Here is a 461,373-nt window from a genome sequence, read left to right as displayed (position 1 = left end):
TACGCCGACCTGGCCGCACTCGGCGCCGCCGTGAACGCGGGCGCCGAGCCGCCCCCGTACGTCCTGGCCTTCCGCCAGGGCACGACGGACGGCGACGCGGTGGCCGGAGCGATCCACGCCGCCGTGACGGAGTCGCTGGCACTGGTCCAGGCGTGGCTGGCCGACGACCGGTTCTCCGCCTCCCGGCTCGTGCTCGTCACCCACGGCGCCGTCGCCACCCAGGCCGACGCCGGCATCCACGACCTGGCGCACGCCCCCGTGTGGGGCCTGGTGCGCTCGGCGCAGTCGGAGAACCCTGACCGGCTGGTCCTCGCCGACCTCGACGGGGACCAGGGCTCGTACGAGACGCTGGCCGCCGCGCTCGCCTCCGGGGAGCCGCAGTGCGCGGTGCGCCGTGGCGCCGTCCACGCGCCCCGGCTGGCCCGCGTCCCCGCCGCCGGACCCCTGGTGCCGCCCGCCGGACCCCTCGTGCCGCCCGCGGGCGACCCGGCCTGGCGCCTGGACATCGAGGACAAGGGCACGCTGGAGAACCTGACCCTGGTGCCGTGCCCGGAGGCCGCCGCGCCGCTGGAGGCCGGGCAGGTGCGGGTCGCGGTCCGGGCCGCCGGGCTGAACTTCCGCGACGTCCTCAACGCGCTGGGCATGTACCCCGGCGATGCCGGGCTGATGGGCAGCGAGGGCGCCGGTGTCGTCCTGGAGGTCGGCCCCGGGGTCACCGACCTGGCGCCCGGCGACCGCGTCATGGGCATGCTGCCCGGCGGGTTCGGGCCGCTGGTGGTCGCCGACCGCCGCATGATCGTCCCCATGCCCGACGGCTGGACGTACGCCGAGGCGGCGTCGGTGCCGATCGTCTTCATGACGGCGTACTACGCGCTGCGCGACCTGGCAGGGCTCCAGGGCGGCGAGGCGCTGCTGGTGCACGCCGCCGCCGGCGGTGTCGGCATGGCCGCCGTCCAACTGGCCCGCCACTGGGGCGTGGACGTGTACGCCACGGCCAGCCCCGGCAAGTGGGACACCCTGCGCGGGCTCGGCCTGCCCGACGACCGGATCGCCTCCTCCCGCGACCTGGCCTTCGAGGAGACGTTCCGCGCGGCCAGCGGCGGGCGCGGCGTCGATGTCGTCCTGGACTCCCTCGCCCGCGAGTTCGTGGACGCCTCCCTGCGGCTGCTGCCGCGCGGCGGCCGGTTCGTCGAGATGGGCAAGACCGACGTCCGGGCGCCGGAGGAGGTCGCCGCCCAGTACCCCGGCGTCTCCTACCAGGCGTTCGACCTCACCGAGGCGGGCCTGGACCGGATCCAGGAGATGCTGCGCGAACTGCTGGAGCTGTTCGCGCGCGGCGCGCTGACCCCGCCGCCGATCACCGCGTGGGACCTGCGGCAGGCCCCGACGCCTTCCGCCACCTGAGCCAGGCCCGGCACGTCGGCAAGGTCGTCCTCACCGTGCCCGCCGAGTGGAACCCCGACGGCACGGTCCTCATCACCGGCGGCACCGGCACCCTCGGCGGGCTGGTCGCCCGGCACGCGGTGACCGTGCGCGGCGCCCGGCATCTGCTGCTGACCAGCCGGCGCGGCCCGGACGCCCCCGGCGCGGCCGAGCTGCGCGACGAACTGACCGCGCTGGGCGCCGAGGTGACCATCGCGGCCTGTGACGCGGCCGACCGGGAGGCGCTGGCCGCCGCCCTGGCCGCGATCCCGGCCGACCACCCGCTCACCGCCGTCGTGCACACCGCCGGTGTGCTGGACGACGGCGTCGTCGGCGCCCTGACGCCGGAGCGCCTGGCCCGCGTACTGCGCCCCAAGGTGGACGCGGCCGTCAACCTGCACGAGCTCACCCAGGGCCTCGACCTGGCGTCGTTCGTGCTGTTCTCCTCCGCCGCCGGCACCTTCGGCGGCGCCGGGCAAGCCAACTACGCGGCGGCCAACTCCTTCCTGGACGCCCTGGCCCGGCACCGGCACGCCCGCGGCCTGCCCGCCACCTCGCTCGCCTGGGGCCTGTGGGCCGAGGCCAGCGGCATGACCGGCGAGCTGGACAGCACCGACACGGCCCGGATGAGCCGCTCGGGCGTGCTCGGACTGTCCTCCGCGGAGGGCCTGGACCTGTTCGATCTCGCCCACCGGATGGGCGACCCGTTGCTGGTGCCCATGCGGCTGGACCTGGCGCCGCTGCGCGGGGCGGACGCGTCGATGGTGCCCGCGCTGCTGCGCGGCCTGGTGCGCGTTCCCGCCCGCCGCACCGCCGGGGCGGGGCCCGCCGCCGACGCGTCGTCGCTGCTGGACCGGCTGCTGCGGCTGCCCGCGGCCGAACGCGACCAGACCCTGCTGGAGCTGGTCCGCACCCAGGTGGCCGTCGTGCTCGGACACGCCTCGCCCGACGCGGTCGAGGCGGGCCGGGCCTTCAAGGACCTCGGCTTCGACTCGCTGACCGCGGTGGAGTTCCGCAACCGGCTCGGCGCCGCCGCCGGGCTGCGGCTGCCCGCCACCCTGGTCTTCGACTACCCGACGCCCACGGCGCTGGCCGGATACCTGCGCGACGAACTCCTCGGCTCCCAGGCGGCGGAACTCCCGGCGGAGGCGGCGGGCGCCACCCAGGGCGCCGACGAGGACCCGATCGCGATCGTCGCCATGAGCTGCCGGTTCCCCGGCGGCGCGGACACCCCCGAGGCCCTGTGGCGGCTGCTCGCCGAGGGCCGCGACGGCATCGCGCACCTGCCCGCCGAACGCGGCTGGGACGTCGAGGCGCTGTACGACCCGGACCCGGACCGGCCCGGCACCTCGTACGCCCGCGAAGGCGGCTTCGTCTACGACGCCCACCACTTCGACCCGGCGTTCTTCGGCATCAACCCGCGCGAGGCGCTGGCCATGGACCCGCAGCAGCGGCTGCTGCTGGAGACGTCCTGGGAGGCGTTCGAGCGGGCCGGGATCGACCCGGCGGGACTGCGCGGCAAGCCGGTCGGCGTGTTCGTCGGACAGATGCACAACGACTACGTGTCGCGGCTGCACACCGTCCCCGACGGCGTCGAGGGGTACCTGGGCACCGGCGGCTCCAGCAGCATCGCCTCCGGCCGGGTGTCGTACACCTTCGGCTTCGAGGGCCCGGCGGTCACCGTCGACACCGCCTGCTCGTCGTCGCTGGTCGCGCTCCACCTGGCCGCCCAGGCCCTGCGCAACGGCGAGTGCTCGCTCGCCCTGGCCGGCGGTGTCACGATCATCACCACCCCGGACGTGTTCACGGAGTTCAGCCGCCAGCGGGGGCTGGCCGCCAACGGCCGCTGCAAGCCGTTCGCCGAGGCGGCAGACGGCACCGCGTGGGGCGAGGGCGTTGGCATGCTCCTGGTGGAGCGGCTCTCGGACGCCCGCAGGAACGGACACCAGGTGCTCGCTCTCGTACGCGGCACAGCCGTCAACCAGGACGGCGCCAGCAATGGCCTGACCGCGCCCAACGGCCCGGCCCAGCAGCGCGTCATCCGCCAGGCGCTGGCCAACGCGGGCCTCACGTCCATCGATGTGGACGCGGTGGAGGGCCACGGCACGGGCACGACGCTCGGCGACCCGATCGAGGCGCAGGCGCTGCTGGCCACGTACGGCAGGGAACGCCCGGAGGACCGGCCGCTGTGGCTGGGTTCCATCAAGTCCAACTTCGGCCACACCCAGGCCGCGGCCGGTGTCGCGGGCGTCATCAAGATGGTGCTGGCCATGCGGCACGGGCTGCTGCCGCGGTCCCTGCACGTGGACGCGCCGTCGTCGCATGTCGACTGGTCGGCGGGCGCCGTGGAACTGCTGGCCGAGGCCCGGCCCTGGCCGGAGACCGGCCGGGCCCGCCGCGCCGGCGTCTCCTCGTTCGGCATGAGCGGCACCAACGCGCACGCCATCATCGAACAGGCCCCGGGCGAACAGGCCCCGGGCGAACAGGCCCCGATCGAACAGGGCTCGACCGAACGGGCCCCGGCCGAACAGGCCCCGGGCGAACAGGGCTCGACCGAACGGGCGCCGGGCGTCGCGGCGGAGGCACCGGGGGAGTCCGCCGACTCTTCCGGCGCGTCCGGCCCGCTGCCGTGGGTGCTGTCCGCCCGGACCCCGGAGGCCCTGCGCGCCCAGGGCGCCCGGCTCCGCGCCCACCTCGACGCCGCCGAACCGGCGCCGTCGCCGGCGGACGTCGGCTGGTCGCTGGCGGCCACGCGCGCGCTGTTCGAGCACCGCGCGGTGCTCGTCGCCCGGGACCGGGACGGCTTCGTCGCCGGTCTCGACGCCCTGGCCGAGGGCCGCGAGACGGCCGCGCTGACCCAGGGCTCGGTCACCGAGGGCAGGACCGCTTTCCTGTTCACCGGCCAGGGCAGCCAGCGGCTCGGCATGGGCCGTGAGCTGTACGAGACGTATCCCGTCTTCGCCGAGGCGCTCGACGCGGTCTGCGCGGAGCTGGACCGGCACCTCGAACGGCCCCTGAGGGAGGTGCTGTTCGGCGGCGACGCGGCGCTGCTGGACCGGACCGGCTTCACCCAGCCCGCGCTGTTCGCGGTCGAGGTGGCGCTGTTCCGCCTGGTGGAAGCCTGGGGCCTGCGCCCTGACTTCCTGTCCGGGCACTCCGTCGGCGAGCTGGCCGCCGCGCATGTCGCCGGGGTGCTGTCCCTGGACGACGCGTGCGCGCTGGTGGCGGCGCGCGGCCGCCTCATGCAGGAACTCCCGGCCGGTGGCGCGATGATCGCCGTCCAGGCGTCGGAGGACGAGGTCCGTCCGCTGCTCGGTAAGAGGGTGGACATCGCCGCGCTCAACGGCCCGTCGTCCGTCGTCATCGCGGGCGACGAGGACGCGGCCCTGGAGATCGCCGCGCGCTTCGAGGCCGACGGCCGCAAGACCAAGCGGCTGACCGTCGGCCACGCGTTCCACTCCCCGCACATGGACGGCATGCTCGACGCCTTCCGCGAGGTGGCGCGCGGGCTGACGTACGCCGCGCCGAAGTTCCCGATCGTGTCCGGTCTGACCGGCGCCGTCGTCTCCGCCGAGGAGATCACCACAGCCGACTTCTGGGTCCGGCACGTCCGCGAGACGGTCCGCTTCCTCGATGGCGTACGGGCGCTGGAAGCGCAGGGCGTCACCACGTACGTCGAGTTGGGTCCGGACGGTGTGCTGTCCGCCATGGCGCAGGAGTGCGTGACCGGAGAGGGCGCGGCCTTCCTGCCCGTGCTGCGCGGCGGCCGCCCCGAGCCCGAGACCCTGCTGTCCGCGCTGGCCGGGGCGCATGTGCGGGGCGCGTCCCCGGACTGGGCCGCGTACTACGAAGGACGCCGGGCGCGCCGGGTCGACCTGCCCACGTACCCGTTCCAGCGCCAGGAGTTCTGGCTGGACGCCGGTCCGGTCGGCGGCGACGCGGCCGCGATCGGCCTGCACGCGGCCGGGCACCCGCTGCTCGGCGCCGCACTGGAACTGCCCGGCACCGACGGGCTCGTCTTCTCCGGCCGACTGTCCCTCCAGACCCACCTCTGGCTGGCCGACCACGCGGTCATGGGCACCGTGCTGCTGCCCGGCACCGCGTTCGTGGAGCTGGCGCTGCGCGCCGGTGAGCAGGCCGGCTGCGACCGGCTGGACGAACTGACGCTGGAGGCACCGCTGATCCTGCCCGAGCGGGGCGGCGTCCAGCTGCGGCTCGCCCTCGCCGGGCCCGACGCCACCGGGCGCCGGGCGCTGACCCTGCACTCCCGCGCCGAGCAGGCCCCGGCCGACGAGCCGTGGCTGCGGCACGCGACCGGCGCGCTGGTCGAGGGCGCGGCAGCGGCCCCGTTCGACCTGAGCGCCTGGCCGCCCGCCGACGCCGAGCCGATCGGTGTCGACGGCCTCTACGAGGGGCTGGCCGCGGCGGGCTTCGACTACGGGCCCGTCTTCCAGGGGCTGACCGCCGCCTGGCGGCGCGGCGACGAGGCGTACGCGGACGTCCGGCTGCCCGACGGCGCCGCGGCCGACGCCAAGGCATTCGGCCTGCACCCGGCCCTCCTGGACGCCGCGCTGCACGCCCTCGGACTGGCCGCAGCCGAGGAGAGCGCGGACGGCGGGGGACGGCTGCCGTTCTCGTGGAGCGGCGTGTCGCTCCACGCGGTGGGCGCCGCCGCCGTGCGCGTACGGCTCTCGCCCACCGGCAACGGCAGCGTGCGGCTCGACCTCGCGGACGCCTCCGGCGCGCCCGTCGCCTCCGTCGAGAGCCTGGCGCTGCGCACGGTGGCCCCGGAACAACTGGGCGCGGCCCGGGGCGGTGGCGTCGACGACGCGCTGTTCCGGGTGGAGTGGGCGCCGGTGCCGACGCCGAACACGGTCCCGTCCGGCCGCTGGGCGGTCGTGGCGTCGCCACGCGGCTCCGCCGCCCGGCAGGCGGCTTCGCCCGCCGGCCCCCTGGGGTCTGGGGCGGAGCCCCAGCTGCGGGAAGGGGCGGGGCTGGGGAACAAGCCTTCTGCCTACGCCGACCTGGCGGCGCTGGCCGAGGCGCTGGCGTCCGGCGCGCCGGCACCGGAATACGTGCTCGTGGCCCCGTCCGCCGTGGGCGGCGCGGCGGTGCCGGACGCGGCCCATCGGGCCACCGCCGACACGCTCGCCCTGCTCCAGCGCTGGCTGGCCGACGACCGGTTCGGCGACGCCCGACTGGTCGTCCTCACCTCCGGCGCGGTGAGCACCGGTCCCGGCGACCCCGTGACGTCCCTGCCGGACGCTGCCGCGCTGGGCCTGGTGCGCTCCGCGCAGGCGGAGCACCCGGACCGCGTCGTCACGGTGGACATCGACCACCGGAGCGAACCGCTGGACGCGGTGGCCGCCGCCCTGGCGGCCGGGGAGCCGTGGGCGGCCGTCCGCGACGGCGTGGTCCTCGTGCCCCGGCTGGCCCGGGCCGCGGTGGACGGCGGCACGGCCGCGCCCGCCCCCACGGCCGTGCCCGCTTCCACGGCCAGCGGTGCGGCGGCATCCGCCTCCATGGCAGACGGCACGCCCACGCCCGCTTCCACGCCCAACGGCACGCCCACGCCCGTCTTCACCGCCGACGGCACCGTGCTGGTCACCGGCGCGAGCGGCGCGCTGGGCGGTCTGGTGGCCCGGCGCCTCGTGGCCGAGCACGGGGTGCGGCACCTGCTGCTGGTGAGCCGCCGCGGCGGCGACGCGCCCGGCGCCGGGGAACTGGCCGCCGAACTGACCGCGGCGGGCGCCGACGTGTCGTGGGCGGCGTGCGATGTCGCCGACCGGGACGCGCTGGCCGCCGTCCTGGCCGCCATTCCGGCCGACCGCCCGCTGACCGGCGTGGTCCACACGGCCGGCGTGCTGGACGACGGCGTCATCGACGCACTGACCCCGGAGCGCATCGACCGCGTCCTGCGGCCGAAGGTGGACGCCGCCTGGCACCTCCACGAGCTGACGCGCCACCTGGACCTGTCGGCGTTCGTGCTCTTCTCCTCCGCCGCCGGCGTCTTCGGCGGCCCGGGCCAGGGCAACTACGCCGCCGCCAACGCGTTCCTGGACGCGCTGGCGCAGCACCGTACGGAACACGGCCTGACCGCCACCTCCCTCGCCTGGGGCCTGTGGGCCGAGGGCGGCATGGGCGGTGAGCTGGACGAGGCGGAGATCGGCCGGATCCGGCGCGGCGGCGTCGTCCCCATCACCGCCGAGCGGGGCGTCGAGCTGTTCGACGCCGCCGTCCGCGCCGGTGAGCCGCTGCTCGTTCCGCTGCCGCTGGACCTGGCCGCCCTGCGCGCCCAGGCCGGCAGCGGCATGCTCCCGGCGCTCTTCCGCGGCCTGGTGCGGGTCCCGGTGCGCCGGGCCGCCGAGTCCGCCGCGGCGGCCGCCGCCGGCGCGGGCGCGCTGGCGGACCGGCTGGCCGGACTCGCCGCCACCGAGCGGGACGACGTGCTGCGGGAGCTGGTCTGCGCGCAGGTCGCGGCCGTACTCGGCTACCCCGGGCCCGAAGCGGTCGACCCGGCCCGCTCGTTCAGCGAGGTCGGCTTCGACTCGCTGACGGCGGTCGAGCTGCGCAACCGGCTCGGCGCGGCCACCGGCGTCCGGCTCCCGGCCACGCTCGTCTTCGACTACCCGACACCGGCCGTGCTGGTGCGGTTCCTGGCGGACGAGCTCGCCCCGGACGCCGCGGCCGCCGTGACCGGACTGCTCGCCGAACTCGACCGGCTGGAGGCCCAGCTGACGGCCGCCGATCCGGACGACGAGGACCGGGGCAGGATCGCCGCGCGCCTACAGGCCCTGCTCGCCCAATGCCATGACAACCATGCCAACCAAGGACCGGAAGACGCCGCGGATGTCGCCGACGAGATCGCATCGGCCACGGACGACGACCTCTTCGACTTCATCGGCAAGGAATTCGGGATCTCCTGACGTGCCGGACAAGACCGTGGGGAACGCACCAATGAATGAGGAAAAGCTCCGCTACTTTCTCAAGCGGGTCACCGCCGACCTGCACGAGACCCGGCGCCGCCTGCACGAGGTGGAGTCGGAGGACCGGGAGCCGATCGCGATCATCGGCATGAGCTGCCGCTACCCCGGCGGGGTCGGCTCGCCCGAGGACCTGTGGCGGCTCGTGTCCGAGGGCGGCGACGCGATCTCCGCGTTCCCCACGGACCGCGGCTGGGACATCGAACGGCTCTTCAGTGACGACCCGGACGGCCAGGGCACCAGCTACGTCCGCCAGGGCGGATTCCTGCACGACGCCAACGAGTTCGACCCGGCGTTCTTCGGGATCAACCCGCGCGAGGCGCTGGCCATGGACCCGCAGCAGCGGCTGCTGCTGGAGACCACCTGGGAGGTGTTCGAGCGCGCCGGTATCGACGCCACCACGGTGCGCGGCAGCCGCACCGGCGTCTTCGCGGGCGTGATGTACCACGACTACGCCTCGCGGCTGCGGGCCGTACCGCCGGGCGTCGAGGGCTATCTCGGCACCGGCGGCTCCAGCAGCATCGCCTCCGGCCGCGTCGCGTACACCTTCGGGCTGGAGGGCCCGGCCGTCACCGTCGACACGGCCTGCTCGTCGTCGCTGGTCACCCTGCACCTGGCCATGCAGGCGCTGCGCAACGGCGAGTGCTCGCTGGCGCTCGCCGGCGGCGTCACGGTGATGTCGACGCCGGGTACGTTCACCGAGTTCAGCCGCCAGCGCGGGCTGTCCTTCGACGGCCGCTGCAAGTCGTTCGCGGCCGCCGCCGACGGCACCGGCTGGTCCGAGGGCGCGGGCATGCTGCTCGTGGAGCGGCTCTCCGACGCCCGCCGCAACGGCCATCCGGTCCTGGCCGTCGTCCGCGGCGGCGCCATCAACCAGGACGGCGCGAGCAACGGCCTCACCGCCCCCAACGGGCCGTCCCAGCAGCGCGTCATCCGCCAGGCCCTGGCCGGCGCCCGGCTCACCGCCGCCGACGTCGACGTCGTCGAGGCGCACGGTACGGGCACGACGCTGGGCGACCCGATCGAGGCGCAGGCGCTGCTGGCCACGTACGGCAAGGAGAGGACCGCCGAACGGCCGCTGCTGCTGGGCTCGGTGAAGTCCAACATCGGCCACACCCAGGCCGCGGCCGGGGTCGCCGCCGTCATCAAGATGGTGAAAGCCATCGAGCACGGCACCGTCCCCAAGACGCTGCACGTCGACGAGCCCACCCCGCACGTCGACTGGGCGGCGGGCGCGGTCGAGCTGCTGACCGAGGCCCGGCCGTGGCCCGAGACCGGCAACCGGCCGCGCCGCGCCGCCGTCTCCTCGTTCGGCATCAGCGGCACCAACGCCCACCTGATCATCGAGCAGGCCCCGGAGCCGGAGGACGCCGAGCCGGAGGGCATCGATTCGGAGGACATCGACACGGATGACCGCGGCCCCGGCACCGTGGACAGGACGCTGCCGGTGCAGCCCTGGGTGCTGTCGGGCAAGGGCGAGGACGCCCTGCGCGCCCAGGCCGAGCGGCTCCGCGCGCACGTGGCCGCCCACCCCGAGCTGGACCCGACATCGCTCGGCTACTCGCTCGCCACCACCCGCACCGCGCTGGAGAACCGCGCCGCGGTAATCGCCGGTGACCGCGCGGAGTTCCTCGACCGCCTGGCGGCCATGGCCGAGGGCCGGACGGCCGCCGGGCTGGTCCAGGACGCCGAGACGCGCGGCAAGGTGGCGTTCCTGTTCACCGGTCAGGGCAGCCAGCGGCTCGGCATGGGCCGTGAGCTGTGCGAGACGTATCCCGTCTTCGCCGAGGCGCTGGACGCCGTGTGCGCGGAGCTGGACCCGCGCCTCGAACGGCCGCTGAGGGAGGTGCTGTTCGGCGGCGACGCGGCGCTGCTGGACCGGACCGGGTTCACCCAGCCCGCGCTGTTCGCGGTCGAGGTGGCGCTGTTCCGCCTGGTGGAGGCATGGGGCCTGCGCCCTGACTTCCTGTCCGGGCACTCGATCGGTGAGCTGGCCGCCGCGCATGTGGCGGGCGTGCTGTCGTTGGCGGACGCCTGCCTGCTGGTGGCGGCGCGCGGCCGTCTGATGCAGGAACTCCCGGCCGGTGGCGCGATGATCGCCGTCCAGGCGTCGGAGGACGAGGTCCGTCCGCTGCTCGGTAAGAGGGTGGACATCGCCGCGCTCAACGGCCCGTCGTCCGTCGTCATCGCCGGTGACGAGGACGCGGCGTTGGAGGTCGCCGAGCACTTCGCGTCCGAGGGCCGGAAGACCAAGCGGCTCGCCGTCAGCCACGCGTTCCACTCGCCCCGTATGGACGGCATGCTGGAGCCGTTCCGCAAGGTCGCCGAGAGCCTGACGTACCACGCGCCGAAGATCCCGGTGGTCTCCGGCCTGACCGGCGCCGTCGTGCCCGCCGAGGAGATCACCACCGCCGACTTCTGGGTGCGGCACGTCCGCGAGGCGGTCCGCTTCCTCGATGGCGTACGGACGCTGGAAGCGCAGGGCGTGACGACGTACGTGGAGTTGGGGCCGGACGGAGTGCTGTCCGCGATGGCGCAGGAGTGCGTGACCGGTGAGGGCGGGGCCTTCGTCCCCGTCCTGCGCAAGGACCGGCCCGAGGCCGAGGCGCTGACCACCGGCCTCGCCCGGCTGCACGTCCGGGGCGTCGCCCTGGACTGGGCGGCGTACTACGCGGGCACCGGCGCCCAGCGCGTCGAATTGCCCACCTACGCCTTCCAGCGCGAGCACTACTGGCTGGACGCGGGCACCGACTTCGGCGGCGTCACGGCTGCCGGACTCGGCTCCGCCGACCACCCGCTGCTCGGCGCCGCCGTGGCCCTCGCCGACGCCGAAGGGTTCCTGTTCACCGGCCGGCTCGCCCTGGAGACCCACCCCTGGCTGGCGGACCACGCCGTCATGGGCTCCGTCCTGCTGCCCGGCACGGCGTTCGTGGAACTGGCGGTCCGCGCCGGCGAACGGGCAGGCTGCGACCTGCTGGAGGAACTCACCCTCGAAGCGCCGCTGATCCTGCCCGAGCGGGGCGGGGTCCTGGTGCAGATCGCCGTCGGCGCCCAGGACGCCACCGGCCGCCGCTCGCTGGCGTTCCACTCGCGCCCTGACGGCGCGGTCGAGGTGGGGGCACCTCCTGGGGGCACCCCAGCGGCCGCGCTGGGGGAGGCAGCGCTGGGGGAGAGCCGTGGCTGCGGCATGCCACCGGTGTGCTCGCGGAGGGCGCCACCCCGGCCTCGTTCGACCTGAGCGCCTGGCCGCCCGCCGACGCGGAGCGGATCGGCACCGACGGCCTGTACGAGGGGCTGGCAGCGGCGGGCTTCGCCTACGGGCCCGCCTTCCAGGGCCTGCGGGCCGCCTGGCGGCGCGGTGGCGACATCTACGCGGAAGTCGCGCTCCCCGAAGGCACCGAACCCGGGGCCGGGCTGTTCAGCCTCCACCCGGCGCTGCTGGACGCCGTGCTGCACGGCATCGGCCTGGGCGACCTGGTCGAGCCCGCCGAAGGCGGCCGGCTGCCGTTCTCCTGGAACGGCGTGGCCGTCCACTCGGTGGGCGCCGACGCGCTGCGCGTCCGGCTCTCCGCCGCCGGCAACGGCGGCGTGCGGCTCGAACTCGCGGACGTGACGGGCGCCCCCGTGGCGTCGGTGGCGGGTCTGGCGCTGCGCTCGGTGGCGCCGGAGCAATTGGGCGCGGCCCGGGGCGGCGGCGTCGGCGACGCGCTGTTCCGGGTGGAGTGGACGACGGTCCCGACGCCGGAACCCGTCTCCTCGGCGGGTCGCTGGGCGGTCGTGGGTCCCGACATGTTCGGGCTGACATCGGCGTTCGGGGGCGAAGCCCCTGGGAACTCGGGGTCTGGGGCGGAGCCCCGGTTGCGGGAAGGGGCGGGGCTGGGGAACAAGCCTTCCGCCTACGCCGACCTGACGGCGCTCGCCGCGGCGCTGGAATCCGGCACGCCCGCACCGGAGTTCGTGATCGTGTCCCCGCCCGCCGGAGACGGCGCGGAGGCACCGGAGGCCGCCCGCCGGGCCACCGCGGACACCCTCGCCCTGCTCCAGCAGTGGCTGGGCGACGAGCGGTTCGGCGACGACACCCGCCTGGCCGTCCTGACCTCGGACGCGCTCGCGCACGCGGCCGTGCGGGGCCTGGTGCGCTCCGCCCAGTCAGAAAACCCCGGTCGCATCGTGCTCGTGGACACCGACGCCCACGCGTCGTCGCTCGCGGCCCTGCCCGCCGCGCTGGCCTGCGCGGAGCAGGAGGTCACCGTACGGGAAGGCGTGCTCCGTACGCCGCGCCTGGCGCGCGCGGCCGCCGCCCCTGACCACCACGCCCCCACACTGGACCCCGAGGGCACGGTCCTGGTCACGGGCGCGACGGGCACGCTCGGCCGCCTGGTGGCCCGGCATCTGGTCGTCGAGCGCGGGGTACGGCATCTGTTGCTGCTCAGCCGTCGCGGCGCCGACGCGCCCGGTGCGGCCGAGCTGCGCGACGACCTGACCGCGCTGGGCGCCGAGGTCACCCTGGCCGCCTGCGACGTCGCCGACCGCGACGCCCTGGCCGCCACCCTGGCCGCCATCCCCGCCGCGCACCCGCTGACCGCCGTCGTCCACACCGCCGGTGTCCTCGACGACGGCGTCATCGACTCGCTGACCCCGGAGCGCATCGACCGCGTCCTGCGGCCGAAGGTGGACGCGGCGTGGCATCTGCACGAGCTGACCGAGGGCATGGACCTGTCCGCGTTCGTGCTGTTCTCGTCGGCCGCAGGCGTCTTCGGCGGCGCCGGGCAGGGCAACTACGCGGCGGCCAACGCCTTCCTGGACGCCCTCGCCCAGCATCGCAAGTCCCAAGGACTGGCGGCGAGTTCGCTGGCGTGGGGCCTCTGGGCGGAGTCCGGCGGTATGGCGGGCGACCTCGACGAGGCGGAACTGGCGCGGCTGCGGCGCGGCGGGGTCTCCGCCATCACCGCCGAGCAGGGGATGGAGCTGTTCGACGCGGCGGCCCGTACCGGTGAGGCGCTGCTGGTGCCCATGCCACTGGACATGGCCGCGTTGCGCGCCCAGGCCGGCGGCGGCATGCTCCCTCCGCTGTTCCGTGGCCTCGTCCGCGTCCCGCCGCGCCGCGCCGCCCAGAGCGGCGGCGCGGAGACCGGCTCGCTGGCGCGGGCCCTGGCCGGAGTCTCGGCCGGCGAGGCCGACCGTATCGTCCTGGACCTCGTCCGCACCCAGGTCGCGGCCGTCCTGGGCTACGCGGGCCCCGAAGCGGTCGAGGCACAGCGCGCGTTCAGCGACGTCGGCTTCGACTCGCTGACGGCGGTGGAGTTGCGTAACCGGCTCGGCACGGCCACCGGCGTCCGGCTCCCCGCGACGCTGGTCTTCGACTACCCGACGCCCGCCGCCCTCGCCCGCCATCTGCGGGAGGAGGTCCACGGCTCCGCGGCCGACACCGCCGCACCCGTGACCCCGGCTCCGGCGGGGAGCGCGGGCAGCGAGGAGCCGATCGCCATCGTCGCGATGAGCTGCCGCTACCCCGGCGGCGTCCGCACCCCCGAGGACCTGTGGACGCTGGTCACCGAGGGCCGGGACGCGATCACCGACATGCCGACCGACCGCGGCTGGGACATCGACGGGCTCTACGACGACGATCCGGACCGGCAGGGCACCAGCTACGCCCGCAACGGCGGCTTCCTCCACGACGCCCACCACTTCGACCCCGTCTTCTTCGGGATCTCGCCGCGTGAGGCGCTGGCCATGGACCCGCAGCAGCGGCTGCTGCTGGAGACCACCTGGGAGGCGTTCGAGCGCGCGGGCATCGACCCCGCCGCCGTACGCGGCAGCCGCACCGGCGTCTACACCGGCGTCATGTACAACGACTACGGCACGCTCCTGCACCGCAACCCGGACGGCCTCGAGGGCTACATGGGCACGGCCAGCTCCGGCAGCGTCGCCTCCGGCCGGGTCTCGTACACCTTCGGGCTGGAGGGCCCGGCGGTCACCGTCGACACGGCCTGCTCGTCGTCGCTGGTGACGCTGCACATGGCCGTCCAGGCGCTGCGGAACGGTGAGTGCTCGCTGGCGCTGGCCGGCGGTGTGACGGTCATGGCGACGCCGGGTACGTTCGTGGCGTTCAGCAAGCAGCGCGGCCTGGCGACGGACGGCCGCTGCAAGCCGTTCGCCGCTGCCGCCGACGGGACGGCCTGGGGCGAGGGCGTCGGCATGCTGCTGGTGGAGCGGCTGTCGGACGCCCGGCGCAATGGCCACCCGGTGCTCGCGGTGGTCCGCGGCTCCGCGATCAACCAGGACGGCGCCAGCAACGGCCTGACGGCCCCGAACGGCCCGTCGCAGCAGCGCGTCATCCGGCAGGCCCTGGCCGGCGCCCGGCTGACCGCCGCCGACGTGGACGTGGTCGAGGCGCACGGTACGGGGACGACGCTGGGCGACCCGATCGAGGCGCAGGCGCTCCTGGCCACCTACGGCCAGGAGCACACGGACGACAACCCGCTGTGGCTGGGCTCGGTGAAGTCCAACTTCGGGCACACCCAGGCCGCCGCCGGTGTCGCCGGGATCATCAAGATGGTCAAGGCCATCGAGCACGGGGTGCTGCCGCAGACCCTGCACGTCGACGAGCCGTCGCCGCACGTGGACTGGGCGGCGGGCGCGGTCGCGCTGCTGACGGAGGCGCGGAAGTGGCCGGAGACGGGGCGCCCGCGCCGCGCCGCCGTGTCCTCCTTCGGCATCAGCGGCACCAACGCGCACACGATCCTCGAACAACCCCCCGCCGCACGGCCCGAGCCCACCGGCGAGCTGTCGGCGGGCGTCCTGCCGTGGGTGCTGTCCGGCCGTACGGAGACGGCCCTGCGGGCGCAGGCGCGCAAGCTGCTCGCACACATCGAAGCGCATCAGGACCTGCGCCCGGCCGACGTCGGCTGGTCGCTGGCCGCGACCCGCGGCACTCTGGACGAGCGCGCGGTCGTCGTGGGCGCGGAGCCGGAGGACTTCCGCCGCGGCCTGGCGGCCCTGGCCCAGGGCGAACCCTTCCCCCACGTGGTCGGGGGGACCGGCACGGCGGGCAGGACCGCGTTCGTGTTCCCGGGGCAGGGGTCGCAGTGGGTGGGGATGGCGGTGGGGCTGCTGGATGCCTCGCCGGTGTTCGCCGCCCGTATCGAGGAGTGCGCCGCCGCACTGGCGGAGTTCTGCGACTGGTCGTTGGTGGATGTGCTGCGCGGCGAGGCGGGCGCTCCCTCGCTGGAGCGCGTCGACGTCGTCCAGCCGGTCCTGTTCGCGGTGATGGTGTCGCTTGCTGAGTTGTGGCGTTCGCTGGGCGTTGAACCCGCCGCCGTGGTGGGCCACTCCCAGGGCGAGATCGCGGCGGCGTGTGTGGCGGGGGTGCTGTCGCTTGAGGATGCGGCGCGTGTGGTGGCGTTGCGGAGTCAGGTGATCGGCCGGGTGCTGGCGGGCAAGGGCGGGATGGTGTCGGTCGCGCTGCCGGTGGCCGAGGTGCGGGAGCGGATCGAGCGGTGGGGCGAGGAGCGGATCTCGGTGGCGGCCGTCAACGGCCCGGCGTCGGTGGTCGTCTCCGGCGAGCCGCAGGCCCTCGACGAGCTGCTGGCCTCGTGCGAGGCGGACGAGGTCCGGGCGCGCCGCGTTCCCGTGGACTACGCCTCGCACTCCGCCCAGGTGGAGCTGCTCCGTGAGGAACTGCTGACCTGCCTGGCCCCGGTGTGTCCGAAGGCGGCGGACGTGCCGTTCCTGTCGACCGTCACGGGGGAGTGGGTCAAGGGCCCGGAGCTGGACGCGGAGTACTGGTTCACCAACCTTCGCCGCACGGTCGAACTGGAAGCGGCTGTTCGGCGGTTGCTGGATGAGGGTTTCGGGGTCTTCGTCGAGTCCAGCGCGCACCCGGTGCTGACGATGGGCGTGCAGGAGACCGCGGAGTCCGCGGGCCGCGACGCCGTCGCGCTCGGCTCGCTCCGCCGTGACGAGGGCGGCCTGGAGCGCTTCTGGCTGTCGCTGGGCGAGGCCTGGGCGGGCGGTGTCGCCGTGGACTGGCACGCCGTGTACGGAGACGACGCGCGCCGCGTCGACCTGCCCACGTACGCCTTCCAGCACGAGCGGTACTGGATCGAGGTCCCGCGCTCCGTCGGCGATGTCGCCTCCGCGGGCCTCGGCGCCGCGGGGCACCCGCTGCTCGGCGCCGCCGTCGAACTCCCCGACTCCGACGGCTTCCTGCTCACCGGACGGCTCTCGCTCCAGACCCACCCCTGGCTCGCCGACCACGCCGTCTCCGGCACCGTCCTGCTGCCCGGTACGGCCTTCGTGGAGCTGGCCGTCCGGGCGGGCGACCAGGTCGGCTGCGACGCGCTCGAAGAGCTGACCCTGGAGGCGCCGCTGCTCCTGCCCGAGCGCGGCGGGGTCCAGCTGCGGCTGACGGTGGGCGAGGCCGACGACACCGGCCGCCGGACACTGGAGGTGTACTCCCGCCCGGAGGCGCCCGAGGGCGACGGCGGCGGCTCGGACCAGCGCTGGAGCCGTAACGCCGGCGGCGTCCTCGCGGTCTCCGAGGCGACGGACCGCAGGCCCGAGGCGCTGACCGCCTGGCCGCCCGCCGACGCCCGACCCGTCGACGTCGCGGGGCTGTACGAAGGCTTCGCGGCGAGCGGGTTCGGCTACGGCCGGGCGTTCCAGGGGCTGCGCGCGGCCTGGCGGCGCGGCGACGAGGTCTTCGCGGAGCTGGCGCTCGACGGCCGGGAGCGGGCGGACGCCGCCCTGTTCGGGCTGCACCCGGCCCTGCTGGACGCGGCCCTGCACGGTGTGGCGCTGGGGGCACCTCCCAGCGGCCGCGCTGGGGGAGACTTCCTCGGCTCGGCGCCGGGCGGAGACGGTGCCGGTACGACGCCGGGGGAGGAGGGCCCGGGGCCGGACGCGGACGGCATCCGGCTCCCGTTCTCCTGGAGCGGCGTCACGCTGCACGCGGCCGGTGCGGCCGCGCTGCGGGTGCGGATCGCCCCGGCCGGTCCCGACGCCGTCGCCCTGACAGTGGCGGACGAGACCGGTGGCCCCGTCGCGTCGGTGGACCACCTCGCCCTGCGGCGGATCGCGCCCGAACAGCTGCGGGCGGCCCAGGTCGCGTACCACGACTCGCTGTTCAGGCTGGAATGGACGCCGGTGCCCGTCCCTGTCCCCGTAAGCCCGGACACCACCGGCCGCTGGGCCGTGGTCGGCGCGGACAGCCAGGGACTCGGCCGGGCGCTGGACGCGGCCGGGGCCGACTGGGAGGCGTACGACGACCTGGAGACGCTCGCCGGTGTGCTCGCCTCGGGCAGGCCGCGGCCGGACCTGGTGCTGCTGCCCTGCGCCCAGGACGGCACCGGCGATGTGGCCGAGGACGCCCGCTCGGCCGCGCACGCGGCGCTGGATTCCGTCCAGACCTGGCTCGCAGAGGACGGGTTCTCCGGGGCGCGGCTGGCGTTCGTCACCCGGGGGGCCGTCGCGACCGACGCCGCAGCCGACGTACCGGACCTGGCACACACCCCCGTATGGGGTCTGGTGCGCACGGCCCAGACGGAGAACCCGGACCGTTTCCTCCTGCTGGACCTGGACGACGAGGAGCCCTCGTACGGCGTCCTGGCGGCGGCGGTGGCGACGCGAGAGCCGCAACTCGCGGTCCGGCGGGGCAACGTGTCCGCACCGCGCCTGGTACGCGTGGAGAAGCAGAACCAGGACCAGAAGTCCCCCTTCGAGCCGACCGGTACGGTCCTGGTCACCGGCGCCACGGGCGTACTCGGTGGGCTGCTGGCCCGGCACCTGGTCGCCCGGCATGGCGTACGGCATCTGCTGCTCACCAGCAGGCGCGGCCAACAGGCGGATGGTGTGACCGAGTTGGTCGCCGATCTCACGGCCGAGGGCGCCGAGGTGACCGTCGCGGCCTGCGACGCCGCCGACCGGGAGGCACTGGCCCGGCTGCTGGCGCAGATCCCCGAAGCCCATCCCCTCACCGCGGTGGTCCACACCGCGGGCGTGCTGGACGACGGACTCCTCCCGGTCCTGACGACGGACCGGATCGACACCGTCCTCCGCCCGAAGGTGGCCGCGGCGCAGAACCTGCACGACCTCACGCGGGACATGGACCTGTCCGCGTTCGTCCTGTTCTCCTCGGCGGCCGGTGTCTTCGGCGCGCCGGGACAGGGCAACTACGCGGCGGCCAACACCTTCCTGGACGCCCTCGCCCGGCGCCGCCGCGCCCAGGGCCTGCCCGCCCTGTCGCTGGCCTGGGGCCTGTGGGAGCAGCGCAGCGCCATGACCGGCGACATGGCGGACGCGGACGTGCTGCGGATGGCGCGCTCCGGGATGGCGCCGCTGTCCTCGCGGGACGGCCTGGACCTGTTCGACGCGGCGTGCGGCGCGGGCGGCTTCCACGGCGCCGACGGGGCCGAGGGGGACGGCGCCAACGGGGACGCCCTCCTGATCCCGCTCCACCTGGACACCGCCCCGCTGCGCGAGCAGGCCGCGGCGGGCGCGCTGCCCGCCGTCTTCCGCGGTCTCGTAGGCCCGGTACGGGGACCGAGGCGGCGCGCGTCGCAATCCGGCGACGTCGCGAGCAACGGCCCAACACTGGCAAGCCGACTGTCCGGCCTGGACCCGGCCGAACAGGAGCAGTTGCTGCTGGACCTGGTGCGCGGCCAGGCGGCGGCGATCCTCGGCTATCCGTCGGCGGACGCCGTGGGCACCACCCGCGGCTTCCTGGAGCTGGGCTTCGACTCGCTCACGGCGGTGGAGCTCCGCAACCGCCTGAACGCGGCCACCGGCCTGCGGCTGCCCCCGACGCTGCTTTTCGACCACCCGACGCCGACGCTGGTCGCGAGGCACCTGCGGGAACACGTGGCGACCACGGCCGGAGAGCCCGACGCGGCCACGGCACGGAACACGCATCCCGACACCGAACCGGCGACGGCCGTGTTCGCGGCGATGATGCGGGAGGCGGCCGAGCAGGGCAGGCAGGCGGAGTTCACCAAGCTCCTCATGGACGTCTCCGGGTTCCGCGAGAGTTTCGCCAGTACCGCGGAACTCCGCCGCCCCCCGGCCCTGGTCCGCCTCTCACGAGGCGAGACGCGTCCGTCGCTGATCTGCCTGCCCTCCATCCTGTCGATCTCGGGCCCGCACCAGTACGCGCGGTTCGCCGCCGGGTTCCGCGGCCACCGGGACGTCTGGGCGCTGGCCGCTCCCGGCTTCCAGCCCGGGGAGCAGCTGCCCGCGCACGCCGAGGCGGCGATCGAGGCCCAGACCGAGGCGGTCGTGCGCCACGCGGACGGCGCCCCGTTCGTCCTCCTGGGCCACTCCTCCGGCGGCATGCTCGCCCACGAGGTCGCCGCCCGCCTGGAGTCCGACGGCGTCTTCCCCCAGGCCGTCGTCCTGCTCGACATCTACTCCCACGACACGGAGGCGGCCGTCGCGATCCAGCCCGGCCTGACAACGGGCATGGACGAGCGGGCCGAGGGCTACGTACCGATGGACGACCAGCGCTTGCTGGCCATGGGCGCGTACTTCCGCCTCTTCGGCGAGTGGCGCCCGCGGGAAATCAAGAGCCCGACCCTACTGGTACGGGCCGGTGAACGCCTCTTCGACTGGACCCGCGGCGACGCGGACGGCGACTGGCGCGCGTACTGGGACCTGCCCCACACGGCCGTGGACGTGCCGGGCAACCACTTCACGATGATGGAGGCCCACGCGGCGACCACCGCCCGCGCGGTGACCGACTGGCTGGCGCCCTGACCCTGGTCCGACACCGCGAACGCCGGGCTGCACACCCCAGTCGGGGTCGCAGCCCGGCGTCGGCCAGGAGTCGGCGAGCCTGGTCAGCTATGCGCAGGTCACCGCGGCCGCGGGCCCCTGGCGGGCCGGGCGCGGCGGGCGCCCGGGCCCACCGTCACGACCTCGAAGTTCCGCTTCGTGCAGTCCAGACGGTGGAAGAGGTTGTCGGGGCCGGTGACGCACAGCTTCCCCACCCCGGCGGTCTTCAACGCCGCCACCACCTTCGGCCAGTCGATCGGCAGATCGAACGTGTCCAGCATCATCGTGCGCAGGTCGTCGGCCGACGTGATGACCGTGCCGTCCTGGTCGGTGACGACGGGCAGCTTCGGGTCGGTGAAGGCGTAGCGAGGCAGGATCTCCTCCGCGGCCCGCCGCCGCAGCTCCGTGAACGCGGGCGCGTGCACCGCCGGCACCATCGTGTACATCGAGTAGCCGCCGACCTGGCTGATCCGGTGCTTCAGGCCGTCCAGCTCCTTCTCGCGCAGCGAGACCATGACGAAGCCGTCGTCCAGATAACCGGAGAAGTCGTACCACTCGCCCCGCGCGTCGAACTCGGAGAGGATCTCGTCCAGTTTCCCGCGCGGGGTGCGGACGACGGTGTGGGTGACCGCGTCCTGGTACTGCTCGGTGAAGTACGTGTGCTCGCAGCGGGCCAGCTCCGCGGTCAGCCGCACCACGTCGGGGAAGGGCAGCGAGCCGACGTACGCGGCCGCCGCCTTCTGGCCGAAGCTGGGCCCCACGCACAGGTCGGGGACCAGACCCAGCTCCTGCTCGGCCCGGTCCGCCGAGGCCATCGAGTTGACCAGGAAGGCGACCTGGGTGGCCTCGGAGTAGTCGTCCTCGGACGCGCGCAGCGCGTCGAAGACCGAGTACCCGAGCGCCTCGTCGGCCTCGGCGAGCCGCTTGCGGGCGAACGGGTCCAGCATCAGGAACTTGCCCACCTCGGCGAAGGTGGACGGCCCCATGCCCGGGAAGACGATGGCCGTCTTCGGCTGCGCGGAATCCGTCGGTGCCGTCATGGTCTACGTGCCTTTGCCCTTGCCGTCGAGTTGGTGACCGCGGTCGATTCGAGTGGCCGCGGTCGATTCGGGTGGACGCGGCGTCAGTCCTGCGCCCTGCGGTTGAAGCCCCGGATCCCGATGAACCCGTAGAGCAGCGTCGCCGCGGAGATCGCGGAGATGCAGATCCACAGCGGGATCGAGTCGGGCGCCTCCGGCGGCAGCAGCAGACCGCGCATCGCCTCACTGACATACGTCAGCGGGTTGAACGCGCACATGATCTGGAACCAGCGCAGGTCCTCCAGGCTCTTCCAGGGGAACTGGGTGGCGCCGGTGAACATGATCGGGGTCAGCGTCATGGCGAAGACGATGCTGATGTGGCGCGCCGGGGCCAGGGTGCCCAGCGTCAGGCCCACCGCGCCGCCGACGATCCCGCCGAGCGCCACGATGCCCAGCGTCGCGGGCATCTTGCTCAGCGGCCAGGAGACGTTGTCCAGCAGCAGCAGGCCGATCGGGATCATGATCAGCGAGCCGATGACGCCGCGGATCGCGCCGAAGACCGCCTTCTCCACCGCGACCAGCGCGGTGGGGATCGGGGCCAGCAGCCGGTCCTCGATCTCCTTGGTCCAGGAGAAGTCGATGGCCAGTGGAAGCGCGGTGTTCTGCAGGGCGACCAGGAAGCTGTTGAGCGCCACCACACCGGGCAGCAGCACCTGCTCGAAGCCGGGCGCGGTGTAGCCGAGTTGGCCGAGCACCTTGCCGAAGACGAAGAGGATGAAGAACGGCTCCACGAGGACCTGGCCCAGGAAGGGCGCGATCTCACGGCCGGTCACGAAGACGTCCCGCCACAGGATGAAGCAGAACGTCCGCCACCGGTTGGCGCGGCGGCGGTGGCGGCCGCCACCGCCCGGTGGACGCGGCTTGGGGGTGGCGCTCTCCATCGGCGCGGGGGCGGAGGCGAACGCGGGCGTGGGGCCCGACACGGGGCCCGCCGGGACAGGGCTCAACGCGGCTCCCCGGCCCGGCGCGGCTCCCGTGTCCGCCGGGCCGCCGCCGAACAGCGGCCCGGTCACCACCGGGGTCTGCCCCCCGGACGGCTGGACGATCCCGACCACCGGCGACGGGCGGTCCCCGGTTCCGGCTCCGGGCCCGGGCCCGGGACCAGAGCCCGGCGGCTCGCCCCCGACCACAGGTATGACGGCCGTATCGTCCCCGGTCGGCTTGTTGGCGGGTGCGGAGGTGGTCATCGCAGTTCCTTCCCCGTCAGCTCGACGAAGACGTCTTCCAGGGACGCCTCGTTCACGCTCAGGTCCCTGAGTTCGCAACCGGCGCCGGTCAGGGCCTTGATGGCGGCGGGCAGCAGCGTCGACGACAGGGCCTCGCTGTAGATCTTCATCCGTACGGTGTTGTCCTGGGCCGCGGCCTGACCGCCGCCCTCAAGGATGCTGGCCACCAGCTCCGCGTCGTCCTGCTGGAGCACCTCGACGCGCTCCACGAAGCTCAGCGCGCGCAAGCCGGCCAGTGCCCCGTCGATGCCCGCGTGCGGCGGCACCACCGACACCGTCAGCGCGGTGGCGCTGAGCGTGTCCATCAGCGCCTGCGGGGTGTCCAGCGCCAGCAGCTTGCCGTGGTCCACGATGCCGACGCGGTCGCACAGGCGGGCCGCCTCCTCCATGTTGTGGGTGGTGATGACCACCGTGACGCCCCGCTCCTTCAGCTCCGCGACCCGTTCGTGTACGAAGATCTGCGACTGGGGGTCCAGTCCGGTGGCGGGCTCGTCCAGGAACAGCACCCGCGGCCGGTGCATGAGCGCGCGGGCGATCATCACCCGCTGCGCCTGGCCGCCGGAGACCTGGTCGGCACGGGCGTTGCCGTGGTCGGCCAGCCCCACCCACTCCAGGCTCTCGTCCGCCAGCCGGTTGCGCTCCGCCCGCGACAGGCCGTGGTAGCCGGCATGGAAGGTGAGGTTCTGGCGGATCGTCAGCGAGCGGTCCAGGTTGTTGCGCTGGGGTACGACGGCGAACGACTGGCGGGCCACGGCCGGCTTGTTCACCACGTCCACGCCCTGTACGAAGGCGCGTCCGCCGGTCGGGGCGACCCGGGTGGTGAGAATGCCGAGGGTGGTGGTCTTTCCCGCCCCGTTGGGGCCGAGGAAGCCGAAGACCTCCCCGTGGTTGACCGTGAAACTCAGGTTGTCGACGGCCGGAACCGGGCGGCCGGGGTACTGCTTGACCAGGCCGTCGACGATGACGGCGAAATCCATGGGGCGTGTTGTGTTCATCAATGCCTGTTAAATCAGACGGAACACGAATATGGATCGTGCGCCGATCATAGGGACACGGATCATAGGGACACGGAAAACATGCTCGCCATGTCTAGCACGGACCATCAACACGCAGGCCGGATCCGCCTGCACATTAGGGGGAGACGGGCCGGGTTAGGGGTGATGAGGGGGCGTGTAAACCGGCCGTCGCGAATAGCGGTCACTAGGGGTTGTGGCCGCCGGAGAACGGCTCATAGCCTCACCGCGTGAGCGCTTCGAATAATGCGCCCGTTTCCGGTTTTCCGGAAGAGGCGGCGGGGCCCGCTGTCGTCCGGCCCCGCGCGCACCGCCCGTTCCGCCCGCGGCCGCCGCAGGGGTGTGGTCCTTGAGTCAGGTCAAGCAGGCCAAGCCCGATGATGTCGGCCTTATCCGGATTCTGCAACCGGAGACCCCGAGCAGCTTCCGGCTGATCTGTTTCCCGGAATCGGCGCACTCCACCGCGTACTACCTCTCGCTGTCGGAGCTGCTGCTGCCCACCGTCGAGGTGCTCGCGATCCAGTACCCGCCCGAGGCCCGCGGCGCGGAAGGCGACGACCTCGCCACGGACCCGGAGCTGGCCGACCGCATCTTCGACGCCCTGGGGGAGTGGACCGACCGGCCCGTGGCCCTCTTCGGCCACGGCGCCGGGGCCGCCCTCGCCTACCGGGTCGCGATGCGCCTGGAGCGGGAGACCGCGACAACGCTGCTCACCCTGTTCGTCTCCGGCCGCACCGCCCAGTGGGACAGGCCGCTGGGCCCGCCGGCCCTCGACTGCCGCATCGTCGCCCTCACCGGCGAGCGCGACCCCAGGACCCCGCTGCGCGGCGTACGCGCCTGGCGGCGGTGTACGAGCGGACGATTCGACCTCGAGGTGTTCCCCGGCTCCCTCGGCTGCTACCTCGACTCGAACCGGAGGGAGGTCGTCAATCTCGTGCACGACCAGTTGCTCTCCCAGTCCACCGTCGACGCCGAGTGGGAAACCGGCGCCGAAGACCAGGGAGCCTGGGGGCCGGCAAGGGTCCCGGCTACCCGTACTCCAATTGAGGATAGGAAAGAGCACGACCCATGACCGCGAAGATCTTTGCAGTCGACTCCGTGCAGACCCTCGACGACTTCGAACGGGACGCCCTGCGCGTCGCCGATGTGATCCGCGAGCTGGGGGTGAACCCCGGCGACCGGGTCATCCTCAAGGCCGGGAACTCCGCCGCGTACGTCAGCGTGCTGTTCGCGCTGATGCACGTGGGCGCCTCCATCGTGCTGGTCGACCAGCAGGAGCACGCGGACGAGACCCGGCGCATCGCCCAACGGACCCACACCGCGCTCTCGTTCGTCGACGACGACGCCCCGATCGACGACGACGCCCGCGCCGTCAACCTCTACGAGCTGATCGCCCCCGCCGCCGGCCGCCCGGCCACCGGGCAGCGGCTGTGCTTCGACGCCTGGGGCGCCCGCCCCGACGGCCTGATCATGTGGACGTCCGGCTCCACCGGCACCCCCAAGGGGGCCGTGAAGTCGGGCCGGAAGTTCCTCAAGAACCTGGAGCGCAACGCCGCCCAGGTGGGGCACCGGCCGGACGACGTCCTGATGCCGCTGCTGCCCTTCGCCCACCAGTACGGGCTGTCCATGGTGCTGATCGCCTGGCTCACCCGGTGCTCGCTGGTCATAGCCCCGTACAAACGGCTGGACCGGGCCGTGCAGATGGCCGGCCGCACCGGCACCACGGTCATCGACGCGACCCCCGCCAGCTACCGCAGCATCCTCAACCTGGTCACCCGCAAGCCCTCCCTGCGGGCCCACCTGGCGCCGGTGCGGATGTTCTGCTCCGGGGCGGCCCCGCTGGACGGAACCCTGAACGACGCCTACGTGGCCGAGTTCGGCCTGCCGCTGCTCGACTCCTACGGCAGTACCGAACTGGGCAACATCGCCTTCGCCACGCTGGACAACCCGGTCTCCTGCGGCCGGGCCATGGACGGCATCAAGCTGCGCGTCGTCGACGAGGACGGAGTGCCGGTCGCCGCGGGAGAGGCCGGCGAGATCGAGGTGGACACCCCCGACGCCCTGGAGGGTCACCTCGCCGACGACGGCGGCATCGACTCGGTGCCCTCGGGCTGGCAGCGCACCGGCGACCTCGGCTATCTCGACGCGTCCGACAACCTCTACGTCCTGGGCCGCAAGTTCGCCGTGCACCGCATGGGCTACACGCTCTACCCCGAGCTCATCGAGCGCAAGGCGGCCGTGGCGCACATCTCGACCCGTATCGTTCCGCTGCCGGACGAACGCCGCGGTGCCCAGCTGGTCTTCTTCGTCGAGGACGACCAGCTGCGGGACGCGGCCCACTGGCGGGACCTGCTGGCCGCGGCGCTGCCCGCCTACGAGCAGCCCAACCGGGTCGTCGTCCTGGACAGCTTCCCGCTCAACCGCAACGGCAAGCCGGACAAGCGCCAGTTGGAGAAGCTGGCCCGGCAGTAGCGATGCGGGGCTGGTGACGGCGTCACCAGCCCCCTCGGCCCGCCGGCCGGCTCAGGTGTACGGCAGCTCCACCGGCGCGATCTCGTGGAACACGTCGCCCGGCCCCGGATTGTCCGGGTGCGTGGCGCCGCCCAGGTGGTTCAGCACCCCCCACACCGCGTTCAACGCCGTCGTCACCGCGCCCTCGGCGAAGCCCGCCGTCCAGGACACGTCGTCGCCGCACAGGAAGAACCCACGCTGCCCCGGCGCCATCCCGTCCTGCATGAACTGGGTGAACAGCCGCCGCTGGTACCGGTACTGGCCGGGCAGGTTCGACTTGAACGCCCCCATGAACCTCGGCTCGGTCTCCCAGGTGACGGTCAGCGGCCCGTCGATGAGATGCGACCGTATGTCGACGTCCGGGTAGATCGCGGCCAGCCGGGTCAGCAGCACCTCCAGCCGCTCCCGGGCCGACAGCGTCGCGAACTTCAGCGAGTCGTCGTTCCAGGTGTACGACAGGCACATCACCCCGGGCCGGTCCGGGCCGTCGTCGAAGAGGTACACCCCGCGCGGCATCCGGTCGGTCAGCGTCATGCTCATCGCGTCGGCGCCCGTGGCCGGGTCGGCGTCGCGCCAGAACGGCCGGTCCACCAGGACGAACAGCTTGGACGCGCCCATGTAGTGGGTGCGCTCCACCGCGGTCCAGTGGCCGGTGGGCAGCAGCGCGGGGTCGCAGTCGATCCGGTTCAGCAGCGTCCACACGTGCGGGCTGAAGACCACCGCCGGGTACGTGGCGCTGCCGCCGCCCGCGTCCGCGACCCGGAAGCCCGCGCCGCACCGGCGCAGCCCGGTGACCGCGGGTCGGGCCGCACCGCCGTGCAGGGACGCCAGGGACGTGCCCCGCGGCCAGTGCGCGAGCACCTCCGGGCGGTGCTCCCACAGGCCGCGCGGCAGTTGCTGCGAACCGCCCACGATGGCCAGGTGGTGGTCGTCCGCCTCGGTGAAGACCACCCGCAGGATCTCCAGCATCGAGTTGGGGAAGTCGGTGTCCCAGCCGCCGGTGCCGAACCCGACCTGGCCGAAGATCTCCCGGTGCCGGAACGACTGGAAGGTGGGGGAGGTGGCGAGGAAGCCGTAGAAGGACTGGTCGTCGAAGTCCCGGACCAGCCGGTTCCACACGGCCTTGAGGGTCTCCACGTCCCGCCGCCGGATCGCGTCCCGGACCGTCGACAGCTCGGCCCGCTCGTGGAGCGCCTTCTCCCAGGCGTCCGCCACCTCCTGGTAGACGTCCGGCAGCTGCTCCGGCGTACGGGCCCGGTGCCGGACGCCCTCCAGGTCGATCAGCGTGCTCGGGGTGCTCGGCGCCAGCGGATTGGGGAACGGGCGCGTCCCGAGACCCAGCAGACCGATGTAATGGAACAGCGCCCGGGCGGAAACGGGAAAGCGCATGGCGCCCATCTCGGCCACGTATTCCGGATTCCCGGGAAAAGGGACCGAGCGCATGCGCCCGCCCAGCTGCTCCGCCTCGTACACGACGGGCCGCAGGCCCAGCCGCATCAGCTCATAGGCGGCGGTCAGCCCGGCCATTCCCCCGCCGACGACCGCCACTTCGGTGCCGGCCACGCCCGGTGGCAGCCTGCCCAGGCCCGCCGGATGGCGCAGCCAACGGTCGTACGAGAAAGGAAAGTCCGGCACGAGCATCGTCGTCGGAGCCGTGGTGGCTGACGTCATAAGGGAAACGCTAGGGAGGCCGCTCCCGGCCCCTCAACCCCTATCCACCCTTGCGAATCCGCACCCGAAGGCGCGGCCGCCCGGACACCGTGGCCATCGGGTCAGGCGGTGTGGGCGACGTAGCGGTCCAGGCTCGCGGGCAGATCCTGCCGCTGACTTATATTGATCTTGCGGTACACCCGGGTGAGATGCTGCTCCACCGTGCTGACCGTGATGTAGAGCTTCGCCGCTATCTCCCGGTTGGTGTGCCCGGCGGCCGCCAGCGAGGCCACGCGGCGCTCGGCGTCGGTGAGCGTGGCGAACGCCGCCGTGTCCGCCCCGCCGCCGGCCGCGGACGCCGACTCGGACGGCGCGGTACGGCCCGGGGTCGGCCGCAGTCGCCGCGCCAGCTCCTGCGCACCGCAGCCGTCGGCCATCCGCCAGGCCCACCGGGTCATCAGCCGGCTCTTGGGCAGGTCCCCCATCTCCTTGTGGACCTCCCCCAGATCGGCCAGCGCCCGCGCCATCCCGTACCAGCTGCCGCTGTCCTGGAGCAGCCTGACGGCCTCCTGGAGCAGGGCGGGCCGTTCCGCGAGCGGCCGGGTGGCGGCCACGAGCCGCAGCGCCGCCCCCCGGGCCCGGGTCTGCGAGGGGCTGAGCAACTCCAGCTGGCTGTCCGCCAGCCGCGCCGCCTGCTCCTGGTCGCCCAGCGCCAGCCACGCCTCGGCCGCACCGAGCCGCCACGGCACCACGGCCGGGGAGTCCAGGCCCCACAGGGGCATCTGGTCGCCGCAGGCGCGGAAGTCCGTGAGGGCGGCGTGGTGCCGGCCGGTGGCCAACTGGTGCCTGCCGCGGGCGTGCAGATAGTGCAGTCCGTACCGGGTCTGGAACAGCTGCTCCGGCACCGGCCGGGACAGCAGCTCCGCGGCCTCGTCGTGCCGGCCCATGGCGGTGTGCGCGCTGACCAGCACCGACAGCGGCACGCCGATCCCGAGGCCCCAGCCGCGCGCCGGCAGCTCCTCCAGCGCCTGCTCCGCGTAGCCCACCGCCTCGGTCAACCGGCCGACGCGCAGCGAGATCCCGGCCCGTACGGCGTAGAAGCAGGCCAGCCAGGCGGGCGTGCCGCGGCGCGCGGACTCGGTGAGGATCCGGTCGCACCAGATGGTGGCGGTGGTCAGCCGGTCGGCGTAGATGAGGGTCAGCAGCGCGGCCCGCAGGGTGAACACGGTCGTGTTGCCCAGCCGGGTGTGCTCCAGGACGCGCTCCGCGGCCCGTACGGCGTGCTCGTCGGCGCCCATGGTGAGCACGGTGTGCAGGGCGCGCATCGCGGTGAGCCGGGGCGAGTCGGCGGCCGGGTCGGCCAGCTGGCGGCGGGCGTCGTGCGGGAACCAGCGCTCCTGGAACCTCTTGAGCTCCGGGGCGCCGGGATAGGTGGAGGCCAGGGTGAGCCCTATGACCCGCAGCTCGTCGTCGACCTCCGAGCCGGGGTCCTCGGCAGCGGCCCTGCTGACCTGTTCGATGGCCGCGGCCGCGTCCTCCATCCGCCCGGTCCACATCAACCCGAGGGCGACGCCGAGGGCCTGCAGGGGAGGCAGCAGGCCGTCGCGGGCGGGCTTGGCCAGCGACTGCAACTGCCGGGCCTGGGCCAGCGGCTTGACCCGCCACATGGCCTGGGCCAGCGCGGCGCGCAGGGCGAGCCGCTCCCGCTCGTCGGTGCTGGCCCGCTCGGCCAGTTGCAGGCAGCTGACCGCGAACTCCATCCGGTCGTCGGCCAGGGCCTGGCGGGCCGCCTCGCGCAGCACCCGGCTGACCCACTCTCCCCCCAGGCCCTGGGGGCCTGGGGGACACCCACCTCCGGCACGGCGGCCTCGTGGCTCAGGAGCTGAAGGGCCACGTCGGTGGCGTCGGCGCCCTCCTCGTGGAGCAGGACGGCGGCGCGGCGGCGGAGCGGGCCGAGCTCCGGCGCGGGCAGGTCCTCCAGCAGGACGGCCCGGACCTCGTCGTGCCGGAACCGGCCGCCGTGCAGGAGCCCGGCCTCGGTGAGCGCGGTGACCGCCCGCTGGACGGTCCGCTCCTCCAGGTCGACCAGGTCGCTCAGCAGGGACGGCGAGGTGGCGTCGCCGAGCAGCGCGATCCCGTGGGCGGCGCGCCGTCCGGCGGCGCCGCCGCGGTGGACGCACGCCAGGACGGCCTGCCGGAACAGCTCGCCGGGGACCGGTGCGCCGAGGTCGGCCTCCGCGTCCCGGCGGCCGGCCCGCCGGCCGAGGTGGTCGTCCACAAGGCCGTGCAGCAGCAGGGGGTTGCCGCCGGTCATGGCGTGGCAGGCGGCGGCGTGCCGGTGGGCGGTTTCGGAGCCCAGTTCCTCGGCGAGCAGCCGGGCCACCCCGTCGACGGTGAGCGGGCCGAGCCGTACCCGGCAGATCTTCGGCTGGTACAGCAGCTCGTCGAGGGCGGTGGCGTCCAGGCAGGGACGGCTGCCGCAGGTGACCAGCACGGTCACGTCGGGGCCCAGTCGGCGGACGGCGTAGGCGAGGCAGCGCAGGGACTGGGGGTCGGCGTACTGGACGTCGTCGACGGTGATCAGCAGGGGGGCGTCGGCGGCGAGCCGGGCGAGGGCGCGGTGGACGTCCTGGAGGACGGCGAGGGGGACCAGGCCCTGTCCGGCCGGGCCGGTGTCCTGCCCGGCCGCACCGGCGTCGAGCTGTGCGCCGCCCAGGATCTGCTCCACGACGGCATACGGGAACTCCTGCTCGGCGGCCGATGCGACGGCGCTCAGCAGCCGGATACCCCGCTGCGCGGCGGTATGTGACACCGCGTTGAGAAGCTCGGTCTTTCCCGAGGCGACGGCGCCGTTGATGACCCCGATGCGCATTCCACCGTCGAACGGTTCATCGAATAGTCGGGTAAGTCGCGCTATCTCGGCGTCACGCTCCACCAATGCGAACATAAGCACTACCCCCGATGGAACCAGCCCGAAACCCTTGCCCCGCAGGCGGCTTATGACTGTAGCAATGTCATGCGGCATGAAAGTAAACAGCGAGGCGAGGGCTTGGGGCGGCCGAGAGCCGTCCGGGACGCTGGCAGCTTCGTGACAGGACGCACCGCATGCCGCCGAGGTGCAGGACCATGGGGCGGGCGGCCCACGGCGGTGTGATGGCGTGGCGCCATGATCCTGGTCTCCCCCGTGGACACGGGGGCGGGGGAGGCCAGACCCGCTCTCAACCGCCCTGCCGGGCTCAGCCCTTGAGCGTCCGCCGCAGGAAGCCCAGCACGGTCTCGGCATACGTCTCGGGCTCGGTCTTCACGCCCGCCAGATGTCCGGCGCCGGCAAGGACGTGCACCTCGGCCAGCGGGTAGCGCTCCGCGAGCGCGCGCACCCCGGCCGCCGGGATGATCCGGTCGTCGTCACCGGCCAGGAAGAGCATCGGCGTGTCCTCGTACGCGCCCGAGACCGGCGGCGGCCAGCTGACCTGGAGCATCGCCGTGGCGAGCGCGGAGAACACCCTGCCCAGCACCCTGCCGGACACACCGGTGCGCAACGGGCCCGGCACCGGCAGCCCGCCCGCCGCCACGAAGTTGCGGAACAGCGGCTGGAGGTCGAGCGCGGGCCCGCTGTCAAACACCACCGCGTCGACCGGGCAGTCCGCCGCCTTCCGCAGCATGTACAGCGAGGGGAACGTGGAGATGGAGAAGCCGTAAACGGCGATCCTCGCCGAGGCGTACTCCTCCAGCGAGCGCATATGGCGGACCACGGCGATGACATCGTCGGTGTGCCGCTCGCTCATGCCCCAGCAGGCGCGGTCGCCGCTGCTCCTGCCGTGGTTGCGGTGGTCGAACAGGGCGACGGTGTAACCGGCTTCGTTCAGCAGCCGCGCCTGTGTCAGGCTGGCGGACTTGCTGAGCCCCAGGCCGTGCCCCATCACCACCACCCGCTCGGGGTCGCCGGGGCAGAGCCAGACATGGAGGCCGCGGCGCCCGCCGCCGTCCAGCGGCACCCGCACATCGGTACTGTCCAGGCCCAGGTCGGCGGGCGTGCGATGGTACGGCTTGCGGGGCGGGTGATAGGCGAAGTACGAGAGGAAAGCGCCGTACACCGGCGCCACCGGCAGGGCAGCCGCCGAGGCCGCGGCCGACCAGAAACGCGGTTTGCGCGCCGTCTCCGCCCGTGCCGTCCGTTCTGTCGCCATGTCCCTGGACCCCCATGAAGGTTGAGCGCGCGGACGCGCGTGATCGTAGCCCGACGGCTACCCATTGGTAGCCCCACCCGAGTCGAACGTGTCCGAAGTCACCGTCTGGCAGCAACCTGCCGACCCCGTACGGGCTTGAACGACAGCGCCCCCGCCCCTTTACGCTCACCTGAGGAGAGCGAGGGGCCGGGGCCGCCGAGGCGAGCCGCCGGGGGGGGGAACACAGGGGTGGGTTCGGTCGTGCCGTTGAACAGCGTCGCCAGCGCGGTGTCCGTAGCGTGGGGGCCGGCGTCACCGCTGCCCGCGGGCCCCGATGAGCTGCCCGGCCGGGGCGAAGTCGCCGTATGGCTGCTGGAGATACCGCGGTCCGCCGCCGCGGCGGCCGCGGCCGGTCATCTGCTGGACGCCGACGAGGCGCGGCGCGCGGCCCGGTTCCGCGGCGACCTCCACCAGCAGCGCTACCTCACCTCGCACGTGGGCCTGCGCGTCCTACTCGGCGCGTACCTGGGGATCGGACCGGCGGAGGTGGAGTTCACCCGCGAGCGGTGCGGGATGCCCGACTGCGACAAGCCGCACGGGCGCCCCGCCGTCGTGGGGCGCGAGGGGCTGCACTTCTCCCTGTCGCACGCCGAGGACGCCGCCCTGGTGGCGGTGGCCGCCGCGCCCGTGGGTGCGGACATCGAGGCGAGCCAGACCCGGCGCGGCGGCGTCGACCTCACCGGTCAGCTCCATCCGGACGAGCGGGCCGCCATCGCCGCGCTGCCCGCGTCGCTGCGCGACGAGGCGTTCCTGAGCTGCTGGGTGCGGAAGGAGGCGTACCTCAAGGGCATCGGCACCGGGCTGCCGGGCGGGGTGGGCACGCACCACGTCGGCCTCGCCGAGGGCCTGGCGCCCAGCGGCAGCCGGGTCCCGGAGGGCTGGGCGCTGATCGACCTCGAAGCCCCGGACGGCTACCACGCCGCCGTCGCGCTCCGTACCGAGGACGGGTCGGGCGCCGGCCGGCCGGTGGTCACCCTGGACCACCTGAGCCTGTGACCCATACGACAGCGGGCGCCCCTGGAAAACCAGGAGCGCCCGCTGCGGAAAATGTGCGCCGCCAGGGACTCGAACCCCGGACCCGCTGATTAAGAGTCAGCTGCTCTAACCAACTGAGCTAGCGGCGCCCGCCGACCTTCGCCGCCTCGAGCGGCTGTCGACGAGGTAAATACTACCTGGTCCCCGCGGGTGCTCGTGACCGCCCCGCGCGTGCTCGCGACCACCTAGATCGCCAGCGAGAGCAGGACCGGCGCGGCCTCCCGGTTCAGGGTGTGGGCCGCCTGGCGCAGCCGGTGGGCGTGCGCCAGGGGCAGGGAGAGGGCCAGGCTGCCGACCGCCTGGCCCGCGGTGATCGGCACGGCGGCGCAGACCGTGCCCACCGCGTACTCCTGGAGGTCGAGGACCGGCACGCTGGCGGGGTGGCTGTCGAGCTTGTTGAACAGCACCCGCTCGCTGGTGGTCGTGTGCGAGGTGAGCCGCACGATCTTGTGCCGTGACAGGTGGTCGCGGCGGCCGTTGTGGTCGAGCTGGGTGAGCATGCACTTGCCCGCCGCCATCGCGTGCGCGGCGGACTTGAAGTCCACCCACTCGTTGACCTTGGGGGTGCGCGGCCCGTCCGCGTACTGCGTGATCCGGATCTCGCCGTCGATGTAGCGGCTGAGGTAGATCGCGGCCCCGATGGAGTCGCGCAGCGCGGTGAGGGTCTGCTGGAGCTTGTGCTCGATCGCGGCCTGTCGTTCCGGGCCGCCGGCGCCGAGGCGGACCAGAGCCTCGCCCACCATGTACGCGCCGTCGGCGACCTGCGTCACGTAGCCCTCGCGGCACAGCATCCGGAGCAGAGGGGCGAGGTGCCCGACGGGCAGCCCGGTCTCCCGGGCGATCTGGACATCGGTCACACCGCCGCCGTGTCTGGAGACGGTCTCCATCACACGCAGGGCGTGCTGCACCGAGTGGAGCGGCGCGGTCGGCTCAGGTTTGAGCGCCACGGTTTCCCCCTAGGAGGTTGCTACCGCTTGCGTCGTCGCCGTTGCTCTGGATCGCAGCGGCGTGCGGGCCGATGTGGTTCCGAACGGCCCGGCTGACTACCACGGTAGCGGCCAACCGGGTCGTCCCGCGTGGGTGTTGAAGATATTGGGAGCTCCTTCCGCGCCCGCAACCAGGGGCGCGCTCCGCTGGCATATGCCACCGTCATGCGACGGTGGGCGATCCGGTTACAGCACGGCGCTCAGGAACTCCCGCGTACGCTCGTGTTCCGGATCGCTGAAGATCTTTTCCGGCGGGCCGGACTCGATGACGCGGCCGCCGTCGAACATCAGAACCTCGTCCGAGATGTCCCGCGCGAAGTTCATCTCGTGGGTGACGCACAGCATCGTGATGTCAGTCGTGTGGGCGATGTCGCGCAGCACGTCCAGCACGCCGGCCACCAGCTCCGGGTCCAGCGCCGAGGTCACCTCGTCCAGCAGCAGCACCTGCGGCCGCATCGCCAGCGCGCGGGCGATGGCCACCCGCTGCTGCTGCCCGCCCGACAGCCGGGTCGGGTAGTCGTTGCACTTGCGGCCCAGACCGACCAGCTCCAGCAGGTCCAGCGCCCGCGCCTCCGCCTCGTCCTTGCTGAGGCCGAGGACGTGCATGGGGGCCTCGGTGACGTTGCGCAGCACCCGCATGTTGGGGAAGAGGTTGAACTGCTGGAAGACCATGCCGATCTTCTTCCGCACCTCGCGGGAGTGCTTCTCGCCCGCCGGGACGAGCTTGCCGCCCTTCTCCTCGTGGGTGAGGTACTGGCCGTCCACGCTGATCGTGCCCCGGTCCGGCTTGATCAGCGTCATCAGCAGCCGCAGGATCGTGGTCTTCCCGGACCCGGAGGGCCCGATGAGCGTCACGTGCTTCCCCGGCGACACCGAGAAGCACAGGTCGTCCAGGACCGTGGTGTCGCCGAAGCGCTTGGTCACCTGGTCGAAGTGGATGAGCACGTTGCCGTCGGCGTTGTCGGCGTTGTCGGCGTTGTCGGTCGTGGTGGCGTTTTCAGTGGCCAAGGCGACGCTCCAGAGCTCGCATGAGGAGGGATGCCGGATAGGCGATGAGGATGAAGGCGATGCCGACCATCGTGTACGGCTCGATGTACTGGAAGGACGCGGCGCTCTCGGCGCGCGCCTTCTGCAGCATCTCGGTCACGCCGATCAGCGCGATCAGGGGCGAGTCCTTCAGCATCGAGATGACGTAGTTGCCCAGCGCCGGTACGACGCGGCGGATCGCCTGCGGCAGGATCACCGCGCACCACGTACGGCGGCGGGAGAGGCTCAGCGCGATCGCGGCCTCCCACTGCCCTTGGGCACCCCGTCGATCCCGGCCCGGTAGACCTCGGCGGTGTACGTGGAGTAGTGCAGGCCGAGCGCGAGGACGCCGGTGGTCAGCGCGGAGAACGTGATGTCCCAGTTCGGCAGCACGTAGTAGAAGAAGAACAGCTGCACCAGCAGCGGGGTGTTGCGGACGAACTCCACCACCGCGGCCACCGGCCAGCGCACCCAGCGGACGGGCGAGCGGAAGGCCAGCGCCCACACCAGGCCCAGCGCGAACGACAGCACCGACCCCAGGGCGGTCACCTCGAGCGTGACCAGCAGACCCTTCCCCAGATCGGGAAGGAAGTCCCGGGCGACGTCCCAGTCCCACGTCATGCCGCACCTCCGGGGAGGCCCGCGTTGGCGGCCTGGGCGGACTCCTGCGCGGGCGAGAGCTTGCGCGTCACTCCCATGCGCTCCTTCTTCTCCGGAGCCTGGCCGATACCCGCCTTCGCCCGCCGCTCCAGCAGCCGCATCAGCCGGGTCAGGACGAAGGCCAGCACGAAGTACAGGCCGAGGACGATCAGGTAGATCTCCAGGCTGTCGCCCGTCGCGAGCCGGGAGAGCTGTGCCGCGAAGGTGATGTCCGGGACGCTCACCGCCGAGACCAGAGCCGTGCCTTTCAGCAGCTCGATCAGCAGGTTGTTGAACGGCGGGATCATCTCGGGGATCGCCTGCGGCAGGATGACCCGGCGCATCCGCTGCGCGGGCGTGAAGCTGAGCGCGATGGCCGCCTCCCGCTGCCCCGGGGCCACGGCGGCGATGGCGCCGCGCACGACCTCGGAACCGTACGCGCCGTACGTCAGCCCGAGGGCCAGCACCGCGGCCCACATCGGCACCAGTTGCCACTCGAATGCCAGCGGCATCACGAAGAACAGCCAGAACATCAGCACCAGTGCCGAGGTGCCCCGGAAGACCTCCACATAGAAACCGGCGAGAAAGCGGACGATCCATCGCCGGGACGTCCGGGCGATACCGATCCCGAAGGCGACGACGGTGGCGAATGCGGCACTGTAAAGAGTGAGCTGAACGGTGATCCAGATACCCGGGAGAAGCCAGTGCTCCCACAGTCCGGCGGTCATGGCTGACACAGCTCCTCGGCGGTGAGATCCGTCATCTCGTTCTCGGTGAAGCCGAAAGGCCGCACGATACGGAGCAGTTCCCCGCTCTTCTTCATCTTCCGCAGCTCGCCGTTGAACGCGTCCCGCAGATTGGTGTCCTCGGGACGGAACGCGAACGCGCCGGCGCCGATATCCGGCTTTCCGTCCACCATCGGCTGGAACGGCTCGGTGGCCTCCGCCTTCCGGCTCCCGGTCTGCTTGACCACGTTGTGCACGGTCACCGTCGTACCGGCGAAGACGTCGACCCGCCCCTGCTCCACCGCCAGCAGCCCGGCCAGCTGGTCGGGCAGCACCGCGATCTCGCTCTCCTTCACCCCGGCGTTGACCGCGTAGCCGATCTCGGCGTAGGCCGTGCCGCTGGCCATCTTGGCCCCGGTCCTGACGATGTCCTCGTAGGTGTGGAGGTTCTTCGGATTTCCCTTGGCGACGATGAACGCGTCCCGCATCCGGTAGTCGGGATCGGCGAAGACCACCTGTTGGCAGCGCTCGGGATTGACGTACATCCCCGCCGACACCACGTCGAACTGCTGCGAGCGCAGTCCGGGAATCAGCGAGGCGAACTCGGTCGGTACGGGCTGCACATGCGGCACACCCAGCCGCTTGAAGACCACCTTGGCGATCTCCGGTGCCTCGCCGGTGAACTTTCCGTCCTTGTCGATGTAACCGAAGGGAATCTCACCCGCGATTCCCAGCCGTACCGTGCCCTGCGACCTCAGCCGCTCCAGCAGATTCCCCCCGTCCTTGGCGTCGGCGCTGGACACCCGGCTGCAACCGGCCGCGCCCACTGCACCCAGCGCCGCGCCGCCCGCGAGCAGCGAGCGGCGGCGGATCATTCTCAATCCGGTGTCTTTCCCTCGTGTCCCTCGTGGTGGAGCCATGGGCGCGCGGCTACCCGACTTCAGTGAAGGTATGCAGATCGCTTTCGGCCGCTGGGCCGTCCAGGGTGGGGTAGACGGATAAGGCGGAACATTCCGGAAGACGACCATTCGGACGACGATTCGTCGGACGATGATTCGGAGGAGAGCCGAGTGACGATGAGCGACCACGCCACCGCCGCCCGACAGCGCCGTATTCAGGTCTCGCTCGACAAACGCGGGGTGAGCTGCACCGCGGTCCTGCTGGACGACCGGGCGCCGATCACCTGCGACGCGGTGTGGAACGCGCTGCCGCTGGGCGGCGACGTCTACCACGCGAAGTACGCGCGCAACGAGATCTACGCCCTGCTGCCGCCGTTCGCCCCGCAGGAGCCGCCGCTGGAGAACCCGACGATCACCCCGATCCCCGGCGACCTGTGCTACTTCACCTTCTCCGACACGCAGCTGGGCACGGCCAGTTACGGGTACGAGTCCGACGCCAAGCACCGGGGCCGGCACCAGGTGGTCGACCTCGCGCTGTTCTACGAGCGCAACAACCTGCTGATCAACGGGGACGCCGGCTGGGTGCCGGGCATCGTCTGGGGCGCGGTCGTCGAGGGCCTGGACCGGATGGCGGCGGCCTGCCAGGACCTGTGGCGGGCGGGGGCCCTGGGCGAGACGCTGAGCTTCCGGAGGGCGTAGCGCGCCGGGGTGCGGCCCCGGCCGTCAGAGCGCGGGCGGGGGCACCGTCTCGGCCACCCCCGCCCCGTACAGCGCGTGCGCCACCCGCAGCACCAGTGCGTCCGCGTGCCGGGCGGCCACCAGTTGCACCCCGACCGGCAGCCCGTCGCCGTCCACCCCGCACGGGACGGTCGCGGCGGGCTGCTGGGTCAGGTTGAACGGATAGGTGAACGGCGTCCACCCCGTCCACCGGGTGTGGCCGGAGCCCGCGGGCACCTCGGCGCCCGCCTCGAAGGCGGTGACCGGCAGCGTCGGCGTGACCAGCAGGTCGTACGCGGAGTGGAACCGGCCCATCGCCCGGCCCAGCGCCATCCGCTCATCGACCGCGGCCAGATAGTCCAGCGCGCTGAACGCCGCGCCCTGCGCGCAGACCTCCCGCAGCCCGGGGTCCAGCAGCTCCCGGTCGGCCGCCGCCAGCGGCTGCGTCAGCCGCGCCGCGCCGCTGAACCACAGCACGTGGAACGCCTCCACCGGGTCCGGCACGCCGGGGTCGATCTCCTCCACGTCCGCGCCCAGCTCCGCCAGCAGCTCGACCGCGCGCCGTACCGCGGCCGCCACGTCGGGACGCACCCGCGCCGTGCCGCCGAGCGCCGGGCTGTAGGCCACCCGCAGCCCCGACGCGCCCGCCGTGCCGTCCGTGCGCGCCGTGTCGTCCGCGAGCGCCGTGCGGAAGGCGCTCTCCGGCGGGGGCAGCTGCGACCAGTCCCGCCAGTCCGGCCCGCTGATCACATCCATCAGCAGCGCCGCGTCCGCCGCGTCCCGGGTCATGGGCCCCACGTGCGCGAGGGTGCCGAACGGGCTGGCCGGATACAGCGGCACCCGCCCGTAGGTGGGTTTGAAACCGAAGATCCCGCAAAAGGACGCGGGGATACGGACCGAGCCGCCGCCGTCCGTTCCCAGGCTCAGCGGCCCGGCGCCCAGCGCGACCGCCGCGGCGCTGCCGCCCGAGGAGCCGCCCGCGGTGCGCGTGGGATCGTACGGGTTGCCGGTCACCCCGCTCAGCGGGCTGTCGGTGACCCCTTTCCAGCCGAATTCCGGGGTCGTGGTCTTCCCCACGAACACCGCGCCGTGCTCGCGCAGCCGCGCCACCGACGGCGCGTCCTCGTCCCACGCGGCGGAGTCGGCACGGACGGTCCGCGAGCCGCGCAGCGTCGGGGCGCCGCGCAGGAGCAGCAGGTCCTTGACGGTGACGGGGACGCCGTCGAGCAGCCCGGCGGGCGCCCCCGCCGCCACCGCTCGGCCGACGCCGCGGCCTGCCGCAGCGCGCCGTCCGCGTCCACCCGGGTGAAGGCGTTGACCTTCGGCTGGATCCGCTCGATACGGGCGAGCACGGCGCGGGTCGCCTCGACGGGGGACAGCTCACGGGAGGCGTACCGGGCCACGAGCTGGGTGGCCGTCAGGTCGGCGGGATCGGTCCTGTCGCCGGTCGCGTCACTGCCGGTCCCCTGGCCTGTCCTGTCGGTCGTCGCGTCGCTCACGGGCCCTCCGTAGGTGTGCGGGGTTTGGGCGGGCGGCGGGGGTGCCCCGGCGCCGCGGCGGGCGCCCCCTCGGTCGGCGCGGCCGGTCAGTCGTCCACCGGTACGTACCCCAGCCGCTTGTCGACCACGTTGAACAGCGGTTCGCCCGCCGCCCAGCGGTCGTAGTTGTCCTGGAACTGCTCGGCCAGGTCGTCCCGCCAGCCGACCGTGTCACCGCTCATGTGCGGCGAGATCAGCAGCCCGGGCACGTCCCACAGCGGGTCGGCCGCCGTCAGCGGCTCGGATGCGAAGACGTCCAGCGCGGCGCCCGCGATCCGCCGTTCCACCAGCGCCGTCACCAGATCGGCCTGGACGACCAGCGGCCCGCGGCCGACGTTGACGAACCGGGCGGTGGGCTTCATCCGCCCGAACGCCTCCCGGTCGAACATCCCGCGCGTCCGCTCGGTCAGCGGCGCCGCGCACACCACCCAGTCGGCGTCCGGAAGCAGTCCGGGCAGCTCCTGTGCGCCGTGCACGCCCGCGCGCGCCGTACGCCCCACCAGCCGCACGGTGACGCCGAGCGCGCCGAGCGTGCCGCCGATGGCCCGTCCGATGGGGCCCGCCCCGACGACCAGCGCGCGCGTCCCGGCCAGCCGAGTGGTCTCGCGGTGCCGCCAGCGGCGCTGCCGCTGGAGCTCCCAACTGCCGGGGAAGTCCTTCGCCATGGCCAGCACCAGCCCCGCCACGTACTCCGCGATCGGCTGCTCGAAGACGCCGCGCGCGTTGGTGACGACCGTGTCGGAGGCGGCCAGCTCCGGGCACATCAGCCGGTCCACGCCGGCGCTCGCGGTGTGCACCCACGCCGGCCGCGGTCCGTCGCCGGGCCACGCGGCGCGTACCGCGTCGGAGGCGAAGTCCCAGACCAGCAGGGCGTCGGCGGCGGGCAGCAGCTCGGGCAGCGAACTCTCGTCGCAGACGAGTACGCGGGACCGGCCGGCGAGCCGGTCGAGGCGGACGGGCGGGTCGTCACCGAAGACGACAACGGTGCTTTCGGACATGGCGGGGAAACCGTTTCGACATGGAGGTCCGCTGTGCTTGTGGGTGTCGCCGAAGGCTGTCGGGCACCGCCGGAGACGACTGCCAGAGATGTGTGGATTGACCACGCTAGGGACCATTAACTACCGTCGTCAACAACGGCATCTGTCCCGGCGTCCCGTATTGGGGCTCGACATGGACGTCTCTTTCCTGGGTGGCCCGCAGTCGCAGCGCGGCGTGGGCGTCGTCGCACCCTTCGACTTCGCACTGGACCGCGAGCTGTGGCGCTGGGTCCCGGACCACGTGTCGCTGCATCTGACCCGTACGCCGTATGTGCCGGTCGAGGTGGGTCTGGACCTGGCCCGGCTGGTCAGCGAGCACGAGACGCTGGACAACGCGGTTCGTGCGCTGAGCGAGGTGGCTCCGGAGGTCGTGGCGTACGCGTGCACCTCGGGCAGCTTCGTCGGCGGCGTGGCGGGGGAGCGGGCGATGTGCGCGGCGATGCGGCAGGCGGGCGAGGTGCCGTCGCTGACCACCTCCGGTGCCCTGCTGGACGCGCTGTGCGAGATCGGCGCGCGGCGGATCGCCGTGGTCACGCCGTACACGAGGTCGGTGACCGACGTGCTGGAGGAGTACCTCGGCGAGGCCGGTGTCACGGTGACGGGACGGGCGTATCTGGGGCTGACCCGGCACATCTGGAAGGTGCCGTACCGCGACGTGGTCGACATGGCCCGGCAGGCGGTGGTGGGCGCGGCGGACGCGCTCTTCATCAGCTGCACCAACCTGCCCACGTACGACGTGATCCCGCAGCTGGAGGCGGAGCTGCGGATGCCGGTGCTGTCCGCCAACCAGGTGACGGTGTGGGCGGCGCTGCGCGTGATCGGCGCGCATGCGATAGGCCCGTACCAGGCGCTGCTGGATCCGGCGGCGCGGTCGGGCCCGGCGGGCATGGGGCCGGGACCGAGGCCGGACCCCGCGGGCCTGGGGCCGCGGCCGGCAAGCGTGGGGCCGGAGGCGGCCCTCGCCGGTCCGCCGTCCGGTGCGGAGCCGGAGCCCGGGGAGGCGCGCGAGGGGGAGGACCTCGGCGGCGGCCTTCCGCCACCTGTGTGACGACGTATCAAGCGAGGGTGCGCGGCGCGGCGGGACGGCCGCGGGAGAGCGAGGTCACGGATGACGACAGAGCGAGGTCACGGATGACGACTGAGCGAGGTCGGGGATGACGGCGGATTCCGGGGCCGGGCCGACCCGGTACGCCGCGGAGGCCGGGCGCGACGCGGTCGGTTTCCTGTATCCGGGGTACTCGGCCGAGGATGACTACCCCCGGCTGGAGGCCCTGCTGGGCGGCGCCGTCCGGCTGCCGCTGGTCCACACCGACATGGGTGAGGACGCGCACCGGGTGGACGCGCTGCTGGAGATGGGGTCGGCGGACCGGCTCGCCGCGGGGGTGGCGGACCTGGTCCGCCAGGGCGCGCGGGCCGTGGTCTGGGCCTGTACCAGCGCGAGCTTCGTCTTCGGTTGGGACGGCGCGCACGAGCAGGTGCGGGAACTGGCGGTGACGGCCGGGCTGCCCGCGTCGAGCACGTCGTTCGCGTTCGTCCACGCGGCGCGGGCGCTCGGCGTCACCCGGCTGGCCGTCGCCGCGACCTATCCGCAGGACGTCGCCGGGCACTTCACCGCCTTCCTCAAGGCCGCGGGCGCGGAGGTCGTCGCCGAGCGCGGCAGCGGCGTCGTCACGGCGGCGGAGGTCGGTACGTGGGGGCGCGAGGACGTGCTGGGGCTGGCGCGCGCGGGGGACCATCCGGACGCGCAGGCCGTCCTGCTGCCGGACACCGCCCTGCACACGGCGGCCTGGCTGCCCGACCTCGAGGCGGCGCTGGGCAAACCGGTCCTCACCGCCAACCAGGTCACGGTGTGGGAGGGGCTGCGGCTCCTGGACCGCCCGCTCACCCGGCCGGGCCTCGGCACGCTCTTCGTGTGAGCGTGCCCACCCGCTTCATGTGAGCGGGCCTACCCGGCGGAATGGTCGCCTCCGCCGCGGTCCGATCATTAGGTTGGCCGTATGACGAGCACCAACCGTCCGGGCGATCCGGTCACCCGCGTCGTCGCACTGGCCACGTACCCCATCAAGGGCTGTGCGGGCACCTCGCTGACCGAGGCCCGGCTGACCGAGGCCGGTCTCGCCCATGACCGCGCCTTCCTGGTGGTGGACGACAGCGGCGTCTTCCGCAGCCAGCGGACCGACCCGCGGCTCGCCGTCATCCGCCCGGAGGTGAACGAGGCCGGTGACCAGCTCACCCTGCGGGCGCCGGGCGCGGAGGAACTGCGGGTCGCCGTCGACGCGACGTCGGCCCCCCGGGACGTGGAGATGTTCCGTACGCCGTACCGGGGCATCGACCAGGGCCCGGCCGTGGCGGCGTGGCTGTCGGACGTGCTCGGCTCGCCGAGCAGGCTGGTCCGGGTGCCACCGGATCACCAGCGGGTGGTCGACGGTCTGCACCCCGGCACCGCCGCCTACGCCGACAGCGGCGCCGTGCACGTCCTCTCCCGCGCCACCCTGGACGAGCTGAACCGCCGGCTCGCGGCGGCGGGCGGCAGCGCGCTGCCCATGGACCGCTTCCGGCCCAACATCGTGGTGGACGGGTGGGACGAGCCGCACGAGGAGGACCGGGTCCGCCGGGTCGGCATCGGCGACACCGAACTGGGCTACCTCAAGCTCGCCATCCGCTGTGCCGTCACCCTGGTCGACCAGAGCCGCGGCGAGCGGGCGGGCCCGGAGCCGCTGCGCTCCCTGGCCCGCTACCGCCGGGCGGCGCAGGGCGGCGTCTCGTTCGGCGTGAAGTTCTCCGTGCTGCGGACCGGCAAGCTGACGGTGGGCGACGAGCTGGCGGTCACGTCCTGGGGCGAGTCGGAGCTGTAGGCCGTCGGGGGCCGGGGCGGGGCTCGGTGCGGGGTCCGGGGCGGATCCGCGGCGGGGCTCGGTGCGGGGTCCGGGGCGGGGCCGGTCGGGTCCGGGAATAACCGGAGACGCGCTCCGGTTGAGGCCGTGCGGTACGCCGAGAGGCGTGCGCCCCGTACACGCCATGACCAGGGAGGCGGGCCACCGTGGCCGACCAGCAGCACGACATCATCCGGGCCGAGCCCCTCGGCAGCGCACCCGTACCCCTGTCGGTGCTCGACCTGGCGACCGTCGGCGCCGGACGGACCGCCGCGGAGGCCCTGCGGACCACCACCGCCCTGGCCAAGCTGGCCGAGAGCCGGGGCTTCCACCGCTTCTGGGTGGCCGAGCACCACTCGATGCCCGGGGTCGCCAGCTCCTCCCCGGCCGTCATCCTCGGCCACCTCGCCGCTCACACCGACCGCATCCGGCTGGGGTCGGGCGGAGTGATGCTGCCCAACCACGCGCCGCTGGCGATCGCCGAGCAGTTCGGCACCCTGGAGGCGCTCGCGCCCCGGCGGGTGGATCTCGGACTCGGGCGCGCACCCGGTACGGACGGGGCGACCGCCGCCGCCCTGCGCCGCGCGGACCGCCTCGATGAAGGCGCCGACGACTTCCCGCAGCAGCTCTCCGAGCTGATCCGCTTCCTCGACGACGACTTCCCCGACGGGCACCGCTACGCGCGGATCCACGCGGTCCCCGGCCCGGTGCAGGGCACCGTGCCCGGCGGGGTGCAGTCCGCCGACCGGCCGTCGGTGTGGCTGCTGGGGTCCAGCGGGTTCAGCGCGCGCCTCGCCGGGACCCTGGGCCTGCCGTTCTCCTTCGCCCACCACTTCTCCGCGGCCAACACCGTCCCCGCGCTGGACCTGTACCGCGAGCACTTCCGGCCCTCCGCGGTGCTGACGCGCCCGTACGCCTCCATCGGAGTCTCCGCGTTCGCCGCCGAGACCGAGCGGGAGGCCCACCGGCAGGTGCTCACGGGGGCGCTGTCGATGCTCCGGCTGCGGACGGGCCGCCCCGGTCTGATCCCGACCCCGGAGGAGGCCGAGGCCCACGACTTCAACGCCGTCGAGCGCGACTTCGTGGACAGCTGGCTGTCCAACGTGGAGTTCGGCACCCCGGACGCGGTCCGGGACGGGCTGAACGCCCTGATCAAGCGGACCGGCGTGGACGAGATCAAGATCACGACGACCGGGCACAGCCCGGCCGCCCGGCTGCGCTCCTATGAGCTGATCGCGGACGCCTACGGCCTCCCGGCGCGCTACGAGCCGCCGACAGCCGTCGCGTAACCGCTGATCATCGCGGAGATCCGGTCCGCGGGCACCGGCCGGGAGTAGAACCACCCCTGGCCGGTGTCGCAGCCGATCCGCGCCAGCCGTTCGGCCTGCTCGGCGCTCTCCACGCACTCGGCGGTGACCGTCAGCCCCAGCCGGTGCGCGAGCTCCACCAGCGCTTCGACGATCGTCTCGTCGGCGGGGTTGGGCTGCTCCTCCGCCCGGAAGCCGCGCACGAACGAGCCGTCGAGCTTGAGCGTGGAGACGGGCAGCCGGCTCAGATAGGCGAGGTTGGAGTAGCCGGTGCCGAAGTCGTCGATGGCGATGGCGACGCCCATGTCGTGGAGTTTCTGGAGCGCCTCCAGGGGCCGCCCGGCCGACCCCATCACCGCCGACTCCGTCAGCTCCAGCTGGAGCAGCCGGGGCGGCAGCCCGGTACGGGCCAGGATCGCGCCGACATCCGCGACCAGGTCGGAGTCCCACACCTGCCGAACCGCCACATTGACGCTGACCACCAGCGGGGTCGCCGGGTGCGCCAGCTGCCAGCGGCGGGCCTGCCGGCAGGCGGTCTCCAGCACCCAGCGGCCCAGCGGAACGATCGCGCCGTTCTCTTCCGCCAGTGAGATGAACCGATTCGGCGACAGTCGTCCGAATCGCGGGTGCTGCCAGCGCACCAGCGCCTCCACGCCCCGCACGCCGCCGTCGACCAGCCCCACCAGCGGCTGGTAGTCGAGGACGAACTCCTCGCGCTCGACGGCGGGGCGCAGGGTGCTGGACAGGGCCTGCCGGGTCATGCGGTGCGCGTTGCGCTCGGGGTCGAACAGCGTCCAGCGGGCCTTGCCGTCCGCCTTGGCCCAGTACAGCGTGGTGTCCGCGGCCTGCATCAGCCAGGTGGCGTGGGTCTCGGCGGCCGGGCGCTCCACCAGCCCGATGCTCGCGGACACCGACAGCCGCTGGCCGCCCACGTCGAACGGCCGCTGGATGGCCGTCAGCACATTGCGGGCCAGGTCGCACAGCTGCTCGGTGCCCTGGGAGTTCTCGACCAGCAGCGCGAACTCGTCCCCGCCCAGCCGGGCCACCAGATGCCCCCGGGCGCGGCGCACTCGGTGAGCCGCTGGGCGACCGCGTCGAGCAGCCGGTCGCCCACCCGGTGGCCGAGGGTGTCGTTGACGGCCTTGAACCCGTCGAGGTCCAGATAGCACAGGCCGATGCGGCCGGTGCCCTCGTCGGTGCAGGCGGCCTCCTCCAGGGCGGCGGCGAGCCGCTCGAAGAAGAGGCTCCGGTTGGGCAGCCGGGTGACCGGGTCGTGCATCTGCAGATGGCGCAGCCGGGCCTGCAACTCGTGCCGGTCGCTGATGTCGACCAGCGACAGCAGCACACTGCGGCTGTCGGCGACCGGCGCGGGCAACGGCTCGACGGTCACCTCCGCCCACAGCGCACGGCCGTCGGCGGGCTTCAACCGGCGGGTGCAGCGCAGGCGGGCGCGGTCGCCGTGCAGCACCTCCCGGTACTCGGCCCACAGATGGGGATCGTCGCGCAGGTCGGCGAGGTCGGCGGCGCTGCGGGCCGTGAGCCGGTCGGGTTCGGTGCCCAGCAGCTCGCCGAGGGCCGGGTTGGCGTCGAGCACCAGCCCGTCCTGGTCGACGACCGCCATGGCGAGGCGGGCGGCGTTGAAGGCCGCGCGATAGTCACCAGCCGGCGCCCCGCGGCCGTCGACACTGGGTGCAGCATGACGTTGAGTGATCGTCGGCGGCGTGGTGCGGGGCGCGGGGCCCTGGTCATCAGGGGATCCGCTCACCATTCGCTCCCGCGTGGTGCTCGTCTCGTACAGGTCCTTTGCATGGCTCACACCGGGCGTCGGGCGGACGGCGAAGGGCCACCCGAATAGGGAATACCCGCTGGAAGTGTGGCGATCATAGAGGCTGTTACTCCGGCCGTTCCAGCAACGGGACCGGGACCCTTGGCTTCATGATCATGTGTCTGGCCGTTTCTGCTCAAGTCTGCACGGACCCACTGTGTCAATGACCGAGTGTGACCGTCAGTTAGGTACCCGGAAGCCGCCGCTTTCACTCGACCGGGTCAACGGAACAGGGCGCCCGGCCGCATTCCGACTCACCGTGAATGAGATGCCCCCGATGCCTTCCGGGAGGTCGATGTGGAGCGTCCGCAGATACCCGAGCGCGTGGCCCGGCCGCCTTGGCCGCGCCGCGCCGGGTCCGTGCTGACCTCCCTCACCGCGCTGATCGCGACAACCGTCATCAGCGGCCCCGCCGCGGCGGCGGACCCGGGTGGCCCCTGCGTCCTGGCCCGCGGGGACGTCCATCACTCCGAGGGGCTGGACACCTGGAACACCGGCTATCCGCGCCCCACCCGGACCCTCGACGCGGTGATGATCTTCCTGTCGTTCCCGGACGCGGAGCCCTACACCACCCCCGACGAGCTGGTCGCCGACCACTTCCCGGACACCTCCGACTTCTTCCGGCGCGCCTCCTACGGGCAGTTCGACCTGCGCGTCCACCCCATGCGGCGGTGGACGGCCATGCCCGAGGAATCCACCTCGTACGCCATACAGCGTGACTGGGACCCCGCCCATCGCACCGCCTATCTGCGGGACGCCGTCGCCGCCGCCGACCCCGCCGTCGACTTCGCCCGCTATGACATCGTCTACCTCGTCGCCGACCCCGACGCCCCCGGCATCGACGCCGACGCGACCAAGGTCGTCAACTTCGACCAGCCGCTGCACGCCGACGGCACCCCGCTGCGCCGCCTCGTCACGGTCTTTGAGAACCACCCCCCTGACCTGCATGTCCTCGCCCATGAGACGGGTCATGTCTTCGACCTGCCCGACCTGTATCGCCGACCCACCGACGGCGGCGACGACTGGGACACCCGGGTCGGCGACTGGGACCTGATGGGCAGCCAGTTCGGCTTGGCCCCCGACCCCTTCGGCTGGCACAAATGGAAGCTCGGCTGGCTTCGCGGGCGTCAGGTCACCTGCCTGCGCAACCCCAGGCGCACCGTGCACAGCCTCGCACCCATAGGGGCCCCCGCACCCCGGGGCGCGCCCGGCGCCGACCTCCGCACCCGCCTGGTCGTGATCCGTACCGGCCCGGCCGAGGTGCTGGCCATAGAGGCGCGAGGCGCCTTCGGTAACGATGCGGGGATATGCGCCGAAGGCGTGCTGGTCTACCGCGTGCGCAGTGACATAGCCTCCGGCGACGGCCCGATAGAGGTGCTCGACGCCCACCCCGGCAGCGAGGCATGCCACGGCGAGTCGGTCTATCCCAAGCTCGCGGACGCTCCCCTCGGCGTCGGGGAGGCCCTCGACATAGACCCCGGCGGTCTGCGGGTCCAGGTGCGCGAACGCACCGCCGACGGGGTATGGACCGTGCGGATCACCAGCGGCAAGCAGTCGTAGCGAGCCGCCGCCGGGTGCCCCCGTACCCGTACCCGGATTACGTCGTCCGTGCCGTCCGCGCCGCGCGCGCGGCGCGCCCCGGTTACGTGTTTCGTCCTCTCCGGCATCGCCCGAGCTGCGTACTCCGTTCCGCAGTCGATGCGATGAGATGCGCATTCAATCCATGCGGTGAACATCTCCCGGCGATCAATGACGCCATCAGGTGGGCGTGCGGCGCGCCGGATCTCGAATGGCTGTTCCGTCCATGGCGTCGCCATCGCCGGTGACCAGCGGATACATCGCTGGAAACGGTTGAGGTGAACCGTTCGGAAAAGACGCGAAGGTGAACTCCCCGCCCTCGTGATGTTTGCGGTGGTGTCAAAATCGCGGCTATTTTGCAGTGCTGCTCAACTCCCCCGTCTCAAGGATAGATTTCTTATGAAGCAGGGAACCTTGAAGTCCCTCGGTGCCGTCGCCCTCGGCGCCTTCGGAGTCGTCGCCGGCGCCGGCCCCGCCTCCGCCCTCGGCGCGGGTCTCGACGGCGAGGGGGTGGTCGGGCCCCTCGCCGGAGTGCTGCGGCCGGAACTCGCCAACACCGGCGCCCAGAAGAGCGTCCCCAGCCTCCCCAGCACCGGATCGCTGCCGCAGGCGGGGCTCCCCCTCCAGCAGGGCCAGCTCCCGCAGGCCGGACAGGGGGACCCGCTCAGCAACGTCCCCTCGGCCACCCAGCTCTTGGACCGCGGCGTCCCGTCGGTGTCCGACCTCTCGTCCCTCGCCATGGACCGTGCCATGCCCGGCTTCTCGGTCGCCGACGTCCAGGCGCCCGGCCTGATGAACTGACCCTGGTGCACTGACCCGGTGCGCCACGCCGCCGTGCCCGTCGGGCGGCAGGGCTGAGGCGGAGGGCGGACGTCGCCGGCCTCCGCTCGGCACCCTCACCTCGGGTACGGGGCGGTATCCAGTGGTGATCAAGTCGCACGCGAGACGCCGTCGTGACACTGGGGCTCCGGACGTCAGGCGCCACGGAGTTGAGTCGATGCCCCTAACCGCGAACCTGGCCGACACCCTGCTGGCGCGCGCCACGCGGAGTGCCGGTGACACGGCGGTGATCCACCAGCCCGCGGTCGGCCCCACCCAACGGGTCCTCCACCACGAACTCGACCACCGGGCGCGTGCCGTGGCGACCTGGCTCCGGACCCACGACGCCCCCGGCAGACGGGTGCTCATCGCCATGGACAGCGGGCCGCACGCCGCCGCGGCCCTGCTCGCCTGCCTCTACGTGGGGGCCGTCGCGGTCCCCGTACCGGCGCCGACCCCCTCCCGTACGGCCGTCGAGCGCACCGCCGCCATCGCCAAGGACGCCGCCGTACACCTGGTGCTGACCGAGGCCGCGCACGCCAGCGAGATCTCCCGGCAGCTCACGCTGGCGGGCCGCCTGCGGCTGACCTGCCTCGCGGTCGACTGCCTGCCGCCCACGGCGGACACCCGTCGCGCCCGCCGGGCGTCCGCACACCGCGACCCCCGCGTCACCTGGCAGCCTGCCCGCACCACCCCCGACACCCTCGCCCTGCTGGCGTACGACTCCGGGCCCGCCACCGCCCCGCGCGGCGCGCGCATCACCCACGGCAGCCTCCTCGCCATCATGTGCGCGCTGCGGCGGATGCTGGGCACCGGCCGGACCTCCCGGATCGGCGGCTGGCTGCCCCGGCACCACACCCTCGGCCTCATCGGACAACTGCTGCACCCGCTGTGGCTGGGCGCCACCGCCGTCCTCCTGCCGCCCCGTCCCGACCCCGTCGAGTGGCTGCGGGCCATCAGCCTGCACGCCGTCACCGAGACCGTCGCCCCCGACTCCCACTTCGCCCGATGCGCGGCCCGCGCCCTCGGCGAACCGGGCGCGACCCTCCCCGACCTGTCCCGGCTGCGCACCGCGGTGAACGCCGGCGAGCCGGTCTCCGCCGCCACCATGGCGGCCTTCGCGCGGCGCTGTACGGCGGCCGGCCTGGCCCCCGGCGTGTTCGTCCCCGGCTACGCCCCCGCCGAGGCCGCGCCGTGGCTCGCCACCGCGGGACGCGGCCCGGTCCCCGGCGCGGAGCTGCGCGTGGTCGACCCGCACACCCGCGCCACGCTTCCCGACGGTGAGCAGGGCGAGATCTGGGCCCGCGGCCCGGCCGTCGCCTCCGGTCACTGGGGCAACCCCCCGGACGCCGCCGACGTCTTCGGCGCCCGCACCGCGGAGGGCGCGGGCGGCTATCTGCGTACCGGGGACCTGGGGTTCGTACGGAACGGAGAGGTGCGCTTCACCGGGCGGCTCCACGAGACGCTCCTGACCAGCGGGGTGACGCTGCACACCCAGGACGCCGAGCGCGAGCTGCTCGGCTGCCGACGCCCCTTGGGCACCGCCCGGGTGTTCTGCACCGGACCCGGCACCGGGCATCTGGTCGTGGTGCAGGAGGTCCGTACGGCGGGTGGCTCGCGGGCCGGGCTGCCCCGGCTCGCCGAGGAGGTACGGGCCCGGATCGCGGCGGAGTTCGGGGCCGCGGTGGACGGCGTGCTGCTCGTACGCCCGGGAACGCTGCGCCGCGCCGGAAGCGCCAAGATCGCCGGTTCCGTGCTGCGCGAGCAGTTCCTGCGGGGCGAGGTGCGCGCACTGCACGCCGAGTTCGCCCCGGGCATGCGGGCGGGCTATCCCGTCGGCCCGGCAGCGGCCCCCGTCGGCCTGTTGCGTATGGGGTAGCGGAGACAGAACGCGTTTCACGGGGCGTGGCTGGGAAGAATTGGCGGCAGGATTTCGCCAATTCGGGAACCGGCGTCACGGATGCGCGTGAGGCGTACGTGCCCGCCTCTGTCGAACGGACATTCTTCAACCAGGTGGGCGCGGCTTATCGCGCCCTCTTCACGAGTGGCGGAATCACGGGAGGTGCAGTGGAGACGTCAAAAAGATTTGGGAATAATCGTATGGAGGTGGGCGGTTGGGGGTACTGGGTTCTTTCGGGGGCTGACTCCCGGACTGCCCCTCGCCGCGAGCGCAGGCCGAAGGACCGGTCCGGAAAGACGGTGCGCGGCGAACCAGAGTGACGTTCGGGGGGCGACGTGGTCAGGGTTCTCATCGCTGAGGATATGCGGATGCTGCGGCAGGCGCTCGTCGCGCTGCTGGAGCTGGAACCCGACATCGAAGTGGTGGCCGAGCTGTCCAACGGCTCCGACATCCTGCCGCGTGCCACGGAACTCCGGCCCGACGTCGCCGTACTCGACATCGATCTGCCCGGCATGGACGGTCTGACCGCCGCCGCCGCGCTGCACACCGCCGTCCCCGAGTGCCGCACCATGATGCTGACCAGCCTGGGCAGGCCGGGGAACCTGCGCCGGGCGCTGGCCGCACGCGTCTCCGGCTTCCTGCTCAAGGACAGCAGCCCCGACGCGCTCAGCCAGGCGATCAGGGCCGTCGCCAGGGGCGAGCGGGTGATGGACCAGCAGCTCGTGCTGGCGGCGCTGGACAACGAGCCGGAGCCGCTGACGCCACGGGAGCGCGAGGTGCTGCTGCTCGCCTCCGAGGGCGAGGGCGCGGCGCAGATCGCGGCCCGGCTCTACCTGTCGGCAGGCACCGTGCGGAACTATCTGACCTCCGTCGTGACCAAGCTGAACGCCCGCAACCGGGTGGACGCGATCCGCATCGCCCGCGAGGCCGGCTGGCTCTGAGCCGTAGCAGCCGTAACAGCTGTAGCGGCCGTAGTCAGGCGCCAGGCCAGGTGTTCAGAGTGGCGGCCAGGCGTCCTGAGGCGTGCGGTCAGGCCGTGACCGCCGGTCCGTACGGTCAGGCCGTGACCGCCGGTCCGTACTCGTCCTCGGCGCCCCGGTCCTGCCCGCCGCCGGGCCCCGGCACCCCGGCGGGATCCAGCTCGGCCGTCAGCTCGAACCAGCCGTCGGGGCGCACCCCCGCGCTCAGCCGCCCGCCCAGGTGCTCCATCCGGGCCGTGAGGTTGCCCAGCCCGCTCCCGCCGTCGGCGCCGTCGGCACCGTCGCAGCGCAGGATCGTGGACGGCTTGCCCACACCGTCGTTGGCCAGGGTCAGCCGCACCGTACGGTCCCCGCGCAGCGCCTCGATCGTGCAGTGCTGGGCCTTGCTGTGCCGCAGTACGTTGGTCAGCCCCTCGCGCAGCACGCTCGCCAGCACCGTGTCCACCAGGTTCGGCAGCTCCCCGCACTCCAGTCGGGTGGTGGTGTGGATGCCGACCGCCGCGAGCATGGACTGGGCCGTGCCCGCCTCCGCGGTCAGGGACATCCGGCGGTAGCCGCGCGCCACGGTCCGCACGTCCGCGAGGGCCTGCCGGGACGCCTCCAGGATCTCGTGCAGCTCCTGCCGCGCGCGGGAGTTCTGCTCGGGCACCAGGCGGTGTACCAGCTCGCACTTGAGCGTGATCGTGGAGAGGCTGTAGCCCAGCAGGTCGTGGACGTCGCGGGCGAACCGGAGCCGCTCCTGCGCGATGGCCAGCCGGGCCAGCTCGGCGCGCGACCGGTAGACCTCGGAGACCAGACCGGTCAGCCGGGACAGCCCGAAGACCACCAGGCCGGTCAGCGCGGTGGACACGGTGGTGTACGCCACCTCGCCCCACCCGAAGCCCACCTGGAACAGCAGCACATCGGTGGTCGCCATGATCCCGCCGAAGGCGATCCAGGACAGCGGGGACCGCAGCACCAGCAGCGCCGATCCGGCCAGGAACCCCGGTGTGCCCAGCCAGGCGTGCTTGAAGACGGCGAAGGGGAGGAACGTCAGCAGTGCCTGGAGCCCCAGGGTCCAGTGCCGGGCGCCGCTCAGCCGAGGCGCCAGCCCGGGGAAGGAATGGGCGAGTTGGAGGGCCAGCAGAACGGCGAGGGCGGGCAGCAGGGTCAGCATCAGCAAGGCCGCGTCGAGGGCCTTCGCGGAGGGGTGCGCGTCGACGACGTAGGTGACCGCGACGGTGAAGTAGCCGAGGAGGACGACCGCGGTGATGATCACGGCCATGCGCGGCGCGAGGTCGTCCTGGTGTGTCTCCGCGGCGTGCCCGGCGTCATCGGGCACGGGATTGCCCTGCACGCATCCTCCGGATGGTTGTGCCGTATGAGGTGGCTTGCCCGAGAGTATCCGATCTCCACAGCCGCGGAGGTGGGAACGGAAGGAGGCTTGAGGATCACATGAACAACGGAATGGGGTTGAGGCTTTCGTACGCCGTGGGAGCGGCGACGCGGCCCAGCCTCACGGGTACGTCGAAGAGGCGTCCGGGCGCGAACCGCGCCCAGTGCGGCCGCAGTCCGGGGACGCACACCTTGACGACCGGCAGCCCGACGTCAGGGCGCGTCTGGTCCAGGACGAGCAGCTCCAGGCCGTGCGCGCGCACGATCCCCCGTACGGCGCCGAGGCCGCCGGAGGCCGCGCCGTACGCCGTGCCACCGGACCCCCGCCCGCTCGGCGGCGCCCCGGCCGGATCCGGCGCCAGATAGGGCTGCCCGGCCACGGTGGCCGTGCGGAACCAGCGCAGCGCGTCGGGGTCCGCGGTGTCGTATCCGGAACCGTCGGCGCACGCGTGGACCACCGGCGGCAGCATCTGGTTGAGCTCGGCCAGCGCCCGGCGCAGCGCGGTCCGCCGGTCGAAGTGCGCGCCGAACCCGAGGGTGATGTCCTCCGCCGCCTTGTCCGTACGGCGGGAGAGCGCGGCGACCACCGGGACGCCCAGGTCGGCGGTCAGGTCCAGGGCCCACACCTCGCGGTGCAACTCGGCGTGCACCTGCCGCAGCCGTCCGATCCAGGTGTCGCCGGGGGCGGTGAAGGCGTCGAGGTCGAGCCCCGGCTGGCGGGTGCGGTTGTACCACCACAGCGCGACCGCGTCCCGCTCCACCAGCTCCAGGAAGCCCCGCACGACGGCGTCGGCCGGATCGCCGCCCGCCGCCGCGCCGTTGGACGTGGCCAGGCAGTAGCGCCGACCGGGCGGCTGCGGGACGTCGTAGTACAGCAGCGCGGTGGGCATCAGCCGGTGCCGTCCGGCGGTCACCGACCACACGGGCGTCCAGTCGATCTCCGCGTCCGGATCGAACGGATCGCACACCTGGTGCTGCGGCGCGTGGGCCGCGTTCCAGCGGTCGCGGTCGGCGAACTGCCGCTCGGCGTACAGCTGCACCAGGTCCGGATGGACCGCGCTGCCCGGCTCCAGGTCGCGCAGGCGCGCCCGCCGCCGCGGCTCGTCGCCCGCGAAGCGGCCGCTGTGGTGCTCCAGCGCCTCGGCCAGGGCACTGGCTCTGGCCTGCACGGACGTGGCCCCCTTGCCGTGGGCTGCGGCGCGCAGCCCGGCCCGTACGCCGTCGAGACCGGGCCGCGCGGCCGGGCTGACGGGCCCCGGCGTTTCCAGCGGTCCCGGCGGCTTCGGTGTTCCCGGCGTTCCTGGCGTTCCTGGCGGCTCCGGCGCGGGGCGGTGGCGCGCGTGGAAGCAGTTGAGGAAGGTGGGACCGCGCGGATCGCGGCTGATCTCGGACACCAGCCCGGTGAGCGGATCGATCAGATGGGCGTACGTGTCCAGCAGACGGCGGGCGGACGGCTCGGAGGAGGGCGCCGCATCGGCCGGTGGCCCGGGGGAGGGCGCCGGGCCTGCGGACGGTGCTGACGGCAGCGTGAAGGGCGCCCGTACCCGGTCCGCGACCAGCCCCGGATCTCCGCACGCGGGACACTGCGGACGGCGCCGCACCGGATGCCGTTCCCCGGCGCCGGTGAGGCAGTCCAGCGTCCACAGCGCGGACTGGCCGGGGTGCCGGTGCCCGGCCAGCCACCCCGCTGCTTGAACGGCGGTCAACTGGAGCGCCGTGGCCCGGCTCGCGTTCAGCGCGGCGGGCGGGCGCGGCACCGGGGCGCATCGCCCCGACCGCCCGAGCAGGTGGGCCTCGGCCCGCCGCCCCCGCCACAGGCGCTCGGCCAGACAGGACCAGCAGGGCCCGTCCGCGTCGCCGAGGAAGGGCCCGATCCAGATCGTGGTGCCGACCGGCTTGACGGGCAGCCAACTGCGCCCTGCCGTACGGTGTTCCGTGTCGACCTCGGCCAGGGCGGGGTCGAGGTAGTCGTCGCAGACCACCATGGTCAGGGCGGCCTCGTCCGGTTTCGGCACCGGGCGCAGCCCCGCCGCCCGCAGCGCCCGTTGCGCGTCGGCCGGGTCGGTGGAGCCGAGGACGACGGTGGCGGCAGGCTGATCCGCGGTTTCGGCCGTGGTTCCGGTGGTTGCCGTGGTTCCGGTGGTTCTGGTGGTTGCCGTGGTTCTGGTTGTTCTGGTTGTTCCGGTGGTTCCGGTGGTTCCGGTGGTTCCGGTGGACGCGGCGGCCGGGGCGCCCCACGCCAGCGACCAGAAGGCGTCCCGTGGGCCGGGCGCCCGGTCGCTCTCGTACACCAGGCCCGCCGCGCGTAATCGGTCGACGATCCGCGCGCCCTCCTCGGCCGGGACCGCGTGCGCCGCGTCGGCCAGCACCCGGGCCAGGTCCCGGGTGCCGTCGATCAGGGGCGCGAGCGCGGCCGCGTAGCCGCCGTGCAGGGCCGTGACGCTGCGCTCCGAGACCAGGTAGACGGCCTCGCCCGGGACCGGCTCGACCGTCAGGTGCGGTGCGAAGCGCAGCATCCCCATCAGCGGTCGCCGACGGTGCAGATGCAGATGCCGGGCGGCGGGGTGGGCCAGGGGTCCGCGGTAAGGTCCTCGATCACGAGATCGGCTTCGGCGAGACGGACCGGCTCGAGCGGCTGGTTCTGCTCACCTGCCGAACGGCTGGGCGGTGGGGTCGCGATGGCGCTGTTCATGGGGGACATCTCCTCGAGTGCGCACTGGTCGTGGCAAAGGAGCCCGGGTGATGCCCGTGGTGAGGAACGCACCGCGGACCAGTGACTCCTTCATCACCAGGGTGTGAGCTTGTCATGGCGACCGCCACCCAGGATTCATGCCGAGATCGGGAATCCGGCACTGGCCCGGCACACCGCCCGCGCGCGAGGCTCGTATATGCCTCGATGGCGGAGCGCGGCCAGGGGGCATCCGACTGATGTATGACGGGTGACGGAGGTACGGATCCATGGACATCAAGCTGTTGGGCCCGCTCAGCGTCGAGGCGTGCGGTCAATCGATCGTGCCCAGCGCGGGGAAGCCGCGGCAGATCCTTGCACTGCTGTCCGTCTACGCCAACCAGATGCTGCCGGTTCCCACTCTGATGGAGGAGATCTGGGGCGCGGATATGCCACGCAGCGCGCTCACCACACTCCAGACGTACATCCTCCAGCTCCGCCGCCGGCTGGCCGCCGCGTACGGGCCGCAGGCCCCGCAGGCGTCCAAGGCGGTCCTGGCCACCCGCTACGGGGGATATCTCCTGGAGGCCGAACCGGGCGCGGTGGACGTCCATGAATACGACCGTCTGGTGGCCGCGGGCAACGACGCGCTGGACGCGGGGGACGACGGGGAGGCGTCCCTGCTGTTCAGTGAGGCCCTGGCGGTCTGGCGCGGCCCCGCCCTGGTGGACGTGCGGGTCGGCCCCATCCTGGAGATCGAGGTGGCCCGGCTCGAGGAGAGCAGGCTCGGCGTCCTGGAGCGCCGGATCGAGGCCGACCTGCGCCTGGGCCGCCATGCGGCGCTGCTGACCGAGCTGACCGAGCTGACGGCCCGTCACCCGCTGCACGAGGGGCTGCACGCCCAGTGCATGGCGGCGCTCTACCGCGCGGGACGCCCGTGGCAGGCGCTGGAGGTCTACCAGGGACTGCGCTCGCGTCTGGTGGAGGATCTCGGCCTCGAACCCTCGCCGCGGCTGCGGAAGCTCCAACAGGCCGTCCTCGCCTCCGATCCCGCCCTCGACCTGGACCTGGGCGGCGGGTGGCGGCGGCCGGTGCTGGATCTGTTCGCCGCCTGACGGGCCACCCTGATACGTCCCGGCACACCCTCCCCCGCCGGGTCGGTCACGGCTCCGCTCCCCGTTCCCCGCGCGGGAGAGCGGAGCCGTGGTGGTTCGACCGCACCCGACGACCAGGCCCCGCTGACGGAAGGCGGCACCGCCATGCCCGGCCCCCTGCGGCACTCCACCGGACTGTTCACCGTCGTCACCACCTTCACCCTCCATCACCCCGACCGGGACGAGGAGTTCGAGCGCCACTTCGGCCACCACGCGTCCTGGCTCCGCGCCCAACCGGGCTTCGACTCGCACCAGGCGGTGCGGCTCGCCGACTGCCCCGCCACGTACGTCGACCTCAGCCGCTGGCGCAATCCGGAGAGCTTCCAGCGCGCCCGCAGCAGCCCGAGGTTCCAGGCCCACGCGCGGGAGTTCCGGTCGCTGGCCGAGGTGGAGGTCGATCCGTCGCGCAACGTGCTGCGCTCGGGCGACAACGACATCTCCGAGGGGGCTCCCGCGCTCGTCGTGGAATGGCTGGTCGCCGAGGGCATGAACCTCGGCGAATTCGACCGCGCCTACGCCGCGTTCATGACGGACCTGTGCGACCGCGAGGGATTCCTCCACGCCGACCTGACCAGGTCGCTGATCAAGCCCGGTGCCTACCTCTTCGTCACCTGGTGGGTCACCGCCGACGCCTGGCGGGCCGCCCGCCGGTCCGCCCCCGCCACCGGCGCGGCGGAGTCCGCCGTGCACCTCACCGCGGTCCAGGCGGCCGGTCGTGCCCGCTGATCCGTACCCGCTGGTTCGTGCCGCTGATCCGCGCGGCTGATCCAAACCGCTGTTCCGCACCGCTGGTTCGCGCGGCTGGTCCAAACCGCTGATCCGTACCGCTGATCCGCACGGAAGGGGGACTCGTGCGCGTTCTGTTCACCACCCGGTCCGCCGGCGGCCGTCTCGCCCCGCTGCTGCCGCTGGCGCGTTCCTTCGTCGCGGCGGGGCACGGGGTACGGGTCGCGGTGCCGCCGGGGTGTGCCGAGGCCGTCGCCCGCGCCGGACTGCTCGCCGTACTCGTCGGCCCGCAGCTCGCGGCCGTCTCGCCGCGCGGGGCGGCGCCGATGGCGCTGCCGGGCTTGCCAGGAGTCTGGCCCGACAACTGGCCGCTGCACCCCGCTTCGCTGACCGGCGCCCAGCACGCCGTGCTCCGGGCGACAGCCGCCGCACGGCTGCGCGCGGCCGAGGCGATGGCCCCGGACCTGGTCGCCTTCGCGCGCTGCTGGGAGCCCGATCTCGTCGTCCACGACGCGAGCTCGTACGCGGGCATCGTCGCCGCCGCCGTGCTGGGCGCGCCCGCCGTCAGCCAGCTCTCCGGGAGCGCCGCGATCATCCGGCTGGACCGCCACCGCCTCGACGGACCCCCGCTGCCGGGCTTCGCCCGCCTGCTGGAGCGGTACGGCGCCGACCCGGCCACCGAGCCGGACCTGTGGCTCGACCCGTGCCCGCCGAGTATGGCGCTGCCGTCCGCGGAACGCCGACTGCGCGTACGGTTCGTCCCGCCGCCCCTGGATCCGGCGACGGCGGCGCGGCTGCGGCACATGGCGGGCCGGTACGACAGGCATCCCGGCACCAGGCCCGGACCGCTCCGCGGCACCGCTTCCGGCGCCTCGCGCGACGGCTCCCCGGCCGGGACGCGGGGCGACGCGCGGCCTCGTGACCCAGGCGGCCCACCGGGGAGCGCGGCGTACGGCCGCGCGTCGGACGGGGTGGTCCGCCGGGCGTTCGCCGGGCCGCGCGTCTGCGTGGCCTGGGACGATCCGGCGGGCCTACCGGAACCGGTGCGGTCGGTGGTGCGGCAGGTCGAGGCGCGCGGGATACGGATCATCCGGACGGGGAGCGCCGCGGGGCCGCTGCACGTGCTGCTGCCCGGTTGCCGTGCCGTACTGCACCAGGGCAGCGGGGGCGCCGCGCTCACGGCGGCGCTGACCGGCGTTCCGCAGTTGATCGTGCCGCCCCGTCCCGAGCAGCGGCTCAACGCCGCACAGCTGGCGCGCGTGGGGGTCGCACGGGTGTGGATACCACCGGGCGGCGGCCCCCGGCGCCCACCCGGCCCGCCGGGGCCGGCGCCCGCCGCCCGGCCCGCCACCGCGGAGACACACCTGATCGACAATCTGTTCGCCTTGGTGGAGCAGCCGCGCTACGCCGCGGCCGCGGAGCGGCTCCGCGGCGAGATGCTGGCCATGCCGGGGCCGGACGACGCGGTGGCCCGGCTGGCCTCGGCCGTCGGGTGACATCGGCACCGGCGGGCGGGCACGAAGAAGGCCCCCACCGAAGTGAGGGCCTTCTTCCGTCTGTGCGCCGCCAGGGACTCGAACCCCGGACCCGCTGATTAAGAGTCAGCTGCTCTAACCAACTGAGCTAGCGGCGCTCGCTGACGTAAGAGACCTTAGCACCCCGATCCGGCTGAACGAAAATCGATAATTCCGTCCCCCTGATCAGCGCGGGGAGACGGCGGGTGTGCTGGTCAGCGACGTGCGGCCGGGGGTGCCGGCGTCGCCGCGAGCGGCCCGTACGCAGGCCCACAGCAGCACGTCGGGCCCGGGGAGCCACGGGTCGCGGACCTCGGGGGCGACCAGCCAGCGGCCCGGGGGCGGGCCGTCCGGATCGGTCTGCTCCACCGGCCGCAGGGGCGGAACGGTCACCGCGTCCCCCGTCCCGTGGCACAGCAGCGGCGGTGCGTCCGCGCCCCACTCCTCCCAGCGGAGCAGGGCGGGCAGCCGCTGCGCGGTGCCGGGTCGGGCGAACATCAGCACCCGGCCGCGCTGCGTCGCCACCGGGCCGGTCCCCGGGCCGTCGGCCCATAACCGGTTCACCATCCGGCGGCCGAAGAGCGCGGGCGCGCTGATCAGGTCGAAGGTGACACCGCACGGCAGCACGATCGAGGTGCCGGGTCGCTCGGCCCACAGGGCGCGCACGCTGCGCGGGAAGGGGCTCGCCGAGGCCAGCCATTCGGCTCCGGCGGCGGTGACGTGCGCGGCGGTGTGCTGCTGTGATTCCCGAGGCCATGTGGTCATGCCGACCAGATCTAGTGGCGGGTTGCGTTCCGGTTACGTCGAACCGACAAAACCGGGACAGGACCGTGCGGGGAGGAGTATCTTGCGCCGAACAAATATGCCAACGGCTCATGATCTGCGATCATGAGCCGCCTTTCGCGCCGGCGCCGAGCCCTCGTCGCTCCCGCGAACCTCGTCACTCCCGATGGCCGCTGTCGCCCATCAGCTCGCGACCGAACTCCACCATCTTCTTGGCGTAGTCCTCCGTCCACTCCGCCTGCTCCGCGATCAGCGCCGTGGGCAGCCGGTCGAAGCGGCGCGGATCGGCCAGCTGCGCCGCCGCCATGGCCTGGTACTCCATCGCCCGGTCCGTCGCCGCGCGGAACGCCAGCACCAGCTCCGTGGAGCGGGAGAGCAGCTCGCGCGGGTCCTCGATCGACTCCAGGTCGAAGAAGTGCTCGGGATCGGCCGCGGCTTCCGTCGGCTCGAAGAGCAGCGGCGCGGGTTTCAGCCGCCGCTGGGTGTCGGCGCTGGTGCGTTGGCGGGGAGCCGACTGCGGCTCGGACATGTACGTACCTCCCGGATCGTCTGCCGCATTCCATTGTCCCGCCGAGCGCAAGTGGCCCCGGCACGTACCCGCCCGGTGTATCCCGTACCCGGGCATGCGCGGCCCCGTCTCATGGCCGCCAAGCGACGCGGTGTTCCGGTCCGTTGCCGGTCAGGGGCGCCAGGGAACGCGGTGTTCGGTGAGGTGGGCGAGGACCGCGTGGTGGGCCTCCCAGCCGTCGGGGAACTTCACCGTGACCCCCAGCTGCACCGGCTCCGTCGACGGATGCTCGTCCAGCAGCTCCGCCACCCCGGCGCGGCACACGACCACGCACGCGTGCCGGTGCCGTGACGCGAGCACGCACAACCGCCCCGTCTCCAGATGGAACGCCGTCGCGTCCGGCCGCCCGGACAGCGGGTGCAGCACCACCGTCACGTCGAATTCCCGGCCCTGGAGCCGGTTCGCGGTGTCGACGGCGACCCCGGAGACGCCCAGCGCGGCCAGCGCCGCCCGTACCGCCGCCGCCTGGTCCCGGTGCGCGGTGCCCACCGCGATCCGGTCCGCCGTCACCGGCACCGGGTCGGGCGACCGCTCGCTGGTCGCCACCCCACCCCGGTCCAGCATCCGCCGCACCACCTGCGCCACGGCCCGTACCGCCTCCGGGTCCGTACGCGGCGTACGGCGCGCGGGCAGCTCCAGCAGCCCCCAGCCGGACTCCGCGGCCTCGTCCAGCACCCGGTCCGGGCCCGAGCCGTCCGAGGCCACGCCGAACGAGAGCCGCCGGTCGCCGTGGCCCGTGCCGCTGCGGAACCGCGCGTACGGATAGAAGGCGTCCGACACCAGGGGCGCCGCGGACGCGGGAAGCCGCCACGACACGGGCAGCCGGTGCTGCGGCAGCCCCGGGTTGTGCGCGAGCAGGGTGGCGACGGCGCTCGCCGACGGGTCGTACGACAGCCCCGCCCACTGCTCGGTGCCCACCACGCTGAACGGGTCCAGCTGCCCGGGGTCGCCGACGAACAGCGCCCGCTCGAACAGCCCCGCGACGGCGAGCAGCGCATCCGACCGCATCTGGTACGCCTCGTCGACGATCGCGTGCCGCCACGGCTCGACGTTCCTGACGTGCGCCCACTTCGCGGCCGTCGAGACCACGACGTCCAGGCCCGCCAGGTCGGACACCTTGGCGGACTTCACCACGCGCTGGTGCCCGTCCAGCACCGGGTCGTACGGATGGGCGTCGCTGCTGTGCAGCCGCCCGATCGGCAGCTCGGGGTCCTCCCTGGCCAGCCGGTCCACCAGGTCGTCCACCTGGGCGTTGGTCTGCGCGACGACCATCAGCGGCCGCCCGGCGGCGGCCAGCTCGCGGGCCGCGCGCACCACCAGGGTCGACTTGCCCGCGCCGGGCGGGGAGTCGACGACCACGCCGCGGTGCGCGCCGTGCAGCGTCTCGTGCAGGATCGCCTCGGTCGCGCGGGCCGCCGCCGCGGCGGGATCGAAGGCGGTGGCCCCCGCCGAGCGACCCGCGTCCTTCGTCGTGGGGCCGGTCACAACGCCCCCTGGCAGTCGTGTCCCGAGCCGCGTCCCGACCGCGACGGGACCACTCGTGCCGCCGCGACGCACTCCGCGGGCGACGTCCGGTCCACCGGCCCGAGCGCGCGCCCTGGGGCCGTGGCGCCGACAGGTGTCCACGCTGCTGCGACGCGGGCGTCCCGCCGCCTGCCGGACGTGGTGTGGGCCACCGGCCGGGGCCCGCGCCCTGGGGCCTCGGCGTGGACCCGCCGCCCGGCGCGCGGGGCGTCGGGCCGGGACGGCGCGGGCCGGGGCCGGGGCGGCTCCGCGGCCCGGATCGGGTCGTCGGCGGCACGGCGGTCGGGCGCGGCCGACCGCGCAGACCGGCTCTCGGCGGCCGGGGGCGTGCCCCTCACAGATGGTCCTCCTCGGTCACGGGGTCGGGCCGGGTGGCGGCGTCGTCCTCGCCGGGGGCGGCCGGAGGGCCGCCGTGGGTCCACGGCGTACGCTCCGGATCGGGCAGCTCCGGCCCGCCGCGCGGCGCGTGCTCGAACAGCGTCCAGCACACCTGGTCACCCTCCGCGGGCACCGAACCCGGGGCCGGGGTTCTGCCCCGCCCCATCCCGCCGGTCAGCCGCACCACCACACCGCCGCCCGACGCGTACCCGGCGAACTCCCCGGGCTGCGTCTTCCCGTCCGGCAGCTCGCGGAACAGCTTCGCCTCCTCGGCCAGCTGCGGACGGTCCTCGGTGACGACCGTGACGAGCGGCCGCGGCCTGGGCGACTTCCCCTCCGACCAGGCCATCTCCACCGCGGCGACCCGCCCGGCGAAAGCCTCCCCGGCCAGCCGCCGCCCCGCCATGACCAGGGGGTCGTCCAGCGCCTCGTCCGCGTCCAGCTGGGCCTGGGCGGTCTCCCGCGCCATGAGCTTCCGCGCCGCCGTCACCGCGTCGTCCCACTTGGGCTGCGGCGGCTCGCCCGCCCGCACCCGGTCCCGGTGGCCGGTGTACGACCAGCGGTCGCGCTTCCAGCGCTCGCCGACCCGCGCCCCCTCGGGGAGGGCCCGCAGCAGATCCACCGCCCGCCACACGGCCTGCCACGTCGGCCGCAGCTGGCCCGCGACCAGCTCCCGCAGCTCCTCCTCGGCTCCGCGCAGCCGGGCCGCCGCGCCGGGCACCCCGTCGGCCAGGGCGCTGCGCGCCGTGTCGTACCGCGTCATCGCCGGGGCCAGCCGGGCGTTGTCGAACTCCGGGTCGGTGGCCGGTCCCGCGGGCGGGCAGGTCAGGAGCCCGTCCGCGTCCCGCTCCAGCTCGGCCCGGAGCGCCGCCTCCGCCCCCGACAGGCCCTCCGGGGGGTCGATCCAGCCGAGCAGGGCCCCCAGATGCTGGTCCTCCAGCGCGCTCTGGCCGGTCGCCCAGTGCCGTCCGAGCAGATCGGTCACCGCGAGCAGCAGCGACGACCCGGGGACCCGGGACCGCTCGCCGTAATGCGTCAGCCACCGGCCGAGCAGCGGTACCCGCGGGGGCGCGGGGAAGGGCGTCCGCGGATCCTGCTCCGCCGTCCGCCGGAACCGCATCGAGCGGCCCAGCAGCCGTACGAACTCCACGCCCGGCCCGCTGGGCACCAGCAGCTGCGGGGCGTCCGCGCACAGCTCGACCTCCACCGGGACCTTCTTCCCGGTCTCCGGATCGGTCTCCTTGCGCTCCTCGGTCTCGACGTCGTCCGCGTACCCCTCCAGGTACGGCAGCATCTCCTCGGCCAGCTCCGCGAGGAACGCGAACCGCAGGTCCCGGTCGCGCGGCTGCGCCACGACCAGCAGCCGGGGCGCGTCCCGCTCGGTGCCCACCAGCGCCCCGAGCGGCGCGCCCGCCTCACCGGCGGTCGTCAGCGGTACGAAGACCATGGGGCGGTCGGACAGACGGCGGTGCCGCACGGTGGCGGCGGGCCGCGCCCGGCCGTCCCTGACGGCCTCCATCCGGGCCAGCGTGGTGATCAGCGACACGCCGCCTCCCCGTGACGCGCAGTCTCCTGCTCGCGTCCCGCCGCTTCTCCGCTGCCTGCCGCCTCCCCGCGACACGCCGCTTTTCCGCTGCCTGCCGCCTCCCCGCGACACGCCGTTTCTCCGTGGCCCGCCGCCTCCGCGTGGCCCGCCGCCGGGCGGGCGGCCGGCGCGCCGGCCAGCGCCTCGGCTCGGAGCACCGCCGCCCGCCGCAGCGCCTCGACGGCGGGGTCGCCGGGATCGGCAGACGGGCCGATCTCGTACCGCGCCGCCGCGAGGACGTCCGCCACCGTCGCCAGACCGCCCAGTTCCCCGCGCGCCCCGCGCCCCAGGGCCTCGACCGAACCCACCGCGCGGGCCCGCTGACGGCAGTGGAACGCCAGCTCGCACGCGGCCAGGCACTCCGGTGCGTACGCCGCGTCGACCGCGTCCACCGCCGCGGCCAGTTCCGCCGCGGGCCGGGTGGGCGTCCTGCCGTCGTCCGCCAGGCGCAGATCGAAGGTGGTGCCTCCGGGCAGCGCGGCGGCGATCTCCTCGACCCGGGTGAGCCGGGTCAGCTGGCGCCGGGTGACGGACCGCTGCTTGCGCACGTCGACCAGTTCCGCCGTCGGCAGGTTGGAGAAGTCCTTGGGGCAGACCAGCAGCGCGTGGGCGTGGACCCGGTCCGGGCCGCCGATCCGCTCGGCCACCCGCTCCAGCGCCAGGACGTACACCGCGGCCTGGCGCGCGGCCGCGCCGACCTTGGCGGGGTCCGCCGCCCCGTCGATCAACGGGAAGGACTTGATCTCCACGACGGTCCAGGTGCCGTCGGGCCGCACCACCACCGCGTCCGGCTCCAGGAACGCGGGCGACCCCGCCACGTCCAGACTCACCATCGGGTGGTCCAGCAGGGCCCATCGCCCGGCGGCCGTGGCCTCGCGCAGGGCCAGCGCCGTACGCGCCGTACGCCCCTGCGGACCCACCGCCGTCAGATCGGGGGACAGCACCGTGCCCGGCTCGGGGGCGGGCAGCCCGGAGGCCGCGCCGCCCAGCCGCTCGTACAGCAGCCGCAGCAGCTCCGCGCCGCCGTCCGCCGTGACGCGCGCCTCGAAGACGTTGCCGCGCTGGTGCGCGAACTGCGACTGCCCGAACGTCGCGGGGGAGCCCAGGGCCCGGGCCAGCGCGCGCTTGTCGATCCCGGCGCCGTCCAGCAGGGTCCGGCGGCGGCAGCCGGGGTTGGCCGCCAGCGCGGCGAGGGCCCGCGCGTCCAGCGGCTGCGGTACGGCGGGCCCGCGCAGCTCAGCGAGCTGTTGCCGCAGCGCTGCCGTCGGCAGCGGCCGCGGGCTCCGCGGCGCCGGTGTCCGCTTCCCCGCCGCGGCCTCCGCCGTGCTGTCGAGGGATACGTTCGCGTTCACGCGCCGAAGTCTGGCATCCGCCACTGACATCCGCGGCGCTCTCGGCCTTTTCGGCGCCGACGGCGACCCGGGCGGTGGCGACCCGCGCGACGGCCGTGCCGCCCGCTTCAGCAGCGGCGGCGACCGGTGCGGCCGTGGCCTCGGCGGTGTCCGCGGCGCCTCGGCGGCCGCGGATCCGGTCGATCATCCGCATCATGGGCCGGGCCAGCAGCGCGGCGACCCCCATGGTGGCTATCCCGGCCGCCCCGTCCATGAAGTAGTGGTTCGCCGTCCCCATGACGATCAGAAGGATGCTCAGCGGGTACACCACCGCCGCGAACTTGGCCCACAGGGAGCGCCCGTGGGCCCACAGGGCCACACCGCACCACAGCGCCCAGCCCACATGGAGGCTCGGCATGGCCGCGAACTGGTTGGTGAAACCGCCGAGCCCGCGCGGCGCGCTCGCCTCGCCGCCCCACCAGCCGTACTCGCTGTAATGCGCCATCCCGTCGACGAACCCGTAGGCGTCGTCCAGCAGCCGCGGCGGGCAGGTCGGCATCAGGGAGAAGCCGACCAGGCCTATCAGGGTCGCGACCAGCAGCCAGGTGCGGAAGAACCGGTAACTCGCCTGCCGCCGCTTCCACAGCCACACCAGGACCGCCGGGGTGGCCACGTAGTGCAGCGACGCGTACGCGAAGTCCGCCGGGACCCCCACCCAGGCGTGGTCGATGAATATCCGGTTCAGAGGAGTCTCGAAGTCGATATGGAGATCTCTCTCCAGCCGGAGTATCCCCAGGCCGTTGTCGACGGCCGTCGACACGTCGCCACGGGCCAGCAGCCGACCGGCCGAGTACACGGCGTACACCACGGCGATCAGCGGCAGCTCGGTCCACCAACGTGGCCGAGTGCCCGGCGATGCTCCGGTGCGGGGCACGGTGAGGGGCATCCGGACGCTCTCCAAAAAGTCAGGCGGGCCACGATTGGCGCGCATCAAACCGTACGGCGTAAGCGAAACGCCTCGCGCACCGGCCCCTGAAGCGTCCGGCAGAGCGGACCGAAACCGGGAGATAGGCCCACAGACCGGCGCGGTCACGCACTGGCGGGCTCCCCTGTGGCGCAGTCGCGTGTGAGCGGGAAGACGCGGCCGCCGGACCTTGGGTTGCCTTCCGAGGCACCCTGGGGCACCCCGGGGCGAGGCTTCGATCACGTGAGCGATGATGGGAGGGCGGCAGAGCGGCTCTGCCGTGATATCTCGCGAAACCCGGCGAAAGGCCCCTTTCATGGCACCGCGCATCCTGCTCGCCCGGCACGGACAGACGCAGTGGTCGCTGGCAGGCAAGCACACCGGCCGTACGGACATCCCGCTGCTGGACGAGGGTCGGCGCGGGGCCAAGCTGCTGGGGGAGCGGTTGCACCGCGCGCCCTGGTCGGGCCTGCCGGACGTCGAGGTCCGTACGAGCCCGCTGGTCCGCGCGAAGGAGACCTGCGAGCTGGCGGGCTTCGGCGACCGGGCGCAGGAGTGGGACGCGCTGATGGAGTGGGACTACGGCGCGTACGAGGGCATGACCGGGGCCGAGATCACCGCGATCCGGCCCGGCTGGTTCATCTGGCGGGACGGGGTCCCGGTGGGCTCCCCCGAGGCGCAGACGCCGGGGGAGACGCTGGCGCAGCTCGCGGCGCGGGCCGACACGGTCGTGGAGTGGGCGCGTTCGGCCGACCGCGATGTGCTGGTCTTCGCGCACGGCCACATCCTGCGGACGCTCGCCGCCCGCTGGCTCGGCCTCGACGCGTCCTTCGCGGCCAGGCTGCGGCTCGACCCGACCTCCCTGTCCATCCTGGGCTGGGCCTACGGAGAGCCCGCGATCGAGCGCTGGAACGACACCGGCCACCTGGCCTGAACCGGCGGCCACCTGGCCTGAGTGGCCACCTGACCTGAGCCGGCCCGGCTCGACCGCCGACGCTTCGGACCGCCGACGCCTCGGACCGGGCTCTCCCAGCGCTACCTCCCCCGGACTCCGTCCGGGAGGTGCCCCCAGGAGACGCCCCCAGCGCTCCGATGGCGGGCGAGGAAGGCCGCGACGGCCGCGTTCCCCGAGTGCGGCCGCAGGGCGCGGGCCGCCTCGTCGAGCATGACCCTGATCCTGCCGGACCGCACCCGGTCCAGCAGCTCCAGCGTGCGGCTCGCCGCCGCGGCGGCCTCCTCCGCGGCTCCGCCCCCGGCCAGGTCGACCGCCAGCTCGGCCGTGTACAGCGCGGTGTTGCGGGCGAAGTGCGGATCCTGGAGCGCCACCGCGCGCCGCGCGTGCCCGGCCGCCCGCTGCCAGTCGCCCAGCATCGACCAGCACTGGGCCTCCAGGCCGGTCAGTTCGGCCGCGCCGAAGAAGGTCATCCACTCCGGATCGGCGTCCGACGGGCCGCGGTCGAACAGCCGGTGCGCCCGCAGCATCGCGTGCTCGCACGCCGTACGGTCCCCGAGCCCGGCCCAGCCGCCCGCCTCGCGCAGCGCCAGCAGTGACAGCAGCCGCGGTGAGTCGAGGTGCCGCGCGGCCTGCTGCCCGGCCTGCGCGGCGCGTACGGCCTCGCGGGGGCACCCGGCGTCGCGCGCGAGGAACGCGATGTTGCAGAAGGCGTGCGCCTCCAGCGCCCGGTCGTCGGCGATGCGGGCGGCGGCCAGCGCCTCCGCGTAGTGGGAGCGGGCGTCGGCGAAGCGCCCGGAGTCGTGTGCCAGCCAGCCGACGGAGATGGCCAGTTCACCGGTGCCCGCGTGCAGCCGGTCGGTGACCGCCTGGCGGCGGGCGCCCGCGTCCAGGAGGGCGTACGCCGTGCGCAGCGGCTGGGCGGCGCGCGCGTACAGGCCGTCGGCGCCGAACCGGTCGTCGAAGACCCGGATGCGGCGCACCGCATCCTCCACGGCGACCGCCTCGGACTCCCCGACGCGGCGGGGCTCGGGGGCCGGTCCGGCGCTCCGGGACGGGGCGGCCATGGCGGCCGGGCCGCCGGTGATGAACGCGCGACGCAGCACGTCGCTCTCCTTGCACAGGTCAGAGGGGTACGGGTCGGGTGAGTGAGGGGCGGAGGGGGGCGGGTCGAGGTGTTCCGCGCCCACCGGCTCCGGATCGCGCGGGTGCGGCGCGGCCGGATACGGACCGTGGGGGTACGGATGGGGGTGCAGAGCTGCCGGATACGGGTCGCGGGCGGACGGAACGGGGGAGCGCGGACCGGGGGAGCGCGGACCGGACCCGCGCGGCGCGGAGTCCGGCTCCCTCGGAGGCGGTACGCCCGTCCCCTGGTCGCCGGCGGTACCCGCACCCGCGCGCGCGGCGTGCCCGCGGACGGCCTCACGCGGCACGAACCCCAGATCCGTCAGCGCCAGGCCGGGGAACATGTGCAGGAACACCCGCTCGTAGGCGTAGTTGGGGCAGCGGATGGCCCCGGACTCGACCCGGCCGATGTAGCGGGCGTCACACGAGACCTGTTCGCCGATCTCCCGCGCGGCCCGCCGCACGGCCGCGGCGAACTCGGCCGCCGAGAGCGGCCCGCGCAGCCGCCGGAACGCGGCGTTGGGGCGCGGTTCCGCGGTGTCCCCCCGAGGGCCTGCCGCCCCGGACGGCGGAGCCCCGGCCGACGCCCCCGGGGGCGGGGCCACCTCGGGCGCGGGTGTCGCGGACGGTGCCCCGGGCTCCGGCGACGGCGGCGGTATCGACCCCGGCGGCAGTGCTCCCGGACGCACGGCCGACGGTGACGGACACGAAGTCGACGAAGACGACGAAGACGCGGGAAACGGCGTCATGGCCGACCCTCTCCCTACGGTGATGCCGTTTCGGCGGACACGAACCGTACCGCCCATATCCCCTTCAGTAACGGCAGTTTGGCTACAAACGGGATATCTCACCCGCGATCTGCCATGAACTGCCACCCTTTGTGGCGGCATTCCGCCGTAGCCGTTGACGGGCACGGGCGTTGAACCTTGAGGAAGGACCCAGCACGGCGGAGGAGGCGTTTCCCTTGGTGAAGGCCGGATTGCCCAGCAGTGGTTCGTGGGCGGCGGACCCGCGTCATCCGGGCAGGGACCGGAGTGCGCTCCCGGACGGCGGCCCCGGACAGCGGTGCGACCTGGTCACCGTGCCCGCCCGCCAGGGACTGGAGGCAGTGGACATCCTGCGGCTGGGGGTCGGCGTCGGCCCGGTGCTGCACGACGGTTCGTGCGACACGCTCGGCTTCCTGGTGCCGCCCGGCACGGCGGACCGCTGGGACCTGCCCGGCAGCGCCTGTACGCAGACGTACGGACGCGGGATCGCGGCCGGCGGCGGGACGGGGGCGGGCGGCGTGGCCGAACCGCCGGTGACCGGCACCGGCTGGCTCGTCCCGCCCGACGACGCCATCGTCGCCGCGACCGACCCCGAGGTGCTCCGCGAGGCCCTGGGGGAAGCGGCCCGCACGATCGAGGCCGTCGACCGCTGCCAGTGAGCCGACCGCTGCCAGTGGGCGCCCGATGATCGCCGTCCGCCGCCGCGCGCGATACTGGACGCGTGGCGAAGGGCAGGCGGAAGAGCGGACGCGGGGGCACGGCGGAGCGCGAAGGCGCCCCGGCGCGCGCACGCACCGCCGAGCGTGGCCGCACCGCCGAGCCGGTCACGGCGCCGGTGGACGGCGGACGCGCCGAGCTGCTGCCCGACCGCGACCGCCCGCACGGCTGGACACTGCTGCTCGACGGCGCCCCACAGTCGCATGTGGACCTCGACGATCCCTCGTATCTCGACTTCGAGTACCAGCGCAGGCTCGGGCACATCGCGGATCTCGCGGCCCCGCCCGGCCGTCCGGTCCACGCCGTCCACCTGGGCGGCGGGGCCTTCACCCTCGCCCGGTACATCGCGGCCACCCGGCCCCGCTCCACCCAGCAGATCGTCGAAGTCGACGCCAGGCTCGTCGAGTTCGTACGGGCCCACCTGCCCCTGGACCGCACCTGGCGCATCCGGGTGCGGGGCGCTGACGCGCGGGCCGGGCTCGCCAAGGTGCCGGACGGCTGGGCCGACCTGGTCATCGCCGACGTGTTCAGCGGAGCCCGCACGCCCGCGCATCTGACCAGCGCCGAGTTCGCCGACGAGGTACGGCGCGCACTGCGCCCCGGCGGGATGTACGCCGCCAACATCGCCGACGGGCCGCCGCTCGCCCACCTCCGGGCCCAGATCGCGACCGTCCGCACGGCCTTCCCCGAACTCTGCCTGACCGCCGACCCGGCCGTCCTGCGCGGCCGCCGCTTCGGCAACGCCGTCCTGCTCGCCTCGGACCGGGAGCTCCCGGTCGCCGAGCTGACCCGGCGCGCCGCCTCCGACCCGCATCCCGCCCGGGTCGAACACGGCCGCGCCCTGGTCGACTTCACCGGTGGCGCGGCCCCGGTCACCGACGCGACGGCCGCGCCGTCCCCGGCCCCGCCGCCCGACGCGTTCGACTAGCCGCGCGGCCCCCTCACGGCTCGACGATCTGCACCGTCGGCGGGTGCCCGTTCCAGGTGACGAAGACGGAGGCCGTCGCGTCACCCGCGGTGAAGTCCACCCGGATCCACGCGCTCTGCGTCCACACCCGCATCTGCCAGCCGCTGTCGGGCGTCGCGGAGACCAGCTCCGCCGAGGACGGGCCGAGGTCGAGCGCCACCCGGCCGCCGGTGACGGAGTAGCTCCTGAGCCCGCCGCCGGCGCCCTTCGGCCGCGCGGCGGACGGCGTCGACGGCGCGGACGGCGACGGCCGCGGGGAGGGGGTGGACGACGGCTCGGACGGCGACTCGGACGACGGCGGTCTGGGGCGGTGCGTGGCCGAGATCCGCTCGTCCGGCGAGCCCGCGGCATCCGCCGAGACGGGCAGGGCGCGCGGGGCGTCGTACGCCGTCCCGGTCAGCACCGTCCGTACGCCGTACCAGGACAACGCCACCGCGACGCCCGTCGCCAGCGTCCATGCGATGGCGTGCACCAGTCCTCGACCTCGCCGCATCTCCCCCATACTGCCGCACGCCCGCAGCACCCCGATGGCGTACGGTGCCGCCCATGGCGAGAGTGCTTGTCGTCGAGGACGACCAGTTCGTGCGGTCCGCCCTCATCCGGCAGTTGACGGAGGCGTCGCACACCGTACGCAGCGTCGGTACGGCCCTGGAGGCGCTGCGCGAAGTGGCCCACCACGGCTTCGACGTGGTCGTGCTGGACCTCGGGCTGCCCGATCTCGACGGGGCGGAGGCGCTGAAGATGCTGCGCGGCATCACCGACGTGCCCGTCATCGTCGCGACCGCGCGCGACGACGAGGCCGAGATCGTGCGGCTGCTCAACGACGGCGCGGACGACTATCTCGTCAAGCCGTTCTCCATCGCGCATCTGTCGGCGCGGATGGCCGCCGTGCTGCGCCGGGCCCGCTCCGGGGCCGCCGACTCCCCGCCGTCCCGCGTGCTGCGCGTCGGCGGCCTGGCCATCGACCCGCTGCGCCGCCAGGCCGAACTCGACGGGGCGCCACTGGACCTGACCCGCCGTGAGTTCGATCTGCTGGCCTTCCTCGCCGAGCGCCCCGGTGTCGTCGTACCGCGCAAGGAGCTCCTCGCGGAGGTGTGGCGGCAGTCCTACGGCGACGACCAGACCATCGACGTCCATCTGTCCTGGCTGCGCCGCAAACTGGGCGAGACCGCCGCCCGACCCCGCTATCTGCACACCCTGCGGGGGGTGGGGGTCAAGCTGGAGCCCCCCGCCGAGCCGGTGCCCGAACCGGAGCCGGGGCCGTGAGATGGGCGCTGGTCAAGGTCTGCCTGGCGGTCACCACGATGGTGGTGGTGGCCTTCGCGGTGCCGCTCGGGCTGGTGGTCAAGGAGCTGGCGCGCGACCGGGCGTTCGCCGACGCCGAGCGGCAGGCCGCCGCCATCGGCCCCGCGCTCGCCATCACCACCGACCGCGCCGAGCTGCGGCGGGCCGTCGCCAGCACCCAGGCGGGCGGGGACGGCCGGATGGCGGTGCATCTGCCCGACACCCGATCGGCCACGCCGGATGGTTCCACCGCCCCGGACGGTCGGCCGAGCGCGCCTGACCACTCCACCGCCCCGGACGGCACGGGCTCCGCCAGAGCGCGGAGCATCGGCGAAGGCCGCGCCGATCCCCGGGACATCGCCGCCACCCGCCGCCTCGGCCGCGCCGCGATGACCTCCGTACCCGGCGGGTACGCGCTGCTCCAGCCCACCGCCCTGAGCACCGGCAAGGTCGCCGTGGTCGAGGTGTACGTCCCCGAGAGAGCGGTCAGCAACGGCGTGACCACCTCCTGGCTGATCCTCGGCGGGGTCGGCCTCGGGCTCATCGTCGGCTCCGTAGCGACCGCCGACCGGCTCGGCACCCGGCTGGTGCGCCCCGCCGAGCAGCTCGCCGCGGCCGCCCACGACCTCGGCGAGGGCAAGCTCGGCGTCCGCGTCCCCGAGGAAGGCCCCGCCGAACTGCGCTCCGCCGCCGCCGCGTTCAACTCCATGGCCGACCAGGTCGTCCAGCTCCTGGCCGGCGAACGCGAACTCGCCGCCGACCTCTCCCACCGCCTGCGCACCCCGCTGACCGTGCTGCGCCTCAACGCCGCCTCGCTCGGCGAAGGACCGGCCGCCGACCAGACCCGCGCCGCCGTCGCCCAACTGGAACGCGAGGTCGACCAGATCATCCGCGCCGCCCGCCAACACAAGGCGCCGGCCCAGCTGTCGGCCGGGTGCGACGTCGCCGAGGTGGTCCGCGAGCGGATGGACTTCTGGTCCGCGCTCGCCGAGGACGAGGGCCGCACCGTCCGGCCCGCCGGTGTCGAGCAGACCGTACGCGTACCCGTCGCCCGCGCCGAACTCGCCGCCGCCCTCGACGCGATGCTCGGCAACGTCTTCCGGCACACCCCCGAGGGCACCGCCTTCGCCGTCGACGTGCACAACGGCGAGGACAGCGTGCTCGTGCTGGTCTCCGACGCGGGCCCCGGCATCGCCGACCCGGACGCCGCCCTGCGCCGCGGCCACGGCGACGGCCGCGACGGCTCGACCGGCCTCGGCCTGGACATCGTGCGCCGGGTCGCGGAGTCCACCGGCGGCGACGTACGCATCGGACGGTCGGTACTGGGGGGTACGGAAGTGCGCGTCCGGCTCTCCCTCACCGGCGGCACCCCGCCGCGCGGCGTACGGCGGCGGGCCCGCCCCCGGCGCGCCGCCCGCTCCGGAGCCGGGAATCCTTAGAGCGCTCCCATGGGCTCCTTAAGCGAGCCATAAGAACGGAAGCCCCCGTACCGATAGCGGTAATTGCCCGATTCCGGGCCGCTAGCGTGCTGCCACACCCCCCACCCACCCCCCTCTTTCAAGAAGGCAGGTAACCGATGGGCAGCAGCCACCGGCGCACGGCGAGCCGCAGAGCCAAGGTGATCGGCGCGCTCGTCGCCGCGGCCGTGATCGGCGGCGCCGCGGTCGCGCTCACCGGGACGGCGCAGGCCGCCTCGGCCGGCGCGGCCTACAGCAAGACCAGTGACTGGTCCGGCGGTTACACGGGCCAGTACGTCATCACCAACGACACCGGCAGGGAACTGTCCGGCTGGACTCTGCGGTTCGAACTGCCCGCCGGCACCAAGGTGACCTCCCTGTGGAACGGCAGGCACACGGTCGACGGGCGGACCGTCACCGTCAAGCCGGAGAGCTGGAACGCGGCCATCGCCCCCGGTGCCTCCGTGACCGTCGGCTTCGTCGCGGCAGCAGGCTCGGGCGGGAAGGCCGCCGACCCGGTCGGGTGCCGGATCAACGACGCCAAGTGCTCCGTCGACCAGGACCCGGCCCCGCGCCCGACCGCCTCCACGCCGCAGCCCTCGTCGCCCGCGCCGCGGCCGACCTCCTCCAGCCCCGCGCCGGACGGCAAGGGCGGCACGGGCTTCGCCCCGTACATCGACACCTCCCTCCACCCCGCCTTCGACATGGTGGGCACCGCCGAGAAGACCGGCGTGAAGACCTACAACCTCGCCTTCGTCACCTCCGGCGGCGGCTGCGTCCCCAAGTGGGGAGGCGTCACCGACCTCGGCGACGACGCCGTGGCCCGGCAGATCGGCGCGCTGCGCGCGGCGGGCGGCGACGTACGGGTCTCCTTCGGCGGCGCCGCGGGCTCCGAACTGGGCCTGGCCTGCTCCTCCGTAGAAGAGCTGGCCGCCGCGTACGGCAAGGTCGTGGACGCCTACAAGCTGACCAAGGCCGACTTCGACATCGAGGGCGCGGCACTGCCGGACAAGGCCGCCAACACCCGCCGCGCCCAGGCCATCGCCCGGCTCCAGAAGAAGCACCCCGGCCTGGACGTGTCCTTCACCCTCCCGGTGATGCCCACCGGCCTCACCCAGGACGGCGTCGACCTGGTCGAGAACGCGAAGAAGAACGGCGTCGCGATATCGGCCGTCAACATCATGGCGATGGACTACGGCGCCTCCTTCGACGGCGACATGGGCCAGTACGCCATCGACGCGGCCACCGCCACCCAGGCCCAGATCAGGGGCGTCCTCGGGCTGAGCGACGATGCCGCGTGGCGGGCCGTGGCCGTCACCCCGATGATCGGCGTCAACGACGTCGCCACCGAGGTCTTCAAGGTCGACGACGCGACGCAGTTGGCGGGCTTCGCGCGGAGCAAGGGCCTGGGCTGGCTGTCGATGTGGTCCGCGACCCGGGACAAGGCGTGCCCGGGAGGCCCACAGAACTCCGCCTCGCCGACGTGCAGTTCGATCGAGCAGGAGGAGCTGGCGTTCACCAAGGCGTTCGCCGCCGCCAAGCGCTGACGCGCTCCCCGTTCCCGGCTGTCACCCCCCCCACACTCCCCCACACCCCCCATAACCACCCCCCACGGCAACCCCCCACACCGGCGGGGCGCGCGGACCACCCCCCCACCGGGTCCGCCGCGCCCCGCCTCCCTCATGCCTGCTGGGCCACCGGCAGTTCTCCCGTGCGGGCCACCCGCCCGTACCAGGTGGCACTGGACTTCGGGACGCGGGCCTGCGTCGCGTAGTCCACGTACACCGCGCCGAACCGCTTGCTGTACCCGTACGCCCACTCGAAGTTGTCCATCAGCGACCACAGGAAATAGCCGCGCAGATCGGCGCCGTCCGCGATCGCCCGGTGCGCCGCCGCCAGATGGGCCTGGAGATAGGCGATCCGCTCCGGGTCGTGGACCGCGCCGTCGCCGTCCGGCTTGTCGTCGAAGGCCGCGCCGTTCTCCGTGATGTGCAGCGCGACGCCGGGCGCCTCCTCGGTGTAGCGCATCAGCAGCTCGTACAGGCCCGTCGGATCGATCGTCCAGCCCATCTCGGTCCGCTCGCCCGGGGTCTGGTGGAACGCGACCCCCTCCGCGCCCGGCCAGGGGGAGTGCGCGCTGACCCCGTGGCCGTCCCTGCGCTCCGCCGTCCGCGGCGTGGCGGCCGAGACGAGCGACGGCGTGTAGTAGTTGACGCCCAGCGTGTCGAGCGGTTGTTTGATGGCGGCGAGGTCGCCGTCCCGGACGAAGGACCAGTCGGTGAGGCCCGCGGTGTCCCGCAGCAGGTCCGCCGGATACGCGCCGCGCAGCAGCGGCCCGGTGAAGACCCGGTTCGCCAGCGCGTCGATCCGCCGCCGCGCGTCGAGGTCCTCCGGCGCGTCCGTACGGGCCCTGACCACGGCCGGGTTGAGGCTGATGCCGACCTGGGCGCGGGCAGGCAGGACCGAGCGCAGCGCCTGGGCGCCCAGCCCGTGCGCCAGGTTGAGGTGGTGCGCCGCGCGCAGGGCGGCCGTCGGATCCGTACGGCCCGGGGCGTGCACCCCGGATCCGTACCCCAGGAAGGCGCTGCACCACGGCTCGTTCAGAGTGGTCCACAAGGTGACGCGGTCGCCCAGCGCCTCGCCGACGATGCGGGCGTAGTCGGCGAACCGCTCGGCCGTCTCCCGCTCCGGCCAGCCGCCCGCCCCCGCGGCGGAGCCGCTCATGGGTCCCGTGAGTTCCTGGGGCAGGTCCCAGTGGTAGAGGGTCACCACCGGCTCGATGGAGCGCTCCAGCAGCTCGTCCACCAAGGCGCGATAGAAGTCGAGTCCGAGCTGGTTCGCGGGGCCGCGCCCGGTGGGCTGGACCCGGGGCCAGGCGACCGAGAAGCGGTATGCGCCCAGCCCCAGGTCCGCCATCAGCCGCACGTCGTCGCGGAACCGGTGGTAGTGGTCGATGGCGATGTCGCCGGTGTCACCGCCGAGGACCTTGCCCGGCGTCTGGCAGAAGGTGTCCCAGATCGACGGCGTCCGGCCGTCCTCCCGCACCGCGCCCTCGACCTGGTACGCGGAGGTGGCGGCGCCCCACAGGAAGCCGGGCGGGAAGGAAAGAGTCATGGAAGCGCTCCCAAAGGAAGGTGAGGGGTGGAACGAGAGGGAGGAAGCAGGGGTCAGCCCTTGACCGCGCCCTGCATGATCCCCCCGACGATCTGCTTGCCGAAGAGGACGAAGGCCAGGAGCAGCGGCAGTGTGCCCAGCAGCGCGCCCGCCATGATCACCGACTGGTCGGGGATGTAGCCGCGGCCCAGCCCGGTCAGCGCCACCTGCACGGTCGGGTTGCCGGTCTGGGTGAGCGCGATGATGGGCCAGAAGAAGTCGTTCCAGGCCTGGACGAAGGTGAGCATGCCCAGCACGGCCATCGCGGGCCGGGCGGCGGGGAAGACCACGTGCCACAGGATCCGCAGGCTGCTCGCGCCGTCCATCCGCGCGGCCTCGATCAGCTCGGTGGGCAGCGCCTGGGACAGGTACTGCCGCATGAAGAACACCCCGAACGCGCCGACCAGCGTCGGCAGGATGACGGCGTGCAGCTGGTCGGTCCACTCCAGCTTCGCGACGGTCATGTACAGCGGTACGACGCTGAGCTGCGGCGGCACCATCATCGTGCCGATGGTGAGCATCAGCAGCACGTTGCGGCCCCGGAACCGCAGCTTGGCGAAGGCGAACCCGGCGATCGTGGAGAACAGCACGGTGCCGACCGTGATCGTCCCGGCCACGATGGTCGTGTTCAGCAGCGCGGCGCCCATGTTGGCGTCCGTCCACGCCGTCTCCAGGTTCGTGAACAGGTTGCTGCCGAACCAGAACGGGGGCGGGGTCCGGGCCAGCCGCCCGTTGTCCCGCGAGGCGGCGACGGCCGTCCACACCAGCGGGAACAGCGACACCGCGGTGAACACGATCAGCACGGCATAGGTCACCTTGCCACCGTGCAGCTGCCCACCGGCTTTTCGAGCGGACATGCTTCCCCCTCACTGGCTCTTACGGAGACGACGGACGACAGCTGCGTTGACCGCGGCGATCAGCAGCAGGATCAGGAACATCGCCCAGGCGATGGCGGAGGCCCGGCCCAGGTGCAGGTTCACCCAGCCCTGCTCGTACAGGTACAGACCGAGCGTCTGGTACTGGTGATCGGCCCCGCCGGACGCGCCCGTACTGCCGTTGAACAGCAGAGGCTCGCCGAACAGCTGGGTCGCGCCGATCGTCGAGACGACGATCGTGAACAGGATCGTCGGCCGCAGCGACGGGATCGTGACGTGGATGAACTGCTGCCAGCGCGAGGCCCCGTCCAGGGCAGCCGACTCGTACAGGTCGTTCGGCACCGCCTGCATCGCGGCCAGGTAGATCAGCGCGTTGTAGCCGGTCCAGCGCCAGATCACGATGGTGGACACCGCGATCCGCGAGGTCCAGGTGCCGTTCTGCCAGTCGATCGCGTCGATGCCGACCGTGCCGAGCAGCCAGTTGACCATCCCGTAGTCGCGGCCGAAGAGCAGCACGAACACCAGCGTGGCGGCGGCGACCGAGGTGGCGTACGGGGTGAGGATCGCGACCCGGAAGAACATCGAGCCGCGCAGCCGGTAGTTGAGCAGGTGCGCGATGCCCAGGGCCATCAGCAGCTGCGGGACGGTGGAGATCACCCCGATGGTGAACGTGTTCCGCAGCGCGTTCCAGAAGAAGTCGTCCTCCCACAGCCGGGAGTAGTTGCGCAGGCCCACCCACTCCATGTGGGTGGGGTCGGTGAGTTCCACCCGGTGCAGCGACGCCCAGCCGGTGTAGAGCAGCGGGAAGAGCCCGAAGGCGGCGAAGAGGACGAAGAAGGGGGCGACGAAGGCGTACGGGGACCAGCGCACGTCCCGCCGGTAGCGCCGGCTGCGCCGCGCCCTGCGGCGGTCCTCCGCCGCCGTCGGGCCGCCGCCCTTCCCCGCCGCGGGGAGGGAGGGCGGCGGCGGGGCCGCGGGGGCGGCGGCCGTGTCCGGCTGGGAGGCCATCGGCGTCACTGGTCCAGCGCGTTGTCGGTGGACTTGACCGCGGCCTTCCAGCCGGCCTCGGGCGACTTGCCCTGCTGCTCGACCTGGAGGATGCCGACGTCCTGGATGTTCTGCTTGATCAGCAGGTCCTTCGGGCCCAGGATCTGCGTGGGCACCCCGCGCGCGGCGGCGGCGAAGATCTTCCCCGTGGGCGCGTCACCGAAGTACGGGTGCCGCGCGTCGGAGACCTGCGGCAGCGTGTAGGCGGCCTGCGCGCTGGGGAAACTGGCCTGCTTCTCGAAGAGTTTGGCCTGCTGCTCGGGGGCGGTCAGCCAGGCGGCCAGCTCGGCGGCCTCGTCCTTGTGCCTGGCGGCGGTGGGCACGGTGAGGAAGGAGCCGCCCCAGTTGCCGGGCCTCGGCGCGGCGGCCACGTCCCACTGGTCCGCGGCCTTCGGGCCGGCCTTCTCCTTGATGTAGCCGAGCATCCACGGCGGGCAGGAGACGGTGGCGAACGTGCCGTTGGCGAGCGCCTGGTCCCAGGACTTCTGGAACTGCTGGAGCCTGGCGGTGAGCTTGCCGGTCGCCGCGTCCATGGCGTGGTCCCAGGCCTCCTTGACGGCCGGGCTGTCCTTGTAGATCAGCTTCCCCCGCGCGTCGTAGTAGGTCTCGGCGCTGCTGGAGATCACGGCGTTGTAGACGCCCGAGGCCGCGTCGATGAAGGAGGTGCCGTCGGGCGCCTTGTCCTGGTACTTCCGGCCGGTCTCCAGGTACGTGCCCCAGTCGCCCGCCCACAGCCGGCCGACCTGCTCGCGGTCGGTGGGCAGCCCGGCCTTGGCGAACAGGTCCTTGCGGTAGCAGATCGCCATCGGGCCGATGTCCGTGCCCAGGCCGACCGTCTTCCCGTCCTTGGTCGTGCCCTGCTGCCACTTCCAAGGAATGAAGTCGCCCCTGCGTACCCCCTTGGCCTTCGACAGGTCCACGAGCTTGTCCGCCTGGGTGGCGGTGACCTCGGCGATGTTGGCGACCTCGACGGCCTGGATGTCGGCGAGCCCGCTGCCGGTGCCGAGGTGGGTCAGCAGCTGCGGGTAGTAGTTCTCGTTCCGCTCGATGGAGGTTTCCTTGATGTAGATGTCGGGGTGCTCCTTCATGTACTCGTCGTACAGACCGGCCTGCTTGTAGCCGAAGACGCCGAAGACCCCCACGGTGATGGTGGTTCTGCCCGCGGCGTCGGTGCCGCCCGAGGCGCTGGAGCTGTCGCCGCCGCCGTCGTCGGCGCAGCCGGTGAGCAGGGCGGCGACGGCCGCCAGGACCACTGCCCGGTGTCGGAACCTGCCGGAACTCCTCCGCATTGCGTTCTCCTTGCGTCCTATGTGCCGGTTCAAGCAAAAATAAGCACATGTGGCGGGTGTGGGAGCGCTCTCACTGGTGATGAACTGAAGGTTCATCACTTGCCCCAGGGGTGTCAAGGGAACCCACGCGACAACTTGCCGGAACCGCACTGCGGTTGAATTGGCACGCACCTGTACGGCTGGAGGCGGATGATGGCAGGAACACGGCGCCGCGGCGCGGGGCGCGGCAGACCCACCTTGGAGGAGGTGGCCGCCCGCGCGGGGGTGGGCCGCGGCACCGTCTCCCGGGTGATCAACGGATCGCCCAAGGTCAGCGACCGCACCCGCGCCGCCGTCGAACAGGCCGTCGCCGACCTCGGCTATGTGCCCAACCGGGCGGCCCGCGCGCTCGCCGCCGACCGCGCCGACGCCGTCGCGCTGGTCATCCCCGAACCCGAGACCCGGCTCTTCGCCGAGCCGTACTTCTCCGAGATCATCCGGGGCGTGGGCGCCGCGCTCGCCGACACCGACCTGCAACTCCTGCTCACGCTCGTCCGCACCCCCAGGGAGCGGCAGCGGCTGGCCGACTACCTCTCGGCGCACCGCGTGGACGGCGTGCTGCTGGTGTCCGTGCACGCCGACGACCCGTTGCCCGACCTGCTGGAACGCATCGGAATGCCCGCGGTGCTGAGCGGCCGCCGCACCGAGCGGGAGACCGTGGCGTACGTGGACGCGGACAACCTCGGCGGGGCGCGGGCCGCCGTGGACCACCTGCTGGCCCGCGGCCGCCGCGCCGTCGCGACCATCACCGGGCCGCCCGACATGCACGTCGCCCAGTCCCGGCTGGCCGGATACGCGGACGCGCTCCGGGCGGCGGGCCGGGAACCCGACCCGCGGCTCACCGAGGTCGCCGACTTCACGGAGGAGGGCGGCCGCCGGGCCATGCGCGCGCTGCTGGCCAGGCGGCCCGACCTGGACGCGGTCTTCGCCGCCTCCGACGTGATGGCCGCCGGGGCCCGTCACGTACTGCGGGAGACGGGCCGCCGGGTCCCCGACGACGTCGCGCTCGTCGGCTTCGACGACTCCGCCGTGGCCCGGCACATGGACCCGCCGCTGACCAGCGTCCGGCAGCCGGTCGAGGAGATGGGGCGGTCGATGGTGAAGGCGCTGCTGGAGCAGATCGAGGCGCGGCGGGCGGCCCGCCGCGCGGGCCGGTGGCGGTCCGAGTGCCCGCAACTGGTCCTGCCGACGGAGCTGGTGCGCCGGGAGTCGTCGTAAGCCCCGGTGAACCTCGGCCCCTGTGAGCCCCGGCCCTTGCGGGCCTCAGCCCCAGCGAGCCCATGCGGGCTCCAGCCCAGCGAGACCCCACGGGCCCAGCCTTGCGAGGCCCCGCGGGCCTCAGCCCCGTGCGGACGGGCTCGACGGCAGTTCCTGCTCCGTCCAGATGATCTTGCCGCCGCGGGTGTACCGCGTACCCCAGCGCCGGGTCAGCTGGGCGATCAGGAACAGCCCGCGGCCGCCCTCGTCCGTCGTCCGCGCGTGCCGCAGCCGCGGCGAGGTGCTGCTCGCGTCGGCGACCTCGCAGACCAGGACCTCGTGCCGGATCAGCCGGAGGCGGATCGGGCCGACGGCGTGCCGGATGGCGTTGGTGACCAGCTCGCTGACGACCAGTTCGGTCGTCATGCGCAGCTCGTCCAGCCCCCACTCGGCCAGTTGGCGGTCGGTCATGGCGCGGGCGCTGCTGACGACCGCGGGGTCGGCCGGCAGGTCCCAGGAGGCCACCTGGTGGGCGTCCAGCCCGCGCGTACGGGCCACCAGCAGCGCCACGTCGTCGTCCGGCGGCCCGCTCAGCATGGAGTCGACCACCGCCGTGCACAGCTCCTCCAGCGGCAGCTCCGGCTGGGCGAGCGCCCGGCCGAGTCGGCGCAGCCGCAGGTCCACGTTGTCGTCGGCGGGGCCGATCAGGCCGTTCGTGAAGAGGGCGATCACGCTGCCGTCGGACAGTTCCAGCTCGGCGCACTCGAACGGCAGCGACCCCAGCCCCAGCGGCGGCCCCGCGGGCAGGCTGGGGAAGCTGACGGCCCCGCCGGGGTCGACGATCGCGGGCGCCGGATGCCCGGCCCGGGCCATCGCGCAGCGCCGGGTCACCGGGTCGTAGACCGCGTACAGGCAGGTGGCGCCCAGCACGGCGGTCGCGACGGCGTCGTCGTGCTCCTCCTCGGTGAGCCGGATGACCAGATCGTCCAGGTGGGCGAGGAGTTCGTCGGGCGACAGGTCCATGTCGGCGAGGGTGTGCACGGCCGTCCGCAGCCGGCCCATGGTGGCCGCCGCGGTGATGCCGTGCCCCACGACGTCCCCGACGACCAGCGCGACCCGGCCCCCGGACAGCGGGATGACGTCGAACCAGTCGCCGCCCACCCCGCCCTGGGCGCCCGTCGGCAGATAGCGGGTGGCGACGTCCAGCGCGGCACCGCCGGTCAGCCGGTGCGGCAGCAGAGTGCGCTGGAGGGCGAGCGCCGCGTTGTGCTCGCGGGTGTAGCGGCGGGCGTTGTCCAGGCACACCGCCGCCCGCGCGACCAGTTCCTCGGCGAGCAGCTGATCGTCGTCCTCGAAGGGGTCCGGGTGCCGCGAGCGCACGAACGTCACCACGCCCAGCACCGTGCCGCGCGCCCGCAGCGGCACCCACATCCCCGAGTGCATCCCGTACTCGCGCACGCTCTCCGAGCGCGCCGGGTCCTCGGCCAGCCAGGTGGGGCTGGGCCGTGCCGGATCGACGACCTCCCGGATGGACCGGCCCTCGGCGACACACCGCTCGTACGGGGCCGCCTCGGGCGCGCCGACCGGGTCGCCGACGGCCACCACCGACTCCGGGCACCCCTCGTGGATCGAGAGCTGCGCGGCCCGGCGCAGCGCCCCGTGCACCCCGGAGGGCCCCACCGCCGGTTCGTCCCCGCGCAGCACCGCCTCCAGCAGGTCGACGGTGACGAAGTCCGCGACGCGCGGTACGGCGACCGCGGCGACCTCCTCGGCGGTGCGCGCCACGTCCAGGGTGCTGCCGATCCGCACCCCGGCCTCGTTGAGGAGCGCGAGCCGGCGCTGCGCCTTCCAGCGGTCGGTCACGTCCATCACGAGGTAGTACACGCCCATCGGGTGCCCGTCGGCGTCCTCCAGCCGGAAGAAGGACGTGGAGTAGGCGTGCTCGCGGTGCGGGTCCGCCGCTGTCCAGCCCTGGTACTCGTGGTCGATCACCGGCACGCCCGTGGCGAGGACGCGGCGGATCAACGCCTCCAGCGCCGCGGTGTCGAGTCCGGGCAGCGCCGAGGTCATCCGCCGCCCCAGCCGCTGCTTGCGCGGCACTCCGCCGAAGCGCTCCAGGGTGTCGTTGAGCCAGACGTACCGCAGTTCGGGGCTCAGTACGGCCATGCCCAGCGGGGAGCGGGTCAGAAAGCCCTCCAGTACGGAGCCGCTGACCGCCCATGAGGGGGTGCTGGCCAGGTCGATGGCCGACACCAGCCACTGCTCGCGGCCGTCCGCCGCCATGACCGCGCAGACCCGCAGTCCCAGTTCGACGCGGCTCCCGTCCAGGTGCCGGGCGGCCACCAGCCCGGCCCAGACCGCGCCGGCGCGGCACTCCTCGGCGATGGCGGCGGCCTTGGCGGCGTCGTCGGGGGAGGCCAGCAGCATCGCGGCGGGCCGGTCCAGCACCTCCGCGGCCCGGTAGCCGAGCAGCCTCTCGGCGGCGTACGTCCAGCCGATGACCGCGCCCTCGCCGTCGATCACCACCCATACGGCGGGTGCCAGATCGAACGGCGCGTTCATCGGCGTGGCTTTCGCGGGCCCGCCCATCACGGACTCCTATCGTCCGCCCCCGTAGCTCTCATGCTAGGACGGGCCGGATCAGCGCGCGAAGCCCGACACGTAAGGGGCCGCGTCCGGGCGCGTCCCTGTACCGCCCGGCCACCGCGGGTCGGCCGCGGTGGCCCGGAGCCGGGTCGGGGAACGGCGGGTCAGCCCTCGGTGGGCACCGTCACATCGACGGTGGCGGCCACGTACAGCGCGCCGTCCTCCTCGCTGACCTCGTAGCCGATGTCGACCGAGCGGACGACCAGAGGGCCGTGGCCGTGCAGATGCACCGTCTGGCCGACCTGGGGGATCGGCACCGGTGTCTGGGCGCCGAACCGGGCGATCGTGCCGGTGCCCTTGCCGTCGAGGTGGTAGGTGAATTCGATGTCGTACCGGGCGGGGCCGGTCGCCTTGCCCAGATCGAGCCGGTCCAGCTCGCCCCGGGTGGCCTGCTTCTCGGCCTCGGCGATGTCGGAGATCACGTGCGGCAGCTCATTGCTCATACGGTTCATCCTGCCAAAGCGGGCCGGGGCCCCGGCCGTACGGGACTCCGCCGCCGTCAGGCCGGCGACTCCCGGATTCCGGGCCCGCGTTCACGGTGGGGCGGGGCCTTGCACACGGAGCAGTACCAGCCCGGCGGATAGGGATAGGTGGTGTCCCACCACATCGGACGGCGGCAGGTGCCGCAGGTGGGCGGCTTCCGCTGCGGTGTGGACGGGGCAGGCGGACGGACGCTCATCGCCGGATCGTCTCGTAGCCCCCGCTCCGATGCCGCGCTTCTTCGGCGCCGCTCACTCCTTCGGGCGATGCCGACTGGACGCATGGGCGGGCCGGCGGGGCATACGCCAAGGGCCGACCTGATCTCTCAGGTCGGCCCTTGGTCCTTCAGGGTGAGTAACGGGACTCGAACCCGCGACATCCTGGACCACAACCAGGTGCTCTACCAGCTGAGCTATACCCACCATGACCGGTGCTTTTGTGCTCTTCCGCACCGGCCGAGAAAAAGTGTACAGGGTCTGAAGGGGTGCTCGCTCCCGGCTTTCCCGGTGCCGGGAGCGAGCCGCGTCACTCAGCGCGCGGCGGCCACGACATGCTTCGCCGCGATGGCCTTCGCCGTGTCCGAGTCCGGGCCGGGGTGCGGCACGAAGATCGCCTCCCGGTAGTACCGCAACTCGGCGATGGACTCGCGGATGTCGGCGAGGGCGCGGTGGTTGCCGTTCTTCTTCGGACTGTTGAAGTACGCCCGCGGGTACCAGCGGCGGGCGAGCTCCTTGACCGAGGAGACGTCGACGATCCGGTAGTGGAGATAGCTCTCCACATCCGGCATGTCACGCAGCAGGAAGCCGCGGTCCGTGCCCACGGAGTTCCCGCACAGCGGAGCCTTCCCGGGCTCCGGGACGTGCTCGCGGACGTAGGCCAGGACCCGCTGCTGGGCGTCCTCCAGCGTGGTCCCGCCGTCCAGCTCCGCGAGCAGCCCGGAGGCGGTGTGCATCTCGCGCACCACCTCGGGCATGGTGGCCAGCGCCCCGGCCGGCGGGCGGATCACGATGTCCACGCCGTCGCCCAGGATGTTCAGCTCCGAGTCGGTGACCAGCGCGGCCACCTCGATGAGCGCGTCGTCGGACAGCGAGAGCCCGGTCATCTCGCAGTCGATCCACACCATGCGATCGTTCATACGTCTCACCCTACGGGGCGTTCCCGCTGGCCGGGCAGGGTCGGACGGCCCTGGACCCGGTTCGCGGCCTGCTCCGGCACGCGTGCGGCGTACGCGTCCGACTCCGGCTTGCCGGGCTCCGGCGCACCCGCGCCGCCGTGCCCGGGGCCGCCGTACCCGACGTGAGCCGTGTGGCTCCCGTGGCCGAGGTGCCCGCCGTGCCCGTCGTGGCGCACGTGGCCGCCGTGCGCCGACGGGCCGCCGTGGCCCGCCGCCGCAAGCCCCGCGGCCGGTCCCGGCGGCGCCGGGTGCTGCGGGTGGCCGGGGTGCGGCAGCGCCGTGGCGGCACGCCGCAGTGCCGTCGCGGCGTCCGCGGTGCGCTGCTCGCCCACCTCGGGCCGCTCCGGCCGGTCGCCGCGCTCCGTGGTGCCCTGCGGCCTGCGCGCCCGGTACGCCGCCCGGTAGGCCGCGGGGGAGGACCCCAGCTGCCGCCGGAAGTGGCCGCGCAGCGCGACCGGCGACCGGAAGCCGCAGCGCCCGGCGACCTCGTCGACCGAGTAGTCGGAGGTCTCCAGGAGCCGCTGGGCCTGGAGTACCCGCTGGGTGATCAGCCACTGGAGTGGAGCGCTCCCAGTGAGCGAACGGAACCGCCGGTCGAAGGTGCGGCGGCTCATGTAGGCGCGAGCGGCCAGGGCCTCGACGTCGAACTGCTCGTGCAGGTGTTCGAGTGCCCAGGCGACGACCTCGGCGAGCGGATCGGCGCCGATCTCCTCTGGTAAAGATCTGTCGAGGTAGCGCTCCTGACCGCCGCTGCGCCGCGGCGGTACGACGAGACGGCGGGCCAGGGCCCCGCGGCGTCGGCGCCGTGGTCGGTCCGTACGACGTGCAGGCACAGGTCGATCCCGGCGGCGGTCCCCGCCGAGGTCAGTACGTCCCCGTCGTCCACGAACAGTTCGCGCGGATCCACGTGCACCGACGGGTAGCGCTTGGCCAGCGTCGGCGCGTACATCCAGTGTGTGGTGGCCGGGCGGCCGTCGAGCAGGCCCGCCGCGGCCAGTACGAAGGCCCCGGTGCACAGTCCGACGATGCGCGCGCCCTCTTCGTGGGCGCGGCGCAGCGCGTCCAGCGCGGCGGCCGGTGGCGGCTGGGTGATCGAGCGCCACGCCGGTACGACGACGGTGCCGGCCCGGGAGAGCGCCTCCAGGCCGTATGGAGCGGTCAGTTCCAGTCCGCCGGTCGTTCGCAATGGCACATCTTCGCCCGCGCACACGAGCAATCGGTATCGCGGTACGCCCGCGTCCTGCCGGTCGATACCGAAGACGGAGAGCGGGATGGAGCTCTCGAATATAGGGCCGCCGCTGAAGAGCAGCACCGCGACGATTTCCCGTCGTCGGCGCCCGGAGAGCTTACGCGAGGTCTCCGGTACGGTTGTGGAGTCCTGGCTCATGGAACTAAGCCCCCCTCGGTGGTCGCGTCCTCTCGGTCCTGCACGTTTCCCCTCGGTCCTGAACGGTTCCCCCGCCGGTCATCGCCAAGATCGAATCTACTGTGTCGCGTGTGGTGGCCGTGACCAGTTCACCACCCGCTCCCAAGTCGACATGACAACTTGGCGCGAAGCATTCGATCACGAAGCGTTGCACTCGTAGCTCCCGCTGGGAAGTGCGCCTATGGAGCGCACCCTCTCCCCGTAGGGGGCGCACCCGGCCGATACCCCTTTCCTCGCTGGTGGGAGCGCGGGTGGGGGTGGTGTTTGCCAAGGAAAGGGGCCCTGCCCAAACTTGGCTGAAAAGTAGTGGGAGCAGAGAGTCGGATCAGGGGCGGACCGGCGTACGCCCGCCCGCATCGCGGGCGCCCGTCCGTGCTCCTGTGCGCCCGCCACAGCGCCGCGCACGCCGCCGCCCGTCGCGTCGACGCCGTACGCCCGCGAACGTACCGTCGAGGCGGGCGCGGCACCTGTCGGACACGGAGCGAACGCGTACGGACACGGACTGCTCCTCTCGGGTGGCGGACGAGGGTGAAGGGCGATCGCGGGGGAGGGCCGTGCTCGTCGCGGCAAGGACCGTGGCAGCGCCGCCCCTCCACTGTCCTGCCGACCGCCTGATCCCCGGTCGGCGGCCGCTCGGCGTACGCCAGTGGGCGGCTGGAAGGCATTGCGCTCCGGGCCGCCCTCCGGCATGCTCCGGGGAACGCCTCGGGCGCCCCTACCGCTGGGGCGGACCCTGGGCGGGCGAGGAGTGGGGCCTTACCCTTGGGGGTATGGGCTTGGAAAGATGAATCCCGGACGGATTCTGTTCGTTCGACGCTCCCCGGGCTCCGTCCGGGAGGTGTTCCCACCCCGAGCCGCCAGAACCAGCAGTCCGCCCACAACGTCAACCAGAGCCCATACGCCGATCCCTCCGCAAGAGGATTTCCTTCGCCGAGACACCGATGGCCGGTCACGAATTCCCCGAACCCGCGGACCGCAAGAGGGTCGCTGATCACCAAGCGCACCCCGAAGCGGCGGAAGAGTCACGCCACGCCTGCGATCCGGCGTTCCAGCACGGTGTCGTGGTGGGATTCGACGGCTCCACGTCGAGCGAGCGGGCGCTCGCCTACGCGATCGGAATGGCCCGGCGCTCCGGCTCCGGCCTGATCATCGTTCATGTGGCCAACCGGCTGCCGACGACCGTGTGGGCGGGCTGCGAGCCGCCGGTCTTCGTGGACGTCCCCGACCACCGCACCGAGGTGCTGGGCCTCGAACTGGCCTGTGCGGACCATCTCTCCGAGGTCCCCTGGATCCTGGTCGAACGGGGCGGGGACATCTGCCACGAACTGGAGGAGGTCGGCCGGGAGTACGCGGCCGACGCGATCGTGGTCGGCTCCACGCACGGGCTGGTGGGCCGGCTCTTCGGCTCCGTCGCGGGCCGGCTGGCGCGCCGCGCGCAGCGCCCGGTCATCGTCATCCCCTGACGCGCATCGTCATCTCCCGACGCGCACGCGCCCGTTGGGGGTTGCTCGATCGACGCTCGCGATCGTCGACGCTCGCGGTCGTCTGAGCAACCCCCAACGGGGCCGGCGGACTACTCCACCGTGACGGACTTGGCCAGGTTGCGCGGCTTGTCGATGTCGCGGCCCAGCGTCAGAGCCGTGTGGTACGCGAGGAGTTGCAGCGGAATGCCCATCAGGATCGGGTCCAGCTCGACCTCGTTCTTCGGTACCACGATCGTGTGGTCCGCCTTCTCCTGCTCCTGGTGGGCGACGGCGAGGATCGGGCCGCTGCGGGCCTTGATCTCCTCCAGCGCCGCGCGGTTCTTCTCCAGCAGGTCGTCGTCGGGGACGATCGCGACCGTCGGCAGCGCGGGCTCGATCAGCGCGAGCGGGCCGTGCTTGAGCTCCGAGGCCGGGTACGCCTCGGCGTGGATGTAGGAGATCTCCTTCAGCTTCAAGGAGGCCTCAAGGGCGACCGGGTAGCCGCGCACCCGGCCGATGAACATCATGCTCTTCGCGTTCGCGTATTCCTTCGCGAGCTTCTCGATCTCCGGCTCCAGCGCCATGATCTCGGAGATCTGCTCCGGCAGCTTGCGCAGGCCCGCGATGAGCCGCTTGCCGTCCGCCACCGACAGGTCCCGGATGCGGCCGAGGTGCAGGGCCAGCAGGGCGAAGGCGACCACCGTGTTGGTGAAGCACTTGGTGGACACGACGCAGACCTCGGGGCCCGCGTGGACGTACACGCCGCCGTCGGTCTCGCGGGCGATCGCGGAGCCGACCACGTTGACCACGCCCAGGACGCGGGCGCCCTTGCGCTTGAGCTCCTGCACCGCGGCGAGGACGTCGTACGTCTCACCGGACTGGGAGACCGCCACGTACAGCGTGTCGGGGTCCACGACCGGGTTGCGGTAGCGGAACTCGGAGGCGGGCTCGGCGTCGGCGGGGATGCGGGCCAGCTCCTCGATCAGGCCGGCGCCGATGAGCCCCGCGTGGTAGGACGTGCCGCAGCCGAGGATCTTGACCCGGCGGATGGTGCGTGCCTCGCGGGCGTCCAGGTTGAGCCCGCCCAGGTGGACGGTGGAGAACCGGTCGTCGATCCGGCCGCGCAGCACCCGGTCGACGGCGTCCGCCTGCTCGCTGATCTCTTTGTGCATGTACGTGTCGTGGCCGCCCATGTCGTACGACTCGGCCTCCCACTCCACGGTGGTCGGCGTGGCCGAGGTGCGGGACCCCTCGGTGGTGTACGTACGGAAGTCGTCGGCCTTGAGCGTGGCCATCTCGCCGTCGTCCAGGGTGACCACCTGGCGGGTGTGGCTGACCAGCGCGGCGACGTCGGAGGCGACGAACATCTCCTTCTCGCCGATGCCGAGCACCACGGGGGAGCCGTTGCGGGCGACGACGATCCGGTCCGCGAAGTCGGCGTGCAGCACGGCGATGCCGTACGTGCCCTCGATCAGCCGCAGCGCCTGGCGGACCTTCTCCTCCAGCGTCTCCGCCTGGGAGCGCGCGATGAGGTGGGTGAGGACCTCGGTGTCGGTCTCGGAGAGGAACTCCACGCCGTCGGCGGTGAGCTTCGCCCGCAGCTCGGAGGCGTTGTCGATGATGCCGTTGTGGACGACGGCGACCTTGCCCTCGGGGTCCATGTGCGGGTGCGCGTTCTCGTCGCTCGGCGCGCCGTGGGTGGCCCAGCGGGTGTGCGCGATGCCGGTGGTGCCGGCGAAGCGCTTGGGGACGCGGGCCTCCAGGTCGCGGACCCGGCCCTTGGCCTTGACCATCTTCAGCGCCGCCGGGGTCTTGCCCGACGGCTTGCCGGTGATCACGATGCCGGCCGAGTCGTAGCCCCGGTACTCCAGCCGCTGGAGGCCCTCCAGCAGCAGCGGTGCCACATCGCGCTTGCCGATGTATCCGACGATTCCGCACATGGTTCTTCATCCCCTCCTGGTCGTTGCGTGGGTGCTCGGTTGTGGGCGAGACGGTCCCGGCCCTGGGCGAGCCGGCCTCAGCCGTAGACGATCCGGCGCAGCTGCCGGAGCGAGAGCTCGGGCGGTGCCACGGCGCGGTGCGGCAGCTCCGCCGCGATCCGCTCGAAGATGTCCGTGTTCGTCCAGCCACCGGACTGCAGCTCGCGGTGGCGCCGCCGGACGTACTCCTCGACCGTCTCGTCGAAGTACGCCAGCACGTCCAGCACCACCCGGGCGGCCTCGCCGCGGTTCAGCGACGTGCTGCGCACCAGGTGGTCGACGAGGTCGTCGTGAGACGAGGGCGTACGGCGTTCGAGCACTCGTTGATATTGATGGGAAGCGGAGAGTTTCGCAAGAAATCTGCCCGATATCGGGCACCGTCTGGGGTGGAAGCGGCGCGAACCCGGCCTAGAAGCGGCGCAGGACGGACTGCTTGGCCGCCGTGAACTCCTCCTCCGTGAGCACCCCGCTCTGCCGCAGCTCCCCCAGCTCTCGCAGTCGGCGCAGCAGCGCGTCGTGATCCGCGTCACCTTCCCCGGAGGCTTTCGTGGTCGACGGCGGCACCTGCGGCGCGACGGGTCCGCCGATCTCGTCCGCCGGTGCCGCCGGGTGCGGCATCCGGGCGACGACGGCCGCCGCGACCAGCGCCATCAGCGGGTCCTTGCGGAAGCCGTACAGCTCGATCGCGTGCGGGTCGTGCTTCGGCACCGTCGTCGTCAGCGTCGTCGCCGTCGACTTCGCCAGCCGGAACCGGAGGTAGCCGTTCTCCAGTCCCTCGGCGGGCCGCCACTCCACCGCGTCGAGGTCCGCGACCGAGAAGGTGCGGGGGCCCGCCGACTTCTTCGACTCCTCGGTCTTCCAGTTCCACTCCAGCCGGATCCGGTCACCGTCGAAGGACGCGATGCCGTCGCCCGCCGCCGCCGACAACGGCACGGCGGGGCCGGGCAGCAGGAAGCGGTCACAGGGGCCGGTGGGCACCTCGTCCAGCAGCAGCGCGTTGCGCACCTCGTCGACGAAGTACTCGGCGACCCCGGAGCGGTCCGGGTCGACGCTCAGCTGGTACGGGTCGGCCCCGTCCGGCAGCCTGCCGCCCGTGGCCAGGCGCAGCGGATCGGCGCCCTCGCGCAGCCGCAGCCGCAGGCGGCCGGACTTCCGGCCGGGCTCGTACGCGATCCCCGCCAGCGCCTCCAGCGGGACGGTCAGCTCGCCCAGAGACTGCCGCGCCGCGTGGACGCCCTTGTCGCGGCCGGGCACGATGCGCACCGCGTCGCCGTCGAAGGTCCAGGTCCCGTCGCTTTGGATGATCTCCGCCATGCAGTGCATTCTGACAGGCATATGGAGTGAATTCTGACGCGCATTCGGATGCGAAGTGAGCGCGGAGTGGTCTACACCTTGACCCCTTGTGGGCCGCGCGGTACCCAAGGGGATGGTCGGCCGCCCCGTCCGTGCTCTTCCGTGTCCTGCCCGCTGTTCCCATCCGGATATCTCCCCCGGACTTCCCCGCACGCAGTTCGTTGAAGGGACCGCCCGTGAGACGACGCAGCGCCCGGAAACACCCCTCTCGCCCGCTCCTACGCCGCTCCCGCCTGATCCGGCTGCTCGGTGCCCTGCTGCTCGCAGCCGCCGCCACCGGAGCCGGTGGGGGCACGGCCGAGGCCGCCGCTCCGGCCGTCCCCGCCGACGACACGGATCCCCGGGCGCGGGTGGTGCCCGTGCCCGCCACCGTGACGCCCGGCGGAACCCCGTACACCCTCACCAGGCGCACGGCGATCCGCGTGCCCGGCACCGCGCAGGCGCGCGGTGTGGGCGACTACCTGGCAGGGGTGCTGCGGCCCTCCACCGGCTATCCGCTGCCCGTCACCGCCGCGGCGGGCGAGGACGGCATCCGGCTGCGGCTGGCCACCACCGGCCGTGAGGTCGAAGACCTGGGTGCGGAGGGCTACCGCCTGGAGGCGGACGCCGACGCGGTGACCATCACCGCCCGTCAGCCCGCCGGGCTCTTCCACGGAGTGCAGACGCTGCGCCAGCTGCTGCCCGCCGCCGTGGAGCGCCGCACCGCCCAGTCCGGCCCCTGGCGGGTCCCCGGCGGCACCATCACCGACGTACCGAGGTTCGCCTACCGCGGGGCGATGCTCGACGTGTCGCGGCACTTCTTCACCGTGCCGCAGGTCAAGCGCTACATCGACCAGCTCGCCCTGTACAAGATCAACAAACTGCATCTGCACCTCTCCGACGACCAGGGCTGGCGGATCGCCATCGACTCCTGGCCGCGGCTGGCCACGTACGGCGGCAGCACCCAGGTCGGCGGCGGCCGCGGCGGCTTCTACAGCAAGGACGACTACCGCGAGATCGTGCGGTACGCCCAGAGCCGCTATCTGACCGTGGTGCCCGAGATCGACATGCCGGGGCACACCAACGCCGCCCTCGCCTCGTACGCGCGGCTGAACTGCGACGGCGTCGCGCCGCCGCTCTACACCGGCACGAACGTCGGGTTCAGCTCGCTGTGCGTGCCCAAGGACGTGACGTACGACTTCGTGGACGACGTCGTCCGGGAGCTGGCCGCGCTGACCCCGGGCCCGTACCTGCACATCGGCGGCGACGAGGCCCACTCCACCAGCCCCCAGGACTACGCGGCCTTCATGGACCGCGTACAGCCGGTCGTCGCCAAGTACGGCAAGACGGTGATCGGCTGGCACCAGCTGACCGGTGCGCGGCCCGCCGAGGGCGCCGTCGCGCAGTACTGGGGGCTCAAGGGGGACGAGCGGGAGGTCGTGGCCGCGGCCAAGGCCGGGACGAAGATGATCCTCTCGCCCGGCAACCGGGCCTATCTCGACATGAAGTACACCAAGGACACGCCGCTGGGGCTCGACTGGGCCGGATACGTGGAGGTGCGCCAGTCCTACGACTGGAACCCGGGCGCGTATCTCAAGGGCGCCCCGGCCTCGGCGGTCCTCGGCGTCGAGGCGCCGCTGTGGTCGGAGACCGTCTCGACCAGTGACCACATCGAGTACCTGGCGTTCCCGCGGGTCGCGGGCATCGCGGAACTCGGCTGGTCACCGGCCGCGACGCACGACTGGGACGCGTACCGCGTGCGCCTGGCCGCGCAGGGGCCGCGGTGGGATGCCCTGGGCATCGACTTCTACCGCTCGCCGCAGGTGCTGTGGGAGTAGCCGCGGCTCCGCCTACAGGCCCAGCTCGCGGGCGATCAGTATCCGCTGCACCTCGCTCGTGCCCTCGCCGATCTCCAGGATCTTGGAGTCCCGCCACATCCGGGCCACCGGGTACTCGTTCATGAAGCCGTAGCCGCCGTGGATCTGGGTGGCCTCGCGGGCGTTGTCCACCGCGATCGTCGACGAGTACAGCTTGGCCAGGGCCGCCTCCTTCTTGAAGGACTCCCCGACGACCAGGCGGGACGCGGCGTCGCGCCAGGCGAGGCGCGAGGTGTGGGCCTTCATCTCCATGTCGGCGAGCTTGAACTGGATGGCCTGGTTGGCGCCGATCGGCCGCCCGAAGGCCTGGCGCTCCTTGGCGTACCGCACCGACTCGTCGACGCAGCCCTGGGCGAGCCCGGTCGCGAGGGCCGCGATGGCGATGCGGCCCTCGTCGAGGATGCGCAGGAACTGGGCGTATCCGCGGCCCTCCTCGCCGAGCAGGTTCGCGGCCGGTACGCGGACGTCCGAGAAGGCCAGCTCGCGGGTGTCCGAGGCGTTCCAGCCGACCTTCGAGTAGGGCGCCGCGACCGTGAAGCCCGGGGTGCCGGACGGCACGATGATCGACGAGATCAGCGGGGCCCCGTCCTCCTTGCGACCGGTGACCGCGGTGACGGTGACCAGGCCGGTGATGTCGGTGCCGGAGTTGGTGATGAAGCACTTCGAGCCGTTGATGACCCATTCGTCGCCGTCCCGCACGGCGGTCGTCTTCGTGCCGCCGGCGTCCGAACCGCACTCCGGCTCGGTGAGGCCGAAGGCGCCGAGCATCTCACCGGAGCAGAGCTTGGGCAGCCACTCCCGCTTCTGGGCCTCGGTGCCGAAGTGGAAGATCGGCATGGCGCCGAGGGAGACCCCGGCCTCGAGGGTGATGGCGACCGAGGAGTCGACGCGGGCCAGCTCCTCCAGGGCGATGCCGAGGGCGAGATAGTCGCCGCCCATGCCGCCGTACTCCTCGGGGAACGGCAGCCCGAAGAGCCCCATGCGGCCCATCTCGCGGACGATCTCATACGGGAATGCGTGCCGCTCGTAGAAGTCGCCGATCTTCGGCGCCACGACGTCGTGGGCGAACTCCTCGACGGTACGGCGTAGTTCCTCGTGCTCGGCGGACAGCCGGTGGTCGAGCGACATGACTCAGGTCTCCTTCTGGGAGAGTGCACGGACGGTGCGGGATGGGCTGGGTCGGCCCAGATGTCCGGCCATCCACACGCTGGTGGCGGTGAGACGGCCGAGATCGACCCCGGTCTCGATGCCGAGGCCGTCGAGCATCCACACCAGGTCCTCGGTCGCGAGGTTCCCGGTGGCGCTCTTCGCGTACGGGCAGCCGCCGAGGCCGCCCGCGGAGGCGTCGACGGTGGTGATGCCGTGCTCCAGCGCCGCGAGGGTGTTGGCGAGAGCCTGGCCGTAGGTGTCGTGGAAGTGCACGGCGAGCCGGTCGGCGGGCACGCCCGCCTCGCCCAGCCGGGCGAGCAGCTCCCGCACATGGCCGGGGGTGGCCACGCCGATGGTGTCGCCGAGGCTCAACTCGTCGCAGCCGAGGTCCATCAGGCGCTTGGCCACCGCCACCACCTGCCGGACGGGCACCGGCCCCTCCCACGGGTCGCCGAAGCACATCGACAGATAGCCGCGCACCCACATCGCCGACTCGCGGGCGCGGGCCACGACCGGCTCGAACATGGCGAGGGACTCGTCGACGGAGCGGTTGAGGTTGCGCCGGGCGAAGGTCTCCGTCGCACTGCCGAACACGGCGATGCGGCGGACACCCAGCGCCATCGCCCGCTCCAGGCCGCGCTGGTTGGGCACCAGGACCGGCAGCTCGGCGGGCACGTCCTTGAGCAGCGGCACCAACTGCTCGGCATCGGCCAGCTGGGGCACCCACTCGGGGCGGACGAGGCTCGTCGCTTCGACGGTGGACAGCCCGGCGTCGGCGAGCCTGCGGATGAACTCGGCCTTCACCTCGACGGGGACGACCGCCTTCTCGTTCTGCAGGCCGTCGCGCGGCCCCACCTCGTGGATCCGGACCCGGGCCGGCAGTCCGGCCACCGGCACGGCCATGGGCAGTCCGTCGGGCAGGGACATCACTCACCCTCCTCACTGTCGTGCGGGGTGACGACGGCGAGCACCTGGTCCATGGCGACCGTGCTGCCCGCGGCGACGTCCAGCTCGGTGACCGTGCCGTCGTGCGGGGCGGAGATCAGGTGCTCCATCTTCATCGCCTCGACCACCAGCAGGCCCTGGCCCGCGGTGACCTCGTCGCCCACGGCCGCCTTGACGACGGTGACCGTGCCGGGCATGGGCGCGGTGAGCGTCCCGGCGTGGGCCGCTGCCGCGCCGCCGTGCAGGGCGGCCTCGACCGGGTCGTGGTCCAGCAGATGCCAGGTGTCGCCGTCCCGCCCCAGCCAGGTGCCCTCCGGGCCGGGCGCGGTGACGAAGTGGTGGACGACGCCGCCCCACTCGGCGGTCACCCGGCCGGAGCCGGAGTCCAGGAGCCGGGCGCGCACGGTGGAGCGCTCCCCGCTCTCGCCGACCGGGTCGGGACGCTCGATACGGATCTCCGCGTCGTGCGCCCTGCCGCGCACGCGGACCGTGACCGGCTCGTGGCCGGGAACGCGCAGGTGGTGCACGGTCCAGGCGGGCTCGCGGCCGAGCCGCCAGCCGGAGGGCACCGAGAACGGGTCGACCCAGCCGGCCGCGCCTTCCAGTGCGGTGGGCGCGCCGGGTTCCAGCGCGTGCTGCCGCAGCAGGGCCGCCGCCGCCAGCACCTCGTCCGGGACGCCGAGCGGCACCAGGGCGGTCGCGTCGCGGTCCACCAGGCCGGTGTCCAGCTCGCCGGAGACGACGGCGGGGTGCGCGAGCAGGCGGCGCAGGAAGCCGACATTGGTGTCGAGACCGAGGACGGTGGTCCGGGCGAGAGCGGCGCTCAGTCGGCGCAGCGCCGTGGCGCGGTCGGGGCCGTGGGCGATCACCTTGGCGAGCATCGGGTCGTACAGCGTGCCGACCTCGGTGCCCTGGCAGAGCCCGGAGTCCACCCGCACCCCTTCGCCGTGCGGCTCGGCGAGGGCGCGCACCGTACCGGCGGAGGGTAGGAAGTCCACCCGGTCGCCCGACACCCTGGCGGTCTCCGCGCAGATGCGGGCCTCCACGGCGTGCCCGGTGAAGGAGATGTCGTCCTGGGCGAACGGCAGCGGCTCCCCGGCGGCGATCCGGGCCTGCCACTCCACCAGGTCCAGCTCGTCCCGGCCGGCGATGGACACGGCCAGCTCCGTCACGGGGTGCTCGACCTGGAGCCGGGTGTTCATCTCCATGAAGTAGTAGGCCGAGGGATCGTCGCCCGGGACGATGAACTCCACCGTGCCCGCGCCCGTGTAACCGCAGGAGCGCGCCGCCTGAACCGCGGCCTCGCCCATCGCGGCGCGGGTGGCGGCGTCCAGCAGCGGGCTCGGCGCCTCCTCGATGATCTTCTGGTGGCGTCGCTGGAGCGAGCACTCGCGCTCGCCCAGGTGCAGCACGTTGCCGTGGGCGTCGGCCAGTACCTGGATCTCGATGTGGCGGGGCCGGTCGATCCAGCGCTCGACCAGCAGGGTGTCGTCGCCGAAGGAACCGCGGGCCTCACGCCGGGCGGCCGCGATCTCCTCGGCCAGCAGCGCCTCGGTCCGCACCAGCCGCATGCCCTTCCCGCCGCCGCCGGCCGAGGGCTTGAAGAGCACCGGCATGCCGATCTCGCGGGCGGCCTCCGCCAACTGCGCGTCGGTCAGGCCGCTCCCCGACGACCCGGGCACCACCGGCACCCCGGCCGCCTTCACCGTCTCCTTGGCGCGGATCTTGTCACCCATCAGCTCGATCGCCGCGGCGGGCGGGCCGAGGAAGGCCAGCCCGGCGTCGGCGCAGGCGCGGGCGAAGGCGGCGTTCTCGGCGAGGAAGCCGTACCCGGGGTGCACGGCCCGCGCGCCGGAGACCCGGGCCGCCTCCAGCAGCCGCTCGATGGACAGATAGCTCTCCGCGGCCGGTGCCGGGCCGATGCGGACGGCGGTGTCCGCCTCGCGCACATGCCGGGCGTCCGCGTCGGCGTCACTGAAGACGGCCACCGAACGGACGCCGAGCCGCCGCAGTGTGCGGATCACCCGGACCGCGATCTCGCCGCGGTTGGCCACCAGCACGCCGCCGGCACCCACCGGGGCTACGGCGCCCGTCGCGTCCACCGTGTCCGCCGAAGCTGCCATGAACATCGTCTGCATCCCCCTCGTCACATCCGGAAGACGCCGAAGCCGGGCGCCGCGGGGTCCGTCTCGGGCAGTGGCGCGTTGGCGCAGGCGGTGAGCGCCAGGCCCAGCACCGTCCGGGTCTCCAGCGGGTCGATCACGCCGTCGTCCCACAGCCGCGCCGTGGCGTAGTACGCGTTCCCCTGGGTCTCGTACTGCTCGCGGATCGGCGCCCGGAACGCCTCCTCGTCCTCCGCGCTCCAGCTCTCCCCGCGGCCCTCCAACTGGTCGCGCTTGACCGTGGCGAGCACCGAGGCGGCCTGCTCCCCGCCCATCACGGAGATCTTCGCGTTCGGCCACATCCACATGAAGCGCGGCGAATACGCGCGGCCGCACATGGAGTAGTTGCCCGCGCCGTACGAACCGCCGACCACGACGGTCAGCTTCGGCACCCGGGTGCAGGCCACCGCGGTCACCATCTTGGCGCCGTGCTTGGCGATCCCGCCCGCCTCGTAGGAACGGCCCACCATGAAGCCGGAGATGTTCTGCAAGAAGACCAGCGGAATGCCGCGCTGGTCGCACAGCTCGATGAAGTGCGCGCCCTTCTGGGCGGATTCGGAGAACAGGATGCCGTTGTTGGCGACGATCCCGACCGGGTGGCCGTGGATCCTTGCGAAGCCTGTGACGAGCGTCGTCCCGAACTCGGCCTTGAACTCGGCGAAGCGCGAGCCGTCGACCACCCGTGCGATGACCTCCCGCACGTCGTAGGGCGTGCGGGAGTCCACCGGCACCGCCCCGTACAACCCCGCGGGGTCGACGGCGGGCTCTTCGGCGGCCGTCACCGGCCAGGGCAGCCGGCCCCGCTGCGCGAGCGAGGGCGGCAGCGTGGAGACGATGGAGCGGACGATCCGCAGCGCGTGCGCGTCGTCCTCGGCGAGGTGGTCGGTGACGCCGGAGACCTTGGAGTGCACCTCGCCGCCGCCCAGCTCCTCCGCCGTGACGACCTCACCCGTGGCGGCCTTCACCAGCGGCGGGCCGCCCAGGAAGATCGTGCCCTGCTCGCGCACGATGACGGCTTCGTCGCTCATCGCCGGGACGTACGCGCCGCCCGCCGTACACGACCCGAGCACCGCCGCGATCTGCGGGATGCCGGCCCCCGACATCCGCGCCTGGTTGTAGAAGATCCGCCCGAAGTGCTCCCGGTCGGGGAAGACCTGGTCCTGCATGGGCAGGAAGGCGCCACCGGAGTCGACCAGATACACGCACGGCAGGCGGTTCTCCAGGGCCACCTCCTGAGCGCGCAGATGCTTCTTGACCGTCATCGGGTAGTACGTGCCGCCCTTGACGGTGGCGTCGTTGGCGACGACCACCACCTCGCGCCCCGAGACCCGCCCGATCCCGGCGATCACCCCCGCCGCCGGGGCCTGGCCCTCGTACATCCCGTCCGCCGCCAGCGGCGCCAGCTCCAGGAACGGCGATCCGGGGTCGAGCAGGGTGTCCACCCGGTCCCGAGGCAGCAGCTTGCCGCGTGCGGTGTGCCGCGCGCGTGCCTTCTCGCCGCCGCCCAGCCGCGCCACGGCGAGCTTCTCGCGCAGCCGCGCCGACAGCTCGCGGTGCGCGGCCTCGTTGGCGCGCCAGACGTCGGATCCCGGGTCGGCGCCACTCCTCAGCACCGGTGCCTGCTCCATGCCCGCGAGCCCCCTTGCCCGATCCGGCCGATGTGTTAATGAGCGTTAACGTGTTGCCATCAGGTTAACGGCCGCTAACGCCGCTGTCTAGAATCAATTCCATGAGTACGCACGCGCCCGCCACGACCCGCCGCGACCAGATCCTCAGGGAGGCCGCCCGGCTCTTCGCCGAGCGCGGGTTCCACGGCGTCGGCGTGGACGAGATAGGGGCCGCCGTCGGGATCAGCGGGCCCGGCCTCTACCGCCACTTCGCAGGCAAGGACGCCATGCTCGCCGAGCTGCTCGTCGGCATCAGCGGCCGACTGCTGGCGGGCGGCAAGCGCCGGGTCGCCGACGCCGCCGCGGCCGGGCACGACGCGGCCGCCGTCCTGGACTCGCTCATCGAGGGCCACATCGACTTCGCGCTCGACGACCGCCCGCTGATCACCCTGCACGACCGCGAGCTGGACCGGCTGCGCGACAGCGACCGCAAGATGGTGCGCCAGCTCCAGCGGCAGTATGTGGAGCTGTGGGTCGAGGTGGTCCGCGAGGTCTACCCGGGGCTCGCCGAGAGCGTGGCGAGGGCCGCCGTGCACGCCGTCTTCGGCCTGCTCAACTCCACCCCGCACCTCGGCCGCGGCGCGCTCCCGGCCCGCAACCTCACCGCCGAGCTGCTGCACCGGCTCGCCCTCGGCGCGTTCGGGGCCGCCTCGGGTGCGGACGGGGCGGGGCCGGGGCGCTGACTCTCTGGACAGCTCACTGACCCCCGGGTAACTTTCAAGAGTCAACTGAGCAAGCGCTTAGGCGCGGAGTTGTCCGGGTCGCGCCCACGAGGAGCCACTATGCGTCGAACGGTGTTCAACGAGGACCACGAGGCGTTCCGCGAGACCATCCGCGACTTCATCGCCGCCGAGGTCGTGCCGTACTACGACGAGTGGCGCGAGGCCGGGCAGGCGCCCCGCGAGTTCTACAACAAGCTCGGCGAGCTGGGCGTCTTCGGCATCGAGGTGCCGGAGGAGTACGGCGGCGCGGGGGAGACCAGCTTCAAGTTCAACGCCGTCATCACCGAGGAGACCGCCCGCGCCGGCGTGAGCTTCGGCGGCAGCGGTGTCCACACGGCGCTGTGCCTGCCGTACCTCCTCAAGTACGCCTCCGAGGAGCAGAAGCGGCGCTGGCTGCCGCCGTTCGTCACCGGCGAGATGATGACCGCCATCGCCATGACCGAGCCGGGCACCGGCTCCGACCTGGCCGGCATGAAGACCACCGCCAAGCTCTCCGAGGACGGCACGCACTACGTCCTCAACGGCGCCAAGACCTTCATCACCGGCGGTGTGCTCGCCGACCGGGTCCTGGTCTGCGCCCGCACCGCCCCGCCCACCCCGAGGACCGCCGCGGCGGCATATCCATCCTGGTCGTCGACACCGCCTCCGAGGGCTACGCGGTCGGCCGCAAGCTGGAGAAGCTGGGTCTCAAGACCTCCGACACCGCCGAGCTGTCCTTCACCGACGTCAAGGTGCCGGTGGAGGACCTGCTGGGTGAGGAGGGCAGGGCGTTCGAGTACCTCACCCACAACCTGCCGCAGGAGCGCCTCGGCATCGCGGTCAGCGCGTACGCCCAGGCCGCCGCGGCCGTGGAGTTCGCCAAGGGCTATGTGCAGGACCGCACGGTCTTCGGCAAGAGCGTGGCGTCCTTCCAGAACACCAAGTTCGTGCTCGCCGACTGCAAGTCCGAGGTGGACGCCATGCAGGCGCTGGTGGACCGGGCGCTGGACGCCCACGACGCCGGTGAGCTGACCGCCGCCGACGCCGCCTCCGCCAAGCTCTTCACCACCGAGCGGGCCGCCGTCGTCATCGACAAGTGCCTCCAGCTGCACGGCGGTTACGGCTACATGATGGAGTACCCGATCGCCCGCCTGTACGCGGACACCCGCGTCAGCCGTATCTACGGCGGCACCAGCGAGGTCATGCGGTCCATCATCGCCAAGTCGATGGGACTGTGAACCGTGCTCACCGCTCCCCGGGAGCGCGTCCTTCGCGGACTGCCGTGAACCATGAATGAAGCACTTCAGGACCTGGTCGACCTGCTCGACCTGGAGCAGATCGACCGGGACATCTTCCGCGGCGCGAGCCGCCCGTCCGTGGTGGAGCGGGCCTTCGGCGGCCAGGTGGCCTCGCAGGCCCTGGCCGCCGCCGGGCGCACGGTCCCGGACGGCCGCGCGGTGCACTCACTGCACTCGTACTTCCTGCGGCCGGGCGACCCCCGCGCGCCGATCGTCTACACCGTCGACCGGATCCGCGACGGCTTCTCCATCAGCAACCGCAGGGTCGTCGCCGTCCAGCACGGTAAGCCGATGTTCCATCTCTCCGCCTCCTTCCAGGTGTCCGAGGAGGGGTTGGAACACCAGGAGCCGATGCCGGCGGCCCCCGATCCGCTGACCCTGCCGACCGCGCGGGAACAAGTGTCGCGTTACGCCCACCTGTTCACCGATCCGCGGGTCGTCCGGCGCATGGTCCAGGTCCGTTCCGCCGTGGATCTGCGGTACGTGGATCCGCCGCCGTACGGCAGCATCGGACAGCCCCGCGACGCGAAGTCGCAGGTTTGGTTCCGGGTGAACGGCAAACTGGACGGCGATATCGACCGGCCGCTGATGCACGCCTGCCTGGCCACCTACGTCTCCGACATGACCCTGCTGGACTCGGTGCTGCTCGCCCACGGGCGCGGCGGCTGGGCCGTCGGCGACGTGGTCGGCGCCAGCCTGGACCACGCCATGTGGTTCCACCGGCCCTTCCGCGCCGACGAGTGGCTGCTCTACGACCAGCGGAGCCCGACCGCGGCGGGCGGCCGCGGCCTCGCCAGGGGGCGGATCTTCACCCAGGAGGGGCAGCTCGCGGTGTCGGTGGTCCAGGAGGGCATGATCCGGGTGCCGCGGCCCAGGGCCGCGGCACAAGCGGAGGCCGGCGGCACGGCTCAGAACTGAGCCGTGAGCCCCGCCGCGTCCAGCAGATAGGCCGTCATCGGGTCGTAGAACCGCGGGTTGGTCACGTGGTCGTCCAGCGGCACCACCGCCGCCAGCGTGCCCTCCGCCTCGCCCAGGAACAGCGCCGGGTCGTTGCAGTCCGCGTACCCGACGGCCTTGATGCCGCGCTGTCCGGCGCAGCCCGCCCAGCCGTGGTCGGCCACCACCAGGTCCGGCAGCGGTCGGCCGTCCCGGGCGAGCCCGTCCAGGATGGCCGCCATCGGGGCGGGGGAGTGGGTGTGCCACAGCGTCGCACCGCGCTCCAGCACCGCCACGTCGGCGAACTGGAAGACATACCCCTCGTCCGCCTCGAGACCGCCGGGGATCTCGACGATCTCGCAGCCCGCGGCCCGCAGCGCGGCGGCCGTGGCGCGGTGGACGTCCAGCAGCCCACCCGGGTGCCCGGTGGCGAACAGCACCCGCGCACCCGCCTCTGCGGCCTTGCGCAGCTCCGCGGCCATCCGGTCCAGGGCGCCGACCGTCAGCTCCGGGTCGATGGTGTCCTGCCCCGCCCGGTGCTCCGGATCGTCGATCACGCCGCAGCGCTCCGCCATGACCGCCAGCACGTCCTGCTCGTCGGTCCAGCGGTCGCCCAGCTCCAGCCCCAGCCAGTAGTGCCGGTCGCCGTTGGCCAGCTTGCGGTAGTGGGAGAGGTTGTTGTCGCGGGGGGTGGCGACGTTCCCCGCGATCCGCGTGCGGATGAGGTGGTCGATCAGTTCGGGGCGGCTGGGCGCGGAGCTCGGTATCGGCATGCGGCCCATTGTCTCCCGTGCGCCGAGGAAATGGACGTGGTGTCCAAATAGCCGTCCTTGGTCTTTGGAAACGTACATGTGCGGATTCCGTCGCCGTCCCTACGCTCGATAGCCGTATCCCCTGACCCCGCACCGCCAAGAGGCAGCAGTCGCCATGAGCACAGACGTCCGTGAGCCCGTAGGCCCTGTCGACTCGTCCCGTATCCCGCGCTACGCCGGGCCCGCGACCTTCGCCCGGCTGCCGCGCATCGACCAGGTCGGCGGCACCGCCGACGTCGCCGTCGTCGGCGTGCCCTTCGACACCGGGGTCTCCTACCGCCCCGGCGCGCGCTTCGGCGGCAACGCCATCCGTGAGGCCTCGCGGCTGCTGCGCCCGTACAACCCGGCCCAGGACGCCTCGCCGTTCGCGCTCGCGCAGGTCGCCGACGCCGGTGACATCTCCGCGAACCCGTTCGACATCAACGAGGCCGTCGAGACGATCGAGGCGGCCACCGACGACCTGCTGGGCACCGGCGCCCGCCTGATGACCCTCGGCGGCGACCACACCATCGCGCTGCCGATCCTCCGCTCGGTCGCCCGCAAGCACGGTCCGGTCGCACTGCTGCACTTCGACGCGCACCTGGACACGTGGGACACCTACTTCGGCGCGGAGTACACCCATGGCACGCCGTTCCGGCGCGCGGTGGAGGAGGGCATCCTCGACACCTCCGCTCTTTCGCATGTCGGAACCCGTGGTCCGCTGTACGGAAAGAAGGATCTGGACGACGACGCGAAGATGGGCTTCGGCATCGTCACCTCCGCCGACGTCATGCGGCGCGGTGTGGACGAGGTGGCCGACCAGCTCCGCCAGCGCATAGGCGACCGCCCGCTGTACATCTCCATCGACATCGACGTCCTCGACCCGGCCCACGCGCCGGGCACCGGGACCCCGGAGGCCGGCGGTCTCACCTCCCGCGAGCTGCTGGAGATCCTGCGCGGGCTGGCGGGCTGCAACCTGGTCTCCGCCGACCTGGTCGAGGTCGCACCGGCCTACGACCACGCCGAGATGACCTCCGTCGCGGCCTCGCACACGGCGTACGAGCTGACCACGATCATGGCCCGCCAGATCGCCGCCGCCCGCGCCTGACCTTCTCCGCGTCACAGCCCTTGGACACATCGTCCAAGGGCTGTACCGTTTCTCCAGTGAGCAGCAGCGAAGCGGACCTGATCATCGCCGCACTGCGCCCGGTCGCCGAAGGGCTGGCAGCGACCCTGGGGCGGTCCTGCGAGGTCGTCGTGCACGACTTCCGGCGGCCGGAAGGCTCGGTGGCCGTCATCGCGGGCGATCTCACCGGCCGTACCGTCGGCGGTGCCATGAGCCAGATCGGCATGGACCTGCTGCGGCAGGGCGACGCCGCGCCCGACCGGCTCAACTACGTCACCCGCACCCCCTCGGGGCGGATGCTCAAGTCCTCCACCGTGGTGCTGCGCACGTCCGACGGCACCGCCTTCGGGGCCTTCTGCGTCAATCTCGACATCACGGCTCTGCGGCAGGTCCACGAGTTGGTCGGCGACCTCGTCGGCGTCGGCGACCTCGCGGCCGTGGCGGCGGGCGCCGCCGTGCCGACGACGACCTTCAGCAACGACGTGGACGACGTGGTCGACGCGGCGGTGGACGGCCTCCAGCTCGCCCAGGGCAAGCAGTGGGCGGATCTCGACCGGGCCGAGCGCATCGCCCTGTTCGCCCGGCTGGAGGCCACCGGGGTGTTCGCGATGCGCCGGGCCGTGCCCCGCGTGGCCGCCCGGCTCGGCATCTCCCGGGCGTCCGCGTACGCGTATCTGTCGGACGTCCGCAAGCAGGCGCAGGCCGAACCGGCCGGGCGGACCTCACGAAAGAGTCACACGTCACTAGGGGAGGGCGGGTCGGTATGACCACGCAGGCGCATCAGCAGGTGACATTCGACGACATCCGCGCGGCGGCGGCCAGGATCGACGGTGTCGCCCACCGGACGCCGGTGATGACGTCACGGATCCTGAACGAACGGGTCGGCGCCGAGGTCTTCCTCAAATGCGAGAACCTCCAGCGCGTCGGCGCGTTCAAGTTCCGCGGCGCCTACAACACCATCGCCCAACTCTCCGCCGACGAGCTGCGCCGTGGCGTGGCCGCGTACTCCTCCGGCAACCACGCCCAGGCCGTCGCGCTGGCCGCGCGCCTGCTGGGCGCGCCCGCGGTCATCCTCATGCCCGAGGACGCGCCCGCGTCCAAGCGCGCCGCGACCCTCGGCTACGGCGCGGAGGTGGTGACCTACGACCGCTACACCGGCGACCGGGCAGCCATCGGCGAGAAGCTGGCCGCCGACCGCGGGCTGACCCTCGTGCCGCCCTTCGAGCATCCGCACGTCATCGCCGGACAGGGCACCGTCGGCCTGGAGCTGATGGAGCAGGTCGCCGACCTGGGCGCGCTGGTCACCCCGGTCGGCGGCGGCGGGCTGATGGCCGGCTGCGCGACCGCCGCACGAGCCCTGGACCCCGCGATCCGTACGGTGGGGGTGGAGCCGGAGGCGGGCGACGACTACAAGCGCTCGCTGGAGGCCGGGCACCGGATCCGGATCCCGGTCCCCCGCACGATCGCCGACGGGCAGGCGCTGGAGACCCCTGGGGAGCTGTCGTTCGCCATCAACCGGCGGGTGCTGGACGAGGTGGTGCTCGTCAGCGACGAGGAGATCCGCTCGGCGATGGCCCTCGCGTTCAGCTGTCTGAAGATCGTGGTCGAACCCAGCGGGGCGACCGGGCTCGCGGCGCTGCTCGCGGGCCGGATCGCGGAGCTGCCGCCCCGCGTGGGCGTGGTGATCTCCGGCGGCAACATCGACCTGCCGCGCTTCACTCAGCTGCTGGGGTAGCCGCCTATTCCGGGGTCGGCGAGGTCATGCGTCTTACGCGCGGCGCTCTTGCGCGCCCACGCGGGGCTCGTACGCCCTACGGCAGCGTCAGCACGCGGGGGCCGTCCTCCGTGATCGCCACCGTGTGCTCGCTGTGCGCGGCGCGCCCGCCGTTCGCGGTACGCAGCGTCCAGCCGTCGCCGTCCGTCACGTAGGCGTCCGAGCCGCCTGCCAGGAACATCGGCTCGATCGCGATCACCAGCCCGTGCCGCAGCGGAAAGCCGCGGCCGGGCCGCCCCTCGTTGGGGACGGGCGGGTCCTCGTGCATGCGGCGCCCGATGCCGTGCCCTCCGAAGTCGGCCGGGATGCCGTATCCGGCCGTCCGCCCCACGCTGCCGATCGCGTGGCCCACGTCCCCGAGCCGGGCGCCGACCACGGCCGCCGCGATGCCCGCCTCCAGGGCGCGCCGGGTGGCCTCGATCAGCCGCTCGTCGGCCGGGCGCGGGGTGCCGACCGTGAAGCTGACCGCCGCGTCCCCCGTCCAGCCGTCCACCACGGCCCCGCAGTCGACGCTGAGCAGGTCGCCGTCGCGCAGCCGGTAGCCGTCCGGGATGCCGTGCACGATCGCGTCGTTGACGGAGGTGCAGATGACGGCGGGGAACGGGGTCGGCGCGAACTGCGGCCGGTAGCCGAGGAACGGCGAGTCGGCCCGTGCCTCGTGCAGCACGGTGCGTGCCGCCTCGTCCAGCTCGCGCAGTGAGACGCCGACGGCGGCCGCGTCGCGCGCCGCCTCCAGCGCGTTGGCCACCACCCGGCCCGCCTCCCGCATCGCGTCCAGTGCCGCGTCCGATTTGATCTCCACCATGGGCGCACCCCTCCGATTCCCCGGGCCTCCGCCTGGATCCAATTCTTATACCGGTATTAGTATCACGGTCATGGTGCGCACCCCTCTCACCCCGCTGGAACGCGAACGCGGCCGCTACCTCGGCGTCCTGCTGCGGCAGGCCCGTGGCGAACGGACCATGGCCGAGATCGCCGCCGTCGCCGGGATCTCCGCCGAGACCCTCCGCAAGATCGAGACGGGCCGCGCCCCCGCCCCCGCCTTCGGCACCGTCGCGGCCCTGGCCGCGACGCTGGGCCTCTCGCTGGACGACCTGGCGGCCCGGTGTGCGGCGATCACGGCCGTCCCCGAGGAGGCGGGCAGCGCCGCGGCCTGAGCCGCTTCGTCCCTGCCTCCCTGTCTCCCCGCCTCAGACCTTCGACCGAGGCCGCCTCGGCTGCCTGCGACCTTCGACGGTCCCGCTCCGCCCCGATCTCCGACCATCGAACGAGTTTTGTTGCGGATGGATGAAATCCGCACACCCGTGCGTTGCAGCGTTCCGGTGGGAGTCGCCGAGGGGGCGGACAGCCGAAGAGCGGGAGGTCACGGGGTGCCAAGGGCGTCGATCGCGGAAGACGGGCCAGGCTGGGTGCGGCGGCTGGTCCGGTATTGCTGGCGGTACCGGCGCAACGTGCTGCTCTCCCTCGGCGCCTCACTGGCCGGCATGGCCGTCATGGCGCTGGTCCCGCTCGTGCCGAAGCTGATCATCGACGATGTGATCGTCGACCAGGAGCGGTCGCTCGCCCCATGGGCCACGCTGCTGATCGTCGCCGCCGTCGCCGTCTACGTCCTCACCTACGTGCGCCGGTACTACGGTGGCCGGCTCGCCCTCGACGTCCAGCACGACCTGCGCACCGAGATGTACGAGGCGATCACCCGGCTGGACGGCCGGCGCCAGGACGAGCTGAGCACCGGGCAGGTGGTCGGCCGGGGCACCAGCGACCTCCAGCTCATCCAGGGCCTGCTCTTCATGGTGCCGATGATGATCGGCAACGTCCTGCTGTTCGTCATCTCCCTGGTCGTCATGGCAGTGCTGTCACCACTGCTCACGGTCGTGGTGCTGGCCGTCGCCCCCGCCCTGTGGGTCCTCGCCTCCCGCAGCCGCATCCGGCTGTTTCCCGCTACCTGGTACGCGCAGGGGCAGGCGGCCGCCGTCGCCGGCGTCGTGGACGGAGCGGTCACCGGCGTCCGCGTGGTCAAGGGCTTCGGGCAGGAGGGCCAGGAGACCGGCAAGCTGCGAGCCGTGGGCCGTACGCTGTTCGCCGCCCGGCTGCGGACCGTGCGGCTCAACTCCCGCTACACCCCGGCCCTCCAGGCCGTCCCCGCGCTCGGCCAGGTCGCCATGCTGGCGCTCGGCGGCTGGATGGCGACGCGGGGCCAGGTCACACTCGGCACCTTCGTCGCCTTCTCGACCTATCTCGCGCAGCTCGTCGGCCCCGTGCGGATGCTCACCATGATGCTGACCGTGGGGCAGCAGGCGCGCGCCGGCGCCGAACGCGTCTTCGAACTCATCGACGCCGAACCGGCACTCAGCGAGCGCTCGGATGCCCGTGACCTGCCGGCCGACGCGCCCGCGACCGTGGAGTTCGACCACGTCACGTTCGGCTACGAGGCCGAGCGCCCGGTGCTCGACGACGTCTCGCTGCGGATCGACCCCGGCGAGACGCTCGCCGTCGTCGGCGCCTCGGGCAGCGGCAAGTCCACGCTGTCCCTGCTGCTGCCGCGCTTCTACGACGCCACCGGCGGAGCCGTGCGGATCGGCGGCCACGACGTACGCGAGCTGACGCTGCGGTCGCTGCGCGCCGCGATCGGCCTCGTACCGGAGAGCAGCTTCCTGTTCTCCGACACCGTCCGCTCCAACATCGCCTACGGGCTGCCCGAGGCCACCGACGCCCAGGTGCGCGCGGCGGCTCGCGCCGCCCAGGCCGACAGGTTCATCAGCGAGCTGCCCGACGGATACGACACCCGGGTCGGTGAGCAGGGTCTGACCCTCTCCGGCGGCCAGCGCCAGCGGATCGCCCTGGCCCGCGCCATCCTGACCGACCCCCGGCTGCTCGTCCTGGACGACGCCACCTCCGCCGTGGACGTCCGCGTCGAACACGAGATCCACGAGGCGCTGCGCGGCGTCATGGCCGGCCGCACCACCCTGCTCATAGCCCATCGCCTCTCCACCCTCGCTCTCGCCGACCGGATCGCCGTCCTCGACGGCGGACGGGTGGCCGACATCGGCACCCACGAGGAGCTGCGCGACCGCTGCGCGCTCTACCGCAGGCTGCTCACCGACCCCGACGAGCTCGGCGGCGTGGCACGCGACCCGGCCGGGCTCGCGGTCGGCGGCGGCGTGCGCGAGCTGGACCTCGATCTCGACTTCGAGCTCGACGTCGAGGAGGAGGCCGAGTTCGACTGCGAGCCCGTCAGCGCCCACCGCAGGCTCGTGGACGGGGTGACGCCCGAGCTGTGGCGGCGCGGCGACGGGCTGGACCGGGCCGGGGCCGACGGCGCCACAGGAGCCGGCGGCGCGGCGGCCGGGGAGCCCGGCAAGGCGGGCTCGACGGCCCCTGCCGCGCCCGCGGGCGGCGGCATGGCGGGCGCACTCGCGGGGATGCCCGCGACCCCCGAACTGCTCACGAAGGTCGCGGCCCTGCCGCCTGCCACAGACACCCCCGACATCGACGAGGACGCCGCCGAGCGGCCGGAGAAGGCGTACGGACTGCGCCGGTTGCTGCGCGGCTTCGGCACCCCGCTCGCCTTCGCCCTGCTGCTCGTCGGCATCGACGCCCTCGCCGGACTCCTGCTGCCCGTGCTGATCAGGCACGGCATCGACGAAGGCGTGCAGCGCGCCGCGCTCGGCGCCGTCTGGGCCGCCGCGGGACTCGCGCTGCTGGTCGTCGTGGGCCAGTGGGCCGCGCAGGTCGGGGAGATCCGGCTGACCGGACGGACCGGGGAGCGTGTGCTGTACTCCCTCCGGGTCAAGATCTTCGCGCAGCTCCAGCGCCTCGGCCTCGACTACTACGAGCGCGAGCTGACCGGCAAGGTCATGACCCGCATGACCACCGACGTGGACGCGCTGTCCACCTTCCTCCAGACCGGTCTGGTCACCGCAGTGGTCAGCCTGCTCAGCTTCTTCGGCATACTCGTCGCCCTGCTGGTCATCGACGTCCAGTTGGCGCTGGTGGTGTTCGCGACCCTGCCCCCGCTCATCGTGGGCACCGTCTTCTTCCGGCGGCAGAGCGTCAAGGCGTACGAACTCGCGCGGGAACGCGTCAGTCTCGTCAACGCCGACCTCCAGGAGAGCGTCGCCGGGCTGCGGATCGTGCAGGCGTTCCGCCGCGAGGACATCGGCCGCGAGCGGTTCGCCGAGCGCAGCGACGGCTACCGCCAGGCCCGTGTGCACGGCCAATGGCTGATATCCGTGTACTTCCCGTTCGTTCAGCTGCTGTCCTCCGTGGCAGCCGCCCTGGTGCTGATCGTGGGCGCCGGGCGGGTGAGCGACGGCACCCTCACGGCGGGCGCCCTGGTGGCGTACCTGCTCTACATAGACCTGTTCTTCGCCCCTGTGCAGCAGCTCTCCCAGGTCTTCGACGGTTACCAGCAGGCCAGCGTCTCCCTGCGCCGCATCCAGGAACTGCTGAGCGAACAGACCACCACGCCCGCCGCCGAGAAGCCGCTGCGCGTGGGCGAGCTGCGCGGTGAGGTCGCCTTCGAGGACGTGCACTTCCGCTACGGCGGCGCCGAGGGCACGGCGGAGGCCGCCGCGCTCTCCGGGCTCTCCTTGCGCATACCGGCCGGGCAGACCGTCGCCTTCGTCGGCGAGACCGGCGCGGGCAAGTCGACGCTGGTCAAGCTGGTCGCCCGGTTCTACGACCCGACCTCCGGAGCGGTCCGCGTGGACGGCGACGACCTGCGCGACCTCGACCTCACCGGCTACCGGCACCGGCTCGGCGTCGTCCCCCAGGAGTCGTATCTGTTCTCCGGGACCGTTCGGGACGCCATCGCCTACGGGAGGCCGGACGCGACCGACGCCGAGGTCGAGGCGGCCGCGCGGGCGGTCGGCGCGCACGCCATGGTGGCCTCCCTGGACGGCGGCTATCTGCACGAGGTCGCCGAGCGCGGCCGCAACCTGTCCGCCGGCCAGCGCCAGTTGATCGCGCTGGCCCGGGCCGAACTGGTCGACCCCGACATCCTGCTGCTGGACGAGGCGACCGCCGCCCTGGACCTGGCCACCGAGGCCCTGGTCAACCAGGCCACGGACCGGTTGGCGGGCCGCCGCACCACCCTGGTCGTCGCCCACCGGCTGACCACCGCGGCCCGCGCCGACCGGGTGGTCGTGCTGGACCGCGGACGGGTTGTCGAGGACGGCACCCACGCCGAGCTGCTGGCGCGGGACGGCCGGTACGCGGAGCTGTGGCGCACGTTCACGGGCGAGACGGAACCGGCCGCGGCATGACCGCGCCCCTGCCCCCGGCGCTCGCCGGGGGCACCCGCACGCGGTAGTGCCCTCGCCGGGGCACCCGCTCGCAGTAGTGAGAGTCCATCAAGCCCACAAGGCTTTCGTCACTCAACGTGACGCTCAGGCTTCCATTCCACTCGCCCGAGCGATGGCCTCCACCTCGCGCCGGTCCCGCTCCCGGCGCTCCGCCTCGGCCGCCACCCGCTGCCGGTGGCGCTCCAGGAACTCGGGGTCCTCCGCCTGTTCCTGAGGCACCAGCATCTTCATCCCCTTGGCGTGCGGGGCGTCTCCCAGGTCGACCACGACCCGCTCGTCCTGTGCGGTCAGCAAGCCGAACAGCACCAGCAACTCGGCCTGCAGAGCCGGGGTGAACAGCGCCTTCTCCTCCGGCCCCATGCCCAGCTCATAGGTCCCGCCGCGCACCGCCGGCGAGGTGCTCACCTCGCGCAGCAGCCGCAGCAGCAGGTCCAGCGACTCAGGGTCGATCCGCTCCCGCAGCTCCGTCAGATACTGCGTCAGCCGCTCGGTACGTTCACTTCGCCCATGCTCCTCGTATCCGTCCATAGCAGCAGCATGCGCCATCACGGTCCGCTACGAAAGAGGTTGTGCCACAACTCTCCGTATTCGCCAGTGTGCTGATCGGGGCTGGCGGGGCCAGGCGTACGCCGGTAGGTTCACGGCGACCTTTGCAACCCAGGGGAGGGCGAATGCACAAGGCGCTCAGATGCCTGCTGACGTCCGCGGTGCTCATAGGCACCGTCGGAGTCACCGGCGGCACCACCCATGCGGCGGAGCATGACGGTGCCCTATCCGCCACCGCGGCGACCAACGCGGAGTCGGACATCAAGGACCGTATCCTCGCGATACCGGGGATGAGTTTCGTGGAGGAGAAGCCCTATCAGGGCTACCGCTTCCTCGTACTCAACTACACCCAGCCGATTGACCACCGGAACCCGTCCAAGGGCACCTTCCAGCAGCGCATCACGCTGCTGCACAAGTCCACCGACCGGCCGACGGTGTTCTTCACCTCCGGCTACAACGTCAACACCAGCCCGCGGCGCAGCGAGCCGACGCAGATCATCGACGGCAACCAGCTCTCGATGGAGTACCGCTTCTTCACCCCGTCCCGGCCGCAGCCCGCCGACTGGTCCAAGCTCGACATCTGGCAGGCGGCCACCGACCAGCACCGCCTCTACCAGGCCCTCAAGCCGATCTACGGCAAGAACTGGCTGGCCACCGGCGGCAGCAAGGGCGGCATGACGGCCACCTACTTCCGCCGCTTCTACCCGGACGACATGGACGGCACCGTCGCCTACGTCGCGCCCAATGACGTGGTGAACAAGGAGGACTCGGCCTACGACCGGTTCTTCAAGACCGTCGGCTCCAAGGAGTGCCGCGCCCAGCTCGACGCCGTCCAGCGCGAGGCCCTGGTCCGCCGCGACGAGATCGTCGCCCGCTACCAGAAGTGGGCCGACGGCGAGAAGCAGACCTTCGAGGTCGTGGGCAGCGCCGACAAGGCGTACGAGAACGTCGTCCTGGACCTGGCCTGGGCGTTCTGGCAGTACCACGGGTTGAAGGAGTGCGGGGACATTCCCGCGCCGACCGCCTCCACCGACGAGCTGTACCGCTTCATCGACGAGATCTCCGGCTTCTCGGCCTACACCGACCAGGGCCTGGAGACCTACACGCCGTACTACTACCAGGCGGGCACGCAGTTGGGTTCGCCCACCTTCAAGACGCCGCACCTGGACGGCCTGCTGCGCTACCCCGGGATCTACCAGCCGCGCAACTACGTGCCGCGCGACATCCCGATGAAGTTCAAGCCGGCCGCGATGCGGGACGTCGACCGCTGGGTGCGGAACAACGCCGAGCGGATGCTGTTCGTCAACGGGCAGAACGACCCGTGGGGCGCTGAACCGTTCCGCCTGGGCAAGAAGGCCGAGGACTCGTACGTCTTCGTCGCGCCCGGTGGCAACCACGGCGCCAACGTCGCCGGTCTCAAGGCCGGCGAGAAGGAGAAGGCCACGGCCGCCATCCTGAAGTGGGCCGGCGTCGCGCCCGCCGCCGTCCTGGAGGGCGACAAGCCCGCCAAGCCGCTCGCCAAGCACGACGCGAAGCTGGACCGGCGGGACCTGGAGCGGGAGCCGCTGCTGCGCCCGTAGCCGAGGTTGTTCCGCCATCGCCGGACGGGCGTCGTACAGCCCGTCCGGCGATCGGCCTTCCAGCGCGGGCCGGTCAGTACGCCCGCGGACCCGTCAGCAGGTCCGCGGACCCGTCAGTACGTCAGGCCGTGGCCGACCGGGTACAGCACCCGGGCCGGGTCGTCCGCGCGCTGGACGGACACCGGCAGCCTGCCGCGCGGCCGGACCCGCCCCGCGACGACCCGGGCGGCGGCGCGCAGCTCCACGTCCGTCCACCCGTACGCAGCCAGTGAGGCCGTGACCCCGCTGTCCGCCAGCCGGGCGATGTCGTACGGATTGCGCAGGGCGAGGTGGACCACCGGGACACCGGTCGCGGCGAGTTCCGCCACCAGCGTCCGCTGGCTGGAGGCCGCGCTCACGTTGTACGTCAGCACGATCACCGCGTCCCGGCCGCGGGCCGCCGCCACCGCCGCGTCGATCCGGTCCCGCGCCGGGTCGGGCCGCGCGCCGGTCCCCGTGGACAGCGCGTCGGCGGTGAACCCCAGCCCGGTCAGGGCGCGGGCCAGCACGGCGGTCGGCGGGCCGCCGGTGCCCGAGGGCGCGGCCGGGTCGACACCCGCGACGAGCAGCCGCCGACGGTCGCGGCAGGACAGCGGCAGCAGCCCGTTCGGGTTGCTGATCAGCGTCGTCGTGTGGTCCGCGATCCGATCGGCGGCGGCCAGATGCGCGCGCGTGCCGACGATGCGGTCCACCGCCTCGTCACTGGTGTACGGCGCGCTGAACAGGCCCCGACGCGCCTTCAGCTCCAGGATGCGCAGGATCGATTCGTCCAGCCGGGCCTCGCTGATCTCGCCGCGCTCCACCGCCGTACGCAGCCCGTGCCAGGCGACGGGCAGATCCGGCGGGTTGAGCAGCTGGTCCGCGCCCGCCTTGACCGCGAGCACCGGCACCCGGTCGTCCCCGTACTTCTCCCGGACCCCGGCCATGCCGAGGGAGTCGGTGACGATGACGCCGTCGAAGCCCAGTTCGCCGCGGAGCACGCCGGTGAGGACGGGCCGGGACAGGGTCGCCGGGTCGTCGACCGGGTCGAGGGCCGGGAACAGCAGGTGCGCCGTCATGATCGCGTCGATGCCGGCGGCGATGGCGGCCTTGAACGGCGGGGCGTCCAGCCGCTCCCACTCGGCCCGCGAGTGGGTGATCAGCGGCAGCCCGACATGGCTGTCCACGGCGGTGTCGCCATGGCCGGGAAAGTGCTTGGCGGTGGCCGCGACCCCGCCGCGCTGATAGCCCCTCACCTGCGCGGCGACCAGGTCGGCGACCGACCGAGGATCGGCGCCGAAGGAGCGCACGCCGATGACGGGGTTGGCCGGATTGACGTTGACGTCGGCGACCGGCGCGTAGTTCTGCCGGATGCCCATCGCGGCGAGTTCCCGGCCCGCCGTACGGGCCGCCGCGCGGGCATCCGCGGCGCTGCCGCCCGCGCCCAGCGCCATCGCGCCGGGAAAGAGGGTGGCGGGTGCGCCGACGCGGGCGACGATGCCGTGCTCCTGGTCGGTGGAGATCAGCAGCGGGACAGGGGTGGGCCGGGTGAGCCCGGCGCGCTGGATGCCGTTGGAGAGGGCGGCGATCTGGTGCGGCTCGCGGGTGTTGTGCGCCCAGGCGAAGTAGATGATGCCGCCGACGTGGTAGGTGGCGATGAGCTCGGTGGCGTTCGCCACGCCCATCTCCTTGCGGTTGGACTCGGCGTCGGCGGGGTCGGGGTCGGTGGCCGAGTGCCCGTACACCCGCATCACGAAGAGCTGCCCGATCTTCTCTTCGAGCGTCATCCGGGCGATGAGGGCGCGTAACCGGTCGCGGCCGGGATGCGGGGCGCGCCCGGCGGCGTGGGCGGCCGACTGCCCGCCGGCGGCGAGGGCTGCGGCGGCGCCGGCCGCCGTCGCGGTGAGCAGGGCACGCCGGGAGGGCGTGTGGGAGGTGGCGTGGTGCACTTGCGCTCCTTCCGTGAAGGGGGGTGGCAAGCGCTCTATGACACGGATACGGGTGGACCAGGGGCGGGTCAATGGGTGAAACGAGGGTGCTTCGGCATCCGTTCGCGGGGCACGGTGAGGACCGCCACGGCCCCGTACGGTGCGAAGCACTCGGGTGGGGGAGTGGCGTGCGGGCCCGGGCGCAGTTCGAGAGTGTCACCCGATCGGCGCAGGGTCGCGGACGTCCAATGGGCGCAGCCGGTGGTCAGCGACCAGCCGACCAGGACGACACGGGAGAAGTCGGTGCCGCTCGCGCCCGCCGTGATGTCGGGCGCGCGGCGGCCGAACCGCTCCGCGAAGCCGGTGAGCTGACCGCGGGTCCGGATCACCTCCCGTACCTCCGGCGCCGCGCCCGCGGCGGAGTGGAAGTAGGCGAGCCCGGTGTCGATCCGTCCGCTCGGTGAAGCGGTCGCCGCCGGGACGGTCCCGCCGGGGCCGACGGCGGTGGACGGGGAGGCCCCGGCGCTGGAGCCCTGGCCGACGCAGGCGGTCGGCAGGGCGGTCAGCGCGACGGCCAGCAGCGCGGTGGGAACCGCTCGGCCGCGACGGCCGAACGCGGCCATCAGCCGGTGATGACGGGCGAGGACGAGCTGATGACCGGCGAGAGCGAGAGGACGCATGCGCCCATGGTCCCGGCACGGGCCCGTGGTCCCCGGCATATAGGCCCTACTCGGTGGCGCGCCGCGCCCCGTTGCGCCGCCCGGGCAGCCGCATGGTCAGCAGCTTGGCCCGTGGCGCGAGCCGCTTGACCATCGCGAAGACGGATTCGGTACGGGAGCGATCCGCGTCCAGCACCGTGAAGAGATTGACCCCGAGGTAGAAGGTGATCGCGGCGTTCGCCAGGTCGCGGGGCGGGGTGAGCCGGGCCAGCGGGGTGCCGCCGATCACCCGCTCCAGCGTGGACTCGATGAACTCCAGCCAGGGTTCGACCCGCTTCGAGACCTCCTCGCGCAGCTCCGGCTTGGCCACGGCGGCGGCGACGAGTTCGGAGAAGAGCGTGATGTGGCCGTCGTCGAGGTCGTCGCGGTAGATGCGGGTGGCGGCCTCGGCCAGCTCCTCGAGGGTGCGCACCTCGGCGACGGTGGCGCTGTGCTGGGCCATGCGCTCGGCGGAGGAGCGGTCGAGGGCCGCGAGCAGCAGCTGGTCGACGCCGCCGAAGTGGTAGAAGACCAGCGCCGAGTTGACTCCGGCCTCCTTGGCGATCGTACGGGCGCTGGTGCCTCCGTACCCGTGCGCTTTGAGCACGGTCGTCGCGGCCTCGATCAGCCGGTCCTTGGTGTCCTTCGCGTTCTTGGTGTCCGCCGTCACTTTGAGTGTCCTCTCGCCGTCCCTCATCATACGGTTTAATCGAGTGATTAAGTCAGTCGGTTAAACCGGCTGATGAAGGAGGGTGGGCCATGGACGAGAAGGGCGGGGCAGCCATGGAGGACGGGGCGATGGAACACGGGGCGGTGGAAGACGGGGCGATGGAGAGCGGGCCAGAGGTTGAACGGCCCCGGATCTCGGGAGCGCGCTGGCGGCTGATCGGCGTCCTGACCGCGCTGTTCGCCGCGATGCTGCTCTACAAGGTGCTGCACGCGGGCCATCTGGAGCAGACCGCGCTCTTCTACGTCGGGGTGCCCGCGGTCATCGCGCTGACCGTCGCGCTCGCCTGCCGCCCCCAGACCGTCACCGGCACCGCGATGGCCTCCGTCACCATCGGTCTGGCCCTCGCGGGGCCGCTGCTCAACGAGGGCGTCATCTGCCTGGTGACGGCCGCGCCGCTGTTCTACGCGATGGCCGCCGCGATCGGGCTCAGCGCGGACGCCGCACGCCGCGAGCGCCGAGGCGGCCGAGCCCACGCCTTCGTCACGGTGCCGCTGGTCGGCCTCCTCGCCCTGGAGGGCGCCGGGGCGTACGAACTCCCGCGCGACAACGCCGTGTCCGTCACCCGTACGGTCGCGGTGAGCCCGGAGGCGTACGAGCGGGCGCTCGCGGCGCCACCGAGGTTCGACGCGCCCGAACCGCTCTTCCTGCGCATCCCGTTCCCCCGCCCCCAGCGGGCCACCGGCCATGGGCTCGACGTCGGCGACACGCGGGAGATCACGTTCAACCCGCGCAAGGCGCTGGGCATCGGCGCGCACCCGACGCCGCGCTCGATGCGGCTGGTCGTCGCCGAACGCGCGCCCGGCCGGGTCGTCTTCGACGTCGAACGCGACACGACGCTGGCCCGCTGGCTGGAGCTGCGCTCCGCGGAGGTCCGCTGGCGGCAGACGCTCGACGGCCGTACCGAGGTGACGTGGAGGCTGCGGTACCGCCGCACGTTCGACCCCGGCTGGTACTTCGGGCCGATCCAGTCCTACGCGATGAAGCAGGCGGCGTGCTACCTGTCGGACACGTTCGCGCAGTCGGCCAAGGCGGAGCCGGCCGGACGGACGACCGGGGCCGGGCAGGCCGCCGGGGGCGCGCGATGAGCCGGGCGGCCCGGACGCACCCGGCCGCGGAAGGACGCGGGGGCCCCGGTCGGGTGGGTGCGCGCTTGTGCTCCGGACCCGGTCGGGTGGGTGGGCGCTTGTGCTCCGGGGGCGCGCGATGACCGCCGATCCCGCGCTCGTCCGCGCCGTCGGGCTGTTCGTGCCCCTGCTCGCCACCGCCGCTGCCGCCGCCCTGCGGCCGCCCGCGCGGCGCACGCTCGCCGCCGCGATCCTCGCCACCGCCTGGCAGATCGTCTGGCTGCCCGCGCTCAACCTCCTCGCCGTGCACACCGGCTGGTGGTCCTTCCACGCCGAGGGCGGCACCGCCGCCGGGCTCCCCGTCGACCTGATGCTCGGCTGGGCGCTGCTGTGGGGCGCCCTGCCCGTCCTCGCCGGCGCCGACCGGCTGCCGCTGCCGCTCGTCGTGGCCGCCCTCACCTGGTTCGACCTCGCCGCGATGCCGCTCGCCGCGCCCGTCGTCCGGCTCGGCGGCGCCTGGCTGCTGGGCGAGGCGGTCGGCGTCGCCGTGGCGCTGGTGCCCGGCCTGCTGCTGGCCCGCTGGACCGTACGCGGCAGACACCTGGCCGTACGCGCCGGCATGCAGGTGCTCCTCAGCGGGGCCCTGATGCTCGCCGGGCCGCTGGCCCTCGCCGCGCCCCGACTGCCCGGTGGCACCACCGGACTGCTGACGGCCGCTCAACTGCTCGCGGTGCCCCTGCTGCTCGGTGTCGTCGCCGTACGCGAGTTCGTCCAGCGCGGCGGCGGCACGCCGGTGCCGTACGACCCGCCGGTCCGGCTGGTCACCAGCGGCCCGTACGCCTACGTACGCAATCCCATGCAACTGTCGATCACGCTCAGCTATGCGCTGCTCGGGGCCCTCGCGCTGGACTGGCGGCTGCTCGCGGCGGCTGCCAGCGCCTTCGCGTACGGTGCCGGGCTCGCCGACTGGCACGAGGGCGCCGGGCTGCGCGAGACGTACGGCGCGGCGTGGACGGAGTACCGCCGCGGGGTACGCGCCTGGGTGCCGCGCGCGCGGCCCTGGCCGGGCGCGGCCACCGCCCGGCTCTACGTCGCGCAGAGCTGCGGCCCGTGCACCGGCTTCGGCCGGTGGATCGCGCGCCGCGAGCCGACCGGGCTGGTCCTGGTGCCCGCCGAGACCCACCCCGAGCGGCTGCGCCGGATGCGGTACGAGACGGATGACGGGGCCGTGCGCGCCGACGGCGTCGCGGCGGTCGGCCGGATGCTCGGCCATCTCCACCTGGGCTGGGCGGTGCTGGGGTGGCTGCTGGTCGTACCGGGCGTCCGCTGGTTCGTGCAACTGTGCGCGGACGCGTTCGGCGCGGGGCCACGGGACATCCCGCACCGGGCCTCGCAGCCTGAGCCTGTGGCGCCCCGCTCCGGCGGCAAAAGCACCGTCAGCCGCCCTGCCGGCGGCGCAGCGACCAGTGGTCTTGCAGCAGTGAGCGGCGCAGCGGCCAATGTTCCCGCAACAGTGAGCGGGGCAGCGGCCAGTGGTCTTGCAGTAGTCAGCGGCGCAGCGGCCAGTGGTCCCGCAGCACCCGCACCGCCTCGGTGATCGCCGGGCGCCGCGCCGCGCCCGGCCGCCACAGGGCGTACAGTCGCCGTACCGGCGCCGGCTCCAGCGGGATCGTGCACACTCCCTCCGGCACGGCCGACCGGCCGAGCCGTGGCACCAGGGCGATCCCCAGACCGGCCGCGACCAGCGCGATCTGCGTCTGGTACTCGGCGACCTGGTACGCCAGATCCGGCTCGTGCCCGGAGGCGCGCAGCGTACGGACCAGCCAGTCGTGGCACACCGAGCCCGGCGGCTGGCAGATCCACCGTTGGTCGGCCAGGTCGGCGCGGCGCAGTACGTCGCGTCCGGCCAGCGGATGACCGGCCGGGACCAGGACGTCCGACGGGTCGTCGCCGATGACGGCGCGCTCCACGCCGTCCGGCGCGGGCAGCGGGGAGATGTCCCAGTCGTGCGTGATCGCCATGTCGATCACCCCGCGCGCCACCAGGTCGGGGGTCACATGCGGGTCGAGCTCGACCAGCCGGGCGTCCAGAGTCGGGTGGGCGCACGTGAGTTCGGCCAGTACGGACGGCATCAGCCCGCGCGCGGCCGACGCGAACGCGCCGATCACCAGCCGGCCCGTCGGCAGTCCGCGCCGCTCCTCCAGCGCGGTCTCGGCCTGTTCGACGAGGACGAGCAACTGCTGTGCGGTCGCTGCCAGCTGCTGCGCCGCGTCGGTCAGCACCACGCCCCTGCCCTGCCGCTCCAGCAGCGTGGTCCTGGTCTCCCGCTCCAGCTTGGCGATCTGCTGTGAGACGGCCGACGGGGTGTAGCCGAGCGCGATGGCGGCCGCGCTGATCGAACCGTGCGTGGCGACCGCGTGCAGCGCGCGCAGCCGTGAGAGCTCCAGCATCCGGCCTCCCCTTCCACTCCCTGACCTTGTAGCGATGCTGCATCCAATCATGAAGTAATCAGCGCTGGTCCTTCATGGTCATGGCCGGGATGCTCGACGCATGCGACCCGCTCACCTCCTGCTCGCTGTCCTCATCGCCGCCGTCTGGGGCGTCAACTTCGTCGTCATCGAGGTCGGTCTCGACCACTTCCCGCCGCTGCTCTTCTGCGCGCTGCGCTTCCTGGCGGCGGCGCTGCCCGCCGTCTTCTTCGTCGGACGGCCGCAGGTCCCCTGGCGCTGGATCATCGGGGTGGGGCTGGCGCTCGGCGTCGCCAAGTTCGGGCTGCTGTTCGTCGCCATGCACCAGGGCCTGCACGCCGGGCTCTCCTCGCTCGTGCTGCAGATCCAGGCCGTCTTCACCGCCCTGTTCGCCGCCGTCGTCCTCGGCGAACGCCCCGGCCCCGTCCGGCTGGTCGGCATGGCCGTCGCCCTCACCGGAATCGCCGTGGCGGCCGTCGACGAGGGCGCGTCGGGCCCGGTGCTCGGCTTCGTCCTCGCCATCGCCGCCGCGGCCGGCTGGGGCGTGTCCAACATCCTCATGCGCCGCGCCGCCCCACCCGACGCGCTGCGCTTCATGGTGTGGGTGAGCGTGGTGCCCGTCCTGCCGCTGCTCGGCCTCTCCCTGGTCTTCGAGGGCCCGGCCGCCGACCGCGCGGCGCTCGCCTCGCTCGACTGGGGCGGCGTCGGCACCATCCTCTACGTCGCGTGGGGCGCGACCGTACTGGGCTTCGGCGCCTGGAGCTTCCTGCTGCGCACCTATGACGCCTCCGCCGTCGCGCCGTTCTCCCTGCTCGTCCCGGTCTTCGGCATGTCCTCGGCGGCCCTGCTGCTGGGCGAGGAGGTCAGCCCGCTGCGCTGGGTGGCCGCCGCGCTGCTGGTCGGCGGCGTGGCGCTCACCTCGCTGCCCGGAATCCGCCTTCCCGGCCTCCGACTCCCGGCGGACAGGCCGTCCGGGGGCCGGCAGTCACGAGTCAGGTCGTCAGGAGTCGGGTCGCCCGGGGTCAGGCGGCGTCCGCGAGCAGCCGCATCAGATGGTCCCGCGCCGGCCCCAACAGCCCCGGCAGCGGCGCCACCTGCGGATACCAGTGCCTCTCGTACTCCCAGCACAGCCACCCCTCCCACCCGGACCGGCTGAGCAACTCCACGCACTCGCCGAGCGGCAGCACCCCGTCGCCCAGTGGCAGTGGAGTGGTGTCCTCCGCCGACGCGATGTCCTTGACCTGCACACAGCCCAGGTGCGGGGCGAGCGCGGCGAAGGTGTCGGCCGGTTCCTCACCGCCGAGCCACGGGTGCATCAGATCCCAGATCGCCCCGACCCCGTCGGCCTGGACGTCCGCCAGGACGCGAGCCGTGTCGGCGCCGGTGGGGTGCGAGTCGTGGGTCTCCAGGAGCAGCCGCACGCCCAGGCCCGCGGCGTACGGCGCGGCCGCCGCCAGCCGCCGTGCCGCCGCCGCGTCCGCCTCGGCCGGCGCCTGCCCGGAGCCGCCGGGGAAGACCCGTACGAAGGGTGCGCCGAGGTCCGCGGCGAGGCGGGACAGCTCCCGCAGGCCCGCCACGACCGGTTCGTCCGGGCCCGCCTCGGCCACGCGCACATACCCCGCGACGGTCGCGATCTCCACCCGGACCGCCCGGAACGCCTCCACCACGGCCGCCCGCCCGGCCGCGTCGAGACCCGGGTGCACCGGCTCTTCGGGGTGCGTACGCAGCTCCACCCCGTGGTAGCCGTGCTCGGCCGCGAGCGCAGCGACCTGGGGGACGGGCAGCCCGGAGACCCCGAGCGTGGAAAAGGCAAGCTTCATCGGGCGCCTCGCAAGGGATCGGTGGGCAGGCCGGAGGGGGAATCCGGTACGTATCGGATGTGACGGGACGTTAGGCAGCCCGGGCCGGGCGGTCAACGACCGCCTCGGGGAGTCAGCCGCCATAGCGAGGTCACCTCCGCCGCGCGTGCCCGGTGCAGGGGATCGGCCGGGTCCGCCGCGCGCGGATGCCGGGGGCGGACGTCGATACGGTCCACCACGGTCAGCCCCGCCCGGTCGAACGCCGTGAGCAGCTCGGCGCGGGACCGCAGCCCCATGTGCTCGGCGAGGTCGGAGAGGACCAGCCAGCCCTCACCGCCGGGCGTCAGATGCGCGGCCAGCCCGTCGAGGAAGCCGTTCAGCATCCGGCCGCCGGGGTCGTAGACCGCGTACTCCACCGGAGAACTGGGACGGGCGGGCACCCACGGCGGATTGCACACGACGAGCGGCGCCCGCCCGGACGGGAACAGGTCGGCCTCGACGACCGCCACCCGGCCGTCCGGCACCAGGCGGGCCAGATTCTCCCGGGCGCAGCCCAGCGCGCGCGGATCCTGGTCCGTCGCGACCACCCGGCCGATGCCGCGCCGCGCCAGCACGGCCGCCAGCACACCGGTCCCGGTGCCGATGTCGAACGCCAGGGCCCGGTCGGCCGGGAGCGGCGCGCGCGCCACCAGGTCCACGTACTCGCCGCGCACCGGGGAGAAGACGCCGTAGTGCGGATGGATCCGGTCGCCGCCGAGTGCGGGCACCGGGACACCCTTCCTGCGCCATTCGTACGCGCCGATGAGCCCGGTCAGCTCCCGCAGGGAGAGCACCGACGGTTCCTCCGACGGGCCGTACGCCTGGGCGCAGACCTCGCGCACGTCCGGTGCCCGGCGCAGCGGAACCGTGTGCCCGGCGTCCAGCGGTACGAGGAGCAGCCCCAGCCTGCGGGCGCGCTCTGCCTGCGCCTTGCGGTGCAGATGGAACGCCTGGGCACGGACGGCGGCACCGGTGTCACCGGCGGCATCGACGGCCGTGCCGGCATCGACGGCCGTTCCGGTGCCGACGGCCGTTCCGGTGTCGAGGGCGGCGCGGGCGTCGAGGGCGGTGCCGACATCGAGGGCCGTGCCGACGCCGACGGCATCCGCGGGTGCCCTCCGCGCCGTCGCCCGACCGCGTGCCCCGCGCCGTCTGCGCGGCCCCCGGTCGGCGCGTCTGGCCATGGCGGCCAATAACTGGCGGGCGCCGTGGAAGTCACCGCGCCACAGCAGCGCGGTGCCCTCGGAGACCAGGCGGTAGGCGGCGTCGGCGGTGAGCCGGTCGTCGGCCACCACCACCCGCCGCGGGGGTGGCGCGCCGCTCTCGGAACGCCAACGGGCGCTGCGCGCCTCGTCGTCCTCGCTCCACTGAACGACCTGATGCGTAATCAGCGCGGCACCCTCCGCTCGTATCGGAACTGTCGATCTTTCCCTGCCCCACCCGGTCGCGCGAGCGATTTTCCGGCCGCGAGACGGCATACCGCGCACCCGGCATCGGCCGGACGCCCCCGTGCCGCAGCAGCCACGGAGGGCCGACGGCCAGGTCACACGGCGCCGGGCCGGGGCCGAGCCGTGGAGTCGCGCACCATCAGGTCGGCGCGTATCGTCGCGACCCCGCCCGGCGGCTGCGGTTCGCGGCCCACCGCCAGCCGCCCCGCCCGCGCGCCCGTCTGGTCGAGCGGCAGCCGCACCGTGGTGAGCGCCGGGACCGCGTCCGCGCTGAACGGCAGATCGTCGAAGCCCGCCACCGACACGTCCTGCGGTATCCGCAGCCCCTGGTCGCGCAGCGCCGCGCACACCCCCAGCGCGACGGTGTCGTTCGCGGCGACGACCGCCGTCAGATCCGGCTCCCGGCGCAGCAGTTCCAGGGCGGCGTCGTAGCCGGAAGAGCGGTCGTAGGAGCTGTGCACCGTCAGCCGCTCGTTCGCCGGTCCCTCGTGGCCCTCCGCCCCCCGGGCGGCCAGTGCGGCGCGGTGCCCCGCCAGCCGATCGGTCGTGGTGGTCCGCCCGGCCGGCCCCGCCACGTACCCGATCCGCCGGTGGCCGAGCGCCAGCACATGCTCCGTCAGCCGCCGGGCGCCGCCCGCGTGGTCGAAGGCGAGCGTCACCGCGTCGGCTATCGGCGGGCGCCCGCACAGCACCACCCGGGTGCCGGACGCCGCCAGCCGGGAGACCTTGGCGGCCACCGCGGCGGTGTGCTCGGCGTCCTCCACCGTGCCGCCGGTGAGGATGACGGCGGCGGCGCGCTGACGCTGGAGGAGGGTGAGGTAGGTCAGTTCGCGCTCGGGCGCGCCACCGGTGTTGCAGATGACGGCGAGCTTCTCACCGGCCCGGCCGTCCCCGATGCCCAACTCCGCCTGGGCCGCGCCGGCCAGGATTCCGAAGAAGGGGTCCGCGATGTCGTTGACCAGGACCCCGACGAGATCGGACGTGGCGGCCGCGAGCGCGCTCGCGGGGCCGTTGACCACGTACTCCAGCTCGTCGACGGCGCGCAGCACCCGGGCGCGGGTCGCCTCCGCGACCGGATAGTTACCGCTCAGCACGCGCGACACGGTCGCCGCCGAGACCCGAGCCCGTGCCGCCACATCGGCCAGGGTCACTGCCATGTGTTCCTCCAGAAGTGAGCACGGTGAAGGACGCGCGCGGCCGCCCCGGCACGCCGGATACCTCCGGGTTGCCGGCTCCGCGGGCTGACGGCGTCCATGCTCTCACTGGATCGGGCGGCGACGGGGAGCCTGTGGATAACTCGTCGGGCAGGGCGCCCGGCGGTCTCGACCGCTGCGCACCCTTGTCCCACCGAGAGCGGAGCCATTAGCGTCATCACCCGCAGAAAGCGCTTTCTGTCCGCCTTGCCACGGAGCCACCGCCTCCGCCTTGCCACGGAGCCACCGCCGAGGAAAGGACCCCAGTGACACGCACCGCACTGCGCATCGCCATGAACGGCGTGACCGGCCGCATGGGATACCACCAGCACCTCGTCGGATCCCTGCTCGCCATCCGCGAAAGCGGCGGCGTCGACATCGGCGACGGCCGCGTGCTGTGGCCGGAGCCGCTGCTCGTCGGCCGCCGCGCGCATGCCCTGCGGGCCATCGCCGAGCGGCACGGGCTCGACCCGGTGGCGGACGTCTCCACCGACCTCGACGCGGTCCTCGCCGACCCGGCCGTCGACCTCTACTTCGACGCCCAGGTCACCTCCGTCCGCGAGGAGTCCGTGGCCAAGGCCATCGCGGCGGGCAAGCACGTCTACACCGAGAAGCCGACCGCCTCCGGACTGGCCGGGGCCCTGGAACTGGCCCGGCTCGCCGACGCCGCCGGGATCCGGCACGGAGTCGTCCAGGACAAGCTGTTCCTGCCGGGGCTGCGCAAACTGAAACGGCTCGTGGACGGCGGGTTCTTCGGACGGATCCTCTCGGTGCGCGGCGAGTTCGGCTACTGGGTCTTCAAAGGCGACTGGCAGCCCGCCCAGCGGCCGTCGTGGAACTACCGCGCGGCGGACGGCGGCGGCATCGTCACCGACATGTTCCCGCACTGGGAGTACGTCCTGCGCGAGCTGTTCGGCCCCGTGAAGACCGTTCAGGCGCACGTCACCACGCACATCCCGCGCCGATGGGACGAGTCGGGCGACCCGTACGAGGCCACCGCCGACGACGCGGCGTACGGCATCTTCGAGCTGGCGGACGGTGTCGTCGCGCAGATCAACTCCTCCTGGGCGGTCCGCCCGCACCGTGACGAACTGGTCGAGTTCCAGGTGGACGGAACCGAGGGCTCGGCCGTCGCGGGCCTGCGCCGCTGCCGGGTCCAGCACCGGTCCGCCACGCCCAGGCCGGTGTGGGACCCGGACGCCCCCACGGCGGAGGACCTCCGCGGCGGATGGCAGGAGGTCCCGGACAACGAGCACTTCATGGGCGGCTTCCGGGCCCAATGGGAGGCGTTCTTGCGGCATGTGGCACTCGACGAACCGTGGCACTGGGACCTGCTGGCGGGCGCCCGCGGGGTGCAGCTGGCCGAGCTGGGCCTCGCCTCGTCGGCCCAGGGGCGCCGCCTGGACGTACCGGAGCTGGCGCTGTGACCCTTCGACTTCCCGCCCCGGGCGGCGGGTTGCGCCCGTACCGGCCGCGCACCGAGCCCGCCGAACACATCAAGGGCGGCGCTCCGCCGGTCTCCCGTACGGTCTACGCGGCCGCCCACGTGGTGGCCGATCCGCTCGCCGACACCGGGCCCGACGGGCCCGCGGCCGTCGACTGGGACGCCACCCTCGCGTTCCGCCGCCACCTGTGGTCGCACGGCCTGGGGGTGGCCGAGGCCATGGACACGGCGCAGCGCGGCATGGGCCTGGGCTGGGCGGGCGCGGCCGAGCTGATCCGCCGTTCCGCCGCCGAGGCCCGGTCCATGGGCGGACGGCTCGTCTGCGGAGTCGGCACCGACCAGCTGCCGCCCGTCCCGGAGGGGGGCCGGGCGGCGGCCCTCGCCGGTGTCCGGGCGGCGTATGAGGCCCAACTCGCGCTCGTGGAGGACGAAGGCGCGACCGCCGTCATCATGGCGTCGCGCGCACTGGCCGCCGTCGCCCGCGGTCCGGAGGACTACCTGGAGCTCTACGGCACGCTGCTGCGGCAGGCCCGGGAACCGGTCGTCCTGCACTGGTTGGGGCCGATGTTCGATCCGGCGCTCACCGGCTACTGGGGCAGCGCCGATCTGGACGCCGCCACCGCCACCCTGCTCGAGGTGATCACAGCGCACCCCGACAAGGTCGACGGCATCAAGGTCTCATTGCTCGACGCGGGACGCGAGATCGGGCTGCGCCGCCGACTCCCCGACGGAGTGCGCTGTTATACGGGAGACGACTTCCACTATCCGGAACTCATCGCGGGTGACGGGCGCGGATTCAGCCACGCCCTGCTCGGCGTCTTCGATCCCCTCGGCCCGCTCGCCGCGGAGGCCGTACGGACCCTGGACACCGGTGACACGGCCGGGTTCCGCGCTCTCCTCGACCCGACCGTGGCCCTGTCCCGCCATCTGTTCCAGACCCCCACCCAGTACTACAAGACGGGCGTGGTGTTCCTGGCCTGGCTGGCCGGGCACCAGGGCCACTTCACGATGATCGGCGGCCTTGAGGGGGCGCGGTCCCTGCCGCACCTGGCGCGCGCGTACGAACTGGCCGACGGGCTCGGCCTGTTCCCGGACCCGGCGCTCGCCGAGGCCCGGATGAGGAAGCTGCTCGCGGTCCGCGGAGGTATCACATGAACGCTGCCGCGGACGGTCTCGGCAGGCTCAGCATCAATCAGAAGACGATCCGCCAGTGGTCGCTGCCGGAACTGGTCGAAGGCTGTGCGCGGGCCGGAGTGCCGGGGGTGGGGCTGTGGCGCGGGCCGGTGCGGGAGTACGGCGTCGAGGCGGCGGAGCGGCTCGTACGCGCGGCGGGCCTGATGGTCACCAGCTTGTGCCGGGGCGGTTTCCTCACCGCCTCCGACCCCGCCGAACGGGCCCGCGCGCTGGCCGACAACCGCGCGGCGATCGAGGAGGCCGCGACCCTGGGCACCGACACGCTGGTGCTGGTCTCCGGCGGCCTCCCGGCGGGCAGCCGGGACCTGCGCGGCGCGCGGGAGCGGGTCGCGGACGCGCTGGGGGAACTGGGGCCGTACGCGGCCAGGCTCGGCGTACGCCTGGCCATCGAGCCGCTCCACCCGATGTACGCGGCCGACCGCTGCGTGGTCTCCACCCTGGCCCAGGCCCTCGACCTCGCCGAGCGGTACCCCTCCGATCGGGTGGGCGTCGTCGTGGACACGTACCACCTGTGGTGGGACGACGCGGTGGCCCGGCAGATCGCGCGGGCGGGCGCGGGCTTGCGGATTGCAGCCTTCCAGGTCGCCGACTGGGTCACACCGCTGCCCGAGGGGGTCCTGCTCGGCCGGGGCCAGCTCGGCGACGGATCGGTGGACCTGCGCTGGTTCCGTGAACAGGTCGCGGCGGCCGGATACGACGGGCCGGTCGAGGTGGAGATCTTCAATCCCGCCCTGTGGGCACGGGACGGCGCCGAGGTGCTGGCGGAGATCGCGGAACGCTATCGGGCCCACGTGCTGTGAAGCACGCGGGCCCGATAGTGCGGTGGTGGGGTCGGGCACCGGCTGCTGCCGGCGGTCGACCGGGAGGTTCACCCGTCAGAAGTACGACATGACCCGGCGCGGCGCGTCGACCAGGCGGCTGACGGCCTCCACCGGCAGCGGCGGCTGCTCGGCCTTGTCCTTGTCGAGGTTGAGCGCGTAATAGATCTGCTCGATCGACGGCGGGCCGACGGAGAGGTTGCGGCGGACGGCCTCGGAGCCGGTCAGCTCGCCCGTACGGACCAGGTACGCGGCGGCCATGGAGCCGGTACGGCCCACGCCCGCGCCGCAGTGCACGTACACCGGCCCGTCCGCGTTCCGTACGACCTCGAGGAACCGGTCGACCTGCGCCTGAGTCGGGGTCTGGCCGTCGCGGATGGGCATCCGCACGAGCTTCAGGCCCGCGCGCTCCGGCCCGGCCAGCTGGTGGGCGGTCAGGTCCTCGGCTCGGAGGTCCACGACCGTGGTGATGCCCTTGTCGGCCAGCTCGCGGTAGCCGGCGGGGGAGGGCGCCGACCCGCGCCACAGCTTCTGGTCCTTGTCGACCGGCTGGAAGTGGTTCATGCCCTGGACGGACGCGGCCACCGCCGGCGGCGGAGTCTCGTGGCGCACCCACTGCGAGGCCACCAGGATGCCCAGCGTGCCGGTGGCCCACAGCGCCAGGTAGCCGAGCGCGGTGAAGCCCAGGATGCGCAGCGCCAGGCGGACGCGCCTGCGGCCCTTGGAGGGGCCGGGAGCGGGGGCGGTGTCGTCGGGGGAGATCGAGGAGGCGGGGCGGGCGGGGAGCGGAGTGAGGACAGCCATGAAGTGAGGGACCCGGGGGCTCGGGGACAGGGCGGCTACGAAATTCGCAGCACAGAACCGGCATATTAGCCTGAAATCGGACTTCTGAGTGTGACGTGCATCTCAGGTCCGCTTCCCCGGGGCTTGCTCGAAGCATCCCGCAGGGTCCCTGACACCTGGCTGAAGCAGCCTGAACCCCGGCTGAACTCCCTGGTCGCCGCGCCTCTGCTACCGCCGAGTCCCCGTCCGCCTCAGCCGTCGTCCGGGTCCATATCGCCGATGCCGACGACCTGGAAGTGCGCGCCGTCCACGGTCGCGTCCTCCAGGCATCCGTGCAGCCGCAGCGTGTCGTGCGGGGTCAGCGCGGGGTGGACGGCCCCCGCGTACAGCCCGTCGCCGAGCTCGCCCAGTGTGGCGTGCCGCAGCGGTACGGAGGTCGAGCCGCGGCAGTGCTCCCACATCTGGCGGGCGGCGAGCTCCGCCCGGTCCGATGTCCCGGACTCGTCCCGCAGCACCACCTTGACCAGCACCGATGTCCCGGCCGCGTCGCTCGCACGCTCCGCCCGGGTCTGCGTGAGATCGGCGAGCCCCATCACGCCCGCCGTCAGCAGGGCGACCGCGGTCAGCGCGATCGCCCCGACCGTCCAGGGGCTGCGTCCCCGCCCCAGTGGTGGGAGGTCCTCCAGATCCGGCCCGTACGGATCGCCTGGACCGTCCGGATCGCCTGGACCGTCCGGAGTGCCCTTGCCGCCCGCGCGCCCTGCTCCGCCGCCGTCCGGCGCCCCCAAAGGAGGCGCGGCGAGCGGCGCCAGCCGCCCGGCCAGCCGCCGGTCGGCGGCCGGCCGCACCGTGGACTCGGCGACCTTCTGCACGACCCAGGCCAGCCCGGAGAGCAGCACGCCGGTCACCATCAGCACAGGGACGAACACGTGGGTGCGGTTCAGCCCGGGATCGGCCGGATCCTCCAGCCACCGGAAGCGGGGGCGTACCGCCCCTGCCGTCCCCGGAGGCGACCCCGGCCCGTCGACCGTCCCCCAGCCACCGCTGGGCGGTGCCCCCAGCCGCAGCCGGGCCAGGACCTCCTCCCGCCGCCGGTCGGCGGACAGGCTCTTGTCGATCCGTGCCTCCAGCCGGGAGATCCGGCCGAGGACGGCCAACCCGAACAGCAGCACCTCGACGATCAGCAGCAGGACGCCGCACAGGATGGCCCGCTGCCACTGCCAGCGATAGAGGTAGATCACCACATAGGAGGCCGCACCGACCGCCGCGGCCCCGCCGAACAGGTACACCAGGTGTCGCATCAGGAGCCTCATCGGTCCACCTCCCGCTCCTGGCCCCCCGGGCAGCCGCTGCCGGACTCGGCGGACACCTCACCGGTGGTGCCGTCGAGCGTGAGCCGGGTGCCGGGCGGGAAGCGCCGTACCGCGTCGCCGACACCGACCACGGCAGGCAGCCGGAACTCGCGGGCCAGCACCGCCAGATGGGACAGCGGACTGCCGGTCTGTGCCACCAAACCGGTCACCGCGGGCAGCAGCGGGGCCAGCGCCGGGTCCAGGGTCCGTACGACGAGGACCGCGTCCGGTGGCCGCGTGCCGCCGCCGTCCCATGAGGTCCCGGTCACCCTGCCCGCGGAGACGCCCTGCCCCGCCCCGATCCGGTGGTGTGCGGACCGCTCGGGCACGACCACGCCGCCGTCCGCCAGCCGGAACGCGTCCGGCAGCGGCGCGCTCGCCGTACGGGCCAGCCGCTCGCCGAGGTCACCGGGCAGCGGGCCGTGCCGGAGCGCGGTGATCAGCTCCGGCCAGCGCAGCAGCGCGACGCGTTCGGGTTCGGCCAGCGCGCCCCGTGCCGCCAGCCGCCGGGCGGTCTCCCGTACCAGCCGCGCCTGGAGTTCCTGCACCCAGCGGACACGCAGCCGCAGCGCCTCCCGTACGGGCAGCGAGGCGACGCCCGCGCCGTAACCGCTGGATCCGCCGGTCGCGGAGGACGTGTCGCGCGGCAACCGGGGTGGCGTGGTCACGCTCGGCGGGGCGAGCGCGAGCACGACCGGGGAGGAGGCGATGATCTGCGCGTCGGTCAGGCCGCGCTCCCGGCCGTCGGCGAGCGCGGAGAGCGCGACCCCGGCGGATGTGGCGCCGCGCGCGTCGCCCAGCAGTGCGCCCGCCAGCGCCTCCTGCGCGTGCAGGGCCACCAGGGCGCCACGGGCCCACCGCAGCAGCGCGATCAACTCGGCCCGGTCCAGCTCGCGCGGCGGCCCCGTCTCGGCGAGCCTGCGGTCGACGTCGGCGAGCAGATCGAGCGCGAGCTGCGGCAGCACCGAGTGCAGCCGGCCGACCCGCCAGGCCGCCGCGAGCCTTCGTGCCCCCGGCAGCGGGTTGACCAGGTGCAGGAACCGGTGCCGGGGCGGCACCGCGCCGAGCAGCTCCAGATCGGCGGCGACCCGCCCGCCGATCGTACGGACCACCGGCAGCGCGCGCAGTCTGCGGCGCGGCACGGTCGCGCCGATGTCCAGGGCGGCGGCGAGCCCCCGGGACATCGGGAGCACCCACAGGTCCTCCTCCAGCGGCTGCAGCGCGTCCGGCAGGGTCTCGGCGACCGGCCCCGGACCCAGCAGCCGCGCCCCGCGCGGCGGACGGGCGGCCATCGCCGTGATCGGGCGGCTCTGGAGCAGCCACAGCTTCCCGTCCCCGTCGAACGCGAACTCGATGTCCTGAGGGCTGCCGAACAACTGCCGGGCGTGCCGCGCCAGCCGGGCCAGCCTGTGCAGCTCGGCGCGCCCCAGCACCAGGTCGGCGTCCGGCTCCGGCGGCTCGGTGCGCAGCAGCCGGCCGTGCCGGGTCAGGTGGTGGTCGGTGCCGGACTGCTCGCCGCTGACCAGGGCGTCCGGACCGCCCCGTACCGCGCTGACCAGCATCCGGTCGTCGCGGCCCTCGACCGGGTCGGCGCCGAAGAGCACTCCGCCCGCGGTGGCTGGCAGCATGCGCTGCACGAGGACGGCCATGGGGGCGGGCGGGTCGCCGCCGGGCCGCCGCGCCGAGCCGAGCACGGTCCTCACGGCCGCGCGGAACGCCTCCCAGCCGCGCACGTCCAGTACGGAGGTGAACTGCCCCGCCATGGACGAGTCCTGGGTGTCCTCGTGCGCCGAGGAGGAGCGGACGACCAGGGCGTGGGCACCGTCCGCGGACAGCTCGCGCCACGCCCGATGGACCGCCGGCGCGTCGCTGTCGGAGCCGTAGGGAATGACGAAACCGGGCAGCACGGGGAGTCCGGCGTGGGCGGCGCGCGCCAGATGGGCGGCTTTCGCGCCCGCGGACGCGGACCGCCGGGCGTCGGGGGCGTCCAGCGAGACGGTTCGGGTGGTGCGTTCCTCGATCGCTGTCATCGAACATCCTCCCGTTCCAGCCGCCAACAGGGGGGACGCGCGGGGGGCCTGCCCCGACGCCTGACAGCGGGATACAGGATGCGGTGAGCTCGGACGGTCCGGAGAGGGCCGACGCCAACTCGCCACTCGATGAAATGTTCGCACTCTGTTGGTCCCAAGGCCAGGTCACAGACGGTTTCCGGTCGGCACCAGGCGTATGCGAACGGGGCGGTCGGCGTGACAGCAGGCGATGCGTCGATAACTCCGGGAAACCGTGCAACCCTTCCCGCCCGATGTGAGTCGTACCCGTCATCAGGCCTTCCGCGAGGAGATCCGGGGGGATTTCGCGGGAGGCCTTGGGGGGGAGCACGGGGGAGTGAAGGGGGCCCGGTCCATCGGACCGGGCCCCTCGAAACGTCCGCTCACCCCTTCCGGGGCAGACGTTGCAAATCGGTAAAATATTCAATTTTCCGTTCCGGACCGCCTCACGGGGCCGGCACCTCCCCGGCGGCCGGGAACGACTCCTGCGCCCCCGGCCGGGTCACCGCCGCCGCGCCCACGCGCACCGCGAACCGCACCGCGGTCTCCAGGTCGTCGCCCGCCCCCAGCCGATAGGCGAGCGCCCCGGTGAAGGCGTCGCCCGCCCCGGTGGTGTCCACGGCCGCGACCTTCGGGCTGGCCACCCGTACGGTGCCGTGCCGGTCCGCGACCAGCGCGCCCGCGGCGCCCAAGGTCACCACCACCGACCGCGGGCCGCGCGCGAGCAGGGCCGACGCCCAGACCTCCGGCGCGTCCTCCCGGGCCGCCGGGTGGTCCGCCAGCAGCACCCGCGCCTCGTGTTCGTTGACCACCAGTGGATCGCAGGCGGCGAGCACGTCGGAGGGCAGCGGGGCGGGCGGCGAGGGGTTGAGCACCACCCGCGTGCCGGGGCTCACCGTCCGCACCACCGCGCCGACCGTCTCCAGCGGGATCTCCAGTTGCAGCGAGACCACGCGGGCGGCCGCCAGGAGGCTGCCGGCGGCCCGCACGTCCGCCGGCGCCAGCCGGGCGTTGGCCCCGGGCGACACCACGATGCTGTTGTCGCCGGACGGATCCACGGTGATCAGGGCGACCCCGGTCGGGGCGCCGCCGACCAGGACCCCGCCGGTGTCGACGCCGGCGGCGCGCTGCGCGTCCAGCAGCATCCGGCCGTGCGCGTCGTCGCCGACCCGCGCGAGCAGCGCCGTACGGGCCCCCAACCGGGCGGCGGCGACCGCCTGGTTGGCGCCCTTGCCGCCGGGGTGGACCACCAGATCAGAGCCGAGGACCGTCTCGCCCGCCGCCGGGCGACGGTCGACACCGACCACCAGATCGGCGTTGGCCGACCCTACGACCAGCAGGTCGTAGTCGTGCATCCTGCACGTCCTTTCGTCCTGTACGTACGTTTGAGTCCTGATGTTTGACGAGAGCCGCCGCGCAAAGAGTGCCACCGCGCAAAGAGAGCCGCCGTGCAAAGAGCGGCTCTGCCTACCGGCTTTGTTGACGCCGCGGTCCGTGGCGACCACGGGCCCGGGCGGTGGACGGCCGCCGGTTGTCCACAGGCCCCGACGAGTGTCGGAGCCCGGCGGTACGGTCGGACCATGCTCAAACTCGCGGTGGTGGAAGGGGTCCTGGAGCGGATCACCTACGCCAATGAGGAGAACGGCTACACGGTCGCGCGCGTCGACACCGGCCGCGGCTCCGGCGACCTGCTGACCGTCGTCGGCTCGCTGCTCGGGGCGCAGCCGGGCGAGTCGCTGCGCATGGAGGGCCGCTGGGGCTCCCACCCGCAGTACGGCAGGCAGTTCACCGTCGAGAACTACACCACCGTGCTGCCCGCCACCGTCCAGGGCATCCGCCGGTACCTCGGCTCCGGGCTGATCAAGGGCATCGGCCCGCGGATCGCCGACCGGATCACCGAGCACTTCGGCGTCGACACCCTCGATGTCATCGAACGCGAGCCGCAGCGGCTGGTCGAGGTTCCCGGCCTCGGCCCCAAGCGCACCAGGATGATCGGCGCGGCATGGGAGGAGCAGAAGGCGATCAAGGAGGTCATGGTCTTCCTCCAGGGCGTCGGCGTCTCCACCTCCATCGCCGTGCGGATCTACAAGAAGTACGGTGACGCCTCCATCTCGGTGGTCAGGAACGAGCCGTACCGGCTGGCGGCCGACGTATGGGGCATCGGGTTCCTCACCGCCGACAAGATCGCCCAGTCGGTGGGCATCCCGCATGACAGCCCCGACCGGGTCAAGGCGGGCTTGCAGTACGCGCTGTCCCAGTCGACCGACAGCGGCCACTGCTATCTGCCCGAGGAGCAACTGATCGCGGACGCGGTGAAGTTGCTCCAGGTCGACACCGGGCTGGTCATCGACTGCCTCGGCGAGCTGGCGCAGGACCCCGAGGGCGTGGTCCGCGAGACGCTGCCCGGCGGAGACGGCGAGGAGCCCGTCACCGCCGTCTACCTCGTCCCGTTCCACCGTGCCGAGGTCTCCCTCGCCGGGCAGCTGCTGCGGCTGCTGCGCACCGAGGAGGACCGGATGCCGGTCTTCCAGGACGTGGCCTGGGACAAGGCGCTGAGCTGGCTGGCCGCGCGCACCGGCGCGGACCTCGCCCCGGAGCAGCGGGACGCGGTCAAGCTCGCGCTCACCGAGAAGGTCGCGGTGCTCACCGGCGGTCCGGGCTGCGGCAAGTCCTTCACGGTGCGGTCCGTGGTGGAGCTCGCCCGCGCCAAGAAGGCCAAGGTGGTGCTGGCGGCCCCCACCGGGCGGGCCGCCAAGCGGCTCGCCGAGCTGACCGGAGCGGACGCCTCCACCGTGCACCGGCTGCTGGAGCTCAAGCCCGGCGGGGACGCGGCGTACGACAGGGACCGCCCGCTGGACGCCGATCTGGTGGTGGTGGACGAGGCGTCCATGCTCGATCTGCTGCTCGCCAACAAGCTGGTCAAGGCGGTGCCGCCGGGTGCGCACCTGCTGCTGGTGGGCGATGTGGACCAGCTCCCGTCGGTCGGCGCGGGGGAGGTGCTGCGGGACCTGCTGGCGGAGGGCGGACCGGTGCCGGCGGTGCGGCTGACCCGGATCTTCCGGCAGGCTCAGCAGTCCGGGGTGGTCACCAACGCCCACCGCATCAACTCCGGGGTGCTCCCGGTCGCCGAGGGCATGGCGGACTTCTTCCTCTTCGCCGAGGAGGACACCGAGGAGGCCGGGCGACTCACGGTGGACGTGGCGGCCCGCCGGATCCCGGCGAAGTTCGGCCTCGACCCGCGCCGCGACGTCCAGGTGCTGGCCCCGATGCACCGCGGCCCGGCGGGCGCGGGCACCCTCAACGGACTGCTCCAGCAGGCCATCACCCCCGCCCGTCCCGACCTGCCCGAACGGCGCTTCGGCGGCCGCATCTTCCGCGTAGGGGACAAGGTCACGCAGATCAGGAACAACTACGAAAAGGGTGCGAACGGCGTCTTCAACGGCACGGTCGGCGTCGTCACGGACCTCGACAACGACGAGCAGCGGCTGACCGTGCTGACCGACGAGGACGAGGAGGTCGGGTACGACTTCGACGAACTGGACGAGCTGGCGCACGCCTACGCCGTGACGATCCATCGCTCCCAGGGCAGCGAGTACCCGGCGGTGGTGATCCCGGTGACCACCGGCGCCTGGATGATGCTCCAGCGCAATCTGCTGTATACGGCCGTGACCAGGGCAAAGCACCTCGTCGTACTTGTCGGCTCCCGGCGGGCGCTCGGCCAGGCGGTGCGCACGGTCTCCGCGGGCCGCCGGTGTACGGCATTGGATCACCGGATCGGCGGTGGCATCCGTGTCGGAAGGGTTTCCGAACAGTGACGAAGGGGGCAGGATGGCCTTGACAGCGGCACTGAGTGCCGCAGATAGGCCCTTCGGCCGACCCCGAGTGCACGTTCATCGTCCAAATGGGGGAAGGTAGGGGGTGTCAGGGCACCTCGAAGAAGAGAACCAGACGTCGGTGAGGGATGACGTGAGTGACAACTCTGTAGTACTGCGGTACGGGGACGGCGAATACACCTACCCGGTGGTCGACAGCACTGTCGGCGACAAGGGCTTCGATATCAGCAAGCTCCGCGCTCAGACCGGTCTGGTGACCCTGGACTCGGGATACGGCAACACCGCAGCGTATAAATCCGCGATCACCTACCTCGACGGCGAGCAGGGCATTCTGCGCTACCGCGGCTATCCGATCGAGCAGCTCGCCGAGCGCAGCACCTTCCTGGAGACGGCGTTCCTGCTGATCAACGGCGAGCTGCCGACGGTCGACCAGCTCTCGACGTTCCGCGAAGAGATCACGACGCACACGCTGCTGCACGAGGACGTGAAGCGGTTCTACGACGGCTTCCCGCGTGACGCCCACCCGATGGCGATGCTGTCCTCCGTGGTCAGCGCCCTGTCGACGTTCTACCAGGACAGCCACAACCCGTTCGACGAGAAGCAGCGCCACCTGTCGACGGTCCGGCTGCTCGCCAAGCTCCCGACCATCGCGGCGTACGCGTACAAGAAGTCGGTCGGCCACCCGATCGTCTACCCGCGCAACGACCTGGGGTACGTGGAGAACTTCCTCCGCATGACCTTCTCGGTGCCCGCCGCGGAGTACAACCTGGACCCGGTCGTGGTCAGCGCGCTGGACAAGCTGCTGATTCTGCACGCCGACCACGAGCAGAACTGTTCGACCTCGACCGTCCGCCTGGTCGGTTCCTCGCAGGCGAACATGTTCGCGTCCATCTCGGCCGGGATCAGCGCCCTGTGGGGTCCCCTGCACGGCGGCGCCAACCAGAGCGTGCTGGAGATGCTGGAGCGCATCAAGGCCGAGGGCAGCGACGTCGACTCCTTCATCCGCAAGGTGAAGAACAAGGAAGACGGCGTGAAGCTCATGGGCTTCGGGCACCGCGTCTACAAGAACTTCGACCCCCGGGCGAAGATCATCAAGTCGGCGGCGCACGATGTCCTCTCGGCCCTCGGCAAGAGCGACGAGCTGCTCGACATCGCGCTCAAGCTGGAGGAGCACGCGCTCGCCGACGACTACTTCGTGGAGCGCAAGCTCTACCCGAACGTCGACTTCTACACCGGCCTGATCTACCGGGCGATGGGCTTCCCGACGGAGATGTTCACGGTGCTGTTCGCGCTCGGCCGGCTTCCGGGCTGGATCGCCCAGTGGCACGAGATGATCAAGGAGCCGGGCTCCCGCATCGGCCGCCCGCGCCAGATCTACACGGGCGTCGTCGAGCGCGACTTCGTTCCGGTCGAGCAGCGCTGACGCGCTCTTCGCGACACAGTGCCCTGCGCGTAGAGAAGCGCCCCGCTGTCGATCCCTGAGCCCCCGCGGTAGTGGGGGAGGGTCGTAGCGGGGCGCACACATGTAGAGAAGCGCCCCGCTGCCGATCCCCCCACGGGTCGGAGCGGGGCGCTCCCCGTTCCCGGTTCGGATTCCCCCCACGGGATCCGGCCGGGTGTTCACTGGCCCGTGCTGGTCCACGGGCGCGACCTGCCGGGACGCGTACGTACGGGAGGGCCGCTCAAAGCTCCCCGGGTACGTCGCCCCGGCCACGCGTAGCCGGAACCGTCCCCCAAGACGGCCCAACCGCAGAGTTAGACTCCCGACCCCCCTCAAGGGTTACGTTCGGTTGTATGTGATCTGCGTCTCTTGCCATATCGGCACGTAAAAGGGCAAGAGCCTCGATCTGAAGATCGAGGCTCTTGTGTATGGGTGTTGTGCGGCTTATGGGGACTTGGTGAATCTCTGTGGAGGGCGCGTCAGGCCCGGCCGACGAGTTCGTACCCCGCCTCGTCGACCGCCGCGCGCACGGCCTCGTCGTCCAGCGGTGCGGCGGAGACGACGGTGACCTGCCCGGTGGCGGCGACGGCCTTGACGGAGTCGACCCCGGTGATGGTGGAGATCTCCTCGGAGACCGCGCCCTCGCAGTGGCCGCAGGTCATGCCGGTGATCTGGTACACGGTGGTCACGGAACCCGCCTCGGTGGTCATGGCACTCTCCCGTATGTCTGGGTATGGGGCGACGTGCTGGAGTCCACGGATCCCGCGGTGCTCCAACACGGGCAACTCTATACCCCTAGGGGGTATTCCGCGACGGCAGGGCGCGGCCCTCGGTGCCGATCACGGGGGCCAGGTAGCGATACAGGGAAGCCTTGAGCTCGGTGATGTACGCCTGCCGCTCCGCGCCCTCGTGTGACAGCACGAGTTCCAGTCCCGCCTTGAACAGGGCGAAGGTCATCGTGGCCGTGCGGGTGCGCTGGTCCGCGTCCAGGTCGGGGTGGTAGGCGGCGAGCAGTTCCTCGACCCGGGTGAGCAGCGAGGCGTGCAGGGCGTCGTGTTCCTCCACGAACTTCCCCGGCACGTCGGAGCTGTGGATGAGGGCCAGGAACGCGGGGTTCTGGCAGTTGAACGCGATCATCGGGTCGAGGGCGGCGTCCAGCATCTCGTCGAGCGGGAGCGCGGCCTTCTCCACCGTCAGCACCTGTCCGTGGGTCTCCCGCATCTGGTGGAACAGGCGCTCGCCCAGCTCGATGGCGATGGCTTCCTTGTTCGGGAAGTACTGGTACAGCGTGCCGGGGGAGACTCCGGCCTCGCGGGCGATGGCGTTGGTGCTCGCCGCGGTGTAGCCGGAGCGGCAGAACACCTCCGCGGCGGCGCCGAGCAGCTGCTGTATGCGGCGCTCGCCGCGCGCCTGTCTGCGGCGCGGCCTGGCTGTCGTGGCCGCGGTGTCCTCGTCGGTCGTCACGCTCATCCCCAGCTTTCTGAACGGCATTGACAAACGCGAGTGGTTACTCGCATTCTGATGAAACGCGAGCGGTCGCTCGTGTTTCTGAGTCTAGGTGACCAGGGGGGACATCCAGCATGCCCGATGTCAGCCATCCGGACGGCCCGCCCGAGGGGCGGGCCGCGAGTGGGATCGGAGGCTGGACCCGCGCCGTCACCGCGCGGCCCCGGCTGACCCTGTTGCTCGCGCTGCTCTTCACTGCCCTGGCGGTGGCGGCCGGCCGCGGGGTCGCGGACCGCATGGGCAGCGGAGGCTGGGAAGATCCCGCCTCCCAGTCCTCGTATGCCGCCGAGGCGTTGGAGAAGCACTTCCCGGCCTCCCAGCCCAACCTGATCCTGCTGGTGGACAGCGGGAGGGCGACGGTCGACGAGCCACGCGTCGCCGCCGAGGCCCGCGCCCTCGCCGAGCGGCTCTCCCACGAGAAGTCGGTCACGGGCGTCACCTCCTATTGGGAAACCCGGTCTCCCGCCCTTCGCGCCGCCGACCGGAGCGAGGCGATGATCGCCGCGCGCATCCAGGGTGACGAGGGCGCGGCCGGCGACGTGCTGGACCGCATCGCACCGGAATACCGCGGCACGCACGGACCGGTGAAGGTGTCGATCGGCGGCCCCGTCGCCGTCCGGCACGAGCTCCAGACCACCATTCAAGAAGACCTGCTGCGGGCCGAGCTGATCGCCCTGCCTGTCACCCTGGTGCTGCTCGTCATGGTCTTCGGCAGCGCGATCGCGGCGCTGCTCCCCCTCGGCGTCGGCATCGTCGCCATCCTGGGGACCAACGCCGTGCTGCGCGGGCTCACCGAGTTCACCGACGTGTCGGTGTTCGCGCAGAACCTCACGACCGCCCTCGGTCTCGGACTGGCCATCGACTACGCCCTGTTCATCGTGCGCCGCTTCCGTGAGGAGCTGAGCGCGGGCGGCGATCCGCTGCCCGCGGTGGCCACCACGCTGCGCACCGCCGGCCGGACGGTGCTCTTCTCCGCGCTGACCGTCGCCGTCTCCCTGGCCGCGATGCTCGTCTTCCCGCAGTACTTCCTGCGCTCCTTCGCCTACGCGGGCATCGCGGTGGTGGTGATCGCCGCGGCCGCCGCGCTGATCGTGCTGCCCGCCTCGCTCGTCCTGCTCGGCGACCGGGTCAACGCGCTGGATCTGCGCCGGCTCCTGAGGCGCCGCGCCGCGACCGACGGCGTGGGCCCGGCGCCGGGAGCGGGCTGGGGGAGAGCCGCGCGCCTGGTGATGCGGCGGGCCCCGCTCTTCGCCGTCGCCACCGCAGCCGGACTCGTGGTGCTCGGACTGCCCTTCCTACGTGTGGAGTTCGGCACGGCCGACGACCGGCAGCTGCCGGCGGGCGCGGAGTCCCATGTGGTGCAGCAGCACATCCGGGAGGACTTCCCCGGCGGGCCCGGCGGGGCGATCGAGATCCTCGCCGAGGGCCGACTGGAACGGCCCCGGCTGGCCGAGTACAGCAGCAGGGTCTCCGCACTGCCCGGCGTGCTGCGGGTGGACGGCCCGACGGGCAGCTATGCCGCGGGCGAGCGGGTCCGGGAGCCCGGACCGGCGGAGGCGGCGCGTGCCGCCGACGGCGCGGCCTACGTCACCGTGCTGCCCAAGGGCGAGGCGGTGGACGCCGCCAGCCAGGACCTGGTGCGGGACATCAGAGCCGAGAGCCCCGGCTTCAGAACGTCGGTCGGCGGCACCGCCGCCGTGCTGGTGGACACCAAGGAGTCCATAGCCGACCGTTTGCCGTGGGCCCTCGGCATCATCGCCGTGGTCACCCTGCTGCTGGTCTTCCTGCTCACCGGGAGCCTGCTGATACCTGTTCAGGCGGTGCTGCTCAACGCGCTCAGCCTCACCGCGATGTTCGGGGCCGTGGTGTGGGTGTTCCAGGACGGCCACCTCTCCGGACCGCTCGACTTCACCGTCACCGGGGAGATCGAGACCACGCTGCCGGTGCTCATGTTCTGCGTGGCCTTCGGGCTGTCGATGGACTACGGGGTGTTCCTGCTCTCCCGGATCAAGGAGGAGTACGACCGCACCGGCGACCACCAGGCGGCGGTGGAGTTCGGACTGCGGCGCACGGGCGGGCTCATCACCGCGGCGGCGCTGATTCTCGCCGTCGTCATGGTGGCGATCGGCACCTCCCGGGTCACCAACACCAAGATGCTGGGGCTGGGCATCGCGCTGGCCGTGCTGATGGACGCGATGGTGGTGCGAAGTCTGCTGGTCCCCTCGGTGATGCGGCTGACCGGGCGGGCGACCTGGTGGGCGCCGGGTCCGCTGCGGCGGCTGCACGCCAGGATCGGGCTGAGCGAGGGCGGCGAGCCGGCAGGGCAGGGCCCCGCCGCGACGGGAGACATGGAAGGGCCCCGCTCCTCCGGGGCCGGGGAGGAGCGGGAGCCGGTGGGCGCCGGACGCCCGCCACGTCCTTGACGGGCCGCGCGCGGCAAAGGCACCGCACGCGGCGGGTACGTCACTCGCGGCGGGACCGGTTGCCGGGTCTGCTCGCCACCCAGGTCCGGATGGTGTCCGCGGACCAGTAGGGCTTGCCGCCCTCCACGAGTTCGGGGGGCGGCAGGTGTCCGTGCTTGCGATAGGACCGTACGGTGTCCGGCTGCACACCGATGTGGGCGGCGATCTCCTTGTACGACCAAAGCCTCCGGTCGGTCATCGTTCGAACCTTCCCGCAGACGGCGCAGCGACGGCCCTGCGGAGCCGTCGGGAGAACTGCGGCGCGACCGCTGTTGATCACTCAGCCTGTGCCCCGATAACGACAGGCTGTTACCAGACGACGGCGCCTGTCGCTCGCTTGTGACCGAAGACATGGGTAAGCGTGACGTCCGTGACGGCGGAGTGACGTGGGTGACGGCCGGGTGACGGTCCGTTATGGCAGGCCGATGGTGGAGGAAGGGGGCGGTCGTGAAGGGACCGGGCAGGTCAGCGCTTGAGCTTGGCCATCTGGTCGGCTATCTCGGCGAGTCGCACCGGGCGGTGCTCCAGCCGGGACAGTTCACAGGCCTCGGCCACCAGCAGCGCGTTCAGGGCCTGCCGGCCCGAGCAGGGGTTGGGGGCATCGCCGCGCGCCGCGGCCACGAACGCCGCCAGCTCGGCCCGGTACGCGCCCTCGAAGCGCTCCAGGAAGCCGGTCCAGGGACGGGCGGGGCCGACGGGACCCCCGGGCTCGGCGGAGGTGAAGGGGGTGCGGTCGTCCAGCCCGACCACGAATTGGTCGCGCTCGCCGGACAGTTCCATGCGCACGTCGTACCCGGCGCCGTTGTAGCGGGTGGCGGTCGCGCTGACCAGGGTGCCGTCGTCCAGGGTCAGCAGCGCCGCGGCCGTGTCCACGTCGCCCGCCTCGCGGAAGAAGGCGGCGCCGCCGTTCGCGCCGGTCGCGAAGACCTCCACGACCTCACGGTCGGTCAGCCACCGCACCGCGTCGAAGTCGTGCACCAGGCAGTCCCGGATCAGGCCGCCGGAGTGCGGCAGGAACTCCGGCGGCGGGGGAGCGGGGTCCGAGGTGATCGCCCGGATCGTGTGCAGCCGCCCCAGACGGCCGTCCCGCAGCGCCTGGCGGGCCGCCAGGTAACCGACGTCGAAGCGGCGCTGAAAGCCCATCTGGAGCAGGGTTCCCGCCGCCTCGACCTCGTCGAGCGCCCGCATCGTGCCCGCCAGGTCCAGCGCGATGGGCTTCTCGCAGTATGCGGGCAGCCCGGCGCGCGCCGCACGGGCGATCAGGTCGGCGTGCGACGCGGTGGCGGTGGCGATCACCACGGCGTCCACCCCCGCCGTGAACACGGCGTCCACCGACTCCGCGGCGGTGGCGCGGGCACCGCCGCGCCCCTCGTGCCGCTCGTCGATCCGGGCGGCGAGTTGCGCGGCCCGGCCGCCGTCCGCGTCGCCGACCACCAGGTGGTCGACCCCGGCCGTCTCCGCGAGCGCGGCGGCGTGGAAGGAACCGATCCGGCCCGCCCCGAGAAATCCGATACGCATGTCACTTCCCGTCAGTCGCAGGTGGTGGGGGAGTCGTCGCTGGGGGCTGGAGGGCCGCGCCCGTCAGCGGTAGAGGGCCGGGCGGTCGATGAGCTCCACGGCCACCCGCTCCCCGGTGGCCTGGGCGCGCACGCCCGCCTCGCAGACGGCCGCCGCGGCGTAGCCGTCCCATGCGCTGGGGCCCTCGACCGTGCCGCGCCGGGTGGCGTCCACCCAGGCCTGCACCTGCCGGTCGTACGCCTCCTCGAAGCGGGCCACGAAGTCCTGGGCGATCTCCCCGCCCCAGGTGCCCGCGCGGTTGACCAGCATGCCGTGGGCGTCGCCGACGCGGGCGGTGCCGCGTTCGCAGACCGCCTCGGCCTGCACCTGGTAGCCGAAGCCGCAGGTGGCGAAGATCTCCACATCCACCAGCGCGCCGCCGTCGGTCTCGAAGAGCACCAGTTGCGGGTCGCCGATTCCCTCGGGGGCGTGGGCGGTGGGGCGCGGGCGCAGCACCGTCACGGCCGTGATCTCCTGCTCCAGCAGCCAGCGGGACTGGTCCATCTCGTGCACCACGGAGTCGTTGATGAGCATCGGCTCGGTGAAGAACGAGGGCACCGAGGCGTTGCGGTGGCGGCAGTGCAGCATCAGCGGGCGGCCCAGCTCGCCACCGGCCAGCAGCGCCTTGAGCCGGACGAACTCGGGGTCGTACCGGCGCATGAAGCCCACCTGGACCCGTCGGTGGCCCAGCCGCTGCTCGGCCTCCAGCACCCGCAGCGCGGAGGCCGCGTCCGGGGTGAGCGGCTTCTCGCAGAGCACCGGCAGATCGTGCCGGAACGCCTCCAGCAGCGCCGCCTCGTGAGCCGGTCCCGGGCTGGCGATCAGTACGGCGTCCACGTCGGGGGCGGCCATGGCGGCGGCCGGGTCGGTGTAGGGCGTACAGCCGTCGATGCCCTCCGCGACCGCCTTCACGCGTTCCGCGTCGATGTCCACCACCGCGGCGACCCGCGCCCCGCTGGTCACCGCGTCGATACGGCGTACGTGGTCGGCGCCCATCCGGCCGGTGCCGATGACGGCCACGCCGAGTGCTCCGTGCTTGGTCATGCTGTTCCTCAAGAAGTCGTTGCGACGGTGGTTTTCAGGACGGTCCAGGTGTCCGGGCTGTCCGGCCGGCGCTTCCTAGGCGCCGCAGCCGCGCAGGAAGCGCCGGGTGCGCTGGGCGATCGGGAACGGCCGGTCGGGCGGGCAGGGGTACATGTCCTGTTCCACGATGGCGAACAGGTCGACGTCCAGCTTCTGGGCGGCGGCCAGTACCGGCTCCAGCGCGGGCACCCCCGTGGGCGGCTCGCACATCACGCCCCGCTGGACCGCGGGCCCGAACGGCACCTCGTTCTTGACGACGTCGGCCAGGATCTCCGGGTCGACCTGCTTCAGGTGCAGATAGCCGATCCGGCTGCCGTAGGTCTCGATGAGCTTGACGCTGTCACCGCCGCAGTAGGCGTAGTGGCCGGTGTCCAGGCAGAGCCGGACCAGCCCCGGGTCGGTGGCGTCGAGAAAGCGGGCGACGTTCTCCTCGGTGTCGATGTGGGTGTCGGCGTGCGGATGCACGACGATGTCGAGTCCGAAGCGCTCACGTACCTCGCGGCCCAGCCGTTCCATGCCGGTGGCCAGGTGGCGCCACTGCTCGGCGGTCAGCCGCGGGCTCTCGATCAGCTCGGCGGTCTTGTCGTCGCGCCAGAACGAGGGGATGACGACGAGGTGCCGGGCACCCATGGCGCGCGTCAGCTCGGCGACCTCAGAGACATGGGCCCAGGTCGCGTCCCAGACGGCGGGGCCGCGGTGCAGCGCCGTGAAGACGGTGCCGGCGGAGACGGACAGCCCGCGCCGCGCGGTCTCCTCGGTGAGCCGCGCCGGGTCGGTCGGCAGATAGCCGTACGGGCCGAGCTCGATCCACTCGTAGCCCGCCTCGGCGACCTCGTCGAGGAAGCGCTGCCAGGGGACCTGCTGGGGGTCGTCGGGGAACCACACCCCCCAGGAGTCGGGGGCCGACCCGACCCGGATGCGGTCCAGGGAGGGGACGGGGGAGGTGGCGGCAGTCATGGAACGGGGCTCCTCTCGCCGTTGCGTGCGGCAGCGGTCGTCAGGATAGGTCCAGTTTGGGACATAACGGTTGGCGGGCGGGGTGGGGCGCCGAGGCGGGGCTGAGGGGCGCGGGGTCAGGAGGCGGGGGCCTCGACGGATTCCGGAAGCTCGTCGACGTCGACTCCGCGCACCTGCGCCAGTTCGTGCTTGAGGGCGGCCAGCTCGGCGCCGCCCGCCATGTGGTTGGTGAGCTCTTCCAGGGTGACGTCCGCGCGGGCGGCGTTCAGCTCCAGCGCGCCGAGCCGGAGCACGGAGAAGTGGTCGCCCACCATGTAGGCGTGGTGCGGGTTGTGGGTGATGAAGATGACCCCGAGGCCCTTCTCGCGGGCGGCCGCGATGTACTTGAGGACGACACCGGACTGCTTCACGCCCAGGGCCGCGGTCGGCTCGTCCAGGATCAGCACCCGGGCGCCGAAGTGCACGGCGCGCGCGATGGCCACGGACTGCCGCTGCCCGCCGGAGAGGGTTCCGATGGGCTGGTCCAGGTCGGCGAGGTGGATGCCCATCGCGGTCAGTTCCTCGTCGGTGGTCCGCTTCATCCGGGCGATGTCCAGACGGCGTACCGGCCACGGGCCGCGGGTCAGCTCCGAGCCGAGGAAGAAGTTCCGCCACACCGGCATCAGCGGGACGGTGGCCAGATCCTGGTAGACGGTGGCGATGCCGCGGGCCAGCGCGTCGCGCGGGTTGGCCAGCCTCACCGGCGCGCCGTCGACGAGGAACTCCCCCTCGTCGTGCGGATGCAGCCCCGAGATGATCTTGATGAGGGTGGACTTGCCGGCGCCGTTGTCGCCCAGGACGCAGGTCACCTGACCCGGCCGGACGGCCAGGTCGATGCCGCGCAGGGCGCGGACGTTGCCGTACAGCTTGCCGACGCCCTTGAGCTCGACGATGGGCGCGGCGCCCTGGTCCGCCGCCGCGGCCGCTGTCCGGCCGTCCTGCCGGATGTCGGTCCGGACGCCGGTCCGGGCGTCCTCCGGGGTCTCCTCCGGGGTCTCCTTCGTGGTCGTCACAGTGATCACCTCCTGGTGGCCTGGCGGCGCACCCACAGATTGACGAGTGTCGCGACGAGCAGCATCACGCCGAGGAAGAACTTGAACCAGTCGGGGTTCCAGTTGGCGTAGACGATGCCCTGGTTGACCATGCCGAAGATGAAGGCGCCGACGACCGCGCCGGCCGCCGAGCCGTAGCCGCCGGTGAGCAGGCATCCGCCGATCACCGCGGCGATGATGTACAGGAACTCGTTGCCGACGCCCTCGCTGGCCTGCACGGCGTTGTACTCGAACAGCAGATGCATACCGACGAACCAGGCGGCGAAACCCACGGTCATGAACAGCGTGATCTTGGTGAAGGTCACGGGGACGCCGACGGCCCGCGCGCTCTCCTTCGAGCCGCCGACGGCGAAGATCCAGTTGCCGTAGCGGGTGCGCAGCAGCACCCAGGTGGCCAGGGCCGCGAAGGCCAGCCACCACAGCACGGTGACCTTGAGGTCCACCCCGCCGATCCCGATCTCGGCGGAGAAGACCTGCTTGGCCTGGTCGAAGCCGTCCATGTCGCTGATGTTGTCGGTGCCGACGTTGCCCGTGAGCATCTTGGTGACGGCCAGGTTCAGGCCCTGGAGCATCAGGAAGCTGGCGAGCGTCACCAAGAAGCTCGGCAGGCCGGTCTTCACCAGCAGGATGCCGTTGATCGCGCCGACTGCCAGCGAGACGAGCAGGGCGACGCCCACGCCCACCCAGACGTTGGTGGTGAGCTGGAAGCTGAACATGCTCGCGGTCAGCGCGGAGCTGGTGACCGCGACGCCGGCCGACAGGTCGAACTCGCCGCCGATCATCAGCAGGGAGACGGCCAGCGCCATGATGCCCATCGTGGACGCCTGGTACAGGACCGTGGCGAAGGAGTCCGCCTGCCGGAACGACGGCGCGACCGCGAAGAAGAAGAAATAGACGGCGACGGCGGCGACCAGCGCGCCGATCTCGGGGCGCGCCAGCACTCTGCGCAGCAGCGCGTGGTCGGCCGCGGCGACCGGCCGCTTGGAGGAGGCGGGGGCGGCCGGCGGGGTGGCGGCCGCCGGAGTGGCTGTCTGCGTCATGGGCGGCTCACCTCGTGCCCTTGGTGGCGAACTTCTCGATCTCGGCGACGTTGTCCTTGTCGACGAAGGCGGGGCCGGTCAGGACAGGTTCCTCGCCGCCACCGCTGAAGTTGCCGTTCTGCTTGTACAGCCACATGGCGTCCAGTGCCAGGTAGCCCTGGAGGAAGGGCTGCTGGTCGACGGCGACCTCCACGTCGCCGCTCTTGACCGCGGCGATCAGTTCCTTGTTGAGGTCGAAGGTGGCGACCTTGGCGTCGCCGCCGGAGTCGTCGGCGGACTGGACGGCCGTCAGTGCGAAGGGGGCGCCGAGGGTGACGACATGGTCGATCCCGGAGTCCTGCTTGAGCTTGGCGGTGATCGTGGACTTCACCGAGGGCATGTCGGTGCCGTTGACGTAGAGGGTGTCGGTCCTGCCGTCGAAGGTCTTCTTCATGCCACGGCACCGGGCCTCCAGGCCGACGTTGCCCTGCTCGTGGATGACGCAGATGGTGTGCTTCGCGCCGAGCTTGTCGAGCCGCTCGCCGAGCGCCTCGCCGGCGATCTCCTCGTCCTGCCCGAAGAACTCCAGCAGGCCCTGGCCCTTCCAGTCCCCGAGCCCGGAGTTGAGTCCCGCCACGGGGATCCCGGCCTTGCGGGCCTTGGCCAGCGCGCCCTTCATGGCGTCCGGCTTGGCCAGGGTGACCACGATGCCGTCGACGTCCTGGTCGACCGCGTTCTGCACCAGGTTGGCCTGGTTGGCGCCGTTGGGGTCGCTGGAGTACACCAGCTCGATGTTGTCCTTGGCGGCGGCGGCCTTGGCGCCCTTGCGCACGACGTCCCAGAAGGTGTCGCCGGGGCCGCGTGGGTGATCAGCGCGACCTTCATCCGGGGGTGTTCGCCTTGCCGGCGGAGAAGTCGTCCGCGGCTCCCTGGGCCTTCTTGCCGCCTTGGCTGCTGCAGCCCGCCGCGAGCAGCAGGCCGGCGGCGGCGGTCGCGGCGACGGCGGCCGCTCTGTGATGTCTGTTGATCCTGTGGTGTCTGTTGATCCTGAGGTCCATCGGTCCTGCACCTCTCAGATGTGACTGGCCTGTTTCGTCAGATGTCACTGGCCTGACTCGGCCGTTGCTGACCGGGAGCCAACTCCCTGGGGCGGTGGGCTGTCAAGACTTTGTCATGACAACAGTTCATCCGGACGTAACAACGCGATAACGCGGTCAGGGGTCATCGGGTCCGGACGTCAGAATGTAATGACAAATGCTTGACAGTGGGTGTCCGTGGGTCTAGATCTGGTGGGCGTCCAGCACGGAGGAGCGCGCATCCCGTACGGAGGAGCGGGCACCCAGAACGGAACGAAGGGGCAGGCATGAGCGAGCCGTACGACGAGGCGTACGACCTGATCACCATGGGTCGGATCGGGGTGGACATCTATCCGCTCCAGACCGGCGTCCCGCTGCCTCAGGTCGAGACGTTCGGGAAGTTCCTCGGCGGTTCGGCGACCAACGTCGCCGTGGCCGCCGCCCGCCTGGGCCGCCGCACAGCGGTGATCACCCGTACCGGGGCGGACCCCTTCGGCGACTATCTCCACCAGGCGCTGCGCGGGTTCGGCGTGGACGACCGCTGGGTGACCCCGGTGCCGGAGTACCCCACCCCGGTCACCTTCTGCGAGATCTTCCCGCCCGACGACTTCCCCCTCTACTTCTACCGCCGACCGGCGCCCGACCTGGAGATCCGCGGCGACGAGCTCGACCTCCGAGCGATCCGCGCCGCCCGGATCTTCTGGATGACGGGTACGGGGCTGTGCGAGGAGCCCAGCCGGGGGGCGACGCTGGACGCTCTCGCGGCGCGCGCGAAAGCGGGCACCACCGTCTTCGACCTCGACTGGCGCCCCATGTTCTGGGCCGACCCCGCCCAGGCGCGCCCGTACTACGCCCAGGCGCTGCGGCACGCCACCGTAGCCGTCGGCAACGTCGACGAATGCGAGATCGCCACCGGCGCACGGGAGCCCGCGGCCTGCGCCGAGGCGCTGCTCGACGCGGGCGTCGAACTCGCCGTCGTCAAGCAAGGGCCCAAGGGCGTGCTCGCCGTCCACCGCGACGGCACCACCGCCGAGGTCCCGCCCGTGCCCGTCGACGTCGTCAACGGACTCGGCGCGGGCGACTCCTTCGGCGGTGCCCTGTGCCACGGACTGCTGTCGGGCTGGGATCTGGAGCGCGTCATGCGCTACGCCAACGCGGCCGGCGCCATCGTCGCCTCCCGCCTGGCCTGCTCCTCCGCGATGCCCACCGCCGCCGAGGTCGAGGAGCTTCTCGCGGACCACCGCTGACCCGCACGGCTCCGACCCCCACCGACCCCCCGGACTTCGATCCCCGGACCCGAACCCGGATTCCGGATCCCGGAGACCGGATCTCGATTCCGCACCCGGATCCCGGATCCCGGATCCCTGATCCCGATTCCGGCCCCGTTCCCGGAACCCGCGGTCCCATGGATCCGACGACATCGCGAATGCGAGGACCCCTTGAGCATCAGCATCTCCGACCTCGTCACGGTGCGCGCCCGGCACCCCGAGGCCATCGCCGAGGCCGCCGCCCGCCGGGCCAGACGCCCTCTCATCGGCGACAGCGGGCGGCTGATGATCGTCGCCGCCGACCACCCCGCGCGCGGCGCGCTCGCCGTCGGGGACCGCGGACTGGCCATGGCCAACCGGTTCGACCTGCTGGAACGGCTGTGCCGCGCGCTCTCCCGGCCCGGCGTCGACGGCGTCCTCGCCACCGCCGACATCCTGGAGGACCTGCTGCTGCTCGGCGCCCTCGACGACAAGGTCGTCGTCGGCTCCATGAACCGCGGCGGTCTCGCCGGAGCCGCCTTCGAACTCGACGACCGCTTCACCGGCCACCGCCCCCAGGACCTCACCCGGCTCCGCTTCGACGCGGGCAAGCTGCTGCTGCGCATCGACTACCAGGACCCGGGCTCGCTCACGACCCTGGAGGCCGCCGCCCGCGCCATCGACGAGATGGCCGCACACCGGCTGCCCGTCTTCGTCGAGCCGTTCATCTCCCGCCGGGTCGGCGGCAAGGTCACGAACGACCTGAGCGCCCAGGCCGTCACCCACTCCATCGCCATCGCGTCCGGACTGGGCGGCACCTCCGCATACACCTGGCTGAAGGTGCCGGTCACCGACGACCCCGACGCGATGGCGGCCGTGATGGAGACCTCCACCCTGCCCGCGGTGCTCCTCGGCGGCGACTCCGGCGCCGACCAGGACGAGGTGTACGAGAAGTGGCGCAAGGCGCTGCGGCTGCCCACCGTCCAGGGCCTCGTCGTCGGGCGCTCGCTGCTCTACCCGGCGCAAGGCACCGTCGAGAACGCCGTCGACACCGCCGTCGGCCTGCTCTGAGAGAACCGGACCAGGGAAGACTCACGCCATGACCTCAAGCACCACGAAGAGCACCACGAAGCCCACCCAGAGCACCCCGAAGCCCACCGCGCAATCGAACGCCGACTTCCATCTGCCGGCGGGCAAGGCGGCCGCCGGCCCGTACGCCGTGGACATCGACCCGGAGCGGGCCGGCTGGGGCTACTCGTCGCTGCGCGTCCTGGAGCTCCCGCCCGGCGGCACGCACGCCTTCGCCACCGGCGACAGCGAGTGGATCGTGCTGCCGCTCAGCGGCGGTTGCACCGTCGCCGCCGACGGCGAGACCTTCGACCTGCACGGCCGCGCCGACGTCTTCAGCGGTGTCACCGACTTCGCGTACCTGCCGCGCGACACCGAGGCGGCGATCACCAGCACCGCGGGCGGCCGCTTCGCCCTGACCGGCGCCCGGTGCGAGCGGCGGCTGCCCGCCCGGTACGGACCGGCCTCCGCCGTCCCCGTCGAGCTGCGCGGCGCCGGCACCTGCTCCCGCCAGGTCAACAACTTCGGCGCGGTGGGGGCCTTCGAATGCGACAGGCTCATCGCCGTCGAGGTCCTCACCCCCGGCGGCAACTGGTCCTCCTACCCGCCGCACAAGCACGACGAGTGCCGACCGGGCGAGGAGAGCGAGCTGGAGGAGATCTACTACTTCGAGATCGCCGAGGCCCACGGCACCGAGGGCGTCGGCTACCAGCGCGTCTCCCCGTCCGGCCGGGGCAGGGGCACCGACGTCCTCGCCGAGGTCCGCACCGGCGACACCGTCCTCATCCCCGACGGCTGGCACGGCCCGTCCATCGCCGCCCCCGGCCACACCATGTACTACCTCAACGTCATGGCCGGACCGGCGGCGGAACGCGCCTGGCTGATCTGCGACCACCCCGAACACGCCTGGATCCGCGCCACCTGGCCCGACCAGCCCGTGGACCCCCGACTGCCCCTCTACGAAGCCCCCACCGCCCCTTCCGGAGACGCCCGATGACGACTCGACGGCTCACCGTCGCCCAGGCCCTGGTCGAGTTCCTGGGCCACCAGTACACCGAGCGTGACGGCCGGCGCCACCGCCTGATCACCGCCTGCTGGGGCATCTTCGGCCACGGCAACGTCGCGGGACTCGGCCAGGCCCTGCTGGAGTCGGGCCCGGACACCCTGCCGTACCTCCAGGGCCGCAACGAACAGGCCATGGTGCACGCGGCCGTCGGCTACGCCCGCCAGCGCGACCGGCTCTCCGCGCAGGCCGTCACCACCTCCATCGGCCCCGGCGCCACCAACCTCGTCACCGGTGCCGCGCTCGCCACCATCAACCACCTGCCCGTCCTGCTGCTGCCCGGCGACACCTTCGCCACCCGCCCCGCCGACCCGGTCCTCCAGCAGCTCGAAGTGCCGTACGCGGGCGATGTCTCCGTCAACGACGCGCTGCGCCCGGTCTCCCGCTACTTCGACCGCGTCGTACGGCCCGAAGCGCTCATCCCCGCCGCGCTCCAGGCGATGCGCGTCCTGGCCGACCCGGTCGACACCGGCGCCGTCACCCTCGCCCTCCCGCAGGACGTCCAGGCCGAAGCCTTCGACTGGCCCGAGGAGTTCTTCGCCGACCGCGTCTGGCACGTACGCCGCCCGGCCCCCGACACCGCCGCGCTCGCCCACGCCGTCCACGAGATCCGCGCCGCCCACCGGCCCCTGATCGTCGCGGGCGGCGGCATCCACCACAGCGAGGCGGAGGAGGCGCTGCACGCGCTCGTCGACACCACCGGCATGCCCGTCGCCTCCACCCAGGCCGGCAAGGGCTCGCTGCGCCACGACCACCCGGCCGACGTCGGCGGCATCGGCCACACCGGCACCGCCGTCGCCGACGACCTCGCCCGCACCGCCGACCTGGTCATCGGCGTCGGCACCCGCTACACCGACTTCACCACCGCCTCCAACACCCTCTTCGCCGAGCCCGGCGTCCGCTTCGTCAACCTCAACATCGCCGCCTTCGACGCGCACAAGCTCAGCGCCACCGCCCTGGTCGCCGACGCCCGGGCCGGGCTCGAAGCCCTCACCCAGGCGCTGGCCGGGCACCGGGTCGCGGAGTCGTACGAGGCGGAGTACCGGGCGGGCAAGGAGCGTTGGGAGCGCCTCGTGGACGCCGCGTACGCCGCCGAGGACGCGACCGTACGCCCCAGCCAGACCCAGGTGCTCGGCGCGCTGGACGCCGTCGTCGGCGACGCCGACATCGTCATCAACGCCGCCGGCTCCCTCCCCGGCGACCTGCACAAGCTGTGGCGCGCCCGGTCCCGGCGGCAGTACCACCTGGAATACGGCTACTCCTGCATGGGATACGAGATCCCGGCCGCGATCGGCGCCCGGCTCGCCGCCCCCGACCGCCCGGTGTGGGCGCTGGTCGGCGACGGTACGTACCTGATGATGCCGACCGAGATCGTCACCGCGGTCCAGGAGGGCGTCAACATCAACGTCGTCCTCGTCCAGAACCACGGCTACGCCTCCATCGGCGGCCTCTCGGAGCAGACTGGAGGCGAGCGCTTCGGCACCGCCTACCGCTTCCGCGCCGCCGACGGGACCTACACCGGCGACCCGCTGCCGGTGGATCTCGCGGCCAACGCGGCCAGCCTGGGCATGGAGGTCATCCGAGCGGAGTCGGTGGCCGGACTGCGCGAGGCCCTGGCCGCCGCACGCGCCTCCGACCGCCCCACGTGTGTCTATGTGGAGACCGAAACGGCCGACACAGTGCCGGGCGCGCCCGGCGCCCAGGCGTGGTGGGATGTGCCCGTCGCCCAGACCGCCACCCGCCCCGCCGCCGTCCAGGCCCGCAAGGACTACGACCGGCAGGCCGCCGGCCGCCGCCGCCACCTGTAGCGCCCCGCGCGCACCCGGCCCCTTCCCGGACTTCTCAGAAAGGTCCCGCATATGAAGACCGTCAACCACTGGATCGGCGGCAAGGCCGTCGAGGGCGCGTCCGGCACCTTCGGCCCGGTCTACGACCCGGCGACCGGCGCCCAGGACACCCGCGTGGCGCTCGCCTCCGTCGAGGAGGTCGACGCCGCCGTCGCCGCCGCCAAGGAGGCGCACCGCACCTGGGGCAGGACCTCCCTGGCCAGGCGCACCGCGATCCTGTACCGGTACCGCGAACTGCTGCACGCCCGCCGCGACGACATCGCCGCGCTGATCACCGCCGAGCACGGCAAGGTGCACTCCGACGCGCTCGGCGAGGTCGCCCGCGGTCTGGAGATCGTGGAGCTGGCCTGCGGCATCCCGCACAAGCTGAAGGGCGAGCTGTCCACGGAGGTCTCCACCGGCGTCGACGTCGCCTCGATCCGCCAGCCGCTGGGCGTCGTCGCGGGCATCACCCCGTTCAACTTCCCGGCCATGGTGCCGCTGTGGATGTTCCCCGTCGCGCTCGCCTGCGGCAACACCTTCGTACTCAAGCCGAGCGAGAAGGACCCGTCCGCGTCCTTCCTGCTCGCCGAGCTGGCCGCCGAGGCGGGCGTCCCGGACGGCGTCCTCAACGTCGTCAACGGCGACAAGGTGGCCGTGGACCGCCTCCTGGAGCACCCGGACGTGGCGGCCGTCAGCTTCGTCGGCTCGACCCCCATCGCGAAGTACATCCAGTCCAAGGCGGTCGAGCACGGCAAGCGCGTACAGGCCCTGGGCGGCGCCAAGAACCACATGCTGGTGCTCCCCGACGCCGACCTGGACGTGGCCGCGGACAACGCCATCAACGCCGCCTACGGATCGGCGGGCGAGCGCTGCATGGCCGTCTCCGTCGTCGTCGCCGTCGGCGACATCGGCGACGACCTGGTGAAGAAGATCGCCGACCGCGCCGCCCGGCTGCGCATCGGCCCCGGCACCGACCCGTCCTCCGAGATGGGCCCGCTCATCACCCGCGAGCACCGCGACAAGGTCGCGGGTTACGTGCACGGCGCGGCGGCCCAGGGCGCCGAGGTCGTCGTGGACGGCACCGGCTACACGGTGGCGGGCCACGAGAACGGCTTCTTCATCGGTGTCTCCCTGCTCGACAAGGTCCCGGTGACCGCCGACGCCTACCGCGACGAGATCTTCGGCCCGGTCCTGTGCGTCGTCCGCGCCGAGACGTACGACGAGGCCATCGAGCTGATCAACAGCTCCCAGTGGGGCAACGGCACCGCCATCTTCACCCGCGACGGCGGCGCGGCCCGCCGCTTCCAGATGGAGGTCGAAGCGGGCATGGTCGGCGTCAACGTCCCCATCCCGGTCCCCGTCGGCTACCACTCCTTCGGCGGCTGGAAGGACTCCCTCTTCGGCGACCACCACATCTACGGCAACGACGGCGTGCACTTCTACACCCGCGGCAAGGTCGTCACCACCCGCTGGCCGGACCCGAGCGAGAGCGGCATCAACCTGGGCTTCCCCAGCAACCACTGAGTCGCCGCCTCCTCAGCCCTTGGGCGGGCTCGAAATCGAGCCCGCCCAAGGGAGGGCCGGTAGCGTCGATCGCGACCGTGTCCGTCGAGCCGGTCCATCGACGGCTCAGGGGAGGGGAGTTGGGCATTGCGCGTGCTCGCCGGAGCGACCGGTATGCGCAGGCTCTTCGGCGCCGAAGTGCGGGCCTGTCCGGGGCGGGTGGCGGCGGCCGCCCTGGCCTGCGCCGTCACCGGCGCGGGAGTGGGTGCCTGCACGCGATCTGATCGCCCGGATACAGCGCGAGCTGTAGCAGCAGGAGACAGAGAGGCAGCGAGGGATGTGCCCCCCGGAACATGAGAGCGCGGCTTGGCGGAAGAGCAGCTACAGCGGGCAGGGGGGCAACTGCCTGGAAGTTGCCGACAACTTCCGTGACGTCGTCCCCGTCCGCGACAGTAAGGACCCGCACGGCCCGGCACTGGTCTTCTCGGCCGGCAGCTGGTCGTCGTTCGTCGCAGCCGTCAAGCGTGGGGAGTTCCCTGCTTGAGCCGTCCGTCGGCATCCTGCATCCGGACGGATGGGACGGTCCCCGTGATCACGGGGACCGTCGTCATATCGGCGGGTTGTGCGCTTGGCGCATGGCCGCTCTGGACACCCCCAGCCAGGTCGGCCTAAGGTCGGTCAGGTGACTGCCGGGTCGGCCATGGGCCATACACGAGTGAGGTTCCCGGCCTCGGCGTGAGCGCGAGGCGGGTGAGAGGCCCGCCCCCTTCTCCGCGTCTTTGCTCCCGGCGCCCGCGTGCGGCGCGCCCCACCCAGCGGATTCCGAAGACCCGGAGACACCTCACTTATGCCACACGACCAGCAGTACGCGCACGAATCCGAGCTGCCGACGACCGCCGTCCAGCTCAACCACACCGCCGTCTACGCCCGCGACCGGCACCTGTCGGCCGAGTTCATCGCCGCGATCCTGGGGTTGGAGGTCGGCGCTCCGTTCGGGCCGTTCGTGCCCGTCGACCTCGGCAACGGCGTGACGCTCGACTACTACGAGATGAGGGACGAGCCGATCCAGTCGCAGCACTACGCGTTCCTTGTGCCCGACGCGCAGTTCGACGCGATGATCGGCCGTCTGGAGGCAGTCGGGGTCACCTATTACGCCGACCCCAGCCACACCGAACCCGGCCGGATCAACCGTCTGTTCGGTGGCCGCGGGGCGTACTTCGACGACCCGGACGGCCACAACATGGAGATCATGACCCGGCCCTACGTCCGCCCCTGACGGGCCGACCTGCCCGGCGAGGCCTCCTCGCCGAGTCGCTCTCCGACGTCGTGGCCTGGGGCAACCCCGGGCCACGACGTGGACGGGAGGGCAGCGGTCACTGTTCGGTGAGGAGGGTCGGCAGTTTGCGCATGTCGTGGAAGACGACGGTGTCGGTGCCTTCGAGCCGCTCCGCGGGGGTCAGTCCGCCGGCGTAGCCGAAGGCCCGCATGCCTGCGGCGCGGGCGGCCTGGATGCCGGGTCGGCTGTCCTCGACCACCACACAGGCCGCGGGATCGACACCCATGCGCTTCGCGGCGTGCAGGAACAGGTCCGGGGCGGGCTTGCCGCGGGCGACCTCGGTGGCGCTGTAGATGCGGCCTGCGAAGCGTTCGTACAGGCCGGTGCGGCCCAGGGTGTGGCGCATCTTCTCATGGGAGCCGCTGGAGGCGACGCAGGTCGGCAGGGTGATCGCGTCGAGTGCCTCGGGCAGGCCGTCGACGGGGGACAACTCGGCGTCCACGGCCTCGCGGTGGAGCTGTTCGAACCGCTCCGACCAGATCGCGGCCGCCTCAGGGCCCAGCTGGGCGGCGACTTGCTCGCCGATGGACGCGCTGGAGCGTCCGATGAACCGGTCGATGACCTGGCCCTCGGTCAGCGGCCAGCCCAGTTCCGCGCCCAAGGCGACCTGGACGCGCACAGCGATGCGTTCACTGTCGACCAGCACTCCGTCGCAGTCGAATATCACGAGTTCGATCGGCTTGATCACCCCCGCAGCATAGGCGCATGCCCCGTCACGCGACGGCGATGTTCTCAGGGCTCGGTGGGGGGTTTGTGTGACTGGCGCGTCGGGGATCCCAAGTGGACCGAGGTGCGGGCGAGTTGGGGGGGGAACTGGTGATGCCGGAGAGAGGGCGGGCGGTGGATGGGCCGTTCCTTTGGGGGGACGGGGCGCAGGAGTTCGTGGCGGCGTTCAAGCGGGCCGTGGTGCCGGAGGATCCGCGGGTCAAGGGGCGGGATGTGCTGCCGCCCGTCGTGTTGCTCGTCGAGAGGGATGGCGACGAGACGGATGGTCTTGAGGGAGATGACGGGGGCGAGCGGGCCGAGCGGGTCGTGCGGGGCCTCGAGTGGTGCCTGCGCGGGCGCGGGGCGAAGCTGGTGCCGTACGCGCGGGTCGGGGCCGGCGACATACGGGCGGCGGCGGGCGCGGGGCGGCCACTGGCCCTAGCCGTCGGGGCGGGGCTGACGAACGACGTACCGCGGCGCACCGGACGGCTGCGGCTGCCGGACTTCTGGCTGATGCGCGACGTCGTGGAGCTGGAGCTCGGCGGCCCGGCGGCGCCGCTCACCGGGGAGCAGCTCCGTGATCACTGCTACGGCAAGCGCCGGCTACGGGGTCGGGTGCTGCGGACCCTTTGGGCGCTCGGCGGGCCGGGCGACGACGGTGGGGCGGGCGGCCGCGGCGGACCTGGCGGATCAGGTGGACCGGGCGGATCAGGTGGATCGGGCGGCGACGGTGGCGGGCAGGTGCAGGCGTCCGCGCGGGTCACGCTCGCGCTCCAGATGGTCGTACGGCCGCTGACGCAGCTCCTGCCGCGCTGGTGGTGGGGGCGCCGGCGGACCCGGCGGCTTTTGTGGTCCAAGAAGCGCGGCTGGTACGCCGACTGGCGGGACATCGGGCACGGGCGCCGCTCCGTGGAGTTCTTCGACGACGCCGCGCAGTGGTTGGAGTCCGTCGCCCCGCTGGGGCCGGAGGCCGCGGCCGCGGAGTTCGAACGGCTGCTGCTGCGGGCCCTGCTCGTGGATCTCAAGGCCGCGGCCCGTCCCGGACGGCTCTCCCCCTGGCGGCGTCGGCGCCGCACCCGCTACGCCGTCCTCCTTGACGTGCCGAGCGGATCGGCCGCCGGCGCTGGAGAGCGGTTTCTCGCGGAGTACGGGCCGGCCGTCGAGGAGACCGGATGCGCCGCCGCCGTGGTCGTGGCCGTAACGCCCGCGGGACCCGCGGACAGCGCGCCCGCCGGAGCGCGCTGCTCCGGGCCGGCCGACGCGGCGTCCCGGCTCGACCACGCGGCCGGGATGCCCGACGGCACCCCGGAGCCGCTGCTGGTCCCGCTGCCCGCGTCCGCGTTCGCGTCCGCGTCGGCGTCCGCACTCGGGCCCGCGTCCTCGGCCCCGTCCGACGCGCGGCGGCTCCGGCCGGTCGCGCCGCCGACGTTCCGGATCGGCCCGGTCACCGAGCTGGTGCTGGAGGGCGTCGTCTGCGCCGGGCTCCTGGCCGGGCTGCTGCTCCCGATGGAGCTCGGAGGCGGTGGCGGCAGTGCCGCGTGCCTGGGCGGCGCGACCGGCGGTTCGGCCTCGGCCGCCCGACCGCCCTTGGCCCCGTCGCCCAAGGAGCAGTACGGCACGCTCATGCGGATGATCGACGAGGAGAACGCGAGGGTGGCGCGGCGGCGCCACGGGGCGTTCCGGACGGTCGTGCACGTGGGGGCGTCGGTGGCCGGGAACCGGGAGGAGGAGCGGTTCGACGGCGCGATCCCGGAGCTGCGCGGCATCGTGCTGGCGCAGCACGAGCTGAACAACGAGGCGCTGAGCGACCCGCAGAAGGTGTGGCTGCGCGTCGAACATCGCGACGCGGGCGAGCGCTTCAAGGACGCCGTCGACGTCGCCGAGGACGTCGTGCGGCAGGCCGAGCGGGATCCGAAGATCATCGGGGTGGCGGGCTTCGCCGAGAGCCGTACGGTGACCCAGCGGGCCGTCCAGGTGCTGGGCGACGCGGGCATCCCCATGGTCGGCACCACGGCGACCGCCGACCAGATGCAGGTCAGCCGCTACTACCGCCCGATGGCGCCGAGCAACAGCCGCGAGACCCGGATCGAGGGCGAGTTCGCGCACCGGGCGCGGATCATGGAGGACGCGTCGGGCGACTGCGCGCCGGCCGAGGCGGCGGTGGTGGTCCAGGACCCGACGGACGTCTACAGCAAGGGACTCGGCGACGGGTTCGCCGAGACCTTCGGCCGGGACCGATGGCACAAGCTGTGGTACTCGCCCGACGCCCCGGACGGCAGCGGCAGCGGCAGCGGAATCGGCCCCGACTCCGATCGCGTCTCGCGCAAGGAGACCATCCGGGACGTCGCCGAAGCGGTGTGCGAGCGGGTCACACAGCAACCCCGTACGGTCGTCTTCTGGGCGGCCCGCGCCCGCGAGTTCACCGCCTTCCTCAACGACTTCGGGGACAACACCTCCTGCGAGGGCCGGAAGCTGACCGTGCTCGGCGGCAACGAGCTCACCAACGCCGCCCTCTCCGGGGAGTACCAGGACCGCCTGTGGCCGCGTTCGTGGCTGCGGCTCTACCACTCGGCCCACGTGCTGCCCGTCGGGCACCCGCGCAGCAGCGACACCGCCAAGGAGTTCACCGACGCCTACGCCCGCGCGTTCGGCAGGAACGACCTGTGGCGCGACGACGGGCACGCGGCCCTGGCCTTCGACGCGATGCAGCTGATCGCGGCCGCCGCCGACAAGGCGTACGCGGGCACCGACGGCCGGGACGTGAGCCGCTCGAACGTCCAGTCCAGCCTCTACAACGGCATCCGCAAGGAAGGCGCCAGCGGCTACCTCGACTTCGGGCAGGGCGGGCGCACCGTCTCCCGCGACAAGCCGCTGGTCATCGTGCACCACACCGGGCGCGGCTCGGAGCCGGTGCTCTACTGCGGGGCGTTCGCGCAGAACACCGGCCGGATCACGACGTGGGGGCCGGGCGGGAAGTACGCCTGCCCCACGGACAGCAGCTGACGGTACGGACAGCTGACGTACGGGGAGCGGACGGTACGGGGTGCCGACGATACGGGGCGCGCCTGCGGCGGCCGCCGCCCCGGCTTTCCCCGCGCCGACCCCGTAGGCTCCTCCGTATGAGCTGGTCACGGGCGTTGAAGGGGGCCGCGCGGGCCGGGCTGACCATCGAGCGCATCGACCGCACCCGGCTCGAACCGCTCGTGGCCCTGCGGGGCGCGTGCGGCGTCGCGATCGTCATCGGGCTCACGCTCTGGCTCGGTTCGCCCGCGCTCGCCGTCTCCTCCGCCTTCGGCGCGTTCTCCTCGGGCCTGGCCACCTTCCAGCGCAGCTGGCGGCCCCGGCCCGCGCTGGCGCTCGCGGCCGCCGCCGCGCTCGCGGTGAGCACCTTCCTCGGCTACCTCGCCGCCGTGAACACCGTCCTGTTCGCCGTGCTGCTGGCGGTGTGGACGCTGCTGACCGGCATGGCCTGGGCCGTCGGCCCGGTCTCCGGCCTGGTCGCCACCCAGATGGTCGCGGTCATGCTGATCACCGTCACCCTGCCGACCTCGGTGACCGGCGCCCTGGAGCACACCGCGCTGATCGCCTTCGGCGGCGTCGTCCAGGCGGCGCTCATCGTGCTGTTCCCGGTACGGCCCTGGGGCGTGCAGCGGGACGCGCTCGCCGACGCCCTCGCCGGGGTCGCCGACTACGCCCGCCGACTGCGCCACGACCCGGTCGCGCCGTTCGACCCGCTGCCGCTGATGGACGCCCGCAGCGCCGCCGCCCTGACCGCCCGTCAGGCCCGCCGCCGACCCGGCCAGCTGCGCGGCTTCCGAGGGCTGGCCGAGCGCATCCGGCCGGTGCTGGCCTCGCTGGCCGACCCCGTCGTCGGCGCCCCGGAGACCGGGCCGCAGCGCGAGCGCGTCCGCGACCTGCTGGCCGCCACCGGCTCCGTCCTGGACGCCGTCGCGCACGCCGTCCGCAAGGGTGAGCCGGTCCGGCTGCCCCCTGAGGCCATGGCCGTCCTGGAGGTGCCCGCCGCCGGACCGATGCTCGACGGCGCGGCCCGCCGCGCCGCGCTGCGCCTGATGGCGCTGGTCGGCGACGTGGTCGAGGCCACCGAGAGCCCGGTGGAGGCGGTCACCGCCGAGGGCCGCAAGGACTACCGGCACCTGCCGCGCCCCGGCGTGCCCGGCCTCGTCCCCGACGTCCTGCGCGCCCTGCGTCGCGAGGCCCGCTGGTCCTCTCCCGTCCTGCGGCACGCCGTGCGGGTGACGGCCGTCGCCGTCTGCGGCTACCTGGCGGGCGCCGCGCTGCCCTGGGGCCACGGCTACTGGGCGCCCCTGACCTCCGTCATGGTGATGCGGCCGGACTTCGGGCAGACGTACGCGCGCGGGGTCGCCCGGTTCGTCGGCACCATCGGCGGGGTGGCGCTCGCCGGCGCGGCCATGGCGCTCACGCACCCGGGGGAGCAGGTCAGCGCGGCGTTGGCCGTGCTCTGCGTCGGACTGCTGTATCTGCTGCTGCGCACCGGTTACGCGGTCGCCTCCGCCTGCATCAGCGGGTACGTCATCTTCCTGCTCGGCATCGCGGGCGAGGGCTGGTCGCAGACCGTGGCCGCGCGGCTGGCGCTGACCCTGCTGGGCGGGCTGCTCGCCCTGGCCGCGTACGCCCTCTTCCCCGCCTGGGAGACCCCCGTACTGCGGGACCGGCTGGCCGACTGGCTGGCGGCGAACGGCCGCTACGCGGTCGCCGTACTCGAAGCCCACGCCCGGCCCGCCGAGCGGCGCCCCCGCCAGGTGCGCGAGGCGCTGCTGGACGCCCGCGCGGCCCGCGTCGCCTGGGAGGAGACGTTGGCCCGCGCCCAGCAGGAGCCGGTGACGGTGCCGGAGTTGACCCGCGAGGCGGCGGACGCGGCGGGCACGGCGGTCGGCGCGGTGGGGCGCGTCACCATGCTGCTGGAGGCGCATCTGCCGGACCGGGCCGCCCCGCCGTCGCCGGAGGCCGCGGCCTTCGCGGCGGCGTTGCGGACGGCGCTGCCGCCGGCGGCGGACGCGGTACGCGAGGCCCGGCCGCTGGACTGGGGGCCGGTGGACGAGGCGCTGGAACGGTGGCAGGAGCGGGCCGGGGAGCGGCCCGGGGTCGCGGTCCGCGGGGCGGAGCTCCTGGCGGAGGCGCTGGGGGAGGCGGCGGCCGCCCTCTGACCGGGCTGCGCCGCCTCCCCCGCAGACCGGTCTCCCCCACAGACCGGCTCCCGCAGACGGGCCCCCGGAGACCGGCCCCCGGACCGGTCTCCCCCGCCCCCCCGGTGGACCTACGGCTTACCGCCGCGCAGCGTCGCCCGCATGTACTCCCGGTTCATCGCGGAGATGGACTGGAGCGGGATGCCCTTGGGGCAGGCGACCGCGCACTCACCCGTGTTCGTACAGCCGCCGAAGCCCTCGGCGTCCATCGTGCCGACCATGTCCAGCACCCGCGACTCCCGCTCGGGCGCGCCCTGCGGCAGCACGTTCAGATGGACCACCTTGGCCGAGGTGAACAGCATCGCCGAGCCGTTGGGGCAGGCCGCGACACAGGCCCCGCAGCCGATGCACTCGGCGTGCTCGAAGGCGGTGTCGGCGACCGGCTTGGGCACCGGCGTGGCGTGCGCCTCCGGCGCGCTGCCGGTCGGCACCGAGATGTAGCCGCCCGACCCGATGATCCGGTCGAACGCCGACCGGTCCACCACCAGGTCCTTCACCACCGGGAACGCCGCCGCGCGCCACGGCTCGACGTCGATGGTGTCGCCGTCCTCGAAGTGCCGCATGTGGAGCTGGCAGGTCGTGGTCCGCTCGGGGCCGTGCGCCTGCCCGTTGATGACCATGCCGCAGGCGCCGCAGATGCCCTCGCGGCAGTCGTGGTCGAAGGCCACCGGCTCCTCGCCGCGCAGGATGAGCTCTTCGTTGAGCGTGTCCAGCATCTCCAGGAAGGACATGTCCGGGGAGATGCCGTCGACGGTGTACAGGGTCATGGCGCCGGGCTCCTCAGGTCCGCGCTGGCGCCAGATCCGCAGGGTGAGCCTCATGCGTAACTCCGCTGGGTGGGGTGGACGTACTCGAAGGTCAGCGGCTCCTGGTGGAGGACGGGGGCCGCGCCCGTACCGGTGAACTCCCAGGCGGCCGCGTACGCGAACTCCTCGTCGCGGCGGGCCGCCTCGCCGTCGTCGGTCTGGCTCTCCTCCCGGAAGTGGCCGCCGCAGGACTCCGCGCGGTGCAGCGCGTCCAGGCACATCAGCTCGGCCAGCTCCAGATAGTCGACGATGCGGTTGGCCTTCTCCAGGGACTGGTTGAGCTCCTCGCCGGTGCCCGGCACCTTGATCCGGCGCCAGAACTCCTCGCGCAGCTCCGGGATGCGCTCCAGCGCCTTGCTTAGACCGGTCTCGCTGCGGGCCATGCCGCACTGGTCCCACAGCAGCTCGCCGACCTCGCGGTGGAAGGAGTCCGGGGTGCGGTCGCCGTCGTTGGCCAGGAGCCGCGCCAGCCGGTCCGTCACCTCCGACACCGCCTCCGCCACCGCCGGGTGGCCGGGGTCGACCTCGTCGTGCGGGTGCCGGGCCAGGTAGTCGTTGATGGTGGACGGCAGGACGAAGTAGCCGTCGGCCAGGCCCTGCATCAGCGCCGAGGCACCGAGCCGGTTGGCGCCGTGGTCGGAGAAGTTCGCCTCACCGATCGCGAACAGCCCGGGAACGGTGGTCTGGAGGTCGTAGTCGACCCACAGGCCGCCCATCGTGTAGTGGATGGCGGGGTAGATGCGCATCGGGACCTCGTACGGGTCCTCGGCGGTGATGCGCTCGTACATCTCGAAGAGGTTGCCGTACTTCTCCGCGACCTTCTCCCGGCCCATCCGCCGGATCGCGTCGGCGAAGTCCAGATAGACGCCCTGCCCGCCGGGGCCGACGCCGCGGCCCTCGTCGCAGACGTTCTTCGCGGCCCGCGAGGCGATGTCGCGCGGCACCAGGTTGCCGAAGGACGGGTAGATCCGCTCCAGGTAGTAGTCGCGCTCGTCCTCGGGGATCTGCGCGGGCGGGCGGGTGTCGCCCTTGGCCTTGGGCACCCAGATCCGGCCGTCGTTGCGCAGCGACTCGCTCATCAGCGTCAGCTTCGACTGGTGGTCGCCGGAGCGCGGGATGCAGGTGGGATGGATCTGGGTGAAGCACGGGTTGGCGAAGTACGCGCCGCGCCGGTGGGCTCGCCAGACCGCGGTGGCGTTGGAGTTCTTGGCGTTCGTCGACAGGTAGAAGACGTTGCCGTAGCCGCCGGAGGCCAGGACCACGGCGTCGGCGAAATGCGTGGAGATCCGGCCGGTGATCAGGTCGCGGGCGACGATGCCGCGGGCCCGGCCGTCGACGACGAGCAGGTCCAGCATCTCGGTGCGCGCGTGCATCTCCACGTTCCCGGCGGCGATCTGCCGGGACAGCGCCTGGTACGCGCCGAGCAGCAGCTGCTGACCGGTCTGGCCGCGGGCGTAGAACGTCCGGGAGACCTGCACACCGCCGAAGGAGCGGGTGTCCAGCAGCCCGCCGTACTCCCGGGCGAACGGCACGCCCTGCGCCACGCACTGGTCGATGATCTCCACCGAGACCTGCGCGAGCCGGTGCACGTTGGACTCGCGGGCGCGGAAGTCGCCGCCCTTGACGGTGTCGTAGAACAGCCGCCGGATGGAGTCGCCGTCGTTGCGGTAGTTCTTCGCGGCGTTGATACCGCCCTGCGCGGCGATGGAGTGGGCGCGGCGCGGGGAGTCCTGGTAGCAGAACTGGACCACGCGGTAGCCCTGTTCGGCGAGGGTGGCACCGGCGGCGCCACCCGCCAGGCCGGTCCCGACCACGATCACGGTGTACTTGCGGCGGTTGGCCGGGTTGACCAGCTTCGCCTCGAAGCGGCGGCGGTCCCAGCGCTCCTCGATGGGGCCGCCGGGTGCCTTGGTGTCGGTGACGGGCGCGCCTGTCGAGTAGGCGGCGTAGTGGGTGTACGTGGTCATCAGTTCACGACTCCGGTCATCACGCCGACGGGTATGGAGATGAAGCCGCAGGTCAGCACGGCGGCCAGGCCGTTCGCGGCCATCTTGAGCGCGCGGTCGCGGCGCGGGCTGCCGGCCCCCAGGGTCTGGGCGGCGCTCCAGAACCCGTGCCGGACGTGGAACCCGAGGGCGACCATGGCGGTGATGTAGATCGTGTTGCCGTACCAGGTGGAGAAGGTCGCCACGAGGTTCTCGTACGGATGCTCGGGCTCGGCGTGCTCGTTCACCGTCAGCGTCGTCAGGTCCAGGATGTGCCAGACGATGAACAGGCCGAGGATCACCCCGCCCCAGCGCATCGTGCGGGTGGCGTAGCTCGCCCGCTGCCGCCGCCGGACGTAACCCTGCGGGCGGGCGGCCAGGTCGCGGCGGCTGAGCTGGTACGCGGCGGTGCCGTGCAGCACCACCGCGGTGACCAGCACCACGCGCGCCAGCCACAGGAACCACTCGTGGTGCAGGAACGGCTCGCCGATGGTGCGCAGCCACCGCCCGTAGGCGTTGAACTCGTCGGGACCGAAGAAGACCTTGAGGTTGCCCAGCAGATGGGCGACCAGGTAGGCGAGCATGATCAGGCCGGTGACGGCCATGACCGCCTTCTTGCCGACGGTCGACCGCCAGACGTAACCGATGAGGGACGGCCGTTGAGGAGACGGCCTTCGAGGGGAAGGCCGCCGGTCCGGCCGTGTCGCCAATGCCATGAGCACGACGCTAGGGACGGCGGGGCCGATCCGTCCAAGACATGAAACAGCTCGTTTCCATAGGCGGCTCCTATCATGGGTGGGTGCAACTCCAGCAGCTCCGCTATTTCGCGGCCGTCGCGGACACCCGGCACTTCACCCGCGCCGCCGACCTGCTGCACGTCGCCCAGCCCTCCCTCTCCCAGCAGATCCGGGCCCTCGAACGGGAGCTGGGCGCCGACCTGTTCCACCGCGCCCGCGGCAACATCACGCTCACCGACGCGGGGGAGGCGCTGCTGCCGCTCGCCCGGCAGATCCTCGCCGACACCGAGACCGCGCACCGCGAGGTGCAGGAGGTCGCGCAGCTGCGGCGCGGCCGGGTGCGGCTCGGGGCGCCGCCCAGCCTGTGCGCCAGCCTCGTCCCCGACGTGCTGCGCGCCTTCCACACGCGCTATCCGGGCATCGAGCTGTTCATCGACGAGGGCGGCTCGAAGGACCTGGTGCGCACGCTGGCCGCGGGCGGGCTCGACCTCGCCCTGATCATCACCCCGCTGACCGGCGACGCCCCGGCGCTGGCCACCACCGAACTGCTGGGCGAGGACCTGGTGGTCGTCTCCGCGCCGTCGGCGCCCGCGCCGGTGCGGCGCCGGATGCGGGTCGCGGATCTGCGGGACCGGCCGATGGTGATGTTCCGGCGCGGCTACGACCTGCGGGAGTTCACCACCGCCGCCTGCCACGCGGCGGGCTTCGAACCCGCCTTCACCGTGCAGGGCGGCGAGATGGACGCGGTCCTGGGCTTCGTACGGGCCGGGCTCGGGCTCGCCGTCGTCCCCGGAATGGTGGCGGCGCGCTCCGGGCTGCGGGTCACCCCGTTCGCGGCGGGGGAGGGGATGCGGCGGACGATCGCGGTGGCGCACCGCAAGGACGTGGCACCGACGCGGGCCGCGCGGGAGCTGCGGCGGGTGCTGCTGGAGCACCTGAGCCCGGCGGACGGCTGAGGGGCGTCAGCCCCAGAGCGCCTCACCCAGGGCGACCCCCGCGAAGGCGGCTCCGAGCCCGGCCGCCACGCTCCCTACCGCGTTCGCGACGGCGAAGAGGCGGGCGTTGCTCTCGGCCAGCCGCAGCGTCTCGTACGAGAACGTGGAGTACGTGGTCAGCGCGCCGCACAGGCCCGTACCGAGCAGCGCCTGAAGCCGGTCGGGGGCCGCGCCGGCGTTCGCCGCACCCGTGAGCACCCCCAGGACCAGGCAGCCCACCACATTGACGGTGAAGGTTCCCCAAGGGAAGACGGAGTCGTGGCGGCGCTGCACCGCGCGGTCGGTGAGATAGCGCAGCGGCGCGCCGACCATGCCGCCGACCACGACGAGCAGCCAGTTCACCGATCGCCTCGCGCTTCGCGATCGCGATGTGGATGACGGAGGACCTCGACCGGGTCGAGCACCACCAGCCCGTCGCCGAGGACCTCGTCCAGCTCGGGCAGGAACGCCCGTACCCGCTCCTCGCTGTCCACGATCACCACCGCGACCGGCAGGTCCTCGCTCAGCGACAGCAGCCGGGCGGTGTGGACCCGCGACGACGCCCCGAAGCCCTCGACGCCGTGGAAGACGCTGGCGCCCGCGAGCCCGGCGCGGTGCGCGCGGTGCACGATCTCGGTGTACAGCGGCTTGTGGTGCCAGGTGTCGCTCTCGCCCAGGAACACCGTCATCCGCAGCGCGTCCGCGCCCCGCCTCATGTCGGGCTCCCCGCTCACGCCGGCCTCCCCACCAGGGCCCGCCGCGTCGCCGTCGCCGCGAGCCACACGGCGGCCAGCGCCGCAGCGAGCGTGGCCGCCAGGTAGAACACGGCGGTCGCGGCCCGGCCCTGGTCCACCAGCCGCTGGACGTCCACGGCATACGTGGAGAAGGTGGTGAAGCCGCCGAGCACACCGGTGCCCAGGAACGGGCGGAGCAGCGGATGCGCCTCGCGGACCTCGGAGATCAGCACCAGCAGGACGCCGATCGCGGCGCAGCCGACGGCGTTGACGGCGAACGTGGTCCACGGGAACGCGTCCGGCGCGGTGGGCCACAGCCGCGAGGCGCCGTACCGCGCCGCCGCGCCGACCCCGCCGCCCAGCGCCACGGCGCCGACGATCCGAGCCTGTGCCGTCTCCATGCCCTCGCCGCGCCTCGTTCCGTTTCCGCGGTCCTGCCGCGATCTCAGGCTAGCGCTGACGGGTCCGTACGGCCGTACGAGGGCGCGGCCCTGCCGTTCCGGGGCTGGGCTCGGGCCGGACGAGGAGCGGTGCCGCGCCTGGCCGGGCGGTGCCCGCGTCCGGGCGCGGGCGGGCGGTGGGCGCGGCGGCGCGCGCTACCGGTCGCGATAGACCGCGGCCTCCGCCATCGCGTGCAGCTCCGCCGCCCACCCCTCCGGCAGCGCCGCGCTCACCGCCTCCTTCGCCACCTTCAGCCGCTCCTCGATGACCGCTTCCACCCGGTCCCGTATCCCCGTACGGATGAGCAGGGCGTGCAGGGCATCGGGGTCGGTGCCCGGGAGGTCGTCGCCGACCAGGGCGCGCACCTCGGGCTCGTCGCTCAGCGCGAACGACATCAGCAGCGTCATCTTGTGCTGCTTGAAGTCCAGCCGGGCCGGCTTGCCCGTGACCTCGCTGCTGCCGAACGCGTCCAGCAGGTCGTCCCGCAGCTGGAACGCCTCGCCCAGCGCCAGGCCGTACTCCTCGAACGCCGCCAGCAGCTCCGCGGGCGCCTGCGCCAGGCTCCCGCCGACCGCCAGCGGGCGGGAGACGGTGTAGCGCCCGGACTTGAACAGCGCGATCCAGCGGGCCAGGCCCGCGTCCGGCCGGAACCGGGCGGCGGCGCGGACATCCAGGAACTGTCCCACCATCAGCTCGGTGCACAGCTCGCCCCACGTCCGGCGGCCCTCCGCCGAGCACGACGACATCAGCCGCTCCGCGTACACCAGGGCGAGATCACCGGCGAGCACGGCCACGCTCTCGCCGTAGCGCTGCCCGTCGCCGTGCCAGCCGCGCTCGCGGTGCAGCGCGGCCTGCCGTATGTGCGCGGTCGGCTCGCCTCGGCGCAGCTCGGAGGCGTCGAAGACGTCGTCGTGCAGCAGCGCGGAGGTGTGCAGCAGCTCCAGGGCCGCGGCCGCGTCGACCGCCTCCGCCGACCGGGGATCACCGCCCGCCGCGAGATACGCGGTGACGCAGAAGGACGGCCGCAACCGCTTTCCGCCGCTGGTGACCATGTCCGCGATGATGTCCACGAGCTCCACCGCGTCGGGGTTCAGCCCGGCCCAGGCCCGCCGCTCCTCGGCGAGGAACCCGGTCAGCCGCTCCTCCACGCGCGCCAGCATGGCGGTGCGCAGCTCGCGCGGTGCGGCCGCCGGGGCGGTGGCCGACGGGTGCTCGGTGACAGTCACTGCAGGGCTCCCTGGCATGGCGAAGACGAGGTCCTCGACGGCGGTGGTGATGCCCTCGACAATAAGCGGTCCCGCGCCGGACCCCGGATCCGCCCGGATCCGCCCGGGTCCGGGCGGATTCCAGCCGGAGCTCCGCCCCCGGAGGCCGGCCCTCACGACGGCCCGGTCCCGTAGCCGGATCCCCGCAATGCCGTACACACCGGTCCATACGGCACCCCTGGCCGCGGCCCGCAGGCGCCCTGGCCCGGCGCCGCCACCCGCCCCGACCGCGGGGCGGGCCAAGGGGCCGCACCAGACGATCTCGGTGGCCGCGCCAGGCGACCTCAATGGCCGGGCCAGATGACCTCAGTGGTCGCGCCGTCGGCGGCCTCAGTGGTCGCGGCGGCCCACGAGGTCGCACAGCGCGTGCAGGGCAGCGGTAGCGGGCCCCTCCGGCAGGCCCTCCAGGGCCGCCCGAGCCCGCGCCAGCCGCGCGTACGTCATCGCCCGCGCCTCGGCCACCGCCCCCGTGCTGTGGAGCAGGTCCGAGATCCGGGCGACGTCCCGAGGCCCGGTCTGCCCGCCCGAGTCGGCCCGCCCCGTCGGCCCCGTCGGCCCGCCCGACCCGGCCGTACCCGGCGGAGCCGACAGCAGAGTACGGAGCTCCTCGGTCTCCCGGCGCCGGTCCGCAAGCGCGATCACGGCCGGAAGGCCGGCGACCCCGGCACCCCCGGCCGGCATCCCCACGGCCCCGTCGACGAGGTCGTCGGACATCCGGAGCGCGATGCCGAGCTGCTCCCCGTACGCCGCCAGCGCGGCGCGCGTACCGGAGCCGGTCGCGCCCGCCCGTACCGCGCACAGCTGCAGCGCCATCGAGGCCAGCGCCGCGGACTTCCCGGCCGTCACCTCCGTGTAGTGCGCCAGCGGGTCCTCGCCGTCCATCGGCCCCACCAGCTCCCGCATCTGGCTCACCGCCAGCCGGTCGGCCATCCGGGCCTGCAACCGCACCACCTCGGGTCCGAGTTCGGCCGCCACCGAGGCGGCCTTCCTCAGCAGGCGGTCGCCGGCGCACGCGCGCACCGTGCCCTCGCCCCGTGCACGGGCGTGGGGCACGCGCGGTCCACGGGCCCCGGCGCCGGGCCAGGTACCGGCCCCGGCCATCACGTAGTCGTGGAAGGGCGACGTGCCATGCAACAGCCCTGCCAGTACCGCGGCCTTGACCGCGCTTTCGGTGTCGCAGTCGCTGAACTCCGCGCCGATCAGCGCCAGCAGCGGGTGAAGCCGCGTTCCATCCGCCTGGACGAGACGTCCCGCGGCCTGTGCGGCATAAGGGTCCCGGAGCTCGGCGGCACAGCCTCGCAGCCGGCTCTCGGACGCTTCCAGACCGTGGGCGAGACGGGCCTCGAGATCAGGATCGCCGAGGGCGAGGTCCGTCGTCAGTGAGTCCCTGTGCGCGGGTTTTGCGAAGGAGACCATGAGACGGGACGTTAAAGGAAAAGCAAACCGTGGGCCATACATTCTGGCAGGAAGGTGCCACCGCTTCCCCGACGCCGCACACGACACCGGCCGCGGCACCGACCGGGCTCCCACCGTTCGCCCCTCCCCAGGTGGCAGCTTGCTGCCGGTCCCGTTCGCTGACCGGGCTTGATCGCGATGAAGTACGCGGGCCAGGAAACGCCGGGCGTTCCGTGTACGACGGAGCGGCCGGCGAAGGGAATGCACGTGTGACGAAAGGAAGGAACAGAGATGGCCGACCGCGATTCCACTGCCAAGCCCGCTGAGACGGAGATCTACGAGCCCCCGATGCTGCTGGAGGTGGGCGACTTCTCCGAGGACACGCTCGGATTCGGCAGCCGCTACACCGACGTCCTCGGTGAGCAGGGCTGGGGATGAAGTGAATGACCACCGGTTTCCTCGTCCTGCCTGACCTGCCGGAGGCATCCCTCCTGCCCGTCCGGGCGCCATGCGTGGTGTCACACCGGTCGGGGCGGCCGTGGATCGTGGGCAGTTGGCCCTCGGACGAGCTGGTGCAGGCGGACGCGGGACCGGTGAGGGCGGCGGTGATCGGGTTCTGCCCGGTCACCGCCGCCCGGCTGGCGGAACTGACCCGTCAGGTGCGCACGATCGCGGACGCCGACGTCGTGGCCCGCGCGCTGCCGGGCAGTTTCCACCTCGTCCTGTGGGCGCACGGCCGGCTCAGGATCCAGGGCACCCTCACCGGGTTGCGCCAGGTCTTCCACACCCGGCTGGACGGCCTGCCCGTCGCCGCGGACCGAGCCGATCTGCTGGCGGGCCTGACAGCGGCGTCCGTGGACGAACAGGCGCTGGCCGCCCGCGTCGCGTGCGGCGGCGCGCTCCCCCCGCCGCTCAGCGAACGGAGCATGTGGACCGGGGTGTCGGCGGTCCCGCCCGACCACACTCTGATCATCGATGGTGACCGGACACACGAGGCCAAGCGCTGGGACCCACCGGCGCCGCGGCAGCCCCTCGCGCCCGGCGCGGCCGGGGTACGGGACGCCCTGCTCTCCGCCATGGCCGGAGCCCGCACATCGGGAGGCGGCGCCCGCACATCGGAAGGCGGGTTGAGCACGGACCTGTCCGGGGGCATGGACTCGACGACGCTGTGCTTCCTCGCCGCCCGCCACGACCCCGCCCTGCTCACCTTCCGATGGGAGGAGGCGGAAGCCGGCAACGACGACGCCCTCTACGCGCGGCACGCGGCGCAGGCGCTCGACCGGGCCCACCACCTGGTCGTACCGCAAAGCCGGCTTCCGGAGATCTTCGCGGACCCGGCGGCGCGGTCCGACGCCGAGCAGCCGTACCTCTTCACCCGCAGCCTCGCCCGTATGCGCCGCACCGCCGAGATCCTCGCCGAGCACGGGTCATGGCGGCATCTCGCCGGACACGGCGGGGACGAGCTCTTCACCGGCTTCCCCGGCTATCTGCACCGGCTGATGCGCCGCCGCCCGCTGACGGCGATCCAGCATCTGCGCGGTCACCGCGCCCTCAGACGCTGGCCGTTGGCGGCGACCCTGGCGCAGCTGCTGGCCGCTGACACCACCGCCGCCTGGTGGCACGCGCAGGCGGACCGGCTCACCACACCCCCGTCCCGTGACCGGGTGCCCCCGATCGGCTGGGGCGTGCTCCCCGTCCACGCCCAGCCCTGGGTCACCGGGAAGTCCCTGGAGGCCACCCGGGCCGCCCTGCACAGGGCGGCGGGAGAGCACGGCCCGCTCGCGGCGGACCGGGGACAGCACCAGACCCTGATGGCGCTGCGCACCACCGCGCCGGCCTACCGCCAACTGGCTCGGATCTTCGCGGCACACGGGGTCCGGCTGCACCAGCCCTTCCTCGACGATCACGTCGTGGAAGCCGCCCTCTCCGTGACGCTGCACGAGCGCGCCACCCCCTGGCGCTACAAACCCCTGCTGGCCGAGTCCATGACCGGCCTCGTCCCGGACCTGATCCTGAGCCGGACGACCAAGGGCGACTTCAGCCAGGACCTGCGCGTCGGCCGACGACGCAACCTTCCCGCCCTCCTGGACATGTTCGCCGATTCGGCCCTCGCCGAACTGGGCCTGATCGACCGGGACGTGCTCCGCGCCCGGCTCCTCGCCCCTCAGGCGGATCTGACCAGGGACATCGCGCTCGAGCAGCTGCTCGGCTGCGAGACCTGGCTCCGTGCCGCCCGTTCGATCCGCATCCCGTGGGAGAACTGATGCCTCTGACCCCGCCCCCCGCCGTGCCTGCCCTGGACCCGGAGGTCTCCCTCGCCGAAACTGACGACGGCGCGGTACTTCTCCATCAGCGCACCGGTCGCTACTGGCAACTCAACCGCACCGGCGTCCAGGTGCTGCGCCGCCTGACCGAAGGCTGGCCCGCCGAGCGCATCGCCGCTGAACTCGCCGCCCGTCACCGGATCGACACCGACGCGGCTCACCGCGACGTGACGCGCCTGATCGAGGGACTGGCCTCCGCCCGGCTGCTGAGGAAGCCGTCATGAGCACTCCCGCCGCCCTGACCGAGCGGCGCCGCCTTCCCCTCCACCGGCGCCTCCTTCCCCTGTGCGCCGTGGCCGTCGCCCGCGTCCTCGCCACACTTCCCCCGGTCCGCCTCCGCAAGGTCCTCGAACTCACGCGTCGCGGCGCCACCAGCGCCACCTTCGCGGAGACGAGCGCCGCCCGGCAGGCCGTGATCTCCGTAAGCCTCCGCTGCGCCGGCCAGGCCTGCCTGCAGCGTTCCATCGCCATCGCCCTGCTGTGCCGCGCACGGGGAACGTGGCCCACCTGGCGCACCGGCGTCCGTGTCAATCCCTTCACCGCCCACGCCTGGGTCGAGGCCGAGGGCCGCCCTGTCGGCGAGCCCTTTCCCGAGGGCCACTACCACCCTCTCCTCACGGTCCCGCCCGTCTGACGGAAACGGGAGGTCAGCGGCCGGGTGGCGAGGCGGCCCTGGAGGGCATGAGGCCGGGGCCGCCTTGACGCCTCCATCGCGTACCTTGGGGCACGGTCGTCGACGACGGCCTTCGGGACTCCGGGACGCCGGGGAAGGAGCAGACGTCGGCCGTGGCCTTGACCTCCAGGGCGCACAAGCAGCCCCGTAAGAAGGACCTGAAGAAGGACCTCAAGAACCTCCGACGGGCTTCGGAAGCAGTGCTGGCACGCCTGGATCTGCCCGACGGATGCGATATCGCCGCGCTGATGGAGCGACTCAGCACGGACCGGGGCCGCCCGATCCAGCTCGTATCGCTCCCTCTGGGCGCGAAGGCCCCCTGCGGCATGTGGCTGGCGACGGACACCTTCGACGTGATCATCGTCGAGGCGGACACCAGCCGTCTGCACCGGGACCACATCATCGCCCATGAGCTCGCGCACATGCTGTGCGACCACCGCGACTCGGCGGGATTCGACACGGCGGTGATGCGGCGTCTGCTGCCGAATCTGGACCCACGGCGGGTGCGGGAGATGCTGGGCCGCACCAGCTACTCCTGCGAGGAGGAACAGGAGGCGGAGACCGTCGCCTCCCTCATCCTCGAACGCGTCACCCGGCCTCCGGTGGAGTCGGTGTGGAGCGTTCCGTCCGCTGACGCCGAGACGGTCGCGCGTATCGAGAGCTCGCTCAATCCGGGGCTCAACCCTGGGCTCAACCCGGGGCTCAACTCTGGGCTCAACCCGGACGTCTCATGACCGGTGTGAAGGCCGTCGTCTTCCCCGCGTGCGCCGTCCTCTGCGTACTCGCCCTGCTCTACAAGCTGCGCGACCTGCGCCACCAGAGAAACGATCCGGCACTGCTCGCGCTGCTCGTCGCGTTCTTCTGCAAGGGGATCTCCTTCACGCTCTCCACGCCCTCCGTCGCGCAGGCCGTGGACGCCCGCCTGGGAGTGGCCGACCTCGGAGCGCTCGGCATCCACCTCTTCGGCGGCGTCGCGTCCAGCGCCGCCTTCCTCACGGCGATCGTCTACTGGGTGTACCCGCCCGAGACCGCCCGGCGGCGCGCCGTCGTCCGGCTGCTCATCGCGGCCCTGTGCGCGGTCGCCATGCTCACCCTGTGGGCGGCGGCGGGAGCGGGCGCGCAGCAGCGCAGCGCGCACTATCTGCTGCAGAACGCGCACCGCCCGCTGGTGGCCGCCTATCTGCTGCTGTACGTCAGCGCGTTCGGTGCCGGGATGATCGAGATCATCCGGCTGTGCCGGCGGTACGGGCGGGTGGCCGGGCGGCAGTGGCTGCGAAGGGGCCTGTACAGCACGGCGATCGGCGCGAGCGCGTGCCTCGTCTACTGCCTCAACCGCCTGGCCTCGCTGATCGCGGTGCAGTGCGGACTGGACCCGCTGGAATGGGAACTGCTGACGCCGGTCGCCAACGGGACCGGCATTCTCTTCCTGGTGGCAGGGCTCACCATGCCCTCCTGGGGACCGGGCCTCTCCGAGCGGCGGCGCCGGGTCCGCAACTTCGTCACCTACCAGCGGCTGCATCCCCTGTGGACCGCGCTGTACGCGGCCGTTCCGGACATCGCGCTCAACCCGCGCCACGCCGGCCGCCTCGCCCGCTTCCTGCCCGGCGACATCAGCTACCGCCTCTACCGCAGGGTCATCGAGATCCAGGACGGTCTGCTCGCGCTCCGCCCGTACATGGACCCGGACGTGGCCGCCGGCGCTCGGAAGGCGGCCGCGGAGGCAGGGCTGTCGGGCGACCGGCTGCACGCCATGGTGCAGGCCAGATCGCTGGCGTCGGCGCTGCGCGCGAAGGACGACGACCGTCCGCCGGTCCGGACGTCCACGGTGCCCGGCCCGGAGGCCGCCACGAGGGGCTGCACCGAACAAGCCGAGCCGGGCTACACCAAACAAGCCGAGCCGGGCCGCACCGAACAAGCCGAGCCGGGCTACGCCGAGGAAGTCGCGTGGCTGCTGCACGTCGCCCGCGCCTACACCGCTCTTCGCTCCACTGAGAGGAAGGTTCGATGAAGTACCGCAAGCTGGGCGAGCACGGCCCCGAGGTGTCCGCGATCGGCCTGGGCTGCATGGGCATGTCGATCGCCTACGGCGTTCCGGACGAGGAGGAGTCCCAGCTCACGCTGGACCGCGCCCTCGAGATGGGCGTGACCCTGCTGGACACCGCCGACGCCTACGGCCAGGGCGGCAACGAGGAGTTGGTGGGCCGCTGGCTGCGCCGGCACGCCCACGAGCGGGACCGGATGGTCGTGGCGACCAAGTTCGGGCTCCGCCACGACGCGGCGACGGGCCGGGTCGGCGACGTCGACACCTCCGCCGACTACGTTCCCCTCGCCTGCCGGGCCTCACTGCGCCGCTTGGGCGTCGAGCACATCGACCTGTACTACGCCCATCGCCGCAACCCCGCCACGCCCATCGAGGAGACGGTCGGGGCCATGTCCCAGCTGGTGGCGGCCGGACTGGTCCGCCACATCGGACTGAGCGAGGTCAGTCCCGCCACGCTGCGCAAGGCCCATGCCGTCCACCCGGTCAGCGCGATCCAGGTGGAGTACTCCCTGTTCACCCGCGGCGTGGTGGAGGGCGAACTGCTCGCCACCTGCCGGGAACTGGGCATCGCCGTCGTGGCCTACTCCCCGCTCGGGCGCGGAATGCTCACCGGAGCGCTCTCCTCCCGCGACGACCTGGCCCCGCAGGACAACCGCCGACGCTGGCCCCGGTTCGCCGACGAGAACATCCAGCGCAACCTGGCGCTCGTACAGGCCGTACGGGACGTCGCCGAGCGGATCGGTTGCTCGCCGGCCCAGGCCGCGCTGGCCTGGCTGCTCGCCCAGGGCGAGGACATCGTGCCCATCCCCGGCACCAAGCGCCGCCGCTACCTCCAGGAGAACGCCGCTGCCGTAGCCCTGACCCTGTCCCAGGCCGACCGCGACCTGCTGCGCCAGGCCGTGCCCGAGGCGGCGGTGGCGGGCGAACGCTACCCGGAACAGGCCCTGGAACGGCTGGGCCACTGAGACGGCCGGCCGACAACGCCCCCGGGGTGGCGGTGTCCCGCTGCGACGTACGGTTTCGGCCAGTTGTGGATCACTGCCCGCTTCGCGGGGTGACGCGCCGTAGGCTGCACCGAGTTGGCGCCCAGGCGCGGGTGACGGCGAGGTGAACGGGGGCGTGGTGTGACGGCGGTCTTCGTCGATCGAGAGGACAGCCTGGCCAGGCTCGAGCGCGCGGCGAGCGACCTGGCCGAAGGACGCTCGGGTGTGCTGGTGGTCGAGGGCGACTCGGGCATGGGCAAGTCGTCCCTGCTGGGGGAGTTCGGCCGCCGCGCGCAGGCCGCCGGGCCCGGCGCACAGGAGCGGGCGGCGGAGTGTCCCTGCCGGGTGGTGCTGGTGCGGGCCACGCCCGGCATCGGCGCCCGGCGACCGTACGGACCCGTCCTGGACGCCCTCCACGCGCTGGACCGTCCGGCGCCGGGCCGCAGGCGGCTGGCCGGCTGGAGGCGCACGGCGACCCGCGGTGCGCTGGCCGCCGCCCCCGACGTGCTGTCCGCCGCGGTGCCAGGGCTCGGCGCGATGGTCGCGGCGGGCCGGGTCTTCGCTGAGGCCACCGTGGCCACCGGGTCCATCCCGGGTGACAGTCTCCTGCCCGTGGAGAGCACCGTGACCCGGCAGCTGATCGACGTGCTGCTCCGGCAGGCGCGGGCAGACAGGCCCCTGCTCCTGGTGGTGGACGACATCCAGCTGTGTGATGTGTCGACCCTGGAGTTCCTGCACCTGCTGCTGCCCCGGATCGGACAGGAGCCGCTCGGCCTGGTGCTCGGGCTCGGCCTGTACGCCACGGCCGAGGGCAACGGCAGGGCGGTGGAGCAGTTGCTGGACGCCTGGCAGCGGGATCACGCCGGACTGGTGTCCCGGCACAGGCTGCCGCCGCTGCCCGCCTGGGCAGTCCGACAACTGGTCGACGCCAGGCTTCAGGGGCACCCGGCTCCCGAGAACTTCGCCGTCCGGCTGACGGGGGCGACAGGCGGGCATCCGGTCTTCGTCGAACAGTGTCTGAGGCTGTGGCGCCCCGGAGACGGAGCCCGGGTTCCGCTGCCCGGGAACCTTCCCGCAGCCGTACTGGAGCGCTTCCGGCAGCTGGACCCAATGGCGCGCGAACTCCTGGTGACCGGCGCCACGATGGGGGAGTTCTTCTTCTCGCACACACTCGCCGAGGTGTCCGCGTCACCCCGGATCCAGGTCCAGGACCTGCTGCACCGTATCGAGCGCGAGCACGGCCTGATCCGCTGCCGGCGCCGGGACGAGGTCCCCGAGTGGGCGGCCGGTCTGGGCACCGACTGGTACGACTTCGAGCACCGGGTCCTGCAGCGGGGGATCCGCGGTGAACAGACGGAAGGCGCCCGCCGGCAGCGGCACGCGGACATCGCCGAAGCGCTCCCCCGCGTGCCGGGAGCCGACGCGGGCACCGCCCCGCTGGAGCTGCGTGCCCTGATCGCCGATCACTTCCTGCAGGCCGGAACCGCGTACGCCGCGCAGGCCGCCGCCGCCCACTACGGTCTGGCCCGGTCCGTGGCGGTGGAGGATCTCTCCTTCGCCCAGGCCGAGCAGCACTGCCGGACGGCCATCGAGTCCACCCGGCAGCTGCCCGACGGCCATCCGGATCGCGACCGCCGCCTGGTGGAGGCCATCGAGCTGCTGCTCAGCATGACCGAGGTGCGCTGGAAGGGAAGCGCGGGCGAGCGGGAGAGCGAGGGAATCGACGCCCTGGCCGCCGAGGCGGAACAGGCGGCGCACCGTCTCGGAGACCGGCTGCTCATCGCCCGCACGACCCTGCTGCGCGGCAAGACCCTGCTGGCCGTCCATGGCGTCCAGCCCTCCCTCGCCAAGCTCGAAGAGGCGGTGGAGCGTGCCCGGGAGTGCGGCGAGCCGGGCCGCCAGGCGCTCTTCGTGGCGATGGTCGAGTACGGACGGCAACTGCCCAAGCGCGACCTGCGCGCCGGTCTGCGGGTGCTGCATGACGCCGAGCGGCTCTACGCCTCCGACCCGCGGCTCGGCGAGGCGGGAAACCCCGTACTGCAGCACGCCCGCAATCTCAACGAGATGCAGATCGGGGTCAACCTCTTCGACGCGGGCCGGCTCGGCGAAGCCCGGCAGAGGCTGCTGCGCTGCACCGACCGGCTGCGCGGCGAGACCCTCCGCGCCGAACTGCCCATAGCGCTGAACTACCTCGCCCAGCTCCACCTCGCCACGGGTTCGTGGGAGGAAGCGGGCACGGTGCTCCGCGAGGCGCTGGACTTCGAGGAGGAGCGTGGCGGCGACAGCGGCTGGCACGCCTACAACAACGCCCTCCTGGCCACGCTGCTCGCCCGCGACCCGGCCCGCCACGTCGAGGCGGTCGAGCGCGCGCGGGACGCCTGGCTGGAGACCCAGCGCACCTGGCTGGTCAACCTGGTGCCGATCGTCCGCAATCTGTACGCGGAGGTGCTCCTGGAGACCGACCGCGACAGGAACCTCGCCCGGCGGCTGTGCGAGGACACCCTCGTCGACACCCGAGACAGCGGCATGGTGCGCAGCGAGATCGCCGGATACGTCCTGCGCAGCCGGATCCATCTGCACGACGGCGCGACGGATCCGGCCGCCCGCGACGCCCGCCAGGCCCTCGCCCTGCTCGCCGAGCACGGGGACATGCCCGCTCTGCGCACGGAAGACGTGCTGTATCACGCGGCCCGGGCCCTTCAGGCCGCGAACCCGGGGAGCGAGGCGCGCAGCCTGCTGGACAGGGCCCGTACCGAGGTACTGCGCAAGGCGGACAGTATCGACGACGCCGCCCTGCGGGCGCGGTTCCTGACCGAGGTGCCCCTGAACCGCGCCCTGCTCCACGACCGCGGCGCCGGGGGCGGAGAGACCGGGACCGGCTGACCGATTATGGGTCGACGCGACGCTCGACCACCGGCACCTGAACGAAGCGGTCGGGGGGGGTATGCACCGACCGCCGAGAACCTCGCCAAATGGATCTACGACACCTGGCATGACGAACTGCCCGAACTCAGCACCGTGAAGGTCTCGGAGACGCCGAAAACCTGGGCGGTCCACCGGCCGTAGGGCAGTTCCGGGTTTCGGCGCGCCCGGTTCCGCGATTCACGCCGCCCTCTCGGGCTTCTCGGCACCCGCCGCGGCCTGCGCGGGCGCAGACCCGGGCGCGGGTCTCCGCCGCCGTGCGAAGCGTCGCATGCAGGGCCGCTCCACCAGGGTGTACAGCAGCCAGGCCATGAGCAGCGCCACGGGCAGCCCCAGCACCCCCGTGGCGAGCCCGGCCCAGGCGTCACCGGTGATCTCGTAGACCACCAGCAGCGCCAGGGCATGGACCAGGTAGAAGGCGTACGAGATCTCGCCGAGGAAGACCATCACCGGAGTCCGCAACGGCGACCGGGCCCCGCGCAGATCCAGCGCCGCGGTGGCCCGGATCAGCAGCGTCAGCGGCACCACCCCGACGGCGGCGAAAAGGAAGACCGGCGGCAGCAGGGTCGCGCCGAGGGCCAGTGAGGCGAGCAGCAGTGCGGCCGAGGCCCCCACACCGATCCGCCGTTTGCGGTCATCGGACCGCATACCGATCGCCAGGATGATGCCGAGGACGAACTCCGGGAGGCGGCAGAGCGGCAGGAAGTAGGCGAACCACAGCTGGTTCCGCGGCACCGGCCAGGGGAATCCGGGCAGCAGCGCGCCGCCCAGCGCGTAGGAGACCACCGGTACGGTCCACACGGCCGCCGCCATGCAGACCGCGGCGGCCGCCAGCCGCCGTGGCGGGATCCTGCGGACCAGGGCCAGCAGCAGCGGGAACAGCAGATAGAAGAAGACCTCGCACGCCAGCGACCAGGCGACGATGTTTCCGCTGCCGATCAGGTTGTACTTCGGCAGCCAGGTGTGCACCAACAGCACGCCCGGCACCAGCGCCAGGACCGAGCCGGACTGCCGCACCGCCACGCCGATGCTCAGGAAATAGATCATGAACAGCGCCCAGGCGGTCAGATGGTTCGGGTAGATCTTGACGACCCGTCGGCGCCAGAAGGCGCGTGCCGTGTCCCCGGGGCGGCGGAACCGGGTGAGCACGAAACCACTGAGGATGAAGAAGAGTGACACCGCGACCGGGCCCAGCAGTTCGGTCGGCGTCCATGACCGGCCCTGCATCCGCGGGCTGAGGAACGCCGCGTGGCAGACGAAGACCCCGAAGGCGGCGACGAACCGCAATCCGGTCAGGGACGGCATGCGCTCACTCGGCGGGGTCGTCGACGTCACGGTGAAATTCCCCGGGTCGGGGGTGCGGCTGCGTTGCCGGCCCGCACCTCGTCCGTATAGTCGTGATCGCCGTCACGGCGGCCCGCGCTGTCCAGCCGGTTCGTCTCACCTGCCCGGCCGAACGCACCGCTCCGCCGTACCGACCCCGCCGACCGGTTCGCCATCGGTCGGCCAGCGCGGCACCGCCGCGCACCACCGCAGGGGAGCCCGCCGTGCGCGTCCTTTTCGTGGCAGCACCCGGAGTCGGCCATCTGCTGCCCGCCGTGCCGACGGCATGGGCGGCGCAGTCCGCGGGCCATGAGGTGCGGGTGGCGGCGACCGGCCCGAGCCTGGACATGGCGACCCGGCTGGGACTGGCCGCCGTGGAGGTCTCGGACGGTACCGCCGCCCACGCCTACCGCCGCCTCGCCGAGCGCGGAATGGCCGCCCGGCCGGAGGCGCACGACCTGTCGACCGCCTGGCAGCGGTTCACCCGTCCTCCGGAGCCGGACGGTGGCCAGGACGGGGACGGGAGCGACAAGGCCGGGGTCGACGGAGACGGGGGCGGGGCCGACAGGGACGGCGGCGGGAACGGCAAGGACGGGGTCGTCTCCGAAATGCTGGATGTGGGCCGGCGGATGACCGACGGGATTCTGCGGGCCATCCGTGACTGGGCCCCGGACCTGCTGGTGTTCACCTCCTTCATCGGCGGCGGACAGTCCGCGGCCGACCAGGCGGGCGTCCCCGCCGTCCACATCGGCATCGGCATGCCCTACCCCGACCTCTCCGCACTGCTGCCGGACCCGCCCGCCCCGCCCGTACTCACCGCCGACGTCTGCCCGCCGAGTCTGCGCCCGCCCGGCGCCGAGCCCGGTGCGCCGCTGAGGTTCGTGCCGTGCAACGGCGGTGGAGTGGTGCCTGACCGGCTGCTCGCCCGCCCGCGGCGCCCGCGGATCTGCGTGACCTGGGGATCGGTTCTCCCGGAGCTGGGCATGGACGAGACCCTGGCCACCACGCTGGCGGCGCTGGCCGGCTTCGACGCCGAGGTCGTCCTCGCCACCGGCTCCTCCGCGGCGTCGACAGGGCGTCCCCTTCCCCACGGCGTCCGGCAGGTCGGCTGGGTTCCGCTCACCGCGGTCCTGCCGGACTGCGCCGCGGTCGTCCATCACGGGGGCTCGGGCAGCACGTTCACCGCGCTCGCCCTCGGCATCCCCCAAGTGGTGCTGCCCCAGGCCGCGGATCAGCCGGTCAACGCGCAGGCGGTACTCCGCCGCGGAGTCGGCACGGCCCTGGAGAAGACCCGCCCCGGGGTGGCCGAGCTGCGCGGGGCCGTGGAGCGGGCGCTGGGCGACGCGGAGATCCGCCGGGCGTGCGCCGAGGTGCGGGAGGAGATCGCCGCCATGCCGGGACCGGACGCGTTCGTCCGGCGGCTCGCCGCGGCGGTGTCCTGAGCGTACGGGCGCGGCGGCACGGCGGCCCTGCGGGCGTGTCACCAGCAGACCGGCACCCTGGCCGGCCGGATCAGCTGAATGTCGATCTGCCAGGGCAGGTCGTCCTCGGGCACGGCCAGGAACAGGTCGGGGAAGCGCCGGAAGAGGGCCGCGTAGGCGGTGGTCAGAAAGACCCGTACGAACGCGGCTCCCAGGCAGAAGTGCGGTCCGGCGCCGAAGGTCGCCGACATGTCCCCGGTGCGGTGGATGTCGAATTTCTCCGGGTGCCGGTAGTGCCTGGGGTCCCAGGTGGCGCCGAGCATCGGCGCGCAGACCCCGTCGCCCGGTGCGATGCGCACACCGTGCAGGGTGACCTCCTCGGTGGCCACCCGGGGCAGGCCGAGGACTCCGTTGTGGTGGTAGCGCAGCACCTCGTCCACCGCTCGCGGCCACAACTCCTCCTCGGCGACGCAGGCGCTCAGCTGGTTGCGGTGACGCATCAGGGTCACCGCCCCGGTGGCCAGCGGCGGCACCAGCGGCTCGGACCCGGTGACGAGGAGGTAGCTGACGGTGCCGTGCAACTCCTCGTCGCTGATGACCCCTTCGGCCTCGGCCCGGACCAGCGCCCCGAGGGGCCCGTTGTGGTCGCCGTCCGCCTGTTTGCCCTTGATGACCTGCTCGGTGAGATCCAGCGTCGCGGCCGTCGCGGCGGCGACCGTCTCGGCGGTGACGACCAGGCTGGTCTGGGTGCGGAAGGCGTCCAGGTAGGCGGCCCGCTGCTGGAGGGGGATGCCGAGGATCTCGCAGCTCACCCTGAGCGGCAGCGGAGCCGCGTACGCCTCGACGAGATCGGCGGGGTTCGGCCCGGCCTCCATGGCGTCCAGCAGGCCCTCCGCGTGACGGGCGATCATCTCCGCGCGCCGGGACGCCGCCGAACGTGTGAAGTGCGGCGCCAGGACATGGCGGATCCGGGCATGGTCGGCGCCGTCCAGATTGAAGATGCCGCCGGCTACGGCGGTGAAGTCCTCGCCGACGAAGCGCGGCGCGCCGGGGTAGACCAGGTCGCGGGAGAAGACCGGGTCGGTGAGCAGGCGGTTGATGTCGTCCTTCCGGGTGAGCATCCAGACCTGTCGGCCGCTGGGCAGGATCACCGGGCACACGGGGTGGTGCTTGCGCGCCCAGGCGAGGACCGGGGGCGGGGTGCCGTACCGGCCCAGCGCGAAGGGGTAGCCGAGCGGCGGGCTGAAGTCGTCGACGTGACTCATCCATCGCTCCTTCCAGGGGTGGCCGACGATATGTGCGTGACGACCGCGAAGCCCTGGCCCGCGACCGGCCGCACGGCCGGGGACCGACCCAGGATCAGCGGGGTGAAGGGCTTCATCTCGCGGTGGTAGACGACGACCGACGACTCCGTCGCGAAGATCCCCGGGCTGTCGAGGAACAGCGGGAGCTCGGCGAGGGGATAGCTGACGGCGAGGTCGATCTGCCGCTCGGACGGCGGCTCGGTGCAGTACGTGCGCAGGGCGTCGCGGGCGGTCTCCCGGCAGGCGGCGCGGAGCACCGGATCGCGCGCGTACTCCGTGCGGACCCGGTCGTGCAGCCGGGTGTACGCCCACCGGTTGGCGAGCGTCGTGGAGGTGTGGACGCGCAGATGCGGTTCGTCGGCGCCGCAGGACCGCAGCGCGTCGACGGCGGCGTTGCGGAGCTGCTTGGCCGCCCGGCGGGAGCGGTGTACCGCGTCGCGTGGACTCACTCCGGCGCCGGTCAGCGTATGGGCCGCCTCCCAGCCGGGGACGAACACGTCCGCGCGGGCGAAGTGGTGGTGGCCCCAGGCCACCAGGTCCCGGATGAGCCGCGGCTTGTAGTAGCCGTTGAACGGGCTCAGGCCGATGAGGACGTGTTCCGCATGGTTCAGGAGCCGCTCATGGCGATCCGACAAGGTGCGGACGGCGAAACCGCCCAGGTGACTGTCCGTGCTCACAAAAATACATACTGCCATCGAGGGGGGCGGCCCGCGCGCCCACACCGTGGCGGGCTCGCGTGCCCACACCGCGGTGGGCCCGCGCGCCCACCCGAAGGCTCGCCGAAGACGAGCCGATGATTCCGGTGGCGGCAGGCCGCCCATATGATCACCGCCGTGAAGGCTCTTGTGCTGGCCGGAGGTGCGGGCGTACGGCTCCGGCCGATCACCCACACGTCCGCCAAGCAACTGGTCCCGGTCGCCAACAAACCGGTGCTCTTCTACGGTCTCGAAGCCATCGCCGACGCCGGAATCACCGAGGTCGGCATCGTCGTCGGCGGCACCTGCCAGGAGATCCGGCAGGCCGTCGGGGACGGATCGGCGTTCGGCCTCGACGTCACCTACATCCCCCAGCACGCCCCGCTGGGGCTCGCCCACGCCGTGCTCATCGCCCGGGACTTCCTCGGGGACGACGACTTCGTGATGTATCTGGGCGACAACTTCATCATCGGGGGCATCACCGGCCTCGTCGACGCCTTCCGCCGGCAACGCCCGGACGCCCAGATCCTCCTCACCGCCGTGACCGACCCCACCGCCTTCGGAGTGGCCGAACTGGACGGCTCCGGCAGGGTCGTCCGCCTGGAGGAGAAGCCGGCCCGGCCCAAGAGCGACCTGGCACTGGTCGGGGTCTACCTCTTCACCCCCGCGGTGCATGCCGCCGTACGGGCCATCCGGCCGTCCCGGCGCGGCGAGCTGGAGATCACCGACGCCCTTCAGTGGCTGATGGACAACGGCAGGGACGTACGCTCCACGGTGATCTCCGGCTATTGGAAGGACACCGGCAACGTCGCGGACATGCTGGAGGTCAACCGCGCCGTGCTGGAGACCGTCGAGCCGCGCGCCGACGGATCCGTCGACGGCGGCAGCGAGATCATCGGCCGGGTGTCCATCGCCGAGGGCGCTCGCATCCGCGGGTCCCGCATCGTCGGTCCGGCGATCATCGGCCGCGGCACGGTCGTCGCCGACTCCTACATCGGCCCGTCCACCGCGGTCGCCGAGGACTGCCGCGTCCAGGACAGCGAGATCGAGTTCTCCATCGTGCTCCGGGGCTCCTCCATCCGCGGTGTCCGGCGGATCGAGGCGTCCCTCATCGGACGCAGCGTCGACGTCGCCCCGGCGTCGACGACGCCGCGCGCCCACCGGTTCGTCCTCGGAGACCACAGCACGGCCAGGATCTGCTCATGACATCCAGGGGGGCCACTCATGACCGCCAGGATCCACTCGTGACCGCCGAGGCGATCCTCGTCACCGGAGCGGCCGGGTTCATCGGTTCCCACTATGTGCGCACCCTGCTCGGCGCCGGGTCCGGCTTCGAGCCCAGCTTCGAGTCCGGCGGCGCGGCCGGCGCACCCCGCGTCACCGTGCTGGACAAGATGACCTACGCCGGCAACCCGGCCAATCTGGCGGCGGTCCGGGACCATCCCGCCTGCACCGTCGTCACCGGGGACATCTGCGACGCCGGGCTCGTCGAAGAGCTGATGGGTCATCACCGGTACGTGGTCAACTTCGCCGCGGAATCCCATGTCGACCGGTCCATCGCCGGCGCCGGGGACTTCATGACGACCAATGTCCTCGGTACCCACACCCTGCTGGACGCCGCCCTGCGGGCGGGCGTGCGGACCTTCGTCCAGGTCTCCACCGACGAGGTCTACGGCTCCCTCGCCGCGGGCTCCTGGACGGAGACCGCGCCCCTCCTGCCCAACTCGCCCTATGCCGCCTCCAAGGCGGCCGCCGATCTGATCGCCCTCGCCTGCCACCGCACCCACGGCCTGGACGTCAGGATCACCCGCTGCTCCAACACCTACGGACACCACCAGTACCCGGAGAAGCTCATCCCGCTCTTCGTCACCCGGCTGCTCCGGGGACTGAAGGTGCCGCTCTACGGCGACGGGCTGAACGTCCGCGAGTGGCTGCACGTCGACGACCACGTCCGCGCCATCGAACTGGTCCGCACCGCGGGCCGCCCCGGTGAGGTCTACAACGTCGGCGGAGGCACCGAGCTGACCAATCGGGAGCTGACCGGTCGGCTTCTGGCGGCCTGCGGAGCGGGCTGGGAGATGGTCGAGCAGGTCGCCGACCGCAAGGGCCACGACCGGCGGTACTCCCTCGACTGCACGAAGATCCGGCAAGAGCTGGGGTACCGCCCGCGCACGGACTTCGCCACCGGCCTGGCCGAGACCGTGGCCTGGTACCGCGACAACCGGCACTGGTGGGAACGGGCATGGTAGTCCGCTGGCTGGTGACAGGGGCCGGCGGAATACTCGGGCGGGACGTGTGCGCCCGGCTCGCCCGGCTGGACGGTGCGTCAGCCACCGGGCTGCTCCGGCGCGACCTCGACATCACCGACGCCCGCGCCGTCCGCGCCGCGTTGCGCGCCCACCGGCCCGACGTGGTGGTGAACTGCGCCGCATGGACCGCCGTGGACGATGCCGAGACCCACGAGGACGCCGCCGCCCGCGTCAACGGCGACGGCCCACGCCATCTCACCGCGGCCTGCGCCGAGTCCGGTGCCCGGCTGCTCCACCTCTCCACGGACTACGTCTTCTCCGGCGCCCTGGAGCGCCCTCGCGCCGAGGACGACCGCCCCGGCCCCCGGACCGCCTACGGCCGCACCAAGCTGGCCGGGGAGCAGGCCGTGCTGGCGGGTCTGCCGCACGCCGGCTATGTCGTCCGCACCGCCTGGCTCTACGGCACGGGCGGCCCCAACTTCGTCCGCACGATGATCCGGCTGGAGCGCGAGCGCGACCACGTCGACGTCGTGGACGACCAGCGGGGCCAGCCCACCTGGACCGCCGACCTCGCCGACCTGCTGGTACGGCTCGGGCTCGGCGCCCTGCGTGGCACCGCGCCGCCCGGCGTCTACCACGGCACCAGCCGCGGCGCGACCACGTGGCACGGCCTGGCCCAGGAGACGTTCCGCCTGCTGGGCGCCGACCCGGGGCGGGTACGGACCACCACCAGCCGGGCCCTGGCCCGACCCGCCCCCCGACCTGCCCACAGCGTCCTGGGCCACGCCGCTTGGCGTGCCGCCGGGCTCGAACCGATCCGGCATTGGCGGGCCGCGCTCGCCGAGGCGTTCCCCGCCCTGCTCGCCGCCGAACGGCAGCGGCCGCCGGGCACCGTCCCGCCGTCTCACGACCGCTCTGACCGAGCCCCCGACTGAACTCCTGACTGAACCCCCGACCGACCCTCTGACTGAGCCAGGCGCTGTTCGTAGTGCGCCAGGCATCGATCGAAGGACGGCAGCAGTCCGGCCCGTTCGGCCTCGGCCAGCGAGGGGGCGCCCTCGTCCTTCTCGGACAGGACCGGTTCCAGCCCGGCCGGCCAGTCGATGCCCAGGTCGGGATCGAGCGGATGAATGCCGTGCTCGCGCCCCGGTGCGTACCCCTCCGAGCACAGATACACCACGGTCGCGTCGTCGGACAGCGCCATGAAGGCGTGGCCCAGCCCCTCCGCGACGTAGACGGCACGCCGGGTCCGGTCGTCGAGCCGTTCCGCCACCCAGCGCCGGTACGTCGGCGAACCCGGTCGGATGTCCACGACGACGTCCAGAACCGCCCCCCGCACACAGGTGACGAACTTCCCCTGACCCGGTGGCACATCGGCGAAGTGCACCCCGCGCAGCACCCCGCGCCGGGACACCGAGCAGTTGGCCTGGAGGACCCTCAGGTCATGACCCGTGCACTCGCGGAACCGTTCCGCGCGGAACCACTCGTGGAAGGTTCCCCGGTGATCTCCGAAGACCTTCGGCTCAGTGATCCACGCCCCCGCGATGTCCAGTGCCCGCACGTGACACCCTTCCGCTCCGCGCCCGGGTGAAGCGCCCCCGGCAGGAGCCGCAACCGAGAGCTGGTCGTACCGTACCTCCTGTTATCTCCGGAGGCGCCCTGATTATGGCGATATCGGCGCGTCTGCCGAAGGCGCGGGCCCGTTGATGGCCAAGTGTGAGGCGTTGTAAATCACCCATTTGCCGCATGGCTCGGGCGTCAGGCGATGTGCCCCCGCCCTGGCCGCGCACCGGGTCGGCTTCGTCCCGCTCGCCCGCAGCTGCCGCGTGCGTCCTCACCCTCATTGCCGCAACCGCGTGCGCAGTCGCAGCACCCTCCGACACCAGCCCCAGCCGCAGTGCGAAGAACACCTACGAGTGGGTGGACGCCGCCACAGTACCGGCCAAGGACCTGAAGGACTTGCCCAAGCCCGTCCCGTTCGACTCCTACCTGCGCACCCACGCGAAGGGCACCAAACCGCAGCCTACGCTCCAACGGACCTCGCCAGACGAGCGCTTGCGTCAGGAGCGAGGATCCCAAGAAGTGGACTATCGGGCAGAACTTCAACACCGGAATCGACGGAACATCCAGCGACCCGGGAGTCTCGATCACAGAACCTCGTGACCAGTCGCGAAGAAAGTCTCACTCCCTGGGAGAACAAGCCCTCATGGAAGTTGACCTACACCTCCCCTGACAAGGGGCCGCAGTACGAGCAAGGAAATCAACAAAAGGTCGCTGCCATGGTGTTCATGGATCTCAGGGTCGACTCACCCAACGCCACCCCGTACTCCAAAGTGGGCACGTACCGCTCCCTCGTACGCTTCGACTACGCTGGCCCAGTAGCGGGCAAGTACCTCGGCACCGTTTTCACCGAGGCCCGAGTGACGCTCACCCTCGGCCCGGTCTATGTGGCTATCGTGCGGTGAGCGCCCATCGCCGGAGGATCCATGGCCCTCATCACTGAGTACCGCACGCCCGCCACACCGGACTACGAGGCCGTTGAGGTCGCCGACGCCGACGCCGTCGAACAGGACCACGAAGCTCTCAAGGCCGCCCGCAGCCGTGTCGTTGCCGGCAGCGGCCGTCAGCTGTACCTGCAGAGCCTGCAGCGCGACATCGACGTCGAAGTGATCATCCGGGTCTGGGACACATCCCAACCCCCTCCCGCGTCGGCAGAAGGAACAGTCCCCGTCACGCTGAACTCACCGAGTGGAACCCTGGTGATCAAACAGTTCACCTACGGACCGGCCGGTGAGATGGCGCTGCCTTGTCCCGGTCTCTACGAGGGACTCGCGTCCTGGAACGGGCGGCAGGAGACAGCCGACTACTACGACGCATGCCTCGACCGCAGCGTGGACGAAGAATGGGGCGCTGAGCAGTTCCGACAGGCATGGCGAGAATGCCCGACACGGGAGCAGTACGTCATCGACCTATGGCCCGCCCATGATGTGAGCGGGGCGACGGTCAGCAATGCTGACCAGGCGGACACCATGCTGGACCCGGCGCGGCGAGACCGCATCGCGTTTGGCTAGGAGGGCATACAACTGGGAGGGCCCTGGCTACTGTCAGGCAACCATCGGCCACCCGCGCACAGATGGCCGGGTGCTGCCCCGCTGGGTTGCGGGGCGGCACCCGGGACGTGTCAGTGACTTTGTGTAAGTCCTCGGGGCTCACCTGGCGTTGAGCCGGATCGCCGGGTAGCGCTGGCCCAGCTCGCCTGCGGCGAAGTCTTCGAGGGCCTGCTGGGCGGCCTGCTCGGTCGGGGCCGTGTAGATGGCCTTGAGCGCCGACGCCACGGCGGCGTGGTGCTGCTTGGCGGCGAACCGCAGCGACGCGCGGATCAAGTGGATCACACAGGTCTGGACCGTGGCCTTGGGCCAGGTCGAGGTGACCGCCTCCGGCAGGCCCTTGAGTCCATCGCAGGCGACGATGCACACGTCCTCCATGCCGCGGTTGCGCAGCTCGGACAGCACCGTCATCCAGGTGGTGGCGCCTTCGCCCTCGTCTCCGGCCCACAGGCCGAGCACGTCCTTGCAGCCGTCCATGTCGACGCCGACGGCGAGGTAGACGGGCTTGGAAGCCACCGATCCGGAACGGCATCCAGGGCCCGCTCCAGCACGGCCCGGGTCACCTGGGTCAGCAGCCCGCCCTCGCCAGCCATGTCTGTCCGTCCCGGCTGGTCAAGGCCCCAGGGCTGAGCCTCGGCCAGCCTGCCACATCACGGACTTACGCGATCTTTCAGACACGCTCGGATTGGGGGAGCGGGGAGCGGCGGTCGCCCGGGCTGTTGACCAGCCCATAAGAGAGCGCCCCCGGCAGGACTCGAACCTGCGGCCAAGCGCTTAGAAGGCGCCTGCTCTATCCACTGAGCTACGGGGGCCGGTGGTGGTGGCCGTGACCGCACGATGCCCCGGTTGCCTGCGGTTCCGACCGTGCGGGGCCGTGGTGCCGGTGGCCGGGCTTCGGGCGGATCCGTGACCTTGCCGGGGACAAGAATAGGGGTCCGTACACCTCGTCCCGGTTGCTTCACCTCCGTGGCACGTTGTGGAGGTTCGGTGAAGCGGTCCTGATAATCGCAGGCAGGTACGAATCCTGCATCGTTTTTCACGCCTCAGGAGGCGGGTGTTGTGTACTCGTTATGCCTGAGTCTCCGTCGTGATCACCGTTCCGTGCCCCGTCTGGGGTGATCCGGGCGGGTCTCATCGCCGCGTGTGGCCGGTCATACGCTTCAAAAAGCCCACAAAATTGTGCATTCTGCACCCGTGGCGATCATGGACGTACGGCCCCGACTGCTCGACACGCTGTCCGCACTGCGCGGCAGTGTCGACGCCGCACGTTTTCCGCTCCCTCTCCCCGGCGCCGTCCGCGCCCGCCGAAGCCGTGCCGAGCTCCTCGCCCAGCTCGACGACTACCTCGTGCCCCGCCTGCGCAACCCCGACGCGCCGCTGCTCGCCGTTGTCGGCGGCTCCACCGGCGCGGGCAAGTCCACGCTCGTCAACTCACTCGTCGGGCGGCGGGTCACCGAGGCCGGGGTGCTGCGGCCCACCACCCGTACGCCCGTCCTGGTCTGCCACCCGGGCGACCACCCCTGGTTCGCGGGGCAGCGCATCCTGCCGCAGCTCACCCGCGTGTGGTTGCCCCCGCAGGGCGACGCCGACCGGGAGTCCTACCTCGAGGACGACGAGACGGCGGACGACGGGGGCGCCCAGCTGCGGATCGAGAGCGATCCGGCGCTGGAGCCCGGGCTCGCGCTCCTCGACGCCCCCGACATCGACTCCCTCATCGCCCGCAACCGCGACCTGGCCGCCGAGCTCATCTGCGCCGCCGACATCTGGGTGCTGGTCACCACGGCCACCCGCTACGCCGACGCCGTGCCCTGGCACCTGCTGCGTACCGCCAAGGAGTACGACGCCACCATGGTCACCGTTCTGGACCGGGTGCCGCACCAGTTCGCCGCCGACGTCTCCCGCCAGTACGGCGCGCTGCTCACCGCCGCCGGACTCGGCCAGGTACCCCGCTTCACCATCCCCGAACTGCCCGAATCCGCGGGCGGGGGCAGCGGACTGCTGCCCGCCACCGCCGTCGCCGCGCTGCGCGACTGGCTCATCCGGTGCGCCCGGGACCCCGAGACCCGGGCCGCCGCCGCGCAGCGCACCGCCGCCGGCGTCCTGGCCTCGATGCGCTCCCGGATGCCCGCGCTGGCCGCGGCCGCCGCCGCGCAGCACGCCGCCGCGGTACGGCTCGTCCAGCGGGTGGAGGACGCGTACCAGGGCGCCATCGAGCGCGTACAGAAGGAGATTGCCGCGGGCGCGGCGCTCGCGGGCGGCGCGCTCACCCACTGGCACGGCTACCCCGCCGACAGCACCCCCGCCGAACTGCTCACCGCCCTCACGGACTCCCTCGCCACCCTGCTGCGCGGCGCGGCCGCCGCCGCCGACGAGGAGATCGCCGCCGGTGCCGAACGGGAGCCGGCCGCCCGCGTCGGGCTCGCCCCGAGCGAGCCGCGGGCGGCGGGCGAACGCATGGGTGTGGCGGCCCGCCGCTGGCGGCGCCACGTCGAGGAGCTGACGGAGGAGGAGGTGCGGGAGCTGCACGTCTCCGAGCGCGGCGGCGGCCCGGACCCGGAGGCCGTCGCGGCGCTGCTGGTCACGGCGCTGCTGGGCGGCCGCCGGGCCCGTTCCGCGGGCGAGACCCTCGCCGAGACGCTCGGCGCGCACGGGGTCCTGGGCCTCCAGGACCGTGGCGGGCGCCTGCTGAGTACCTACGTGGAGCGGGCGCTGGAGGCGGAACGGGACCGCAGGCTCGCCCCGCTCGACGCGCTCGACGTCACCCCCGACCACCAGGTCCGGCTGATCGCGGCGCTGTCCGTACTGCAGAAGGAGAGGTGACCGCGGTGACGGCGACGGGACACGACGGCCGGTGGGCAGGCCAGGCTGCGGACGGCAGGCCGACGGCGTCGCCGAGCGGCCGCGGCGGCGGGACGGAGCCCGCGCGTATGCCGCCTGCGCCGGGTGCGGCTCCCGGGCTGGGTGCGGCTCGCGGGCTGGGCGCTGCTCCTGTGCCGGGTGTGACTCCCGTGCCGGGCATGGCGTGTGCGCCGAGTGCGGCTCCTGTCCGGGGCATGGCGTCTGTGCCGAGTGCAGCTCCCGTGCCGGGTGCGGCTGGTGCGGCACCCGTGCTCGGCATGGCGCGGACGACGAGTACGGCTCCTGCGCCCGGCATGGCCCGTACGACGAGTACGGCTCCCGTGCCGGGCATGGCGCATACGACGGGTACGGTTCCCGCGCCCGGCATGGCGCGTACGGCCCATACGACGGGTACGGCGAGCTTCACGGGCGCCGCGCCTGCGCGAGGCGGTACCGGGGCCGGGCGCGTCTCCTGGGCGGCGTCCGGTGACCGTGACCGCGGCGCCGACTACCCGTACCCGCGGGGCGGCGCTCCGCGCACCCTGCGTCCGCGTCTCGACGCGTTGCGCGAGCTGGTGGGGCTCTCCCGCAACCGGCTGGACCGGCGCGCGCTCGCCGAGGCCGGCCGGGTGCTGGACGAGGCGGTGGCGCGCGGGCGGCACTCCCTCGGGCACACCGTCGTCGCACTCGCCGGAGCCACCGGAAGCGGGAAGTCCACTCTCTTCAACTCCCTCGCGGGGACCGAACTCTCCAAGGCCGGGGTGCGACGGCCGACCACCGCCGAACCCGTCGCCTGCGCCTGGACCGACCACGCCGACGGGCTGCTGGACCGGCTCGACATCGCACCGCAGGCCCGGCACCGGCCGGTGGACCCCTACGACGCGGTCCTGCGCGGGCTCGTCCTGCTGGACCTGCCCGACCACGACTCGGCCGCCACGGGCCACCGGGAGCGGGTCGACCGGCTGCTCGGGCTGGTCGACGCGGTGGTGTGGGTGGTGGATCCGGAGAAGTACGGGGACGCCGTGCTGCATGAGCGCTATCTGCGGCCGCTGGCGGGCTACGCGGAGGTGACCTTCGTCGTCCTCAACCAGGTGGACCGGCTGCCCGGCGAGGCCGCCGACCAGGTGCTGGACGACCTGCGGCGGCTGCTGGACGAGGACGGCCTGGCGCTGGGCGAGCACGGCGAGCCGGGCGCGACCGTGATGCCGGTGTCCGCGCTGACCGGCCAGGGCGTCGGCGAACTGCGGAAGGCGCTGGGCCGGTTCGTGGGCGAGTGCGGAGCCGCCGAGCGGCGGCTGTCCGCGGACGTCGACGGGGCGACCGAGCGGCTGCGTCCGGCGTATGTGGGGAACGGCGGGGGCGCCGGACTGGGCGAGGGCTCGTGCACGGACTTCGAGGACCGGCTGGCGGACGCGGCGGGGGCGGAGGCCGTCGGACAGGCGGCCGAGCGGATGTGGGTGCGCGAGGCGGGCCGGGCGTGCGGGACGCCGTGGGGGCGGCTCGGCCGCGGTGGCGTACAGGAGGCGGGCGGGCCGATGGCGGCGGAGCCGGTGACGGCGCGACCCGCGGTCGACGAGGCGGTACGGATCGTGGCGGACGAGGCCGCGGCGGGCCTGCCGGCGCCCTGGGCGCAGGCGGTTCGCGAGACGGCGCGGCGGGGAGCCAAGGGGCTGCCGGAGGCGATGGACGAGGCCGTGGCCGCGGTGGCTCCGTACGGCGGCCCGCCCCGGCCGCCGTGGTGGTCGGCGGTGGCGGTGGCCCAACTGGCCCTGCTGGTCCTCCAGATCGTGGCCACGGGCTGGCTGGTCGGCGCGGTGGCCGGTCGGCTGGACTACGACTGGTGGAAGCCCGCGGTGCTCCTGGCGGGCGGAGTGCTCAGCGGGCCGGTGCTGTCGTGGTGCTGCGTGCTGGTGTCGCACGGGCCGGCCCGTGCGTACGGGCAGTCGGTGGAGCGGCGCATGCGGGACGCGGCCGCGGGATGCGGACGGACCCGGGTGCTGGAGCCGGTGGCGGCTGAGCTGGGGCGGTACCGCGAGGTGCGGGAGAAGTACGCGGTCGCGGCGGGCGGGTCGGGCTGAGGAGCTGTCGCTCCCGCCAGCAGAGCTGTTCCTCCGCCAGTGGAGCCGTCCCTCCCGCCAGGAGGGCCGCCACTCCGGCCAGGCGCCTCGATCGGGTGACCGGGTTGTCCACAGGCCGGTGCTTGTCCACACGCCTCAGCGGGATGCGGCCGGCCGGGGCAGCATGAGGACACGGCACGAGAGATGAGCGGCAGCGGGGGAGGCTGGTCCGAATGAACGAGACCTTGGTGACTTTGGTGGGGAACGTGGCCACACGGCCGGAGTTCCGGGAGACGGCGTCGGGGGTGCCCGTGACGCGGTTCCGGCTGGCGGTGACGGCACGTCGCTGGGACCGGGCGCGCGAGGTGTGGCAGGACGCGTACACGAGTTTCTACACGGTGTGGGCGTGGCGATCGCTCGCGGTGAACGTGGCCGCGTCGGTGACCATCGGTGAACCGGTGGTCGTGCAGGGAAGGTTGCGGGTCCGGGAGGAGTGGCGGGAGCCGCGCGACACTCCGCAACCCGGGGGCGCCCAGGTCCCGGCCTCGGTCCCGGCCCCGGTCCCAGTCCCGGTCCCGGCCTCGGTCCCGAGGGATCCTCAGGAACCAGCGGGTGCCCGGGGCCACGAGAGCGATCGGCGGGTCTCGGTGGAGATCGACGCGCTGGCGGTGGGGCACGATCTGGCCCGCGGCACCGCGGCGTTCAGGCGGGTCTCCCAGGCCAAACCGCAGTTGACCGGGGCAACAGCCCCATGAAGGCCGGAGATTTATCGATATTGCCAGGTCCTGGATCGGTCCTGGCGATAACGATTCCGATTCGGATCGGTTGGCCGTGCTCATTCATGGGGAACGGGCGAGCCGACCTCCCTAGGATCCCTGAGTGCCAACGGGGGTTTCCTGAGTTTGGAGTTCGCCGGCGAGACGTGCCCTCGATGACCTGTGCTCGCCCGAAGGGGAAATCATGATCTCTGCAAAGAGGCGCGGCGCTGCCCGCCTCGCCGCCGCTGTCCTGGCCTCCGGCCTGGCCGCGGTCGGCGCGATAGCCGTCGCGGGTCCTGCCGCCGCGGACGACGCGACCCCTGACCAGGGCGGCGCGACTGCCACGCTCACCGGCCTCAGAGTCTTCGACCAGGCGGTCATCCACGACGACGGCAAGGACCAGGAAGTCGGCGCCGGTCTGTTCGAGATGGCGGTCGACAACGGCGGCACCATTCAGACGTACTGCATCGACATCCACAACCCGACGCAGGAGAAGGCGCGGTACCAGGAGAAGCCCTGGGACGCGACCTCGCTGCACAACAACCCCGACGCCGGCAAGATCCGCTGGATCCTGCAGAACTCCTACCCGCAGGTGAACGACCTGTCGGCGCTCGCGGCCAAGGCCGGTTCCGGGGCCCTCACCGAGAAGACCGCCGCCGCCGGCACCCAGGTCGCCATCTGGCGCTTCTCCGATAAGGCCGATGTCGAGGCCGTCGACCCGGCCGCGGAGAAGCTCGCCGACTACCTGGAGAAGAGCGCGCAGGGCCTGGAGGAGCCCAAGGCGTCCCTGACCCTGGACCCGCCGGCGGTCTCCGGCAAGTCCGGCGAGCGGCTCGGCCCGATCACCGTGCACACCAACGCCGCCCGGGTCACGGTCGCCCCGGGCGCCGGGGCCCCCGCCGGCGTCAAGGTCGTCGACAAGGACGGCAAGCCGGTCACCAGCGCCGCCAACGGCAGCCGGCTGTACGTCGACATCCCCGCCGGTGCCGTCGACGGCTCCACCACGCTGACCGCCCAGGCCACGACGAAGGTCCCCGTCGGCCGCGCGTTCGCCAGCGAGAGCAAGAGCCAGACCCAGATCCTGGCCGGTTCCAGCGAGAGCACCGTCTCCGCCACCGCGACCGCGACCTGGGCGAAGAAGGGCCCGATACCGGCGCTGTCGGCCGAGAAGAACTGCGCCAAGGGCGGCGTGGACGTCACCGCGACGAACAAGGGCGACGAGGCGTTCACCTTCGAGCTCGCGGGCAAGGAGCACACCGTCGAGGCCGGCAAGTCCGAGACGATCACCGTCCCGGTGCGGGAGGACCAGTCCTACCGCTTCACCATCACCGGCCCGAACGGCTTCGAGAAGACGTTCTCCGGCGTCCTCGACTGCAAGACCGCGGGCAACGGCGGCGGCCAGGACACCCCGCCCAACAAGCCGGGCCCGGCCTCGGCCGGCGGCACCACCGGCGGTGAGACCGACGGCGGTGACCTCGCCGAGACCGGCAGCAGCAGCAACACCCCGATGATCGCGGGCATCGCGGTCGCGCTGGTCGCCATCGGCGGCGGAACGGTGTTCTTCCTCCGCAAGAAGAAGTCCGGCGCCGCTCAGTGAGGACCACGTGACCGTCTGAGACGGTGAGCCTCTCGCGGCCCCGGCGCGCCCTCGGCGCACCGGGGCCGCAGTGCTACCTGGCCGGGGCCGCAGCGCTACCCGGCCGTCGGCGCACCACGGCGGCCGCCGCACACGGCCACCCGACTGGGTTTCCGTCGCGGGCTTGTCGTACGGCAAGATGGGGTGTATCTGCCCGCACGCGGCCCGGCCGATTCGGTCGCGTATCGACACCTATAGATGCCGGACGGTTTCTCTTGGCTGAGTACATCTACACCATGCGTAAGACGCGTAAGGCGCACGGTGACAAGGTGATCCTCGACGACGTGACGCTGAGCTTCCTGCCCGGCGCCAAGATCGGTGTCGTGGGCCCCAACGGCGCCGGTAAGTCCACGGTGCTGAAGATCATGGCCGGTCTTGAGCAGCCGTCGAACGGTGACGCGTTCCTGTCGCCCGGTTACTCCGTGGGCATCCTCATGCAGGAGCCGGAGCTGGACGAGTCCAAGACCGTTCTGGAGAACGTCGAGGACGGCGTCGCCGAGATCAAGGGCAAGCTCAACCGGTTCAACGAGATCGCCGAGCTGATGGCGACCGACTACTCCGACGCGCTGCTGGAGGAGATGGGCAAGCTCCAGGAGGACCTGGACCACGCCAACGCCTGGGACCTCGACGCCCAGCTGGAGCAGGCCATGGACGCCCTGGGCTGCCCGCCCGGCGACTGGCCCGTGACCAACCTCTCCGGTGGTGAGAAGCGCCGCGTCGCGCTGTGCAAGCTGCTGCTGGAGGCCCCCGACCTGCTGCTGCTGGACGAGCCCACCAACCACCTGGACGCCGAGTCGGTCCAGTGGCTGGAGCAGCACCTGGCCAAGTACGCGGGCACCGTCGTCGCGATCACCCACGACCGGTACTTCCTGGACAACGTCGCCGGCTGGATCCTGGAGCTCGACCGCGGCCGCGCCATCGGCTACGAGGGCAACTACTCCACCTACCTGGAGACCAAGCAGGCCCGTCTGAAGGTCGAGGGCCAGAAGGACGCCAAGCGCGCCAAGCGGCTCAAGGAAGAGCTGGAGTGGGTCCGCTCCAACGCCAAGGGACGGCAGGCCAAGTCCAAGGCCCGTCTGGCCCGGTACGAGGAGATGGCCGCCGAGGCCGAGAAGACCCGGAAGCTGGACTTCGAGGAGATCCAGATCCCGCCGGGCCCGCGCCTGGGCAACGTCGTGGTCGAGGTCAACAACCTCTCCAAGGCGTTCGGGGAGAAGGTCCTCATCGACGACCTGTCCTTCACGCTGCCGCGCAACGGCATCGTCGGCGTCATCGGCCCCAACGGTGCCGGCAAGACGACCCTGTTCAAGATGATCCAGGGCCTGGAGCAGCCGGACGCCGGTGAGATCAAGGTCGGCGAGACCGTCAAGATCTCCTACGTCGACCAGTCCCGCGCCAACATCGACCCGAAGAAGACGCTGTGGGCCGTCGTCTCCGACGAGCTGGACTACATCAACGTCGGCCAGGTCGAGATGCCCTCGCGGGCCTACGTCTCCGCGTTCGGCTTCAAGGGCCCGGACCAGCAGAAGCCCGCCGGTGTGCTCTCCGGCGGTGAGCGCAACCGCCTCAACCTGGCGCTCACCCTCAAGCAGGGCGGCAACCTGCTGCTCCTCGACGAGCCGACCAACGACCTCGACGTGGAGACCCTGTCCTCCCTGGAGAACGCGCTGCTCGAGTTCCCGGGCGCGGCCGTGGTCGTCTCCCACGACCGCTGGTTCCTGGACCGCGTCGCGACGCACATCCTCGCGTACGAGGGCGACTCCAAGTGGTTCTGGTTCGAGGGCAACTTCGAGTCGTACGAGAAGAACAAGATCGAGCGGCTCGGCCCGGACGCGGCCCGTCCGCACCGCGCCACCTACAAGAAGCTCACCCGGGGCTGACGTGGCCCGCCACCTCTACTCCTGCCCCCTGCGCTGGTCCGACATGGACGCGTTCGGCCACGTCAACAACGTGGTCTACCTCCGCTACCTGGAGGAGGCGCGCGTCGACTTCATGTGGCGGCTCGCGCCGGGGGACGGCAGTGACGCGTTCACCGGCGGCGTCGTCGTGGCCCGGCACGAGATCGACTACCTCAAACCGCTCGTCCACCGGCACTCGCCGGTGACGATCGAGACCTGGGTGACGAAGATCAGCGTGGCCTACCTGACGCTCGCGTACGAGATCAAGGACGAGGAGGCCGTGTACGTGCGCGCCTCCACCGTCCTCGTGCCGTACGACCTGGAGGCGGGCCGCCCGCGCCGCGTCACGCGCGAGGAGGAGGGCTTCCTGCGGCAGTACCTGGAGGCCGGACCGTCGCGCGGCGGCCCGGCCGGCGGCCCCGGTGGCGCCAAGCCGGACCCGGAGCCGGAGGGGGCCGTCGCCGTATGACGGTGCCCGCGCTCCACTTCGCCGACGACCGGGAGGCGGCGGACCTCGCCGCCTTCCTGGCGCGGCTGCTCCACTACGACCGGGCGGCGGCCGTGCGGCTCCAGGCGGGTGGCGGAGTGCTCGCGGTCTTCGGCCGCCCGCCGTCCTTCGAGGTCCTCGCGATCCGCACCGCGCGGCTCGCCGACGGGCCGTCCCGGCTGGACGTCACCGTCTCCGCCGGACAGCTCGCCGACGCGCTGGACGCGGCGCGGGCGTCCGACCGGGAGAGCGTGCCCGGCGGGCGGACCGTCGCCGTGCCCCAGGCCGTCACCGGCCCGCCGTGGGCCGGGGTGCTGCCGCCGCGCGGCGGCTGGCGGCGCATCGAAGGCGTCCCCGGCCAGGAGGAGATGTCCACGGCGGTGGCCGCCGCCGTGGCGGAGTTCCGGGCACGGGACGAGGCGCTGCCCGCCGAGCGGCGCACCCGCGCGGAGCGCGACCGCATCGGCCGCGAGATCTGGTCCCGCACCCTGGGTGCGACCGGGCTGCCGCTGCGCGCAGTCCACGCGGCGCAGTCGCTGGGCTTCCTGCGGCCGGTACGGGTCCGGCCCGCGAGCCCGGCCGTGCCGACCGTGCCGGCCGGGGCACCGGCTCCGGCGCGCGGCGCGGCCGCGGTGGCCGGGGCGACAGCGGTCGCGGAAGAGCCGATCGCGCTGCTGGCGGCGGCCGGCTGGCTTCGGCTGCGTACCCCGTACGGATCCATCGCGGTCCGCACCGGCGGGCTGTCCGCTCTGCCGGTCACTCCGGCCTGACGGGCCGCTCTGTCGGTCACCCCCGCCTGAACCGGCCGCCGGCCGCCGGTCACTCGGCCTGACGGGCCGCCCTGCGGTCGCTCCGGCCTGATCCGCCGCCCCGCCGGTACCCGGGTCGGCCCCGGTCCCGGATCAGTCCGGGGCGTTGATCATGCTGGCGGCGGCGTACGTGAGGTACTTCCACAGCTGCGTCTCGTGCTCCGGCGCCAGGCCGAGTTCGTCGACCGCGTCGCGCATGTGGCGCAGCCACGCGTCATGGGCCGCCCGGTCGACCTTGAACGGCGCGTGCCGCATCCGCAGCCTGGGGTGGCCGCGGCCCTCGCTGTACGTACGCGGGCCGCCCCAGTACTGGATCAGGAACAGGACCAGCCGCTCCTCGGCCGGGCCCAGGTCCTCCTCCGGGTACATCGGGCGCAGCAGCGGGTCCTCCGCGACCCCCTGGTAGAAGCGGTGCACCAGGCGTCGGAAGGTCTCCTCGCCGCCCACCTGCTCGTAGAACGTCTGCTCCTGAAGGGTGCCGCGCGGAATCTCCATCACCCCCCATGGTCTCAGATGCCCGGACGAGGACCGGAGACGTAGGACGGCCCCGGACCCGGACCCGGACCCGGACCCGGCCTCGGGCACGCAGGGCCGCCGCCGGTACGCACGACAGCGGCCGCGTGCTCGTCGGAGCAGGCGGCCGCTTCCCGTACGAGCGCGCCGTCAGCCGCGGCGCACCGTGATCGTCGTCCAGGCGCCGACGTGCACCCGGTCACCATCCTGGAGCGGCACCGGGACATAGGGCTGGATCGGCTCGTCGGAGCCGTTGAGCGTCGTGCCGTTGGTCGAGTTCTGGTCCACGACCGCCCAGGTGCCGTCCGGCTGCTGCACCAGGACAGCGTGCTGGTGCGAGACGCCGGGGTCCTCCGGCGGGCGGGACAGGTCGATGTCGGGGGACTCGCCCGTGCTGTGCCGGCGGCGGCCGATGGTGATCTGGTGGCCGGTGAGCGGCAGTTGCTGCTCGGGGAGTACGCGGGGAGGTTCAGCCCGGCGGCCTCGGGGCCGCTGCGGTGCATCATCGCCATGAAGTACTCACGGTCCGGTGCGATCACCGCGAACCAGCCCGCGGGCGCGGGCGCCGCGCCGGACGGGAACTGCGCGGGCTGCACCGGCTGCGGGTGCGGCACGGCGGTGCTGGGGAAGTCGTCGTTCCCGAACGGCGGTCCGGCGGGCGCCTGCGGCGGGTACGGCATCGGGCCGGGGCCGGGCCCCGGCGCGCCCTGGCCGGGAGCGCCCGGTCCCGGCGCGGGGTGCGCGGGCGGCGCGAGAGGGGGTTGCGCGCCCGGCGGGGGAGCCGTGGCCGCGGGCCCGCCCGGAGGCGGCAGCGTCCAGTCGTCGTCGGAACCGAACCCCTGGCCCGGTGCCCGGCCCGGAGCCCCGGCCCCTGGGTCCTGGCCCGGAAAGCCCGGTGCTCCCGGAGCCTGGCCGGGCATCTGCCCCGGCATCTGCCCCGGTATCTGGCCCGGTATCTGGCCCGGCATCTGTCCGGGCAGCGGCGTCCCGGCGGGCGGGGAAGCCGGGAACGGCTCGGCCGGGTGGCTCATCGGGTTCATCGGCGACGGCCCCGCCCCGGGGAACTGGCCGCCCTGCGTGCCGTGCGGCTGGGCCGGCGGCTGCGGAGGGGTGAGCGACGGGGGCTGGAAGCCGCCCGGCGCGGGTGGCGGCGGCGGGGAGTACGGCGTCGCGGAGTGCGTCAGGAAGTTGTACCGGCACTCCTCGCAGAACGGCGCCTGCGCCTCCCGCGGCGTGCGGCACTGCGGACACAGCTCTGCCTGGAAGGCGGGCTCCGGCTGCGGGGCCGGGTAGCCGTAGCCACCCGGCGCCCCCGGGGCACCATGCCCGCCCGGGGCACCGTGGCCGCCCGGGGCACCGTGGCCGCCCGGCGCTCCGGGGCCGCCTGGTGGCTGTGGTGCGCCCATCATGGGCGGCGGTGGCGGCGGGGCACCGGGCGGCATGGGCGTCCCCGACATCCGGTGGCCGCACACCTCGCACCAGTCGTCGGCCGCCGACTGGTGGCCGTTCGGGCACGTCGCCATGTCGGAGATTCCCCCTCTTGTGCTGTCTGCTTGCTTCGCCGTGCGCGCCCCGTCGGGTGGTCCGCCGCGGGCGCGTTCTCCTGCTACTTCTTCACGCGAACCGTCTTGGTGGAGCGGGTTTCGAGGGTCATCTCGTCCGCCTCCGCGACCTTCGCCTTCAGTCGCACAGTACCTGTCCGCGCGTCCACGACGTCCACCACCTTCGAAAGGAGTTTCGCCGTATCCTCGTTCCCCGAAGCGCTGGCGAGCTGGACGGCACGGCCGAGCTTCGCCGTCGCACCGCTCCAGTCGCCCGCCTTACGCGCGTCGAGCCCCTGCTGGATCACCTGCGCCAGCTCGACCTGGCCCGTGTAGTGCGCGACCTGCGGGTTGATCGACGTCGAGGCGGCCATGTCGTCCGTCCACACTGCCCGTACCAGCCCTTGGGACAGCGGCGGCCGCGGACCCTCGCCGGAGTCCGGCAGCACCAGGGCCACCCGGGCCGCCAGCATCTCCTGCCCGACGCCCGCCGCGGGCACCCGTACGCACACGTGGTAGTCCCGGGACTCGTCCCCCCACGAGCCCGTCGGATAGTCCCCGGCGCGCGGCCCCGCCGCCACCCGCCGGCCCGTCAGGTCCTCCACCGCCGGGGCGACCTGCTTGACGAACAGCACCTCGGCGCCCTGCGGCGTCCACAGCCGCAGCGCGACGTCCGCGACCTCCTTGCCCATCGCGTGCTCCATCATCCGCGTGAAGTCCGCGGTGAGCTCGGACGGATCGGCCACGATGTCGGCGGTCCCGAGCAGGGCGGAGGCGATCCCGGTGACCTCCTTGACCTCCCAGTCGGTGCCGACGCCCCGCGCGTCACACGTGAAGCGGCCCGCGCACGCGTCCAGCGCCGCCCGCAGCTCCTCCGGCGTCTCGTGCTCGTTGCGGCCGTCGGTGAGCAGGATGCCGTGCCGGATGGCGACGTCGGAGGAGGCCAGCAGCCGGTCCGCCAGCCGCAGCCAGGTGCCGATCGCCGTGCCGCCGCCCGGGCTTAGCCTGCGCAGGGCGTCCTTGGCCCGGGCCCGGCTGGCCGGATCGGCGGGCACCAGCCGGCCGTCCCCGGGAAAGACCTCCACCGCCTTGTGCGTGCCCGCGACGACGGCGAAGGCGACGCCGTCGCGGACGGTGTCGATCGCGGCGGCCGTGGCCTCCCGCGCGTTGCGCATCTTCGTCGGCGGATAGTCCATGGAGCCGGAGCAGTCGACCATGATCACCACGGCGGCGGTGGGCGCGGGCAGCCGGCCCGTCGTACCCCCGCCGGTGGCGGTGACCGTGACGATCGCGTGCACCTCCCGGCCCCCTCGGGGAGGTACGCGTTCTGGTAGACGTCGACCGCGAACCGCGGACCCGTCGCCTTGGAGAAGTTGGCCATCTGTCGCGCTCCTTGGCACTGCACGTGGACTGAACGTGAACGGGCGCACAGACGTGCCCCGCGTGCGCGCGTGCCGCTCGGGCACGCGCGCACCGCCCCCCCTCGGGCCTCAGGCCGATCCTGCCCGCCCGGTGGAGCCGGGAACGGGAGGACCGCCACTGTTACGTTGTCGTGGCCGCCGCCGTCGAGCGCGTGGTCGATCAGCGTCCGGGCGCTGTCCAGCGGCCGCGACCGGGCGTCGGCCGGGACCGCCACGGCCATCTCGTCCGCGGACTCGGCGTAGTTCCACAGCCCGTCGGTGCAGACCACCACCACGCCGGGCCGGTCCGGCTTGTACGACGCGGTGTGCGGCTCCAGTTCGTACGCGTCCGCGCCGAGCCAGCCGGTGATGGCGTGGGCGCGCTCGTCCGCGTACGCCTCCTCCTCGGACATCAGGCCCGCCGCCACCATCTGCGCCGCCCAGGAGTCGTCCTCGGTGAGGCGGGCCGCGGGCGCCGTGCGGTCGTCGGGTACCCAGTACGCGCGGCTGTCGCCGACCCAGCCCACGGTGAGGATGCCGCCCGCGACCACGGCGCTGACGATGGTGCAGGCCGGGGCGTTCTCCTGGCGGTGCTGGTCCGGTACGGAGGCGGGCTGGAGGGCCAGGGCGTTGACCGCCTCGGAGGCGGCCATGATCGCCTCGTGCATGGCGTGCTGCGGGCGCGTGCCCCGGGGGAGCGCGGCGACCAGCGCCTCCCTGGCGGCGTTCGCCGCCGCCTCGGAGGCGTCGTCGGGCCGGGTCGCGGAGGACACGCCGTCGCACACGACCGCGACGACGGCCGGTGAGCCGTCGGGCAGCGCGGTGGTGGACACGCTGAACGCGTCCTCGTTGCGGTGGTGCCGCAGCCCCCGGTCGGTGGCCGCCGCGACGCCGGTCGTCTCGTGCTCCATGTGATCCCGCTCCCGGGGCTGGGCGTGCCCGCAGTGCTCGCAGTATCCGTCCTTGTCGATGACCCCCGCCCGGCAGGCCGCGCACGCGCGACCGCCCGCGGGGACGGTCGCCGGTCCCGATCCCGGTCCTGGCCCCGGTCCTGCCCCCGGTGCCGAGGTCCCGAGCGCGGTGCGCGGATCGGCGGCGGGAAGGGGGGCGGGGTCGGGGTCGGCAGCGGGAGCGGGGCCGGTGGCGCGGGTCGGGTCGGGGCCGGCGGCGGGCTCGGGCTCCGGGGGCCCTACGGGACCGGTCCCGGCGGCGCCGAAGACTGCGGGGCCGAAGCCCGCGGGGCCGACCTCCGGGGCGGAGGAGAGGCCCGTCGCGGGTGCGAGGCCCGCCGCGAGGGAGGGGCCCGGTGCGGGCGCGGGCAGCGCGTAGTCGTCGGCCCCGGCCCGAGGTTCGGCTGCGCCCGCCTCGGCGCCGTGCTCGCCGCCCGCCCGGCTCCCCCCGCGCGAGAGGCCGTTCAGGGAGAGCGTCGGGTGCGGGTCGGCGCCGGTCACGGCCGGCTGCGGCGCCGACAGGTCGGCGCCGCAGCCGCCACAGAAGTTGTCACCCGATTCCAGCGGCTCGGCACAGCTCGGGCAGGCGGACAGCTGGGGCAGCTGCGGCATTTGGGACATCGATCACACCCACGTCCTGGGGCGGAAGCGGTTGGCCCGCTCCACCAGTTCGATCCTCTCCTCGCCCCGCTGCGCGAGCCGGGCGAGCATGCGGTACGAGCGTTCGAGACCGAAGCGCAGCCCACGCTCGTCCAGGCTGCTGCCGAGCAGGACCACCGCGCCGGGGGCGGGGCCCCCGGCCGGGCCGGGCGCGGTGGCCCGCGGCGGCGCGCCGTCGCCCCCCGACAGGACCCAGTCCAGCGCGCTGCCCAGCACCTCCGTGCACAGCCGCTCGCGCCGTACCGCGTCGAGCCCGAAGTCCCGCAGCCGCTCCACCTGGAGCGCCGCTGCCGTCAGGTCGCCGAGGAACGCTCCAGGGGCACCGCCCTGCCATCCCTCGGCCGTGGCGGACCCCAGCCGCAGCCGGGCGCGCACGGCCGCCACCCGGGCCGCCGTGTAGTGGATCGACGACTCCGGTACCGACTCCAGCGCCTGCACCGCGCCCGTACGGTCACCCGAGCACAGCCGCACCCGGGCGAGCCCGAAGGCCGCGCTGACGTAGGCGGGGTCGGTCGCCCACACCAGCCGGTAGTACTCGGCGGCGTTGTCCAACTGGCCGAGGATCTCCGCGCACACGCCGAGCGCCAGCTTCGGCGGGGCCTCGCCGGGGAACGCGTCGTAGACGGCGTCGAAGGAGGCGGCCGCCAGCTCGTGGTCGCCGGTGGCCAGCGCGTGCAGACCCCGGTACCAGACGATGCGCCAGTCCTCGGGGTACGCCGCCTCCAGCGCCATCAGCTCTCCGGCCGCCGCCGGCTCCTCGCCGAGTTCCAGCTGCGCGCGGACCCGCCGCAGCCGCAGCTCGGCGGAGTCGGCCGGCGCGGCCTGGAGCGCCGCGTGCAGCTCGGCGGGGGCCGAGGTGGCCAGCAGGCCCGCCAGGAATCCGGCGTTGGGGTCGGCGGGGTCGACCCGCGGCACCGGCAGCGCCAGCGCGGTGAGCCGGGCGTCCAACGGCCGGAGGGCGGGCGGCGCCTGCGCGTCCGGCCCCGGCCCCGGCAACGGCTGAGGCGGCTCGACGGCCGCGCCACTCGGCCAGGCAGGTGCCTGAGCCGCCGGTGCCTGGGCCGCCGGTGCCTGGGCCGTCCCGATGACCGCACCGGCCGCCGTCCCGGCCTTCCGCCCACGGCCGAGCAGCCCGCCCCCGCTGCCGCGCGTACTTCCGCTACCGCGCGTACCCCTGCCGCCTCGCCCGCCGTCGGCGTCCCGCGCTCCCAGCGCCGACGGGTCTCCGGTCGGCTCGGCGAACAGCTCCGTGTCCACCACCCGCAACTCCGGCCCGAACAACGTGGACAGCGCCGGCCGCGGGCGGCCGGACTGGAGCGCCACGACCTCCCGCAGCACGCCCGTCAACTGGTCGGACATCTCCTGCGCGGAGGCGAACCTGCGCCCCGGATCGGGGTCGGTGGCCCGTACCAGCAGCCGGTAGAACGACTCGTAGTTCCGGAAGACCTCGATGTTGTCCGGGTCGGGCAGGCTGTCCACGAAGACGTTCGTGTAGCCCTGGAAGTCGAAGGTGAGCACCGCCAGCGTCCGCGCCACCGTGTACAGGTCGGAGGCGACCGACGGGCCCGTCTCGGCGACCTCCGGCGCCTGGTAGCCGACCGTGCCGTAGATCGCGCTGTCCTCGTCGTCCATCCGCCGGACCGCGCCCATGTCGATCAGCTTCAGCTGGTCCTGCTGCTGGATTGCGTTGTCGACCTTGAAGTCGCAGTACAGCAGGTTCCGGCTGTGCAGGTGGCCGAGCGCCTCCAGCGCCTCGATGCCGTACGCGCACGCCTGCTCCACCGGCAGCGGATCGCGCTTGCCGTCCGCGGCGCGCCGCTGGTTGGCGATCTCCTTGAGCGACTTGCCGCCGACGTACTCCATCACGATGTAGCCGTCGAGGCTGCCGGTGCGCTGGTCGAGGTGCTCGACGAAGTTGTAGATGCGCACGATGTTGGAGTGCTCGATCTCGGCGAGGAAGCGCCGCTCCGAGACGGCCGCCGACAGCGCGTCCTCGTCGCCGGTGTCCAGCAGGCCCTTGAGCACCACCCAGCGGTCCGACACCGCGCGGTCTATGGCCAGGTAGATCCAGCCCAGACCGCCGTGTGCCAGACAGCCCGCCACCTCGTACTGCCCGTGCACGATGTCGCCCGGGTTCAGCTTGGGGACGAACGAGTACGGGTGGCCGCACTTGGTGCAGAAGCCCTCGGTACGGCCCGGGCGGCCGCCGCGCGCCCGGCCCACCGGGGCCCCGCAGTCGCTCCGGCTGCAGAACCGCTTCCGCTCCGGCACCTCGGGGTTGGCCAGCACGGCCGTACGCGGGTCGGGGCGCGGCACGTCGGGGACGCTGACCAGGCCCGCGCCCAGCCGGTTGCGTCCCGAGGCGGAGGTGGCCGAGCGCGAGCTGCGCACCGACACCGAACGCGACGAGGTCCGGCCGGACACCGACCGCGACAGCCGCCCGGACACCGAGCGCCGCGAGGACCGGGAGCTCTGCGAGCGCGCCGAACCACGGGAGGAGCCGCGGGAGGAGCCGCGCGAGGACGATCCGCTGCCGCGCCCCGAACCACCGCGCCCCGACCCACCGCGTCCGTCGCGTCCCGAACCGCCGCCGCCCTGGGCGGTCATGCCGGTGGGCGGCGAACCGACCATCCGGTTGTGCGACACGACCGGCGCGAGGCCGCAGGTGTCGCAGTACAGCTCACCGCCGCCCACGTCCTCGTACGCACCGCCGCAGCCCGGCCGCTGGCACCTCTGGTCGGCGCCGCTCATCAACTTTCCCTCCGGTCGCTCGGCTCACTCGGTGCACCCGGCTCACTAGCCGCACTCGGCTCGCTCCGGCGCGCCGCCTCGATGCCCTCGGCCGCCGCCTGCTGGTAGCGCACCACGGCCTGATCGGCGGCGCGCAGGTCGCACGGCGCGCTCCACAGCATGCGGCGCGCCACGTCGTACCGCTCGATCAGCAGCGGATCCTCCGCGAGACCGTGCCGGGCGACCTTCGCCCGGTATGCGTCGAGCCGGCCGCGCAGCTCCGCGCGGACCGCCAGCGGCGCCGTCACCGCGGTCAACGACTCGCGGGCCCGCAGCAGTTCGTCCTCGGCCCGCTGCTCCAGGCTCTCCAGCAGCGGGGACAGCCGGTGCCACTGGGCGCGTCTGCGGTACTCGGCCGCCGTCGCCACCTGCTCGTGCAGCGCCGTCGCCGGACCGCTGACCGCGGGCACCTCCGACGCCGCGATCTTCGCCAGCACCTCGCCGCGCGCCTGCCGGGCCTCGGTGAGCGTGCGGTCCGCCCGCGACAGCACGTCCCGCAGCCGCATCAGCCGGGCCTCGGCGTCCTGCCGTACGTCCAGCACCGCCTCGATCTCGCGCCGTACGTCCTCCAGGGCGCGGGCCGCGCTGTCGTAGCGCGCGGTGTCCGGGCGGCCGCCGCCGGGCGCGGAACTCCCCGTCGCCGGGCTCCAGAAGGCCAGAGGATCGCGGACCACCTCCTCGCGCAGCGCGGTGAGTTCGGTGGTGATCCGCTCCAGGTCGTCGCCGGACGGATGCTCGCCGGGCCGCACCCCGACGGAGTGCGCGAGGGAACGGGTGCGCCTCAGCTCCGCGGCGAGCATGTCGATCCGGGCGGGCAGCGCGGACCACACGGCGTCGGCGGTGACGATCACGTCCAGGGCCTCGGCGTACCACCGGTTCATCCGCGCGACCAGCTCCTCCAGTGCCAACTCCTCGCTGAGCAGCGGCGCGCCGGTGAGCGTGCCGCTGCTGGGCAGCGTGACGGCGGCACCGCCCAGCAGCTCCCCGAGCTCCGCCAGCTCGCCGGGGGTGGGCCAGCGGTGCCGGGCGCGCAGCTCGCGGGCGGTGTTCAGCGCGTCGGTGTACGCGTCGAAGTACGTCCACAGCAAGGAGATGGCCTGCTCGGTGGTGGACCAGCGGTCCCGGGTGACCCCGGTCAGCTCGGCGCCCTCGAGGAGCCGGCGGCCGGCGTGGTCCTGCAGGGCGAACAGCGAGGTCTCGATGGCCTCGTGCTCGGCGCCCAGCCTGGCCAGCGCGCGGTCCACCTCCTCACGGCTCATGGCCGGTCCCTGAGGCTTCCCCGCGGCGCTGGGGAAGGGTCCCGCGACCCCCATCGATCACCTCTCCGCGTGCTGTGTGTCCGTGGTGTATGTGGTCAGTTGTACGTGGTCGGTCCCTATGTATGTGGTCAGTCCCGGTACTTGGGGTGGGGCACGGTCGGATTCTCCTCGCCGAGGTCCTTCGCGAGCCACTTGTCGTACGCGCGCATCCAGCGGCTGCCCTTTCCGCCCCTGCGGTAGTCGTCCAGCACCTTGTTGACCCGGCGTACCAGGTCCTTGTCGTCCTTGTTCATCGCCACGCCATACAACTCGGTCGTGAACGGCTTGCCCTTGAGTTCGACGGCCGGGTCCTGGGCGGCCTGTCCGGCGGCCAGCGCGTTGTCCGTGATCACCGCGTCCACCTCGCCGAGTTGGAGCCGTACCAGGCAGTCGAGCTGGTTGGGCAGCGGGGGCACCACCGTCGCGCCGTGGCTGTCCTCCTTCAGCGCCGCCTCGGCGGTCGAGCCCTTGGCCGTGCAGACCTTGCGGCCGCGCAGGGTGTCGTCGTACCCGGTGACCGGCGACTCCTTGGGCGCCAGCACCTGTTGACCGGCCTGGAAGTAGGCGGTGGAGAACGCGACGTCCTCGATCCGCCTGCAGTTGATCGTCATCGTGCGGACGACGACGTCGACCTTGCCCTCCTTCAGCGCCGGGATGCGCTGGTTGGTGGGGATCGCGCGGTACGTCACCGCGTCGGGGTCGCCGAGGATGTCGGCCGCGATGGCCCGCACCAGGTCGATGTCGAAGCCGGTCAGCTTCCGGGTGGCCGGATCGCGGTAGCCCCAGCGGAAGCTGTTCTGGTCGACGCCCGCGATCAGCCGCCCGTTCTTCTTGATCCGCTCGATGGCGGCGCCGCTCGCGGCGGACGGCCGCAGGCTGGCCTCGGGCGTGTCGCAGGTGTCCTCGGCCGCCTGCGACTCGTCCGCCGCGGTCAGCTCCCGGTGGTCGGCGCCGCGCGTCCTGCCGCTGTCGCCGTCGCCGCCCTTCTCGTCGGAGAGGGCGGCGGGCACCAGGAACGCCGCTGCCGCCGTCAGCGCGACGGAAGCCGCCACCGCGCCGGACCGGAACCCTCGCATCCTCATGCCCCCCATCACCGGTACTCCGACAGTCTGCGGCCGATGCCCAGCAGCGCGGCGGCGGCGCCCAGCACGGCCAGGATCCCGGCCCCGACGGCCAGCCCCGTGAACGCGCCGCGCCCGTCGTCGGCCGCCTGCCTGAACTCCCGCTGCTCGTGGGCGAGCGCGCGCGTCAGCGCCTTGTCGACCTTGTCGAACGCCTCGCCCGTGCTGTCCTTGCCGCCGATCACCTTCTGCAGGGCGTCCTCGTAGTCGCCCTTGTCGTCGGCGGCCCGGGCCACCGCGTGTCGGCTCTGCCACTCCCGGACGTTCTCCAGCGCCCGCGCCACCGGCGTGCTGCCCTCGCTGTCGTCCGCCAGCGCGTCGGCCCGACCGAGCAGGCTGGCACGGTCGGCCGCGCCGCTGCCGCCGTCACTCCCGTTGCCGCCGACCAGCCGCTTCATCTGCTCCGTGTAGCTGACCTCGTACGCGTCCTTGTCGCCGTTCTTCCCCGCCGTCACCGCGCCGCGCGCCACCAGCGTCAGATTCTCGTCACCGCGCGCCTGCAACGCGCTGATCTGCGCCTCGTTGAGGACCCGCAGCGACCGCGCGCCGTGTTCGTCGGAGTCGCTCAGCTGGATGGCGGCGACGCCGTGCCCCACCACCAGCCACAGCAGGACCACGGTGCAGGCGGCGGAGGCCCCCAGCAGCCCGTGGTTGAACACCCGGTTCGTCCGCAGGTAGTTGCGGCGCTGCGCCCAGCCCAGGGCGCCCAGCGCCAGGACGCCGGTGGCCAGCGCCACCCACGGCCACGCCTTCGCGTCCTCGTAGTCCTCGCCGAGCCGCGCGGACTCGGTCTCGTACAGCGCGCGGGCGGCGGGCAGCAGGGAACGGGTCATCGTGTCGTTGGCGTACCGCAGATACGCGCCGCCCAGCGGCAGCCCCTGCCGGTTGTTGGCGCGGGCCGCCTCGATCAGGCCCGTGTACACCGGGAGCTTCTCGTTGAGCGCGGCGATCTGGCGGCGGGCCGCGGCCGAGCCCTCGGTGTTGGCCGCCGCCTCCGCCAGCCGCTGCGAGGCCTCCGCGATGTCCGCCTCGTAGCGTTCGCGCACCGCGCGAGGCTCCTGCCCGCCGGCCAGGAAGCCGCTCGCCGCGGTGGTGTCGGCGTCGGCGAGCGAACGGTAGATGCGGGCGGCGTCCGCGCTCAGCGGCTGGCTGCGCTCGACCACCGCGTCGGCGGACGCCTGCCGGTCCGAGACCTGCCACGCGGTCGCCGCGCCGAACAGCAGCACCAGGCCCGCCAGCACCGCGCCGATGATGCGCAGCCGACCGGGCTCGGTGACCGCGGCGGCGCGCAGCCGGTCGACACCTTCGCGCCAGGCGGTCTGCCGCGGACCGCCGGGGTCGCCTGGCTTCTCGGGTGCGCCTGGCCCCCGGGCGCCCCCGGCTCCCCTGCCCCCGGCCCTGGCCCCGGCCCCGATGCCGTACCCGGTGCTGGTGGTGCGCCGAATGCGGGTGGACGCGGCCCGGGCAGCGCGGGTTGCGCCGCCGCGGTCGGCCCGTTCCCGGGCAGTCCGGCTCCGCCCGTGGTCGGCGGCTGTGACACGAGACCTCTCCCCCTCGGTCGCTGGCGATGGCCCGTCGCCTGGCGCGGCAAGGGACGACTACCCGCAGCAGTATGGCCGCAGCTCCTGGCAATCTCACCGGTATTGCCCGGATCTTGTTCGGATCGCGATCTTCACCGGCGGTCGGGCCGACCTCCTGCCAGGCATCACGCGCTCGCGGGCTGTTCGGTTCCCGTACGCGCGTTCCGGGGGCGGGCCCGGGGCGTTGTTGCCGGAGAAAAGGCAGAGTTGAACATGGTCTCAAGCGCAATCCGCCCGCTGTCTGGCTCCCCTTCCTCACCTACCGCCAAGATCGTCTCGCCGGGCTGGTCTCAGGCCGCGGGGGTTCGCGGGCGTGAACCGACGAGTGTTCTCAGCATGGTGGCGCCTGCGACGACGGCTGCTAGATGCAGCACCGCGGCGACGGCGAGATTCTCCGGCGGGGTGACGTCGGCCGGGTGGACCAGCGCAACCAACAGCGTGAGTGGCAGTTTCCAGCCGCTCCACGCGAACAGCGAGCCCGACCCGAGCCAGCCGAGAGCCAACAGGAGCCGACGGGGCAGTCCGGCGGGACGTGCCCGGGCGAGCATCCAGAATGCGGCCGAGCCGACGAGAGCCCAGAACGCGCCCACGCCAGTCAGCACATACCCGTTGGTGTTCCGCTCGGCCGGGCGCGAGAGTCCCAGCGTGCCGCCGGCTGCCCAGTACAACCAGACCAGACCGACGACGGCCGCGACGACAGCCGCCCATGGCGCACTGGCACGGGTATCGTCCCCGAGCCGTCCGGTGAATGCGTCCGGCCAGCGGCGTCGCAGGTAGGAGGGCAGTGCGACAGCAAGTCCCAGCCCCATCCCGACAAAGCTGAACTGGACCAACGCGGCCTCCCAGCCGGGCATGGCGGCTTCGTCGCCCCCACCGCCGCCCCCCGAGCCGCCGCGCGCAGAATCCAGCAGCGTACTGAGCACGGCGTACGGAAGGACCGACACAAGGAACCCCGACCCGGTCCAGGCACAGAACGCCACCAGCCACCCCGGTATCCGCATCCCCCAGGGCCTCACCAAAGCGAGCGCCAACGCGATCCCGATCCCCGCCATGCCGATGGTCACCGTATTGAGGAGCACCCACCCGGCCTGGTTGAAGCCTTCTCCGATCGGTGTCACGCCGAGAAGCGAACCAACTACCCACGACACCTTGATCAACAAATACGGCGACAGCGCCAGTGCCGCCCCGTAAGCCGCGCACCGCCCGACCCGATCCCAACGGTCCACCCGAAACCACCACTCCCTCAACAGGAATCCCAGCCTCGGACCTCCCCCTGCCCGCGCACGTCCCCCGCTCGGCGTGTTCTCCTCCGCCACCCGACGGAGCCCGCCCTCGTCATCCGGGCCGACCGAGCGCGCGAGCGTCCTACCGAAGGCTCACTCGCCAGAGGAAGCACTCACTCGGCCAGTTGCAGCGGGTCACAAGTCCAAGCTCACGCACTTATACGGGACAAGCCGTAGGCTCACCCCATGGCTGAGCCTTTCGTCAGCGGTGATGCGCACCATCTCGCGTGTGGCATCTGTCCGTCCCGCCGACTTCCCGTCGGCGAGTTCGACGTGTACGAGCGCCCGACCAAAGAGAGCCCGTTCAACCCTGCCGACGGGCATCGGTACGACTCCGACGGCGTGCCGGTCTGTGTCCACCCGCACAAGGTCGGGCTACCCGCGGCCAGGTACAAGAGCAAGGGCGCCCCGCTGGTCGCGAAGCTCGCGCTTCCCGCGACGGAGGCGGAGCTGGTGCCGTACCTGCGAGAGGCACTGTACGGCGCAGCGCCGTGCCTGCTCGACGACCTGCTCGAACAGGCGCACACCGAGATTCCCCGGACGTTCCCGGGCGTCGACGTGCTGGCGACGCTGCGCCGCGCGCTCAACTAGCCAGCCGTGGCGAACCCGGGGACGAACCGTCGGCCGCCGTCGAGGATGCCCATGGGTTCGTACTTCCTCATGACGGCCGCCCGGCGCTTGGCGGTCTCCTCCTTGCCGAACCAGTACCGCTCGTTCATCGCCCCCCACGCGGCGCGATACACCTGGTGGGTGTAGTCGCCGTGGTCCCATTCGCCGATGGCCTCGCGGTCGGTGGCGTGGACGAACCTGATTCCGGTCCGGTCCTGGACGCGGGACAGGACGGTGAACTGTGCGGCGAGGGCGTGGATCATCTCATCCACGGGGATGGCGACGGGGACCTCGGCAGCCGCCTCGTTGCCGTCGGTCATCTCGTAGACGGCCGACTTGATGGCCATTGCGCGCATGGCCTCGGGGAACAAGGGTTCGGTGTCCTTGGCGATGTCGAACCCGTCGACGAGGGCGTACCCCATGAAGCTGGTCCAGTCCTCGTCGTACTTGGCGCACGCGGTGCGCAGGCGGTCGTACTCGGGGTCGGCCTCGATGGTCGCGAGGATTTCGCGGGCGCGTTCGGGTGACCTTTCAGGTGCGGGGCGGGACAGGACGACGTCTTGCCGACCGCCCCATCCGCTTTCGGTCTTCTTGTCCCTCAGTGGGTGGGGCGATCGTGGGCCGGTTACGCTCGAACCTCAGCGGGTCGGCCCGGGGTCTCTCTCACTCCGGGGCGGCCCGTCCCTCGTACGGGGAGGTTCAGGCGAGGTATGTCGTTCCCCAGCGCAGTGACCGTTTGGTGAAGCAGTGCCGTACGTGCGCGTCGGTCTCTGCTTGTCCGGAGCCTGCGGCGAGAGGTTCGAGCAGGACACAGATGCGGACGGGGGCGCCCCAAGTGACCAGCTCTACCCATGAGGGCGCCGCCGGGATGCACAGCCGCCATTTCTCGTCGCCGTAGTCGAGCCACGGCAGGTTGCCCCGTAGCTGGATGCGGCGTCCGATCAAGGGCGGTCGCTGCTCGGCGTGGCCGAGGCGCAGTGAGTCGGCGAGGGCGCGCATGTTGTCTTTGATGCGCCCGACGTTCTCATGAGCGAGGCGGGGCGGTACGTGGTAGGCGAGTAGTTGAGCGACGCTGTACGACTCGGTTCGGTGGATGCCGGTCGCGAGGCGGACGCTGGCGACGAACCCGGGTCCGGGCGTGGCCTGAACGCCAGGCGTGATCATGTTGCCTTCACTTCCGCCCACACGGCCTTGCCGTGGGGCCTGTTGGTCACGCCCCACTGACCGGGGCACAGGGCATCGAGGATGAGCAGGCCGCGTCCGCGGTCGCGATGGGTGGACTCTGGCCGGGGGCGCGGTCGGCGGTGTACGGGGTCGTGTACCTCGACGCGCGTTCGTTCTTCGTCGGCGTTAATGACGACGCTTAGGGACCCGCCGGGCTCGGTGCCGTAGCGGATGGAGTTGGTGACCAGTTCGCACGTGACCAGTACGACGGTGTCGACGTGGTCCTCGCTTGCGCCCGGAACGTGGTAATCGACGTACTCACGTACGAATGTGCGGGCCGTTCTGGCGGATTGGGGCTCGCTCGCCAGTAAGAGCACTGGCGGGATTCCGGCTTGAGGTGCACAGCAGGCGGGCTTCGGGTTCCGTCGTTGTTCGATCATGCATGACCCCTCACGGGTAAGCGCCGCGCCGCGCAGGACGGTTCGCAGCGCGAGTGACGGTGCGGTCGCATTTGGTCACATCAGAGTGCCCCTCTATCCCGCCTCCTCGCAACCTGCCTGCGGCAAGATAGAAAATTGCATGCTGATGTGAAAGCGGTCGGGTAGCGTGGTAAGTCCTCAAGTGACAGGCGATGTTGGGCGGGGCAAACTGTCCGTCAGGACACTGGAAAGGAGGGGGCCCGTGAGCGTGCCCACTGTGCGTCGGCGCCGCCTTGGTGCGAAGTTGCGCGCCCTGCGGGGTGAACTCACCCTCGATGAGGTCGCGGAGCGGTCCGAGGGCTTGTTCGTCCCCTCGAAGTTGTCGCGGATAGAGACGGCCAAGAGCGCGACGAAGGCGAAGGACGTCGAGGCGCTGCTGGATCTGTACGCCACGCTGGGCCGCGAGGTGAGTGATGAGCTGCGCGCCGCCCTGGTCATGCTCACCAAAGACGGCGACCAGCGCGGCTGGTGGAATTCGTACCGGGATGTTCTCACTCCCGCGTACGAGGATCTGATCAGCCTCGAAGCCGAGGCGGAGTCCGTCTCGGCGTGGCATTTGGGCGCGATCCCCGGCCTTCTCCAAACGGCCGAGTACGCACGTGAGATCAACCGCGCAACAGCGATGTCCGAGGCGGTCGCGGCGCAGATCGACGCGCTGGTCGAGGTCCGGCTCGCGCGTCAGGCGGTGCTCACACGCGAGAAACCGCTCACGATGTGGGCGATCATCGCTGAACAGGCCCTGCGCTCGACCGTCGCAGACGAGAACCTGATGTATGAGCAACTGGGGCGATTGCTGTCGATGAGCAAGCGGCCGAACGTCACCATCCAGGTGCTGCGGTCCGAGGCCCCGTTGCATGTCGGGCAGCTGGGGACATTCAGCATCCTGGGCTTCGGGCCGCATATGGACCTCGACGTCGCCTATACCGAGGGGCTGGCCTCGACCCCGCTGTACGTCGAGGACCGGGACAAGATCGCCGTGTACCGCACTGCGTGGCAACGGCTCGCGTCCGCTGCTGAGTCGGTCGAGGCGTCAGCGGTACTGATCGCGCAGATAAGGAAGAGCCTATGAGTCATGTTGAGGACGCATCGACACTGGCCGTGACGTGGTGGAAGTCTTCGGCCTCCGGCGCGTAGTTCGACTGCGTCGAGTGCGGCATCGTGGGCGACGACACGATCGCTGTTCGGGACAGCAAGGATTCGCACGGGCCCCGCTGCTGCTCACCCGCGAGCAGATGCCCAGGTTCGTTGCCGCTGCGGCCTCAGGCCGGTTCGGGGGGCTTGAGTAAGGAGCCGCACCCGACGCGACGGCCCGACCCCACGGCATTCGGGGCGGGCCGGTTACGTCACGCGTACTGCGCGCGCAGCCGTACGTACGACGACGGTGGTGCCGCCACGTGGTCCAGAGCCAGCAAGGCCGCGCCCAGGACGGGCGGGGCCGTGACCAGGTGGGGGACGGCCTTGGGGGCGCGGGCTGCCAGCTGGGTGCGGATCCGGTCGTCGAGCAGGGGGTGGCGGGCCGTCAGTACGCCGCCGCCCAGCACCACCGGCACCGCCTCCTCCAGCAGCTCCAGCCGCGCCAGGGCGGTCGTGGCCAGCGCGACGACCTCGTCGGCCTGCCGGGCGACGATCCGGCGCGCGACGCGGTCGCCCGCCGCGGCCACCGAGAACAGCACGGGGGCCATGTCGTGGCGGCGTTCCCCGGGGATCCGGCCCAGGTGCAGCGCCTCGATCAGCTCGTACATCCCGGCCAGCCCGAAGCGCGCGGGCAGCGCGGCCGCCAGCTCCGTCGGGTCGCCGCGCCCGTCCGCCGCGCGCGCCGCCCACCACAGGGCCTCGTCGGCCAGGAACGCCCCGCCGCCCCAGTCGCCGGAGATCCGCCCGACGGCGGGGAAGCAGGCGGTACGTCCGCCGGGCGCCAGCCCCGCGCAGTTGATGCCCGCGCCGCAGACCACGGCGACGCCCACCGGCTCGCGGCCGTCGCCGAGCCCGGCGCGCAGCAGGGCGAAGGTGTCGTTGGCGACGGTGGTCGTCTCGCCCCAGGCCCGCGCGGTGAGTTGTTCGGTCAGCCGCCGCTCCTCCGTTGGGAGATCGGCGTTGGCCAAGCACGCCTGCACATGACGCACCCGCGTCGGTCCGTCCGAGCCCGCCTGCGCGGCGACCTCGGCCACCAGCGGCGCCAACCCGGCGACCGCGCGTTCGGCGCCCACCAGGTGCGGGTGGAAGCCGCCGCCGCGGGCCGTGCCGAGTACGGTGCCGTCCACGTCCACCAACGCCACGTCGGTCTTGCTGTTGCCCGCGTCCACGGACAGTACGGCACCCCTCACGAAGCCCCCCTCACGAAGCCTCGCATGACGCTCTTCCCGGCCGTGTCGCTCAAGTCCACGCCAGGTGCTCCCTGTTGTGCGCCAGCAGCGCGTCGGTCAGGGTCTCCGCCTGCTCCGACTGGCCGATCAGCGGATGGGACAGCAGGGCCCGGAAGACCCGCTCCCGGCCGCCCTTCAACGCCGCCTCCAGCGCCAGGTGTTCATACGCGGTGACGCTCGCGATCAGCCCGGCGTACAGCGGTTCCAACGGGGGTTGCGGCAACGGCCGGGCGCCCCGCGCGTCCACCGCCGCCGGGACCTCGATCACCGCGTCGTCGGGAAGGAAGGGCAGCGTGCCGTTGTTGAGGACGTTCACCACCTGTACGTCGCCGGTGCCGGTCAGCAGGGAGGAGGTGAGGGCCACCGCCGCCTCGGAGTAGAAGGCACCGCCGCGCTTGTCCAGCAGGTCCGGCTTGCCGTCCAGCCCCGGGTCCGCATACAGCTCCAGCAGCCGCCGTTCGATGGCGGCCACCGCCGCCGCCCGGGACGGCTTGGCCTTGAGCTCTCGTACGACCTCGTCGTGCTGGTAGTAGTAGCGCAGGTAGTAGGAGGGGACGACGCCGAGGCGGTCCAGCAGCGCGCGCGGCATCCGCACCTGAGCCGCGATGGCGTCGCCGTGCTCGGCGAGCAGCTTCGGCAGCACGTCCGTGCCGTCCGGGCCGCCGAGCCGCACCCCGCGTTCCCAGGTGAGGTGGTTGAGCCCCACATGGTCCAGCGCGATCTCCTCCGGCGCGACGCCCAGCAGCGCGGCGAACCTGCGCTGGAAGCCGATCGCCACGTTGCACAGCCCGACGGCCCGGTGACCGGCCGTCAGCAGCGCGCGGGTCACGATGCCCACCGGATTGGTGAAGTCCACGATCCACGCGTCCGGGCTGCGGCGGCGTACCCGCTCGGCGATGTCCAGTACCACCGGAACCGTGCGCAGCGCCTTCGCCAGCCCGCCCGCCCCGGTCGTCTCCTGCCCGACGCAGCCGCACTCCAGCGGCCAGGTCTCGTCCTGGTTCCGCGCCGTCTGCCCGCCGACGCGCAGTTGCAGCAGGACCGCGTCGGCGCCCTCCACGGCCGCGTCGAGATCGGTGGTCCAGGAGATCCGCCCGGGATGGCCCTGCTTGGCGAAGATGCGCCGGGCGAGGCGGCCGATCAGCTCCAGCCGTTCCGTGGCCGGGTCGACCAGGACGAGTTCCGCGAGGGGCAGGACGTCGCGCAGCCGCGCGAATCCGTCGACGAGTTCCGGCGTGTAGGTGGAGCCGCCACCCACGACTGCGAGCTTCAACGCTTGACTCCCGTCTTCGACCGTTCAGGTTTCCGTTGACAGTGCGGGCAGGCGTGAAACCGGTGAACCGGCTGAACCGGCTGAACCGACTGGACTGGTCGAACCGGCCAACGCAGGCTCAGGCGGTGTCGAACACGGCGTCGCGGGCCGCGGCGAGGGCGGTGCGCAGCGCGCCGATGAGGATCGGGGACCCTGCGACGGTGCTCAGCCGCAGCCTCGGCCGGGGCAGCGCGAGTCCGGTGAATTCGGCCTCGACCAGCTCCAGCAGCCGCTTTCCGCCGGCCTGCGGGACCTCCCCGGAGAGCACCACCAGCTCGGGGTCGACCACCGCGACGACCGCGGCGAGTCCGCTGACCAGTCGCCGCGCCAGCTCGGTGAGGACCGCGTCGCCGGCACCGGGGGTGTGCAGCGCCTGGGCGAGTGCCTTGGCGGCGGTGGGTGCGGCGATGCCGTGGTCGCGGGCGAGCTCGACGACGGCGGGCGAGCCCACGAGCTTCTGGAAGCCGCCGCCGGCGTCGGGCCGGGCGGCGGCGGCCGGGCCGCCGCGCGCCGGCGGGGCGCCCGGCAGCGGCATGTAGCCGATCTCGCCCGCCCCGCCGGTCGCGCCGCGCAGCGGTCGGCCGCCGAGGACGACGGCGGCGCCGATGCCCTCGTCGACCCGGACCAGGACGAAGTCGTCGACGTCCTGGGCGGTGCCGAGGTGCTGCTCGGCGACGGCGGCGAGGTTGACGTCGTTCTCGATCACCACCGGCGTGCCGAGGGCCGCCGCGAGGTCGTCCCGGAGCGTGCGGGACTGCCATCCGGGCAGGTGAGGCGCGTACCGCAGTTCTCCGGAGCGCGGGTCCAGCGCGCCGGGCATCCCGATGACGGCCTGGTGCAGGTCCCCGTTCCCCAGCCCGGCGGCCGCCAGCGCGCCGTCGACGGCCTCGGTGACGATCCCGACGGCCTCGGTGATGATCCCGGCGGTCTCGGTGATGATCCCGGCGGTCCGGCCGCGGACATCCGCGTCGGTGGCCGCGTCGGTGGCCGCGGCGCTCACCCGGTGCTCGCCCAGCACCGCGCCGGTGATGTCGGCGACGGCCGCCGTGACCCCCGCGTGGTCCACCGCGAGGGCGGCGACGTGCGCCGCGGCCGGATTGATCTCGTACAACCGGGCGTTGGGCCCCGGCCGTCCGGTGGCGGTCCCGGTGACGCGCACGAGCCCCGCGGCCTCCAGCCGCCCCAGCAGCTGGGACGCGGTCGGCTTGGACAGCCCGGCGAGCTCGCCCAGCCGGGTCCGGGTGAGCGGCCCGTGTGCGACCAGCAGCTCCAGCGCGGTCCGGTCGTTCATGGCCCGCAGCACGCGTGGCGTGCCGGGCGTCCCCGCAGAACCGGCCATGGCGCCTCGCCCCCGCCCCCTCTGTTAGGAAACTTTCCTATTGAGTGAGGGGGACGACGGTACGGGGGCGGGCACGGAGGGGCAAGAGGGCGAGAGCCCCCTCACTTCTGCGTCGGCGCCTGCGGCGGTATCAGCGGGCTCGCCGCCTGGGCCCGCGGCGACAGCGGATCGGCCAGCGCGGACGGCGCGGCGATGGTCGCCGTCGGGTCCGGCGCCTCCTCGGTCTCCAGGTCCGGCTCCGGCGGGCGGCCGACCTGCCGGATGCCCGCCGCGTCCAGGGCCCGCTTGATCCGCCAGCGCAGCTCCCGCTGGACGCCGAGCGCCTTGCCCGGCATCGTCTTGGCCGAGACCTTGACGACCATCGAGTCCAGATAGACCGCGTCGAGCCCCAGGACCTCGACCGGCTCCCACAGCCGCTCGTTCCACGGCTCGTCCTTGGCCATGTCCTCGCCGGCCGCCGTGATCACCGAGCGCACCCGGTCCAGATCCTCGTCGGAGCGGACCTGGACGTCGACGGTGGCGGTGGCCCAGCCCTGGCTGAGGTTGCCGATCCGCTTGACCTCGCCGTTGCGTACGTACCAGATCTCGCCGTCCGCGCCGCGCAGCTTGGTCACCCGCAGCCCGACCTCGATCACCTCGCCGGAGGCGACGCCCGCGTCGATGGAGTCGCCGACCCCGTACTGGTCCTCAAGGATCATGAAGACACCGGAGAGGAAGTCGGTGACCAGGTTCCGGGCGCCGAAACCGATGGCCACGCCCGCGACCCCCGCGCTGGCGAGCAGCGGCGCGAGATTGATCTTCAACACGGACAGGATCATCAGCCCGGCCGTGCCCATGATCAGGAACGACGCGACGCTGCGCAGCACCGAACCGATCGCCGCGGAGCGCTGCCGCCGCCGCTCGGCGTTGACCAGCAGGCTTCCGAAGGCCGTGCCGTCCACGGCCTGGGCCGTGCGGTTCATCCGCTCGATCAGCTTGGTGATGGCGCGGCGCACGATCGTCCGCAGGACGAACGCGATCACCAGGATCAGCAGGATGCGCAGCCCGATGCCGAGCCAGGTGGACCAGTTCTCCTCGACCCAGCCGGCGGCGCTGCTGGCGTTCTGCTGCGCCTCGTCGAGGGTGGTGGGGCGGGGCGTCGAGTCTGCGGCCGGGGCAGCGGACCAGAACACAGTGAGTAACCCTTCGTGTGACACACCCGCGCCGAGAAGGCACGGGCAGACTCACCACACTAACGGGGCACAGCGCATGCCCCGCTGCTCTGTTCGAGAGATAACCGCGTTCCAGCGGGGGATGAACGGACTGTGGTTGAAAACACTCCCAGGCCGTTACCCGGCGATGGTGGCGCGTCGACCAGGGATACAGCGACACTATGGGGAGATCGTCCCGGCGCGAGCCACGCGCCGCCGGCGTTTTAGGAGGCAGTACCGTGCCACACGTCCTGGTCCTCAACGCGTCGTACGAGCCGCTCGGCGTCGTACCGCTCCGCCGCGCGCTCGTACTCGTCCTCAACGACAAGGCCGTCAGCCTTGAGGACTCAGGCGCCCTCATGCACAGCGCGACCCACGTCATACCCGCCCCGAGCGTCGTCAGACTCAAGCGCTTCGTGCGGGTGCCCTTTCGCGGCCCCGTACCCCTGACCCGCCGTGCCCTGTTCGCCCGCGACGGCGGGCGCTGCGCGTACTGCGGTGGCGTCGCAACCAGCGTCGACCACGTCATCCCGCGCAGCCGCGGCGGCCAGCACACCTGGGAGAACGTGGTGGCGGCCTGCCGCCGCTGCAACCACGTCAAGGCCGACCGCCACGTCGCGGAGATCGGCTGGCGGCTGCGGCATCAGCCCGCGCCGCCGTCCGGACTTGCCTGGCGCATCATCGGCACCGGGCATAGGGACCCGCGCTGGCTGCCATACCTGCAGCCGTACGGCGCGGAGGATGCGATGGCCCGGATCGACGGCGTTTCCGCCTGAGGACCGGGCCATTGTCGTATCCGGGTGCCGTCCCGGGGCGCTCCCGGACGGCACCCGGACACGGGTGGTGGCGAGCCGTGCTGCCAGATGCCGTGCCGTGCCGTGCCGGGCCGTCCCGTGTCGTCCCGAGTCGTTACGCGCTCGCCGGTATCCGGTCGGCGGTCACGCGCTCGGCGGCGCCTGTTCCGCGGTCACCGCGTACGCCTCGACCGACCACAGCGAGATGCCGAAGCGGGTCGCGCGCCGGACGCTCTGTATCCGGATGAACCGGGTCTGCGGCGCGTCCACCCGCACCGTCTCCTTACCGCCGCGCCCGTCTGCCACGGTCGCCGCCGTGCGCCAGGTGCGGCCGTCCGCCGAGACCTGCACCCGGTAGTGCGACGGATGGGCGTCCTGCCAGTGCAGGTCCAGTCGGCCGAGCCGGGCCGGTCGGGCCAGCTCCAGCTGGTACCAGGCGCCGTCCTCGGTCGTGGAGGACCAGCGGGTGGCCGGGTCGCCGTCGACCGCGGCGGACGCCGGGAAGTCGGCGGACTCGTCGCCGGAGGAGGCGGCCCGTACGCCGTGGCCGCGGGCCAGGTCCGGACCGCCGGTCGGCGGATGCGCTCGCACGGTCAGTACGGCCTCTTCGGAGCCGAAGCGGACCGGGACCCGGTAGGTGCGCGCCCCGCCGCCCGCCGGGACGGACAGCTGGATCCGGGCCGTGGCCACCTCGCCGCGCGGGGCCGTGACCTCGGCGGGGGCGCTGACCTTGACGCCCGCCGGCGCCCGGACGGTCAGATCGCCGTGGACGTCACCCGGGCGGCGGGCGGTGAGCCGCACCGCGACGGTGGTGGCGCCGCCGCCGATCTCCGCGTCCACCACGCTCTTCGACAGCCTCAGCTCGGCCGCCGGGCTGTCGGTGAACCAGGGGGTGATCTCGTGCACGGCGGGCGGCTCGCCGCCACCGGACCACACCAGGCGTATCGCGTCGGCCCGTATGCCCCTGCCCGGCGCCTGCGTCCAGCCGCTGCCCGAGACGGCGCTCAGCCGCTGCCAGCCCCGGCCCGGCACATGCGCCTCCAGGGTGCCGAGCTCGTCGGAGCCGCGGCCGGTGAGCGCGGTGACGGCGCTGAGCGGCCGGGTGCGGTCGAAGCGCAGCACCACCGGCTCGGCGGAGCTCAGCGCGGTGACGGGGTCGCCGTCCGCCGCCGCCCGCCGGCCCGGATCGGTCCGCGGCGGCTTCTCGGCCGTCTCGTCCACGCCCGCCCAGGCGTCGGACCGGCCCAGGGCCGAGGCCAGGAACGGGGTGAGCACGCCCTTGCCGACCGTGGCCGCGCTCGCCGCGATCTCCTTGCGCAGGCGGTGCAGCTCCAGCCGGTGCCGCCAGGCCTCGGCGCCGTCGCCGCGCTTCTGCGCGAGCAGCATGTCGACCGCGTGCAACCCGGCGTCGCCGTACCGGCCCAGCTGCTCCAGCCAGGGGCCCGCCTCGTCGCCGAGTGCGGCCTTCAGCCGCCCCGGCGCGTCCCGCATGGTGCGGAAGGAGTCCTTCAACCGGGTGGCGGCGCGCTCCGGGGACACGGCGCCGCCGCCCTGCGCGCCGGTGCCGCCGCCCGACCCGCTGCCCGTGGCACTGCCGGCGCCGTCGGCGCCCGCGCCGTCCAGCGCCGTCCAGAACGCGTCGATCCGGGGCGTCAGATACGCGGACTCCTTGTCGCTCAGCACCGAGGAGGCGTCGTTCCCGGCGAGCGCGCGCAGCGCCGCGCGGGTGTCCGCGTCCGGCCCGGCCAGGTCGTCGACGGCCGCCAGCCAGGAGGCGTGCGGCCGGTAGCCGCGCGGGTTCCAGGCGAAGTCGGCGGCCGTGAACAGCGGGATACGGGAGACCTTCGGCTGCTCCATGGCGTTGGCGAGCAGCGCCGTGGAGCCGGTGGCCACGGCCGGGTCGCGGCCGGTGTACGGGCCCAGGAAGATCCGGTCCTGTGCGTAGTCGTTGACCGGGTAGTTGTCCATGGTCAGCAGCGGATGGCCGAAGGCCGCGCGGGCACCGGCCAGTTCGCCGCCGGTGATGGTCCGCGGCACCACGCCGACGCCGGTCCAGGCCACCTCGACCCCGTCGTCGAGCTGTTCGGCCAGCGCGCGCCGGAAGTCGGTCGCCCCGTCCTGGTAGTACTCCGTCGGCAGCAGCGACAGCGGGGCGGCGGCGTCGGCGTACCGGTCGGCCAGATGCGCGGCGACCGCGTTGGCCACCCTCGCCTGGGCCTTGGCCGCGGCCTCGGACCCCGACCCGAACGCCGAGCGGTCGTTCATGCAGTGCCACTCGGTGTAACTGACGTCCTGGAACTGGAGCTGGAAGCCGCGCATTCCCAGCGCCCACATCGCGTCGATCTTGCGGGTGAGCGCCTTGACGTCCTTGTCCGAGGAGAAGCAGAAGTTCTGACCGGGCGCCACCGCCCAGGCCATCGTGACGTGGTTGCGGCGGGCCCGGTCGGCCAGCGCGCGGAACTCGTCGCGCCGCTCGGCGGGGTACGGGTCGCGCCAGCGGGCCTGCCGGTACGGGTCGTCGCCCGCCGCGTACAGATAGCGGTTCTGCTTGGTCCGCCCCATGAAGTCCAGGTGGTCCAGCCGCTGCTGACGGCTCCACGGGTCGCCGTAGAACCCCTCGGTGGTGCCGCGTACGGCCGCGCTGGGCCAGTCCCGGACGGTCACCGCCGGGAAGCCGTACGAGCCGCCCTGCCGCACCAGCAGCTGCCGCAGCGTCTGGACGGCGTGGAACAGGCCGTCCTCGCCCACCCCGGCGAGTGCGACCGTGGGGGCGCCGTCGACCGTGCCGACCGCCAGCCGGTAGCCGCCGCCGGGCAGATCGCCGCGCGCGGGGGCGCGCAGCGTGCGCAGCGCGTCCTCCGCCTGCCGGCCCTGTACGCGGACGACCAGACCGCCTGCCGGGGCCGCGCCTGAGGGCACCTCCCGGACGGAGTCCGGGGGAGGGCTGCCCGCCCGACCGCCGCCGTTCGCGGGTTCGTCCGTGACCTCGGTGACGGAGTCGGCGCCCGCGTCCCGCAGCAGCGCGCGCAGCGCGTCGAGCGCGTACGGATCGGCGTCCCCGTCGGCGACGAGCGTGACGGTCTCGCCCACCGGTACCTGGCCGCCCTGGGCCTGGAGCGACTGCGGGCGCGGCCAGACCGGCGGCAGGCCGGTCGCGTCGACCCGGTCCGCCGCGGTCGCGCCTCCGGTTTCGGGCTCCGGCTGGGCGGGCGCGGCGACGGCGCCCGGCGCGCCGCCGAGCAGGCCGCCGATGACCGCGGCGGCGAGCGCGGTGGCTCCCGTGGTCCTCGGCTTGTTCGACCGGATCCCCGGGAACTGCACGGCACACTCCTTGTCCCTGTCGGGTTCGTCCCTGTCGGGTCTGTCCCCGTCGCGTGGTCCCCGGCCGCGTGGTCCCCACCGCGTGAGCGCGGCGCTGACAGCCGATAGGCGACGAGCCCACCACCCGGCCGGTGAGGGTGTCAACGGCGCTGACCGAAGTGCCGGTATTGCGATGCGGGCGTGCCGGTATTGCGACGCGGACAGGGGTGGGCAGGGGCGGGCGGAGGTGGGCCGGGGGCGGGCCGTGGCCTCCGCGCCCGCAAGTCTGCCGCTGGGATGTCCGTTTCGCCCGTACGCTCTGTGTCGCCGGTCCGGGATGGCCGGGAAATCGCCCGCGGGCGGCTGATGTGACCTGGGGCACGTTCCTGGATCGGTCACGTCTGCCTCCGCCCCCAGTGGGTAGGGCTGGACGTATCCCACTGCCGAGACCCCCACGGAGGCCCTCGTGGCCGCATCCGCCCAGCTCCTGCTCTCCGCGCTGTCCAAACCGGCGCTGCCCCTCGATGACAGCGTCGACCGCGCCCCGGACCTGTTCGCAGGAGTCTCCGACCCGGACTCCGGACTGGACGGGGCGGACTCCGCCGGCGCCGTGGAGCCGCCGCTGACCAGCGAACCTCCGCTGGCCGACGCCGCCCCGCTGACCAGCGAGCCGCCGCTCGCCACGGAACTGCCGCTGACCAGTGAGCCGACCGCCGTCGGACTGGGCGCGGGAACGGGTATGACCTCGACGGAGTTCTGAGCTTCCGGGCTTCGGGCTCCAAGCTTCGGGCTCCAAGCTCCGGGCTTTCCGACGGAGTGCCGAACTCCCCGGAGATCCGGGGTGACCTGAGGAGAGCTGATGGGCAGAGCGCGGCTCGCCGAACTGCATGGTGTCGCCACGTCCTACGAGCCCGAACCGGGCCGGACCGTCCAGGTGCCCGAGGACACCGTGGTGGCCGTGCTCGCCGCCCTGGGCGTCGACGCATCGACGCCCCGCGCGGTGCGCGCCGCCCTGGAGCGGCACGCGCACGGCGAGGCCACCCGGCTGCTTCCGCCCTGCGTGGTCGTACGCCCTGGTCGGCCGCCCCGGCTCCACCTGCCCGAGGGCACCGCGCTGCGCGTGGAGACGGAGGACGGCGAGACCCGCGCCTGGGGCTTGGAGGCCACCGACAGCCGCGCTCGGGGACCCGAGGCACCTGGCGCTCGGGGGTCCGAGGCCACCGGCACCGGTGCTCGGGGTGTGTCGGCGTACGGAACCCGCGCTTGGGGCTCGGACGCGCCCGGCACCCGGGCCTGGGGAGCGGACGCGCTCGACACCCGGACCGGGGGCGTGGAGGCGCCCGGCTCCCGCGCCTGGGGTGCGGACGCGCCCGGCACCGGCGCTTGGAGCGGTGGCGCGCCCGGCACCGGCGGCTGGGGTGCGGACGCGCCTGGCACCGGCACCTGGAGCGGTGGCGCGCCCGGCACCGGCGGCGTGCCGGACCCCACCGCCGCGTTACCCCTGGGCCGCCACACGCTGCGCGCGCACGCCCCCGACGGGCGCTCCGGGATCGCCACCCTGGTCGTCGCCCCCGATCGGATGCCCGCGCCCCCGGCCCGCACCCACGGGTTCATGGTCCAGCTGTACTCCCTGCTGTCCGCACGCTCGTGGGGCATGGGCGACCTCGGCGACCTCGCGGATCTGGCGGCCTGGTCCGGGCGGACGCTCGGCACCGGGTTCCTCCAGATCAATCCGCTGCACGCCGCCGTCCCCGGCGCCCCCACCGACCCGTCCCCGTACCGCCCCTCCTCGCGCCGCTTCCCCGACCCCGTCTATCTGCGGGTCGAGGACGTGCCCGAGTACGCGCAGCTGCGCGGCCCCGCCCGCGAGCGCGCCGACGATCTCCTCGGCCGGGCCGCCGATCTGCGGGCGGGCGTGCTGGACCAGGGCGCGCTGATCGACCGGGACGCGGTGTGGGCCCTCAAGAGCGAGGCGCTGCGGCTGGTGCGGGCCGCGCCGATGAGCCCCGGCCGCCGCGCTGCCTACGGCGACTTCCTCGCCGCCCGCGGCCAGGCGCTGGACGACCACGCCACGTGGTGCGCCCTCGCCGAGGTGTACGGGTCCGACTGGCGCCGCTGGCCGCAGGGGCTGCGCGATCCGCGCTCCGCCCGCACCGCCCGCGCCCGCGGCGAGCACCGGGAACGCGTCGACTTCCACCGCTGGCTCGCCTGGCTGATGGACGCGCAGCTCGCCGCCGCCCAGCGCGCCGCACGCGAGGCGGGCATGGCCGTCGGGCTGGTCCACGACCTGGCGGTCGGGGTGCACCCCACGGGCGCCGACACCTGGTCGCAGCAGGACGCGTTCGCCGCGGGCATGTCGATCGGCGCGCCGCCCGACGCGTTCAACGCCCGCGGCCAGGACTGGGGACTGCCGCCCTGGCGCCCGGACGCCCTGGCCGCGACGGGCTACGCCCCGTACCGCGATCTGCTGCGCGGCCTGCTGCGGCACGCGGGAGCGCTGCGCATCGACCACGTGATGGGCCTGTTCCGGTTGTGGTGGGTGCCGGAGGGCCGGGAGCCCACCGAGGGCGCCTACGTCCGCTACGACGCGGAGGCGATGCTCGGCGTCCTGGCACTGGAGGCGCACCGCGCGGGCGCGGTGGTGATAGGGGAGGACCTGGGCACCGTCGAGCCCGGGGTCCGCGAGTCCCTGGCCGGGCGCGGCGTGCTGGGCACGTCGGTGCTGTGGTTCGAACGGGACTACGCGGCGGCGGAGGCCGCGGAGGCGGAGGCCAAGAAGTCCGCGCAGCTCGCGAAGTCGGCTGGGTCCGCGAAGTCCGCCGGGTCCGCGGAGGCGGCACCGACGCCCGAGCCCCCAGCCGAGACCGCGCCCGAGACCGCGCCCGAGACCGCGCCCGAGACGCCGCCCGAGACCGCGCCGCACGGCGACACGGCCGCCGACGGCGAACCCGCCCCCGCCCCCGTGGCCGTACGCGCCCGCCCGCTGCCGCCCGAGGCGTGGCGGGCGGACTGCCTGGCCACCGCCACCACGCACGACCTGCCGAGCACCGCCGCCCGCCTCACCGGGGAGCACGTCGAGCTGCGGCACCGGCTGGGGCTGCTGACCCGGCCGCTCGCCCAGGAACAGGCCGAGGACACGGCCGAGGCGGCCGAGTGGCTGGCGCTGCTCGGGCGGCTGGGCCTGCTGCCGGAGGGGCCGGGCGACGAGGAGGGCGCGGTCAAGGCGGTGCACCGGTTCCTGGTGCGCACCCCGGCCCGGATGGTGGGGGTGTGGCTGCCCGACGCGGTCGGCGACCGCAGACCGCAGAACCTCCCCGGCACCTGGGGCGACCAGTACCCGAACTGGCGGCTGCCGATCGCCGACGCGCGGGGGCGCCCGATCACGCTGGAGGAGCTGGCCGGCTCCCCCCGGCTGCACGCGCTGATGGAGGAGGTCCGCGCGGGCCTGGCGGGCCGGTAGCCGCCGCCCGAGCCGAGCCCGCGGGCCCCGTACGGGCACCCCGGCCGCGCGGTGCGTTCCGGGGTTCGCTAGTTTGGGACCGTGGTCAACAAGAACGCCCTGCGCGCCGGCGCCGTGTCCGCCGGAACGACGCTGATGATGCTGCTGATGTCGTCCCCCGCGTCCGCGCTCGTGCGCGACGACGGCGACGACCCGGGTCCGGGTCTGAGCGTCGCCGCGACGCTCGGCCTCTACGTCGCGCTCCCGATCGTCTCCTTCCTGGTGATCACCGGGCTGGTCATGATGGGCGACAAGTCGCGCAAGCAGAGCGGCTGACGACACTTCCCTTCACTTCCCACGAGGGCGTCCACCGGCTATACGAGCCGGTCGGGCGCCCTCGTCATGTCTGCACGGACCGGCTGGGACATCAGAAAACTCCGGGTCCTGCCCACCCTCGGCGAGCTGGACACCGTCACCGCCGCCGCCACCGCGCTCCCGCTACGCGCGGCCTACCTCCTGACCCGCCTGGCCGCCGTGCCGCCGGGGCCCGGTTGAGCAGCTCCCTGACCAGGGGCGGAGCCCCTTCGACGGCACCCTTATTTTCGCTTTAACTTACGGTGACGTAACCTACGGGGCCGTAGGAAACCCGCCGCTCTACGTCCCCAGGAGCACGCCTGTGACCACCGCCCCGCCCCTCATTCCCCGCCAGTCGGAGTGGAGTGACCGCAAGCTCCTGTACGCGCTCGAAGAGGTCGTCGAGACCGAGCTCAACCGCCACCTCAAGGTCGCCAAGGAGTGGATGCCGCACGAGTACGTGCCCTGGAGCGACGGCCGCAACTTCGACGGCGTCATGGGCGGCGAGCCCTGGGCACCGGAGCAGTCCAAGGTCTCCGACATCGGCCGTACCGCGCTGGTGGTCAACCTCCTGACCGAGGACAACCTGCCCAGCTACCACCACGAGATCGCCACGCTCTTCGGGCGCGACGGCGCCTGGGGCACGTGGGTGCACCGCTGGACCGCCGAAGAGGGCCGGCACGGCATCGTCATGCGCGACTACCTGCTCACCTCGCGGGCCGTCGACCCGGTCGCGCTGGAGCGGTTCCGTATGGCGCACATGTCGGAGGGCTTCGAGTCCGACAACCGGCACAGCATGCTGCACTCGATCGCGTACGTCGCCTTCCAGGAGCTGGCCACCCGCATCTCGCACCGCAACACCGGCCACCACTCCGGCGACCCGGTGTGCGACCGGATGCTGGCCCGGATCGCGACCGACGAGAACCTGCACATGGTCTTCTACCGGAACCTGCTGGCCAAGGCGTTCGAGCTGGCTCCCGACCAGACCATGGCCGCCGTCCGCGACGTGGTGGTGAACTTCCGTATGCCGGGACACGGCATTCCCGGTTTCGAGCGGGCCGCCGCCCAGATGGCCATCGGCGGGATCTACAACCTGCGGATACACCACGACGACGTGCTGCAGCCCGTCCTGCGCTTCCTCAAGACCCTGGAGCTGAGCGGGCTGCACGCCGAGGGACACCAGGCGCAGGAGGAGCTGGGCCTGTTCCTGGGCGGACTGGACGACCAGGCCACCAAGTTCGACGAGCGCCGCGCGGCCCTCCTGGCCCGCCGGGCCGCCCGCGCCGCCAAGGCCTGATCTCTCCGCCAGCGGCCTGACCTTCTCCGTCAGCCCCGCGCCGGGCCCACGCCCCGGCGCGGGGCTGACGACTGCGCCGGGGCATCGCAGGTAGCCGTACCGTGCCCACCCGCCCCGAAGGGGACGGGCGGGCCGGAGGGGGGGCAACCCCGCCGCGGGCGTCGCGCCGCGGGCGCGGTCGCCGCAGGGCGCGGGGTGCCCCCGTCGCGCTACCTCAGGCGGCAGCCGAATCGGCGGCCTGCGCCTTGAGCGCCCGCTCGACGCCCGAGCGCGACTCCAGGACCAGCCGGCGCAACGCCGCGTTCGGCTCGGACGTGGCCAGCCAGGCGTCCGTCGCCTCCAGCGTCGCCCGCTCCACCTGGAGCGACGGGTAGAGGCCCACCGCGATCTGCTGCGCCATCTCGTGGCTGCGCGCGCCCCAGACGTCCTTGACGACCGCGAAGAACCTCTCCGCGTACGGGGCCAGCAGCTCGCGCTGGTCGGCCTGGACGAAGCCGTTGATGACGGCCTCCTGCATCGCGTTCGGCAGCTTGTCGGACTCCACGACCGACGCCCAGGCCTCCGCCTTGGCCTCGGCCGTCGGCTGCGCCGCCCGCGCCGTCGCCGCGTGCCGCTCACCCGCCGCCGTCTTGTCCCGCTGGTACTCGGCCGCGATGGCGTCCTCGTCGGCACGGCCGGTCGCCGCGAGCCGCTGCAGCAGCGACCAGCGCAGCTCGGTGTCCACGACCAGGCCCTCGACGGACTCGGTGCCCTCCAGCAGCCCGGCGAGGAGGTCGAGCTGCTCGTCCGTCCGCGCGGTCGCGGCGAAGGCGCGCGCCCAGGCCAGCTGGTGGTCGCTGCCGGGCTCCGCGGCCCGCAGCCGCTCCAGGGTGGCCTCGGTCCACTTCGCCAGGCCCGTCTCGCGCCACTGCGGGTCCGCGTACAGGTCCAGCGCCAGCTTCACCTGGCGGTGCAGCGACTGCACGACGCCGATGTCCGACTCCTCGGCGACACCGGAGAGCACCAGCTCCAGGTAGTCCCGGGCGGCCAGCTCGCCGTCGCGGGTCATGTCCCAGGCCGACGCCCAGCACAGGGCGCGCGGCAGGGACTCCGCGAAGTAGCCCAGGTGCCGCTGGACGGTCCACAGCGACTGCTCGTCCAGCCGCACCTTCGCGTAGCTCAGGTCGTCGTCGTTGAGCAGCACGACTGCCGGGCGCTTCCGCCCGGCCAGCTCCGCCACCTCGGTCAGTTCACCGTCGACGTCCAGCTCGATCCGGTCGGTGCGGACCAGCTTGCCGTCCTGGTGGTCGTACAGCCCGATCGCGATCCGGTGCGGCCGCAGCACAGGCTCGCCCTTGGCACCCGCCGGCAGCGCCGGGGCCTCCTGCCGGACCGCGAAGGCGGTGATGACTCCGGAGGCGTCGGTGACGATCTCCGGGCGGAGCACATTGATCCCCGCCGTCTCCAGCCACTTCTTCGACCACGTCTTCAGGTCGCGGCCGCTGGTCTCCTCCAGCGCGCCCAGCAGGTCCGACAGCCGGGTGTTGCCGTACGCGTGCCGCTTGAAGTACGCCTGCACGCCCTTGAAGAACTCGTCCATGCCGACGTACGCCACGAGCTGCTTGAGCACGCTGGCGCCCTTGGCGTACGTGATGCCGTCGAAGTTGACCAGGACGTCGTCCAGGTCCCGGATCTCCGCCATGATCGGGTGCGTGGACGGCAGCTGGTCCTGCCGGTAGGCCCACGTCTTCATGGAGTTGGCGAAGGTGGTCCACGAGTGCGGCCACCGCGAACCCGGCGCGTACGCCTGGCAGGCGACCGAGGTGTACGTGGCGAACGACTCGTTCAGCCACAGGTCGTTCCACCACTCCATGGTGACCAGGTCGCCGAACCACATGTGGGCCAGCTCGTGGAGGATGGTCTCGGCACGCAGCTCGTACGACGCGTCCGTCACCTTCGACCGGAACACGTACTGGTCGCGGATGGTCACCGCGCCCGCGTTCTCCATCGCACCCGCGTTGAACTCCGGCACGAAGAGCTGGTCGTACTTGGCGAACGGGTAGTCGCAGTCGAACTTCTCCTGGAACCAGTCGAAGCCCTGCCGGGTCACCTCGAAGATCGCGTCCGCGTCGAGGAACTCGGCCAGCGACGGGCGGCAGTAGATGCCCAGCGGCACCGACCGGCCGTCGCCCTCCCAGCTGCTGTGCACGCTGTGGTACGGGCCCACGATCAGCGCCGTGATGTAGCTGGAGATCCGCGGGGTCGGCTCGAAGTGCCAGACGTTGTCCTTCGGCTCCGGCGTCGGCGAGTTGGAGATCACCGTCCAGCCCTCGGGCGCCGTCACCGTGAACTGGAACGTCGCCTTGAGGTCGGGCTGCTCGAAGGAGGCGAACACCCGCCGCGCGTCCGGCACCTCGAACTGCGTGTACAGATAGGCCTGGTCGTCCACCGGGTCCACGAAGCGGTGCAGACCCTCACCGGTGTTGGTGTACGCGCAGTCCGCGACGACCTTCAGTTCGTTGGGGCCCACCAGCAGCCCCGGCAGCGCGATCCGCGAGTCGGCGAAGACCGCCGCCGGATCCAGCGCCTCGCCGTTGAGCACGACCTCGTGCACCTCGGGCGCGATCAGGTCGATGAAGGTCTCCGCCCCGCCTTCGGCGCTGTCGAACCGCACGGTGGTCACGGAGCGGAACCGCCCGCCCTCCTGCGCACCGCTCAGGTCGAGAACGATCTCGTACGCGTCCACGGTGAGCAGGCGCGCCCGCCGCTGCGCCTCTTCGCGGGTCAGATTCGTGCCAGGCACGTGGGCATCTCCTCGGTATGTGACGTTTTTCGCCATCCTTCCACGCCCCGGCCGCCTGTCACACGGCCTTCTGGGCCTGTCCGAGCCGATCTTGCCACGCCCGCCGGCACCCGGCGGGGGCGTTTTCCACAGGCCGCCCCCGCCGGTATGACTTATCCCAGCTCGGCGGCGACCAGCTCCGCGATCTGCACCGCGTTGAGCGCCGCGCCCTTGCGGAGGTTGTCGTTGGACAGGAACAGCGCCAGGCCGTTGTCCACGGTCTCGTCCACCCGGATCCGGCCCACGTAGCTCGCGTCCTTGCCCGCGGCCTGGAGCGGCGTGGGGATCTCCGACAGCTCGACGCCGGGCGCGTCCTTGAGCAGCTCGTAGGCGCGCGCCACGCTCAGCGGACGCGCGAAGCGCGCGTTGACCTGGAGGGAGTGGCCGGAGAAGACGGGGACGCGCACGCAGGTGCCGGAGACCTTGAGGCCGGGGATCTCCAGGATCTTGCGGGACTCGTTGCGCAGCTTCTGCTCCTCGTCGGTCTCGAAGGAGCCGTCGTCGACGAGGTTGCCGGCCAGTGGCAGCACGTTGAAGGCGATGGGGCGCTTGTAGACGCCGGGCTCGGGGAACTCCACGGCCTCGCCGTCGAAGGCGAGCTGGTCGGCCTGCTCGGCGACCTTGCACGTCTGGCCGTGCAGCTCGGCGACGCCCGCCAGTCCGGAGCCGGACACGGCCTGGTAGGTGGTGGCGACCAGGGCGGTCAGCTCCGCCTCCAGGTGCAGCGGCTTGAGCACCGGCATGGCCGCCATGGTGGTGCAGTTCGGGTTGGCGATGATCCCCTTGGGGCGGTCCTTGACCGCGTGCGGGTTGACCTCGGAGACCACCAGCGGGACCTCGGGGTCGAGCCGCCAGGCCGAGGAGTTGTCGATCACCACGGCGCCCTGGGCGGCGACCTTCTCGGCGAGCGCCCGGGAGGTCGCGCCGCCGGCGGAGAACAGCACGATGTCCAGGCCGGTGTAGTCGGCCGTGGAGGCGTCCTCGACCGTGACGCCGTCGATGACCGTGCCGGCCGAGCGGGCGGAGGCGAACAGCCGGAGCTCGGTGACCGGGAAGTTCCGCTCGGCGAGGATCTTGCGCATGACCGTGCCGACCTGACCGGTGGCTCCGACGATTCCTACCCTCACGGTGTCTCCTTCGTGCGTTGCTGGCGAGGCGGGTGCCGCCGCCCATGATGCGTATGTCCCCGGTCGTCTTGTCCAATCCATTCCATTATTCGAGGCCCGGGCACGAGAAGGGGCGGGTGCCCGGGAGAGCACCCGCCCCGCGCCGTACCGGAATGCCTACGGAACGACCTTCTCGATCTTCACGCTGCCGCCGCCGGTGACCGTCCCGGAGGCGTTGAGCAGCTGCACCTGGCCGAAGAAGGAACGGCCCTCGGGAGCCGCGCCCGCCACCTCGACCTTGGCCGCGACCTGCGCGGACGCGCCGTTCGCCAGCTTCACGGCCGACGCCTTGTCCACCGTGACGGTGCCGAGCGAGGGGGCGAAATACACGTCGCGGTAGTCGTACTCGGTGCTGCCCGCCGGCACTCCGTAGCCGACGACCTCGATGGTGTACTTACCGGCCTTCGGCTTGGTGAGGCTGACCGCCTCGTCCGAGTCGCCGTCCGCCGAGGAGCCGACGACCTTGCCGTCCAGCAGGACGTTCAGGTCCAGGTCGGCCTTGGTGTCCGAGACCCCGCCGATCGCGACGTCCAGGCGCGAGACACCCTCACCGAGAGTGACCTCCGTGGTGTGGGTCTCACCCTCCTTGATCGTCGGGCGGGTGGTCTTGGACGAGCCCAGCTCGCCGCCCTTGAGCTTGCCGTCGATCGCGGCGTAGCCGTTGGTGACCTTCCACTCGACGGGCGCGGGGGTGCCGACCTTGGCCTCGGGCACGGTCTGGGTCTCCGGCTCGAAGGTGGTGCCCAGCGCCGTCGCGGTGACTGTGTACGGGTTGTCGAGCAGCGGCGAGGTGCGGCGCGACTCGACCTCGATCTCCCACACGCCCGGGATCGGGTTGGCGTAGGAGCGCAGGTCCGGACGGCAGGTGTTGGCCGGGTTGTCGTAGTTCGGATAGCAGTTGATCGTCGACGTCGGGTCCACCGGGACGCCGTACGGGTTGATGGCGATCCAGCGGGTCTGGCTGCCGGTGCCCAGGCCGTTCGTCTTGACCTCCAGGGACTTGGCGCCCTCCGGAACGGTCACGAAGTAGGACTTGGTGCCGTTGCGCTGCACCGAGCCGGAGGCCCCGTACGCGTAGTGCGGCTTGGCCAGCGGCTTGGCGACCACGACCGTGGCCAGGATCTGCTTGTCGACACCCTCGGTGCCCGGGTCGTTCACGTCGAGGATCGCGGTGTGGATGCCGGCGGCGCGGGTCTTCGCCGTGACCTTGACGGTGACCGGCCTGTCCAGCGGCAGGCTGACCGATTCCTTGGCCAGGTCGAAGGTGCCGTCGTTGTTCCGCAGCGCCAGCTCGTGCCGCACGGCGCGGTCCGGGCCGGTGGTCCGGGTGATGGTGACGTCGTACGTCCGGGACTCGCCGGTCTTGAGGCCGCCCTCGCGGTCGTAGATGCCGGTGCCGAAGCCCGGCGTCTTGAGGTGGTCCGACAGCGCGGTCTTCACCGGCGCCTTGACCGTGTACTCATGGGCGGTGGCGTGGTCGCGGATCGCGTCCCACGCGCCGATGATGTCGATCAGGCCGGAGCCCTCCACGTACGCCTGCACGCCCGGGATGTGCTTGGCGGTGCTGGTCAGCGCGGTGCGCAGCTCCGCCGGCGGCAGGTCGATGTCCTCCTGCTCGGCAGCCGACAGCAGCAGCGCCGTGGCGCCCGTGGCCTGCGGCGAGGCCATTGACGTGCCCTGGAGCATGCTGTAGCCGGGCGGCAGCTCGTAGCCGGCCTCCTTGACCGGGCTGCCGGGCAGCCAGGTCTGGGTGGTGTTGATGGAGGCACCCGGGGCGGCGAGGGTCGGGGTGAAGCCGCCGTCCTCGCGCGGGCCGCGGGAGGAGAACGGCATCATGTCGTACTTCTTGGTGACCTCGGAGCCGTAGTTGGCGGCCCAGGTCTCCTTGGAGACGCTCGCGCCGACGCTGATGACCTTGTCGGCCAGGGCCGGGTCGCCGATGGTGTTCGTGCCGGGGCCGCTGTTGCCCGCGGAGATCACCAGCTGCACGCCGTAGGTGTCGATCAGGCGCGTGTACAGCTCGGCGCGGGCGTTGTTGCCGTCGTTCAGCGCGGGCAGGCCGCCGATCGACATGTTGACGATGTCCACGTGGCGGTTGACCACGAGGTCGATCATGCCCTCGGTCAGCGCGACGTTGGTGCAGCCGCCGGTCCAGGTGCAGGCGCGGGACGAGACCAGCTTGGCGCCGGGCGCCGCGCCGTTCATCTTGCCGCCGAAGAGGCCCTTGGCGGCGGTGATGCCGGCCACGTGGGTGCCGTGCTCGGACTCGATCACGCCGATGTTGACGAAGTCGGCCTTCTTGCCCACCCAGCTGCCGCCCAGCGGGTCCATCGGGACGTCCTTGCGGATCTCCACGACGAACGGGACGCGCTCGGCGACCGGCGTGGCCGGGTCGTCCTTGCCGAAGTAGCCGACCTGGAAGCCGTCCCGGTACGGCTTCATGACCTCGTCGTCGCCGAAGTCGCCGTCGTTGTCGAGGTCGACCCGGACGGTGCCCTTCGCGGCGTCGTACAGCACGCCCCAGGAGTCGGTGGTGTCGCCGTCCCGGTTCAGGTCGCCCTTGGCGTCGCCGCCGGTCGTCGCGCTCTCCTTGAAGACGCTGACGCCGTAGGAGCCGGCCGGGGCGGTGTAGGTGCGGCCGTTGTAGCTGAAGCTGGGGCCGGAGACGGTGGTCACCATCGGCCGCCAGGTGCCGTCCTGGTCCACGATCGGATCGGTGGCCGTCACCCAGTCGACGATCTTGCGCTCGCCGGTGGTGGTCTTCTGCAGCGCCGGGTGGCCGAGGTCCACGCCGGAGTCGAGGACGCCGATCGTCACGCCCCGGCCGTCGGCCTTGGGGTGGTTCTTGACGAAGTCGACGGCTCCGGTCTCGAACGACGGCTGGTACGGGTTCTTGGCGGGGGTGTCCTTGCCCGGCGCCGGGTAGCTGCCGGCCCGCGCGGCCTTGGCGCCCTCGGCGCGGTCGGCGCGCGGGGTCGGGTCGGGCAGCCGGATCTCCTGGCGGAGGTCGATGCCGTGGACGGAGGAGAGCTTCTCCGCCTTGGCGATGGCGGCGTCGGCCTTGCCGGTGGGGACGGTGGCGCGGACATAGCCGAGCTTGTCGTACGCGCGCCCCACCGAGGCGCCCTTGACCGCGTCGAGCTGGTCGGCGACCTGCTCGGTCGCGCCCGGTGCGGTGGCGATCATCATCGTGACGTGCTTGTCGCCGTCCGCCTTGGCCTCGGCGAGCAGGTGGGCGTCTGCGGCGCCGAGCTTGTCGGAGGCGGACTTCGGCCGGCTCTCCGGTGAGCTGGAGGCCGCCGGCTCGTCGCCGAGGGTGGCGGCGACGACGGGGGCGGGGCCTGCGGCCGCGAGGGCGGCCACCAGGCCCGCGCCTATCGCTATGCGGGCCGTGCGTCTCACGCCGCGTGCGGGTCTCGCTTCAGGTGATGGGGACATGGGCATCCTTGTTCGGAATACGGTGCCGTCGGTCCGTTCACCTTTGTGGAAGTGACTGTCGTTTGGGGAGAGTTGCCCGACCCTGATTCCGTCGATGGCACATTCCCGCCATACGCCATCGAGAACAAAGCGACACCAATGCCGTCAACCGGGAGCCCGGCCCCCGGCTACCCCTTCGGGTGAATTTCATGTGAGCGCCGGCAGGCCGGCAGCCGTAGCCCGGATGGCGATCCGCCCCGGATCCGCCCCCGACGGATCGATGTGCGGATCTCGGTGGCGTGCGTTGCCACGACGTTCACGCCATGGCCACCCCCGCTGCCAAGCATCCCCAGTGACAGGGCGGTTCTCCGCCCACCGCCATACGGTTTCCACTCGGGGAGACGAGCGCATGTCCCGCATACGGTCCGCCGCCCACGCTCTCGACCGCCGTACGCTGCTGACCGCCGTGGGCGCCGCCGGAGCGGCCACCGGACTGGGCGTCGCCCTCGGGCCCGCCTCAGGATCCGCCACCGCGTCGCCGGGCGCGCCCCGCGGCGCCGCCCCCGCCCAGCGGGTCGCCACCGCCCCCTCGCGCCCACCACCGCCGGCACCACGCTGCGGACGGTCGCCGCCCCGCGCGGCACCGGAGGCTACCGGCGGCTCACCGACGGCCCGGGCTGGCCCCGCGTCGTACGCTCCGAACTCGCCCCGGCCAAGGGCGGCCGGGAGCGCCGGCGCACCACGCTCGCCTCCTTCGTGCAACTCACCGACCTGCACCTGACCGACGTCCAGCACCCGCTGCGCTACGAGTTCCTGCGCTCGGGGCAGGTGGGCGCCTGGCGGCCGCACGAGGCGCTGTCGGTGGCCGGTGTGGTCTCGCTCATCGAGCGCGTCAACCGGCTGCGCGGCGGACCGGTCACCGGCACCCCGCTCTCCTTCGCGATGACCACCGGCGACAACACGGACAACAACGCGCGGATCGAGCTGGACTGGTTCCTGACCGCGATGAGCGGCGGCCGGATCACCCCCAACACCGGCGACCCGCGCCACTACGAGGGCGTCCAGAACAGCGGGCTCAAGCACTTCTGGCACCCCGGGAGCGCACTGCGCGACATCGACAAGCGGGTCGGCTTCCCGCGCATCGACGGGTTCCTCGAAGCGGCGCTGCGCACGGTCAACAGCCCTGGCCTGCACCTGCCCTGGTACTCCACCATCGGCAACCACGACGACCTCTCCGGCGGCGTCTACGCCTTCGACCGCGGCTACCTCACCGAACTGGCCACCGGCGGCCGCAAGCTGGAGATCATCCCGGCCGCGGAAGCCGAGAAGATCTACGAAGGCGAGCGGGAGGGCGCCGACCCCAAGGGCACGCACATGAAGGAGCTGCTGCGCGCCCACGCCCGCGAGATGCGCTCGGTCACCCCGGACGAGCGCCGCGCGCCGGTCACCGTCCACGACTACCTGGCCGCGCACCTGGACCCCGGGCACGCGGGTGCCGGACCCGTCGGGCACGGCTACACGCGGGAGAACCTGGAGAAGGGGACGCTGTACTACACGTTCCGGATCTCCGACGACGTCATCGGCATCAGCCTGGACTCCACCGACCCCGGCGGCCACTACACCGGATCCGTCGGCACCGCCCAACTGCGCTGGCTGGAGCGCACCCTGAAGGCGCACAAGGATGACCACATCCTGGTCTTCAGCCACCACTACAGCCGGAGCATGAAGAACCTCAACCGCGACCCGGCCCGCCCGAACGAGGCCCGGCACGGCGGTGCCGAGCTCGTCGCGCTCTTCAAGCGCCACCCGCAGGTGCTGGCCTGGATCAACGGCCACAGCCACAAGAACGAGATCACCGCCCGCGGCACCTTCTGGGAGATCACCACGGCCTCGCACATCGACTTCCCGCAGCTGGCCCGGGTCGTCGAGGTCACCGACAACCACGACGGCACGATCTCGCTGTTCACCACGCTGGTGGAGTCCGCCGCACCGCACCGCACCGACTTCACCGACCTGTCCCAGACCGGCCTCGCCGCGCTCTACCGCGAACTGTCCTTCAACGCCCCCGGTTCCCGCGGGACGCTCGCCGGACAGCCCGACGACCGGAACACCGAACTGCTGCTGCGCAAGCGCTGACCCGGCGGGACGCGCCGGGGGCCCGGACCGGCCCCGGCCGACCCTCAGCGCGGCAGTACGAGGACGTAGGCGGCCGGGTCGCGGTCGACCGCGGCCATCAGGGCCGTGCGGACCAAGGCGGCCTGGTCCCCCGGGGCGTGGCGCATCCGGTGCGGCGTGGCGTACACCACCGTGATGCCCAGCCGCTCCAGCCGCTCGCGCAGCGTCGTCTCCTCGCACCGGCTTCCGGTGGCCGGCGCCGGCTTCTCGTACTGCGGCAGCCGCGCGTCCAGCACCAGGGCCACGGCCTGGTCCGGCCAGTAGGCGTCCACACCGCCCAGCCACGGGCCGCCGGGCATCCGCAGCTCGACGTTCCACAGCGGCTCGGGCAGCCCGTGGCCGCGGATCATGGCGTACAGCTGGCCCTCGGCGACGCCGCGGGCCTCGGCGAGCAGGGCGTCCACGGCGCCCGCCACGTACGGCCGCGTCAGCAGCCGCGCCGCGGTCAGCTCCCGCACGATCGCCGTCGTCTCGCAGTGCGCGCCGCGCACCGCCTCCACCAGCAGCCGGCGCACCGACGTGGCGTCCCGGAGCCGGGCCACCGCGTCCGTCAGCGCCCGGGCCACGGGGGCGGTCGGCACCCCGGCGATGTCCACCGGCTCGGGCAGCGGGTGACCGCGTACGACGCGCACATAGCCGACGGAGCGGGTCCGCCGGGTGCGCGGCACCAGGACGTCGACGTGGTCGAGGGAGAGCAGCGGGGGAGCGGCGGAGAAGTGGTGCAGGGCGAGCGCGGCCAGCCCGGTGACCATCACGGGCTCCGTCGCCGCCGTGGTGCCGGTCCGCGCGGTGGCCCCGGTCCGCGCGGGCGCGCGGCCGACGTAGAGCAGCGCGGCGTGCAGCAGCTCCTCGCCGGTCGGCGGGCCGGGGTGGAGCAGGTGGACGCCCGGCAGCAGCTGCCGCCACGGTCCGCCGGCGCGACTGCGCTCGGCGACGGTCGCGGCGGTCACACCGTGCGCACGGAGCTGGCGTGTGGTCAGCACCAGGCGCCGTACGTCGGAGAGGTGCCGCAGGGGGAGCGGGGAGAGCGGGGTGGGGGTCTCCCCGCCGGGGGAAGTGTGGTTCATGCCCCGGCCATTCCCGCGCTCTCTCCGCTCCCTAACCGCTGTTACACGTTCGTCGACGAATCAGGACAACACCGTCCTAAAGTACGGGCGTTCGAGCGCCGAAGGGCGGTGCGCCATCTGGCCCGACCGCACGGCGCGCCCGGGTGACGAGCCCAGGTCAGCGGGTGGCCCGCGCGTCGCACTCCTGGGCGCGGAGCGCCCGTGCCAGGTCGTCCCGCGCCTCGCTGACCAGACGGCGCAGCGCGGGCGCCGCGTCCGCGTGCTCCGCCAGCCAGGCGTCCGTCGCCTCCAACGTGCCGGGGTCGTCCTGGAGCGCAGGGAAGAGCCCGCGCACGATCGCCATGCCGATCTCGATCGACCGTTCGCGCCACACGCTCTCCAGCGCCGCGAAGTACCGCTTCGCGTACGGCGCGAGCAGCTCCCGCTGGTCCGCCTGGCAGAACCCCGCGATGGTGGCCTCCACCAGCGCGTTGGACAGCCGGTCCGACTCCACGACCGACGCCCACGCCTCCGCCTTGACCTCCTCCGACGGCCGGGCCGCCAGGCAGCGGACCTGGTGCCGCTTGCCGGAGGCGGTGTCGTCCCTGGCCAGCTCCGCCGCGATCACCGACTCGTCCGCCACACCGTGCGAGGCGAGCGGCTCCAGGAACACCCACCGCAGCTCCTGGTCGACGTCGAGCCCGTCGATCCGGGCCGTGCCGTCCAGCAGCCCGCGCAGCAGCCTCAGTTCGCTGTCGGAGTCGGCGTTCTGGGCGAAGAACCGGGCCCACGCCAGCTGGTGGCCGCTGCCGGGCTCGGCGAGCCGCAGCTCGCGCAGTGCGCTCTCGGCCACCTCGGCGCCCGCCTGCTCCCGGTTCTCGGGCGCGCTGTAGTGCACCAGCGCGCTGCCGGCCCAGGACTGGACCATCTGCAGTACGCCGATGTCGGTCTCGGCGCCGGCGAACCGCTGCACCAGGTCCAGGTAGTCGCGGGCGGGCATCAGCCCGTCGCGGGTGAGGTTCCACAGCGCCGACCAGCACAGCGCGCGGGCCAGCGGGTCGGTGAGGTCGCCCAGGTGCCGGCGCAGGGTGTCGAGCGAGTCCGCGTCGAACCGCACTTTGCAGTAGGTGAGGTCGTCGTCGTTGACCAGGATCAGCTCGGGCCGCTCGGCGCCCGCCAGCTCGGGCACCTCGGTGCGCGGCCCGGAGACGTCGACCTCCACCCGGGCGTACCGCACCAGCGCGCCGTCGGCGTCGCGGCGCCGGTACAGGCCCACGGCGACCCGGTGCGGCCGCAGCGTCGGGTGGCTCTCCGCCGCCTCCTGGAGGATGGACAGCTCGGTGACGCGGCCGGCCGCGTCGTACGTCGCCTGCGGCGTGAGCACATTGACCCCGGCGGTCTGCAGCCAGGCCCGCGACCAGGCGGTCATGTCCCGGCCCGAGGTCTCCTCCAGCACCGACAGCAGATCCGCCAGCCGGGTGTTGCCGTACGCGTGCCGCTTGAAGTAGCGGCGGGCGCCCTCCAGGAACGCGTCCCGGCCCACGTACGCCACGAGCTGCTTGAGCACGCTCGCGCCCTTGGCGTAGGTGATGCCGTCGAAGTTGAGCTTGGCGTCCTCCAGGTCGTGGATGTCGGCCGTGACCGGGTGGGTGGACGGCAACTGGTCGGCGCGGTACGCCCACGACTTGCGCCGGTTGGCGAAGGTGATCCAGCCGTCGGTGAACCGGGTGGCCTCCACCAGCGAGAAGGCGCCCATGAAGTCCGCGAAGGACTCCTTGAGCCACAGGTCGTCCCACCACTCCATGGTCACCAGGTCGCCGAACCACATGTGCGCCATCTCGTGCAGGATGACGTTGGCCCGGTTCTCGTACGAGGCCTGGGTCACCTTCCCGCGGAAGACGAACTCCTCGCGGAAGGTCACACAGCCCGGGTTCTCCATCGCGCCGATGTTGTACTCCGGCACGAACGCCTGGTCGTACTTGCCGAACGGGTACGGGTAGTCGAAGTGGTCGTGGAAGAAGTCCAGACCCTGCTTGGTGACGGTGAAGATGTCGTCCGCGTCGAAGTGCTTGGCGAGCGAGGCGCGGCACAGCGCGCCCAGCGGGATCTCCAACACCTCTCCGTCCGGCAGCGTGCGGCGGTAGTGGTCCCGCACCACGTGGTACGGACCGGCGACGACCGCCGTGATGTACGTCGAGATCGGCTTGGTCGGTACGAAACGCCAGGTCGCCGCGGCGTCTCCGGCTGGGGCCGGGTCGCCTTCCCGCTCGCCGTTGCTCAGCACGGTCCAGTCCGCGGGCGCGGTCACGGAGAAGGTGAACGGCGCCTTCAGGTCCGGCTGTTCGAAGGTGGCGAACACCCGGCGCGCGTCGGCCGGCTCGTACTGCGTGTAGAGGTAGACCTGGCCGTCCTCGGGGTCCTCGAAGCGGTGCATGCCCTCCCCGGTCCGGCTGTAGGCGCACTGCGCGTCCACCACCAGGACGTTCTCCGCGGCCAGGTCGTCCAGCACGATCCGCGCGCCGTCGAACACGGCGGCCGGGTCCAGCTCGCGCCCGTTCAGCACCACAGACCCGACGCTCGGCGCGACCAGGTCGGCGAAGGTCGACGCGCCCGGCTCGGCCGCACGGAACCGGATCGTCGTCGTCGAACGGAAGGTGCGCGGCCCGGCACCCTCGGCGGGGCCCACCGCGGACCGCAGATCGAGCGCCACGTCGTAGGCGTCCACGGTCAGCAGCCGGGCCCGCTCCTGGGCCTCGTCACGGGTCAGATTCTCACCGGGCACGACACGACTCCCTCGTCTTGTGTCACACGCTTCTCGAATATCGGACATCGCGCATCATGACACGGGCCGTCCGATGCCGGAATCGAGGAATGGAACCTGTGGATAAGCGCGTTACCTGAACAACGCGTATCCAAGCCATCCCTTCGAGGAGCATTCGTGACCGCGACCGACGCCGCGACCGCCGCCCCCGCCACGCCCGCCGACTTCTGGTTCGACCCGCTGTGCCCGTGGGCATGGATGACCTCTCGCTGGATGCTGGAGGTGGAGAAGGTCCGCCCGGTCCAGGTGCGCTGGCACGTCATGAGCCTCGCCGTGCTGAACGAGGACAAGCTGGACCAGGTCCCCGAGGAGTACCGGGAGATGCTGCGCACCACGGCCTGGGGCCCGGTGCGGGTCTGCATAGCGGCCGAGAAGAAGCACGGGAACGAGGTCCTCGGCCCGCTCTACACGGCGCTCGGCACTCGCATCCACCACCAGGGCCTGGCGCCCGACCACGACACGATCGTCGCCGCCCTGGAGGAGGTGGGCCTGCCCGTGGAGCTGGCGGACGCCGCCCGCAGCGACGCCCACGACGCCGCGCTGCGCGCCTCCCACCAGGAGGGCATCGGCCTGGTCGGCGAGGACGTCGGCACCCCGGTGATCGCCGTACCCGGCGCGGACGGCGACCGGATCGCCTTCTTCGGCCCGGTCGTCACCCCGGCGCCCAAGGGCGAGGAAGCGGCCCGCCTGTGGGACGGCACTCTGATGGTCGCCTCCGTTCCCGGCTTCTACGAGATCAAGCGCACCCGGACGACCGGCCCCATCTTCGACTGACGGCGAAGCACACAGGAGGGCCCCCGCGAGTCACGTCCTCGCGGGGGCCTTCCGCTATTCCGCCTGCCACGTGAAGGGTGAGAAGACGATCACGAGCAGGACGCCTTCGTCGGCCTTACGGGGCCAGCAGCAGGTTGTTCGCGCGCTCCTTCGCGGCGGCGTACCGCTTCGCCACGTCCTGCCAGTTGACGACGTTCCACATCGCCTCGATGAAGTCCACCTTCTGGTTCTTGTACTGAAGGTAGAAGGCGTGCTCCCAGGCGTCGAAGACCAGGATCGGGACGGAGCCCTGGCCGACGTTGCCCTGGTGGTCGTAGACCTGCTCCACGATCAGGCGGCCGGACACCGGCTCGTAGGCCAGCACACCCCAGCCCGATCCCTGCGTGGTGGCGGATGCCTTGGACAGCTGGGCCTTGAACTTGGCGAACGAGCCGAAGTTCTCCGCGATGGCGTCGGCGAGCTCTCCGACGCCGTCCTTGTCCAGCGGCTCACCGCCGCCGTCGCCGGTCATGTTGTGCCAGTAGATGCTGTGGAGGATGTGGCCGGACAGGTGGAAGGCCAGGTTCTTCTCCAGGCCGTTGATGGCGCCCCACTGGTCCTTGTCCCGGGCCTCCGCGAGCTGCTCAAGGGTGTCGTTCGCGCCCTTGACGTACGCCGCGTGGTGCTTGTCGTGGTGCAGCTCGATGATCTCGGGGCTGATGACGGGCGCCAGCGCCGAGTAGTCGTACGGAAGTTCAGGAAGTGTGTAGATGGCCATGCCGAGCCCTCCGACCGCTTATTGCAATTAACTTGCAAGTGCACGCTACCAGCAGGAGTGTGCCGTGGCGGGGTGGAGGGGGCCGGCTCGGTCCAAAGACGTAAGGCGGGGTGGGTCCCTGGACTTAAGGACCCACCCCGCCTTGCGGGAGAACGTGTCGAGCGGTCAGCGGCGCTTGGCGGCCGCCGTCTTCTGCCGTATGAGGCCGACGACGGTCAGGACCACCGCCAGACCCGTCGAGTAGTACAGCTGCTCGCGGGTGTCGTCCTGGCGGGCCATCAGAGCCAGGAAGGTCACCACACCGGCCAGCGCCACCCAGGTGAGATACGGGAAGCCCCACATCCGCACCACGAGCTTCTCGGGCGCCTCACGCTCCAGCCGCCGCCGCATCTGGAGCTGGGAGACCGCGATGAAGCCCCACACGATGAGCACGACCGCGCCGATCATGTTCGCCACCCAGACGAACACCTTGTCCGGCGACCAGTAGTTCAGCAGCACGGTGACGAAGCCGAAGACGCAGGACGCGGCCACCGCCAGCCGGGGCACGCCCCCGCTGACCCTGCCCAGGAACGCGGGACCCTGACCGCGCGCCACCAGCGAGTACGCCATCCGGGAGGAGCCGTAGATGTTGGCGTTCATCGCGGACAGCAGTGCGGCCAGCACCACGAACTTCATGATCTCCCCGGCCGCCGGGACGTCCAGGACGTTCAGCACCGAGACGTACGGGCCGTCGCTGACGACCTTCGGGTCGTTCCACGGGATCAGCATCACGATGACGAACATCGAGCCGATGTAGAACAACGCGATCCGCCACATGGCGGTGCGCACGGCGTTCGCGACGCCCTTGACCGGGTTCTCGGACTCGGCGGCGGCGATGGTCACGGTCTCCAGACCGCCGTAGGCGATGACCGACGCGACCAGGCCGACCACGAGGCCGTCGACGCCGTTGGGCATGAAGCCGTCGTGGCCGGTGAGGTTGTCGGTGCCCGGCGCGTCCGTGCCCGGCAGGACGCCGAAGATGGCGAGCGCGCCCAGCACCAGGAACAGCCCGATCGCGGCCACCTTCAAGGCGGCGAACCAGAACTCGAACTCACCGAAGTTCTTCACCGAGGCCAGGTTGGCGCCCAGGAAGACGACCATGAAGGCCAGGACCCACATCCAGGACTCGGTCGAGGGGAACCAGCCGGTCATGATCCCGGCCGCGCCGAGCCCCTCGACGCCGACCGCGAAGGTCAGCAGCGTCCAGTACATCCAGCCGGCCGTGAAGCCCGCCCAGGGGCCGAGCGCCCGCTCGGCGTACACCGAGAAGGATCCGGACGCGGGGTTGGCGGCGGACATCTCGCCGAGCATCCGCATGACCAGCATCACCAGGAGGCCGGACAGCGCGTACGCCAGGACGATGGAGGGGCCGGCCGCCGCGATGCCGAGACCGGAACTCACGAACAGTCCCGCGCCGATCACGCCACCGAGCGCGATCATCGACAGATGGCGCTGCTTGAGGCCATGGGACAGGGGAGTGCCGTTGCCCTGAGCGGAGGTGCCGGTGTTCTCGGCAGCGCGCTCCGGCGCGGCGGACGCGGGTGTCCGGTTCATTGGCTTTTGGTGTCCATTACGTGTGGGTGGAGGCATGCTGAGCGCCCTCAGTGTGTGGTCCGTGTCCGCTGAGGACAACACTTGCGTCAGCGATGTCTGAATATCGGACACCGGCATGACCGTACGTAGCCGACCGATCGTCAGTTCGGGAGGTCGACGGCGGTCAGCCGCGGGCCCGCAGCTCCCGCAGCCCCGCCACGGCCAGCACCGCGCCCGTCGCGCCCGCCGACCACAGAAGCTGTGGCCGCGCCTGATCGTCCGTCACCATCAGCACCAGAACGCCGGCCATCGCGACCAGGGAGGCCCAGGTCAGCCAGGGGAAGGCCCACATGCGCAGGGTCAGCAGCTCCGGGGTCTCCCGCTCGATACGGCGGCGCAGCCACAGTTGGGCGGCGGCGATCAGCGCCCATACGAACAGCAGTACGGCACCCACGGCGTTGAGCATGTACTGGAAGATCGAATCCGGCCACTTGAGATTGAGCAGCACCGAGACGAAACCGAACGCCACCGAGGCCAGCACCGCGCGGCGCGGCACCCCGCCCGGCGACACCGCCAGCAGCGAGCGCGGCGCCTCCCCGCGCTCGGCCAGCGAGAACACCATCCGGGAGGAGCCGTAGAGATTGGCGTTGAGCGCGGACAGCAGCGCCACGAACACCACGATGTTCATGATCTGCCCGGCCTTCGGCACCCCGATGTGGTCCAGCACGGCCACGTACGGGCTCTGCCCCGGCGCCATCGCGGTCCACGGCAGCACGGTGACGATGACCAGCATCGAGCCGACATAGAAGAAGAGGATGCGCCACATGGCGCCGCGCACGGCCCGGGCGACCGCCCGCGCCGGGTCGTCGGACTCCGCCGCCGCGATGGTGACGACCTCCAGACCGCCGAAGGCGAAGAGGACGGCCAGCACGCCGGAGACCACGCCACTCCAGCCGTTCGGGAGGAAACCGCCCTGCCCGGTGAGATTGGCCAGGCCCACCGGATCGGTGTCCGGCAGCGCCCCGAAGACCGCGAGCAGGCCCAGGGCGAGGAAGAGCACGATCGCGCCGACCTTGAGCGCCGCGAACCAGAACTCGAACTCGCCGAAGTTCTTCACGGCGGCCAGGTTGGCGGCGGTGAAGACCACCATGAACAGCAGCACCCAGGCCCACTGCGGCACCGACGGCACCCAGCCGTGCGCGATCCCGGCCGCCGCCGTCGCCTCCACCGCGAGCACCACCACCAGCAGGAACCAGTAGAGCCAGCCGACGGTGAAGCCCGCCCAGCGGCCGAGCGCCCGCTCCGCGTGCACCGAGAAGGCGCCCGACGCGGGCATCGCCGCCGACATCTCACCGAGCATGCGCATCACCAGCATCGCGAGCGCGCCCGCGAGCAGGTACGAGATGACGATGCCGGGCCCGGCGACGGCGATCCCGGCGCCGGAGCCCACGAACAGCCCCGCGCCGATGACGCCGCCGAGGCCGAGCATCGTCAGGTGGCGTTGCTTGAGTCCGCCCGCGAGGGGTTCGGCGGATGCGGCCGGTTCGGCGGGTGAGGCCGGTTCGGCGGGCACGGCCGCGAGCTCGTCGGTGGGCGGGGCCTGGTGCATGGTGCGGGATCACTCTCGGCTCAGCGCCCGGACGGCGGCGCTTTGGTGGGACTCCACAGTGTCCCCATGTCCGCCCGCCCGGCGCAAAACCGTTTCCCGGTACCCCGGGTCATGGTGACGAGCATCACGTGACCTGCTGAAACGGGATGTTTCACATAGCCGGGTCGTGCACGGGAACGGCCAAGGTCGCGGAGCTGCCTTTGTCGCCCGTCGACGGTGATCGGCGATCAGCGCTGGGTTAACGTCACGGTGTCCTTCACTGATCTCACCTCGGGGAGATACCGATGAGCTCCGCCTCCGTCTCCGCCGCCGGGACCCGTACGGTCCTCGCGGACGTCCTGTTCCCCGCCCGCCAGGTCCTCGCCCGTGACGCGGCGCTGGTCGTGGGCGGCGCCGTGCTCACCGGTCTGGCGGCCCAGATAAGCGTGCCGGTGCCGGGCTCCCCGGTCCCGGTGACCGGACAGACCTTCGCGGCGCTGCTGGTCGGCACCTCGCTGGGGGCCGGCCGCGGCTTCCTCTCGCTGGTGCTGTACACGCTCGCCGGCATGGCCGGCACGCCGTGGTTCGCCGAGGGCGGCTCCGGCGCCGCCATGCCGTCCTTCGGCTACGTCCTGGGCATGCTGCTGGCCGCGACCGTCGTGGGCGCGCTGGCCCGCCGCGGCGGCGACCGCGGCGTGCTGCGCACGGCCGGGACCATGGCGCTCGGCTCCGCGATCATCTACGCGGTCGGCGTGCCGTACCTGGCGGTGGCCGCGGATCTCTCCCTCAGCGCGGCGGTGGCCGCCGGACTCACCCCGTTCCTGCTCGGGGACGCCCTCAAGGCGGCGCTGGCGATGGGCGCGCTGCCCACGGCGTGGAAGCTGCTGGGCGGCCGCGAGCGCTGATTCCCGTCTCCACGGGCCGTAGCCGTAGCCGTAGCCGTAAACGTACGCGTACGCGTACGGGCCGGGACCCGCACCCTTGTCTGGTGCGGTGTCCCGGCCCGTTCGTCGTACGGCCGCTGTTCGTGCTCCGCGACGGTCAGGCGGCGCGCTTGGCCATCCGGTCGCGGACCACCGCGACGGTGAGGACCAGGGCCGCCACCAGCAGCGACAGGCTCACGACCTCGCGGTTGGCGTCGTCGAAGAACATGTAGCCCACGACGAACACGATCATCGCGGCGGTCGCCCAGGTCAGATACGGGTACAGCCACATCCGGACGACCAGCTTCTCCGGGTTCTCGCGCTCGATGATCTTGCGCATCCGCAGCTGGGTGAAGCAGATCACCAGCCAGACGAAGAGCGCGATCGCACCCGAGGAGTTCAGCAGGAACTGGAAGACGGTTTCCTTCCACTGGTAGTTGAACCAGACGGCGACGAAGCCGAAGACCACCGAGCCCAGGATGGCCGCCTGCGGGACGCCCCGGTCCGTGGTCTTCGCGAACGCCTTGGGCGCGTCACCGCGCTGGCCGAGCGAGAAGGCCATCCGGGAGGCGGTGTACAGGCCGGAGTTCAGGCACGACAGCACGGCCGTCAGCACGATGACGTTCATGATCTGGCCGGCGTGCGGGATGCCGATGGAGTTGAGCGCGGCGACGTAGGAGCCGTCCTTGGTGATCGCCTTGGAGTCCCACGGCAGCAGCGTCAGCACCACCAGGATGGAGCCCAGGTAGAAGACGCCGATCCGCCAGATGACGCTGTTGGTGGCCTTGGTGACCGCGCGCTGCGGGTCCTCCGACTCGCCGGCCGCGAGGGTGACGATCTCGCTGCCCATGAAGGAGAAGACGACCATCAGCACACCGGTGAGGATGGTGCCCCAGCCGTTGGGCATGAAGCCGCCGGCGTCGGTGAGGTGGGCCAGGCCCGCGGCCTCGTTGTCCGAGCCGGGCAGCAGCCCGAACACCGCGAGTCCGCCGACGACGATGAACGCGCCGATCGCGACGACCTTGATGCCGGCGAACCAGAACTCGAACTCACCGTAGGAGGAGACCGACGCCAGGTTGGTCGCGGTGAGCACCACCATGACGATCAGCGCCCAGGCCCACTGCGGCACCGACGGCACCCAGCCCTCGAGGATCTCCGCGCCCGCGGTCGCCTCGACGGCGAGGACCACGACCCAGAAGAACCAGTAGAGCCAGCCGATCGAGAACCCGGCCCAGCGGCCCAGCGCCCGGTCCGCGTAGGCGGAGAAGGAACCGGAGGTCGGGTTGGCCGCGGCCATCTCGCCGAGCATCCGCATGACGAAGACGACCATCGCGCCGACCAGGGCGTACGACAGCAGAATGGCCGGCCCCGCCTTGGCGATACCGGCACCGGAGCCGACGAAGAGGCCGGCGCCGATGACACCGCCGATGGCGATCATCGACAGATGGCGGTTCTTGAGACCGGCCTTGAGGCCGTCGGAGGGCTCCGTCGTGCCGGGGCCGCCGGACGACGTGCCCGGCGGGGTGGTCACGGGCTGTGCGCTCATGTGCGCGATCCTTTGCACTGGGGTTTCGAGCCAGGCCAGTGAAACCCAGGAGAACGGATAGATGAACCTTTGAATCCGGATTGTTACTTGAGGTTTCCATGAGCTTCTTTGGTATTGCTGGCCCGTAAAGAACGCGCTTTCGCCATTGCGAATCACTCGTCGCCGCGGCGGGGGCGGCCCGGTCTCCACCCCGCGCGTGCCGGTCGCCGTCGCCGTGTCACACTCGGACCATGCGCGTGTACCTCGGCTCCGACCATGCCGGTTTCGAACTGAAGAACCACCTCGTCGAGTGGCTCAAGGCCCACGGCCACGACCCCGTCGACTGCGGCCCCCACATCTACGACGCCCAGGACGACTACCCGCCGTTCTGCCTCCGCGCGGCCGAGCGGACCGCCGCCGACCCGGAGAGCCTCGGCATCGTGATCGGCGGCTCCGGCAACGGCGAGCAGATCGCCGCCAACAAGGTCAAGGGCGTGCGCGCCGCGCTGGCCTGGAGCGAGCAGACCGCAGCCCTCGGCCGCGAGCACAACAACGCCAACGTGATCAGCATCGGCGGCCGGATGCACACCACCGAAGAGGCGACCAAGTTCGTCGAGATCTTCCTGACGACCCCGTACTCGGGCGAGGGGCGGCACACCCGCCGGATCGAGATGCTCAGCGCCTACGAGACCACCGGCGAGCTGCCGCCCATCCCGGCCCACCACCCGCAGCAGGGCTGATGCCGGAGGGGCACACCATCCACCGGCTGGCCCAGGACTATCTGCGGACGTTCGGTGGCCGGCCGGTGCGGGTGACCAGCCCGCAGGGCAAGTTCGCCGACGCCGCGGCGCTCCTGGACGGCACGGTGCTCGACGGTGCCGACGCGCACGGCAAGCACCTGTTCCTGGGCTTCGAGGGGCTGGACTGGGTCCACATCCACCTCGGGCTGTTCGGCAAGGTCGGCTTCGGCGACGCGCCCGCGCCGCCGCCCACCGACACGGTCCGGCTGCGGATCGCGCACGACGACGCCTACGTCGACCTGCGCGGCCCGACGACCTGTGCGCTGATCACCCACCCCGAGAAGCTGGCGATACACGACCGCCTCGGCCCCGACCCGCTGCGCGGCGGTGACGACGGCGAGGCCGCCTGGAAGCGGATCTCCCGCAGTCGCACGACCATCGCCGCGCTGCTGATGGACCAGAAGGTGATCGCGGGCGTCGGCAACGTCTACCGCGCCGAGGTGCTGTTCCGGCACGGCATCGACCCGTACCGCCCGGGCCGCGAGCTGACCCGCGCGGAATGGGACACGATCTGGGCGGACCTGGTGGCGCTCATGCGCGAGGGCGTGGCGAACAACCGGATCGACACGGTCCGGCCCGAGCACACGCCGGAGGCGATGGGCCGTCCGCCCCGGGTGGACGACCACGGCGGTGAGGTCTACGTCTACCGGCGCGCCCGGCAGGCGTGCCATGTCTGCGGCGGCGAGATCCGCACCGCCGATCTCGCCGCCCGCAACCTTTTCTGGTGCCCGGGCTGCCAGCCGGGCTAGCCCTTCGACCCGGTCCCGGAGGAGTCGGTCAGAAGCCGTGCGGCAGCCACGGCGCCGCGTCGCTGCGGAACGCCGCCGACGCCTCCGCCAGCGCGCCCGGACGCAGCTCCGCCACCCGCCCGGCCCCCGCCAGCGCCGTCAGCGTGACCCCGCCCAGATAGGCGGCGCCCAGCTCCCGGACGCTCAGCCGCAGGTCAGCCGGTTCGCCGGGGTCCGTACGGAGGCATGCCGCCCGCTCGGCGTCGCCGGTCAGCCGCCACCGTCCCTCGTTCCAGGGACAGAACGGGTCCCGCACATCGAGGACCACGTCCACCGGGGCGGCGTACGTGCGCGCCCGGAGCGCCGCGCCGACGTCGACCAGCCGGACGTGCAGCGCGTCCCGCACCCGCGTCCGGCAGCGCCGTATGTCCGAGACCATGTGCTGCCACGGGGCGTCGACCGGGCAACTGCGCACCTTGACGGTCGAGGTCAGGTCGATCTCGAACAGGAACCGCCACAGCGCGGCGTACGCGACGGGGTCCAGCGCCTCCATGTCGCGCAGGATGACCGTGCCCTTCGGCCCGGCCATGTCCCAGTCCGGGCGCACGGCGTACCGCGCGTACCCCAGCAGCTTCCCGTCCTCCGACTCGGCGAGGACCCACTGGAGCGGAGAGGTCCCCTCGCGCTCCGTCGGCGGGTCCAGCACCGTCAACCGCTCCCAGCCCGCCGCGCGCGCCAGCATCCCGGGCCGGGCGGCGACCCGCGCTGCGTACACCGCCTCGCACGCCGCGAGGGCCTCCGCCGACTCCGCGGGCCGGACCATCCGCAGCCGCACGGCGTCGGTTCCCTCGGACACGGACAGCCGCACCCGGTCCGTGTCGATCTCGGCGGAGAGCTCCTGCGTCGCGATGCCGTAGCCGAAGCGGCCGTAGATCTCCGGCTCCGAGGCGGTCAGCACGGCGAGCGGCTCGCCGAGGGCCCGGACGTCCGCCAGCTGCCGCCGCATCAAGGCGCGCAGGATCCCGCGCCGCCGGTGGGTGGGCAGCACCCCGACCATGGTCACCCCGGCGGCCGGTACGAGCGCTCCGCCCGGCACCGCGATCCGGAACGAGAACGCCCCGGCGCTCCCGACCATCCGGTCGCCGTCCCAGGCGGCGAGCGACCGCTCCGGCTCGGTCAGCTCCCGCCACAGCGCGCGCTCCTCCGGAGCCTCGGCCACGCCTCCGAATGCGAGCTCCAGGTTCCCGTACCACTCGTCCCAGTCGCCCGGGCGCAGCGGCCGTAGCTCAGTCGTCATGCGCCCATGCCTACCAGCGGCGGCCAGGACAAGCGATCGTATTTCGCTTCCGTTTACGAGCCGTTGAAGGGGGTTCGAGGGACCGCGAATCGACGCGCGTCCGAACGGGTGGGTAGGGTCCCGGTGCAATGACTGGCGGCGGAGCGGACACGCTGACGGCCCGGGTGCGCAAGGCCCTGCACCGGGTCCGCACAGCCCTGCGCAAAGCCGGGGTCGACTACTTCCGCGGCGACGGCTCCGACTGGCTGGCGCTGGCCACGCTGCTGCTCGCCGTACCGGCCATCGCCATGGGCACCATCGCCCAGCCCGACTGGTGCGCGCCCGCCGCGCTCGTCCTGCCGATCGTGGCGGGCGGGCTGCTGCTGCGGCCCGCGAGCCTGCTGGCCCTGTACGCGGCGGCGGCCGCGGCGCTGATCGTGGAGTCCGCGGTCCTGGGCCCGTACCCGGACGGACCGGACCGGGTCACCCCCGGCACCATCCTGGTGGTGGCCGCCGTCGGCTTCTTCGGGCTGCTGATCGCGCAGTTCCGCAGCCGGGTCGGGGTGCCCTGGCGGCGCGGCGGCACCATGCTCTTCGACCTGCGCGAACGCATCCGCGTCCAGAGCAAGCTGCCGCGACTTCCGCGTGGCTGGCACCGGGAGATGGCGCTGCGCCCGGCCGGCGGCCAGTCCTTCTCCGGGGACTTCGTCGTCGCGGCCCGCACCAACGGCGGGCGCACCCTGGAGGTCGTCCTCACGGACGTCTCCGGCAAGGGCATGGACGCCGCCTCCCGCGCCCTGCTGCTCTCCGGGGCCTTCGGCGGCCTGCTCGGCTCGCTGCCGCCGCACGGCTTCCTCCCGGCGGCCAACGGCTACCTGCTCCGCCAGGACTGGGACGAGGGCTTCGCCACCTCCGTCCATCTCGTCCTCGACCTGGACAGCGGCGACTACGAGCTGCTGTCGGCGGGGCACCTGCCCGCGCTCCAGCTGCACGCGGGCAGCGGCAAATGGGAGGAGATGGCGGCGGACGGCCCGCTGCTGGGCGTGTACGACGGGGCGCAGTTCGACCCGGTGAAGGGCACCCTGCGGCCCGGCGACGTCCTGATGCTGTTCACCGACGGGCTGGTGGAGACCTCCGAGCGGGACATCAGCGAGGGCATGGACCGGCTGACGGGCGAGGCCGACCGGTACGTGGCGTCCGGCTTCTCCGGAGCGGCGTGGCACCTGATCGAGGCGGTCGCGAGGGACGTCAACGACGACCGGGCGCTGCTCCTGATCTGCCGCGAGTGAGCGCGAGTGAGAATGACCGATAAAAGCCGCCCCCGGACGCTGTCCGGGGGCGGCTTCGGTTTCGCCGACGGGTCTCGCTCACGCCCTGGCGGTGGCGCGGTGGCGGTGGCGGTCCTGCTCCGCCGGGTCCTTGCGGAACGCCCAGGTCATCTTCGGCTCCATCGACCAGCGGAACACCCGCTGCACGGGCGGCGTGCACAGGGCGGTGACCACGACGGCGGCGATCACCGTGACCGCGATCTCGCCGAGCGGCTTGTACAGCCACGGGTACGCGTCGAACCAGCCCCAGAAGCGGGAGCCCTTGGCGAGGAAGCCGTGCAGCAGGTAGCCGTACAGCGTCCCGGCACCCAGCGCGGTGAACCACATGCGGCGCCGGGGCACCCAGGCGAAGAAGCAGGCGACCAGCAGCAGCGAGCAGCTGAACATGGCCATGGTCATCAGCGGGCCGGTCCACGGGGGAGCGCCCAGCTCCTGGACGCTGTCGCGGTGGTAGAACCACGCGGAGTTCATCCGGGGGCCCGCCCAGTACGCGACCGCCAGGGCGCAGGCGAAGGCCGGAACCGACAGGATGCGCACCGAGCGCCGCCGCACCAGCTGGAAGTGCTCCGGCTTCATGTGCAGGCCGATCACGAAGAACGGCAGGAACTGGAGCACCCGCTGGAGGTCCAGGTCGTCACCGATGTCGGGGGAGACCGCGGCGAGCGTGGCGATGGCCAGGGAGAGCGGGACGGGCCAGCGGACGAGCTTCCAGATCGGGGTGGTCATGCGCCAGACGAACAGCGCGACGAGGAACCAGGTGAGATACCAGGGGTCCAGCAGGCTGAAGTCGTACGTGGGGTCGTCGTCCGCCCACCGCTTGAAGAACGTGTACGCCGTCTCGAAGAGCACATACGGCACGACGACGCCGGTGATCAGCCGTTTGAGCCGGTCCGGCCGCATGTCGAAACTGCGCGAGAAGTAGCCGGAGATCAGGATGAACGCCGGCATGTGGAAGGTGTACACCGTCATGTACAGCGCTTCGGCGGTCCGGCTGTGGTCGGTGAGCGGTTCCCAGGAGTGCCCCATCGCGACCAGCACGATCGCGAGGTACTTCGCGTTGTCGAAGAACGCGTCACGCTGCTTCGGCCGCTGTCCGCCCGGCGGGGCGGCCGGCGCGGGCCGGTCCTTGGCGGTGTCGTGGCGTGCGGTGCGGCCCTCCGGCGCCGGTTCCTGGGCCGGCGGAAGGGGAGACCGCTGAAAGCCGTGTGGGTGCAGGGAGTTCGTCACAGACCCTCCCACCAAGAACCGGGGGAAAGGACTTGGGACCGCCGCACTGCGCTTACGGGGATGGGGGCAGCGTGGAACATCTGAGGCACGATAGCGCTCAAACCTGTAATGCGTAAAACCTCGTTCCGCTTCTCCGTTTCCGCTGGTCTCATCCCTTTAAACGGGGCATATGCCCCACGGGAGGCCGGGGTGAAATGTCCGAATCAATGGTCTTTTGTATGATCGCGGGATGGTCTCGCGATAAATTCAGAATTCCGTCCGAGATTCATGATCGGGGACCAATTCGGGTGGTGGTTGATGGCACGATGGATGCCGCGTGGGGGGAGCGGGGCAGCGTCCCTCCCGGGGGTGGTGACACGTGTGGCTGACCGAGGGTGCGTGATTGAGCCGTGATCATTTCCGTGTCGTTGGTTCTGCTGATGGGGATCTGGGCCGCGCTGCTGATCCGGAGGGGGTCGCTCCGGCTGGGTGGGGCGCTTGTCTCCGCGGTCTTCGGGTTCCTGCTCGCCTCTTCGGAGATGGCCCCCGGGGTCAACGACATACTGACCCACCTCGCCCGTGAGATCGCCGATATCGACCTCTGACGACCTGCCGCGGCGCGGCGGAGGGCGGGGGAAAGCGAAACGGCCCGGCCGGGGAGTGATTCCGCGGTCCGGGCCGTAGCCGGTGCTGTGGAGCGGGCGACGGGAATCGAACCCGCGTAGCCAGTTTGGAAGACTGGGGCTCTACCATTGAGCTACGCCCGCGCGCGCCACCGACCGCCCCCGAAGAGGCGGCGCGTCGGCACGAAGTGCATCGTAGCGGGTCCGGCCCGTATCCCGCACACCCCCGCCCGCCAGCGGAAAAGCGGCGGCCAGGGCGCCCCCGGCCATGTACTCTACGTGTCGCACTGACGGGGTGTGGCGCAGCTTGGTAGCGCGTCCGCTTTGGGAGCGGAAGGTCGTCGGTTCGAATCCGGCCACCCCGACCATCACCACAGGCAAGATCGCGTTGTGGGGCTCATCCCGCGTCCGGTTACTATGCAAGCTGCGCGTCTGTGTCTCTCTACCGGGCGCGATTGGCTGATCCGCTGGATCCTCAGTGGCAGCACCGACCGAGAAGTCAGCCCCCAAGGAGACCGAACCGTGAAGAGCGCCGTGGAGACCCTGAACCCGACCCGGGTTCGGCTCACTGTCGAGGTGCCCTTCGAGGAGCTCAAGCCCAGCCTCGACGCGGCGTACAAGAAGATCAACCAGCAGGTCACCGTGCCGGGCTTCCGGAAGGGCAAGATCCCGGCCCGCGTCATCGACCAGCGGTTCGGTCGCGGCGCCGTGCTGGAGGAGGCCGTCAACGACGCGCTCCCGAAGTTCTACACCGAGGCGGTCAACGAGGGGGAGCTCAACCCGCTCGGCCAGCCTGAGGTCGACATCACCGAGCTCAAGGACAACGAGTCCCTGACCTTCACCGCCGAGGTCGACATCCGCCCGGCCATCGAGATCCCGGACTACTCCGGCATCGAGGTCACCGTCGACGCCGTCGAGGTCTCGGACGAGGACGTCGAGAAGTCGGTCCAGCAGCTGCGTGAGCGCTTCGCCACCACCTCCGCCGTCGAGCGCGCCGCCGCCGAGGGCGACATCGTGACCGTCGACCTGGAGGCCAAGGTCGACGGCGAGGTCCTGGAGGACGGCGTCGCCAAGGGCGTCAACTACACCATCGGCTCCGGCGAGCTGCTGGAGGGCATCGACGAGGCCGTCACCGGCCTGGAGGCCGGCGGCACCGCCACCTTCACCTCCGAGCTCAAGGGCGGCTCCGCCCAGGGCAAGGAGGCCGAGGTCAAGGTCGACGTCACCGAGGTCAAGGCCCGCGAGCTGCCCGAGCTGGACGACGACTTCGCCCAGCTGGCCAGCGAGTTCGACACCCTGGACGAGCTGAAGGCCGACAGCCGCAAGCGGCTGGAGCAGTCCCGCGCCTTCGAGCAGGCCACCCAGGCGCAGGAGAAGGTGCTCGACGCCCTCCTGGAGCTCGTCGAGGTGCCCCTCCCCGAGAAGCTTCTCGAGGAGGAGGTCCGCACCCGCAAGCACAACCTGGAGCACCACCAGCTGGGCCAGATGGGTCTGACCCTGGAGGCCTACCTGAAGATCCAGGAGAAGACCGCCGAGGAGTTCGACGCCGAGCTCCAGCAGCAGGCCGAGAAGGGCATCAAGACGCAGTTCGTCCTGGACGAGCTCGTCAACAGGGAGAAGCTGTCCGTCAGCCAGGAGGAGCTCACCGAGCACCTCATGCGCCGCGCGCAGTCCTCCGGCATGAGCCCTGACCAGTTCGCCCAGGCCGTCGTCGAGGGCGGCCAGGTGCCGATGCTCGTCGGCGAGGTCGCCCGCGGCAAGGCCCTCGCGGTCGTCGTCGAGGCCGCCACCGTCAAGGACACCAACGGCGAGGTCGTGGACCTGGACGAGGAGGACGAGGTCGAGGCCGCCGTGGAGACGGTCGAGGCCGTCGAGGCCGCCGACCAGGAGTCCGCGGAGAAGTCCGAGAGCTGATCCCGGCACGCCCTGTCGGCACGCGCCGGCAGGGCCCGCCCCCCGTGGCTCGTACGAACGGGTCCGGACGCCATCACGCGTTCGGGCCCGTTCGCGGTCCCGGAGCCGCCCGGCCCTCCGGTGGGCGCGCTCCCAGGGGTGAACCTGCGCTCAGAGCGAACAGTTCCTGATGCGGGATGGCGCCCGCCCACCAGCGCGTTAGGGTCCGTAGATACGAGGGCAGGGGAGTCCCCGTAAGTGCAGGGTGTCCCCGTAAGCCCCGCGGTAGAACCCGACGAAGATGCTGAGACGGCGCGTCGCCGTCAGAGACGAGCAGGTGGACACGTGACGATTCCGATGCCTTCCGCCGCCAGCGAGACCAACCTCGGTGGCCTCGGCGACCAGGTCTACAACCGACTGCTCAGCGAGCGGATCATCTTCCTCGGTCAGCCGGTCGACGACGACATCGCCAACAAGATCACCGCGCAGCTGCTGCTCCTTGCCGCGGACCCGGACAAGGACATCTACCTCTACATCAACAGCCCCGGTGGCTCGATCACGGCCGGCATGGCGATCTACGACACCATGCAGTACATCAAGAACGACGTGGTCACCATCGGCATGGGCCTGGCCGCGTCGATGGGCCAGTTCCTGCTCAGCGCGGGCACCCCGGGCAAGCGCTTCGCGCTGCCCAACGCCGAGATCCTGATCCACCAGCCCTCGGCGGGCCTGGCGGGCTCCGCCTCGGACATCAAGATCCACGCGGAGCGGCTGCTGCACACCAAGAAGCGGATGGCGGAGCTGACCTCCTTCCACACCGGCCAGACCGTCGAGCAGATCACCAAGGACTCGGACCGCGACCGCTGGTTCTCCGCCGAGGAGGCCAAGGAGTACGGCCTGATCGACGACGTCATGCACACGGCCGCCGGCGTTCCGGGCGGGGGCGGCACCGGGGCCTGAGCCCCGCCGCACAGCTGCCCTCCAGCCCACTGCTCATGACCAGGACGGTGAACACCCAGATGAACAACATCCCCGGCTCCCTCTCCGGCGGCGGCTTCCACACCCCTCCGCAGACCCGCTACACCGGCCCCACCGCCGAGTCGCGCTACGTCGTCCCGCGCTTCGTGGAGCGCACCTCCCAGGGCGTCCGCGAGTACGACCCGTACGCGAAGCTCTTCGAGGAGCGCGTGATCTTCCTGGGCGTCCAGATCGACGACGCCTCCGCCAACGACGTCATGGCGCAGCTGCTGTGCCTGGAGTCGATGGACCCCGACCGCGACATCTCGATCTACATCAACTCGCCCGGCGGCTCGTTCACCGCGCTGACCGCCATCTACGACACGATGCAGTTCGTGAAGCCCGACATCCAGACGGTCTGCATGGGTCAGGCGGCGTCCGCCGCGGCCGTGCTGCTCGCCGCCGGCACGCCCGGTAAGCGGATGGCGCTGCCCAACGCCCGTGTGCTGATCCACCAGCCGTACAGCGAGACCGGGCGCGGCCAGGTCTCCGACCTGGAGATCGCGGCCAACGAGATCCTGCGGATGCGTTCGCAGCTGGAGGAGATGCTGGCCAAGCACTCCACCACGCCGATCGAGAAGATCCGGGACGACATCGAGCGGGACAAGATCCTCACCGCCGAGGAGTCCCTGGCGTACGGCCTGGTCGACCAGATCGTGTCGACGCGTAAGACCTCTGTGGGCCTGGGGTGACACGCCTTTGACGTACCCCCTTGGACCGAGTCGGTCCAAGGGGGGCCCGCACACCGGGCCCGGCAGGGTACCGTCATAGGGCTGGGGGCCTGGCCCCCGTGAAGCGCAGCGCAAGCACCCGGGTCCGCGGAGCAAAGCGGATCCCAGGCGAAGGGGAAGCACCTCGTGGCACGCATCGGTGACGGCGGCGACCTGCTCAAGTGCTCGTTCTGCGGAAAGAGCCAGAAGCAGGTGAAGAAGCTCATCGCAGGTCCCGGTGTGTACATCTGCGACGAATGCATCGACCTCTGCAACGAGATCATCGAGGAGGAGCTCGCCGAGACCTCCGAGGTGCGTTGGGAGGAGCTGCCCAAACCTCGCGAGATCTACGAGTTCCTCGAGGGCTACGTGGTCGGCCAGGAGGCAGCGAAGAAGGCTCTGTCCGTTGCCGTCTACAACCACTACAAGCGGGTCCAGGCGGGCGAGAACGGCAGCCACAACCGCGACGACGGCATCGAGCTGGCCAAGTCCAACATCCTGCTGCTCGGTCCTACCGGTTCCGGCAAGACCCTGCTCGCGCAGACCCTCGCCCGGATGCTCAACGTCCCCTTCGCGATCGCCGACGCCACCGCCCTCACCGAGGCGGGGTACGTGGGCGAGGACGTGGAGAACATCCTCCTCAAGCTGATCCAGGCCGCCGACTACGACGTCAAGAAGGCCGAGACCGGCATCATCTACATCGACGAGATCGACAAGGTCGCCCGTAAGAGCGAAAACCCGTCGATCACCCGTGACGTCTCGGGCGAGGGCGTCCAGCAGGCGCTGCTGAAGATCCTGGAGGGCACCACCGCCTCCGTGCCGCCGCAGGGCGGCCGCAAGCACCCGCACCAGGAGTTCATCCAGATCGACACCACGAACGTGCTGTTCATCGTGGGCGGTGCGTTCGCCGGTCTGGAGAAGATCATCGAGTCGCGGGCCGGTGCCAAGGGCATCGGCTTCGGCGCCACCATCCGCTCCAAGCGCGAGATCGAGGCCAGCGACCAGTTCCAGGAGGTCATGCCGGAGGACCTGGTGAAGTTCGGGATGATCCCGGAGTTCATCGGCCGACTCCCCGTCATCACCTCCGTGCACAACCTCGACCGCGAGGCCCTCCTCCAGATCCTGGTCGAGCCGCGGAACGCGCTGGTCAAGCAGTACCAGCGGCTGTTCGAACTCGACGGCGTGGAGCTGGACTTCGACCGCCCGGCCCTGGAGGCCATCGCCGACCAGGCGATCCTGCGCGGCACCGGCGCCCGCGGCCTGCGCGCCATCATGGAAGAGGTCCTGATGTCGGTGATGTACGAGGTGCCGTCCCGCAAGGACGTCGCCCGCGTCGTCATCACCGCCGACGTCGTCCACTCCAACGTCAACCCGACGCTGGTCCCGCGCACCCGCGGCGGCGAGCCGGGGGAGCGGCACGAGAAGAGCGCGTGACGCGCCGCTGACACGAAAAAGGGGGCGCCCGACAACAGGCCGGGCGCCCCCTTTCGTGTGGGGAACGTTCCGCGGATGGCGGCCGCAGGGCGCTTTACGCGGGCTTGCGGGTCTCCTTGTAGATGCCCGCGACCACCTTGGCGAAGGCGTCCACGTCGACGTCGGTCACGTCGATGTGGTCCGCGTTCAGGTCCAGCACCATCGCGGCGTCGGACTTCTCCGCCCAGGTGCACACCGGCGCGTAGTACTCGCCGTACATCTTGACGACAGCGCACTTCAGCGACGGACCGTCAGAGCCGTTGGGCGGGTAGGCCTTCGGCTGCTTCTCGACCTTCGCGTTCTTGTCGGCGCCCGTGTAGGCCTTGAACATCTGGTCCTGGACCTTCTCGGGGTCACTGAACTCCCCGTACACGCCGGAGAACGACAGGCTGGAGTTCTCGTCATCCGCGTGCTTGTAGGTGGCCAGCACCGAGGTGGCACCCTCCGGCAGGCTGCCCTGCACGCTCTTGCCGTCCTTCTTGAGCTCCTCAGTGCCCTTGTCCCGCTTGTAGGTGCCCTTGCCCAGCTCCTTGGGCGTCTCCAGCTTCATCGCCTTCACGTCCTCCTCGCCCCCGCCGGTCAGGAAGACCGCGCCGACGACGATCGCGCCGACGACCACCACGCCCGCCGACGCGATCGCGATCACCTTGGTGCGGTCCTTGCGGCCGCCGGGGGTCGCCGGTGGGACCGGCGGCTGACCGGGCTGGCCCGGCTGCGGGTAGCCGCCGGACTGCGCTTGCGGATACCCGTAGCCCGGCTGAGCGGGCTGCTGCTGCGGGTAGCCGTAGCCCGGCTGCTGCGGAGCCTGCTGCGGATAGCCGTAACCCGGCTGCTGCGGCTGGGCGTACGGGTTGGGCGTGTCCGCCGGAGGCTGCTGGGCTCCGCCGTACGGGTTGGGCTGACCGCCGCCGTAGGGACCGGGCTGCGGCGGTGGCTGGTTGTAGCTCATGGGTGCCTCTCGGGCTCGCGGTGGCCGGTGGACTTGGGCTGCGTGCGCTGCTCTGTGCCGTTACGAGGCCGGAACGCGGACCTGCTGACGCACCTTCGTGGTCAGGGCGGCGTGGTCCTCAAGCGTCAGGGAGCTGCTCTCCGTCGACGTGTCGGCGAAGTGCGTCACCTCGCCCATCGTGCTGGAGTCGCCCCAGATGCAGATCGGCAGCTGGCCCGATTCCGAGCCCGACGTGATCTTGAACATCTGGCACTTCATCACCGTGCCGTCGAAACCCTCGGGGGTGACCTTCTCCGGGGAGCCCACCGGCGTGAACTTGAAGCTCGCGGTGCTGGCCCGCTTCATGTTCTTGGCCTCGATGGCGAACGCCTGGTCCACAGTGGTCTCGGGGGAAGTGACGTTCCCGTACGAGCCCACGAACCTGAGCTTGTCGCCCTCGTTGCCGCCCGAACCCGCGTAGTCCGCGCCTTGCGAGGACATGCCCGGAACCGACCCGCTGCCGGTCTTCGGCTCGCCGTCACGCTTCCAGCCCCCGGTGAGGGTCAGCGGGATGTCCAGCTTGTACTTCTGGTTGTCGGGGGTCGGCGACGCGCTGGGGCTCGGGCTCGCGCTGGGGCTGGGCGATCCGCTGTCGCCGCCGTTGCCGCCGGGGATGGTGACCTTCGGGTCGTCCTTGCCCTTGGCGTCCTTGTCGTCATCGTCGCCGCCGGTGAACAGGACGACGCCGCCGATGATCGCGCCTATGACGACCAGGGAGCCGATCACGAGGGCTATGGTCTTGTTCTTGTTGCCGCCGTTGGGCGGCACCGGCACGGGCGGCATCGGCTGGCCGTAGGGCGCGGGCTGGCCCGGCTGCTGGCCGTACGGGTCCGGCTGGCCGGGCTGCTGCGGGTAGCCGTAACCCGGCTGCGGCGGCTGCTGCGGCTGGGCGTACGGGTTGGGGGTGTTCGCCGGGGGCTGGGCTCCGCCGTACGGGTTGGGCTGACCGCCGCCGTAGGGACCGGGCTGCGGCGGGGGCTGGTTGTAGCTCATGGGTGCCTCTCGGGGATTGCGATGGCCGGTGGCCGGTGGACTGCGTGCGCTGCTGCTCTGTGCCGTTACGAGGTGGGTACGCGGGTGTCCTTGCGGACCGCGGCGGCCACCTCGGCCACCCGCTCCAGCGTCAGGGCCCGGCTCTCCGCCGGCGTCTTGGCGAGCACCGTCACCTCCGCGACCGTGCTGGAGTCGCCCCAGATGCACAGCGGCAGCTGGCCGGACTCGGTGCCGGAGATCACCTTGAAGACCTGGCACTTCATCACGGTGCCGTCGAACCCGGTGGGAGTGAACTTCTGCGGGCTGCCCTGCGGCTCGATCTTGTAGCGCGCGCCGGTCTGCTGGGCGGACTCGGTCTCCTTCTGGAACGCCACGTCCACGGCCTTCTCCGGGTCGGTGATGTTCCCCCACGAGCCGCTGAAACGCAGCTGCGAACTCGAGGCGGTGCCCGAGCCGCGGTAGCTGGCACCCACCGGGTGCGGATCCTCGATCCCCGGGATCTGCTGCTGCTTGAGCTTGTCCTCCTCGGACAGGTCCGACTCGTCCTTGCCCTCGCCGACGCGCGTCCAGGTGCCGGCCACCGTCAGGGGGTGTCCAGCTTGTACTTCTTGGTGTCAGGGGTGGGCGATCCGCCGGTGCCGCCGTTGTCGCCGGTCTTGCCGGGGATGGTGACCTTCGGGTCGTCCTTGCCCTTGGCGTCCTTGTCGTCATCGTCGCCGCCGGTGAACAGGACGACGCCGCCGATGATCGCGCCTATGACGACCAGGGAGCCGATCACGAGGGCTATGGTCTTGTTCTTGTTGCCGCCGTTGGGCGGCACCGGCACGGGCGGCATCGGCTGGCCGTAGGGCGCGGGCTGGCCCGGCTGCTGGCCGTACGGGTCCGGCTGGCCCGGCTGCTGCGGGTAGCCGTAACCCGGCTGCGGCGGCTGCTGGGGCTGGGGCTGGGCGTACGGGTTCGGCTGCGGCGGCGGGTAGCCGTACCCCGGCTGGCCGGCCGCGCCGCCCTGGCCGTAGGGGTTGGGTTGCTGCGGCTGACCGTAGGGGCCCGGCTGGTTGTAGCTCATCTCTGTCCTCGTTCTCTGTTCTTCGCGCCGGCTGCTACTGGTCGATCTCGACGCGGGCGTCGTTGCGGACCTTGGCCGTGAGTTCCGCCGCGTTCGAAAGGGACATCCTGGAGCCCAGGACGGCTCCGGCCGGGTCCGCCATCACGAGGACACCGAGGGTGTCCTCATCGCCCCAGACGCAGATGGGCGCCTCCGCGGATCCCTGGTCGATGGCGAACTTCATCGACTGGCACTTCAGCACATCGCCGTCGAAGTTCTCCGGAGTGAACTCCTTGGCAGTGCCCAGGGACTCGGCCTTGCCCCCGTCCTCCAGCGACTTGATGAGAACGGCGAGCGCGAGATCCGCCCCCCGCCGCGGGTCGGTGACCTCGCCCCAGACCCCGGTGAACTTCATCATCTCCTGGCCCGACGTCGCGTACTCGGCCGACACCAGATGCGCGTTCTTGACGACGGGCACCTTCTGCAACTGGCCCTTGCCGGAGTCGGTCAGGTCCTCGTCGCCGGTTCCCTTGCCCTGCCGCTCGTACTTCTCGGCGACCGTCTGGGGCGTGGTCAGCTTGTACCGGCTGTCGCCGCCGCCCATGACCAGGACGACGGTGGTGACCGCCGCCGCCACCGCGGCCACCGCGCCGACGGCTATGCCGATCTTCCTGCCCTTCCCGGGGCGGGGCGGGGGCTGCTGCCCGTAGGGAGCGGGGCCGGGGAAGCCGGGGCCGGGCTGCTGGGGCTGGCCGTAAGGACCGGGCTGACCGTAAGGGTTGCCCTGCTGCGGCTGGGCGTACGGATTCGGCTGCGGCGACGGGTAGCCGTAACCCGGCTGCTGGGTGTAAGGATTCGGCACCTGTGGCTGCTGGCCCGCGCCGTACGGCCCCGGCTGTCCCCCGTAGGGGCCGGGCTGCGGCGGCGGCTGCTGGTAGCTCATGGTGCCTCTCTTCGATGCGTCTTCGTTGCGCGCGACATGTTCGCAACATCCTTCCGGACGCCCTGGGCTCCCCTCACCCCGGGAGGGCAACGGGTTCGTAACGGAGTGGCCGGGGCCCGTAGACTGACCGTCGTGACCGAGAACACTCAGCAGAGCCCCGCGAGCGGGCCGAACAGCCACCCCGAACTGCCGACCCAGTACACGCCGGCCGACGTAGAGGGGCAGCTGTACGAGCGCTGGGTAGAGCGCGGTTACTTCGAGGCCGACGCCAAGAGCGACAAGCCGCCCTTCACCGTCGTCATCCCGCCGCCGAACGTCACCGGCTCCCTCCACCTGGGCCACGCCTTCGAGCACACCCTGATCGACGCCCTCACCCGCCGGAAGCGGATGCAGGGCCACGAGACGCTGTGGCAGCCCGGCATGGACCACGCGGGCATCGCCACCCAGAACGTCGTCGAGCGCGAGCTGGCCAAGGAGGGCAAGTCCCGGCACGACCTGGGCCGGGAGGCGTTCGTCGAGCGCGTCTGGCAGTGGAAGGCCGAGTCCGGCGGGCAGATCTCCGGCCAGATGCGGCGGCTGGGCGATGGCGTCGCCTGGTCGCGTGAGCGCTTCACGATGGACGAGGGCCTGTCCAAGGCCGTCCAGACCATCTTCAAGAAGCTCTACGACGACGAGCTGATCTACCGCGCCGAGCGCATCATCAACTGGTGCCCGCGCTGTCTGACCGCCATCTCCGACATCGAGGTGGAGTACCAGGACGACGACGGCGAGTTGGTGTCCATCCGGTACGGCGACGGTGACAGCTCCATCGTGGTCGCCACCACCCGCGCCGAGACGATGCTCGGTGACACGGCGGTCGCCGTCCACCCCGACGACGAGCGCTACCGGCACCTGGTCGGCACCGAGATCGAGCTGCCGCTGACCGGCCGCCGGATCCCGGTCGTCGCCGACGCCCACGTCGACCCCGAGTTCGGCACCGGCGCGGTCAAGGTCACCCCGGCCCACGACCCCAACGACTTCGAGATCGGCCAGCGCCACGGCCTGCCGAACCTCACCGTCATGGACGAGCACGCGATCATCACCGTGCACGGCCCGTTCCAGGGCCTGGACCGGCTGGAGGCGCGCAGCGCCATCGTCGGCGCGCTGCGCGCCGAGGGCCGCATCGTCGCCGAGAAGCGCCCGTACGCCCACTCCGTGGGCCACTGCTCGCGCTGCAAGACGACGATCGAGCCGCGGCTGTCCCTCCAGTGGTGGGTCAGGACCGGCCCGCTGGCCAAGGCCGCCGGGGACGCGGTCCGCGACGGCCGGGTGAAGATCCACCCGGAGGACATGTCGAAGCGCTACTTCGACTGGGTGGACAACATGCACGACTGGTGCATCTCGCGCCAGCTGTGGTGGGGCCACCGCATCCCGATCTGGTACGGACCGGACGGCGAGGTCGTCTGCGTCGGACCGGACGAGGAGCCGCCGAGCGGCGAGGGCTGGACGCAGGACAGCGATGTGCTGGACACCTGGTTCTCCTCCGGCCTGTGGCCCTTCTCCACCCTGGGCTGGCCCGGGCAGACCGAGAGCGTCGAGAAGTTCTACCCGAACTCCGTCCTGGTCACCGGCTACGACATCCTCTTCTTCTGGGTCGTCCGGATGATGATGTTCGGCCTGTACGCGATGGACGGCACCCCGCCGTTCCACACCATCGCCCTGCACGGCATGGTCCGCGACCAGTTCGGCAAGAAGATGTCGAAGTCCTTCGGCAACGCGGTCAACCCGCTGGACTGGATGGACAAGTACGGATCCGACGCCCTGCGCTTCACCCTGGCCCGCGGCGCCAACCCCGGCGTCGACGTGCCGATCGGCGAGGACTGGGTCCAGGGCTCCCGCAACTTCGCCAACAAGATCTGGAACGCCACCCGCTTCGCGCTGATGAACGGCGCCACGGTCGAGGGCGAACTGCCGCCCGCCGAGCAGCTGCGCGCCGAGGACCGCTGGATCCTGTCCCGGCTGAACGCGGTCGTCGCCGAGGTCGACGCGTACTACGAGGACTACCAGTTCGCGAAGCTGTCCGACACGCTGTTCCACTTCGCGTGGGACGAGGTCTTCGACTGGTACGTCGAGCTGTCCAAGACCACCTTCGCCAAGGGCGGCGCGGCGGCCGACGCCTCGCGCCGGGTCCTCGGCGAGGTGCTGGACGTCACGCTGCGGCTGCTGCACCCGGTGGTCCCGTTCGTCACCGACACCCTGTGGACCTCGCTGACCGGCCAGGAGTCGGTCGTCATCGCCGCGTGGCCCACCGCTGTGCTTGTTCCTGGGGCCGACGCCCCGGGCGGCTTCCGCGACCCCGCCGCCGAGCGGGAGATCGAGACCGTCCAGCAGGTGGTCACCGAGGTCCGCCGGTTCCGCTCCGACCAGGGACTCCAGCCCGGCCAGCGGGTCCCGGCCCGACTCGACCTCACCGGCACCGCGCTGGCGCCGCACGAGGACGCGATGCGCTCGCTGCTGCGTCTCCAGCCGGCCGGGGACGGCTTCACGGCCACCGCGTCGCTGCCGGTCGCGGGCGCGACGGTCGCGCTGGACCTGTCCGGCGCGATCGACGTGGCGGCCGAGCGCAAGCGGCTGGCCAAGGACCTCGCCGCCGCCGAGAAGGACCTGGCGCAGACCACGGCGAAGCTCGGCAACGAGGCGTTCCTGGCCAAGGCCCCGGACCACGTGGTGGAGAAGATCCGCACCCGGAAGGCCGCCGCCGAGGCCGACATCGAGCGGATCTCCGCTCAGCTGGCCGCGCTGCCGCAGGGCTGACGCAAGGCCGAGGCCCCGCCGACTCACGCGAGTCGGCGGGGCCTCGGCTTGTCCGGTGTTGTCAGAGGGGGCTCGTAGACTGGTCGGTGTGAGTGAGCCCCCACGAAACGACGCCCCCGACTCCGTCCCCGACCCGTTCGAGGAGATGATCGAGGAGGAGACGACACTCCCCCAAGCTCTCGACTCCGCTCGGGCAGGGGGGACCCCCACCCCCGACCTCGCTGTCATCGAGGCCGGCAGCCGAACCCTGCGCACCCAGGCCGGGCCGCCGCAGGCGGACGTCCCCGGCCGTCCGGAGGACCCGGAGGTCGACCGGGCGCTGCGCGAGGTCGAGACGGAGCTCGCGGGCCGCTGGGGCGAGACCAAGCTGGACCCGTCGGTGCAGCGCATCGCGGCTCTGATGGACATCCTCGGCTCGCCGCAGCGCGCGTACCCGTCGATCCACATCACCGGCACGAACGGCAAGACCAGCACCGCCCGCATGATCGAGGCGCTGCTGGCCGCCTTCGACCTGCGCACCGGCCGCTACACGAGCCCGCACGTGCAGACGGTGACCGAGCGGATCAGCCTGGACGGGGCGCCGATGTCCGCCGAGCGGTTCATCGAGACGTACCAGGACATCAAGCCGTACGTGGAGATGGTCGACGCCCAGCAGGACTACCGGCTGTCCTTCTTCGAGGTGCTGACGGCCATGGCGTACGCGGCGTTCGCCGACGCGCCGGTGGACGTCGCCGTCGTCGAGGTCGGCATGGGGGGCACCTGGGACGCGACCAACGTGATCGACGCGGACGTCGCCGTGGTCACTCCGATCGCGCTGGACCACACCGACCGGCTGGGCACCACACCGGAGGACATCGCGGCCGAGAAGGCCGGGATCATCAAGAAGGACGCCACCGTGGTGCTGGCCCAGCAGCCGGTGGACGCCGCGTCGGTGCTGCTCAAGCGGGCGGTCGAGGTGGACGCCACGGTCGCGCGGGAGGGGCTGGAGTTCGGGGTCCTCAGCCGCGAGGTCGCCGTCGGCGGACAGCAGATGACGCTGCGCGGTCTCGGCGGGGAGTACCCGGAGCTGTTCCTGCCGCTGCACGGCGCGCACCAGGCGCACAACGCCGCGGTGGCGCTGGCGGCCGTCGAAGCCTTCTTCGGCATCGGCTCGCGGCACGCCCGCACGCTCGACATCGACACTGTCCGCTCGGCGTTCGCCTCCGTCACCTCGCCGGGCCGGCTGGAGGTCGTGCGCCGCAGTCCGACCGTGGTGCTGGACGCCGCCCACAACCCGGCGGGCGCCCTGGTGGCCGCCGAGGGGGTCGGCGAGGCGTTCGGCTTCAGCCGGCTGATCGGGGTCGTGGGGACCACCCAGGGCAAGGACGTGCGCGGGCTGTTGGAGGCGTTCGAGCCGGTCTTCACCGAGGTGGTGATCACTCAGAACTCCACCTACCGGGCGATGGACGTGGACGAGCTGGCCGCCCTCGCGGTGGACATCTTCGGCGCGGATCGCGTCCAGGTCGAACCGCGGCTGGACGACGCCCTGGAGGCGGCGATCACGCTGGCGGAGGAGGAAGGCGAGTTCGCCGGAGCGGGCGTGCTGGTCACCGGCTCGGTGATCACGGTCGGCGAGGCGCGGCTGCTGCTGGGGAGGGGCTGAGATGCGGACGCTGTGTGCGAGCACGCTGATCGGCGAGGTGCTGGTGATCGGCTTCGCCGGGCTGGTCGCGATGAACACCTCCGATCTGTCGACGGGGACGGTGTGGGCGGTCAGCGGCGTGGCCATGCTGCTGTGCGTGCTGCTGTGCGGTGTGCTGTCCCGGCCCGGGGCGATACAGGTGGGCTGGGCGCTGCAGATCGCGCTGATCCTCAGCGGTTTCGTGGTGCCCGCGATGTTCGTGCTGGGCGCGGTCTTCACCGGGCTGTGGTGGGCTTCGGTGCACTTCGGCCGGAAGGTCGACGAGGCGAAGGCACGGTTCGCCGCCCAGGCGTCGTCGTAATGTCGACGGGGGTTACCTCTGGGGGCACCTCCCGGACCCAGTCTGGGGGAGGCCGCGCCGGGGAGTAGCCGAGGCGTCATGATCGGCCCCTGATGATGGCGGTGCCGGATTCGGGGCCCACCCAGGGCCCATGTAGCCTCGGGCGCACTGCACCCGACCGCTTGTGAGCCTCGGGCGCGCAGCCCCCGACTGCCCTCATGCCTCCAAGGAGCCGCACCATGACCCAGCGCACCCTCGTCCTTCTCAAGCCCGACGCGGTCAGGCGGGGCTTGGTCGGCGAGATCGTCGGCCGGATCGAGCGCAAGGCGAACTGGTCCATCACCGCGCTGGAGCTGCGTACCCTCGACCGCGGCACGCTGGAGCAGCACTACGCGGAGCACGTCGGGCGCCCGTTCTACGAGCCGCTGATGGAGTTCATGGCCTCCGGTCCGGTCGTCGCGCTGGTCGTCGAGGGCGAACGGGTGATCGAGGGCGTGCGGGTGCTGGCCGGTCCCACCGACCCGATCCAGGCGCCCAGCGGCACCATCCGCGGCGACTTCGGCACCATCACCCGGGAGAACCTGGTCCACGCCTCGGACTCGGAGGAGTCCGCGCAGCGCGAGATCAAGATCTTCTTCCCGGGTCTCGCCTGACGCCTGCGGACCTCCTGACACTTCCGGGTTTGCCGGGTGCTTCCGGATTGTTTGACACTTCCGGGTTTGTCTGACACACCCGAGTTCGTCTGACGCTTCGTCACACAATGACCCCCTCCGGCCGGGGGTGGCCGTATTTTTCCGGCTGCCCCCGGCATGTGCGGGCCGATCGGGGGAACGCGACACCCCGACACGACGTCACCATGGTCGGGGGCGGGGACGTGTTCTGCTGACAATGGCGGAGGACCCTCGCGTCGTCATCGAGCGACCGAGACTACGATGAAAGCTTCCGCGCGCGCAGCGCACCCATCCTGCCGACCTCAAGTAAGCATTCGCTCCAGTTGGGAAGGCCAGACGTATCCTCATGGGGAACAACATGTCGTTCATCGGCCGTGACATGGCTGTCGACCTCGGCACCGCCAACACGCTGGTGTACGTCAGGGGCCGCGGGATCGTCCTCAACGAGCCGTCAGTCGTCGCCATCAACACCAACACGGGCGGGATCCTCGCCGTGGGCGCCGAGGCGAAGAAGATGATCGGCCGGACTCCTGGCAACATCGTCGCCGTCCGCCCGCTCAAGGACGGTGTGATCGCCGACTTCGAGATCACCGAGCGGATGCTCCGCTACTTCATTCTGAAGATCCACAAGCGGCGCTACCTCGCCCGTCCCCGGGTCGTCGTCTGCGTGCCGTCCGGTATCACCGGAGTCGAGCGCCGCGCCGTCATCGAGGCGTCCACCCAGGCGGGCGCCCGCCAGGTGCACATCATCGAGGAGCCGATGGCCGCCGCGATCGGCTCCGGCCTGCCCGTCCACGAGGCCACCGGCAACATGGTCGTGGACATCGGCGGCGGCACCACCGAGGTCGCCGTCATCTCCCTCGGCGGAATCGTCACGGCACAGTCCATCCGGGTGGCCGGCGACGAGTTGGACAACGCGATCATCCAGCACGTCAAGAAGGAGTACAGCCTCCTGCTGGGCGAGCGCACCGCCGAGAACATCAAGATCACCATCGGCTCTGCGTACGAGAGCGAGGACGAGGAGCACACCGAGATCCGCGGCCGCGACCTGGTCAGCGGCCTCCCCAAGACCGTGGTGATCTCGGCCGCCGAGGTCCGCAAGGCCATGGAGGAGCCGGTCAACTCCATCGTGGACGCGGTCAAGACCACCCTCGACAAGTGCCCGCCCGAGCTCTCCGGCGACGTCATGGACCGGGGCATCGTCCTCACCGGCGGCGGCGCGCTGCTCCGCGGCCTGGACGAGCGGCTGCGCCGGGAGACCGGCATGCCGATCCACATCGCCGAGGACCCGCTCGACTCCGTCGCGCTGGGCTCCGGCAAGTGCGTCGAGGAGTTCGAGGCGCTGCAGCAGGTGCTGGACGCCCAGCCCCGCAGATGACCGAGGCAGCCGACCCGAAGCCGATGGCTGACGTCGATGACCCCAAGCCGATGAGCGACCGATGTCGATGACCCGGTGCCGATGACGCGGCGCACCTGACTCGGCGTCAGTCCGCGTAACCATTCGCCGGGCGCCGGTCACACTCGCCGACGGAAAGCTGATATACCCCCATAAGGTCCGACTCCTACGAGGAAGGCACGTCGCCGCACGTGAGGGACACACGAGAGAGCCGGCTACTGCTGGTGCTGCTGGTCGCCATCGCGTTCGCACTGATCACGGTGGACATCCGAGGCGGCGACGACTCGCCCCTCGACGGTGCCCGGGAGACCGCGGCCGACGTCTTCGGCCCGGTGGAGAACAGCGTCGCCGGAGTCGTCGACCCGGTCGGCAACGCCATCGCCGCCGTACGGGACTCCGACAAGCGGCACGACCGCATCAGCGACCTGGAACGCGAGAACGCCGAACTCAAACAGCGGCTCGGCTCGGACGTCCGCAACCGCGCCCGCCTCACCGAGTTCGACCGGCTGATGAAGACCGCGGGCGCGGGTCGCTACGGCGTCACCGGCGCCGAGGTCATCGCCATCGGCAACACCCAGGGCTTCTCCTGGACCGTCACCATCGACGTCGGAGCCAAGGACGGCATCCGCCGCGACATGACCGTCATCAACGGCGACGGCCTCGTCGGCCGGGTCACCACCGTCGGCCGCTCCACCGCCACCGTGCTGCTCGCCAGCGACCCGGACTTCACCGTCGGCACCCGGATGGAGAAGAGCGGGGAGATCGGCTTCGCGTCCGGTCAGGGCGACCGCCCGCTGCGCGTCCAGCTCCTCAACGGCAAGGCCAAGGTCAAGAAGGGCGACCGGCTGGTCACCTTCGGCTCCCGCGCCGACCGGCCGTTCGTCCCCGGCGTCCCCGTCGGTGAAGTGGTCCGCGTCGACCCCTCCGACGGCGGCCTCACCCGCACCGTCCAGGTCCGCCCGTTCGTCGGTTTCACCAAACTCGACATCGTCGGTGTCGTCACCCGGCCGCCGCGCGAGAACCCGCGCGACTCCGTCCTGCCACCCAGGCCGGAGAAGCCCAAGCCGACCCCCACGGTCACCGTCACGGCCCCCCCGCCCGCGAGTGACGGCACCGACGTCGCCACCAGGAGCTGACCGATGCTGCGCCTCAACCGGATCCTGCTCTCCACCCTCCTCGTGCTCGTCGCGCTCCTCACCCAGGTGTGCGTCCTGGCCCGGCTCAACCTCCCCGGCGCCGTCCCCGACCTGCTGCTGCTCGTCGTCCTCGCGCTGGCGCTGGTCTACGGGCACACCAGCGGCGCGCTGATCGGCTTCGGGGCGGGCCTGCTCGCCGACTTCGCCCCGCCCGCCGACCACGCCGCCGGGCGGTACGCCCTGGTGCTGTGCGTCATCGGCTACCTCGCGGGTCTGGCCAAGCCCGAGACCGGCCAGCTCCGCTCCGCCACGGGTCCCATGCTCGTGGTCGTCGCGGGCGCGATCGGCTCCGCCCTGCTGTACGCGGGCGTCGGCTCCCTCGTCGGCGACGACGCCGCCGGCCACCCCGGGCTGGTCAAGCTGCTCGTCACCGCCGCCCTGTACGACCTGCTACTGGCCCCCTTCACCGTGCCGCTGGTCATGGCGCTCGCCCGCCGTACCGACCACGATCCGGTGGTGGACGCCTCCGGCGGCTCCGGAGGCGGCGGCGACACCTCGTACGGCTGGATCAGCTCCGGCGGGTCCTCGCTGCGCCCCGGCCGGCTGAGCAAGGCCGCCCGGATCGGAACCCAGAAGGCCGGACGCGCCAAGAGCGTCAAGGGAGTCAAGGGCGTCAAAAGCGTCAAAGGGGTGAAGCGGCTGTGAGCAACATCCCCGAGACCGGGCGGACCACCCGGGTCACCGTCCGCCTCGTCGCCATCCAGATCCTCGTCTTCTCCCTCCTCCTCACCCTCGGCGGACGCCTCTGGTACCTCCAGATCCGCAACGGCGACGAGTACAGCGACGAGGCCGCCAGCAACCACGTCCAGCAGGTCATCCAGCCCGCCACCCGCGGCTCGATACTGGACGCGCGCGGCGTCCCCCTCGCCGACAACGAGACCCGCCTGGTGGTCTCCGCCAGCCGCACCGACCTGATGAAGATGAAGGACGACGGCAAGGCCGTCCTCACCCGGCTGGCCGACGTCCTCGACATGACCCCCAAGGAGGTCATGGACAAGGTCCGGCTGTGCGACTCCGAGACCCCGCAGCCCTGCTGGAACGGCTCCCCGTACCAGCCCATCCCGATCACGGACGAGGCCACCACCCAGCAGGCCCTCCAGATCCGCGAGCGCGCCGAGGACTTCCCCGGCATCAGCGCCGAGCCCACACCGGTGCGCCGCTACGCCGCGCCCGCCGAGTCCAACGCCGCCCAGGTGCTGGGCTACCTCTCGCCCGTCACCGACGACGAGATCAAGGAGGCCGAGGACAGCGAGTCGCCGCTGCTGCGCTCCGACCAGATCGGCCGCTCCGGCCTGGAGCGCGCCTACGACGCGCAACTGCGCGGCAAGGCCGGGGTCACCCGCTACGAGGTCGACAACCTCGGCCGGGTCATCGGCCAGCGGGAGAGCGACAAGGCACAGCCCGGCGCCAACCTGGTCACCAGCATCGACTCCCGGGTCCAGGCCGTCGCCGAGAAGGAGCTGCACCTGGCGATGAAGGAGGCCCGTAAAGTCCACGACAAGAACACGGGCACCAACTACAAGGCCGACGCGGGCGCGGTCGTGGTGATGGAGGCCAAGACCGGCCGGGTCGTCGCCATGGCGTCCAACCCGACCTACGACCCCAACGCCTGGGTCGGCGGCATCTCCGCCAAGGACTACAAGAAGCTCACGGGCAAGGACTCCAACTTCCCGCTGCTGAACCGGGCCATCCAGGGGCAGGCCGCCCCCGGCTCGATCTTCAAGGTGATCCCGACGGCCGCCGCGGTCAACGCGGGCTACCCGTTCAACGGCAGCTACCCGTGCCCCAGCTCGTACAGCATCGGCGGCCAGGTCTTCAAGAACTTCGAGTCCAAGGGGCACGGCAGCATCACCCTCGGCCAGGCGCTCGAGGTCTCCTGCGACACCGTCTACTACGGCTTGGCGCACAAGCAGTGGCAGAAGGACGGCGGGGTCGACCCCAAGAAGAACCCCGCCGACTGGTTCTACAAGACCGCCCACCAGTTCGGCCTCGGCAAGGAGACCGGCATCGACCTCCCCAACGAGGTCACCGGCCGCGTCCCGGACCGCCAGTGGAAGAAGAACTACTGGAAGGCCAACCAGAAGGCGTGGTGCAAGAACGGCAAGAAGGACGGCGACTACGCCGAGCGCATCGCCTACGAGAACTGCCTCGAAGGCATGAAGATGCGCGCCGGTGACGCCGTCAACTACTCCATCGGCCAGGGCGACACCCTCGTCACCCCGATCCAGATGGCCACCATCTACGGGGCCATCAGCAACGGCGGCACCCTCTACAACCCGACCGTCGGCAAGGCCATCGTCAGCTCCGACGGCAAGAAGGTCGACGAGATCAAGCCCAAGTCCCACGGCAAGCTGCCCATGGACGCCAAGACCAGGAAGCTGATAGACGATGCGCTGGCGGGCGTCGCCACCCGGGGCACCGCGGCCTGGCGGTTCGGCGGCTGGCCGCAGGACAAGATCCCGATGCATGCCAAGACCGGCACGGCCGAGGTCTACGGCAAGCAGACCACCTCGTGGTTCGCGACGTACACCAAGGACTACGCGATCGTGATGACGATCTCGCAGGGTGGTACCGGCTCCGGAGCCTCCGGCCCCGCCGTCCGGAACATCTACAACGCGCTGTACGGCATCGACAAGGACGGCAAGATCGACAAGAAGAAGGCCCTGCTGTACCAGCCGCAGGCCAAGCTCCCCAAGATCGAGGCCGACGGCACCATCGACGCCCAGCCGGTCGGCAAGCCGTACGTCGCGGTCGGGCTCGGCGGACGGCGGGAGGACCAATGAGCGCCTCCCACCCCGGATACGTCCGCCGGTACACGCCCGAGCGCGGCACGCTGGGCAAGCTCATGGCGCGCGACTCCATCGTGCGCAGGCTGGACTGGATACTGCTGCTGTCCGCCCTCGCGCTGTCCGCGATCGGTTCGGCCCTGGTCTACTCCGCCACCCGCAACCGCACCGAGCTCAACCAGGGCGACCCGTACTACTTCCTCTTCCGGCACGTGCTGAACACCGGCATCGGGCTGGCGCTGATGGTGGCCACGATCTGGCTCGGCCACCGCACCCTGCGCGGCGCCGTGCCGTTCCTGTACGGGCTGTCGGTGCTGCTGGTGCTGGCCGTGCTCACCCCGCTCGGCTCCACCATCAACGGCGCCCACGCCTGGATCGTGATCGGCGGCGGGTTCTCCCTCCAGCCCTCCGAGTTCGCCAAGATCACCATCATCCTGGGGATGGCGATGCTGCTGGCGGCCCGGGTGGACGCGGGCGACCGGGCCGTCCCCGACCACCGCACCGTCGTCCAGGCCCTGGGCCTGGCCGCGCTGCCCATCGCCATCGTGCTGCTGATGCCCGACCTGGGCTCGGTGATGGTCATGGCGGTGATCGTGCTCGCCGTGCTGCTCGCCTCCGGCGCGTCCAACCGCTGGGTCGCCGGCCTGATCGGCACCGCCGTACTCGGCGCCGTCCTCGTCTGGCAGCTCGGGATACTCGACCAGTACCAGATCGACCGGTTCGCGGCCTTCGCGAACCCCGCCCTGGACCCGGCCGGAGTCGGCTACAACACCAACCAGGCGCGGATCGCCATCGGCTCCGGCGGCCTCTTCGGAAAGGGCCTGTTCGAAGGCACCCAGACCACCGGCCAGTTCGTGCCCGAGCAGCAGACCGACTTCGTCTTCACCGTCGCGGGCGAGGAGCTCGGCTTCCTCGGCGCGGGCCTGATCCTCGTGCTGCTCGGGGTCGTGATGTGGCGCGCGTGCCGCATCGCCCGCGACACCACCGAGCTGTACGGCACCATCGTCGCCGCCGGGATCATCGCCTGGTTCGCCTTCCAGGCGTTCGAGAACATCGGGATGACGCTCGGCATCATGCCCGTGGCCGGACTCCCGCTGCCCTTCGTCTCCTACGGCGGCTCGTCGATGTTCGCCGTGTGGATAGCGGTGGGGCTGCTCCAGTCGATCCGGGCGCAGAAGCCCATAGCGGCCTGAGCGGTTCGAGATGCGCGTCGCGCCTCCCGGGGACTGCCCGGGAGGCGCGACGCGCACTAGATTCGAGGCATGGCGGACACCGTGCGGGAAATCGAGCGGAAGTACGAGGCCACCGACGGCGCCGCGCTCCCCGGCCTGACCGGGGTGGCCGGAGTCGCGGCCGCGGTCGGCCAGGGCGTCACCACCCTGGACGCCACCTACTACGACACCCCGGCGCACCGGCTGGCGGCCGACGGCGTCACGCTGCGCCGCCGCACCGGAGGCGGCGACGCCGGATGGCACCTGAAACTGCCGGTCGGCCCGGACACCCGCGACGAGATCCGCGCACCACTGTCCGACACCCCGCCGCCCGAACTGCTGGCCCTCGTCCGCTCCCGCACCCGCGGCACCGGCCTCGTCCCGGTGGTGCGGATGCTGTCCGAACGCGACGTCACCCACCTCGTGGACGCCGACGGCGCGCTGATCGCCGAGGTGTCGACCGACCAGGTCACCGCGAGCCGCCTGCCGGAAGACGGCGAACCCGGCGCGGGCGAGCCGGTGCTGTGGTCGGAGATCGAGGTGGAGCTGGCGCCGGGCCGCGACGCCGCGCTCCTCGACGCGATCGAGGAGCGGCTGACCGGGGCCGGGCTGCGACGCGCCGGCAGCGCCTCCAAGCTCGCCCACGCGCTGGCCGCGACGGCGGTGCCGAAGGCGCCGGGGAAGGAGACGGGCACGCCCGGTACGCAGCAGGCGTCGGGGAGCGAGACGACCGAGCCCGGCACGAAGCGGGCGCCGCAGGGGCAGAGGCGGGCTGAGCCCGACACAGCCGGTGACGTCGTGCTGGCCTACGCCCGCCACCAGATCGCCGCCATCGTCGCTCTCGACCCGGCCGTGCGCCTCGACGCACCCGACTCCGTCCACCAGATGCGGGTGGCCACCCGCCGACTGCGCAGCGCCTTCCGCTCCTACCGCACCGTCCTGGACCGGGCCGTCACCGACCCGATCGGCGAGGAGCTGAAATGGCTCGCCGGGGAACTGGGCGTGGACCGCGACCGGGAGGTGCTCACCGCGCGGCTGGCCGAGCGGCTCGCGGAGTTGCCGGGCCCGCTGCGCGTCGGCCCCGTACCCGAACGGATCGAGAGCTGGTCGCGGACCCGCCGCAGCGGCTCCCGGCAGCAGATCGCCACCGTCCTGGACGGCGACCGCTACCGGGCCCTGCTCGACACCCTCGACGCGCTGGCCGCCGACCCGCCGCTGCTGGCCGCCGCGAGCCGGAAGCCGCGGAAGGTGATCCGCAAGACGGTGCTGCGCGAGTACGAGCGGCTGGCCGGCCGGATCGCCACCGCCCTCGACGCCCCGCCAGGGCCCGATCGCGACCCGGCCTTCCACGACGCCCGCAAGGCGGCCAAACGCGCCCGGTATGCCGCCGAGGTCGCCCGCCCCGTGCTCGGCAAGCCCGCGAAACGGTTCGCCCGCCACGGCAAGGACCTCCAGGACCTGCTCGGCGACCACCAGGACAGCGTCGTCGCCCGCGAGGCCCTGACCGACCTGGCGGCCCAGGCGCAGTCCGCGGGCGAGAGCGCCTTCACGTACGGGGTGATGTACGGACGCGAGGAGTCCCGCGCGGCGGCGGACGAACGCGAACTGCCCGGGGCGTGGGAGGCGGCCTCCGCGCCGAAGCTTCGCAAGGCGCTGCGCGGGTGAACTGCTCGCCGTGCGGGGTATGCCGCCGGGCCGGGTACGCTTGAGGGTCACCCGCCCCCGGTTCCCGGACGGGGGTGCCCCCAGCCAGCTCACGAAGGTAACTCTCCCGATGTCTGTCGAGTCGGTCTTCCCACAGCTTGAGGCCCTGCTCCCGCATGTGCAGAAGCCGATCCAGTACGTAGGCGGTGAGCTCAACTCCACGGTCAAGCCGTGGGACGAGTGCGACGTCCGCTGGGCGCTCATGTACCCCGACGCGTACGAGGTCGGGCTGCCCAACCAGGGCGTCATGATCCTTTACGAGGTCCTCAACGAGCGCGAGGGCGTGCTCGCCGAGCGCACCTACAGCGTCTGGCCGGACCTCGAAGCGCTGATGCGCGAGCACGGCGTGCCGCAGTTCACCGTGGACAGCCACCGGCCCGTGAAGGCGTTCGACGTCCTCGGCCTGAGCTTCTCCACCGAGCTCGGCTACACCAACATGCTCACGGCCCTGGACCTGGCCGGCATCCCGCTCAACGCGGCGGACCGCACGATCGACGACCCGATCGTCCTCGCCGGCGGCCACGCCGCCTTCAACCCCGAGCCGATCGCGGACTTCATCGACGCCGCGGTCATCGGCGACGGCGAGCAGGCCGTCCTGGAGATCACCGAGATCATCCGCGCCTGGAAGGCCGAGGGCAGGCCGGGCGGCCGCGAGGAGCTGCTCCTCCGCCTCGCGAAGACCGGCTCGGTGTACATCCCCGGCTTCTACGACGTCGAGTACCTGCCCGACGGCCGCATCGGCCGCGTCGTGCCGAACCGCTCCGGCGTCCCGTGGCGCGTGTCCAAGCACACCGTCATGGACCTCGACGAGTGGCCGTACCCGAAGCAGCCCCTCGTCCCGCTCGCGGAGACCGTCCACGAGCGGATGTCCGTCGAGATCTTCCGCGGCTGCACCCGCGGCTGCCGCTTCTGCCAGGCGGGCATGATCACCCGCCCGGTGCGCGAGCGCAGCATCACCGGCATCGGCGAGATGGTCGACAAGGGCCTCAAGGCGACCGGCTTCGAGGAGGTCGGCCTGCTCTCCCTGTCCTCCGCCGACCACAGCGAGATCGGCGACGTCGCCAAGGGCCTGGCCGACCGGTACGAGGAGGACAAGATCGGCCTGTCCCTCCCGTCCACCCGCGTCGACGCCTTCAACATCGACCTGGCCAACGAGCTGACCCGCAACGGGCGCCGGTCCGGACTCACCTTCGCCCCCGAGGGCGGCTCCGAGCGCATCCGCAAGGTCATCAACAAGATGGTCTCGGAAGAGGACCTGATCCGGACCGTGGCCACCGCCTACGGCAACGGCTGGCGGCAGGTGAAGCTGTACTTCATGTGCGGCCTGCCCACCGAGACCGACGAGGACGTCCTCCAGATCGCCGACATGGCGATCAAGGTCATCGCCAAGGGCCGCGAGGTGTCCAGGTCCAACGACATCCGCTGCACGGTGTCGATCGGCGGCTTCGTCCCCAAGCCGCACACCCCGTTCCAGTGGGCGCCGCAGCTGTCCGCGGAGGAGACCGACGCCCGGCTGGAGAAGCTGCGGGACAAGATCCGCGGCGACAAGAAGTACGGCCGCTCCATCGGCTTCCGCTACCACGACGGCAAGCCGGGCATCGTCGAGGGCCTGCTGTCGCGCGGCGACCGGCGGATCGGCGCGGTCATCCGCGCCGTCTACGAGGACGGCGGCCGCTTCGACGGCTGGCGTGAGCACTTCTCCTACGACCGCTGGATGGAGTGCGCCGGAAAGACGCTGCCCGAGTTCGGGCTGGACGTCGACTGGTACACCACCCGCGAGCGCACCTACGAGGAGGTTCTGCCCTGGGACCACCTGGACTCCGGTCTGGACAAGGACTGGCTCTGGGAGGACTGGCAGGACGCGCTGGACGAGACCGAGGTCGAGGACTGCCGCTGGACCCCGTGCTTCGACTGCGGCGTCTGCCCGCAGATGGACACGCACATCCAGATCGGCCCCACCGGCAAGAAGCTGCTGCCGCTGACGGTCGTCAAGTAGCGCGGTAGTTCGCGAGACGGCCCTGGTCGCGGTATCACCGTGGCCGGGGCCGTTCGCTGTTTCGGCGGGCGATACGCTTCCCCGGATGGACGGGTACACGACAGCAACACCGCACAGGCCGCACCGCCAGGAACCCGGGGAGGGGTGCCTGACCAAGGCGATCCGGCTGCCCGTCCAGATCGTGGCGCTGATCATCGTCGTACCCATCCGCCTCCTGTGGGACGCCCTCACCGCCTGCTGCCGGGCCCTGTACCGCTGGGTGCTGAGGCCCATCGGCCGTGCGCTGCGCTGGCTGCTGGTGACCTTCGTGGTCATCCCGATCAGCTGGTTGCTGCGCTATCTGCTGGTCATCCCGGCCCAGTGGCTCTACCGCGTGCTGCTCACCCCCATCGGGAGGGGACTGGCCTGGCTGCTGCGGTACCTGATCGTGGTACCGGCCGCCGCCTTCTACCGGTACGTCCTGACCCCCATCGGGCATGCCGTCCTCTGGGTGCTGCGCGGTATCTGGACCGTGATCGCCTTCGTCGTGCGGTACACGATCGTGGTGCCGCTCGCCGCGCTGTGGCGGTACGTCCTGGGACCGGTCGTCCGTGCCGTCGGCGCGGTGTTCGGTTGGGCCTGGCGGATCGCCGGACACGTCAGCCGCTTCCTGTGGACCTGCGTCAGCACGGTGTTCCGCCGGCTCGTGGTGATCCCGCTCGGGTGGATCTGGCGCGCCCTGGTGCGCCCTGTGCTCACCGCGGTCCGCGACTACCTGTGGCGCCCGGTCGCGCGGGCCGTACGGGAGGCGCTGCGGCAGGTACGCAGGGCACTGTTCGGCTCGCCCCGGTGACGGGCGCCTCGGGCCCGCAGAGCCCGGCGGGAACTCGACCGGCCGGAGACACGTACTCTAGGTAGCAGTACGACGGCACTCACGAAGGACTGAACGACACTGGGCAAGCGACAGCCCGAAGGCCCGCCACCCGCTCCGGCGGTGCAGCGCATCCGACTGCGCTACACCAAGCGCGGCCGCCTCCGGTTCACCAGCCACCGCGACTTCCAGCGCGCCTTCGAGCGGGCGTTGCGTCGTGCCGAGGTGCCCATGGCGTACTCGGCCGGCTTCACCCCGCATCCCAAGGTGTCGTACGCCAATGCCGCACCCACCGGCACCGGCAGCGAGGCCGAGTATCTGGAGATCCAGCTCACCGAGGCGCGCGAGCCCGACACGCTGCGCGCGCTCCTCGACGAGTCGCTGCCCGCCGGTCTCGACATCACCGAGGCCGTGGAGGCCCGCACGTCGGGTCTGGCCGACCGGCTCCAGGCGTCCGTCTGGGAGCTCCGGCTGGACGGGGTCGAACCCGCCGAGGCGGAAAAGGCCGTCGCCGCGTTTCTCGCGGCCGAGACCGTCGAGGTCGAGCGCCGCACGAAAAACGGGTTGCGGACCTTCGACACCCGCGCCGCGGTGGCCCGCCTCGAGGCGTCGGCCCCCGCGGGCGATAGGCCCGGCGGCGGTGCCTGTGCGATACTGCGGCTGGTTGTACGGCATGTGACACCTGCCGTGCGACCCGACGACGTCCTGTCCGGCCTCCGCGCTACGGCCGACCTGGCGCCGCCGGTCCCCGCAGCGGTGACCAGGCTGGCGCAGGGGCTGCTCGATGAGGAGACCGGCACGGTGACCGACCCGCTCGCACCCGACCGCGAGGCAGTCCCGGCCGCCATGGCCGTCGGCCTGACCGCCGCGACGGGCGTACCGCCCACTCGCGGAGGAGCGCCGGAAGGTTCCGCGTAGGGCCGTCGTCGACGCGCCGCCGAAGCACCAGGGAGCCACCCGGGTCCGGCAGGCGCACTGACCAGGAGACTTTCGCCGGTGCCGCAGAGTCGGGGCCGACGAGCGAGACAACAGCTCCCGAGCGGCGCACGCGCCCCGGACGGCGGTACCGCACTCATCACGCGGTGCCCGACCGGAACCGGACGCGGCGCCCGGGAGCGTGACGGGAGAACCGCCCGCATGCTCGAACCAACTGAGCCCAACGAGACTCAGGACCGGACGGAAACGCAGGAGCAGGCCGCGCCGAGCGCTGCCGCCCCCGCCGCCGGAACTGAGAACAACAGCCCCAGTGACACCCTGCCGCCGCGCCGTCGCCGCCGGGCGGCGACGCGCCCGGCCGGTCCGCCGGCCGGCACGGTGCGTGACGAAGCCGCGGAAGTGACCGCGGCCGCGGCCCCGGCCATACCGACGGCGCAGCTCGCCGACGAGGCACCTGCCGCCGAGGCCGAGGAGGAGACCGAGGCGGCCGAGGCCGCCGCCGTGTCGCCCGCGGAGCAGGTGGCGGCCGAGTCGGCCGAGCCCGCTGCCGAGGAGAAGCCCGCGCGTACGCGCCGTCGTGCGACCCGTAAGGCGACGGCCCCGGCCGGTGCGCCCGCGGCCGCCGAGCCGGTCGCCGCGGAGGCGGCGGTGTCCGAGTCGGCCGTGCCCGAGCCGGTCGCCGCCGAGCCCGCTGCCGAGGAGAAGCCCGCGCGTACGCGCCGTCGTGCCACCCGTAAGGCGACCGCTCCCGCCGGTGCGCCCGCGGCCGCCGAGCCCGTCGCCGCCGTCGAACCGGTGGCCGAGGTGGAGTCCGCGGCCGAGCCGGTGGCCGAGGCCGAGCCCGCCGCCGAGGAGAAGCCTGCCCGTACGCGCCGTCGTGCCACCCGTAAGGCGACCGCTCCGGCCGGTGCGCCGCGCGCGGCGGACGAGGCCGAGCCGGCCCAGGCCGCACAGACCGTCGCCGAGCCCGTCGCGGCCGCCCCGAGCGAGCCCGTTGCCGAGGCGAAGCCCGCGCGTACCCGCCGTCGGGCCACGCGTGTGGTGACCGCTCCCGCCGGTGCCCCCGAGGCCGCCGCTGCTGAGGCACCCGCGGCCGAGCCGTCGGCCGAACCCGAGGCCGCGCCCGCGGTCGCCGAGGAGCCCGCGGCAGAGACCGCCGCGCCGGAGGCCGCCGGGCGCCGCACCCGCCGCCGTGCCACCCGCAAGGCCGCCGCGGCCGCCCCCGAGGAGCCCGCGGTCCAGCCCGCCGCTACGGCCGGGGTCGCCGGACCGGCCGACACCGCCGTCACCGCCACCGCGCCCGGCACCACTGGTATCGCCGAAGCCAAGGCCGAAGCCAAGGCCAAGGCCAAGGGCGAGTCCAAGAAGGCCGAGGCCAAGGGCGAGACCGAGGCCGTCGAGCCGCAGGCCCCGGCCCGGACCCGTCGGCGCGCCGTGCGCCCGCCGAGCGCCGTGTTCCAGGCGCCGGTGTTCACCGAGCCGATGTTCCAGACGCCGGAGACCGCGGCCGCCGCTGCCGCCGCCGAGGCGGCCGACGTGGCCGCTGAGGAGCCGGAGGACGAGGAGCAGCTGCGGCCCGCCGCGACAGGTGGCCGTCGCCGTCGCCGCCGCCGCGGTGAGCCGGTCGAGGACCATGTCGAGGCCGAGGAGACCACCGAGGTCGCCGAGCCCGTCGAGGAGGAGGCCGAGGAGGCCGCCGAGGCCGAGCACGGGGACGAGGAGGCGGGCGAGCGCCCGTCGCGCCGTCGTCGCCGTGGTGGCCGCCGCCGCCGTCGTGGCGAGGCCGCCGAGGCCGAGGGCGAGGGGTACGCCGCCGAGGAAGAGGCCGAGGAGGCCGCCGAGGGCGGCGAGCCCGAGGCCGAGGAGGCCGGCGAGGAGGAGGCCGCCGCCGGGGCCGGCTCCAGCAGCAGCCGTCGCCGCCGTCGCCGTCGCCGTCGCAGCGGTGAGGCGGTGGAGGCCGAGGCCGCCGAGGAGGAGGGCGTCCGTACGGTCGTCAAGGTCCGCGAGCCACGGCCGAAGCCCGAGCCGTCCGACGAGGTCCAGTCGATCAAGGGCTCGACCCGTCTGGAGGCGAAGAAGCAGCGCCGCCGGGAGGGCCGCGAGCAGGGCCGCCGCCGGGTGCCGATCATCACCGAGGCGGAGTTCCTGGCCCGCCGGGAGGCCGTCGAGCGGGTGATGGTCGTACGCCAGAGCGGCGAGCGCACCCAGATCGGCGTGCTGGAGGACAACGTCCTCGTCGAGCACTTCGTCAACAAGGAGCAGGCGACCTCTTACGTCGGCAACGTCTATCTGGGCAAGGTCCAGAACGTGCTGCCGTCGATGGAGGCCGCGTTCGTCGACATCGGCAAGGGCCGCAACGCCGTGCTGTACGCGGGCGAGGTGAACTTCGAGGCGCTGGGGCTCGCCAACGGGCCGCGGCGGATCGAGACCGCCCTGAAGTCCGGGCAGTCCGTCCTGGTCCAGGTCACCAAGGACCCGATCGGCCACAAGGGCGCCCGGCTCACCAGCCAGGTCTCCCTCCCCGGCCGCTACCTGGTGTACGTGCCCGAGGGCTCGATGACCGGCATCAGCCGCAAGCTGCCGGACACCGAGCGGGCGCGCCTGAAGCAGATCCTCAAGAAGATCGTCCCCGAGGACGCGGGCGTCATCGTCCGCACCGCCGCCGAGGGCGCGAGCGAGGAGGAGCTGGCCCGCGACGTCAGCCGGCTGCAGGCGCAGTGGGAGGAGATCCAGAAGAAGGCGAAGAACGGCGGCGCCCCGACGCTGCTGTACGGCGAGCCGGACATGACCGTCCGGGTCGTCCGCGACATCTTCAACGAGGACTTCTCCAAGGTCATCGTGAGCGGTGACGACGCGTGGGAGACCATCCACGGGTACGTCTCGCACGTCGCGCCGGACCTCGCCGACCGCCTGCAGCGGTGGACCTCGGACGTCGACGTCTTCGCCACGTACCGGATCGACGAGCAGCTGATGAAGGCGCTGGACCGCAAGGTCTGGCTGCCCAGCGGCGGCTCGCTCGTCATCGACCGGACCGAGGCGATGGTCGTGGTCGACGTCAACACCGGCAAGTTCACCGGCCAGGGCGGCAACCTGGAGGAGACGGTCACCAGGAACAACCTGGAGGCGGCCGAGGAGATCGTGCGCCAGCTGCGGCTGCGCGACCTCGGCGGCATCATCGTGATCGACTTCATCGACATGGTGCTGGAGTCCAACCGGGACCTGGTGCTGCGGCGGCTGCTGGAGTGCCTGGGCCGGGACCGTACGAAGCACCAGGTGGCCGAGGTCACCTCGCTGGGCCTGGTCCAGATGACCCGCAAGCGGGTCGGCCAGGGGCTGCTGGAGTCCTTCTCCGAGTCGTGTGTGCACTGCAACGGCCGCGGCGTGATCGTCCACATGGACCAGCCTTCGGCGGTCGGCGGTGGCGGCAAGCGCAAGAAGAAGCGGGGCGGCGAGCGGCAGGCCGAGGCCGAGCAGGTCGTGGAGGCCGTGACCGAGACCGCCGCGGAGGCGGTGGAGGTCGCGGCGGAGACGGCGGCGGAGGTGGCCGCCGAGGTGGCGGAGCCCAAGGCGCTGCCCGAGCCGGCGTTCGCCCCGGACGAGGAGCTGTACAGCAGCGCGGCGGAAGCGGAGGCGGCCGCCACCCGTGGCCGTACGCGCCGCCGGGCGACCCGCAAGGTCTCCGCCCCCGCGGGCTCGCCGAAGGCGGCCGCGCAGCCGGAGCCGGTCGTCGTGGTCCCGGCGGAGGAGCCGAAGGCTCCGCTGCCCGACGGCCAGGCGCCCGAGGAGGCCCCGGCCGAGGCTCCTGCGGCCGCGGCCCCGGCTGAGGCCGAGGCCCCGGCGGCCGAGCCCGCCCCGCGTGCCCGGCGCCGGGTGACCCGTAAGGCCACGGCCCCGGCGGGCTCGCCGACGGGGGCCGAGGAGGCCGCGGTGGTGGTCGTCGGCACGGCGCCGACGGCGGAGCCGGAGCCGGTGAGCGCGCCCGAGCCGGAGGCCGCCGCGGAGGCCGAGCCGGAGGCCGCGGCCCCGGCCAAGAAGACGGCCCGCAAGGCCGCCAAGAAGGCCCCGGCGAAGAAGGCCGCCGCCAAGAAGACCACGGCGAAGAAGACCGTGGCCAAGAAGGCGACGGCCAAGAAGACGGCGACGAAGAAGTCGACCGCGAAGAAGTCGGCCGCCAAGAAGACCGCGGCGGCCGCGGCCCCCGCGGAGGACTGACCGCGTCACGCCACGGAGCCCGCCCCGGCACCCTGCCGGGGCGGGCTACATGCGTCCGGCGCGGCGCGGCGGGGCCTGCGGCGCGGAGTGGCCCCGCGGCGAGCGGCCCGGCAGCCCCGCGGCAAGGGGGCCGGTTTGACCCCCTGACCGCAGCCCCGTAATCTTGACCGTCGGCGTCTGTACGCCACACCCCTGAGCAAATCCCTCCCGATTCTTCGGGAGAGGCCGCTCGTCCTCACGGATGAATCGGACCTCGCGGTCCTGTGAGCGGCTGGCATCAGAGGTATCCGTTCCGAGCGAGAGAGAGTTCCGCGTGTACGCGATCGTGCGCACCGGCGGCCGCCAGCAGAAGGTGGCCGTTGGCGACGTCATTGAGGTTGACCGTATTTCCACCAGCAAGGTCGGCGACACCGTCGAGCTCTCGACCCTGCTCGTCGTCGACGGCGACTCGGTCACCAGCGACCCGTGGGTCCTGGCCGGTGTGAAGGTCCACGCCGAGGTTGTGGACCACCACAAGGGTGCCAAGATCGACATCCTGAAGTACAAGAACAAGACCGGCTACCGCAAGCGGATCGGTCACCGTCAGCTGCACACTGCGCTGAAGATCACCAAGATCGACGCGGCTGCGAAGTAAGGGACTGAGGAGAGATGGCACACAAGAAGGGCGCATCGTCCACTCGGAACGGTCGCGACTCCAACGCTCAGCGGCTCGGCGTCAAGCGCTTCGGCGGCCAGGTCGTCAACGCCGGTGAGATCCTGGTCCGCCAGCGCGGCACCCACTTCCACCCGGGCACGGGCGTCGGCCGTGGCGGCGACGACACGCTGTTCGCGCTGGCCGCCGGTGCGGTGCAGTTCGGCACCCACCGTGGCCGCAAGGTCGTGAACATCGTTCCGGTCGCCTAGTCATCGCGATCATTCGCGAGAGCTCGGCTCCGTAGAGCGATTTCAGAGGGCGGACCTTCCTTCCCGTGAATACGGGAAGCAGGTCCGCCCTCTGCGTGTTAGGTACTAAGACAATCCCGGATGTACTGGAGGCTCCAGCAATGACCACCTTCGTGGACCGCGTCGAGCTGCATGTCGCCGCGGGTAACGGAGGCCACGGCTGCGCCTCCGTTCACCGTGAGAAGTTCAAGCCGCTCGGCGGCCCCGACGGCGGCAACGGCGGCCGCGGCGGTGACGTGATCCTGGTCGTCGACCAGTCCGTCACCACCCTCCTCGACTACCACCACAGTCCGCACCGCAAGGCCACCAACGGCAAGCCCGGCGAGGGCGGCAACCGCTCCGGCAAGGACGGTACGGACCTGGTGCTGCCCGTCCCGGACGGCACCGTCGTCCAGGACAAGCAGGGCAACGTGCTCGCCGACCTGATCGGCCAGGGCACCACCTACGTCGCCGCCCAGGGCGGCCGGGGCGGGCTGGGCAACGCGGCCCTCGCCTCCGCCCGCCGCAAGGCCCCCGGTTTCGCGCTGCTGGGCGAGCCCGGCCAGGCCGGGGACATCGTGCTGGAGCTGAAGACCGTCGCGGACGTGGCCCTCGTGGGCTACCCCAGCGCCGGCAAGTCGTCGCTGATCTCGGTGCTCTCGGCCGCCAGGCCGAAGATCGCCGACTACCCGTTCACCACGCTCGTCCCCAACCTCGGCGTCGTCACGGCCGGTTCCACGGTCTACACGATCGCCGACGTGCCCGGCCTCATCCCCGGCGCCAGCCAGGGCAGGGGCCTGGGCCTGGAGTTCCTCCGCCATGTCGAGCGCTGCTCGGTGCTGGTCCACGTCCTGGACACGGCGACGCTGGAGTCCGAGCGCGACCCGCTGTCCGACCTGGACGTCATCGAGGCGGAGCTGGCGGAGTACGGCGGCCTGGACGACCGGCCGCGGATCGTCGTCCTCAACAAGGTCGACATCCCCGACGGCAAGGACCTCGCCGACATCATCCGGCCGGAGCTGGCGGCCCGCGGATACCAGATCTTCGAGGTCTCGGCCGTCGCCCGTACAGGGCTCAAGGAGCTGTCGTTCGCGCTCGCCAAGGTCGTGGCCGAGGCGCGGGCGGCCAAGCCGAAGGAAGAGGCGACCCGGATCGTCATCCGGCCCAAGGCCGTCGACGACGCGGGCTTCACGGTGACGCGCGAGGAGGATGGCCTGTACCGGGTGCGCGGCGAGAAGCCGGAGCGCTGGGTGCGGCAGACCGACTTCAACAACGACGAGGCCGTGGGCTACCTGGCCGACCGGCTCAACCGCCTCGGTGTCGAGGACGAGCTGATGAAGGCCGGCGCCCGGGCCGGCGACGGTGTGGCGATCGGAGCCGAGGACGACGCGGTCGTCTTCGACTGGGAGCCGACCATGGCGGCCGGCGCCGAGATGCTCGGCCGACGTGGCGAGGACCACCGCCTCGAGGCCCCGCGGCCCGCGGCGCAGCGCCGCCGGGACCGGGACGCGGAGCGCGACGACGCGGACCGCGAGTACGACGAGTTCCGCCCGTTCTGAGATGTGGGAAGGCCCCCGGACGATGTCCGGGGGCCTTCCCACATCCTGGGTCGGGGCGGAGCCCCGGGGACGGGACCTACGCCGTCACCGACTCCTCCGCACCCGACTCCTGCTCCATCTCCTCCGCCGCGTCGAACGCCTCACGCTGCGACGGCAGCTCCGCGGCCAGACGGGTCTCCATCCGCGCCTGCCGCTGCTCCGCCGCCGCGCACAGGTCCATCGCGGCCCGGTTGAAGCGCACCAGCGACGGCGGGTCGGACGGGCCGAGGAGGTGCTCCTTGAGCTCCGCGCGGGCACCGGCGAGCGTGTCCTGCTCGGGGTGGCGGACCGCCGCCAGGAGCTCCGGGACGGCCGACGCGTCCGGGGTGAGGATCGTGGCCGCGCGCACCGTCGGGAAGCCGGACCTGAACTCCTCCTCCGACATCCCGCTCGTGTTCGCCACGGCGTACGGCTTCTCGCTGCTCAGGTAGTCCGTGACGACGCTCGACACATCGCTGATCAGCAGGTCGGCCTGGTTGAAGCAGTTGAAGATCGCCGGGCGCGGGCCGGTGACGATCTGGTGCTCCCACTCCGGCAGCGACGCCCAGAAGGCGGCCTCCCAGGCGGCCGTCGCCTGCTCGACCCGCTCGGCGCGGCCCGGCTCCGGCGCGCCCTGCAGCCGCATCCGCTCGATCTCGTCCGCGCTGGCCCGGAAGGAGCTGGTGGTGAGGGCGTTGAGCTCCTCGGTACGGCGGGCCAGTTCGGCCGCCGCCTCCGGGCCCGGCCGGGCGCCGCTGCGCTTGCTGTTCGCCTCGGCGATCATCGCCATGATGCGCTGGTTGGCGGCACCGGCCGCCGGCACGACGGAGCCGGTCATCGGGTGCGGCTTGTAGATCAGCCGTACCGCCGGGTCGGCCAGCAGGGCCCGCACGATGTTCTCGCCCGCGAGCATGACCGAGGTGTTGCCCGGGTTGCCGTCCCAGCCCTCCCAGGTGGGGGCGTACAGCACGTCCATGAACTGCGCGGTCGGCGCGCCGGAGTACGGGCGGATGGGCGCCAGCTGCGGGCGGCCCACCTCCACCACGTCGCGGTCGTCGACGCCGATGTCGGCGAGCTGGTAGCGGTCGCGCGCGGCGGGACCGGCCACCCACACCTCGTCGTACGCCTTGGCGTACGGGTTGCAGCTGGAGAGCTTGTCGCTCTCGCCGTGGTTGGTGAACGCGTGCTTGATCGACGGGATGCGCAGGACCTGCGAGGTCTTGCCGGAGTTGGCCGGGTGCAGCAGCACCTTCAGCGTCGAGTGCTCCAGCCGCATCAGGTTGGCGACCTTCGGGATGCACACGATCGGGATGTCCGTCGCGTCGATCTTCTGCACCATGAAGCGCTCACGGAGCACGATGATCGGGTTGCCGTCCAGCGCGGCGAGCGTGGAGAGCCACATGTTCGCCTGGTACGCGGACGAGGTGCCGCCCGAGAAGTACATCCCCACGGTCGGCTGGTACTCCGCCAGCCACTTGTCCAGCCACTCCAGCGCCTTCTGCTCGTTGACCACGCGCTTGCGCGGCAGCAGCCAGGTGGCCAGGTGGAGCGTTCCGGCGGTGACGACGGCCAGGGCGATGCCGATGCCCACGCCGCCCCACCAGCCGCTCTCGGTGACCGCGCTGACCAGCAGACCGCCGGTGACCGGGACGGCCAGGCGCAGCATCCGGCGGCCGTGCTGGCGGGCGAAGAACCGCGGTGGTGCGTCGCACAGCCGCAGCGCGGACGCGTCGATGTTGCGGGTCACGAACGGCAGCTGGCGGGTGCGCCGGACCAGCACCCCGGCGGCCTGGCAGGCGAAGTGCATCACGTAGAAGAGCAGCAGGCCGATGGTGAGCGGCGCGTGCTCGTGCAGCGGGTCGATGCCGTCTATGCGCAGCAGCCCGACCACGATGAACATGTCGCGGAACAACTGCCGCACCACGACATCGAAGCGGATCTTGCTCAGCAGTGAGAGCAGGCCGGGCTGCTGGTGCTGGAGATAGAGGTCGAGCGCGAGGCCACCCGCCGAGGCGGCCACGAGGAGCGGCACGTTGGGCAGGACGGCACCGACGAGCTGAGTGGTGAAGAACACCACCATCGCGAGTAGTGCCGCCAGCTGTACGGCTCGGCGGGAGGAGGTTCCGGCAGAGGGCACGGGGTGGGCTCCTGGCAGGAGATGCGACGGATTGAGGGGTCTGCGGTGTGGGGGTTGGCCACCTGTTCCACGGACAGACGCCTGAGAGACGCCCGGTGTTATGGAACGGGCCGACCACCGACCGTATGACGCCGCGCGGCCCGGTGACAATCTGCGGTGACGCCAATCACGCCGTACCGGATCAAAAGGGTACCGGAGTTCCGCGGGTCGGAATGCCGCGGCGAAGGCCCGCACGACTGACGTACATTTCACACGACGGCACGAGACGCGTACGAACCGCACAGGCGACGGCAGTGAGAGCAGGGGAAACGGGCGTGGCAGCGCAGGACGGGAGTCTGGGGGAGGCACGGGACGAGGTGACCGCGGCCCGCCGGATCGTGGTCAAGGTCGGTTCGTCCTCGCTCACCACCGCGGCGGGTGGCCTGGACGCGGACCGGGTCGACGCCCTGGTCGATGTCCTGGCCAAGGTGCTCGATGGAGGCGACAAGGAGATCGTGCTGGTCTCCTCCGGCGCCATCGCCGCCGGACTGGCCCCGCTGGGCCTGGAGCGGCGCCCCCGCGACCTCGCCCGCCAGCAGGCGGCCGCCAGTGTCGGCCAGGGGCTGCTGGTCGCCCGCTACACCGCCTCCTTCGCCCGGTACGGCCGCCGTGTCGGGCAGGTGCTGCTGACCACGGACGACACCAGCCGCCGTGCCCACTACCGCAACGCCTACCGCACCCTGGACCAGCTGCTGGCCATGGGCGCGGTGCCGGTCGTCAACGAGAACGACACCGTCGCCACCGACGAGATCCGGTTCGGCGACAACGACCGGCTCGCCGCGCTGGTCGCCCACCTGGTCAGGGCCGATCTGCTGGTGCTGCTCTCGGACGTCGACGGGCTCTACGACGGTGACCCGAGCACCCCCGGCACCTCCCGGATCACCGCGGTGCGGGGACCGGCGGACCTCGACGGCGTGTCGATCGGCAGCGTCGGCCGGGCCGGGGTCGGCACCGGGGGCATGGTCACCAAGGTCGAGGCGGCCCGGATCGCCGCGGCCGCGGGCATCCCCGTCGTCCTCACCGCCGCCCGCCACGCCGCCGACGCCCTCCAGGGCCGCGACACCGGTACGTACTTCCACCGCACCGGCCGCCGCTCCCGCGACCGCCTCCTGTGGCTCGCGCACGCCTCCGCCCCCCAGGGCGCGCTCGTGCTGGACGACGGCGCGGTGCACGCCGTGGTCGAGCGGCGCAGCTCGCTGCTCCCGGCGGGCATCGCCGCCGTCGAGGGCGATTTCACGGCGGGCGACCCCGTGGAGCTGCGGGACACCGCCGGACGGGCCGTCGCGCGCGGGCTGGTCAACTTCGACGCGAAGGAGATCCCCCGGCTGCTCGGCCGGTCCACCCGCGACCTGGCGCGCGAGCTCGGCTCGGCCTACGAGCGCGAGATCGTGCACCGCGACGATCTGGTCGTGCTGCACCACTGAGGGTAGTGCCGCCCACGGACCGTTGCCGCCGCACCACCGGCGGCCGCGCCGCGCCACTGACCGTACGGACGGGCGTCACCGATTCGTCACCGTCGCCAGAGAAAACCCACAAGTCCCGCGATTCCCGCACGCCGCCGCAGGTCTTTGCCGGAAGACCTTCCGGAAAACCGCCCCGCGGCCGCCCGCGGGCTGGTCAACTTTGTTGCGGCGGTGCCGCACGTGCGGCGGCTCCGCCGTGGCAGAGGCACCACGTGATCAGGAGGCCGCCGGTGAGACGAGGGCGTCCAGAGGCGCTGCCCCGGGCCGGGGGGACCTCCCGTGTCCGCAGGACCGGGGCGGGGGAGCCCACACTGACCAGCGTCGGGACGGGCGACGACGCCGGCGGCGTGCGCCGCGAGGTCTCCCGGCTGTGGCACGTCACGCTCAGCCTGTCCGGGCCCGAGGCGCCGCTCGCGGAGGTCAGGCGGGCGCTGGAGCGACTGGCCCACGACCACCCGTTCCTGCTGACCAGCCGGTACGCCGGCGACCACGCGGAGATCCGCTACTGGGAGGAGGCGCGCGACCTGCACGACGCGGCCGCGGTCGCGCTGCGGCTGTGGGGCGAGCACCGGTCCACCGCGAACCTGCCGCCGTGGGAGATCGTCGGTCTCGAGGTCATCGACCGGGAGACGTACCACCAGCGGATAGCTGAGGGGTACGGCCCGGCGCCCGCGTCTCCGGTCGGAGCCCACCCCTTCTGACAGCCGCCCGACCGCGCGCATTCCTTCCGCATGCCGGCAGGGTGTTTCCGTATACCGGTCGGCGTGTCTCGAAACGCGGAATACCGGGCGGCACTGCGCCACGGGCTCAGTAGGCTGCTGACATGACCAGCGCACCGACCTCGCCTCTGGCCAACCCCTGGCCCAAGTCTCCGGTCCTCCAGGCCGCCTACCGGGCCCGCGCCGCCGCCACCGACCTGGCCCCGCTGCCGCGCGCCGCCAAGGACGACGCGCTGCTGGCCATCGCCGACGCGCTGGAGGTGCGCACCAAGGAGATCGTCGAGGCCAACGGCACCGACGTGGAGCGGGCCCGCGCCGCAGGCACCAGCGAGGCGATCATCGACCGGCTCACCCTCACCCCCGAGCGGGTGCGGGCCATCGCCGCGGACGTGCGCCACGTGGTCGCGCTGCCCGACCCGGTCGGCGAGGTGGTGCGCGGCTCCACCCTGCCCAACGGCATCGACCTGCGCCAGGTCCGGGTCCCTCTCGGCGTCGTCGGCATCATCTACGAGGCCCGGCCCAACGTGACCGTGGACGCCGCCGCGCTCTGCCTGAAGTCCGGCAACGCCGTGCTGCTGCGCGGCTCGTCGTCCGCGTACGCCTCCAACAGTGCGCTGGTGACGGTGATCCGTGACGCCGTCGGCGGAGCCGGACTGCCCGCCGACGCCGTGCAGTTGGTGCCCGGCGAGAGCCGCGACTCGGTGCGCGAGCTGATGCGTGCCCGCGGCCTGGTCGACGTGCTGATCCCGCGTGGCGGCGCCTCGCTCATCCGTACCGTCGTGGAGGAGTCCACCGTTCCGGTCATCGAGACCGGCACCGGGAACTGCCATGTGTACGTGGACGCGGACGCCGACCTCGACATGGCCGTCGACATCCTGGTCAACTCCAAGGCGCAGCGGCCGAGCGTGTGCAACGCGGCGGAGACGCTGCTGGTGCACCAGGACATCGCCGACCGGTTCCTGCCGCGCGCGCTCCAGGCGCTGGCGCAGGCGGGGGTGACCGTGCACGGCGACGAGCGGGTGCTGGCGCTGGCCGAGGGCTCCAAGGCCACCGTTGTCCCGGCCGCGGTCGAGGACTGGGAGACCGAGTACCTCAGCTACGACATCGCGGCGGCGGTCGTGGAGTCGCTGGACGCGGCCGTGGCTCACATCCGGCTGTGGTCCTCCGGTCACACCGAGGCGATCGTCACCGGCTCGCAGGCCGCGGCCCGCCGGTTCACCCAGTTGGTGGACTCCACCACGGTGGCCGTGAACGCCTCGACGCGGTTCACCGACGGCGGCCAGTTCGGCTTCGGCGCGGAGATCGGCATCTCGACCCAGAAGCTGCACGCCCGCGGCCCGATGGGGCTGCCCGAGCTGACCTCCACCAAGTACATCGTCACCGGCGACGGCCACACCCGCTGACGGCCGCCGGGTTCCCTTCCGCCCTGCCCAAATCCACCGCTCCGGTCTACGCTGATGGGGTGCCGGACGACGTGGGGGGCAGGCCGTTCCCGGACGGCGACGAGCCCGACGAGCGCAGCCACGGGGACGCGGAGGACGCCTTCGCCGCCGTGGTGTTCGACGAGGAGTTCGTGCGGTCGGCCGAGATCCACGAGCCGACCGCCACCGAGCGGATGCTGGCCGCCGCCCAGGCGCGCGCCGACGCGGAGGCATCGCGTCGGCGCCACGGCGCCGCCGAGGACGAGTTCTACGACGACGGGTACGGCCCGGACGGCGAGTTCGGGTACGACCCGGAGGACGACCGCGACGTGGACGAGCGGTTCGGCCTCGCCCGGGACCACGACTTCGGCCCCTACGGCCGCTACGGCAGCGCCGGGCGCCCCTACCGGGGCCACGTCCGCTGGCACCGCCCGGTCGCCTGGCTGCTCGCCGTCCTGATGGGCATAGGCGTGGTGGCGCTCGCCTTCACCGCGGTCTACCGCGGTGCCTCCGGCGGCCGCCAGGACCCCGCCCCGCCGCCCGCGACCACCGGCGTGGACAGCGGCCGCGACGGGGACCGCGAGAGCCCCCTGCCCGCCGCCCCGGCCGGTTCCCCGGCGGCCTCCCGCGCCACGGCCGCCTCCGGCGCCCCGTAACCCCGTGAACACCTCCCGGACCGTCGGCATCCGTCGCGCATCTCCGCGTTTACCGATGCCCTTCCCGACCTACCCTTGAGGTATGGCCCGGCCTGGAGACCCACCCGAGGGGACCCCGGAGGGCGTCCCGGGAGGTGGTGACGACGAGCTCCGATCCGTCGTCTTCGACGAATCGTTCGTGCGGGCTGCCCGCCTCCAGGAGTTCTCGGCGCAGGAGCGGATGGGGGACCACGCGCCCGCGGTCCGCAGCCGCCACGCCTGGTCGCGCAGCAGCCCCTCCCGGCAGGCTGTCGTCCTCGTCGCGCTGATCGCCTTCGCCTTCGCGGCCGCCGTCTACATGGGCATCCAGCACCCGTACCAGCAGCCCCCGCAGCCCGTCGCCGAGCCGCTGCGCAGCACGGTGGTCCCGCTCGCCCCGACCGGCCCGGTTCCGGGCGGGCAGGCCGCGGACCTCTTGCGGCACAGCCCGGCGGCGGCGTACGGCACCGGCGGCGACGGCGTCACCCTGCCCGACGCCCGGCGCACCGAGAACTTCTCCGAGAGCCAGGTGATGTCCGCGCTCACCACCGCGAAGGACTATCTCGTCGCCTCGGGCATCGACCGCGCGGTGCTGACCGGTGACGACACCAGGCGGGTTCGGCTGCTGCTCGACCCGGGGCAGTTCGACCAGTTCGACCGCAGCCTCGGCCGCCCGGCCCCGGACGGCCGGCACCTGGCCACCGGCTGGCTGGTCCGCTTCGACCCCGCTCGGGTCGCGCTCGTCGACGAACCGGTACGGGTGCGCGGCACGCTCGACGTCGTGGAGCGCACCTCCGGCACGCTGGAGGTCACCGCCGACCACACGTACGTGTACGCGGTGCGGGCGGCCGGTGAGAAGGGCGCGGACGAGACCTCGCTGTTCACCGTCCGGCGCGAGGTGCGCTTCCACCTCGACCGCGACGACCTGCGCAATCACCGCGTGGCGCTGGTGGACAGCGCCGTGCGGGCCGGTCCGCAGGCGTGCGCGGCCGACGCGGCCGGCTACCTGCGGCCGCTGCTGGCGGGGCAGAGCGTGAAGGGCGACGGCCCGGCGGCCACCGACCCGTACGCCTCCGGCCCGCGGACCGCCGCGGTCTGCGGCGTACTGGCCCCGGACGCCCAGCCGAGCCCGTCCGAAAAGGCCGAATAGGCCGCGTAGGCGGCTCGGCCGCGAACCGGCGCTCAGGGCCGAGTCAGCGCCTCAGGGCGCCTCGGTGCCGCCCTTGGGCGGGGTGTCGTCGGTGGTGCCGTCGCTCGGGGCATCCTCGGGCGGCGTGCCCGTGGACGAGGTCTCCCCGGGCCGGGGGCCCGCCCCCGGCGGATTCGTGCCGCGCCCGCCTCCGGTGAACCTGTCCCGCAGCCGGCCGCCCAGGTCCCCCGCCCCGCCCGCGACATCCCGTACGAACGCCATCAGCGGGTCCTTGCTGCCGCGCACCGTCGTGGCGTAGTGCGACGCGGACTCCTTGAACGACTCCGACACCGAGGTGTCCGGGTCGTCCGCGCGCCGCGGATAGTGGCCGTCCATGATCCGTTGGTAGTCGCGCCCGGCCGCCCATTTCCGCAGCTCGGCGGCGCGCACCGTGGTGAACGGGTGGCTGCGCGGCAGCACGTTCATGATCTTCAAGACGGAGTCCCGCAGGTCCCCGGCGCGCTCGTACTCGTCGGCCTGCTCCAGGAACGCGTCCACGTTCATCTCGTGCAGATGGTGGCCGCCCGCCAGCTTCATCAGGCCGCGCATCGACGCCTGGAGGTCCTGCCCGACCAGCAGCCCGGCCCGGTCGGCGGACAGCTCCGACTTGCGGAACCACTCGCGCAGCGTCGTCACGATCGCCATCACCGCGACGTTGCCCAGCGGGATCCAGGCGACCTTCAGCGCGAAGTTGGTCAGGAACAGCAGCACCGTGCGGTAGACGGAGTGCCCGGACAGCGCGTGGCCGACCTCATGGCCGATCACCGCGCGCATCTCCTCCTCGTCCAGCAGCTCGACGAGCCCCGTGGACAGCACGATGATCGGCTCGTCCAGGCCGACGCACATCGCGGTCGGCTGCGGGTCCTGGGTGACGTACATCGCAGGGACCCGCTCCAGGTCCAGGATGTAGCAGGCGTCCCGCAGCATCTCGTGCAGATGCGCGAACTGCCGGTCGCTCACCCGCACCGAGTCCGACAGGTACAGCAGCCGCAGACTGCGCTCGGGCAGCAGCCCGCTGAGCGCCTTGAAGACGGTGTCGAACCCGCTCAGCTTGCGCAGCGCCACCAACGCCGAGCGATCCGCCGGGTGTTCGTACGCGCGCGACGAGATACCGGGGAACCGGCGCCGCGACCGGCCCGGCACCTTCCCGCCACCCGGTGTCGTGCTGTCACTCATCGAGACCCCCTTGTGGGCTGCTGGTCGTGGCCCGTCCCCCGCACAGCCCCAGCCTAGGTCCTCGGATCGGGGTGGCTACGGTGGAGACATGCCCCATATGACTGGCCTGACCACCGAACTGCTCGCCGCCAACGCCAAGAACGACGGACCGGGCGTACTGCTGCGCACCATCATCGTCGTCGGCGTCGTCGGAGCCGTACTGCTTGCCTGGTTCCTGCTGCGCGGCTACGGCGGACAGGACTGACGCGGCCCGTACCGGCGTCGAACGCCGCCCGAACCGGGTCCGGACCGCGGCCGCACCCGGTTCGAACCGCGCCCCGGCGGCGCGCCGGGGATCACCCCGCATACGATGTCGCTGACGAATCGCCCGCTCACATCCCGGATAGGTCCTGGCGACGATGACCGCTTACAGCACCGCGCACACCCTGGCCACGCTCGCCTCCGAGGGCGGCGAGCACGGCGGCAACCACGACAGCATCAGCCCGTACATGACCGGCGGCGCGGCCCTCTTCATCCTCCTGCTGCTGCTGTGGGTCACCACGCGCTTCAACCGCGACCGCTGACCCCCGACGGGCACGTCGGGCATACCTACGGCCCCGGTGTTCGACCCGGCGCAGTAGGGTCTGCACGCATGGGAGAGCAGAAACCGTCCGCGAAGCGGCGGCTTGGCGTGATGGGCGGGACCTTCGACCCGATCCACCACGGTCACCTGGTCGCCGCCAGCGAGGTGGCCGCGCAGTTCCACCTGGACGAGGTGGTGTTCGTACCGACCGGGCAGCCGTGGCAGAAGAGCCACAGGAAGGTGTCCGCGGCGGAGGACCGCTACCTGATGACGGTCATCGCCACCGCCTCCAACCCCCAGTTCTCGGTCAGCCGCATCGACATCGACCGCGGTGGTCCCACGTACACCACCGATACGCTGCGCGAGCTGCGCGCGCTCAACGCCGACACGGAGCTGTTCTTCATCACCGGCGCCGACGCCCTCAGCCAGATCCTCACCTGGCGGGACACCGAGGAGCTGTTCTCCCTCGCCCACTTCATCGGCGTGACCAGACCCGGCCACATACTGGCGGACCCCGGTTTCCCCGAGGGAGGGGTCTCCCTGGTGGAGGTACCGGCACTGGCGATCTCCTCGTCGGACTGCCGGGCGCGGGTCGCGGCGGGCGAGCCCGTCTGGTATCTGGTGCCGGACGGCGTCGTGCGCTACATCGACAAGCGCGACCTGTACCGGCACGACTGCTAAGGGGTACGCGTGAACGACGGACAGGACCCGTACGCCCGGGATCCGTACGACCCGCAGCAGCCGCAGGTCTACGGCTACGACGCCTACGGCCGCCCGGTGTACCAGCAGCCGCAGCAGCCGGCGCAGCAGGACGAGTACGGCTACTCCTACGACCCGTACGGGCAGCAGGCGCCCCCGCAGCAGCAGCCGCCGCAGCCGCAGCCGTACGACCCGTACGGCCGGCAGCAGGACACGGGGTACGGCTTCTACGGCCGGCAGCAGGCGGGGACGCAGCCCGGATACGACCCGTACGCCGCCCAGCAGCAGGCGCAGCAGACGGGCCTCCAGCCGCCGTCCTCCCGACCCCAGCAGCCGATCGGCCACGTACCGCAGCAGCAGGACTACGCGACGTACGACGACACGGGGACGCAGCACGCCGACCCCGGCGCGCAGCACAGCGTCCCCGGCGCGCAGCGGCTCGTACCCCCGCAGCGTGAGCGGGAACCGGCGGCACCGGGGCGGCCGCCGCGCCGCCCCGGCCCGGAGCGCGGCGAGGAGCCGCAGGACGGCCCGTACCGCACGGACCAGTTCTCCTTCGTCGAGGAGCCCGACGAGGACTCCGAGGACGTCATCGACTGGCTGAAGTTCGCCGAGACCCGCACCGAGCGGCGCGACGAGCGGCGCCGCAAGACCCGCAACCGCCTGATCGCGCTGACCGTGGTGCTCGTGCTCGCCGCCGCGGGCGGCGTCGGCTATCTCTGGCACGCCGGCAAGCTGCCCGGGATGTCGGACGGCACGCAGGAGCAGGCGCGGCCCGGCGGCCCGCAGCAGCGCGACGTGATCGTGGTGCATCTGCGCGAGACGCGCGGCGGCGACAGCTCCACGGCGCTGCTGGTCGACAACGAGACCACCAAGAAGGGCACCACCGTCCTGCTGCCCAACGCGCTCGCCGTCGCCAGCGAGGAAGGCGGCCCCACCACGCTCGGCAAGCTGGTGGAGGGCGAGAGCTCGGACGCCACCCGCGACGCGCTCGGCACCCTGCTGGGCTCGAAGATCGAGGGCACCTGGCGGTTGGACACGCCCTATCTGGAGAACCTGGTCGAGCTGGTCGGCGGCGTCACCGTCGACACCGACGTGGCCGTGCCCGCGAAGAAGGGCGAGGAAACGCTGGTCAAGCAGGGCAAGGAGCAGACCCTGAGCGGCCAGGCGGCCGTGGCGTACGCCACCTACCGCGCGCCCGCCGAGGCCCAGGCCAAGCAACTGGCCCGGTTCGGCCAGGTCATGCGGGCCGTGCTGAACAAGATGCCCAGCGACGCGGACGACGCGACCAAGACCGTCGAGGCCCTCGTCCAGATCCCGGACCCCTCGCTCACCGAACGGGACCTCGGCTCGTCGCTGGCCGACCTCGCCGAACAGGCCAAGACCGGCGCGTACGACACCACGCTGCTGCCCGTGCAGCAGGACGGCACGCTCAGCGAGCGCGCCACCGAGCGTGTGGTCAAGGACATCCTCGGCGGCACGGTGCGGAACACCGACCAGGGCGGGGTGACGCGGATCAGCCTCCGCAACGCCTCCGGCAAGGAGAGCGCGGCGGGCGCCGCGCAGGTCACGCTGGTGAACGGCGGCTTCACCGTCGTCGGCGCGAGCGCGGAGAACACCGCACAGGCCACCTCCCGGGTGACCTACGCCGACGACCGGCACGCGAAGCAGGCCGAGGAGGTCGCCAAGACGCTGGGGCTGCCGACGAGCGCGGTCCACAAGGGCAAGGGCGCGTTCAACGCGGACGTGACCGTCGTCCTGGGCCGGGACTACAAGGGCTCGGTGGGCTGACGGGCCGGCCGGGCGGAACTCCCGGTGGCCGGCTCCGGGACGAAACTCCTGGTGACGGCCCCGGGACAAAACTCCTGGCGGAGGTGTCGGTGGGGCGTGAGACCCTTGAGGTGTCACGTCCCCGACCCAGGCTGCTGCCGTGTGGGGACCACGGATGACCCTGACGATCCTGACCCCGACCGGAAAGTTCCGCCTGTGACCGCCACGGACCGCTCCATCGAGCTCATCAACGCCGCCGCCCAGGCGGCCGCGGACAAGCTCGCGCACGACATCATCGCGTACGACGTCAGCGACGTGCTGTCGATCACCGACGCCTTCCTGCTGGCCTCGGCGCCCAGCGACCGCCAGGTGAAGTCGATCGTCGACGAGATCGAGGAGCGGCTGAACAAGGAGCTGGGCGCCAAGCCGGTGCGCCGCGAGGGCGACCGCGAGGCCCGCTGGGTCCTGCTGGACTACGTGGACATCGTGGTGCACGTCCAGCACAGCGAGGAGCGCGTGTTCTACGCGCTGGAGCGGCTGTGGAAGGACTGCCCGCAGCTGGAGCTGCCCGCCGACGCCGTCGCCACCCGCGGCAAGGCCGCCGAGCACGCGGCCGCCGCCGGGGACGGTGAACTCAGCTGAACGGCTCCAAGACGGGCCGGGGCCGCCGCATCGTCATGTGGCGGCACGGCCAGACCGCCTGGAACGTGGAGCGCCGCTTCCAGGGCTCCACGGACATCACCCTGACCGAGACCGGCGTGGCGCAGGCGCGCCGCGCCGCCCGGCTGCTGGCCGCGCTCAAGCCGGACGCGATCGTCGCCTCCGACCTGAAGCGGGCCGCGACGACCGCCGCCGAGCTGTCCGCGGTGACCGGGCTGGAGGTCGCGCACGACGCGGGGCTGCGGGAGACCTACGCCGGCCAGTGGCAGGGGCTCACGCACGAGGAGATCATCGAGCGGTTCGGCGAGCAGTACGCCGCGTGGAAGCGCGGTGAGCCGGTGCGGCGCGGCGGCGGCGAGCTGGAGACCGAGGTCGCCGACCGGGCGGCGCCGGTCGTGCTGGGACACGCCGACAAGCTGCCGGGCGGCGGCACGCTGGTGGTCGTCAGCCACGGCGGCACGATCCGCACCACGATCGGGCGGCTGCTCGGGCTGGAGTCCCGGTCCTGGGAGGCGCTCGGCGGCCTGTCCAACTGCTGCTGGTCGGTGCTGGGCGAGGGCGCCCGCGGCTGGCGGCTGCTCGAGCACAACGCCGGGACGCTCCCGGAGCCGGTGCTCGGCGACGACGACTGAGCCGATTTCCCATTCGGGCAGGTCACAGGCTAAGGTTCTTCTTGTTCGCAGCGAGGCGGGGAAAACCCCCGGCCCACCTGAGAACAGCGGGGCTATAGCTCAGTTGGTAGAGCGCTTGCATGGCATGCAAGAGGTCAGGAGTTCAATTCTCCTTAGCTCCACAGCCCGGACGATCCCGTTTCCCTTCCGAGGGGAACGGGATCGCTGCGTTTGCCCGGCGCGCGCCGCCGACCTGGCCAACTCGGTCCGAGCACCGGGCCGCTGGTGCCCCGTCAGGCCCGGCTGTCCCCGCTGACCTGTGCCGCCTCGCGTGGCAGAATCGTCTCCGCCAGTCCACGACCACCTCAGGAGCGCGGTAATGGGGGCACACAGCCGCAAGTGCGACTGGTGCGGCAGCGGCACGCCGATCGTCCGGGACATGGAGCCGGTCAACCCCGAGTACCAGTACTGGTGCGCGGAGTGCGCGCGGGCGCTGATCATAAAGGGCGACCCGATCGAGACCTACCGCGAACTGGAGGGCGAGCCGATCTACGGCCGCCTGCTCGACGAGCACTGCACGCTCAAACGGTTCTACTCCTTCGCGACAGCCTGAGCGCGGGCGCCCGGATCGGCGCCGGACGGCCACCGCGGAACTGATTTGGCAGAAGGCGGGGCTGTCCGTGTAATGTAGGCGATGCCGCCGCGGGGAACCGGGAAAAACCGGGGAAACGCACGGTGCACAGCCTGGGGCTATAGCTCAGTTGGTAGAGCGCTTGCATGGCATGCAAGAGGTCAGGAGTTCAATTCTCCTTAGCTCCACTCCCAGCAGAAAGCGGGTCGTCCGAGACGGACGGCCCGCTTCTCGTTGTCCACAGATGCCCCGTTGCACGCCGCCGCTTCATGCGCTGCGGTAACCTGACCCCATGCGTGCCGTACGCCTTCTGCTTAGCGGGCCGCGCTGATCAGTACCGACCGGTGACACACCAGGTCGGCATCGGCGCGGCGTCCCCTCCTGTGCGAGGGGATTTTTCGTTTCCACCGCTGACAGAGACGATCGATGGAGCTTAGAGGACGATGAGCGAGACCAACACAGCTGCCGAGGTGGCCGCGCCGCACCGCTACACGGCCGCGCTGGCCGCGGACATCGAGGCCCGCTGGCAGGACGCCTGGGACGCGGACGGCACGTACGAGGCGCCCAACCCGAGCGGCGACCTGGCGGGAGACCCCGAGGTCGTCGCCCGGCCCAAGAAGTTCATCATGGACATGTTCCCGTACCCCTCGGGCGCGGGACTGCACGTCGGCCACCCGCTGGGCTACATCGCCACCGACGTCTACGCCCGCTTCCACCGCATGACCGGCCACAACGTCCTGCATACCCTGGGCTTCGACGCCTTCGGCCTGCCCGCCGAGCAGTACGCGGTCCAGACCGGCACGCACCCGCGGGTCTCCACCGAGGCCAACATCGAGAACATGAAGGCCCAGCTGCGCCGGCTGGGCCTGGGCCACGACAAGCGCCGCTCGTTCGCCACGATCGAGCCGGACTACTACAAGTGGACCCAGTGGATCTTCCTGCAGATCTTCAACAGCTGGTACGACGAGACGGCGGGCAGGGCCCGGCCGATCGACGAGCTGGTCGCGCAGTTCGCCTCCGGTGAGCGGGCGACGCCCGACGGCCGGCCCTGGGCCGAGCTGACCGCCGCCGAGCGCTCCGACGTGCTGGGCGGCCACCGCCTGGCGTACGCCTCCGACGCGCCGGTCAACTGGTGCCCCGGCCTGGGCACCGTCCTGGCCAACGAGGAGGTCACCGCGGAGGGCCGCTCCGAGCGCGGCAACTACCCCGTCTTCAAGGCCAACCTGCGGCAGTGGAACATGCGCATCACCGCCTACGCGGAGCGCCTGCTGGCGGACCTGGACGCGCTGGACTGGCCGGAGGCCATCAAGCTCCAGCAGCGCAACTGGATCGGGCGCAGCGAGGGCGCGCGCGTCGACTTCCCCGTCCACGGCGCGCACGGCGAGGGCGACAAGAAGATCACGATCTTCACCACCCGCCAGGACACCCTGTTCGGCGCCACCTACATGGTGCTGGCCCCCGAGCACGAGCTGGTCGACACCATCGCCCCGGAGGCATGGCCCGAGGGCACCCACGAGGTGTGGACCGGCGGGCACGCCACCCCGGCCGACGCCATCGCCGAGTACCGCAAGTTCGCGGCCGCCAAGTCCGACGTCGAGCGGCAGGCCGACGCCAAGGAGAAGACCGGCGTCTTCACCGGCGCCTTCGCCGTGAACCCGGTCAGCGGGGCCCCGGTGCCGGTCTTCATCGCCGACTACGTCCTGATGGGCTACGGCACCGGCGCGATCATGGCCGTCCCGGCGCACGACAGCCGCGACTTCGCCTTCGCGCGCGCCTTCGAACTGCCGATGCGCTGTGTCGTGGAGCCTTCCGACGGCCGCGGCACCGACCCGTCGGTGTGGGAGGACGCCTTCGACTCGTACGAGGCGAAGATCATCAACTCCTCCGGCGACACGATCTCGCTGGACGGCCTGGTGGTCCCCGACGCCAAGGTGAAGATCACCGCTTGGCTGGAGGCCCAGGGCATCGGCGAAGGTACCGTCAACTACCGGCTGCGCGACTGGCTGTTCAGCCGCCAGCGCTACTGGGGCGAGCCCTTCCCGATCGTGTACGACGAGGACGGCGTCGCCCACGCGCTGCCCGAGTCGATGCTGCCGCTGGAACTGCCCGAGGTCGAGGACTACTCCCCGCGCACCTTCGACCCGGACGACGCCGACACCTCCCCGGAGACCCCGCTGTCCCGGAACGAGGACTGGGTCAACGTCGAGCTGGACCTGGGCGACGGTGTGAAGCGCTACCGCCGCGAGACCAACACCATGCCCAACTGGGCCGGCTCCTGCTGGTACGAACTGCGCTACCTGGACCCGCACAACAGCGAGCGGCTGGCCGACCCGGAGACCGAGCGCTACTGGATGGGCCCGCGGGAGGGGCAGCCGCACGGCGGCGTCGACCTGTACGTGGGCGGCGCCGAGCACGCCGTGCTGCACCTGCTGTACGCCCGCTTCTGGTCCAAGGTGCTGTTCGACCTGGGCCACGTCTCGTCGGCCGAGCCGTTCCACAAGCTGTACAACCAGGGCATGATCCAGGCGTACGTCTACCGGGACGGCCGCGGCATCCCGGTGCCGGCGGCCGAGGTGGAGGAGCGCGACGGCGGCTACTTCTACGAGGGCGAGAAGGTCAGCCGCCTGCTGGGCAAGATGGGCAAGTCCCTGAAGAACTCGGTCACGCCGGACGAGATCTGCGCCGAGTACGGGGCCGACACGCTGCGCCTGTACGAGATGGCGATGGGCCCGCTGGACGTGTCGCGGCCGTGGGACACCCGCGCGGTCGTCGGCCAGTACCGGCTGCTGCAGCGGCTGTGGCGCAACGTCGTGGACGAGAACACCGGCGAGGTCACCGTCGTCGACACCGAGCCGGACGAGGCGACGCTGCGCGCCCTGCACAAGGCGATCGACGGCGTCCGGCAGGACATGGCGGGGCTGCGCTTCAACACCGCCATTGCCAAGGTCACCGAGCTGAACAACCACGTCACCAAGGTGCGCGAGGTGCCGCGTTCGGTCGCCGAGCAGATGGTGCTGCTGGCCGCGCCGCTGGCCCCGCATATCGCCGAGGAGCTGTGGCGGCGGCTGGGGCACCAGGACTCGGTGGTGCACCGGGAGTTCCCGGTCGCCGATCCGGCGTACGTGGTGGACGAGACCGTGACCTGCGTCGTTCAGATCAAGGGCAAGGTCAAGGCGCGGCTGGAGGTCGCCCCGTCGATCGCGGACGAGGAGCTGGAGAAGCTGGCGCTGGCCGACCCGGCGGTGGTGGCGGCACTGGACGGCGCGGGCATCCGCAAGGTGATCGTGCGGGCGCCGAAGCTGGTCAACATCGTCCCGGCGTAAGCCACTGCCTCTGCCTCAGGGCCCCTTAGGGGCTGGTTTCCGGGCGGGTTGCGGGTTCTGCGGAACTCGCGACCCGCCCGCCGCCGTTTACCGTGGGAAGACGTACGCCGACTGCGAGGGGACCTCCATGGGGACCGCGATCCTGATCCTGGTGCTGTTCTTCGTCGCGCTCGTCGGGCTGGGGGTGTACGTGGGCGTCAAGGCCGTCCGCGCGGCCAAGCGCGGCGTGGACCGCACGATCACGCAGGCGCGGCGCACGGTCGAGGAGACGACCCTGCGGGCGAAGAGCTACGGCCAGCCGGGGCCGGCGGGGGAGCTGGCGCAGCTGCGGCTGTCCTTGCGTACGTCGATGCGGGCCACCCGGGAGGCGCTGGACGCGGGTGCGGCGGAGGACGCCTCGCTCAAGGAGTCGCTCGCGCTCTTCGAGCGGCTCAGCAGTCACGAGCGGGAGCTGGACGAGGAGCTGAAGCGGGCGGAGCGGGAGCCCGACAAGGGGCGGATCGCGGCCGTGCTGCCGGAGCTGCGCGAGCGCACGGAGCGGATCACGCACGCGGCCGACTCGCTGCGCTGGGCGGTGCAGGAGCGGGGTCGGCGGTTCGCCGAGGACGACCTGGCCGATCTGGGGCGGCAGATCGAGATGGAGGCCGGGGCGCTGCGGCACTGGGCCCCGGCGTCGGACGATCCCGCGCGCGGACCGGCGGAACCGCTTCCGGGAGACGGGGCGCAGGCCGGCCCTGGAGCGCGGGCGCGGGCGGGCGGGGGAGACGGGGCGCAGGCCGGTCCGCGCGCGGGTGGACAGGCCGGTGCGGGCGCCGGTGCGGGGGAGCCGCCCGCGATCGATGTGCCGCCGGAGCAGCCCTGGCAGTCGGGCGCCGCATGGCAGGAACCCTGGCGCAAGACGGCTCGCCCCGAAGGCCATGGCTGAGCGGCATGGCCTGCGGAGCGGGCGCGCGGAGGGGCGGAGGACGGGCACACGGATGGGCGGGAAGGCCATGGCCGGGACATGCGCATGAGCGGTACGGTGGGCAGCGAAGCGGACGCCCGCCCTCCGGGCGGAGGGCCCGCGCTGTCGGCCCCGGACGTCCCCCGATAACCTCCCAGTCATGTCCCGTCATGTCGCCATCGTGACCGATTCCACGGCCTATCTGCCCCCGCAGGCGATGGAGCGGCATCGCATCGTCTCCGTTCCGCTCACCGTGGTCCTCGGCCACCGGGCGCTGGAGGAGGGCACGGAGATCTCGGCCCGCTCCGTCGCGCAGGCGCTGCAGAAGCGCAAGCCGGTCACGACGTCCCGCCCGGCCCCGGAGATGTTCGCCGCCGCCTATCGCGCGGCCGCCGCGGCGGGGGCGGACGGGATCGTGTCGCTGCACCTGTCGGCCGAGTTCTCCGGGACCTACGACGCGGCGGTGCTGGCGGCCAAGGACGCCCCGGTGCCGGTGCGCGTGGTGGACAGCGGCATGGTCGCCATGGCGCTCGGCTTCTGCGCGCTGGCGGCGGCCGAGACGGCGGAGAGCGGCGGCGACCTGGACGAGACGGTCGCCGCCGCCGAGAAGCGCGCCGAGGGCACGGCCGCGTACTTCTACGTCGACACCCTCGACTATCTGCGGCGCGGCGGCCGGATCGGGGCCGCGCAGGCGCTGTTCGGCTCGGCCCTGGCGGTCAAGCCCCTGCTGCAACTGGACGGCGGGCGCATCGAGTTGCGGGAGAAGGTCCGTACCGCGTCGAAGGCCATCGCGCGGCTGGAAGAGATCGTCGTGGAGCGGGCCGGCGCGGGCGCCGTGGACATCGCGGTGCACCATCTGGCGGCGGAGGAGCGCGCGGCGGCTCTCGCGGAGCGGCTGCGGGAGCGGGTGCCGGGCCTCGCGGAGCTGTACGTCAGCGAGGTGGGCGCGGTGATCGGGGCGCACACCGGGCCGGGGCTGCTGGGCGCGGTGGTGGCACCGAGGTAGCCCCGGCCGCCGCACGGGCCTGGTCTGGCCTGACCGGCCCGCCCGGCGGGAGGCAGGGCGCGAAGGACGAGGCGTACGGGATCAGTAGCGCAGGGCGTAGGCGATGCGCCGACGCCAGGACTTGGCGCGCTGCGCGCTGTGGAAGCGCGCGTCGTTCTCCAGTACCTCGGTGGCCTTGCGGACCCGTTCCTGGGCGATGGTGATCGCGTCGTCCAGCGGCATCACCAGCGGCAGGTCGAAGAGTTCGACGATGCGCGCCACCCGCTCCCGCACCGTCCCGCCGACCACGTGGTACGGGATCTCCATCTCCTCCAGCGTCTCGATCAGCAGGTCGTCCGACAGCTTCCGGAACGGCTCGGACACCGGCCGGTGCCCGTCCGCCTTCATCGTGAACTCCACCGGGAGGTGCACGTAGGCGTCGTAGATCCGCTTGGCGCGCGCCTTGGTGATCTCCCCGTACGCGTGCATGTACTGCCGGTAGAAGGGCTTGGCGGGCAGTCCCGCCATGCCCTTGAGCGCCCGGAGGAAGACGTTCGCGCCCGGGTTGATGCCCACGCGCATCCGGGCCTCGCCGTAGATCCACTCGTGGATGACCGAGCCGTCGGAGACGAAGGAGCCGGGCAGCGCCTCGTTGTGGATCCGCTCCTCCAGCCGCCGCAGACCGAGCATCAGCAGCTCGTTCGCGGACAGTTCCTGCACCTGCTTGCCGGGCACCAGGTCCAGCAGGATCTCGCGCGATGTCAGGGCGTGGGTCCGCGGGATGCCGGTCGCGACCGACACCGCCTCCGTGGTGGTGCTCTTGCCGCTGGAGTAGGTGCCGGAGATGGCGAGATGGATGACGCGCTCGCTCGGCGGCGGGGCGGGGGCGGCGGGCGGCGCGGCCGTCGTCACCAGGGGCGGTGGTTCGTGCGTGCTGTTCTTCATCCCCGTGTCCTTCTGGTGTGGGTGTGCGTCTGTGTGGTGGTGGGCGGGGCCGGCGGCGTGGGCACCGGGGGTGCCGGGCTCCGGAGGCGTCGGCGGGCTCATCCGCCCAGCCCCAGGCCGCCGCTCACCGGCAGCATCGCGCCGGTGATGTACCGGCCGGAGTCCCCGGCCAGGTAGCGCACCGCCTCGGCGACGTCCTCGACGGTCCCGGAGCGGCCCAGCGGCGTGATGCGCGTCAGCTCCGCGCGCCGGTGCTCGGTGATCTTCCGGCTCATGTCCGTCTCGATGAGGCCGGGCGCGACGACGTTGACGGTGATGCCCCGGGAACCCAGCTCCCAGGCGAGGGAACGGGCGAAGCCGAGCAAGCCCGCCTTGGACGCGGCGTAGTTGGCCTGGCCAGCCGCTCCGTAGGCGGAGACCATCGAGGAGATCAGGACGATGCGGCCCCAGCGGGCGCGGATCATGCGGGGCGCCGCGCGGCGTACGGTGCGGAACGCGCCGTTGAGGTTGGTGTCCACGACGTCCACGAAGTCCTTCTCGTCCATGCGCAGCAGGAGCGTGTCGCGGGTGATGCCGGCGTTCGCCACCAGCACCTCCACGGGGCCGAGTTCCGCCTCGACCCGCGCGTAGGCCGCGTCGATGCTGGTGGCGTCGGTCATCTCGGCGCGTACGGCGAACAACCGGTCGTCGGGCGGTTCGGCGCCGCGATAGGTCACGGCGACCCGATGGCCGTCGGACCGCAGGGCGCGTGCCACGGCGAGCCCGATGCCGCGATTGCCGCCGGTCACGAGCACGGTCCGGGGCGTCATGCGGCCCTCCGGTGCTCGGGCGGGAGCGCCGTGGCACTGCCCGCGCCGTCGCCGTCCTCGGTGTTCGCGGCAGGGTGCGCGGCCCGGGTGTGGGACAGGCCGGTGGTGACGACGGCGGCGATCTCGGTGAGCAGCTCGCCGTGGGTGGGCAGGCCCGGGGTCACCGCTCGGGCCCCGTACGCGTGACGTGCGGGGCGGCCGTGACCGTGGGCATGATGGCTGCCGGGGCCGGCGGCCCCGCTGACGTCGCCGAGGCCGCCGATGCGCCCAGGGCCGCCGGGCACATCGCCGTCTGACCCACCGAGACATGGCAGGCGTCGAAGACGTGGCGCACGGCGGCGGCCATGCGACCGGGCGGCAGCGCCCCGGGCAGCAGCCGGCGTGCGAACCGGATCCGGGAGCCCCCCGGCGGCTGCTCCTCCTCGTCGAGCAGGAGGGGAGGCAGCAGGGCCGGCGGGACCCGGGAGAACACTTCCTTGGTCCGGGTGAGGAAGGCCGTACCGCGCTCGCGATGGGGCTCGGGCAGCCAGTCCAGGAACGGAAGGCTGAACTCCATGAGTTCCGGGGATTCCTGAGGCTCCGGAACCTCCCGCAGGCTCCGCAGGACGGTGCGCAGCGCCCGCGGAGCCCGTTCCCACTCCTCACGCAGCAGGGGAACGGTGTCCTCCGCGCCGTCGAGGATGACGAGTACGGGCCGGTGGCCGTCCAGGTGCTCGCGGAGCTCGGCCCGGTGCGCTGCCCGCGGCCAGAGGCCCTGCGGGATCCAGGTGCCCCCGCCCGCGTTGTGCCAGATGATCCGGGCCGGTCCCTCGAATACGACGAGCACTTCACCGAAGCGCGTCGCCGGTGTCGATGTCATTTCGCTGTTTCCCCCGAGTTTCTTTTCGAGTGCGACGACGCGCGGCAGGCATGCCGACTCGTGTCGCCGTGCAATTGGTTTCCGCGGCGAATCGAGCGTGCGGAAATCCCTGCGGACGCATATTTCGCGTACGCGAGTGAAAATGGGTGGGGGGTTGGAGAAAGAGTAATCCTGCCGCCGGCACCGGCCGCCTTGCCGCTTTTTGCTTGCCGCTGTCGACGGGATCTTTCTCAGGCCGCGCGGCGGGCGGGCAGTCGATGCGCTATCGAGCACCAGCCGTGAATGCCGCAGAAGTCGTCGACCTTGAGATCGGTGGCCCGCCACAGCTCGCCGTCGAGACTGATCAGGCGGTTCTTGGTGGTGTACGCGGCGGCGTCGAACGGCTCGTCGGCGGGGCGCGTCGGGGTGTCCGCCTCGATGACCATGCGCCGCATCCACAGCGTGTCGCTGCGGCCGCGGGCGAGGTCGTCCTGCGCGTACAGCAGTGCCTGGGCGAGCTGCGCGATGCTGACCAGCGCGTCGACCATGGACACCGACGGCGCGTAGGCGGCCTCGGCGCCGAGCCGGGCGCCCAGTCCGCCTCGTCCGGCCCGTTCGTCCTGGTCAGCGGGGTGGAGCGCGAGCTGCTGCCGGGCGCGCACCCGCTGTCCGGCCAGGTCGACCGCGACATGGCGGGCGGTCTGCCGGTGGGTCTTGTAGCCCTCGCCGTAGACCCGGACCTGCGCCGGGCCGAGCGCGTCCGCGACGGAGTCGAAGACATGGCACACCGGATCGCCGCCGCCGGCGGCGGTGCGCGCGCCGGGTTCGTGCACGAAGGCGCACCTGGCCTTGAGCCCGCCGACACGGCAGTCGTACGTGCTCCGCAACAGGCCGGTGCCCTCCCCCTCGGAGCCGCTTTCCAGCAGCCGGGCGCGGACCGGAAAGTCGGTCAGGTCCTCGTGCGGGCGGTTGCTCGCCCGGATGTCGACCGACCGCAGCCAGGTGCGGCGCTGCTGCTCGGGAGTGAGCCCGTGCCCGGTGTTCAGGTGCACCTCGGCGAGTGACGCGGCGAGCACCAGGACGTCGATGCTGCTGACATGCGGGCGCAGTTCCCGCGCCGACGATTTACGGGACCAGTCCCGCGGATAGGTGAGCGACGCCCATGCGTTGACCTGCGCGCCGGGTGCGGTGGATCCGTCGGCCACAATGTGCCGCAGATACTGGCCGACGCGCTTGTAGCCGGCACCGAAGAAGCGGGATTCGTGTGGACCGAGACAGGCGTCGAGTGAATCGAACAGTAAAAGATCTTCAGTCATTCCCCCGTGGTCCTTCCTGCGTTGCGGTAATCCGCACGTATGGACAGGACGATAATGCGTGCTGCGAGCAGGCTAGCACAAAGAAAAGATCCACACGGGTGTGATGTGTTTCATTTCCATGGAACCCGGATTTCCGGATTCCGTGCACCGAATTCTCTGAGTGCTGAAATGTATGCGATCTTTGTCCGCGGATCATTCTTCGCACGCGACGACGCGGGGCCAGTGGTCCGCGAGCACGCCGCCGAGGATCTCCCGCAGCCGCTCCTGGTCCTCCATCGGCACGGAGGCGAGGAACGCGCGCTCCACGCGGTCCACGGCCTCGGCGGCGGCGGCGACCACCTGCCGTCCCTCGTCGGTCAGATGGAGGATGTAGCGCCGGCGGTCGGCGGGGTTGCGCCGCCGCTCGACGTGGCCGTTGCCCTCCATCTCGTCCACCAGCGCGACCATGGTGGTCGGGTCCAGATTCAGTAGCCTGCTCAGATCCTGCTGGGAGAGGGCGTGTCCGCCTTCGAGGGCGGCGAGCACGAAGTAGTAGCGCATGCGCAGCCCCTGCGCCTCCAGCGCCTGGTCCGCCTCGTGCAGCAGCAGGATCCCGGCCTTGTGGAGGAGGTACCCGGTCCTGCGGACCAGCGGGAAGTCGAACGTGGCGGCGCCCTGGCGGGCGGATGCTGAGCTACGTGGCATGGCGGGCCGATCCGGGGCGGTAGGGGGGTGTGGGCGCCCATTATCGCTGGGTGATCCCCATGATGGGAATCGGCGACCGTCGGGGTTCCGGGCGAATGCCTCGCGGTCAGCGCACTGGTGCCGTGTCCGGTGCGAGGTCGTTCTCCCGGCCGCTGTCCGCGTCGGAGGTATCGGAGGTGTCGGATGCGTCCGGTGCGTCGGATGCATGGGACGCGTCGTCATGCGCGGCGAGGGCGCTCTCGTGCAGGTCCTTGGTGCGGATGAACGCGAAGGAGACGAGTGCGCCGAGGGCGGCCAGCGCCGCGCACACGAGCATGACGTCGTTGAGCCCGTCCGTGAAGGCGGTACGCGCCGCCTGATCCACCTGTGCGGCCAGTTCCGGCTGCCGGATGCCGGCGGCCGCCTCCGCGCCGCCCCCCGCCGCGACCGCCTCGCCGAACTCCTCGGCCCGGTCCCCGAGCGCCCGTCCGGCCGCGGAGCCCACGAACAGGTCGGTGACGCGCGCCTGGAACAGGGCGCCGAAGGCCGCGATGCCCACCGCCACGCCGACCTGCTGGAAGGTCTCCCCGATGCCGGAGGCCATGCCGGCCTTCGACGGTTCCACGACGGCGATGGAGAGGGAGGCGCGGGGCGGGTTGAACAGCCCCATGCCCAGGCCGATTCCGAACATGCTCGGCAGCAGGGCGGTCCACGCGCTGTCCGCGTCCACCACGGTGACCAGTGCCAGGCCGACGGCGATGGAGGCCAGCGCCAGCCCCACGAGCACCCGCTGGGGCATACGGGTCGTCAGACTGCCCGCCACGGCCGCCGCGACGAAGAGGGTGAGGGTCAGCGGCAGGAAGCGTACGCCGGTCTCCCAGGCCGAGAAGCCGAGCACGTTCTGGACGTAGGAGATCTGCAGGAAGATCGCCGACATCGTCGCTGCCGCGCACAGCAGGGTCACGATCGAGATGCCGTTGAACGTCACGTTGCGGAACAGCGCGAGCTGGAGCATCGCCCGCTCGCCGAGCCGCCGCTCGATCAGCCAGAAGACGGCGAAGAGGACCGCGGAGACGGCGAACATGACGAAGATCGGGGCGCTGCGCCAGCCTTCGGTCTCACCGCGGAGGAAGCCCAGTACCAGCAGGCCGAGCGCGCCGGAGAACGTCGACAGGCCCCACCAGTCGATGCGCTGGGCCCGCGGGTCGCGCGACTCGCGCATCCGGAGCGCGCCCGTCAGCAGGGCCGCCAGTCCGATCGGAACGTTGACCAGGAAGATCCAGCGCCAGGTGAGGCCCTCGGTGAGGGCGCCGCCGATGAGCGGACCGAACGCGATGGCGAGTCCCGCCACGCCGCCGAAGACGCCGAAGGCCCACCCGCGGTCCTTGCCCCGGTACTCGTGCCCGATCAGCGCCGGCCCGATGGCGAACAGCACCGCCCCGCCGATGCCCTGAACGCCGCGGGCGACGGACAGGAAGAGCGCGTCCGGGGCGATGCCGCAGGCGAGGGAGGCGAGTACGAAGATCACGAACCCGGCGTTGAAGACCCTCTTGCGGCCGAGCCGGTCCGCCAGGGAACCCGCGGTCAGCAGGAACACCGCCAGGCCCAGGGCGTAGGCGTCCAGGACCCACTGGAGTTCGGAGAACGAGGCGTCGAAGGTCGCGCGCATGTCGGGCAGTGCCACGTTCACCACGGTCAGGTCGAGCATGAGCATGAACGTCGCGACGCAGACGGCGGTGAGTGTCCAGCCGCGGCCCGTGTTCCTGGCTTCCTCGGCGGTTCGCTGGGATTGCTCGGGCATGGTCTCCCCCGGGTTCTGCATGATCGATCCATTTGGCAAATCATCGGAATCGCAGATTATCTGAGACCGTATCATGTGCTGTGCCGATGGTGTGAGGCTTCGCGAAGTCCCCGTGTGGGTGACGGCGTTGTCCACAAGCGGCCCGGCATCCCCAGGAATTGGCCGGCCGGGGCGGGCATGGCGCCGATCCGCCTACCGTCGGCGCATGGACGTGCGATCACGGAACGTCACCAGCTCGGCGCCACCGACGGCCTCGGCCCCGGCCGGCGCACGGCCCGCGCATGAGCGCGCGGCGGAGTTACTGGGCGAGCCCGGTCCGGCGACCGGAGCCGGCGCCCCGGCTGATGCCGCGTCTGACGTGCCATCTGATGCTCGGCATGACCCCGCGCTTGGCCGAAGCCCTGACAGGGGGACGCGTGGCGGCCGTGCCACGGGCGGCGACCGCTCCGGCGGCGGGTCCGGGAACGGGAGCCGCTCCGGCGGATCCTCGGGGCACGGGAGCCGCTCCGGTGGTGGATCCTCCGAGCGCTGGGGCCGCTCCGGCGTCGGCTCCTCCGGGATCGGTGACCGCACTGACGGCGGCTCCGGCCGGGGCGGGATGTCCCGGCGAGAACGGCTGCGGCTCACCGTCCAAGAGCGGTTGCCGCTGTGGTGGCAGACCAGATGCGGCGTCGAGCCACGCGCGTTGGCGGCGCTCGCGGTCGTGCTGCTCGTGGCGGCGGGCTTCGCCGTCTACCACTTCTGGGTCGGGCGGCCGCAGACCGTACGGGCTCCGGCTCCCGAGCCGCCCAGAGCGGCGACCCAGCCGTCGGCCGACGGTGCCGTCACGGCCGGAGCCGCTCCGACGGCGGGCGCGCCTCCCCATCCGTCGGCGAGCGGTGGTCGCGCCGTCGTCGTCGACGTGACGGGCAGGGTCCGCGATCCGGGGGTGCTTCGGCTGCCGCTGGGCGCACGGGTGGCAGACGCGCTCAAGGCGGCCGGGGGAGTGCGGCCGGGCACCGACGTCAGCGGACTGAACCGCGCACGGGTGCTGGTGGACGGGGAACAGCTCGTCGTCGGGGCGCCACCGGGGCCCGGCCCGGGCGGCGGTGGCCCCGGAGCCTCGGCCGCCGGGACGGGCGGCGGACCACCGGGCGGCTCCGCCACCGGCTCGCCTGGCGGGGCGGCGGCACCCGCCGGACCGGTGAGCCTCAACTCCGCCACGGCGGAGCAACTCGACACCCTCCCCGGAGTCGGTCCGGTCCTCGTCCAGCACATCCTGGACTACCGCGCCCAGCACGGCGGTTTCCGCTCCGTCGACGAACTGCGGCAGGTCACCGGCATCGGCCCGCGCCGCTTCGCCGACCTCCGACCCCTGGTCCAGCCATGACGGGCACGGACACCCCGCGGGCGCGCCCTGTCGGCGCCATGTCTGGTGCGGACACCCCGCGGGCGCGTGCTGTCGGCGCCATGTCGGGTGCCGACACTCCGGGGACGCCTGCTGTCGGCGCCATGACGGACACGGGGGACACCCCGCGGACCCGCCCCGTCGGCGACATGACGGACACGGCGGACGCCCCGCGGACCCGGGCCCCGGTCCACGCGGCGGCGGCCTCGCCACGCGGTGCCGCGAACCCCCGGCAGGAGGGCCCGGCCGACCTGCGCCTGGTGCCGCCCGCCCTGGCCGCGTGGGCCGCGGCGGCCCTGGCTCTGGACGCCCCTGGCGGGGCGGTGACCGCGGCCTGCACCGGGGCGGTGCTGACGGCCTGCGTACTGCTCTGGGCCGCCGCCCACCGCCGGGGCGCGGCGCGGCGACCCGGCCGCGGCCCCGGACGCGAGGCGGCTCGGATGGCGCCCGAACACCGGGCAGAGGGCGAGGACACCCCTCCGCCGCCGGACGTGGACGGCGGACCCGCTGTCCCGCCGTCCCGGGCTCGGGGGCCGGGCCGGACGGACAGCCCGGCGGGCGCGCGGGGACGGAACGCGGGCATCCTCGTCGCCATCGCCATGGCGCTGCTCTGCGCCGCCGCCGGCGGAGCCGTGGCCGGGCTGCGGGCGGCGGAGTCCCATCGGGGGCCGGTGCCCGAACTTGCCCGGCGGTACGGCGAGGCCACCGTGCAGGTGACGGTGACCGGCGACCCACGGCGCGCCCGGCCACGGGTTCGCGGTGCCGCCCAGGCTCCGGCGTCCGTGGTGTTCGCCGCCGAGGCCACCCGCGTCACGGCGCTCGACGGTACGGTCACCACGGCTCGGGTGCCCGTCGTGGTCATGGTTCAGCCGCGCGGCAGCGCGCGGGAGGCGTGGCTCGCGCTGCTGCCGTCCACCCGCCTGCGGGTCTCCGGGCGGCTGGCACCGCCCCTGCGGAGCGCGGACGAGGCCGGCGCCGTCATCCGCGTCGCGGGCGGCGGACCGCCACGCGTCACCGGCCCGCCCACCACCGCACAGCGCGTCGCGGGACGGCTGCGGGCCGGGTTGCGCACCGCCACCGACGGGCTCGGCGCCGACGCGCGGGCGCTGCTGCCGGGCCTGGTCGTCGGCGACACCTCGCGGGTGCCGCCGGAGCTCGAGGACGCGTTCCGCGCCACGGATCTGACGCACCTGCTGGCGGTCAGCGGCAGCAATCTGACCCTGATTCTCGCCCTGCTCATCGGCCCACCGCGGCTCGCGGGGCGCGCCGAGCGGCGCGGCCTCGCCGCCCGGCTGGGTGTCCCGCTGCGTACGACGGCCCTGCTCGGCGGCGGGCTCACGCTCGCGTTCGTCGTGGTGTGCCGACCGGAGCCGAGTGTGCTGCGGGCGGCGGCCTGCGGGCTCATCACGCTCCTGGCGATCGGCACCGGCCGCAGCCGGTCCCTGCTCCCCGCGCTCGCCGCCGCCGTACTCGCCCTCGTCCTCTACGATCCGTGGCTTGCCCGGAGCTACGGGTTCCTGCTGTCCGTGCTGGCCACCGGTGCCCTGCTGGCCCTCGCGCCGCGCTGGACCGCCGCGCTGTGCCGCCGCGGGTGGCCGCCCCGCCTGGCGCAGGTCCTGGCGGCCGCGGCCGCCGCCCAGGCGGTGTGCGCGCCGGTGGTCGTGGTGCTGGCGGCCAGGGTGAGCCTGGTGGCCGTCCCCTGCAACCTGCTCGCCGAGTTCGCGATCGGACCCGCCACCATCCTCGGCTTCGCCGCACTCGCCACCGCGCCGTTCGCCCTGCCCGTGGCCAGGGCACTGGTATGGCTGGCGGCCTGGCCGGTGGAGTGGATCGCGGCAGTGGCCCGCACCGGAGCGGGCCTGCCCGGCGCGGAAGCCGACTGGCCGGGAGGCTGGGGCGGCGCGCTGCTGCTGGCCGCGGTGATCGGCGTGGCCGTGCCGCTGGGCCGCCGGCTGCCCGCCCGCCGGTGCGCCTCTGCCGCCTGCGCGCTCCTGCTGCTGGCCGTGGTGCTGCGCCCGCCTCCGCTGACCCGGTTCGTCACTGGCTGGCCGCCGCCCGGCTGGCTGATGGTGGCCTGCGACGTGGGCCAGGGAGATGCCCTGGTGCTGTCCGCCGGGGACCGCTCGGCCGTGGTCGTGGACACCGGGCCCGAGCCGCGCGCGGTCGACCGGTGCCTGCGCGCCCTCGGGGTCGAGCGCATCCCCTTGCTCGTGCTGACCCACTTTCACGCGGACCATGTCGCCGGGCTGGCGGGGGCGTTGCGGGGCCGTGCCGTCGGGGCCATCGAAACGACCGCCCTGTGGGAACCGCGCGGCCAGGCCGAGTCGGTGCACCGGCTGGCCCGGGCCGCCCGGATCCCGGTGGTGGTCGCGGTGCCCGGGGAGCGCCGCCGGATCGGCCCGCTGTCCTGGGAGGTGCTGTGGCCGGCCGGGACGACGGCGCGGCTCCCGGTGGAGGGGCCGAACGACGCGAGCGTGGCCCTGCTGGTCCGTAGCGCCGAGCTGTCACTGCTGCTCCTCGGCGATCTCGAACCCCCTGCCCAGCAGGGGCTGCTGGCCGCCCATCCCGCACTGTCGCACGTCGACGTCGTCAAGGTCGCCCATCATGGTTCGGCCTACCAGGACCCGGAACTGATACGCCGTCTGAGCCCGCGCCTCGCCGTGATCTCGTGCGGCGCGCAGAACCCCTACGGGCATCCGTCGCCCCGCACGGTGGCGGCCCTGCGGGACGCGGGGGCGGCCGTGGTCCGTACCGACACCGACGGCGCGGTCGCGGTCGTCGGCTCGGGGGCCGGGCTGCGGGCGGCGGTCAGGGGCGGCAGGCGGAGTCCGCCACGCTCTGCCGGTCGGCGCAGGGCACGTGCTTGTACATTCGCATGAGGTTCTTCGCGGTGTCGCTGTTCATGAAGGCCAGGAACTTGGCTGTGAGGGAGCCGTCCTCCGGCCGCCCGTAGGTGTAGAGGTACTCGACCGCCCAGAAGGGATAATCGCGTTGCCTGCCCCATTCGATGTCCGGTTCGTGGCCGTCCAGCCGGACCGTGACGACGTCGCGGTGCTCGGTCGCCGCGTACGTCTCCGTGTAACCGATCGCGCCCGACACCCGGTTGACGGTGTCGAGCAGGTCGCCGGTGCTGTTGACTTCGCAGCGGGTGACGCGCGCCCGCCGGTCCCGGTCCCTGGTGGCGCAGTCGAAGGAGGAGACCACGGCGGTCTCCGAGCGGTCCAGCACCCTCGTCTCGAAGGTTCTGCGGGTGCCGGACCGGCTGTCGCGGCTGACCAGGCGGATCGGCTGGTCGGCGCCGCCCAGTTGCCGCCAGTCGGTGTACGTGCCGTCGTAGATCTTGCGCACCTGGGCGAGCGTGAGGTTGTCGACGCCGTTGCGCCGGTTGGCCACCAGGCTGAGCAGGACGATGCCGACCGGCTGCCGGCCGCCCAGACCGCGGTACGACTCCGGCGCGGGGACGTCCGACATGGCGATGAAACCGGGGCTGCCGCCGCGCGCCGCCCGCCCGGCCCGGTCCAGGTTCCCCAGCCCCGCCAGGCTGCCGTTCCGGTGCACGGTGATCTCGGCACCGGGGCACTGCTTCTCGTACGCCTTGCCTATCTCGGCCATGGGCGGCGCGAAGGCGGTGGAGCCGTCGACGGTCAGCCGACCGGAGGCGCAGGCGGTGGCGTCGACCGTGCGCCCGGGGCTGCTCAGCAGCAGCCCGCAGAGCAGGCCGACCAGAATGATGAAGATCCCGCCGAGGGCGAGATGCGGAGTGCTCGGACCGCGCCGCTGGGCGTTGCGTCTGATCCGGCCGCCGCTGAGAAAGCCGTCCACCGCGACCCGGTCGCCGGAGCCGGAGAGCAGGACCAGCAGCTTGAAGTGGTCCCGCCGGTTGAGCGGCACCTTGGGGACGACGAGTCTGCTGCCCTCGGGCCGGAGCCCGTTGTTGCGGGTCAGCATCGCCTGCAACGTCGGCGGATTGGCGTCCGGCACCTCGACCCCGACGACCGTCCGGCCGGGGAAGCGGACGGTCAGCGGCTCCTGGTAGTCGTGCCGGACGATGTCCTTGCTGCCGTCGTTCTCGACGCGCAGCAGCGCCAGCGTCGCGTCGGCGACTTCCTGGTTCTCCCGGAGCAGCCGCAACTGCACGATGCTGTGGGCCGCTTGCGGATTCATGCCGATCGCGGTGTCCATCTGCACCCGGTAGCCGATGCGCTTGCGCCCCGGGAGGAAGCGCTCCACCGCCCAGACCGCGCCGGTGGCCACCAGCCCGGCGGCGGCCAGGATGGTCTCGGTGTCAGGAAGGGCCACGGCCACCTCGCACACATGGTCGTTTATGGACGCGAGCAATCTATGGAGGACGCGCGCCCTCCGGTCGCGCTTGGACGGCCCGTCACCAGAGGTTCATCTACCGGTCCCCGGAGCGCGCCGGACGCCTGCCGCGGACCCGGTCGGGCGCGCACCGCGTCGGTCCCGGACCACGTGGACCGCCACCGTGTCGGTCTCGTACCACGTGGTTTTCGGACCGCGCGGACTTCAGACCGCGTGGTCCTCCAGCCACCCGTCGTACTCCTCGGCCAGCTCGTGCAGCGTCCCCGCGTCCAGGCGCCCCGCCGCGTCCTCCACCACCACCAGCCACTGCGCGTCCTCGGCGTCGTCCTCGCCCGCCAGCGCGTCCCGCACCAGGTGCGGCTCCTCCTCCAGCCCGAAGCGCTCGGTCAGGTTCTCGGCCAGCTCTTCGGCGGCATCGCGGTCGGGCAGCACCAGGACGTGTCGTTCGTTCACCGGATCATTGTCCGACAGCGAGGAGTGTCAGTGGCCCGTGGGATGCTGGTCGGCGATGGCCAGGAAGAGTACGACCGACGACCCGCTCGCCCCCGTGACCCTCGCCGTGGGACAGGAGGACCTCCTCCTCGACCGCGCCGTGCAGCAGGTCGTCGCGGCGGCCCGAGCCGCCGACCCCGACACCGATGTGCGCGACCTCGCCCCCGACGCGCTGCAGCCCGGCACGCTCGCGGAGCTGACCAGCCCTTCGCTGTTCGCGGAGCGGAAGGTGGTGGTGGTCCGCAACGCCCAGGACCTCTCCGCGGACACGATCAAGGACGTCAAGGGCTACCTCACCGCTCCCGCCGAGGAGATCACCCTCGTCCTGCTGCACGCCGGAGGCGCCAAGGGCAAGGGGCTGCTGGACGCGGCGCGCAAGGCGGGGGCGCGCGAGGTCGCGTGCCCGAAGATGACCAAGCCCGCCGACCGGCTTGCGTTCGTGCGGTCGGAGTTCCGGGCCACCGGCCGTTCCGCGACCCCGGAGGCGTGCCAGGCCCTGGTCGACGCCATCGGCAGCGACCTGCGGGAGCTGGCCAGCGCCTGCGCCCAGTTGGTCGCGGACATCGAGGGCACCATCGACGAAGCCGTCGTCGCCCGCTACTACACGGGCCGGGCCGAGGCGTCGAGCTTCACCGTCGCCGACCGGGCCGTCGAGGGCCGCACGGCCGAGGCGCTCGAAGCGCTCCGCTGGGCGATGGCGACCGGCGTCGCGCCGGTGCTGATCACCAGCGCGCTCGCCCAGGGCGTGCGCGCCATCGGCAAGCTGGCCTCCGCCCCACGCGGGGCGCGCCCCGCCGACCTGGCCCGCGAGCTGGGCATGCCGCCGTGGAAGATCGACCGGGTGCGGCAGCAGATGCGCGGCTGGTCGGCGGACGGGGTGGCGGTCGCGCTGCGCGCGGTGGCCGAGGCGGACGCGGGCGTCAAGGGCGGCGGCGACGACCCGGAGTACGCCCTGGAGAAGGCCGTGGTCACCATCGCCCGTGCGGCCCGCGCGGGCCGCCGGCACTGACGTCGCGGCGGCCCGAGCGCGGGCGACCTGCGCGTGGCGGGCCCACGCGTGGCGGCGGCGCGTACGCGGCCGTGCTGTCGGCCTACTGGCCCTGAGCGGCCTGCTTCTCCTTCAGCTTCGCCAACGTCGCCGTGGCGCTCTTCCGCAGCATGTCGGTGGCCTCCTCAGCGGTCGTCGGCTTGCCCTTGGCCTCGGGGTCGCGCAGCTCCGACCACTTGGACTCGTACGTCAGCCATCCGTCGCGGACGGCGAGGGTCACATCGGCCGTGTTGTCGGTGCTGCCGTCATTCGCCACCTCCGTCACCAGGAACGCCTCCTCGCCGAGGCCCGATGCCGGTTTCACGACGTAGTGGTATGCCGCCCCGCTCTTCTTGCCCTCGTACGCCTTGTACCGCGCCGCGAACTCGGGGCCGGGTCGGACTTCCTGTGCAGGTACACCTCGGTGTTGACGTACGTCGACGAGAACTCGGAGGGGCCCCGGTCCGGCGGGTTGAAGTCCAGGTCGCAGGTCATCGAGTCGAGCGCCGACTGCTGGGACCCCGACGCCAGAGGGTTGCCCTCGCGCTCCTGCAGCGCATAGCCGCGTGCCTCGTAGGGGCCGAGATCGGTGGCTTTGCACAGATCGGTGACGTAGTGATAGCCCGCCAGATTCGCCTTGGGCTTCTTCTCGGCCGCCGGCTTGTCGTCATCGTCGAAGGCGCCGGTGGCGAAGAGCACGCCCGCCCAGACCGCCGAGGCGGCGACCGCCCCGCCGAGGCCCCAGAGCCAGCCCCGGCTCCGACCGGCGCCGGTCGGCGGCGCCGCGGGGGGCGGGGTGGTGGGCCCGAAGCCGCCGGATGAGGGGAGCGGCGTCCCCGGCAGCGTCGGCTGCGCGTACGGACCGGGCGCGCCGGCCTGGGCCGCGGGCTGCTGCGGCACCTGCGCCGCATATGGGTTCGGCTGTCCGTGCGGCTGCGGCTGCGGTGGGCCGTACGGCTGGGGCTGCTGGGCGTACGGATTCGGTTGTTCCCCCGGTATTGACATGTACGAAGCGTACCGGAGCGTGTACATGACGCGAGGCCCGGTGCGGTCCTGGGGAAGGACGGCACCGGGCCTCGCGGTGAAGCTGGGTGTGCGCCGCACCCGCGTGGCGAACGCAGGCCGCGTGCGGCGCAATGCTGCTGTGCAGGAGGCTCCTGCGGGCCGCCGGTCGGAGCGGGTGAGAGGGACCGCTGTGTGCCCGTCCCGGCGAAGGGCTTGACGCCCGGGTGAGGTCAGCCCTTGAGGGCGGCGACCTGCTGCGCCAGCGCCGACTTCTTGTTGGCGGCGGCGTTCTTGTGCATCACGCCCTTGCTCGCGGCCTTGTCGAGCTTCTTGCCGGCCTCGCCCAGGGCGACGGTGGCCTTCTCGACGTCACCGGCGGCCACGGCCTCACGGGTCTTGCGGATCGCGGTCTTGACCGAGGACTTGACGGCCTTGTTGCGCAGGCGCGCCTTCTCGTTGGTCTTGTTCCGCTTGATCTGGGACTTGATGTTCGCCACGAATGAGCCTTTTCAGGTTCGAATGGAATTGCTTCTTGATCAGCTGTTCGACAGCTGTGCGCCTCGGGCTGAGAGGGCACGAGGCACAGTGGTCCAGGCTACCAGCAGGCTCTATCGCGTCCCAAACCGAAGGGCGGCGCCCAGTCGTGGGACGATAGGGGGACATACACCGAGTCCCGCCTAGACACAGGACGCTGCGTGCCCGCGACCCCTACCCATGTGCCGGAGCCAAGCCGTACCGACCCGGCGCTCATCCGCAACTTCTGCATCATCGCGCACATCGACCACGGCAAGTCGACGCTCGCCGACCGGATGCTCCAGCTGACCGGCGTGGTCGAGCAGCGGCAGATGCGCGCGCAGTACCTCGACCGCATGGACATCGAGCGTGAGCGCGGTATCACGATCAAGTCCCAGGCGGTCCGGCTGCCCTGGGCGCCCACGCAGGGCGAGGCCGCGGGCAACACCCACATCCTCAACATGATCGACACGCCGGGCCACGTGGACTTCACCTACGAGGTCTCGCGTTCGCTGGCGGCCTGTGAGGGCACCGTCCTGCTGGTCGACGCGGCCCAGGGCATCGAGGCCCAGACCCTCGCCAACCTCTACCTGGCGATGGAGAACGACCTCACGATCATCCCGGTCCTCAACAAGATCGACCTCCCGGCCGCCCAGCCGGAGAAGTTCTCCGAGGAACTGGCCGGTCTCATCGGCTGCGATCCCGAGGACGTCCTCAAGGTCTCCGCGAAGACCGGCGTCGGCGTGGACGCGCTGCTGGACCGGGTCGTGGAGCGGATCCCGGCCCCGGTCGGCGTCGCCGACGCCCCCGCCCGCGCGATGATCTTCGACTCGGTCTACGACTCCTACCGCGGCGTCGTCACCTACGTCCGGGTCGTGGACGGCCAGCTGTCCAAGCGCGAGCGCATCCGGATGATGTCCACCGGCGCCACCCACGAGCTGCTGGAGATCGGCACCAACTCTCCGGAGATGCTGCCCGCCGACGGCCTCGGCGTCGGCGAGGTGGGCTATCTGATCACCGGTGTGAAGGACGTCCGCCAGTCCAAGGTCGGCGACACCATCACCCAGCAGTCGGGCGGTGCCACCGAGGCCCTGGGCGGCTACAAGGATCCCAAGCCGATGGTGTTCTCCGGCCTCTACCCGCTGGACGGCTCCGACTACCCGGACCTCCGCGAGGCCCTGGACAAGCTCCAGCTCAACGACGCGGCCCTGGTCTACGAGCCGGAGACCTCCGCGGCGCTCGGCTTCGGCTTCCGCGTCGGCTTCCTCGGCCTGCTCCACCTCGACGTGATCCGCGAGCGCCTGGAGCGGGAGTTCGGCCTCGACCTGATCGCCACCGCCCCCAACGTGGTCTACCGCGTGCTCATGGAGGACGGCAGCGAGCACACGGTCACCAACCCGAGCGAGTTCCCCGAGGGCAAGATCGGCGAGGTCTACGAGCCGGTCGTGCGCGCCACGATCCTCGCCCCCAGCGAGTTCATCGGCTCGATCATGGAGCTGTGCCAGACCCGTCGCGGCACGCTCCTCGGCATGGACTACCTCTCCGAGGACCGCGTCGAGATCCGCTACACGCTGCCGCTCGCCGAGATCGTCTTCGACTTCTTCGACCAGCTGAAGTCCAAGACCCGCGGCTACGCCTCGCTCGACTACGAGCCCACCGGCGAGCAGGCGTCCAGCCTGGTCAAGGTCGACATCCTGCTGCACGGCGACAAGGTCGACGCCTTCTCCGCCATCACGCACAAGGACGCGGCGTACGCGTATGGCGTACGGCTCGTCGCCAAGCTGAGGGAGCTCATCCCTCGGCAGGCGTTCGAGGTGCCGGTCCAGGCCGCGATCGGCTCCCGGGTCATCGCCCGCGAGACCATCCGCGCCATCCGTAAGGACGTCCTCGCCAAGTGCTACGGCGGTGACATCTCCCGTAAGCGGAAGCTGCTGGAGAAGCAGAAGGAGGGCAAGAAGCGGATGAAGATGGTCGGCTCGGTGGAGGTGCCGCAGGAGGCGTTCATCGCGGTGCTGTCCAGCGACGAGTCCGGCGGCCAGGGCAAGGGCAAGAAGTAGCCACCCGCTTCGACCGCAGCCCCGTACGGCCCGGCGTACTCCGCGCCGGGCCGCACGTTCGCCTGCGAGGCATAGCCGAGCGTAGTTAATCGATTACGCTTTCAACAACGTCCGGCCAGACCCTTATCAAGCAGGTGTCCGGCCCTTACCCTGATCTCGCTCGAAGGTTACTCGTGAGTCAACAAGGGCTGAGGCGGGCCCTGCGGAGGATGCCGTGACCGACACACAGAAGCTGCTCGACACCCGGCCGGCGTCCCTGGCGACGCTCTTCCTCGAACGCGTCGAAGAGACACCGGACACCGAGGCGTACCGCTACCCGGTGCCGTCAACCTCCGGAACGGGCCCCGACGACTGGCGCTCGCTGACCTGGCGGCAGACCGCCGACCGGGTCTTCGCCATCGCCGCCGGACTCGTCGACCTCGGGCTGCACCCGGAAGAGCGGGTGGCGCTGGCCTGCAGCACCCGCGTCGAGTGGATCCTCGCCGACCTCGGCGTGCTGTGCGCGGGAGCGGCCACGACCACCGTCTACCCGAGCACCAACGCCGAGGAGACGGCGTTCATCCTCGCCGACTCCGGCAGCCGGGTCCTGATCGCCGAGGACGCGGCCCAGCTCGCCAAGGCGCGCGAGAAGCGCGCCGAGCTGCCCGAGCTCCGCCACGTCGTCGTGATCAAGGCCGAGGACGCGGCGCCCGCCGAGGGCGACCCCGACGGCTGGGTGCTCTCCCTCGACGAGCTGGAGAAGCGCGGCGCGGCCTATCTGGCCGAGCACCCCGACTCCGTACAGGAGCGGATGGACGCACTCCGCTCCGACCAGCTCGCGACCCTGATCTACACCTCCGGCACCACCGGCCGACCCAAGGGCGTCCGGCTCCCGCACGACGCCTGGTCCTACATGGCCCGCGCGATCCAGGGCACCGGCCTGATCCGGAGCGACGACCTGCAGTACCTGTGGCTGCCGCTGTCGCACGTCTTCGGCAAGGTGCTGACCGCGCAGCAGATCGCCCTCGGCCACGCCACGGCCGTGGACGGCCGGGTCGACAAGATCATCGAGAACCTGCCGATCGTCCGGCCCACCTACATGTGCGCCGTACCGCGCATCTTCGAGAAGGTCTACAACGGCGTGGCGACCAAGGCCCGCGAGGGCGGCGCCGCCAAGTACAAGATCTTCCTGTGGGCCGCCGACGTGGCCCGCGAGTACGCCAAGGTCTCGCAGGACACCTTCCGCCGCACCGGCCGCGCGGACGTCCCCTTCGGCCTCAGGGCCAAGCACGCCGTCGCCGACAAGCTCGTCTACGCCAAGCTGCGCGACGCGTTCGGCGGCAGGCTGCGCGCCACCGTCTCCGGCTCGGCCGCGCTCGCCCCCGACATCGGCTACTTCTTCGCGGGCGCGGGCATCAACATCCTGGAGGCGTACGGCCTCACCGAGTCCAGCGCGGCCAGCTTCCTCAACCCGGAGAACTACCGCACCGGCACCGTCGGCAAGGCGCTGCCCGGCCTGGAGGTGCGGATCGCGGAGGACGGCGAGATCCTGCTGCGCAGCCCCGGCATCATGCAGGGCTACCACGGCCTGCCGGAGAAGACGGCGGAGGTGCTGGAGCCGGACGGCTGGTTCCACACCGGGGACATCGGCGAGCTGTCGCCCGACGGCTATCTGCGGATCACCGACCGCAAGAAGGACCTGATCAAGACCTCCGGCGGCAAGTACGTGGCACCCGCCGAGGTCGAGGGGCGGTTCAAGGCAGTCTGCCCGTTCGTCTCCAACATCCTGGTGCACGGCGCCGACCGCAACTACTGCACCGCGCTCATCGCCCTCGACGAGCCGACGATCATGGGCTGGGCCGAGGAGCACGGCCTGGCCGCCACGACGTACGCCGACGTCGTGGCCACCCCGGAGGTCAACGAGCTGATCGACGGCTACGTGCGGCGCCTCAACGAGGGGCTCCAGCGCTGGCAGACGATCAAGAAGTTCCGGCTGCTGCCGCGCGACCTGGACGTCGAGCACGGCGAGCTGACCCCGAGCCTCAAGCTCAAGCGACCGGTGGTCGAGCGGGAGTACAAGAACCTGATCGAGGAGATGTACCAGGGAGCGCGCGAGGCGTAGCCTCCGCGAGCCGTACGGGCGGAGCCTCCGCTCAGCCCCGCCCGTACCACCTCCCCCCTCATGCCCGGCCTCGTGCGATCTCGCGGCCGCCCGCATCGCCGGGAGCCGCTCCGGCGATGCCGGACAATGGGACGTATGCCTTCCGTACTGCCCGATGGTGAGCCCGTGCCGGACGACGGGGCGCTGCCCCACCACGCACTGGACGGTGCCGCCGGGCGGCCCCTCGGCTTCTACCTGCACGTCCCCTACTGTGCGACCCGCTGCGGCTACTGCGACTTCAACACGTATACGGCCAGTGAGCTGCGCGGCTCCGGCGGTGCGCTCGCCTCGCGCGACAACTACGCCGACACGCTCGTGGAGGAGGTCCGCCTGGCCCGCAAGGTGCTGGGCGACGACCCGCGCCCGGTGGAGACCGTCTTCGTCGGCGGCGGCACCCCCACCCTGCTCCCCGCCGCGGACCTGGGCCGGATGCTCGCCGCCATCAGGGACGAGTTCGGGCTCGCCGACGGGGCGGAGATCACCACCGAGGCCAACCCGGAGTCGGTCGATCCGCGCTACCTCGCCGAGTTGCGGGAGGGCGGGTTCAACCGGGTGTCGTTCGGCATGCAGAGCGCCCGGCAGCACGTGCTGCGCGTGCTGGACCGCACCCACACCCCGGGGCGCCCCGAGGCATGCGTTGCCGAGGCCCGGGCCGCCGGGTTCGACCACGTCAACCTCGATCTCATCTACGGCACGCCGGGGGAGAGCGACGACGACTGGCGGGCCTCCCTGGACGCGGCGCTCGGCGCCGGCCCGGACCACATCTCGGCGTACGCGCTGATCGTCGAGGAGGGCACCCAGCTCGCCCGGCGCATCCGGCGCGGCGAGGTGCCGATGACGGACGACGACGTGCACGCGGACCGGTACCTGATCGCGGACGAGACGCTGTCGGCGGCGGGCTTCCACTGGTACGAGGTGTCGAACTGGGCCACGTCGGAGGCCGGGCGCTGCCGCCACAACGAGCTGTACTGGCGCGGCGCCGACTGGTGGGGCGCGGGCCCCGGCGCGCACAGCCACGTCGGCGGCGTGCGCTGGTGGAACGTGAAACACCCCGGCGCGTACGCGCAGGCCCTGACCGAGGGCCGGTCACCGGGCGCGGGCCGCGAGGTCCTGCGCGAGGAGGACCGGCGCGTGGAGCGGATCCTGCTGGAGCTGCGGCTGGTGGACGGCTGCCCGCTGGATCTGCTGGCCCCGGCGGGCGCCGAGGCCGCCGCGCGGGCGCTGGCGGACGGGCTGCTGGAGCGGGGCCCGTACGAGGCGGGTCGCGCGGTGCTGACGCTGCGCGGGCGGCTCCTGGCGGACGCGGTGGTCCGGGACCTGGTGGACTGACTTCTCCTCTACCCGCCCCTTCCCGATTTCGTCCTCAATCGCCGGACGGGCTCGATTTTCGAGCCCGTCTGGGGGTACCTCCCGGACGAAGTCTGGGGGAGATTGAGGACCGGGGTCCGGGGCGGAGCCCCGGTTGTGGGAAGGGGCGGGTAGGGGAAAGAACCGTCGGAGGCGGATCAGGCCGGCGCCGTCACGAAATCGATCAGTTCCTCCACCCGCCCCAGCAGCGCGGGCTCGAGGTCCCTATAGGTGCGCACCGAGCCCAGGATCCGCTGCCAAGCAGCCCCCGTGTTCTCCGGCCACCCCAGCGCCCGGCACACCCCCGTCTTCCAGTCCTGCCCGCGGGGGACCGACGGCCACGCCGGGATGCCCAGCGACGACGGCTTGACGGCCTCCCACACGTCCACGTACGGGTGACCGACCACCAGCACGTCGTCGCCCGTCACCTCCGCCGCGATCCGCGATTCCTTCGAGCCGGGTACCAGGTGGTCCACCAGGACGCCCAGCCGCGCGTCCGGGCCGGGGGCGAACGCGTCCACGATCGCCGGGAGGTCGTCGACGCCCTCCAGGTACTCGACCACCACCCCCTCGACGCGCAGGTCGTCGCCCCACACCTTCTCGACCAGCTCGGCGTCGTGCCGGCCCTCCACATAGATGCGGCCCGCACGGGCCACCCGCGCCCGCATGCCGGGGACCGCGATGGAGCCGGAGGCGGTCAGCCGGGGGCCGGTGCGGGCGGGAGCCGCCGGGCGGACGAGGGTGACCACGCGGCCCTCCAGCAGGAAGCCACGCGGCTCCATCGGGAAGACCCGGTGCTTGCCGAATCGGTCCTCCAGCGTCACCGTCGGGCCCTGCGCGGTCTTCTCGCACCGGATCACCGCGCCGCAGAAGCCCGTGGTGACCTCCTCGACCACGAGGTCGGGCTCCGCGGGCACCTCGGGCACGGGCGCCTTCCGCTTCCACGGAGGGGTGAGATCGGGGTTGTACTCTCTGCTGCGCACCGGCCGACGATACGAAGAAATGGCAGGTCGTGGCTACGAGGCGGGGCTACGACACGCCGAAACGCGCCGCCAGCCCCGCGCGCTGGGCGCGGACGAAACCGGCGTCCACCACGGCCCCGTGCCCCGGCACGTACACCGCGTCCTCGCCGCCGAGCGCGAGCAGCCGGTCCAGCGCGGCGGGCCACCGGCCCGGCACCGCGTCCCGCCCGGCCTGCGGTTCCCCCGACTCCTCGACCAGGTCGCCGCAGAAGACCACCTCGGGCGGGCCGGGCACCAGCACGGCGAGATCGTGACCGCTGTGGGCCGGGCCGACGTTGGCCAGCAGGACCCGCCGCCCGCCGCCGAGGTCGACGGTGAGCTCCCCGCAGACCGTGTGCTGCGGCCGTACGAGCAGGTCCGCGGCCTCGGCCGCGTCATCGGCGGCGACACCGTGCCGTACCGCGTCCGCGCGCAGCTCGTCCCGCTCGCGCGCCAGCAGGTCGTCCAGGCCGACCGCCCCGTACACCTCGCAGCCCGCGAAGGCGGCCGTACCCAGCACATGGTCGAAGTGCGGGTGGGTGAGCACGATGTGGGTGGGGCGGCGGCCGAAGAGCGCGGTCACCTCGCGGCGGATCCGAACACCCTCGGCGAGCGTGGCGCCGGTGTCCACCACCAGCAGCCCGTCCTCGCCGGCGATGGCGCCCGTCGTCGCGTCCCAGACCGGCAGCCGCCGCCGGGCGACGCCCGGCGCCAGCCGCTCCCAGCCGACCGGTTCCCCGTTGCTGTCCATATGTCAGACGCTAGCGCGCGATGTCAGGCGGCAGCGCGCGGCGGCCCGGCCCAGGGGAGGCCCGGGCGGGTGCGCTCGCGGTCCGGTGTGGTTATCCACAGGGCCGTGACGGGCCTTGCCCAGGCCGTGGCACCCGGCCGTACACTGGCTCAGGAAGATCTGGCACTCATGACAGCTGAGTGCCAGGAGACAAGGCCCGGGAATCGGCCGGACTGGAGGTGTGCGCGATGCTGAGTGAACGCAGACTCGAGGTGCTGCGCGCCATCGTCCAGGACTACGTGGGCACGGAGGAGCCGGTCGGCTCCAAGGCGCTCACGGAGCGGCACCGACTCGGCGTCTCACCGGCCACCGTACGCAACGACATGGCCGCCCTGGAGGACGAGGGGTTCATCGCCCAGCCGCACACCAGCGCGGGCCGGATCCCCACCGACAAGGGCTACCGCCTCTTCGTGGACAGGCTCGCGGGCGTCAAGCCGCTGTCCCCGGCGGAGCGGCGCGCCATCCAGAACTTCCTGGACGGCGCGGTCGACCTGGACGACGTGGTGAGCCGCACGGTGCGGCTGCTGGCGCAGCTGACCCGGCAGGTCGCCGTCGTGCAGTATCCGTCGCTGACCCGTTCCACGGTGCGGCACGTGGAGCTGCTCGCGCTCGCGCCCGCCCGGGTCATGCTGGTGCTGATCACGGACACCGGCCGGGTGGAGCAGCGCATGGTGGACTGCCCGGCGCCCGTCGGGGAGACGTCGCTGGCCGATCTGCGGGCCCGGCTGAACAGCCGGGTCGTGGGACGGCGCTTCTCGGACGTTCCGCAGCTGGTGCAGGACCTGCCCGAGTCCTTCGAGGCGGACGACCGGGGCACGGTCTCCGCCGTGCTCGCCACGCTGCTGGAGACCCTGGTCGAGGAGACCGAAGAGCGGCTGATGATCGGCGGCACCGCCAACCTCACGCGCTTCGGACATGACTTTCCTCTCACCATCCGGCCTGTTCTGGAGGCGCTGGAGGAGCAGGTCGTGCTCCTCAAGTTGCTCGGCGAGGCCAAGGATTCGGGCATGACCGTACGCATCGGGCACGAGAACGCCCATGAAGGGCTGAACTCCACGTCCGTCGTCGCGGTCGGCTACGGTTCGGGCGACGAGGCGGTCGCCAAACTCGGCGTGGTCGGACCGACCCGCATGGACTACCCCGGAACGATGGGAGCGGTACGCGCAGTGGCACGTTACGTCGGACAGATCCTGGCGGAGTCGTAAGTGGCGACTGACTACTACGCGGTCCTGGGCGTGCGGCGCGATGCCTCGCAGGACGAGATCAAGAAAGCGTTCCGGCGGCTGGCGCGCGAGCTGCACCCGGATGTGAACCCGGACCCGAAGACCCAGGAGCGGTTCAAGGAGATCAACGCCGCTTACGAGGTCCTGTCCGATCCGCAGAAGAAGCAGGTCTACGACCTCGGCGGCGACCCCCTGTCCAGCACGGGCGGCGCGGGCGCGGGTGCCGGCGGCTTCGGCGCGGGCTTCGGGAACTTCTCCGACATCATGGACGCGTTCTTCGGGACCGCGTCGCAGCGCGGACCCCGCTCCAGGACGCGGCGCGGCCAGGACGCCATGATCCGGCTCGAGGTCGAGCTGAACGAGGCGGCCTTCGGCACCACCAAGGACATCCAGGTCGACACGGCCGTGGTCTGCACGACCTGTAGTGGTGAGGGCGCGGCCCCCGGTACCTCGGCCCAGACCTGCGACATGTGCCGCGGCCGCGGTGAGGTCTCCCAGGTGACGCGGTCCTTCCTGGGCCAGGTCATGACCTCCCGACCGTGCCCGCAGTGCCAGGGCTTCGGCACCGTGGTGCCGACCCCGTGCCCGGAGTGCGCGGGCGACGGGCGGGTGCGCTCCCGGCGCACGCTCACGGTCAAGATCCCCGCGGGCGTCGACAACGGCACCCGGATCCAGCTCGCCGGGGAAGGCGAGGTCGGCCCCGGCGGCGGCCCGGCCGGCGACCTGTACGTGGAGATCCACGAGCTGCCGCACCCGGTCTTCCAGCGCCGCGGCGACGATCTGCACTGCACGGTCACCATCCCGATGACGGCGGCGGCGCTCGGTACGAAGGTGCCGCTGGAGACGCTGGACGGCCTGGAGGAGGTCGACATCCGGCCCGGCACCCAGTCCGGCCAGTCGATCCCGCTCCACCAGCGCGGCGTCACGCATCTGCGCGGCGGCGGCCGAGGCGACCTGATCGTGCACGTCGAGGTGCAGACCCCGACCAAGCTCGACCCGGAGCAGGAGGAACTGCTGCGCCGGCTGTCGAAGCTGCGGGGCGAGGAGCGCCCCATGGGTGAATTCAAGCCAGGGCAGCAGGGGCTGTTCTCGCGCTTGAAGGACGCCTTCAACGGACGCTAGCGCGGGTTCAACGGACGCTGGCGCGGGCTCCCGCCGCGCTCCCCTTGATCGCCCCCGGACCGGGTCCGGGGGCGAATAGGGCGAACCGGTGCCTGACCGGCCGTCGGGCGCCGACGCGCCCGAGGCCAGTACTGCTCGGTGCGGCCGACGTGACACGATGTGTTCATGTCCTCCGCGCTGACCGATCTCTTTCGGTATCCGATCGTGCAGGCCCCCATGGCGGGTGGCGCCTCCTGCCCCAAGCTCGCCGCAGCCGTCTCCGATGCCGGTGCCCTCGGCTTCCTCGCCGCGGGCTACAAGACGCCGGAGGCGATGTACCAGGAGATCAAACAGCTCCGCGGGCTCACCGACCGTCCCTTCGGCGTGAACCTGTTCATGCCGCAGCCGCTCACGGCCGACCCGGCCGCCGTCGAGGTCTACAAGGAGCAGCTCGCCGGCGAGGCGTCCTGGTACGACACCCCGCTCGGCGACCCCGACTCGGGCGCCGACGACGCCTACGAGGTCAAGCTCGCCATCCTGCTGGACGACCCCGTTCCGGTGGTCTCGTTCACCTTCGGCTGCCCCTCGCGGGCGGTCTTCGACGCGTTCGCCAACGCGGGCACCCGTACGGTCGTCACCGTCACCTCGCCCGCCGAGGCCCAGGCCGCCCAGTGGGCCGGCGCCGACGCCGTCTGCGTACAGGGCATCGAGGCGGGCGGCCACCAGGGGACCCACCGCGACGACCCGCAGTCCGACTGCGCCGGCGCGGGCCTGGGACTGCTGTCCCTGCTCAGCACCGTCCGCGAGACCGTGCAGATCCCGGTCATCGCCGCCGGCGGGCTGATGCGCGGAGCGCAGATCGCCGCAGTGCTGGCGGCGGGCGCGACCGCCGCCCAGCTGGGCACCGCCTTCCTCGTCTGCTCCGAGTCCGGCGCCCACGCGCTCCACAAGCGGGCGATGACGGACCCGCTGTTCGGCCGGACCGAACTGACCCGCGCCTTCTCGGGCCGCCCGGCCCGCGGCCTGGTCAACCGCTTCATGCGCGAACACGGCCCGTACGCGCCCGCCGCCTACCCCCAGGTGCACCACCTCACCTCCGGACTGCGCAAGGCGGCGGCCAAGGCCGGCGACCCGCAGGGCATGGCGCTGTGGGCCGGGCAGGGCCACCGGCTGGCCCGCGAGATGTCCGCGGGCCGCCTGGTCGAGGTGCTGGCGGCCGAACTGGACCAGGCGGTGGCAGGCGTCGCGCAGCCGCGGGGCGGTGTGGTGTCGTGACCGCGCCCGTCTTCGTGGTGGAGACCGTGCCGGGCGCCGGTGAGTTCGTCCTGGACGGGCCCGAGGGGCGGCACGCCGTCTCGGTGCGCCGGCTGCGCCCCGGTGAGGAGATCGTCCTGACCGACGGGAACGGCGGCTGGGCCGAGGCGGTGGTGCTCTTCGCCGAGGGCAAGGACCGGCTGGTGGTCCAGGTGACCCGCCGGACCGTCGAGGACGAGCCGGCGCCGCGGATCACCGTCGTCCAGGCGCTGCCCAAGGGCGACCGGGGCGAGTTGGCCGTGGAGACGATGACCGAGACCGGCGTCGACGCCATCGTGCCCTGGGCGGCGTCCCGCTGCGTCACCCAGTGGCGCGGCGACCGCGGCGCCAAGTCGCTGGCCAAGTGGCGCAGTACGGCGCGGGAGGCGGGCAAGCAGTCCCGCCGGGTGCGGTTCCCCGAGGTCGCGGACGCGATGACCACCAAGCAGGTCGCCGCGCTGCTCGCCCAGGCGGACTTCGCCGCCGTCCTGCACGAGGACCGCGCCGCGGGCGGCGCGCCGCTGGCCACCGCCGAACTCCCCGCCGACGGCGACATCGTGCTGGTCGTGGGGCCCGAAGGCGGGGTCTCACCCGAGGAGTTGGCGCTCTTCGCCGAGGCGGGCGCGAAGCCGTACCGGCTGGGGGCGAGCGTGCTGCGCACCTCGACGGCGGGCACGGCGGCGACGGCACTGCTGCTGGGCCGTACGGGCCGCTGGTCCTGAGCCGGGCCGAACCCTGAGCCGGGCCGCTGGTCCTGAGTCCGGCCGCATCCGCGTCCTGAGCCTGGCCGAAGACGCTCTTTCCCGCCGCCACCACCGATGGCAGCCTGATCGCCATGGGGGTATGGAGGACTCTGCGGCGGCGCGGTGCGCGGCTGCCCGTGATCGCGGCGGTCGTCGTGACCGTCGGCGCTCTGTCGGCGTGCGAGGGCGATTCCGACCGGGGGCTCAGCGCGGTCCGCGCGGCCTACACCACGGACCGGGTCGCCACCAAGGCGCTGGAGAAGGGCGGCATCGACGTGCGCTGGATGAGGTGCACCGGTGACGCGAAGGGCGAAGAGAAGCGCAGATCCGGTAAGCACACCTCGCGGCCCCCGGTCCGCGAGGTGTCCGTCGACTGCGAGGGCCTGGCCGGGAAGAAGCGCAGAGCCGACATCCGGGTCACCGGCACCGTCACCTTCGTGCGCGAAGGCCGGTGCGTGAAGGGCGATCTGACGGGGAAGGTGGCGGGCCGCCAGGTCTTCCACGCGAAGGTGATCGGCGACTGCGACAAGGACCCCGACCGGGACAACGATCGCCGCCCGACCAAGCACGCCTCCTACCCCGTGCGCCTCTGACAGCGCCGCCGCGCCGCCCGGGCCGTCCCGAGCCGGCCCGGGCGGCGGCCGGTGCCCACGATCCGGTCAGGCCACGCCGTGGGCGCGCCATGATCCACGACGTCCCGGTAGCATCCGTCACCGTAGGAGCCGACGACCCGGGAGGAGCCCACCGGTGGCGGGAGAACCGCAGGCCGACTGCCTGTTCTGCAAGATCGTGGCGAGAGAGGTGCCGGCGGACGTGGTCCGTGAGACCGAGACCACTCTCGCCTTCCGCGACATAAACCCGCAGGCGCCCACCCACGTGCTGGTGATCCCCAAGGTGCACCACCCGGACGCCGCCACCCTGGCGGCCGCGGAACCCACCATCGCGGCGGACGTCCTGCGCGAGGCCGGTGAGGTCGCCAGCGAGGAGAAGGTCGACGGCACCGGCTTCCGGATCATCTTCAACACCGGTTCCGGCGCGGGCCAGACCGTCTTCCACGCCCATGCCCACGTCCTCGGCGGACGCGGCTTCAACTGGCCGCCCGGGTAACTCCGTTGTCCGTACGAGAACTGGTCGTCCTGGGCACCGCCAGCCAGGTCCCCACCCGGCACCGCAACCACAACGGCTATCTGCTGCGCTGGGACGGCCAGGGCATCCTCTTCGACCCCGGTGAGGGCACCCAGCGCCAGATGCTGCGGGCCGGGGTCGCCGCGCACGACATCCACCGCATCTGCGTCACGCACTTCCACGGCGACCACTCGCTTGGCCTGGCCGGGGTGATCCAGCGCATCAACCTCGACCGGGTGCCGCACCTGGTGACCGCCCACTACCCGGCGAGCGGGCGGAGGTTCTTCCACCGGCTGCGGTACGCCACCGCCTACCGGGAGACGGTCGACGTGGCCGAGCACCCGGTGACGGAGGACGGCACGCTGGCCGAGACCCCCGGCTACGTCCTCGAGGCCCGCAAGCTCTCCCATCCGGTCGAGTCCTACGGCTACCGGCTCATCGAGCCGGACGGCCGCCGGATGCTGCCGGAGGCCCTGGTCGAGTACGGCATCGCGGGTCCGGCCGTCGGCCGCCTCCAGCGCACCGGGGCGGTCGAGGCCGCCGGGCGCACGGTCACCCTCGACGAGGTCAGCGAGGTGCGGCGCGGCCAGCGGTTCGCGTTCGTGATGGACACCCGGCTCTGCGCGGGCGTCCACGGCCTGGCCGAGGACTGCGACCTGCTGGTCATCGAGTCCACCTTCCTGGACGAGGACGAGGCGCTCGCCGTCGAGCACGGCCACCTCACGGCCGGCCAGGCCGCCTCGGTCGCGGTGCGGGCGGGCGTACGGCACCTGGTGCTGACCCACTTCTCGCAGCGCTACGGCGACCCCGCCGAGTTCGAGCGCCAGGCGCGCGCGGCGGGCTTCGACGGCGAACTCACCGTCGCCCGCGACCTCATGCGGGTCCCGCTGCCCAAGCGTCGTCCGGCTCCTCCTCCGGCAGGCGGGTGACGAGGAAGGACACCACCTTCCCCGTCGGCGTGGGCTCGGAGCGCAGCTCGGCCACCATCGCCTGGAGCAGGATCAGCCCGCGGCCGGTCTCGGCGTCCCACGCGACCTCGGCCGGGACCGCCATCCGCGGGCTGTCGTCGTGGACCTCCACGACCACGCCCTCGGGGCGCTCGGCCAGGGTCAGGCTGCACCGCACGCCGTGGCCCACGTGCTTGTGGACGTTGGTCAGCAGCTCGCTGATGCCCTGGGCGACGACCTGGCGTGTCTGTTTGGGATGGCCCCACTGGCGCAGCCGCTCGTTCGCCTGCCGCCGCACGTGCTGGATCTCCTCCGGGTGCGCGGTCACCGTCGTCACGCTGACCCGCTGCCCGCAAGAGCTCAGCGCCGTCTGCTCTGCCAATGGGAACCCTTCGCGCGGGGTGTTCGGGGGTCACAGAGTGGACCGCAAAGCCCCTGGTGCGCAAGCGTGTTGAGCGACACAGGTGACATGCTGGCGTCACACTGAACACACGGCGCGTCACGATGATGAAGGATGAGAGTCCAAGGAACGATCCGGGAGCGCACGGTGACCACACACGACGGCCAGCAGCCCACCGCCGACGGTGCCCTCGTCGACCCGCTGGCCACCCTCAGGACGCCCGCGGACCCGCCCTGCGACGTCTACCTGACCGGCACGGTCTTCCTGGACATCATCTTCACCGGGCTGGACTCCGCGCCCGTCCGCGGCACCGAGACCTGGGCACGCGGGATGGGCTCCAGCCCCGGCGGCGTCGCGAACATGGCCACCGCGCTGGCCCGGCTGGGCCTGCGCACCTCCCTCGCCGCCGCCTTCGGCGACGACATGTACGGCGACTACTGCCGCGACGCCCTGGAGCGGGGCGAGGGCATCGACCTGGGCCTGTCGCGCACCGTGCCCGGCTGGCACTCCCCGGTGACCGTCTCCATGGCGTACGAGGGCGAGCGCACGATGGTCTCGCACGGGCACGAGGCGCCGCCGCCGGAGTCCGCCTTCGACGGCGAGGCCGCGCCCGAGTGCCCGCCGCCGGCCCGCGCCTGCGTGGCCTCCCTGGTCCCCGGCCACCGTGAGGAGTGGATCGGCCACGCCGCGCGGCGCGGCAGCCGGATCTTCGCCGACGTCGGCTGGGACGACAGCGGCCGCTGGGACCCGGCCGACCTCGCCGACCTGGAGCACTGCGAGGCCTTCCTGCCCAACGCCGTCGAGGCGATGCGCTACACCCGCACCGACTGCCCGCGCGCCGCCGCCCGCGTCCTGGCCGAGCGGGTGCCGCTGGCCGTGGTCACGCTCGGCGCGGAGGGCGCGTACGCGGTGGACGGGCGCACCGGCGAGACCGCCGAGGTGCCCGCCATCGCCGTGCGGGCGCTGGACCCCACCGGCGCCGGGGACGTGTTCGTGGCCGGCTTCGTCACCGGCACCCTCGCCGACTGGCCGCTCGCCGACCGACTGGCGTTCGCGGGGCTGACCGCCGCCCTGTCGGTGCAGGAGTTCGGCGGCTCGCTGTCCGCGCCCGGCTGGGCCGAGGTCGCGGCCTGGTGGCAGCACATGAAGGCGTACGCGGGCACGCCGGGAGACACCGCGGCCGCCCAGGACCCCTCCGCGCTCCACCGCTACGACTTCCTCGACGGGCTCGTCCCCGCGGCCCCCCGCCCGTGGCCGCTGCGCCGGGCGGTCCCGACCATCGGCTTCCGGCAGGCATGAGGGAGAACCCGGGGAAAAGCGCTCGGGTCTTGTCGGTGCTCCGTCGTACCCTTGACGTACGAGGAAGCCGAGCAGGCTGACACCTGCGCGAGGAGGTTGAGCAGGCCCCAGAGCCGGCCCATGACGCAGACACCCACAGGACGGCAGACGCACGCCCAGTTCACGGTCCCGAGCAAGCACCCCATGGTCACGGTCCTTGGTTCCGGGGACTCGCTGCTGCGTGTCATAGAGACGGCGTTCCCCTCGACCGACATCCACGTACGGGGCAATGAGGTCAGCGCGACCGGCGACCCCAGGGAAGTCGCTCTGGTCCAGCGCCTGTTCGACGAGATGATGCTGGTGCTCCGCACCGGACAACCGATGACGGAGGACGCGGTGGAACGCTCGATCGCCATGCTGCGCGCAGCGGAGAACGGCGACACGGGCGCCCCGGAGAGCCCCGCCGAGGTGCTCACCCAGAACATCCTCTCCAACCGCGGCCGCACCATCCGCCCCAAGACCCTCAACCAGAAGCGGTACGTCGACGCGATCGACAAGCACACGGTCGTCTTCGGCATCGGCCCCGCGGGCACCGGCAAGACCTATCTGGCCATGGCCAAGGCGGTCCAGGCCCTGCAGTCCAAGCAGGTCAACCGGATCATCCTGACCCGGCCCGCGGTCGAGGCGGGCGAGCGCCTGGGCTTCCTGCCCGGCACGCTCTACGAGAAGATCGACCCGTATCTGCGCCCGCTGTACGACGCGCTGCACGACATGCTCGACCCCGACTCCATCCCGCGGCTGATGGCCGCCGGGACGATCGAGGTCGCGCCGCTGGCGTACATGCGCGGCCGGACGCTCAACGACGCGTTCATCATCCTCGACGAGGCGCAGAACACGAACCCCGAGCAGATGAAGATGTTCCTCACCCGGCTCGGCTTCGACTCCAAGATCGTGATCACCGGAGACGTCACCCAGATCGACCTTCCGGGCGGCACGAAGAGCGGGCTGCGGCAGGTGCGGGAGATCCTGGACGGCGTTCCGGACGTGCACTTCTCCATGCTCACCAGCTCCGATGTCGTCAGGCACAAGCTGGTCGGCCGTATTGTCGACGCGTACGAGCAGTACGACAGCCGCAACGGGAAGCAGTAGCACAGCACCATGGCGATCGACGTCAACAACGAATCCGGTACGGACATCGACGAGCGGGCGATCCTGGACGTCGCCCGCTACGCCCTGGCCCGGATGCGGATCCACCCGCTCTCGGAGCTCTCGGTGATCGTCGTCGACGCCGACGCCATGGAGCAGCTGCACATCCAGTGGATGGACCTGCCCGGTCCGACCGACGTCATGTCCTTCCCGATGGACGAGCTGCGCCCGCCCGCCAAGGACGACGAGGAGCCCCCGCAGGGGCTCCTCGGTGACATCGTGCTCTGCCCGGAGGTCGCCAAGCGGCAGGGCGAGGAGGCGCCGACCGGCCACTCCATGGACGAGGAACTCCAGCTGCTGACCGTGCACGGCGTCCTCCACCTGCTCGGGTACGACCACGAGGAGCCGGGCGAGCGGGCCGAGATGTTCGGCCTCCAGGCCGCGATCATCGACGGCTGGCGCGCCGAGCACGGCATCGAAGGCCCCTCCCCGGCTCCCACCACCCGATGACCGGCCAACTGATCGCGGCGGCCGTCCTGCTGGTGGTCGTCGCCTGGCTGGCCGCCTGCGCCGAGGCCGGCCTGGCCCGCACCACCCGCTTCCGCGCCGAGGAGGCGGTGCGGTCCGGGCGGCGCGGCAGCGCCAAGCTGATGGCGGTCGCCGAGGACCCCACCCGCTACCTCAACGTCGCCCTGCTGGTCCGCGTGGCCTGCGAGATGGCGGCGGGCGCCTTCGTCACCTACGCCTGCGTCCGCGCCTTCGACGTGACCTGGGAGGCGCTGGCCATCGCGATCGGCGTGATGGTGCTGGTCAGCTATGTCGCCGTCGGGGTCTCCCCGCGCACCATCGGCGCCCAGCACCCGCTGAACACCGCGACCGCCGCCGCGTACGTCCTGCTGCCGCTGGCCCGGATCATGGGCCCGATCCCACAGCTGCTGATCCTCCTCGGCAACGCCTTCACCCCCGGAAAGGGCTTCCGCAAGGGGCCGTTCGCCTCCGAGGCGGAGCTGCGCGCGCTGGTCGACCTCGCCGAGAAGGAGTCGCTGATCGAGGACGAGGAGCGCCGCATGGTGCACTCGGTCTTCGAGCTCGGCGACACGCTCGTGCGCGAGGTGATGGTGCCGCGCACCGACCTGGTGGTCATCGAGCGCTACAAGACCATCCGCCAGGCCCTCACCCTCGCGCTGCGCTCCGGCTTCTCCCGGATACCGGTGACCGGCGAGAACGAGGACGACGTCGTCGGCGTCGTGTACCTCAAGGACCTGGCCCGCAAGACCCACATCAGCCGGGACGCCGAGGCGGAGCTGGTCTCCACGGCGATGCGGCCGGCGACCTTCGTCCCCGACACCAAGAACGCGGGCGACCTGCTGCGCGAGATGCAGCAGGAGCGCAACCACGTCGCCGTCGTCATCGACGAGTACGGCGGCACGGCGGGCATCGTCACCATCGAGGACATCCTGGAGGAGATCGTCGGCGAGATCACCGACGAGTACGACCGGGAGCTGCCGCCGGTGGAGGAGCTGGGCGGGGACCGGTACCGGGTCACGGCCCGGCTGGACGTCGGCGACCTCGGTGAGCTGTACGGACTCGCGCTGGACGACGAGGACGTGGAGACCGTCGGCGGGCTGCTCGCCAAGTTCCTCGGCCGGGTGCCGATCGCGGGCGCCACGGCCGAGGTCCCGCTGACCGAGGAGAACCCGCATCCGGAGCTGGCGGCGCTCCGGCTGACCGCGGAGTCCCCGGCGGGCCGCCGCAACAAGATCGTCACGGTGCTGGTGGAGCCGGTGCCGCACGCGGTCGAACACGGGGAGGACTCGGCAGCGTGACTCGCCAGGAGGGGACGGCATGACACCGAAGGAACTGAAGGCCTTCTGCCTCGCCCAGAACGGCGCCGTCGAGGACTTCCCGTTCCCGGGCGCCCCCGAGCTGTCGACCTTCAAGGTCGGCGGCAAGATCTTCGCCTTCTGCGCGCTGGACGAGAAACCCCTGCGGGTGGCCCTGAAGTGCGACCCGGACGAGGCGATCCGGCTGCGCGCGGCGCACGCGGCGATCGCCCCCGGCTACCACCTCAACAAGCGGCACTGGAACACGGTGACGGTGGACGGCACCCTGCCGGACCGGATGGTGCGCGAGCTGATCGAGGACTCGTACGACCTGGTGGTGGCGGGCCTGCCGAAGGCGGAACGGCTGCGCCTGGACCGCGCGTAGGCGAGCCGTACGGGGGCGTCCGGACGCCCCCGTACGGGCGGTCACGCGGAGTCGGAGCGGCGGCGCAGGCCCGCGCCGATCAGCAGCGCGGCTGCCACCACGATCGCCGCGTCCAGCCCCAGCACCAGATGCACACCCGACATCAGGTCGTCCCCCGTCGTCGCCAGCACGCCCAGCAGCGGGATGCCGATCGTGAGGCCCACCTGCTGCGTGCTGGTGACCAGCCCCGTCGCCAGCCCCTGTTCCCCGTCCGGGACCCCGGAGGTGGCCGTCACCCCGTAGGCGATGATCGCCCCCAGGTGGAACACGCTCGCCAGCGACAGCGCGGCCGTCGCCAGCCACACCGACCAGCCCGCGGTGCCCGCGCCCAGCAGCGCCGCCCCGAACACCCCCTGGCCCAGCAGCCCGCCGACCAGGGTGCGGTGGGCGCCGAAGCGGGCGATCACCTTCGGCGCGTACGAACCCGCCACGGCCGAGGCCAGGCCCTGCACACCGAAGACCAGACCGGTCTCGAACGACGACAGCTCCAGCACCTCCTGGAGGTACAGCGTCAGCACGAAGATCACCGTGGACATCATCGAGAAGGTCACCAGGCCGCCGGCGTTGCCCCACGCCACCGTGCGCCGCCGCAGCATCGGCAGCGAGACCAGCGGCTGCTCCGTACGGGACTCCACGATCACGAACGCGACCAGCAGCGCGACGCCCAGCACCAGCGTCACCAGCACGTCGGCGCCGCCGAAGCCGCGCTCGCCCGCCGTCGACAGGGCGTAGATGACGGCGAGCAGACCACCGGTGACGGTGACCGCGCCGGGCAGGTCCAGCCGCGGCCGGTCCGGGGTCCGGGACTCCGGCAGCAGACCGGGCGCCACCGCCAGGACGAGTACCGCGGCCACCGCCAGCAGCCCCATCGTGGAGCGCCAGCCGAGCGTGTCGGTCATCCCGCCGCCCAGCACCATGCCGACGGTGAAGCCCAGCGACATCAGCGTGCCGCTGATGCCCAGCGCCCGCTCGCGCTCCGGGCCTTCGGCGAACGTCGTGGTCAGCAGCGACATGCCGGTCGGTACGATCACGGCCGCGCCCAGCCCCTGGAGCGCCCGCCCGGCCAGGAAGGCCGCCGGGCTCCAGGCGAGCGTGGCCAGCACCGAGGACGCCGCGAAGAGCGCCAGCCCGGCGAGGAACAGCCTGCGGCGCCCGTACAGGTCGCCGATCCGGCCGAACAGCAGCAGGAAGCCGCCGGACGGAAGCGCGAACGCGGTGACCGCCCATTGGAGATCGGCCTGCCCCATGCCCAGGTCGGCGCCCAGCGCGGGCAGCGCCACGTTCAGGATCGAGAAGTCCAGCGCGACGATGAACTGCGCGGCGCACAGCACCATCAGGATCAGCTTGGCCCGCGCGGACATCCGCACGGGAGCGGGGGAGTCGGAGGGGGAGGAGGGGGAAAGGGCCGTCGCGGAGCCCGTGTCGGGAACAGCAGGGGAATCGATCGCCATGCTCCAGAGGTTCTGACGACCGAAAAGGGTGTGGGGAGCGGGAACTTATCCTGGTGGCCGCACCACCAGTCAGTGGGGAAGAGGGGGAGGCAGTGGCACAGACCGTCGCCACGAGCGCGAAGTCACGGCGCAGGCAGGAGCTCCGGGAGTTCCTCATGAGCCGCCGCGCCCGGGTCAGCCCCACCGACGCGGGCCTGCCCGACGGCGGGGCCCGGCGCCGCACCCCGGGCCTGCGCCGCGAGGAGGTCGCCGTCCTCGCCGGCGTCGGCGCCTCCTGGTACCAGTGGCTGGAGCAGGGCCGCGACATCACCGTCTCGCCGCAGGTCCTGGACGCCGTCGCCCGCGTCCTGCGGCTGGACGGCACCGAGCGCCGCCACCTGTACGTCCTGGCCGGGCTGAACCCGCCGCTGCCGGAGTCCGAGTACGGCACCGACTACCTGTGCGACGGGCTGCACCGGCTGATCGACGGCTGGATGCCGTACCCGGCACACATCATGGACCGCTACTGGAACGTGGTCGCGTACAACGAGGCGGCGACGCTGGTCCTCGGCTTCCGGCCCGAGATGCCGCAGAACTGCCTGGTCACCTTCTTCGCGGACCCCGTCTACCGGGCGCGTGCCAAGACCTGGGAGCGGATCGCGCCGCTGGTCGTCGCCCAGTTCCGCGCCGCCTGCTCCGAGCACCCGGACGACGAGGGCTTCGCGGCGGTGATCGCCGAAGCCGCCGAGCTGAGCGAGGAGTTCGCCGCGCTGTGGGCGCGCGGGGACGTACAGGCCGGTGGCCAGCTGCCCAAGGAGCTGGAGCACCCCAGGGTCGGCGCGATGTTCTTCGAGAGCACGCAGCTGCGCGTCCCGGCCCGCCCGGACCTGACGATCGTGCTGCACAACCCCATGCCGGACACGGACACGGCGGCCAAGCTGGAGCGGCTCACCTCGCCCGAAGGGCGGCGCGACAGGATGTACTCGGTGGCCGGCTGACCGGCGATCGGTGCGCGGGCTGACCACCGCCGCGGCCGTCGACCCCGCCCGCATATCCTCATCCCCATGAGCGAAGCTGCCCCGCTGGACGCGGAAAACCTCAAGATCATCACGCTGGCCCGCGCCGCGCGCGCCCGCAACGGCGTCCCCGAGGGCGCGGCGGTGCGCGACGAGACCGGTCGCACCTACGTCGCCGGCACCGTCGCGCTGGACTCGCTGCGGCTGAGCGCCCTGCGCACCGCCGTCGCGATGGCCGTCGCCAGCGGGGCCGCCTCCCTGGAGGCCGCCGCCGTCGTCTCCACCGCCGACGCCGTCTCCGACGAGGACCGCGCGGCGGTACGGGACCTGGGCGGCCCCGGTACGCCCGTGCTGCTGGCGGGCCCGGACGGCGCGCTGCGCGGCACCGCCCAGGCATGAGCGGACGCTCCGCCCGGGCGTGAGTGGGAACCTGCCGGGTGCGAGCGTGGGGGCACCTCCCCTGCCGTTCCGGCCATGGGGGAGGGAGCCCGCCGTGGATCAGGGACAATGGGCGCCATGAGCGCTCGTACCCCGCAATCCTCCGAGTCCGCCGCGCCCGGTGGCACCGACGCCCCGCACCGCGCGGGCTTCGCCTGCTTCGTCGGCCGCCCCAACGCGGGCAAGTCCACCCTCACGAACGCTCTGGTCGGCACGAAGGTCGCCATCACCTCCAACCGGCCGCAGACCACCCGGCACACCGTGCGCGGCATCGTGCACCGCCCGGACGCCCAGCTGGTGCTGGTCGACACCCCCGGGCTGCACAAGCCGCGCACCCTGCTCGGCGAGCGCCTCAACGACGTCGTACGGACCACGTGGGCGGAGGTCGACGTGATCGGCTTCTGCCTGCCCGCCGACCAGAAGCTCGGCCCCGGCGACCGCTACATCGCCACCGAGCTGGCCGGGATCAAGAAGACCCCGAAGGTCGCGATCGTCACCAAGACCGACCTGGTGGACTCCAAGCGGCTCGCGGAGCAGCTGATCGCCATCGACCGGCTCGGCCAGGAGCTGGGCATCGAGTGGGCCGAGATCATCCCGGTGTCGGCGGTCGGCGACAACCAGGTGGGCCTGCTGGCCGACCTTCTGGTCCCGATGCTGCCGGAGAGCCCGGCGCTCTACCCCGAGGGCGACCTGACCGACGAGCCCGAGCAGGTCATGGTGGCCGAGCTGATCCGGGAGGCGGCGCTGGAGGGCGTACGGGACGAGCTCCCGCACTCCATCGCCGTGGTGGTCGAGGAGATGCTGCCGCGCGAGGACCGCCCCGCCGACCGCCCGCTGCTCGACATCCACGCGAACGTCTACATCGAGCGCCCCAGCCAGAAGGGGATCATCATCGGCCCCAAGGGCCGGCGCCTGAAGGAGGTCGGGACCAAGTCGCGCAAGCACATCGAGGCGCTGCTGGGCACCCCGGTCTTCCTCGATCTGCACGTGAAGGTCGCCAAGGACTGGCAGCGCGACCCCAAGCAGCTCCGCAAGCTGGGCTTCTAGCCCGCGTCTCGGCCCGCGTGCCGGTGCGCGCTCCGGCCCGCGGTCACGCGCCTTCCTTGAGCACCGTACGGACCAGCTCGCGCTGGGCGTCGCTCAGGTGCGGGTCGGCGCAGTGCGCCGTGCGGCTGCCGTCCACGGTGATCTCGTAGCGGAAGCCGTCGGGCACGCCGCGCGGCGCCGCGCCCTGGTCCGTCTCCAGGGCCTGGTGCGCCAGGGCCTCCACATGGCGGGCGTCGGGTCGGTCGGTGGTGTCCAGCTCCGCCCGGCGCGTGATACCGGCGAAGCCGCCGGAACGGATCACGGTGATTCGCATGGCTCCATCCTCACTCCGTCCCGGCGCCCCCGCCGCTCGTAACGGCGCTATTCGGCCGGAACGCCCACCTCGCGCCACGCCGCGAGCACCGCGCTCCGCTCGTCGCCCTCTCCGTACCGGGCCGCGGCGGCGGCCACCGTGAGCTGGGCGAAGTCGGTGAACTCGGCGTTCGCCGCCAGCTCGCCGCCGGTCAGCACGTCGTACCAGATCTGTCCCGCGCGCTCCCACGCGTGGCCGCCGAGGGCGTCGGCGAGCAGGTAGAAGGCGTGGTTGGGGATGCCGGAGTTGATGTGCACCCCGCCGTTGTCCTCGCTCGTGTCCACGAAGTCGTCCATGTGGCCGGGCTGCGGGTCCTTGCCCAGGACGTCGTCGTCGTACGCCGTGCCCGGGGCCTTCATCGACCGCAGGGCCTTGCCGGTGACGCGCGGGGCGAGCAGCCCGGCCCCGATCAGCCAGTCGGCCTCGGCGGCGGTCTGGCCGAGCGTGTGCTGCTTGACCAGCGAGCCGAAGACGTCGGAGACCGACTCGTTGAGCGCGCCGGAATGGCCGAAGTACTCCAGGTTGGCGGTGTGCTGGGTGACGCCGTGGGTCAGCTCGTGGCCGATGACGTCGATCGGGATGGTGAAGTCGAGGAAGATCTCGCCGTCCCCGTCGCCGAACACCATCTGCTCGCCGTCCCAGAAGGCGTTGTTGTAGTTCTCGCCGTAGTGGACGGTGGCGTCCAGCGGCAGCCCGGAGCCGTCGATGGAGTGGCGGCCGTAGCCGGACAGGAACAGCTCGAACGTGGCGCCGAGCCCGGTGTACGCGCGGTTGACGGTCTCGTCGCCGGAGGCGTCGTCGCCCTCGCCGCGCACCTTCTTCCCGGGCAGGCTCTCGGTGTGCTGGGCGTCGTAGACGGTGCGCTGCGGGCCTTCGGCGGCCGCGGTCCCGGTGCGGGGCGCGACGCCGCGGACCGTGGTGATGCGGCGGCGAGTGCGGTGCAGGGAGTCCCGCTCCAGGGTGCGGCGGGCCGGCTCGTGCAGTACGGGGTCGTCGGCGCGCGCCAGCTTGTCCAGCACGTGCGGCGGGACGATCGTGCAGAAGACCGGCGCGGGGTGTCCTTCGGTGGCATCCATACAACGCAATGTGGCATCGCATCACCGGAGTGTCACTGCTCACATCGGGGATTCCTGAATTCGAGTGGTCCCTCACGTTTCTGCCGTAACCGACCGGCGTCCCGCATACTGAAACGCAACGACCATTCCTCGGCGCCTCGGCTATCGTGCTGCCCATCATGCGTTTCGGGCTGCTTCTCCTTAGCTGCCGCGGCGAGGGCCTGTAGTCATAGGCCGACCCCCTCCCCGCGGAGTCCGGTGTTGCCCACCGTCGGCCGTCGAAGCCCTTTCGACAGGAGCCCGCGCAGATCATGACCTCCACGCCTGAGAACACCGTCGGCCGCCCCACCCCCATCACGGCGGCGACCGTCACTCAGAAGCCGTCCGGGATGCCGATCCACAAGTACGGCCGGTACGAGGCCGTCGACATCCCCGACCGCACCTGGCCGGACCATCGCATCACCGTCGCCCCCCGCTGGCTCTCCACCGACCTGCGCGACGGCAACCAGGCCCTGATCGACCCGATGTCCCCGGCCCGCAAGCGCGAGATGTTCGACCTGCTGGTACGGATGGGCTACAAGGAGATCGAGGTCGGCTTCCCCTCCTCGGGCCAGACCGACTTCGACTTCGTCCGGTCGATCATCGAAGAGGGCGCGATCCCCGAGGACGTGACGATCTCCGTCCTGACCCAGGCGCGCGAGGAACTGATCGAGCGGACCGTGGAATCCCTGGTCGGCGCGCACCGCGCGACGGTCCACCTGTACAACGCCACCGCCCCGGTCTTCCGCCGGGTGGTCTTCCGCGGCTCCCGCGAGCAGGTCAGGCAGATCGCGGTCGACGGCACCCGGCTGGTCATGGAGTACGCCGACAAGCTGCTGGGCGACGAGACCGTCTTCGGCTACCAGTACAGCCCGGAGATCTTCACCGACACCGAGCTGGACTTCGCGCTGGAGGTCTGCGAGGGCGTCATGGACGTCTGGCAGCCGGAGGAGGGGCGCGAGATCATCCTCAACCTGCCCGCCACCGTGGAGCGCTCCACCCCGTCGACGCACGCCGACCGCTTCGAGTGGATGTCGCGCAACCTGTCGCGGCGCGAGCACATCTGCCTGTCGGTCCACCCGCACAACGACCGGGGCACCGCCGTCGCCGCCGCCGAGCTGGCCATCATGGCGGGCGCCGACCGGATCGAGGGCTGCCTGTTCGGGCAGGGCGAGCGGACCGGCAACGTCGACCTCGTCACCCTGGGCATGAACCTGTTCAGCCAGGGGGTGGACCCGCAGATCGACTTCTCGCAGATCGACGAGGTCCGCCGTACCGCCGAGTACTGCAACCAGATGGAGATCCACCCGCGCCACCCCTACGCGGGCGACCTGGTCTACACCGCCTTCTCCGGCTCCCACCAGGACGCCATCAAGAAGGGTTTCGAGGCCATGGAGGTCTCGGCGAAGGAGCAGGGCAAGACGGTCGACGAGATCGAGTGGGCCGTCCCCTACCTGCCGATCGACCCCAAGGACGTGGGCCGGTCCTACGAGGCGGTCATCCGGGTCAACTCGCAGTCCGGCAAGGGCGGTATCGCCTACGTCCTGAAGAATGACCACAAGCTGGACCTGCCGCGCCGGATGCAGATCGAGTTCTCCAAGACGATTCAGGCCAAGACCGACGCCGAGGGCGGCGAGATCACCCCGGCCCAGATCTGGGACACCTTCCAGGACGAGTACCTGCCGAACCCGGACAACCCCGAGGCCCGCTGGGGCCGCATCCAGCTGCGGACCGGGCAGACCACCACGGACACCGACGGCACGGACACCCTGACCGTCGAGGCGGTCGTGGACGGCGTCCCGACGGTGCTGACCGGCTCCGGCAACGGTCCGATCTCCGCGTTCTTCGACGCGCTGGCCGCCATCGGCGTGGACGCCCGGCTGCTGGACTACCAGGAGCACACGATGAGCGAGGGCGCCAGCGCCCAGGCCGCGTCGTACATCGAGTGCGCGATCGACGGCAAGGTGCTGTGGGGCATGGGCATCGACGCCAACACCACGCGCGCCTCGCTCAAGGCCGTCGTCTCGGCGGTCAACCGGTCGGAGCGCTGACGCCCCTCCGCTGCCGTTAACCCGGTGCGCCGACCGGCGTTCACTCGTACGGGGGTCCCTGCCTGCCGCGCCCGGCGGGCAGGGACCCGGCGTTTGGCCTGTTGTCTCCGTACGGGGTACTGACGGCACAACATCGATGTGGCTAACATCACGTCAACGCGGCGACGTTGCCGAATCGTGATGGAGGTGCGACGTGGTGCACGCGGAAAGCCGGCACACCCGCGACCTGTGCGTCGTGGGTGTCCGCACGCTCTGGAGGACCGTCGGCGACGGCGAGTTCTTCTGCACCGGCTGCGGTGGTGACCGCAACTACCGGCGCCGGACCGGCCGCCGCCGCATCGTGGTCCTCGGCGTCCCGCTGCTCCCGCGCGGCCAGGTCGCGCCGGTCGTGGAGTGCACCTCGTGCCGGGGCCGGTTCGGCACCGAGGCCCTCGACCACCCCACCACCACCCGGTTCTCCGCGATGCTGCGGGACGCCGTGCACACCGTGGCGCTCGCCGTGCTCGCCGCGGGCGGCACCGACGCCCGCCCGGTGCGGCAGGCCGCCGTCGGCGCGGTGCGCGCCGCGGGCTTCGCCGACTGCAGCGAGGAGCAGCTGCTCGCCCTCATCGAGGCCCTCGCCGCCGACACCGGCCGGCTGCCCGGCATGTGCTCCCAGAGCCCCGGGAGCGGAGCCGGGGCCCTCGACCCGTGCGGCACCGCGCTCGCCATAGAGCTGCACGAGGCCCTGGAGCCGCTGGCGCCGCACCTGGCCCCGGCCGGGCGGGAGACCATCCTGCTGCAGGGCGCGCGGATCGCGGTCGCCGACGGACCGTACCGGCCCGCGGAGCGCGCGGTGCTGGAGACGGTGGGCAGGGCGCTGTCGATCTGCCCCGACGACACGGAACGGCTGCTGGCGGCCACGCGTACGCCGTCGTGAGCGAACCCCGGCCCGTCTGGGGGGACCTCCCGGATCGAGGGCAACGCCCGAAGGGCGTTCCGGGGCCCGGGGCGAAGCCCCGCGAAGGGAGTGGGCCGCAGCCCCGGGTCTGATTACTCCCCAGGGAGTACCGGGCCCGCCGCGCACCCGCGGGGGTAGCCGCGATCTCCCTCGCCCGCCCGACGATCCGCGCCCCGCCGCCCGGAAGTCTGGTGCGCATGAAGACACCCAGCGCGCCCAGCAGACGGGCCACCACCGTGCCCTGGGCGTTCCTCGCCCTGTGGATCGCCGTGCTGGCCCTCGCCCTCCCGTTCGCCGGAAAGCTCGCCGACGTCCAGCGTGACAAGGCCGTCGACTACCTCCCGGCCGGTGCCGACTCCACCCAGGTCGCGAAGGTCCAGGAGGCCCTGCCCGGCGGCGAGTCCACCGACCTGGTCATCGTCTACCACCGCGACGGCGGGCTGACCGCCGCCGACCGGCAGGCCGCCCGCGAGCAGACCGGCCGCATCGCCGACACCTACGAGCTGGCCGGCCCGGCCGGCGACGGCCGTCCGCGCGGCATTCCGGCCAAGGACGGCGCGACGCTGATGTACCCGCTGTCGCTCACCGGGCTGCCCGAGGAGGACCAGCGCACCGAGGCCGTGGCGGACATACGGGACGCCGTGGAGCGCCACCCGGCCGGGCTGAGCGTCGAGGTCGGCGGCCCCGGCGCGCTCGGCAGTGACGCCAAGGAGGTCTTCGAGTCCATCGACGGCACCCTCATGATCGCCACCGTCGCCGTCGTCGCGGTACTGCTCATCATCACCTACCGCAGCCCGTTCCTGTGGCTGGTGCCGCTGCTCGTCGTCGGCGTGGCCGCCGTGACCGCGCGGGCCGTCGTCTACGCCCTCGTCCAGGGCTTCGACCTCACCGTCACCACCCAGAGCGCGTCGATCATGACCGTCCTGGTCTTCGGCGCGGGCACCGACTACGCGCTGCTGCTCGTCGCCCGGTACCGCGAGGAACTCCGCCGCCACCCGCGCCCGTACGACGCGATGCGCGCCGCCGTGCGCGGCTGCGGCCCCGCCGTCCTCGCCTCCGCGGGCACCGTCACCGCCGGACTGTTGTGCCTGCTGGCCGCCGACCTCAACAGCAGCGCCGGACTCGGCCCGGTCGGCGCGGTGGGCGTCGTCTGCGCGCTCGCCGCCATGACGACGCTGCTGCCCGCCGTGCTGGTGCTGTGCGGCCGCCGCGTCTTCTGGCCGCTGATCCCCGCGTACGGCAGCGAACCGCGCGTCCGGCGCAGCCTGTTCGCCGCCATGGGCAGCTCCGCCGGGCGGCGGCCGGGCCGGGTCCTGGCCGGTGGCGCGGTACTCCTGGGCGCCCTCGCCCTCGGCGTCCTCAACCTGCCGGGCGACCTGAAGGACGAGGACACCTTCACCAAGAAGCCCGAGTCCGTGTCCGCGATGGAGACCCTCGCCGACGCCTACCCCGAGCGCGGCAGCCAGCCGATCGACGTCCTCGCCCGCACGGACCACGCCGACGAGGCGCTGCGACGGGCCCGTACGACGGACGGGGTCGCGGCGGCGGAGCGCGGCCGCAGCGGCGGCGGCTGGACCGAGATCACCGTCGTCGCCGCGGACACCCCCGAGTCGGCGGCCGAGCTGGACACGATCCGCAGGCTGCGCACCGGACTCGACCGGATCGACGGGGCGGAGGCCCTGGTCGGCGGCCCCAGCGCGCAGAAACTGGATCTGGAGGAGACCAACTCCCGCGACCGGGCCGTGGTCGTCCCCCTCGTCCTCGCCGCCGTCCTGCTCATCCTCGTCCTGTTGCTGCGCTCCCTGGTCGCCCCGCTGATGCTGGTCGCCGCCGTCGTCGCCGTCTGGGGCGCGGCCCTGGGCCTGGGCGGCCTGGTGTTCGAGCCGGTCTTCGGCTTCCCCGGCATGGACTCCGGACTGCCGCTGCTGGCCTTCGTCTTCCTCGTCGCGCTCGGCGTCGACTACGGCATCTTCCTGATGCACCGGATGCGCGAGGAGTCGCTGCGCGGCGCCGACGTCCCGCAGGCGGCGGTCACCGCGCTGCGCACCACCGGCGGGGTCATCGCCTCGGCGGGCGTGGTGCTGGCCGCGACCTTCGCGGTCCTGGCGACGCTGCCGATGGTGATGATGGTGGAGCTGGGCTTCGTCATCGCGGTGGGCGTGCTGCTGGACACGTTCCTCGTACGGACCTATCTGGTGACGTCGGCGAGCCTGCTGCTGCGGCGGTGGGTGTGGTGGCCGGGCGCGCTGTTCCGAGGGGCGGGTGTGCGCGGTACGGGGGTCCGCGCGGCCGGGAACGGGCCGGGGGGACCGGCGGCGGCCGAGGCCGATCGCGGCCTGCACGTGGTGGAGGATCGTCCGGTGGCGGACGACCCGGTGGCCGACCACTCGCTGGCCGATCGGGCCGGGACCGGGACCCGGTGAGGGACGGTCCTGGCGTGTCGCCGACCCGTACGCGTACCGGCATCGGTGCGCGTACGGGCGGCGGTGGGCGTATACGGGCTGACGCGCGTACGGGCGGTGGTGCGCGCACGCGGGCTGATGTGCGTACGGGGGACGGCGCGGGTCCGGGCGCAGACGCGCGTACGGAGGCCGCCGCGCACCCAGCCACTGGCGCGCGTACGGAGGCCGGTGCGCATCCAGGGACCGGCGCGCGTACAACAGGCGCGTGGCGCGGGCGCGGTGCCGTCGCGGAGGATGGGGCGGTGACCGCCCACCCCACGACCGAAGCCGCACCGCCGGGGCCCTGGCCGCGCGGGGCGCTGGACAGGGCCCTCCGGGCCCTGCACGGCAGCCCCCGCGGCGGGGCGCTCGCGCGCATGCGGACCGACGCCGCGCTCGCCGCCGCCGTGCTCACGCTCCAGTGCGTCCTGGCGTCGGTCCTCCCGGAGAGCGAGGGGCACCGCCCCGGGATCCTGGGCTGGCTGCTGCTCGTGGCCAGCGCCGTGGCGCTGATCGAGCGCCGCCGCAGCCCCATGCTCGTCACCGTCGCCGTCGTTCTGCTCGTCGGCCCGTACCACGCCATGGACAACGTGCACCTCGCCGTCGTCCCCGCCGGGATGGTCGCCGTCTTCACCCTCGCCGTCACCGGACCGCCGCTGCGCGCGTACCTCACCGTCGGCACCGTCATCGGGATCATGGTCACGATCATGGCGACCGGTGAGACACCGCACGCGGGCGTGGACATGCTGCGCAGCTCCGGCTGGGTGCTGGCGGTGGTGGTCCTCGGGGACGCCGTCCGCATCCACCGCCGGTACATCGCCGCCATCGTGGAACGCGCCGAGCGCGCCGAACGCACCCGCGAGGAGGAGGCGGCCCGGCGGGTCGCCGAGGAACGGCTGCGGATCGCCCGCGACCTCCACGACCTGCTCGCGCACAGCATCACGCTCATCGGGGTCCAGACCTCCGTCGCCGCCCACGTGCTGATCGCCGATCCGGAGCGACTCGACCGCGCCGCGCTCGCCACGGCGCTCGACGGCATCGCCGACACCTGCCGCGACGCGCGCGCCGAACTGCGCACCACCCTGCGGGTGCTGCGGGCCGACGACGCCCCCGGCGGCGACGGCCGGGACCCGCTGCCCCACCTCGACGGGCTGCCCGACCTGGCCAACACCGCACGGGCGGCCGGCGCGGAGGTCGACCTGGCGGTCCTGCCCGGCGACCGGGAGCCCGCCCCCGTACCCGCCGCGGTCGGCGCCGCCGCGTACCGCATCGTCCAGGAGTCCCTCACCAACGCGGTACGGCACGGTGGCCCCGACGTACGGATACGGGTACGGGTCGAACGGACCCGCCCGCCCGGCGCCCTGCGCGTCACCGTCATCGACACCGGCCCGGGCCGCGCACCGGCCGAGCCGCCCACCGGCGGGGCGGTCACCGGCGGGGCGGCCGAGCCGCCCACCGGCGGGGTCGGCTTCGGCATCGCGGGGATGCGGGAACGCGCCCGCAGTGTGGGTGGCACCCTGGACGCCGGGTCGCACGAGACCGGAGGCTTCCAGGTCACCGCGCTGCTCCCGCTGGACGCCGGCTCGCATCACGAGGAGAAGCCATGACCACCACGCGGCCCACGGGGCTCACGCGGCCGGAGGGCGCCCCGATCAGGGTCCTGCTGGCGGACGACCAGACCCTGGTCCGCGCCGCGTTCGCCATGCTCGTGGACTCGGCGGGGGACATGACGGTGGTGGGCGAGGCGGGTACCGGGCGCGAGGCCGTGGCCCAGACCCGTGCCGCCCGCCCCGACCTGGTCATCATGGACATCCGGATGCCCGACGTGGACGGCATCGAGGCCACCCGCCGCATCGCCCAGGACCCCGACCTCGCGGACGTCCGGGTCCTGGCCCTGACCACGTACGACACCGACGAGCACATCGTGGAGGCGCTGCGCGCGGGCGCCTCCGGCTTCCTGGTCAAGGACACCCGCCCCGCCGAACTCCTGGACGCCATCCGCACCGTGGCCGCAGGCGAGGCCCTGCTGTCTCCCGGCCCCACCGCCCGCCTCATCGCCCGCGTCCTGCGCCTGCCCGCGGCCCCACCCCCGGCGGCCCCGCCGACCGCGGCCCTCGCCACCCTCTCCGAACGCGAACGCCAGGTCCTCACCCTGGTCGGCCGCGGCCTGAACAACGCGGAGATCGGCGAGGCGCTGCACCTGAGCCCGCTGACCGCGAAGACGCACGTCAGCCGCATCATGGGCAAGCTGGCCGCCCGCGACCGCGCCCAACTGGTGGTCGCGGCCTACGAGTCGGGCCTGGTGACACCGGCATCGTGCCCGACGGAAGCCTCCTCGGGAGAACCCTCGGGCTGAGGCTCGGCGTCGGGGGATCCTCCGGGAGAACCCTCGGGCTGAGGCTTGGCATCGGAGGATCCCCCGGGAGAACCACCGGGCTGAGGCTGCGGCCCCCGAGGCCGCCGCCCCTCGGACAGCCGCCCGAACCCCTCCCGATACGCGCTCCAGTCCCCCTCCGTCGCCGCGAAGTCCACATACAGCGCGACCCCGAACCGCTCCCGGTGCCGGTCCTCGCGGCCGAGCCCCAGCCGGATGCCGCGGACCGCCGCCCGCACGGTCTCGGCGGACTCGCGGTGGCCGAAGTCGTCCGTGTGGTAGGCGGGCAGCCCCATGAGCAGGTCGGTGCTCTGCGGGGTCACCTCCAGCGCCAGCGCGGTCTGATGGGCCACGTAGCCGCCGTACAGGCTCTCCAGCGGCATCGTCGTGTCGTACGACATCACCGCGATCTGGTCGACCCGGCGCGCGACCGCCCCGAAGTACCTCTGCGACCAGAAGACGGGGCTCCCGGTGACGAACCCGGCCACCGTGTGCTGGGCGGGGAGCGGATCGATCTTGTGCGCCGCCACCGACAGCGGCACGTGCCGGGCGCGCGTCATGGCCCGCAACCCGTCCAGCAGAGTCAGATAGTCCCCGTCGCCCGAATGCAGCGGCTCCAGATCGAAGTGCACCCCCTCGAAGCCCGCGTCCAGCACCTGCCGGGCGGAGGCCACCACCTCGCGCCGGGTGCCGGCGTCGCCCAGCCGCATCCCCTTCGGGCCTTCGGTGGCCAGTACGTCCCCCAGCCACGCCTGCACCCGCACGCCCGGAAGCTCCCGGTGCACCGCCTCGACCAGCCAGTCGACCGCCGGGTACAGGTTGTCGGGCAGGGTGCCATCGTGCTCAAGCGGCCCCGCGTGCACGTACAGATCCCGAATCCCGGTGCCGCGCACCCGCCGCACCAACTCGGCGAGTTCCGCGTCGCCCTTGCGCCCGTCGACCCATGCGTGCCCGAGCCAGACCGCGTCGCGGCCGCGCGTCTGCGTACCGGACTTCAGATCGCCCGCGTACAGCAGCCGCAACGCGATCCCGGCGCTGATCAACGGCACCAGCAGAACGACCGCGAGGCCCAGCGCGATCCGCTTGGGCCACTTCAACCGAGGATCGCACCACCGCCGCGCGACCGCACGCCCCGTGGTCCGGAGCGTGCGCCCTGCTGTCCGGAGCGCACGACGCGCCTTCCTTAAAGAAGGAATCATCGAGCGAGAATAGCCGCGTCAACCAAGATTGACACAGTGATTCGAACACACAGTGGAGACCTACGCGCTCGTCCTGGTCAACCGCACCGCGCCGTCCTCCGTCACTTCGGTGAGCTTGAACTCCACGCCGGCGAATTCGAGGGTGTCGCCGATCGTGACGTCCTCGTAGTCGGCCACCGTGATACCAGTGCAGTTCTCCGAGATGGTCGCGGTCTTCTTGTCGGCATCGGCGGAGAACACGGCGACGGAGCCCCCCGTGTGGAGCCGGGTCACACCGCCGTTGTTGAGCAATGACCAGTTGCCGCCCTTGGGGGGAAACGCCTTCGCGGCGGCGGCACGGACGGCGGGGTTCGTGGTGAAGCAGAGCCGCTCGTCGGCCTTGCCGCCTACTGGCTTCATACTGGCGGGCGCGGCGGCGGCCTTGGCCCTGTCCTTGGCGTCCTCCGGCCACAGGACCACGCGGTAGGAACAGATCTGGCTGACGGTGTAGGCGTGGCCGGAGAGGGTCACCCGCTGGCCGGGCTTGACCGTCTGGCTCTTCTGACCGTCCTGATAGCTCGCACCGTCACGCAGCCCGGCGGTGCGCGTCATGCCGTCGGACTGCGCCGTCTCGTACTGGACAGCTCCGCCACCCGGGAGCCGGTAGCCGCCGCCGCGCAGCACATGCAGGCCCTCGGCCGAGGCCTTCCCCACGCACAGCGGCCCCTTGTCGCGGGCCGCCGCCGAACTCGTATCGTCCGAGGGGCCGTCCGCGCCACCGCCATCGGAGGAGCCGCAGCCGGCCAGCGCGAACAGCGCCACAGCCGGCATGACCGCTGCGATTCCGCGCCTACGCATCCGCATTTCCCTCGCTGCCGCGCACGCGCTCCAGCACAATGCGGGTCCGGTACTCCACCGCCGCGACGCGCCACTCATCGCCGGCGATCTCCACGACATCACCTGGTGTCAGGTTGTCGTAATCGGCGACCGTTTCACCCTCGCAACCCACCTGAATCTGGCCGTGCACCGAGGGCTTGGCGAAGATCCTTGCCAGGACCGCGTACGAGCGTCCTTCGTGGCGGACCTTGTACGGCACGTGGTAAGCGACCGCCCAGCGGCCATCCACCTCGAACGGGTACTTCACATGTTCAGTCAATTCACTCACCGATTCGGCATGTCGTATTTCTCGGGCCACCCGAAGTACTTGTTGAACTGCTCCTGGCTCACTTCGATCGGCTTGTAGTCACTGACACCCCAAGGGTTGCCGAGGATGATCTTCCCATCGTCAGTGAATCCGCGGACGTAGTAGGCGTGGTTGCTGGAGTAGGAACGGCCCCATTCCTTGGGGACGTCCTTCTCCAGGCTCTCGTCGTCCGGAGTGGATACTGTCACTGGGTGCCCCGCGTCGAATGCCTCCTTCAAGGACTCCAGGTTCTTGTCCTCCTTCTCCTCGAGCCAGAGGAAGCCACCATTCTTGGTGATGTCGTCTCCTTCGTTCCCCGTGAGGTACGGCGCGGACTCCTTGGGGTCATCACCCTCGATGCCGCCGTAGCCGGTCTCGCCCTTCTCGTCCGTGTACGACAGCGCGAACGCCTTCTCGTAATAGGCCGACCACGTTGAGCCGTTGCCGTAGGTGCCGATGGGATCCCCGTTGGTGTCGGTGGGCAGATCGGGGGTCATGGTGACCCAGCGGTGATTGCCGTCCTCGTCCCAGATGCGCACGCTGACGGTGCCGTTCGCGTTCTCCTTGATTCCCTCCTTGATGAACTGAGGGTCCTTTTGTGCGACGGCGGCGAGGGACGCGACGTACCAGCAGTCACCGAACTGATTCTGGTTGATGTCGTCGGCCGAGGGCTCCCCGTTGAACAGGGGGTCGGACGGGTTCTGCCAGTGGATTCCGGAGTTCGTCTGGCCGTTCTGGTCGTTACCGTGCCTCTTGTACGGGTTGCTGTTGGTGAAGGTCGGCTGGACTCCGGGAAAGGCCTTGGTGAACTTGTCGAAGTTGTGCGGGCTGATCCTGGAGAGCCACCGGCCGTAGGTGGTACTGCGGTCGTCCTTCTCCAAGCCGTTCTCGCTGAGAAGCCACGAGCCTTCGGTGTTCTTGGCCAACTTGTCGTAGTGGGCGAGGTCCTTGGCGTCCGCCTTGGAGATGACCGCATCGAGTTCCGCGCCCGTCAGGCCATCGAGCTTTTTGGCGACTTTTTCGAGCTCGTCGCGGTTACCGTTGAGGCCGAAGTCGTCACCCTCCAGCCCCTTCAGTTCCTTCAAGGCTTCGTCGATCTTCTTGCCGTCCGGCGCCTTCTCGTCCAGGAAGACCATGCTCTGATCGACCGGGTAGCCCGCCTTCTCGAGCTTCTTTTTTTTCCGCGCGCTTCTTCAACGCGGCGGCGTCTTCACTGTCCTTATTCGCCACGTTTTGCCCCCGTGAATTCTCGTTTAACTTCCAGTCGGATCTACACACTGATCACGCCCGGGGGAGCATAACGGTTCCGGGTGCGGATCCGGTGGCGGGGACTCCGCTTCCGTTCGACACTGTTCGGGGCCTTTGGTTGCAACCATTCCCATTGCTCCGGTACGCCGCCTGGTCGGGGTGCGCTATAACAGGACGCCCGCGGCGGGGAGTTGGGGGGCAGGCATGGCGGAGGGCAGGGCCGGGGCGTTACTGGCCAAGGTCGGCCTCGCGGCGGCGAGCGTGGTGCCCCCGGCCCTGCTCGGCGCCCGGTTCTGGCCGTCGGTGCGCGAACACCCCGTCGGCGCCCTGCTGCTGTTCCTGGCCTACCTGGTCCTGCTCGCGGCGGTCGGCTTCTGCGTGAAGGTGTACACGAACGTCGCGGACCGCTGGGTCACGCGGGCGGCCGACGGGGTCGACCGGCGGCTGCGCTGGCGGATCTCCCGCTTCGAGCGGGACTACCGGGCGTACGTCCTGAGCCACCACCGCTTCATCGACCTCAAGGGCCTGGCCACCCGAGGAGACTTCACGCCCGGACTGGAAGAAGTCTTCGTCGACGTCAGCCTGGTGCCCACACCCACACACACGGCGTCGCAGGAGTCCCTCGCGGGTACGGTCCGGGCGGCCGGCGCTGCCGTACGGCAGTCCATCCACGACTTCCTGGGCACCCCCGACGGCACGGCGCTCGCCGTGATCGGCGCCCCCGGCACCGGCAAGACGACCCTGCTCAAGCACCTGGCACTGCGCCTGGCGCGCGAGCCGGGGAAGCGCGGCTCCCGCGACCTCCCGATCCTGCTCTTCCTCCGCGACCACGCGGCGGCCATCACGGCCGACCCCGAGATCACGCTCCCGGAGGTCATCGGCGCGTCCCTGCGGCGCCTGCGCGGGGACGAGCCACCGGGCTGGTTCGACCGGCAACTCCAGGCCGGGCGCTGCGTGGTGTTGCTGGACGGCTTGGACGAGGTGGCGAGGGAGGAAGACCGGCGCAACGTCTCGAAGTGGGTCGAGGAGCAGATCGAGAGCTACGAGGCCAACGACTTCGTGCTCACCTCCCGCCCCCACGGCTACCGGTCCGCGCCGGTCAACCGCGCCCGCGTACTCCAGGTGCGGCGCTTCACGGGCGAGCAGATCACGCGCTTCGTACAGGGCTGGTACCGCGCGATCGAGCGGCTGAGCACCGGCGCCGACGACGCGGCGGTCGCGGACCGGGCGGCGGAGGAGGCGACGGACCTGCTGGACCGCCTCCGCGCCCGCCCGGTCCTGTACGACCTCGCGGCGAACCCCCTCCTGCTGACGATGATCGCCAACGTCCACCGCTACCGGGGCGCCCTCCCCGGCAGCCGCGCCGAGCTGTACGCCGAGATCTGCGAGGTGCTGCTGTGGCGCCGCCAGGAAGCCAAGGGCAATGTGGCGGCGCTGCCGGACGAGTTGACCGGCGCGAAGAAGGAGGCCGTGCTGCGTGAGCTGGCGTACGTGATGATGTGCGAGCGGCGGCGCGACATCGACACGGCCCGTGCGGCGGAGACCCTTGGCCCGGCCCTGTTCCGCGTCGGGGCGGCGGCGGTACCGGTGGAGGACTTCCTGGCCGCGATCGTGGCGAGTGGGCTGCTCGTGGAGAGGGAGCGAGGCATGTACGCGTTCGCGCACCTCACTCTCCAAGAGCATCTGGCGGCCCTGCACATCCAGTACCGGGGACTGGTGGACACCCTGATCGCCGGTGTCCAGGACGACTGGTGGCGCGAGACGACGCTGCTGTACGCGGCGCGGGTGGACCCGGGCCCGATCGTGGAGGCGTGCGTCGACTCCGGCAGCGTGACGGCCATCGCCCTGGCCTTCGACTGCGAGGAGGAGGCGGCGGAATTCGCGCCGGAGACGCGCAGGCTCCTGGAAGATCTGCGCACCGACGCGCTGCGGACCGGACCGGACATGCCCATGGGGCGGCTGATGACGGCGGTGACGGTGACGCGTGCGCTGCGGCAGACGGTGCGCCTGGGGCAGGACACACTGGTCTGCGCGAGCCCGGTCTCCGAGGAGCTGTACGGGCTCTTCACCGGGGAGCCGCGAGCGGGCCACAGGACCGCGACGGGCATGACCGGACGCGAAGCGGCGGCGTTCACCCAGTGGGTGAACGAATTGCTGCCCGACGGCCCGCGCTACCGGCTGCCCACGGAGGCAGAGGTCGCGGACGAGGGATTCCGCATGGTGGCAGCGGATCGCCCGGTCTGGTACGCCCCGGACGCGCAGACCCGGCTGTGGGTGCCGGAGGGGACGGAACACCCGTGGTCGGTCCCCATGGACCCGGAAGGCCAGGTCTGGCTCGGCCAGGATGATGAGGCTGACCGCGTCCTGGAACTGGGCAAGCTGGGGCTGGCTGTCGTACGCGGCTTCGCCAACAGCTCTGGCCTCGCTGCCGATCCACCCCGCAGACGTGTCGGCGTGACGCGCGGGTCCGGCGTCTCCGTCGGATCCCAGGCGCGTCATGACGCCCAAGCCGCCCGTGCCGGTGCCCTCATCCTGAGTCTGGGGCTCGACACCGCCCTGGTGCGCGACATCGTCCTCGCCCCTGAGCGTGCCTGGGAACGCGCGGGTGCCACCCACCCCTCGCCCGGTCTCTCCCGCCACGGGAACCCGGCCCGCGTTCTCGAATTCATCAGACCGCTCGCCCCTAGTCTTCCTCCGAAGGCGCACGTCGACCAGCTCGCGGAGGCGACCAGGCTGGTCGCTCTGCTGCTCATCGTCGCCGCACGTGAGGACTCGACCGTGGCGGGCCTCCTGCGGGCGGTCTCGTTCCCGGACCGTCTCGCCCGCCCCGCGGGAGAGACCCAACCTGTCTCCACCCGCATTGCCCCTGACCCCGGAGAGGAGGGTGTGGCGGCGTCGGTGGCGGCGGGGTTCCTTTGGAACGCGGCCAACACGACGCGCGATCTGGAGGACATGTCGGCCAACCTCCCCGCCGCCTTAAGCCAATTGACCGGCCGCCTTATCGACGAGCTGAGGCCGCCCGAGGCGCCGGACCCGGCCGAGGCCCCGTACCTCCGCCTCACCGCACTGACGCTGGCCGCGGTGGCGGACCGCTTGCTGCATGCCCCCGAAGCGGCCGAGGCGTACCGGCACACCGTCAGAGGCGTCATGGCGCGGTGCGGGCGCGCCGACGGCACGATGCCGAAGCCGGAGACGATCGTGCTGGTCCGCGCGTGATCACTCGCCCTTCTCCGGGGCCAGGTCCGCCTGCGGCGCGCCGTTCGCCTGCGGCGCGCGCACCTCGAACCAGATCTGCTTACGGGTCGGCTCCGGGCTGCCGAGTAAACGAACGCCCCACTTGAACGCGAGCTCCTGCATGAGGAGCAGACCGCGCCCCGCCTCGTCGTCGGTGCCCGCCTGCCGCGGCAACGGATGCCGGTACGGCTCGTTGTCCTTGACGGTGATCAGCGCGGCGCCCGCCTGTGCGAGCACGGTGATGTGGATCATGCGGGTCGCGGCGGCGTGCCGGTGGACGTTGCTCACGGCCTCGGAGACCAGGAGCCGCGCGGTCTCGGTCAACTCCTCCGCCTCGCCCTTGGCATGGAGCAGGGCGGCGATGGCATCGCGGCAGACGCGGGGGCTGGAGGGGTGGTTGGGGGCGCTGAATCGGAAGAGCGGGGGGATGTTGGCGGTTTCGGGCATGGCTGTGCCTCTCCAACGCTGTGCGTAGTGGGTTCGCTGCGCTGTGCGAGTACGACCATAGAGGTGTGGGTGCATTCATGCATCGGATTCTGCTGAATTCCATCAGCGCGAGTGGACGTGTCGGTAGCGTTGCCGGGACACTGAGTGACGAGCGAAGGGGAGGACGTACATGCCGCAGAGGCCAGCTCCGACCGCCCGGCAGCGGCGCGTTGGCGCGGAACTGCGCAAGATGCGCGAGCGTGCCGGAATGAACGTGGCGCAAGCTGGTGCGCAGTTGGGAGCTGAAGGAGCCCGGGTCAGCAACATGGAGGCCGGGCGCCTCGGTGTCAGCGAGGAGCGCGTCAGGATGCTTGCTGACATCTACTCCTGTGCGGATCACGCGTACATCGACGCACTCGCGGCCCTGGCCACGCAGCGGACCCGTGGTTGGTGGGAGGAGTACCGCGGGCAGGTCGCGGCCGGAGCGCTGGACCTCGCCGAGCTCGAACACCACGCTGTGGCGATGCGGGGCGTCCAAATCATGCACATCCCAGGGCTCCTTCAGACGGAGGCGTACGCGAAGGCGCTGTTCGCTGGCGCCGAGCCTGTACCCACGCCTGTCCAGCTTCGACGCCGTTTGTCGTACCGACTGAGGCGACGCGATGTGCTGGACCGGACTGACCCGCCGCAGTGCACCTTCTTCATCCATGAGGCCGCGCTGAGGATGCAGTTCGGTGGTTCCAAGGTGGCTCGAGAGCAGCTTGAGCACGTCCTGGATGCCTCGGAGCGAGATAACGTGACTGTCCGGGCCATCCCTTTCGCCGCTGGTGGCTTCCCGAACGCCGGGTCCTCCATGCTGTACCTATGCGGGCAGGTCTCGCAGTTGGACACCGTGCAGCTCGATGTCCCGACGGGGTCGACGCTCTTGGACGCCGAGGCGCATCTCGCCAACTACCGGAGAATCCTGGATCAGGCTGAGGCGAGGAGCCTCACCTCCAACGAGACGCGCGATTTCATCCGCGCCATCACCAAACACCTATGAGGGCTGAGGTATGTACGAGCTGCGCTGGCGGAAGTCTTCCTACTCGGAGGGGGGAGAGGACAATCACTGCATAGAGCTCGCCTGCGGGTGGCAGAAGTCGTCGTACTCAGGACAAGCGCCGGCCAGCGACTGCGTGGAGCTCGCCCGCACCGCGGGCCCCGTCCTTCTCCGCGAGAGCGACGACCCGCACCGGATCATCGCCACCGGCCCCGCCCCCCTGCGGGGCTTCCTCCGGGCCGCCAAGGCCGGGGCCTTCGACGCCGTCGCACAACGCCCGTAACGGGGAGCCGCGGGGCCGCCCCCGAGGGCCTGTCCGCCGGAGCTTCGTGGCGGCCCGGTCACCTATGCTGAGGCGGCCACTCCGGCCACCTCAGCCCACTCAAGGAAAGACCCGTTGACTCCGCATTCCCTCGCGTTCTACGTGGACGTGGTCACTTCCGGAACGGTGCTCGGCGCCAAGCCGACGGACGGCCCCGACCGGGTCACGGCGATCCTGGGCTCAGACTTCGCCGAGAACTCCTTTGACGATCACAGCATGTGGCGCGACTACGGAATGGTCGAGTTCTTCTGGTGCCGGACATCGCCGGACCACCCGTGGGAGGGCCACCACTTCACCCTGCAGGTGCATCGCCTCTCCTACTGGGGCGGGAGCATTGTCAACAGGGCGATTCGCGACCGGTACGGCCGCTTCGACCGCCATCTCCGCTTCGACAAACTGGAGCGGCTGCTGGCGAAGCGCGGCGTGCGCGTGGAGGACGTCCCGGACGCCAACGCTCCGGCCTTCACCCTGCACTGGCAGCCTGCTTCCCAGGTGTCCGTCCTGGCGTTCCGGGCCCATGAGCGGGGGGAGCGTCGGCGCGGCGATGAACGTGTCGGTGACGTGTATGCCGTCTCTTCATCGATGAGTGCCGAGACGGTGGCTTGGAACAGAGCGCGCTACGGCCGTCAGGACGCCTGACGGCTGTCCGACGGGCCATCTGTGCCGTGCCACTAGGCCAGTAGTCAACTTTGACTACCCTGGGCTAGGGTGGCGGCATGGCTGAGAAGACGATTCCGATCCTGCCGTGCCGGACCATCCAGCCCGTTCTCGACTTCTACACGGCCCTCGGGTTCGAGGTGACCTTCCAGCAGAAGAGTCCCAACCCGTACGCGGCCGTCCAGCGCGGCGGCATACAGCTCCAGTTCTTCGGGATGAAGCACTACGAGCCGGCTGATTCGTTCAGTACGTGCTACGTCGTGACCGATGACGTCGATGCGTTGCACGAGGCCTTTCGGGCCCGGCTCAAGGCGGCGTACGGGAGGATCCCGACCCGCGGACTGCCGCGCATCGGGCCGCTCAAGGACATGTCATACGGCATGCGACAGTTCCTCATGACCGATCCGGGCGGCAACTGCATCCGCATCGGGCAGCAGACGAGCGACGACCAGCGCCACCGGCCCGCGCCCGAAGAGACCTTCTCCCGGGCCCTGCACCACGCCTCCCTCCTCGCGGACTCCAAGGAGGACCTGGCGGGGGCTGCGAAGATCATCGACCGGGTGCTGCGCCTTCCGGACGAGCGGCCCACGCCTGTGCAACTGCTTCGTCTGCTCGTGCTGCGGGCCGATGTCGCCGGGCGCCTCGATGACGAGGAGACCGCGACGTCCATGCTTGCCAAGGCCGCCGCGGTCCACCTCACCGCGGCGGAGCGGGAGTCCGTACGCGACGACCTTGAGCGCCTTGAGGAGCTGCGGGGCTAGGGATCGGCGGGTTGTCGACGGGGCAGGGGCGCGGGCGCGGGCACGCGGCGCGAGAGACACGGGAGCCGTACGGGACAATGGCCCCATGACCCTGTTCCGCGACGACGGCATCGTGCTGCGCACCCAGAAGCTCGGCGAGGCGGACCGGATCATCACGCTCCTCACCCGCGGCCACGGCCGTGTCCGGGCCGTGGCCCGCGGGGTGCGGCGTACGAAGTCGAAGTTCGGGGCCCGACTCGAGCCGTTCAGCCACGTCGACGTGCAGTTCTTCGCCCGTGGCAGCGACCTCGTCGGGCGCGGCCTGCCGCTCTGTACGCAGAGCGAGACCATCGCTCCGTACGGCAGCCGCATCGTCGCCGACTACGCCCGCTACACCGCCGGCACCGCCATGCTGGAGACGGCCGAGCGGTTCACCGACCACGAGGGCGAGCCCGCCGTACAGCAGTACCTGCTCCTCGTCGGCGGCTTGCGCACCCTCGCCGCCGGGGAGCACGAGCCCCACCTCGTACTGGACGCGTTCCTCCTCCGCTCCCTCGCCGTCAACGGCTACGCCCCGAGTTTCCGCGACTGCGCCAAGTGCGGCATGCCTGGTCCGAACCGATTCTTCTCGGTCGGAGCGGGCGGAGTGGTCTGCGGAGAGTGCCGCGTGCCCGGTAGCGTCGTACCCTCGGCGGAGTCGCTGACGCTGCTCGGCGCGCTGCTCACCGGGGACTGGGAGACGGCGGACGCGTGCGAGCCCCGGCACGCCCGGGAGGGCAGCGGGCTCGTGGCCGCCTATCTTCACTGGCACCTGGAGCGGGGACTGCGGTCCCTCCGATACGTAGAGAAATGACCACGTAACGACTGCCGACGTCACGACGTCGCACGTCGCCGACCTAGGAGACGAGACACCCGCAATGGCAGTACGCGGAATACTGGGCCGTCAGCGGCGCGAGTACCGGACGCCCGACCCGCACCCCTCCGGTGCCCGGCCGCCGAAGATCCCCGGCGAGCTGATCCCCAAGCACGTGGCGATCGTCATGGACGGCAACGGCCGCTGGGCGAAGCAGCGCGGGCTGCCGCGCACCGAGGGGCACAAGGTCGGCGAGGGCGTCGTCCTCGACGTGCTCAAGGGCTGCCTGGAGATGGGCGTCAAGAACCTGTCCCTCTACGCCTTCTCCACCGAGAACTGGAAGCGGTCCCCGGAAGAGGTCCGCTTCCTGATGAACTTCAACCGTGACGTCATCCGCCGCCGCCGCGACGAGATGGACGAGCTGGGCATCCGCATCCGCTGGACCGGCCGGATGCCCAAGCTGTGGAAGTCCGTGGTGCAGGAGCTCCAGGTGGCGCAGGAGCAGACCAAGGGCAACGACGCCATGACGCTGTACTTCTGCGTGAACTACGGCGGCCGGGCGGAGATCGCGGACGCGGCGCAGGCGATGGCGCGGGACGTGGCCTCGGGGCGGCTGGACCCGTCGAAGGTCAACGAGAAGACCCTGGCCAAGTATCTGTACTACCCGGACATGCCGGACGTGGACCTGTTCGTGCGGCCGTCGGGGGAGCAGCGCACCTCGAACTACCTGATCTGGCAGAGCGCGTACGCCGAGATGGTCTTCCAGGACGTGCTGTGGCCGGACTTCGACCGCCGGGACCTGTGGCGGGCCTGTCTGGAATACGCCTCACGTGACCGCCGCTTCGGTGGCGCGATCCCGAACGAGGAGCTGCTGAAGAAGGACGGCACGCCCGCCACGTCGGGCTGAGCACGGAACGAGACGCGGAGCGGAAAGAGTCACGGGCCGCGGCCGCCACGCCCCCGAGGCGCGGACGGTCGCGGCCCGTCACGTGTGAGGACGGCTGCCCGTCGGCGAGACGTTCGCGCCGAGGCGCAGCCCGTCGTACGTAACCCGGCTACGCCTTGTCCGTACGTAACCCGGCTACGCCTTGTCCGCCGCCGCGCAGTCGCCACACGTACCGAAGATCTCGATCGTGTGCGCGACGTCCACGAAGCCGTGGTCGGCGGCGATCGAGTCGGCCCAGCGCTCCACGGCCGGGCCCTCGACCTCGACGGCCTTGCCGCAGGACCGGCAGACCAGGTGATGGTGGTGATCGCCGCTGCTGCACCGGCGGTAGACGGCCTCGCCGTCCGTCGTGCGCAGGACGTCGACCTCGCCCGCGTCCGCCAGCGACTGGAGGGTGCGGTAGACCGTCGTCAGGCCGACCGAGTCGCCCCGGTGTTTGAGCATGTCGTGGAGCTCTTGCGCACTGCGGAACTCGTCCACCTCGTCCAGCGCGGCCGATACCGCCGCTCGCTGCCTGGTGGACCGGCCGCGTACTGGGGGATTCGCGGTCGCCACAGTTGCCTCCTTAAGCTCGCCCGCTCGGTGACCGCTCCGTCACCGTTCCGGTTTGCCCGGCCATTGTGCCAGGTGGCACTTGAAGCGCGGGCGCGCCGGGCTGGACCCGGGGTCCGGCCGCCACCGGCCGGACCCGTGGGCCCGGGGCCGGACCCATGGGTCCGGGCTAGACCTTCACGTCGTCCCCGGCGGACCGGTTTCCGGGAAGGGCCACCGAGTCCAGGGTGCACGACGCGGCGGGCGCGGCGGCCTGTCGGGCGCGTTTTCTGGCCAGGGGCGTGGCGATCGCGGTGAGCACCGCGAAGACGCCGATGGCCATGACGACGATGCTGGCGCCGGGCGGGACGTCCTCGTAGAACGAGAACACCGTCCCGGAGAGGGCGACGGTGACGCCGATGGCGATCGAGAGCACCAGCGTCACCGCGAAGCCCCGGGTGACCTGCTGGGCGGCGGCGACCGGGACCACCATCAGGGCGCTGACCAGCAGCAGGCCGACGACGCGCATGGCGACGGTGACGGTGACGGCGGCGGTGACCGCCAGCAGCAGGTTGAGCAGCAGCACCGGCAGGCCGGTGACCCGGGCGAACTCCTCGTCCTGGCAGACCGCGAACAGCTGCCGACGCAGCCCCAGGGTGATCAGCATCACGAAGCCCGCGAGGATGCTGATCGCCGTGACGTCCTCCGGCGAGACGGTGGTGATCGAGCCGAAGAGGTACGTGGTGAGGTTGGCGTTGGAGCCGGTCGGCGACAGGTTGATCAGCAGCACGCCGCCCGCCATGCCGCCGTAGAAGAGCATGGCCAGGGCGAGGTCGCCGCGGGTCTTGCCGTAGGAGCGGATCAGCTCCATCACGATCGCGCCGAGGGAGGCGACACCGACGGCGGTCCACACCGGGTTGGTGCCGGTGAGGAAGCCGAGCGCGACACCGGTCAGCGCGACATGGCCGATTCCGTCGCCCATGATCGCCTGGCGGCGCTGGACGAGGTAGATGCCGACGGCGGGTGCGGTGATGCCGACCAGGACGGCGGCGATCAGGGCCCGCTGCATGAAGGCGTAGTTCAGGATCTCCATCAGCTCAGCAGCCCTGTCCGGATCAGGTGGGCGTCGAGGCCCTCGTGCGGGTGTACGTGGTCGTGGCCGGGCAGCGCGTGCTGGCCGACCGCCTCCGGGGGCGGGCCGTCGTGCACGACGCAGCCGTCGCGCAGCACCACCGCGCGGTCGATCAGCGGCTCCAGCGGGCCCAGCTCGTGCAGCACGAGCAACACGGTGGCGCCGCCCGCGACCTGGGCGCGCAGGGTGTCCGCGAGCACCTGCTGGCTCTCGTGGTCCACGCCCGCCATCGGCTCGTCCATGATCAGCAGCTCGGGTTCGACGGCCAGCGCGCGGGCGATCAGCACGCGCTGGTGCTGACCGCCGGAGAGCGCGTTGACCGAGTCCTTGGCGCGGTCGGCCATGCCGACCAGCTCCAGGGCACGGTCGACCGCGGCCCGGTCCGGCTTGCGGGGCAGCCCCAGCCCGGTGCGGGCCAGCCGCCCCGCCGAGACCACCTCGCGGACGGTCGCGGGCACCCCGCTGGCCGCGGTGGTCCGCTGCGGTACGTACCCGATACGGGACCAGTCCCGGAAGCGGCGGCGCGGGACGCCGAACAGCTCCAGCGTGCCGCTGGTGAGCGGGACCCGGCCGACGACCGCGCGGACCGCGGTGGACTTCCCGGAGCCGTTCGCGCCGAGCAGCGCGACCACTTCGCCCTGCCGAACGGTGAGATCGACCCCTCGCAGGACGGGCCGTGATCCCAGTGAGGCCGTCGCCCCGCTCAGGGATATGACCGGCTCCTTCATGCTTGCCGCCTCCGTCTTCCGGTGTTGGTCGCCGCTTCCGGCACTGTCTGGCGCCTGGTGTGCTCGGCGCTCGCTGAACGACTTCGTGCTACTTCGCGCCGAGCGCCTGCTGCAGGGCCTTCAGGTTCGCGCGCTGGACGCCGAAGTAGTCGTCGCCCTTGGACTTGTCGCTGATGCCCTCGATGGGGTCGAGTACATCAGTCTTGAGGTGGAGGTCGCCCGCCAGGGTCTTGGCGGTCTTGTCGCTGGCCAGCGTCTCGAAGAAGACGGTGTTGACCTTGTCCTTCTTCGCCACGTCGTGCAGCTCCCGGATCCGGGCCGGGCTGGGCTCGGCCTCGGGGTCGAGGCCGGAGATCGCCTCCTGCTCCAGGCCGTACCGCTCGGCGAGGTAGCCGAAGGCGGCGTGGGTGGTGATGAACGTGTCCGAGGCGCGCTTGCGCAGCCCGTCCTTGAACTCCTTGTCGAGCGAGCCGAGCTCCTTGACCAGGGCCGCGGCGTTCTTCTTGTAGTCGGCGGCGTGGTCGGGGTCGGCCTTCTCCAGAGACTTGGCCACGCCCTTGGCGACCTCGGCGTACCTCACCGGGTCCAGCCAGACGTGCGGGTCGGCGGCGTCGCCCTCGTCGCCGTGCTCGTCGTGGCCCGCCTCCTCGTGGCCGTGCTCTTCCCCGCCGTGCTCCTCGCCGCCGTGGTCGTGGCCGTGGACGGCCGTGCCGTGGTTCTCCAAGGTGGTGAACGACGTGGCTTCGGCCACATTCTTCGGGTCGGCCTGCTCGATGGCCTCGTCGACGGAGGGCTGGACGCCCTTGAGGTAGACGACGAGCCCGGCCTCGCTCAGCGCGGCGGTCTGCTTGGGGCTGATCTCCAGGTCGTGCGGCTCGACGCCCGGCTTGGTCAGACCGCTGACGGAGACGTGGTCGCCGCCGATCCGCTCGGCCAGGAACTGCATGGGGTAGAACGACGCCACGACCTTGAGCTTGCCGTCCTGGGTCTTCCCCGAGGCGTCGTCGGAGCAGGCGGTGAGGGTGGTCAGGCCGAGGGCTACGGCTCCCGTGGCAGCGGCGGCGGGTATGAGGCGGCGTACGTTCATGACTCTCATTTTCAACAAAATTGGAAACCATTGTCAACAAGCGTGGTCAGCGGGCTTGTTCTTTCCATTCGATTTGATCCGAGGGGTGCGCGCGCCGGTAACCTGAATCATTCGCTTCGTCGTCATCAATGAAGAGAGCACCGTGGCCGCCGACAAGATCGACACCATCGTCAGCCTGAGCAAGCGCCGTGGCTTCGTCTACCCCTGCAGCGAGATCTACGGCGGACAGCGTGCCGCCTGGGACTACGGTCCGCTCGGTGTGGAGCTGAAGGAGAACATCAAGCGGCAGTGGTGGCGCTCCATGGTCACCTCGCGTGACGATGTCGTCGGCCTTGACTCCTCGGTGATCCTGGCCCGCGAGGTCTGGGAGGCATCCGGCCACGTGGCCACCTTCACCGACCCGCTCACCGAGTGCACCTCGTGCCACAAGCGGTTCCGCGCGGACCACCTCGAGGAGGCGTACGAGGCCAAGCACGGCAAGGCCCCGGCCAGCCTCGCTGACATCAACTGCCCGAACTGCGGCAACAAGGGCGCCTTCACCGAGCCCAAGCAGTTCTCCGGTCTGCTCTCCACGCACCTCGGCCCGACCCAGGACTCCGGCTCGGTCGCCTACCTGCGCCCGGAGACCGCCCAGGGCATCTTCACCAACTTCATGCAGGTGCAGCAGACCTCGCGCCGCAAGCCGCCGTTCGGCATCGCCCAGATCGGCAAGTCCTTCCGGAACGAGATCACGCCGGGCAACTTCATCTTCCGTACCCGCGAGTTCGAGCAGATGGAGATGGAGTTCTTCTGCAAGCCGGGTGAGGACGAGCACTGGCAGCAGTACTGGATGGACCAGCGCTGGAACTGGTACCGGGACCTCGGCCTGCGGGAGGAGAACATCCGCTGGTACGAGCACCCCAAGGAGAAGCTGTCCCACTACTCCAAGCGCACCGCCGACATCGAGTACCGCTTCAGCTTCGGCGGCTCGGAGTGGGGCGAGCTGGAGGGTGTGGCCAACCGCACCGACTACGACCTCAAGGCGCACTCCGCCGCGTCCGGCCAGGACCTGTCGTACTTCGACCAGGAGGCCGGCGAGCGCTGGACGCCGTACGTCATCGAGCCGGCGGCCGGTGTGGGCCGGGCGATGCTCGCCTTCATGCTCGACGCCTACATCGAGGACGAGGCGCCGAACGCCAAGGGCAAGATGGAGAAGCGCACCGTGATGCGCCTCGACCCCCGGCTGGCCCCGGTCAAGGTCGCCGTGCTGCCGCTGTCCCGTAACCCGGAGCTGTCCCCGAAGGCGAAGGGGCTCGCCACCGACCTGCGCAAGCTCTGGAACATCGAGTTCGACGACGCGGGCGCCATCGGCCGCCGCTACCGCCGCCAGGACGAGATCGGTACCCCGTTCTGCGTCACCGTCGACTTCGACACGCTGGAGGACAACGCGGTCACCGTGCGCGAGCGCGACACGATGAAGCAGGAGCGCGTGTCCCTGGACCAGATCCAGGCGTACCTGGGCGGCCGCCTCATCGGCTGCTGACGCCGCCTATTCGCGGCGGCCGACCGGCGCGGAGCGCGAGCCCCGCGCACACCGCCGCCAGCGGCAGCTCCGCACAGAGCGCCATCACGACGGCCGTGGCTAGCTCCCCGCTGGTCGCGGCCGTCGTCGTGTCGAACCAGGCGTCCACGACCAGGAGCGCGGCGGTGGCCGCCGCGGCGAGGCGCCAGCGGTCATCGCGGCGGCGGCGCAGCAGCCCGGTGGAGAGCAAGCCGAGAGACAACAGGGCGTCCAGGCCCACCCACGCTATGTTCCAGTGGGCGACCTCGGTCGTGGCGGGCAATGTCGCCGCCAGCGCGAACATCCACGGGACCAGCACCGCTCCCGACGCGAGGAACACGGTGTCGGGGCGAGGGAGCAGGCGCCGCCAGGCCGCCGTGACTCGGCGCGTGCGTGTACGGGGGCGCGGGCGTGAGTAGGAGCAACGGGCGGGCGGGGTGACACGCTCCACAAGCATGGTCATGGCGCTGACGTCCTTCCGAGTCGGGCTGATCGGGTACGTCCATCAGCCTCCTCGCCGCGAAGTCCCCAGTCGTTAGTGCCTGTTGCCGTCTTGGGGTGGAACTAGTTGCACCCCTGATTCGGATACTGGCTCCAGCGCGCCGCCGGCCGCCCAAGATCTAGTCTCGTCGCATGCAATCGCAACTCCCCGCCTTCCTGCGGCGTGCGCTCGACCGCGCCCGGCGGTCACCCGAGCTCGCCCGAGCGCGGCGAAACACGCTGGTCGGCGCTGCCGCCATATCGGCGCAGCTCCCGCTGCTGCTGGCGTTGGCGGCACCCTGGCTGGTGTACAACGCGACCTCCGCGCCGGCCATCATGCTCGCCGTCACCATCCCGCTCGTCGTCCCGGCCGTCGCCTCGCCCGTTCTCACGGTCGTGCAGCGACGCAGGTTCAAGGCGCTGCTGGACGTGGACATACCGCTGGGCGGCCCGTGGCGACGGCAGGTGCTCTACCACGTGTTGACGGGGCCGGCCGCGGCCTTCGGCGCGGCGCTGGCCTTCGTCCTGGGGATGATCGGCCTGGTGGCCGCGACCGTGTACATATGGATCTGGGCCCTGCCGGTGACCTGGCGGGTGGAGCACTACGGCTACTCGACGCAGGCCGCGTATGTCACCGCCGGCGGGCTGGCGCTGATAGCGCTCGCTACCTGGCTCCTGGGCACCCTCGTCCGTCTCGACACCCGCGCCGCCACGATGTTCCTGGGCCCCGACCCGGCCACGGCCCTGGAGCGCCGGGTGGAGAGCCTGCTCGACAGCCGGGCCGGCGCGGTGGAGGCGGCTGACGCCGAGCGCCGGCGCATCGAGCGCGATCTGCACGACGGCGCCCAGCAGCGACTGGTGTCCATGGCGGTCAACCTGGGACTGGCCAAGGCCACCCTCAAGGACCTGCCGGAGGATGCCCGCAAGGTGATCGACGAGGCGCACCGGGAGGCCAAGGACGCCATCGAGGAGCTGAGCAGTCTGGTGCGCGGGCTGCACCCGGCCGTCCTGGACGAGCGCGGTCTGGACGCCGCCCTCTCCGGTGTCGCCGCACGCGCCACCGTGCCGGTGCGTCTGCACGTCTATATGCCGGAGCGGGCCGCGCCCACCGTCGAGGCCGTCGCCTACTTCGTCGTGTGCGAGTCCCTCGCCAACATCGCCAAGCACACACAGGCGACGAAGGCCGAGGTGACGGTGGTGCGGACGGGAGACACTCTGCGGGTGACCGTTTCCGACGACGGGGTGGGCGGTGCCGACCCGGGCCGCGGCAGCGGCTTGACCGGTCTCGCGGGGCGCGTGGGGTCAGTGGATGGGACGTTCGAGGTCAGCAGCCCAGCCGGGGGCCCGACCGTGATTGCTGTGGAGCTGCCGTGCGTGCTGTGATCGCCGAGGACTCGGTCCTGCTGCGGATCGGTCTGGTCAAGGTCCTGCAGACCGCGGGCTTCGAGGTGATGGCGGAGGTCGGCGACGCCGAGGGCCTGCTGGCGGCGGTGGACGAGCACCAACCGGACCTCGCGCTGGCGGACGTGCGGATGCCGCCGGGCTTCGCCGACGAGGGGGTGCGGGCCGCGCTGCTCATCCGGCAGCGGTGGCCGAAGACGGCGGTGCTGCTGCTGTCGCAGTACGTGGAGGAGCGGTACGCGGCGGATCTGCTGTCCGCCCACACCAGCGGGATCGGCTATCTGCTCAAGCAACGCGTGGCGGACGTCGAGGAGTTCATCGGCGCGCTGCACCGGGTGGCGGGCGGTGGCACGGCCCTGGATCCGCAGGTGGTGGCGCAGTTGCTGGTGCGTCGCCACAGCGACCCGCTGGACCGGCTGACGGCACGGGAGAGAGACGTTCTGAAACTGATGGCGGAAGGGAGGTCCAACGCGGGGATCGCCGAGGCGCTGGTGGTGAGCGAGAGCGCTGTTGCCAAACACATCAGCAGCATCTTCGCCAAGCTCGATCTGCCGACGGCCGAAGCCGATCACCGCCGGGTGCTGGCGGTGCTGCGATTCCTGGGGGTGGGGTAGGTCGGGGCGGCTTCGGTGGGCCGCGGGCTTCGGCTCAGGCGCGGAGGCCGCGCAGGATCAGGTCGCAGACCGAGGTGAACGCGGTGTCGATGCCCGGCGCCGACCACTCCGCCGCGTACACCGGGTCGTGGAAGCGGCCGGTCGCGTCCCAGATGGCGCGCGCCGTGGCCGACGGGTCCGCCGCCGCGAACTCGCCCCGGGCGACGCCGTCTTCCACGATCGCCGCGATCTGGGCGACCATCGTGTCGATGTGCCGGGCCACGGTGCCACTGTTCTCGCCGACCAGAGCCATGTACGTGGCGAACAGCTCCGGGTCGTCGCCCGCCTTGCGGCGCTTGGCCGCGAACAGGGCGGCCAGCCAGCGACGGAGGCGCTCGGGAGCCGGGCCCTGGGCGGCCGCTATGCCCGACAGCTCGTCGTGCGCCTGGTCCAGCCAGCGTTCGGTGACCGCCTCGCGCAGTGCGGCCTTGGTGCGGAAGTGGCGGTAGACGCTGCCGTGGCTGACCCCGAGCGCGCGTGCCACGTCCACCACGGTGGCCTTGGCCGGGCCGTAGCGGCGCAGCACCTCCTCGGTGGCTTCGAGGACGCGTTCAGGGGTCAGGGCCTCGGGCGGCATCGGGTCGGTTACTTCCTCTCGCTGTCGAGGTGCGCCATCTGTGCGGCCGGGTAGCGCTCGCCCGCGGCGGCGCCCGCCGGGACGGCCTTCTCGATGGCGGCCAGGTCGTCCGCGTCGAGCGTAACCTCAAGCGCGCCGAGGGCTTCGGTCAGCCGGTCCCGGCGGCGGGCGCCGACCAGCGGGACGATGTCCTCTCCCTGGGCCAGTACCCAGGCGATGGCGATCTGCGCGACGGAGACGCCCCGGCCGTCGGCGACCTTGCGCAGCGCGTCGACGAGGTCGAGGTTGTGGGCCAGGTTGTCGCCGTTGAAGCGCGGGCTCATGCCGCGGAAGTCGTTCGCGCCCGGCTTGCGGTCCCGGCTCCAGTGGCCGCTGATCAGGCCGCGGGACAGCACGCCGTACGCGGTGACGGCGACGCCCAGCTCGCGGGCGGTGGGCAGGATCTCGTCCTCGATGCCGCGCGAGATCAGCGAGTACTCGATCTGGAGGTCGGTGATGGGGGCAACGGCGGCGGCCCGGCGCAGGGTCTCGGCGTTCACCTCGGACAGGCCGATGTGCCGCACGTGCCCGGCCTCGACCAGCTCGGTGATGGCGCCCACGGTCTCCTCGATGGGGACGTCCGGGTCGACGCGGGCGATGCGGTAGACGTCGATGTGGCCGGTGCCCAGCCGCTGGAGGGAGTAGGCGGCGAAGTTCTTCACCGCCGCCGGGCGGCCGTCGTAGCCGGACCAGCCGCCGTCCGGGTCGCGGAGGGCGCCGAACTTCACGCTGGTCAGAGCCTGTTCGCGGGCGGGCGCGGGGGCGGTACGCAGAGCCTCGCCGATGAGGATCTCGTTGTGGCCCATGCCGTAGAAGTCGCCGGTGTCCAGCAGGGTGATGCCCGCGTCGAGGGCGGCGTGGAGGGTGGCGATGGATTCGGCCCGGTCGGCGTCGCCGTACAGGGCGGACATGCCCATGCAGCCGAGGCCGAGGGCGGAGACCTGGGGGCCGGTGGTGCCGAGTGCGCGGTGCAGCACGGGAGCTCCTTGCAAAGAAATAGGGGTGCGGACACGGAGGTGTGCCCTTCCTCGGGGCGCTATCCAGAATGACCCATGGGCTGACAGATTTCAATATCTGTCAGTCCATTAGTGTCGCGCCGCGGAGGAGCTACGCCACGTGGCGCGGCAGCCGCAGGCTCAGGCCCACGGTCACCAGGACCGCCGCCACCTGCACCGCCAGCGTGGTGACCAGCGCGTTCCGCATCCCCGCCGACGGTTCCAGCGTCAGGAACAGCGTGCCCAGCGTCGCCACCCCCAGGGCCAGCGACGACTGCTGCGTGGTGACCATCACCCCACTGCCCACGCCGGCCCGCTCAGCGGGCACGTCCGCCAGCACGATCCGGAACAGCACCGGAAGCTGCAGCCCCTGGCCGAGCCCGGCCAGCGCCAGCCCCGGCATCAGCTCCCAGAACCCCAGGTCGGGCCAGCCGCGCAGTACCGTCACGGTCAGCAACGCCAGACCGGCGGCCTGGATCAGCCCGCCGACGGTGACCACCGCGCTGCCGAACCGGTTCACCAGCCGCGGTCCCGCCAGCGACACCACGAAGAACGCCAGCGCCATCGGGACCAGCGCCACCCCCGCCGCGACGGGCCCGAACCGCAGCCCCTGTTGAAGCGCCACCGCGATCACGAACATGAAGCCGCCGAAGCCGGTGGAGAACGGCACCACCAGCGCCAGACCGCGCCGCAGTCCCGGCAGCGCGAACAGGCTCGGCGGTACCAGGGGGACCCTGCCCGTCCGGTCCGCCCGCCGCTCCACGGCGAAGAACGCCGACGCCGCGAGCGGGAACAGCCCCAGCGACACCCACGTCCACACCGGCCAGCCCGCCGCCCGCCCCTCGGTCAGCGGCAACAGCAGCGTGACCAGGGCCGCCGCCAGCAGCACGGTGCCCGGTACGTCGACCGGCGCCGGCCGCTCCGACCGGGTCTCCGGGACCGTACGCGCCGCGAGCGCCAACCCGAGCAGCGCCACCGGAACGTTCACCAGGAAGACCGCGCGCCAGCCCGTCCCCAGCAGGTCCGCGGCGACCAGCAGCCCGCCCAGGATCTGCCCGACGACCATCGCCAGGCCGGCGGTGGCGCCGTACAGGCTCAGGCTGCGCGCCCGGCGCGGCCCGCTGGTCGTGGCCTGGATGGTGGCCAGCACCTGGGGGAGCAGCAGCGCGGCCGCCGCGCCCTGCGCCACCCGCGCGGCCACCAGGGTCCACGCGTCGGGTGCCAGCCCGCAGGCCAGTGAGGTGATCCCGAAGGCCGCCATGCCCGTGAGGAACAGCCGCCGGCGGCCGAAGGTGTCGCCCAACCGGCCGCCGAGCACCAGCAGTACGGCGTACGCGACGCCGTACCCGGCCACGACCAGTTCCAGCACGGCCGGGCTCGCACGCAGGTCCCGGCCCATCGCGGACAGGGCCACATTGACGATGAAGAAGTCGATCAGGGGCAGCGCGGCGCCGAGCAGCACGGTGGCCAGCCCCAGCGGGGTGAGCCCTCGCGCGGCCGCGGAGGCCGGGGGAGCGGATCGTACGGACGGGGTTTCCAGTCGGGTCATACTCACGGCATGGACGATGCCGGACCGCTCAAACGGGTACCAGAGCCTCTTTATCCCGGTACTGGCAGTACCTGGCAACAGGTTGACGACTCCGGCACTCTGGCCCCATGACGACCGCTGTCCGCCCCGCCGCCGTCGACGTACGGCGTGCCGAACTCGCCGCCTTCCTGCGCAGTCGCCGTGAGCGCATCACCCCCGAGCAGGTCGACCTTCCGCGCGGCAGACGGCGCCGTACGCCCGGCCTGCGGCGCGAGGAGGTCGCTCAGCTCTCCGCCGTCGGCGTCACGTGGTACACGTGGTTGGAGCAGGGGCGAGACATCCACGTCTCCGCGCAGGTCCTCGACGCGCTCGCCCGTGCGCTGCTGCTCGATCCGAGCGAGCGCGCCCATCTCTTCGCGCTCGCGGGGACGGCGGACCCGGCCCCCGAGACGCGCTGCCCGAGCGCGACGCCCGCGCTGCGGGCCCTGCTGAAGCAGTTGGAGCCGGTGCCCGCCTACATCCAGAACAGCCGGTACGACATCCTCGCCTACAACCGCACCTACGGGCGGCTGCTGTGCGACCTCGACGCCCTGCCCCCCGAGGACCACAACGCCATGTGGCTGGCCTTCACCAACGCCGACTGGCGGGCGGCCGCGGTGGATCTGCCGGAGGTGCACCGGACGATCGCGGCGAAGTTCCGCGCGGCGATGGCGGAGCATCTCGCCGAACCCGCGTGGAAGGCGCTGCTGACCCGCCTCGAAGCGGCGTCCGAGGAGTTCCGCGAGGTGTGGGCACGCCACGAGGTGGTCGCCCATGTCGCACGTACGAAGTACATCCGCAACGCGCACGTGGGCCTGCTGCATGTGGAGCACACCCACCTCTGGCTGGGCCCGTCCGCCGGTCCGCGCCTGGTGACGTACGTTCCGATCGACGACGAGTCACGGCAGCGCCTCGAGAAACTTCAGGCCCTCGCACTCGCGGAGGACTGAGGCCGCTCGTCCGCGAAGTGGGCGGCGGTGCGCCGTGCGGTGGCCTCCGCCCACGCGCCCGTGGTCAGCGCGCCGAGCACGGTCACGGTCGCGCCGCAACCGGTGATGATCCACCACGCGGGGCGGGCGGCGTCGGCGAAGGCGGTCGCCGATGCCCCGCCGATGCCCCCGGTGACGCCGGCGGCCAGTACGGCGCCGATGACCGCGACGCCCAGCGACGTGCCGACCTGGCGGCTGGTGGAGGCGACCGCCGCCGCCACCCCTGCCTGGGCGCGCGGCATCCCCGAGACGGCCGTGTTGGTGATGGGGGCGTTGACCAGCCCGAAGCCGATGCCGAAGAGCACATAGCCGGTGACCAGCAGCCCGTCGTGGGACTGGGCGTCGAACCCGGCGAACAGCACCCCGCTCGCCGCCATCGCCGCCCCGGCCGCCAGCAGCGGCAGCCGAGGCCCCGAGCGCCCACCAGCCGCCCGGACAGCGGCGCGAAGACCAGGCACATCGCCGCCATCGGCAGCATCCACAGCCCGGCGCGCAGCGCGGACAGGCCGCGTACGTCCTGCAGATACAGGGCGTTGAGGAACAGGAAGCCGCCGAGCGCGGCGAAGGCGCACACCGCGACGACCGTCGCCCCGCTGAACGGAGCCGAGCGGAAGAACCGCAGCTCGATGAGCGGTTCCGGCCGGCGCCGCTCGTACCGGAGCAGCCCGAGGAGCGCGGCCAGGGCGACGCCCGCGCAGACCGGGACCACCGGCGAGCCCCCGCCCGCGCCCGGCGCCTCGATGATCGCGTACGTCACCGAGCCCAGCAGCGCGATCACCAGCAGCTGACCCACCGGGTCGGGGCGGCGCGGGCGCGGGGCGCGCGATTCGGGCACGTACCGCGCGGTGAGCGCCAGAGCCGCGAGACCCACCGGCAGATTGATCCAGAAGATCGCGCGCCAGCCGACCGACCCCACCAGCAGTCCGCCGATCAACGGTCCGGCCGCCATGCTGATGCCGACGACCCCGCCCCACACGCCGATGGCACGGGCCCGCTCGCGCGGCTCGGTGAAGGTGTTCGTGATGATCGACATCGCCACCGGGTTGAGCATCGAACCGCCGACGGCCTGCACCATCCGGAACGCGACCAGGGCCTCCAGGCTCGGCGCCACGCTGCACAGCGCGGAGCCGAGGGTGAAGACCGCCAGGCCCGCCTGGAAGGCGCGCCGGCGCCCGACCCGGTCGGCCGTGGAGCCCGCGAGCATCAGCAGGGAGGCGAGGACGAGGGTGTAGGCGTCGATGGTCCACTGCATGCCGGAGATGGAGGTGTCCAGGTCACGCCGCATGGTCGGCAGCGCGATGTTGAGCACGGTGTTGTCGAGGCTGACCAGCAGCAGGCTCGTGCAGCAGATGGCGAGCACCAGCAGGCGCCGCCGGCGGCTCGCTTCCGGCATGGTTGAACGCTACATCGATCCCGGCCGCCCCGGCCCTGGCCGGGCTCGGTGCCGGGTACGGGACAATGGGAGGTCCGCCCGCAGTCCATCCGCTATGTACGACGGACACGCCGTACATAGCCGGTACGCACCCGAGGAAGCCGACTCCATGACCCTGACGCCGCTGCAGATCGGACCGCACACGGTCCAGCCACCGGTCGTGCTCGCACCGATGGCCGGGATCACGAACGCGCCGTTCCGCACCCTGTGCCGCGAGTTCAGTGGCGGCAAGGGGCTGTTCGTCAGCGAGATGATCACCACGCGGGCCCTGGTCGAGCGGGACGCCAAGACCATGCGGCTGATCCACTTCGACGGGTCGGAGAAGCCGCGGTCCATCCAGCTGTACGGCGTGGACCCCGGGACCGTCGGCAAGGCCGTCCGGATGATCGTGGACGAGGACCTGGCCGACCACATCGATCTGAACTTCGGCTGCCCCGTGCCCAAGGTGACCCGCAAGGGCGGCGGCTCGGCGCTGCCGTACAAGCGGAATCTGCTGCGGGCGATCCTGCGCGAGGCCGTGGCCGGGGCGGGGGAGCTGCCGGTGACGATGAAGATGCGCAAGGGCATCGACGACGACCACCTCACGTATCTCGACGCGGGCCGGATCGCGGTCGAGGAGGGGGTGACCGCCATCGCCCTGCACGGGCGGACCGCGGCGCAGCACTACGGAGGCACCGCCGATTGGGAGGCCATCGCGCGGCTCAAGGAGGCCGTCCCGGAGATCCCGGTGCTCGGCAACGGCGACATCTGGTCGGCCGACGACGCGGTGCGGATGATGCGCGAGACCGGCTGTGACGGGGCGGTCGTCGGACGTGGCTGCCTGGGCCGGCCCTGGCTCTTCGGCGACCTGGTCGCCGTCTTCGAAGGCACGGGTCGGGCCGCCGCGCCCACCCTGCGCGAGGTGACCGCGGTGATGCGGCGCCACGCGGAGCTGCTCGCCGAGTGGCTGGAGGACGAGGAGCGGGGTGTCATCGACTTCCGCAAGCACGTCGCCTGGTACACCAAGGGCTTCTCGATCGGCTCCGAGATGCGTAAACGCCTGGCGATCGCCTCATCTCTGGACGAATTGGACGCTCTGATGAGCGAGCTCGAACTCGACCAGAAATGGCCGGTCGGCGCGGACGGCCCGAGGGGCCGCACCTCCGGCAGGAACCGCGTCGTGCTGCCGGACGGCTGGCTGGCCGACCCGTACGACCGTGCCGTGGTCGGCGCCGACGCGGAGCTGGACACCTCGGGTGGCTGAGCGGAACGGCGCGGGTGGGTGACGGCGCCGTTTCGTGGCTGTTTCGGGTCCGGATGCTGGGATCCGGCCATCCGTCAGCGCGTGATTCTCGCCACGCCTGATGCACCCTTCGCTCATATGAGCGCTCCGGGGGCGGATGCATCTCTCGTAGGGGTGGCACTGGGTGCCACCCTTTCGTCCTTCGATTCACTCATCCGGCCATCACTCTCTGTATAGATTTCCCCGCCAGCTGATGACATAATGTGTCTGTCCGTTCGACTCTTGAAGGACTGGCTGATTCCTGCGCAGGAGCAGAGGACTTTCGATCTAGTGGCGGACGCGTGGTTACGCCCGCATGACGGCCAAGTGGACGTACCCAGGCACCTTCGATCTGGGTATGTTCCTCGCCGTCAGGGCAGCCGTCCGGAGGAGTTCGATTCCCGTGTCGGAAACACAAGATCAGCAGAAGTTCGTTTACGACTTCACCGAGGGCAACAAGGACCTGAAGGACCTGCTCGGCGGGAAGGGTGCCAACCTCGCCGAAATGACCAATCTGGGCCTTCCCGTCCCTCCGGGCTTCACCATCACCACCGACGCGTGCCGCGTCTACCTGGACAGCGGCGAGGAGCCCGCGGCACTCCGTGACGAGGTGACCGCGCACCTGGAGGCCCTCGAAGCGAAGATGGGCAAGAAGCTCGGCCAGGCCGACGACCCGCTGCTGGTGTCCGTCCGCTCCGGCGCGAAGTTCTCCATGCCCGGCATGATGGACACCGTCCTCAACATCGGGCTCTCCGACGAGTCCGTCACGGGCCTCGCCGCGCAGGCCGGCGACGAGCGGTTCGCCTGGGACTCCTACCGCCGCCTCATCCAGATGTTCGGCAAGACCGTGCTCGGCGTCGACGGCGAACTCTTCGAGGACGCCCTCGAGGAGGCCAAGCGCGCCAAGGGCGTCACCGTGGACGTCGACCTCGACGCCACCGACCTCCAGCAGCTCGTGTCCCGCTTCAAGGACATCGTCGCCAAGGAGACCGGCCGCGACTTCCCGCAGGCCCCGCGCGAGCAGATGGACCTCGCCGTCCGCGCCGTCTTCGACTCGTGGAACGGCGACCGCGCCAAGCTCTACCGCCGCCAGGAGCGCATCCCCGGCGACCTGGGCACCGCGGTCAACATCTGCTCCATGGTCTTCGGCAACCTCGGGCCCGACTCCGGCACCGGCGTCGCCTTCACCCGCGACCCGGCCAGCGGCCACCAGGGCGTGTACGGCGACTACCTGCAGAACGCGCAGGGCGAGGACGTGGTGGCGGGCATCCGCAACACCGTCCCGCTCGCCGACCTGGAGGGCATCGACAAGGCGTCGTACGACCAGCTCATGGAGATCATGGAGACGCTGGAGACGCACTACAAGGACCTGTGCGACATCGAGTTCACGATCGAGCGCGGCAAGCTGTGGATGCTCCAGACCCGGGTCGGCAAGCGCACCGCCGGTGCCGCCTTCCGGATCGCCACCCAGCTGGTCGACCAGGGGCTGATCGACGAGGCCGAGGCGCTCCAGCGCGTCACCGGCGCCCAGCTCGCGCAGCTGATGTTCCCGCGCTTCGACGAGAACGCGGCCACGGAGAAGATCGGCCGCGGCATCGCCGCCTCGCCGGGCGCCGCGGTCGGCAAGGCCGTATTCGACTCGTACACCGCGGTGAAGTGGTCGCGCTCGGGCGAGAAGGTCATCCTCATCCGCCGCGAGACCAACCCCGACGACCTCGACGGCATGATCGCGGCCGAGGGCATCCTCACCTCACGCGGCGGCAAGACCTCGCACGCGGCCGTCGTCGCCCGCGGCATGGGCAAGACCTGTGTCTGCGGCGCCGAGGAGCTGGAGGTCGACACCAAGCGCCGCCGGATGACCACCGCCGACGGCGTGGTCATCGAGGAGGGCGACGTCGTCTCCATCGACGGCTCCTCCGGCAAGGTCTACCGCGGCGAGGTGCCCGTCGTGCCGTCCCCGGTCGTGGAGTACTTCGAGGGCCGGATGCACGCCGGCGCCGACGACGCCGACGAGCTGGTCAAGGCCGTGCACCGGGTCATGGCCTACGCGGACCGGGTACGCCGGCTGCGCGTACGGGCCAACGCCGACAACGCCGAGGACGCCGCCCGCGCCCGCCGCTTCGGCGCCCAGGGCATCGGCCTGTGCCGCACCGAGCACATGTTCCTCGGCGAGCGTCGCGAGCTGGTCGAGCGGCTCATCCTGGCCCACACCGACGAGGAGCGCGGCGAGGTGCTGGACGCCCTGCTGCCGCTCCAGAAGGGCGACTTCGTCGAGCTCTTCGAGGCCATGGACGGGCTGCCGGTCACGGTCCGGCTGCTGGACCCGCCGCTGCACGAGTTCCTGCCCGACATCACCGAGCTCTCGGTGCGGGTGGCGCTCGCCGAAGCCCGCCACGAGGCCCACGAGAACGACCTGCGGCTGCTCCAGGCCGTGCACCGCCTGCACGAGCAGAACCCGATGCTGGGCCTGCGCGGCGTCCGGCTCGGCCTGGTCATCCCCGGCCTGTTCACCATGCAGGTACGGGCCATCGCCGAGGCCGCCGCCGACCGGCTGGACGCCAAGGGCGACCCCCGCGCGGAGATCATGATCCCGCTCGTCGGCACGGTGCAGGAGCTCGAGATCGTCCGCGAGGAGGCCGAGCAGGTCATCGCCGAGGTCGAGGCCGCCCGGGGCGTCAGCCTCAAGCTGACCCTCGGCACCATGATCGAGCTGCCGCGCGCCGCGCTGACCGCCGGTCAGATCGCCGAGTCCGCCGACTTCTTCTCCTTCGGCACCAACGACCTCACCCAGACCGTGTGGGGCTTCTCCCGTGACGACGTCGAGGCGAGCTTCTTCACCGCCTACCTGGAGAAGGGCATCTTCGGGGTCAGCCCGTTCGAGACCATCGACCGGGACGGCGTCGGCTCGCTGGTGCGCTCCGCCGCCCAGGCCGGCCGTGCCACCCGCCCGGACCTCAAGCTCGGCGTCTGCGGCGAGCACGGCGGTGACCCGGAGTCGGTCCACTTCTTCCACGAGGTGGGGCTGGACTACGTCTCCTGCTCGCCGTTCCGGATCCCGGTGGCGCGCCTGGAGGCGGGCCGGGCGGCGGCCGAGAGCAAGGGCAGCGACAGCCGCTGACGTCCAGCGGGCGAGACGGGCGCTACAACCACCGGAGCTGTCGCGGGGGAACCTCAACCCTCACCCCGGCGCGGCTCCGGCTTGTAAGGGGGCGGCACTCTGTGCGGAGGTGCCGCCCCCTCTCACTCCCCCACGGGAGCTGCTGCCCGCTCGCATCGGCCCGAGCGGGCAACAGAAGTGCTCAGCGGCCGGTACGCACTCGTCACCCCCCACGGGAACGAGCAATCCAGGTCCTGAGCACGTCCTGTTGAAATGCGGACGTCCACCGCTGGTTCTGCGGTGTTTCCCCGCGCTTTCCTGGTGACAAGCATTGCGGTTGCAACATGGGCTCCGCGACCCGTTTCAAGTGTGGCCAAAAGGGCGTGGTGACTGGCTGTGTTAGTGTGCATACTCATCCGTGATCGGGGGGTGGCCACGGATGTCACTTTGTGGGGGTCTGGTGCTACGTGTTCATTTCACAGAACTCGATCTGGCACGGGTGCGGATGGCGAACCGCCCCGACGCACTGTGGGAAACCGTCTTAAGTTTCCACCGACTCCGCGACAAACAGGCGGAGATGGTATACGGCGATTGGCGAGCGGAAACGCGCACACGATTGAACGGTGAAACGCGTCTGCTGGCACCGTTGATTCCGCTGCGCGGCTATTTCCCGGACTTCCTGACGCCCGCCGAAGGCATAATCGGGGCGGACGCCGCGATGGAGGCGCTTCGCGCGACTCCCGGTGCCCGCCTGCACGACGAGGTCGCCCGGCTCTCGGCCGACCGCACACTCCCCTCCTGGATCCAGGACCTGGCCCAGGGCGCCGGCCCCGCGTTCGACCGGCTGCTGGGCGCGCTGCGCGCCTACCACGCCGCCGCCGTCGCCCCGTACTGGCCGCACCTCCAGGCCCGCGTCGAAGCCGACCGCGCCCGCCGCGGCCGCGCCCTGCTGGACGGCGGCGCGGACGGGCTGCTGGCCTCGCTGCCGCCCACCACGCGCTGGCGCCCGCCGGTCCTGGAGGTCGACTACCCCGTCGACCGGGACCTGTTCCTGAACGGCCGCGGGCTGCTGCTCCAGCCGTCGTTCTTCTGCCGCCGTACGCCGGTGACGTACCGGAACGCGGAGCTGACCCCGGTCCTGGTCTACCCGGTCGAACACGCCGGCGAGTCCGCCCCGCCGCGGCCGCTGCGGCAGCCCGTCACCGCTTCCACCAAGGCCCACTGGCTGGGCAAGCTCGTGGGGCAGACCCGCTCGGCGGTCCTCCAGGGCGTGGGCGCCGGCTGCACCACCAGTGAGCTCGCCCGCCGGGTCGGGGTCTCGCTGGCCTCCGCCAGCCAGCACGCCAGTGTGCTGCGCGAGGCCGGACTGCTGCTGACGCTGCGCCAGGGCGGCGCGGTGCTGCATACGCTGACTCCGCTGGGCGCCGCCCTGTTGCGGGGCGGCACACCAGCGGAGCGGGTGCCGGAGCAGGGTTCCCGACTGACCGCGGAGCAGGCTTCCCGGCCGGCGCCCGAGCCGAGCCAGCGACTGACTACGAGCGGAACGGACCCGTCACCTCGTAGGTGATGCCGCCCGACGAACTACCGGACGTACCGCGCTGGCTGGAGAAGTACAGCCGCGTGCCGTCAGGGGAGAAGGCCGGTCCGGTGATCTCCGAGCTGGACTGGCCGGTGATCCGGAGGAACGGCGCGACGATGTCGTCCGGCGTGATGATGCAGATCTCCATGTTTCCGCCGTCCTCCGCGACGAACAGATCGCCCGAGGACGAACCGGTCACGTTGTCGACGCCGGTCAGCGGGGCGGGGCCGGGGTTGACCAGGTTGTCGTCGTAGGCCAGCTCGTAGGTGCTGTTGGCCAGGTTGATCTGCCAGACGCGGTTGTCGCCCTTGGTGGTGAACCAGACGGTGTCGTCGGCGTAGTGGCAGCCCTCGCCGCCGTTGAAGCGCTTGGCCCCGGAGACCTGGTTGCGGGTCGCGGTCGGGGAGCCGTCCGGGTCGGACACCGTTCCCCAGGTGAACGAGCCGGAGGTGCCGGTCCCGGCCTTGAGCACCTGCAGGGTGCCGGAGGACAGGTTGCCCCAGGTCGCCGGGAGGAAGCGGTAGAAGCAGCCGTCCCCCGCGTCCTCGGTCAGGTAGATCGCCTGGCGCACCGGGTCGGCGGCGGCGGCCTCGTGGTTGAAGCGCCCCATGGCGTCGCGGCGCGTGGCCGCGTTCACGCCCCACGGGTCGGTCTCGTAGACGTAGCCGAGTGACACCTCCTCACAGGAGAGCCAGGTGTTCCACGGTGTGGCGCCGCCCGCGCAGTTGCGATTGGTGTTGGACAGGATCCGGTAGGCCCCGGTGATGGTGCCCGAGGAGTTGAACTTGACGGCACCGGCGCCACCCGTGGACGAGATCTCCGAGTTGGAGACATAGATCCAGCCGCTGCCGTCGGCGAAGCAGGCACCGCCGTCGGGGGCGTCGTGCCAGGTGTACGAGGTGCCGGAGACCGTCTGCCGGGACCGGGCGATCACTCTGCTGGTGAAGCCGTTCGGCAGCTGGATCCCGTTGGCGTCGGCGGCGCCGAGCGCACCGTACGGGCCGGGGCCGTTCTGGGCGGGGGCGGCGTACGCGGCGCCACGCGAGAGGGAGCCGCCGAAGACGGCGGCCGACGTTCCTATGAATGCTGCGCGCAAGAGGCTGCGACGTTCCATGGTCACTCCACGGAGGTTGCTGACGTGCCCCGCGGCCGGTCGGCGGCGAGGAAGGGGGGCAGCGCCGAGAAACCTAGGAGTGCTGAATTGATGAGGCGTCAACGAGCGGTGAACCGGCCATGCCGAGCAGTCGGCGCCTTGGCCCCGGTGGTTCAGTCGTCGATGCCGGAGCGTTCGACTCCGGCCACGATGAAGCGCTGGAGAACCAGGAAGACGAGCAGCAGCGGCAGGATCGAGACAGCCGCGGCGATGAACAGCTCATGGATACGGACCGTCTGCGCGGTGGTGAACGTCGACAGCGCCACCTGCACCGTCCACGCGTCCCGGTCCTGCCCGATCACCAGCGGCCACAGGAAGGAGTTCCACGCCCCGATGAAGACGATGGTGCCGACCGCCGCGAACACCGGCCGCGAGTTCGGCACCACGACCCGCCAGTACGTCCGCCAGTAGCCGAGCCCGTCCACCCGCGCCGCGTCCTCCAACTCGCGCGGGAAGCCCAGGAAGAACTGGCGGAAGACGAAGCACGCGAAGGCGGAGAACAGCGTGGGGACGATCAGGCCGCGCATCGTGGAGATCCAGCCGAGCGAGGACACCAGCACGAAGCTCGGCACGAACGTGACCGCGGCCGGCACCATCAGCGTGCCCAGGATCCAGTAGAAGACAGCGTTCGCGTAGCGGTACGGGATGCGGGCCAGGCCGTATCCGGCCAGGGACGCCAGCAGCAGCGTGCCGGCCGTGGTGGCCACCGCGATCACCGAGGAGTTCCACAGGGCCCGCGCCATCGGCACGTTGGGATCGTCGAACAGCTCGGTGACGTTCGACCATTGGAGGTCGCGCGGGAAGAACGTCCAGTCGGCCGCGGTGATGTCCTCCTCGCGCGCCAGCCCGTTCCGTACCAGGAGATAGAAGGGGATCAGGAACAGCAGCGCGAGCGCGATCAGCAGTACGAGCCGCAGCGCCCGGCCCACCCGCACCAGGGCGTCGTGCGTGTCGATCGGCGTCCGGGCCCGGCTCGGGTTCCGCATCCGGTTCGGCTCTCGCGTCCGGCTCAGGTTCCGCATCCGTCCTCACTCCTCCTTGCGGCCGAGACCGAACCAGCGCGCCTGCGCCACCGTCACCACCGCGATGATCAGCGCCAGGATCACCGCGCCCGCGCTGCCGAGCCCCAGGTTCTGCTCCTGCCCGAGCGCCGTGTAATAGAGGTAGACCAGCGGCGGCCGGGCGTACGGCGGATAGCCGCGCGCGTCCGACAGCAGGGTGTAGAACTCGTCGAACGCCTGGAACGCGTTGATCACCAGCAGCAGCGCCACCGCCACCGACGTCGCGCGCAGTTGGGGGAAGGTGACGTGCCGGAAGGTCTGCCAGCCCGGCCGCGCGCCGTCCACCGCCGCCGCTTCGTACAGCCGGGGCGGAATGCGCTGCAACCCGGCCAGGAACAGCACCATGTAGAAGCCGGTCTGGAGCCACAGCCGCACGGTCACGATCACCAGCCAGTACCAGGGCGGGTCCGTGGTCGACAGCCAGGCGACCTGGTCCGCGCCGAACCAGCCGAGGACGGTGTTCGCCAGCCCGAACCGCACCCCGTTGAAGATCGACATCTTCCACACCAGCGCCGCCACGACGTAACTGCACGCCACGGGCAGGAAGAACACCGACCGGAAGAACGCCTGGGCCCAGCGCAGCCGGTTCACCATCAGCGCCAGCGCCAGCGACAGTACGAAGGTGGCCGGGACGATGAAGGCCGTGAAGACCGCGAAGGTGGCCAGGCTGTCGGTGAACGCATCGTCCCGCAGCATGGCCGTGTAGTTGTCGAACCCGACGAAGTCCGTCGGCGAGACCGTGTTGTGGGCGTCGAAGAAGGAGAGGTAGACGCTCCAGGCCAGCGGTACGTATGTGAAGACGGTGAGCCCGATCACGAAGGGGCCGACGAAGATCCAGAACCATAGATTCCGGTTCTGCGGGCCGAGCAGCCGGCGCGGTACGGCCGGGCGCCGCGCTGGGCCGGGCGTCGCACACGGGGCCGATGGCCGCCGAGTCAGGGCCGAGCGCCGCCCCGCGCCGGGCGCCGTGAGGGGATCCGCCTCGCGCCCCATCAGCGCTTCTTCTTCACACGCCGCAGCTCCGCCTCCGTCTTGCGCACCACCGACCGCAGTTCGCCGTCCGGGTCCGCACCGTCCTTGATGATGCGGCTGAGCGCGTCCTTGTACGCGGTCTGGCTCGCCGTGGTCCACAGCAGCGGCTGGGCGTACCCGTGGTCGGTGGCGAACCGCACGGCCTCCGCCGCCGCGCCCTCCTTCAACTTCTCCGCCTTCTTCGCCAGCGAGATCCGGGCCGGGATGTGGAAGCCGTAGGAGAGCGCGAAGTCCTCCTGGTACTCCGTCTTGTCCACCCACAGCCACTTCAGATACGCCTTGGCCTGCCGCTGGTGCTCGCTGCGGGCGCTGACCGCGGCCCCGTACGCGCCGACCTGCACCGAAGGCGCGCCGTCCGGGCCGTCCTTCGGGAACGGCAGCACCCCGACGTCGTCCCGCAGCTCCTTCTTGATCTGCGGCAGCGCCCACAGCCCCGACCACTGCATCGCGGTCAGCCCCTGGATGAACGCCGACGGGTCCGACCAGTCGCTCGGCGCGCCCAGCAGCAGCGACTTGTCCTTGTACGGCCGGCGCAGCTTGCCGAGCGTACGGGCGGCGGCCGGATCGTCGAAGCCCACGGTCCCGTCGTCGGTGACGGCCGACAGGCCCGCCGCGTACAGCGGGGTGGCCATCAGCACCCCGGGCCCGCCGTCGTTGCCCCAGAACAAACCCTTGACGTCCTTGGTGGTGAGCTCCTTCGCCGCGTCGATCAACTCGTCGAGCGTGCGCGGTGGCTCGATCCCGGCGTCGGCCAGCATGCTCTTGCGGTAATAGAGCAGCTGCGCGTCGACGACCTGCGGGATGCCCCAGATCCTGTCGTCGTGGGTCTTCGTGGCCAGCACCGCCGGGTGGAAGTCGTCCTTCACCCCCGCCACGAGATCGGTCAGATCCACCACCTGCCCGCCCTGGATCTGGTCCAGCGTCGGACCGTTGACCTCGAAGACGTCGGGACCGGAGGCGGTGAGGAGCGCGGCGGCGGTCTGCTGGTCGTAGTTGCCGGGCCGCCACTGCACCGTGACGTCTGCCTGGGCGTACGCGTCGGCGTACCGCTTGACCGCCTGCTCGGCGCCCGGCTCGCCGTACTGGTGGTACCACTGGTCGATGGCCGGGCCGTCGCCCGAGCCGCGGCCGGTGTTGGAGCCGCACGCGGCGGCCAGCGCACCGGTCAGGGCGATCCCGGTGCCGGAACCGAGCAGTCGTCTGCGGCTGATGGACATGGGGCGCCCCCTCGCTCGTATGGCCAGACCATGCGTCGTATGAACCAACGATCAAGGGTGGGCTCGGATTACGAAAGACGTGTTGCCGTCATATGTCAGCCTGGCTGGAGGGGAGTTGGGGTGGACGCCGGACCCGGGCGGAGGGGGTGCGCCGGATCCGGCGTCCGGACTCAGGCGGCGGCCGTCAGACGGAACCGCAGTCGGCAGATCACCGCGTCCGTGTCCCGTCGCACCGCGTGGGCCACGACCGCGCCGCGCTGGTTCTGCAGCAGCCGCTGCCACAGCCGCGTGGGCTCCACCTCGGGGATCAGCACCGTCACCCGGGTGCCGGGGCGCTGCTCGGCGAGCCGCTGGACCAGGGCCGCCACCGGCCGTCCCACGGTGCGCGTCGCGGACGGCACCTCCAGGAGGTCCACGCCCGGGTTCCACAGCTCCCAGTCGCGGCGCAGCGCGGCGGCCGCCTCCTGGTCCTCGGGGTCCTGGTAGGTGACGGTGACGGCCAGTACCTCGTCGCCGAGCGACGCGGCGGCGGTCAGCGCCTCGCTGGTCAGCCGGGACAGCCCGGAGACCGGTACGACGACCAGCGAGTGCTCGCGGTGCGGGGCCTCGGGGACCCGGCCCAGGCCCAGGGCGTCGCCGATGCGCCCGTACGCGCGGTGCACGGCCTCGAAGCACAGCACGAGCAGCGGCAGGGCGACGACGATCAGCCACGCTCCGTCGTGGAACTTCGTCGCCGTCACGACGACCGCGCTGACGCCGGTGAGCAGGGCCCCGAAGCCGTTGAGGAGCGCCTTGCCCCGCCAGCCCGGCCCGCGCTGCTCCCGCCAGTGGATCACCATGCCGGTCTGGGCGATGGTGAAGCCGACGAAGACGCCGATCGCGAAGAGCGGTACGAGGGTGTTGGTGTCGCCGCCGGAGAAGACCAGCAGCAGCGCGGAGACGGCGGCCAGTGCCAGCACGCCGTGCCGGTGCACCTGGCGGTCGGCCTTGAGGCCGAAGACATGCGGCAGGTAGTTGTCGCGTGCGAGCAGTTTCAGCAGCACCGGCAGCCCGCCGAAGGACGTGTTCGCGGACAGCGCCAGCAGCGTCATCGTGGCGAACTGGATCACGTAGAACGCCCAGTTGTGGCCGAGCGAGGCGTCCGCGAGCTGCGCCAGCACGGTGACGCCCTCCACCGGCTTGAGGTGGAACCGCGAGATCAGCACGGACAGGCCGATCAGCATGACGCCCAGCAGCGCGCCGAGCGCGATCTCCGTGCGCTGGGCGCGGCGGACCGCCGGGGCCCGGAAGGACGGGACGGCGTTGGCGATGGCCTCGACGCCGGTGAGCGCGGAGCACCCGGACGCGAACGCCTTGAGCAGCATCAGGGCGCCGACGGTGGTGGCGTTGTCGGCGAGTACGGAGGCGTGTCCGGCCGACGCCTCGGTGCTGACCGGCGCGGACCGGAGCAGGCCGACGACGATGAGCGTGAGGATCGCGAGGACGAAGACCACGGTGGGCACGATGAACACGCGCGCCGACTCGACGATGCCGCGCAGGTTCACGCCGGTGATCAGCACCAGCACGGCCAGGCACAGCCACAGCCGCGTGTCGTAGAGCCCGGGGAAGGCGGAGGTCAGCGCCGCCACGCCGGCGGTGACGGCGACCGCGACGTTGAGGATGTAGTCCAGTACGAGGGAGGCGGCGGCGACCAGGCTGGTCCGCTTGCCCAGGTGGGTCTTGGCGACGGCGTACGAACCGCCGCCGTCCGGGAACGCCGCGATCACCTGGCGGTACGAGGCGACCAGGACCGCGAGCAGCGCGGCGATCGCGAGGGTGACGGGGAGGGTGAAGCCGAGGCCGTGCGCGCCGGCGGCGGCCAGGACGAGGACGATCGCCTCCGGCCCGTAGGCGACGGAGGCCATGGCGTCCAGGGACAGCGCGGCGAGGCCGGTGACCGTGGTCAGTTTGTGCCGGGAGTCGTGCTCCGCGGTCTGCTCGTGCTCCGCCGTGTGCGGCGAGCCGTGCTCCGCTTCCGCCCGCTCCCGCGCCGATGAGACGGCCAGGGCGGCGGCCCGGGTATCAGGCGGCTCCTCGTCGCTCGCTACGACGGCGGGCGAGCCCTGGTCCTTCGACGACATCGACATGGTTGGTACATACCTCCGCTGGTGCCTGGGGGAGGCTTCAGCGTGGGGGCGTGTTCCGCGTGTAGCGCGCCGTCTTTGCGCGCTCTTGGCGCCGACATGGGTGATCTCTACACCTTTTTGACGCCGGGAGGGGCGCGTGTCAGTGACGCGTCAAGTTTCGACAGCGGGGAGTCAGCAGCGCGTCAACGCCCGGTAGCGCGACCGGCCGCGCGCCTAGCGTCAGCACCATGGCACGCGGAGACGGGCGCGCACGCGGTGACGGACGCGGTTTCGGACGCGGCCGGGACCGGGACCAGGACCGACACGGGGGCCGGGACGGGAGCCGCGGCCGGGAAAGCGGCGACGACGCGGCCCGCGGCGGCGAGCGCTGCTCCCGGCCTCCCGATCCCGTCGGCGACGACGGGCCGGTGCTCGCCCACGACCGCAGGTGGGCCACCGATCTGCGCACCGCGCTGTACGCCGCGGCGGCCCTGCTCTCCACCATGCTCCTGCTCGACGCCGCGTGCCACGGCCTCGCGCCGCTCCGCGCCGCCGCCTGGACCGGGCTCGCGCTGCTGCTGTTCGCCGTCCTGTGCCCGCGGCGCGTGACCGCCGGCGACGGCTGGCTGGCGTCCCGCGGCGCCGTGGGCCGCGAGCGGCGCGTACGCACGGACCTGCTCACCAGCGTGACCCGGGTACACGGCACGGCGCCCCGGCTGATCCTGCGCGACATACTGGGCCGCCGCGTGGAGCTGGACCCGAAGGTCCTCACAGGCAACCCGCTGCTGTGGCACGAACTCGACCGCGGCGCACGGCTCTCCCGCGAACGCGGCCTGCTGCGCAATGGCGAACGGGAGTTACGCGTCCTGGCCGACCACATCGACGGCGCCGGCGCCCGCCGCCTGCTGGAAGCGGCGGGCCTGCTGTAGACGTCAGGCGGACGTCAGGCCGTACGGACGTCAGGCCGTACGGACCTGATACGCCCGCACCGTCACCGAATCATCGTCCAGGCACCGCCCCGTCACCAGGTCGAACCGCTGCTTGAGCAGCGGCGACGCGACGAACGCCCGGCCGCCCGCCGCCGTGCCGAGCAGCCCGCGTGAGAGCACGTACGCGCCCGAGAACGGATCGCGGTTGTCGATCGCGTACGCCTGTCCCGCCCGGTCCAGGAACACCGCGACCTGCGTGCCGTCCGGCAGCAGCGCGGCCACGCCCCGCCCCGGGACGAGGTCGGCCGGCTCGCACACCGCGAACCAGCTCTGGTTCACAAGCAATTCGACGCGGACGGCGGTCTTCTGCGGCGCCATGGTCATCGGCTGGTGCTCCCTTCGAGCGTACGGACGGGGATCGTGGGTCCGGCCAGGATCGTCAGATCCGGCTTGACCTGGTCGCGCTCGGGTACGAACCGCACCGACGGGTCGGGCGAGCCCGGCGCGTTGACGAAGGAGACGAACCGCCGCAGCCGCTCCGGGTCGGCGAGCGTCTCGGCCCACTCGTCGCGGTAGTGCGCCACATGTTCGGCCATCATGGCCTCCAGCTCCGCGCACAGCCCGAGCGAGTCGTGCACCACGACGTCCCGTACGTGGTCGAGCCCGCCCTCGATCCGCTCCAGCCACGCCGAGGTGCGCTCCAGCCGGTCCGCGGTGCGGATGTAGAACATCAGGAAGCGGTCGATGACGCGGATGAGCTCCTCGTCGTCCAGGTCCTGGGCGAGGAGGTCGGCGTGGCGCGGGTCGGCGCCGCCGTTGCCGCCGACGTACAGGTTCCAGCCGTTCGAGGTGGCGATCACCCCGAAGTCCTTGCCGCGCGCCTCGGCACACTCGCGGGCGCAGCCGGAGACGGCCGACTTCAACTTGTGCGGGGAGCGCAGGCCCCGGTACCGCAGCTCCAGGTCGATCGCCATGCGGACTGAGTCCTGCACCCCGTACCGGCACCAGGTCTGCCCCACACAGGACTTCACGGTGCGCAGCGCCTTGCCGTAGGCGTGCCCGGACTCGAACCCGGCGTCCACCAGCCGTGCCCAGATCTGCGGCAGCTGGTCGACGCGGGCGCCGAACAGGTCGATCCGCTGCCCGCCGGTGATCTTCGTGTAGAGCCCGAAGTCCCGCGCGACCTCGCCGATGACGATCAGCTTCTCCGGGGTGATCTCGCCGCCGGGGATGCGCGGCACGATCGAGTACGAGCCGTTGCGCTGGAGGTTCGCCAGGAAGTGGTCGTTGGTGTCCTGGAGCGCGGCCTGCTCGCCGTCCAGGACGTAGCCGCTCGCACCCACGGTCGGGGCGAGCGAGGCGATGATGGAGGCGACGGCGGGCTTGCAGACCTCGCAGCCGTCGCCGCTGCGCGCCTCCTCCCGGCCATGGCTGTCCAGGAGTTCGGCGTAGCTGGTCAGCCGCAGGGTCCGCACGATCTCGTACAGCTCGGCGCGGGTGTGCGCGAAGCAGCCGCACAGGCCCTTGTCGACGCTGACCCCGCTCGCGGTCAGCTCGTCCTCGACCAGGGAGGTGAGCGCCTTGACGCAACTGCCGCAGCCGGTGCCCGCCTTGGTGCACTTCTTCACCGCGGGGACGGTGGTGCAGGAGTGCTCGGTGACGGCGGCCCGGATGGTGCCCTTGGTGACGTTGTGGCAGTTGCAGATGACCGCCTCGTCGGGGAGCGCGGACGGGCCGAGGGCGGCGGGCGCGCCCACTCCGGCGGGGAGGACGAGCTGCTCGGGGGCGAGCGGCGGCACGGTGCCGGTCAGCGGCCGCAGCATCCCGTACGCCTCGGCGTCGCCGACCAGCACCCCGCCCAGCAGCTCGCCGTCGGCGCCGATCACCAGCTTCTTGTAGACCCCGGCCCGGGAGTCGGAGTAGACGACGTCGAGGCAGCCGGGCGCGGTGCCGTGCGCGTCGCCGAAGGACGCCACGTCCACGCCGAGGAGCTTGAGCTTGGTGGAGGTGTCGGCACCGGTGAAGCGCTTTTCCTGGTCGGTACGGTCCGCTACGGCCTCGCCGATGGCGTCCGCGGCCACCTCCGCCATCTCGTAGCCGGGCGCCACCAGCCCGTACACCCGGCCGTCGGCGGCCAGCGCGCACTCGCCGATGGCGTACACGGACGGGTCGCTGGTACGGCACCGCTCGTCGATCGCGATGCCGCCGCGCTCGCCGACGGTCAGCCCGCAGTCGCGGGCGAGCTGGTCACGGGGGCGTACGCCCGCCGAGAAGATCACGAGGTCGGTGTCGACGGCGGACCCGTCGGAGAGCAGCATCGCGGTGACGGCCCCGTCCTCGCCCGCCGTGATCTCCTTGCCGCCGACGCCGGTGTGCACGATCAGTCCCATGTCCTCGACGGTGCGGCGCAGCGCGGCCCCGCCGCCCTCGTCCACCTGGAGGGACATCAGCCGCGGGTTGAACTCCACGATGTGCGTGGTCAGCCCGAGCCCCTTGAGCGCCCCGGCCGCCTCGAGACCCAGCAGCCCGCCGCCGACCACGGTGCCGGTGCCGAGGCCCTTGGCGTACTCCTCGATGGCCAGCAGGTCCTCGACGGTGCGGTAGACGAAGCAGCCGGTGGCGTCCTTGCCGGGGACGGGCGGTACGAAGGGGTACGAGCCGGTGGCCAGGACGAGTGTGTCGTACGCGATCTCCACCCCGGCCTGCGAGGTGACCGTGCGCGCCTCGCGGTCGACGGCCACGGCCGGGTCGCCCACGTGCAGCTCGATGCCGTGCCGGGCCATGAAGCCGTCCTCGACCAGCGACAGATCGTCGGGCGTACGGCCGGAGAAGCACGAGGACAACTGGACCCGGTCATAGGCGGGCCGGGGCTCCTCGCAGAACACGACCACGCGGGCGGTGCCGGTGACTCCCCGGTCGGCGAGCGCTTCGAGGAACCGCTGGCCGACCATCCCGTGGCCGATCAGCACGATCGTCGGCCGCGCAGGCTGGGCCGGCTGCGTCCGCTGTGTGGACTCGGTCGGCTTCGTCATGGTCAGGAGCCTCCATCGTTGGTGAGCAGGTGGAGCAGTGGGGCGGCGGGCAGCGGCGCGTCGCCTTCCCAGGCGCGGGCGAGCGCGCCGACGGTGCCGAGATCGCCGAGGAGGATGCCGCCGACGAGGCGGTCCTGGCGGACGACGACCTTGCGGTAGGCGCCACGGGTCGCGTCGGAGAGCTGTACGACGTCGTCGCCGGGGGCCGGGACGGCCTCGCCGAATGTGGCGAGATCGAGCGGTCCGCAGACCGCGGCGGTGGCGGCGGGAGCGGCAGCGGGGGCATCGGCTTGGGGGACAGCGGTGGTGGGGTGCGCGGCCGCGGGGCTGCCCGTGGCGGGGTCATCCGTGGCGGGGCGCGCGGCCGCGGCCGGGGGAGCGGCGAGGGTGAGCCGGGTCAGGGCGCGGGTACCGCGGTAGCGGTGCGGGGCGTCGCCGCCGCTGCCGTGGTGTCCGGGCTGGTGCGTGGCCTGGTGTCCGTCCTGGTCCCCGGCGTGGTGCCGGTGGTCGGCATCGCGCGGCTGGTCGGCATCGCGTACCCGGTCGTGATCGCGCGGCTGGTCGGGGTCGCGCAGCCGCGCGGCGATCGCCCGCGCGAGGACGTCCGCCTGCTCCTGCGCCGGACCGGCGAGGCCGTACACCACCCCGTCGTGTTCCGCGCAGTCGCCGATCGCGTGGATGGACGGGTCGGAGGTGCGCAGCTCGTCGTCGACGACGACGCCGCGCGCCACGTCGAGCCCGGCGGCACGGGCGAGCCCGACCCGCGGCCGTACCCCGCAGGCGAAGACGACGAGGTCGGTGTCGAGTGTGAACCCGTCGGCGAGCACGACGGCGCGGACGGCACGGGGGACGGGGGCGCGCCGGCCGCGAGGCGCGCGGGGGCCTCGGTCGGCGCCGCCGGCGGGCCGACGGCTGGTGGGCGTGCTGGACGCGTCGGCGCCGCGCGCCGCTTCCGTCCGCAGTCCGCGGACGCGGCACTCCGTGTGCACCTCCACGCCCAGGGCCTCGAGATGGGCGCGCAGCACCCCGGCGGCGTGCGCGTCGACCTGGCGTTCCATCAAGTGCTCGCCTTGGTGGGCCAGCACGACCTGGGCGCCGCGCTGGGCCAGGGCGCGGGCGGCGGAGACGCCGAGCAGCCCGCCGCCGATGACGACCACGCGGACCCCGGGCTCCCGTACCGCGGCCGCGAGCGTCAGGCAGTCGTCCATGGTGCGGAACGCGTGCACGCCCTCCGGCAGCTCGTGGCTGTCCGCCTCGAACAGGCCGCGCAGGGGCGGCAGGACCGGGTTGGAGCCGGTGGCGAGCACCAGCGTGTCGTAGGGGACGCGGCGCCCGTCGTCGCAGTGCACGGTCCGCGGGCCGCGGTCGATACGGACCGCCCGGACGCCGCGCAGGTGGTGCGCGGCGGGAGCGGGGAGGGCGACGACCTCCGGGGCGTACCGCCCGGCGAGCACCTCGGCGAGCAGCACCCGGTTGTACGGGGCGTGCGGCTCCTCGCCGATGACGGTGACGGTGACCACGGGGGCCGCCGCGGCTGTCGTGCCCCCCGCAGGCGCCGCGCCCCCCGCCGCCGTCGCGTCCGCCGCCTCGGACACGGCGGCCAGCTGCTGGGCGAGCCGCGCCCCGGCCATGCCGCCGCCGATCACCACCACGCGGTGGCGACCGTCCGGTTCCTTCTCCGACTCCGAGCTCATACCGGGAAGCGTGCGCGGCGCCTGTTACCCCACCGCATCCCCTCCGTTTCCGCTGGGCAACGCTGCCCTCAGCGGGCCGGAGGGAGGGGTGTGAGACCGGTCGGGCGAGGCAGGTCGCTAGGGTCGCGATCATGCCTGACATATCCCTGACGACGGTGATCCTGTTGTGCGTGGCCGCCGCGGCGGCGGGCTGGATCGACGCCGTCGTGGGCGGCGGCGGCCTCCTCCAGCTCCCCGCCCTCCTGGTCGGCGTCCCCGACCTGCCGCCGGCGTACGTCCTGGGCACCAACAAGGCGGTATCCGTCGTCGGCACCTCGGCCGCGGCCGTCACCTACACCAGCAAGGGCCTGGTCGACGTGGGCTCGGCCGTCCGGATCGGGCTGGCGGCGGCCGGGGGCTCGCTCGCCGGCGCGTTCTTCGCCGCCGGAATCGACAGTGCCGTACTCCGCCCGCTGATCATGGCCGTACTCCTCGCCGTCCTGGCCTTCGTCCTCCTCCGCCCCGCCTTCGGCACCGCCCCGGCCACCGGCCCGGTGACCCGCCGCCGCGTCCTGGCGGCCATCCTCGTTGCGGGCCTGGGCATCGGCTTCTACGACGGGCTGATCGGCCCCGGCACGGGAACCTTCCTCGTCATCGCGCTCGTCGCGACGCTCAGGATGAACCTGGTCACGGCCTCCGCCACCGCGAAGGTGGTGAACGTCTGCACCAACCTCGGCGCGCTGCTCACCTTCGCCTACCAGGGCACGGTGCTGTGGCGGCTGGCCGCGCTGATGGCCGTGTTCAACTTCGCGGGCGGCATGGCGGGCGCGCGCATGGCCCTCAAGCGCGGCAGCGGCTTCGTGCGGGCGGTCCTGGTGGTCGTCGTGGTCTCGCTGGTGTGCAAGCTGGCGTACGACCAGTGGCTGGCGCGGTGACGCCTGTCCGCCGGTCGTGCGTCTGGCCTGGCCGGTCACACGCGTGGCCTGGCCGTGGCCACCGGCCACGCGCGTGACGCGGCCACCGGCCGGGCGCGTGAGTGAGAGCCTGGCCAGGCACGTGACGCGGCCACCGGCCGGTCGCGCTCCTCCGCCGATCAGGCGTGCCACGCCCCCGTGGGCGCGGTGCGCTCGGCGAAGTCGGCGAAGTCCCGCGGCTCCCGGCCCAGCGCCCGCTGGACGCCGTCGGAGAGGTACGCGTTGTCGCCCCGCGCGATGAGGCCCAGCAGCCCGTCCACGACGGGGGCCTCCTCGGCGGTGAGACCGGCCTGGAGCAGATCGGCGATGAACTCCTCCGAGGAGATCGGCGCGTAACGGACCTCCCGGCCCGCGGCCTTGGCGATCAAACCGACCGCGTCGCCGAACGTGAGCAGCCGGGGCCCGGACAACTCGTAGACCTGGCCCGCGTGTCCGTCCTCGGTGAGCGCGGCGACGGCGACGGCGGCGACGTCCTCCGCGTCGATGAACGGCTCGTGCCCGTCGGCGGTGGGCAGCCGCACCTCCCCACCGAGGATCGCGGGCAGGAACATGTCCTCACTGAAGTTCTGCGCGAACCACGTGGGCCGCAGGATGGTCCAGTCGATCCCGGCGTCGCGTACGGCCTGCTCCGAGGGGCGGGCCGCGTCCCAGCCGCGCGCGGAGAGCATGACGACCCGCTCGACGCCGCGGGAGGCGGCGAGCCGCAGGAAGTCGCGGATGTGCGGGGCGGCGTCGGGGTGGCCGAGGTCCTGGAGGTAGACGAGATAGACGGCGCGTACGTCGGCGAGGGCGGGCTCCCAGGTGGAGCGGTCCAGCCAGTCGAAGGGGGTCCCGGTCGAGCGCGACGCGGCACGGACGGAGACGTCGCGGGCGGTGAGCTGCTCGACGACCCGGCGCCCGGTCTTGCCGGTGCCGCCGAGGACCAGGGTCGTGGTGTTGTTCGCTGCGTTGTTTTCCATGTGCTCCAGTGAACGCGGGGACGGGGCGGTCTGGCCATGCGCCGGAGGCTCGCGTGCATACGTGAGAGTCCAGGGCGCATCCTCGGCCTCGTACCGGCGGCGCCACGTGCGAGTCGATGGTCCGCGTGGGGCCGCTGCCCATCAGGGCCCGCCGACCCGGTCCAACGTCCGACTAGCGCCACAGGCGCAGGTGCAGCCCCAGCGCGCAGGCGGTGAAGGCGAGCCATCCCGCGGTGAGCGCGACCGGTTTGCCGTGGCTCTGCAGCGCGTGGCAGGCGCCGAAGAACGCCACGAGGCTGATGCTGTTCCGGGTGAAGTGCCGGGCGAACTGCACCAGGTCGCGGCGCGCCTCGATCACGACGAGGACGCCGGCGTAGGGGAAGGTCACGACCAGGCCGCTCAGATACCGCCCGATGGCGACCATGAGCAGCCCGCCGCTCGCGGCGCCGGCCAGCTTCACCAGCGCCCCGGGCCGTGCCGCGGGCTCCGCCGGACGGCCCGGCGCGGGCGGCGGCAGGAGTACGGCCGCCGCGACCCACGCCGCGCACACGGCGGCCAGTACTGGCACGAAGGGGACCGGTGCGAGCACCGCGACCAGCCTGCTCAGCGCGAGGTAGGCGAGCACTCCGGCGAGGTCGGCCAGGACGATGTGCCACCCGCGCCGCGCGTGCAGCCACGCGGTGACGGCGAAGAAGAGGTTCAGCGCGACCACGCCGAGGACCTGGCTGCCGTCCACGTCGACCGGGGTGGTGGCCAGGACCAGCGTGATCGGAAGCGGGAGGCTGTAGACGAGCGCCCGCCACCGGACCGGGCGGATCAGGCTGACACCCCATACCGTGAGGGTGACGGCCGCGAAGGCCATCAGCAGCGAGGCCACGCGTCAGCGGCCCGCGAGCACCAGTCGGCGGAAGAGCTCGCGGCGACGGCTCACGTCCTGCTCGTTGACCATGAACAGATGCGCCACCGTCTCGCCATGGGCGTTCATGCGGGCCTCCCATGCCTGGCGGCCGTCCCACACGACGATGTTCACGTGCAGCCCGGGATCCTGGTCCCGGCGCTTGACGATCACCTCCACGCCCGCCTGCCGCTGCCGCTCCATCAGCTCCTCCAGCTCGCTGCTGGGCTGGTCGGTGAGGAACACCCGCGTGATACGTACGCCGCGGGCGAGGGCGTCGAGGTTGGCCTGCCAGTACGCGGTCCCGACGTCGCCGCGCCACCAGGTGGGCTCGTCGGCGACGTTGGTCACGGCCTCCAGCCGCTCCCGGCAGGCACGGGTGGCGGCCAACAGGTGCTCGCCGTCGTCTCCGGGCCGCTCGATGCGCCCCCGGCTCAGGTCGTCGAACTCCTCGACCAGCCGCCGCAGCCGCTGCCGGGCCTCGTCCTCGATCGCGCCGCCGGGATACTGCCCGACGATCCGCTGAGTGGCCGCGGCCACGGACGTCACCGAACCGGCCAGCCAGTCCGTCGTCTGCACCAACTGCCGTAACTGGAAGCGCCGTTCGGCCCGGGCCGAGGCGTCCAGGACGAGCGAGAGGATGGTGAGCATCAAACCGGCGAGCAGGGACTCGACTCCACTGGCGGCGCCGGTGACGTCCAGGCAGACGGACACGACGAGAGCCAGGGATATGCCGACCAGCGCTATGGGGTCGCTATGGGTGATCAGGTGAGTGAGACTGCCTTGTGGTCTTCGGCCGGGTCTGCGGGGGCGCGGCGAGTTCGTCACCTGACCGAGCATATTCCGTGCGGGTTGGGCGACTTGGGCGTTTCGGGGAGCCCGTCGGGTGTCTGCGGGCGGGTCGTGATCTTGGTGGTGCAAGTTTCCGCAAGTTCGTGGCGGTCACGGTGTGTGGAGGGCAAGGTGTGTCTCAGTGATCGCCGAACCGAGCGGGAGGCTCGCATGGCAATGAAGTTCCTCGGCAAGGACCCCGAGTCACCGAACGGGGGGTCGCCGACAGTGTGGGATGACGGTGACAGCTACGTCATCCAGGGGTGGCGGATCGCCGATCAGACGGTGCTTGCCGAGGTCGGTGACATCCCAGGGCACGAGACCGTAGTTCGGATCCCCAAGCGCATGATGCAGTTCTTCCCGGAGGTGAACGGTGGCTGAAGTTCCGACGTTCGAGGAGCTGTTCCGTAACTGCCGGCGGTCGGCGCTGCACCTTGAGATGCGCGACGGGTACATGCGGAGCGATCCCAGTTACATTGCCTGGCAGAAGGGCGAGCGGGACAGGGCGGCCGACCAGGACCCGGCGTGGCGTCCGTGGCTGGATCTGATGCAGGAGACGATCAGCCGAGGCGTCGTCGTGCGCCGTGCCCGGATCGTCTCCGAGCCGATCAGTGACTACATCCGCTTCGAGCACCATGTCACGGTCGGCAACGTGCAGGCGGGCGAGCAAGTGCGATGGCTGCCACGTCGCCGGGCCACGGATCTCGCCTTGCCTGGCAATGACTTCTGGTTGTTCGACGACGAGGTCGTCCTGGTCAACCACTTCGACGGCGACGGTGAGTGGGCGCCGGAGGGGCACACGGAGTTGGTCACCGATCCCGCGGTGGCGAAGCTGTGCAGCACGGCGTTCGAGGCCGTCTGGGAGCGTGCTGTTCCGCATGAGGAGTATCAGCCGAGGTAGCCGCCGTCGGCGCCGCACAATTGTCCTGTGACTGCGTCAACCAACCTTGAGCAAGCCAAGCGTGCCCTGGGCCAGCGACTGCGCGAGATCAGACGGGATTCGGGTCTGACAGCGCGGGAGCTGGCCCGGAGGGCTGGATGGCATGAGTCGAAGTGTTCTCGTATCGAAAACGGCGGAACAACACCGTCCGACGATGACATCCGGGCTTGGACGTTGCACTGCCGCGCGCAAGATCAGACTGCGGACCTGATCGCCACCGCGCGCGGCATAGAGGGAATGTACGTCGAGTGGCGCAGGATGGAGCGGTCCGGCCTGAAGCGCGCGCAAGAATCGGTCCTTCCTCTGTGGCAGCGCACCAAGCGATTTCGGATCTATGCGTCGTGGCTGATTCCCGGCCCCGTGCAGACTCGGTCCTACATCGCAGCGGTCCTGTCGGCTATCAAGGAGCGGCGGGCGCTACCGGACGACCTCGATACAGCTGTGCAGGTGCGAGTCGACAAGCAGCAGATCATCCATCAGGGCAACCGCCGCTTCGCGATCCTCCTGGAGGAGAGCGTCCTCCGCAGGCGCATTGGCGGGATCGAAACGATGGCCGCACAGCTGGGACACCTGCTTGTGGTGGCGTCAATGCCGTCCATCAGCCTGGGCATCATCCCGATGAAGGCTGACCGATCGACGCTGTGGCCTGTCGAAGACTTCTGGATGTTCGATGAGACCCAGGTGAACATCGAGCTGGTGTCGGCCTACCTGACGGTGGAGCAGCCCAGCGAAATCTCCCTGTACGCAAAAACCTTCGCGGACATGGCGGACTTGGCGGTGTACGGGGCCCGGGCACGTGAGCTGATCACGTCCGCCATCAACGCTCTTGAGTAACCACGAAGTGAGGAAACCCATGGCCCAGAAGACATACGAAGCGTGGCAGCCCAGGGCCGCGAACGGCCTGCGCCCGCTCCAGGAAGCCCTCATACAGGAGCACCAGAGCGTCCGGCGCCTGCGGGGCTATATGCCAAGCCTCGTCCCCGGCCTGTTGCAGACTCGCGGCTACGCCACCGCCGTCATGGGCGGGATCATCGCGTTCAAAGGCATCAAGGACGACACCGAGGCGGCCGTGGCGGCACGGATGCAGCGGCAGCAGATCCTGCACGAAGAAGGCCGCGAGTTCGGCGTCGTGATGGAGGAGTGGGTTCTGCGGGCCCGTATCGGAGACACCGAGGTCATGGCGGACCAGCTCGGACACCTGCTGTCCGCTCTGTCGCTTCCCGGTCTGAGCCTGGGCATCATCCCGATGAGCGCCCATCGGGAACGGCTCCCGGCGGAGGCATTCTGGATCCAGGACGACGTCAAGGTCACGGTCGAACTCACCAGCGGATCCCTCACCGTCACGGAGTCGGCCGAGATCGAAACCTATGCACGAACCCATGCGGCACTCGCCAAGATGGCCGTGTACGACGCGCACGCGCGTGCACTGATCGAGGACGCCCGCGCCGCACTCGGGTGAACCCCGCGCAAGTCCCCGCAAGTCCGTAGAGACCGCCCCACCGCGCTCCCTACGGTCCTGCTCACCGCGGCATGGCCACCGCATACGGCCGTGCCGCCCGAGCAGGAAGGAGTCACCATGCGTGACGCGAACCTCTACGAACTCGACCTGGCCGGAGCCGAATTCGCCCGCCCCGCCGCCTGCGGCGGGAACCCGCCGGACGCCCCGGAGACGTGCGTGACCCTTGCGCCGATCCCCGGCGCCGACGGCGCCTACGCGCTGGGCGACAGCAAGCGGCCCGACGCGGAACCGCTCCGCTTCACCGCGGCGGAATTGCACGCGGCAGGCATCGACCCGGCCCGGTTCGGCCTCTCCGCCTGACCGGCGCGGTAGGCCGGCCGCCGTGCCGCACTACCACGCGTACTCGTGGTCCGGACCCAAGCCGGACTTCGACAGGGAGCGCGACCGCCGCCCCGAGGGCCCCGGCTTCGCGGCCTCGGACCTCCCGCCCCTCCAGGTCGCGCACTGGCTCCGCAAGCCGCGACGGCTCATCCGGGCCACGTACGAGCACCCGAAGGAGGCGGCGGACTGGCTGGCGGAACGAGTGGTCGAGACCGTCACCATCAGCGCGATGCGGCCACCGCTGGAAACGCAGATCGCGCTGGCGGTGGACACGCTGGGATGGGGCGGCGACGTGTCCTGGGGCTGCTACGGCGCGGGGACGCGGTTCGTCTCGCTGGCGGTTGTGTCCTGCCCGAACCGGGCGGATCCCGCGGTGGCGTGTCCGCTGAGTTAGGGCTCGGTCCGCGTCAGTCCGTACGCAGTCCATACGCAGAGGTAGCCCCCGCCGTCCTGGCGGGGGCTACCTCTCTGCGTCTGCGCGTTGTCCGCGCGGCTAAGGGCTGTCCCGCAAATGATCTCTGAGTCGGTCTGGCCGCGTTCGTCTGATGGGCGGCGTGCTCGCTCACCCGGCGAGTGCGAGGTTGTGCAGGCGGGCGATGCCGAGCATGGCGTGGTGGACGCCATCGCCTTTTAGACGTCATCTCATTTGGACTCCTCCGGTAGCCTGCGGGCGTGGGGATCGTGGAGCGGCTGGTGCCGGATCAGTTGTGGGAGTTGTTCCAGCGGGTGGTGCCGGAAGCGCCTACCCGGCCTCAGGGCGGCGGCCGGCGTCGGCACGGCGACCGGGAGGGCACGGATGCGGTGGACGACCGGAGGCTGCCGATCCAGGCCGGAGGGCGAGCGAGGCTGCGGCTCGGGCCAGGGCAGCAGTGCATTGGATCCACAGGAGGCAAGAACAGTGCGGCGACCAGTCCAGGAGCGGAGCAAGGCCAAGCGGGCGGAGCTTCTCGATGCGGCCGCACGGCTGTTCGCGGAGCGCGGCTACGCCCAGACAACGGTCGACGACTGGCTTCGGTGACCTGCTGCAGGCGCCGATCCTGCTGGGCGTCCATGTAGAGGCTTTGCACGGTGACGTCGTCCGGGTAACCGCTGCCGCCGAGGTCGCCCGCGACTTCGCGGCCGGAGTACGCCGCACCCGGCGCTCCGCAGCCTGACCAACAGATCCCCCACCATCAACTCCATGAAAGCCCGCGCCATGCGCATGCAAGAAGGAGCTCATCCGATGACGAAGAACAAGATCCGCAGCGCCATAGCGGCAGCGGTAATCACAGCTGCAGCACTGGGAGGGCAGTGGCAACCGCCCCGGAAGCGGCAGCGGCCTCGTGCAACTCCTGGACGCAGAAGGGCAAGACGACGGCCACGGTGACACTCCGGTCGAACCACTCCACCAGTTCGACGGCCCTCGGGGTCCTGAGCAAGGGCACCCGCGTCACCTCCAACTGCCTCTGGTGGGACGGCCACTCCCAGTACCAGTGGTACCGGGTCAAGGTCACCAGCGGCGCCAACACCGGCCGGACCGGCTGGATCTGGGGCGCCTACTTCTGGGGCTTCGCGAACTGACCGGCCAGCGCCCACCCCCCGTTCCAGGCGGAAGAACACATGTCCCGATACCCACCGCGATCAGGCCGGTGAACAGTCCCAACCCGCCCCTTGGGGAGAGCCAGGAACCGGACACCCTGATGGCCGCGCCGGAAGCCGCCACTCCTTCATGGGAGCACGAGCCTGACATGCGCTTCGACCTGTTCATAGCCAAGTGCCTGGCGCACGCCGACGCGACCGGCTGCACCGCCGAACGACGACTCGCCGCCGGTGTGCGTTCGGTCTTCACCGAATGGCGCGACAAGCGCGAGTTCGCGCTGACCGCCGGCAGCAACGAGATGGCCGTGCAGACGGACGCTTTGGGATGAGGGTCGCTGGGTGACCCCTGGCCGTTAAGCGCGTCCGGCGCTATGCGTCCGCACCCCTCACCGGGAGTGTGGCAAGCCATGCTCCCGGTGAACCCTTCTTAAAGCTTGTCTCGTGACGCTGTGATCAGTGGCTGAGGGCGAGGTTGTGCATGTGGGCGACGCCGCTGGTGGCCCACCAGACGCCGTCGCCTTTCAGGCGGCAGTCGCGCAGGATCTTCCAGTTCTTCATGCGGGCGAAGGCGTGCTCGACGCGGGCGCGTACCCGCCGGTGGGAGGTGTTGTGCTGTTCCTTCCAGTCGGGCAGCCGGTCCTGCCCGGCCTGGCGACGGTGGGGCATCAGGACGCCGGTGCCCTGGTAGCCGCCGTCGGCGAGGACGGTCGCGGTGCCGCATGCCCCCTTGATGCCGGACTCGGCGAAGGCGGTGCAGTCGTTGCGGTTGCCGGGCAGCGGGCGGCCGACGGCCAGCACCACCCGGGTGTCCGCTTTGATCAGGACCTGGAGGTTCGCTGAGTACCGGTAGTTCTTCGACGAGGCCGACACCGTCCGGTCTCTCGTGGGCACCAGTGTGCCGTCCACGATGAGGATGTGGTGCCGTCCGGGCTTGTGCTTGCCCGGGGCCAGGGCCAGCAGGGGCCCGTGCCGGCCGATCATCCGGCCGACGGCCGCGGGGGAGATCCCGAAGAGCGGGGCGAGCTGGCGCATGGTGAGGTTCGTACGGCAGTACATCGCCACGAGCAGGACCCGGTCCTCCAGGGGCAGTGCCCACGGGCGGCCCGGCCGGTCCGGGTCCAGAGCCCGGCCACCGTTGCGGTGGACAGCCCGCACCAGACGCTGGAACTGACGCGGGCGGAGCCCGGTGAACACCTCTATGAGCTCACGTCGTTGAGCCGTGACAACCTGCACGACTAGCTCAACGCCGCACCCGACCGCGAGTTACGAGACAGGCTTTACTCGAACCGTCCCGCCGCGACGGCCGCCGTGAACTCCGCCCACGCGGCGGGCTCGAAACGGAGCACGGGCCCGTGGGGGTTCTTGGAGTCGCGTACGGCCACGGTGCCGGGCACGTTGGTGGCGACCTCCACGCATTCCATGTCGTTGTCGCTGAAGCTGGACTTGCGGTACTTGAAATCAGGCATGGGTCACAGTTCTTCGCTGATGTGCTTGATGAACGCCTGGGAGTCGCGCTCGTTGAGGGCTTGCTGAGCGATGGACTCGAACAACTCGGCGAACTTGGCTGCCTTCTCCTTGCCTTCGATCCACAGATGCGTCAAGGGGCCCTCCGTGTAGACCACGTCCAGTTCCCCTGGATCGGCGAATGAGATGATGTTGAAGGCGCCGTGGATCCGCTGGGTCGCTCCTGCGCTGAACGGGAGTACCTGCAGGCTGATGCCAGGTCTGTCGGCCATGGCGGACAAGTGCTCCAATTGCTCCCGCATCACCCCCGCCCCGCTGACGAGATTCCGCAGCACCGCCTCGAAGATGACGGCGTGCAACGACAGCGATGGCTCGTCGGTGAGCCTCTGTTGCCGTGCGATCCGTGCTGCCACGAACTGCTCGTCGTCATTCAACGTGCGTGCATAGCGAGGGGTCTGAAGCAGGCCCGGGACGTAGGAAAGCTGCCAGGTCCTGATGACCGTCGCCGCGCTTTCCAGCGTCACATACTCCTGCATGTCACCCAAGGCGGGGCAGTCGCTCCACCAGCCCTTCGCCTTGCGGCGTTCGCGGTCGACTCTCGCCAGCTCCAGCAGACCGCCCACCGTTGCGGGGTCCGTCACGCCGTACAGCTCGCACAACACCCGGATGTCCGGGTCCCTTATCGGCACCCAGCCGCGTTCCATCTTGGTCACCTTGGCGGTCGACGCGCTCAGGGCCTTGGCCGCTTGGGGCTGTGTCAAGCCTGCTGTGGTGCGGAGTTTGGTGAGTTCGCCGCCCAAGCGCCGCCCCAAGACCGATGACGTGCTGTTCCCCTGCGTTGCCTGACCACCTGTCACCGAGCTGCTCCTCATCGCTGTTGCGGTCAGTCTGCTGCGGGTACGCCCACCCACGCAAGCCAGATCGATGGATATTTACCGGGTGGAGGTTGATTGGATCTCGGCGCGGACGCTACGGTCCGTGAGGCGCCAGTCGCGCAGCGAGGTGCGCAACGGCACTCTCATGCCTGGAGGTACACGATGGAACGGCCCCAAGAACCCATCCCGGTCCGCTACCTGGACCGCCTCAACTACACCCCGTATCCCGGAAGCGTCCCGATCGCCCGCAAACGCACCGCGCGCCTCGTCGGCGAGTGGGGCCACAAGGAGCTCGCCGGGGACGCGGCGCTCGTGCTCGCCGAGCTGCTCACCAACGCGCTGCTGCACGGGTCCTTAAAGGGGCAGCTCATCCCCGTTCAGCTCACCCTCACCGCCCGCGCCCTCCGCATCGGCGTCGCCGACCCGCGTGGCGATCGCGTACCCAGCATCCGTATCGCCGCCGACGGCGACCAGTTCGGGCGCGGGTTGCTCATCGTCGACAGCCTCGCCGCCCGTTGGGGCGTACGCCCGTGCACCGGAGGCAAGGAGGTCTGGGCCGAATTCGACCTTTAGAGGTCATTGCGAGGCCCGGGCCTCCTTCATCACCTCCACCGCCTCCCGTACGTCCGGGTGCGGGTCGTCGGCGAGGCCGTCCAGTAGCTCGGTGACCCCAGGCGTGGACCAGCGGGCGACCGCCCACACCAGTTCCTCCCGCACCGCGGGGTCCGGGTGGGCGGCGAGGCGGCCCAACTGGGCCAGCGGGCCCCGACGGCGCATTCCGAACCAGTGCAGCGCCTCCCTCAGCGCCACCGGGTCTCCCGGGTCACCGGCAGCCGCGACCCTGGCGAGCAGCACCCTGGTGGGTGGCGGCGGGCCATCCAGCGGATGCGGCAACCGCTCGCGCAGGCGCCGCGCCCCGTACCCGCTGCGCACCCGGCACCCGAGGCAGGTGCAGGGGCGCACTCCGTGCGCGTCCGGCAAGTACCGCCAGCCCGCCACCTGGGGCGCGGTGCGGATCCGGTGCACTTCGCGCGGCCGGATCGCCCGGGGCACGAACACCTCCCACCCGCGCGGGTCCTCCAGTGCCGCGATCCGCCGCACCGCCTCCGCCGCGGAAACGGCGGCCTGAGCCTCCCGCATCCGATCCGTATAGCGTCCGACCAGTACGTGCTGGGCGTCGTCCAGCCGCACGTGGACGGCCACGAGCCCGCCCCGGCTGCCGAAACGGGCCAGCTCGCGCAGCCACTGGTGGGTGAGGGTGTACGACGGCAGCACCGGGAAGCAGTACACCCCGTGCGCACCGCCCTGTCCGTAGCTGGCCGCGCGGATGCCGGACCGCCGGATGCGCGGTGCGTTCGCCGCCGACGTCACGTGCACGAACATCGCCATGGCTCGGCATGCTAGCGACGTGGTGCGCGATGGGGGCTGTCGCGTGCCCGGCGGATGTTGAGGCTGCTCATCGGACGCCGCCGTCGCCCAGCTCCGCGACCACGACGTCGCGGAACCTCCGCGCCGCCGCCGACAGATACGCGTCCGCCTGCCACACCAGCCTCAAGGTGCGTACGCAGTCCGCCGCGTCCACGTGCAGCCAGGCGACGCCCACCTCCCCTCTGACGTGCTGCCGGGCCATCGCGGGCAGCAGGCCGATGCCGAGGCCCGCGCGGATCAGGTCGTGGACCGCGCCGGGCTCGTCGCCCTCGCAGGTGATGACCGGGCGGATCCCCTCCGCCGCGAAGAGCCGGTCCAGCAGGGCGCGTTGCCAGTTGCCCCGCTGGGTGGTGATGAAGGGTTCCCCCGCCAGGTCCGCGATCGCCACCCGCTTCCGCCGCGCGAGCGGATGCGCGCCGGGCACCGCCAGCAGCACCTCCTCCCGTACCAGGACGATCTCGCGCAGCGCCGGACCCGGCAGCGGCAGTGGCTGCGACGCGAGGCAGAAGTCCACCTCGCGTGCCTGGAGGCGGCGGGCCATCTCCTCGCGTTCGGCCTGGAAGAGCCGGACGCCGATGCCGGGGTGCGCGGCCCGGAGCGCCGCCAGCGCGCCGGTGAGCGGCAGGAGCGTCTCGGCGGCGACCGCGACGGCGCCGTGGTCGAGACCGGCGGCGTCGGCGAGTTCGCGCCGTCCGTCGTCCAGTTCGGCCAGGGCGCGGTCCACGCGGCGCAGGAACGCGGCGCCGTAGCGGTTGAGGCGCACCTGGCGGCCCGTACGGTCGAAGAGCGGAACCCCGAGCTCGGCCTCCAGCCGGGAGATCGTCCGGCTCACCGACGGCTGGGCGACGCGCAGTTCCTCCGCAGCCCGGCTGATGTGCTCGCGGCGCGCGACCGCCTGGAAGTACCGCAGTGCCAGCAGATCCATCCCCGGCCCTCGTCTCAACTCATAACCAGCGAGGCATGATTTCATGGCTTGATTGGTCATGGAAGGTATGAGTGTTTCCGCCTAGCGTCGTCCTCATGACCGAACAAACCTTCGTGAGTTATGCGGAATTGATCCTCGACCAGCTCGCCGACGACCCGGGGCGAACGGTCCTGACCACCGACGACGGTCAGCGGATCCCGGCGGGGGAGTTACACGACAGCGTCCTGCGGATGGCTGCGGAGATGGCCGACCGCGGCATCGAGCGAGGCAGCACCGTCGCCGTCTTCACCGGCAACCGGCCCGAGGGCCTCAGCGCCCGCTACGCGGCGAATCTGCTCGGCGCCCGCGTGGCGTTCCTGTACGAGGGGATGGCCCCGGCGACGCTGGCCACCATCGTGGAGAGCATCGAGGCGGACCTGCTGCTCGTGGACCCCGACGCCGGGGAGGCCGGCGACGCGCTCGTCGACCGGTTGAGGAACCGGGGCGAGGGGGCCGCGGACCGGCCCGCCGCCCCCGCCGTCCTCTCCTTCGGGCCCAGCCCGCTCGCCGAGGACCTGACCGCGTGCGCCGCCCGGCACCCCGTGCGGCGGTCTCCGGGCGCGGCGCGCCCGGAGGACGACTGGTCGATCCGGTTCACCGGCGGCACCACCGGGATTCCCAAGGGCATACGGATGGCGCACGGGCCGTACCGCGACCTGTGCCTGCGCGCGGCCGACCGGGACGCCCCGCCCCGCCTCCTGGTCTGCACCTCGATCGCCCACATGGCCGGAATCCTCGCCGACGCCACGCTGCTCGCCGGCGGCCAGGTGGTCCTGCGCCGGGCCTTCGACCCGGGCGACGTGCTCACCGCGGTCGAGCGGGAGCGGATCACCGACGTGTTCCTGCTGCCCCCGCTGCTGTACCGGGTGCTCGACGCGCTCGACCAGGACGGACCGGCCGCCCGCACCGACACCTCCAGCCTGCGCCGGCTCATCTACGCCGGTTGCCCGGCGTCACCGACGCGGCTGCGCCAGGCCGCCGGCATGCTGGGGCCCGTACTCCACGGCTGGTACGGCCAGTCGGAGGCCGGGTGGATCAGCGAGGCCCTGCCGCACGAGCACGCCGTGACCGGGCACGCGGGGCAGATCACCGTCGGCCGGGCGATACCCGGAGTGGAGATCGCCGTCCGCGACGAGGACGGTCGCGACCTGCCGCTCGGCGAGGTGGGGGAGGTATACGTCCGCTCCGCGCAGGCGATGAGCGGCTACTGGAAGCGACCGGAGCTGACGGCGCAGGTGCTCCGGGCGGACGGATGGCTCCGCACCGGCGACGCCGGCTACCTCGACGAAGCGGGCTATCTCTTCCTCGTGGACCGGCTCAAAGAGATGATCATCGTCGTCGGCGGTCACGTCTATCCGACGGAGCTGGAGGATGTGCTGCTGACCCACCCGGCGGTGGCGCACTGCGCGGTGTTCGGCGTACGGCGATCGGACGAGAGCGAGGAGGTGCACGCCGCGGTCGTCCCGGCCCCGGGGCACCGGCTGGACGACGAGCTGACCAAGGACATCGGGGCGTTCGTCACGGCACGCATGGGCGCGATGTACGCGCCCGCCGCCCTGCACGCCGTGGACAGCATCCCGCTGACCGACGTGGGCAAGCCCGACAAGAAGCTGCTGCGCGCGCGGGCCGGGACCGGGGCGGGGGCCGTTCGGTAGTCCCGGCCCGGCTCGGCCCGGATCGGGCTCATTCGGCGGGGCGCGCTCACTGGGCGGGTCGCGCTCATTCGGCGGGGTCCCCCCACTTGGCGGGTCGGGCTCACTCGGCGGGCGTGGGGCAGCCCGTCGTCGCCGTGACCGCCGTCAGCAGTACCGCCGAGTCCGCCACCGCCACCAGCCCCTGCCGCTCCGGCGGCAGCACCTGGACCTGCCCCGCGATGAGGTCCTGGTCGTCGCCGCCGGCGGTGGTCAGCCGTACATGGCCGTGGATGACCTGCAGGCTCGCCGCGGGGGGCGCGTTGTGCTCCTGTAGCTCCGTGCCCGCCGTCAGCGCGATCACGCTCTGCCGCAGCGGACCGCTGTGCAGGAACAGGTGGGAGCTGCGGCCGTGCGGATCGGTCTTGGCCTGGTCAAGATGGTGGCGGGCGAGCGCGGTGAGGTCGTCCATGGGCTTGCTCGCTTCGCGTTTGTACGGTCGGATCAGCGGTACCTCTCAATCGTCACCGGCTAGCGTGGACCGCGCCAGTCGCAGCATCGCGCTCGCCGCAGCACCTTGCTCGTCGTAGCACCCTGCTCGTCGCAGCACCGCGCCAGGCGCAGAGAGGACACCACCATGGCGGACGCGGACTTCCTGACCGTACTGACCACCACCGACACCCCGGAGAAGGCGGAGGCCCTGGCCCGCGGGGCCGTGGAGTCGCGCGTGGCGGCCTGCGCGCAGATCAGTCAGCCGGTCACGTCCGTCTACCGCTGGCAGGGCATGGTCGAGACCGAGTCGGAGTGGCAGGTGCTGTTCAAGACGACGGCCGCTCGGTACGAGGAGCTGGAGGCGCACATCCGGGAGGCGCACGACTACGACAACCCGGAGATCATCGCGACACCGGTGACCCACGGGAGCGACGCGTACCTGGGCTGGGTGGTGGAGCAGACCACCATCAGCTAGCCGGGTCGGGCCCGGCCTGGCTCACCAGGATCGCCCGGTCAGGCCCGTCAGGCCCGTCAGGCTGTGAAGCGCTGATCCGCCTCGGCGGCTTCGGAGGCCTCCCACTCCGCGAACAGGGCGCGGATACGCGCGTCACGTGCGACGGCCTCCATCGCCGCCCCTTCGATGTACGCGGCAACGGTCAGGCCGCGCCGCCGCGCCGCCTCCCGTATGGCAGCGGCTTTCTCCTGGTCCACGGAGAGGGACAGACGGGTCTGTGCCATGCGCCGAGCGTATCGCGACAGGGGTGACCCGGCGCGTGCCCGTTACGCACCCCCCCGATGCGGTTGCCTCACCCCGCCCAGTGACCCGGACCACCGCGATCAGCCGTTGCGTCGGCACGGGCAGGAAATACAGCAGCCCCACACCACTCGTCGCTCACGTGCCGATTTCCTCGCTCGCCACGCGCAGAATGCGGCTGACCTCGCTCGCCGCCGCGCGGGCGGCCTCAGGATCGGCCTGCGGATCAGACGCGAGATCTTCGCAGGCGTGGAAGCGGGCCGCGCGCTGCGGCCAGCGTTCGATGTTGATCACGGTCCCCCAGTGGGCTGTGAACGCCCTCAGCGGCCCAACGCTGCTGGTGCGCTGTGCGCTGGTCGCGGCGTTCGCCAAGTGCTCGTTCAACTCGGGAAGCCGGCTCGGGAGGATCTGCGCGACCGCAGCGCGCAGCGCGTCAGGCGTCAGCTGCGGCATCGGGATCAGCGGGCCGGCGGCCTCGACGGGCTGACTGCTCACAGCGGCCTCCTGTGCTGCTCGGGGCGTGTCACGCCGAGACTACCGCTGCGCTTCACAGGACTTCGCCCACTACCCTGAATCACCAGTCCGAAGAGCGAACGAGCAGGTGGACCAGCCATGCCCCCCATCCCCAAAGCAGAACTCCATCTCCATATAGAGGGCACCCTGGAGCCCGGGCTGGCGTTCGCTCTCGCCGAGCGCAACGGTGTCGCGCTGCCGTACGCCACCGAGGACGACCTGCGCGCCGCCTACTCCTTCTCCGACCTCCAGTCCTTTCTGGACCTCTACTACGCGCTGATGGCGGTCCTGCGGACCGAGGACGACTTCGCCGAGCTCGCCGACGCCTACCTGGCCCGCGCCCAGCGGCAGGGCGTCCGGCACGCCGAGATCTTCTTCGACCCGCAGGCGCACACCTCGCGGGGCGTGCCGATCGGCACCGTCATCGGCGGGCTGACGCGGGCGCTGGACGCGGCCGAGGGGACGTACGGCATCACCACCCGCCTGATCATGTGCTTCCTGCGGGACGAGAGCGCGGAGTCGGCTCTGGAGACCTTCGAGGCCGCCCGCCCCTACCTGGACCGGATCGCGGCGGTCGGACTGGACTCGGCGGAGGTGGGACACCCGCCGTCGAAGTTCCGCGAGGTGTACCGGCTCGCGCGGGAGGCGGGGCTCAAGTGCGTGGCGCATGCGGGCGAGGAGGGGCCGCCCGCGTATGTATGGGAGGCGCTGGACGTCCTCGGCGTGGACCGGATCGACCACGGCGTGCGCTGCCTGGAGGACGAGGCGCTGGTGGCCCGGCTGGTCGCCGACCAGGTGCCGCTGACGGTGTGCCCGCTGTCGAACGTCCGGCTGCGCGTGTACGACCGGCTGGCGGACCACCCGCTGCCCGCGATGCTGGACGCCGGCCTGCTGGTGACGGTCAACTCCGATGACCCGGCTTATTTCGGCGGCTACGTCGACGACAACTTCACCGCCGTACGGGACGCCCTCGGCCTGGACGAGCAGGCACTGCGCACCCTGGCGCGCAACTCCTTCCGCGCGGCCTTCCTGGATGAGGAGACCCGTGCCGCGTATGTGAAGGAAGTCGACGCCCACGGCGGGTGAGCGGCGCCGCTTGACTTGAACTTCGCTTCAAGTTCTACGTTCGCCCCATGGACTACTCACACAGTGACGACGAACTGATCAAGCAGCCCATCGGGTACTGGAGCTGGGCTGCGCACAAGGCGGTGGTCACCCGGACCCGGGCCGCCCTGGCCGAGCTGGGGACCACCCAACCGCAGTGGTGGGTGCTGGGCCAGGTCGCGCTGGGCGAGGACGGCAAGGCCCGCGCCGAGGTGACGGAGATCCTCAAGGGCTACCTGGGCGTGGGGGAGGCCATCGGGCCGGAGATCGACGCGACGATCGCGCGGGGCTGGCTCACCGAGGACGGGGAGGGCCGGCTGCGGTTCACGGCGGAGGGGAAGGCGTTCCACGCCAAGGGCGCCGCCCTGCAACGGGAGCTGTGGGCCGAGCGGCACGCGGGTGTCTCGGACGAGGAGTACCTGACGACTCTGAAGGTGCTCCAGCGCTTCATCCACAACACGGGCGGGCAGGCCTGGCATCACTGAGTCGCTGACTCCTCCACCCGCTCCAGCCGCACCGCGCACACCTTGAACTCCGGCATCCGCGAGGTCGGGTCGAGGGCCGGGTTCGTGAGCGTGTTGGCCCGGCCCTCGCCCGCCCAGTGGAACGGCATGAAGACCGTGTCGGGCCGGATGTCGCCGCTGATCCGGGCCGGGGCGACGGCCCGGCCGCGCCGCGAGACCACCGCCACCGGATCTCCCTCGGACGCCCCCAACTGCGTTGCGAGGAGCGGGTGAAGCTGCACGAACGGCCCGGGAGCGGCCGCGTTCAGCTCGGCCACCCGCCGGGTCTGCGCACCGGACTGATACTGCGCCAGCACCCGGCCGGTCGTCAGCAGGACGGGGTACTCGGCGTCCGGCTCCTCGGCGGCGGGGCGGTGGCTGACGGCCACGAAGCGCGCGCGGCCGTCGTCGGTGGCGAACCGCTCGAGGAACAGCCGCGGCGTACCGGGGTGCGGGGCGCCTTCGGCGCGGGCGTCGGGGGAGGGCGAGGCGGCGTCGGCGCCGGACGCGGTGTTCGTGCGGACCCCGCCTGCCCGGGCCCCCGCCCCGACCGGCGGCGGACCGTCCGGCACCGGCGCGCCCGCAGACCCGGCGGTCCCGGACCCGGCGGTCCCGGACCCGGCGGTCCCGGAGACGCCCGCCGGGGCTGCCCTGCCCGGTGCCGCCCCGGGCGACGCCGCGGCTCCTCCGGGCGCCTCAGGCGCCCCCGGGCACGGCCAGAAGACGCCGTCCTCCTCCGCGATCCTGCGGTACGTGATCCCCGAGTAGTCCGCGGGGCCGCCCGCCGACGCGTGGCGGAGTTCCTCGAACACCTCCTCCGGGTCCGTGGGGAACCCCTTCTCCAGGCCCTCCGCCAGACGGGCCGCCAGCCCGTGCAGGACCTCAAGGTCCGTACGGACGCCCGGCGGCGGGGTCAGGGCGGCGCGGCGCAGGAGGACCCGGCCCTCCAGGTTCGTCGTCGTGCCGGTCTCCTCCGCCCACTGCGCCACCGGCAGCACGACGTCCGCCAGCGCCGCGGTCTCCGACAGCACCACGTCCGCCACCGCCAGGAAGTCCAGCGCGCGCAGGCGGCCCTCCACGTGAGCCGCGCGCGGGGCCGAGACCACCGGGTTGGAGCCCATGAGCAGCAGCGCCCGGACGCCGCCGTCCTCCGCCGCGCCGCCGAGCGCGTCCAGCAGTTCGTACGCGCTGCGGCCCGGCCCCGGAAGCGCGTCGGGGTCGACTCCCCACACCGCCGCGACATGGGCGCGCGCCGCCGGGTCGGTCAGCTTGCGGTAGCCGGGCAACTGGTCGGCCTTCTGCCCGTGCTCGCGGCCGCCCTGGCCGTTGCCCTGGCCCGTCAGGCAGCCGTAGCCGGACAGCGGGCGGCCCGCGCGGCCGGTCGCCAGACACAGGTTGATCCACGCGCCCACCGTGTCCGTCCCCTTGGACTGCTGCTCGGGGCCCCGCGCCGTGAGCACCATCGACGATTCCGCATCGCAGAACATTGCTACCGCTGCGCGGAGTTCAGGAAGCGGCACGCCGGTGATCCGCTCGACCAGTTCCGGCCAGTGCGCCATGGCCGCCGCCCGCGCCTGCGGCCACCCGCTCGTCCGCTCCGCCACGAACTCCTCGTCCACCCGGCCCTCCGCGACCACCAGGTGCAGCAGTCCGAGCGCCAGCGCCAGATCCGTGCCCGGGCGCGGCGCCAGATGCAGGTCCGCCTGCTCGGCGGTGCGGGTGCGGCGCGGGTCGATCACGATCAGCTTCCCGCCGTTCTCCTTCAGCTCCGTGAGATAGCGCAGCGCGGGCGGCATCGTCTCGGCCAGGTTCGAGCCGACCAGGATCAGGCAGCCGGTACGGGCCACGTCCGCCAGCGGGAACGGCAGGCCGCGGTCCAGGCCGAACGCCCGCTGGTGCGCGGCGGCCGCCGATGACATGCAGAACCGCCCGTTGTAGTCGATCTGCGAGGTGCCCAGCGCCACCCGCGCGAACTTCCCCAGCGCGTACGCCTTCTCATTGGTCAGCCCGCCGCCGCCGAAGACCCCGACCGCGTCCGCGCCGCACTCCGCGCGGGTACGGGCCAGGCCCTCCGCGACGGCGTCGAGCGCCTCCTCCCAGGTGGCCGGTTCGAGCTGCCCTGTGGCGGGGCGACGGACCAGGGGCTCGGTCAGGCGCACCCGGGAGGAGAGCACGGCGGGCGCGGTACGCCCCTTGCCGCACAGGGCGCCGCGGTTCACGGGGAACGCGGTGCGTTCCAGCACCTCCAACAGCTCCCCGTCCCGGGATCCGGCGGCCGGGCGCAGCGACATCCCGCACTGGAGCGAGCAGTACGGGCAGTGGGTGTCCGTGGCGGCGGTGTCACTCATGCCCGAGAGCGTGCTACGCGCGTGTTACGGGCCGAGCCTCCGCGCGTTACGCCTCTGGCAACCGTGGCTCAGCGCGCCCCCGCCCGCGCCGTGAAGCCGGTGAAACCACCCTTCACGGCGCCGCAACGGCAGGGCAACACGCCGCTGCCAGCCTCGGTTCATGACGGCGTCGAGCATCCCCGGCCCCGCCGGTCCCGCCGGATCCGGCCCCTTCGACAGTACGGCGCAGCTCATGGACCGCATCACCGCACAGCTCACCTCCCAGCTCAGCCGGGTCACCCCGCGGGGCAGGCCCCGCCCCTCCCCTGCAGCGCCTCGCGCCCGGGAGGCACCCCCGGCCCTCGTCGCCGTCGCGCACGGCAGCCGCGACCCCGCCGCACTGCGCACCGTGACCGCCCTGCTGGCACGGGTCCGGGCGCTGCGCCCCGGACTCCCCGTCCACCTCGGGCACATCGAGCTGAACGCGCCGCTGCTCGGCGACACCCTCGCCGGGCTGACCGGCGAAGCCGTCCTCGTACCGCTGTTGCTGGCCCCCGGCTACCACGTCAAGCACGACATACCCGCCGCAGCGGCCGCCGCCCCCCATCTGCGGCTCCGTATCGCCGCGCCGCTCGGCCCGCACCCGCTGCTGGCCGACGCCCTGTACGAGCGGCTCGCCGAGGCCGGCTGGGACGGTGCCGCGCGGGCCGGAGCCGGGGTCGTGCTGGCCGCCGCCGGCTCCCGCGACCCCGACTCCGCCGCCGGGACCGCCCGTACCGCCGCGCTGCTCAGCACCCGCCTCGGCGGGGTGCCCGTCCTGCCCGGCTACGCCTCTGCCACCGGGCCCGGCGCGCCGTCCGTCGCCGAGGCGGTGCGTGCGCTGGCCGACCAGGGCCGCAGGCGGATCGCCGTGGCCCGGTGCTTCACGGCCCCCGGCCTCTTCGCGGGGCGCTGCGCGGCGGCCGCCCCGGGCCCGGTGTCCGCCCCGCTCGGCGACCATCCGGCCTTGGCGCGGCTGATACTCCACCGCTACGAGCAGGCCCTCGGTTCCGCTCCGGTGCCACACGCGAGTTCCACTCCGGTGTCATACCCGGCGGTTACCGTCGGTGTATGAACGGGACACCACCGACCGCACCCGAACCCGCAGGACGAGCCACCCCAGAGCCGGCCACGACTGGTCAATCCCCGGCAGGACCCGGGCCCTCCGCCACGGAACCCGGCCCCTCCGCGCCGCCCTTCCCCGTCGACCCCGAGGTCCCGCCCGCCCCCGGGGCGGCCGCCCTCCCCGGCTACCACGCCTCCGACGTCGAGCGGTGGGCCCCGGAGCCCGACAAGCGGCCCGGCCGCACCGCCTTCCAGCGCGACCGCGCGCGCGTGCTGCACTCCGCCGCCCTGCGCCGACTGGCCGGCAAGACCCAGGTCGTCACCCCCGGGACCAGCTCCCACTCCTGGGACGCCTCGCCCCGCACACGCCTGACCCACTCCCTCGAATGCGCCCAGGTGGGCCGGGAGCTGGGCGACGCGCTCGGCTGCGACCCCGACCTGGTGGAGGTGGCCTGCCTCGCCCACGACCTGGGCCACCCGCCCTTCGGGCACAACGGCGAAGTGGCGCTCAACGAGGTCGCCGCGCCGTGCGGCGGCTTCGAGGGCAACGCCCAGTCGCTGCGGCTGCTGGCCCGCCTGGAGCCGAAACGGTTCGTCACCGACCCCGAGTCCGGCGAGCAGGTCAGCGTCGGCGTCAACCTCACCCGCGCCGCCCTCGACGCCGCCACCAAGTACCCCTGGCCGCGCGGCGCCCACCCCACCGACCCCGCGTCCCCGAAGTTCGGGGTCTACGAGGACGACCTGCCGGTCTTCGCCTGGTTCCGGCAGGGCGCCCCCGGCCACCGCACCTGTTTCGAGGCCCAGATCATGGACTGGTCCGACGACGTCGCGTACTCGGTGCACGACGTCGAGGACGGGCTGCACGCCGGACACCTGGACCCCGCCTGCCTGCTGGCCGAACCCGAGCGGCGCGAGGTGTTCGCCGTCGCGGCCGAGCGGTACGCCGCCGGCGCCGCCCCCGACGAACTCGCCGAGGCACTGGACCGGCTCCTCGACCAGGAGTGGTGGCCGCACGGCTACGACGGCACCGCCGTGGCCCAGGCCCGGCTCAAGGACGCCACCAGCCAGCTCATCGGCCGGTTCTGCCTCGCCGCCGAGGGCGCCACCCGCGCCGCCTACGGGTCCGGCCGGCTCACCCGCTACCGCGCCGAACTGGTCGTACCCCGCGCCACCCGCCTGGAGTGCGCCGTCCTCAAGGCCGTCGCCGACCGGTACGTGATGCAGCGCGAGGACCAGGAACTGCTCCGCGCCGACCAGCGCGTCGTCATCGCCGAACTGGGCGAGGCGCTGACCGCCCGCGCTCCCGACGGACTCGACCCGCAGTTCCGCACGCTGTTCGCCAAGGCCGCCGACGACACGGCGCGGCTGCGGGTGGTCGTCGACCAGATCGCCGCCCTCACGGACGCCTCGGCGCGCTCCCTGCACGCCCGCCTCACACGGCCGCGATGACCTGTGCCACCAGGCTCTGCCCCGGCGGGCCCGAATGTGCCCCAGGCAGGCTTGAAAACCAGCCGGTCCGGCGGGACGCTCGCCTATGGCGCACGTGACCAGCGGGAAGCCGGACGCAGAATCCTGCGCGGCGGCGAGGAGGAGTCAAGTGGTCGACGCACACCAGACGTTCGTCATCGTCGGAGGGGGGCTCGCCGGGGCGAAGGCCGCGGAGACCCTCCGCGCGGAGGGGTTCACCGGCCGGGTGATCCTCATCTGCGACGAGCGCGACCACCCCTATGAACGGCCGCCGCTGTCCAAGGGCTTCCTGACCGGCAACGACGACCGCGACAGCGTCTTCGTCCACGAACCCGCCTGGTACGCGCAGGCCGACATCGAGCTGCACCTCGGCCAGCCCGCCGTGCGCCTCGACCGCGCCGCCAAAGCCGTCACCCTCGGCGACGGCACCCGCGTCCCCTACGACCGGCTGCTGCTGGCCACCGGCGCCGAGCCGCGCCGCCTGGACATCCCCGGCACCGACCTGGCCGGCGTCCACCACCTGCGCCGGCTCGCGCACGCCGAGCGGCTGCGCGGCGTCCTCGCGTCGCTCGGCCGCGACAACGGCCAGCTCGTGATCGCCGGGGCCGGCTGGATCGGTCTGGAGGTCGCCGCCGCGGCCCGCGGATACGGCGCCGAGGTCACCATCGTGGAGCCCGAGCCCACCCCGCTGTACCGGGTCCTGGGCCCCGAGCTCGGCACCCTCTTCGCCGACCTGCACCGCGAGCACGGCGTCCGCTTCCACTTCGGCGCCCGGCTCACCGAGATCATCGGGCAGGACGGCATGGTGCTCGCCGCCCGCACCTCCGACGGCGAGGAGCACCCCGCCCACGACGTCCTCGCCGCGATCGGGGCCGCACCGCGCACCGCGCTCGCCGAGGCCGCCGGGCTGGCCGTCGTGGACCGCGCCGGTTCGCAGGGCGGCGGGATCGCCGTCGACACCGCGCTGCGCACCTCCGACCCCGACATCTTCGCGGCCGGGGACGTCGCCGCCGCCGTCCATCCGCTCTTCGGCACCCGGCTCCGCGTCGAGCACTGGGCCAACGCCCTCAACGGCGGCCCCGCGGCCGCCCGCGCCATGCTCGGCCAGGAGGTCTCCTACGACCGGGTGCCGTACTTCTTCTCCGACCAGTACGACGTCGGCATGGAGTACTCCGGCTACGCCCCGCCCGGCACCTACGACCAGGTCGTATGCCGCGGGGACGTGGGAAAGCGGCAGTTCGTCGCCTTCTGGCTGAGCGAGGGCCGGCTGCTGGCGGCCATGAACGTCAACGTCTGGGACGTGGTCGAGCCCCTCCAGCGGCTCATCCGCGCAGGCCGCCGGCTCGACCCCGACGCCCTGGCCGATCCGGCGGTGCCGCTGGCCTCGCTGATCGCGGAATGAGTGTCACAGACCCCCATCGCTGTCACAGGCTCCCATCGGTGTCACAGGCCCACCGTAGAATTCACGCGTGGCAGGCAGGATCAACGATGACGACGTGCGGGCGGTCCGGGACGCGGTCCCGATCGACGCCGTCGTGTCCGAGTACCTCCAGCTCCGCAACGCCGGCGGCGGCAACCTGAAGGGCCTGTGCCCCTTCCACGACGAGAAGTCCCCGTCCTTCCAGGTCAGCCCCGGCAAGGGGCTGTTCTACTGCTTCGGCTGCCAGGAGGGCGGGGACACGGTCGACTTCGTCATGAAGATCGACCACCTCTCCTTCACCGAGACCATCGAGCGGCTCGCCGCGCAGGCGGGCATCACGCTCCGGTACGAGCAGGGCGGCGCCGGACCCAGCGGCCGGCAGCAGGGCGAGCGCACCCGGTTCGTCGAGGCCCACAAGGCCGCCGCCCAGTTCTACGCCGAGCAGCTCGCCGGGGCCGAGGCCGAGATCGGCCGGGTCTTCCTCGCCCAGCGCGGCTTCGACCAGGCCGCCGCCGAGCACTTCGGCGTCGGCTACAGCCCGGCGGGCTGGGACCACCTCGTCCGCTTCCTGCGCGGCCGCGGCTTCACCGACAAGGAGCTGATCGTCTCCGGCCTCGCCCAGGAAGGCCGCCGCGGCCCCATCGACCGCTTCCGCGGCCGCCTGATGTGGCCCATCCGCGACATCTCCGGCGAGGTCGTCGGCTTCGGCGCCCGCAAGCTCCGCGACGACGACAACGGCCCGAAGTACCTCAACACCCCCGAGACCCCTCTCTACAAGAAGTCCCACGTCCTGTACGGGATCGACCTCGCCAAGAAGGACATCGCCAAGACCAGCCGGGCCGTCGTCGTCGAGGGCTACACGGACGTCATGGCCTGCCACCTGGCCGGCGTCACCACCGCCATCGCCACCTGCGGCACCGCCTTCGGCGGCGACCACGTCAAGATCCTGCGCCGGCTGCTGATGGACAACTCCCGGGCGCGGGTGATCTTCACCTTCGACGGCGACGCGGCCGGCCAGCGCGCCGCGCTGCGCGCCTTCGAGGACGACCAGAAGTTCGCGGCACACACCTCCATCGCCGTCAGTCCGGGCGGCATGGACCCGTGTGAGCTCCGTCTCGCCCACGGGGACGACGCGGTGCAGAAGCTCGTCGAGACGAGCACGCCGCTGTTCGAGTTCGCCATCCGCTCGGTGGTCGCCAGCCACGACGTCGCCTCGCCCGAGGGGCAGGCCGCGGCCCTGGAGGAGACCGCGCCGATCGTGGCGCAGATCAAGGACTCGTCCATCCGCCACGGGTACGCGGTGACGCTCGCCGGCATGCTCGGCATCCTCGACACGCAGTTCGTCGTCCAGCGCGTCGGCCAGCTCGCCCGCTGGGCCCGCGAGCGCGCCGCCTCCGCGGGCGGCGGCCGCCCGGCCCGTACGCAGCCCCGTCCGTCCGCCCAGGCCGCGCAGCAGCCGGCGGCCCAGGCCGTCCCGCGCGGCCCCGCCCTGAACCTGCGCAGCCCCGCCCACCGCGTCGAGCGCGAACTGCTCAAGCTGGCGCTCCAGCGCCCGGACCTGGTCTCCCCGGCGTTCGACGCGTACGGCGTGGACGAGTTCACCGCCCCGCCGTACGCCGCCGTGCGCCGCGCCATCGAGGACGCGGGCGGCGCCACGTACGCCGACGCCGACTACCTGGCCCGGGTCCGCGACGTCGCCCCCGACGACACCGTCCGCGCTATGGTCACCGAGCTGGCCGTTGAGCCGCCGCACACCCGCCGCGACCCCGACGAGGCGTACGCGGGGGTCCAGCTGGTCGCCGTCCGCCTCGCCGCGGTCAACCAGCGGGTCACCGAGGTGCGCGGCACCCTCCAGCGCCTGGGCCAGCACGCCGACCCCGCGCAACTCGCGGCCGTACAGAACGAACTGTGGGTGCTCCAGCAGTACGGGCAGGCCCTGCGCGAGCGCGGCGCCGCGGCCCTGTGACGAACCGGTGGCGGCCCTGAGGCGGGCCACCCCGTTGATGCCAGGCGCCGGACGGTAGTCGCCCGATCACCCCGCGCTGAGCAAAAAGTGCTCGCACGCCCCTCGTGGCCGGGCTGTGTCGTACCCCACACTGGAGGGCGGTGCCTGAGTCCTCGGAGCGCGGCGGTGCTGGCCAGGTCGGGCCGGATTCCCCCGCCGATCCACTCACCGAGTACGGGACGGATGGCGGCGTGGCCGCCGGAGCCGTACCCGATCGTCCTGCCGCCCCAAGCGCGATCACCCTGGAGGTCGCCCTCGTGCAGACCCAGACCCTGACTCCCGACATCACCGCGGCGGCTCCCGTGGTGCCGCAGCAGAGCCGGGCCCCGCTCCATCCCGAGGCCGCCGCCCCGCCGCAGGCGCCCGCGCCGGAGGCCGAGCTCCCTGAGCCCGCCGCCGTACGGCTGGACACCGGCGGCCCGTCCTCCGATCTGTTCCGGCAGTATCTGCGCGAGATAGGCAGGATCCCGCTGCTGTCGGCGGCGGAGGAGGTGGAACTGGCCCGGCGGGTGGAGGCCGGGCTCTTCGCCGAGGAGAAGCTCGCCGGCACCCCCGACCTCGACACCCGGCTCGCCCTCGACCTCGACAAGCTGGTGGTCCTCGGCCGCATGGCCAAGCGCCGCCTCATCGAGGCGAACCTGCGCCTCGTCGTCTCCGTGGCCAAGCGCTACGTCGGCCGCGGCCTGACCATGCTGGACCTGGTCCAGGAGGGCAATCTCGGCCTGATCCGCGCCGTGGAGAAGTTCGACTACGCCCGGGGCTACAAGTTCTCCACGTACGCCACCTGGTGGATCCGCCAGGCCATGTCCCGCGCCCTGGCCGACCAGGCGCGAACCATCCGCGTCCCGGTGCACGTCGTCGAACTGATCAACCGCGTGATCCGCGTCCAGCGCCGCATGCTCCAGGAACGCGGCTACGAACCCACCTCCGAAGAGGTGGCCGCCCACCTGGACCTGCCCCCGAGCGGGTCTGCGAGGTGCTGCGGCTGGCCCAGGAGCCGGTGTCCCTGCACGCGCCCGTGGGTGAGGAGGAGGACGTCGCGCTCGGCGACCTGATCGAGGACGGCGACGCGGCCTCGCCCGTGGAGTCGGCCGCGTTCCTGCTGCTGCGCGAACACCTGGAGGCGGTGCTCTCCACCCTGGGCGAGCGCGAACGCAAGGTCGTCCAACTCCGCTACGGCCTGGCCGACGGCCGCCCCCGCACGCTGGAGGAGATCGGCCGCATCTTCGGCGTCACGCGCGAGCGGATCCGCCAGATCGAGTCGAAGACGCTCAACAAGCTGCGCGAGCACGCCTTCGCCGATCAGCTGCGTGGCTACCTGGAGTGATCCGATCACGCCGACGGCGTCGCGTCCAGTGGAGGCCCGAGCGATCTGATCGTCCGCCAGGACGACCTCGGCCGGGTCGGACACGCGGCGTTCATGCTCCACGGTCGGCTCAAGAAGGCCGGAGACATCACGCGCGGGGCCGAGGACGAGGGAGCGACGGCGAAGGCGGCCGCCGCGCTGAATACCAGTACACACGTGCCCCGGGGCCGACCGGCTCCCCGACGGCCCCGTCACCCTCGACCGGAAGGGCTAAAAGCCCGGGAAGCCGTCGAAGGCGCCCGGATGGGTCGCCTCCCGGACCGCGATGTACTGCTGCCGCACCGCCTGGCCGACGGCCAGTTCCTCGCCCGGTTCGAAGATCTGGCTGGCGGCGGACGGCCACGGCGGCGGCTCGTGCGGGGACTGGGTGCCCCGGGCGGCGCCCAGCGACCAGGCCGCCTGGCGGGCGGCGCCCAGCGCCGCGTACTCCGCGGGCTGGGGGACGACGATCTGGGCGCCCAGCAGGGCGGGGGCGATCGCGCGGACCGCCGGGAGGCCGGCCGCCGGGCCCAGCAGGAAGACGCGGCGCACCTCCACCCCGCGGCCGCGCAGTACATCCAGCGCGTCCGCGAGCCCGCACAACATGCCTTCGAAGGCGGCACGGGCCAGATGCTCCGGCTTCATGCTCTCGCGGCGCAGCCCGCTCAACGTCCCCGCCGTGTGCGGCAGATGCGGGGTCCGCTCGCCCTCCAGGTAGGGGAGGAGGACCAGACCGTACGAGCCGGGCGTGGACTTCAGCGCCAGCGCGGACAGCTCGTCCAGGTCGCAGCCCAGCATCTCGGCCGTGCCGCGCAGCACGCGGACCGCGTTGAGCGTGTGCACGACGGGCAGGTGCAGGCCGGTCGCGTCCGCGTACGAGGTGATCGTGCCGGTCGGGTCGGTGAGGGCCTCGTGGTGCACCGAGAAGACCGAACCGGAGGCGCCCAGCGACACCACCGCGTCCCCGATGCCGACGCCCAGGCCGAACGCCGCCGCCATGGTCTCGCCCGTGCCCGCCGAGATCAGCAGCCCTTCGGGGGTGCGGCCCGCCGGTTCGGAGGGCCCGATGACCTCGGGCAGCCGCACCTGGTGGCCGAGCGCCAGCTCCACCAGGTCGGCGCGGTACTCGCCGGTCGCCGCCGACCAGTAGCCGCTGGCGGACGCCGCGCCCCGGTCGGTGGTACGCCGCGCGGGGCGGCCCAGCAGCTGCCACACCAGCCAGTCGTGCGGCTGGAGCAGCTCCGCCACCCGGCGCGCCGCCTCCGGCTCGGTGCGGGCCAGCCAGCGCAGCTTCGCCACGGGCAGCCCGCAGTGCGGTACGGAACCGACGGCCTGGGCCCACGCCGTGCGCCCGCCGAACGCGTCGACCAGATCGGCGGCCGCGGCCTGGGCCCGCTTGTCGCTGCCGGTGAGCGCGGGGCGCACCAGCACCCCGCCCGCGTCCAGGGTGAGCAGGCCGTGCTGCTGCGCGGCCACGCCGATGGCCTCGACCCCCTCCAGCAGCCCGCCCTCGGCGGCCTCGCCGAGCGACAGCAGCCACGCCTGCGGGTCCACGTCGCTGCCGGTGGCCGGGTGCGGCGCGTATCCCTGCTTGAGTACGGCACCGGTGTCCGTGTCACAGACGACGATGCGTGTGCTGTCGGCAGAACTGTCCAATCCGGCGACTATCCCCATAGCACCTGATGATGCCTTATCGCGGGCGCGTCGGCGGTCCGGGCGCACCCGCGGGGCTCCGGACGGGACGGGGCGGGAGCGCGCCACGCCGTCCGGCGGCCGCCGCGCCCGGCTCAGGTGTTGCTGGTGCCCCAGTCGTCGTCCTCCATGGCGCGCTCCTCGCGCCGCGACCGCACCCGGTCCGCCACCGGACCGGGCATCCGGTCCCCGACCTTGTCGAACGCCCTGGTGGCGGCCTTGCGCCCGGTGAGGGCGGCTGCCTCGACGGTGTTGCGCACCGCCGGGTTCTGCGCGACCCGCTGCGCGCTCTTGCGTAGCTGCTCGTACCGCTCGCGCCCGGCGCGTGCCCCGAGCACGTACCCGACAGCCACTCCGGTGATGAACGTCAGCCGGTAGCGCATCGCTCTGCCCTTCCCGTAGGGAATCCCGTAGGACCTCGCCTCGTGTGCCGCTGGGACCGTGCCGCCCGTCTACCCGCCGGGCCCGGAGATCACCCGCGGGCGACTCGCCGCTGACCGGTGGGGATACCGATTGGCGGAGCACCCCCCTGCTTGCGCTAATGTATGTGTCGCAGCGAGGGCGCGCCGTCCGGGGACACCGGAGGGTGGCGCAGTCGAGGCACACGGAGCAATCCCCTGTAGCTCAATTGGCAGAGCAGCCGGCTGTTAACCGGCAGGTTACTGGTTCGAGTCCAGTCGGGGGAGCTCGGTCCCCTGTAGCTCAATTGGCAGAGCATTCGGCTGTTAACCGGAGGGTTACTGGTTCGAGTCCAGTCGGGGGAGCAGAAGGAAGAGGACCCCGTCGGGGTCCTTTTTCGTTTCCGAGGGAACCGGATCAGCGGTGATCGAAGTCCTTGAGGGCATGCGTGGTCCACTCGTCGCGCCCCGCTGGGGCAACAGATCGTATGAGCGGCTATGCTGCGGCAGACGGCGCGCACAGATGTGCGCGACGCGCCGATACGGGGCGGTAGCTCAGCCGGTTAGAGCAGCGGACTCATAATCCGTCGGCCGTGGGTTCGAGTCCCACCCGCCCCACTCGGCAGGTCTCTGACCTGCGGAAATGCCTCAATGAGGGTTCGGTTCGAGGGCTTCGGCCCAATGGACTGAATCCGCTGCTCGCGACCTCGGCGCCGGGGCAGTCTGCGGTTGATGGGTCGTGACCTGCGCGGATGCACCGAGGCGCGGTCGGCGAGAGCCACGGCAGGTGCCTGTCTGACGGGCGGGGCAGCGGTATTCGGGACGCTGGCAGGACGCGGGGTACCGAAAAGGTCCGCGGGAGGCCCGAGCGCTCGGTCCTGTGGTGGTGTGGGCGGCGTGCTGGAAGTGTTCGACGTAGCGTATGTCTGGTACTGCGGCGACAGGGCCCGATCAAAACGGCCCGAGCAGGAAACGGCCCTGCGGGGGGCACGGCTCGCAGGGTGTCGCGCCAGTGGCCTCGCCGCGAAAGCTGATCGATGGGATCCGGTAGTGGGCGCGCGGCCCGAGGCGCCCTGGCTGGACGGTCTATGGCTTGTTCCGCCGGCGTCAGCGGCAGGAGCCGCAGCCGGCGGGCTCACGTCTCACGGGTTGTTGCCCGCTTACGCATGTCTGATGGCGCCGGTGAAAGCCGCTGCAACCGGTGGCCAGCAGGCACCGTTACGGGCAGCGCCGGCTGCGCTGGGGTGCGCGCTCTGCTGGTGTGGCGGCTGCGCACGTACAGTTTCGTGGCGAGGGTCATGCTCCGGTTGGCGAAGGGCTTCGCTTGTACTCGTTGCGACGGCCCGCAACTACGTGTGAGGATGATGCGCGCGTTCGGGGGCGGGGGAGCGGTGTGGTGACCGGTGGTCGGTTGACGCTGGCTGAGTGCGTGCGTCGTGAAGCGGTCGCCTCTATGTCGGATGCGGAGAAGGCGACGGCGCTGCGGGGCCTGCGGCTCTATTTCGAGCGGCCCGAGGAGCCCGGTTTCCTGGTCTCCGAGACGGAGATTGGGCGCTTGGTGCCTGTTTTCACGTCGGTCGAGGGCCTCGCTAAGTTCGCGGGTGTCTGCGGCTGGGCGTCGACCACTGCTGAGGACCTGGTGGAGTTGCTGCCAGATGGTGTGCGAGCCCTGGTGGACCCGTATGGCGAGCAGCCGTTTCTGCTGGACACCGACGTGCTGAGTGAGGTGCCAGGGGGTTCCAGCGATGGCGGAGCATAACCGTGCGCCTACTGCTCCCGAGCCGGGCACGATCGATGGATCCGACGGGTATGCGATCGAGATTGCCGATGTGAAGGGGCTGATCGCGCCGCTGGAGGAGTCTGTCGTGGCGGCGAAGGCGATGGTGAAGGACAAGGAGAAACTGACGGCCGACATCCAGCACTGCGGCTCCCCCGAGATCCTGGAATCCGGCAAGGGCTTCCTGTCCTCCTGGGGATACGGCATGGGGCAGCTGTCCCAGCACGCGGACGAGGTCGTGGAGCGGCTGTACCAGGCCGTGGCGGCGTACACGCTGGCGGAACTGCTCCAGATCAAGAATTTCTGGCCGTCCGACGAGAACATCTCCAGGCTGCCCTCCGGCCCTTCGACGCAGTGGGTGGCGGAGCACATCGGCGTACCGGAGATGGAGCCCTACAAGGAGTCGGGTCTGGAGAGGTTCGCGAACAAGTACGTCGACTACGAGGACGAGTCCTGAGCCATGGGAGATCCTGACGCGCGGACCCCGGCACGGACCGGCATCCCCGAAGGCGCCACGCCCAAGGACCTGATTCCAGGTGATCCGGACAAGATCGACGACCTGGTGGCGGATCTGCGCGCCTACGCCGCCGCCTTCAACGACGGCCACGACAAGCTGGGCCCACTGAAGCTGTACCGGTGGTCAGGGAAGGGGGAGAGCGCGTTCCGTGCCGCGGTCGACCGGCTTCCGAAGGAACTCTCCTCCGCGCACACCCAGTTCGCCAACGCCGCCTCCGCTCTGGCCGCGTACGCCACCAAACTGCGCGGCGTCCAAAAGCGCTGCAAACCGATCATCGAGGACGCGGCCGAGGCCAGGAAGACCGCGGCGAGCCACGAGAAGAAGGTCCAGGCATACAACGACGCGGTCAAGCGCGGGGACGACTCGCTCCCCGAGCGGCCCGCGGAGACCAATCCGGGCATCACCGCCATGGAGAACTGCCAGCGTCGTCTGGACGGGCTGACCTTCGAGCTCGACTTTGTGGTCAAGGCGTCGAAGAAGAAGATCGACCAGGCGGCGGAGAAGGCTCCGGACAAGCCGAGCGGCTTTGAGAAGACCAAGCAGGGTGTCAAGGACTTCCTCTGGGGAGCGCATAGCGGCATCCTCGACATCGCCGACTTCGCCGAGCCGTTCCTCACGCTCGATCCCAAGGGCGCGGCCATGAAACTGGCCGGGATCTTCGACGGCGGCAAATACGCCATCGAGCACCCGACCGAGTTCGCCAAGGCCGTCGCCAACTGGGAGGAGTGGTCGAGCAACCCGCAGCGCGCGGCGGGCCAGTTGACTCCTGCGGTGCTCCTGGCTCTGGCGACAGGTGGCGGAAGCGCATTGCGCAACGTCGCGAAGGCATCAAGGGACGCGGCCGACCGCCTGAAGGCTCGCAAGGACGCGCTCAGCCGCGGCGACAACCGCGACCGGGCAGAGCGCGACGGCACCCAGGACCAGTGCGGTCCCGAGAAGACGTGCGACGGCGAACCGGTCGACGTCATCACCGGAGAGATGACAATGTCCGCCACGGACGTCCAACTGCCGGGCGGCCTCCCCCTCGTCCTGGAACGCACCTTCGTCTCCAGCCACACCTGCGGCGGCTGGTTCGGCCGCACCTGGGCAGCCACCCTCGACCAGCGCCTGGAACTGGACGCAGACGGGATCGTCTTCGTCGCCGACGACGGCATGCTCCTCACCTACCCCATCCCACAGCCTGAGGAGGACACCCTCCCTGACCGCGGCCCCCGCTGGCCACTGCGCTGGGACGGCGAGGCCGGCGGGCCGATAACCATCACCATCCCCGAGCACGGACGTAGCCTGCACTTCGCCCCGCTGCCGGACGTACCCGCTACCGAACTCCCACTCCAGGCCATCACCGACCGCAACGGCCGCCGGATCGACATCTCCTACGGCCCGGACGGCGCACCGGCCCAGATCAGCCACTCCGGCGGCTACCGCATCGCGATCGACACCGACCCGGCACTGCTGCGCATCACCGCCCTCCGCCTCCTCGGCGTCGGCGACACTGAGACCGGTACCACGCTGGTCGCCTACCGATACAACGCGGCCGGCGACCTCACCGAAGTCGTCAACTCCACAGGCACGCCGCTGCGCTTCACCTACGACGCCGAACACCGAATGACGTCGTGGACAGACCGCAACGGCACCCGCTTCGGCTATTTCTACGACAGGCGCGGGCGCGTCACGCACACCGTCGGTTCCGGCAACATGCTGTCGGGGCGCTTCCAGTACGACGAAGCGGCCCGTACCACCACCTACACCGACTCTCTGGGCAACCGCACGCGGTACGTCTACAACGAAGCATCGAAGGTCATCTCGCGGGCCGACGCCCTGGGCCACACCACACATACTGACTGGGGCCCGCAGCCGGGCCGCTTCCCGGCAGCCGTCACCGACCCCCTCGGCCGCACCACCCGCTACCTCTACGACGACCTCGACCGGCTCCTCCGCGTCGACCGCCCCGATGGCACCGCGGCGAGCGCCGTCTACAACGAGCTGGGGCTTCCCACAGAGGTATGGGAACCGGACGGTGCGGTGTGGCGCCACACCTACGACCAGCGAGGCAACCGCACCAGCACCACCAGCCCAACGGGCGCCGAGACTCGCTATGTCTACGACGAGTGCGGCAACCTGACGTCCATCACCGACGCACGGGGGCACACCACCCACATCACGGCCAACGCCGCGGGCCTGCCAGTCGAGATCACCGATCCTCTGGGCAATACCACCAACTTCCGTAGGGGTACGCATGGCCGTATCACCCGCGTCACCGACCCGCTGGGCCACGTCACCCGCCACAGGTGGACGGTCGAGGGTAAGCCGTCGTGGCGGATACGCCCGGATGGCAGTAGGGAGTCGTGGACCTGGGACCCGGAAGGCAACCTCCGCGAACACACCGATCCGGCAGGCAACACCACACGGCACTCCTACACGCACTTCGATCGTCTGGCTACGCGCACGGAGCCGGACGGCGCCATGTACGCGTTCACCTACGACACGGAATCGCGGCTGACGGCGGTCACGAATCCGCAGGGGTTGGAGTGGCGCTACGCATACGACGCGGCAGGCTGCCTGATCTCCGAGACAGACTTCAATGGCCGCACTCTGACGTACGCCCACGATGCGGCGGGCCGGCTCGTATCGCGGACCAACGGCGCAGGCGAGACCGTCCACTTCGAACACGATGAGCTGGGCCGGACAATGGCGCAGCGGACGGAAGAAGGCGAGGAGACACACTTCGCGTACGACGCGGTGGGCCGCCTGATATGGGCGACCAACGCGGACACGGACCTGACCCGCGAGTACGACGCGGTGGGCCGCCTGCTGAAGGAAACGGTCAACGCCCACACCACGACCTACACCTACGACGCGGCGGGCCACTGCACGAGCCGCACGACCCCGACCGGCCTGACGTCAACGTGGACCTACGACGCGGCGGACCGCCCGACCTCGCTCACCACAGCGGGCAACGAACTTGCCTTCACCTACGACGCGGCGGGACGTGAGACGTCGAGGACACTGGGTGAGCCCGTGACGCTGACCCAGACTTGGGACGAACTGGCTCGTTTGACCAGCCAGACCGTCGGCCTGCAGTCGGCGGTGGCGAGGACGCTGCTTCAGCACCGCGAGTACGCCTACCGAGCGGACGACCACCTCACGGAGATCCGCGAGCTCACCTCCGGCACCCGCCGCTTCGACCTCGACCCGGTCGGCAGAGCCACAGCCGTGCACGCGCACGGCTGGACGGAGACGTACACGTACGACACCGCGGGCAACCTCACGAAGGCCAGTGCCCCAGCCCACCCCTCCTCTGGCCAACGCGAATTCACCGGTACCCTGATCCGGCGCGCCGGCCGCACGACATACGAGCACGACACGCAGGGGCGCCTGACTCGCCGCACCCGCCGCCTGCTGAACGGCCAGCAGCGCACCTGGACCTACCGATGGAACACAGACGACCGCCTCACGGAGGTCGTCACCCCGGACGGCGCCCTATGGCGGTACACGTACGACCCGCTGGGTCGCCGGATGACCAAGCGCCTCGTAGCGGATGACGGCATGGTGCGGGAGCAAGTCCGGTTCACGTGGGACGGCGCACGCCTGGCCGAACAGACCACGCTGGACGACGAGACTATGTCCTGGGACTACATGCCGGGGACGCACCGGCCGCTGACCCAGACGTCGCGCCACACGTCAGGGGAGGTGGATCCGGGAGCAAGCGCAATCCTCCGTGCTGCAAACCTTTCGATGGCGGAGGTGGATGCGCGTTTCCATGCCATCGTCACCGATCTCGTCGGCACCCCGACTGACCTGGTCTCGCCCACCGGCGACGTGGCCTGGCGACGCCGCACGACCCTCTGGGGCACGACTTTGCCTGCCCCGGCGGACGCGGTGGACTGCCCACTCCGCTTCCCCGGCCAATATGCCGACCCAGAAACGGGTCTAAACTACAACTACTTCCGCCACTACGACCCCGAAACCGCGCGCTACGTCAGCCACGATCCTCTGGGTCTCCGTCCTGCACCTAATACGTACTCATATGTCGTAAACCCGTTCACGTGGTTCGATGCTTGTGGATTGCAATCATGTGACGAGCCAGACGAAATCTCTAAGAATATCGCAGACCATGCATTGGAATCAGCACGACGGCCGGATGGGAACGGAACCCACTTCGTACGCGGTGTTGACGACAAGGCGCTTGCGCATTACGTCGATGGCGTAATCAACGGAGACGTCCCCAACGTTGATATAAGGTACGGCCTCAGAAATGGGCGAGTCGGCTATTGGGACCCTGATAAGGGTGCAGTTGTGATCGAGGACGGAGATGGTGGCACCGTCTTCACACCCAAGGGTGGAAAGTATTATTTCGATCACGAGCTCGAGTAGGGGAAGTCGGGAGGCGGTCCAGGTGAAGTGGCAGATTACGCTAACCTCGGAAGAGTTTGCGACGGTTTTCCAGGTCACTGTGCAGCTATATGAACTGGAAGAGTCTAGCTTGCTGGAGCGTGGATGTAGCCCTGAGGATCTGGGCATCTTGCTCTCGGAAATCAGATCCGCCAGAGCAGTACTCCGCGGCGCCCGCTTGGCGGGCTCCAGTGGCGCAGTCATTCGAACTGCGAAGGATGGTGAACCTGAACCGCGAACTGCCGTGAGTGTATATGCAGCAGAAGGTAATCAGGCGGCCGTCTCGTTTGAAATCCCCGAACGAATTGCTCGCGAATGGCCATCGCTGCTGCTATTCGCGCAATCGGCATTCGGCGAAAAGGAACTTTACTATCGAACGGGATACAGGGCTGACGAGGTCCAAAAGGCAGTGGATGCACTCAGGCTTCACTGACGAACGGTCCCTTCGTCACTGCTGCGGCCGCAGAGTGCAGTCATGAGCGCCGAGACGACGGGCAATCCGCTTAAGGTCACGCCCCGCTTCGACATCACCGGCCCTCAGGTGATCGTCGCGGAATACACGGACTCGGAGGGGTGCGGGCGGTTGCTGGGGGCCACCTTTGGCAGCATGCAGTGGCTATGGTCGGAAACCGACGAGGCCCGGTTCGACCTGGATAGGCGGGAGCTGGTCGGCGCCACGTTCTACATGCCCCCGGAGTCCGTTCCCGCGCAGGTCTGCCACCGTCTGCCCGACGGGCCGCGGCCCCTTCGGGACGGGCTGCGCGCGGATACCGCGGCGGAATTCGCCCTGCCCCAGACCACGGTCCTTTCTGCTGCACCCCCGAAGCCGCCGAGTTGAGGTGCTTCCGGGAGCTCGGCGCACTCGACGGGCCGCTGGACGCGCGGATCGGCATCGCCCCTGAGGTGGACCTCCTGGTAGAGGAAGTCGCGGTGGTCGGCTGGAGTCTCACCGATCCCGCGCGGTATCTGACGGGCGGTTTCGCCGACCCCGAAGTCACCCCGCCCTCTCACACCACCCGGCTCCGGCTGGCCGAGTGCCTGGACCTGGTCTCCTCGTCGCTCGTCGACGAGGTGATGGACTAGGACGCGGACGCCTGGCGCAAGCTCTGGGCGACCGACCGCGCCCTGCGCGACCAGCGGGACGACCGGCGCCGCGCGGACGTCCTGCACCGGGTCATCAGCCGTCTGATCGAGGGCTACGAGTCCTGAGGGACGCAGCAGCGGGGTGCGTAGGCTGCCCGGGACGCGGAGCACCCAGCCGCCGCCGGTGTTCGCCCCGGCCCGGCCCGCTTGGGCGCCGCGGCTCATGAGCTCCTTGTCGGCCGTGGTCGCTGCGGCGGTCACCGACTCGCAGGGCCTGCGTCTGCCGCCTGTTCCCATGGGTTCGCCGTACACGACGCACAAGACGACACCTTGATCGGCACGGGGCACTGGCGCGCACAGGGAGCCAGCGACTGTCTCGTCCACTGACTACCGTGTGTAGCTACGGGCAGAGCCGGTCTCTCCGGCAGGCGAGATGGGTCACCGAATGAGGTTCGAGTCCCACCCGCCCCACCGCGCGGGCGTTCGATGAGAACGTCCTGGCCAGCGGGATCGGATCGGAGGGGGCCGCCGCACATCGCGTGGCGGCCCCCCTCCGATCCCGCTGGGCACGTAACCGGCGATTGCTGCGAGACTGGTGCGATGGTCATCGACTTGGCCGGCGTCACCACGGTCCGGCACCTCCATGTACTGCTCAAGCAGGAGTTGGGGTTCCCCGATTTCTATGGAATGAACTGGGACGCCTTCTGGGATGCGATCACCGGTCTGGTGGAGTTGCCCCGCGACCTGACGTTCACAGGATGGTCCGCCTTCGAGGCGACCCTGCCCGAGGACGCGCGCATCATGCGCGGTCTCCTCGACGAATACGTTGCCGCTCAGGCGCACACTCCCCAGGGTCCTCCCGTCATCCGTTGCGAGTAGGGCTGGGCCATCACCGCCCGGCGCGCCGCTGTCGTCGACAACGGCCCCGCGGGCTCCGGGGCCGCGTCGTCACCGCGGCATGGTCCAGGTGGCGGTGATGTCCTCGGCGACGTCGCGCAGGAGTCCGAGGAAGACGTCCACCAGGGGGGTGAGGGTGGCGTCGGCCAGGGTCACCGCGTGGAGTCGGCGAGCGGGCCGTGGGTCGACGAGCTCGCGGTGGGTGGTGCCGGGGACCCGCGTCAAGGCCAGCCGCGAGACCAGGGCGACGCCGATTCCGGTGCCGACCAGGGCCTGGGCGACGTCGTACGAGGCGGTCTGGAACCGGACCCTGGGAGTGAAGCCGGCGGCCCCCGCCGCCCGGTCGAACTGCTCTCGGGCGGCGTGACCGGCCAGGATGGTCACCCATGACTCGTCGCGCAGGTCTTCCAGGCGCAGCGGGGTGCCGTCGGGCGTTTCCTCGGCCAGCGGGTGGTCGTCCGGTAGGACCACCACCATGGGGTCCACCATGAGCGGGTGTACCGCGACGTGCGGGGGCGGGTCGGGGGGTGTCTCCCAGGAGGCGATGACCGTCAGGTCGAGCACTCCGTCGGTCACCTGGTCGATACCCCACTGGGACGGCAGGTCCACGACCGACAGGTCCGCGTCCGGGTGGCGGTGCCGTAGAGCGGTCAGCGCGGGCGGAAGCAGATGGAGGGCTGCAGCCTGGAAGGCTCCGACCCGCAAGCGCAGCGAAAGGCGGCCGAGGAGTGCGGCCAGCCTGGCGGCGGCTTCCTCTGCCTGCTGGTCGATGACGCGTCCGTGGGCGGCCAAGAGGGCGCCGGCGGCGGTGAGCGTCGCGCCGCGCGGGCCGCGAACGACCAGCGGCACCTTGCAGTCCCGCTCCGCTCGGGCCACCTGCTGCGTCACCGCCGCCGGTGTGAGCCCGAGGGCCTGGGCGGTCGCCGCGAGGGAGCCGTGGCGTTCGATCAACGCCAGCAGGCGGAGCTGTCCAGGATCAGCGGCGGCAGGCATTCAATAATCTTAATGCTGTACGAGTCGGCCCTCCGCTTCTCTGAAGCATCCGTCTGTACAAGCCTGGGTGAGCAAGCCACGGATGAGTCAGCCATATCTGAGGAAGGCCTCGACGTGCCCACCCACCTGCCCGTTTTCCTGATCACCACCTGGCTGCTGGCGATGCTCCCGGGAGCCGGACAGGCGCTCATGGTGCGGCAGACCCTGACCGGTGGGCCCCGTCTCGCCCGGCCCACGATCGCAGGCAACGCCACGGGGCTGCTGATCTGGTCCACTGCCGCCGCCGCGGGGCTGTCCGCCGTCCTTCTGACCAATCCTCATGCGTACGCGGCCGTACGGATCGCGGGCGGCATCGTGCTGGCCATCCTCGGGATCAACACGCTCAGGACGGCCCGCACGACCGCGGAGGCGTCGGCGGATGACACCGAGGAGCGCCGACCCGGTTTCCGGGGGGCGTATCTGGCCGGGCTCGGCACGACCCTGGGCAACCCCAAGGCGGGGGTGTTCGCGATCTCGGTGCTGCCCCAGTTCGTCACGTCCGAGGGCCCTGTCCTTGCGTCGAGCATCGCTCTGGGCGTGGTCTGGGCGCTGGTCAACGTCTGCTGGTACTTCCTGTTCACCTGGGGCGTCGGGCGAGGCCGCGCGCTGGTGTCCCGGCCTGCTGTCCGCCGAGGCCTGAGCATCGCCACCGGCGCCGTGCTGCTGGCGCTCGGCGCGGCCGTGGCAGCCGGCGGCTGAGCATCCAGGCATCCAGGCGTTCAGGCGTTCAGGCGTGGTCCACGAGTTGCGCGAATCCCTTCTCGCGCGCGCAGTGCGCGCAGCAGAAGAAGTCTCCGCCGGCCTCAAGGCCGTGACCGAGGATGCGGCACTGGCAGTTCCCGCAGATCGGCGCCATCCTCTGGGCGGCGCACTCGATGCTGTCGAAGATGTGGACGGCTCCCGCGGCGCGCACCTCGAACGCCATCTCGTAGTCGTTGTTGCAGACCTCGCACACGGCCATGAACGATCAGCTCCTGTTTCACGCGCGGACAAGCACTGACAAGGCTGGGCGCCTACGGTCGGCCCTCCTGGACGTTAACGACAAGACGCGTTGAACCCCCGGCGGCGCGTTCACGCGCACTCGACGCGGACACATGAATCACCCAGCTGGGCGCGCACCGACGGTCGCCGGGGGCTACGGCCGCGGCGTGGGCCTCGCCGCCGCAGGAGCTGAGAGCGCTGCGCGGGCACACCCGGACGGCGTACCAAAGGAAGCCCCGCGCCCGCAGCCGTGGAGGACTTGACCGAGGGGGTTCGGAGAAGAGCCACAGAAGAGCCAGGGAAGAGCCAGGGAAGAGAGGAGCGGTCGATGCGTCGCAGTCTTGTGGTCGGGGCAGTTCTCGGGTTGCTGGTGACGGCTGGTGGAGCCGCGCAGACGGCCATGGCCGGGCCGACCGCCGTCGACCCGGCCGCCGCGTTGTGCTTCGGCCGGCCGGCGACGATCACCGGAACATCCGGAAACGACAGGATCACCGGCACGCCGGGGCCGGACGTCATCATCGCCGGTGACGGTGCCGACGTCGTCAACGGCCGCGGCGGCGACGACCGCGTCTGCGGCGGTGCGGGCGCCGACGATCTCTCCGGCGAGGAGGGCGGTGACAGGATCGACGGCGGTCGCGACAACGACTCCCTGTGGGGTGGCGACGGCGACGACGAACTGCGCGGCGGCGAGGGCGACGACAGCCTCTTCGGGGGCGCGGGGAGGGACCGTCTCGACGGCGGCCCGGGCACGAACTTCCACGACGGCGGCCCCGACGCCGACGTATGCGTCAAGCCCGATGAGGGGCGCGACTGTCCCTGACGGCGCGGCAGCGGGGGCTGTCCCTGGGACGGGACAGCCCCCGCGTCGCGCGGCGGGCTCACGCGGTGGCCAGCGCGACCTCGGTCGACTTGATCAGCGCCACGACCGGCGAGCCGGCGGTGAGGCCGAGGTCACCGACGGCGTCATGGGTGACGGCGGCCGTCAGCTCGCCGCCGTCGACCGCGACCTTCACGGTCGCCATGGCGTCGCCGGCGGTGACCCCGGCGACCGTGCCCGGAATCCGGTTGCGGATGCTCAGCCCGGCGACGGGGCCGGTGGCCAGCGACACCTCGGTCGACTTCACCAGGACGCGCACCGGCGTGTCCGGCACGACCCCGAGGTCCTCCACGGCCTCGCGGGTCACCGCCGCGGTGATCTCCTGCCCACCCGCGAGGCGCACCGTCACGGTCGCCATCGCGGCGCCGGGCGTGACGGCGGTGACGGTTCCGGCGAGCTGGTTGCGGATGCTCAGAGCCATGTCCGCACTGTAACCAGGCGATATAGCCGTTAGGCGTAGATTGCTCCGTTTCCCGCCTCGCGCGGCGACGCGCTCGCGCCTTGGAGCTTCCTCTTATGGGCCTGGCACATGCGACGAAGAAGCGCCCAGAGAGTTGTAGATGCCAGGGCATGACTCCTATCGTGCCGCACATGCAGCAGTACACCATCGGCCAGGCGGCGCGCCTGCTGGGCGTCAGCCCCGACACCGCCCGCCGCTGGGCCGACGCAGGCAGGGTCGCGACCCATCGCGACGAGTCCGGCCGCCGCCTCATCGACGGCCGTGACCTGGCTGCCTTCTCCGTGGAGCTGGCCCAGAGCGGCCCGGGGAGGACGAGGCGCCGTACACCTCGGCCCGTAACGCCTTCTCCGGCATCGTCACCGCCATCAAGCTCGGCGACGTCGCGGCCCAGGTGGAGATCCAGGCCGGACCGCACCGGCTGGTCTCCCTGCTCACCCGGGAGGCGGTCGAGGAACTCGGCCTGGAGATCGGCATGCGGGCCACCGCCCGCGTGAAGTCCACCAGCGTGCACATCGACCGCACCTGAGCCTCCTCGGCGCTCTTCGGCACCGCACTGTCCCCCTGCCCAGTCCCCGCCTCTTCCCCGAGGAGACATCCCCATGTCCCGCACGCTCACCGGTCGCCGCACCGCGGCCGCCCTGTTCACCGCCGCGCTGCTCGTCCCGCTCGCGACGGCCTGCGGCAGCGACGACGACAAGGGCGGCGAGAACGACGCCGGGACCAAGGGCGGCGGCCAGAAGGTCAAGCTGACCGTGCTCGCCGCCGCCTCCCTCACCGACGTCTTCAAGACCGCGGGCACGGCGTACGAGGAGGAGCACCACGGCACCAAGGTGACGTTCTCCTTCGCCGGCTCCCAGGAACTCGCCGCCCAGGTGCGGCAGGGCGCCCCCGCCGACGCCCTGGTCACCGCCGACACCACCACCATGGAGGGCTTGCGGGGCGACACCGGCACGCCGACCGTCATCGCCAGGAACCGCCTCGTCATCGCCGTCGGCGAGGGCAACCCGCACAAGATCGGCGGCTTGAAGGACCTGGCGGACGACAAGCTCAAGGTCGTCCTCGCCGCCCCCGAGGTGCCGGTCGGCCGCTACAGCAAGCAGGTCCTCGACGCCCAGAAGGTCGACGTCAAGCCGGTCTCGCAGGAGCCGAACGTGCGCGCCGTACTGAGCAAGGTGGAGCTCGGCGAGGCCGACGCCGGGCTGGTGTACGCCACCGACGCCGGCAGCGCGACCGACAAGGTCGACCCCGTCACCATCCCCGACGCCCAGAACGCCATCGCCTCCTACCCCGCGGCGGCCCTCAAGCAGTCGCGGCACGCGGACGCCGCCGCGGCGTTCGTGACCTGGCTCAGCGGCCCCGAGGCGCAGAAGATCCTGCGCGACGCGGGGTTCCAGAAGCCGTAGCCCGCCGCGCGTGAGCGTCCCCGCACCAGGAAGCCCCATGAAACGCACCCGTCCCGGGGCGCCGCGCCTGCGCGCCCCGGTCGTCCTCGCGCTCCCCGCGCTGCTCGCCATCGCGTTCCTGCTGCTGCCGCTGGCCGGCGTCCTCAGCCGTACGTCGTGGGGGAGCTGACCGGTCACCTCGGCCGCCCGGAAGTCACCGAGGCCCTCCGTCTCTCCCTCGTCGTCTCCTGCTGGGCGCTCGTCCTGTCCCTGCTGATGGGGGTGCCGCTCGCGTGGCTGCTGGCCCGCGTCCGCTTCCCCGGCAAGGCCCTCGTACGCTCCCTGGTCCTGCTGCCGATGGTGCTGCCGCCGACCGTCGGCGGCATCGCGCTGCTGCTCGGGTTCGGCCGCCGCGGCATCCTCGGCCCCTGGCTGGAGGAGACCTTCGGGCTCACGCTGCCGTTCCACACCTCCGGCGCCGTCGTCGCCGCCACGTTCGTCGCCATGCCGTTCCTGGTGATCAGCCTGGAAGGCACCCTCGCCGGGCTGCGGCCCGCCTACGAGGAGACGGCGGCCTCGCTCGGCGCCGCGCCGTTCCGGGTGTTCCGCACCATCACGCTCCCCATGGTCGCCCCCGGCCTGCTCGCCGGGGCGGCGCTCACCTGGGCCCGCGCGCTCGGCGAGTTCGGCGCCACCATCACCTTCGCGGGCAACCTCCCCGGCGCCACCCAGACCCTTCCGCTCCACGTGTACCTGCTGCTCCAGCAGGAGCCCGAGGCGGCGACCTCGGTGTCCCTGCTGCTGCTCGCGATCGCCATGGCCGTCCTGGTCGCGCTGCGCGGCCGGTTCACGGGGGTGGCCATGGGCGCGCCCGCGGCCCGCCGCCCCGACGTGGACGACGCCGCGCCCGCCGGAGACCCGCCGCTCGGCACGGCGCCGCGTGAGCCGGAGGCGGACCCGCCGCCGGGCTCCGGTGCGGAGCAGGCCCAGCGCCGGCCGCTCCGCGCCGAGTTGACCGGCTTCCTCCAGTTCGTGCTCGACGCGGAGCCCGGCACCACCATCGCCGTCGTCGGCCCCAACGGCGCGGGCAAGACCACCCTGCTGCGCGCCCTGCTCGGCCTCACCGACCGCGCCCACGCCGACATCCGGCTCGGCGACGCGGACCTCACCCGGCTCCCGCCGCACCGGCGCGGCGTCGCCTGGGTCCCCCAGGACGGGGCGCTCTTCCCGCACCTGAGCGCGCTGGCCAACACCGCGTACGGGCCGCGGGCCGGCGGTGTGCCGCGCGCCGAGGCCCGCCGCAGCGCGCAGGCGTGGCTCGACCGGCTCGGCGTCGGGCACCTCGCCGACCGGCGGCCCGCGCAGCTCTCCGGCGGCCAGGCGCAGCGGGTCGCGCTCGCCCGGGCGCTGGCCGTCCGGCCGCGGCTGTTGCTGCTGGACGAACCGCTGGCCGCCCTCGACCAGACCACCCGCGCTCACGTACGGCACACCCTGCGCGGCCATCTGAAGGGGTTCGGCGGTGTCTGCCTGATCGTCACGCACGACCCGGTGGAAGCCGTCTCGCTCGCCGACCGGATCCTCGTACTCGACGGCGGCCGCGTGGTCCAGGACGCGGTGCCCGCCGAGGTCACCCGCCATCCGCGGTCGCCGTGGGTGGCCCGGATGCTCGGCCGCAACGCCTGGCCGGGCACGGCCACTGCCGACGGCCTCGCCCTCGGCCACGGCGGGCGTCTGGTGGCCGCGGAGCCGCTGGCCACCGGGACGGCCGCGCTGGCGATCATCCCGCCGGAGGCGGTCTCCCTGCACCGGGAGCGCCTCACGGGCAGTCCGCGGAACACCTGGCCGGGAACGATCCGGGAGATCACCGCCGTCGGCAGCAGGCTCCGCGTGCTGGTCGCCTTCGAGGACATCCCGGACCTCGTCGCGGAGATCACCCCGGGAGCCGCCGCGGAACTCGGCCTGGCCGAGGGCACGCCGGTCTGGACCGGCGTGAAGGCCACGGAGATCACCCTGGTGGCCACCTGACCGGACCGCGCCGCACACGCGCGGAGCCCCCGCGCATCGATGCCATCGATCGATGAACGGGGGCTCCAGGAACGGAAAACCCGGCGTCGGCCGAGCAGAACGTCACTTGTTGACGCAGATCCCGCCGAAGGAGGGGTTCAGCAGCGCGATGACGTCCACGGTGTTGCCGCACACGTTGATGGGCACGTTGACCGGCACCTGGATGACGTTGCCGCTGATGGCGCCGGGCGACCCGATGGCCTTGGCACTGGCGGAGGAACCCTTGCCGTGGCTGTGGTGGTGCTTCTTGCCCTTGCCCTTGCCGTTGGTCTTGACCTTGGCCTTGCCCTTGGCGTTGGCCGTGACATTGACCTTGTGGCCGTCGACCTTCATGCCTTTGACCTTGATGGCGGCGGTCTTGCGGGTGTCGGCGCCGTTTGACTTGCTGATCTTCTGCTTGGTGATGACCACCTCGTCGCCACCGCCCGCCGCGGCCGCGCCACCGGCGCTGCCGAGGGCGACGGCACCCGCCGTGATGGTCAGAACCGCAGCCTTCGAGATGCGCTTCACGAGTCGTGTCCTTTCCCTGATCATTTGGCTCGGGGCCTGACCAACGACTCGTACGGTCCGCCGATACGCCTGGTCACTCGAATGCCCGCGTTTACGGCCGGGACCAGCGGCGATTCCCGGACGGCCGACTCCATGGCCGGTGCGGCCGGATGGCCTAGCAGACCATGCCGATGATCGCATTCGTCGATAGCAAGGACATGTTGAGACCGTCTCAGCGCCACCATGCAGTGAGGATCCCCATGCGTGTGTCCCTGTGCTGGGTGACTGCGGCTGCCCTGGTAGCCGCGGTACCCGCGACGTCAGCCCTCGCCTCCGACGCCGAGGACCCGAGCCCTGTTTCGGCCCGGTCCGGTCCCGCGCCTCTGTACCGGATGAAGGGCGCGATCCCCGGGCAGTACATCGTCTCGCTGGCGTCCGGCGTCAGCCCCTCGGCCATGGCGGACCGGGTCGGCATCCGGCCGATGTTCACCTATACGCGTGTCCATCACGGCTTCGCGGCCAAGCTCACCACCGCCCAGGTCGACATGCTCCGCAACCAGCCCGGGGTGAGCGCCGTGGAGCAGGACGCCCGGCTCGACGTGCCGCGTGTCACGGGCCCGGCGACAACCCGCCCCGCCCGCAAGCCCGTTGCCGCGACCCCGCGACGGCAGGCCGCGCCCGTGCCCTGGGGCCTGGCGCGGATCAACCACCGGGAGAACGGCGCCACCGGCTACGCCATGAAGGCCACCGGCGCGAAGGTCAACTCCTACATCATCGACACCGGGATCCAGCTGAACCACCCGGACTTCGGCGGCCGGGCCGTGGCCGGGCACAGCTTCATCGACGACGGGCGCGGCACCCGCGACTGCAACGGACACGGCACCCACGTGGCCGGGACCGTCGGCGGCACGACATCCGGCGTCGCCAAGAAGACCCGGCTGGTGTCGGTACGGGTCTTCGACTGCTCCGGCGTGAGCGCCAACTCCACCGTCATCGCGGCCGCCAACTGGGTCGCGGCCAACGCGAAGAAGCCCGCGGTCGCCAACCTGTCCCTGGGCGGCCCGTACTCCGCCGCCATGAACCGCGCCCTTGAGGGCCTGGCGGCCGCCGGGGTCTTCCCGGTCGTCGCCGCGGGCAACGAGAACAGCGACGCCTGCGCCACCTCGCCGGCCAGTTCCCCCGGTGCCCTCACCGTCGCCGCCACCGACCAGAAGGACCGCAAGGCGCCGTTCAGCAACTGGGGCCGCTGCGTGGACATCAACGCGCCGGGTGTGGACATCCGCTCCGCCTACCTCGGCGGCACCTTCCGCGAGCTGTCCGGCAGCTCCATGGCCGCGCCGCACGTCACCGGCGTCGCCGCGCTCTACAAGGACACCTACGGTGACGCCTCCTTCAAGTCCGTGGCGTCCTGGCTCATCGGCTACGCGACGCCCGGCGTCGACACCTCCAACAAGGGCGTTCCCACCGGGACACCGCCGCGGCTCGTCTACACGGGTCGGATGTGACCGCGGATCGGAGGTGACCGCGGAGTCGGCAGGAATACCGCCCGGCTACGGTTGGTTACCGTAGCTGGGCACCGCCGATCCGATGGGAAGCAGGCAGTCAGGCATGAGCACGGTTGAACTGACCAAGGACAACTTCGACGAGCTCGTCTCGTCGAACGACTTCGTCCTCATCGACTTCTGGGCGTCGTGGTGCGGTCCGTGCCGGATGTTCGCCCCCGTGTACGAGCGGGCGGCCGCGCGCCATGAGGACCTGCTGTTCGGCAAGGTCGACACCGAGGCGCAGCCGGAGCTGGCCGCCACGTTCCAGATCCAGTCGATCCCCACCCTGATGATCGTCCGGGAGAACATCGCCGTCTTCTCCCAGCCCGGCGCGCTGCCCGAGCAGGCCCTGGAGGATCTCATCGCGCAGGCCCGCGACCTCGACATGGACAAGGTGCGCGCCGCGATCGCCGAGGCGGCCGGGTCCGGGCCGGACGGCCAGCACCCGGACGGCGAGGACTGAACGCCGGTCGCCCGTCCGCCGCACATGGGCCCGGCGGTACGTCACACGTGGGGCCCGTTCGTCACACGCAGACCCGTACGTCACACACAGGAGGCATTCCGCATGGCAACGACGCGCACCGCGCACACCGTCTGGCAGGGCAATCTGGCTCAGGGGAAGGGCACCGTCACCTTCGACTCGTCCGGCATCGGGGAGCAGCCGGTGTCCTGGCCGTCCCGCGCCGAGCAGGCGGGCGGCAAGACCAGCCCTGAGGAGCTCATCGCCGCGGCGCACTCCAGCTGCTTCTCGATGGCGCTCTCGCACGGGCTGGCCCAGGCCGGTACGCCGCCGACGCAGCTGCGCACCCAGGCCGACGTCACCTTCCAGCCGGGCACCGGGATCACCGGGATCCATCTGACCGTGGAGGGCACGGTGGACGGTCTGGACGAGGACGCGTTCGTCGCCGCCGCCGAGGACGCCAAGACGAACTGCCCGGTGAGCCAGGCGCTGACCGGTACGGAGATCACCCTCACCGCGAAGCTGGCCTGACGGTCTCCACCCGCTGCAAGAGCCCCCAGGTGAACTCCGCGACGCGCGGGAGGCCCGGGGGTTCGGCGTCGCCGTCGGGCGCGGTGAAGGCGAGCCGCCACCGCGTGGGCGCGGTGCCCTCCAACGGCCGCACCGGCGCGAAGGCCCGCGCCACCTCGTCCACGGTGCACGACCAGGGCGTGAGATCCGCCGCCGTACGGAGCACCGGCCCGGCGGCGCCCGGGGCGCGGACCAGCCATTCGTGCCATACGGCGCCGCCCGGCGCCACCAGCACCTCGAACCGCAGATCCGGCCAGAGCGGCACCGGCCAGCTCAGCGCCTCGCAGTTCAGATCCCCGACGCGGTGGGTGGTCACCGTCTCCGGCGGCCCGAGTACCGAACGGTAGCGGGCGGCCGCGGCGCGCCGCCGGGGCGAGCGCTGCATGGCCTGCCAGCGCTTGTTGGCCTCGCGCATCTGGGCGCGGCTGAATCCCAGTTCGCGCAGCGCGTCCTCGACCAGCCCGGGGTGGTGGTCCGCCATCCGGCGCAGCAGGACGAGGATGAACGGGAAGGGGCTCGGGAAGGCGTCGGACGCCTCGTGCGCGGAACTCATGCCCCCATCGTGCCGCCCCAGGGACCGGTGATCGCGCCGCTCTGGCCGGGGTCCGGGCCGCAGCCCTTGGGAGGAGCCGCACATCGATCGGCACGGCCGGGAGGGCCGGGCGGCCGCGGGCGCAGGTTCTGCACACGATCCTCACAGCAGGCGGTATCTCGACTACGTGCGGGTCACATAATCTGCCCCGCGAAATGGATTACTGCCCTCCGTGCCGTCGGTATCTCAACGGCGCGCTCTCCTGCCCGGGATGCGGGACCCCCGCCGAAGAACTCCCGTCCTCCTCGCCCGAGTCCGGCACGGCCGCCGTCGCCGAGCCGTCGTCGCCCGGCGAGGGCGGTACGCGTGCGTCGCGGCGCGCCGCCGCCCGGAGCGAGACGTCCCGCCGGAAGCCGCGCCGTCCCACCGGCCGGGCGCGCAGGGCGCGGCGCGGCCGCGGCCGCAGGGTGGCGATCGTCGCCGGGGCCCTGGGGCCGGTGCTCGCCGCGCTGTTCGTCGCGGAGCTGGCCACCGAGGGCGGCATCTTCCAGCCCGAGGAGCCGCGGCCGCGCACCCAGCAGCCGATCGCGGACCGCAGCCCCGGCACGGCCGACGGCGACGGCACACCCGCGAGTGAAGCGCCCGGCGCGGGCCCGTCGACCGGCGCGGGCCGGGATTCCGAACGCCGGACCGCCGACTCGGACGGGGACGGCACAAAGGACGAGCGGGACGGCGAGAAGCGGGACAAGGACGGCGACGGCCAGAAGGACGAGGACCGGGAGGCGGGCGGCGCGCCGGAGCCGGGCGCGACCTCCTCCGGCGGCGGGGCACCCTCGCCCACCGCCCAGGTCCCCGGCGGCGGGTCCTCCAGCGGCGGGCCGTCGTCCCCGGACCCGGACCCGGACCCGAAACCCACCGATCCGCCCACGCAGCAGCCCATACCCGAGCCGACCTGCAACCGGTTCCTGTGGTGGTGCACCTGACGGCCCCGTGACCGTCCCGTACCCGAGCCGGGGAGCTCCGGGCGGGCCGGAGTCGGGAAACGGATCGGAGTCCGGCTACGGACCGGGGGCCGGGAGGCGGAGCCCCGGTCAGCCCGTCGCCGGTGCGCTGCCGCCCAGCATCCGCTGGAGCAGGTCGCGCAGCATGGTGCGCTCCGCCTCCGACAGCGCGGCCAGCGGCTCCCGTGCGAAGCCCAGCGACCCGCGCAGCCGCGCCGCGGTCTCCTGCCCCGCGTCCGTCGCGGCGGCGAGCTTCACCCGGCGGTCGGCCGGGTCGGGGCGCCGTTCCACGAGCCCGCGTGACGCCAGCCGGTCGACGATCCCGGTGATGTTGGACGGCTCGCACTTCAGCGTCTGCGCGATCCTGCGCATCGGCATGGGCTCGCGGGCCAGCAGCCCCAGCACCCGGGCCTGGGCGCCGGTCAGCGCGTGCTCGGCGGCGGCCGCCTCGTACTCCTCGTAGTAGCGCGCCACGACGGCGCCGATGAGTTCGACGACCTCTTGGGTCAGTGGATCGGTGCGCGGCGTCATGGCCACCACTCTACCCATTTGCTTGACAACATGAAATATCGGTGCGCATGATTGTTTCATCTCATGAAGCTTTTGGAGGCACCCGTCATGTCCGTCACCCCCGCCACCAGCCGCGCCTGGCACCTCACCGCACGCCCCCAGGGCTGGCCGAAGCCGGAGGACTTCGCCCTGCGTGAGGAGGCCGTGGCGGCCCCCGGCCCGGGTCAGATCCTGGTCCGCAACCTCTTCATGTCGGTCGACCCCTACATGCGCGGCCGCATGAACGACGTGAAGTCCTACATACCTCCGTTCCAGCTCGACCAGCCCATGGACGGCGGCGCGGTCGGCGAGGTCGTCGCCTCCGAGGCGGACGGCATCGCGGTGGGCGACCACGTGCTGCACGGCCTCGGCTGGCGCGAGTACGCCACCGTGGAGGCCCGGCACGCCGTCAAGGTCGACCCGGCGGCCGCCCCTCTCTCCGCGTATCTCGGCGTGCTCGGAATGACGGGCCTGACCGCCTACGCCGGACTGCTGGAGGTCGCCTCCTTCAAGGAAGGCGACGCGGTGTTCGTCTCCGGAGCGGCCGGCGCGGTCGGCAGCCAGGTCGGCCAGATCGCCAAGCTCAAGGGCGCCTCGCGGGTCATCGGCAGCGCGGGCTCGGACGAAAAGGTCCGGCTCCTGGTCGAGGAGTACGGCTTCGACGCGGCGTTCAACTACAAGGACGGGCCGGTCACCGACCAGCTCAAGGAGGCCGCCCCCGACGGCATCGACGTCTACTTCGACAACGTCGGCGGTGAGCACCTGGAGGCCGCCATCGACCGCCTCAACGTGGGCGGCCGCGTCACCGTCTGCGGCATGATCGCCCAGTACAACGTCACCGAGCCGCCCGCCGCCCCGCGCAACCTCGCGCTCGTCATCGGCAAGCGGCTGCGGATCCAGGGCATGCTCGTCACCGACCACAACGCGCTCCAGCCGCGGTTCGTCGAGGAGGTCGGCGGCTGGATCCGCGAGGGCAAGCTGCACTACCGCGAGACCGTCGTCAAGGGCATCGAGCACGGCGTGGACGCCTTCCTCGGCATGCTGCGCGGCGAGAACACCGGAAAGATGGTCGTCGGCTTCGGCGACTGACACCGGGCGCAGCCGCCCGGCGCGGACTCGCTAGGCTCCGGCCCATGCGTGATCTCGCCGCCGGGTTCGGCTATCTGATCAAGGGGCAGCGCTGGGTCGCCCGGCACGGCCGGTGGTGGGGGTTCGGGATGATTCCCGCCCTCATCACCCTCGTCGGCTACGTCGCGGCGCTCGTCGCGCTGTTCTTCTGGAGCGACGACATCGTCGCCTGGGCCACCCCCTTCGCCGACGACTGGAGCTCTCCCTGGCTCGGGATCTTCCGCGGCGCGCTCGCCGTGCTGCTCTTCGGCAGCGGCCTGACGCTTGCGCTGATCACCTTCACCGCCGTCACCCTCCTGGTCGGCCAGCCCTTCTACGAGTCGCTCTCCGAACAGGTCGACATCTCCGTGGCCGGGAGCGCTCCCGAGTCCGGACTGCCGCTCTGGCGTGAGCTGCTGATCTCGGCCAGGGAGAGCATCGCCGTCGTCGTCCGCGTCGCGTGCTGGAGCGTCCTGCTCTTCGCACTGGGCTTCGCCCCCCTCATCGGCCAGACCGTCATCCCCGCCGTCGGCTTCTGTGTCTCCGGGTTCTTCCTCGCCGAGGAACTCGCCGCGGTCGCGCTCGCCCGGCGCCGGGTGGCGCTCAAGGAGCGGCTGCGGTTGCTGCGCGGCCGCAGGGCGCTGACCCTCGGCTTCGGCGTGCCGCTGGCGCTGCTGTTCCTGATCCCGCTGGTCGCGGTGTTCCTCATGCCGGGCGCCGTGGCGGGCGCGACGCTGCTGGTCCGCGACCTGATGGGCGAGGACACAGAGGACACGGAGGGCGCGGACGCAGAGGTCGTGGACGACTCGGGCGACGCGGCCGCCGCGGCGGGCCGCCCGTGCCGCGTCGGCCTCGATGTCGCACGGTAGGGGAGTGCGTTGCGCCGTTAGAGACGATCAGGGGTCCAGGGTGTCCGCCGCCACTGACAGCACGGACCGCACCTGCGTGGTGATGGCCTGCCGGTCGCGTACGAAGTCCGGATCGGTGACCTGGCCGTGCGCCGGGTCGGTGTTGCCCTCGCCGAACCGCAGCACCGGCGTGTGCAGGTGGCCGCCCGGCGCGCGCAGCCCGACCGCGTCGCGCAGCAGCGTGGCCCGGTAGGCGATCTCGTTGGACAGGTAGTCGCCGCCGCCGCCCGCCCGGGCGGTGGAGCCCGGCGTGGGTCCGTCGGGCCGGTCCACCGGCTCGGTCCCGCCCGCCGGGATCTCGGTGACGGCGGTGTTGTCGTACACCGGGAACGGTCCCGTCGGCGCGGCGGTGATCCGCTCGTACGGCAGCGTGGTGACCGTCCACTGCGGCTGCTCGGCGGGCGTGGGCACCCCGGCGGGCACCGGGACGGTCCCCGTCCGGGAGACCTTGAGGTTGTCCGGGTAGCCTCCGCGCCAGGCGCCGTTGGTGCGCTCGACGTCGAACCGCCCCGGCCGTCCCTGGCTCACCGTCATGAACAGGTCGGCACGGCGCGGCCCGGACCGGAAGTGCGGCAGCAGCGTGCGTTCCACCGTGCCGTCCGCGAAGTCCGCCCAGCGCACCGGAAAGACCACGGTCTCGATCCGCGCCAGGCCCGCCGCCGTACGGATCGTGGTGCCGTCCAACGCGAGCGCGGCCGCGCCCGACGGATTGCTCCGGCGCACGTCCGCGTCGAGCTGGAACGGATCGAAACCGGTCACCACGACGCGCCGGATGTGCCGGCCCGCGGGCAGCTCGATCGAGTCCTGACCGCGCGAGGAGCGCTCCAGCGCGGCGAGCAGCGCGGCGCGTCGGCCGTCGTCGAGCGGAAACGCCGGCCGCCACTCGCGCAGGGCGCGGGTCATGCCCAACCGCGCCCAGTACAGCGGGCGGTCGTCGTCGCGGCTGAGGTCGCCGCCGGCCGGACCGCGCCCCTGGGCCCGCTCCACGGCCCGCCGCCACAGCCGCCCGCCGTGCCGCGCCACCACCCGCTCGGCCTGCGCGGCGCACCGCACGCCCGCCAGTGCCTCGGCGAACTCGGCCGCCACGCCGTCGAAGCCGCCACGCCGCAGGATCTCCTGGGGGACGGGCTGGGTGAGCCGCAACTCCTCCACCGTGAGCCGCGGCTCCTCCACGGTGGTGGACGGCCCGGCGGCGCTACCGGGCCCGGGGTCGGCAGCGGCCGGGGCGGCGAGGCACAGGGGGGCGGCGGCGAGCAGCACGGCGCCCAGCACGCCGAGGCGGGCACGTATCGGTCTCATGCCGAATCCTTCCGGTCGGATGATCACGTCGGGGACCGAGAGCGCAGTATTCCGCCCGGGGGCGGTCCGGCGCTACGGAGACGGCGGCGAGAGAAGGCGGCGAGAGGAGTCAGCGAACGGAGCCGGCGAGGAGGAGCCAGCGCGAGGAGTCGGCGAGGAGGACGGATACGCGGTACGGGCGCCTGTCGCGCCGGATGCGCCGTACGCCCGCTGACACACCACGTCCCGGTGACGCTCCCCGCCGGCGCCGCCCGGGCGAGGTACGCATGCAGGGCCGAAGAACTCCGTTCTCCCGCGATCGTGGAGGTCCGCGCATGCGTATCCGATTCCGTCGCGCCGCCCCGGCCGTCCTCGGCGCCGCGCTGCTGGCCGCGGCCGCGCCGCTGCCGGCGGCCGCCGCCCCCGGCCGTGCGGCCGCCCCCGCCCCGGAGCAGGGCTACGAGCTGACGATCGACCCGCGCGGGTATGTCGGGCCGAACGGTTCCATCCGGCTCTCCGGCACCTACCGGTGCACCAAAGGCGGCGCGGTCGGGCTCACGTTCATCAGCTCCACCCTCGAGCAGGGGGACCAGCAGCGCGGCATCGGCGGTACGGCCGCCGACTGCGACGGCAAGGTGCACCGATGGACGAACACCGACAACGCGGCCCTGATCGTGGGCGAGAGTTACGCCCCGGGGAAGGCCCGGGTGAAGGCCACGATCCTGCGCCTCAGCATGGAGTCCGGCCTGCCGCTGCCGGACGTGCTCACCGCCGAGCAGCAGAGCGTCCAGATGGTGTCAGGCTCCGGCGCGTAGCCCCTGCCGCGCGCCTCCCGCGGTCACTCCTCGGCGGGGCGCACGGCCAGCAGGGCGAGGAACGCGCGGAACAGCTCCGGCATGTCCACCGCCTCCGGGTCGTGCAGCCACTGGTACTGCAGCCCGTCCATCACCGCCACCAGCAGCGGAGCCGCCTGCTGCGGGGTCAGGCCCCCCGGCAGGCGGTCGCCGAACTCGCCGCGCAGGGTCTGCGCCATGTCCGCGCGCACCTCGTCGTAGCGGCGCCGGAAGTAGTCCCCGGCCGGGTGGTCGTCGGTGACGCTCTCGCCCAGCAGGGCCGAGAAGGTCTGGACGATGCCCGGCCGCATCGCGTTGTAGTCGACCAGCGCGGCCAGCAGGTCCAGCGGCCAGGGTTCGCTCCGCTCGGCGGAGCCGGTGTCCCACTGGTCGCGTTCCTTGAGCACGGCGATGAGCAGGGACTCCTTGGTGGGGAAGTAGTGCAGCAGGCCCTGCTGGGTGAGGCCGACGCGTTCTGCGACCGCCGTCAGGGTGGCGCCCCGATAGCCGCGTTCCGCGATCACTTCCAGGGCCGAGCGGACGATCTCCGCACGCCGTGCCTCGCTGCGTCTGCTGCCGGTGGCCCTCGTCATCGCCGGTCCCGCCTTCCGGTCGTGCGCTTCCGCTGCGCCCGTGACCTGACCGTACGATATTCGTTCATAACGTAGAGGTAACAAAGCCTACCGGCGTACAGGTAAGGCGGTTCAGGATGGAGGGGTCTCCGGCCGCGGCTGGAAGGCGCCCAGCGGGCTTCGACGAGGAGGTACGGCTGTGGTCCAGGCGGACGAGGCGAGAAGGAGCGACGTCGTGGAGGCGGCGCTGGGCCGGCTCGGCCTGGACGCCAAGACGCGGCTGCTCGCCGGGCAGGACATGTGGTCGCTGCCCGGCGCGCCCGAGGCGGGGCTCGGCTCCGTGGTGATGTCGGACGGGCCGGTTGGGGTGCGCGGTGTGCGGTGGACCGCCGACGATCCCTCGGTCACGCTCCCCAGCCCCACCGCGCTGGCCGCCACCTGGGACCCGGAGCTGGCGCGCCGGGCGGGGCACCTGCTCGCGCAGGAGGCCCGGCGCAAGGGCGTCCACATGCTGCTCGCGCCGACGGTGAACCTGCACCGCTCGCCGCTGGGCGGCCGGCACTTCGAGGCGTACAGCGAGGACCCGTATCTGACGGCCGAGATCGGCGCGGGCTATGTCACCGGAGTGCAGGAGGGGGGAGTGGGGGCGACCGTCAAGCACTTCGTCGCCAACGACGCGGAGACCGACCGCTTCACCGTGGACAACACGGTGTGCCCGCGTGCCCTGCGTGAGCTGTACCTCGCGCCGTTCGAGGCGATCGTCAAGAAGGCCCGCCCGTGGGGCGTCATGGCGGCGTACAACTCCGTCAACGGGGCCACCATGACCGAGCACCGCTTCCTGCAGCAGGAGGTGCTGCGGGGCGAATGGGGCTTCGAAGGCGTCGTCGTCTCCGACTGGCTGGCCGCCCGCGACACCGTGCGCGCCCTGCTGGGCGGCCTGGACATCGCCATGCCCGGCCCGCGCACGGTCTACGGCCCGGCGCTCGCCGCCGCCGTGCGGGACGGACGGGTCGCCGAGGCGGACGTGGACGCGGCGGTGCGGCGGGTGCTGTGGCTGGCCGCCCGCGCCGGAGCGCTGGTCGGCGCCCCACCGGCGGTCCCGCCCGCCGACCTGCCCTTCGCCGTCGACGGCCAGGCCCTCGCCCAGGAGATCGCCCGGCGCTCCTTCGTGCTGCTGCGGAACGAGCGCGGCGCGCTGCCTCTGGACCCCGCCCGCACGCCGCACCTCGCGCTGATCGGCGCCGCCGCCCGCGACGCCCGGGTCCTCGGCGGCGGCTCCGCCCAGGTCTTCCCCGAGCGCGTGGTCGCGCCGCTGGACGGGCTGCGCGCCGCGCTGCCCCCGGACGCCACCCTGACCTACGCCGTCGGCGCCGATCCCAGCGGCGAACTCTCCGTCGCCGACCGGGGCTTCACGCTGCGGGCCGTGGTGCGCGCGGCGGACGGCAGGCGGCTGGGCGAGCGGCGGCTGCCGAGCGGCGAGCTGCGCTGGCTCGGCGGCGACCTCCCGAGCGGTGTGACCTTCGAGGAGCTGCACACCGTCGAGACCACCGGCACCTTCACCCCGCGGGTCGGCGGCGTGCACTCCTTCGGCACCAGAGGACTCGGCGGCTTTCGGCTCGTGGTCGGCGGCGAGGTGCTGTACGACGGGCGGCAGACGCCCGAGCCGGGCGACCCCTTCGAGTCGTTCTTCGGCAGCCCCGTGCCGCGCGGGCGGATCGAGCTGACCGCCGGGCAGCCCGTCGAGATCAGCCTGACGTGCGTCGTCCCGACGATCGAGGACGCGCCGATCCAGGCCGTCGGCTTCTGCCTGATGCACCGGGAGCCCGAGCGGGACCCGGAGGAGCTGATCGACGAGGCGGTCGCGCTGGCCCGGGCGGCCGACGCCGTCGTCGTCGTGGTCGGCACCACCGAGCGCGTGGAGAGCGAGGGCTTCGACCGGGCCGATCTGCGGCTGCCGGGCCGGCAGGACGAACTGGTCGCCCGGGTGGCCGCCGTCAACCCGCGGACGGTCGTGGTGGTCAACTCCGGTGCCCCGGTGGAGATGCCGTGGCGGGAGGAGGTCGCCGCGGTGCTGCTGAGCTGGTTCCCGGGCCAGGAGGCGGGCGGGGCGCTGGCGGACGTGCTGCTGGGGGCGGCGGAGCCGGGCGGCCGGCTGCCCACCACCTGGCCGGCGCGGCTGGCGGACGCGCCCGTGCGGCGGGTCGTCCCCATCGCAGGTCAACTTCCCTATGAAGAAGGGGTGTTCATCGGCTACCGGGCGTGGGAGCGGTCCGGCGCCGCCCCCGCCTACTGGTTCGGGCACGGCCTCGGATACACGGACTGGGAGTACGAGGCGGTCCGGTTCACCCCGTCCGGCCCGCCCGCCGCGGAGCACGGCGAGCGCGATGAGCACGGCGAGCACGGCGGTGAACTGGGCACGGTCACGGTCCGGGTCCGCAACACCGGCGGGCGCGCCGGACGGGAGGTCGTCCAGGTCTATCTCGCCGCACCGCGCACGCCGGACGGCGCCGCCGCCGACCCCGTGGAGCGGCCCGCCCGGGTGCTGGCGGGCTTCGCCACCGTCGAGGCGGAACCGGGCGGGAGCGCCGAGGCGGTCATCGCGCTGCCGCGTCGTGCTGCGGAGACATGGGACGAGGACGGCGGCGGCTGGCGGCTCCCGGCGGGGGAGTACGCGGCGGAGGCGGGCCGCAGCGTCGCCGACCGGCGCCTGACGGTGCCCGTCCCCGTGCCTACGCGGCCGGCTCCTTCCGGGTGATCGTGCGGTACGCCATGTCCGCGAGCGCCTGCTGCCCCTCCTTGCTGGGGTGGAACCAGTCCCATTTGCTCAACTCGTCCGTGGTGAACCGGTAGTTGTGCACGGCGTCGTCGTAGCGGCACCGGGGGTCCTTGCCGCAGACGTCCTTGAGCGCGGCGTTGTAGGCGTCCACCCGGTCCTCCACCTGGCGGCGGCGCTCCACCGACGCGGCGTCGTCCGCGGTGGAGTCCTTCAGCATCGACGGGCAGATCCCCAGCTTCCAGACCTGCCGCCCGAAAAGGTTGTTGCGCCCCTGCGACCACAGCCGCTTCAGATCCGGCACGCTCGCCACGTACACCTGGGTCTTGGGCAGCGCACGGCGCAGGGACGTCAGGGCGGTGGTGAAGTCGGCGCGGAAGTCGGCCGTCGGGGTCATGTCGTCGACGGAGTCCCGGCAGGCGTCGTTGGCGCCGATCAGCACCGTCACCAGCTCCGGCTCGTGGGCGGTGGCCGCCCGCATCTGGGCGGGCAGATCGGCCATCAGGGCCCCCGTCTTGGCGTGGTTCCAGCTGCGGACCTCGCCGCCGCCGGAGGGCCGCAGCCGCCGGGCGAGGCTGTCCACCTCCGTACCGGTGGCCCAGGACACCTCCGGGCAGTCCTTGAGCACGGAACAGGCGTCGAAACCGCGGGAGATGGAGTCGCCGACGGAGGCGAGGGAGCGCGGCCGGGTGTCCCACGACGGGGTGGCACGGGGGGCGGGGCGCTTGACCGCCCGCTCGCTCCCGCCGTCCCCGTCGCCGCCGCCCGAACCGAGAGTGCAGCCGGCCAGCAGGGCGGCGGCCGCGAACAGCGCGCCCGCGGTGGTCGCGGTGGTGCCGGTGGCCGGGCGACGGCGCCGATCGCGCCCGTACGAGCCCCGCATGACTGTTCCCCCTCCGACTGATGGGTGATATCTATCCAGGACCGACGGTACGTCACCCGCGTGTCGGCGCCGCACGGTAGCTTTTCCCCATGCTGGTCGGGCTCCGGCCCAGCGGAGACGCAATCCGGCACCAGAGCATTACGCAGCGTCAAATCTCGTCCGTTTTGGCGGGGATTACCCGCGGTAGCGTTTACGTCAGGTAACCTCGGGAGCTGGTGCGGGCGTGATCATTGGGGCAGAATGTCTCTTGCTGTCCGCGGGCGCGACCGGTACGGAGGCGAGGCCGCTGGGGAAGGCGAACCTCGAACCGCACTGGAGGTCCCGGTGACGACACGTGGAGTTCTGTACGTGCACTCCGCCCCGCGCGCGCTGTGTCCCCATGTCGAATGGGCCATCGCGGGCGTCCTCGGCGTGCGCGTCACCCTCGACTGGATCAAACAGCCCGCCGCGCCCGGCACCTGGCGTGCCGAATTCTCCTGGCAGGGCCAGGTCGGCACCGCCTCCAAACTCGCCTCCGCGCTCCGCGGCTGGCACCTGCTGCGCTTCGAGGTGACCGCCGAGCCCTGCGCCACCGCCGAGGGCGAGCGCTACAGCTCCACCCCCGAACTCGGCATCTTCCACGCCGTCACCGGCATCCACGGCGACATCCTCATCCCCGAGGACCGGCTGCGTGCCGCGCTGGCCCGCTCCACCCGCGGCGAGACCGAGCTGGCGGACGAGGTCGCCAAACTGCTGGGCAAGCCCTGGGACGACGAGCTGGAGCCCTTCCGGTACGCGGGCGAGGGCGCCCCGGTCCGCTGGCTGCACCAGGTCGTCTGAGCCGCGCTCAGCTCTCCGGCACAGACGGTCGACAGACGGCCATACGGCTGAGGCCCGCCCGGTCAATGACCGGGCGGGCCTCAGCCGCGTAACGGGAATGCGAGGTCAGACGGTACGCAGCGCCAGCACCACGTTGTGGCCGCCGAAGCCGAACGAGTCGTTCAGCGCCGCGATCGTGCCCTGCTGCGGCAGCGGGCGGGGCTCATCGCGCACGATGTCCGCGTCCGCCTCCGGGTCCAGGTTGGTGATGTTGATCGTCGGCGGGGCCACCCGGTGGTACAGGGCCAGGATCGACGCGACGGTCTCCACACCGCCCGCGCCACCCAGCAGGTGGCCGGTCATGGACTTCGTGGCGGAGATCGCCATGTGGTCGACGTCGTCGCCGAACACCTTGCGCAGCGCCTTGATCTCCGCGATGTCGCCCTGCGGGGTCGAGGTCGCGTGCGCGTTGACGTGCACGACCTCGGCGGGCTTGAGGTCGGTGGAGTCCAGCAGGTTCTGGAGCGCGTGCGCGATGCCGTTGCCGGACGGCTCGGGCTGCGTGATGTGGTGGGCGTCGGCCGAGACGCCCTGGCCGACGGCCTCGGCGTAGACCCGCGCACCGCGCTGTGCGGCGTGCTCCGCCGACTCCAGCACGATCATGCCCGCGCCCTCACCGAGGACGAAGCCGTTGCGGTCGACGTCGTACGGACGCGAGGCGCCCTGCGGGTCGTCGTTGCTCTTGGACATCGCCATCATGTTGCCGAACGCGGCGATCGGCAGCGGGTGGATGGCCGCCTCCGTGCCGCCCGCGACGACCACGTCGGCGCGGCCGGTGCGGATCATCTCGATGGCGTAGCCGATGGCCTCGGCGCCCGACGCGCAGGCGCTGACCGGGGTGTGCACGCCCGCGCGGGCGCCGACCTCCAGGCCGACGTTGGCCGCCGGGCTGTTGGGCATCAGCATCGGCACGGTGTGCGGGGAGACCTTGCGGGCGCCCTTCTCGCGCAGCACGTCGTACTGGTCGAGCAGCGTGGTCACGCCGCCGATACCGGAGGCGACGACGGCGCCGAGCCGGTCCGGGTTCACCGAACCGTCCTCGCCCGCCTTGCCGGCGAAGCCGGCGTCGGCCCATGCCTCGCGGGCGGCGATCAGCGCGAACTGGGCCGAGCGGTCCAGCTTGCGGGCCTGCGGCCGCGGAATGATCCCGGCCGGGTCCACCGCGACCCGCGCGGCGATCTGGACGGGCAGCTCGGCCGCCCAGTCCTCCTCCAGCCGGCCGACGCCGGAGCGTCCGGCCAGCAGGGCCTCCCAGGTCGATGCGCTGTCGCCACCCAGCGGTGTGGTTGCGCCGATACCGGTGACGACCACGGTGCGATTGGTCGAGTTCACAGGAATTCTTACTCCACGTGTAGAGGGGGCCTTACCTGCCACCGCTGGGGTGGCGACAAGCGCTCAGGCTCAGGCCTGGTTGTCCAGAATGTACTTGGTTGCGTCGCCGACGGTCTTGAGGTTCTTGACGTCGTCGTCCGGGATCTTCACGTCGAAGCGCTCCTCGGCGGCGACGACGACCTCGACCATGGACAGCGAGTCGACGTCCAGGTCGTCGGTGAAGGACTTGTCCGTCTGGACGTCCTCGACCGGGATGCCCGCGATCTCGTTCACGATCTCCGCGAGACCCGCGACGATCTCTTCCTGCGTGGCGGCCATTGCGGCGCTCCTTCTTCGGTGTGTTGCGGTGGAGTGCGCAGCGTCCGCTATCTGCGGGGCTGCGTGGGATCTTGCCTAAGGGAGGGTAACGACCGTCGCTGCGTAG

Annotated in this window: 371 protein-coding genes, 11 tRNA genes and 20 pseudogenes (2 of these 402 cut by a window edge); 218 read left to right on the top strand and 184 right to left on the bottom strand. The window is 72.2% G+C overall.

What is annotated here, in order from left to right; translation table 11 throughout:
* From Q3Y56_RS11705 to Q3Y56_RS11695, 3 genes and pseudogenes are all read left to right on the top strand, one after another.
* Positions 1–1,404, top strand: the final stretch of a protein-coding gene (locus Q3Y56_RS11705; RefSeq protein ID WP_304461892.1) for a type I polyketide synthase. The gene continues 9,369 nt to the left of window position 1, outside the view; only the last 1,404 of its 10,773 coding nucleotides appear in the window; its start codon lies off the left edge, out of view; its stop codon occupies positions 1,402–1,404.
* On the top strand, positions 1,365–8,348 hold the full coding sequence (locus Q3Y56_RS11700; protein WP_304461891.1) for a type I polyketide synthase: 6,984 nt from the start codon (positions 1,365–1,367) through the stop codon (positions 8,346–8,348). The genes Q3Y56_RS11705 and Q3Y56_RS11700 overlap by 40 nt, the downstream gene beginning before the upstream one ends.
* Positions 8,349–8,379: 31 nt before the next feature.
* A pseudogene (locus tag Q3Y56_RS11695) lies at positions 8,380–20,156 on the top strand (type I polyketide synthase).
* 98 nt (positions 20,157–20,254) lie between these two features.
* Here the strand turns inward: Q3Y56_RS11695 and Q3Y56_RS11690 are convergent.
* The 3 genes from Q3Y56_RS11690 to Q3Y56_RS11680 all read right to left on the bottom strand — a co-directional run bounded on the left by Q3Y56_RS11690 (position 20,255) and on the right by Q3Y56_RS11680 (position 23,456).
* Positions 20,255–21,214: an ACP S-malonyltransferase gene (locus Q3Y56_RS11690; RefSeq protein ID WP_304461890.1), complete on the bottom strand. Its 960-nt coding sequence runs from the start codon at positions 21,212–21,214 to the stop codon at positions 20,255–20,257.
* Positions 21,215–21,297: 83 nt separating this feature from the next.
* Positions 21,298–22,440: an ABC transporter permease gene (locus Q3Y56_RS11685; protein WP_304461889.1), complete on the bottom strand. Its 1,143-nt coding sequence runs from the start codon at positions 22,438–22,440 to the stop codon at positions 21,298–21,300.
* Positions 22,437–23,456 carry an ABC transporter ATP-binding protein gene (locus Q3Y56_RS11680; RefSeq protein ID WP_304461888.1) on the bottom strand — a complete coding sequence of 340 codons (1,020 nt, stop codon included), beginning with the start codon at positions 23,454–23,456 and terminating at the stop codon, positions 22,437–22,439. The genes Q3Y56_RS11685 and Q3Y56_RS11680 overlap by 4 nt, the downstream gene beginning before the upstream one ends.
* 376 nt (positions 23,457–23,832) lie before the next feature.
* Here Q3Y56_RS11680 and Q3Y56_RS11675 point away from each other — a divergent pair, with 376 nt between their 5' ends.
* Both Q3Y56_RS11675 and Q3Y56_RS11670 read left to right on the top strand, forming a co-directional pair.
* A complete protein-coding gene (locus tag Q3Y56_RS11675) occupies positions 23,833–24,564 on the top strand; it encodes a thioesterase II family protein (protein ID WP_304461887.1) in 732 nt (243 codons plus the stop codon).
* Positions 24,561–25,964 carry a class I adenylate-forming enzyme family protein gene (locus tag Q3Y56_RS11670; RefSeq protein WP_304461886.1) on the top strand — a complete coding sequence of 468 codons (1,404 nt, stop codon included), beginning with the start codon at positions 24,561–24,563 and terminating at the stop codon, positions 25,962–25,964. The genes Q3Y56_RS11675 and Q3Y56_RS11670 overlap by 4 nt, the downstream gene beginning before the upstream one ends.
* Before the next feature lie 51 nt (positions 25,965–26,015).
* On the opposite strand, the gene Q3Y56_RS11665 is transcribed toward Q3Y56_RS11670, so the two are convergent.
* The 4 genes and pseudogenes from Q3Y56_RS11665 to Q3Y56_RS11650 all read right to left on the bottom strand — a co-directional run bounded on the left by Q3Y56_RS11665 (position 26,016) and on the right by Q3Y56_RS11650 (position 31,840).
* Positions 26,016–27,674, bottom strand: coding sequence for an NAD(P)/FAD-dependent oxidoreductase (locus tag Q3Y56_RS11665; RefSeq protein ID WP_304461885.1), 1,659 nt, complete (start codon positions 27,672–27,674; stop codon positions 26,016–26,018).
* Positions 27,675–27,775: 101 nt separating this feature from the next.
* Positions 27,776–29,455 carry a LuxR family transcriptional regulator gene (locus Q3Y56_RS11660; RefSeq protein ID WP_304461884.1) on the bottom strand — a complete coding sequence of 560 codons (1,680 nt, stop codon included), beginning with the start codon at positions 29,453–29,455 and terminating at the stop codon, positions 27,776–27,778.
* A gap of 701 nt (positions 29,456–30,156) precedes the next feature.
* Positions 30,157–30,600: pseudogene (locus tag Q3Y56_RS11655) on the bottom strand (ATP-binding protein); the annotation flags it as partial.
* A gap of 289 nt (positions 30,601–30,889) precedes the next feature.
* On the bottom strand, positions 30,890–31,840 hold the full coding sequence (locus Q3Y56_RS11650; RefSeq protein ID WP_304461883.1) for an alpha/beta hydrolase: 951 nt from the start codon (positions 31,838–31,840) through the stop codon (positions 30,890–30,892).
* 240 nt (positions 31,841–32,080) lie between these two features.
* Here Q3Y56_RS11650 and Q3Y56_RS11645 point away from each other — a divergent pair, with 240 nt between their 5' ends.
* Complete coding sequence (locus Q3Y56_RS11645) at positions 32,081–32,875, top strand: 4'-phosphopantetheinyl transferase superfamily protein (RefSeq protein WP_304461882.1); 795 nt, start codon at positions 32,081–32,083, stop codon at positions 32,873–32,875.
* Positions 32,876–32,929: 54 nt separating this feature from the next.
* Here Q3Y56_RS11645 and Q3Y56_RS11640 read toward each other — a convergent pair.
* From Q3Y56_RS11640 to ehuB, 6 genes and pseudogenes are all read right to left on the bottom strand, one after another.
* Positions 32,930–33,003, bottom strand: a tRNA-Lys gene (locus tag Q3Y56_RS11640).
* Positions 33,004–33,099: 96 nt separating this feature from the next.
* Positions 33,100–33,861 carry an IclR family transcriptional regulator gene (locus tag Q3Y56_RS11635; RefSeq protein ID WP_304461881.1) on the bottom strand — a complete coding sequence of 254 codons (762 nt, stop codon included), beginning with the start codon at positions 33,859–33,861 and terminating at the stop codon, positions 33,100–33,102.
* A gap of 225 nt (positions 33,862–34,086) precedes the next feature.
* The gene (gene ehuA, locus Q3Y56_RS11630) at positions 34,087–34,908 is read right to left on the bottom strand and encodes an ectoine/hydroxyectoine ABC transporter ATP-binding protein EhuA (RefSeq protein WP_304461880.1); all 822 of its coding nucleotides are present in this window, start codon (positions 34,906–34,908) and stop codon (positions 34,087–34,089) included.
* A pseudogene (ehuD, locus tag Q3Y56_RS11625) lies at positions 34,898–35,547 on the bottom strand (ectoine/hydroxyectoine ABC transporter permease subunit EhuD). The gene ehuA and the pseudogene ehuD overlap by 11 nt, the downstream one beginning before the upstream one ends.
* Positions 35,544–36,293: an ectoine/hydroxyectoine ABC transporter permease subunit EhuC gene (gene ehuC, locus Q3Y56_RS11620; RefSeq protein WP_304461879.1), complete on the bottom strand. Its 750-nt coding sequence runs from the start codon at positions 36,291–36,293 to the stop codon at positions 35,544–35,546. The pseudogene ehuD and the gene ehuC overlap by 4 nt, the downstream one beginning before the upstream one ends.
* Positions 36,290–37,165, bottom strand: coding sequence for an ectoine/hydroxyectoine ABC transporter substrate-binding protein EhuB (gene ehuB, locus Q3Y56_RS11615; RefSeq protein WP_304461878.1), 876 nt, complete (start codon positions 37,163–37,165; stop codon positions 36,290–36,292). Before ehuB ends, ehuC begins: the two co-directional genes overlap by 4 nt.
* A 201-nt stretch (positions 37,166–37,366) precedes the next feature.
* On the opposite strand from ehuB, the gene Q3Y56_RS11610 reads away from it, so the two are divergent.
* Complete coding sequence (locus Q3Y56_RS11610; protein WP_304461877.1) at positions 37,367–37,888, top strand: DUF3830 family protein; 522 nt, start codon at positions 37,367–37,369, stop codon at positions 37,886–37,888.
* A gap of 24 nt (positions 37,889–37,912) precedes the next feature.
* On the opposite strand, the pseudogene Q3Y56_RS11605 reads toward Q3Y56_RS11610, so the two are convergent.
* Both Q3Y56_RS11605 and Q3Y56_RS11600 read right to left on the bottom strand, forming a co-directional pair.
* Positions 37,913–39,327 (bottom strand): annotated as a pseudogene (locus Q3Y56_RS11605) (amidase).
* 164 nt (positions 39,328–39,491) lie between these two features.
* Complete coding sequence (locus tag Q3Y56_RS11600; RefSeq protein ID WP_304461876.1) at positions 39,492–40,442, bottom strand: D-2-hydroxyacid dehydrogenase; 951 nt, start codon at positions 40,440–40,442, stop codon at positions 39,492–39,494.
* Positions 40,443–40,614: 172 nt separating this feature from the next.
* Here Q3Y56_RS11600 and Q3Y56_RS11595 point away from each other — a divergent pair, with 172 nt between their 5' ends.
* The 4 genes from Q3Y56_RS11595 to Q3Y56_RS11580 all read left to right on the top strand — a co-directional run bounded on the left by Q3Y56_RS11595 (position 40,615) and on the right by Q3Y56_RS11580 (position 44,643).
* Complete coding sequence (locus tag Q3Y56_RS11595) at positions 40,615–41,529, top strand: aspartate/glutamate racemase family protein (RefSeq protein WP_304461875.1); 915 nt, start codon at positions 40,615–40,617, stop codon at positions 41,527–41,529.
* Positions 41,530–41,635: 106 nt separating this feature from the next.
* Positions 41,636–42,397: a decarboxylase gene (locus Q3Y56_RS11590; RefSeq protein WP_304461874.1), complete on the top strand. Its 762-nt coding sequence runs from the start codon at positions 41,636–41,638 to the stop codon at positions 42,395–42,397.
* 81 nt (positions 42,398–42,478) lie between these two features.
* Entirely contained in the window at positions 42,479–43,336 is an 858-nt protein-coding gene (locus Q3Y56_RS11585; RefSeq protein ID WP_304461873.1) for an MOSC domain-containing protein, read from the top strand.
* 185 nt (positions 43,337–43,521) lie between these two features.
* On the top strand, positions 43,522–44,643 hold the full coding sequence (locus tag Q3Y56_RS11580) for an LLM class flavin-dependent oxidoreductase (RefSeq protein ID WP_304461872.1): 1,122 nt from the start codon (positions 43,522–43,524) through the stop codon (positions 44,641–44,643).
* Here Q3Y56_RS11580 and Q3Y56_RS11575 read toward each other — a convergent pair.
* Positions 44,616–46,429, bottom strand: a pseudogene (locus Q3Y56_RS11575) (putative bifunctional diguanylate cyclase/phosphodiesterase). The gene Q3Y56_RS11580 and the pseudogene Q3Y56_RS11575 overlap by 28 nt on opposite strands.
* A 354-nt stretch (positions 46,430–46,783) precedes the next feature.
* On the opposite strand from Q3Y56_RS11575, the gene Q3Y56_RS11570 reads away from it, so the two are divergent.
* The 4 genes from Q3Y56_RS11570 to Q3Y56_RS11555 all read left to right on the top strand — a co-directional run bounded on the left by Q3Y56_RS11570 (position 46,784) and on the right by Q3Y56_RS11555 (position 51,724).
* On the top strand, positions 46,784–48,046 hold the full coding sequence (locus Q3Y56_RS11570) for a M6 family metalloprotease domain-containing protein (RefSeq protein ID WP_304461871.1): 1,263 nt from the start codon (positions 46,784–46,786) through the stop codon (positions 48,044–48,046).
* A 417-nt stretch (positions 48,047–48,463) separates the two neighbouring features.
* The gene (locus Q3Y56_RS11565) at positions 48,464–48,865 is read left to right on the top strand and encodes a hypothetical protein (protein ID WP_304461870.1); all 402 of its coding nucleotides are present in this window, start codon (positions 48,464–48,466) and stop codon (positions 48,863–48,865) included.
* Positions 48,866–49,061: 196 nt separating this feature from the next.
* On the top strand, positions 49,062–50,762 hold the full coding sequence (locus Q3Y56_RS11560) for an AMP-binding protein (RefSeq protein WP_304461869.1): 1,701 nt from the start codon (positions 49,062–49,064) through the stop codon (positions 50,760–50,762).
* Between the two features lie 356 nt (positions 50,763–51,118).
* Positions 51,119–51,724: a response regulator gene (locus tag Q3Y56_RS11555; RefSeq protein WP_304461868.1), complete on the top strand. Its 606-nt coding sequence runs from the start codon at positions 51,119–51,121 to the stop codon at positions 51,722–51,724.
* 115 nt (positions 51,725–51,839) lie between these two features.
* Here Q3Y56_RS11555 and Q3Y56_RS11550 read toward each other — a convergent pair whose 3' ends face one another.
* From Q3Y56_RS11550 to Q3Y56_RS11540, 3 genes are all read right to left on the bottom strand, one after another.
* The gene (locus Q3Y56_RS11550; RefSeq protein ID WP_304461867.1) at positions 51,840–53,099 is read right to left on the bottom strand and encodes a sensor histidine kinase; all 1,260 of its coding nucleotides are present in this window, start codon (positions 53,097–53,099) and stop codon (positions 51,840–51,842) included.
* A gap of 94 nt (positions 53,100–53,193) precedes the next feature.
* Positions 53,194–55,653 carry a TOMM precursor leader peptide-binding protein gene (locus tag Q3Y56_RS11545; protein WP_369696734.1) on the bottom strand — a complete coding sequence of 820 codons (2,460 nt, stop codon included), beginning with the start codon at positions 55,651–55,653 and terminating at the stop codon, positions 53,194–53,196.
* Between the two features lie 5 nt (positions 55,654–55,658).
* Positions 55,659–55,829 (bottom strand): hypothetical protein, encoded by a 171-nt coding sequence (locus tag Q3Y56_RS11540; protein ID WP_304461865.1) that lies wholly within the window; start codon positions 55,827–55,829, stop codon positions 55,659–55,661.
* A gap of 266 nt (positions 55,830–56,095) precedes the next feature.
* Here Q3Y56_RS11540 and Q3Y56_RS11535 point away from each other — a divergent pair, with 266 nt between their 5' ends.
* The 3 genes from Q3Y56_RS11535 (at position 56,096) to Q3Y56_RS11525 (ending at position 59,181) form a co-directional block, all read left to right on the top strand.
* Positions 56,096–56,920 carry an AfsR/SARP family transcriptional regulator gene (locus Q3Y56_RS11535; protein WP_304461864.1) on the top strand — a complete coding sequence of 275 codons (825 nt, stop codon included), beginning with the start codon at positions 56,096–56,098 and terminating at the stop codon, positions 56,918–56,920.
* 144 nt (positions 56,921–57,064) lie between these two features.
* Positions 57,065–57,685: an antibiotic biosynthesis monooxygenase gene (locus Q3Y56_RS11530; RefSeq protein ID WP_304461863.1), complete on the top strand. Its 621-nt coding sequence runs from the start codon at positions 57,065–57,067 to the stop codon at positions 57,683–57,685.
* A gap of 125 nt (positions 57,686–57,810) precedes the next feature.
* Positions 57,811–59,181, top strand: coding sequence for a nucleotide disphospho-sugar-binding domain-containing protein (locus tag Q3Y56_RS11525; RefSeq protein ID WP_304461862.1), 1,371 nt, complete (start codon positions 57,811–57,813; stop codon positions 59,179–59,181).
* 63 nt (positions 59,182–59,244) lie between these two features.
* Here Q3Y56_RS11525 and Q3Y56_RS11520 read toward each other — a convergent pair.
* The 7 genes from Q3Y56_RS11520 to Q3Y56_RS11490 form a co-directional block, all read right to left on the bottom strand.
* Positions 59,245–59,318: transfer RNA gene (locus Q3Y56_RS11520), tRNA-Lys, on the bottom strand.
* Positions 59,319–59,385: 67 nt separating this feature from the next.
* Positions 59,386–59,964 carry a bifunctional DNA primase/polymerase gene (locus Q3Y56_RS11515; RefSeq protein WP_304461861.1) on the bottom strand — a complete coding sequence of 193 codons (579 nt, stop codon included), beginning with the start codon at positions 59,962–59,964 and terminating at the stop codon, positions 59,386–59,388.
* A gap of 175 nt (positions 59,965–60,139) precedes the next feature.
* Positions 60,140–60,511, bottom strand: coding sequence for a hypothetical protein (locus tag Q3Y56_RS11510; RefSeq protein WP_304461860.1), 372 nt, complete (start codon positions 60,509–60,511; stop codon positions 60,140–60,142).
* Between the two features lie 150 nt (positions 60,512–60,661).
* Positions 60,662–62,035 carry an AAA domain-containing protein gene (locus tag Q3Y56_RS11505; RefSeq protein WP_304461859.1) on the bottom strand — a complete coding sequence of 458 codons (1,374 nt, stop codon included), beginning with the start codon at positions 62,033–62,035 and terminating at the stop codon, positions 60,662–60,664.
* Positions 62,036–62,408: 373 nt separating this feature from the next.
* Positions 62,409–63,998 carry a hypothetical protein gene (locus Q3Y56_RS11500; protein WP_304461858.1) on the bottom strand — a complete coding sequence of 530 codons (1,590 nt, stop codon included), beginning with the start codon at positions 63,996–63,998 and terminating at the stop codon, positions 62,409–62,411.
* Positions 63,989–65,308, bottom strand: coding sequence for a hypothetical protein (locus Q3Y56_RS11495; protein WP_304465555.1), 1,320 nt, complete (start codon positions 65,306–65,308; stop codon positions 63,989–63,991). The genes Q3Y56_RS11500 and Q3Y56_RS11495 overlap by 10 nt, the downstream gene beginning before the upstream one ends.
* The gene (locus Q3Y56_RS11490; protein WP_304461857.1) at positions 65,274–66,314 is read right to left on the bottom strand and encodes a phosphatase PAP2 family protein; all 1,041 of its coding nucleotides are present in this window, start codon (positions 66,312–66,314) and stop codon (positions 65,274–65,276) included. Before Q3Y56_RS11490 ends, Q3Y56_RS11495 begins: the two co-directional genes overlap by 35 nt.
* A 334-nt stretch (positions 66,315–66,648) precedes the next feature.
* Between Q3Y56_RS11490 and Q3Y56_RS11485 the strand changes: the two genes are divergently transcribed.
* Positions 66,649–67,266, top strand: coding sequence for a histidine phosphatase family protein (locus tag Q3Y56_RS11485; RefSeq protein WP_304461856.1), 618 nt, complete (start codon positions 66,649–66,651; stop codon positions 67,264–67,266).
* Between the two features lie 101 nt (positions 67,267–67,367).
* On the opposite strand, the gene Q3Y56_RS11480 is transcribed toward Q3Y56_RS11485, so the two are convergent.
* Positions 67,368–68,912: a hypothetical protein gene (locus tag Q3Y56_RS11480; RefSeq protein ID WP_304465554.1), complete on the bottom strand. Its 1,545-nt coding sequence runs from the start codon at positions 68,910–68,912 to the stop codon at positions 67,368–67,370.
* 464 nt (positions 68,913–69,376) lie between these two features.
* On the opposite strand from Q3Y56_RS11480, the gene Q3Y56_RS11475 reads away from it, so the two are divergent.
* Positions 69,377–69,835, top strand: coding sequence for a hypothetical protein (locus Q3Y56_RS11475; RefSeq protein WP_369696733.1), 459 nt, complete (start codon positions 69,377–69,379; stop codon positions 69,833–69,835).
* A 176-nt stretch (positions 69,836–70,011) separates the two neighbouring features.
* Positions 70,012–70,821: a spermidine synthase gene (locus Q3Y56_RS11470; RefSeq protein WP_304465553.1), complete on the top strand. Its 810-nt coding sequence runs from the start codon at positions 70,012–70,014 to the stop codon at positions 70,819–70,821.
* Positions 70,822–70,834: 13 nt separating this feature from the next.
* On the opposite strand, the gene Q3Y56_RS11465 is transcribed toward Q3Y56_RS11470, so the two are convergent.
* The gene (locus Q3Y56_RS11465) at positions 70,835–71,353 is read right to left on the bottom strand and encodes a hypothetical protein (protein ID WP_304461854.1); all 519 of its coding nucleotides are present in this window, start codon (positions 71,351–71,353) and stop codon (positions 70,835–70,837) included.
* A gap of 53 nt (positions 71,354–71,406) precedes the next feature.
* Here Q3Y56_RS11465 and Q3Y56_RS11460 point away from each other — a divergent pair, with 53 nt between their 5' ends.
* The 3 genes from Q3Y56_RS11460 (at position 71,407) to Q3Y56_RS11450 (ending at position 75,148) form a co-directional block, all read left to right on the top strand.
* Positions 71,407–72,126 (top strand): response regulator transcription factor, encoded by a 720-nt coding sequence (locus Q3Y56_RS11460; RefSeq protein ID WP_304461853.1) that lies wholly within the window; start codon positions 71,407–71,409, stop codon positions 72,124–72,126.
* Positions 72,123–73,583 (top strand): HAMP domain-containing sensor histidine kinase, encoded by a 1,461-nt coding sequence (locus tag Q3Y56_RS11455; RefSeq protein ID WP_304461852.1) that lies wholly within the window; start codon positions 72,123–72,125, stop codon positions 73,581–73,583. Before Q3Y56_RS11460 ends, Q3Y56_RS11455 begins: the two co-directional genes overlap by 4 nt.
* 137 nt (positions 73,584–73,720) lie before the next feature.
* Positions 73,721–75,148: a cellulose binding domain-containing protein gene (locus Q3Y56_RS11450; protein WP_304461851.1), complete on the top strand. Its 1,428-nt coding sequence runs from the start codon at positions 73,721–73,723 to the stop codon at positions 75,146–75,148.
* Positions 75,149–75,281: 133 nt separating this feature from the next.
* Here Q3Y56_RS11450 and Q3Y56_RS11445 read toward each other — a convergent pair whose 3' ends face one another.
* Genes Q3Y56_RS11445 through Q3Y56_RS11430 form a run of 4 tightly spaced genes read right to left on the bottom strand, consistent with a single transcriptional unit; the run spans position 75,282 to position 79,965 of the window.
* The gene (locus Q3Y56_RS11445) at positions 75,282–76,715 is read right to left on the bottom strand and encodes a GH1 family beta-glucosidase (protein ID WP_304461850.1); all 1,434 of its coding nucleotides are present in this window, start codon (positions 76,713–76,715) and stop codon (positions 75,282–75,284) included.
* Positions 76,716–76,768: 53 nt separating this feature from the next.
* Complete coding sequence (locus Q3Y56_RS11440) at positions 76,769–77,611, bottom strand: carbohydrate ABC transporter permease (RefSeq protein WP_304461849.1); 843 nt, start codon at positions 77,609–77,611, stop codon at positions 76,769–76,771.
* Between the two features lie 9 nt (positions 77,612–77,620).
* Positions 77,621–78,637 carry a carbohydrate ABC transporter permease gene (locus Q3Y56_RS11435; protein ID WP_304461848.1) on the bottom strand — a complete coding sequence of 339 codons (1,017 nt, stop codon included), beginning with the start codon at positions 78,635–78,637 and terminating at the stop codon, positions 77,621–77,623.
* A 5-nt stretch (positions 78,638–78,642) separates the two neighbouring features.
* A complete protein-coding gene (locus Q3Y56_RS11430) occupies positions 78,643–79,965 on the bottom strand; it encodes an ABC transporter substrate-binding protein (RefSeq protein WP_304461847.1) in 1,323 nt (440 codons plus the stop codon).
* 192 nt (positions 79,966–80,157) lie between these two features.
* Between Q3Y56_RS11430 and Q3Y56_RS11425 the strand changes: the two genes are divergently transcribed.
* On the top strand, positions 80,158–81,222 hold the full coding sequence (locus Q3Y56_RS11425; protein WP_304461846.1) for a LacI family DNA-binding transcriptional regulator: 1,065 nt from the start codon (positions 80,158–80,160) through the stop codon (positions 81,220–81,222).
* Between the two features lie 120 nt (positions 81,223–81,342).
* On the opposite strand, the gene Q3Y56_RS11420 is transcribed toward Q3Y56_RS11425, so the two are convergent.
* From Q3Y56_RS11420 to Q3Y56_RS11400, 5 genes and pseudogenes are all read right to left on the bottom strand, one after another.
* Positions 81,343–83,763: a SpoIIE family protein phosphatase gene (locus Q3Y56_RS11420; RefSeq protein ID WP_304465552.1), complete on the bottom strand. Its 2,421-nt coding sequence runs from the start codon at positions 83,761–83,763 to the stop codon at positions 81,343–81,345.
* Positions 83,764–83,951: 188 nt separating this feature from the next.
* Positions 83,952–84,290 carry a hypothetical protein gene (locus Q3Y56_RS11415; RefSeq protein WP_304461845.1) on the bottom strand — a complete coding sequence of 113 codons (339 nt, stop codon included), beginning with the start codon at positions 84,288–84,290 and terminating at the stop codon, positions 83,952–83,954.
* Between the two features lie 386 nt (positions 84,291–84,676).
* A tRNA-His gene (locus tag Q3Y56_RS11410) sits at positions 84,677–84,749 on the bottom strand.
* 107 nt (positions 84,750–84,856) lie between these two features.
* Positions 84,857–85,462: an oligoribonuclease gene (gene orn, locus Q3Y56_RS11405; RefSeq protein ID WP_304461844.1), complete on the bottom strand. Its 606-nt coding sequence runs from the start codon at positions 85,460–85,462 to the stop codon at positions 84,857–84,859.
* A gap of 5 nt (positions 85,463–85,467) precedes the next feature.
* Positions 85,468–86,888: pseudogene (locus Q3Y56_RS11400) on the bottom strand (helix-turn-helix domain-containing protein).
* A gap of 980 nt (positions 86,889–87,868) precedes the next feature.
* Here Q3Y56_RS11400 and Q3Y56_RS11395 point away from each other — a divergent pair.
* Positions 87,869–88,390, top strand: coding sequence for a universal stress protein (locus Q3Y56_RS11395; RefSeq protein WP_304461843.1), 522 nt, complete (start codon positions 87,869–87,871; stop codon positions 88,388–88,390).
* A gap of 110 nt (positions 88,391–88,500) precedes the next feature.
* On the opposite strand, the gene glmS is transcribed toward Q3Y56_RS11395, so the two are convergent.
* The 3 genes from glmS to Q3Y56_RS11380 form a co-directional block, all read right to left on the bottom strand.
* The gene (gene glmS / locus Q3Y56_RS11390) at positions 88,501–90,330 is read right to left on the bottom strand and encodes a glutamine--fructose-6-phosphate transaminase (isomerizing) (protein ID WP_304461842.1); all 1,830 of its coding nucleotides are present in this window, start codon (positions 90,328–90,330) and stop codon (positions 88,501–88,503) included.
* Positions 90,331–90,407: 77 nt separating this feature from the next.
* Entirely contained in the window at positions 90,408–90,689 is a 282-nt protein-coding gene (locus tag Q3Y56_RS11385; RefSeq protein ID WP_304461841.1) for a hypothetical protein, read from the bottom strand.
* An 88-nt stretch (positions 90,690–90,777) separates the two neighbouring features.
* Entirely contained in the window at positions 90,778–91,683 is a 906-nt protein-coding gene (locus tag Q3Y56_RS11380; RefSeq protein ID WP_304461840.1) for a DUF4429 domain-containing protein, read from the bottom strand.
* Positions 91,684–91,898: 215 nt separating this feature from the next.
* Here Q3Y56_RS11380 and Q3Y56_RS11375 point away from each other — a divergent pair, with 215 nt between their 5' ends.
* Entirely contained in the window at positions 91,899–93,539 is a 1,641-nt protein-coding gene (locus Q3Y56_RS11375; protein ID WP_304461839.1) for a beta-N-acetylhexosaminidase, read from the top strand.
* A 12-nt stretch (positions 93,540–93,551) separates the two neighbouring features.
* Here the strand turns inward: Q3Y56_RS11375 and Q3Y56_RS11370 are convergent, their stop codons facing one another.
* Genes Q3Y56_RS11370 through Q3Y56_RS11355 form a run of 4 tightly spaced genes read right to left on the bottom strand, consistent with a single transcriptional unit; the run spans position 93,552 to position 99,462 of the window.
* Positions 93,552–94,706 carry an acyl-CoA dehydrogenase family protein gene (locus Q3Y56_RS11370; protein ID WP_304461838.1) on the bottom strand — a complete coding sequence of 385 codons (1,155 nt, stop codon included), beginning with the start codon at positions 94,704–94,706 and terminating at the stop codon, positions 93,552–93,554.
* 3 nt (positions 94,707–94,709) lie between these two features.
* Complete coding sequence (locus Q3Y56_RS11365) at positions 94,710–95,654, bottom strand: hydroxymethylglutaryl-CoA lyase (RefSeq protein ID WP_304461837.1); 945 nt, start codon at positions 95,652–95,654, stop codon at positions 94,710–94,712.
* Positions 95,654–97,801: a biotin carboxylase N-terminal domain-containing protein gene (locus Q3Y56_RS11360; protein ID WP_304461836.1), complete on the bottom strand. Its 2,148-nt coding sequence runs from the start codon at positions 97,799–97,801 to the stop codon at positions 95,654–95,656. The genes Q3Y56_RS11365 and Q3Y56_RS11360 overlap by 1 nt, the downstream gene beginning before the upstream one ends.
* A gap of 17 nt (positions 97,802–97,818) precedes the next feature.
* Complete coding sequence (locus tag Q3Y56_RS11355; RefSeq protein ID WP_304461835.1) at positions 97,819–99,462, bottom strand: carboxyl transferase domain-containing protein; 1,644 nt, start codon at positions 99,460–99,462, stop codon at positions 97,819–97,821.
* A 101-nt stretch (positions 99,463–99,563) separates the two neighbouring features.
* Between Q3Y56_RS11355 and Q3Y56_RS11350 the strand changes: the two genes are divergently transcribed.
* From Q3Y56_RS11350 to Q3Y56_RS11340, 3 genes and pseudogenes are all read left to right on the top strand, one after another.
* Positions 99,564–100,184: a TetR/AcrR family transcriptional regulator gene (locus Q3Y56_RS11350; RefSeq protein WP_304461834.1), complete on the top strand. Its 621-nt coding sequence runs from the start codon at positions 99,564–99,566 to the stop codon at positions 100,182–100,184.
* 99 nt (positions 100,185–100,283) lie between these two features.
* Positions 100,284–101,440, top strand: a pseudogene (locus Q3Y56_RS11345) (acyl-CoA dehydrogenase family protein).
* 51 nt (positions 101,441–101,491) lie between these two features.
* Positions 101,492–102,418 carry an acyl-CoA thioesterase II gene (locus Q3Y56_RS11340; RefSeq protein WP_304461833.1) on the top strand — a complete coding sequence of 309 codons (927 nt, stop codon included), beginning with the start codon at positions 101,492–101,494 and terminating at the stop codon, positions 102,416–102,418.
* On the opposite strand, the gene Q3Y56_RS11335 is transcribed toward Q3Y56_RS11340, so the two are convergent.
* On the bottom strand, positions 102,409–103,209 hold the full coding sequence (locus tag Q3Y56_RS11335; protein ID WP_304461832.1) for a phosphatase: 801 nt from the start codon (positions 103,207–103,209) through the stop codon (positions 102,409–102,411). The two genes, Q3Y56_RS11340 and Q3Y56_RS11335, sit on opposite strands and share 10 nt — an antisense overlap.
* A 154-nt stretch (positions 103,210–103,363) precedes the next feature.
* Here Q3Y56_RS11335 and speB point away from each other — a divergent pair, with 154 nt between their 5' ends.
* From speB to Q3Y56_RS11320, 3 genes are read left to right on the top strand one after another with little or no spacing between them, the layout of a single operon-like run.
* Positions 103,364–104,335, top strand: a complete 972-nt coding sequence (gene speB / locus Q3Y56_RS11330) for an agmatinase (RefSeq protein WP_304461831.1) — start codon at positions 103,364–103,366, stop codon at positions 104,333–104,335.
* A gap of 56 nt (positions 104,336–104,391) precedes the next feature.
* Positions 104,392–105,120: a transcriptional regulator gene (locus Q3Y56_RS11325; protein WP_304461830.1), complete on the top strand. Its 729-nt coding sequence runs from the start codon at positions 104,392–104,394 to the stop codon at positions 105,118–105,120.
* Positions 105,117–106,088: a pyridoxal-phosphate dependent enzyme gene (locus Q3Y56_RS11320; protein ID WP_304461829.1), complete on the top strand. Its 972-nt coding sequence runs from the start codon at positions 105,117–105,119 to the stop codon at positions 106,086–106,088. The genes Q3Y56_RS11325 and Q3Y56_RS11320 overlap by 4 nt, the downstream gene beginning before the upstream one ends.
* Before the next feature lie 76 nt (positions 106,089–106,164).
* Here the strand turns inward: Q3Y56_RS11320 and map are convergent, their stop codons facing one another.
* Complete coding sequence (gene map, locus Q3Y56_RS11315; RefSeq protein WP_304461828.1) at positions 106,165–106,932, bottom strand: type I methionyl aminopeptidase; 768 nt, start codon at positions 106,930–106,932, stop codon at positions 106,165–106,167.
* Positions 106,933–107,002: 70 nt separating this feature from the next.
* Between map and Q3Y56_RS11310 the strand changes: the two genes are divergently transcribed.
* Positions 107,003–107,284 carry a helix-turn-helix domain-containing protein gene (locus Q3Y56_RS11310; protein ID WP_304461827.1) on the top strand — a complete coding sequence of 94 codons (282 nt, stop codon included), beginning with the start codon at positions 107,003–107,005 and terminating at the stop codon, positions 107,282–107,284.
* A 213-nt stretch (positions 107,285–107,497) separates the two neighbouring features.
* Positions 107,498–111,394, top strand: a complete 3,897-nt coding sequence (locus Q3Y56_RS11305) for an ABC transporter ATP-binding protein (RefSeq protein ID WP_304461826.1) — start codon at positions 107,498–107,500, stop codon at positions 111,392–111,394.
* Positions 111,395–111,517: 123 nt separating this feature from the next.
* On the opposite strand, the gene Q3Y56_RS11300 is transcribed toward Q3Y56_RS11305, so the two are convergent.
* A complete protein-coding gene (locus Q3Y56_RS11300) occupies positions 111,518–111,961 on the bottom strand; it encodes a hypothetical protein (protein WP_304461825.1) in 444 nt (147 codons plus the stop codon).
* A 143-nt stretch (positions 111,962–112,104) separates the two neighbouring features.
* Here Q3Y56_RS11300 and Q3Y56_RS11295 point away from each other — a divergent pair, with 143 nt between their 5' ends.
* Positions 112,105–113,559 (top strand): S28 family serine protease, encoded by a 1,455-nt coding sequence (locus tag Q3Y56_RS11295; RefSeq protein ID WP_304461824.1) that lies wholly within the window; start codon positions 112,105–112,107, stop codon positions 113,557–113,559.
* 113 nt (positions 113,560–113,672) lie between these two features.
* Here Q3Y56_RS11295 and Q3Y56_RS11290 read toward each other — a convergent pair whose 3' ends face one another.
* The 3 genes from Q3Y56_RS11290 to Q3Y56_RS11280 form a co-directional block, all read right to left on the bottom strand.
* Positions 113,673–115,526: a glycoside hydrolase family 3 protein gene (locus Q3Y56_RS11290; protein WP_304461823.1), complete on the bottom strand. Its 1,854-nt coding sequence runs from the start codon at positions 115,524–115,526 to the stop codon at positions 113,673–113,675.
* 68 nt (positions 115,527–115,594) lie between these two features.
* A complete protein-coding gene (locus Q3Y56_RS11285) occupies positions 115,595–116,185 on the bottom strand; it encodes a hypothetical protein (protein WP_304461822.1) in 591 nt (196 codons plus the stop codon).
* Between the two features lie 46 nt (positions 116,186–116,231).
* Positions 116,232–116,873, bottom strand: coding sequence for a TetR/AcrR family transcriptional regulator (locus Q3Y56_RS11280; protein ID WP_304461821.1), 642 nt, complete (start codon positions 116,871–116,873; stop codon positions 116,232–116,234).
* Between the two features lie 89 nt (positions 116,874–116,962).
* Between Q3Y56_RS11280 and Q3Y56_RS11275 the strand changes: the two genes are divergently transcribed.
* Entirely contained in the window at positions 116,963–118,018 is a 1,056-nt protein-coding gene (locus tag Q3Y56_RS11275) for a hypothetical protein (protein WP_304461820.1), read from the top strand.
* A 118-nt stretch (positions 118,019–118,136) separates the two neighbouring features.
* Positions 118,137–119,594, top strand: a complete 1,458-nt coding sequence (locus Q3Y56_RS11270; RefSeq protein WP_304461819.1) for a methyltransferase — start codon at positions 118,137–118,139, stop codon at positions 119,592–119,594.
* Here Q3Y56_RS11270 and Q3Y56_RS11265 read toward each other — a convergent pair.
* Entirely contained in the window at positions 119,545–120,447 is a 903-nt protein-coding gene (locus tag Q3Y56_RS11265) for a LysR family transcriptional regulator (protein WP_304461818.1), read from the bottom strand. The genes Q3Y56_RS11270 and Q3Y56_RS11265 overlap by 50 nt on opposite strands.
* Before the next feature lie 100 nt (positions 120,448–120,547).
* Between Q3Y56_RS11265 and Q3Y56_RS11260 the strand changes: the two are divergent.
* A pseudogene (locus tag Q3Y56_RS11260) lies at positions 120,548–121,375 on the top strand (EamA family transporter); the annotation flags it as partial.
* Between the two features lie 112 nt (positions 121,376–121,487).
* Here the strand turns inward: Q3Y56_RS11260 and Q3Y56_RS11255 are convergent.
* The 3 genes from Q3Y56_RS11255 to Q3Y56_RS11245 all read right to left on the bottom strand — a co-directional run bounded on the left by Q3Y56_RS11255 (position 121,488) and on the right by Q3Y56_RS11245 (position 124,908).
* The gene (locus Q3Y56_RS11255) at positions 121,488–122,285 is read right to left on the bottom strand and encodes a sugar phosphate isomerase/epimerase (protein WP_304461817.1); all 798 of its coding nucleotides are present in this window, start codon (positions 122,283–122,285) and stop codon (positions 121,488–121,490) included.
* Positions 122,286–122,377: 92 nt separating this feature from the next.
* On the bottom strand, positions 122,378–123,601 hold the full coding sequence (locus Q3Y56_RS11250) for a class I SAM-dependent methyltransferase (protein ID WP_304461816.1): 1,224 nt from the start codon (positions 123,599–123,601) through the stop codon (positions 122,378–122,380).
* A 245-nt stretch (positions 123,602–123,846) separates the two neighbouring features.
* On the bottom strand, positions 123,847–124,908 hold the full coding sequence (locus Q3Y56_RS11245; protein ID WP_304461815.1) for a LacI family DNA-binding transcriptional regulator: 1,062 nt from the start codon (positions 124,906–124,908) through the stop codon (positions 123,847–123,849).
* A 302-nt stretch (positions 124,909–125,210) separates the two neighbouring features.
* On the opposite strand from Q3Y56_RS11245, the gene Q3Y56_RS11240 reads away from it, so the two are divergent.
* Genes Q3Y56_RS11240 through Q3Y56_RS11230 form a run of 3 tightly spaced genes read left to right on the top strand, consistent with a single transcriptional unit; the run spans position 125,211 to position 128,382 of the window.
* The gene (locus Q3Y56_RS11240; RefSeq protein WP_304461814.1) at positions 125,211–126,371 is read left to right on the top strand and encodes a Gfo/Idh/MocA family protein; all 1,161 of its coding nucleotides are present in this window, start codon (positions 125,211–125,213) and stop codon (positions 126,369–126,371) included.
* Positions 126,368–127,543, top strand: a complete 1,176-nt coding sequence (locus Q3Y56_RS11235; protein WP_304461813.1) for a dihydrodipicolinate synthase family protein — start codon at positions 126,368–126,370, stop codon at positions 127,541–127,543. Before Q3Y56_RS11240 ends, Q3Y56_RS11235 begins: the two co-directional genes overlap by 4 nt.
* Positions 127,540–128,382, top strand: coding sequence for a sugar phosphate isomerase/epimerase (locus Q3Y56_RS11230; RefSeq protein WP_304461812.1), 843 nt, complete (start codon positions 127,540–127,542; stop codon positions 128,380–128,382). The genes Q3Y56_RS11235 and Q3Y56_RS11230 overlap by 4 nt, the downstream gene beginning before the upstream one ends.
* 75 nt (positions 128,383–128,457) lie before the next feature.
* Here the strand turns inward: Q3Y56_RS11230 and Q3Y56_RS11225 are convergent, their stop codons facing one another.
* The 4 genes from Q3Y56_RS11225 to rbsK all read right to left on the bottom strand — a co-directional run bounded on the left by Q3Y56_RS11225 (position 128,458) and on the right by rbsK (position 133,938).
* Positions 128,458–129,204 carry a dual specificity protein phosphatase family protein gene (locus tag Q3Y56_RS11225; protein WP_304461811.1) on the bottom strand — a complete coding sequence of 249 codons (747 nt, stop codon included), beginning with the start codon at positions 129,202–129,204 and terminating at the stop codon, positions 128,458–128,460.
* 230 nt (positions 129,205–129,434) lie between these two features.
* Positions 129,435–130,484, bottom strand: a complete 1,050-nt coding sequence (locus tag Q3Y56_RS11220; protein WP_304461810.1) for a hypothetical protein — start codon at positions 130,482–130,484, stop codon at positions 129,435–129,437.
* A gap of 8 nt (positions 130,485–130,492) precedes the next feature.
* Entirely contained in the window at positions 130,493–132,565 is a 2,073-nt protein-coding gene (locus Q3Y56_RS11215; RefSeq protein ID WP_304461809.1) for a PEP/pyruvate-binding domain-containing protein, read from the bottom strand.
* A 464-nt stretch (positions 132,566–133,029) separates the two neighbouring features.
* Positions 133,030–133,938, bottom strand: a complete 909-nt coding sequence (gene rbsK / locus Q3Y56_RS11210; RefSeq protein WP_304461808.1) for a ribokinase — start codon at positions 133,936–133,938, stop codon at positions 133,030–133,032.
* Positions 133,939–134,163: 225 nt separating this feature from the next.
* Between rbsK and Q3Y56_RS11205 the strand changes: the two genes are divergently transcribed.
* Positions 134,164–136,398, top strand: a complete 2,235-nt coding sequence (locus Q3Y56_RS11205; protein ID WP_304461807.1) for an ATP-dependent RecD-like DNA helicase — start codon at positions 134,164–134,166, stop codon at positions 136,396–136,398.
* A gap of 151 nt (positions 136,399–136,549) precedes the next feature.
* Complete coding sequence (locus Q3Y56_RS11200) at positions 136,550–137,839, top strand: citrate synthase (RefSeq protein WP_304461806.1); 1,290 nt, start codon at positions 136,550–136,552, stop codon at positions 137,837–137,839.
* A gap of 497 nt (positions 137,840–138,336) precedes the next feature.
* Here the strand turns inward: Q3Y56_RS11200 and Q3Y56_RS11195 are convergent, their stop codons facing one another.
* Positions 138,337–138,567: a heavy-metal-associated domain-containing protein gene (locus tag Q3Y56_RS11195; RefSeq protein WP_304461805.1), complete on the bottom strand. Its 231-nt coding sequence runs from the start codon at positions 138,565–138,567 to the stop codon at positions 138,337–138,339.
* 85 nt (positions 138,568–138,652) lie between these two features.
* On the bottom strand, positions 138,653–139,327 hold the full coding sequence (locus Q3Y56_RS11190) for a TetR/AcrR family transcriptional regulator (protein ID WP_304461804.1): 675 nt from the start codon (positions 139,325–139,327) through the stop codon (positions 138,653–138,655).
* Positions 139,328–139,437: 110 nt separating this feature from the next.
* Between Q3Y56_RS11190 and Q3Y56_RS11185 the strand changes: the two genes are divergently transcribed.
* Positions 139,438–141,786: an MMPL family transporter gene (locus tag Q3Y56_RS11185; RefSeq protein WP_304461803.1), complete on the top strand. Its 2,349-nt coding sequence runs from the start codon at positions 139,438–139,440 to the stop codon at positions 141,784–141,786.
* A gap of 40 nt (positions 141,787–141,826) precedes the next feature.
* Here the strand turns inward: Q3Y56_RS11185 and Q3Y56_RS11180 are convergent, their stop codons facing one another.
* The 7 genes and pseudogenes from Q3Y56_RS11180 to Q3Y56_RS11150 form a co-directional block, all read right to left on the bottom strand.
* The gene (locus Q3Y56_RS11180; RefSeq protein ID WP_304461802.1) at positions 141,827–142,024 is read right to left on the bottom strand and encodes an AlpA family transcriptional regulator; all 198 of its coding nucleotides are present in this window, start codon (positions 142,022–142,024) and stop codon (positions 141,827–141,829) included.
* A 266-nt stretch (positions 142,025–142,290) separates the two neighbouring features.
* Positions 142,291–143,343, bottom strand: coding sequence for a Gfo/Idh/MocA family oxidoreductase (locus Q3Y56_RS11175; protein ID WP_304461801.1), 1,053 nt, complete (start codon positions 143,341–143,343; stop codon positions 142,291–142,293).
* Between the two features lie 63 nt (positions 143,344–143,406).
* Entirely contained in the window at positions 143,407–144,426 is a 1,020-nt protein-coding gene (locus Q3Y56_RS11170; protein WP_304461800.1) for a Gfo/Idh/MocA family protein, read from the bottom strand.
* A gap of 75 nt (positions 144,427–144,501) precedes the next feature.
* The gene (locus Q3Y56_RS11165) at positions 144,502–145,422 is read right to left on the bottom strand and encodes a sugar phosphate isomerase/epimerase (protein ID WP_304461799.1); all 921 of its coding nucleotides are present in this window, start codon (positions 145,420–145,422) and stop codon (positions 144,502–144,504) included.
* Between the two features lie 116 nt (positions 145,423–145,538).
* Positions 145,539–146,408 carry an ATP-binding cassette domain-containing protein gene (locus Q3Y56_RS11160; protein WP_304465551.1) on the bottom strand — a complete coding sequence of 290 codons (870 nt, stop codon included), beginning with the start codon at positions 146,406–146,408 and terminating at the stop codon, positions 145,539–145,541.
* Between the two features lie 71 nt (positions 146,409–146,479).
* On the bottom strand, positions 146,480–147,553 hold the full coding sequence (locus Q3Y56_RS11155; protein ID WP_304461798.1) for an ABC transporter permease: 1,074 nt from the start codon (positions 147,551–147,553) through the stop codon (positions 146,480–146,482).
* 7 nt (positions 147,554–147,560) lie between these two features.
* A pseudogene (locus tag Q3Y56_RS11150) lies at positions 147,561–148,590 on the bottom strand (substrate-binding domain-containing protein).
* Between the two features lie 305 nt (positions 148,591–148,895).
* On the opposite strand from Q3Y56_RS11150, the gene iolC reads away from it, so the two are divergent.
* From iolC to Q3Y56_RS11115, 7 genes are all read left to right on the top strand, one after another.
* Entirely contained in the window at positions 148,896–149,855 is a 960-nt protein-coding gene (gene iolC, locus Q3Y56_RS11145; RefSeq protein ID WP_304461797.1) for a 5-dehydro-2-deoxygluconokinase, read from the top strand.
* A gap of 192 nt (positions 149,856–150,047) precedes the next feature.
* Positions 150,048–150,926 carry a deoxyribose-phosphate aldolase gene (locus Q3Y56_RS11140; protein WP_304461796.1) on the top strand — a complete coding sequence of 293 codons (879 nt, stop codon included), beginning with the start codon at positions 150,048–150,050 and terminating at the stop codon, positions 150,924–150,926.
* Positions 150,927–150,954: 28 nt separating this feature from the next.
* Positions 150,955–151,920 carry a 5-deoxy-glucuronate isomerase gene (iolB, locus tag Q3Y56_RS11135; RefSeq protein ID WP_304461795.1) on the top strand — a complete coding sequence of 322 codons (966 nt, stop codon included), beginning with the start codon at positions 150,955–150,957 and terminating at the stop codon, positions 151,918–151,920.
* Positions 151,917–153,794, top strand: a complete 1,878-nt coding sequence (gene iolD / locus Q3Y56_RS11130) for a 3D-(3,5/4)-trihydroxycyclohexane-1,2-dione acylhydrolase (decyclizing) (RefSeq protein WP_304461794.1) — start codon at positions 151,917–151,919, stop codon at positions 153,792–153,794. Before iolB ends, iolD begins: the two co-directional genes overlap by 4 nt.
* A gap of 51 nt (positions 153,795–153,845) precedes the next feature.
* Positions 153,846–155,339: a CoA-acylating methylmalonate-semialdehyde dehydrogenase gene (locus Q3Y56_RS11125; RefSeq protein ID WP_304461793.1), complete on the top strand. Its 1,494-nt coding sequence runs from the start codon at positions 153,846–153,848 to the stop codon at positions 155,337–155,339.
* 316 nt (positions 155,340–155,655) lie between these two features.
* The gene (locus Q3Y56_RS11120; RefSeq protein WP_304461792.1) at positions 155,656–155,862 is read left to right on the top strand and encodes a DUF397 domain-containing protein; all 207 of its coding nucleotides are present in this window, start codon (positions 155,656–155,658) and stop codon (positions 155,860–155,862) included.
* A 303-nt stretch (positions 155,863–156,165) separates the two neighbouring features.
* Positions 156,166–156,594, top strand: a complete 429-nt coding sequence (locus tag Q3Y56_RS11115; protein WP_304461791.1) for a VOC family protein — start codon at positions 156,166–156,168, stop codon at positions 156,592–156,594.
* Between the two features lie 97 nt (positions 156,595–156,691).
* Here the strand turns inward: Q3Y56_RS11115 and Q3Y56_RS11110 are convergent, their stop codons facing one another.
* The gene (locus tag Q3Y56_RS11110; RefSeq protein WP_304461790.1) at positions 156,692–157,342 is read right to left on the bottom strand and encodes an HAD family phosphatase; all 651 of its coding nucleotides are present in this window, start codon (positions 157,340–157,342) and stop codon (positions 156,692–156,694) included.
* Positions 157,343–157,473: 131 nt separating this feature from the next.
* Between Q3Y56_RS11110 and Q3Y56_RS11105 the strand changes: the two genes are divergently transcribed.
* Positions 157,474–160,362 carry an ABC transporter substrate-binding protein gene (locus Q3Y56_RS11105; RefSeq protein WP_304461789.1) on the top strand — a complete coding sequence of 963 codons (2,889 nt, stop codon included), beginning with the start codon at positions 157,474–157,476 and terminating at the stop codon, positions 160,360–160,362.
* Between the two features lie 116 nt (positions 160,363–160,478).
* A complete protein-coding gene (locus Q3Y56_RS11100) occupies positions 160,479–162,545 on the top strand; it encodes an FUSC family protein (protein WP_304461788.1) in 2,067 nt (688 codons plus the stop codon).
* A gap of 110 nt (positions 162,546–162,655) precedes the next feature.
* Here Q3Y56_RS11100 and Q3Y56_RS11095 read toward each other — a convergent pair whose 3' ends face one another.
* From Q3Y56_RS11095 to Q3Y56_RS11085, 3 genes are read right to left on the bottom strand one after another with little or no spacing between them, the layout of a single operon-like run.
* Complete coding sequence (locus tag Q3Y56_RS11095) at positions 162,656–163,405, bottom strand: succinate dehydrogenase/fumarate reductase iron-sulfur subunit (protein WP_304461787.1); 750 nt, start codon at positions 163,403–163,405, stop codon at positions 162,656–162,658.
* Entirely contained in the window at positions 163,402–165,357 is a 1,956-nt protein-coding gene (locus tag Q3Y56_RS11090) for a fumarate reductase/succinate dehydrogenase flavoprotein subunit (RefSeq protein ID WP_304461786.1), read from the bottom strand. The genes Q3Y56_RS11095 and Q3Y56_RS11090 overlap by 4 nt, the downstream gene beginning before the upstream one ends.
* On the bottom strand, positions 165,357–166,091 hold the full coding sequence (locus Q3Y56_RS11085; RefSeq protein ID WP_304461785.1) for a succinate dehydrogenase cytochrome b subunit: 735 nt from the start codon (positions 166,089–166,091) through the stop codon (positions 165,357–165,359). The genes Q3Y56_RS11090 and Q3Y56_RS11085 overlap by 1 nt, the downstream gene beginning before the upstream one ends.
* A gap of 83 nt (positions 166,092–166,174) precedes the next feature.
* Between Q3Y56_RS11085 and Q3Y56_RS11080 the strand changes: the two genes are divergently transcribed.
* Complete coding sequence (locus Q3Y56_RS11080; protein ID WP_304461784.1) at positions 166,175–167,068, top strand: LysR family transcriptional regulator; 894 nt, start codon at positions 166,175–166,177, stop codon at positions 167,066–167,068.
* A gap of 6 nt (positions 167,069–167,074) precedes the next feature.
* On the opposite strand, the gene crcB (Q3Y56_RS11075) is transcribed toward Q3Y56_RS11080, so the two are convergent.
* The 5 genes from crcB (Q3Y56_RS11075) to Q3Y56_RS11055 all read right to left on the bottom strand — a co-directional run bounded on the left by crcB (Q3Y56_RS11075) (position 167,075) and on the right by Q3Y56_RS11055 (position 170,942).
* Positions 167,075–167,449: a fluoride efflux transporter CrcB gene (gene crcB / locus Q3Y56_RS11075; protein ID WP_304461783.1), complete on the bottom strand. Its 375-nt coding sequence runs from the start codon at positions 167,447–167,449 to the stop codon at positions 167,075–167,077.
* Positions 167,446–167,802: a DUF190 domain-containing protein gene (locus tag Q3Y56_RS11070; protein ID WP_304465550.1), complete on the bottom strand. Its 357-nt coding sequence runs from the start codon at positions 167,800–167,802 to the stop codon at positions 167,446–167,448. The genes crcB (Q3Y56_RS11075) and Q3Y56_RS11070 overlap by 4 nt, the downstream gene beginning before the upstream one ends.
* A 14-nt stretch (positions 167,803–167,816) precedes the next feature.
* Positions 167,817–168,221, bottom strand: coding sequence for a fluoride efflux transporter CrcB (gene crcB / locus Q3Y56_RS11065; protein WP_304461782.1), 405 nt, complete (start codon positions 168,219–168,221; stop codon positions 167,817–167,819).
* Between the two features lie 195 nt (positions 168,222–168,416).
* On the bottom strand, positions 168,417–169,487 hold the full coding sequence (locus Q3Y56_RS11060) for a polyprenyl synthetase family protein (RefSeq protein WP_304461781.1): 1,071 nt from the start codon (positions 169,485–169,487) through the stop codon (positions 168,417–168,419).
* A 369-nt stretch (positions 169,488–169,856) separates the two neighbouring features.
* Positions 169,857–170,942 (bottom strand): polyprenyl synthetase family protein, encoded by a 1,086-nt coding sequence (locus tag Q3Y56_RS11055; RefSeq protein ID WP_304461780.1) that lies wholly within the window; start codon positions 170,940–170,942, stop codon positions 169,857–169,859.
* A 270-nt stretch (positions 170,943–171,212) separates the two neighbouring features.
* Between Q3Y56_RS11055 and Q3Y56_RS11050 the strand changes: the two genes are divergently transcribed.
* The 9 genes from Q3Y56_RS11050 (at position 171,213) to Q3Y56_RS11010 (ending at position 180,008) form a co-directional block, all read left to right on the top strand.
* Positions 171,213–171,359, top strand: a complete 147-nt coding sequence (locus Q3Y56_RS11050; protein ID WP_304461779.1) for a lasso RiPP family leader peptide-containing protein — start codon at positions 171,213–171,215, stop codon at positions 171,357–171,359.
* A 5-nt stretch (positions 171,360–171,364) separates the two neighbouring features.
* The gene (locus tag Q3Y56_RS11045) at positions 171,365–173,185 is read left to right on the top strand and encodes an asparagine synthase-related protein (protein ID WP_304461778.1); all 1,821 of its coding nucleotides are present in this window, start codon (positions 171,365–171,367) and stop codon (positions 173,183–173,185) included.
* Positions 173,185–173,469 carry a lasso peptide biosynthesis PqqD family chaperone gene (locus Q3Y56_RS11040; protein ID WP_304461777.1) on the top strand — a complete coding sequence of 95 codons (285 nt, stop codon included), beginning with the start codon at positions 173,185–173,187 and terminating at the stop codon, positions 173,467–173,469. Before Q3Y56_RS11045 ends, Q3Y56_RS11040 begins: the two co-directional genes overlap by 1 nt.
* The gene (locus Q3Y56_RS11035) at positions 173,466–173,879 is read left to right on the top strand and encodes a lasso peptide biosynthesis B2 protein (protein ID WP_304461776.1); all 414 of its coding nucleotides are present in this window, start codon (positions 173,466–173,468) and stop codon (positions 173,877–173,879) included. The genes Q3Y56_RS11040 and Q3Y56_RS11035 overlap by 4 nt, the downstream gene beginning before the upstream one ends.
* Before the next feature lie 152 nt (positions 173,880–174,031).
* Positions 174,032–174,652 carry a toxin gene (locus Q3Y56_RS11030; protein WP_304461775.1) on the top strand — a complete coding sequence of 207 codons (621 nt, stop codon included), beginning with the start codon at positions 174,032–174,034 and terminating at the stop codon, positions 174,650–174,652.
* Positions 174,649–175,926 (top strand): MAB_1171c family putative transporter, encoded by a 1,278-nt coding sequence (locus Q3Y56_RS11025; protein WP_304461774.1) that lies wholly within the window; start codon positions 174,649–174,651, stop codon positions 175,924–175,926. The genes Q3Y56_RS11030 and Q3Y56_RS11025 overlap by 4 nt, the downstream gene beginning before the upstream one ends.
* The gene (locus Q3Y56_RS11020) at positions 175,923–176,924 is read left to right on the top strand and encodes an aldo/keto reductase (protein ID WP_304461773.1); all 1,002 of its coding nucleotides are present in this window, start codon (positions 175,923–175,925) and stop codon (positions 176,922–176,924) included. The genes Q3Y56_RS11025 and Q3Y56_RS11020 overlap by 4 nt, the downstream gene beginning before the upstream one ends.
* Before the next feature lie 159 nt (positions 176,925–177,083).
* Positions 177,084–179,825: an AAA family ATPase gene (locus Q3Y56_RS11015; RefSeq protein ID WP_304461772.1), complete on the top strand. Its 2,742-nt coding sequence runs from the start codon at positions 177,084–177,086 to the stop codon at positions 179,823–179,825.
* Between the two features lie 6 nt (positions 179,826–179,831).
* The gene (locus Q3Y56_RS11010; RefSeq protein ID WP_304461771.1) at positions 179,832–180,008 is read left to right on the top strand and encodes a 6-carboxytetrahydropterin synthase; all 177 of its coding nucleotides are present in this window, start codon (positions 179,832–179,834) and stop codon (positions 180,006–180,008) included.
* Between the two features lie 36 nt (positions 180,009–180,044).
* On the opposite strand, the gene Q3Y56_RS11005 is transcribed toward Q3Y56_RS11010, so the two are convergent.
* On the bottom strand, positions 180,045–181,199 hold the full coding sequence (locus Q3Y56_RS11005; RefSeq protein WP_304461770.1) for an acyltransferase: 1,155 nt from the start codon (positions 181,197–181,199) through the stop codon (positions 180,045–180,047).
* A 212-nt stretch (positions 181,200–181,411) separates the two neighbouring features.
* On the opposite strand from Q3Y56_RS11005, the gene Q3Y56_RS11000 reads away from it, so the two are divergent.
* Positions 181,412–182,629 (top strand): glycosyltransferase, encoded by a 1,218-nt coding sequence (locus tag Q3Y56_RS11000; protein WP_304461769.1) that lies wholly within the window; start codon positions 181,412–181,414, stop codon positions 182,627–182,629.
* Positions 182,630–182,667: 38 nt separating this feature from the next.
* On the opposite strand, the gene Q3Y56_RS10995 is transcribed toward Q3Y56_RS11000, so the two are convergent.
* The gene (locus Q3Y56_RS10995) at positions 182,668–183,873 is read right to left on the bottom strand and encodes a cytochrome P450 (protein ID WP_304461768.1); all 1,206 of its coding nucleotides are present in this window, start codon (positions 183,871–183,873) and stop codon (positions 182,668–182,670) included.
* A complete protein-coding gene (locus Q3Y56_RS10990; protein WP_304461767.1) occupies positions 183,870–184,589 on the bottom strand; it encodes a tRNA-dependent cyclodipeptide synthase in 720 nt (239 codons plus the stop codon). The genes Q3Y56_RS10995 and Q3Y56_RS10990 overlap by 4 nt, the downstream gene beginning before the upstream one ends.
* Before the next feature lie 156 nt (positions 184,590–184,745).
* Here Q3Y56_RS10990 and Q3Y56_RS10985 point away from each other — a divergent pair, with 156 nt between their 5' ends.
* Genes Q3Y56_RS10985 through rfbD form a run of 3 tightly spaced genes read left to right on the top strand, consistent with a single transcriptional unit; the run spans position 184,746 to position 187,791 of the window.
* Positions 184,746–185,813 carry a glucose-1-phosphate thymidylyltransferase gene (locus tag Q3Y56_RS10985; RefSeq protein ID WP_304461766.1) on the top strand — a complete coding sequence of 356 codons (1,068 nt, stop codon included), beginning with the start codon at positions 184,746–184,748 and terminating at the stop codon, positions 185,811–185,813.
* A gap of 38 nt (positions 185,814–185,851) precedes the next feature.
* A complete protein-coding gene (gene rfbB, locus Q3Y56_RS10980) occupies positions 185,852–186,856 on the top strand; it encodes a dTDP-glucose 4,6-dehydratase (RefSeq protein ID WP_304461765.1) in 1,005 nt (334 codons plus the stop codon).
* Positions 186,850–187,791, top strand: a complete 942-nt coding sequence (gene rfbD / locus Q3Y56_RS10975; RefSeq protein ID WP_304461764.1) for a dTDP-4-dehydrorhamnose reductase — start codon at positions 186,850–186,852, stop codon at positions 187,789–187,791. Before rfbB ends, rfbD begins: the two co-directional genes overlap by 7 nt.
* Here the strand turns inward: rfbD and rfbC are convergent.
* The gene (rfbC, locus tag Q3Y56_RS10970) at positions 187,761–188,417 is read right to left on the bottom strand and encodes a dTDP-4-dehydrorhamnose 3,5-epimerase (RefSeq protein WP_304461763.1); all 657 of its coding nucleotides are present in this window, start codon (positions 188,415–188,417) and stop codon (positions 187,761–187,763) included. The genes rfbD and rfbC overlap by 31 nt on opposite strands.
* A gap of 598 nt (positions 188,418–189,015) precedes the next feature.
* Here rfbC and Q3Y56_RS10965 point away from each other — a divergent pair.
* Positions 189,016–189,321 carry a hypothetical protein gene (locus tag Q3Y56_RS10965; RefSeq protein ID WP_304461762.1) on the top strand — a complete coding sequence of 102 codons (306 nt, stop codon included), beginning with the start codon at positions 189,016–189,018 and terminating at the stop codon, positions 189,319–189,321.
* A 21-nt stretch (positions 189,322–189,342) separates the two neighbouring features.
* Positions 189,343–189,927 carry a hypothetical protein gene (locus Q3Y56_RS10960; protein ID WP_304461761.1) on the top strand — a complete coding sequence of 195 codons (585 nt, stop codon included), beginning with the start codon at positions 189,343–189,345 and terminating at the stop codon, positions 189,925–189,927.
* Between the two features lie 138 nt (positions 189,928–190,065).
* Here Q3Y56_RS10960 and Q3Y56_RS10955 read toward each other — a convergent pair whose 3' ends face one another.
* Together Q3Y56_RS10955 and Q3Y56_RS10950 are read right to left on the bottom strand one after the other, a co-directional pair.
* A complete protein-coding gene (locus tag Q3Y56_RS10955) occupies positions 190,066–190,479 on the bottom strand; it encodes a transposase (protein WP_304461760.1) in 414 nt (137 codons plus the stop codon).
* Between the two features lie 223 nt (positions 190,480–190,702).
* Positions 190,703–190,775: transfer RNA gene (locus tag Q3Y56_RS10950), tRNA-Arg, on the bottom strand.
* Between the two features lie 391 nt (positions 190,776–191,166).
* Here Q3Y56_RS10950 and Q3Y56_RS10945 point away from each other — a divergent pair.
* The 7 genes from Q3Y56_RS10945 to Q3Y56_RS10915 all read left to right on the top strand — a co-directional run bounded on the left by Q3Y56_RS10945 (position 191,167) and on the right by Q3Y56_RS10915 (position 200,407).
* Positions 191,167–192,783 (top strand): dynamin family protein, encoded by a 1,617-nt coding sequence (locus Q3Y56_RS10945; protein ID WP_304465549.1) that lies wholly within the window; start codon positions 191,167–191,169, stop codon positions 192,781–192,783.
* A gap of 368 nt (positions 192,784–193,151) precedes the next feature.
* The gene (locus tag Q3Y56_RS10940; protein WP_304461759.1) at positions 193,152–194,879 is read left to right on the top strand and encodes a GTPase; all 1,728 of its coding nucleotides are present in this window, start codon (positions 193,152–193,154) and stop codon (positions 194,877–194,879) included.
* Positions 194,880–195,091: 212 nt separating this feature from the next.
* Positions 195,092–195,613 (top strand): single-stranded DNA-binding protein, encoded by a 522-nt coding sequence (locus tag Q3Y56_RS10935; RefSeq protein ID WP_304461758.1) that lies wholly within the window; start codon positions 195,092–195,094, stop codon positions 195,611–195,613.
* 205 nt (positions 195,614–195,818) lie between these two features.
* Positions 195,819–197,213, top strand: a complete 1,395-nt coding sequence (locus Q3Y56_RS10930; RefSeq protein WP_304461757.1) for an LAETG motif-containing sortase-dependent surface protein — start codon at positions 195,819–195,821, stop codon at positions 197,211–197,213.
* 254 nt (positions 197,214–197,467) lie between these two features.
* The gene (ettA, locus tag Q3Y56_RS10925) at positions 197,468–199,132 is read left to right on the top strand and encodes an energy-dependent translational throttle protein EttA (RefSeq protein ID WP_304461756.1); all 1,665 of its coding nucleotides are present in this window, start codon (positions 197,468–197,470) and stop codon (positions 199,130–199,132) included.
* A 1-nt stretch (position 199,133) separates the two neighbouring features.
* Positions 199,134–199,619, top strand: coding sequence for a thioesterase family protein (locus Q3Y56_RS10920; RefSeq protein WP_304461755.1), 486 nt, complete (start codon positions 199,134–199,136; stop codon positions 199,617–199,619).
* Complete coding sequence (locus Q3Y56_RS10915) at positions 199,616–200,407, top strand: hypothetical protein (protein ID WP_304461754.1); 792 nt, start codon at positions 199,616–199,618, stop codon at positions 200,405–200,407. The genes Q3Y56_RS10920 and Q3Y56_RS10915 overlap by 4 nt, the downstream gene beginning before the upstream one ends.
* A 132-nt stretch (positions 200,408–200,539) precedes the next feature.
* Here Q3Y56_RS10915 and Q3Y56_RS10910 read toward each other — a convergent pair whose 3' ends face one another.
* The 9 genes and pseudogenes from Q3Y56_RS10910 to Q3Y56_RS10870 all read right to left on the bottom strand — a co-directional run bounded on the left by Q3Y56_RS10910 (position 200,540) and on the right by Q3Y56_RS10870 (position 213,525).
* On the bottom strand, positions 200,540–200,944 hold the full coding sequence (locus Q3Y56_RS10910; protein WP_304461753.1) for a globin: 405 nt from the start codon (positions 200,942–200,944) through the stop codon (positions 200,540–200,542).
* A 165-nt stretch (positions 200,945–201,109) separates the two neighbouring features.
* Positions 201,110–202,482, bottom strand: a pseudogene (locus tag Q3Y56_RS10905) (FHA domain-containing protein).
* Positions 202,483–202,565: 83 nt separating this feature from the next.
* Positions 202,566–203,881 (bottom strand): annotated as a pseudogene (locus tag Q3Y56_RS10900) (VWA domain-containing protein).
* Positions 203,882–204,007: 126 nt separating this feature from the next.
* A pseudogene (locus Q3Y56_RS10895) lies at positions 204,008–205,471 on the bottom strand (PP2C family serine/threonine-protein phosphatase); the annotation flags it as partial.
* A 3-nt stretch (positions 205,472–205,474) separates the two neighbouring features.
* Positions 205,475–208,261, bottom strand: a complete 2,787-nt coding sequence (locus Q3Y56_RS10890) for a serine/threonine-protein kinase (protein WP_304461752.1) — start codon at positions 208,259–208,261, stop codon at positions 205,475–205,477.
* Entirely contained in the window at positions 208,261–209,613 is a 1,353-nt protein-coding gene (locus Q3Y56_RS10885; protein WP_304461751.1) for a hypothetical protein, read from the bottom strand. The genes Q3Y56_RS10890 and Q3Y56_RS10885 overlap by 1 nt, the downstream gene beginning before the upstream one ends.
* A gap of 74 nt (positions 209,614–209,687) precedes the next feature.
* Positions 209,688–210,680, bottom strand: coding sequence for a glutamate ABC transporter substrate-binding protein (locus Q3Y56_RS10880; RefSeq protein ID WP_304461750.1), 993 nt, complete (start codon positions 210,678–210,680; stop codon positions 209,688–209,690).
* 8 nt (positions 210,681–210,688) lie between these two features.
* On the bottom strand, positions 210,689–212,011 hold the full coding sequence (locus tag Q3Y56_RS10875; RefSeq protein WP_304465548.1) for a hypothetical protein: 1,323 nt from the start codon (positions 212,009–212,011) through the stop codon (positions 210,689–210,691).
* A gap of 578 nt (positions 212,012–212,589) precedes the next feature.
* On the bottom strand, positions 212,590–213,525 hold the full coding sequence (locus Q3Y56_RS10870) for a hypothetical protein (RefSeq protein ID WP_304461749.1): 936 nt from the start codon (positions 213,523–213,525) through the stop codon (positions 212,590–212,592).
* Between the two features lie 243 nt (positions 213,526–213,768).
* On the opposite strand from Q3Y56_RS10870, the gene Q3Y56_RS10865 reads away from it, so the two are divergent.
* Entirely contained in the window at positions 213,769–214,173 is a 405-nt protein-coding gene (locus Q3Y56_RS10865) for a hypothetical protein (RefSeq protein ID WP_304461748.1), read from the top strand.
* Here Q3Y56_RS10865 and Q3Y56_RS10860 read toward each other — a convergent pair.
* From Q3Y56_RS10860 to Q3Y56_RS10850, 3 genes are all read right to left on the bottom strand, one after another.
* Positions 214,170–214,613 carry a hypothetical protein gene (locus Q3Y56_RS10860; RefSeq protein WP_304461747.1) on the bottom strand — a complete coding sequence of 148 codons (444 nt, stop codon included), beginning with the start codon at positions 214,611–214,613 and terminating at the stop codon, positions 214,170–214,172. The two genes, Q3Y56_RS10865 and Q3Y56_RS10860, sit on opposite strands and share 4 nt — an antisense overlap.
* Positions 214,614–214,890: 277 nt before the next feature.
* Positions 214,891–215,355 carry a hypothetical protein gene (locus tag Q3Y56_RS10855; RefSeq protein ID WP_304461746.1) on the bottom strand — a complete coding sequence of 155 codons (465 nt, stop codon included), beginning with the start codon at positions 215,353–215,355 and terminating at the stop codon, positions 214,891–214,893.
* Positions 215,352–215,795 (bottom strand): ATP-binding protein, encoded by a 444-nt coding sequence (locus Q3Y56_RS10850; RefSeq protein WP_304461745.1) that lies wholly within the window; start codon positions 215,793–215,795, stop codon positions 215,352–215,354. Before Q3Y56_RS10850 ends, Q3Y56_RS10855 begins: the two co-directional genes overlap by 4 nt.
* Positions 215,796–216,036: 241 nt before the next feature.
* Here Q3Y56_RS10850 and Q3Y56_RS10845 point away from each other — a divergent pair, with 241 nt between their 5' ends.
* Positions 216,037–216,903 (top strand): helix-turn-helix transcriptional regulator, encoded by an 867-nt coding sequence (locus Q3Y56_RS10845; RefSeq protein WP_304461744.1) that lies wholly within the window; start codon positions 216,037–216,039, stop codon positions 216,901–216,903.
* Positions 216,900–217,120, top strand: a pseudogene (locus Q3Y56_RS10840) (DUF397 domain-containing protein). The gene Q3Y56_RS10845 and the pseudogene Q3Y56_RS10840 overlap by 4 nt, the downstream one beginning before the upstream one ends.
* Positions 217,121–217,177: 57 nt before the next feature.
* On the opposite strand, the gene Q3Y56_RS10835 reads toward Q3Y56_RS10840, so the two are convergent.
* The 4 genes from Q3Y56_RS10835 to Q3Y56_RS10820 form a co-directional block, all read right to left on the bottom strand.
* Positions 217,178–218,158: an N-acetylglucosamine kinase gene (locus Q3Y56_RS10835; protein ID WP_304461743.1), complete on the bottom strand. Its 981-nt coding sequence runs from the start codon at positions 218,156–218,158 to the stop codon at positions 217,178–217,180.
* A 49-nt stretch (positions 218,159–218,207) separates the two neighbouring features.
* A complete protein-coding gene (locus Q3Y56_RS10830) occupies positions 218,208–219,470 on the bottom strand; it encodes a 6-phospho-beta-glucosidase (protein ID WP_304461742.1) in 1,263 nt (420 codons plus the stop codon).
* Positions 219,471–219,588: 118 nt separating this feature from the next.
* Positions 219,589–220,800, bottom strand: a complete 1,212-nt coding sequence (locus Q3Y56_RS10825; RefSeq protein WP_304461741.1) for an ROK family transcriptional regulator — start codon at positions 220,798–220,800, stop codon at positions 219,589–219,591.
* Between the two features lie 149 nt (positions 220,801–220,949).
* Positions 220,950–222,020, bottom strand: a complete 1,071-nt coding sequence (locus Q3Y56_RS10820) for a mechanosensitive ion channel family protein (RefSeq protein ID WP_304461740.1) — start codon at positions 222,018–222,020, stop codon at positions 220,950–220,952.
* 257 nt (positions 222,021–222,277) lie between these two features.
* Here Q3Y56_RS10820 and Q3Y56_RS10815 point away from each other — a divergent pair, with 257 nt between their 5' ends.
* Entirely contained in the window at positions 222,278–222,814 is a 537-nt protein-coding gene (locus Q3Y56_RS10815) for an HNH endonuclease (RefSeq protein ID WP_304461739.1), read from the top strand.
* A 162-nt stretch (positions 222,815–222,976) separates the two neighbouring features.
* Here Q3Y56_RS10815 and Q3Y56_RS10810 read toward each other — a convergent pair whose 3' ends face one another.
* Positions 222,977–226,153: a beta-N-acetylglucosaminidase domain-containing protein gene (locus tag Q3Y56_RS10810; protein WP_304461738.1), complete on the bottom strand. Its 3,177-nt coding sequence runs from the start codon at positions 226,151–226,153 to the stop codon at positions 222,977–222,979.
* Between the two features lie 445 nt (positions 226,154–226,598).
* Here Q3Y56_RS10810 and Q3Y56_RS10805 point away from each other — a divergent pair, with 445 nt between their 5' ends.
* The 5 genes from Q3Y56_RS10805 to Q3Y56_RS10785 all read left to right on the top strand — a co-directional run bounded on the left by Q3Y56_RS10805 (position 226,599) and on the right by Q3Y56_RS10785 (position 231,222).
* A complete protein-coding gene (locus Q3Y56_RS10805) occupies positions 226,599–226,892 on the top strand; it encodes a hypothetical protein (protein ID WP_304461737.1) in 294 nt (97 codons plus the stop codon).
* A 99-nt stretch (positions 226,893–226,991) separates the two neighbouring features.
* Positions 226,992–229,592 carry a 4-alpha-glucanotransferase gene (gene malQ / locus Q3Y56_RS10800; RefSeq protein WP_304461736.1) on the top strand — a complete coding sequence of 867 codons (2,601 nt, stop codon included), beginning with the start codon at positions 226,992–226,994 and terminating at the stop codon, positions 229,590–229,592.
* 81 nt (positions 229,593–229,673) lie between these two features.
* Positions 229,674–229,907 carry a hypothetical protein gene (locus Q3Y56_RS10795; protein WP_304461735.1) on the top strand — a complete coding sequence of 78 codons (234 nt, stop codon included), beginning with the start codon at positions 229,674–229,676 and terminating at the stop codon, positions 229,905–229,907.
* A 66-nt stretch (positions 229,908–229,973) separates the two neighbouring features.
* A complete protein-coding gene (locus tag Q3Y56_RS10790; RefSeq protein ID WP_304461734.1) occupies positions 229,974–230,126 on the top strand; it encodes a hypothetical protein in 153 nt (50 codons plus the stop codon).
* A 121-nt stretch (positions 230,127–230,247) separates the two neighbouring features.
* Entirely contained in the window at positions 230,248–231,222 is a 975-nt protein-coding gene (locus tag Q3Y56_RS10785; protein ID WP_304461733.1) for an acyl-ACP desaturase, read from the top strand.
* 214 nt (positions 231,223–231,436) lie between these two features.
* Here the strand turns inward: Q3Y56_RS10785 and pepN (Q3Y56_RS10780) are convergent, their stop codons facing one another.
* The 3 genes from pepN (Q3Y56_RS10780) to Q3Y56_RS10770 all read right to left on the bottom strand — a co-directional run bounded on the left by pepN (Q3Y56_RS10780) (position 231,437) and on the right by Q3Y56_RS10770 (position 238,647).
* Positions 231,437–234,004 (bottom strand): aminopeptidase N, encoded by a 2,568-nt coding sequence (gene pepN, locus Q3Y56_RS10780; protein WP_304461732.1) that lies wholly within the window; start codon positions 234,002–234,004, stop codon positions 231,437–231,439.
* A gap of 152 nt (positions 234,005–234,156) precedes the next feature.
* The gene (locus Q3Y56_RS10775) at positions 234,157–235,170 is read right to left on the bottom strand and encodes an aspartate-semialdehyde dehydrogenase (RefSeq protein ID WP_304461731.1); all 1,014 of its coding nucleotides are present in this window, start codon (positions 235,168–235,170) and stop codon (positions 234,157–234,159) included.
* Between the two features lie 156 nt (positions 235,171–235,326).
* Complete coding sequence (locus Q3Y56_RS10770; protein ID WP_304461730.1) at positions 235,327–238,647, bottom strand: S8 family serine peptidase; 3,321 nt, start codon at positions 238,645–238,647, stop codon at positions 235,327–235,329.
* 388 nt (positions 238,648–239,035) lie between these two features.
* On the opposite strand from Q3Y56_RS10770, the pseudogene Q3Y56_RS10765 reads away from it, so the two are divergent.
* Positions 239,036–240,762: pseudogene (locus Q3Y56_RS10765) on the top strand (TIGR03767 family metallophosphoesterase).
* A 44-nt stretch (positions 240,763–240,806) separates the two neighbouring features.
* Here Q3Y56_RS10765 and Q3Y56_RS10760 read toward each other — a convergent pair.
* Together Q3Y56_RS10760 and pepN (Q3Y56_RS10755) are read right to left on the bottom strand one after the other, a co-directional pair.
* Positions 240,807–241,868 (bottom strand): hypothetical protein, encoded by a 1,062-nt coding sequence (locus Q3Y56_RS10760; protein ID WP_304461729.1) that lies wholly within the window; start codon positions 241,866–241,868, stop codon positions 240,807–240,809.
* A 157-nt stretch (positions 241,869–242,025) separates the two neighbouring features.
* The gene (pepN, locus tag Q3Y56_RS10755) at positions 242,026–244,629 is read right to left on the bottom strand and encodes an aminopeptidase N (protein WP_304461728.1); all 2,604 of its coding nucleotides are present in this window, start codon (positions 244,627–244,629) and stop codon (positions 242,026–242,028) included.
* Positions 244,630–244,785: 156 nt separating this feature from the next.
* Here pepN (Q3Y56_RS10755) and Q3Y56_RS10750 point away from each other — a divergent pair, with 156 nt between their 5' ends.
* Positions 244,786–245,442, top strand: a complete 657-nt coding sequence (locus Q3Y56_RS10750) for a DsbA family protein (protein ID WP_304461727.1) — start codon at positions 244,786–244,788, stop codon at positions 245,440–245,442.
* A 115-nt stretch (positions 245,443–245,557) separates the two neighbouring features.
* Here Q3Y56_RS10750 and Q3Y56_RS10745 read toward each other — a convergent pair whose 3' ends face one another.
* From Q3Y56_RS10745 to Q3Y56_RS10735, 3 genes are all read right to left on the bottom strand, one after another.
* On the bottom strand, positions 245,558–246,199 hold the full coding sequence (locus Q3Y56_RS10745; RefSeq protein WP_304461726.1) for a superoxide dismutase: 642 nt from the start codon (positions 246,197–246,199) through the stop codon (positions 245,558–245,560).
* 165 nt (positions 246,200–246,364) lie between these two features.
* Positions 246,365–247,792 carry an amino acid permease gene (locus Q3Y56_RS10740; protein WP_304461725.1) on the bottom strand — a complete coding sequence of 476 codons (1,428 nt, stop codon included), beginning with the start codon at positions 247,790–247,792 and terminating at the stop codon, positions 246,365–246,367.
* Positions 247,793–247,955: 163 nt separating this feature from the next.
* Entirely contained in the window at positions 247,956–249,380 is a 1,425-nt protein-coding gene (locus Q3Y56_RS10735) for an amino acid permease (protein ID WP_304461724.1), read from the bottom strand.
* A gap of 284 nt (positions 249,381–249,664) precedes the next feature.
* On the opposite strand from Q3Y56_RS10735, the gene Q3Y56_RS10730 reads away from it, so the two are divergent.
* Positions 249,665–250,264 (top strand): biotin transporter BioY, encoded by a 600-nt coding sequence (locus tag Q3Y56_RS10730; protein ID WP_304461723.1) that lies wholly within the window; start codon positions 249,665–249,667, stop codon positions 250,262–250,264.
* A gap of 136 nt (positions 250,265–250,400) precedes the next feature.
* Here Q3Y56_RS10730 and Q3Y56_RS10725 read toward each other — a convergent pair whose 3' ends face one another.
* Positions 250,401–251,828: an amino acid permease gene (locus Q3Y56_RS10725; protein ID WP_304461722.1), complete on the bottom strand. Its 1,428-nt coding sequence runs from the start codon at positions 251,826–251,828 to the stop codon at positions 250,401–250,403.
* 230 nt (positions 251,829–252,058) lie between these two features.
* On the opposite strand from Q3Y56_RS10725, the gene Q3Y56_RS10720 reads away from it, so the two are divergent.
* Complete coding sequence (locus Q3Y56_RS10720; RefSeq protein ID WP_304461721.1) at positions 252,059–252,547, top strand: ribose-5-phosphate isomerase; 489 nt, start codon at positions 252,059–252,061, stop codon at positions 252,545–252,547.
* Positions 252,547–253,356, top strand: coding sequence for an Fpg/Nei family DNA glycosylase (locus Q3Y56_RS10715; RefSeq protein ID WP_304461720.1), 810 nt, complete (start codon positions 252,547–252,549; stop codon positions 253,354–253,356). The genes Q3Y56_RS10720 and Q3Y56_RS10715 overlap by 1 nt, the downstream gene beginning before the upstream one ends.
* 28 nt (positions 253,357–253,384) lie before the next feature.
* Here the strand turns inward: Q3Y56_RS10715 and Q3Y56_RS10710 are convergent, their stop codons facing one another.
* A complete protein-coding gene (locus Q3Y56_RS10710; protein ID WP_304461719.1) occupies positions 253,385–254,632 on the bottom strand; it encodes a GNAT family N-acetyltransferase in 1,248 nt (415 codons plus the stop codon).
* Positions 254,633–254,760: 128 nt separating this feature from the next.
* Here Q3Y56_RS10710 and Q3Y56_RS10705 point away from each other — a divergent pair, with 128 nt between their 5' ends.
* The gene (locus Q3Y56_RS10705; RefSeq protein ID WP_304461718.1) at positions 254,761–255,900 is read left to right on the top strand and encodes a PP2C family protein-serine/threonine phosphatase; all 1,140 of its coding nucleotides are present in this window, start codon (positions 254,761–254,763) and stop codon (positions 255,898–255,900) included.
* A 78-nt stretch (positions 255,901–255,978) separates the two neighbouring features.
* On the opposite strand, the gene Q3Y56_RS10700 is transcribed toward Q3Y56_RS10705, so the two are convergent.
* A complete protein-coding gene (locus Q3Y56_RS10700) occupies positions 255,979–257,166 on the bottom strand; it encodes an acyltransferase family protein (RefSeq protein WP_304461717.1) in 1,188 nt (395 codons plus the stop codon).
* A 389-nt stretch (positions 257,167–257,555) separates the two neighbouring features.
* Between Q3Y56_RS10700 and Q3Y56_RS10695 the strand changes: the two genes are divergently transcribed.
* Positions 257,556–257,750, top strand: a complete 195-nt coding sequence (locus tag Q3Y56_RS10695; RefSeq protein ID WP_304461716.1) for a hypothetical protein — start codon at positions 257,556–257,558, stop codon at positions 257,748–257,750.
* 88 nt (positions 257,751–257,838) lie between these two features.
* Here the strand turns inward: Q3Y56_RS10695 and Q3Y56_RS10690 are convergent.
* Positions 257,839–257,912, bottom strand: a tRNA-Gly gene (locus Q3Y56_RS10690).
* Positions 257,913–258,059: 147 nt separating this feature from the next.
* Between Q3Y56_RS10690 and Q3Y56_RS10685 the strand changes: the two genes are divergently transcribed.
* The 5 genes from Q3Y56_RS10685 (at position 258,060) to clpX (ending at position 262,822) form a co-directional block, all read left to right on the top strand.
* A tRNA-Pro gene (locus tag Q3Y56_RS10685) sits at positions 258,060–258,136 on the top strand.
* Between the two features lie 154 nt (positions 258,137–258,290).
* Positions 258,291–259,682, top strand: a complete 1,392-nt coding sequence (tig, locus tag Q3Y56_RS10680) for a trigger factor (protein ID WP_304461715.1) — start codon at positions 258,291–258,293, stop codon at positions 259,680–259,682.
* 336 nt (positions 259,683–260,018) lie between these two features.
* Positions 260,019–260,621 carry an ATP-dependent Clp protease proteolytic subunit gene (locus Q3Y56_RS10675; protein ID WP_304465547.1) on the top strand — a complete coding sequence of 201 codons (603 nt, stop codon included), beginning with the start codon at positions 260,019–260,021 and terminating at the stop codon, positions 260,619–260,621.
* Positions 260,622–260,680: 59 nt separating this feature from the next.
* Positions 260,681–261,370: an ATP-dependent Clp protease proteolytic subunit gene (locus Q3Y56_RS10670; RefSeq protein WP_304465546.1), complete on the top strand. Its 690-nt coding sequence runs from the start codon at positions 260,681–260,683 to the stop codon at positions 261,368–261,370.
* 165 nt (positions 261,371–261,535) lie between these two features.
* The gene (gene clpX, locus Q3Y56_RS10665) at positions 261,536–262,822 is read left to right on the top strand and encodes an ATP-dependent Clp protease ATP-binding subunit ClpX (protein WP_304461714.1); all 1,287 of its coding nucleotides are present in this window, start codon (positions 261,536–261,538) and stop codon (positions 262,820–262,822) included.
* A 94-nt stretch (positions 262,823–262,916) separates the two neighbouring features.
* Here the strand turns inward: clpX and Q3Y56_RS10660 are convergent, their stop codons facing one another.
* The 5 genes from Q3Y56_RS10660 to Q3Y56_RS10640 all read right to left on the bottom strand — a co-directional run bounded on the left by Q3Y56_RS10660 (position 262,917) and on the right by Q3Y56_RS10640 (position 266,830).
* Positions 262,917–263,810: a hypothetical protein gene (locus tag Q3Y56_RS10660; protein WP_304461713.1), complete on the bottom strand. Its 894-nt coding sequence runs from the start codon at positions 263,808–263,810 to the stop codon at positions 262,917–262,919.
* A gap of 60 nt (positions 263,811–263,870) precedes the next feature.
* Entirely contained in the window at positions 263,871–264,842 is a 972-nt protein-coding gene (locus Q3Y56_RS10655) for a hypothetical protein (RefSeq protein ID WP_304461712.1), read from the bottom strand.
* Positions 264,843–264,907: 65 nt separating this feature from the next.
* The gene (locus Q3Y56_RS10650; protein WP_304461711.1) at positions 264,908–265,423 is read right to left on the bottom strand and encodes a hypothetical protein; all 516 of its coding nucleotides are present in this window, start codon (positions 265,421–265,423) and stop codon (positions 264,908–264,910) included.
* Positions 265,424–265,425: 2 nt separating this feature from the next.
* Complete coding sequence (locus Q3Y56_RS33425) at positions 265,426–265,908, bottom strand: hypothetical protein (protein ID WP_369696732.1); 483 nt, start codon at positions 265,906–265,908, stop codon at positions 265,426–265,428.
* Positions 265,909–265,942: 34 nt separating this feature from the next.
* Entirely contained in the window at positions 265,943–266,830 is an 888-nt protein-coding gene (locus tag Q3Y56_RS10640; RefSeq protein WP_304461710.1) for a hypothetical protein, read from the bottom strand.
* A gap of 132 nt (positions 266,831–266,962) precedes the next feature.
* Here Q3Y56_RS10640 and Q3Y56_RS10635 point away from each other — a divergent pair, with 132 nt between their 5' ends.
* The 17 genes from Q3Y56_RS10635 (at position 266,963) to obgE (ending at position 291,022) form a co-directional block, all read left to right on the top strand.
* The gene (locus tag Q3Y56_RS10635; protein ID WP_304461709.1) at positions 266,963–269,623 is read left to right on the top strand and encodes a valine--tRNA ligase; all 2,661 of its coding nucleotides are present in this window, start codon (positions 266,963–266,965) and stop codon (positions 269,621–269,623) included.
* An 88-nt stretch (positions 269,624–269,711) separates the two neighbouring features.
* A complete protein-coding gene (locus Q3Y56_RS10630) occupies positions 269,712–271,265 on the top strand; it encodes a folylpolyglutamate synthase/dihydrofolate synthase family protein (protein WP_304461708.1) in 1,554 nt (517 codons plus the stop codon).
* A 1-nt stretch (position 271,266) separates the two neighbouring features.
* Positions 271,267–271,605 carry a DUF4233 domain-containing protein gene (locus Q3Y56_RS10625; protein WP_304461707.1) on the top strand — a complete coding sequence of 113 codons (339 nt, stop codon included), beginning with the start codon at positions 271,267–271,269 and terminating at the stop codon, positions 271,603–271,605.
* A gap of 218 nt (positions 271,606–271,823) precedes the next feature.
* Positions 271,824–272,237, top strand: a complete 414-nt coding sequence (ndk, locus tag Q3Y56_RS10620; RefSeq protein WP_304461706.1) for a nucleoside-diphosphate kinase — start codon at positions 271,824–271,826, stop codon at positions 272,235–272,237.
* Between the two features lie 376 nt (positions 272,238–272,613).
* A complete protein-coding gene (locus Q3Y56_RS10615) occupies positions 272,614–273,633 on the top strand; it encodes a rod shape-determining protein (RefSeq protein WP_304465545.1) in 1,020 nt (339 codons plus the stop codon).
* A gap of 209 nt (positions 273,634–273,842) precedes the next feature.
* Positions 273,843–274,787, top strand: coding sequence for a rod shape-determining protein MreC (gene mreC / locus Q3Y56_RS10610; protein ID WP_304461705.1), 945 nt, complete (start codon positions 273,843–273,845; stop codon positions 274,785–274,787).
* Between the two features lie 6 nt (positions 274,788–274,793).
* Entirely contained in the window at positions 274,794–275,492 is a 699-nt protein-coding gene (gene mreD / locus Q3Y56_RS10605; RefSeq protein ID WP_304465544.1) for a rod shape-determining protein MreD, read from the top strand.
* Positions 275,489–277,630: a penicillin-binding protein 2 gene (mrdA, locus tag Q3Y56_RS10600; protein ID WP_304461704.1), complete on the top strand. Its 2,142-nt coding sequence runs from the start codon at positions 275,489–275,491 to the stop codon at positions 277,628–277,630. Before mreD ends, mrdA begins: the two co-directional genes overlap by 4 nt.
* Positions 277,627–278,826 carry a rod shape-determining protein RodA gene (gene rodA, locus Q3Y56_RS10595; RefSeq protein ID WP_304461703.1) on the top strand — a complete coding sequence of 400 codons (1,200 nt, stop codon included), beginning with the start codon at positions 277,627–277,629 and terminating at the stop codon, positions 278,824–278,826. The genes mrdA and rodA overlap by 4 nt, the downstream gene beginning before the upstream one ends.
* A gap of 69 nt (positions 278,827–278,895) precedes the next feature.
* Positions 278,896–280,509, top strand: a complete 1,614-nt coding sequence (locus Q3Y56_RS10590; RefSeq protein WP_304461702.1) for a CYTH and CHAD domain-containing protein — start codon at positions 278,896–278,898, stop codon at positions 280,507–280,509.
* A gap of 109 nt (positions 280,510–280,618) precedes the next feature.
* Positions 280,619–282,544, top strand: a complete 1,926-nt coding sequence (locus tag Q3Y56_RS10585; protein WP_304461701.1) for a TIGR03960 family B12-binding radical SAM protein — start codon at positions 280,619–280,621, stop codon at positions 282,542–282,544.
* Positions 282,545–282,629: 85 nt separating this feature from the next.
* Positions 282,630–283,376 (top strand): hypothetical protein, encoded by a 747-nt coding sequence (locus Q3Y56_RS10580; protein WP_304461700.1) that lies wholly within the window; start codon positions 282,630–282,632, stop codon positions 283,374–283,376.
* Positions 283,377–283,517: 141 nt separating this feature from the next.
* Entirely contained in the window at positions 283,518–284,312 is a 795-nt protein-coding gene (locus Q3Y56_RS10575) for a TIGR03936 family radical SAM-associated protein (protein WP_304461699.1), read from the top strand.
* A 219-nt stretch (positions 284,313–284,531) separates the two neighbouring features.
* Positions 284,532–288,542, top strand: a complete 4,011-nt coding sequence (locus Q3Y56_RS10570; RefSeq protein ID WP_304461698.1) for an Rne/Rng family ribonuclease — start codon at positions 284,532–284,534, stop codon at positions 288,540–288,542.
* Between the two features lie 313 nt (positions 288,543–288,855).
* The gene (gene rplU, locus Q3Y56_RS10565) at positions 288,856–289,176 is read left to right on the top strand and encodes a 50S ribosomal protein L21 (protein ID WP_304461697.1); all 321 of its coding nucleotides are present in this window, start codon (positions 288,856–288,858) and stop codon (positions 289,174–289,176) included.
* A 14-nt stretch (positions 289,177–289,190) separates the two neighbouring features.
* Positions 289,191–289,445 (top strand): 50S ribosomal protein L27, encoded by a 255-nt coding sequence (rpmA, locus tag Q3Y56_RS10560; RefSeq protein WP_135337820.1) that lies wholly within the window; start codon positions 289,191–289,193, stop codon positions 289,443–289,445.
* 140 nt (positions 289,446–289,585) lie between these two features.
* Positions 289,586–291,022 (top strand): GTPase ObgE, encoded by a 1,437-nt coding sequence (gene obgE / locus Q3Y56_RS10555; RefSeq protein WP_304461696.1) that lies wholly within the window; start codon positions 289,586–289,588, stop codon positions 291,020–291,022.
* A gap of 76 nt (positions 291,023–291,098) precedes the next feature.
* Here the strand turns inward: obgE and Q3Y56_RS10550 are convergent, their stop codons facing one another.
* Entirely contained in the window at positions 291,099–293,177 is a 2,079-nt protein-coding gene (locus Q3Y56_RS10550; RefSeq protein WP_304461695.1) for a hypothetical protein, read from the bottom strand.
* Positions 293,178–293,554: 377 nt separating this feature from the next.
* Between Q3Y56_RS10550 and proB the strand changes: the two genes are divergently transcribed.
* The 5 genes from proB (at position 293,555) to Q3Y56_RS10525 (ending at position 298,643) form a co-directional block, all read left to right on the top strand.
* Complete coding sequence (proB, locus tag Q3Y56_RS10545) at positions 293,555–294,640, top strand: glutamate 5-kinase (RefSeq protein ID WP_304465543.1); 1,086 nt, start codon at positions 293,555–293,557, stop codon at positions 294,638–294,640.
* 269 nt (positions 294,641–294,909) lie between these two features.
* Positions 294,910–295,380 (top strand): hypothetical protein, encoded by a 471-nt coding sequence (locus tag Q3Y56_RS10540; protein WP_369696731.1) that lies wholly within the window; start codon positions 294,910–294,912, stop codon positions 295,378–295,380.
* Positions 295,381–295,502: 122 nt separating this feature from the next.
* Positions 295,503–296,801, top strand: coding sequence for a glutamate-5-semialdehyde dehydrogenase (locus Q3Y56_RS10535; protein ID WP_304461694.1), 1,299 nt, complete (start codon positions 295,503–295,505; stop codon positions 296,799–296,801).
* A 59-nt stretch (positions 296,802–296,860) separates the two neighbouring features.
* On the top strand, positions 296,861–297,475 hold the full coding sequence (locus Q3Y56_RS10530) for a hypothetical protein (protein ID WP_304461693.1): 615 nt from the start codon (positions 296,861–296,863) through the stop codon (positions 297,473–297,475).
* Positions 297,476–297,557: 82 nt separating this feature from the next.
* Positions 297,558–298,643: a hypothetical protein gene (locus Q3Y56_RS10525; RefSeq protein ID WP_304461692.1), complete on the top strand. Its 1,086-nt coding sequence runs from the start codon at positions 297,558–297,560 to the stop codon at positions 298,641–298,643.
* 51 nt (positions 298,644–298,694) lie between these two features.
* On the opposite strand, the gene Q3Y56_RS10520 is transcribed toward Q3Y56_RS10525, so the two are convergent.
* A complete protein-coding gene (locus tag Q3Y56_RS10520) occupies positions 298,695–299,858 on the bottom strand; it encodes a M48 family metallopeptidase (RefSeq protein WP_304461691.1) in 1,164 nt (387 codons plus the stop codon).
* Positions 299,859–299,946: 88 nt separating this feature from the next.
* Here Q3Y56_RS10520 and Q3Y56_RS10515 point away from each other — a divergent pair, with 88 nt between their 5' ends.
* From Q3Y56_RS10515 to Q3Y56_RS10460, 12 genes are all read left to right on the top strand, one after another.
* Positions 299,947–300,102 carry a hypothetical protein gene (locus tag Q3Y56_RS10515; protein WP_304461690.1) on the top strand — a complete coding sequence of 52 codons (156 nt, stop codon included), beginning with the start codon at positions 299,947–299,949 and terminating at the stop codon, positions 300,100–300,102.
* A gap of 154 nt (positions 300,103–300,256) precedes the next feature.
* A complete protein-coding gene (locus Q3Y56_RS10510) occupies positions 300,257–300,421 on the top strand; it encodes a hypothetical protein (RefSeq protein ID WP_304461689.1) in 165 nt (54 codons plus the stop codon).
* 68 nt (positions 300,422–300,489) lie between these two features.
* Positions 300,490–301,101 (top strand): nicotinate-nucleotide adenylyltransferase, encoded by a 612-nt coding sequence (gene nadD / locus Q3Y56_RS10505; RefSeq protein WP_304461688.1) that lies wholly within the window; start codon positions 300,490–300,492, stop codon positions 301,099–301,101.
* Positions 301,102–301,110: 9 nt separating this feature from the next.
* Positions 301,111–302,910, top strand: coding sequence for an LCP family protein (locus tag Q3Y56_RS10500; protein WP_304461687.1), 1,800 nt, complete (start codon positions 301,111–301,113; stop codon positions 302,908–302,910).
* Between the two features lie 195 nt (positions 302,911–303,105).
* A complete protein-coding gene (gene rsfS, locus Q3Y56_RS10495) occupies positions 303,106–303,531 on the top strand; it encodes a ribosome silencing factor (protein ID WP_304461686.1) in 426 nt (141 codons plus the stop codon).
* Positions 303,532–303,566: 35 nt separating this feature from the next.
* Positions 303,567–304,181, top strand: a complete 615-nt coding sequence (locus Q3Y56_RS10490) for a histidine phosphatase family protein (RefSeq protein WP_304461685.1) — start codon at positions 303,567–303,569, stop codon at positions 304,179–304,181.
* 88 nt (positions 304,182–304,269) lie between these two features.
* Positions 304,270–304,342 (top strand) — tRNA-Ala (locus Q3Y56_RS10485).
* Between the two features lie 197 nt (positions 304,343–304,539).
* Entirely contained in the window at positions 304,540–304,773 is a 234-nt protein-coding gene (locus Q3Y56_RS10480; protein ID WP_304461684.1) for a hypothetical protein, read from the top strand.
* 133 nt (positions 304,774–304,906) lie between these two features.
* Positions 304,907–304,979, top strand: a tRNA-Ala gene (locus Q3Y56_RS10475).
* A gap of 255 nt (positions 304,980–305,234) precedes the next feature.
* Positions 305,235–308,114, top strand: coding sequence for a leucine--tRNA ligase (gene leuS / locus Q3Y56_RS10470; protein WP_304461683.1), 2,880 nt, complete (start codon positions 305,235–305,237; stop codon positions 308,112–308,114).
* 127 nt (positions 308,115–308,241) lie between these two features.
* Positions 308,242–309,039, top strand: coding sequence for a hypothetical protein (locus Q3Y56_RS10465; RefSeq protein WP_304461682.1), 798 nt, complete (start codon positions 308,242–308,244; stop codon positions 309,037–309,039).
* A 178-nt stretch (positions 309,040–309,217) separates the two neighbouring features.
* The gene (locus tag Q3Y56_RS10460) at positions 309,218–310,063 is read left to right on the top strand and encodes a DegV family protein (protein ID WP_304461681.1); all 846 of its coding nucleotides are present in this window, start codon (positions 309,218–309,220) and stop codon (positions 310,061–310,063) included.
* Between the two features lie 81 nt (positions 310,064–310,144).
* On the opposite strand, the gene Q3Y56_RS10455 is transcribed toward Q3Y56_RS10460, so the two are convergent.
* From Q3Y56_RS10455 to Q3Y56_RS10425, 7 genes are all read right to left on the bottom strand, one after another.
* Positions 310,145–310,987 carry an ATP-binding protein gene (locus Q3Y56_RS10455; RefSeq protein ID WP_304461680.1) on the bottom strand — a complete coding sequence of 281 codons (843 nt, stop codon included), beginning with the start codon at positions 310,985–310,987 and terminating at the stop codon, positions 310,145–310,147.
* A gap of 98 nt (positions 310,988–311,085) precedes the next feature.
* A complete protein-coding gene (gene fabG / locus Q3Y56_RS10450; RefSeq protein ID WP_304461679.1) occupies positions 311,086–311,796 on the bottom strand; it encodes a 3-oxoacyl-ACP reductase FabG in 711 nt (236 codons plus the stop codon).
* Positions 311,793–311,960: a hypothetical protein gene (locus Q3Y56_RS10445; RefSeq protein ID WP_304461678.1), complete on the bottom strand. Its 168-nt coding sequence runs from the start codon at positions 311,958–311,960 to the stop codon at positions 311,793–311,795. Before Q3Y56_RS10445 ends, fabG begins: the two co-directional genes overlap by 4 nt.
* Positions 311,957–312,655 (bottom strand): hypothetical protein, encoded by a 699-nt coding sequence (locus tag Q3Y56_RS10440; RefSeq protein WP_304461677.1) that lies wholly within the window; start codon positions 312,653–312,655, stop codon positions 311,957–311,959. Before Q3Y56_RS10440 ends, Q3Y56_RS10445 begins: the two co-directional genes overlap by 4 nt.
* A gap of 230 nt (positions 312,656–312,885) precedes the next feature.
* On the bottom strand, positions 312,886–313,950 hold the full coding sequence (locus tag Q3Y56_RS10435) for an AvrD family protein (RefSeq protein ID WP_304461676.1): 1,065 nt from the start codon (positions 313,948–313,950) through the stop codon (positions 312,886–312,888).
* Positions 313,951–314,142: 192 nt separating this feature from the next.
* Positions 314,143–314,634, bottom strand: coding sequence for a MarR family winged helix-turn-helix transcriptional regulator (locus Q3Y56_RS10430; protein WP_304461675.1), 492 nt, complete (start codon positions 314,632–314,634; stop codon positions 314,143–314,145).
* Between the two features lie 106 nt (positions 314,635–314,740).
* Positions 314,741–316,435, bottom strand: coding sequence for an MFS transporter (locus tag Q3Y56_RS10425; RefSeq protein ID WP_304461674.1), 1,695 nt, complete (start codon positions 316,433–316,435; stop codon positions 314,741–314,743).
* Between the two features lie 184 nt (positions 316,436–316,619).
* On the opposite strand from Q3Y56_RS10425, the gene Q3Y56_RS10420 reads away from it, so the two are divergent.
* Together Q3Y56_RS10420 and Q3Y56_RS10415 are read left to right on the top strand one after the other, a co-directional pair.
* On the top strand, positions 316,620–317,783 hold the full coding sequence (locus Q3Y56_RS10420; RefSeq protein ID WP_304461673.1) for a ComEA family DNA-binding protein: 1,164 nt from the start codon (positions 316,620–316,622) through the stop codon (positions 317,781–317,783).
* A gap of 167 nt (positions 317,784–317,950) precedes the next feature.
* Entirely contained in the window at positions 317,951–320,680 is a 2,730-nt protein-coding gene (locus Q3Y56_RS10415) for a ComEC/Rec2 family competence protein (protein WP_304465541.1), read from the top strand.
* On the opposite strand, the gene Q3Y56_RS10410 is transcribed toward Q3Y56_RS10415, so the two are convergent.
* A complete protein-coding gene (locus tag Q3Y56_RS10410) occupies positions 320,610–322,100 on the bottom strand; it encodes a substrate-binding domain-containing protein (protein WP_304461672.1) in 1,491 nt (496 codons plus the stop codon). The two genes, Q3Y56_RS10415 and Q3Y56_RS10410, sit on opposite strands and share 71 nt — an antisense overlap.
* 225 nt (positions 322,101–322,325) lie before the next feature.
* Positions 322,326–322,574 carry a hypothetical protein gene (locus tag Q3Y56_RS10405; RefSeq protein WP_304461671.1) on the bottom strand — a complete coding sequence of 83 codons (249 nt, stop codon included), beginning with the start codon at positions 322,572–322,574 and terminating at the stop codon, positions 322,326–322,328.
* Positions 322,575–322,629: 55 nt separating this feature from the next.
* Between Q3Y56_RS10405 and holA the strand changes: the two genes are divergently transcribed.
* Positions 322,630–323,622 (top strand): DNA polymerase III subunit delta, encoded by a 993-nt coding sequence (holA, locus tag Q3Y56_RS10400; protein ID WP_304461670.1) that lies wholly within the window; start codon positions 322,630–322,632, stop codon positions 323,620–323,622.
* A gap of 82 nt (positions 323,623–323,704) precedes the next feature.
* Here the strand turns inward: holA and Q3Y56_RS10395 are convergent, their stop codons facing one another.
* From Q3Y56_RS10395 to rpsT, 3 genes are all read right to left on the bottom strand, one after another.
* A complete protein-coding gene (locus Q3Y56_RS10395; protein WP_304461669.1) occupies positions 323,705–323,965 on the bottom strand; it encodes a hypothetical protein in 261 nt (86 codons plus the stop codon).
* Positions 323,962–324,645, bottom strand: coding sequence for a hypothetical protein (locus Q3Y56_RS10390; protein ID WP_304461668.1), 684 nt, complete (start codon positions 324,643–324,645; stop codon positions 323,962–323,964). Before Q3Y56_RS10390 ends, Q3Y56_RS10395 begins: the two co-directional genes overlap by 4 nt.
* A 230-nt stretch (positions 324,646–324,875) precedes the next feature.
* The gene (gene rpsT, locus Q3Y56_RS10385) at positions 324,876–325,142 is read right to left on the bottom strand and encodes a 30S ribosomal protein S20 (protein WP_304461667.1); all 267 of its coding nucleotides are present in this window, start codon (positions 325,140–325,142) and stop codon (positions 324,876–324,878) included.
* Positions 325,143–325,340: 198 nt separating this feature from the next.
* Between rpsT and lepA the strand changes: the two genes are divergently transcribed.
* The 3 genes from lepA to hemW all read left to right on the top strand — a co-directional run bounded on the left by lepA (position 325,341) and on the right by hemW (position 330,684).
* Complete coding sequence (gene lepA / locus Q3Y56_RS10380; protein WP_304461666.1) at positions 325,341–327,215, top strand: translation elongation factor 4; 1,875 nt, start codon at positions 325,341–325,343, stop codon at positions 327,213–327,215.
* Positions 327,216–327,429: 214 nt separating this feature from the next.
* Positions 327,430–329,316, top strand: a complete 1,887-nt coding sequence (locus tag Q3Y56_RS10375) for a long-chain fatty acid--CoA ligase (protein WP_304461665.1) — start codon at positions 327,430–327,432, stop codon at positions 329,314–329,316.
* Positions 329,317–329,451: 135 nt separating this feature from the next.
* Complete coding sequence (gene hemW / locus Q3Y56_RS10370; RefSeq protein ID WP_304461664.1) at positions 329,452–330,684, top strand: radical SAM family heme chaperone HemW; 1,233 nt, start codon at positions 329,452–329,454, stop codon at positions 330,682–330,684.
* A gap of 176 nt (positions 330,685–330,860) precedes the next feature.
* On the opposite strand, the gene Q3Y56_RS10365 is transcribed toward hemW, so the two are convergent.
* Together Q3Y56_RS10365 and Q3Y56_RS10360 are read right to left on the bottom strand one after the other, a co-directional pair.
* On the bottom strand, positions 330,861–331,685 hold the full coding sequence (locus tag Q3Y56_RS10365) for a DUF3097 domain-containing protein (protein WP_304461663.1): 825 nt from the start codon (positions 331,683–331,685) through the stop codon (positions 330,861–330,863).
* 46 nt (positions 331,686–331,731) lie between these two features.
* Entirely contained in the window at positions 331,732–332,454 is a 723-nt protein-coding gene (locus Q3Y56_RS10360) for an MBL fold metallo-hydrolase (RefSeq protein WP_304461662.1), read from the bottom strand.
* A gap of 227 nt (positions 332,455–332,681) precedes the next feature.
* On the opposite strand from Q3Y56_RS10360, the gene hrcA reads away from it, so the two are divergent.
* The 7 genes from hrcA (at position 332,682) to Q3Y56_RS10325 (ending at position 338,907) form a co-directional block, all read left to right on the top strand.
* Positions 332,682–333,698, top strand: coding sequence for a heat-inducible transcriptional repressor HrcA (gene hrcA, locus Q3Y56_RS10355; RefSeq protein ID WP_304465540.1), 1,017 nt, complete (start codon positions 332,682–332,684; stop codon positions 333,696–333,698).
* Positions 333,699–334,838 carry a molecular chaperone DnaJ gene (gene dnaJ / locus Q3Y56_RS10350; RefSeq protein WP_304461661.1) on the top strand — a complete coding sequence of 380 codons (1,140 nt, stop codon included), beginning with the start codon at positions 333,699–333,701 and terminating at the stop codon, positions 334,836–334,838.
* A 165-nt stretch (positions 334,839–335,003) separates the two neighbouring features.
* Positions 335,004–336,092, top strand: coding sequence for a nitronate monooxygenase (locus Q3Y56_RS10345; RefSeq protein ID WP_304461660.1), 1,089 nt, complete (start codon positions 335,004–335,006; stop codon positions 336,090–336,092).
* Positions 336,089–336,832, top strand: a complete 744-nt coding sequence (locus tag Q3Y56_RS10340; protein WP_304461659.1) for a 16S rRNA (uracil(1498)-N(3))-methyltransferase — start codon at positions 336,089–336,091, stop codon at positions 336,830–336,832. Before Q3Y56_RS10345 ends, Q3Y56_RS10340 begins: the two co-directional genes overlap by 4 nt.
* A gap of 113 nt (positions 336,833–336,945) precedes the next feature.
* Entirely contained in the window at positions 336,946–337,446 is a 501-nt protein-coding gene (locus Q3Y56_RS10335; RefSeq protein WP_304461658.1) for a hypothetical protein, read from the top strand.
* Between the two features lie 154 nt (positions 337,447–337,600).
* Positions 337,601–337,960 (top strand): histidine triad nucleotide-binding protein, encoded by a 360-nt coding sequence (locus Q3Y56_RS10330; protein WP_304461657.1) that lies wholly within the window; start codon positions 337,601–337,603, stop codon positions 337,958–337,960.
* 5 nt (positions 337,961–337,965) lie between these two features.
* Complete coding sequence (locus Q3Y56_RS10325; RefSeq protein WP_304461656.1) at positions 337,966–338,907, top strand: ribonuclease Z; 942 nt, start codon at positions 337,966–337,968, stop codon at positions 338,905–338,907.
* Here the strand turns inward: Q3Y56_RS10325 and Q3Y56_RS10320 are convergent.
* Positions 338,852–339,307 carry an ATP-binding protein gene (locus Q3Y56_RS10320; protein WP_304461655.1) on the bottom strand — a complete coding sequence of 152 codons (456 nt, stop codon included), beginning with the start codon at positions 339,305–339,307 and terminating at the stop codon, positions 338,852–338,854. The genes Q3Y56_RS10325 and Q3Y56_RS10320 overlap by 56 nt on opposite strands.
* A gap of 165 nt (positions 339,308–339,472) precedes the next feature.
* On the opposite strand from Q3Y56_RS10320, the gene Q3Y56_RS10315 reads away from it, so the two are divergent.
* The 5 genes from Q3Y56_RS10315 (at position 339,473) to Q3Y56_RS10295 (ending at position 343,957) form a co-directional block, all read left to right on the top strand.
* Positions 339,473–340,624 carry a carbohydrate kinase family protein gene (locus Q3Y56_RS10315; protein ID WP_304461654.1) on the top strand — a complete coding sequence of 384 codons (1,152 nt, stop codon included), beginning with the start codon at positions 339,473–339,475 and terminating at the stop codon, positions 340,622–340,624.
* A 120-nt stretch (positions 340,625–340,744) separates the two neighbouring features.
* A complete protein-coding gene (locus Q3Y56_RS10310; RefSeq protein ID WP_304461653.1) occupies positions 340,745–341,752 on the top strand; it encodes a PhoH family protein in 1,008 nt (335 codons plus the stop codon).
* Between the two features lie 9 nt (positions 341,753–341,761).
* Positions 341,762–342,259, top strand: coding sequence for an rRNA maturation RNase YbeY (ybeY, locus tag Q3Y56_RS10305; protein WP_304461652.1), 498 nt, complete (start codon positions 341,762–341,764; stop codon positions 342,257–342,259).
* Positions 342,256–343,575 carry a hemolysin family protein gene (locus tag Q3Y56_RS10300; RefSeq protein WP_304461651.1) on the top strand — a complete coding sequence of 440 codons (1,320 nt, stop codon included), beginning with the start codon at positions 342,256–342,258 and terminating at the stop codon, positions 343,573–343,575. The genes ybeY and Q3Y56_RS10300 overlap by 4 nt, the downstream gene beginning before the upstream one ends.
* Positions 343,576–343,594: 19 nt before the next feature.
* Positions 343,595–343,957, top strand: coding sequence for an MmcQ/YjbR family DNA-binding protein (locus Q3Y56_RS10295; RefSeq protein ID WP_304461650.1), 363 nt, complete (start codon positions 343,595–343,597; stop codon positions 343,955–343,957).
* Between the two features lie 41 nt (positions 343,958–343,998).
* On the opposite strand, the gene Q3Y56_RS10290 is transcribed toward Q3Y56_RS10295, so the two are convergent.
* Positions 343,999–345,447 carry an MFS transporter gene (locus Q3Y56_RS10290; RefSeq protein WP_304461649.1) on the bottom strand — a complete coding sequence of 483 codons (1,449 nt, stop codon included), beginning with the start codon at positions 345,445–345,447 and terminating at the stop codon, positions 343,999–344,001.
* 155 nt (positions 345,448–345,602) lie between these two features.
* Here Q3Y56_RS10290 and Q3Y56_RS10285 point away from each other — a divergent pair, with 155 nt between their 5' ends.
* From Q3Y56_RS10285 to era, 3 genes are all read left to right on the top strand, one after another.
* Positions 345,603–346,424, top strand: coding sequence for a helix-turn-helix transcriptional regulator (locus tag Q3Y56_RS10285; protein WP_304465539.1), 822 nt, complete (start codon positions 345,603–345,605; stop codon positions 346,422–346,424).
* A gap of 66 nt (positions 346,425–346,490) precedes the next feature.
* A complete protein-coding gene (locus tag Q3Y56_RS10280; RefSeq protein ID WP_304461648.1) occupies positions 346,491–346,841 on the top strand; it encodes a cytidine deaminase in 351 nt (116 codons plus the stop codon).
* A 117-nt stretch (positions 346,842–346,958) separates the two neighbouring features.
* Positions 346,959–347,927 (top strand): GTPase Era, encoded by a 969-nt coding sequence (era, locus tag Q3Y56_RS10275; protein WP_304461647.1) that lies wholly within the window; start codon positions 346,959–346,961, stop codon positions 347,925–347,927.
* Between the two features lie 43 nt (positions 347,928–347,970).
* On the opposite strand, the gene Q3Y56_RS10270 is transcribed toward era, so the two are convergent.
* A complete protein-coding gene (locus Q3Y56_RS10270) occupies positions 347,971–348,240 on the bottom strand; it encodes a protealysin inhibitor emfourin (RefSeq protein ID WP_304461646.1) in 270 nt (89 codons plus the stop codon).
* A 47-nt stretch (positions 348,241–348,287) separates the two neighbouring features.
* Entirely contained in the window at positions 348,288–349,355 is a 1,068-nt protein-coding gene (locus Q3Y56_RS10265; RefSeq protein ID WP_304461645.1) for a M4 family metallopeptidase, read from the bottom strand.
* Between the two features lie 290 nt (positions 349,356–349,645).
* Here Q3Y56_RS10265 and leuA point away from each other — a divergent pair, with 290 nt between their 5' ends.
* The 5 genes from leuA to Q3Y56_RS10240 all read left to right on the top strand — a co-directional run bounded on the left by leuA (position 349,646) and on the right by Q3Y56_RS10240 (position 357,161).
* Entirely contained in the window at positions 349,646–351,424 is a 1,779-nt protein-coding gene (gene leuA / locus Q3Y56_RS10260) for a 2-isopropylmalate synthase (RefSeq protein WP_304461644.1), read from the top strand.
* A gap of 193 nt (positions 351,425–351,617) precedes the next feature.
* The gene (locus Q3Y56_RS10255; protein WP_304461643.1) at positions 351,618–352,343 is read left to right on the top strand and encodes a TerB family tellurite resistance protein; all 726 of its coding nucleotides are present in this window, start codon (positions 351,618–351,620) and stop codon (positions 352,341–352,343) included.
* Positions 352,344–352,561: 218 nt separating this feature from the next.
* On the top strand, positions 352,562–354,787 hold the full coding sequence (locus Q3Y56_RS10250; RefSeq protein ID WP_304461642.1) for an MMPL family transporter: 2,226 nt from the start codon (positions 352,562–352,564) through the stop codon (positions 354,785–354,787).
* Positions 354,788–355,182: 395 nt separating this feature from the next.
* A complete protein-coding gene (locus tag Q3Y56_RS10245; RefSeq protein ID WP_304465538.1) occupies positions 355,183–356,412 on the top strand; it encodes a sensor histidine kinase in 1,230 nt (409 codons plus the stop codon).
* The gene (locus Q3Y56_RS10240; RefSeq protein ID WP_304461641.1) at positions 356,409–357,161 is read left to right on the top strand and encodes a response regulator transcription factor; all 753 of its coding nucleotides are present in this window, start codon (positions 356,409–356,411) and stop codon (positions 357,159–357,161) included. The genes Q3Y56_RS10245 and Q3Y56_RS10240 overlap by 4 nt, the downstream gene beginning before the upstream one ends.
* 125 nt (positions 357,162–357,286) lie before the next feature.
* Here Q3Y56_RS10240 and Q3Y56_RS10235 read toward each other — a convergent pair.
* The 4 genes and pseudogenes from Q3Y56_RS10235 to Q3Y56_RS10220 all read right to left on the bottom strand — a co-directional run.
* Positions 357,287–358,378 (bottom strand): annotated as a pseudogene (locus tag Q3Y56_RS10235) (hypothetical protein); the annotation flags it as partial.
* A gap of 60 nt (positions 358,379–358,438) precedes the next feature.
* A complete protein-coding gene (locus Q3Y56_RS10230) occupies positions 358,439–359,188 on the bottom strand; it encodes a hypothetical protein (protein WP_369696730.1) in 750 nt (249 codons plus the stop codon).
* 19 nt (positions 359,189–359,207) lie between these two features.
* Positions 359,208–359,522 carry a hypothetical protein gene (locus Q3Y56_RS10225; RefSeq protein ID WP_304461639.1) on the bottom strand — a complete coding sequence of 105 codons (315 nt, stop codon included), beginning with the start codon at positions 359,520–359,522 and terminating at the stop codon, positions 359,208–359,210.
* On the bottom strand, positions 359,519–360,676 hold the full coding sequence (locus tag Q3Y56_RS10220) for a C2 family cysteine protease (RefSeq protein WP_304461638.1): 1,158 nt from the start codon (positions 360,674–360,676) through the stop codon (positions 359,519–359,521). The genes Q3Y56_RS10225 and Q3Y56_RS10220 overlap by 4 nt, the downstream gene beginning before the upstream one ends.
* Positions 360,677–360,992: 316 nt before the next feature.
* Between Q3Y56_RS10220 and Q3Y56_RS10215 the strand changes: the two genes are divergently transcribed.
* The gene (locus Q3Y56_RS10215) at positions 360,993–364,004 is read left to right on the top strand and encodes an NACHT domain-containing NTPase (RefSeq protein WP_304461637.1); all 3,012 of its coding nucleotides are present in this window, start codon (positions 360,993–360,995) and stop codon (positions 364,002–364,004) included.
* On the opposite strand, the gene Q3Y56_RS10210 is transcribed toward Q3Y56_RS10215, so the two are convergent.
* Positions 364,005–364,469 (bottom strand): ATP-binding protein, encoded by a 465-nt coding sequence (locus Q3Y56_RS10210; protein ID WP_304461636.1) that lies wholly within the window; start codon positions 364,467–364,469, stop codon positions 364,005–364,007.
* 169 nt (positions 364,470–364,638) lie between these two features.
* On the opposite strand from Q3Y56_RS10210, the gene Q3Y56_RS10205 reads away from it, so the two are divergent.
* The 6 genes from Q3Y56_RS10205 to Q3Y56_RS10175 all read left to right on the top strand — a co-directional run bounded on the left by Q3Y56_RS10205 (position 364,639) and on the right by Q3Y56_RS10175 (position 368,966).
* Positions 364,639–365,490, top strand: coding sequence for a helix-turn-helix transcriptional regulator (locus tag Q3Y56_RS10205; RefSeq protein WP_304461635.1), 852 nt, complete (start codon positions 364,639–364,641; stop codon positions 365,488–365,490).
* A 10-nt stretch (positions 365,491–365,500) separates the two neighbouring features.
* Positions 365,501–365,770: a DUF397 domain-containing protein gene (locus Q3Y56_RS10195; protein ID WP_369696729.1), complete on the top strand. Its 270-nt coding sequence runs from the start codon at positions 365,501–365,503 to the stop codon at positions 365,768–365,770.
* A 141-nt stretch (positions 365,771–365,911) separates the two neighbouring features.
* Positions 365,912–366,448, top strand: a complete 537-nt coding sequence (locus Q3Y56_RS10190) for a hypothetical protein (RefSeq protein WP_369696728.1) — start codon at positions 365,912–365,914, stop codon at positions 366,446–366,448.
* 77 nt (positions 366,449–366,525) lie between these two features.
* Entirely contained in the window at positions 366,526–367,227 is a 702-nt protein-coding gene (locus Q3Y56_RS10185) for a VOC family protein (protein WP_304461633.1), read from the top strand.
* Positions 367,228–367,312: 85 nt separating this feature from the next.
* The gene (gene recO, locus Q3Y56_RS10180) at positions 367,313–368,059 is read left to right on the top strand and encodes a DNA repair protein RecO (protein WP_304461632.1); all 747 of its coding nucleotides are present in this window, start codon (positions 367,313–367,315) and stop codon (positions 368,057–368,059) included.
* Between the two features lie 64 nt (positions 368,060–368,123).
* Positions 368,124–368,966, top strand: a complete 843-nt coding sequence (locus tag Q3Y56_RS10175) for an isoprenyl transferase (RefSeq protein WP_304461631.1) — start codon at positions 368,124–368,126, stop codon at positions 368,964–368,966.
* A 174-nt stretch (positions 368,967–369,140) separates the two neighbouring features.
* Here the strand turns inward: Q3Y56_RS10175 and Q3Y56_RS10170 are convergent, their stop codons facing one another.
* From Q3Y56_RS10170 to Q3Y56_RS10155, 4 genes are all read right to left on the bottom strand, one after another.
* Complete coding sequence (locus Q3Y56_RS10170) at positions 369,141–369,560, bottom strand: Fur family transcriptional regulator (RefSeq protein WP_304461630.1); 420 nt, start codon at positions 369,558–369,560, stop codon at positions 369,141–369,143.
* A gap of 166 nt (positions 369,561–369,726) precedes the next feature.
* The gene (locus Q3Y56_RS10165) at positions 369,727–370,629 is read right to left on the bottom strand and encodes a metal ABC transporter permease (RefSeq protein WP_304461629.1); all 903 of its coding nucleotides are present in this window, start codon (positions 370,627–370,629) and stop codon (positions 369,727–369,729) included.
* On the bottom strand, positions 370,629–371,396 hold the full coding sequence (locus Q3Y56_RS10160; RefSeq protein ID WP_304461628.1) for a metal ABC transporter ATP-binding protein: 768 nt from the start codon (positions 371,394–371,396) through the stop codon (positions 370,629–370,631). Before Q3Y56_RS10160 ends, Q3Y56_RS10165 begins: the two co-directional genes overlap by 1 nt.
* A gap of 88 nt (positions 371,397–371,484) precedes the next feature.
* Positions 371,485–372,483: a metal ABC transporter substrate-binding protein gene (locus Q3Y56_RS10155; RefSeq protein ID WP_304461627.1), complete on the bottom strand. Its 999-nt coding sequence runs from the start codon at positions 372,481–372,483 to the stop codon at positions 371,485–371,487.
* A gap of 142 nt (positions 372,484–372,625) precedes the next feature.
* On the opposite strand from Q3Y56_RS10155, the gene Q3Y56_RS10150 reads away from it, so the two are divergent.
* Positions 372,626–374,005, top strand: a complete 1,380-nt coding sequence (locus Q3Y56_RS10150; RefSeq protein ID WP_304461626.1) for a glycine--tRNA ligase — start codon at positions 372,626–372,628, stop codon at positions 374,003–374,005.
* Here Q3Y56_RS10150 and Q3Y56_RS10145 read toward each other — a convergent pair.
* Entirely contained in the window at positions 373,992–374,486 is a 495-nt protein-coding gene (locus Q3Y56_RS10145; protein ID WP_304461625.1) for a hypothetical protein, read from the bottom strand. The genes Q3Y56_RS10150 and Q3Y56_RS10145 overlap by 14 nt on opposite strands.
* 170 nt (positions 374,487–374,656) lie before the next feature.
* Here Q3Y56_RS10145 and Q3Y56_RS10140 point away from each other — a divergent pair, with 170 nt between their 5' ends.
* Positions 374,657–375,886, top strand: coding sequence for a sensor histidine kinase (locus Q3Y56_RS10140; RefSeq protein WP_304461624.1), 1,230 nt, complete (start codon positions 374,657–374,659; stop codon positions 375,884–375,886).
* A complete protein-coding gene (locus Q3Y56_RS10135) occupies positions 375,874–376,518 on the top strand; it encodes a response regulator transcription factor (RefSeq protein WP_304461623.1) in 645 nt (214 codons plus the stop codon). Before Q3Y56_RS10140 ends, Q3Y56_RS10135 begins: the two co-directional genes overlap by 13 nt.
* Positions 376,519–376,552: 34 nt before the next feature.
* Here the strand turns inward: Q3Y56_RS10135 and Q3Y56_RS10130 are convergent, their stop codons facing one another.
* The 3 genes from Q3Y56_RS10130 to Q3Y56_RS10120 all read right to left on the bottom strand — a co-directional run bounded on the left by Q3Y56_RS10130 (position 376,553) and on the right by Q3Y56_RS10120 (position 379,717).
* Positions 376,553–377,134, bottom strand: coding sequence for a TetR family transcriptional regulator (locus Q3Y56_RS10130; protein WP_304461622.1), 582 nt, complete (start codon positions 377,132–377,134; stop codon positions 376,553–376,555).
* Between the two features lie 8 nt (positions 377,135–377,142).
* Positions 377,143–378,150 (bottom strand): aldo/keto reductase, encoded by a 1,008-nt coding sequence (locus Q3Y56_RS10125; protein WP_304461621.1) that lies wholly within the window; start codon positions 378,148–378,150, stop codon positions 377,143–377,145.
* Between the two features lie 130 nt (positions 378,151–378,280).
* Positions 378,281–379,717 carry an MFS transporter gene (locus Q3Y56_RS10120; protein WP_304465536.1) on the bottom strand — a complete coding sequence of 479 codons (1,437 nt, stop codon included), beginning with the start codon at positions 379,715–379,717 and terminating at the stop codon, positions 378,281–378,283.
* Positions 379,718–379,824: 107 nt separating this feature from the next.
* Between Q3Y56_RS10120 and Q3Y56_RS10115 the strand changes: the two genes are divergently transcribed.
* Positions 379,825–380,685, top strand: a complete 861-nt coding sequence (locus tag Q3Y56_RS10115; RefSeq protein ID WP_304461620.1) for a helix-turn-helix domain-containing protein — start codon at positions 379,825–379,827, stop codon at positions 380,683–380,685.
* On the opposite strand, the pseudogene Q3Y56_RS10110 reads toward Q3Y56_RS10115, so the two are convergent.
* Positions 380,658–382,117, bottom strand: a pseudogene (locus Q3Y56_RS10110) (MFS transporter). The gene Q3Y56_RS10115 and the pseudogene Q3Y56_RS10110 sit on opposite strands and share 28 nt — an antisense overlap.
* Positions 382,118–382,265: 148 nt before the next feature.
* Here Q3Y56_RS10110 and dusB point away from each other — a divergent pair.
* The 3 genes from dusB (at position 382,266) to Q3Y56_RS10095 (ending at position 388,081) form a co-directional block, all read left to right on the top strand.
* Positions 382,266–383,399 carry a tRNA dihydrouridine synthase DusB gene (gene dusB, locus Q3Y56_RS10105; protein WP_304461619.1) on the top strand — a complete coding sequence of 378 codons (1,134 nt, stop codon included), beginning with the start codon at positions 382,266–382,268 and terminating at the stop codon, positions 383,397–383,399.
* Positions 383,400–383,820: 421 nt separating this feature from the next.
* On the top strand, positions 383,821–386,535 hold the full coding sequence (gene ppdK, locus Q3Y56_RS10100) for a pyruvate, phosphate dikinase (protein ID WP_304461618.1): 2,715 nt from the start codon (positions 383,821–383,823) through the stop codon (positions 386,533–386,535).
* A 439-nt stretch (positions 386,536–386,974) separates the two neighbouring features.
* Positions 386,975–388,081 (top strand): helix-turn-helix transcriptional regulator, encoded by a 1,107-nt coding sequence (locus Q3Y56_RS10095; protein WP_304461617.1) that lies wholly within the window; start codon positions 386,975–386,977, stop codon positions 388,079–388,081.
* Here Q3Y56_RS10095 and Q3Y56_RS10090 read toward each other — a convergent pair.
* From Q3Y56_RS10090 to Q3Y56_RS10070, 5 genes are all read right to left on the bottom strand, one after another.
* The gene (locus Q3Y56_RS10090; RefSeq protein WP_304461616.1) at positions 388,047–389,207 is read right to left on the bottom strand and encodes an alkaline phosphatase PhoX; all 1,161 of its coding nucleotides are present in this window, start codon (positions 389,205–389,207) and stop codon (positions 388,047–388,049) included. The genes Q3Y56_RS10095 and Q3Y56_RS10090 overlap by 35 nt on opposite strands.
* Before the next feature lie 152 nt (positions 389,208–389,359).
* Positions 389,360–390,232, bottom strand: a complete 873-nt coding sequence (locus tag Q3Y56_RS10085; RefSeq protein WP_304465535.1) for a carbohydrate ABC transporter permease — start codon at positions 390,230–390,232, stop codon at positions 389,360–389,362.
* Between the two features lie 42 nt (positions 390,233–390,274).
* Positions 390,275–391,300 (bottom strand): carbohydrate ABC transporter permease, encoded by a 1,026-nt coding sequence (locus Q3Y56_RS10080; RefSeq protein ID WP_304461615.1) that lies wholly within the window; start codon positions 391,298–391,300, stop codon positions 390,275–390,277.
* Positions 391,300–392,556 (bottom strand): ABC transporter substrate-binding protein, encoded by a 1,257-nt coding sequence (locus Q3Y56_RS10075; protein WP_304461614.1) that lies wholly within the window; start codon positions 392,554–392,556, stop codon positions 391,300–391,302. Before Q3Y56_RS10075 ends, Q3Y56_RS10080 begins: the two co-directional genes overlap by 1 nt.
* A 170-nt stretch (positions 392,557–392,726) precedes the next feature.
* Positions 392,727–394,682 (bottom strand): APC family permease, encoded by a 1,956-nt coding sequence (locus tag Q3Y56_RS10070; RefSeq protein WP_304461613.1) that lies wholly within the window; start codon positions 394,680–394,682, stop codon positions 392,727–392,729.
* 227 nt (positions 394,683–394,909) lie between these two features.
* Here Q3Y56_RS10070 and Q3Y56_RS10065 point away from each other — a divergent pair, with 227 nt between their 5' ends.
* Entirely contained in the window at positions 394,910–395,590 is a 681-nt protein-coding gene (locus Q3Y56_RS10065; protein ID WP_304461612.1) for a hypothetical protein, read from the top strand.
* 30 nt (positions 395,591–395,620) lie between these two features.
* Here Q3Y56_RS10065 and nirD read toward each other — a convergent pair whose 3' ends face one another.
* Genes nirD through Q3Y56_RS10050 form a run of 3 tightly spaced genes read right to left on the bottom strand, consistent with a single transcriptional unit; the run spans position 395,621 to position 400,316 of the window.
* Entirely contained in the window at positions 395,621–395,974 is a 354-nt protein-coding gene (nirD, locus tag Q3Y56_RS10060) for a nitrite reductase small subunit NirD (RefSeq protein ID WP_304461611.1), read from the bottom strand.
* The gene (nirB, locus tag Q3Y56_RS10055) at positions 395,971–398,622 is read right to left on the bottom strand and encodes a nitrite reductase large subunit NirB (RefSeq protein WP_304461610.1); all 2,652 of its coding nucleotides are present in this window, start codon (positions 398,620–398,622) and stop codon (positions 395,971–395,973) included. The genes nirD and nirB overlap by 4 nt, the downstream gene beginning before the upstream one ends.
* Before the next feature lie 2 nt (positions 398,623–398,624).
* Entirely contained in the window at positions 398,625–400,316 is a 1,692-nt protein-coding gene (locus Q3Y56_RS10050; RefSeq protein WP_304461609.1) for an NAD(P)/FAD-dependent oxidoreductase, read from the bottom strand.
* Positions 400,317–400,447: 131 nt separating this feature from the next.
* Between Q3Y56_RS10050 and Q3Y56_RS10045 the strand changes: the two genes are divergently transcribed.
* Positions 400,448–401,230, top strand: a complete 783-nt coding sequence (locus Q3Y56_RS10045) for a TSUP family transporter (protein WP_304461608.1) — start codon at positions 400,448–400,450, stop codon at positions 401,228–401,230.
* A 158-nt stretch (positions 401,231–401,388) separates the two neighbouring features.
* Here the strand turns inward: Q3Y56_RS10045 and Q3Y56_RS10040 are convergent, their stop codons facing one another.
* The 3 genes from Q3Y56_RS10040 to Q3Y56_RS10030 all read right to left on the bottom strand — a co-directional run bounded on the left by Q3Y56_RS10040 (position 401,389) and on the right by Q3Y56_RS10030 (position 403,951).
* Complete coding sequence (locus Q3Y56_RS10040; RefSeq protein WP_304461607.1) at positions 401,389–402,228, bottom strand: NAD(P)H-binding protein; 840 nt, start codon at positions 402,226–402,228, stop codon at positions 401,389–401,391.
* 172 nt (positions 402,229–402,400) lie between these two features.
* On the bottom strand, positions 402,401–403,105 hold the full coding sequence (locus Q3Y56_RS10035; RefSeq protein WP_304461606.1) for a hypothetical protein: 705 nt from the start codon (positions 403,103–403,105) through the stop codon (positions 402,401–402,403).
* Positions 403,106–403,108: 3 nt separating this feature from the next.
* Entirely contained in the window at positions 403,109–403,951 is an 843-nt protein-coding gene (locus Q3Y56_RS10030) for a hypothetical protein (protein ID WP_304461605.1), read from the bottom strand.
* 174 nt (positions 403,952–404,125) lie between these two features.
* Between Q3Y56_RS10030 and Q3Y56_RS10025 the strand changes: the two genes are divergently transcribed.
* From Q3Y56_RS10025 to Q3Y56_RS09980, 10 genes and pseudogenes are all read left to right on the top strand, one after another.
* Positions 404,126–404,335: a hypothetical protein gene (locus Q3Y56_RS10025; RefSeq protein WP_304461604.1), complete on the top strand. Its 210-nt coding sequence runs from the start codon at positions 404,126–404,128 to the stop codon at positions 404,333–404,335.
* Complete coding sequence (locus tag Q3Y56_RS10020) at positions 404,328–404,855, top strand: DUF6879 family protein (RefSeq protein ID WP_304461603.1); 528 nt, start codon at positions 404,328–404,330, stop codon at positions 404,853–404,855. Before Q3Y56_RS10025 ends, Q3Y56_RS10020 begins: the two co-directional genes overlap by 8 nt.
* Positions 404,856–404,882: 27 nt before the next feature.
* The gene (locus Q3Y56_RS10015) at positions 404,883–405,728 is read left to right on the top strand and encodes a helix-turn-helix transcriptional regulator (protein WP_304461602.1); all 846 of its coding nucleotides are present in this window, start codon (positions 404,883–404,885) and stop codon (positions 405,726–405,728) included.
* Positions 405,729–405,747: 19 nt separating this feature from the next.
* Positions 405,748–406,353, top strand: a complete 606-nt coding sequence (locus tag Q3Y56_RS10010) for a DUF5753 domain-containing protein (RefSeq protein WP_304461601.1) — start codon at positions 405,748–405,750, stop codon at positions 406,351–406,353.
* Between the two features lie 117 nt (positions 406,354–406,470).
* Positions 406,471–406,713 (top strand): DUF397 domain-containing protein, encoded by a 243-nt coding sequence (locus Q3Y56_RS10005; protein ID WP_304461600.1) that lies wholly within the window; start codon positions 406,471–406,473, stop codon positions 406,711–406,713.
* Positions 406,714–406,735: 22 nt separating this feature from the next.
* The gene (locus Q3Y56_RS10000; protein ID WP_304461599.1) at positions 406,736–407,128 is read left to right on the top strand and encodes a hypothetical protein; all 393 of its coding nucleotides are present in this window, start codon (positions 406,736–406,738) and stop codon (positions 407,126–407,128) included.
* Between the two features lie 278 nt (positions 407,129–407,406).
* A pseudogene (locus Q3Y56_RS09995) lies at positions 407,407–407,523 on the top strand (IS5/IS1182 family transposase); the annotation flags it as partial.
* A 109-nt stretch (positions 407,524–407,632) separates the two neighbouring features.
* Positions 407,633–407,752 (top strand): TetR family transcriptional regulator, encoded by a 120-nt coding sequence (locus Q3Y56_RS09990; protein WP_304464937.1) that lies wholly within the window; start codon positions 407,633–407,635, stop codon positions 407,750–407,752.
* Between the two features lie 272 nt (positions 407,753–408,024).
* A complete protein-coding gene (locus Q3Y56_RS09985; protein WP_304461598.1) occupies positions 408,025–408,294 on the top strand; it encodes an SH3 domain-containing protein in 270 nt (89 codons plus the stop codon).
* A gap of 68 nt (positions 408,295–408,362) precedes the next feature.
* Positions 408,363–408,641, top strand: a complete 279-nt coding sequence (locus Q3Y56_RS09980; protein ID WP_304461597.1) for a hypothetical protein — start codon at positions 408,363–408,365, stop codon at positions 408,639–408,641.
* Positions 408,642–408,765: 124 nt separating this feature from the next.
* Here the strand turns inward: Q3Y56_RS09980 and Q3Y56_RS09975 are convergent, their stop codons facing one another.
* From Q3Y56_RS09975 to Q3Y56_RS09965, 3 genes are read right to left on the bottom strand one after another with little or no spacing between them, the layout of a single operon-like run.
* Positions 408,766–409,545 (bottom strand): transposase, encoded by a 780-nt coding sequence (locus tag Q3Y56_RS09975; protein WP_304461596.1) that lies wholly within the window; start codon positions 409,543–409,545, stop codon positions 408,766–408,768.
* 44 nt (positions 409,546–409,589) lie between these two features.
* Positions 409,590–409,778, bottom strand: coding sequence for a DUF397 domain-containing protein (locus Q3Y56_RS09970; protein ID WP_304461595.1), 189 nt, complete (start codon positions 409,776–409,778; stop codon positions 409,590–409,592).
* Positions 409,779–409,781: 3 nt separating this feature from the next.
* A complete protein-coding gene (locus Q3Y56_RS09965) occupies positions 409,782–410,633 on the bottom strand; it encodes a helix-turn-helix transcriptional regulator (RefSeq protein WP_304461594.1) in 852 nt (283 codons plus the stop codon).
* A 180-nt stretch (positions 410,634–410,813) separates the two neighbouring features.
* Here Q3Y56_RS09965 and Q3Y56_RS09960 point away from each other — a divergent pair, with 180 nt between their 5' ends.
* On the top strand, positions 410,814–411,224 hold the full coding sequence (locus Q3Y56_RS09960; protein WP_304461593.1) for an ATP-binding protein: 411 nt from the start codon (positions 410,814–410,816) through the stop codon (positions 411,222–411,224).
* Positions 411,225–411,227: 3 nt separating this feature from the next.
* On the opposite strand, the gene Q3Y56_RS09955 is transcribed toward Q3Y56_RS09960, so the two are convergent.
* Positions 411,228–412,040, bottom strand: a complete 813-nt coding sequence (locus Q3Y56_RS09955) for a HEAT repeat domain-containing protein (RefSeq protein WP_304461592.1) — start codon at positions 412,038–412,040, stop codon at positions 411,228–411,230.
* Between the two features lie 67 nt (positions 412,041–412,107).
* Positions 412,108–413,004 (bottom strand): LysR family transcriptional regulator, encoded by an 897-nt coding sequence (locus tag Q3Y56_RS09950; RefSeq protein ID WP_304461591.1) that lies wholly within the window; start codon positions 413,002–413,004, stop codon positions 412,108–412,110.
* Positions 413,005–413,099: 95 nt separating this feature from the next.
* Here Q3Y56_RS09950 and Q3Y56_RS09945 point away from each other — a divergent pair, with 95 nt between their 5' ends.
* Positions 413,100–414,698 carry an AMP-binding protein gene (locus Q3Y56_RS09945; protein ID WP_304461590.1) on the top strand — a complete coding sequence of 533 codons (1,599 nt, stop codon included), beginning with the start codon at positions 413,100–413,102 and terminating at the stop codon, positions 414,696–414,698.
* 100 nt (positions 414,699–414,798) lie between these two features.
* Here Q3Y56_RS09945 and Q3Y56_RS09940 read toward each other — a convergent pair whose 3' ends face one another.
* Entirely contained in the window at positions 414,799–415,146 is a 348-nt protein-coding gene (locus Q3Y56_RS09940; RefSeq protein ID WP_304461589.1) for a cupin, read from the bottom strand.
* A gap of 165 nt (positions 415,147–415,311) precedes the next feature.
* Between Q3Y56_RS09940 and cutA the strand changes: the two genes are divergently transcribed.
* Entirely contained in the window at positions 415,312–415,641 is a 330-nt protein-coding gene (gene cutA, locus Q3Y56_RS09935) for a divalent-cation tolerance protein CutA (RefSeq protein ID WP_304461588.1), read from the top strand.
* Positions 415,642–415,697: 56 nt separating this feature from the next.
* Here the strand turns inward: cutA and Q3Y56_RS09930 are convergent, their stop codons facing one another.
* Both Q3Y56_RS09930 and Q3Y56_RS09925 read right to left on the bottom strand, forming a co-directional pair.
* A complete protein-coding gene (locus Q3Y56_RS09930) occupies positions 415,698–415,904 on the bottom strand; it encodes a ribbon-helix-helix protein, CopG family (protein WP_304461587.1) in 207 nt (68 codons plus the stop codon).
* 154 nt (positions 415,905–416,058) lie between these two features.
* A complete protein-coding gene (locus Q3Y56_RS09925) occupies positions 416,059–416,415 on the bottom strand; it encodes a hypothetical protein (RefSeq protein WP_304461586.1) in 357 nt (118 codons plus the stop codon).
* A 117-nt stretch (positions 416,416–416,532) separates the two neighbouring features.
* Between Q3Y56_RS09925 and Q3Y56_RS09920 the strand changes: the two genes are divergently transcribed.
* Together Q3Y56_RS09920 and Q3Y56_RS09915 are read left to right on the top strand one after the other, a co-directional pair.
* Positions 416,533–417,519: an adenosine deaminase gene (locus Q3Y56_RS09920; protein ID WP_304461585.1), complete on the top strand. Its 987-nt coding sequence runs from the start codon at positions 416,533–416,535 to the stop codon at positions 417,517–417,519.
* Positions 417,520–417,566: 47 nt separating this feature from the next.
* Positions 417,567–418,022 carry a MarR family winged helix-turn-helix transcriptional regulator gene (locus Q3Y56_RS09915; protein WP_304461584.1) on the top strand — a complete coding sequence of 152 codons (456 nt, stop codon included), beginning with the start codon at positions 417,567–417,569 and terminating at the stop codon, positions 418,020–418,022.
* On the opposite strand, the gene Q3Y56_RS09910 is transcribed toward Q3Y56_RS09915, so the two are convergent.
* Positions 418,016–420,388 (bottom strand): molybdopterin oxidoreductase family protein, encoded by a 2,373-nt coding sequence (locus Q3Y56_RS09910; RefSeq protein ID WP_304461583.1) that lies wholly within the window; start codon positions 420,386–420,388, stop codon positions 418,016–418,018. The two genes, Q3Y56_RS09915 and Q3Y56_RS09910, sit on opposite strands and share 7 nt — an antisense overlap.
* 160 nt (positions 420,389–420,548) lie before the next feature.
* Here Q3Y56_RS09910 and Q3Y56_RS09905 point away from each other — a divergent pair, with 160 nt between their 5' ends.
* From Q3Y56_RS09905 to Q3Y56_RS09885, 5 genes and pseudogenes are all read left to right on the top strand, one after another.
* On the top strand, positions 420,549–421,481 hold the full coding sequence (locus Q3Y56_RS09905; protein WP_304461582.1) for a sirohydrochlorin chelatase: 933 nt from the start codon (positions 420,549–420,551) through the stop codon (positions 421,479–421,481).
* Complete coding sequence (locus Q3Y56_RS09900) at positions 421,478–422,920, top strand: deoxyguanosinetriphosphate triphosphohydrolase (RefSeq protein ID WP_304461581.1); 1,443 nt, start codon at positions 421,478–421,480, stop codon at positions 422,918–422,920. The genes Q3Y56_RS09905 and Q3Y56_RS09900 overlap by 4 nt, the downstream gene beginning before the upstream one ends.
* Before the next feature lie 148 nt (positions 422,921–423,068).
* On the top strand, positions 423,069–424,340 hold the full coding sequence (locus Q3Y56_RS09895) for an NAD(P)/FAD-dependent oxidoreductase (protein ID WP_304461580.1): 1,272 nt from the start codon (positions 423,069–423,071) through the stop codon (positions 424,338–424,340).
* A gap of 67 nt (positions 424,341–424,407) precedes the next feature.
* Entirely contained in the window at positions 424,408–426,324 is a 1,917-nt protein-coding gene (gene dnaG / locus Q3Y56_RS09890) for a DNA primase (RefSeq protein WP_304461579.1), read from the top strand.
* A gap of 140 nt (positions 426,325–426,464) precedes the next feature.
* A pseudogene (locus Q3Y56_RS09885) lies at positions 426,465–427,690 on the top strand (RNA polymerase sigma factor).
* 249 nt (positions 427,691–427,939) lie between these two features.
* On the opposite strand, the gene Q3Y56_RS09880 reads toward Q3Y56_RS09885, so the two are convergent.
* The gene (locus Q3Y56_RS09880; protein ID WP_304461578.1) at positions 427,940–429,382 is read right to left on the bottom strand and encodes an FGGY family carbohydrate kinase; all 1,443 of its coding nucleotides are present in this window, start codon (positions 429,380–429,382) and stop codon (positions 427,940–427,942) included.
* A gap of 113 nt (positions 429,383–429,495) precedes the next feature.
* Entirely contained in the window at positions 429,496–429,783 is a 288-nt protein-coding gene (locus tag Q3Y56_RS09875; RefSeq protein ID WP_304461577.1) for a YtxH domain-containing protein, read from the bottom strand.
* A 230-nt stretch (positions 429,784–430,013) separates the two neighbouring features.
* Here Q3Y56_RS09875 and Q3Y56_RS09870 point away from each other — a divergent pair.
* From Q3Y56_RS09870 to Q3Y56_RS09825, 10 genes are all read left to right on the top strand, one after another.
* Positions 430,014–430,086: transfer RNA gene (locus Q3Y56_RS09870), tRNA-Asn, on the top strand.
* A 5-nt stretch (positions 430,087–430,091) separates the two neighbouring features.
* Positions 430,092–430,164 (top strand) — tRNA-Asn (locus Q3Y56_RS09865).
* Between the two features lie 178 nt (positions 430,165–430,342).
* Positions 430,343–430,416 (top strand) — tRNA-Ile (locus Q3Y56_RS09860).
* Between the two features lie 778 nt (positions 430,417–431,194).
* A complete protein-coding gene (locus tag Q3Y56_RS09855) occupies positions 431,195–431,557 on the top strand; it encodes an SseB family protein (protein WP_304461576.1) in 363 nt (120 codons plus the stop codon).
* Entirely contained in the window at positions 431,544–432,032 is a 489-nt protein-coding gene (locus Q3Y56_RS09850) for a hypothetical protein (protein ID WP_304461575.1), read from the top strand. Before Q3Y56_RS09855 ends, Q3Y56_RS09850 begins: the two co-directional genes overlap by 14 nt.
* A 3-nt stretch (positions 432,033–432,035) precedes the next feature.
* Complete coding sequence (locus tag Q3Y56_RS09845) at positions 432,036–436,466, top strand: putative T7SS-secreted protein (protein ID WP_304461574.1); 4,431 nt, start codon at positions 432,036–432,038, stop codon at positions 436,464–436,466.
* A gap of 22 nt (positions 436,467–436,488) precedes the next feature.
* On the top strand, positions 436,489–436,917 hold the full coding sequence (locus Q3Y56_RS09840) for a hypothetical protein (RefSeq protein WP_304461573.1): 429 nt from the start codon (positions 436,489–436,491) through the stop codon (positions 436,915–436,917).
* A 42-nt stretch (positions 436,918–436,959) separates the two neighbouring features.
* Complete coding sequence (locus Q3Y56_RS09835) at positions 436,960–437,322, top strand: hypothetical protein (protein ID WP_304461572.1); 363 nt, start codon at positions 436,960–436,962, stop codon at positions 437,320–437,322.
* The gene (locus Q3Y56_RS09830; RefSeq protein WP_304461571.1) at positions 437,319–437,567 is read left to right on the top strand and encodes a hypothetical protein; all 249 of its coding nucleotides are present in this window, start codon (positions 437,319–437,321) and stop codon (positions 437,565–437,567) included. Before Q3Y56_RS09835 ends, Q3Y56_RS09830 begins: the two co-directional genes overlap by 4 nt.
* A 600-nt stretch (positions 437,568–438,167) precedes the next feature.
* Entirely contained in the window at positions 438,168–438,446 is a 279-nt protein-coding gene (locus tag Q3Y56_RS09825; protein ID WP_304461570.1) for a barstar family protein, read from the top strand.
* A gap of 69 nt (positions 438,447–438,515) precedes the next feature.
* Here the strand turns inward: Q3Y56_RS09825 and Q3Y56_RS09820 are convergent, their stop codons facing one another.
* Positions 438,516–439,457 carry a LysR family transcriptional regulator gene (locus Q3Y56_RS09820; protein ID WP_304461569.1) on the bottom strand — a complete coding sequence of 314 codons (942 nt, stop codon included), beginning with the start codon at positions 439,455–439,457 and terminating at the stop codon, positions 438,516–438,518.
* A 114-nt stretch (positions 439,458–439,571) separates the two neighbouring features.
* Here Q3Y56_RS09820 and Q3Y56_RS09815 point away from each other — a divergent pair, with 114 nt between their 5' ends.
* Positions 439,572–440,195 (top strand): LysE family translocator, encoded by a 624-nt coding sequence (locus Q3Y56_RS09815; RefSeq protein ID WP_304461568.1) that lies wholly within the window; start codon positions 439,572–439,574, stop codon positions 440,193–440,195.
* A 28-nt stretch (positions 440,196–440,223) separates the two neighbouring features.
* On the opposite strand, the gene Q3Y56_RS09810 is transcribed toward Q3Y56_RS09815, so the two are convergent.
* Positions 440,224–440,457: a hypothetical protein gene (locus Q3Y56_RS09810; protein ID WP_304461567.1), complete on the bottom strand. Its 234-nt coding sequence runs from the start codon at positions 440,455–440,457 to the stop codon at positions 440,224–440,226.
* Between the two features lie 348 nt (positions 440,458–440,805).
* Here Q3Y56_RS09810 and Q3Y56_RS09805 point away from each other — a divergent pair, with 348 nt between their 5' ends.
* On the top strand, positions 440,806–441,297 hold the full coding sequence (locus tag Q3Y56_RS09805; RefSeq protein WP_304461566.1) for a calcium-binding protein: 492 nt from the start codon (positions 440,806–440,808) through the stop codon (positions 441,295–441,297).
* Positions 441,298–441,355: 58 nt separating this feature from the next.
* Here Q3Y56_RS09805 and Q3Y56_RS09800 read toward each other — a convergent pair whose 3' ends face one another.
* Positions 441,356–441,775, bottom strand: a complete 420-nt coding sequence (locus Q3Y56_RS09800) for a molybdopterin-binding protein (RefSeq protein ID WP_304461565.1) — start codon at positions 441,773–441,775, stop codon at positions 441,356–441,358.
* Positions 441,776–441,945: 170 nt separating this feature from the next.
* On the opposite strand from Q3Y56_RS09800, the pseudogene Q3Y56_RS09795 reads away from it, so the two are divergent.
* From Q3Y56_RS09795 to Q3Y56_RS09785, 3 genes and pseudogenes are all read left to right on the top strand, one after another.
* A pseudogene (locus Q3Y56_RS09795) lies at positions 441,946–442,340 on the top strand (molybdopterin-binding protein).
* Positions 442,341–442,413: 73 nt separating this feature from the next.
* Positions 442,414–443,217, top strand: a complete 804-nt coding sequence (gene modA / locus Q3Y56_RS09790) for a molybdate ABC transporter substrate-binding protein (protein WP_304461564.1) — start codon at positions 442,414–442,416, stop codon at positions 443,215–443,217.
* 37 nt (positions 443,218–443,254) lie between these two features.
* Positions 443,255–445,221, top strand: a pseudogene (locus tag Q3Y56_RS09785) (ABC transporter permease).
* Between the two features lie 102 nt (positions 445,222–445,323).
* Here Q3Y56_RS09785 and Q3Y56_RS09780 read toward each other — a convergent pair.
* Positions 445,324–445,770, bottom strand: a complete 447-nt coding sequence (locus Q3Y56_RS09780) for a chaplin (protein WP_304461563.1) — start codon at positions 445,768–445,770, stop codon at positions 445,324–445,326.
* A gap of 371 nt (positions 445,771–446,141) precedes the next feature.
* Here Q3Y56_RS09780 and Q3Y56_RS09775 point away from each other — a divergent pair, with 371 nt between their 5' ends.
* The 3 genes from Q3Y56_RS09775 to Q3Y56_RS09765 all read left to right on the top strand — a co-directional run bounded on the left by Q3Y56_RS09775 (position 446,142) and on the right by Q3Y56_RS09765 (position 448,284).
* Complete coding sequence (locus tag Q3Y56_RS09775) at positions 446,142–447,254, top strand: S8 family peptidase (RefSeq protein ID WP_304461562.1); 1,113 nt, start codon at positions 446,142–446,144, stop codon at positions 447,252–447,254.
* Between the two features lie 103 nt (positions 447,255–447,357).
* The gene (gene trxA / locus Q3Y56_RS09770; protein ID WP_304461561.1) at positions 447,358–447,756 is read left to right on the top strand and encodes a thioredoxin; all 399 of its coding nucleotides are present in this window, start codon (positions 447,358–447,360) and stop codon (positions 447,754–447,756) included.
* A 102-nt stretch (positions 447,757–447,858) separates the two neighbouring features.
* Positions 447,859–448,284, top strand: a complete 426-nt coding sequence (locus Q3Y56_RS09765; protein WP_304461560.1) for an OsmC family protein — start codon at positions 447,859–447,861, stop codon at positions 448,282–448,284.
* Here Q3Y56_RS09765 and Q3Y56_RS09760 read toward each other — a convergent pair.
* The gene (locus Q3Y56_RS09760) at positions 448,265–448,876 is read right to left on the bottom strand and encodes a hypothetical protein (RefSeq protein WP_304461559.1); all 612 of its coding nucleotides are present in this window, start codon (positions 448,874–448,876) and stop codon (positions 448,265–448,267) included. The genes Q3Y56_RS09765 and Q3Y56_RS09760 overlap by 20 nt on opposite strands.
* A 194-nt stretch (positions 448,877–449,070) precedes the next feature.
* Between Q3Y56_RS09760 and Q3Y56_RS09755 the strand changes: the two genes are divergently transcribed.
* Positions 449,071–449,838, top strand: a complete 768-nt coding sequence (locus Q3Y56_RS09755) for a hypothetical protein (protein WP_304461558.1) — start codon at positions 449,071–449,073, stop codon at positions 449,836–449,838.
* A 108-nt stretch (positions 449,839–449,946) separates the two neighbouring features.
* On the opposite strand, the gene Q3Y56_RS09750 is transcribed toward Q3Y56_RS09755, so the two are convergent.
* Positions 449,947–450,387 (bottom strand): MarR family winged helix-turn-helix transcriptional regulator, encoded by a 441-nt coding sequence (locus Q3Y56_RS09750; protein ID WP_304461557.1) that lies wholly within the window; start codon positions 450,385–450,387, stop codon positions 449,947–449,949.
* 87 nt (positions 450,388–450,474) lie between these two features.
* Between Q3Y56_RS09750 and Q3Y56_RS09745 the strand changes: the two genes are divergently transcribed.
* A complete protein-coding gene (locus Q3Y56_RS09745; protein WP_304461556.1) occupies positions 450,475–451,494 on the top strand; it encodes an NADP-dependent oxidoreductase in 1,020 nt (339 codons plus the stop codon).
* 44 nt (positions 451,495–451,538) lie between these two features.
* Positions 451,539–452,381, top strand: a complete 843-nt coding sequence (locus Q3Y56_RS09740) for an EI24 domain-containing protein (RefSeq protein WP_304461555.1) — start codon at positions 451,539–451,541, stop codon at positions 452,379–452,381.
* A 27-nt stretch (positions 452,382–452,408) separates the two neighbouring features.
* Here Q3Y56_RS09740 and Q3Y56_RS09735 read toward each other — a convergent pair whose 3' ends face one another.
* Entirely contained in the window at positions 452,409–453,719 is a 1,311-nt protein-coding gene (locus tag Q3Y56_RS09735) for a pyroglutamyl peptidase (RefSeq protein WP_304461554.1), read from the bottom strand.
* Positions 453,720–454,033: 314 nt separating this feature from the next.
* Between Q3Y56_RS09735 and Q3Y56_RS09730 the strand changes: the two genes are divergently transcribed.
* Entirely contained in the window at positions 454,034–454,513 is a 480-nt protein-coding gene (locus Q3Y56_RS09730) for a DUF6299 family protein (RefSeq protein ID WP_304461553.1), read from the top strand.
* Between the two features lie 23 nt (positions 454,514–454,536).
* On the opposite strand, the gene Q3Y56_RS09725 is transcribed toward Q3Y56_RS09730, so the two are convergent.
* Positions 454,537–455,124, bottom strand: a complete 588-nt coding sequence (locus Q3Y56_RS09725; protein WP_304461552.1) for a TetR/AcrR family transcriptional regulator — start codon at positions 455,122–455,124, stop codon at positions 454,537–454,539.
* Positions 455,125–455,302: 178 nt separating this feature from the next.
* Between Q3Y56_RS09725 and Q3Y56_RS09720 the strand changes: the two genes are divergently transcribed.
* Complete coding sequence (locus Q3Y56_RS09720) at positions 455,303–457,858, top strand: glycoside hydrolase family 3 protein (RefSeq protein ID WP_304461551.1); 2,556 nt, start codon at positions 455,303–455,305, stop codon at positions 457,856–457,858.
* On the opposite strand, the gene Q3Y56_RS09715 is transcribed toward Q3Y56_RS09720, so the two are convergent.
* Entirely contained in the window at positions 457,833–458,759 is a 927-nt protein-coding gene (locus Q3Y56_RS09715; RefSeq protein ID WP_304461550.1) for an SGNH/GDSL hydrolase family protein, read from the bottom strand. The genes Q3Y56_RS09720 and Q3Y56_RS09715 overlap by 26 nt on opposite strands.
* A 324-nt stretch (positions 458,760–459,083) precedes the next feature.
* Between Q3Y56_RS09715 and Q3Y56_RS09710 the strand changes: the two genes are divergently transcribed.
* Complete coding sequence (locus Q3Y56_RS09710; RefSeq protein WP_304461549.1) at positions 459,084–459,578, top strand: DUF3145 domain-containing protein; 495 nt, start codon at positions 459,084–459,086, stop codon at positions 459,576–459,578.
* Positions 459,579–459,683: 105 nt separating this feature from the next.
* Here the strand turns inward: Q3Y56_RS09710 and fabF are convergent, their stop codons facing one another.
* The 3 genes from fabF to Q3Y56_RS09695 all read right to left on the bottom strand — a co-directional run.
* Positions 459,684–460,949, bottom strand: coding sequence for a beta-ketoacyl-ACP synthase II (fabF, locus tag Q3Y56_RS09705; RefSeq protein WP_304461548.1), 1,266 nt, complete (start codon positions 460,947–460,949; stop codon positions 459,684–459,686).
* A 69-nt stretch (positions 460,950–461,018) separates the two neighbouring features.
* Positions 461,019–461,267, bottom strand: a complete 249-nt coding sequence (locus tag Q3Y56_RS09700; protein WP_304461547.1) for an acyl carrier protein — start codon at positions 461,265–461,267, stop codon at positions 461,019–461,021.
* 75 nt (positions 461,268–461,342) lie between these two features.
* Positions 461,343–461,373, bottom strand: the 3' end of a protein-coding gene (locus tag Q3Y56_RS09695; RefSeq protein WP_304461546.1) for a ketoacyl-ACP synthase III. The gene runs 983 nt beyond the window's last position; the window shows 31 of its 1,014 coding nt (coding positions 984–1,014); its start codon lies beyond the right edge, outside the window; the stop codon is at positions 461,343–461,345.

Source organism: Streptomyces sp. XD-27, from assembly GCF_030553055.1.
GTDB lineage: Bacteria > Actinomycetota > Actinomycetes > Streptomycetales > Streptomycetaceae > Streptomyces.
The sequence above is the reverse complement of the archived record's forward strand: the minus strand, read 5'-3'. Positions and strand labels throughout refer to the sequence as shown.

Excerpts from the sequence above, each read along its gene's own strand:
- Q3Y56_RS11690 (WP_304461890.1), bottom strand. The coding sequence starts at position 21,214 with ATGACGGCACCGACGGATTCCGCGCAGCCGAAGACGGCCATCGTCTTC.
- Q3Y56_RS11685 (WP_304461889.1), bottom strand. The coding sequence starts at position 22,440 with ATGACCACCTCCGCACCCGCCAACAAGCCGACCGGGGACGATACGGCC.
- Q3Y56_RS11680 (WP_304461888.1), bottom strand. The coding sequence starts at position 23,456 with ATGGATTTCGCCGTCATCGTCGACGGCCTGGTCAAGCAGTACCCCGGC.
- Q3Y56_RS11670 (WP_304461886.1), top strand. The coding sequence starts at position 24,561 with ATGACCGCGAAGATCTTTGCAGTCGACTCCGTGCAGACCCTCGACGAC.
- Q3Y56_RS11665 (WP_304461885.1), bottom strand. The coding sequence starts at position 27,674 with ATGACGTCAGCCACCACGGCTCCGACGACGATGCTCGTGCCGGACTTT.
- Q3Y56_RS11650 (WP_304461883.1), bottom strand. The coding sequence starts at position 31,840 with ATGGCGACAGAACGGACGGCACGGGCGGAGACGGCGCGCAAACCGCGT.
- ehuC (WP_304461879.1), bottom strand. The coding sequence starts at position 36,293 with ATGACCGCCGGACTGTGGGAGCACTGGCTTCTCCCGGGTATCTGGATC.
- ehuB (WP_304461878.1), bottom strand. The coding sequence starts at position 37,165 with ATGATCCGCCGCCGCTCGCTGCTCGCGGGCGGCGCGGCGCTGGGTGCA.
- Q3Y56_RS11610 (WP_304461877.1), top strand. The coding sequence starts at position 37,367 with ATGAGCGACCACGCCACCGCCGCCCGACAGCGCCGTATTCAGGTCTCG.
- Q3Y56_RS11600 (WP_304461876.1), bottom strand. The coding sequence starts at position 40,442 with ATGTCCGAAAGCACCGTTGTCGTCTTCGGTGACGACCCGCCCGTCCGC.
- Q3Y56_RS11595 (WP_304461875.1), top strand. The coding sequence starts at position 40,615 with ATGGACGTCTCTTTCCTGGGTGGCCCGCAGTCGCAGCGCGGCGTGGGC.
- Q3Y56_RS11590 (WP_304461874.1), top strand. The coding sequence starts at position 41,636 with ATGACGGCGGATTCCGGGGCCGGGCCGACCCGGTACGCCGCGGAGGCC.
- Q3Y56_RS11585 (WP_304461873.1), top strand. The coding sequence starts at position 42,479 with ATGACGAGCACCAACCGTCCGGGCGATCCGGTCACCCGCGTCGTCGCA.
- Q3Y56_RS11565 (WP_304461870.1), top strand. The coding sequence starts at position 48,464 with ATGAAGCAGGGAACCTTGAAGTCCCTCGGTGCCGTCGCCCTCGGCGCC.
- Q3Y56_RS11560 (WP_304461869.1), top strand. The coding sequence starts at position 49,062 with ATGCCCCTAACCGCGAACCTGGCCGACACCCTGCTGGCGCGCGCCACG.
- Q3Y56_RS11545 (WP_369696734.1), bottom strand. The coding sequence starts at position 55,653 with ATGCTGCGCTTCGCACCGCACCTGACGGTCGAGCCGGTCCCGGGCGAG.
- Q3Y56_RS11540 (WP_304461865.1), bottom strand. The coding sequence starts at position 55,829 with ATGAACAGCGCCATCGCGACCCCACCGCCCAGCCGTTCGGCAGGTGAG.
- Q3Y56_RS11535 (WP_304461864.1), top strand. The coding sequence starts at position 56,096 with ATGGACATCAAGCTGTTGGGCCCGCTCAGCGTCGAGGCGTGCGGTCAA.
- Q3Y56_RS11530 (WP_304461863.1), top strand. The coding sequence starts at position 57,065 with ATGCCCGGCCCCCTGCGGCACTCCACCGGACTGTTCACCGTCGTCACC.
- Q3Y56_RS11515 (WP_304461861.1), bottom strand. The coding sequence starts at position 59,964 with ATGACCACATGGCCTCGGGAATCACAGCAGCACACCGCCGCGCACGTC.
- Q3Y56_RS11510 (WP_304461860.1), bottom strand. The coding sequence starts at position 60,511 with ATGTCCGAGCCGCAGTCGGCTCCCCGCCAACGCACCAGCGCCGACACC.
- Q3Y56_RS11490 (WP_304461857.1), bottom strand. The coding sequence starts at position 66,314 with ATGCCCCTCACCGTGCCCCGCACCGGAGCATCGCCGGGCACTCGGCCA.
- Q3Y56_RS11485 (WP_304461856.1), top strand. The coding sequence starts at position 66,649 with ATGGCACCGCGCATCCTGCTCGCCCGGCACGGACAGACGCAGTGGTCG.
- Q3Y56_RS11465 (WP_304461854.1), bottom strand. The coding sequence starts at position 71,353 with ATGCGGCGAGGTCGAGGACTGGTGCACGCCATCGCATGGACGCTGGCG.
- Q3Y56_RS11460 (WP_304461853.1), top strand. The coding sequence starts at position 71,407 with ATGGCGAGAGTGCTTGTCGTCGAGGACGACCAGTTCGTGCGGTCCGCC.
- Q3Y56_RS11450 (WP_304461851.1), top strand. The coding sequence starts at position 73,721 with ATGGGCAGCAGCCACCGGCGCACGGCGAGCCGCAGAGCCAAGGTGATC.
- Q3Y56_RS11445 (WP_304461850.1), bottom strand. The coding sequence starts at position 76,715 with ATGACTCTTTCCTTCCCGCCCGGCTTCCTGTGGGGCGCCGCCACCTCC.
- Q3Y56_RS11440 (WP_304461849.1), bottom strand. The coding sequence starts at position 77,611 with ATGTCCGCTCGAAAAGCCGGTGGGCAGCTGCACGGTGGCAAGGTGACC.
- Q3Y56_RS11435 (WP_304461848.1), bottom strand. The coding sequence starts at position 78,637 with ATGGCCTCCCAGCCGGACACGGCCGCCGCCCCCGCGGCCCCGCCGCCG.
- Q3Y56_RS11430 (WP_304461847.1), bottom strand. The coding sequence starts at position 79,965 with ATGCGGAGGAGTTCCGGCAGGTTCCGACACCGGGCAGTGGTCCTGGCG.
- Q3Y56_RS11425 (WP_304461846.1), top strand. The coding sequence starts at position 80,158 with ATGGCAGGAACACGGCGCCGCGGCGCGGGGCGCGGCAGACCCACCTTG.
- Q3Y56_RS11420 (WP_304465552.1), bottom strand. The coding sequence starts at position 83,763 with ATGAACGCGCCGTTCGATCTGGCACCCGCCGTATGGGTGGTGATCGAC.
- Q3Y56_RS11415 (WP_304461845.1), bottom strand. The coding sequence starts at position 84,290 with ATGAGCAATGAGCTGCCGCACGTGATCTCCGACATCGCCGAGGCCGAG.
- orn (WP_304461844.1), bottom strand. The coding sequence starts at position 85,462 with ATGAACGATCGCATGGTGTGGATCGACTGCGAGATGACCGGGCTCTCG.
- Q3Y56_RS11395 (WP_304461843.1), top strand. The coding sequence starts at position 87,869 with ATGGCCGGTCACGAATTCCCCGAACCCGCGGACCGCAAGAGGGTCGCT.
- glmS (WP_304461842.1), bottom strand. The coding sequence starts at position 90,330 with ATGTGCGGAATCGTCGGATACATCGGCAAGCGCGATGTGGCACCGCTG.
- Q3Y56_RS11380 (WP_304461840.1), bottom strand. The coding sequence starts at position 91,683 with ATGGCGGAGATCATCCAAAGCGACGGGACCTGGACCTTCGACGGCGAC.
- Q3Y56_RS11370 (WP_304461838.1), bottom strand. The coding sequence starts at position 94,706 with ATGTCGCTCGACCACCGGCTGTCCGCCGAGCACGAGGAACTACGCCGT.
- Q3Y56_RS11365 (WP_304461837.1), bottom strand. The coding sequence starts at position 95,654 with ATGTCCCTGCCCGACGGACTGCCCATGGCCGTGCCGGTGGCCGGACTG.
- Q3Y56_RS11360 (WP_304461836.1), bottom strand. The coding sequence starts at position 97,801 with ATGTTCATGGCAGCTTCGGCGGACACGGTGGACGCGACGGGCGCCGTA.
- Q3Y56_RS11355 (WP_304461835.1), bottom strand. The coding sequence starts at position 99,462 with ATGGAGCAGGCACCGGTGCTGAGGAGTGGCGCCGACCCGGGATCCGAC.
- Q3Y56_RS11350 (WP_304461834.1), top strand. The coding sequence starts at position 99,564 with ATGAGTACGCACGCGCCCGCCACGACCCGCCGCGACCAGATCCTCAGG.
- Q3Y56_RS11340 (WP_304461833.1), top strand. The coding sequence starts at position 101,492 with ATGAATGAAGCACTTCAGGACCTGGTCGACCTGCTCGACCTGGAGCAG.
- Q3Y56_RS11335 (WP_304461832.1), bottom strand. The coding sequence starts at position 103,209 with ATGCCGATACCGAGCTCCGCGCCCAGCCGCCCCGAACTGATCGACCAC.
- speB (WP_304461831.1), top strand. The coding sequence starts at position 103,364 with ATGAGCACAGACGTCCGTGAGCCCGTAGGCCCTGTCGACTCGTCCCGT.
- Q3Y56_RS11320 (WP_304461829.1), top strand. The coding sequence starts at position 105,117 with ATGACCACGCAGGCGCATCAGCAGGTGACATTCGACGACATCCGCGCG.
- map (WP_304461828.1), bottom strand. The coding sequence starts at position 106,932 with ATGGTGGAGATCAAATCGGACGCGGCACTGGACGCGATGCGGGAGGCG.
- Q3Y56_RS11310 (WP_304461827.1), top strand. The coding sequence starts at position 107,003 with ATGGTGCGCACCCCTCTCACCCCGCTGGAACGCGAACGCGGCCGCTAC.
- Q3Y56_RS11300 (WP_304461825.1), bottom strand. The coding sequence starts at position 111,961 with ATGGACGGATACGAGGAGCATGGGCGAAGTGAACGTACCGAGCGGCTG.
- Q3Y56_RS11295 (WP_304461824.1), top strand. The coding sequence starts at position 112,105 with ATGCACAAGGCGCTCAGATGCCTGCTGACGTCCGCGGTGCTCATAGGC.
- Q3Y56_RS11285 (WP_304461822.1), bottom strand. The coding sequence starts at position 116,185 with ATGCGTCCTCTCGCTCTCGCCGGTCATCAGCTCGTCCTCGCCCGTCAT.
- Q3Y56_RS11275 (WP_304461820.1), top strand. The coding sequence starts at position 116,963 with ATGGACGAGAAGGGCGGGGCAGCCATGGAGGACGGGGCGATGGAACAC.
- Q3Y56_RS11270 (WP_304461819.1), top strand. The coding sequence starts at position 118,137 with ATGACCGCCGATCCCGCGCTCGTCCGCGCCGTCGGGCTGTTCGTGCCC.
- Q3Y56_RS11265 (WP_304461818.1), bottom strand. The coding sequence starts at position 120,447 with ATGCTGGAGCTCTCACGGCTGCGCGCGCTGCACGCGGTCGCCACGCAC.
- Q3Y56_RS11255 (WP_304461817.1), bottom strand. The coding sequence starts at position 122,285 with ATGAAGCTTGCCTTTTCCACGCTCGGGGTCTCCGGGCTGCCCGTCCCC.
- Q3Y56_RS11245 (WP_304461815.1), bottom strand. The coding sequence starts at position 124,908 with ATGGCAGTGACCCTGGCCGATGTGGCGGCACGGGCTCGGGTCTCGGCG.
- Q3Y56_RS11230 (WP_304461812.1), top strand. The coding sequence starts at position 127,540 with ATGAACGCTGCCGCGGACGGTCTCGGCAGGCTCAGCATCAATCAGAAG.
- Q3Y56_RS11225 (WP_304461811.1), bottom strand. The coding sequence starts at position 129,204 with ATGGCTGTCCTCACTCCGCTCCCCGCCCGCCCCGCCTCCTCGATCTCC.
- Q3Y56_RS11220 (WP_304461810.1), bottom strand. The coding sequence starts at position 130,484 with ATGCGACACCTGGTGTACCTGTTCGGCGGGGCCGCGGCGGTCGGTGCG.
- Q3Y56_RS11215 (WP_304461809.1), bottom strand. The coding sequence starts at position 132,565 with ATGACAGCGATCGAGGAACGCACCACCCGAACCGTCTCGCTGGACGCC.
- rbsK (WP_304461808.1), bottom strand. The coding sequence starts at position 133,938 with ATGCACGACTACGACCTGCTGGTCGTAGGGTCGGCCAACGCCGATCTG.
- Q3Y56_RS11205 (WP_304461807.1), top strand. The coding sequence starts at position 134,164 with ATGCTCAAACTCGCGGTGGTGGAAGGGGTCCTGGAGCGGATCACCTAC.
- Q3Y56_RS11195 (WP_304461805.1), bottom strand. The coding sequence starts at position 138,567 with ATGACCACCGAGGCGGGTTCCGTGACCACCGTGTACCAGATCACCGGC.
- Q3Y56_RS11190 (WP_304461804.1), bottom strand. The coding sequence starts at position 139,327 with ATGAGCGTGACGACCGACGAGGACACCGCGGCCACGACAGCCAGGCCG.
- Q3Y56_RS11185 (WP_304461803.1), top strand. The coding sequence starts at position 139,438 with ATGCCCGATGTCAGCCATCCGGACGGCCCGCCCGAGGGGCGGGCCGCG.
- Q3Y56_RS11180 (WP_304461802.1), bottom strand. The coding sequence starts at position 142,024 with ATGACCGACCGGAGGCTTTGGTCGTACAAGGAGATCGCCGCCCACATC.
- Q3Y56_RS11175 (WP_304461801.1), bottom strand. The coding sequence starts at position 143,343 with ATGCGTATCGGATTTCTCGGGGCGGGCCGGATCGGTTCCTTCCACGCC.
- Q3Y56_RS11170 (WP_304461800.1), bottom strand. The coding sequence starts at position 144,426 with ATGACCAAGCACGGAGCACTCGGCGTGGCCGTCATCGGCACCGGCCGG.
- Q3Y56_RS11165 (WP_304461799.1), bottom strand. The coding sequence starts at position 145,422 with ATGACTGCCGCCACCTCCCCCGTCCCCTCCCTGGACCGCATCCGGGTC.
- Q3Y56_RS11155 (WP_304461798.1), bottom strand. The coding sequence starts at position 147,553 with ATGACGCAGACAGCCACTCCGGCGGCCGCCACCCCGCCGGCCGCCCCC.
- iolC (WP_304461797.1), top strand. The coding sequence starts at position 148,896 with ATGAGCGAGCCGTACGACGAGGCGTACGACCTGATCACCATGGGTCGG.
- iolB (WP_304461795.1), top strand. The coding sequence starts at position 150,955 with ATGACCTCAAGCACCACGAAGAGCACCACGAAGCCCACCCAGAGCACC.
- iolD (WP_304461794.1), top strand. The coding sequence starts at position 151,917 with ATGACGACTCGACGGCTCACCGTCGCCCAGGCCCTGGTCGAGTTCCTG.
- Q3Y56_RS11125 (WP_304461793.1), top strand. The coding sequence starts at position 153,846 with ATGAAGACCGTCAACCACTGGATCGGCGGCAAGGCCGTCGAGGGCGCG.
- Q3Y56_RS11120 (WP_304461792.1), top strand. The coding sequence starts at position 155,656 with ATGTGCCCCCCGGAACATGAGAGCGCGGCTTGGCGGAAGAGCAGCTAC.
- Q3Y56_RS11115 (WP_304461791.1), top strand. The coding sequence starts at position 156,166 with ATGCCACACGACCAGCAGTACGCGCACGAATCCGAGCTGCCGACGACC.
- Q3Y56_RS11105 (WP_304461789.1), top strand. The coding sequence starts at position 157,474 with ATGCCGGAGAGAGGGCGGGCGGTGGATGGGCCGTTCCTTTGGGGGGAC.
- Q3Y56_RS11100 (WP_304461788.1), top strand. The coding sequence starts at position 160,479 with ATGAGCTGGTCACGGGCGTTGAAGGGGGCCGCGCGGGCCGGGCTGACC.
- Q3Y56_RS11095 (WP_304461787.1), bottom strand. The coding sequence starts at position 163,405 with ATGAGGCTCACCCTGCGGATCTGGCGCCAGCGCGGACCTGAGGAGCCC.
- Q3Y56_RS11090 (WP_304461786.1), bottom strand. The coding sequence starts at position 165,357 with ATGACCACGTACACCCACTACGCCGCCTACTCGACAGGCGCGCCCGTC.
- Q3Y56_RS11085 (WP_304461785.1), bottom strand. The coding sequence starts at position 166,091 with ATGGCATTGGCGACACGGCCGGACCGGCGGCCTTCCCCTCGAAGGCCG.
- Q3Y56_RS11070 (WP_304465550.1), bottom strand. The coding sequence starts at position 167,802 with ATGAGGCGGGGCGCGGACGCGCTGCGGATGACGGTGTTCCTGGGCGAG.
- crcB (WP_304461782.1), bottom strand. The coding sequence starts at position 168,221 with ATGGAGACGGCACAGGCTCGGATCGTCGGCGCCGTGGCGCTGGGCGGC.
- Q3Y56_RS11055 (WP_304461780.1), bottom strand. The coding sequence starts at position 170,942 with ATGGTCTCCTTCGCAAAACCCGCGCACAGGGACTCACTGACGACGGAC.
- Q3Y56_RS11050 (WP_304461779.1), top strand. The coding sequence starts at position 171,213 with ATGGCCGACCGCGATTCCACTGCCAAGCCCGCTGAGACGGAGATCTAC.
- Q3Y56_RS11045 (WP_304461778.1), top strand. The coding sequence starts at position 171,365 with ATGACCACCGGTTTCCTCGTCCTGCCTGACCTGCCGGAGGCATCCCTC.
- Q3Y56_RS11040 (WP_304461777.1), top strand. The coding sequence starts at position 173,185 with ATGCCTCTGACCCCGCCCCCCGCCGTGCCTGCCCTGGACCCGGAGGTC.
- Q3Y56_RS11035 (WP_304461776.1), top strand. The coding sequence starts at position 173,466 with ATGAGCACTCCCGCCGCCCTGACCGAGCGGCGCCGCCTTCCCCTCCAC.
- Q3Y56_RS11025 (WP_304461774.1), top strand. The coding sequence starts at position 174,649 with ATGACCGGTGTGAAGGCCGTCGTCTTCCCCGCGTGCGCCGTCCTCTGC.
- Q3Y56_RS11020 (WP_304461773.1), top strand. The coding sequence starts at position 175,923 with ATGAAGTACCGCAAGCTGGGCGAGCACGGCCCCGAGGTGTCCGCGATC.
- Q3Y56_RS11010 (WP_304461771.1), top strand. The coding sequence starts at position 179,832 with ATGGGTCGACGCGACGCTCGACCACCGGCACCTGAACGAAGCGGTCGG.
- Q3Y56_RS10995 (WP_304461768.1), bottom strand. The coding sequence starts at position 183,873 with ATGAGTCACGTCGACGACTTCAGCCCGCCGCTCGGCTACCCCTTCGCG.
- rfbD (WP_304461764.1), top strand. The coding sequence starts at position 186,850 with ATGGTAGTCCGCTGGCTGGTGACAGGGGCCGGCGGAATACTCGGGCGG.
- Q3Y56_RS10960 (WP_304461761.1), top strand. The coding sequence starts at position 189,343 with ATGGCCCTCATCACTGAGTACCGCACGCCCGCCACACCGGACTACGAG.
- Q3Y56_RS10945 (WP_304465549.1), top strand. The coding sequence starts at position 191,167 with ATGGACGTACGGCCCCGACTGCTCGACACGCTGTCCGCACTGCGCGGC.
- Q3Y56_RS10940 (WP_304461759.1), top strand. The coding sequence starts at position 193,152 with ATGGCGCATACGACGGGTACGGTTCCCGCGCCCGGCATGGCGCGTACG.
- Q3Y56_RS10935 (WP_304461758.1), top strand. The coding sequence starts at position 195,092 with ATGAACGAGACCTTGGTGACTTTGGTGGGGAACGTGGCCACACGGCCG.
- Q3Y56_RS10930 (WP_304461757.1), top strand. The coding sequence starts at position 195,819 with ATGATCTCTGCAAAGAGGCGCGGCGCTGCCCGCCTCGCCGCCGCTGTC.
- Q3Y56_RS10915 (WP_304461754.1), top strand. The coding sequence starts at position 199,616 with ATGACGGTGCCCGCGCTCCACTTCGCCGACGACCGGGAGGCGGCGGAC.
- Q3Y56_RS10890 (WP_304461752.1), bottom strand. The coding sequence starts at position 208,261 with ATGAGCGGCGCCGACCAGAGGTGCCAGCGGCCGGGCTGCGGCGGTGCG.
- Q3Y56_RS10885 (WP_304461751.1), bottom strand. The coding sequence starts at position 209,613 with ATGGGGGTCGCGGGACCCTTCCCCAGCGCCGCGGGGAAGCCTCAGGGA.
- Q3Y56_RS10880 (WP_304461750.1), bottom strand. The coding sequence starts at position 210,680 with ATGAGGATGCGAGGGTTCCGGTCCGGCGCGGTGGCGGCTTCCGTCGCG.
- Q3Y56_RS10865 (WP_304461748.1), top strand. The coding sequence starts at position 213,769 with ATGGCTGAGCCTTTCGTCAGCGGTGATGCGCACCATCTCGCGTGTGGC.
- Q3Y56_RS10860 (WP_304461747.1), bottom strand. The coding sequence starts at position 214,613 with ATGGGGTACGCCCTCGTCGACGGGTTCGACATCGCCAAGGACACCGAA.
- Q3Y56_RS10855 (WP_304461746.1), bottom strand. The coding sequence starts at position 215,355 with ATGATCACGCCTGGCGTTCAGGCCACGCCCGGACCCGGGTTCGTCGCC.
- Q3Y56_RS10850 (WP_304461745.1), bottom strand. The coding sequence starts at position 215,795 with ATGATCGAACAACGACGGAACCCGAAGCCCGCCTGCTGTGCACCTCAA.
- Q3Y56_RS10825 (WP_304461741.1), bottom strand. The coding sequence starts at position 220,800 with ATGAACGACCGGACCGCGCTGGAGCTGCTGGTCGCACACGGGCCGCTC.
- malQ (WP_304461736.1), top strand. The coding sequence starts at position 226,992 with ATGGGCAGAGCGCGGCTCGCCGAACTGCATGGTGTCGCCACGTCCTAC.
- Q3Y56_RS10790 (WP_304461734.1), top strand. The coding sequence starts at position 229,974 with ATGTCTGCACGGACCGGCTGGGACATCAGAAAACTCCGGGTCCTGCCC.
- Q3Y56_RS10770 (WP_304461730.1), bottom strand. The coding sequence starts at position 238,647 with ATGTCCCCATCACCTGAAGCGAGACCCGCACGCGGCGTGAGACGCACG.
- Q3Y56_RS10760 (WP_304461729.1), bottom strand. The coding sequence starts at position 241,868 with ATGAACCACACTTCCCCCGGCGGGGAGACCCCCACCCCGCTCTCCCCG.
- Q3Y56_RS10745 (WP_304461726.1), bottom strand. The coding sequence starts at position 246,199 with ATGGCCATCTACACACTTCCTGAACTTCCGTACGACTACTCGGCGCTG.
- Q3Y56_RS10740 (WP_304461725.1), bottom strand. The coding sequence starts at position 247,792 with ATGAACCGGACACCCGCGTCCGCCGCGCCGGAGCGCGCTGCCGAGAAC.
- Q3Y56_RS10735 (WP_304461724.1), bottom strand. The coding sequence starts at position 249,380 with ATGCACCAGGCCCCGCCCACCGACGAGCTCGCGGCCGTGCCCGCCGAA.
- Q3Y56_RS10730 (WP_304461723.1), top strand. The coding sequence starts at position 249,665 with ATGAGCTCCGCCTCCGTCTCCGCCGCCGGGACCCGTACGGTCCTCGCG.
- Q3Y56_RS10725 (WP_304461722.1), bottom strand. The coding sequence starts at position 251,828 with ATGAGCGCACAGCCCGTGACCACCCCGCCGGGCACGTCGTCCGGCGGC.
- Q3Y56_RS10720 (WP_304461721.1), top strand. The coding sequence starts at position 252,059 with ATGCGCGTGTACCTCGGCTCCGACCATGCCGGTTTCGAACTGAAGAAC.
- Q3Y56_RS10715 (WP_304461720.1), top strand. The coding sequence starts at position 252,547 with ATGCCGGAGGGGCACACCATCCACCGGCTGGCCCAGGACTATCTGCGG.
- Q3Y56_RS10710 (WP_304461719.1), bottom strand. The coding sequence starts at position 254,632 with ATGACGACTGAGCTACGGCCGCTGCGCCCGGGCGACTGGGACGAGTGG.
- Q3Y56_RS10705 (WP_304461718.1), top strand. The coding sequence starts at position 254,761 with ATGACTGGCGGCGGAGCGGACACGCTGACGGCCCGGGTGCGCAAGGCC.
- Q3Y56_RS10675 (WP_304465547.1), top strand. The coding sequence starts at position 260,019 with ATGCCTTCCGCCGCCAGCGAGACCAACCTCGGTGGCCTCGGCGACCAG.
- Q3Y56_RS10670 (WP_304465546.1), top strand. The coding sequence starts at position 260,681 with ATGAACAACATCCCCGGCTCCCTCTCCGGCGGCGGCTTCCACACCCCT.
- Q3Y56_RS10660 (WP_304461713.1), bottom strand. The coding sequence starts at position 263,810 with ATGAGCTACAACCAGCCACCGCCGCAGCCCGGTCCCTACGGCGGCGGT.
- Q3Y56_RS10655 (WP_304461712.1), bottom strand. The coding sequence starts at position 264,842 with ATGAGCTACAACCAGCCCCCGCCGCAGCCCGGTCCCTACGGCGGCGGT.
- Q3Y56_RS33425 (WP_369696732.1), bottom strand. The coding sequence starts at position 265,908 with ATGAGCTACAACCAGCCGGGCCCCTACGGTCAGCCGCAGCAACCCAAC.
- Q3Y56_RS10640 (WP_304461710.1), bottom strand. The coding sequence starts at position 266,830 with ATGAGCTACCAGCAGCCGCCGCCGCAGCCCGGCCCCTACGGGGGACAG.
- Q3Y56_RS10625 (WP_304461707.1), top strand. The coding sequence starts at position 271,267 with ATGCGGACGCTGTGTGCGAGCACGCTGATCGGCGAGGTGCTGGTGATC.
- ndk (WP_304461706.1), top strand. The coding sequence starts at position 271,824 with ATGACCCAGCGCACCCTCGTCCTTCTCAAGCCCGACGCGGTCAGGCGG.
- Q3Y56_RS10615 (WP_304465545.1), top strand. The coding sequence starts at position 272,614 with ATGTCGTTCATCGGCCGTGACATGGCTGTCGACCTCGGCACCGCCAAC.
- rodA (WP_304461703.1), top strand. The coding sequence starts at position 277,627 with ATGAGCGCCTCCCACCCCGGATACGTCCGCCGGTACACGCCCGAGCGC.
- Q3Y56_RS10590 (WP_304461702.1), top strand. The coding sequence starts at position 278,896 with ATGGCGGACACCGTGCGGGAAATCGAGCGGAAGTACGAGGCCACCGAC.
- Q3Y56_RS10585 (WP_304461701.1), top strand. The coding sequence starts at position 280,619 with ATGTCTGTCGAGTCGGTCTTCCCACAGCTTGAGGCCCTGCTCCCGCAT.
- Q3Y56_RS10580 (WP_304461700.1), top strand. The coding sequence starts at position 282,630 with ATGGACGGGTACACGACAGCAACACCGCACAGGCCGCACCGCCAGGAA.
- Q3Y56_RS10570 (WP_304461698.1), top strand. The coding sequence starts at position 284,532 with ATGCTCGAACCAACTGAGCCCAACGAGACTCAGGACCGGACGGAAACG.
- rpmA (WP_135337820.1), top strand. The coding sequence starts at position 289,191 with ATGGCACACAAGAAGGGCGCATCGTCCACTCGGAACGGTCGCGACTCC.
- obgE (WP_304461696.1), top strand. The coding sequence starts at position 289,586 with ATGACCACCTTCGTGGACCGCGTCGAGCTGCATGTCGCCGCGGGTAAC.
- Q3Y56_RS10535 (WP_304461694.1), top strand. The coding sequence starts at position 295,503 with ATGACCAGCGCACCGACCTCGCCTCTGGCCAACCCCTGGCCCAAGTCT.
- Q3Y56_RS10525 (WP_304461692.1), top strand. The coding sequence starts at position 297,558 with ATGGCCCGGCCTGGAGACCCACCCGAGGGGACCCCGGAGGGCGTCCCG.
- Q3Y56_RS10520 (WP_304461691.1), bottom strand. The coding sequence starts at position 299,858 with ATGAGTGACAGCACGACACCGGGTGGCGGGAAGGTGCCGGGCCGGTCG.
- Q3Y56_RS10515 (WP_304461690.1), top strand. The coding sequence starts at position 299,947 with ATGCCCCATATGACTGGCCTGACCACCGAACTGCTCGCCGCCAACGCC.
- Q3Y56_RS10510 (WP_304461689.1), top strand. The coding sequence starts at position 300,257 with ATGACCGCTTACAGCACCGCGCACACCCTGGCCACGCTCGCCTCCGAG.
- nadD (WP_304461688.1), top strand. The coding sequence starts at position 300,490 with ATGGGAGAGCAGAAACCGTCCGCGAAGCGGCGGCTTGGCGTGATGGGC.
- Q3Y56_RS10490 (WP_304461685.1), top strand. The coding sequence starts at position 303,567 with ATGTGGCGGCACGGCCAGACCGCCTGGAACGTGGAGCGCCGCTTCCAG.
- Q3Y56_RS10480 (WP_304461684.1), top strand. The coding sequence starts at position 304,540 with ATGGGGGCACACAGCCGCAAGTGCGACTGGTGCGGCAGCGGCACGCCG.
- leuS (WP_304461683.1), top strand. The coding sequence starts at position 305,235 with ATGAGCGAGACCAACACAGCTGCCGAGGTGGCCGCGCCGCACCGCTAC.
- Q3Y56_RS10465 (WP_304461682.1), top strand. The coding sequence starts at position 308,242 with ATGGGGACCGCGATCCTGATCCTGGTGCTGTTCTTCGTCGCGCTCGTC.
- Q3Y56_RS10460 (WP_304461681.1), top strand. The coding sequence starts at position 309,218 with ATGTCCCGTCATGTCGCCATCGTGACCGATTCCACGGCCTATCTGCCC.
- Q3Y56_RS10455 (WP_304461680.1), bottom strand. The coding sequence starts at position 310,987 with ATGAAGAACAGCACGCACGAACCACCGCCCCTGGTGACGACGGCCGCG.
- fabG (WP_304461679.1), bottom strand. The coding sequence starts at position 311,796 with ATGACGCCCCGGACCGTGCTCGTGACCGGCGGCAATCGCGGCATCGGG.
- Q3Y56_RS10440 (WP_304461677.1), bottom strand. The coding sequence starts at position 312,655 with ATGACATCGACACCGGCGACGCGCTTCGGTGAAGTGCTCGTCGTATTC.
- Q3Y56_RS10435 (WP_304461676.1), bottom strand. The coding sequence starts at position 313,950 with ATGACTGAAGATCTTTTACTGTTCGATTCACTCGACGCCTGTCTCGGT.
- Q3Y56_RS10430 (WP_304461675.1), bottom strand. The coding sequence starts at position 314,634 with ATGCCACGTAGCTCAGCATCCGCCCGCCAGGGCGCCGCCACGTTCGAC.
- Q3Y56_RS10425 (WP_304461674.1), bottom strand. The coding sequence starts at position 316,435 with ATGCAGAACCCGGGGGAGACCATGCCCGAGCAATCCCAGCGAACCGCC.
- Q3Y56_RS10420 (WP_304461673.1), top strand. The coding sequence starts at position 316,620 with ATGGACGTGCGATCACGGAACGTCACCAGCTCGGCGCCACCGACGGCC.
- Q3Y56_RS10415 (WP_304465541.1), top strand. The coding sequence starts at position 317,951 with ATGACGGACACGGCGGACGCCCCGCGGACCCGGGCCCCGGTCCACGCG.
- holA (WP_304461670.1), top strand. The coding sequence starts at position 322,630 with ATGGCCAGGAAGAGTACGACCGACGACCCGCTCGCCCCCGTGACCCTC.
- Q3Y56_RS10390 (WP_304461668.1), bottom strand. The coding sequence starts at position 324,645 with ATGTCAATACCGGGGGAACAACCGAATCCGTACGCCCAGCAGCCCCAG.
- hemW (WP_304461664.1), top strand. The coding sequence starts at position 329,452 with ATGCCTTCCGTACTGCCCGATGGTGAGCCCGTGCCGGACGACGGGGCG.
- Q3Y56_RS10360 (WP_304461662.1), bottom strand. The coding sequence starts at position 332,454 with ATGGACAGCAACGGGGAACCGGTCGGCTGGGAGCGGCTGGCGCCGGGC.
- hrcA (WP_304465540.1), top strand. The coding sequence starts at position 332,682 with ATGCTGAGTGAACGCAGACTCGAGGTGCTGCGCGCCATCGTCCAGGAC.
- Q3Y56_RS10345 (WP_304461660.1), top strand. The coding sequence starts at position 335,004 with ATGTCCTCCGCGCTGACCGATCTCTTTCGGTATCCGATCGTGCAGGCC.
- Q3Y56_RS10335 (WP_304461658.1), top strand. The coding sequence starts at position 336,946 with ATGGGGGTATGGAGGACTCTGCGGCGGCGCGGTGCGCGGCTGCCCGTG.
- Q3Y56_RS10310 (WP_304461653.1), top strand. The coding sequence starts at position 340,745 with ATGACGCAGACACCCACAGGACGGCAGACGCACGCCCAGTTCACGGTC.
- ybeY (WP_304461652.1), top strand. The coding sequence starts at position 341,762 with ATGGCGATCGACGTCAACAACGAATCCGGTACGGACATCGACGAGCGG.
- Q3Y56_RS10300 (WP_304461651.1), top strand. The coding sequence starts at position 342,256 with ATGACCGGCCAACTGATCGCGGCGGCCGTCCTGCTGGTGGTCGTCGCC.
- Q3Y56_RS10295 (WP_304461650.1), top strand. The coding sequence starts at position 343,595 with ATGACACCGAAGGAACTGAAGGCCTTCTGCCTCGCCCAGAACGGCGCC.
- Q3Y56_RS10290 (WP_304461649.1), bottom strand. The coding sequence starts at position 345,447 with ATGGCGATCGATTCCCCTGCTGTTCCCGACACGGGCTCCGCGACGGCC.
- Q3Y56_RS10285 (WP_304465539.1), top strand. The coding sequence starts at position 345,603 with ATGAGCCGCCGCGCCCGGGTCAGCCCCACCGACGCGGGCCTGCCCGAC.
- Q3Y56_RS10280 (WP_304461648.1), top strand. The coding sequence starts at position 346,491 with ATGAGCGAAGCTGCCCCGCTGGACGCGGAAAACCTCAAGATCATCACG.
- era (WP_304461647.1), top strand. The coding sequence starts at position 346,959 with ATGAGCGCTCGTACCCCGCAATCCTCCGAGTCCGCCGCGCCCGGTGGC.
- Q3Y56_RS10270 (WP_304461646.1), bottom strand. The coding sequence starts at position 348,240 with ATGCGAATCACCGTGATCCGTTCCGGCGGCTTCGCCGGTATCACGCGC.
- Q3Y56_RS10265 (WP_304461645.1), bottom strand. The coding sequence starts at position 349,355 with ATGGATGCCACCGAAGGACACCCCGCGCCGGTCTTCTGCACGATCGTC.
- leuA (WP_304461644.1), top strand. The coding sequence starts at position 349,646 with ATGACCTCCACGCCTGAGAACACCGTCGGCCGCCCCACCCCCATCACG.
- Q3Y56_RS10250 (WP_304461642.1), top strand. The coding sequence starts at position 352,562 with ATGAAGACACCCAGCGCGCCCAGCAGACGGGCCACCACCGTGCCCTGG.
- Q3Y56_RS10245 (WP_304465538.1), top strand. The coding sequence starts at position 355,183 with ATGCGGACCGACGCCGCGCTCGCCGCCGCCGTGCTCACGCTCCAGTGC.
- Q3Y56_RS10240 (WP_304461641.1), top strand. The coding sequence starts at position 356,409 with ATGACCACCACGCGGCCCACGGGGCTCACGCGGCCGGAGGGCGCCCCG.
- Q3Y56_RS10230 (WP_369696730.1), bottom strand. The coding sequence starts at position 359,188 with ATGCCGGCTGTGGCGCTGTTCGCGCTGGCCGGCTGCGGCTCCTCCGAT.
- Q3Y56_RS10220 (WP_304461638.1), bottom strand. The coding sequence starts at position 360,676 with ATGGTCTTCCTGGACGAGAAGGCGCCGGACGGCAAGAAGATCGACGAA.
- Q3Y56_RS10215 (WP_304461637.1), top strand. The coding sequence starts at position 360,993 with ATGGCGGAGGGCAGGGCCGGGGCGTTACTGGCCAAGGTCGGCCTCGCG.
- Q3Y56_RS10210 (WP_304461636.1), bottom strand. The coding sequence starts at position 364,469 with ATGCCCGAAACCGCCAACATCCCCCCGCTCTTCCGATTCAGCGCCCCC.
- Q3Y56_RS10205 (WP_304461635.1), top strand. The coding sequence starts at position 364,639 with ATGCCGCAGAGGCCAGCTCCGACCGCCCGGCAGCGGCGCGTTGGCGCG.
- Q3Y56_RS10195 (WP_369696729.1), top strand. The coding sequence starts at position 365,501 with ATGTACGAGCTGCGCTGGCGGAAGTCTTCCTACTCGGAGGGGGGAGAG.
- Q3Y56_RS10185 (WP_304461633.1), top strand. The coding sequence starts at position 366,526 with ATGGCTGAGAAGACGATTCCGATCCTGCCGTGCCGGACCATCCAGCCC.
- recO (WP_304461632.1), top strand. The coding sequence starts at position 367,313 with ATGACCCTGTTCCGCGACGACGGCATCGTGCTGCGCACCCAGAAGCTC.
- Q3Y56_RS10175 (WP_304461631.1), top strand. The coding sequence starts at position 368,124 with ATGGCAGTACGCGGAATACTGGGCCGTCAGCGGCGCGAGTACCGGACG.
- Q3Y56_RS10165 (WP_304461629.1), bottom strand. The coding sequence starts at position 370,629 with ATGGAGATCCTGAACTACGCCTTCATGCAGCGGGCCCTGATCGCCGCC.
- Q3Y56_RS10160 (WP_304461628.1), bottom strand. The coding sequence starts at position 371,396 with ATGAAGGAGCCGGTCATATCCCTGAGCGGGGCGACGGCCTCACTGGGA.
- Q3Y56_RS10155 (WP_304461627.1), bottom strand. The coding sequence starts at position 372,483 with ATGAACGTACGCCGCCTCATACCCGCCGCCGCTGCCACGGGAGCCGTA.
- Q3Y56_RS10145 (WP_304461625.1), bottom strand. The coding sequence starts at position 374,486 with ATGACCATGCTTGTGGAGCGTGTCACCCCGCCCGCCCGTTGCTCCTAC.
- Q3Y56_RS10140 (WP_304461624.1), top strand. The coding sequence starts at position 374,657 with ATGCAATCGCAACTCCCCGCCTTCCTGCGGCGTGCGCTCGACCGCGCC.
- Q3Y56_RS10130 (WP_304461622.1), bottom strand. The coding sequence starts at position 377,134 with ATGCCGCCCGAGGCCCTGACCCCTGAACGCGTCCTCGAAGCCACCGAG.
- Q3Y56_RS10120 (WP_304465536.1), bottom strand. The coding sequence starts at position 379,717 with ATGACCCGACTGGAAACCCCGTCCGTACGATCCGCTCCCCCGGCCTCC.
- Q3Y56_RS10115 (WP_304461620.1), top strand. The coding sequence starts at position 379,825 with ATGACGACCGCTGTCCGCCCCGCCGCCGTCGACGTACGGCGTGCCGAA.
- dusB (WP_304461619.1), top strand. The coding sequence starts at position 382,266 with ATGACCCTGACGCCGCTGCAGATCGGACCGCACACGGTCCAGCCACCG.
- Q3Y56_RS10090 (WP_304461616.1), bottom strand. The coding sequence starts at position 389,207 with ATGGAACGTCGCAGCCTCTTGCGCGCAGCATTCATAGGAACGTCGGCC.
- Q3Y56_RS10085 (WP_304465535.1), bottom strand. The coding sequence starts at position 390,232 with ATGCGGAACCCGAGCCGGGCCCGGACGCCGATCGACACGCACGACGCC.
- Q3Y56_RS10080 (WP_304461615.1), bottom strand. The coding sequence starts at position 391,300 with ATGGGGCGCGAGGCGGATCCCCTCACGGCGCCCGGCGCGGGGCGGCGC.
- Q3Y56_RS10075 (WP_304461614.1), bottom strand. The coding sequence starts at position 392,556 with ATGTCCATCAGCCGCAGACGACTGCTCGGTTCCGGCACCGGGATCGCC.
- Q3Y56_RS10070 (WP_304461613.1), bottom strand. The coding sequence starts at position 394,682 with ATGTCGATGTCGTCGAAGGACCAGGGCTCGCCCGCCGTCGTAGCGAGC.
- Q3Y56_RS10065 (WP_304461612.1), top strand. The coding sequence starts at position 394,910 with ATGGCACGCGGAGACGGGCGCGCACGCGGTGACGGACGCGGTTTCGGA.
- nirD (WP_304461611.1), bottom strand. The coding sequence starts at position 395,974 with ATGACCATGGCGCCGCAGAAGACCGCCGTCCGCGTCGAATTGCTTGTG.
- nirB (WP_304461610.1), bottom strand. The coding sequence starts at position 398,622 with ATGACGAAGCCGACCGAGTCCACACAGCGGACGCAGCCGGCCCAGCCT.
- Q3Y56_RS10050 (WP_304461609.1), bottom strand. The coding sequence starts at position 400,316 with ATGAGCTCGGAGTCGGAGAAGGAACCGGACGGTCGCCACCGCGTGGTG.
- Q3Y56_RS10045 (WP_304461608.1), top strand. The coding sequence starts at position 400,448 with ATGCCTGACATATCCCTGACGACGGTGATCCTGTTGTGCGTGGCCGCC.
- Q3Y56_RS10040 (WP_304461607.1), bottom strand. The coding sequence starts at position 402,228 with ATGGAAAACAACGCAGCGAACAACACCACGACCCTGGTCCTCGGCGGC.
- Q3Y56_RS10025 (WP_304461604.1), top strand. The coding sequence starts at position 404,126 with ATGGCAATGAAGTTCCTCGGCAAGGACCCCGAGTCACCGAACGGGGGG.
- Q3Y56_RS10010 (WP_304461601.1), top strand. The coding sequence starts at position 405,748 with ATGGCCCAGAAGACATACGAAGCGTGGCAGCCCAGGGCCGCGAACGGC.
- Q3Y56_RS10005 (WP_304461600.1), top strand. The coding sequence starts at position 406,471 with ATGCGTGACGCGAACCTCTACGAACTCGACCTGGCCGGAGCCGAATTC.
- Q3Y56_RS09970 (WP_304461595.1), bottom strand. The coding sequence starts at position 409,778 with ATGCCTGATTTCAAGTACCGCAAGTCCAGCTTCAGCGACAACGACATG.
- Q3Y56_RS09960 (WP_304461593.1), top strand. The coding sequence starts at position 410,814 with ATGGAACGGCCCCAAGAACCCATCCCGGTCCGCTACCTGGACCGCCTC.
- Q3Y56_RS09955 (WP_304461592.1), bottom strand. The coding sequence starts at position 412,040 with ATGGCGATGTTCGTGCACGTGACGTCGGCGGCGAACGCACCGCGCATC.
- Q3Y56_RS09950 (WP_304461591.1), bottom strand. The coding sequence starts at position 413,004 with ATGGATCTGCTGGCACTGCGGTACTTCCAGGCGGTCGCGCGCCGCGAG.
- Q3Y56_RS09945 (WP_304461590.1), top strand. The coding sequence starts at position 413,100 with ATGACCGAACAAACCTTCGTGAGTTATGCGGAATTGATCCTCGACCAG.
- Q3Y56_RS09940 (WP_304461589.1), bottom strand. The coding sequence starts at position 415,146 with ATGGACGACCTCACCGCGCTCGCCCGCCACCATCTTGACCAGGCCAAG.
- cutA (WP_304461588.1), top strand. The coding sequence starts at position 415,312 with ATGGCGGACGCGGACTTCCTGACCGTACTGACCACCACCGACACCCCG.
- Q3Y56_RS09930 (WP_304461587.1), bottom strand. The coding sequence starts at position 415,904 with ATGGCACAGACCCGTCTGTCCCTCTCCGTGGACCAGGAGAAAGCCGCT.
- Q3Y56_RS09920 (WP_304461585.1), top strand. The coding sequence starts at position 416,533 with ATGCCCCCCATCCCCAAAGCAGAACTCCATCTCCATATAGAGGGCACC.
- Q3Y56_RS09915 (WP_304461584.1), top strand. The coding sequence starts at position 417,567 with ATGGACTACTCACACAGTGACGACGAACTGATCAAGCAGCCCATCGGG.
- Q3Y56_RS09910 (WP_304461583.1), bottom strand. The coding sequence starts at position 420,388 with ATGAGTGACACCGCCGCCACGGACACCCACTGCCCGTACTGCTCGCTC.
- Q3Y56_RS09905 (WP_304461582.1), top strand. The coding sequence starts at position 420,549 with ATGACGGCGTCGAGCATCCCCGGCCCCGCCGGTCCCGCCGGATCCGGC.
- Q3Y56_RS09900 (WP_304461581.1), top strand. The coding sequence starts at position 421,478 with ATGAACGGGACACCACCGACCGCACCCGAACCCGCAGGACGAGCCACC.
- Q3Y56_RS09880 (WP_304461578.1), bottom strand. The coding sequence starts at position 429,382 with ATGGGGATAGTCGCCGGATTGGACAGTTCTGCCGACAGCACACGCATC.
- Q3Y56_RS09875 (WP_304461577.1), bottom strand. The coding sequence starts at position 429,783 with ATGCGCTACCGGCTGACGTTCATCACCGGAGTGGCTGTCGGGTACGTG.
- Q3Y56_RS09850 (WP_304461575.1), top strand. The coding sequence starts at position 431,544 with ATGGCGGAGCATAACCGTGCGCCTACTGCTCCCGAGCCGGGCACGATC.
- Q3Y56_RS09845 (WP_304461574.1), top strand. The coding sequence starts at position 432,036 with ATGGGAGATCCTGACGCGCGGACCCCGGCACGGACCGGCATCCCCGAA.
- Q3Y56_RS09835 (WP_304461572.1), top strand. The coding sequence starts at position 436,960 with ATGAGCGCCGAGACGACGGGCAATCCGCTTAAGGTCACGCCCCGCTTC.
- Q3Y56_RS09825 (WP_304461570.1), top strand. The coding sequence starts at position 438,168 with ATGGTCATCGACTTGGCCGGCGTCACCACGGTCCGGCACCTCCATGTA.
- Q3Y56_RS09820 (WP_304461569.1), bottom strand. The coding sequence starts at position 439,457 with ATGCCTGCCGCCGCTGATCCTGGACAGCTCCGCCTGCTGGCGTTGATC.
- Q3Y56_RS09810 (WP_304461567.1), bottom strand. The coding sequence starts at position 440,457 with ATGGCCGTGTGCGAGGTCTGCAACAACGACTACGAGATGGCGTTCGAG.
- Q3Y56_RS09805 (WP_304461566.1), top strand. The coding sequence starts at position 440,806 with ATGCGTCGCAGTCTTGTGGTCGGGGCAGTTCTCGGGTTGCTGGTGACG.
- Q3Y56_RS09800 (WP_304461565.1), bottom strand. The coding sequence starts at position 441,775 with ATGGCTCTGAGCATCCGCAACCAGCTCGCCGGAACCGTCACCGCCGTC.
- modA (WP_304461564.1), top strand. The coding sequence starts at position 442,414 with ATGTCCCGCACGCTCACCGGTCGCCGCACCGCGGCCGCCCTGTTCACC.
- Q3Y56_RS09775 (WP_304461562.1), top strand. The coding sequence starts at position 446,142 with ATGAAGGGCGCGATCCCCGGGCAGTACATCGTCTCGCTGGCGTCCGGC.
- trxA (WP_304461561.1), top strand. The coding sequence starts at position 447,358 with ATGAGCACGGTTGAACTGACCAAGGACAACTTCGACGAGCTCGTCTCG.
- Q3Y56_RS09765 (WP_304461560.1), top strand. The coding sequence starts at position 447,859 with ATGGCAACGACGCGCACCGCGCACACCGTCTGGCAGGGCAATCTGGCT.
- Q3Y56_RS09760 (WP_304461559.1), bottom strand. The coding sequence starts at position 448,876 with ATGAGTTCCGCGCACGAGGCGTCCGACGCCTTCCCGAGCCCCTTCCCG.
- Q3Y56_RS09755 (WP_304461558.1), top strand. The coding sequence starts at position 449,071 with ATGGATTACTGCCCTCCGTGCCGTCGGTATCTCAACGGCGCGCTCTCC.
- Q3Y56_RS09750 (WP_304461557.1), bottom strand. The coding sequence starts at position 450,387 with ATGACGCCGCGCACCGATCCACTGACCCAAGAGGTCGTCGAACTCATC.
- Q3Y56_RS09745 (WP_304461556.1), top strand. The coding sequence starts at position 450,475 with ATGTCCGTCACCCCCGCCACCAGCCGCGCCTGGCACCTCACCGCACGC.
- Q3Y56_RS09740 (WP_304461555.1), top strand. The coding sequence starts at position 451,539 with ATGCGTGATCTCGCCGCCGGGTTCGGCTATCTGATCAAGGGGCAGCGC.
- Q3Y56_RS09735 (WP_304461554.1), bottom strand. The coding sequence starts at position 453,719 with ATGAGACCGATACGTGCCCGCCTCGGCGTGCTGGGCGCCGTGCTGCTC.
- Q3Y56_RS09730 (WP_304461553.1), top strand. The coding sequence starts at position 454,034 with ATGCGTATCCGATTCCGTCGCGCCGCCCCGGCCGTCCTCGGCGCCGCG.
- Q3Y56_RS09725 (WP_304461552.1), bottom strand. The coding sequence starts at position 455,124 with ATGACGAGGGCCACCGGCAGCAGACGCAGCGAGGCACGGCGTGCGGAG.
- Q3Y56_RS09715 (WP_304461550.1), bottom strand. The coding sequence starts at position 458,759 with ATGCGGGGCTCGTACGGGCGCGATCGGCGCCGTCGCCCGGCCACCGGC.
- Q3Y56_RS09700 (WP_304461547.1), bottom strand. The coding sequence starts at position 461,267 with ATGGCCGCCACGCAGGAAGAGATCGTCGCGGGTCTCGCGGAGATCGTG.